This is a genomic window from Flavobacteriales bacterium (genome assembly GCA_016716605.1).
GTDB lineage: Bacteria > Bacteroidota > Bacteroidia > Flavobacteriales_F > PHOS-HE28 > PHOS-HE28.
The window spans coordinates 1-461,373 of the sequence record JADJWA010000001.1 but is presented as its reverse complement, the minus strand read 5'-3'; the positions used below and the strand labels follow the sequence as shown (position 1 = coordinate 461,373).

Here is a 461,373-nt window from a genome sequence, read left to right as displayed (position 1 = left end):
TACCTTCGCACACTTGTGAAAAAGGGTGCTTCCATCGGGGCCAATGCCACCATTATCTGTGGGCATGACATTGGCCGGTTTGCCTTCATCGGCGCAGGTGCGGTCGTGACGAAGGAAGTACCCGACTATGCACTGGTGATAGGCAATCCCGCGAAGCAGACCGGCTGGATGAGCGAGTTCGGACACAAGCTGAAGTTCAACGATGCAGGTGAGGCAGAATGCCTAGAGAGTGGTCAGCGCTACGAACTGAAGAACGGGCGCGTGACACGCATTGCTTGAGCCATGCCCACGCCCTTGGAACAGAAGATCAAGTTCGCCGTAGTGGGCTGCGGCCACATCGGTAAACGGCACGCGGAGATGATCCAGCGGCACCCGGAGTGCGAACTGGTGGCCTTGTGCGACACCAGGCCCAAGGGTGAGCTTGGCATCGAGGTGCTTGATGCCCCTTTCTTCACCGACATGGACGCCATGCTTGCAGCTGTTCCGGGCATCGAGGTGGTGAACATCTGCACGCCTAATGGATTGCACGCCGAGCAGAGCATCAAGGCCCTCGAGGCGCGCAAGCACGTGGTCTGCGAGAAGCCCATGGCCCTCACCAGGGCCAGCGGCGAAGCGGTGATCCACACCGCGCTGCGCATGCACCGCACCGTGTTCGGCGTGATGCAGAACCGGTACTCGCCGCCGAGCCAATGGATCAAGGGCGTGGTGGACCAAGGCCTGCTGGGCGATATCCACCTGGTGCAGGTGAACTGCTACTGGAACCGGGACGCCCGCTATTACAAGGCCGGCACCTGGAAAGGCAGTTCCGATCTCGATGGCGGAACGCTCTTCACGCAATTCAGCCACTTCATCGACATCCTGTATTGGCTCTTCGGCGACATTTCGGAGATCGAGGGCCGCTTCGCCGATTTCGCGCACCAGGACCTCACCGCATTCGAGGACACCGGCATCGTGAGCTTCCGCCTGCGCAACGGCGGCATGGGCTGCATCAACTACAGCACGGCCGTGTGGGACAAGAACCTGGAGAGCAGCATGACCATCATCGGCTCCAAAGGCAGCGTGAAGATCGGCGGGCAGTACATGGACCAGGTGGAGCATTGCCACATCGCCGGCTACTCCATGCCCGAGCTGGCGCCCACCAATCCGGCCAACGACTACGGCGCCTACAAGGGCAGCGCCAACAACCACGGCTTCATCATCGAGAACGTTGTGGACACGCTGAAAGGAAGGACAACGCTCACCACCAACGCCCTCGAGGGCCTCAAGGTGGTGGAGATCATCGAACGCATCTACGAGAAAAGGGATGAACAACCTGTATGACCGACTGCTGAAGAAGGAAGCCAAGCTCGCTGTGATCGGCCTGGGCTACGTAGGGCTCCCGATCGCCTTGGCCTTCGCGCGCCGCATCAAGGTGGTTGGCTTCGACATCAACCAGAAGCGCGTGGACATGATGCGCCGTGGCGAGGATCCGAGCAATGAATTGCCGCCGGAGGACTTCGAGGGCTGCGACATCCACTTCTCCGCCGACATCAAGGACCTGAAGGACGTGGAGTTCTTCATCGTGGCCGTGCCCACGCCGATCGATCAGCAGAACATCCCCGACCTGGGTCCGCTGCTGGGCGCCACGCGCACCGTGGGCCAGGTGCTGAAGAAGGGCGACTATGTGGTGTACGAGAGCACCGTTTACCCCGGCTGCACCGAAGAGGATTGCGTGCCTTTGCTTGAGCGCTTGAGCAACCTGAAGTTCGTGGACGATTTCAAGGTGGGCTACTCGCCAGAGCGCATCAACCCCGGCGACAAGGAGCATACGCTCGAGACCATCGTGAAGGTGAGCAGCGGCTGCGACCCGGAGAGCGCGGAGATCATCGCCCAGGTGTATGAGCTGGTGGTGAAGGCCGGCGTGCACCGCGCCAGCAGCATCAAGGTGGCCGAAGCGAGCAAGATCATCGAGAACACGCAGCGCGACGTGAACATCGCCCTCACCAACGAGCTCTCGATCATCTTCAACCGCATGGGGATCAACACCTACGATGTGCTCGAAGCGGCCGGGACCAAGTGGAATTTCCTGCGCTTCCAGCCGGGCCTCGTGGGCGGCCATTGCATCGGCGTGGATCCCTACTACCTCGTGTACAAGGCCAAGGAGCTCGGCTACCACGCGCAGATCATCGACAGTGGGCGCTTCGTGAACGATAGCATGGGCGGCTACGTGGCCAAGCAGACCGTGAAGAAGGTGATCGCCAGCGGCACCAATCCCACCGATGCGCGCATCCTGGTGATGGGCGCCACCTTCAAGGAGAACGTCACCGACATCCGCAACAGCAAGGTCGCCGATGTGGTGAACGAGCTCAAGAGCTTCAGCTGTGCGGTGGATGTGACCGACCCGCACGCCGATGCCGCCGAGGTGAAGCATGAGTACGGCTACGAACTGGCGCCTGAGATGAAAGGCCCGTACGATGCCATCATCGTGGCCGTGAACCATAGTGAATACGCCGGCAAGGACGAAGCCTGGTTCAAGGGCATGCTGAAGCCGAAAGGCGTGCTGGTGGACCTGAAGGGCGTGTTCCGGAAGAAGATCAAGGACCTGAACTACTGGAGCCTGTGAGCATCACGCGCAACATCCTCATCACCGGCGGCGCCGGCTTCATCGGCAGCCACGTCGTGCGCCGCTTCGTGAACCGGTACCAGCATTACCGCATCATCAACCTCGATGCACTCACCTATGCGGGCAATCTGGAGAACCTTCGCGACATCGAGCCTGCGCCGAACTACACCTTCGTGAAGGCTGACATCTGCGATGCGGATGCGGTGGCCAGGGTGATCAAGGAGCACAGGATCGATGGCATCATCCACCTCGCCGCCGAGAGCCATGTGGACCGCAGCATCACCGATCCGCTCGCTTTCGTGCGCACCAACGTGTTCGGCACGGTGACCCTGCTCAATGCGGCGAAGGAGGCGTGGAAGGGCGCCATGGGGGGCAAGCGCTTCTACCATGTGAGCACCGATGAGGTCTATGGCTCACTGCACGACGACAGCCTCTTCCTGGAGACCACGCCCTACGACCCGCAGAGCCCCTATAGCGCGAGCAAGGCCGCCAGCGACCATTTCGTGCGCGCATACGGCAATACCTACAAGCTCCCTTTCGTGGTTAGCAACTGCAGCAACAATTACGGCAGCCACCACTTCCCGGAGAAGCTGATCCCGCTCATGATCAACAACCTCCGCAACAACAAGCCGCTGCCCGTGTATGGCAAGGGCGAGAACGTGCGCGATTGGCTCTGGGTGGAGGACCACGCCTCGGCCATCGACACCATCTTCCACACCGGCAAGAACGGCGAGACCTACAACATCGGCGGGCACAACGAGTGGAAGAACATCGACCTGGTGCACCTGCTCTGCTCGATCATGGACAAGAAGCTCGGCCGCGCGGCAGGGGAGAGCGCCAAGCTCATCACCTACGTCACCGACCGCGCCGGGCACGACCTGCGCTACGCGATCGATGCTGGCAAGATCGAGCGCGAACTTGGTTGGAAGCCGAGCATCACCTTCGAAGCGGGCCTGGAGCGCACCGTGGATTGGTACCTGGCCAATACGGAGTGGCTCGATCATGTCACCAGCGGCGCTTACCAGCAGTATTACGCGGAGCACTACGCGCAGCACTGATGGGGCTATTCAGCGGTTTGTTCGGCAAGAAGGAGCCCGCGCTCGGCCCAGCGGACCTCTCCGTGCTCCGCTGCGATGTGCATTCGCACTTCATCCCCGGCATCGACGACGGCGCCCAGGACCTCGAGCAGAGCATGGAGCTGCTTCATGCCATGCACGGGCTCGGTTACCGCAAGGTGATCACCACGCCGCACAGCATGGCCGATGGGTACAAGAACTCACCGGAGATCATTCACGGCGGACTGGAGAAGCTGCGCGCCGAGGTGGAGCGGCAGGGATTGGAGATCGAGGTGGATGCCGCTGCGGAGTACTACCTCGACCACGACCTGGAGCGCAAGGTGATGGAGGGCGAGGTGCTCACCTTCGGCGAAAAGCTCCTGCTCTTCGAGCTGCCCTTCATCAGTGAGCCGCAGATGCTGTTGTCGCTCATCTTCCAGATGCAGACGCAGGGCTATCAACCGGTGCTCGCGCACCCGGAGCGCTACGCCTATTGGCACAACGACTTCCCCAAGTATGAGAAGCTGAAGGACCGCGGCGTGCTCTTCCAGTTGAACCTCGTGGCGCTCTCCGGCGCTTATGGCCGTCCAGCGAAAGAGATCGCAGAGCGCCTGATCGATGCGGGCGCTTATGAATTGCTCGGCAGCGATTGCCACAACATGAACCACGTGGAGGCCATCCGCAATACGCTGGAGCGGCCAGCCCTGCACAAGCTCATTAGCGGCGGCAGATTGCTGAACGCCACCCTTTGATCAAGGTGTGAAAACACGTTGCGCCGGCGGCAGCACTCCTTGAGGTCGTGCCCACGAGGGTAGCTTCGCCGCATGATTAGCGCGGCCCGCATCGCTCAGCTCTGCTTGGTCGCAGCGCCTCTGGCCCTCTGCGCTCAGCCACAGGTGCCGATGCCCGCATCGATGGCCGATTCAATCGTCGCCATTGGCCACAGCTACGTGGGCAAGCCATACCGTTACAAAGCCAAAGGCGCGGGAACGTTCGATTGCAGCGGCTTCGTTTGTCACATCTATGGCCAGCAAGGCATGGCGCTGCCGCATTCCTCGGCAGCCATGGCGGCCACGGTGCCCACCATCGACCGCGCGGAAGTCGCCCCCGGCGACCTGCTCTTCTTTAAGGGCCGCGATGCGCGCAAGGACCAAGTGGGCCACGTGGCCATGGTGGCCAGCGTGACCGAGAAGGGCGACATCTGCATGCTGCACAGCTGCCATCGCGGCATCCGCTACGACACGCTCGCAGCCGTTGAGTATTACACCAAGCGCTTCGTGAAGGCCGGGCGCATCGCAAGGCCAGCCGAACCGATGGAGCCGCCTGATGAGGCGGCGCCGCTCACGGCGGAAACGGCCACCGTGCTTGCGCATGACAGCCTACCGAGCGATTCTGCGCGCATTGACACGATCGTGATCATCGGAGTGGGCGACATCATGCTCGGCACCAACTATCCGGATGCCGGTTACCTGCCGCCCAACGACGGCCGGGACCTCCTCGCTCCGGTGGATTCGATCCTGCGCGAAGCGCACCTCACGTTCGGGAACCTCGAAGGCGTGCTCCTCGATGGGCCCGGCCATCCGAAGCAGTGCAAGGATCCGGCAAGCTGTTATGTGTTCCGGTCGCCGGAGCATTATGCCGCTCACTTGAGGGATGCAGGCTTTGATGTACTCAGCGTGGCCAACAACCATGTGGGGGATTTCGGCGAACCGGGCCGGATGGCCACACGGCGCGTGCTCGATTCATTGGGACTCTACAACGCTGGCCTGCTCTCACGCCCAAGCGCCGTATTCACGCTCGACAGCGTGCGTTACGGATTCTGCGCCTTCGCGCCCAACACCGGCACGGTTGACTTCCGCGACCTCGAAGGCGCCAAATCCATTGTGGCCGGGCTCGACAGCGTGAGCGACATCGTGATCGTCTCTTTCCATGGCGGTGCCGAGGGCAAGGGCCATCGGCACATCAAGAAGATGAACGAGGAGTTCCTCGGCGAGAACCGTGGCAGCCCTCATGCCTTCGCACGCGCCGTGATCGATGCTGGCGCGGACATCGTCTTCGGCCATGGTCCGCACATCACGCGCGCCATCGACCTGTACAAGGACCGCTTCATCGCATACAGCCTCGGCAACTTCGCCACCTACGCGCGCTTCAACCTCAGCGGCCACAATGGCGTGGCCCCCATCGCGCGCATCCGCGTTGACCGCACGGGCCGCTTCATCGATGGCCGGCTGATCGCCATCAAGCAGGAAGGGGAGGGCGGACCGGTGCCCGATGAGGAGGGACGGGCCGTGAAGGAGGTGATCGAATTGACCCGGACCGATGTGCCTGAGGCCCCGATCACCATCCACGAGGATGGCCGGATCCTTCGGAACGACTGAGAACTCCTGCCGATTGGCAGGAACGCGTTCGTCGCAGGCTTCTACATTCGCCGCGCGAACGCTTCCACCCCGTTCGTTGTTGCTAGAGCATCATGGCACGATCAGCGATCCTCGGTTCCTCACTCGCGAAGAAGTACTGGATGGCCCTCACGGGCCTTTTCCTTTCCGTGTTCCTGATCGCCCACCTCGCGGGCAACCTCCAGTTGCTCGACATGAGCCCGGAGGGCCAGCTGAAGTTCAACGCCTACGCCAAGTTCATGACCACCTTCCCGGTGGTGAAGGCCGTGAGCTACCTGCTCTACTTCAGCATCCTTTTCCATGCGTTCGATGGCATCCTGCTCGCGTTCCAGAACCGAAAGGCGCGGCCGGTGCGTTACGCGAAGGAGAACGCCGGTGCCAACCGCAGCTGGGCCAGCGGCAACATGGCCCTGCTGGGCACGCTGATCCTGGTCTTCCTGGTCATCCACATGAAGCGCTTCTGGTACGAGATGCATTGGGGCGGCCTTGGTCTCGATGCCGATGGCAACAAGGATCTCTACGCTGTTGTTGCGGCAGCCTTCTCCGAGCTGTGGTACGTCGCGCTCTACGTGGCGTCCATGGCGGTGCTCGCCTTCCACTTGCTGCATGGCTTCCAGAGCAGCTTCCAGAGCCTTGGCCTCAATCACCCGCGCTATACGCCCATCATCAAGAGCGTCGGTGCCTTCTTCGGCGTGGTGCTCCCGATCCTCTTCGCACTGATACCGGTTTGGATGTTCGTTAACCGCTAGCGCGCCGCTCGCACATGGCACTCGTTGGTTGCAGGTTGAACGTTGATGAAGTTGGGGGTTGGCCCCGACCCTCAACCATTGCCAACCCGCAACCCCCAACCCACCGCTGAACATGGCATTAGACAGCAAGATCCCTCCCGGCCCCATCGACAAGAAGTGGACGTACCACAAAGGCCACATGCGCATCGTGGCGCCGGCCAACAAGCGCCGCATCGACGTGATCGTGGTGGGCACAGGCCTCGCCGGTGGCGCTGCCGCCGCATCGTTGGCCGAGATGGGTTACAACGTGAAGGCCTTCTGCTTCCAGGACAGCGCCCGTCGCGCGCACAGCATCGCCGCTCAGGGTGGTATCAACGCCGCCAAGAACTACCAGAACGACGGCGACAGCACCTACCGCTTGTTCTATGACACTGTGAAGGGCGGCGACTATCGTGCTCGCGAAGCCAACGTGTACCGTCTTGCGGAAGTGAGCGCGAACATCATCGACCAGTGCGTGGCGCAAGGCGTGCCCTTCGCCCGCGACTACGGAGGACTGCTCGATAACCGAAGCTTCGGTGGCGTGCAGGTGAGCCGCACATTCTATGCGCGCGGGCAGACTGGCCAGCAACTGCTGCTGGGCGCTTACAGCGCGTTGATGCGTCAGGTGGGCAAAGGCGCTGTGCAGATGTTCGATCGCCACGAGATGCTCGATGTCGTCATCGTTGATGGCAAGGCGCGCGGCATCATCGCCCGCAACTTGATCACCGGAGAGATCGAGCGACATGGCGCGCACGCCGTGCTGCTGTGCACGGGCGGCTACGGCAATGTGTTCTTCCTGAGCACGAACGCCATGGGCAGCAATGTCACCGCCGCATGGAAGGCGCACAAGCGCGGAGCCTACTTCGGCAACCCGTGCTACACGCAGATCCACCCGACCTGCATCCCGGTGAGCGGCACGCACCAGAGCAAGCTCACGCTGATGAGCGAATCACTGCGGAACGATGGCCGCATCTGGGTGCCGAAGAACCTTGAGGATGCGAAAGCCATACGCGATGGCAGGAAGAAAGGCAGCGACATCCCGGAAGCCGATCGCGATTACTACCTGGAGCGCCGCTACCCGGCCTTCGGAAACTTGGTTCCGCGCGACGTTGCGAGTCGCGCTGCCAAAGAGCGCTGCGATGCAGGTTATGGCGTGAACAAGACCGGGGAGGCCGTGTACCTGGATTTCAGTGCGGCGATCGAACGCTACGGCAAGCAGCAGGCGAACATCTTGAAGATCGAGAATGCGAGCAAGGAGAAGATCACCGAGCTCGGCCGTGCCGTGGTGAGCGAGAAGTACGGGAACCTCTTCGACATGTATGAGAACATCGTCGGCGAGAATCCCTACGACCACGCGATGAAGATCTACCCTGCGGTTCACTACACCATGGGCGGCCTCTGGGTCGATTACAACCTGCAGACCACCGTGCCCGGCCTGTTCGCGCTCGGCGAAGCGAACTTCAGCGATCATGGCGCGAATCGGTTGGGTGCATCAGCGTTGATGCAAGGTCTGGCCGATGGCTACTTCGTGGTTCCTTACACCGTAGGCGACTATTTGGCCGACGACATCCGCACGGGACCCATCGACACCAAGCGTCCCGAGTTCGAGGCCGCGGAGAAAGAAGTGAAGGAACGCATCAACCACTTCCTGAACAACAAGGGCACCAAGCCGGTTGATGAGTTCCACCGACGTATGGGCAAAGTGATGTGGGACAAGTGCGGCATGGCGCGCAACGAGCAAGGACTGAAGGAGGCGATTGCTGAGATCCGCCAGATCCGTGAGGAGTTCTACCGCGATGTACGCGTGCCCGGGAAAGCGAACGAGTTCAACCAGGAATTGGAGAAGGCAGGTCGCGTGGCCGATTTCCTGGAGTTGGGCGAGTTGATGTGCCTTGATGCGCTCGACCGCAACGAGAGCTGCGGCGGCCACTTCCGCGAGGAGTATTCCGAGACCGAAGGCCCGCAGCAGGGCGAAGCCAAACGTGACGACGCCAACTACGCCTACGTTGCCGCGTGGGAGTGGACCGGCGATGCCGGCAAGGCGAACCTGCACAAGGAGCAGCTGGAATTCAACGAAGTGAAACTGACGCAACGCAGCTACAAGTGATGGGTAACATGAAGCTGACACTCAAGATCTGGCGCCAATCCGGCCCCAACGACAAAGGCAGGATCGTCGATTACCCGGTGAACGGTGTGTCCGAAGACATGTCCTTCCTGGAGATGCTCGACGTGCTCAACGACGACCTCGTGCGAAAGGGTGAGGACCCGATCGCCTTCGACCACGATTGTCGCGAAGGCATCTGCGGGATGTGCAGCCTCTTCATCAATGGCGAGGCGCACGGTCCGGGCCGCGGCATCACCACCTGCCAGCTGCACATGCGCAAGTTCAAGGATGGCGACACCATCTACGTTGAGCCATGGCGCAGTGCGGCCTTCCCTGTGATCAAGGACTTGGCGACCAACCGCAGCGCCTTCGATCGTATCCAAGCAGCCGGCGGCTTCGTGAGCGTGAACACCAGCGGCAACCTCGTCGATGGCAATGCGGTGCCAATCCCGAAGGACGATGCCGACAAGGCCTTCGATGCCGCCACCTGCATCGGCTGCGGTGCGTGCGTGGCCACTTGCCCGAACGGCTCAGCCATGCTCTTCACAGCGGCGAAAGTCTCGCAACTCGCCTTATTGCCGCAGGGCCGGCCCGAGGCGAAGCGCCGCGCACTTGCCATGGTGGAGCAAATGGACAAGGAGGGCTTCGGCAATTGCAGCAACACCGGCGCCTGCGAGGTGGAATGCCCGAAGGGGATCAGCTTGGAGCACATCGCAAGGTTGAACCGGGAGTACTTGGCGGCGAGCGTGACGAATGAGTGATTGGAGGATGAAATGCCCGAGGTGCAAACTCCCCCACCTCGGCCCACCATCTTCACGGTGATGCTCCGGCCATCTGACGGATGGCATCTCAAGCATTCCTCCTGAAGCACGAACTTGGCCTCCATGAGCACTGAGCTGGCCATCAAGCACATTTTCCACCCCACGGATCTTTCGGAAGCCAGTAAGACCGCCTTTCTGCATGCGCTCCGTATCGCGCTGGCCTCCCGTGCCTCACTCACGATCCTTCATGTAGGCGGTGATCGGGAGGATTGGGATCAAATGCCTCAAGTGCGCCGTACGCTGAAGCGATGGGGGCTCTTGAAGGACGAAATGGACAGCGATGAGTTCCTGTCCTTGGGGCTCGGCGTGAAGAAGTTGCTGGCCCATGGAAGCGATCCTCTCCAGACTTGCATTGAATTCCTGGACGAGCACACCACCGATCTCGTTGTGTTGGCTACGAACCAGGAAGCCGGGAACACCGGCTGGATGAAGCCGAAGGTGGCGGAACCCTTGTCGCGGGCGAGCGGCGCGACCACGCTCTTCGTTCCGCATCATCGCTCAGGTTTCGTGGATCCCGCTTCCGGATCGGTGAGCCTGAAGCGCGTGCTGTTGCCAATCGTTCCGGATCCCGATCCGCGGCAGGCCATCCGCGCAGCAACGCTGCTGGCCGACCGTCTGGCACTGGAGAACCCGGAGTTCACACTTCTGCACGTCGGGCCCGAAGCGGATATGCCGTCGCCACCCTTGCCCGAGCGCAAGGGCTGGACTTGGAAGAGGAGCAGTCGCGAAGGTGACATCGTGGAAACAATCCTTGCGTTTGAAAAGGAGATCAAGGCCGACTTGATCGTCATGGCCACGAAAGGGCACGATGGCTTCTTGGACGCATTGCGCGGAAGCACGACAGAGCGAGTTCTGCGTGGGGCCTCCTGCCCGATGTTGACGGGTTTGGCATAGCGATCCTCTTGGGAGAAGCTCGCTAGCCGCGACTCACTTGATCTGTATTAAGCCCATTTGCCATAGCACCTCGCCCCCCCAGCAAGGCACATGCATCTTCTTGACGATGCAAGCAATCAAGCACCCGCGCCTCCCGATTCAGCTGCCTCGAATCAGTCGCCTTCTGTTCTCGGTGATTTTCTTCTTCGGCTGTTCAACCTCCGCAACAATGGACCAATCGAGCTTGACCAACCCGGCGGTGCGCGACCGCGCGCTTTTAGCCGACATGTACGCTGACGATTACTACCCAACGCACCTCGTCGATGCATGCAGGATGATCCTGGTTGACATGTGCCATCGCATTGAGGCTGGGCAGCCCAAGGACCTTGAGGGCTTGTTTGCCATAACGCATCAGGCCACCATGCAGCTGAATGAGCTCCAGGCAGAATTCGAGGCCAACGGAAGTGAGATGGAAACCGGCGCGCGTGAGACGCTTGGTGCAGAGTTCGACGCCATCGCCAAGGCCTACGGCTTCGATGGGGACGCGGAAGAGTTGATCGCACCTAGGGAATGGTGAAGGCCCCCGGCGGGCCGCCAGCTACTTTCGCCGCATGTCCATCGCGGTGCGCAATCTGTTCAAGCGCTACGGCAAGCAGGAAGCGCTTGCCGGCGTGAGCTTCACCATCGGCAAGGGCGAGGTGGTGGGTTTCCTCGGGCCGAACGGCGCTGGGAAGAGCACCATGATGAAGATCCTGACCTGCTTCATCCCGCCCTCGGATGGCGAGGCCGAGGTCTGCGGCTTCGACACGCGCACCAAGAGCATGGAGGTGCGTCGCCGCGTGGGCTATCTGCCCGAGCACAATCCGCTCTACCTCGACCTGTATGTGCGCGAGCACCTCGACTTCGTGGCCGGCGTGCACGGGTTGAAGCACCGTGCATCATTGGTGACCGACTTGATCGACCGCGTAGGCCTCGGCCCCGAGCAGCACAAGCGCGTGGGGCAGTTGAGCAAAGGCTACCGCCAGCGCGTGGGGCTTGCGCAAGCGCTGATTCATGATCCGGAGGTGCTCATCCTCGACGAGCCCACCAGCGGTCTCGATCCCAATCAGCTCGTGGACATCCGCGCGCTGATCAAAGACCTCGGCCGCGAGAAGACGGTGATGCTCAGCACGCACATCATGCAGGAGGTCGAGGCCATCTGCGACCGCGTGATCATCATCGACAAGGGCCGGATCGTCGCAGATGATACGGCCAGCAGCTTGCGCTCGCGCCAGCATGAGCAAGAGGTGATCGAAGTGGAGTTCGACCGATCACCCGCCGCCAACGAGCTTCTTAACCTCACCGGCGTGCGCCATGCCAAGCGCAAGGATGGCCATACCTGGCTCATCGCGCACGATGCCGGTACCGATGTGCGGCCGGCTGTCTTCGAGTTCGCCGTGAAGCATGGGCTGAAAGTGCTGGGCTTGCAGAAGAGCGAGCGCGGGCTGGAAGAAGTGTTCAAGGAGCTCACGGGCAAATGACCTGTTGATCGGTTGCGCGGCAAACGTTTCCTTTGCGGCCCGCAAAACAGCGCCCGCCCCGATGCCATACCTCTTCACTTCCGAGTCCGTCAGCGAAGGCCACCCCGATAAGGTGGCCGATCAGATCAGCGATGCCCTCATCGACCACTTCCTCGCCTTCGATCCACAGAGCAAGGTGGCGTGCGAGACCTTGGTGACCACCGGACAGGTGGTGCTCGCCGGCGAGGTGAAGAGCAAGGCCTACCTCGATGTGCAGCAGATCGCCCGCGATGTGATCGAACGCATCGGCTACACCAAGAGCGAGTACATGTTCGAGGCACACAGCTGCGGCGTGCTCAGCGCCATCCATGAGCAGAGCCCCGACATCAACATGGGCGTGGAGCGCAAGAAGCCCGAGGAGCAGGGCGCCGGTGACCAGGGGATGATGTTCGGCTACGCCTGCCGCGATACCGACAACTACATGCCTCTGCCGCTCGAGATCAGCCACATGCTCTTGCGGGAGCTCGCCGTGATCCGTCGCGAGAAGAACAGCAAGATGCCCTACCTGCGCCCCGATGCGAAGAGCCAGGTGACCATCGAGTATGCCGACGACGGCAAGCCGCTGCGCATCGACGCCATAGTGGTGAGCACCCAGCACGACGACTTCGACAAGGACGCCAAGATGCTCGCGAAGATCAAGGATGACATGGTCAACATCCTGGTGCCGCGCGTGGTGAAGCAGTTGCCCAAGCGCGTGCAGGCCCTCTTCGGCAAGGACATCAAGTACCACATCAACCCCACGGGCAAGTTCGTGATCGGCGGTCCGCACGGCGATACCGGACTCACCGGCCGCAAGATCATCGTGGACACTTACGGCGGCAAAGGCGCGCACGGCGGCGGTGCCTTCAGCGGCAAGGACCCCAGCAAGGTGGATCGCAGCGCGGCCTATGCTGCGCGCCACGTGGCCAAGCACTTGGTGGCGGCGGGCGTATGCGACGAGGTGCTCGTGCAGGTGGCCTATGCGATCGGTGTTGCCGAACCCGTGGGCTTCTATGTGAACACCTACGGCACGAGCCAGGTGAAGTTGAACGATGGGGCCATCGCCGATGTGGTGAAGCGCATGCCCGAGTTCGACATGCGCCCCTACTTCATCGAGAAGCGCTTCAAGCTCCGCACCCCGATCTACAGTGAGACCGCGGCATACGGCCACATGGGCCGCAAGAGCGAAGTGGTCACCAAGCAATTCGACAACGCCGGCCGGCAGAAGACCGTGAAGGTGAAGCTCTTCCCGTGGGAGGAACTGAATGCCTTTGGTGCGGTCAAGAAGGCCTTCAAGCTGTAGGTGCTGCCGGTTGGTGGGGTGAACGGCGCTCGCCCCAAGGACATTTGAGGGTGGCTGGTTGCCGGTTGGCTCCTCAATCGGGAGGCCTCTGAATCTCCTAATGCAGATCGATTCAGCTCGCAAGCCCGCTCAATGGAATCGCACTCAGCGCGGCATCTCGATTTCGTCGGGCACGATGTAGCTGCCGGGGTAGATTGGCCGCAAGTCGCGCAGTAAGCGCTCCGCTTCCAAACGGGTGCGGCAATCACCCACGCGGAGGCGCCAATTGGGAGGCAACCAGCTCAGATAGGCCATTGACTCCGGGTTCTTCTGGAGATAGCCGCGCTTGATCTCCTCCGCCACCTTGCGGTCGCTGCCCAAGTGGATCTGTACCCGGAAGCCGGGCTGCGGGTGTTTCACGGCGACGAAGCGCTCCATCAGGCGCTCCACCTTGGCGTCCGCGGCCACGTGCACATGGCCGGGCGCCATGCCAGAGGTAGTTGGCGTGTCGCTTGGTGTTTGGTACGGCTCGAAGAACCGGGGCGTTGCCGGGTCCTGTGCCAAGGATGCCAAAGGCATCAAGGCAAGCAAAGGCAGGAATCGCATTCTGATCACCGCAGACAACGCGGCCAAAAGTATGCCTGCCCATGGCGTGATCACGGCTGTTGGCAAGGCTTCCCGAACAATCCACTTGTTTAGAACAACTCTAAATAGTGACGCTAACATGGCATCGTTGATCCTGCTCCATCCGCCGTATTGGTCCCCGGTTATTTTTGCCGCCGTCTTCACGGAACCCTCCTCTTCTAACCTGTTCGGAATGCCGCTTCCCGCTTGTCTTTCACGACGTTCCAAAGGGTCCATCCGCTCCGCGCTCGCGTTCTTTCTCGCCTTCAGTTTCACCGCCGCCAACGCGCAGCCGGCCGACGCCGCGCAATACGCAGCAGGCGAGAAGCTCTTCAAGGGCAATTGCGCCAGCTGCCACAAGGTGGACACCAAGATGACCGGCCCTGCGCTGAAAGGCGCAAAGGCCAAATGGGAGGGTAAGGGCGACCTGTATGCCTGGGTGAAGAACAGCCAGGCATACCTGAAGACCGGCAACGAGATGGCCGTGGCCATCTGGGAGGAATACAAGCCTGTGGTCATGACTCCGGTGTCCCTCACGAATGAGGAGATCGATGCCGTTTTCTATTACGTGGAGAACTACGCTCCACCGAAGAAAGATGTAGTTATCGCCACGGATGCGGCGGCCACGGACCAGGGCTCCAACAACTGGCTCTGGCTCTTGGTGGTGGCTCTGCTCTTCGCGGTGATCGTGCTCTCGTTGAGCGGTGTGAAGCGCAGCTTGCAGAGCGCCGTGAACGAAGCTGAGGGCAATGGCCCGCTGGCCGATGCCACTGGCTGGCAGCGCTTCAAGGCCTGGGCATGGGAGCACAAGGTCTTCATGAGCATCGTGGGCCTATTCGCAACGGTTTGGCTCGTGCTCGTGCTCTGGGATGCCGCTTGGGTGGTTGGCGTATATGGCGGCGATGAGGTGCCGCACTACAAGCCGGAGCAGCCCATCCTCTTCAATCATACGCTGCACGCCGGCAAGGCTGATAAGGGCAACCTGGCGATCAACTGTCAATACTGCCACAGCAGCGCGGAGAAGAGCAAGCACGCTGGCATCCCCAGCCTGAACGTGTGCATGAATTGCCACAAAGCGGTGAATGCCGGTCGGACCGAAGCGGGCACCAAGGAGATCCAGAAGATCTACAAGCATGCAGGCTGGGACCCCGAGAAGGGCGCCTACACCGGCAAGGAAGAGCCGGTGCGCTGGGTGAAGGTGCATAACCTGCCCGACCACGCCTACTTCAATCACGCCCAGCACGTGGCCGTAGGCAAGATCGAATGCCAGACCTGCCATGGCCCGATCGATGAGCAGATGGACGTAGCTGAGCAGTGGAGCCCGCTCACCATGGGCTGGTGCATCGACTGCCACAACAAGACCGAGGTGAAGATGGCCGGCAACGGCTACTACGACGAAGTGATGGCGCGCTTGAACAACGACGCCAAGCTGGGCCACGAGGAGTTGAAGAAGTACCTGGAGGACGGCAAGATCACCGTGAAGGAGCTTGGCGGCTGGGAATGCGCCAAGTGCCACTACTAAGAACCGCGCGCACGATGTCGAGCACGAAGCAGTACTGGATGGACGCGGCCGACCTGCGTCAGGACCCTGAGGCGATCAAGGCCCGCGAGGGCGAATTCGCACAGCCATTGGCCATTGACCAAGTGCTGGGCGACAGGAATCTCAGCGGGGCCAACACCAACCGCCGCGACTTCCTCAAGTTCCTGGGGTTCTCTGTGGGCGCCGCCACGCTGGCCGCTTGCGAGACCCCGGTGGTGAAGAGCATCCCCTACGTGAGCAAGCCCGAGGAGATCACCCCCGGCGTTGCGAACTGGTACGCGAGCACCTTCTACGATGGTCAGGATTTCGCCAGCATTCTGGTAAAGACCCGCGAAGGGCGCCCGATCCACATCAAGGGCAATCCGCGCTTCGGCATCAACCGCAACCCTGCGCTCGATAAGGGCGTGGTGAATGCGCGCATCAACAGTTCCGTGCTCTCGCTCTATGATGGCGAGCGGCTCAGAGGCCCACGCAAGCGGAACGAAGGCAAGCACGTAGGAGTGAAGTGGGCCGAAGCTGATGGCGCCATCAGCAAGGGCCTGGCCGATGCCTCGGCCGCTGGCAAGCGCATCGTGGTGCTAACGCCCACCATCATCAGCCCCAGCACCCGCGCGGCCGTTGCCGGCTTGCAAGCCATGCACGCCACGGTGGAGCATGTGCAGCATGATACCATCAGCTACAGCGGCCTTACCAACGCTAACCTGAAGAGCTTCGATAAGCGCGTGTTCCCAGGCTACGATTTCACCAAGGCCGATGTGTTGGTGAGCGTGGGCGCTGACTTCCTCAGCTGCTGGGGCAGCACCACCGAGTACGCCTGGCAATACGCCACCCGCCGCAATCCGGATGGCGCGATGAACAAGCATTGGCAGGTAGAGTCCCGCATGAGCATCAGCGGGGCCAATGCCGATGCCCGTGTAGCCTTGAAGCCGAGTGAGCTCCCGCTGGCGGTGATCGCCCTGCACGATGCCATTGCCCGCAAGAGCGGCGGCGCCACGGTGGGCGGCGGCTTGGACAACGCTGAATTGAACCATGCAGCCGATGCGCTCTGGAACGCACGCGGCAAGGGGCTCGTGGTCTGCGGTAGCAACGATGAAGGCACGCAGGTGCTGGTGAACAGCATCAACATCATGCTCGGCAACTACGGCAGCACCATCGACCTGGACAACCACACCTGGTTCTTCCAAGGCGACGATGCCGCAGTGGCACAGCTGGTGAAGGACATGAACGCGGGCAGCATCGGTGCGCTGATCATGGCCGGCGTGAATCCAGCCTACAGCCTGCCCAACGCTGCGGAGTTCAAGAGCGGATTGGAGAAGGTGGGCCTCACCGTGAGCTGCGCGCGCTATGCTGATGAGACCGCGAGCCTCTGCCATTGGATTTGCCCCGACAATCACTTCCTAGAGAGCTGGGGCGACCACATGCCCAAGACCGGCCAATACGCCTTGCAACAGCCGGTCATCAGCCGCCTGTTCGACACGCGCGCCTGGCAGGGCAGTTTGCTCAAGTGGAGCGGAAGCGATGCCAAATGGCTCGACTTCATTAAGCAGACCTGGGAGCAGAACCTCGCGGCCCATGGTGGCGGCGATTTCATGACCGTCTGGAACCAGAGCCTGCACGACGGTGTGCTCACTTCGCAACCGATGCCCGCCTCCGGCGTGGCTTTCGCGGGCGATGTGGCCGCCGCAGGCGCGGCCGCCAAGCAAGCCGCCAAGGGCGCTGGTGAGTGGGAATTGAGCATGTACACCACCGAAGCCATCGGCGATGGCCAGCACGCCAGCAACCCTTGGCTGCAGGAGATGCCCGATCCGCTCACCAAGATCACGTGGGACAACTACGTGTGCATGAGCTTCGCCGATGCACGCAAGCTCGGCCTGCCCGACTACCTGGGTGAGCAAAGCCCGGCCGGCGTAGTGAGCGTGAAGGTGGGCGAAGTGGAATTGAAGCTGCCCGTGGTGCCAAGCCCCGGCCAGCGCGAAGGCACCATCGCGATCGCCCTCGGCTATGGCCGTGGCGCCAATGGCGAGAAAGTGGGCAAGGCCGCCGTGGTCACCGACCACAACGGCGAGCGCAGGCCTGTGGGCCAGAATGCCTATCCCTTCACCAGCCTGAGGAATGGCGCGGTGAGCTACGATGCCATGAATGTGAGCGTGAGCGCCACGGGCGAGACCTACCCGATGGCCATCACGCAGACGCACCTTACGCACATGGACCGGCACAGCATCGTGAAGGAGACCTCCTTCTCGGTGTACAAGGCGGGCGACAGGAACGCCTATAACAAGCCGCACACCCTGCCTGTGCATGATGATGCGAATGAGGATGGCGTCATCGACGCCCGCGACCGCAAGCCGGTGGCCAAGTTCGACCTGTGGGCCGAGCATCCGGTGGAGGGCGTGGGCCACCGCTGGGGCTTGAGCATCGACCTGAACACCTGCATCGGCTGCGGCGCTTGTGTCACGGCGTGCAACAGCGAGAACAACATCCCGGTGGTGGGCAAGGACGAGGTGCGCCGCAGCCGCGAAATGCACTGGCTGCGCATCGACCGCTACTACAGCAGCGACACCAAGTGGGCCGAAGGACGCGCTGCCGGCGAAGGCAAGATCGGCTTGTACACCAAGATGGAAGAGCCTTCGGCCAGCCCGTCGGTGTTCTTCATGCCGGTGATGTGCCAGCACTGCAACCACGCTCCGTGCGAGACCGTGTGCCCGGTGGCCGCCACCACGCACAGCAACGAGGGCCTTAACCAGATGGCCTACAACCGCTGCATCGGCACACGCTATTGCGCCAACAACTGCCCCTACAAGGTGCGGCGATTCAACTGGTTCAATTACGTCACCGACAAGTTCGCCGAGACCAACCCGGCTTGGGACGACCTCGGCCGTATGGTACTGAACCCCGATGTGACCGTGCGCGCGCGCGGCGTGATCGAGAAGTGCAGCCTATGCGTGCAAAGCATCCAGGCCGGCAAGCTCAAGGCGAAGAAGGAAGGCCGTCCGGTGAAGGATGGTGACATCGAGACCGCCTGCAGCGCGGCTTGCGGCACCGGCGCCATCGTTTTCGGCGACCTGAATGATAAAGGCAGCAAGGCGCGCAAGCTGGCCGAAATGGACCGCACCTACCATGCACTGGAGGAGATCGGCGTGAAACCCAATGTGAGTTACATGGTGAAGGTGCGCAACACCGACGAAGCCAGCCACGCCTAAGGAAAAGACCCGGAACCATGCACGCAGAAGCAGCGATCAGAGAACCGCTCATCCTGGGTCACAAGACCTACCACGATATCACCGAGGATATCGTGCGGCCGATCGAGAACAAGGCCCCCCGCGGCTGGTACATCCTCATGACCATCGCCAGCCTGATCGCCGCCTACGGCACTGGTTGCATCCTCTACCTCATCAGCAAGGGCATCGGCACATGGGGCCTGAACAAGACCGTCGATTGGGCTTGGGACATCACCAACTTCGTGTGGTGGGTGGGCATCGGCCATGCCGGCACGCTCATCAGCGCGGTGCTGCTCCTTTTCCGCCAGAAGTGGCGCATGGCGATCAACCGCAGCGCTGAGGCCATGACCATCTTCGCCGTGATCATGGCGGCCACCTTCCCCGGTATCCACATGGGCCGGATCTGGATGGCCTATTGGGTGTTCCCGCTGCCCAACCAGTTCGGCAGCCTCTGGGTGAACTTCAACAGCCCGCTGCTCTGGGACGTGTTCGCGATCAGCACCTACTTCAGCGTTTCGCTCGTGTTCTGGTACATCGGCCTCATCCCCGACTTCGCCACCATCCGCGACAAGGTGACCAAGCCGATGATGAATAAGGTCTATGGCATCCTCAGCTTCGGCTGGACGGGCAACGCCAAGGCCTGGACCCGCTTCGAGGAGGTGAGCCTGGTGCTCGCCGGCATCGCCACCCCACTGGTGTTCTCGGTGCACAGCGTGGTGAGCTTCGACTTCGCCACCTCGATCGTGCCCGGCTGGCACACCACCATTTTCCCGCCCTATTTCGTGAGCGGTGCCGTATTCAGCGGTTTCGCCATGGTACAGACGCTGCTGCTCGTGATGCGCAAGGTGATGCATCTGGAGGCATACATCACGAGAAAGCACATCGAGTACATGAACATCGTGATCATCGTCACCGGCTCCATCGTGGGCGTTGCGTACATCACCGAGCTCTTCATCAGCTGGTACAGCGGCGTGGAGTACGAGGCGTATGCCTTCATCAACCGCGCCACGGGCCCTTACCTCTGGGCGTATTGGGCCATGATGACCTGCAACGTGATCAGCCCGCAGCTCTTCTGGTTCAAGAAGCTGCGCACGCACCTGGGCTTCACCTTCTTCATGAGCATCATCGTGAACATCGGCATGTGGTTCGAGCGCTTCGTGATCATCGTCACCAGCTTGCACCGCGACTACCTGCCCAGCGCCTGGACCATGTTCCATCCCACTTGGGTGGATGTGGGCGTGTTCCTGGGAACCATCGGCATCTTCTTCACGCTCTACCTGCTCTTCGCCCGCTACTTCCCTGTGGTGGCGCTGAACGAGCTGAAGTCCATTCTGAAAGTGAGCGGCGAGAGCTACAAGCAAGAGGCCGCTAAACACCACCACCATTGAGTGCCATGGCGAACAAGGTCATCTACGCCGTTTACGACGATCCCGAGCAGCTCAAGGACGGCGCGCGCAAGCTCGTGTCCGCTGGCGTGAAGGTGAAGGACGTCTTCTCGCCCTTCCCGATCCACGGCATTGACCCGATCATCGGCGTCACGCGCACGCGCCTGGGCATCGTGAGTTTCATGTTCGGCATCGCCGGCACCGCGCTGGCCGTGCTGGGCATCTGGTACTTCAACATCTTCGACTGGCCGATGAACATCGGCGGCAAGCCCAGCTTCCACTACTACCAGAACGTGCCGGCCTTCATCCCGGTCACCTTCGAGTTCACGGTGCTCTGCGCCGCGCATGGCATGGCCATCACCTACCTGATCCGGAACAAGACCCTGCCGGGCATGCCTGCGCGCAACCCCGACCCGCGCAGCACCGATGATAAATTCATCATCGAAGTGCGCACCGCCGACAACCACGGCCATAATTCCGAAGCCATCGCCGAGCTGCTGCGCCAGAGCCCGGTGACCGAGATCAACGAGCGCCAATGCTGAGCACCATGCGCACCGCCAAGACCCTCGCCGCGCTTTCCGCCATCGTCCTGATGGCGGCGTGCGGCAAGAGCGACCCCAACAGCCCCGGCGTGGAGTACATGCCCGATATGTACCGCAGCCCGGCCGTTGAGGCCTACGTGGACTATGGTCAGGATCCCTACTACCACACCGAGGAGAAGGCCCGTACCCAGCGCGATCGCGTGACCGCGCGCAAGCCTGTCCCCGGCACCATCGCCTTCCATGAGGATACCGACAAGGCCGCACTGAACGCCCCTTACCCCTTCCCGAACACACCTGATGGCTACGAGGCGGCCGGCGCGCAGTTGAGGAGCCCGATCACGATGACGCAAGCCACCGTGGATAACGGTAAGGCGATCTATGAGAAGTTCTGCATGCATTGCCACGGCACCACCGGCCAGGGCGATGGCCCCGTGGTGAACAATGGAAAGTACCCGCCGCCGGGCGACTACAGCGGCCCTCTGAAGGATCTGCCCGAGGGCAAGATCTTCCACAGCCTGCATTGGGGCAAGAACGTGGCCATGGGCTCGCACGCCTCGCAGCTCACCAAGGAGGAGCGCTGGCACGTGACGCACTACGTGCAGTATCTCCAGAACGGCGGCAATATGACCCGTGAGCCGGAAGCCCCGGCCGCGATGTGAACCAGCAGAACGGAAACGCGATGAACTTCACCATCAGCAAACGGGCGAGCACGCTGAGCATGGCGTTGATCGGCCTGGGCGCGATCGCCACCATCGCAGGCGTGATCGGCGACCATAGCGATCACCACCAGCGCACCTGGAGCGCCCTGCTCGTCAACGGCTTCTTCTTCCTGGGCATCGGCTTGGGCGCCCTGTTCTTCTATGCGCTCCAGAACGCCACCGAGACCGCGTGGAGCGTGCTGGTGAAGCGCGTGTACGAGGCCATCATGGGCTGGATTCCCGTGGGCGCGGCCGTGATGGTCATCGTGCTGCTCGCCGGCACCTTCGGTCTGCACCACATCTACCACTGGATGGATGACAGCCTTTACGTGAAGGGCGGCCCCAACTACGATGCGATCATGGATGGCAAGAGCGCCTTCCTGAGCAAGCCCTTCTTCTGGGTGCGATCGCTGGTCTACCTGGCCACCTTCATCATCGCGGCGCGCTGGTTCCGCAAGAAAAGCCTTGAGATGGATGGGCTCACCGGCGAGAGCCTCGTGCGCACGCACCTGCTCACCTACCGCCGCGGCGCGCTCTTCCTGGTGTTCTTCGCCGTGTTCAGCAGCACCCTAGCATGGGACTGGCTCATGAGCATCGATGCGCACTGGTTCAGCACGCTCTACGGCTGGTACGTGTTCAGCGGCATGTGGGTGAGCGCCATGATCACCGGCGTGATCATGGTGCTGTACCTGAAGCGCAAGGGCTACCTCCCACAGGTGAACAACAGCCACATCCACGACATGGGCAAGTGGGTGTTCGCGATCAGCTTCCTCTGGACATACCTCTATTTCTCCCAGTTCATGCTGATCTGGTACGCCAACATCCCGGAGGAAGTGACCTATTTCCAGGACCGCATCGACCATCATCCCGGGCTGCTCTGGACCATCTTCTTCATCAACTTCGCCGTGCCTATGGTGATGCTCATGAGCCGCGATGCCAAGCGTAACCCGCGATTCCTCATCGGCGTGGGCACCGTGATCTTCATCGGCCACTGGATGGATGTGAACCTGATGGTGATGCCCGGCGCCAACGGCCATCACTTCCACGGCCTCGGGCTGCTCGATGCCGGCTTATTCGTGCTCTTCCTCGGGGCCTTCATCCGGGTGGTGCTCGGCACCTTGGCCAAGGCGCCGCTCACACCGGTGAACCATCCTTACCTGGAAGAGAGCGTGCACCACAGCATCTGATCCCTCGTGAACACAACGCCTGCCTGCCGGGTTGAAGCATAGCGGACAATGACCAAGCTCCTGATCCTGATCGTCGTGGTCCTGGGCATCCTCGCGGTGGCCCAGCTGGCTCGCGTGTATGAGCTCACCTCCAAGCTGCGCGGCAAGCGCGAGGAGGATATCTCTGAGGCCGACAACCGCATGAACGCCACCCTGCTGTGGCTCTTCCCGATCGCCTACTTCGGTTTCTTCATCTGGCTGGTGGCCGCTTACGGGGACAAGATGCTGCCCGTGGCTGCCAGCACCCAGGGCGTGGATACGGATACGTTGCTCGATTTCAATTGGTGGATCCTGATCCCGGTCTTCTTCCTCACCAACATCCTGCTCTTCTACTTCGCCGGGAAGTACACCTACAGCAAGGACCGCCGCGCTTTCTGGCAGCCGCACAACAACAAGCTGGAGCTCCTCTGGACGGTGGTGCCCGCGCTGGTGCTCTTCGTGATCATCATCTACGGTCTCACCACCTGGCAGCAGATCACCTCGCCCGCATCTCCCGACGCCGTGCAGGTGGAGCTCTACGCCAAACAGTTCGACTGGACGGCCCGTTACCCCGGCAACGACGGCATGCTCGGCGCCACGGATTACCGTGTGATCAATGGCGATAACCCCTTGGGCATCGTCACGGAGAACACGGTGGAGAAGCGCCTCGCGGAGATCGCCCAGGAGAAGGCCGAGACACAGGCCGCGCTCGAGGCGATCCTTCCGGATGAGAAAGCGGCCGAACTCGAGCATCACCTCCAGTACCTCGACCGCATGGCCGCGCGCATCGTGAACCTGCGCATGGTGATGCAACAGGACATCAAGGCCAATGGCGCTGCCAGCCCTTACTTGCACGGCGCCGACGATGTGGTGACCAAGGATTTCTACCTGCCTGTGCGCAAGGAGGCCCAGATCCTCATCCGCAGCCGAGACATCATACACAGCGCCTACATCCCGCACCTGCGGATCCAGATGAATGCCGTGCCCGGCATGACCACCAGCATGAAAGTGGTGCCCACCATCACCACCGACAGCATGCGCACCGTGCCTGAAGTGATGAAGCAGGTGGCCGAGATCAACGGGCTCCGCCAGGCGCAGGGCAAGGAGGAATATAACTTCAACTTCGTGCTCCTGTGCAACAAGATCTGCGGAGCCAGCCACTACAACATGCAGATGCCGCTGATCGTCACCTCGGCTGAGGAGTTCGATGCGTGGGTGGCCGAAGCGAACAAGAAGCCCTTCGAAGCCGCTGCGGCGCCTGCTGAACAGGCCCCAGCTGATACAACCACGACCGCCGGGTCGGACAGCATGGCCGTGGCCGAGCTGCCCGCCGGACAATGAACCCGTAAGCACAAACGACCATGGGCGCAACCGCGCATGCCGCACACGCCGGGCACGATGCCGGCCACGCGCATCATCACCACGAGGAGAGCTTCATCTCCAAGTGGGTTTTCTCGCAGGATCACAAGATGATCGGGAAGCAGTTCCTGGTCACCGCCATCTTCATGGCCTGGGTGGCCGTGATCATGAGCCTGATCTTCCGCCTGCAGCTGGCATGGCCCGAAGAGGGCTTCGCCTTCACCAACTTCTTCCTGGGCGATAAGTGGGCGCCCGGTGGTGTGCTCGACAGCAACATGTACCTGGCGCTGGTCACGATCCACGGCACCATCATGGTGTTCTTCGTGCTCACCGGTGGCTTGAGCGGCACGTTCGCCAACCTGCTCATCCCCCTGCAAGTGGGCGCGCGCGACATGGCGAGCGGCTTCATCAACATGCTCAGCTATTGGTTCTTCCTCCTTAGCAGCGTGGTGATGCTCGCTTCGCTCTTCGTGGAGGGCGGCCCGGCCAGCGCCGGCTGGACGATCTACCCGCCGTTGAGCGCCCTGCCCAAGGCCATTCCGGGTTCCGGAACCGGCATGACGCTCTGGCTGGTGAGCATGACCCTCTTCATCGCCAGTTCACTGATGGGCGGCCTCAATTATGTGGTCACCATCCTGAACCTGCGCACCAAGGGCATGAAGATGACCCGCCTGCCGCTCACCATCTGGGCCATCTTCCTCACAGCTGTGCTGGGCATCCTCAGCTTCCCTGTCCTGCTCAGCGCCGCGCTGCTGCTCCTGCTCGATCGCAGCCTGGGAACCAGCTTCTACCTCAGTGACATCCACTTGGCCGGCGAAGCGCTGGAGCAGACCGGCGGAAGCCCGATCCTCTTCCAGCATCTGTTCTGGTTCCTTGGCCATCCGGAGGTGTACATCGTGCTGCTGCCCGCGCTGGGCATCACCTCGGAGATCATCAGCACGAATGCGCGCAAGCCCATCTTCGGCTACCGCGCCATGATCGGCTCCATCCTCGCGATCGGCTTCCTGAGCTTCATCGTATGGGGCCACCACATGTTCATCACCGGCATGAACCCCTTCCTCGGAAGCGTGTTCGTGGCCACCACCCTGCTGATCGCCATCCCCAGTGCGGTGAAGGTGTTCAACTACATCACCACGCTCTGGAAAGGGAATCTGGTGCTCACGCCGGCCATGCTCTTCAGCATCGGATTGGTAGCCACCTTCATCGCGGGCGGACTAACGGGCATCATCCTCGCCGATAGCGCCTTGGACATCGCCGTGCACGATACCTATTTCGTGGTAGCGCACTTCCACATCGTTATGGGCATGAGCGCCATCTTCGGCATGTTCGCCGGCATCTACCATTGGTTCCCGAAGATGTACGGCAGGATGATGAACACGAAGCTGGGCTACGCCCACTTCTGGATCACCTTCATCTGCGCCTTCGGCGTGTTCTTCCCCATGCACTTCATCGGCTTGGCCGGTGCGCCGCGCCGATACTACAGTTACACCGAGTTCCCCATGTTCGACAACGTGGTGGATCTGAACGTGCTTGTGACCGTGTTCGCCATCATCGGCGCCATGGCCCAGGTGCTCTTCACCTACAACTTCTTCAACAGCGCGTTCCGTGGGCCGAAAGCGGTTCAGAACCCATGGAAGAGCAATACACTGGAATGGACCACACCCGTGGAGCACATCCACGGCAACTGGCCAGGACCGATCCCAACGGTTCATCGCTGGCCCTATGATTACAGCAAGCCCGGCAAGGCGGAGGACTGGGTGAGCCAGATCACGCCGCTCGACCACGACGAAGAGGAGCATTGAGCTCCAGGTTCAGTATTCATGAGCCCCGGCTTTTGTCGGGGCTCATTTTTTCCGGACTCCTGGCCGCCGGAGCGCTTTAGTTTCGCCGCGTCTTGCAACGGGGTGCTCCGCCGCAGGTGGAAGCTGAGATCAGACCCGTCGAACCTGGGCAGGTAATGCTGCCAAGGGATTCGGCCCAACTCGTGGGCGCTTCCGTGCAAGCCCGCAACACGGAAGCGCATGAAACAGTTCCTTTCGATCGCCGCATCAGCGCTCATGGCGCATGCAGCAATGCCGCAAGCGCGCCTTCAAGGAATCGTCACGGATGATGGCGGAAGCCCATTGGATGGCGTGAGCGTCCTGGTGGGCGCCGATGGGCGCTTAGGTACGGCCACCGACCGGACCGGGCGCTTCGAGCTCAAGGGGGTCGGAGAAGGCGAGGTGCGCTTGCGTGCGCAGCATCTAGGTTATGTCCCGATCGACACGTTGCTCCTTGCACGCGCCGAGGCCGTGACCCTGCGGATGACTCGGGCGGCGGTGTTCCTGGGGGCTGCTGAGGTCACTGCCCTGCGTGCCGGCGATCGGGCCCCCTTCGCCAAGAGCGTGATGTCGCGCGAGCAGATCGATCGCATCAACACCGGGGTCGATCTTCCTTTCCTGCTGGAGCAGCAACCGGGCGTGGTGGCCACCAGCGATGGCGGCACCGGCATCGGCTACACCTACATGCGCATCCGCGGCACCGATGGAACCCGCACCAACATCACCCTTAATGGGGTGCCATTCAACGATGCCGAGAGCCAAGGCGCCTTCCTGGTGAACCTGCCGGACCTCGCGAGCAGCTTGGAGGACATCGAGGTGCAACGCGGCGTGGGGAGCAGCACCAATGGCCCTGCCGCATTCGGCGCCAGCGTCAGCATGCGCACCACGGCGGTGAAGCGTGAACCGTGGGCGCTGCTGGGCGCGAGCGGCGGCTCTTTCAGCGCGCAACGCTACAGCGTGAGCGCCGGGACCGGATTGATCGATGGGCGATTCAGCCTCGATGCACGGCTGTCCTCCATCAGCACCGAGGGTTATGTGGACCGCGCCAGCGCCGATCTCAAGAGCTACTTCGTGCAGGGCGCATGGGTGGGGGCGAAGCGCTCCCTGCGGTTCATCGCCTTCCAGGGGAAGGAGATCACCTATCAGGCTTGGGCCGGCGTGCCGCGGGAGGTGGTCGACACGAATCGCACCTTCAATCCATACACCTACGAGAACGAGGTGGACAACTACGAACAGGCGCATTACCAGCTGCTCCTCGACCATCGGCTCTCACCGAGCGTCACGCTGAATGCCACGCTCTTCCGCGTGGACGGGGCGGGTTATTTCGAGCAGTTCCGGGAAGGCGATGAGCTAGCCGCTTACGGCATAGCGCCCGCCGTGATCAATGGCGACTCCACGGCCACCAGCGACCTCATCCGCCGCCGCTGGCTCGAAAACACCCTGCTGGGCGCGAATGCGAATGCGGACATCGGCCTAGGCAAGCACCGGCTCGTGCTCGGAGCCAGCTACAGCCATTATTCGGGCCAGCATTTCGGGGAGTTGATCTGGGCGCGGTACGCCGGGAGTGCGGATATCGGTGATCGCTATTACGACAACGACGCGCGCAAGACGGATCTGAGCGCCTTCGTGAAGCTGACTTATGGGTTGCGGCACAACATCGACGCGTATGGCGATCTTCAGTTCAGGAGCGTTTCACACTGGTTGGAGATGCTGAATGCAGAGCTCGTTCCTGAGCAGCAACCCATCGCCTTCAGCTTCTTCAACCCCAAAGCCGGCGTTACCTGGAGCTTGAGCAGCGGCGATCGGGTGTACGCTTCCATCGCCGTGGCCAACCGTGAACCCAATCGGGAGGATCTGCAGGAGACCGCGCCAAGCAGCCGTCCGCGCAGTGAGCGCTTGGTGGACTATGAGCTGGGCTACGAGCGGCGTACCGGGCACCTGAGCGCAGGGGTCAATTGCTACCTCATGGATTATGCGGATCAGCTAGTGCTCACAGGTGAATTGAATGATGTGGGCGCCGCCTTGCGCACAAACTTGGCCAGGAGCTACCGGGCAGGCGTCGAATTGATGGGTGCATTGCGGGTCAGCAAGCGCCTCACCTGGCGTGCGAATGCCGCGTTCAGCCGGAATCGCGTGCGCGCTTTCACCGAGTTCGTTGATGATTGGGACAATGGCGGTCAGGTCGGGTACACCTATGCGGAAAGCGAGCTCCCGCTCTCACCCGGCGTCGTGGCTGGCAGCGAGCTGACCTATCGCGCATTGGAGGGCAAGCGCGCAACCGCGGACCTCACCTTGGTGACCAAATACGTCGGTCGCCAATTCCTCGACCTCAGCGCCAGCGTGGATCGCATGCTCGACCCCTTCCTGGTGAGCGACCTGCGATTGAATGCGACCTGGTTGGCCAAAGGCACCAAGGGCATCGAATTCAACCTGACGCTGCGCAATCTGTTCAGCGAGCTCTATGAAAGCAACGGCTGGGTGTATAGCTACGTAAGCGATGGGCGAAGGCAGGAGTTCGTTGGCTTGTATCCGCAGGCACCGCTGAATCTGCTGGGCGGGGTGAGCGTGCGTCTCTGACGGGGCCCCTAACGAAAGTTCTATTGCAGTTGCGGTGATCGGCAAGTAGCTATGTGGGGTTAAACCCTGATTCCATGCTCCGACCATTGTTCCCCCTGTTCGCCGGCTTCGCAGCGTTCGCTTGCGCTGGGCAAACCACCTACGATGCCAAGATCCTGGAGTACACCGGCCTGCGGTACGCCTGCGAAGGCAGCGGCACGCCGGTGCTGAAGATCCAGAATGCCGGATCGGCCGCCATGGGAACCTGCGTGGTGGAGACCTGGAAGAACGGCTTGATGGTGAACAGCTTCAACTGGATCCTGCCCGTTCCGGCGCTGCAGGGCGAGGTGCGCCAGCCTGCATTGCCTGCTGTGCCCGTTGACCCCGGCGACCAGTTGGAGTTCCACATCATCAGCGTGAACGATGAGCCCGATGAGGATGCGGCGGGCAACATCCTTGGGGTTGACCTGAGCGATACGCCAGCGCTATCCAATGGCGGCGAGATGGAAGTGCTCATTGAGCTCGGCGATGACCCCGGCGCCATCGTGTGGAGCGTAACGAATCACCTGAACCAAGTGGTGGCGTCGGGCGGGCCGTACGAGGAGGGCAATACGGTGGTGACGGACGAGATCGACCTGCCACCCGGTTGCTACACCTTCAAGGCCGAGGATCAGACCCGGAGCCTTGCACCCGATGCCGTGGTACGGGTGAAGCGAGGCGGCAATACGCTACTCGTGGCCGCAGACCTCGAAGAATCCTATTCCAAGGGCCTTCGCGCCGGTGCGCTCGAAGCATGCCCGTATCCGGTGGAACTGGAGCTGCGCACCGATGCGGCGGCCAACGAGACCTCGTATGAGATCCGATCCGCTGACGGCAACATCATCCATTGCACGGGAGGCGGTATTTCAGGCGGAGCGCAAACCTTGATCGACGGATGCTGCCTGCCCGAGGGCTGCTATCAGCTGAGGGTGATGGATGCAGGCGGCGATGGCATCGTAGGGGGCGGTTACATCCTGCGCGAGGGCAATGGCTCGATGCGGCGCATGATCGATAACAGGGACGGTTTCGGTGATGGCGGGATGAGCGCGATCGCCGGCGGCGAAGGCTTCTGCCTGCCGCTCGGGGACGACCGCCCCACCTTCACCGGTTGCGATAAGCTCGATTGGCGCACGGCCCCATGCGGCGCTGAGTACGTGGTGCTCAACGCCAATTCCGGCGTGACCGCGCAGTACGGCATCGACAACACTGGCAGTGGCTACCAGATCTGGTTCTTCGACCCCAACGGAGGATACAGCTTCAAGCGCTTCCAGAGCCACGCCACCAGCAACGGCATGCCTGGTAGCGCCACGCGCGCCTGCCATTTCCTGATCAATGGCTGGAGCGGCAGCCAGCTGCAGGAAGGCGTGCTCTACAATGTGAAGGCACGCGCGAGGATCGGCGGGGCTTACCAGGCTTGGGGGGCGGCCTGCCGGTTCCGCATCGACAATGCCGCTGCGCAATGCCCAGCCACACGATTGCTCGACCTGCCCGGCAGTCAGTACCTGAGCTGCGGGCAGGGCCGCTCAATCGGGAGCAATGTGCTGGTGCATGCCCGCCCCGTGAGGCGCCGGAACGCGAACTGCAATTGGGTGAATGCCAATCGATACCAGTTCCGGTTCCGGGTTGCAGGTGAATCAGGCGAGGTCGTGAAGACCAGCGCCTCGGGCAAGTATTGGGTGAATACCCTCGGCCTCGAATGCGGCGTGACCTATCAAGTGGATGTCCGGGCGAGCTTCGACAACGGGGCGTCATGGTGCCGCGATGGTGAGGCCTGGGGCGATGCCTGCCAACTCACCATCGATCCATGCACCGGTGCTGAACTGGTCCCTGCCGCTTCGGCGCTCACGGAATCGCGATTGATGCTCTACCCGAATCCGAATGATGGCGGCACCGTGCGCATCATGCTTTCGGCTGCTCACGGACATTCGCCCCACATTGATGTCGAGGTGTTGGACCTCGTCGGCCGGAGCGTGATCAATCGTCGATTCGGTCGCGGGGAAGGGATGACGCTGGATGCGATACTTGAACTGCCGACTGGCATGGCCTCGGGCATCTACCTCGTTACAGCAAGCATGGGCGACCAGGTCCTCAGCGAACGATTGGTCGTTCGCGACTGATCTTCACGCCCACGAATGTTCAGGACAGAACCAGCAATCTGCACGGGAATGAAGCCGCTCCTCTTCCTCATGGCTTGCGCCTTCGGAGCCAATTGCACCGCCCAATCCACCTACGATGCAAGGATCCTGGAGTACACCGGCCTGCGCTACGCCTGCGAAGGCAGCGGCACGCCGGTACTGAAGATCCAGAATGCCGGATCGGCCGCCATGGGAACCTGCGTGGTGGAGACCTGGAAGAACGGCCTGATGGTGAACAGCTTCAACTGGATCCTGGCCGTTCCGGCGCTGCAAGGCGAGGTGCGCCAGCCCGCATTGCCTGCTGTGCCCGTTGACCCCGGCGACCAGCTGGAGTTCCACATCATCAGCGTGAACGAGGAACCCGATGAGGATCCTGATGGCAATGTGCTCCTGGCCTCGATGGACATCGTGCCCGGAGCGGCGAGCACCTACCTCGTGAACGTGGTGGTGAACATGGGCACCCCGCCGGATTCGCTTTTCTGGTCCATCACAGATGCCAACGCGCAAGTGGTGGCGCAGGGCGGACCCTTTATCACGGATGGGGTCGAAGAGCTATGGGTGGAGCTGCAGCCGGATGCGTGCTACATGGTAGGCGTGTCCGAAGCGGGCGACACGCCTTCCGGCGATGGTCAGCTCGTGCTCTTCTCCGACGGGGACGTCGTCGCCGACCTTATCGGGGGCACCACTGCATCCCCGTCGCATGGCGGGCTGACCACGGGCCTATCGCTCGGAACCCCGGAGACCGGGATCGAGCAATTGATCGCATGGCCCAATCCAGCTGAAGGCTTCTTTCGCATCGCGGGGCCTGAAGGCTTGTTTCGGGTGATCATGCGCGATGCCGAGGGCCGCATCGTGAAAGAGATGACTGCGGCATCGGGCATCGCCATCGATGCAACTGACCTGTCGCCCGGCCTGTATGGGATCGAGGCGCACGACCGTTATGGAGCCGTGCTCCATTCAAGACTGATCGTGGCGCGGTGAGCGTATGCGCGGATTCAGCTTCGTGCCGGCTCCGCGAAGTACATCTCCATCTCCCCTTTGCCCTTGGCCTTCACTTTCCCGCGTGGGGTGAATACGAATGAAGGTGAGTGGGGAATGGGAGTTGGTGAATGGGAGGATCTCCCATCCGCTGCTGACAGTTCGCCATCCACCATCATCACATCCTTCACCAAGGCATAGGTCGCTTCGCTGATGTTCACCTTGCCCACTTCTCCGCTGCTCTCCATGCGTGAAGCGGTGTTCACGGTATCGCCCCAGATGTCGTAGGCGAATTTCTTCTCGCCCACCACGCCGGCCACAACGGGTCCGCTGTGGATCCCGATGCGGATCTCGAAGTACGGAAGGCCGGCTTCGATCTTCCGCTGCTTGCCCACGGCGATGAAATCGCGCATCTCCAGGGCGGCCCGTATCGCATCCATGGCATGAGTCGCGTTCGGCGTCGGCAGGCCGCCAGCCGCCATGTATGCATCGCCGATGGTCTTGATCTTCTCGATGCCGTGCCTGGCGCAAATGCGGTCGAAGGCGCTGAAGCACTCATGCAGGTCCTTCACGAGCTGCTTAGGCGTGACCTTCTCACTGAGCGCGGTGAAGCCCTTGAAATCTGTGAAGAGCACGGTGACCTGATCGAAGAGCCTTGCTTCCGCCTCGCCCTTGTCCTTCAATTCCTCCGCGACGGCAGCGGGCAGGATGTTGAGCAGCAGGTTCTCGCTGCGCTCCTTCTCGAACTGGATGGCCGCTCGCGAGCGACGTGTGTAGCGAAGTCGGTTCCACAGTCCAGCGGATAGGGCGAGCACGCCCAAGCCGGCGTAGAGGAAGAAGTTGCGGCGCTCCTTCTCGCTCGCGATCCGATCTTGCGCATGCAGCTCCTGCTCATGCAGCCTTCGCACATTGTCCAGGCTGTCGGCGAGCATGCGCTCCTGAAAGGCCCGCGTGACCTCGAGCCGCGTGACCTCCTTGCTGTTATTGAGCCGCAGCAAGGAATCATTCACGCTCATGTACGCGGATTGCGCGGCGTATGCATTCCGGAAGTCACCGGCCAGTTCAAGCGCTCTGTGCAGGCATTGCAGGCATTCCACGCGTTGCTGCAGCAGGTTGGCGGACACGGCGATGCCCTCTCCAGCGCGGCAGGCGGCGATGGCCTCGCGCGCCCGCTTCAGGTCGATGAGCAGGTTGCCGCGGTTCACATGGGTGCGCACCAGCTGGCGCGCACTGCCCAGCGAGGTGAGTATCCGCTCAGCGGAATCGAGGCTCGCGAACGCCTCGGCGCCGCGACCCAGCTGCCCATAGGCACGCCCCAGGTTGTTGAAGGCCATGCCCTGCTCGAGCCTGCGCCCGATCCTTCGGTACAGCTCCAGCCCGCGCTCGAAGAGCAGCGCTGCCGTATCGGGCCTGCCCAGGTTCAGGTAGGCGCTTCCCAGGTTCAAGGCGGCTTGGGCACGGCCGCGATCGCTATCGAGCTCCTCCGCCAGCGCAGCGCTTCCCTCGTAATGGCCGAGGGCTTCGCGGTGGTTGTTCAACTCGGTCTGGATGGTGCCCATGTTGTTGTAGGTGCCGGCCAAACCATCCTTGTTCTGGAGTTCCGTGTCGATGCGCAGGCTCTTCTGCAGCTGGGTGAGCGCCATGGGCAGGTCGCCGAGGCTGCGGTACACATTGCTCAGGTTGCTGTAGGTGTTGGCTTCGCGCTTGGGGTCCTTCATCGCCTTCGATAAGGCGAGGCAAGCATGCAGGTGGTTGAGCGCTGACTCGTAATCGCTCTTCATGCTGCTGCCCACGGCGAGGGTGGTGCTGGCTTCGAATTGCGCGGACTGCGATTCAACCCGGCGCGCGAAATCGAGCTGCTTTCGCGCCAGGGCCATGCCGCTGTCGGGCTGCTCGAACACCGCTCTCCAGGCGAGGATCTGCACGGCCTTCAACCGTGCTGAATCGGGCTGGGCGTCATCATTCCATACGCGCAGCAACGAATCCGTTTGGCCGTGCGCAGCGATGGCGACCAGCCAAAGGAGGACGAGCGCGACGCTCCGCATGCCGGTGAATGTAGCGGCTCACCCGTGCACGGCCTCGCTCAGCGCGAAGACGATATCCGGATCCTGTTCGATGGCGGTGCCCACCACGAGCACGTCGGCGCCCGCTTCGCACAAGGCGCGCGCTTGTCCCGCTTCGCGGATGCCGCCGCCCACGATGATGGGCGAATCGACCGCCGCGCGCACGGAAGCGATCATGGCCGGCGAAACGCTCTTCGGCGCACCGCTGCCGGTATCGAGGTAGATGGCGCGCAATCCGAGCAGTTCACCGGCCAGCGCGGTGGCTGCAGCGATGCCCGGCTTGTCGTGCGGGATGGGGGAGGACTGGCTCACGTAATGCGCCGTGGTGGTGCGGCCGCCATCCACGAGCAGATAGCCCGTGGGGATCGCCTCGATGCCGAGCGCCTTCACCGTGGGCGCAGCGGTGATGTGATGCCCGATGAGCAATTCCGGGTTGCGTCCGCTGATCAACGAGAGGAAGAGCACCGCATCCGCGTGCGCGCTCAGTTGCGCAGGGCTGCCGGGGAAGAGCACCACGGGCTTCGTGCTCCAGCGCCTCACCAGTTCCACGCAGCGGTCGAATGAGGCGGTTGTGAGCAGGCTCCCGCCCACGAAGAGCAGGTCGGCCTTGGCCATGCATGCGTTCTGGACCATCCGCTCCAGCGCGGCTTCATCCGTGCCGAAATCGGGGTCGATGAGCACGGCCAGGAGCTTCTGCCCCGCGCGCCTGGCCTGTTCGATCCGGTTCAGGACCTTGCTCATCGTTGCGAACATACCGCTTCAGCCGCTGTTACTCGGTAAGAGGCTACTTTCGCGGGCCGCTAGCGTCATAGCGGCACACACCCATCAACGGAACAATGAGCACCAAGACCATCGAGCAAGTGAAGTACAAAGTGAAGGACATGAGCCTCGCCGACTGGGGCCGCAAGGAGATCGAACTGGCTGAGGCCGAGATGCCCGGCCTCATGGCCCTCCGTGACAAATACGGCAAGGACAAGCCGCTGAAGGGCGCCCGCATCGCCGGTTGCCTGCACATGACCATCCAGACGGCGGTGCTCATCGAGACCTTGAAGGAGCTCGGCGCCGAGGTGAGCTGGAGCAGCTGCAACATCTTCAGCACGCAGGACCATGCCGCTGCGGCCATCGCCAAGGCGGGCATCCCCGTGTACGCGTGGAAGGGCATGAACAACGAAGAGTTCGATTGGTGCATCGAGCAGACGCTGTTCGCCTTCGAGGGAGGCCAGCCCTTGAACATGATCCTCGACGACGGCGGCGACCTCACCAACATGGTCTTCGACAAGTACCCTGAGCTGGTGAACGGCATCCGGGGGTTGAGCGAGGAGACCACCACCGGCGTGCTGCGCCTGAAGGATCGCGAGAAGAACGGCACCCTCGTGATGCCGGCCATCAACGTGAACGATAGCGTCACCAAGAGCAAGTTCGATAACAAGTATGGTTGCAAGGAGAGCGCAGTGGATGCCATCCGCCGCGCCACCGATATCATGATGGCCGGCAAGGTGGCCATCGTGTGCGGCTACGGCGATGTGGGCAAGGGCACGGCGGCATCGCTCCGCGGCGCTGGCGCACGCGTCATCGTCACCGAGATCGATCCGATCTGCGCGCTGCAAGCGGCCATGGATGGTTTCGAGGTGAAGAAGCTTGTGCCCAACGTGCATCGGGCGGACATCATCATCACCACTACGGGCAACTTCAACATCGTCACCGAGGCCGCCTTCCGGAAAATGAAGGACAAGGCGATCGTGTGCAACATCGGCCACTTCGACAACGAGATCGACATGGCCTGGCTGAACAAGGCCTATGGCAGCACCAAGGTGGAGATCAAGCCGCAGGTGGACAAGTACACCATCGACGGCAAGGATGTGATCATCCTGGCCGAAGGCCGCCTGGTGAACCTGGGCTGCGCCACAGGCCACCCCAGCTTCGTGATGAGCAACAGCTTCACCAACCAGACGCTGGCGCAGATCGAGCTGTGGAAGAATCACGACAAGTACGAGAACAAGGTGTACGTGCTGCCCAAGCACCTCGATGAGATGGTGGCCAGCCTGCACCTTGCCAAGATCGGCGTGGAGCTGGAAGAGCTCACCGACGAGCAGGCCAAGTACATCGGCGTGCCCAAGAACGGTCCGTTCAAGAGCGACGCCTACCGGTACTAGTTGCCGGTTGAGGGTTGAAGGTTTAGCAGGGGTTGAGGGTTGAATGACCTTCAGCCCCTCGCTCTGTTCGGGCGTCTCGCGGATGCATATGGGGGGGTGGGCTGCATTTAGAGGCGACGAGAATGATGAGGCGGCGCATTCAACCTGCAACCCTCAACCTTAACCAACCTTCAACCTGCGCACCTACATTTACACCCCGTGATCGCGGTCCGCCCAAGGGCCCTTTCCATCGGCGATGACGGGCTCCACCAAATACATCTTCGTTACCGGAGGGGTCACCTCCAGCCTCGGCAAAGGCATCATCTCGGCCTCCTTGGCCAAATTGCTGCAGGCGCGCGGCTTCACGGTCACCATCCAGAAGCTCGACCCCTACATCAATGTGGATCCGGGCACGCTCAATCCGTACGAGCACGGCGAGTGCTTCGTGACCGAGGATGGCGCTGAGACCGACCTCGATCTGGGCCATTATGAGCGCTTCCTCGATGTCCCCACCAGCCAGGCGAACAACGTCACCACCGGCCGCATCTACCAGAACGTCATCAGCAAGGAACGGCGCGGCGAATACCTCGGAAAGACCGTGCAGGTGATCCCGCACATCACCGACGAGATCAAGGCGCACATACAGGCCTTAGGCCGCAAAGGCATCTACGACTTCGTGATCACCGAGGTGGGCGGCACCGTGGGCGACATCGAGAGCCTGCCGTACATCGAATCTATACGCCAGCTCAAATGGGCCAAGGGCAAGGACTGCCTCACCATTCACCTGACCCTCTTGCCGTTCTTGGGCACCACCGGCGAACTGAAGACCAAGCCCACGCAGCACAGCGTGAAGGAGCTGCTCAGCCTAGGCGTGCAGCCCGACGTCCTCGTGTGCCGCACGGAGCATCCTATGCAGAAGGGCATGAAGGAGAAGATCGCCCTCTTCTGCAACGTGGACGCTGAGGCAGTGATCGAGAGCCGAGATGCCGAGACGATCTACGACGTGCCGCTGATGATGCAGCAGGAGCGGCTCGATGAAGTGGTGCTGAGGAAACTCGGCGTGACCACCTTTCCGGATGCCGACCTGGAGGCCTGGAAGGACTTCCTGCGCCGCTACAAGGAGCCAAAGGGCGAAGTGCATATCGGCCTCGTGGGCAAGTACGTGGAGCTGAAGGATGCCTATAAGAGCATCAAGGAAGCCTTGGAGCACGCTGGTGCGGCCAATGAGCTCAAGGTCCATATCAAGTGGGTGCACAGCGAGAAGCTCACCCCGAAGAACGTCGCCAAGCACCTCGGCGGGTTGGCCGGGGTACTCGTGGCGCCGGGCTTCGGGCATCGTGGCATCGAGGGGAAGATCGAGGCGATCAAATACGCACGGGAGAACAAGGTGCCCTTCCTCGGCATCTGCTTGGGCATGCAGTGCGCGGTGATCGAGTTCGGCCGAAACGTGCTCGGCTACACCGATGCCAACAGCACGGAGATGAACGCCGACACCACGCATCCGGTGATCGCGATGATGGAGGAGCAGAAGCAGATAGCGGACAAGGGCGGCACCATGCGTCTGGGCGCCTACCCGTGCAAACTGGAGGATGATAGCCTGGCGAAGCAGGTCTACCGAAAGCGCGACATCAGCGAACGGCATCGCCACCGCTACGAATTCAACAATGCTTACCTGAAGGCCTACGAGAAAGCCGGCATGGCGGCATCAGGCATCAACCCGCAGGGCAAGCTCGTGGAGATCGTGGAGATCAAGGGCCACCCCTGGTTCATCGGCGTGCAGTTCCATCCGGAGTACCGCAGCACCGTGGCCAAGCCGCACCCTTTGTTCATCGCCTTCGTGAAGGCGGCGATGGGCATGGGCGTGAAGGAAGTGGCAAAGGCAGAGGCGTAGGCGGGTGCGCTAAAGCACGGCCCGCGAGGATCGCATCATGCGGGTATCCGCCGTAGGCGGCTTCGCTCAGCCCTTGCCTCCGCTGCCGAGCACCAGCCCAGCCACGGCGGCGGTGAGCGCAGCGAGCACTCCGCCTGCCAACGCATCGACCACAATGTACATGCGCTCGTAGAAGAGGTTGCTCATGGCGTGCATCATCAGGTCGAAGTTGGCTGTGAGCAGGAAGCCGATGATGAAGCCCGGCAGCAACGCGGCTTTCGCAGAGCCTACGCCCATGCGCCAAATGACGAAAGCGATCATGCAGCCATAGGCCACATTGGCCGCGATGAGCGAGAGCCAGCTCCAGTTCTCCTGAGCCTTCATGAAGCCCTCGAACTTGTTCATGGCAGCCTCCGAATAGCTGCTCAGGGCAACGCCATAGATGCCCCATCCGAGCAGGAAAGCGGCCGCCGATGCGGCCAGCGCGGCGAGTACGACTTTCGTGTTCATGGTGGTTGGTTTGGTGAATCGAAGCTAAGCGGATGCCTTGAGCGGGCTCGCTGCGCCTGGATGGGTTTTCCACCGCCTATTGTTCCGGGAGGTGCTTTTCTCAAAGTCAGCCCGAGCGCAGCATGCGCTCGCGGCGGAACACATGGGCCCTGTCAAGGGGCCGTGCTGTGCGTGAGCGATATGCGGTCGTCGATCCACAAGGCCAGCCCGGAACCAAGGAGGTACATCAACAGGTCGGCCCACTGGAAGGTGTCGCCCATCAAGAGCCTCGCCCAAGTGGCATCGGAGAGGCCGAGGAGATGAATGAGGCTGGCTGCTTGGGTGCCTTCGATCGCAAAGGCGAACAGCAGCACGCTGAGAGCCGCAAGCTTCGCCGGCCAATCGAATAGCGCGCGCAAGGTGAAGTGCATCAGCATCACCACGAGCAAGTCGCCGAGGTGGAAGCGGATGAAGGGCTGTTCAACCTGGAAGGCGATCATGAGCTCGACCGCCAACAGGGCCGCAGCGATGGCCGCATGCCGGTTGCTGAAACGGAGAGCCGGACTCACGCGAAGTAGCCGTCGAGCTCCGCGCGGAAGTACTGCAGCGCGTTCTTCACACCCAGCGGCAGACCTCCGCCCAGCGCGCACAGGGAGCCGATCTCCATGGTCTCCACCAGGTCGTTGAAGAGCGCGCGGTCGATCTTTCGGCCCGCCTTCGCGCCTGCGAGCAGCTCCTTGCCGCGCGTGCTGCCGATGCGGCACGGGAAGCATTTGCCGCAACTCTCCAGCGCGGTGAACTCGAAGAGGTGCTCCAGGTAGTCCACCATCGGATAATCCTGCGGGATGCTCAGGATGCTGGCATGGCCCAAGAGGAAACCCTCTTTCTGGAAGCTCTCGAAGTCGATGCCGAGCGCGTTGATCTTCTGCAGCGGCACGATGCCGCCGAGCGGGCCGCCGATGTGCAGGGCCTTCGTGGGCCGCGCGAAGCCGCCACCGAGCTCGTCGATCACCTTCGCAAGAGGGGTTCCGCATTCCACCTCGTAGATGCCAGGGCGCTTGAAGCCGCTGTCGAGGCAAACCAGCTTGCTGCCGTTGCTCTTCTCGCTGCCCAGCTTGGCGAAGGCTGCGCCGCCATTCGCGATCACCCAGGGAACACAGGCCAGGGTCTCCACATTGTTCACCACGGTGGGACGGTTGAAGAGCCCTTGCTGCGCTGGATACGGTGGACGCGTGCGCACCTCACCGCGCTTGCCCTCAATGCTGTTGAGCAGCGCCGTCTCTTCGCCGCACACGTAGGCGCCTGCGGCCTTGATCACCTTGAAGCGCCAGTTGAAGCCGCTGCCCTTGATGTCATTGCCGATCCAGCCGTTCGCCTCCAGGTCGCGCACGGCCTGCTTCACGATCTCCACCGCTTCGGGGTACTCGGCGCGGATGTAGAGCACGCCCGTGTCGGCGCCCACGCAATAGCCGGCGATCATCATGCCCAGCAGCACGCGGTGCGGGCGCTGCTCGAGCAGATAACGATCACTGTACGCGGCGGGATCGCCCTCGTCGGCGTTGCACACGATGTACTTGCGCGGCGTGCCGTTGCCGGTTAGGTCCTGCGCGTTGCGGCAGGCCTCCAATTTGAAGCCCATGGGGAAGCCGGCCCCGCCGCGCCCGCGGATCGTGGCCGTCTTGATCTCGTTCAATACATCTACCGAGTCGCTCTTCAGCACGTGTTCCCACACAGCGTAGAACTCAGGCAGCGGTGGCATCGGCGCCGTGAGGATCGGCGCGGCCATGCTTGTGCCCACGTGGTAGTCGTCCATGTTGGGAAAGGAGGATGCGCCGCCAACCTTCAACCTCTCAATCCCCAACCCAGCATCAACCACTTCCGCCAGCCGATCGATCGCATCCCCGCTGTAATTGAGCCCACCCACATTGAACGCGCTGTTCTCATGGCAGCGTCCCAGGCAGCACATGTGGCCGATCTCTTCCGGCTTGAAGCGCTTCGCCAACTCATCGTGCACCTTCCCCTGCGTGCCCGCCACCAAGCAGGCGCTGCCGTTGCACACGTAGGCCTTCTTGCCCTGGTTCTCCTTCTTCAGGAAATCGTAGAACGAGCTGGTGCCATAGGTGATGGCCTCGCCGATGAGGAAGTCGTCGGCGATCTGCGTAAGGGCGCGGTCCTCGGGCGTGCCGGTATTGGAAGCCGCTTGCTGAAGGCGCTCCCAGAGGGGATCCTCGAGCTCCTTGCCATCACGGCCGGAGAGTGACGAGATGTTCTTCGACATGCGGTGCTCGCCGAAGCCAAGTGCGGAGGCGATGCGCCGAAGGTAGGCGGCGGCTTCAACCCTGTTGCCGACCTTCGCCCTTCGATCAGACCAACAGCATGAAACGCATCGCCCTCATCGCACTGGCCGTGGCACCCATTGTTGCCCTTGCCCAGCAGGCCTTCACCTACAATGATCTCCTGATGATCGACCGCCTCAGCGGCCTCGCTGTAGATCCCGCAGGCACCAAGGCCCTCTTCAATGTGCGCGCTACGGACATGGAGAAGAACAAAGGCGTGAGCACGCTATGGATGAAGGACCTCGTTGATCCCGCTAAGCCCGAAGTGAAATTGCCCGTGAGTGAGGGCGGCGCCCATGGCGTGCAGTGGCTCGCCGATGGCTCTGGCTTCTTCTTCCTCAGCGCGCGCAGCGGCAGCAATCAGGTCTGGCGGGCCGATGCCACTGGCACCCATGCCGTGCAAGTGACCACGCTCCCGCTTGACGTGGAGGACTATCGCGTTTCGCCCACGGGCAAGGACGTGGTCGTGGCCTTGGCGGTTTTCCCGGAATGCAAGGGATTCGAGATCACCTGCTCACAGAAGATCCGGGAGACGCGTGAAGCAGCGAAAGCCAGCGGCATGGTGCATGACAAGCTCTTCCTGCGGCATTGGGACACGTGGAAGGATGGCACGCGCAACCACCTCTTCTATGTCGACCTGAACAAGCCGGAATCGGTGCCGGTCGCCCTCACCGATGGCCTCGACGGCGATGTGCCCTCCAAGCCCTTCGGCGGAAACGAGGATTTCTGCTTCAGCGCCGATGGCCGCACGGTCTACTTCAGCATGCGCATCGCAGGCAAGCGTGAGCCGTGGAGCACCAACTTCGACATCTTCAGTGTGCCTGTGACCGGTGGTGAGGCGCGCTGCATCACCACGGAGAATCCGGCTTGGGATGCGGCACCGGTGGCCTCACCCGATGGGAAGACCCTTGCCTACAAGGCCATGAAGCGCCCCGGCTACGAGGCCGACCGCTTCGAGATCCGCCTGCAGGATATCAATACGGGCAAGATCAGGACACTTGCCCCCGATTGGGACCGCAGCGTGGCCGATATGAAGTGGAGCCGCGATGGCGGCAGCCTGCTCGTGACCGCCGATGACCTGGGCAAGCACCGCCTCTTCCGCATCGACATCAAGAGCGGCCAGGTGCTGCCCTTGAGCCGCGATGGCCACCTCGATGCCTTCGCTGAAACGCCCAAGGGCATCGTCTTCCTCAAGAGCGGCCTCAGTGGTCCAGCGCAGCTCTACGCCGCCAAGCCCAAGACGCCCTACATCGATGCCGATGCCATGCCGCTCACCAGCTTCAACGCGGGCCTGAAGGAGAAATCCTTCGGCGCTTACGAGCAATTCAGCTTCGCTGGATGGAACAATGAGACGGTGCACGGGTATGTTCTGAAGCCGGCCAACTACGAGGAAGGCCGGAAATACCCGGTGGCCTTCCTGGTCCACGGCGGGCCGCAGGGCAGCTTCGGCGACGCCTGGAGCTACCGCTGGAACCCGCAGACCTACGCCGGCGCCGGCTACGCGGTGGTGATGATCGATTTCCACGGCAGCACCGGCTATGGCCAGGCCTTCACCGATGCGATCAATCAGCATTGGGGCGATCGTGCCTTGGAGGACCTGCAGAAAGGCTGGGCCTTCGCGCTTAGCAAGTACGCCTTCCTCGACGGCGCGCGCGCAGCGGCCTTGGGCGCATCGTATGGCGGCTTCATGATGAATTGGATCGCCGGGAATTGGCCCGATGCATTCAAGTGCCTGGTCTCGCATTGCGGCATCTTCGACACGCGTTCCATGGGCTACAGCACCGAGGAGCTCTGGTTCACCGATTGGGAGAATGGAGGCAGCGTGTTCTCGAAGCCGGAGAACTACGAGTCCTTCAACCCCATGCTGCACGTGGCGCAATGGCGCGCGCCCATGCTGGTGATCCACGGCGATAAGGACTTCCGCGTGCCGCTCACCCAGGGCATCGGCACCTTCACTGCGTGCCAGAGCAAGGGCATCGAGTCGAAGTACCTGCGCTTCCCGGATGAGAACCATTGGGTGCTCAAGCCGCAGAACTCCAAGCAGTGGCATGAGACCGTTTTCGGGTGGCTGGGGCAGCACGTCGGGCCGGGGCAATGAGTCGGTTCCTTCGCTGAACCTGCCTCTACATTCGCCCGGTCGGCATGCGCAACATTCTCCTCTCGCTTTTTCTCCTGCCTGGGCTCATCCGTGCGCAGACCACCGCGCCGCCTTCCCATGTGCGCGATTCCGCGCCCAAGGCCTACGCCTTCACCAACGCCGTGCTGCACACCGATGCCCGCACGCTGGTCGCCAAGGCCACGTTGCTGATCCGAAATGGCGAGGTGATCGCAGCCGGAACCGGTGTGAGCATCCCTGCGGATGCGGTGGTGCGCGACCTCAACGGCCTGCACATCTGGCCTGCGCTGATCGAGCCATACAGTGATCTGGGCGTCGCGGCCAGCACCAGCGAGGAGCGCAAGGCCGAGAATAAAGGCGCGCGACACTGGAATGGCGCTCTTCGTGCTGACGCCCGTGCGCACGAACTGTTCAAGGCCGATCCGGAGAAGGCGGCCAAGCTGCGCGAACAAGGCTACGGGCTGGTCATCGCGCACCGCATGGACGGCATCGCACGGGGCACATCGGCAGCCATCGCGTTGAATGACGAAGCTCCGGTGAAGAGCGTCGTGCAGCCCGATGCCGCTGCGCACCTCAGCTTCCGCAAGGGCAGCTCGCCGGACAATTACCCCAGCTCGCTCATGGGCAGCATCGCCCTGCTGCGCCAGGCCTTGCTCGACGCGCGCTGGCATGAACAGGCGGCCTCGAAGGAGGCTGATCCCGTGCTCGAAGCGCTTGCCGCGCAGCTCAAGGGCCGCATCGTCACGGAGGCGAACGACCGTAACGATGTGCTGCGCTGGAGCCGATTGCTCGGTGAGTTCCAGCTCAAGGCCATCGTGAAGGGCGCCGGCGATGAGTACGCGCGGCTCCCAGAGATCAAAGCAGCAGGCCTGCCGCTCATCATCCCTTTCGCCCAGCCCGAAGCCTACGACGTGGAGGATCCCTACGATGCGCTGGAAGTGAGCTACGCGCGCCTGAAGCATTGGGAGCTGGCCATGCGCAACGCCTTCTTACTCGATAGCGCGGGCGTGTCCTACTCGCTGACCACGCATGGGCGCAAGGAACTAAAGGACATCTGGAAGGACCTGCGCAAGCTGGTGGCCAGCGGGCTCGACAGCGCCAAGGCCATTGAGAAGTTGACCACGGAACCGGCGCGGCTATTCGGATTGGATCAGCGTTACGGCGGACTGAAGCCCGGCATGCGCGCGAGCTTCCTGATCACTTCACAGCACCTGCTGCACGAGAAGAACACGATCCATGAAACCTGGGTGGAGGGCAGGCGCTTCGTGATCGACGACGCGGACAGACCGAATCTGTTAGGCAGCTACGACCTCAATCTGGCGGATGCGATCCTTCACTTGGAGGTGACCGGCGAGCCTGGCAAGCACGAGGCGCACGTGCGCAAGCCCGACGAACCCGACACCCTGAAGGTGAAGGCGCGTCTCGAAGTGAATGGCCATGTGGTCAGCCTGAGCTGGTCGCCGAAGGGCAAGCCCGAGGAGATCACGCGGCTCAATGGCAGCGTGCATGGCGGCGGCGGCGTTTGGGATGGACAAGGCCAGCGCCCGGGCGGCGCATGGTTCGCTTGGAGCGCAGTGCGGAAGGCGGATTCCGGGAAAGGGAGCAAAGCGGCTAGCGGCGAGTCCGCAGGTGGCAAGCGGTCCCTGAAGGACAGCCTTGAAGTGAAAAGCACGAAGTCCATCGGTGCGATCACTTATCCCTTGGTGGGCTTTGGATGGAAGGAAGCGCCAAAGCAAGAGACCTTCATTCTCCGCAATGCTACGGTGTGGACGAACACATCGAAGGGCATCCTGCGCAACACCGACGTGCTGATCCATGGAGGCAAGGTGGTCGCGGTGGGGGAGAAGCTCGATCCAATCGCGCTCTTCACCGGCAAGACCAAGCCATCCGTGCAGGAGGTGGATGGCACGGGCAAGCACCTCACCTGCGGCATCGTCGATGAGCACTCGCACATCGCGATCTCGCGCGGCGTGAACGAGGGCTCGCACCACATCACCAGCGAGGTGCGCATCGGCGATGTGGTGAATCCCGATGACGTGAACATCTACCGGAACCTCGCGGGGGGCGTCACCACCATCCAGCAGCTCCACGGCAGCGCCAACGTCATCGGCGGACAGAGCGCGGTGATCAAGTTGCGCTGGGGCCACAGCGCCGATAGCCTCATGCTGGAGGGAGCGCGGCCGCGCATCAAGTTCGCGCTGGGCGAGAATGTGAAGCAGAGCAATTGGGGGCCGAGCTCGCGCTTCCCGCAAACGCGCATGGGGGTTGAGCAAGCGTTCTATGATGCCTTCCATCACGCGCGCGCGTACCAAGCGGAGCACGATCGGTGGAATGCAACGAAGCCGAAGGACCGCGCTGGCATGTCCGCGCCGCGCCGCGACCTGCGCCTGGAGGCCTTGGCCGAGATCCTGCGCGGCGAGCGTGACATCAGCTGCCACAGCTACGTGCAAAGCGAGATCGCCATGTTGATGCATGTTGCGGACAGCATGCGCTTCACCGTGAACACCTTCACCCACATCCTCGAAGGTTACAAGGTGGCGCCGGCGATGAAGGCGCACGGAGCGAGCGCGAGCACATTCAGCGATTGGTGGGCCTACAAGCAGGAAGTGAACGAGGCCATCCCGTACAATGCCGCGCTGCTTCACCGCAATGGCGTGAACACCGGCATCAACAGCGACGATGCCGAGATGAGCCGCCGTCTCAATCAGGAAGCCGCCAAGGCCGTGAAATACGGCGGTGTGAGCGCTGAGGAGGCGTGGAAGATGGTGACGCTGAACCCGGCGCGCATGCTGGGCATCGACCACCGCATCGGTTCCGTGGAGCCCGGCAAGGACGCCGACCTCGTGCTCTGGAGCGCAGACCCGCTGAGCATCGATGCCCGGGCTCTGTCCACCTGGGTGGATGGCATCCGCTATTACGATGAAGCGAGGGACCGTGAGCTGCGCGCATGGATCGCCGCCGAGCGTGATCGTCTGGTGCGCGCCATGATGCAGGCCAAAGCCGATGGCGCGCCCACGCGCAAGGCGGGCCGTGAAAGACCGCGCCTGTGGTGCTGCGAGGATCTGGGCGAGGAAGAATTCATAATAGATGAGCATGATGGGCATTGATCGCGCCTTCTTCATTGGAGCTCTGCTGCTCTGCGACTTCTCTCTGAATGCCCAGATTCCCATGCCCGCGCCGCCGCAATCCATATCGATCCTCATTACCGGCGGCACCGTTCATGTGGGTGATGGCAAGGTGATCGATGAGGGTGCCGTTGGTTTCCGAGGCGGCCGCATCGACTATGTGGGATTCGACTATGGCGTGAAGGCCCAGTACGACACCGTGATCCATGCGAAGGGCCAGCATGTCTATCCGGGCTTCATCCTTCCCGATTCCCCCTTGGGCCTTGTTGAAGTGGAGCAGACGCGCGCCACGGTGGACAAGCAGGACGTGGGCCGCTACGAGCCCGAGCTGCGTGCCATTTCTGCCTACAAGAGCGACTCGCGCGTAACACCCACCATTCGATCCAATGGCGTGCTGCTGGCGCAAGTGGCTCCGCGCGGGCTCACCATCGCGGGCACCAGCATCGTGGTGCAGCTCGATGCCTGGGACAACGACGGTGCAATCGTGAAGGCGGACGATGGTGTGTTCATGTCATGGCCTTCCGCCTATCAGCGCCAAGGCTGGTGGGCCGAGCCGGGCGAGACCGACAGCGAGAAGAAGGACGAACGCGCCAAGAAACTTGATGAGCTTCGGCAGTTCTTCCGCAATGCGAGGGCTTACTCGGCTACGAAGTCACCCGCGATTGTCGACGTGCGCTTGGAAGCGATGCGCGGCCTCTTTGATGGCGGCAAGGCGCTCTTCGTTCGCGCCGATGCCGCGCGCGAGATCACTGAGGCCGTGCAATTCACGAAAGCCGAGGGCGTGAAGCGCACCGTGATCGTGGGCGGCTACGATGCCTGGCGCGTGGCGGACCTGTTGCGCGACAACAAGGTGGATGTAGTCCTGCGCCGTACGCACAGCCTGCCCATGCGGCCCGAGGACGACATCGACCTGCCGTACAGACTCCCCGCATTGCTGAAGGAGCGCGGCATCCTCTTCTGCCTCAGCTACACCGGCGACCACGAGCATGCCGGCGCGCGCAACCTGCCCTTCACTGCGGGAACGGCGCGTACGTACGGACTCTCATCCGAAGACGCCCTTCGCGCCATCACCCTCGACGCCGCCGCCATCCTCGGCATCGATCAGCGCTGCGGCAGCCTCACCGTGGGCAAGGACGCCACGCTCATCGTCTCGCAGGGCGATGCCCTCGACATGCGCGGCAACGATGTGCGCTGGGCCTTCATCCAAGGCCGTCGCATCGTGCTCGATGATCACCAGAAGCAGCTGTACCGGCAGTATCAAGGAAGGCTGGAGAAGGGTCAGTAACCCAACTTCTCCCGCACCCTCTTCAGCACTCCGCTCGCCACGTTGCGCGCCTTGTCCGCGCCTTCCTTCAGCCGCGCATCCAGCTCGGCCTTATCGTTCATGAGGCGAGCGTAAGTGTCGCGCTCGGTGCGGTAGCCATCGAGCAGCGCGGCGAGCAGTTCCTTCTTCGCGTGGCCGTAGCCGTAGCCGCCCGCCCGGAATTTCTCCGCCATGGCATGCACGGCATCGGCGGGTGCCACGAGCTTGAAGAGCTTGAAGACATTATTCGTTTCGGGATCCTTCGGCGCTTCGAGCGGCGCACTGTCGGTGACGATGCCCATCACATCCTGCTTCAGCTCCTTCTCCGGCGCGAAGAGGCGGATGAGGTTGTTGCGGCTCTTGCTCATCTTCTCGCCATCGGTACCCGGCACCAGCATCACCTGCTCATCGATGCGCGCTTCGGGCAGCACCAGCGTCTCGCCCATCTGGTGGTTGAATCGCTCGGCCACGTCGCGCGTGAATTCGAGGTGCTGCTTCTGGTCCTTGCCCACGGGAACCACTTCCGCGTCGTAGAGCAGGATATCGGCGGCCATGAGCATGGGGTAGGTGAAGAGCCCGCCGTTCACGTCTTCCAACCGGTCGGCCTTGTCCTTGAAGCTGTGCGCGAGCGCGAGCCGCGAATAGGGGAAGAAGCAGCTGAGGTACCAGGTGAGCTCGGTGACCTCGGGCACGTCGCTCTGGCGGTAGAACACGGTCCGCTGGGTGTCCAATCCGGCGGCGAGCCAGGCGGCCGCCACGCTGTGGGTGTTGCCGCGGAGCAGGGCGGCATCCTTGATCTGCGTGAGGGCGTGCAGGTCGGCGATGAAGAGGAAGCTGTCGTTGCTGGGCTTGCGGCTCTCGGCGATGGCGGGGGCGATGGCGCCGAGCACGTTGCCGAGGTGCGGCGTGCCGGTGCTCTGGATGCCGGTGAGGATGCGGGGCATGGCCGGCGAAAGTACCGGTGAGCGCGGCAGATACCTTCGCGGCCCTTCAGCGCCAACGCTGCGGCGTGTCGAGCATGAACGAGGCCATACAAGCGGAGCGCCCCAAGGTGCGTGATAGCGAGAGCCGGCGCAGCCCATCTGGCCAAGTGGCTCTTCCTTCCCTTGCGCGTGGCCTACAAGTGCTGGTTCGTCTTCGTGTTCTTCAGCTCGCTGGTGCTGCTCTATGTCCCTTTCCGCATCCTGCTGTATACCCCGCAGCGTTACTACAAGGCCTTCCGCCTGAAGCGCGTTTGGGCCAGCTACCTGGCCTACGCCAGCGGTGTTCCGCCGCGCATCGTGAGCAAAGCGCCCCTGCCCGAGCCACCGTACGTGATCTGCTGCAATCACAGCAGCTACATCGACATCATCCAGATGTACAATGTGATCCCACGCTACTTCCTCTTCATCGGGAAATACGAGCTGCTGAAGTGGCCCCTGTTCAACATGTTCTTCAAGGGCATGAACATCGCGGTGAACCGCAGTGATCGCGGCGGGGCCGCCAAGGCCTTCCGCAAAGCGGCCCAGGCCATCGATCGCGGCACCAGCATCGCCATCTTCCCCGAAGGCACCATACCGGCTTACGCGCCCCGCATGAAGCCCTTCAAGGATGGCGCCTTCAAGCTGGCCATCGAGAAGCAGGTCCCCATCGTGCCGGTGACCTTCGTGGACCACTGGCGGCTGTTCGGTGAGCCGCTGGAGCTGTTTGCGCGAGCCAGGCCAGGCATCGCGCGCGTGGTGATCCATGACTCCTTGCCAACGGCTGGGCTGGGCGAAGCCGACCAAGCCGGCCTGCGGAAGCGCGTGTACGAGGTGATCGAGGGGCCGCTCTTGCATGACGATGCCCGGCAAGCACGAACTTCGCGGCCATGAAGATCGACGAGGCCACCCTGGACCGCATTGCCGAACTGGCTCGCTTGGATTACAGCGACCCGGCCGCGCGCAAAGCCATTCTCGCCGACATGGAGAAGGTGCTCACCTTCGTGGAGAAGCTCAACGAGGTGGATACCACCGGCGTGGAGCCACTGATCTTCATGACCGATGAGGCCGATGTGCTCCGCGAGGATCTGGCCGAGACGACGATCACGAAGAAGGAAGCCCTGATGAATGCACCGGTGAAGGACAGCGATTACTTCAAGGTGCCGAGGGTGGTGGATAAGGGCTGACGCGGGCTGGCAGCTTGCGCGAACCGGCCGCTCGAGCATCATCATGGAACAGGAGCTCCATATCGCAGGCATGACCTGCGAAGGCTGCGCGGCGAAGGTCGCCCATCTGTTGCGGCAGCTTCCGGGTGCGGAAGAGGTGCGCGTGGATCATGCGCAGGGGCTGGCCGTGATCAGGTCGAGCCGCGCTGTTTCCGCTTCAGATGCTTCGGCCGCATTGCAGGGAACGAAGTACCAAGTGGTCGCCGCAGCTGCAGTGGAGGTGGACAATCGCACGGAGCCTTTCGCCCTGCGCACCTACTACCCGCTCGCCTTGGTGATCGGCTTCATCACGCTTGTTTCGTCAATCACCTCGTGGAGCCACGGAACCATCGACCCCATGCGCTTCATGGCGCACTTCATGGCGGGCTTCTTCATCGCCTTCTCGTTCTTCAAGCTGCTCGATGTCCGTGGCTTCGCCGATAGTTATGCGGGCTACGACCTGCTGGCGATGAAATGGAAAGGCTATGGCTTCGTGTACCCCTTCGTCGAATTGGCACTGGGCGCGGGGTATCTGCTCGTGGCTCATGCGTGGTGGCTGAACGTGGCTACCATCGCGGTCATGGGCTTCAGCCTGCTGGGCGTGCTGCGCGCGGTGCTCAACAAGCAGCGCATCCGGTGCGCCTGTCTGGGCACGGTGTTCAACCTGCCCATGAGCACAGTGACCATCGCCGAGGATGCCTTGATGATCGCGATGGCGGCGCTGATGCTCCTGCCCGGCTCCTGACTTACGCTCAGGCTTCGGCTGCGACCTGCTCCGTGTGCGTGGGCGAGCGCGCCGGGCTGCTCTTCGCGGGCATGCCATCGCTCCAGCGCGCGCGCGGCTTGGTGCCCAGATCGCGCCACCCGAAGACGAGCACGAGCGTGACTGCATTGATGAAATTCACCACGACAAAGCCCGTGACGAACGTCGGGTCGCCCGCATGCCAGTCGGGCAGCACCGGTATGAGGAAGAAGGCGCAGTTGCTCACGATCTGCATGATCAGCAGCACAGTGCCGCTGTGCGTCATGTTGTAGGTCCAGCCGAGCAGGATCGCAAGGGCGGACATGCTCAGCAGGAAGACCGGCCAGGGGTAGCCATCGGGCACGCCTTCGCCCACCAATAGCATGGGCAGGTACCAAAGCCCCCAGCTGATGCCCACAAGCAAGCACGAACTGAACGCGCTGAACCGCTCCTGCATGCGTGTCACGCAATACTTCATCCAAGCGGTTTCCTCTACGAATGCGATGCCCACGATGAAAGGCATGTTGCGGGCCAGGTTACCCAGGCTGTGGACCAGGCCATCGGGACCGTCGCCGGCCGCCCAGCCGGGCCAGCCTTTGATGCCCAGCAGCCAGATGGCACCGATGCCGAGGTAGGTGAAGAGGAATTTCCAGCCGAAGGCCAGGGCGTACCACTGCGCACCAACGCGCCACCTGAAGAAAGAGCCGAAGAGATTGCGCAACCCCGCTCGGCCCTCGAACCAGGCGGTGAGCGCCACGGCGAACAGCAGCGGGCCGAACACGCGCAGGCGGAAGATCATGTGCGCCTGCGCATCGTCGTGGATGCGGGCGCCATCGGGAAGGCGCCAACCCACGAAGCCCACCACGGCGAACTGGAAGCCCAGGGTGAGCAACACGAAGGTGAGCACGGGATAGCGGCGGAGGAGCTCTTTCATGCGTTGCGGCGAAACTAGAAGGCTCAAATAGCCTCTGCCGTTAAGGCTGTGCTGCTAAACTCACATGTTCCTGTGAACTGCGTGAGCTTGCGTGCCTTTATTGAATAGGCGCAGATTCTATTTGGAAACGTGAAGGCTGGTGCGTCACTTCGTCGCCTCAATCCCAAACCAGCATGATGAATCTTTCACCCCTTCGAGCACTCGGATTCGGCTTGGCCGCGGCTGGTGCTCTCGGCCTTGCGGCACAATCGCGCGTGGAAACGCGCTCCAATGCGGGTCGGTCCAGCGTCGCCGGTGCCAACCTGCGCCGCGCCCCGCAAGCGCATCTGAAGCACAACAACAGCAATGGCCTCGTTTTGCGTGGCGGCGGCTATTGTGCGGCGAGCGCCTCAGGCTCGATTGATTTCGATCTCGATGAGCGCATCGTCAACGTCGCCTTCTCGAACATCAACAATGCCTCTGCCAACGCGGCACCCATCGCGCCGGCCTACACCTTGTACCCCACGCCTGCTGGCAATGTGACGGCCGGCATGAGCTACACCTTGAGCGTGAACGTGAACACCACCACGCTCACCACCGGTTTCTCGGAGAGCCAGGTGCTGGCCTGGATCGATTACAACCAGGACTTCGATTTCGACGATGCAGGCGAACAAGTGCTGATCTCGGCCATCGATGCGCTGGATATCTACTCCGGTGACGTGACCATCCCACTGAGCGCAACCGTTGGCACCACGCGCATGCGCATCCGCCTGCACGACACGCACGACGGCACAGACTACATCAACGTATTCAACGACACCCCGTGCGGCGATGCCAGCTACGGCGAGATCGAGGACTACGTGCTGAACATCACTTCGGGCGGCGGCGGCAACGCCCCGGTCAACGACCTCTGCGCGAATGCGACGCTGATCGGCGTGAACGCCACCTGCGTGGCCAGTGCCGGCACCACGGAGAATGCCACGCAATCCGTGGCTCCGGCCGCATGCAGCGGATTCACGGCTACTTCGGCCAATGATGTGTGGTACACCTTCACGGCAACGGCTGCGAGCACCACGATTGAAGTGACCGGATCGGGTGATGCCACCACCGGCATGGATCCCGTGCTTGAGGCCTTCAGCGGCTCGTGCGTTGCGCTCACCTCGTTGGGGTGCGTGGATGCCACGCTGCGCGGTGCGACCGAATCGCTCACGATCGCCACTACCCCGGGCACCACCTACCTGTACCGCGTGTACCACTGGCCATACATTCCGCAGACCGTTTTCGGCTTCACCACCTGCGTGATTGCGGGAGGCGGTGGAGGTACTCCGCCGAATGATGATTGTACCGGTGCTGTCGCGGTGAACATGGCTGTACCTGGCTCCAATACCCTTCAGCGGAGACAACACTGGAGCCACGGAGGACGGAGCTACGGGGTTCGTGATCGTATGGGAGGCATTCACCATCGCTGCATGCGCCAATGTGGACATCAACTATTGCGTGCCCGGATCCGAGTTCGACAACTTCCTCGTCAATCTGTCTGTTGGTTGCCCTGACTTCCTTACTGGAATTCTCACAGGAACCGTTTCAGTGGACAACTGCACCTTGAGCTTCGCGGAACTCGCCGCAGGCACCTATTACATCCCAGTGCTGGTGGATCCAGCGGATACGCCAGTGGGCGCGTACAGCATCGAAGTGATCACAACGGCCTGCGGCGGCGGTGGCACGCCTCCCAATGACCTCTGCACAGGCGGTGGCCCCGTGGGCCTCGGTGTGCCGGGCAGCGTGGATTTGAGCGGTGATAACACCGGGGCCACCGATACCCCAAGGGCTTCGGCCGTGGGGCGACGCCTTCACGACCACGGAATGCGCCAATATCACGTTGTCATACTGCGCTACCGCGCCAGCCTTCGAGAACTCGTTCCTCAACCTCTTCATCGGCTGCCCATTCACGGATTTCGTAGGGGCCGCCTCATTTGAGACGACGAGCTGCGGCAACGATAACGTGACCATCCAATACACGAATGTGCCGGCCGGAACCTATTACTACGCTGTACTTACCGATGTCGGTTCCGTAGGACCGTACACCATCAATGTGGCAGCAGCACCTTGCGCACCGCCGAGCGATTACTGCGAGGCAAGCGCTAACTCGCTGCAATTCGAGAAGATCAGCAACGTGACCTTCGCTGGCATCAACAACAACAGCGTGAGCAATGCGGGCTATGAGGATTTCACGCTGGGCACAGCCGCTACCGTGGTGGCCGGCCAATCCTACCCGTTGAGCATCACGATTGCTGGCGGCTTCGCCACCGACCAGGTGCTGGCTTGGGTGGATTGGGACCATAACTCCGTGTTCGATGCCGGTGAGATCATCTTCAGTTCGGCGCCGGGCGTTGGCCCCTTCAATGGGAATGTGACCGTCCCGCTCACCGCGACCGCTGGCCAGACCCGCATGCGCGTGCGCCTGCACGACACATACGTAGGGGCCAATTACCCCAACACCCCGAACACCACGCCCTGCGACACCAGCACCTACGGCCAGGTGGAGGACTACACCGTTGACATGATCGGGATCATCACCGGAGCTGGTGCCCTGAGCGAGGCCGCCTTCGGCGTGTACCCGAACCCCACGGATGGCAACCTGATCGTGCGCACCGGCAGCATGGGCGGCATGGTGCAGCTGGAAGTGATCGACGCGCTGGGGCGCACGGCGTACAGCGAGCAACGCTCGGTGGCCAAGGCCTCGAGCATGCAGCTGGCACTGGCCGGTCGCCTTGCTCCGGGCACTTACCTTCTACGCCTCACCAGCGGCAATGCCCGCGAGGAGCAACGCATCGTGGTGCGCTGATCCTGCCCTTGATCATGAACTGCGGGGCGGCCATTGGCCGCCCCGCTGGTTTCCGGCAATGCCGAGTGCTGTTGTGGATAATTAGGGCCCGGCGGTGGACGGACTGCGCAATGGGCAACGGAATCTTTGCCCCTCAGCGCACGAGGCCACTGCGCAACCGGAGCACAGGCAAATCGGCTTGCCTCCATGTGCAGGCCACGTAAACCACTCAAGCAGCATCTGGATACTGGCGCCCGGCGCCCCAAAGCACTCAACACTCAAGCAAAACCCCATGATACAACGTTTCCTCTTCGTCCTCTTGATGGCTTTCGGGCTAGCCCCATTGGCCATGCAGGCCCAACCGGTCAACGACGAATGCGCCGGTGCCATTGAGCTCACCCCCGGCGCCGCATGCACTCCAGTGGCAGGCGATGTGGATGGTTCCACGCAGAGCATCCCTGGCCCCGCATTCTGCGATGGCTTCAATGCCACGCCCGATGACGACGTGTGGTACCGCTTCACCGCTACGGCAACGGATCACTTGATCCTGGTGCAGGGCAGCTCCAGTTTCGATGCGGTGATCCAGTTGCGCGGCGGCGCCTGCAATGGCGCGCCCATCGATTGCCAGGACGTGGTGGGCGCCGGCGGGCTCGAAGTGCTGGAGGCCACCGGCCTCACGGTGGGCACCGAATACCTGGTGCGCGTGTTCAGCTATGGGGCCACCCTGCCAGCCACCACCACCTTCACCATCTGCATCACCACCGGCACCGTGCCGCCCAACGATAACTGCGCGGGGGCCATTGCGCTCACGCCTTCGGAGACGTGCAATCCGGTGGCCGGCACCACAGAGAACGCCACGGCCAGCATTGCGGGCCTCGTGACCTGCTCGGGCAATCTGGCCAACCCGAATGACGATGTCTGGTACAGCTTCGTGGCCACCAGCATCGACCACACGGTGATCGTGGCGCCGAGCGCTTCATTCGATGCGGTGATCCAGCTGCGCGATGGGAGCGGCGGCTGCAATGGCGCGCCGCTCAACTGCCAGAATGCAGGAGGCGCAGGCGTCACCGAGGCCATGAGCCTCGCCGGACTCACCATAGGCGAAACCTATTACCTGCGCGTCTTCCATTTTGAGGCGATCGCGCCCGCCACGCACACCTTCACCATTTGCGTGACCACGGGCCTGGCGCTGCCCAATGATGCATGCACCGATGCCATCGTGCTTACGCCAGGGGCTGTATGCGATCCCGTTACGGGCACCACGCAGAACGCTACGGAGAGCATCGCGGGATTGGTTGATTGCTCCGGCAACCTGGCTAATGCGAACGACGATGTGTGGTACGCCTTCGTGGCCACCGCCACGGAGCACACGGTGACCGTGGTGCCGAGCGCTTCTTTCAACGCGGCGGTGCAACTGCGCGATGGCAGCGGTGGCTGCAACGGATCGCCGATCACCTGCCAGGATGCGGCTGGCACAGGGCAGACCGAAGTGATGAACCTCACGGGCCTCACGATCGGCGGCACCTATTTCCTCCGCGTGTTCCATTATGAGGCCATTGCCCCGGCCACGCACACCTTCACCATCTGCATCACCAATGGCCTGGTGCCGGCCAACGACGAATGCGCCAACGCCATCGAGCTCATCCCGGATCCGATCTGCAACCCGGTGGCGGGAACCACGGAGAATGCCACGGCGAGCATCGCTGGATTGGTAAGTTGCTCCGGTTTCCTGGGAAACCCGAACGATGATGTCTGGTACAGGTTCGTGGCCACCGCCACCGAGCATGTGGTGAACGTGGGTGTGAGCGCTGGATTCGACCCGGTGGTGCAACTGCGCGATGGCGCGACGGGCTGCAATGGAACGCCGATCGTGTGCTATGCGGATGGAGCCACCGGCGTGGGCGTGAGCCTGAACTTCACCGGACTCACCATCGGCAACACCTACTACTTGCGCGTATTCCACTATGCGGCTGCCGCGCCCACCACGCACACCTTCACCATCTGCGTCCTCGGTCCCGCGCCCGCTACCTGCGATGCCGATGCCAGCACCCTCTCGCCCAACCGCCCCGAGGTCTGCTTCGAGGACGGCCCGACGCTCATAGACGCCGCTTTCAATGACCTGCCCACCGTCCCGGTCGGTTATGAGGTGCTCCATATCCTGACCTCAGGCCCGGACCTCATCATTCAACAGACCAGCGCCGACCCAGCCTTCTTCGTTGACGCTTTAGGCGATTACATCATCCATTCGCTCGTTTACGACCCGAACACGCTCGATTTGAGCGGTGTGGTCCCCGGGGTCACGCAAGCATCGGAGATCCTGGCCCAACTCATCCAGGGCGGCGGAACCATCTGCGGAAGCCTCGACGTGGCCGGCGCACCCGTATCGGTGATTGAATGCCTAGAATGCGAAGCGAATGCTGGCACCATCACGGCAGACAATGATATCGTGTGCCTGGATGGAGGTGCAGCTGACCTTGCCGCCACGCCCGACGGCAATGCGGTCGTACCGGATGGATACACCGTCCTGTACGTGCTCACCACAGGCGTTGATCTGGTGATCCTGGATGCCAATGCCGACCCTTCCTTCACCGTGATCGCTGCAGGTGAGTACACGATCCATACGCTGGTGTACCATCCCGATTCGCTCGACCTGCAGATCATCGTGCCGGGGGTGACCACCGGTGGCGATGTGCTGCAGTACATCAATGACAACCAGCTCTGCGCCTCATTGGATGTGATCGGCGCCAGCATCCAGGTGATCGACTGCTCTGGGCCGTGCGACGCAGAGGCCGGTACTGTTACCGCGACTGCGGATACGGTGTGCTTCGACCTCGATCAGAATCTGGCCGTGATCAGCGCATCCCCGAACGGCGATGCGGTGGTGCCGCCGGGTTACGAGCTCGTGTACGCCCTCACCCAGGGTCCTGACCTGGTGATCGTGGACGGAGAGAGCAACCCGGAGTTCACCGTTTTCGCTCCTGGCACCTATACCATCCATGCGTTCGTGTTCACGTCGGCCACGCTTGATCTGGGCATCGTTGAGTTCGGTGTCACTACGGCGGCGGACCTGCTCCAGTACATCGCCGATGAGGGCATCTGCGCCAGCCTCGATGCGGTGGGCGCACCCATCGTGGTGGAGTATTGCATTGAATGCGATGCCGACGCCGGCACATTGACCATCGACGAGAGCCCGGTATGCCTGATGATGGGCGAGGCACAGGTCGGTGCCACGCACGGGATCCTGCCCAGCGTGCCAAGCGGCTACGAGACGGCCTATGTGCTCACCGAGGGCGCGGGTCTTACGATCGTGGCGCTCTCCGGCGGGCCGGTCTTCACGGTGAGCGCACCAGGCAGCTACACGATCCACACCATCGTGTACGATCCGAGCACCATTGACCCGGGCCTGATCGAGTTGGGCGTCACCACGGGCTTCGACATCAACGCGCTGCTGGTGCAGGGCGGCGGCATCATCTGCGGCGCGCTCGATGTGGCAGGCGCACCGGTCACGGTGAACGATTGCAGCCCGGCCAACGATGATTGCATCAGCGCCGCACCGCTGGGGATCAATCTGGTTGACGATTGCCCGGCCAATGCCGTGAGCGGCGACAACACGTACGCCGATATGGATGGAAGCGTGCCGAGCTGCGACGACGAAGGCAGCTATCTCTTCGATGTTTGGTACACCTTCAATGCCGGTGAGAATGAAGAGGTCACCCTCAACTTCGACCCCGGCACCATGGAGGATTGGGCCATTGCGATCTTCGATGCCTGTGGCGGCAATGAGCTTGGCTGCTACCTCATGCCCACCGACCCGATCGTGGTCGCCACGTCGGCTTTCACGGATTATGTGGTGCAGGTTTACAGCAACTTCACCTTCGGCAACGGCGGCGCATTCAGCATCTGCCTAACCGGCGAAACGCCCACGGTGGTTTGTGACGGCGGCCTGGTGCAGACCAGCGGTGGCCAGTTCAGCGTGGATGTCTGCCAGGACACCGAGGCCGATGTGATCGACTTCATCACCAGCAGCACCAGCGGTGAGCAGTACAGCTTCTTGCTCACCGACGACAACGACGCGATCATCACGGTGCTCGTAGGCGGTTCGCTCGATTTCAACAGCGCCCCCATGGGCCTGTACCGCGTGTGGGGCGTGAGCCACAATGGTGATCTGGTAGGCGCCGAGCCCGGGCTCTCCGCGATTGACATCACCTCCACCGGAACCTGCGTGTCGCTGAGCTCGAATTACGTGCTGGTCAACGTGGACATCTGCGATGGCCTGAATGGCCCGAGCAACACGCCTTGGAGCCTCTTCCCGAATCCGAGCAACGGCGACTTCAGCCTCGTGGGCCCGGTGAACGGCGCCGTGGAGGTAACGGTGATCGATCTGCGCGGCCGCACGGTGCATCAGGAACGTGCGCTGGTGGCCAGGGGCCAGGTGCATGGCCTGAACCTGAGCGACCGCCTCGCACCCGGCACCTATGCGGTGCGCGTGCTGGGCGAGGGCGAAGCGACCACCCTGCGCTGGGTGGTGCGCTGATACTGAACGGGTTCAACGAAGGGGCGGGCCTAGGGGCCTGCCCCTTCGCATTTGGGCGTAACCCCCGAGAGGTGGGCCCGGTACAAGGCCGCCATGAACCGCCTGATTTTCCTGTTCGCTGCACTGGCCTGTTACAGCGCCTCGGCCCAGCAGACCGATAGCCGCATCCTGGAGGTCACCGGCCGCATCACCGACGGCGATAAGAAACTGCCCGGCTGCGAAGTGCTGGTGTATGACGGGAATGAGGTGGTCGGAACGCAGGTGACCGACAAGAACGGCCGCTTCGGACTGGGCCTTGGCTTGCAGAAGGAGTTCGCCATCGTGTTCCAGAAGGAGGGCTTCCTGCCCAAGCGCATGCTCGTTGACACGCGCGGCAAGGTGCCCGCCGAACTCGAGAACCTCGTGCCCATCGACATGGAGATGAGCATGCTGCCTGCGGAGAAGTATGAGGGCGCCGATACCGATGTGCTCGATTTCCCCTTCGCCATGGTGAAGTGGAACCGCCAATTGCTCGCCTTCGTGCAGGATCAGCAGTACACCGCCGACATGATGCGGGCGAATGGCGCAGCGCTCCTGCAGGCCGGCCGTTCCGTGAAGCGTTGACGGGCGCTCTTGTCGGCGCTGGATCCATCCAAGAGCGGGTCCCGACTACCTTTCGCGGCAATCGAGCACGCCATGCCCATCCGCCGCCCATTCAATCTTCAGCAATGGATCGCCGACAACCGCGACCTGCTGAAACCGCCAGTCGGCAACAAGAACCTCTACGCCGATGCCGGTGATTACATCGTCATGATCGTCGGGGGCCCCAATGCCCGCAAGGATTACCACTTCAACGAGACCGAGGAGCTCTTCTACCAGCTCGAAGGCGATATCGAAGTGGGCATCCAAGAGGACGGCAAGGCGGTGACCGTCCCGATCAAGCAAGGCGAGATGTTCCTTCTGCCTGCCAATGTCCCGCACCAGCCGCGTCGCGGGCCGAACACTGTGGGCCTGGTGATCGAGGTGAAGCGTGACGACCGCGAGATGCTCGACGGCCTGCAGTGGTACTGCGAGCAGTGCAACAACCGCTTGCATGAGTACCGCTTCGTGCTGCACGACATCGAGAAGGACTTCCTGCCACGATTCCGGGAATTCTACGCGAGCACGGACCTGCGCACCTGCAAGAAATGCGGCTACGTGATGGAGGCCGACCCACGCTTCGTGTAGGTCCGCGCGCATGGCCGAACTGTTCTCCATCGACATCCACACGCACATCCTGCCGGAGGACATCCCGGATTTCGGTGCGCGCTACGGCTATCGGGGCTTCATCCACCTCGATCACCACAAGCCGGGCTGCGCGCGCATGATGATGGACGACAAGTTCTTCCGCGAGGTGCATGCCAATTGCTGGGACCCGCGCGTGCGGATCGAGGAGTGCGACGCGCACCACGTGCAGGTGCAGGTGCTGAGCACCGTTCCGGTGATGTTCAGCTACTGGGCCAAGCCGCACGATACGCTCGACCTCTCGATGTTCCTGAATGACCACATCGCGGGTATCGTCCGTCGTTGGCCAGCCCGGTTCGTCGGGCTCGGAACCGTTCCCATGCAGGAGCCGGATCTCGCGATCAAGGAACTGGAGCGCTGCAGGGCAATCGGACTCGCGGGCATCCAGATCGGCACCCACATCAACGGCATGAACCTCGGTGAGCCGCGCCTGCGGCAGGTGTTCCAAGCCTGCGAGGAACTTGGCATGGCGGTGTTCGTGCATCCATGGGACATGATGGGTGCCGACCGCATGGATAAGTACTGGATGCCCTGGCTCGTGGGCATGCCCGTGGAGACCACCACCGCCATCGTGAGCATGATCTTCAGCGGGCTCTTCGAGAAACTGCCGAAGCTGCGCGTGGCCTTCGCGCACGGTGGCGGATCCTTCCCCGCCACGCTAGGCCGCATCGAGCACGGCTTCCTCATGCGTCCGGATCTCTGCGCTGTGGACAACAACGTGAACCCGCGCGCTTACCTCGGCCGCTTCTGGATCGACGCGCTGGTGCATGACCCCGCCGTGCTGAAGCATGTGGTCGATCTCTTCGGGGCGAACCGGGTGGCCATGGGCACAGATTATCCGTTCCCCTTGGGCGAGCTCGTTCCCGGCGAGCTCATCAAGGGCATGCCCTACGATGCGGCCATGAAGGAGATTCTGCTCAGCGGTGCCGCGCTCGAATGGCTCGCCATGGATCGCTCGGCATTCGTGCGTTGATCAGCGCAACAGGTTCACGTGGCCGACCGTATCGTACTTGCGGCCGCTGAGCTCCTTAGCCTTCACCTTCCAGACATAGGTGTCGATGGGCGATGGCGTGCCCTGATAGGTGCCGTCCCAACGGCCGCCGAGCTTGTCGGTGCTCCATATCAGCAGGCCCCAGCGATCGAAGACCATCAATTCGATCTCTGCCAGGTCCTTGCCGCGTGCGAAGAAGAAATCGTTGATGTCGTCGCCATCCGGGGTGAATGTGTTCGGGATGTACAGGCTGCCAGTGACGATGATGGTGAGTTGATCGGTCTTGGTGCATCCCGTGCTATCCGTGAGCGTCACGGTGTATGTGATGCTCTCTTCGGGACGCACGGATGGCGATGGGCTGCTCGGGTCGCTCAGACCCGTGGCGGGCGTCCACACCCATTCGCCATTGCCTGATGCGGTGAGCTGCACCACTGTGCCGTAGTCGATCACCATATCAGGCCCTGCCTGCACTTCGGGCCATGGACGAAGCTCCACGAAGGCGAAGGCCGTATCGCTGCAGCCCACGGCATCGAAGGCCACCACTTGGTAGAGCGTGCTCGCGTCCGGCGTGGCGATCGGATCGGCGATGCTCGCGCTGCTAAGGCCGGCCGCAGGGCTCCACGCGTAATCGATGCCACCGCTTGCGCCCAAGGGCACCGGGTAGCCGGGGCATACCAGGGTATCGGGCCATGCATCGGCGGTGACATAGATGATGTCCACGAAGGCGCTATCCGTGAGCGATCCGCAGGAGTTCATCAAGTGAACGATGTAGAGCGTGGGAATCGTGGGTGAGACGATCGGCGATTGCACGTTGAGGGCGCTGATTCCGTTGGCGGGCTCCCAGGTGTAACTGTCGGCGGGTGTGGCGTTCAGCTGCGCGCTGGTGCCGAAGCAGATCGTGGTGTCCTGCAGCTGCGGTTGCGGCGGAGCGAAATACACGCCCACGGTCACTGAATCCGAAACGATGCAGCCATCCGGCGTGGTAATGGTCACGTGGAAAGTGGTTACGGTATCGGGCGAGGCCGTTGGGTTCGCTATGCCGGGGTCGCTCAATACCGGATTCGGCTCCCATGCATAGCTGCCGCCGCCCGTTGCCTGCAGCACGATGCTCGCGCCAAGGCAGATGTTCGTGTCGGGCGTGAGCGTGTAGGCCGGCACGATCACGGTTACCGTCACTTGTGCATCATCATCGCCGCAAGCATTGCTCACCGTAACCGTGTAGCTGGTGGTGGCGCCAGGGCTTGCCACGGGATCCGCGATTGCCGTGCTGCTGAGCCCTGTTGGCGGCGACCAGCTGTATGCATCGCCGCCGCTGGCATTGAGCTGAGCGTCGCCTCCCGGGCAGATCGGTGCAACCGGTTCGGCCACCGCCACCGGCAAGGGGAGGATGGTGATGGTCAGCGTGGCCGTGTCGCCGGGCGCGCAGCCGCTGTTGTCGCTGAGAACCATGGTCACGGTGTAGTCACCGGCAATGCTGTAGGTGTGCGATGGCGCCTGTGCGGTGCTGGTGGGGCTGCCATCGCCGAAGTCCCAGAGGAAGTCGGTTCCGCCGATGCTGTTGTTGGTGAACTGCGCGCTGGTTCCGGCGCAGATGCTGCTGGGCCCGTCGATGCCGATGATCGCCTGTGCCGGGCTGAGGTCGAATTTGAAGACGCCCAGGTTGCAATTCGAACTGCCATTCACCTGGCTCCATGCCCCAGCCGTGGTGGGGAAGTCATCTTGTGAGCCGCAGCCCGCGCACACCGCCTGGTACACGGTGCCGTTCTTATCGAATCGGCTGGTGCCGCCATCGACGTGCTCCGCGCTGCCGCCTCCGAAGAATGTAGCGTAGGCGAGGGCCGTGGCTTCGGGCTGGAGCACCATCAGGTACACATCGCTTCCGGTGGTGGTGCCCTGGAAAGCATCGGCCGTGACCGCCGATCCCGTGGTGGTGCTGCCGCTGTTGCCGGCGTTGCCATTGGTGCTGCCCGCCCAGCCGCTGAGGTAGATCTGGCCGCAATCGCTGACCAGGAAGGCAGTCGGGCTGAGGTCCTGCGTGAGCGTGCCATTTCCGACGCGCGTGCTCCACAGCGAGGCGCTCAGGTCGTTGTTGAGCTTATGGATGAATTGCGAGCTTCCCGTGTTGGCGTACTTGCCTGGCGTTACCGGATAGGCCCCGTGCGTTTGGCCCACCACGTACACTTCGTCGGCGATGTTCAGTTGCACGAAGTAGCATTGGTCGTATGCCGAGGTGCCGAGGTAGGTGGTGCTGAGGAGCGCTCCGCCGGGAGCATAGCGGGCCACGTATCCATCGGCGCCCCCGTTGGGCGTGCTGTCGAAGGGCGTGCCGGCCACGGGCACGTTGTCGCTGGTGGTGCCACCGGTCAAGAAGATGCGCCCCGTACTGTCGAATTGCACGCCCAGTCCGTTCTCATCGCCCGCGCCGCCGAAGTAGGTGCCCAGCATCAGAGTGGTGAGCGAAGGGTTGAATCGGGCGAGGTAGGCATCCTGCCCGCCCCCGTTGCTGCCCTGCGGGGCGCCAGGGCTGGTGGGCATGTCTGTGCTGCGTGTGCTGGTGGCCACCACGGGGTTGCCGGCCGCATCGAGCGCGATCTCGCCCCGGAAGTTGTCGCCGTAGTTGTGGGTGAGCGCCGTGGAGTTGTTGATCCCATCGTGCCCGCTGCCGCCGAGGTAGGTGCTGCCGATCAGCATGGTGGCCGCCGCGTTGAGGTGCGCCACGTACACATCGACACCGGAAGGGAGCGTGAAGCCGTAACCGCCAAGGATGTTGGTCCAGGTGACTGTGCCGCCGCCAGCGTTGAAGCTCGCATCGAATGCCCCCGCGGTGGTGGGGAAGTCGCTCGATCCAGTTCCGCCCATCACGTACAATTCGTCCAGATCGTTCACGACAAGGCTGTGCGGGCTCTCGCTGCCGTTGCCGCCCAGGTATGTGCTCCAGACCAATGTGCTCCCGTCGGGGCTCCATTTGCTGATGCCCACATCGATGTTGCCACCCGCGAAGAAGCCCTGCAGCACGCCGAGCGTGAGCGGGTAGCCCGTGTTGAACACGATGCCCGCTCCATACAGGTGGCCGTCGTGGTCGTAGGTGGCGGTGAAGCCGAAGTTGTCTGCCGTGCTGCCGCTATAGCTGCCGAAGGTGAGCAGTGGGTCGATCGTAAGGCGCGCGCCTTTGGGTTGCTCCACCTCGAAGGTGAGCAGGTCCCCTTCCAAGCGATACAAGCAGGGGTGCGCTTCACGCGCACCGTAGGTCAGATTCAAATTACCTGAGTCCCCGGCAGCGCTGGTCAGTTGCTCTTTCCATGTCTCGGGCACGCCTTCGGCCACCGTGCCCGTTGATAGCTTCACGAGCACTTGGCCATGCTCTAGGCGGAGCTCATCGTGTCCTTCGTAGCGCAGCTTGATCGCGCTGGGATCAACTCCCGGTGCCACGATGAAGTCGTACTTGATCCCATCCTTCCCGCTGATGCGCAGATCGATGCCGGACCAAACATCATTCAGGTGAATTTCTTCGAATACCGAGCAGCCCGTGCCCCAAGCGCGCTCATCGGCGCCAACGAAGAAATTCTCGTACTGCGGCTGCGCGCCGGAGCTATAGTGCATTCGCGCCGCCCCTCCCTCGAAATGCACCCGGTACGCATGCGCCTTGCCCTCATCGCTGTGGTCGTGACCGTCGTGCGCGTGCCCGTGATGCCGCAGCGGGCTGTCGCTGTAGAGCACGTAGGTGAAGGCTGAGCGCTCCACGAACATGGCCCCTCCGGGGATCAGCGCGCGGTAAAGCACTTGTTCCGGCCATTGGCCCTTGTTCTCCGTGAAGGTGGCTTTGGGGAATGCGCCCAGCACGGTGCCCGAAAGGGCCAGCAGCCATATGATGAGGGGAATGCGCAAGGTCCTGAACGCTAAGCGCCAAAGTACGGGAGGAAGACAGCCCTTGCCCCGCTGAAGTTGCTTGGCCGGGAAGCTGCGCTGATGAGCCGGGCCAGGTGGCGGTTGGGTACCTTTGGCCGCCCCGCTGCGGGCCACCCATGAGTGAAGCCATCAAGCACGAGTGCGGCATCGCGCTCATCCGCCTCCGCAAGCCCCTCAGCTTCTACCAGGATAAGTACGGTTCGGCGCTTTATGGGTTGAAGCGGCTCTATCTCCTCATGGAGAAGCAGCACAACCGCGGGCAGGATGGCGCCGGCATCGCTAGCATCAAGATCGACCCCGCGCCCGGCCTCAACTACATTGACCGTGAGCGCAGTACTGACAAACAGGCCATCCAACGGCTCTTCGCCAAGGTGGACAAGGGCTATGCAGATGCCCTTGCCGAAGACCCCTCCGCCGCAGTCGATGCCGGGCGCCTGAAGCAAACCATGCCCTTCGCCGGTGAGGTGCTGCTCGGGCACTTGCGCTATGCCACCTTCGGGAACCAGGGCCTGGAGAATTGCCACCCGCGCCGTCGCCTGAACAACTGGATGACGCGAAACCTGGTCGTGGCCGGCAACTTCAACATGACCAATGTCGATGAGCTCTTCGACCTGCTCGTCTCCATAGGACAGCACCCCAAGGAGCGCTCCGATACCATGACGGTGCTGGAGAAGATCGGTCACTACCTCGACGTGGAGAACGAGCGCATCGCGGCCATCCACAGGCAGCTCGGCTACTCCGAGAAACAGATCACGCACGTGATCGCCGAGAAGCTCGATGTGCGGCAGATCCTGGTGAACAGCGCCATTGACTTCGACGGCGGCTATGCGCTGGCCGGCATGATGGGCCATGGCGATGCCTTCGTGCTGCGCGATCCCTCGGGCATCCGCCCGGCCTTCTGGTACGCCGATGATGAAGTGGTGGTGGTGGCGAGCGAGCGGCCCGCCATCCAAACCGCCTTCAACGTGCGCACCGAAGAGGTCCAGGAGCTCACGCCCGGCCACGCCCTCATCATCAAGAAGGATGGCAGCTATGCCGAGCAATTGGTGCGCGAGCCGATGGAGAAGCGCGCGTGCAGCTTCGAGCGCATCTACTTCAGTCGGGGCAGCGATCGCGATGTGTATCAGGAGCGCATCGCCCTAGGCCGCAGCGTTTGCCCGGCCATCCTCGAATCCGTTGACCACGACCTGGAGAACACGGTGTTCAGCTTCATCCCCAACACCGCCGAAGTGGCCTGCTACGGCATGCTAAAGGAGATGGAGGACCGCTTGAATGCGCTGAAGGAGCGCCGCATCCTGGAACTGGGCCCGCAACCAGATGCCAATGCGCTGCACGCGATTCTCGCTTTGCGCCCGCGGCTGGAGAAGGTGGCGATCAAGGATGCCAAGCTCCGCACCTTCATCACCAACGACAACGACCGCGACGACCTGGTGGCCCATGTGTACGACATCACTTACGGCACCGTGCGCCCGGGCATCGACAGCCTCGTGGTGATCGACGACAGCATCGTGCGCGGCACCACGCTCAAGCAGAGCATCCTCAAGATGCTCGACCGCCTCGGCCCCAAACGCATCGTGGTGGTGAGCAGCGCCCCGCAGATCCGCTACCCCGACTGCTACGGCATCGACATGGCCAAGCTCGGCGACCTCGTGGCCTTCCGCGCCGCCATCAACCTGCTGCAGGAGACCAAGCAGGAGAACATCATCGACGATGTGTACGACCGCGCGCTGGCGATGGTGGGTCGCCCGCTGGCTGAGCAGCAGAACGTGGTGCAGGACATCTACAAGCCGTTCACCGCGCAGCAGATCAGCGAGAAGATCGCTGAGCTGCTCACGCCGGAGGAGATCAACGCGGAGGTGCGTTTGGTATACCAGAGCATCGAGGGCCTGCATGCCGCCTGCCCGCAGCATACGGGCGATTGGTACTTCACCGGCGACTACCCCACGCCAGGCGGCAATCGCGTGGTGAATCGCGCATTCATCAACTACCGCGAAGGCAAGAACGTGCGGGCCTACTGATCGCGCACGGCGCGCACCGTCACGCGCAGGTCACGGATGAGTACGCGGCCATGGCCCGGCTGCCACAGGTAGAGGGCGACTTCTTCGCCGGGTTCAGCCTTCGGCATGTTGAAGGCGTAGCGCCAATGCCGCCAATGCCTATCGTCCATGCGGCGGATGTCGTTCATCGGGAAGGTCACGTGCATGCGTTGCTGTCCTTCCGTTGCATAGGTGAACACCAGCAACACGGTGTCGGAGGCCAGGTGGTCGATGGCCTTCCGGTGCAATTCGATGTTCGCGAAGAGCTCACGCCCAACAGGGAGCCGATCGCCGCTGATGCGCAGCGCCGGGGTGTAGGGCCATGCGCCGTTCAAGTGGTTGATGGAATCGCCGGATAGCGCAGCCACCGCGAGGGTATCCATGCCGTTCGGTGCGAAGAGCTCGGCCACGTTCGCATCACCGAAGCGATTGCGGGCTCCTTCATCACCACGCAGGAAGACCAGCGCGTACTTCTCCTTGTCCATGTTGAAGGGATGCAGGATGCCCGCTTCGTATTGCCACGCGTGGAAGAGCTGCAGGGCGATCAGCGGGGAGGCGAGCAGCATGATCGCGTTCCGCATTCCTGAAGCGACCGCATCCAGCCAAACGGCGATGAGCAAGCCCGCCACAGGCAGCGCATCGAGCAATGCGCGCATGCCGTAGCTGTGTCCGTAATACCAATTCCACCAAGCGCTGGTAACGAACGCGAGGGCGGTGAAGCCAAGGGCGACGGGCGCAGCGATGAGCGGTTTCCGGTACAAGGCCCACGCGAGGGCGGGAAGCATGAGCAGCAGGGCGGGCCAGTAGAAGAAGAGGCCCTTGCGAGCGCCGAAGAGCACCGGCCACAATCGCGGACTCTTCCAGTTGAAGCCTTCTCCGGCATACCCATCCACCAGCCAAGCGCCGCATTGCAGCTTCCAGAGAACCGGTTGCACGAGCAAGAGGCCGGAGCCGATCAATGCGGCCATCAACACGGACTTGAGCTTGATCATCGGCCACGCTCGTCCGCCAGAGGCCAACGCGACGACCGGCAGCATAAGCGCCACCAGGCCCAGCGTTGGCCGCACCAGCGCCACCAGCGCGAAAGCCAGACCCAAGCGCGGCCATGCCTTCGAGTCGCCGCTGAAAGCACGTTGCGCCTCGAACAGGCACCAGCACACTGCTGCGAAGCCATAGGCATGCGACAGGGCGGGCGCGATCACCGCGTAGTGGATCAGGCCGCTGCCAAGGCCCACGAGCAGCATCGTGAATGCGACGACGCGATCCGCGATGCGGGCGCGATCGAGAATCCGTGCGATCAGCCATAGGCCGATGAGCGACCAAGTGATCGCCGCGAGCACCACACCGATCTGATGCTCGATGCCAAGGCACTTGTCATCTCCGGTGCCGCGAAGGGTAGCCACGGCATGCGCAACGATGAAGAACGGCGCTTGCATCAGCGGAGCACCCGCCGTGTATTGGATCACGTGTCCATCGCCCGCCGGGGTGAGGAAGGCGGGATTGATCGGTGCCTTCGCCGGATTCGCGTGTTGAACGAGGCCGACGAGGTAGCCGTGGTAACCATGCCCATCGCCGTTGATCGCATTGTGCCAGGCCTGTCCATCGGTGCCGATGATCCTGTAACGAAAGGCCGCGAACGTGAACACTGCTGCGACCAGGAGCAGCGCGCCACGCGACCACGGGCCAGGTTTCATGGCATGTGATGCACTCGGCCTGTGCGATCGAGCTTGCGCAGCTGCTTGCGCGTGCCGCGCACCTGTGCATCGCCGTGCAGCACGATCCGCGAATCGGAATCAAGCTTGATCCGCGCCCTCCTGTGCAGATCAATCGAGCTGCCCGCGAGCACGTGAAGCACACTGCCGTTCTCGAGGGAGAGCGTGGAACGCTCATCGAGCCGCATGCGCGCGCCATCGATCAGCGTGAAGCGCGTGGCATGGCTCCACCAGCGCTTGCCGCCTGTGCGTTCCGGCTTGTCGGCGCGCGTGGGGGCGGTGCTCCTGTCGATGCGGATAGTGGCGCCGCGCTCAGCATGCAGGGCGGGCAGCTCCCGGTCCTGGGGCCGATGCAGCACGATGCTGTCGGCGCAGAAGCGTGCTTCGCTGATGATACGCACGCGATTGCGCGCCACGCGCACGGCAATGCCGCCATCGCTGCGCTGCTCCAACAGGTCGATCGCGATGTCGGTGAGGTGGACGGTGCGATTGTCGGGTCCTGCGCTCTTGTGCAAGGGTCTTCCCTGCGTGTTGGTCCACGTGAGCATGTTGGCCAAGGGCGGGTTGGTCCCAAGGCCAAGGCCCGGATGGATGCCCGGCACGAAGGCCTGCCGCGCGTTGCCGAAGAAGAAGGAGGCATCCTGGAACGCGCCATTGTCAACGATGATGCGCGGCGGGATCCCCTTGAGTTCGTCCTGGCCGGTGTCGAAGAGCACGATCTCCAGTTCGCTGCCGCCGGTGAGCGCGTTGCTGTGCGACTTGCGTTGCACGAGCGGTGCCGTTGGTCCGGGCCACAGGCATTCGTAGCGGATGGTGTCACCGCGCAGCTGGTAGTCGTGGAATCCGCTGGCCGGCACCGCGCGGAAGTAGTCCGATTGCCCGCCGAAGATGTCGGTGCCGCTCATCTTCTCGCGATCCACCTGCACGAAGGCGTAGATTCCTGGAACGGCGCCCTTCACGCATGGATCGACGTGCTCGTAATGGAAGGCATCGCTCAGCTTCCCGTTGCGCCTCGAGGTCTGGTGGTTCTCCAGCCAGAGGAATTGCGGGTATTCCGTGCTGCTGAGGTGCGGCAGCTTCACGCGCAGGGCATCGCCGGTGCTCATGAAATCTCGGAGGACGAATACGCCGGTGTCGCCCATGAGCGGATCAAGGTCGGCGTTCACGATTTGGCCCTGCGCATCGCGTGCGGCGATGGGGTAGGGGCTATCGGGCGCGGTCCAGCCCAGGCGCCGCCTGTCCCACGCGTTGCCGGTGAGCAGTGCGCTGTTCGATCCGCCCATCATGCTCCAGCCGCCCTGCATGCACAGGAAATAGCGGGTGAAGATGTTCGCGTTGCCGCCGCCGCTGTGGAAGTTGTTGCCGCCGAAGAGCATGTGGTTGTACTCGTGCTGCAGGATCTCGAAGGGCATGCCGTACATGCCGCCGAAGCGGCTCTGCGAATCGCTCTCGAAGCCGAAGAGCTTGCCGGGGCTGCCCGGATCCACGCTGCCCTGGTTGTGCGTGAGTCCGCTGTTGCGCGTGATCACCATCACATGATCATAGCTGTGCGGACCGTCAGGGCCTTCGCGCTTCGGCTTGCCGGGCTGGCCGCCGCGCTTCCAGCGGTCGAAGTCGGCGATGCCCAAGCCATGCTTCGTGCGCAGCGCGACCATCTTGTTGGCCTCCTTCACTGCGAGCGAGCCGATGCTGTGCACGTTGCCCAACGTGGGGTGCTCGCTCTCGCGGATGGTGAACACCGTGTCGATGTAGTCGCCGAGCATGGTGTAGCGGCCCAGGCTCATGTCGTGGTAGTAGCGCGTGATGCGGCCGAGGTAGGCTGGGGCCGGATGCGGATCGAAGAGCTCATCGGCCCAGAGCGGCAATTTGCCCTTGGGCCAGTGATCAGCGCCGTTGGGCTGCGGGTCGCGCGATGGGGTCTTGTCGTAGTCGAGCTCGCAGAAGATCACGAGCACGCGGATGGTGCCGTGCGCGGTGAGGTACCAGCCGTTGGTGCTGTGCGGCACGTTCACGGTGTCGGGCTGCGCCGAAGCAATCCCCCTGTCCAGGATCAATAAGAAAGGAAGAAGCCAGCGCATCTGTTGCATCCCGCTGTGGGAGCGCCGAAAGTACGTTCAGCCCTTCGGCGCCTTGAACAACGGCACCGTGCTGCACGGCTCGCCGAACATCAGGCTCTTCACCATCGGCAGCAGCTTCGCGCTCAGCTCCACGTAGGCGTTGAGCGGCACGGGTAGTTTGCTGCAGCCTTTCACCACCACGCGGGCGCCGCGGTAGGGCTCCACATCCAACAGCTGCACGAAGCGGGTGAACACGGTGCGCTCCAGCTGATCGATATCGCCTTGCGTAACGAACGCTGCGAACGGCTGCAGGTGCGTGGCCACCAGCATGAAGGCCCAGGTCGGCACGATGGCATCCGCCGAGCAATGCACGGAGACGAACCTGCCTTGGTACTGCGACCAGTCGTGTTCTTTGCAGAAGGCGCGCAGGTCATCCTCCTTCAAGGCGATCTCCTGCCACAGCAATGGCTTCAGGTCGAAGACGATGCGTTCACCTTGCGGATACAACTCCTCCAGGTCGAGGGTGATGATCCCGCTGGAGGCGACTTTGTTAATGATGGGGCTCTCGTCGCTCATCACATGAAACCAAGTTCCAGTTGCGCCGCTTCGCTCATCACATGAAACCAAGTTCCAGTTGCGCCGCTTCGCTCATCATCGTGCGGTCCCATGGCGGTTCGAAGGTGATCTCCACCTTGGCACCCGTAACGCCCTGCGCCCCGGCGACCTTTTGCTCCACCTCGCCGGGCAGGGTGCCCGCCACCGGACAGGCCGGACTGGTCAAGGTCATCTTGATATCCACGTGTCCAGCGTCACTGATCAGCACGTCGTAGATCAGCCCCAGTTCATAAATATCCACAGGGATCTCCGGGTCATAGATCGACTTCAGCGTGAGGATCACGCGCTCTTCCAGTTGCTTTTTCTCCTCTGGGGTCATGGTGCAGGGGGGAGAGGGCGTGCGTAGTTGAGAAGCATGCATTGTCCTATGTATGATGTCTTATGCCTGGCGGTGTTGCACAAGGCATCGTATATAGGACAATATCCAACCCTGATCGGAGTACCACGCTCACGGCTCATGACCGGCTCGTGTTAGCTGAAAACGCCAATGCATATCGCTTCATCTGGTCCATCATCGCGCTGAGGCCGTTGCTGCGGTTCGGGCTCAGGTGTTCACGTAGGCCGATGGCATCGATGAAGGTGAGCGGTGTGTCCAGGATCTCCTGCGGGGTGCGGTCGTTCAGCACGCGCACGAGCAAGGCGATAAGGCCCTTCGTGATCATGGCATCGCTGTCGGCGGTGAAATGCACGAGGCCATTCTTCTGTTCGGCGTTGAGCCACACACGCGATTGACAACCGCGGACAATGTTCTCCTCGGTCTTCTTCTCCGGTGCGATCAACGGCAGCTCCTTACCCAGTTCGATCAGGTGCTCGTAGCGGTCCTGCCAGTCCGTGAACATGGCGAACTCGTCGATGAGCTCTTGTTGGGTTTGGGCGGGGGGTACCATTCTACATCAATCCAGTGTGTCCAACCTCGTTAAGGTCCCGTCCTCACTATAGTGTTTCCAAACGCCTAGTTGCCGCCCATTGATCCACTTACCTTCTTCGCTCTTCTGGCCGTTGGAATGATAGTAGATTGCATCACCAGTTGTCGTGCTATCGAAGTTGGTCAGACCCATTGGCCTTCCATTCGGATAATACTCCACCGCGTGCTTTTGCTGGGACCCCGTCCTCACCATAATAAATCCGACATGCCCGGTGCTATCTATGAATTGGGTGGTGACGGTCTGCGCCGAATCGGTGTCAAGGAACACCGCAGACTTGAGTTTTCCACTAGGATAATACTCCAAATTAATGGTCTTCTCTGGGTCGTTCGTAGGGACAACGCTTATGGCGTTCGTGGGTCCAGATTGCTCAAGGGTATCCGAGCAAGCTGAAACCAACACACAAAGAATTGGAAGTAGGTGAGCGGGTTTTGTCATTACTGAGCTCATCGAAGCATTCTGATCGCATTCCTTATCGCCACCATCATCACCTCCACCTCCGCGATCGTATTGAAGCACGCGAAGCTCGCCCTCGTCGTTCCGCTCACGCCGAAGCGGTCCATCAGCGGCTGTGTGCAGTGGTGGCCCGTGCGCACGGCGATGCCTTGCTGGTCGAGCAGGGTGCCGAGGTCGTAGTGGTGTACGCCGTCGATCACGAAGCTGATGACACCCACCTTTTCCATCGCGGTGCCGATGATGCGCAGTCCGTCGATGGTGAGCAGTTCCTTGGTGGCGTGCTCCAGCAGCAGGTGCTCGTACGCGGCCATGGCCTGTTTATCGTAATCCTCCATCCAGCGGATGGCCTCGCCCAGGCCGATGATGCCAGCGATGTGCGGCGTGCCCGCCTCGAACTTGAAGGGCAGCTTCGCGTAGGTGGTCTTCTCGAAGGTGACCACATCGATCATCTCGCCGCCGCCCTGCCAGGGGGGCATGCGCTCCAGCAGCTCCTCGCGGCCGTAGAGCACGCCCGTGCCCGTAGGACCATAGGCCTTGTGCCCGCTGAACGCATAGAGGTCGCAGCCGAGGTCCTGCACGTCCACGTTCAGATGCGCGATCGCCTGCGCACCATCCACCACGGTGACGATGCCGCGCTTCTTCGCCTCGGCGATCAGCTCCTTGATCGGGTTGATCGTGCCCAGCGTGTTGCTCACATGCGAAACAGCCAGAACGCGCGTCTTGTCCGAGAACGGCACGTGTGTCAGGTCCCACTCACCACTATCCGTGATCGGGATCACCTTCAGCACCGCGCCATGCCGCTCGCAGGCCAGTTGCCAGGGAACGATGTTCGCGTGGTGCTCCATGCCGGAGATGAGCACCTCATCGCCCTTTTTCAGCAGCAATTGCCCAAGGCTGAACGCCGCCAGGTTCATGCTCGCCGTGGTGCCACTGGTGAAGATCACCTCGTGGGCATGCCTGGCGTTGATGTGCTTGCGGATCGTTTCGCGTGCGGCCTCCTGGGCCTCGGTGGCCTTCGTGCTCAATGTGTGCACACCGCGGTGCACGTTGGCGTTGATCGTGGCGTAGTAGGCGCTCTCGGCTTTGATCACACGGCGCGGCTTCTGGCTGGTCGCGGCATTGTCGAAGTACACCAGCGGCTTGCCGTGCACCAGCTCCTTCAGGATCGGGAACTGTGCGCGGAGCTCCTCCACGTTGAACGTGCTGGAGACCGGTGCCGCTTTGCTGCTCACAGCTGTGCGAGTTTGTTATCGATAAGTTCAGTCAAGACCGCCTTCCAATCCTCGTTCTGCACACGCTCCAACACCTCGGTGACGAAGGCGTGCGCCATCAGCTTGCGCGCCTCGGCCTCGCTCACCCCGCGGCTGCGCAGGTAGAACAGGCCCTTCTCGTCCAGGCGGCCGATGGTGCACCCGTGGCTGCACTTCACGTCGTCGGCGTAGATCTCCAGATCGGGCTTGGTGTACACTTTGGCGTCGTCGCCCAGCAGGATGTTGGCGTTGCTCTGGTAAGCCCGCGTGCGCTGCGCGTCCTGCTTCACGTACACCTTGCCGTTGAACACGCTTGTGCCCTTGCCCGCCACAATGCCCTTGTAGAGTTCGTCGCTGGTGCAGTCCGGCACATCGTGACCGATGTAGGTGTGGTTGTCGCAGTGCGTGGTACCGTTCAGCAGGTACACGCCGTTCAGTTCGGCATGCGCCTCGGGACCGGCCAGTGACACCTTCACCTCGTTGCGGATCAGTGCGCCATCCAGTGTCGTGGTGCTGATGCTGAAGTGGCCTTTGGATGCCACGCGCACACCCTCGAAGCTGATGTTCGCCGGTCCATTGGACTCGTGCTGCAGCTTGTGGACCGTGAGGCGTGCGCCCTCGCCCACCAGGAACTCGCGCACGCTGTTGACGAAGGCCTCGGGCGTATCCATCGCGATGTGCTCGATGATCACTTCGGCCTCGGCGCCCTCTTGCAGCATGAAGAGGTCACGCGGTTGCACCAATTGGCGCTCCCACGTGGTGACATGAAGCACGTGGATCGGCCGCTCCACCTTCACACCCTTGGTCACCAGCAGGATCAGGCCGTCGGTTGGCGCAGCGGTGTTCATGGCGGTGAAGAGGCGCTCGCTGGTGGGTGCCAGCGTGCCGTAGTGCTCCTTCACCGGGCCGTGGGAGAGGTGGTGCTTCAGGCTATCGATCACCAGTCCCTTTTGACCTTTCAGATCATCGCTCAGGTCCGCGCGGAAGTTCCCGTTCGCGAAGACCACGCGCGTGGCCTCGAAGGGAAGGCGTGCGGGCAGCGCCACATTCGCATCGCCCTTCGGCGCGGCGCACGGCAGGTTGAACAGCTTGCCCACGCGGGTGTACTTCCACGCCTCGGTCTTGCTGGTGGGAACGGGCAGCGTGTGTACCTGGGCCAGTGCTTCGGCGGCGCCGGGCCAGGTGCTTCCCTCGAGCAGCGCAAGAACGTTGGCCTTGGGGTCGGTGGCGGTCGTTGTTGTCATTTCGTTGGGGCTGGCAATTTCCCGCCCTTACAGATCTATCCCTTCACCCAATCGTAGCCCTTCGCCTCCAGTTCCAGCGCCAGTTCCTTCGGTCCGCTTTTGATGATGCGGCCATCGGCCATCACGTGTACCACGTCGGGCACGATGTAGTCCAGCAGGCGCTGGTAGTGCGTCACCACGATGATGGCGTTGTCGGTGCTCCGCAGCTTGTTCACGCCGCCGGCCACGATGCGCAGCGCGTCGATGTCCAGGCCGCTGTCGGTCTCGTCGAGGATGCCGAGCTTGGGTTGCAGCATCGCCATCTGGAAGATCTCGTTGCGCTTCTTCTCGCCGCCGCTGAAGCCTACATTGAGGTTGCGGTTCATCAGGTCGGCGTCCATCTCCACCAGCTTGGCGCGTTCGCGGACGAGCGTGAGGAAGTCCTTGCCACCGAGTTCCGCCAGGCCGTTCGCTTTGCGCGTCTCGTTCATCGCCGTGCGCAGGAAGTTCATGTTGCTCACGCCGGGGATCTCCACCGGATATTGGAAGGCGAGGAAGATGCCCTTCCACGCGCGCTCCTCTGGGGCCAGTTCCAGCAAGTCTTCGCCGAGGTAGGTCACGGAGCCCTCCGTCACTTCATACTCTTCGCGGCCCGCTAACACATTGGCCAAGGTGCTCTTACCGGAGCCATTCGGACCCATGATGGCATGGACCTCGCCTGCTCTCACATTCAGGTTTAAGCCCTTGAGGATGTCCTTGCCCTCGATGCGGGCGTGGAGCTGTTCGATTTTCAGCATTTGATTGGCGCCGGACACGGCTATTTAGAACACTTCTAAAGTCCGGCGGTTCGCAAATGTAGTCGGAAGGGGTTGCCTGATCCGACCTCATTAAGGTGCTCAAGCATGCCATGTTGAGGGGCAGGGTCATCACCGGATCGCAGAACCGGAGTAATCGAAGGCCCAAGGAGTCAATAGCTCCCACCACCTCCCTGCCCCCTTTCAATCGGGTGCCAGGTGGTCTTCACCTCCTGCGTGTCGAGGATGGCGTAAGGCGCATGTCCCGCATCATCAACCTTCGGGTACACGACGCGCTTCAAGTTGCACGTGGCTTCTGTCTCGAGCATCACGCGTTCTTCCTCCGAAGCTCCAGCAACCACCACCGCGTTCACATCCATGTGCGCAACAAGCGGCTTCAACAGTTCGCTGCGGAAGCCCGTCATCAGGTTCACCACGCCGCCGGGCAGGTCGCAGGTGGCGAGCACTTCGCTGAAAGTCACGGCCGGTAGTGGAAGCTTTTCGCTGGCCACCACCACGCAGGTGTTGCCGCCGGTGATCACCGGGGCGAGGAGGCTCACCAATTCCAGCAGGCCATTGCCGCCACCCGCCATGATGCCTACCACGCCGGTGGGTTCTTGCACGCTGAAGTTGAAGTGGCTGCTGTTGGTGGGGTTAACGCTGCTGAAGACCGCCTGGTATTTGTCGCACCAACCGGCGTAGTGGATCCAGAGATCGATAGCGGCCACCACCTCGGCTTCGGCTTGTATCTGCGTGGCGCCGTGCAACATCAACTCGTGAATGAATTGCACGCTGCGACCCTCCAGCATTTCGCCGATGCGATACAGGATCTGACCGCGATTGAAGGCGCTCCGTCCGGACCAGCCACCGAAGGCACTGCGTGCGGCCGCCACCGCATCACGCACATCCTTCCGGCTACTGCGGCAGATGTTCGCGAGCGGCTTGCCGTCCGTGCCCTTTGGTTGATAATAGCGCCCGCTCTCGGTGCGCGGGAACTTGCCTCCGATGAAGATCTTGTACGTCTTCATCACCGGGAGGCGTTCCGGCTTTGCGCCGATGGCCTCAGTGGATGCGGCGGTCTTCATCGAAGCGCCGTTTCCCGCGTGGCCGTTCTGATCGGCTTTCGCTGCGGGCCTGCTGACGATCTTGCTCATGTTCTGGTTCGCCGTAGCCGGGCGAAGGCGAGGTCTGGCGAAGCCAAAGCTAAGGGACGAAGCGCGCGGCGGTCGCCTGTCCTTTGCGAGACAGGCATGAGTTGGCTCAGCGGGCCAGAACGGCCAACGACGAGAAGCAACCGGTACGAGGGGTGGCGTGGGTCAGCACAACTCGAAGATCACCTCCGCTTCGGCGGGCAAGGTGGTGTTTGATACGCAGGCATGGATAGCTTCGCCTTGGTCGTCCTTCTCCAACACGGTACCGGCGATGGTGAGCGCCCGGTAGGTAGGGATGATCGGTGTGGAGCTGGTCAAGCGACGCGGCGGAGTTGGAAGGGTTGCACGGTTGAAGCCTCACCGTCGAGCACCATCAGGTAATAGTCCTCGCCATCGAGGTCGGTGATGCGAACGCGCGTCATCGGGCCGTGGACGTCGCCGGACTTCACGATGGAACCATTCGCATCGAGGATGTCGAACAGCGCACCTTCCGTGCCCGGCTCGTAATCGAACATGAGCAGTCGCTCAATCTGGTCGATGCGGAGGTGCAGCTCGTATCGCGGGGTTGTCATGGTCTCACGGGAAAGCAACCCTGTAACGGGAAGTGCATGCACTGGGTTCCTCTAAAGCTGAAGGCCCGATCAGCTCTCGCCGACCGGGCCTTCCACCACCAAACCAAACCCTATCCCATGGGCAGGCTAGCTGCCCTGATCGTTGAAGATCCAGAGTGAATTGCTGTCGGTACGCATGGCAACGAGGGGTTCATTTCGTCCGCGCCACTAAGCTAACGGCATGGCGAGCCGTTGAACATGGGATGAACGAGGACCGGCCTTTCTTGCAAAGCGACCGGGTCATTGGGCTGGGTCATTGATCGGAACGTAGCGGAACTTCTCCTTGAGGTGTGGTTTCAACAGTGCCGCTCTCGAAAGCCGTTTCCTGTTCAGCCGGCACCGCTCGCCGTCGTTGGAGCCGCATCTGCCGCCTTCACGCTACCTTTTCGCCAAACCAGAACACCATGTCACTGCGCGCGTTGATCGTTGATGATGAGGCCGATGCCCGGGAGAACCTTCGCATGATGCTCGAGGAGCATTGCCCTGAGGTGCAGGTCGTGGGGCAGGCCGGGAGTGCGGCAGAGGCCCGGCAGAGAATCAACGAACTTCAGCCCAATGCGCTCTTCCTCGACATCAAGATGCCAGGCGAGGACGGTTTCCAGCTGCTGGCCTCCATCGCCGAGCTCGACCTTCCGGTGGTGTTCACCACGGCCTATGATGAATTCGCCCTAAAGGCCTTCAAGGAGAATGCGCTCGATTACCTCGAGAAGCCCATCGACCATGAAGAGCTGCAGCGCGCCGTGAAGAAGCTGGCCAAAGCCACGGGCGAGATCAACGGCAGCCAGCCCTCGGCCATTGCTGCGCTCTTGAAGGATCCCGCATCGCCGCTGAGCACGCGCGTAGCCATACCAGGGCGCGATGGGCTGGTGCTGTTGAAGCAGGACGACATCATGTACCTGGAGGCAAGCGATAGCTACACCACGGTGCACCTGAAGGATGGCAAGCGCAGCGTGAGCAGCAAGCACATCCGTGTGTTCGAGGACAATCTCGACCCCAAGACCTTCTTCCGCGTGCATAAGAGCTACATCATCAACCTGGCGCACCTCAAGGGCTTCAGCCGCACCGAGGGCAACATGGCGCTGCTCGACAATGGGACCATGATCCCCGTATCGCGCAGGCGGCTCCCCGATTTCCTCGGATTGATCAATACATTCTGAGCTTTGCCGGCGATGCGTGCCTGTGCCGCCTTCGCCGGTATCGTTATGTCATGCGCCGCCCCGGCGCAGCAGCATGCCTTCCGGCAGGTGGCCACGCGCGACGGCCTTGCCCAGAGCCAGGTAAGGGCGATGGCCCACGATGCCGATGGCTTCCTGTGGTTCGGCACCTTGGGCGGGGCGAGCCGGTTCGATGGCCAGGACTTCCAGAACCTGTCCGTGCAGGATGGATTGCCCGACCCGTTGGTGAGCGCCATCGCGTTGGACTCCGATGGCCGGCTCTGGCTCGGTTCGGGCCATTCGATCGTGCAGGTTCGCGGCCGCAGGCTGATTGCAGAGGACCTGCCTGGAGCCGAGCGCAGCGCGCGTGTGCTGAGTTTGGTGCCGTCGGCAGGGGCGGTGCTGCTGATCGGCACAGATGGAAGCGGTGTTCATGAGCGCGACTCCACCGGCATCCACCCCCTGGCGGGATACCCGAAGCATGCGCTGAACGTGCGCACCATGTTGCTTCTCCGGGACGGGTCCCTGCTCGTGGGCCACCGCAATGGATTGGTCCGCTGCGCCGATGGCCGCTGCGTGGATGTCGCCATAGGCGATGAGGAGCCCAAGCTGGTGGAGGCCCTGGCCGAGGATAGCGACGGGTCGTGGTGGGTGGGCACGCTGGGCAATGGCCTGTACCGCCTCTCACCGGAGGGCATCGTGCTCGAGGAACATGATGAGGAGAGCGGCCTTTTGCAGAACAACGTGAGATGCCTGCTGAAGGACAGGCGCGGTAGGCTTTGGATCGGTTCCAAGTTGGGCCTGAACATGATCGATGACGGTCGGATGCGCACGTACACGGTGCATCAGGGCCTGCCCAACGACAACATCCAATTCGCGTTCGAGGACCGCGAGGGGAATCTCTGGCTGGGCACCGATGGCGCTGGTGCCCTGCGATACCTCGGCGATGCGCTCGTGACCTTCACTGTGAAGGATGGCATCTGCAGCGACCAAGTGATGAGCATGACGGCCGATGCCCAAGGTGACCTTTGGCTCGGCACTTATGACAATGGGATCTGCCGGATGGACGGCATGGCCATGATCACCACCGTCGATGGCCTGCCCAACAATACGGTCTGGTGCGGGCTGCTCGACCGGGACAGCTCGCTCTGGTTCGGCACGAGCGAAGGAGTGGCGCACATCGTCGATGGCCTGGTGCAGCGCCCGCGCGGTGAGCCGCTGCTGCTGGGTACGCGCGTTTTCGCCATGCACCAGGATGCCGATGGCCGGATCTGGTGCGGCACGCGCGAGGGCTTGTTCTCATTCGCGCCGGGTGAATCGATCGCGCGCAAGGAAATGGGCCCGGGTGGCCCGTCCCGGTCCGTGCGTGCGATCATGGCCACTCCCGATGGAGGGCTCGAACTGGCGGGCGATGAGGGTTTCTTCACCTTCCGCGATGGCCGGTTCACCAACATCGGGGCGAAGGCTGGCCTGAGCGACCAGACCGCTCTTTGCCTGGCACGCGATGCTCAAGGACGTAGTTGGGTGGGCACTGCCAACGGCCTCACCTGCATGCTCAGCACCGGCCCGCGCGCCATTCGCTTCGGAGATGATTTCGGATCCAACTACATCAACTTCCTGACCACTGACACGGCTGGATGGATCTGGGCGGGCACTAACAACGGTCTCTTCCATTTCGATCCGCAGCGGATCATGGACGATCCTTCGGCTCAGCACCACCTGACCATGAGCGATGGCCTGCGCGGAATGGAGTTCAACCTGAATTCCGCCCTAGCATTGACCCGGGGTCGCATGCTTTTCGGCAGTGCAACCGGAATGGTCCTCTATCAGAGGCCCACCGCGCGCCAAGAGCCAAGCGCCGAAGGAATCCCGCCTGGCCTGCGGATACTGGGAGTTCGCTCATTCCTTCAAGCAAGCGATTGGAAGGAACAATGCGACAGCCTCGACATGGACGGATTGCCCGCTGGACTGCACGTTGGGCACCGGCGCCACTACATCACCTTCGATTACGCTGCGACGGCCTTCAGCAGGCCTGAAGACGTCCGCTACCGTTACCGCCTGGTCGGCATCGATACGGAGTGGCTGCCACCCACCGATGCACGCTTCGCCTCGTACAGCAACCTGCCACATGGGGAGTACATCTTCGAAGTGGCAGCTGCGGTAGGCTCCGGACCTTGGAGCGCGCCTGTCGCTTTCGCCTTCCGGATCGATCCGCCTTACTGGGCGCGATGGTGGTTCTTCGCGCTGTGCGCCGTGCTCGCCGCGTCGTCGGGGTACGGCATACATCGGATCCGCGCTTCGCGCAGATCGCGACGCGAGAAGACCCGCCAGCTGGTGCTGCGCTCGCGCATGCTGCAGCTGGAGCAGCAGGCCCTCAACGCCAACATGAACCGCCACTTCGTGTTCAATGCGCTCAACAGCATACAGTTCCACATCAACCGGCAGGATCGCGCCACGGCGAGCCGTTACCTCACCAGTTTTGCGAAGCTGATCAGGAAGAACCTTGATGCCAGCCAGACCGATACCACATCCCTAGCGGAGGAACTGGAACGGCTTGAGCTCTACCTGAAGCTGGAGCACATGCGCTTCAAGGATAAGTTCCGCTACACCATTGCGGTTGACCCCGCTGTGGATGCCGCGCAGGTGCGCTTGCCGGCCATGATGTTGCAGCCCTACGTGGAGAACAGCATCTGGCATGGCATACTTCCCATGGAGGGCCAGGGCCATGTGGCCATCACTGCGGAACCATCAGCGCAGCGCGGCCGCGTGGTGGTGCGAATCGAGGATGACGGCATAGGAGTGGAGCGGAGCCAGCTAGCCAAGGCGGGCACGGAGAATGATCATATCTCCAGGGGAATTGAGATCACAAAGGGCAGGGCCGATGTGCTGCGCCGGCTCGAATTGACCGATATCCGGATTGACGGGCCTAGGGAAAGGTCGGGCTCGCCCAGCGAACGGCAGCAGGGCACCGTGGTGATCATTGAACTGCCTGTGCAACAGCCGGAAACAAAACGCGTTACAGGCTTGGAAACCGCCGCTGACGACTATACATTTGGTGCGCCATGAAAGTCCTCGCCTCTCAGCCGAAGCTCTCCCTTGCAATGGCCATCTTGGTGGTGATGGCGTTGACCGGTTGCGCGAAGGAGGATGGATTCGCGCCCTGCCAGCACGATCAAGAACAAGATGGAGGCGCGAAGAACGGCGGCGGGGCCGACCTCGAATTCAATGAGGTGGGCGGCAAGCCAGGCCATTTGCGTGGCACCGGATCCGGCAGTTCCATCAGCGACGATGGCGACGATGTGGGCGATGGCGAACGCAACAAGAAGAAGAAGCCGAACAGCTGACCCCCTCAGCTGACGGTTCATTCGATGAGCGCCCGGGACACCGGGCGTTTTCATTTCAGCCCTTCGCTGTCCTGCGCCGTCCGTTCCCCGTGACAGGCGCATCGGCCCGGAGGCCGCCCAGTAGCTTCACTCACCGAGCATACAGGGCATGCCCGCAAAGAGCCAGGACCATGTGCATCGGCTGATCCAGTCGATGAGCCCTGCTGAGAAGCGGTGGTTCAAGCGGCACTTGGCCCGCAACAATCACGAGGCCGGATGCATTCCTGAACAGCTCTTCGATGCCATTTCCACCATGGAGGCTTACGACGAGAAGGCCCTGCTGCAGCGCTTCGCATCCGAGCGTTTCACGCATCACTTCGCCATCACCAAACGGAGGCTCTACGAATCGATCCTGGCTTCGCTCGTGACCTTCCATGCCGAAGGCTCCACCTCCGCACGCATCCACAGCCTGCTTCACCAAGTGGAGGTCCTGCACCACCGCGCGCTGTATGCCGATGCTGGGAAGGTGCTGCGCAGTGCGCGCAAGCTGGCCGCCGAAGGCCATCGGCTGCCGGACCTGCTTGCCGTGCGCGAATGGGAGCGCAGGCTGATCGAGTGCAGGAATTACGAGGACAAGGACGACGGGCACGTCATGCGCATGGAGGGGGAGGACGAAGCGCTGCGCCAAGGCATCGCGGAGACCGATGCGCTGTGGGCGATCAAGAGCAGGCTATTCATCCTGTTGTATCGGATGGGCGCTGCCCGCGAGCCTGCGGTGCATGGTGCGGTAGCAGAAATGCTCCATCATCCGTTGCTCGACCCCTCGGCCGCGCTGCAAGCCCCGAAGGCGCGTTACTTCCACCATCACATCCGCAGCGCTGCCGCATTCGCCATGGGAAGCGCAGCGGAATGCCGCGTCCAGCTCGAACGTTGCCTTGCCGTGCTGGAGGCGGACCGAGCCGCGTTCCGTGATGAGCCCAGCTTGGTGCTCGGCGTGGTGAGCAACCTGGCATACGTATGCATGCAATGCGGCGACCATGACCGCGCCTTCAGCCTGCTGAAGCTGTTCCGCGAGCTCCCTGGGCAATGGGGCATGCCGGAGACCGAGGACCTCGACTTGAAGCTGTTCGCCACGACCGTGTCGCTGGAGCTGAGCATGCACTTGCGTTCAGGCGATGCGGAGAAGGCAATGGATTTGATCCCTGTCTTGGAACGGGGCCTAGCGGCGCACGTCCATCGCCTGGGTCCCGTGCGCCGTGAGGCCTTGCGCTTCCTGGCGGCATACGCGCACTTCGTGCATGGCAGCTTCGACAAGGCCCTGGGCTGGTGCAATGACCTGCTCAATGGGCTTCGCCACGACGATGTGAGCGATGCTGCGCGTTACGGGCGCGTGCTGCATCTGATGATCCTCGTAGAGCTGGGCAAGAAAGACCTCCTGCCCTATGGCGTGCGCAACGCCGAGCGCTTCCTGAAGCAGCATGGACTCGCGCGCAGCTTTGAGTCGCGGCTGCTGCAGCTCATGCGTGAACTGGCGCGAGCCAAGCACGCCGCGGAGCGCATGGCGGCCTTCGCCTCCTTCCGCGATGAAGCCGAACATATCCTCGATGACCCCGCAGAGCGGAATGTGCTCGAGCACCTTGACCCTGTGGCGTGGGCTGAGGGCAAGTTGAACGGTTCCGCGATGGCTGAGTGCATCCGGCAGCGGGTGGGAAGGATGAGGAACGCAGCGGCTTAGCTCCGCCGCAGGAACGCATCCCACCCCTGCGCGCGCAATTCGTGCTCACCGCCTTGCTTATCCACCAGCCTGTATCCGCTGGCTTCATCGGTCATGTGGCCCACCACGGTAAGGCTCGGGTTCCCCTTGATCCGCTCGTAATCGCTCTGCGCGATGGTGAAGAGCAGCTCGTAATCCTCGCCGCCGTTGAGGGCGCAGGTGCTGGGGTCGAGATTGAAATCGCGCGCGGACTTGTAGGTTGCGGGGTCAATCGGGATCTTCTCGTCATAGATGCGGACGCCGAGCCTTGAGTTGCGGGCCAGATGCAGCGCTTCGCTCGCCAACCCATCGCTGATATCGATCATGGCCGTGGGCTTCACTTCCAGTTTGCGCAGAAGTTCGATGATGTCCTTGCGGGCCTCGGGCTTCAGTTGCCGTTCGAGGATGTAGTCGTGACCGGTGAGGTCGGGCTGCGCGCCAGTGTCCTTGAACACCGCTTTCTCCCGCTCCAGGATCTGGAGGCCCATGTATGCGCCACCGAGATCGCCGCTCACCACGAGCAGGTCATTGCCACGTGCTCCACTCCGGTACACGATGCCCTCCTTTTTCGCCTCGCCGATGGCGGCGACGCTGATGACCAGTCCGCTGGGACTGCTGCACGTATCTCCGCCCACGAGGTCCACCCCGTAGTTCCTGCAGGCGAGCAGGATGCCATCGTACAGCTCGTCGATCGCCTCCACGGGGAATCGATTGCTGAGCGCCAGCGAAACCGTGACCTGTCGTGGCACGGCGTTCATGGCGTAAACATCGCTGACGTTCACCACCACGGCCTTGTAGCCGAGGTGCTTCAGCGGCACATAGCCCAGGTCGAAGTGGATGCCCTCCACGAGCATATCGGTGGTGACCACTTGATGAAGCCCTTGCGGATCGATCACGGCGGCATCATCGCCAATGCCCCTTACCGAAGAAGCGTGCTGGAGGGCAACGCGCGCGGCGATGCGCTCGATGAGGCCGAACTCGCCAAGGGCGGATAGCTCGGTGCGGGAAGGGGTGTCTGACATTGGGCGCGAAGTTCCGCTTTCGTCGGGTGCAAGCGCGCCATATCTTCTAGCGCCAGCGATTGACGGGGAAAGCGTCGATCGCAACGCACACCGGATGTTCCTCAACTGCCACAGCTGGTTCAGCTTCAAGCACGGCGTGATGAAGCCCGAGGCGCTGCTTGAGGAAGCGGCGAAGACCGGGGTGCGCTCCTTCGCGCTCACCGACATCCACTGCTCGGCGGGAATCCCAGACTTCGTGCGCGGTGCTTCGCGCTTCGATGTGCGGCCGGTGGCAGGGATCGAGTTCCGGCAGGGCGGGCGGCTGCTGTACATCGGCATCGCGAAGAGCAACTACGGCTTCCAGCAACTGAACGGATTGCTGAGCCCGCAATTGCTGGACGATGCGCCCATCCCCGAGCGTGCACCGGAACTCGACGAGGCGTTCTTCGTTTATCCCCTCGCCCGCGCACCGCAGCAGCTTGCGCCCAACGAGCGCGTGGGCATCAAGCCGGGCGATCTCACGCGCCTGCCCTTCAGCCCGTGGGCGCGCCGGATGAAGGACCTCGTGGCGCTCATGCCGGTGACCTTCAGTGCGAAGAGCGACTTCAACACGCACCGCCTGCTGCGCACCGTGGCGAAGAACACCGTGGTGAGCATGCTGCCGAAGGATGAACTGGCTGATCCCGATGAGTCTTTCCGGAGCGAGGAGGAGGCGCGCCGCATCTACCGCGAATGGCCGCGACTGCTGGCAAACGCGGAGCGCCTGCTTGAGCAGTGCAGCATCGCCTTCGATGGCAGCGACAAGACGCGCGCGGCCTTCACCAACGATATGCGCGCCGACCGCGAGAAGCTGCACCGCGATGCGCGCGCGGGCCTGCGCTACCGCTACCCGGAGGTGACGCCGAAGGTGCTGGCGCGCATGCATCACGAGCTGGACGTGATCGAGCGCATGGGCTTCATCAGCTACTTCCTCATCAACCAGGACATCGTGGACCATGCGCGCAGCCGAGGCTTCTTCCACGTGGGGCGGGGCAGCGGCGCCAACAGCCTGGTGGCCTATTGCCTGCGCATCACCGATGTGGACCCCATGGAGCTCGACCTCTACTTCGAGCGCTTCATCAACCCCGCGCGCAAGAAACCCCCCGATTTCGACATCGACTTCAGCTGGAAGGACCGCGACGAGGTGTACCGCTACGTGTTCAACAAGTACAACACAGCCGATGGCAATACGGGCGGGATCCACGCGGCGCAGATCGCCACCTACACCACCTTCCAATGGCGCGGCGCGATCCGTGAGCTGGGCAAGGCGGTGGGGCTTCCGCCGGCGGAGATCGATGCGCTGAGCGAGGGCAACCACGGCTACTACGCGCGCGGGCGGCCGAGCAGCTACGCCAAGAGCAGCGAGCTGGACAAAGTGGCGAAGGCCGTGATCAACTACAGCAAGCGACTCATCGGCATGCCTCACCATCTGGGCATCCATGCGGGCGGAATCGTGATCACGGAGAAGCCAGTCACGCATTTCACGGCGCTGTTCCGTCCGCCGAAGGGATTCCCGGTGACGCAGATCAGCATGCTGGAATGCGAGGACATGGGCCTGCACAAATTCGACCTGCTGAGCCAGAGAGGACTGGGGCATATTCGGGATGCGGTGGAGCTGGTCAATCAAGCTTCATGTCACAAGCCTCAAGTCTCAAGCTTCAATGGCGGAGCGCATTCGGTTGAAGCTTGTGACTTGAAGCTTGAGCATTGTGACTTCCGCGCAGCGGTGGACATCCACGACATCCCGCGCTTCAAGCAGGATCCCGCGATCAAGGAACTGCTGCGCAGCGGCAACACCATCGGCTGCTTCTATGTGGAGAGCCCCGCCATGCGCATGCTGTTGAAGAAGCTCGCGGTGGACGATTACCTGGGACTCGTCGCGGCGAGCAGCATCATCCGCCCCGGCGTTGCGGAGAGCGGCATGATGCGCGAGTACCTGCTGCGCCACAACGATCCCGAGCGGCGCAAGCTGGCGCCGAAGCGCCTTTTGGAGATCATGCCCGAGACCTATGGCGTGATGGTGTACCAGGAGGATGTGATCCGGGTGGTGCATCTCTATGGCGGGCTGGACCTGGAGGAATCGGACACCGTGCGGCGCGGCATGAACATCCGCTACCGCGACCGGCCGGAGTTCAAGGTGGTGGAGCAGAAGTTCTTCGCCAACTGCAAGGCCTTCGGCTATCCGCCCGGCGAGGCCGAAGAGGTGTGGCGCCAGATCCAGAGCTTCGCCAGCTTCAGCTTCGCGAAGGGCCACAGCGCCAGCTATGCGGTGGAGAGCTACCAGAGCCTCTACCTGAAGGCGCACCATCCGCTGGAGTTCCTCGTGGGCGTGGCCAACAACTTCGGCGGCTTCTACCGGACGGAGTTCTACCTGCATGAAGCGAAACGAGCGGGAGCGGTGATTGAGGCGCCGTGCATCAATACCAGTGAAGAATTGTGCTCCTTGGTGAATGGTGAGCGCCGCCATTCGCCATTCACCAACTCCCATTCACCTGTGAAGCCCCGCATCTTCCTCGGCCTCGGCAACATCAAGAGCCTCAAGGGCGACACCGTGCAGCTGATCCTGAGCGAGCGCAGCCGACATGGCCACTTCGCCGATCTGCAGGACCTCTTGAAGCGCGTGCCGCTGGGCATCGAGCAAGCGCGCATCCTCATTCGCGTGGGCGCCTTGCGCTTCACCGGCAAGAGCAAGCCGCGGTTGCTGTGGGACCTCACGCTGCTGCACCGCCCCGCCGCGGTCTCAAGCGATGGCGACCTCTTCATCACCCGCGTGGAGGAGCCCAAGCTTCCCGACCTGCAGTTCTATCCGCTCGCCGATGCCTACGATGAGCTGGAGCTGCTCGGCTTCCCGCTGTGCGATCCGTTCTCGTTGGTGGAGTGCGGTGAATGGTCATTGGTGAATGGCGAATGGAAGGACCGCTCGCTGCCAGCCCTATTCACCAACTCCCATTCACCAGTCGCCTCTTCCCCTCCCTTCATCCTCAAGCGCGACATGGAGAAGCACATCGGCCAGCGCGTGACGATGCTCGGCTACATGATCCACGTGAAGACCACCACCACGCAATCGGGGAGCTACATGAGCTTCGGTTCATTCATCGATACGGCAGGCGACTTCTGGGACAGCACGCAGTTCCCCAGCGTGGCGGAGCGCTACCCCTTCTGCGGCCGTGGCGTCTATCGGCTCATTGGCGTGGTGGAGGAGGAATTCGGGCATTGCGCGCTGCGCACCAACAGCATGGAGAAGCTGCCGTGGACGGCGGATCCGAGGTATGGGGAGAAGTGAGCTGCAAGCAACCGATTGCCCCGCCAACCTGTCTCACCCGCACACATTCCCAACATGCGCTGCATCCTTAACTCCATCGGGCTCATCATCTCGCTTCACGCCACCGCCCAGCAGGTCGATTGGCTCATCAGCGATCCCGTTGCCTACAGCTCGAATCCAGCGATGCCCTCGGAACGTATCGCCACGGCGCCCGGCCGCCTGGTGCACATGCGCGCGTTGAATGGCGTTTACACCTACGGACAGCATGTCTATGGCGCTGCCGCATTCACATCGCTCGATCCCGCCACTGGCGCGCCGCTGTGGTCATGCGTGGTCGCGGATTCGGTGAGCATCAACGATTGCGCGGTGGCGGCCGATGGTAAGGCCTACTTCGCCGGCAGCTTCATGGGAGCCTTGCAGTTGTGCGATGGCTCTGTGATCGGCGGGGTGCTCCCTGCCGTGCCGCTCCAGGAGAACCTCTTCATTGTGGCTGTGGACCTCGGCTCCGGGGCCATCTTATGGGCGCGCAACCTCTCCTGGACGCATGCGCTTGCCAATGAGGTCGCGTCGCTGGCAATCGATCCTCAAGGCAACCTCTGGTACGCAGTGAGTGAATGGGGCGTTGGCAAGGTGGTTCGCGTGAATGCCCAAGGCAACGATGCGGAGACCCGCATCATCGACGGCGTGCGTCTTTTCGGCACCATCAGTTTCGATCCTTGGGGCGGGCTGTACGTGGCCGGATCGGTGGACAACAACGGATTCGCTTTCGGTGGATTGGCTTATCAGAACTACGGGAACACGGGCTACAGCATGTTCGTGCTCCGATACAAGCCCGATGGCACCGGGGGCTTCGCGCGGTTCGCGGATGACATCACCTTCCAGGATCCTACGGTGGCCGCCACGAGCGATGGACACGCTTACCTAGCGGGGCAACTGCTCGGTGCCACCGTCTGGGACGGCATCGCCTTCAATGGCCCGCTCTGGGTGCACGACGTATTCGTTGCACGGTTGGACAGCACCGGCGATTTCCTATGGGGAATCGAGAGCGCCCCGCCGCCTGGAGGCTTGATCACCGGTGATTTCCGACGGGCGAAGGGACCTTCGATCTGCGTGGACGACCAGGATCACCCGCGCCTGCTCGGCACCTTGCGTGGCTCGGTCGATTGGGGCAATGGCGTGATCAGCGATGGCATCACCTTGGGCGCATCGAGCATCGGGATTGTCGCCTTCGATCCCGACGGCACCGCGCAATGGGAGGCCACGAGCATGCCCACGGGCTTCTCTGAATCACAGAATATCTCGGCGCTTTCGAATGCGGGCGTGATCCACTTCGCAGGACACCTTGCCGCGCCGCTCACATTCAACCCGCATAGCACCAACGCTGGGGGGCTTCAAGCCGCAATGGTGGGGCGCCTTGACGACCTGAGCACGGGCATTGGCGAGAGGAGCTCCGAGGCTCAGCTGAGCGCATGGCCGAATCCAGTGCGCGGGACACTCTCGATCCAAACCGCGACACCACAAGCAGGAAACGTGATCAATGCCGCAGGCCAACAGGTGCGTTCGCTGAAGCTCCTCGCGGGCATGAATGCAATGGATGTGAACGGGTTCGCCCCGGGCCTGTACCTGCTCCGCGGAAGCGAAGGCGCACTGTTGAGGTTCACGGTGGAATAAGCGAGGACACGCTGCCGCTGGTCCACCTTTGCCGCATGCGAAGTATCCTGATTCCATTCCTCCTCTTGCACTTGCCATTGTTCGCACAGCAATGGAACTGGGCCGCCGATGCCGGCGGTGGCGGCAACACCGACTTCTGCTATGGCATCGCCACGGACAGCCAGGGCAACGCGTACTGGGTGGGAAGCGCGAGCGGCACAGCGGATTTCGGCTGCGGCACGCTCACACCGGGCAACACCATAGCAGGCGTAATCGCCAAGTATGATGCGAACGGCGTTTGCCAATGGGTGCGCGGCATCACCACCAGCTTCTACGATGCATGGGTCTATGGCATCGCCATCGATGCAGAGGACCGCATCTACATCACCGGCAGTTGCCAGGGCACCACCAACTTCGGCAATGGCATCAGTCTGAGCGGCTCTGGCAGTTCAGATGACTGGTTCACCGCGCGTTACGATGCGGATGGCAATTGTGTCTGGGCGAAGCGCATCACCAACAGCACGACCTCATCAGAGGGCCGCAGCATCGCCTTGGATCATGATGGCAATCTCTACGTCACTGGCTTTGCAGGCGGCACCAGCTTCACCTTCGAACCCATAGCGGTGAGCACCGGCAGTTTCCAGCGCCAGGCCGTGATCGTGAAGTACGACAGCACCGGCACCGCGCTCTGGGCAAAGAGCACCACGGGCACCGGCGTTCCGAAGAGCGCGCGCGGCATTACCGTGGCCGGGGACCGGCTCTTCATCACCGGGCAGATCGGCTACGCGCCTGCGTTCTATGACAACATCCAGATCACACCCACCAACTCGCTCAACCTGTACGTGCTCGCCTGCGACCTTGGTGGCAACGGCCTTTGGGCGCGCAGCTATGGCAACGGCGATCATGAAGGCTTCAGCATCGCGGCCGATACGCTCGGCAATGTCTTCGTGGTGGGCCGCTTGTGGGGCGACCTCTTCCTGCCGGATGACACGCTCAGTTCTGCGAGCAGCAACGACGACATGCTGATCATGGGCCTCAGCCAGGACGGTGATTACCGCTGGGCGCAGCGCGCAGGCTCCACCCAACGCGACATCGGTTGGGACGTTATCGCCGATGGCCTCGGCAATGCCTACGTGGCCACTCACTTCCAGCAGAGCATTACCTTCTTCGGACAGTCTTTCAGCGCACTCGGCAGTGAGGATGCGCTCATCGCCAAGATCGAAGCGGATGGCGATCTGGTTTGGGCGCAACGACCTAGCGGCTTCCTGCGCGACATCCCGCTCTGCATCCACAGGCAGGAAGAGGCGCCGCACGAGCTCTACTTCGGCGGTTACTACTTCGGGCCGATCACCTACGGCGGCACCACGCTCACGGATATGGGCAATGGCGATGCGATGATCGTCTCCGGCATCGACACCACATTCGATGTGAGCGCGTGGGCGAGCACCGTATGCCCCGGCGCATGCAATGGTGAAGCGGTCGCTTTCTGCAATGGGGAAGCCCCCTTCACCTTCCTCTGGAACACGGGGGCGACCACACAGGACATCGAGGCCCTCTGTCCGGGTGAGTACATCGTGGAAGTGACCGATGCCATTGGGGAAGTACGTGTCGATACCGTGTACGTCAACGAAGTGGCGGATCCCGGCTTCACTGTGCAGGCGAACGGGAGCACGCTTTCAATCATCGGTGGCGTCGCGTACGAATGGTACTTCAACGACGAGGTGATCCTGGATTCCGACACCTCCAGCATCGAGGCCGACGCGAATGGCGACTATCACGCAATGGTCACCACCCTTGAGGGTTGCGTCTTCAGCAGCGACACGCTCGCATACATCGGCATGGGGCTTCGCGACGCATCGGCTACCGAAGCAATGAGCCTGTATCCTTCACCCGCCTCCGATCAGATCAGCATTCGCACCGCGAGACCGGTTACACGGCTGTGGATCGTGACTGCGCTCGGCGAGATCGTGCCAATGCAATACGACGGAACGAGCAAGATCGATGTAAGCACGCTTGCTCCAGGCCTTTTCTTCCTGCGGGCGGAATTGAATGATGGGAGAGTGGCTGGCGGGACGTTCGTGAAGGACTAGCTCCTCCTGTTCGCCAACAGCACCGGCGCCTGCCCATCGAAGGGGCGTTATCACGGCCGCAATGCCGTGCAATAGTTTCGGTTCCCTATTTTTGCCATACGAACCAGTGCGGAGGTGCTGTGGCATTAGCCGGGAGCGCATGGCAGGATTCAGAGCGGTTCGAGAAGCTCTTCGTCATGAAAGCCCTTTGCACCCTTTTGGCGACCTCGGTGATCCTGAGCACGGATCTCGTGGCACAGACGTTCTCGAACACCACAGCAGCTGCCTGCAACACGTGGGATTCGGGGAATGCCTACACGGGTTTTCAACGGACCATCGCAGTGGCCGCCCTGCCTACGCCGTTGGGCGCTTCAGGAACGGTCTTGCGCCAAGTGAACCTGCAACTGGGCACTGCGGCGTGCAAAGGCAACCTGTCCACCTACTACGCCCGCATCGTATCACCTGCGGGTACTGTCATCCAGTTGTTCGGACCGTTCACCACGACGAGCACGAGCCAATGGATGAACATCAAGTTCCGCGATGATATCGCCTTGGAACGTGTCCGCGACTACAGCACGACCACGCAACAGGGCTACCACCCGTGGAACGTAGGCTACTACCGCACCGATGCGGTCAATGCGTTCACCACGGTGAACGGGGAAGACCCGAACGGCAACTGGACCTTCCAATTGGCTGAGAACACGACATCCGAGGTCTCGTTCGAACGTGTTGAACTCGTCTTCGGGCCACCCATCGTCGTGACCGATGTGACCGGTGCCTCGGGAAACGATTTCTGCAGCGGCGCCACCTGTATCGATGGATTGTCCGTGATCCGCGGAACGAACCTCGCTTATCCGCCACTGGATCCCTTTTACCCGGGCGATGTGGTAGGTGGCTGTGGTTGGAACGGTGCGAACAACAATAGCGGATGGTACCGCTTCGTCGCATCCGGAACCACAGCGAACATCACTGTGAGCGGCATGGTGAACACCACCGGTACAGGCACGGCGGACATGCAACTGGTCGTGGTCCAGCAGACCAACCCCATCTGCTCCGGTCCTCCGACCCTAGTGCCGACGGGAGGCTGTCCGGACCCCCCCGGTGTGAACAATACATCCTATGCCGCGCCGAACGGTGGTGTTGGTACAATGGCCAATGTTTACTTGAACGGGATCACTGCGAATTGCGAGTTCAACCTCTCGGGGCTTACGGCCGGGAACAGCTATTACCTGATTATCGATGGGAACGGTGGTTTGTCATCCACCTTCTACATCGAGATGCCGAGTGGCGGGATCGACTGCAACATCCTGCTTCCGGTCACGTGGACGGCATTCAACGTGGAATGCGAGATGGGCAACCGGCGGATCTCCTGGACCGTGGCCACCCAGCAGGACAATGACCATTTCGAAGTGGAGCGCAGTCTGGACGGCTCCTCTTGGAATGTGTTCGCTACTGTTCCCGGGGAAGGGAACACGCAAACGGCCATGTCCTATGAAGTGCTGGACGACAACAGCGACATCCTATTCGAACAGCCGCTGATCTATTACCGGGTGAAACAAGTGGACGTGAACGGGAACTTCAGCTTCACACCGGTCGAGGCGAGCAGTTGTTCCGTGTTGGTGTACCCCAATCCGGCGAGCGATCACATCATTGTGGCGGTTCCCTTCGCCGGTGCGGATGTGCAGCTGGTGGACGCCATCGGCCGGGTGGTGGAAGTGCGCAAGGCGCAAGGCACCACCATCCGGATGGACATCGGTGATCTGGCCTCCGGTTATTATGCTGTGCAACTGCTCTCATCCGGTGAGATGCTGGGCTCGGCCGTGGTGGTCAAGTTCTGAACGGTCAGGCTACGTCCTCCTATTCGCCAGCAGCACCGGCGCCTGCCCATCGAAAGGGTCATCCATCCTTCCGATGCTCTTGGCGCCCATGCCTGCGGCGCGCATCACGGTTCGATCGCCGAAGCGCTTGCGCACCTTGTCCATGGCCTGGTAAAGGTTCATGGCCTCCTCGGTGTCCGTGAAGGCATTCATCTGGTGGCCGCCGCCCACGAGGTGGCTGAAGCGCACGCCGATGAGGCGGATGCGTTGCCGCCGATCGTACAGCGTGCGGAACAGATCGTGGATGATCGGCAGGATGATGTGGTCGCATGCCGTGTAGCCGATGCGCTGCTGCTTCAGGTGCGTGTTGAAATCGGCATAGCGGATCTTCACCGCCACGCAACTGGTGAGCTTCTGCCCTTTGCGCAGTTGGAAGGCGAGGCTCTCGGCCATGGCGGTGAGCATGCCCTTCAGCTTCACCACATCGATGGTGTCGCGCTCGAAGGTGCGCTCCGTGCTGATGCTCTTGCGCTCGTGCCACGCGATCACCGGACTGTCATCGATCCCGTTGGCCTTGCGCCAGAGCACGGGGCCATGCTCGCCCAGCAGGCGTTGCATCAGATCGATCGGCAGCTCCTGCATGGTGTGGATCTTCGCCACGCCCATGCTGCGGAGCAGGTGCGCTGTCTTCTCGCCCACGCCGGGGATGCGCTCGATCGGCATCGGCGCCAGGAAGGGCTTCTCCGTGCCGCGCTCCACGTACCATTCGCCCGCGCCGTTCTTCGCCTCGCCGGTGGCCACCTTGCTTACCGTTTTGTTGATGCTCATGCCGAAGCTGTTCGGCAGGCCGCTCTCTTTGATGATGCGTTGCCGCAGCTCCGCCGCCAGCTTGCGGCTGCCGTGGAACTTGTCGGTGCCGCTCAGGTCCGCATAGAACTCGTCCACGCTGCTCTTCTCGAATAGCGGAACATGCGCGCGGATGATCTCGGTGACCTCGTCGCTCTTCTTCAGGTACGCGCCGCTGTCGCCCCGCAGGATGATCGCCTCCGGGCACAACTGCTTGGCCATCCTCATCGGCATCGCGCTGCGCACGCCATAAGCCCGTGCCTCGTAGCTGCAACTGGCCACCACGCCGCGGTCGCTGTCGGCGCCGATCAGCACGGGCTTGCCGTTCAGCTTCGGCTCGCGCAGGCGTTCCACCGAAACGAAGAAGGTATTCAGGTCGAGGTGCAGGATGGTTCGTTCGCTGTTCTTCATTTCTTCATTTTGCATTCTTCATTTTGCATTCTTCATTCTCCGATCGGCGCCGGGTCATGTCGGCCCTCCCGGCTCAGGGCCGGGATGACGGGGTCGACTCTACAGGTGCTTCGATCAATGTGTGTGTTCTGGCCGCCTGCGGGCTGTCCGCTTCAGCTGCCTCGGCTCAGCGGGTGCGGTTGCCATTCCGGGCGCTTCCTCCGGTCGCGTCCTCATTCGGCATCGCACCTGCGCTTCGCCTTCGGCAGGCTATCGCTCCCATCCCTGGCGGGCTGACGCATATCCCGTCGATCCCGTGGCCAATAATGTAGCGCGTCCAACCCTGCGCTCCGTCACCCGAACCTCTTGCCCGCCTCGCTGTTCACCCTCGGCATCGCAAGCCCAGCGCCTACATTTGCCTCAGAACACTGTTTAGACCGTTTCTAAACAATCGGCACCCATGATCAAAGTCTCCGAGCCCGCTAAGGCGGAAGTCATCAAACTCCTTGGGCAAGAGGGCCGTGGCCCCGACCACTTTGTGCGCGTAGGTGTGAAGGGCGGCGGCTGCTCCGGCCTGATGTACGACCTGGACTTCGACAACGAGATGAAGGACGGCGATAAGGTCTTCGAGGACAATGGCGTCAAGGTGGTGGTTGACAAGAAGAGCCTGCTCTACCTGCTCGGCACCACCCTCGACTTCAGCGGTGGCCTCAACGGCAAGGGCTTCCAATTCGTGAACCCCAACGCCAACCGGACCTGCGGGTGCGGGGAGAGCTTCAGCATCTGAGGAAGCAGCCGCAGAGAGAACCAAGATGAAATCTGACCGCAGCCACAGAAAGCAACCTCCGCGCCTCTGCGCCTCTGCGGCCAGCATTTGAGCCATGGCCCAAGACACCGACGATATCCTCCGCGAGGTCACCGAGAAGGAGTACGCTTACGGCTTCATCACCAACATCGAGAGTGATAAGGCCGCTAAGGGCCTGAACGAGGACATCGTGCGCTTCATCAGCGCCAAGAAGAACGAGCCCGAGTGGATGCTCGAATGGCGCCTGGAGGCCTTCCGCCTCTGGCAGAAGATGGAGGAGCCCGAGTGGGCGCACATCCGCTATCCCAAGATCGACTACCAGAACGCCTACTACTACAGCGCGCCGAAGAAGAAGCCCACGCTCAACAGCCTGGATGAAGCAGACCCCGAGCTGGTGAAGACCTTCGAGAAGCTGGGCATCAGCCTGGAAGAGCAGAAGCGCCTCGTGGGCGTAGCCGTGGATGTGGTGTTCGACAGCGTGAGCGTGAAGACCACCTTCCGCGAGACGTTAAAGGAGAAAGGCATCATCTTCTGCTCGTTCAGCGATGCCGTGCAGGAGCACCCTGATCTGGTGAGGAAGTACCTCGGCAGCGTGGTGCCGCGCACGGACAACTACTTCGCAGCGCTCAACAGCGCCGTGTTCAGCGATGGCAGCTTCTGCTACATCCCGCCGGGCGTGCGCTGCCCCATGGAGCTCAGCACCTACTTCCGCATCAACGAGGCCATGACCGGCCAGTTCGAGCGCACGCTGCTGATCGCTGATGAAGGTGCGTACGTGAGCTACCTCGAAGGCTGCACCGCCCCCATCCGCGACGAGCACCAGCTGCATGCCGCCGTGGTGGAACTGGTGGCACTCAAGGATGCGGAGATCAAGTACAGCACCGTCCAGAATTGGTACCCCGGCGATAAGGAGGGCAAGGGCGGCATCTACAACTTCGTCACCAAGCGTGGCCTCTGCCTGGGCGAGAACAGCAAGATCAGCTGGACGCAGGTGGAGACCGGCAGCGCCATCACCTGGAAGTATCCCAGCTGCGTGCTCAAGGGCGATAACAGTATCGGCGAGTTCTACAGCGTGGCCGTGACGAACAACCGCCAGCAGGCCGACACCGGCACCAAGATGGTCCACATCGGCAAGGGCACCAAGAGCACCATCGTGAGCAAGGGCATCAGCGCGGGCCTCAGCAACAACAGTTACCGCGGCTTGGTGAAGATCGGACGCGGCGCGAAGGGCGCACGCAACTTCAGCCAGTGCGATTCACTGCTGCTCGGCGACCGCTGCGGCGCGCACACCTTCCCCTACATCGAGAGCGAGAACCCCAGCGCGATGGTGGAACACGAGGCCACCACGAGCAAGATCGGCGAGGATCAGATCTTCTATCTCAACCAGCGTGGCATCGAAACGGAGAAGGCCGTGAGCCTGATCGTGAACGGCTACTGCAAGGAAGTGCTTAATCAGTTGCCGATGGAGTTCGCAGTGGAGGCGCAGAAGCTCCTTGCTGTGTCGTTGGAAGGCAGCGTGGGATGATTCCTTGTTGCTGATTCGCCGGCTTACCTATTCAGGCTAGCCTTCAGGTAGGACTCTCGGCTGGGAATCACCAGTCAGCGCTCCATCACGGTTTTCACCACGCCCAAAGCCGTCTTCACCCGTGCATTCCGACTGCCGCTGATGATCGTGTAGGGCTTCTCCAGCCAGTCGAGCAGGGCCTTGTATTTCTCGAACAACCGGTCGCGGTCGTACGGGTTCTCGCGCTGTGGATCCGGCTCCCAAGGGATATCAGGTTTGCATAGCAGCCAGTGGTCGTACTGGCGCTTCTCGCTCTGCTCCAGGATCCAGGGGTGGCAGCGGCCGAACTTCTCTTCGCTCCAGATGCGGATGGTGATCAGGTCCGTGTCGCATACCATGAGCCCCTTGAATTCGGTGCTGACCATCTCTTCGTTGCTGGCCTGTGCGCGGGCGATCTCCAACAGGTCAGCCTCCTCGTACGGCCTGTCCAGTCCATCGATGTACTCCCTGGCTGATTCGCTCACGTACCAGGCACGCGCGCGCAGCATCAGCTCTTGGGCGAGCGTGCTCTTGCCGCTGCTCTCGGGTCCTACGATGGCGATCTTGGTCATGGCGTTTGGTCACGCGAAGTAACTTTCCATCACCCCTCGGGCAGCGCCCGTGCTGCGGCGGCTGTCAATGGGGTCAACGAAAGCCAGTCACATGAAGAACGCCTTTACCCTGTTTCTCGGATTCGCGCTGTGCCAGGCCGCCAGCGCCGCGCTGCCGCCCTTTGCCTCGGCACCATTGAATGAGCACCTCCGCGAGGTGAATGCGCAGTGGGTAAAGCAGGACCCCGCTCCAGATGGAGGATTTACAACCGCGGCCTTCGCGCATGAATCGGAGCGTATCCAGCGGCACCTCGTGATGGTTCGCGAGCGATTGCTGTTGCGGAGCACGATTAGCCTAACGGATGGTCAACGGGCCAATCGCGCGCATTTGCTCAATCGCTTAGGGGCTTATGCCGAAGGCCGTCGCTTCCCGCAGAATCTGGTGATGGCGAAGCGCAATCCGGTCTTCATCGATCCTTTCGGCACTGCATGCGCCGTCGGCTGGCTCATGATCGAGAGCGGCCACAGCGACCTGGCAAAGGCCATCAGCACCGGCTTCAATCTGGGCTATGTGCACGAGATCATCACGGATCCGCGATTCGCGACGCCTGTTGCCGAATGGGCCAGCGTGCACGGCTTCACGGCCGACGAGCTCGCGTGGATACAACCGGGTTATCCGCCGTCATTGCCATGGCAGCCCTTTGGCGGCGGGGCGAATGGCGACGTCACAGTGCTGGAGAACCTGGCGAATGGCCACTTGCTGGTTGCAGGCGCGTTCACCGATGCCGGCGGAACCGCTGCGAACCACGTTGCGGTATGGAATGGGACCACCTTCGTTGCACTAGGCAGTGGCCTTCAGGGCACCGTGAATTGCGCAGTGGAGTTCGAGGGCGACCTCTATATCGGTGGAGCCATGCTGAATGGGCCCAACGATCTGGCGCGTTGGGATGGCGCGAACTGGACCTTCCAGACGGTATTCGATGGCAAGTATCCGGTGGTGACCGCTCTGCACGTGCATAGCGGCGAGTTGCACGCAGCAGGCACCATTTCCGGATTCGCCGGGAGCACGGACCATGTGGCGCGATTGGAAAGCGGGCTATGGCAGCCGGTAGGCAGCGCGTTGAATGGCACCGTGCACGCGCTCGATACGCACGCCGGCCGCTTGGTGGCAGCCGGCGCATTCACGGGATTCGCCTATGACCCGCTACCGGCCTTATCGCATGTGGCGGAGCTTGAGGGCAATGAATGGAGCCAGCTCGCCGACGGACTGAACGCTACCGTGCGCGACCTGCTCAGCGTGGATGGCGTGCTGCATGCCGCAGGCGACCTGTTCGTGAACATAGCGCCTGTATTCGGGATGGCGCGTATGGCTGCCGGGGCCCCTTCGTGGGAACAGATGATGCCGGGCCTTGCGAACTACATGTTCCCGACCTTGGGTGTCCCGCGCATCGAGCGCATTGTGCATCACGAGGGCGGCATCTACTTCGTGGGCGAGTTCGGGATCTCGAGCAGCATGATGCTGTTTGGGTACAACGTGGGCCGGTGGAATGGGATTGATGCGGTGGCTGAGCTCGCCGCGCCTGAGGCCGCCGTGCACGCTGCGGTCGTGCATGATGATGAACTCGTGATCGGCGGCGCCTTCACCAATTGGCTTCCTCATTTGGCTGTGCTTGGTCTGAGCACCGGCATTTCTTCATCCGTGGCGGGACAAGCGATCCTCGTATCGCCGAACCCCGCGCGGGAGCAAGTGCGGATCAGCGGATTGCAGGGCGTCGGCAAAGCACCTGTTAGCATCATCGATGCGGCAGGCCGTGAGCATCCCGTTGAGGCCACGCTTCTGGATGACACGGTCATGCTGAATACCGCGGCGCTCGCTTCTGGCGCGTACACTGTCCGGATCATGACCGCCCAAGGACCTGTGACCGCACGGTTCGTGAAGCAGTGAACGCATGCATGCCAGAGTGCGGAGGCGGCGCCATGCGCCGCCTCCGCACTTTTCCGGCCGCAGCGTGTTGCTTTGCGGCCAATGGAACGCTATTACTACCTCGCCTTGGATCTCTTCAGCATCGCGTTCCCGTTGGCCGCGAGCTTCGAGCCACGCATCGCCTATTGGCGCAAGTGGCGCGGCCTGTTCACCGGCATCGGGGTGATGATGGTCGTTTTCGTGGCATGGGATGCGGCCTTCACCGCGCAAGGCGTTTGGGGCTTCAGCGACCGGTACACGATCGGCGTGCGTTTCCTCGGCTTGCCGATCGAGGAGTGGCTCTTCTTCGTGTGCGTACCCTATGCCTGCGTGTACCTGTATGAGGTCATGCGTTATGCCTTGCGCAAGGATGTTCTCGGCCGCATCGCCGGCCCGCTGGCCATGGTGATGGCCATCGCGCTATTGATCATCGGCCTGATGAACCTAGACCGGCTCTACACGGCCATCACCTTCATCAGCGCTTCTGCCATGCTCGCGCTCCATGCGCTGGTGCTGCGCAGCGCCTACCTGGGCCGCTTCTTCGTCGGTTATGCGTTGAGCCTTGTCCCGTTCTTCCTGGTGAATGGAGTCTTACCGGGTGGCTGTTGCCGGAGCCCATCGTCTGGTACAACGATGCGGAGAACCTTGGCATCCGCCTGGGCACCATTCCTTTGGAAGACAGCATCTACCTGCTCTTCTTCCTGCTGCTCACCATCACGTTCCACGAACGCGCGCTCAACCGCGCGCATGGCGATCGTGCGTGATCGTCAATTGAGCACATAGCGGGGCTCCTGCTCGGCATGCCGCTCCCGGAACCAGCAACTGATGCCGATGCGGAAGGCGTGCTGCCATTCAGGCGAACCGGCCTCGGTCATGCGTGACCTGGATATCCAGCTGGCCTCGAGGCGCGTTGCGCTGACGGGGTCGATCAGCCAGCCCGCACGCATTTCGCCATGGAAGAGCGTGTATTCAATGGCTTCGCCTATGCGGTAATTGTAGTTGCGGTAGCCGAAGTTGGGCAGGTTCTGCCGGTCGCTCTCCGGCCGGAAGATGTTGCTGCCCCAGCTATCGGTGGTGTCGCTTCCGAGCCAGGCCATGCTGCCGCGAAGGGCATAGAGCATGCGGCCGCGCGACCATTCGATGTGCCCTAACGCTTCCTGGAAGTTCGAGCCGTAAGGATGGGCCAACGGCTGCCCGGCGTGCGCATAGTTCTGGCGGGTGTCGCTGTGCGTGTACATGAAGGGCCGAACGAAGTTCCATTCGCCGCGCAGGGTCAGGCCGCTCACCTTGAATGCGTCGCGCGCCACCGCGCCGGCCTGCAGCGCCTGCTTGTTCGCGTACCAGCCGTCGCCCGCACGCACTTCGCGCAACAGGAACTCATCGAGCATCACTTGGGCGTAGAACAGGGTGTGGCGGCCGGCCTTCACGCTTGCCGCGAAGCCCAGCAGCGCATTGTCCGGTGAACCCTGCGCGAATTCCACCGGGCGGTAGAAGATCACCGGGTTCAGGTAGCTCATTTCGAAGCCGCGCGGGTACAGGCTGTCGCCCTGGCTCCAGACGATGGCCTCGAAGAGCGCGAGGTTGATGCGGCGGCTGGCATTCACGCTGAGGTAGTGCATGCTCGCGTACTTCCGTTGGAAGCGAGACGGATCGCCCTGCGCGCCGCGGATGTCGTTCATCATGGTGAACAGGTTCACGTACTTGGCGCGCCAGACCGAGGTGGTGATGCGCAGGTACGGATAGGCGCTGGCCTCATCGCTGAGGAAGAGCGAACGATGCCCTTCGCCGATGAAGTTCTTGCCGCGCCCCAGGGTGAAGTTGAAGTGCTTGCCCGGGTCCCAGCTCGCGTACGCGTTCCAATCGCCATGCATGAACGCATTGCCCTCCGGATGCGCGTAGCCTTCGCCCGCGCTCATCTGCGTGGCGCGTGCGAGGCTGTCGAGGTAGACGGGGAAGCGCTCGCTCCAGAGCTGTCCGCTCACATGCAGCGTGAAGCGCTCACCGATGTCGCTCTCGAGCCAAGCGCCGCCACCCAGCCGATGGGTGCTCCTCATCGCAGTGTCCAAGCCTGCACCGCCTTGCAGATCGAGCAGCGGCCCCCAACGGAAATGCCTGCCGTTGCGGGCACCGGCCCATCGGTCGAGCATGGGCAATGCGGCGCTCGGGCGCAACGTATCGTGCGGGTCAACGAGGCGGATATCACGCACCCGGTATGGCCTGATGGCCGTATGCGCATCGGTTTTCCAACGGGCCAGCGCAGTGGCATAGGGCCGCTCCGCTTCGCGGCTCACGGGCAGCCAGCCCGCCTGGGCCATGCAAGCGCACGTAAGCAACATGGCCTGCACGGCTGCGATCCACCTCATGCCTTGTTCGGCTTGGGCCAGGCGAATGGCAGCAGTGCCAGCGCAAGGGCTGTTACGCCCAGCACCATGAGGCCGATGTTCGGGTGCCATTTGCGCGTGACCAGGCTGAGGGCGAGGATCGCCAGTGCATACAGGTAGATGGCGAGCGTGGTGCCGCGATGGCCCAGGCCCAGGGCGAGCAGGCGGTGGTGGATATGGTTTCGGTCGGCGGCGAACGGAGAATTGCCGCGGGCCATGCGCACCACGAATACGCGCAAGGTGTCCACCAATGGATAGGCGAGGACGCTCATGGCGAAGATCGGGGTGGGCAATTGCTGCAGCTTCAGCGGAAGCTTGGCCGTGTCGTGGTCAACCACCTTCATGGCCAGTACGGCCAGGATGGCGCCGATGATCAGCGATCCGCTGTCTCCCATGAACACGCGCGCAGGGTGCAGGTTGAAGACGAGGAAGGCGGCCAGCGCACCGGCGAGCACGAAGGCCAGGAGCGCCAAGGCTACATCACCGGCGAGGTAGAGCCACGTTCCATAGGCCAACGCTGCGATCAGACCCACGCCGCCGGCTAATCCGTCAACGCCGTCGATCAGGTTCATGGCGTTCACGACCACCACGTACACGAAGAAGGAGAAGGCGATGCTCACCGAGGCGGGAAGCTCATAGAAGCCGAGAACGCCGTGCATGTCCGTGATCCGGATGCCGGCCATGACCACCAGGATGTAGCCAACGATCATGTGGCCTAACAGCTTCTTCACAGGGGAGAAGCCGATGATGTCATCCTTCACCCCGATGAAGAAGAGCAGCACCATGGCCGCGATCACATGCTTGAAGTCGCTGTACGCGGCGACCATCAGATCATAGAGCACCCGGTACCCCGCATCGTTGAGCCCCAGCACCTCTCCGCGCGGGAACCAGAGCGCGTAGCTGAAGATGATGGCGGCGAAGATGATGATGCCCCCGATGGTGGGCACGCTGCGTTGATGAAGCTTGCGGTTCTCGCCAGGCTCGTCCACCAGGTGCTTCATGCGCGCCACCTTGATCAGCGAGGGCATGGTGAGCAGCACCACCGTGAAAGCGGTGAGCGCGCTGAAGACCAGGATCTGCTGATGGGGGTTCACGCGGTCGTCAAAGGTCGTAATACCGGTTGAAGAGGAAGGTGCGGAACCCGATGTACCAGTAGCTGCTCTGTATGATGTCGGCCCCACCCGGCAGGTCGCGGCGCATGATGCCGCCCACCAGCCGCGCATTGGTGTTGGGATTCACGAGCCATTGCAGGCTGGCATCGATGAAGGTGAGGCTGAAGGAGCGCGCTTCACCTTCATCGGGGCTGCCGATGTCGGGTTTGTCCAGGTCGGTGCCGAGGTTCAAGGAATCGGAGGGGTCCCGTTGCCATTGGCTCATGTTCACCTGGCCACGCAGCATCCAGCGCTTGTAGTTCATTTCAACGATGCCCACCGCTTCGCCGTATGCGGTGCCCAACGGATTGGCCAAGGGCTGACCGGCATGCATGTACGCCTCCCGGCGTCGCTGGCCCATATACATGAAGGGCGAGGCGGTATTGTACTCGGCTTGCAAATGGAGCCCGCGAAGGCCCACATCAAAGGCGCGCGCACCAGCCTGCCACGCTAGGCGGCCCGGGCCATCGGTGGCGAATTGGCCGTAAGCATATGCGCGGTCGGTGATCTTCAGGCGCAGGTCGGTGCCCACGAGGCAATTGGCGGCGCCATCGAATCCTTTCGCGGCCGTGTTCACGCCGATGACCGGATTGAGCGCGAGAGGGTCAAGGGGCTCCACGCGATCGGTGATGCTGCGGAAGAGCGTGGCCTCGAAGAAGCCGAGCTGCACGCGTCCCAGGTCAACGGAGAGGTGATGGAATGCGCCGCGCATCCAATGGAAGAGGTTCTCGCTGCTGGCGCCGCCGGCCAGACGGTCATCCTGGGTGACGCCGTGCATGAGCTTGGTGTACCACCAGGTGTACTGCCAGCGCTTGTTCGGGCTGAGCAGGCTGAATTTCAGGAAAGGCGAGCTGATCGCGTTATCGCTGAGCAGCACGCTGCGGTAACCGTGCCCAACGAAGTGCTTGCCTTGGCCAGCCTGCACATTCAGCCACGCGCTGGGGCTGTAGCTGAGCACGCCCTGGCTCCATCCATAATCGAAGCGGTTGCCATCCACCAGCTTCACGCGGCCCTGGCCTGGCAGAACGCCGGTCTCAAGCGCGCGGCGATAGAGGTATTGCGGCACGCGCCCCAGGTTCTCATGGAACATGGTATAGAATGAGACCTTCGGCCCGATATCTCCGCGCACCAGGAAACCCCGCGTGTTGAAGTAGTAACGATTGGTATCGGCGTAAGCCGAAGCATCGCCTTTGTCCGCGCCGAACTCATACGATAGGATCGGGTCCGCGCTCAAGAGCGCATCGTCCTCACGCACGCTGAGCAGCCGGTCGCGGAAGAGCTTGGTGGTGAGCACGTAGTAATAGCGCGTGCTGTCCTTCCGGAAGCCCTGCACATTGGTGAGGTCGGCCCTGCTCTCGATCACAGGCTTCAGCCCGCTGTGGATCCTCGCCTCGCGCCTGGCTGCATTGCGCTCCAGGTCAATGGAGAAGTCGCGCTGCAAGGGCACGTCGTTCTGCTGTGCGCAGAGCAGGGTGCTGTGCAGCAAGGGGAATAACGCAAACCGGCAGCGCATCTAGTGCCCTCGCAATGGCGGGCCGCCGAAAATAGGGAAGGGGTGAGATGGGCTTGGATGTTCAGGAAATGCTAGCCATATTTGATTCTCAATCCACCGCGAACATGTATCTGCTGCCCCCCCCCCCCCCGCCATGCACGACTACTCGTGATCCTTACACTCGCTGGGCAAGTCCCGCTTCATGGGCAGGCCATGGATCCCACGAGACTTGCATGGTGAATCACCATCTTCAGCTTGGCATTACTTGCCTCAGAACGGACAAGTCTATGATGTCGATGGCAACTACCGCCAAGATGTTTACTTCCACTCCGTAGGCACATACCCGACAATCTATGGCATGGACAAGGGCCGAATCGCCATCTGCGTCCCAAAGCCAGACCTGCCCACCCATCAGGAAGACAGTTTGTTCCGGATTGATTTTCAATTTGCTGGTCCTGCAGTGAACGACCCGGTACCGGTCTTCGTTGAGCCCACCGCGCGGCGATACAATTTCTACGAAGAGTACACACCAGCCGGGGTCACTGGCGTGACTGGCGCGAAGCGTGTGGTGTACGAGAACATGTACAACAACATCGACGTGCATTTCTACAGCAACAAGTGGGGGCCGAAGATGTATGTCGTGATCCGCCCGGGCGGGGATCCGAACAACATCCGGTTGAATTGGTTCGGGCACGACAGCTTGCGGCTCGATCTGAATGGCTACTTGGACGTTTGGTTCAAGCAGCAGTTCATCAAGCTGACACAAGGACTGGCCTATCAGCAACAGGGCAACGATGTGATCGAGATCCCTTGGCTGGCCAACTACATCATCGACAACGGACAATTGCAGACCGGGTTCGAGTTCGGCGCTTATGACCCCACCTTGCCGCTCATCCTCATCGTGCGGCCCTTCAACCCGGACCCCGGCATGCTGGGCGGCGGCGGGCCGCAAGTGCCCGAGTGGTGTACGTTCGTTGCCGGTGCGCACCACGATCAGATGCTCGACATCACCCACGACCCCGAGGGCAATATTTATGTGACCGGCGCTTCGAGGAGCGCGAGTGGATTGCCGATTACGCCAGGCGATTTTCAGTTCATGAACCAAGGCGCCAGTGACGTAGTCGTTGGCAAGTTCAACGAGTTCTATGAGATTGAGGATGGTGCCGGTTGGATGACCTACATCGGCGGGGTGACAGAGGACCGAGGCGTGGCCTTGGCTTATGATGAGGTGAACGCGCGTGTGGCGGTAACGGGTTCCACCCTATCGGGCACCTCACCACCGAACCTTGCTTTAGCGAGCAATCCGAATTCATACGCATCCATGGGTTCACCGCCATCGGCCCAGTTCATTGCGTGGTTACAAGAATCCGATGGGTTCTTGACCTACTTCACAAGAACCCAAGGAAGCATTACGTCGGATTACGAAGGCGACATCGCCGTGGATGATGTAGGCAATACTTACATGGTCGGTCACGGTGACTTCATCGACCCGCTTTCCGAGGGTGCAGCGAATCCGCCAGGCGCTTATGTGCAATGGAACAATCCGGGCACTCCATTCCCCGGACAGCTATGGCCCAAACAAGGCTTTGCCATGCGGCTCGATCCACAGGCCAACCTCACCTGGTACACGGGTTTGGGCGGGCCGCGCAACGAGTTCGTGAACGGCTGTGCGGTGGATCTGACGAATGGGCTCCTGTACGTTGTGGGGAGCACGGCCACGCCGAACGATCCCAATCAGAGTTTCAATTGCTCGCCGCTGGCCAGCCAGTACGAGTTTCCCTTGTGCGAGTACCCCGATGGCTATTTCCAGAACAAGCTGAATGGAACGGCGGTCGTGTCCGATCCGCCGCAAACCCCAGAGGACGGTTTCATCATGCGTTTCAAGCTGGGGGACATGGGCCTTGATTGGTGCAGCTATGTTGGCGGGGCATTTCAAGACGGGATCTGGGATGTTGCCGTTGACTCCGATGGACAGGCCTATGTGGCCGGTTGGAGCGATACCCCTCAGTATGCTACGAATACGTGCTCAGAACCCTTGGATGACGGTTTCCCGAAATGCGATGCCAGTGGGTTCTTTGAGCAAGTTGCGAACGATAGGCGCCGCTTCATCGCCCGCTTCGATGAGGACGCCAGGCTGACGTGGAGCACCAAGATCGGCGACAACACGAACTTCAATAACGGTGGCTTCGAGCCGATCTCCTTGGCCATCGACCGGGAGGACAATGTGTACTTCCACCACACGAGCTACCGCATCGCGCCAACCTATACGGCACCGGTGCCCATGCTTGCTGCCGGCGGCTTTTACATCAACTACGCGCACAACGATGCGATGACGACCGGAAGGAGCGATACCTACGTGGTCAAGTTCAATTCGGGCACGGTGCATCTCTATTCCACCTACTTCGGCGGCATCGGCAGCGATTTCGCACGGGGCATCACCGCACCGGACGATCGGGTCTATGTGTGCGGCTACACCTACTCGATCCTGAACTTCCCCACGAATGCGCCGGTGATCCCCGATTACCAGCCCTACCTGAATGAGACCCCGCAGGCCATTGTCGCTCAGAACCGCGCCGATGGCTACATCGCCCAACTGCGGTACGATTTGACTATTGGGGTCGAGGAAGCCGCAGCTTCAGCGCGGAGCAACGGGCTCACGGTCTATCCCAATCCCGCATCCGATGCGGTGACCGTGCTTCTGCCGGCCGGTTTCACCGGTTCGGGCGAGCTGCGCTTAGTGGATGAATTGGGGCGAATTGTTGAGCAGACCACCTTACGCCAAGGGAACAGCGTTTCCATCCCCACGGATAGGCTGGCCACCGGCCTCTACTCGGCTGTGTTAATCCAGGGCAGCCAGACTTGGCACACCCGCATGGCCATCATGCGCTAAGCATCAGGTCATGTGCAGCAGGTTCAGGAGGGAGTTGCTGGGCTTGGCGCTGTGCGCCAACGCCTGCATGGCGCTGGCTCAATGGCAATCGTTGAATGGCGGGGTGAGCTGGGAGGTGCGCGCGTTCGCGTTCAACGCTGACAGCTCGCGCCTTCTGGTCGGTGGCGGTTTTACCTGGGTGCATCAGGACAGCCTGCGCGCGAATCAGCTGGCCTGGTGGGACGGTGAGTCTTGGAGCATCGAAGGCTTAGCCAATGGAAGTGGCGATACGGTGACCACCGGGTCGAATTGGCTGCCGGTGGTGTCGCTCGCGCTCAGAGAGGACACCTTGTTCGCCAGTTATTTGGCGAACATCTGGCAATATGATTTCGACCTGCGGGTCGCCTCGATGCTGGTGAACGGCACCTGGGAGCCCTGCGGCAGTCCGGAGAGCACCTTGTTCTTCATGGAGGCGAACGGCCGGCTCTTCAACGGCGGCTTGGCGGATACGCTGTATGGGCAGCACCAGCCCATGGTGAATGAGTGGATCAATGGTGCTTGGCAGCCGCTACCAGGTTATTCGTTCAGCAACTCAGCGGGCGTTTACGATGTGGGGTACTGGCAGGGGAGCTACTACTTCGCCGGTACTTTCAATGCGTTCGGCTCGCGCAAGATCGTGGCCTTCGATGGCGTGGATCAATGGACTCCCTTGGGCGGCGGCGTGGGGGGCAACTTCATCGGTACCCTTTGCGGCTATGGCGATTCGCTTTACGTGGGCGGTTACTTCCTGCCCGGCGGGAGCGTGCAGTCGAAGCATGCGCAGATCTGGGACGGCCAATCCTGGCGGCCCTTTTTCCCGCAGGTGGAGTTCGTGGGTGTGGTGCGCGACATGCAGGTGTATGACGGCGCATTGTACATCAGCGGCATCCACACCTGGGTGGGCGATACCACATGGTACGGCCTGCTGCGCTACGATGGGCGCGAGCTCTGCAGCATCGGTGGGCCGATGCCCTCGGGTGATAACAGCATGATGGCATTCTTCCAGAACAACCTGTACCTGGGCATCAGCCCTCAGTTCGTGCAGCTGCCGGGGGAGTACATCGCATACTTGCCGCTGGAGGGGCTGGTCTCGGATCGTTGCGCAGAGATCATCGCATCGGTGCCGGAGCAGCATGCGGCGGGGCGCTTAATGCTTCAGCCCAACCCGGCCAGCGATGCGGTCACGGTCCTCATCCCCGAGCACTTCCGTGGCGCGTGCACGTTGCAATTGCTGGATGAACTTGGGCGTTTGGTGCTCACGGTCACTGCATATAGCCAGAATTCCTTTCTGGTTCCGCTGAACGCAGTTGCTGCTGGGCACTACACATTGGTTCTACGCGCCGGAGGCGAAGAGCTCCGGGAGCGTTTGGTAGTAGCGCGCTGATGGCGCGATGATCAGGCCTTCGCCAACTCGCTCTTCGCGAACTCCGCGTACACCGCCGTGATGCCTTCGCGCAGCCCGATGCGGTGCTTCCAGCCCAGGTTGTGCAGGCGGGATACGTCCATGAGCTTACGCGGCGTGCCGTCGGGTTTCTCGGTGTTCCATTTCAGTTCGCCGGTGTAGCCCACGATGTCCTTGATCATTTCCGCGAGTTCCTTGATCGTAAGGTCGACACCGGTGCCGATGTTCACGAACATCTCCTCGTCGTAGCTCTGCAAGAGGAAGAAGCAGGCATCGGCGAGGTCGTCCACGTGAAGGAATTCACGCATGGGCGATCCGGTGCCCCAGACCTCAACGCTGGGCGCGCCGCTCACCTTGGCCGTGTGGAACTTGCGGATGAGTGCGGGCAGCACATGGCTGTTGTTGAGGTCGTAGTTGTCGTTGGGCCCATAGAGGTTGGTGGGCATGGCGCTGATGAAGTTGCAGCCGTACTGGCGGCGGTAGCTCTCGGCCAGCTTGATGCCCGCGATCTTGGCGATGGCGTAGGGCTCGTTGGTCTGCTCGAGCAGGCCGGTGAGCAGGCTCTCCTCCTTCAGCGGCTGTGGCGCCAGCTTCGGGTAGATGCACGAGGAGCCCAGGAAGAGCAGCTTCTTCACGCCGTTCTCGTAGGCTGAATGGATGATGTTGCTCTCGATCATCAGGTTCTCGTACAGGAACTGCGCGCGATAGACGTTGTTGGCATGGATGCCGCCCACTTTGGCCGCAGCGAGCACGACGAGGTCGGGCTTCTCCTGAGCGAAGAAGTCGCGCACGGCTTGCTGCTCCTTCAGATCGAGCTCCTTGCTGGTGCGCGTGACGATGTTGGTGAAGCCATCCTTCTGCAAACGGCGCACGATGGCGGAGCCCACCATGCCGCGGTGGCCTGCGATGTAGATCTTGTCGGTCTGGTTCATTGTTGTGGTCGTTGGGGCGCGTCATGACGCGCCCGTACAGCAGGAACGATCGTACAGGCAAAGGCGATCATTCCTGCTCGTGCAGGATCTTGTGTCCGCCCTTCTTCAAGTACACGTCGCGCTTGAAGAGGGCCAGGTCGCTGGCCATCATCTCCTTCACCAGGGCCTTCAGGTCGTACTTGTGCTTCCAGCCTAGTTCGCGCATGGCCTTGCGGGGATCGCCTTCCAAGTGGTCCACCTCGGCGGGACGGTAATAGCGCTTGTCGATGGCCACGAGCACCTTGCCCGACTTCCTGTCGTAGCCTTTCTCCTTCTCGCCCTTGCCTTTCCACTCGAGTTTGATGCCCACTTCGCCGAAGGCCAAGTCCACGAAGTGACGCACGGTGTAGGTCTTACCAGTGGCCAGCACATAGTCATCGGGCTTCTTGGCTTGCAGCATCAGCCACATGCCTTCCACATAGTCCTTGGCGTGGCCCCAATCGCGCTTGGCGTCGAGGTTGCCCAGGTAGAGGGTGTCCTGCAGGCCTAGCTTGATCTTGGCCGCAGCGCGCGTGATCTTGCGCGTCACGAAGGTCTCACCGCGCAAGGGGCTCTCATGGTTGAAGAGGATGCCGTTGCAGGCGAAGATGCCATAGCTCTCGCGGTAGTTCTTGGTGATCCAGAAGCCGTAGAGCTTGGCCACGCCGTACGGGCTGCGCGGGTGGAAAGGCGTCTCCTCGCTCTGCGCGTGCGGCCGGACACCGCCGTAGAGCTCCGAGGTGGAGGCCTGGTAGAACTTGGTCTTCTTCTCCAAGCCGAGGATGCGGATGGCCTCCAGGAAGCGCAGCGTGCCGATGCCGTCGGCGTTGGCGGTGTATTCGGGCATCTCGAAGCTCACGTGCACGTGGCTCATCGCGGCGAGGTTGTAGATCTCATCGGGCTGGATCTGCTGCACCAGGCGCAGGCAGTTCACGCTGTCGGTGAGGTCGCCGTAATGCAGGTGGAAGGGACGGCCCTTCTCGTGCATGTCGTGGTACAGGTGATCGATGCGGTCCGTGTTGAAGAGCGAGCTGCGGCGCTTCACGCCATGCACCTCATAGCCCTTGTTCAACAGGAGCTCGCTCAGGTAGGCGCCGTCCTGGCCAGTCACGCCGGTGATCAGCGCCACTTTGCGCTTGCCGTTCTTCTTCGATGATCCGTTCTTCTTGGACATGTTGCGCGCGCCGCTGCCCGCAGCGCTGTTTAGGTTTCAGTTGACGATGAACCAGTTGTTCACCAGCGAGGCTTTATTGTAGCGCATGGGCGCGCCGGTGGTGATGTCGATGAGTTGCTTGCCCGCTTCGTTCACGATGGCATGGCCTGCGGCGGTATCCCATTCCATGGTGGGGGCGTAGCGCGGGTAGGCATCGGCGGCGCCCTCGGCCACCAGGCAGATCTTCAGGGCGCTGCCCATGCTCGTGAGGGCCACTGATCCATGTTCTTGCTCCATGCGCGCGATATAGGCCTCGGTTTCCGGGCTCGGATGCGATCGGCTGGCCACAATGGTGAATGCGCTGCGGTCGTGCTGCACGGGGAGGCGTTCGGCGGACAAGGCGCGTTCATACGCCCCACCGTGCGCGTGGGTTGCCGCCGACTGGCGATACGCCCCGCCGCCCTGCCAAGCGAAATACAGGATGTCTTTCACGGGGACGAGGAGCACCCCGGCGATGGGCCTTGCTGATCCGAGCGCCCCAGCGGGAAGGCCATCTCGTTGCATCAACGCGATGTTCACGGTGAACTCGCCGTTGCGCTTGATGAACTCCTTGGTGCCATCGAGCGGATCGACCAGCCAATAGCGCTCCCACGCTTGCCGCTCCGCCAGGGCCGATTCCTTCCCTTCTTCGCTGAGCACCGGAATTCCGGTCACGGATAGAGCGGAAACGATGGCACCATGAGCGCGCTTGTCCGCCTCGGTCAGCGGGCTCTTGTCTGCTTTCTGCTCGGTGGAGAATGCGGTGCCGTAAACATCCAGGATCTCCCGCCCTGCGGTGAAGGCTGCTTTGATCGCGGCATCCACCAACGGGAACAACTCATGCTGCATGCCGGCAAAGGTATCCGCCCGCATTCCGCGCCGCGTGACGGTGCGCGCCCGTCAGAGCACGGGATAGAGCTCGAGCGCTCCTTATTTCCCCATGATCTTGAACATGCCCGTACCGCAAGTAGGGCAAACGCCTTTCATGGCTTTGCGGCCGTTGGCCATGGTCACTTCCTTCGCGTCCTTGATTTCACGCTTGTCCTTGCACTTCACGCAATAACCTTGTACAGCTGGCATGTCTTCCGGTTTTTGGGGTTAACGTGTGGGCAAGGTACCCGGCACCGCGCGGCGAAGCGGCTTTGAGCCGAGCAGGTTATCAACAGGCCATCAACGATACGTTCAGCACAGTCGGCTTCCGTTGGGCACGGTGCCCTGTGGCGCTGCCAGCACAATGGCACCCTCAGCATCGGCGAAACCGGTCACCAGGCACTCGCTCATTATGCTGCCGATCTGCTTCGGCTGGAAATTTATCACCGCAATCACCTGCCTCCCGATCAGGTCCTCTTTAGCGTGGCGTTCCGTGATGCGGGCGCTGCTGCGTTTGATGCCGTGGGGGCCGAAGTCGATGGTGAGCACATAGGCAGGCACACGAGCTTCGGGCAAATCCTCCGCAGAGAGCACGGTGCCAGCGCAGAGCGAGACCTGCTCGAATTCGTTCCAAGTGATGGTGTTCATGGCGCCCGAAGATGGCTTCGGCGATCGGAAATCCGTGAACGGTTGCGGCCGTTACATTTACCGGCCCATGCGTCAGGCCCTCCTTGTATTGCTGGTTGTTGCTGCGGTCGTATTCCCGTCGGGGGATCTGTTCGCACAAGGTTGCGCCATGTGCAAGGCAGTGGCCCAAGGCGGCAATGGCGTCTTCGGTGGTGAACAAGCCATTGGCAAGGGGCTCAATCGCGGCATCCTGTACTTGATGGCGATGCCCTACCTGCTATTGCTCGTCTTCTTCCGTAAGAAGATCGTGGGCTTCATCAAGGAATTTGCCTCGGCGCAAGGCTGAGTCCCAGCCCTCCTGGAATCTTCGACCTGGACCTCGGGCAGAATGGTGCCTGCCCTCAGGCTTTCGCGTTCATCGTGGCGTAGTTCGCAAAGAACCTCGGGATGGTGCGAATTCCTTGGAAGTAGTTGAACACGCCATACTTCTCGTTCGGGCTGTGGATGTTGTCGCTATCCAATCCGAATCCGAATAGCACGGTCTTCAAGCCCAGTTCCAGCTCGAAGAGCGCCACGATGGGTATGCTGCCGCCGCCGCGCGTGGGGATGGGCTTCTTGCCGAAGGTCTCCTCCATGGCCTTGCTCGCTGCGAGGTAGGCCGGGCTGTCGATAGGCGTCACCGCAGCTTCGCCACCGTGGTGCGGGCGCACCTGCACCTTCACGCTGGGGGGGGCGATCCTCTCGAAATGACCCTGGAAGAGCTTGGTGATGGCTTCGCTCTTCTGGTTGGGCACCAGTCGCATGCTCAGTTTGGCGAAGGCCTTCGAGGGGAGGACTGTCTTGGCGCCCTCGCCGATGTAACCGCCCCAGATACCGTTCACATCGAGGGTGGGGCGGATGCTGCTGCGCTCCTCGCTGGTGTAGCCCTTCTCACCGCGCACGGCATCGATGCCGAGGTCCCTTTTGTAATCCTCCTCATCGAAAGGTGCTTCGGCCAAGGCCTGGCGCTCGGCGGGGCTCAGTTCCACCACCGCATCATAGAAGCCAGGGATCGTCACGCGCCGGTCCGCATCGTGCAGGCTGGCGATCATCTCGCACAGGGCGTTGATGGGGTTGGCCACCGCGCCACCGTACACGCCGCTATGCAGGTCGCGGTTCGGTCCAGTGACCTCCACTTCCACGTAGCTCAGTCCGCGCAGCCCGGTGTTGATGCTGGGGCAGTCGTTGGCGATCATCGCCGTATCGCTGATCAGCACGACGTCGGCTTTGAGCCGCTCCTTGTTCTGCGAAACGAAGATGCCCAGGTTGTCGCTGCCCACTTCCTCCTCGCCCTCGATCATCACCTTCACGTTGCAAGGCAGGCCCCCAGTCTTCATCATGGCCTCGATGGCCTTCACGTGCATGTAGAATTGGCCCTTGTCGTCGGCGCTGCCCCGCGCGTAGATCATTTCGTCCTTGATTACCGGGTCGAATGGGCCGCTGTGCCAGAGGTCTAGGGGGTCAGGCGGCTGCACGTCGTAGTGCCCATAGACCAGCACGGTGGGCTTGGCGGGGTCCACGATCTTCTCGCCGTAAACGATGGGGTGGCCTTTCGTAGGGCAGACCTCCACCTTCTCCAGGCCGGCTTCCTGCATGCGCTGCCTCACCGCTTCGGCGCAACGGGCCACATCGGCCTTGTACTTGGGGTCAGCGCTCACGCTAGGGATGCGCAGCAGGTCGAGCAACTCGCTGAGGAAGCGGTCCTTATGGCTCTCAAGGTAGGCGTCGATCGGATGCACAGGCGATGGGTTTGTTGGTGGCCGAATATAGGTGCGGTTGGTTGGGCAACCTTCCGGATTGCTCCTCTGTCATGGAATGGTCCGGAACGACTACTTTTCCAACGCCTCGGCAACCCTACCTATGAAGGCACCACTACTTACCATCGCAGCGCTTGCGCTCGGCCTTGCTGGCCATGCTCAATTGGTGATCAACAATACCCAGACCCCGGCCCAGCTCGTGAATGATGTGCTCTTGGGCAATGGCGTGCAGGCCTTCAATATCCGGTACAACGGGGTTCTGAACCCGGCCGCGAACGTGATTGGCAGCGGGTCCTTCACGGCGACCAATAGCAACCTTGGCTTGGCGGCTGGCCTTATTCTCTCGAGCGGTCAAGCCAACGCGGTTGCTGGCGCTCAAACGAGTTTCAGCGGCAATGCGAATGGTACTGGAAGCGACCCTGACCTCGTGAGCGTTTCAGGGGGGAACATCAATGACCGGGCGATGCTTGAGTTCGATTTCATCCCCACGGGCGACACGCTGAAATTCCGGTTCGTGTTCGCATCGGAGGAATATCCTGAGTACGTCTGCTCCTTCAACGATGCATTCGGCTTCTTCCTGAGCGGTCCGGGCATCGCAGGTCCGTACAGCGGCGCATCGGAGAACATAGCCCTCATTCCCGGCACCACGGTGCCTGTGACGATCAACAACGTGAACAACGGGTTGAACAACAACCCGACGAACGCAACCTGCCCGGCGCAGAACCCGGGATTCTATGTGGACAACACCGGCGGGACCACCGTGGTATTCGACGGCATGACCGTGGTGATGCAGGCGACGTATGTGGTGCAGTGCGGCCTCACCTACCACATCAAGCTGGGTGTTGGCGACGCGCTGGACAGCACCTTCGATAGCGCGGTGTTCCTTGAAGCGGGCAGCTTTGTGAGCACCGGTCAGGTGATTCCCACGCTGGCGCAATCAACCGGGGTGGTTGGCAACACGATGCTTGAGGGTTGCAACCCGGTCTCGCTCACTTTCACGCGCTTGGGCGACACGAGCACGGTGGATACCGTGGACATCTTCATTGGCGGCACCGCCACCCCGGGGGTTGACTACACCTACATCTTCCCGCCGCAGCTGATCTTCCCGGAGAATGTGGAGTCGGTCACGATCACGTTCGATGTGCCCATCGACCCGGACGGGCCAGAGACGATGATCATCACCATCGAGCAATTGGTGGCCTGTGCCGGCTTGGTGCTGCAGACCAACTTCACCTTCAATATAGATAGTCCGCCGCCGCTCGTGGTGACAGGGGACACCATACCCAGTATATGCGGGCAGAACAATCTCCTGATACCATCGGTGTCAGGGGGCATGGGCCAATACACCTACGATTGGAGCACTGGGGCCACCACGGCCACGATCAATGCTGCGCCGGCAGTGACCACCACGTACTCGGTAACAGTCACGGACATCTGCAACATCCCGCCGCAGACCGTCGATTTCGTGGTGGTGCTGCCGATCTACCCGCCGCTGGAGCTGGTGATGTGGCCGGATACCTTGATTGACTGCCTCGGCAATGGGGATATCTCCGTGCTGAGCGTCACCGGAGGCGATGGTGTCTTCAGCTACCAATGGAGCCTCGGTGGCGTGCCCTTGGGCAACGGACCGTTGCTGAACGTGCCGTCGTCAACCCCGCCGGTGTATTACACCATGACCGTGAGCGAAGGCTGCGGCACCAGCATCAGCGATAGCGTACAGGTGGGCACCGTTCCATTGCCGGACATCGAGATTGAAACGGCTGGTGACCAAGCGGTGATCTGCGCCGGTGACAGTACCACCCTCACTATCACCGGAATCACCGGCGGCAATGGCGTTTACGATTGGACCTGGACCGACCCCAACGGCGGAGTCATTGGCACCGGTTGGACCATCACGGTCCCGGTCTTCACCACCACGCCGTACATCATTACGGCCAACGATCAATGCGGCTACACCGGCGTGGCTTCCGTGAACGGTGTGATGCCGATCTACGACCCATTCGTGCTCACGATGGTGCCCGATCATGTCCTCTGCGCTGGAGACAGCACCATGGTCCATGCGCTGGTCAACGGCGGAAGCGGTTACTACCACATCCTTTGGGCGGGGGCCGATAGCCTCACCGACCCGCTCTATTGGGTGAGCCCGGTTGAGGACACTGAGTACCGCGTGATGGTGCGCGACCAATGCGGCGAGGTGCGCTTCGGCGAGACGGAGATCGAAGTGGAGCATGTTTCCGTTGATATTGTTGAAGTGAACGAGGGTCAGGACGATTGGTACCTGTTGGCCGCCACTCAGCCGTATGCCCGCACTTGGATTTGGGACATGGGCGATGGCACCCGCTACCGGAACGACGAGGTACGGCATAGTTACCTTGACCTTGAGGAGCATTGGGTCACGTTGAATATCGTCACCCCGAATGGCTGCTACGGGAATGACTCCCTGCTCCTGCGCCCGCCAGCGCACATCTACTTCCCGAATGCCTTCAGCCCCGATGGCGACGGCTGGAATGAGGTGTTCGGTCCCGATGGCCACTACATCACCCATTTTGAGATGCAGATCTTCAATCGCTGGGGCGAGCTCGTTTACTCCACGAACGATATCCTTGCACCTTGGGATGGCACCTACGGCGGCTCACCGGCTCCAACTGGCGTGTACGTGTACAAATACCGCGCGGAGGGGCATTACTTCCCGCCAGTGGACGGCATGGGCCATTTGACCTTGTTGCGTGGAAGCCAGAATTGAACAACAACCGAACGCGATGAAGCGATTTCTTTCGATTGGCCTCGTGCTGCTGGGCAGCGGTGCCGGGCAGGCCCAGATCACCGTTGACAATACCCTCACTCCTCAGCAGCTCGTGCAGGACGTGCTCCTGGGAACGGGCGTTGTGGTGAGCAACATCTCCTTCAACGGTGTATTGAATCCGGTGGGGGTGCAACCCGGAAGCGCCAGCTTCGTGGAGACAGGGCCCACCAACCTCGGGCTCCCAGCAGGGGTGCTGCTCACCAGCGGCGTAACCACCGGCGTTGCTGGACCAGCCAGCTTTTTCGCCAGCGGCACGAACACTTCTGGCAGTGACCCGGACCTGGTCACTTTGGCCAATCAGAACATCAACGACCGCGCGGTGCTCGAGTTCGACTTCGTACCAGAAGGTGACACGGTGAAATTCCGCTATGTGTTCGGCTCTGAGGAGTACCCCGAATACGTTTGCACCAACTTCAACGACGCCTTCGGTTTCTTCCTCAGCGGTCCGGGCATCGCAGGGCCATTCCAGAACGGGGCCATCAACATCGCACGTGTTCCAGGCTCCGACATCCCCATCGCTATCAATACCGTGAATCCGGGCGTGCCCGGCACTTCGGGCGGTAATGCCGCAACCTGCGCTGCCGCTGACCCGAACTGGACGGGCAATACGGTGTACTACGTGAACAATGGCGCTGGCACCACCATCTGCTACGATGGCTTCACTGTGGTGCTCACAGCGGTGCAGCCTGTGCAGTGCGGGCAGACCTACCATATCAAGATGGCAATCGGCGATGGTTCCGACAGCGCCTTCGACTCAGGCGTGTTCCTGGAGGCTGGCAGCTTCACAAGCGTTCCCTTCATACCGACGCTCTCTCCCGGTCCCGGCATCATCGGCACCAACACCATCATGGAGAGCTGCTACCCGGTCACCATCAACTTTGCGCAGCAGGGCGCGGGCGGCGATACGAGCGTGGTGTACATCGTCACCGGCGGCACGGCTACTGCAGGCGTGGATTATGTTCCCGCCTTCCCGGATTCGCTCATCTTCTACCCTGGCGACAGCCTTCAGACCTTCACTTTCAACTGCCCTGTTGATGTCGATGGGGATGAAACCATCATTCTCACGCTGATCAGCCCAAGCCCTTGTGCCGGGATCACGGTCACGAATGAGTTCATCTTCACCATCATCCAGCCTCCGCAACTGGTGATCGTGGGCGGATACGATGAAATACCCTGCGGGGGCTCAGCGACACTGACACCCACCTTCTCCGGAGGGTATCCGCCCTATTCGATCTCCTGGTCGAATGGCCAGACCGGGAACAGCATCACGGTGACACCGAACGATAACACCGCATACACCGCCACCGTCACCGATGATTGCGGCACCACGGCCATCGCGCAGTTCTTCGTGGAGCTGGAGCCGCTGCCGCCGTTGAACATGGCCATCGTGGGTCCCAGTACGGTGATGGAATCATGCGACAACACAGGCGTGAACTTCATCCGCCCGCAAGGGGTGCCCGGTGATGTGCCCATCACCATCACCTTCAGCGGGTCGGCGGACAACGGGAGCGATTTCGTATGGAACAGCTCCTTGGTGATCCCTGACGGCGTGCTCAATACGATCGTGCCCTTTGATCCGCTTGAGGATAACATGCCTGATGACGGAGAGACCGTCACCATCACCGGAACTTACACCGATAGCTGCGGGCGCACCACCTCGGCGAGCGTCACCATCACCATAATCGATGCGCCGCTGATCTTCATCACGACGGAGGACTTCACCGTGGAGTGCCGGCCGGACAGCATGTTGATCAGCGCGCTGGCCACCGGCGGCGTAGGCTCGCTCTCCTATTCGTGGTCGAATGGTGACCTTGGCCCCGACACCTACGTGAGCATGAATGAATTCGCCAACTACACCGTGACCGTCACCGATGCATGCGGGCGCTCCGCGCAGGACGTGGTCACGATCTCGTTGATCTGCGATGTGGTGGTTCCGAACGTATTCTCACCGAACGGCGATGGGTACAACGATCGCTTCGTGATCGATGGCATCACCTATACGAGCAATACGGTGCGCATCTTCAATCGCTGGGGCCAGCTGGTGTACGAGGCGAGCAATTACCAGAACCAGTGGGACGGTGACGAGCTTCCTGATGGCACGTACTTCTACGAGGTGATCCTCTCAAATAAGAAGGATGAGCCCTACACGGGGCACCTCACGATCCTGCGCAACGGCTGGCGTTGATCCGTCAACGGACAATCAGGGAGGAGCCCGTCATCTCGACGGGCTTTTCCATGCCCATCAAGTCCAGCAGGGTAGGGGCCACGTCCGCCAGGATGCCATCACGCAACCGGATGGGTGCCTCCGTGACGGTGATTACAGGCACTGGGTTGGTGGTGTGCGCCGTGTTGGGCGAGCCGTCGGTGTTCATCGCCTTGTCCGCATTGCCGTGATCGGCGATGATGAGCACCTGATAGCCTGCCTTGCGAGCCGCCTCGACCACCTGCCTCGCGCAGGCATCCGTGGTCTCCACCGCCTCGATGATGGCATCGAACACGCCGGTATGCCCCACCATGTCGGGATTGGCGAAGTTGAGCACCACCAGATCTGGCGCGCCGGCGAGCAATTCAGGCACGATGGCATCGGCGATGGCCTGGGCGCTCATGGCAGGCTGCAGGTCGTAGGTGGCCACCTTGGGAGAGGGTAATAGCAATCGCCGCTCGCCGGGGAAGGGTTCTTCCCGGCCGCCGCTGAAGAAGAACGTGACGTGCGGGTACTTCTCCGTCTCTGCGATGCGGATCTGCTGCAGGCCAGCCAGGCTCACGGCCTCGCCCAAAGTCATGCGAAGGTCGTCCTTGCGGAAGATCGGGGACACACCGCTGTAGGTTGCGTCGTATTCGGTCATCGTGGCCATGTGCAGCTTGAGCGGCATCATGCCATACTCGGGGAAGGCTCGTTGCGTAAGCGCCTGCGTGATCTCGCGGCAGCGGTCGGTCCTGAAGTTGAAGCAGATCACGGCGTCGCCGTCCGCTAAGGTGTCCGGACGAATGTCGTCCGCACGGATGATCGCATGCGGCTTCATGAATTCATCGGTGACGCCTTGCGCATAGCTCCGGTCGAAGGCGAGCAGGGGGTCGGTCACGCGCTCACCTGCGCCATGCACCAGCAGGTCGTAGGCCACCTTCACGCGCTCCCAACGCTTGTCACGGTCCATGGCATAGTAACGGCCAATGATGCTCGCCAATCGCGCGCCGGTGCCGGCCACGGATTGCAGGAAGCGCTCCATGTATCCTTGGCCGCTGCGCGGGTCGGTATCGCGCCCGTCGGTGAACGCATGCACCAGGGTCTCCTTGATCCCTTCAGCGTGCGCCAGCTTGCACAGGGCTTCGGCATGGGTGCGCATGCTGTGCACCCCGCCATCGGAGAGCAGGCCCAAGAGGTGCAGCCGACCGCCGTGCGACCTTGCATGCGCAAAGGCCGCTTTCAGGGCGGGGTTCGTGCGCAGGCTGCCATCCGCGATTGCCCGGTCTATCCGGACCAGGTCCTGATGCACCACGCGCCCGGCGCCGATGTTGAGGTGGCCCACCTCGCTGTTGCCCATTTGGCCTTCCGGCAGGCCCACATGCGAACCATCGGTGCGCAGGCTTGCATGAGGCGCTGAGGCCAGGAGCGAATCGATGAACGGAGTACGGGCTTGCGCGATCGCATCATCCTTCCCGCCGGAGCCGATGCCCCAGCCATCGAGGATGATGAGCACAGCTTTCTTCGCCATCAGTTCTTCTTCGGGAACGTGGCCGCGAAAGTAGCCCCATGTGGCAACGTATCACTCAGCTCAATCCTCCCGCCGTGCCGTTGCACCAAGCGCTTGACCACGAACAAGCCCAGGCCCGTGCCCGGTGCGCTGCGAGTGGCTTCATCCCCGACGCGATAGAAACGCTCGAAGACCCGGCTGCGCTCCTTTTCCGGAATGCCGGGGCCATGATCGGTCACCACCAATCGCCAGGAGCTCCCGAGGTCCAGAAGCTCTACGCCGATCTCCGAGCCTGCCGGCGCGTACTTCACCGCGTTCTCTACGAGGTTCTCGACGATGCTCCGAAGGGCTTGCGGGTCGGCATTCACATGGCACTCTGGGAGCAACCGCAAATTCCAATCATGCCCAGAGCTGTCACGCAACCTGGCACGATTCACTGCGCCGCGCACGATATCCGTTGCATTGACCGGCTCAGGGCGGAGCGGAATCTGTTCTTCCCCGTCGGCGGTTGCTGCAAGCACTTTATCCGTGAGCGCGGCCAGGCGATCTGCCTCTTCGATAGCCGCCAAGCGGAGGGATTGCGCATCGGCCTCCCCGAGCCCCGGCCGTGACAAGGTCTGCAGCTGCAGCTTCATGGAGGCGACGGGCGTGCGGAGCTCGTGCGTGATGGCCAGCAGGAAGTTGCGCTGGAGGGCGGCCAATCGCAGGTCTCGGCGGATGGCCAGGAAGGCCAGCATCAGCACCGTTCCCAACAGGATCATGAATACGCCAGCTTCACCAAGGACCATCCAGGTGCGCGGGGTTCCTGCAGCCTCATCCAGTCGGCCCAGACTTCCCTTCAACTGGGCGATCTCGGTTTCTCGGCGCAGGAGCAGAACGGTCCACCAAATGAACTGGGCGAGGATGTACACGATAGCGGAACCCAGGAGCCAAAGTGACCGGTGGGACTGCCGCGCCATGCGGGCGAATGTACCCGGCTGCTGGGCCGATACCGCCCGCATCGATTACAGGCCTTACCCACTTGTGGGCAATATGCAGGGCAGGACCATGTGATTCGGGGCTCCATTCGGCCTCATTTCTATCTTGCCGGCTCATCCCATGGACTCGAGCGGCGCAAGGGCCTTCATCCTGGAACAGCTTCGAACCAGGCTACCGGCTTCGCGCACCTATCACTGCTTGGAGCATACCCTAGATGTGTATGCCAGCGCCATCAGCATAGCCGAACAGGAGGAGGTCACCGGTGAAGGGTTGGTCCTTCTGAAGATCGCCGCGCTCTACCATGACGCGGGCTTCATTACCCAGGATACCGACCATGAAGAAGCCGGCTGCCGCTTGGTGCGCGAAGTGCTGCCGGATTTCGGCTTCAACGAGCGGCAGATCGAGCTGATCTGTGATATGATCATGGCTACGCGCATCCCGCAGAGCCCGCGCAACAAGCTGGCTCGGATCCTCTGCGATGCCGACCTCGATTACTTGGGCCGGGCCGATTTCCAGCGGATCGGCGCAACGCTGTTCGAGGAGATGCGCACCTATGGCGTGCTGAGCACAGTGCGGGAATGGAACAAGCTGCAGGAGCGCTTCATCGAACGGCACTCGTACTTCACGCAGACCAACAAGCAGCTGCGCGAGCCTACGAAGCAGAAGCACTTGGCCGAAGTGCGCGCGTGGCTGGAGCGCAACCCCTAGGGCCTTGAACGAAGAGACCCCGGCGTGGCCAGGGTCTCCGGTGGTGCCTCCCAGAATCGAACTGGGGACACATGGATTTTCAATCCATTGCTCTACCAGCTGAGCTAAGGCACCGTTTCCTTTGCGCGGCTCAGCGCTTGCGCGGAAGGCGGGCAAAGATAAACAAGCACTTCAACCGAAATACGTGTGACGGAGCTCATCCTCGACATCGGCAACACACGCATCAAAGCCGCGCTCTTCAGGAACGGACGATTGCTGCGGCTTACGGCCTTCGGTTCCGGCCCAGGTCCAGCGTTGCGCCGGTTCATCGAAGGCTTCCAGATTGACCGCGTCGGCATCGGAAGCGTGGCTGGTGACGCCGATGGGCTATTGAGCGGCCTTCCGGACGGAAGCGCAACCATCCATCTGATATCAACAAACGATCGGTCACCCATCAGATCGGCCTATAGCAGCCCCGCAACACTTGGGATTGATCGTTGGGCGAATGCGGCGGCGGCAGCGGCCCTATTCCCCCAGCGCGCAGCCTTGGCCATCGACCTAGGCACATGCATCACCTACGACCTGGTGGATTCCACGGGAACCTATCTCGGTGGCGCCATCAGCCCAGGAACGCGCATGCGCGCCAAGGCCATGCAGGCTTACAGCGCTCGCCTACCGCTGGTTGAAACCGATCAGGATGCGCCGCCCTTCGGACAATCGACGGTGGCTAGCCTTCAAGCGGGTATACGACATGGCGTGATCGGTGAGTTGGAGCACTTCATTGCCGCTGCTCAACAAGCGCATCACGGTGTTGGCGTGGTGCTCACCGGAGGTGATGCCCTGTTGCACGCACGGGCCTTGAAAAGCGGCATCTTTGCCCACCCTTTCCTGACCCTTGACGGCCTACGCATCATCCTTCACCACAGCCTTGGCGCTGGCACCGCTTCTGGTACTGGCTCAGGGTCAGCAGGGTAGCGGCTCACCTTACTCGGCCCACGCCCTCGGCGACCTCACGGGTCCGGGGCAAGTGACCTTGTCGGGCATGGGCGGCTTAGCCGTAGCCGTGGCCGATCCGTTCAGCGTTGCTCGTGCCAATCCGGCCACATACTGCCTGCTTCACCATGCCACGTATGAGATGGGCGCAACCGTCCGTTGGACGCGCATGACCATTGGAGACGAAAGCGCGAGCGGACGCAACACCCGGCTGCTTGGATTCTCGCTTGGCGTGCCATTCGCGCGTGGCCGCTGGGGCATGGCGCTGGGCATACAGCCCTTCAGCACGGTGGCGTACAAGTTCGAGGATAAGCAAGAGGTGGAAGGCGGCACCTTGCGCAACGAATACACGGGATCGGGTGGTGTGAACCGCGCCTATCTCGGTTTCGGGCGAAGCCTGTGGCAGCGGCGCGATTCCACAGGTCTCCGATCCAAATTGAGCGCGGGCGCCAACTTCGAGTTCCTCTTCGGCACGGTGGAAGCCACCCGCAAGGCCTTCTATCCGCTGGGCTCGGGATACTACCACAGCAGCGTGGCCTCATCGCTCGTGCTTCGCGCGCCAACCGGAACGTTGGGTCTCATGCAAAGCGGGCAACTGGTGACCATGGAGGGCGCCAAGGAGCGCCATCAACAGCGGGTCATCCGCGCCGAGGCCCGGAGCAAACGGGACGAGATGGAATGGCTCAATGCCGGCCGGGAGCCATCGAAGTGGGTGCCAAGACCATTGCCCAAGCTGCGGCGCGAAGCGTTGCGCTGGCGGGCAGGCATCGGGCTGGACCTGCCCGCATCATTCACGGCGCAGCACAGCAACCTGGCAACAACCTTCCGCTTGGCCGGAACCGTGGAAACCACCATTGACACGGCACAGCGCATCGATGGCGCCTACGGCACGGTGAACCTGCCCGTAGGCTTCTCCGGCGGGTTCGGCATCGAGAACAGCCGATGGACGCTTGCTGCGGAACTGCAGCACCGCGATTGGTCCGCGCTGCGCAGCACCGTGGAGGGATACGCGCTGCGCACCGATCTGCGCGCCGCCACCACCTATGCGCTCGGAGCATCATTCAGGCCGGCCGGACAGCAAGGAGGCAGCTTCCTGAAGCGCACCATTTACCGGGCGGGCATCCGCTACACGGAGGACCCCATCGCGTTGCGAGACCAGGGCATCGATCAGTTCGGCATGTCATTTGGCTGCTCGCTGCCCATTGCAGGAGCAAGCACGCGAAGCCGCATCAACCTGGCTGTGGAGCACGGGCAGCGCGGAACCACCGAAGCAGGCTTGCTGAGCGAACGATACACCAACCTCCACATCGGAATCACCATCACCCCAGACCTCCGGGAACAATGGTTCAAGAAACGACGAATCGAATGATGAAGCACCTGACGAGAATCCTCCTGGTCAGCGCAATGGCCGCCGCGAGCAATGGCCTGTTCGCCCAAGGGAAGTACGGCGCCACGCCAGCCGACAGCGCGGAATGCGTGAAGAACATCTCGCTCTTCCAGGAATCCATGAAGCAAGGCCGCTTCGGCGATGCCTATGGCCCTTATCGCATGCTTCTCCAAGTATGCCCGGCCTATAGCAAGAGCCTCTACCAGAACGGCGGCAAGATGCTCGGCGACTTCATCGCCAAGGAGAAGGAGGCCTCGCGCAAGGAGCGCTTGATCGACTCGCTGCTGCTGAACTATGACATGCGCATCACGCACTTCGGCGAGAGGGCTTTCGTGATGGGGCGCAAAGGAGTTGACCTTCAATTCTATCGCCCGAAGGAATGCATAGCGGCCCGCGACATCATGAAGGAGGCAATCGAATTAGGTGGCGTGCGCTCCGAACCCGCCACCATCAGCGCCTATTACTCCGCACTCAACTGCCTCTATGGCGAGGGTGCCGCGACCAAGGAGCAGATGCTCTCGGAGTATGTGCGTCTTTCTGGATTGATTGAGCAGAACCTGGCGGACCCCAACCTGAAAGAAGCCGACCGCGAGCTCTGGATCAAGTCGCGCGACAACGTGAATGGCAATTTCTTCCGCATTGCCGAATGCAAGGATATCGGCAGCATCGCGGAGAAGCTGGTGCAGGAGAATCCTGATGATCTAGAGCTGAAGACACGCTTGCTGCGCGTGCTCAACGCGAAGGATTGCACCGAAGAGAGTATCTACCTGAGGCTCGCCGAGGAGGTTCACAAGGCCGCCCCGACCAGTGAGAGCGCTTACAGCCTAGGCCAGTACCTGGTCAAGAAGGGTGATTTGAGCGGCGCGATCAAGTACATGGCGGAGGCCGCTGAGCTCTGCACGGGCTGCAGCGACCGGGTGAAGTACCTGTTGAAGGCCGGCCAGGTGGCCAGTGCAATGGGTAATCATAGCAAAGCAAGGAGCTACGCCAACCAAGTACTGCAGATCGAGTCGAAGAACGGTGAGGCACTGATCCTGATCGGCAATGCCATCGCTGCGCAAGCAGGCAGCTGCGAAGTGCCCGATAGCTGGGGCGCTTATTGGCTTGCCTATGATTACTACCAGCGTGCGCGCAGCCTCGATCCCAGCGTATCGGACAAGGCCAGTGAGCGCATGGGCAGCTGCAACGCCCGATTCCCCACCAAGGAAGAGCTCTTCTTCCGCAACATGAAGGAGGGCGACAGCTTCCAGATGGGCTGCGGCGGCCTCAACGAGAGCACTACGGTGCGCGTCAAGAAGTAGCGTGGGACTCGCCCGTCGAGCACGGAACATCGGCATGCCTGCCCTGCTCGGGGCGGGCATGCTGCTTTCATGCAAGAATGACCTCGATCAAGTAGCCGCGATCGAGCTGCCCGCCGCCGTGCCCGATCGGGTGACCGAGCAAGCTGAATACCTCTACACAGACTCCGGCGTGGTGCGCAATCGGCTGCGTGCTGGCCGCATCAGCGAATGGGGCGAGCCGGATAAGCGAACCGAGATCGACGATGGGCTTGAACTCGTCTTCTTCGATCCGCTCGGTGAGCAAGTGAGCGTGCTCACGGCGCGCCGAGGGCTGATCGAGCCCGGTCTGCAGCGCATGCAGGTCTTCGATGAGGTGGTGTTCGTGAATGCAAAGGGCGAGCGCTTGGAGACCGAGCAGCTCACCTGGCGGCAGGACAGCGCCCGCGTGCGCACCGACAAGGCCGTGCGCATCCAGCGCGGCCAGGACGTGATCCATGGCCAGGGCCTCGATGCCGCTGAGGATTTCAGCTCCTACATCATCCGGCGCGTCACAGGCGTGCTGCAGCTAGGCGATACCTTGCCCTCCCAGCCCTGAGCATGGCCGCCATCAACCGCATCACGCGCTTCATGGAGCACTTCTGGCTGGCGGTGGCCATCGGCACCTTCCTCGCAGCCGTCTGGGTAATGATCGCCGAAGGCGGTGAGCAGGGCCGTCAATGGCTTATCTATCCGGTGATCGCGTTGGCCATGTTCTTCTTTCGGCGCTTCACGCGAAAGCGGTTGGAGGCGATTGAACGGCACGAGGATGAACGCAAGGGCTGAAGCGCCCGTGCCGCCCCATCTATCTTCGCCTGCCCGCCTTGAGCCCCTTCGACCTCTTCCTGATCATCGCATCCGTGGCGCTCTCAGCACTGTGCTCGGGGCTGGAGATCGCCTTCGTCTCCAGCAACAAGCTCTACCTCGAGCTGGAGCGCAAGCGTGGCGCATGGTGGGCACGGCTCATCGGTTTCTTGCAGCGCCGTCCTGCACGGGTGATCGGCGCCCTGCTGGTGGGCAACAATATCGCGCTGGTGGTCTATGGTGTGCTGGTGGCCGAGGCGCTCGAGCCATGGCTCGCCACGCTGGGCCTGAGCCCGTGGCTGGTGCTTGCGGTGCAAACCACCTTGGCCACCTTGCTCATCCTGGTGGTGGCCGAGTTCATGCCCAAGGCCCTCTTCGGCCTTGATCCCAATCGGGCGCTGGCCCTCTTCGCCTTGCCGCTGGCGCTGCTCTATGTGGTGCTCTGGCTGCCCATGATGCTCTTCACGGGCTTGAGCGAGTTGCTGCTCCGTCTTTTCCGCGTGCGCACCCGACCCGGCCAGATCGCCTTCGGCCGGATCGACCTTGACGATTTCCTGCGCGAGATGTCCGGCGGGCCGGCCCGCGCGCAGCAGCTCGATGCCGAAGTGGAGTATTTGCGCAACACCCTTGAGCTCAGCAGCATCAAAGCGCGTGAGATCATGGTGCCGCGCGCGCGGATCGAGGCCATCGATGCCGAGGAGGGCCCTGAGCAGCTGCACCGCCGCTTCGTGGAGACCGGACTGAGCAAACTGCTGGTTTACAAGGACCGCATCGACAACGTGATCGGCTACGTGCATGGCTACGAGCTCTTCCGCCACCCGCGCAGCATCCGCGCCGTGATGCGACCGGTGAACTTCATCCCCGGCACCATGCCCGCCGACGAGGTGCTGCAGCTCTTCATCAAGCAGCGCAGCCATGTGGCCGTGGTGGTCGATGAATACGGCGGCACGGCCGGCATGCTCACCATGGAGGATGTGGTGGAGACGATCGTGGGGGATATCGAGGATGAGCATGATGCGCCCGAGGATGTGGAGGAGCGGCTCGCCGACGGCGCATACTTGCTCAGCGGCCGGCTCGACGTGGAGCGCATCCGCGAGCGCTTCGGCCTGGATCTGCCGCTGAGCGAGGAATACGGCACCCTCGCCGGATTCATCCTCCACCACACCGGCGACCTGCCAGAGCAAGGACAGGTCATCGAGATCGCGCCCTTCCGATTCACCATCGCGCAAGTGGCGCATGGGCGCATCGATCTGGTGCGGTTGGAGCCGGGACCGGCCTGATCGGCTGCCCGCCCGGAAGTGCCGGTCTATCTTGCCGCGCCTATTCCAGCGACTCGCGGCGTCATGTCATTCGATGTAACCAAGCCATTGCTCGACCGAATCCGCGAAGGGCTTGAGCATGGCCGTGCGCAAGCCGTGCTGGATGATCTCAAGGAGCTGCACCCAGCCGACATCGCCGAGGTGCTCGACCGGCTTCGGGTCGAAGAGGCCACCACGCTCTACGATGCGCTCGATGAGGAGCTCGCCGCCGAGGTGCTGCTCGAATTGCCCGATGATAAGCGCGAGGCCATCCTGGAGACCTTCACCGGGAAGGAGATCGCCGAGGAGGTGATCGACCAGCTCGATAGCGATGATGCCGCCGACGTGATCGCCGACCTGCCCGAGGACGTGCAGGAAGAGGTGATGGCGAACATCGAGGACGCTGAGCAGCGAGAGGAGATCGCCGAATTGCTCACCTACGACGAGTACAGCGCTGGCGGCCTCATGGCCAAGGAGCTCGTCAAGGTGAGCGTGGACGGCAGCATGCGTGATTGCGTGAAGGAGCTCCGCGCCCATGCCGACGAGATCGACCATGTGTACGTGATCTATGTGGTGGACCAGCACGACCGCCTCATGGGCACCATCCCGCTCAAGCGGCTGCTCACCACCTCGCTCTTCCAGCCGGTGAAGGATGTCTATGAGCCGGACTTCATCAGCGTGAAGGCCGATGAGGAAGGCGAAGTGGCCGCCAGGCTGATGGAGAAGTACGACCTGGTGGTGCTGCCCGTGGTCGATGGCCGCGGGCGCCTGCTGGGCCGCATCACCATCGACGATGTGGTGGATGTGATACGCGAGGAGGAGACCGAGGACGTGCAGCGGATGGCGGGCATGGAGGCGCTGGAGGAATCGTACATGAATAGCAGCTGGTGGGAGATCGTGAAGAAGCGCGTGGGCTGGCTCATCATCCTCTTCATCGGGGAGAGCTTCACGGCCACCGCCATGAGCTTCTTCGAGGACCAGATCGCCAAGGCCGTGGTGCTCGCGCTCTTCGTTCCATTGATCATCTCATCCGGAGGCAACACCGGCTCGCAGGCCAGCACGCTCATCATACGCGCGCTCGCCCTCGGCGATGTCACCATCCGCGAATGGTGGAGCGTGTTCAAGCGCGAGGCCACCGTGGGCCTAACGCTTGGGACCGTGCTCGGCGTGATCGGCTTCCTTCGCGTGGCGGTGTGGAGCCAATTCGTGGATGTCTATGGCGAGCATTGGTTCGAGATCGGCCTCGCGGTCGGGTTCTCCTTGCTCGGCGTGGTGCTTTGGGGCAACCTCATCGGTTCTCTGTTCCCGCTCATCCTCAAGCGCCTCGGCCGCGACCCGGCGGTCTCCTCAGCGCCCTTCGTGGCCACCGTAGTGGATGTCACCGGGCTGCTCATCTACTTCGGCATCGCCACGCTGATGCTGGCGGGCATCATGATCTGATCCATGCGCATCGCACTCATCGATACCGTTCACCCGCGATTGAGCGAATTGCTCACGCGCGCCGGGCACGAACTGGTGATGCTGCATCACCTGGATGACGCCGCGCTCACTGATGCGCTCACCGGGGCGCAGGGCATCGTGGTGCGGAGCCGCGCGCTGATGGCGGAAGTGCTGGAGCGGACCGGAGGCTTGCGCTTCATCGGTCGTGTTGGGAGCGGCACGGAGAACATCGATACGGCGTGGTGCCGCGCGCATGGCGTGAGGGTGCTGAACAGCCCCGAAGGCAATCGCGACGGCGTGGGCGAGGCCTGCGTGATGATGCTGCTCGCCCTGATGAAGGCCCTGGTGCGCGCCAACGGCCAGGTGCATCACGGCCTATGGCTGCGTGAAGAGAACCGGGGCACTGACCTGCGCGGCAGGACCGTGGGCATCATCGGCTACGGCAACATGGGCAGTTCCTTCGCCGACAAGCTGCGCGGCTTCGGGGTGAAGGTGCTCGCGCACGATAAGTACCGCAGCGGCTTCGGGCGGGCGGGAGTCACAGAGTCCTCACTCGAGCGCGTGCTGCGCGAGAGCGATGCGATCAGCCTGCACCTGCCTCTAACCGAGGAGACGCGCCATTTCGCTGACCGTGATTTCTTCCTCCGCCTGGGCCGGCCCGTTTGGTTCCTCAACACCTCTCGCGGTGCCGTGGTGCACACCGAAGCGCTGCTCGATGCCATCGACCAGGGCCGTGTGATCGCTGCCGGCCTCGACGTACTGGAGTTCGAGCGGCCCGACCTCAGCGGCCTTGACCCCGCGATCGAGCCTGCTGCGCAGCGCCGCCTTTTCGGGCACGAGCGCGTGCTGCTCACGCCGCACATCGCGGGGGTCACCCACGAAGGCAAGCTCAAGATGGCGGAGGTGCTCGCCGATAAGATCATCCACGCTTTCCCCAATGGCCAAGGCTGAACACCTGATCGGGGCGCTTTTGCCGCTCGCCCTCTCCGCCTGCATGAACAGCACCTCACGCCACGAAGCACCCGAAGTGCATGGCCATCGTGGCTGCAGGGGCCTGCTACCGGAGAACACGGTGCCCGGCTTCCTGCGCGCCGCAGAGCTTGGCGTGGACTGGCTTGAGCTCGATGTGGTGATCAGCGCCGACGGCCAGGTGATCGTCTCCCACGAGCCTTGGATGAGCCATGTGATCTGCACCGATGCAAGCGGGGATCATATACCGCCGGAAGGCGAACGCTCCTTCAACCTGTATGGGATGACGGCTGCCGAGATCCGTGCCTTCGATTGCGGCGGGCTCGAGCATCCGCGGTTCCCGGAACAGGAGCAGCGCCGCGCGCACAAGCCCACCCTGCGCGAAGTGGTGGAGGCCATCGAAGAGACCGCGATCATGGGAGGAGGCCAGCCAGGCTTCAACATCGAGATCAAGAGCGACCACGCGCTGTACGGGACCTTCCAGCCCAGGCCGGATGATTTCGCGCGCATCGTGCTGAAGGAGATCGATGAGCTGGGCATCACCGATCGGTGCATCATCCAATCCTTCGACCCCGCTGCACTCATGGCCGCGCATGCGGAGCAGCCCGATCTCGCCTATGCCCTGCTGGTTGAGAACGACGAGGGTCCGGAAGTGAACCTTTCGCGGCTGATGTTCACCCCGGCGATCTACAGCCCGCACTTCAGCTTGGCCGATGAGGCCCTGCGCACGAAGCTGCAAGAGCAGGGGATCGAGCTCGTGGTATGGACGGTGAACGAGCGCGCGGACATCCTGCGGATGATTGCCCTTGGGGTGGATGGCATCATCAGCGATTACCCCGACCGGGTGATCGGGCTGATTGATGCGGCCGGCCGCTGAACAATCACGCTCGGCATGGGGCCTTGGGGTGGGAGCTCGGGTCCAGGATATGATAGTAAAACTATCAAATCAAACATTTTAACGCTCATGTCTGTTATGGCGACTATCGGAGCCTGCAACTTCGCAGCCACGATCAGCATATGGACCGTTTGCTCAACATGGACGTGCAGGTGCGCGAGCGCGTCTTCACCAAGGATCCCAGCGGCACCGAGCTGGGCCACCGCATCCTCAGCACCAGCATCGAGCTTATCGATGCGCTGGGCTTCGAGGCCTTCACCATGGCGAAGCTGGCCAAGGCGCTGGGCACGGCTGAGGCGAGCGTCTATCGCTACTTCGCCAACAAGCACCGGCTGCTTGTCTATCTGGTCGATTGGTACTGGGCCTGGCGCGAGATCAAGCTGGCATTCGACACGGCCAACATCGCCGATAAGCGTGAGCGGCTGGAGCGCGGCGTCCGCAGCGTGAGCAGCCCCATCACCGAGCGCGGGCGGCATGAGTACGTGGATCTCCAGGCGCTCTACCGCATCGCGGTGAATGAGAGCGCGAAGGCCTGGTTCACCAAGGAGGTGGCCGCCGGCGACAGCGATGGGCATTTCGGCAGCTTCGTTCGCCTGAGCCATCGCTTGCGTGACCTGATCCTCGACGCCAAGCCGGGTCATCCGCATGCGCATGACCTAGCGGCGCTCGTGCTCGAGGGCAACGGAAGCCTGCGCTTCTTCCACGAGAACCTTCCCGCGCTCTTCGGCAAAGCCGCTAGGGGGAAGGATGCCGTCACCGACCTGCTCGTGCATCTCGTGCTCACTTCCATTGACGCCAAGCGCAAATGAACCCCATCACGCCCTGGCAGCGCCTCGTGCGCCTCTTGCGCCTCGATAAGCGCGAGATCGGGCACATCTACCTGTATGCCTTCGTGGGCGGTGCCATCGGCCTGAGCCTGCCCTTGGGCATCCAGGCCATCATCAACCTGATCAGTGGCGGGCAGGTGGCCACCAGCTGGGGCGTGCTCATCGCCTTTGTCACCATCGGCGTGGGCTTCACCGGCGTGCTGCAGATCATGCAGATGGCTTTGGCGGAGAACATCCAGCAGCGCCTTTTCGCGCGCAGCGCCTTGGAGTTCGCATACCGGTTGCCGCGTATCCGGTACGATGCCGCGCAAGGGCGCTATCTGCCCGAACTGGTGAACCGCTTCTTCGATACCATGACCGTGCAGAAGAGCATGGCGAAGCTCCTGCTCGACATCCCGCTGGCCATCCTGCAAATCGTCCTTTCGCTCATCCTGCTCGCGCTCTACCATCCTTTCTTCATCATCTTCGGGCTGCTGCTCCTGCTGCTGCTCATCCTCATCTTCCGATTCACCGGCCAGCGCGGCCTTGCCACCAGCTTGGAGGAGAGCACCTACAAGTACAAGACCGCCTATTGGCTCGAAGAGCTTGGCCGAAGCCAAGACACCTTCAAGATGGTGGGGCGCACACGGCTTCCGATCGATCGCGCCGACGAGCTTGTGGGCAGCTACGTGCGCGCGCGGAAAGCGCATTTCCAAGTGCTGGTCGGCCAGTACTCGGCGCTGGTCGCCTTCAAGGTCATCATCACGCTGGCGCTGCTCGCCCTGGGTGGGCTCCTGGTCATGAACGAGCAAATGAACCTGGGCCAGTTCGTGGCAGCCGAGATCGTGATCCTGGTGCTGCTCAACGCGGTGGAGAAGATCATCCTCAGCCTTGATCGCGTGTACGACCTGGTGACCGCGCTGGAGAAGATCGGGGCCGTCACCGACATCGCGTTGGAACGCACGGGCGGCCTCACCGTGGTTGGTGGTGATTCCGCGAAAGGCCTTGCCGTGGATGTGCGGTCGCTCACCTTCCGAAGCGGCTGGGGCGGGCGGAACGTGCTCGATGCGATCGACCTGAGGCTGGCTCCTGGCGAGAAGGTGTGCCTGAGCGGCCCCAATGGCTCGGGCAAGACCACCTTGCTGCGCATCCTCGGTGGAGGCATGCCCCCAACATCGGGGAGCGTGATGATCGATGGGCAGCCCATCTCCAGCCTCGAACTGGAGCATGTGCGATCGCTCATCGGGGACTGCCTGAGCGACGACGATGTGTTCACCGGCACCGTGATGGAGAACATCACCGTGGGCCGTGAATGGATCACCGAGCCGGATGTGGTGGAGGCCTGCCGCGTCACCGGCCTCATGGAGCAGCTCGCCCTGCTTCCCAATGGCCTGCTCACGCAGCTCGACCCGGAAGGCGCCCGGCTCCCGCGCAGCCTGGTGAAGCGAATCGTGCAGGCGCGCGCCATCGTGGGCAAGCCCCGCATGATCCTGCTCGAGGACAGCCTGCAGGACTGGGAGCCGAAGGAGCGCGAGCAGCTCCTGGGCTGGATCAGCGCGCCCGAGCGACCGTGGACCCTGCTTGCCGTGAGCAACGACCCCTGGTTGCAGCAGCGCTGCCTGCGCTTGCTGCACCTGCGCGATGGACGAATCATCGAGAACGCCTGACGCCATGCTCGACCTCAGCCCGCACAACGCCGTGCCCATGCTCGACCGCAGCACCTTCGGCTGCTTCCGCGTCATCGGCATCGCCAGCGCCAACCGCCTCTTCGCGCGCTGGCTCATCGCTGCTTGCGCCGTGGTGCTCATCGGCCTCTTCCTTCCGTGGACGCAGAACATCCGTGCCCGCGGCACCGTCACCAGCCTCAGCCCCGATCAGCGCCCGCAGACGATCCATGCCATCATTCCAGGACGCATCGAACAGTGGTTCGTCCAGGAAGGGCAGCTCGTTGAGAAGGGCGACACCATCCTCCGGCTCAGTGAGGTGAAGCCGGAGTACTTCGACCCGATGCTGCTTGACCGAACCCAGGAGCAGATCACCGCCAAGGAGCTCACCGCGCGCAGCTACGACGAGAAGGTGCGCGCGCTCGATGCGCAGATCGATGCGCTCAGCGGCGGCATGCGCATCAAGCTCGAGCAGGCGCAGAACAAGATCCAGCAGGCTCGCCTGAAGCTGCAGAGCGACAGCATCCGCGTGCAGGCTGCCAAGACCGAGATGCGCGTGGCCGAGGAGCAGCTCACCCGCGGCGATCAGCAATTCAAAGAGGGCCTTTTGAGCAAGGTGGAACTGGAGCGGCGGCAGGTGCAACAGCAGCGCGCCACCGCCACGCTCATCGATGCGCAGAACAAGCTGCTCGACGCGCGCAATGAGCTGCTCAACGCGAAACTGGAGGTGAACGGGATCCGCAACGATTACCGCGACAAGCTCAGCAAGGCCGAGAGCGAGAAGTTCGCCAGCATGAGCCAGATGTACACCACCGAGGCCGAAGTGAGCAAGATGCAGGTGGACCTCGCCAATTACACCGTGCGAGCCGGCAACTACTATGTCACCGCGCCGCAGCGCGGCTACATCACGCGGGCGGTCGTCACGGGCTTGGGCGAGACCGTGAAAGAGGGCGATCCGCTGGTGAGCGTGATGCCCGCAACGTTCGACCTGGCCGTGGAGCTCTATGTGCGCCCCATGGACATGCCGCTGATCACCAAAGGCCAGAAGGTGCGCTTCATGTTCGACGGCTGGCCCAGCATCGTATTCAGCGGGTGGCCCAATTCCAGTTACGGCACCTTTGGCGGGCGCGTGGCGGCCATCGACAACTTCATCAGCCCCAACGGTAATTACCGCATCCTGGTGGCAGCTGATCCGGAGGATGATCCCTGGCCGAACGCGCTGCGCGTCGGGGGTGGTGCCGTGGGCTTCGCGCTGATGAAGAATGTGCCCATCTGGTATGAGCTGTGGCGCCAGGTCAACGGATTCCCGCCAGACCTGTATGACGCCGCGCAGGTGATGAACGGCATGCGCGCGGAAGAGGAAGCAGGAAAGAAATGATGCGATCGACCACAGGCGAAGGCATGGCCATTGGACGGGCGCTGCAAACGGCGGCCGCGATGCTCGTTTGCGCGCTCTCTGCGGCGCAGGTGCCTGCCACCCTCACGCGCGAGGCCTTCTTGCGCTTGGTGCTCGAGCATCATCCGATGGCGCGCCAAGCCGCGTTGCGCAACGAGATGGGCGATGCCGCGGTGCGGAGCGCGCGCGGCGGATTCGATCCGGTGGCCTCGGCTTCCTACGACGCCAAGGACTTCGATGAGAAGAACTATTACAGCCTGGTGCAGGCCGGGCTGAAGCTGCCCACCTGGTACGGCATCGACCTGCTCGCGGGCATTGAGCAGGGCGATGGCGAATTCCTGAATCCACAGCTCACCACACCGAATGATGGGCTGCTGAAGGCGGGGGTGAGGGCATCACTCGGACAAGGGCTCTTCATCGACGAGCGCCGCGCCGCCCTGCGGAAAGCGCAGGCGTATCAGCGCGCCACGGAAGGCGAGCGCCGTATGCTGCTGAACTCGCTGCTGCTGCAAGCCTTGAGCGACCACACCGATTGGGTGGCGGCGCACGCCGCGTTGCGCGTGAGCGATGATGCCGTGGTGCTCGCGCAGATCCGCCTCGATGCTGTGCGCGGAAGCTGGCGCGGCGGGGACCGGCCGGCCATCGACACGCTCGAGGCATTCCTGCAATTCCAGGACAGGCTGATGCGCCAGCAGCAGGCCCAATTGAACGTGCGCAATGCCGCATTGAGGCTGAGCAATCACCTGTGGGATCCGTCCCAGCGCCCACTGGAGCTGCAAGAGGCCGTTCAGCCGGACGCGCGCGACCTCATCTCGCCCGCCTCATTCCTGCTGCCCGATACGCTTCTCACCACTGCGGTCGATGGGCATCCTTTGCTGGTGCAATCGCTCGCCAGGATCGATCAATTGGAAGTGGACCGCCGCCTGCGCAGCGAGTACCTGAAGCCCGACCTCGATGTGGAATATCAATGGCTCGGCGCCGCCAGCGCCATTGGCGCAAGTGAAGGTTCCCGGCTCCTGGGCGACGGCCAGATGGTAGGCGTGGGCTTCAGCATGCCGCTGCTGCTGCGCAAGGAACGTGGAGAGCTGGCCTTGGCGAGGCTCAGGCTGTCCGATGCAGGCCTCGCCGTGGACCGCGACCGGCAGATGATCCGCAACCGGATCCGTGAGCGCGCCAATGACATCGCGGTGCTGCGCCAGCAGACGGACCTTGGCGCCAGCATGGTGCAGAACAATGAGCGCCTGCTCAATGGGGAGAACCAGCGCTTCGCGGCTGGGGAGAGCTCGCTCTTCCTGGTGAATGCCCGTGAAGTTCCGCTCATTGATGCGCGCATCCGCCAAGTGGAGCTCGATGCGCGTTTGCGGAAAGCCTTCTTCGCGCTCGATCACGAGGCGGGCACGCTCTGGAATTCCTGGACGCGCTAGAACCATCGCCATGATCCACCTCACCATCCAGACCCGCACCGTTGAATCCGCCGAACGGCTTGCCCGGCACCTGATCGAGCGGCAGCTGATCCAGTTCGCGACGCTCGATACTGACCACGAGGAGCTCCTGCTGGTCAACGGCGAATTGCGGCGCGACAAGCAGCTGCTGCTGCAGGGCATGACCAAGGCGCTGCTCTACCGCGAGGTGGAGGCAACCTCCTATGAATTGCTCGGCGGCGACATCGTGCGGATCCACGCCACGCCCATCACCCACATGGATCCTGTGGCGCAGCGCAGCTTATTGGAGCAGGTGGCCAAAGCATGAAGCCATGAACAGCCGGTCGATTCTCCTCTTTCTCTCGGTCGCGATGCCTCTCGCGGGCGGGGCGCAATTCAACAATCGGCTCGATGCCGTGCAGTGGGTACAGCAGGGAGACATGCAGCTGCGCCTCGGCAACAGCGAGCAGGCGTTGCGGCTCTACACCACGGCTGTTGAGACCGACCGCGGCTTCGCGGATGCCTATATGAAGCGCGCAGCGCTGTACGAGCGCCTGGGCCAGCCGCAGATGGCCATGGCCGATATCAACCGCGCCCTCGAGCTGAATCCATACAGCGAGTACATCTTCGACCGCCGAGCCAAGGTGAAGCTGCTGATGAACGACGTGAAGGGCGCGGAGCAGGATTGGAGCGCGGCCATTCGATTGCATCCTTACGACAACCTTTTACGCGAGAGCCGAATCGATGCGTGGCTTGCGGCCGGCGAAGTGGAGCGCGCCATCGAGCAGCTCGACTCGCTGCTCATGGACAAGCCCAAGGACGTGCTGCTCTTGCTGAAGCGCGGTTCGGCCAGCTTGCAGAAGGATGACCCAATGGAGGCGTTGTCCAGCTTCGATGCGGCCAAGCGCCAATCGCCGCGCCTCGCCATCGCGCACGACCTGCGCGGGGTGGCCCTCATGCGCCTCAGGCTCTGGAAGGACGCGCTCACGGCACTCGATGGCGCCGTGCTCTTGGATCCCTATTTCGACCTCGCGCATTTCAACCGGGGACTTGTGCAGCGGCAATTCGGCAACGAGCAGCAAGCCCGCGCCGACATGGACAAAGCGCTCGAGTTGGCCTCGGACCGTCCGCACATCTTCTTCCAACGGGCGCTGTTGCGAAAGCAGGATGGCGACCTCGCGGGCGCCCGTGAGGATTATGATCGGGCGTTGGAGCTCGATCCGGGCTACCTCGAGGCGCAGTACAACCGGGCCTTCGTGCGCAAGCAGCTCGGTGATCACTCCGGGGCCTTCGCCGATGCCGAGGAAGCGCTGCAACGTTCGCCCAACGACCCGGATGCCTGGAACATGAAAGGCAGCATCCACTTGCTCTACGGTGAATACGCCCGCGCCATCGAGTGCTTCGACCGGGCGATCCAGCTCGACGACAGGCACTCCAAGGCCTACTTCAACCGCGCCATGGCAGAGCACATGACCTATAGGCCTGATCGAGGATGTGATGACCTGCGGCGCAGCGCGCAATTGGGCAACGAGAAGGCGCTCGACGCCTTGGGCTACTTCTGCGCGAATTGAGGGCTCAGCGATGCGCCATCATGGCGTGCATGCCGGCGATCAGCCGATTGAGGCCAGCATCCCGGTCAGCATCGGAAGGCTGCATGGCGCGCAATCGCGCGCATGAAGCACCCAGCCCGTCCGGATCCAGCGCATCGAGCTGCGGGCGAAGTGAATGCAGCACGCGCAGCACCTTATCATGGTCATTCGCCTCGCGGGCTGCCTCTAATGCCGCGATGCGCTCCGGTGCTTGCCGCTTGAAGATCGCGAGCACCATCGGGTCAGGTGAAAGAGCTCCTTTCCCTGCTTCAGGTGCTGGAGCCTCAGATGACGGCGTCGCTGGTGGCGCTGCGCGCTGCGCATCATATTGCCTCACAAGCTCCTTCATCTCCCCAGCCATTTCGGCTATTCGGGCTTGGAAGGCGCCGAGCTCCGTGCGGAGCTGCTCCATGACACGGCGGTGGCTGCGGCGCAGGACGAGAATGGCGGTCAGCAGGAGTATGATGCCGATGGCGCCAACAGCGATGATGATCAGCTCACGCTGCGCGATGGTCTTCTGGGCTTGGCCGATGGCCGTGCGCGCTGCGCTGGACTCGTATTCGAGCAAAGCGATGAGGCTGTCTCGCTCCTGGTGATAAGCCCTGATCATTTCATCGGCTTCCTGTGCTTCCCGCTCACTCTCTTTGGCGCATACGATGCGCCCTAGGTCGATGATGCGCAATGCCTCTGCTAGAGCGCGCTTGTGATCGCCGTTGGCCCGGTAGAGCGCCATCAGCTTGTTGCGCGCTTCCATGCCAAGCCGAGTATCATCAGCTGAATCTGCTCGTGCAGCGGCGTCCTGGAGGAGGATTAGCGCATCCTTGGTTTTGAGCAGCTCTGCGATCCGCATACGGGCATCGATTGACTGTGCGGCGTCTCCAGCTGAATCGATGCGGGCGAGTTCAGCGGCAACAGCTGCTTTGGTCGGGCGTGGCGGATCGTTCCGCGCTGATCGCGATTGAGCGGTCGTTTCCGCAACAATGGCGAGGACAAGGGCGAAGAGCGCAATGCGAAGCATGTGCGAAGCTAGGCCTGCGCCTTCAGCACGAAGCGCGCGGTGGTGCGGCTGCGCTGTTCCAGAAGGTTCTCCCGTCCTCCCGTCAGTCGGGCCAGCGTGGGTTCATCGTAGTGCCGAACCGTGAGCAGCTCGCAGCCCTCGTTGTAGCGCACCCAGTAATCGCCTCTCAGCTCCTCGATGAGCTGGCGGCTGCGCGGTGAATCGTCCACCACCACGCTGAAGGCCAATGCGCTGTTCTGCATCAGGTCGATGCGCACGTTGCGTTTCGCGAAGCGCGCGAAGATCCCACTGAGGTTCTCCTCCACGATGAAGCTGAGGTCCCGCGGCGTGATGCTGATGAGCAATTGCATCGGCTTCACGATGAAGGAGGGGATCAGCGAGTCATTCTCGCTCCGGACATCGATGGTGGTGCCGGGAGCGCCCAAGTCATCGAAGGAGCGCACGTAGAGCGGTATGCCCTTCTTCTGCAGGGGCTGCAAGGTGCGCGGATGGATCACGCTGGCGCCGAAGTAGCTGAGCTCGATGGCCTCGCTGTAGCTGATGTGCGAGAGAAGCTTGGTGTCGGGAAAGCGATTGGGGTCGGCGTTGAACATGCCGGGCACGTCCTTCCAGATGGTCACGCTCTCGGCATTGAGCAGGTAGGCGAAGATGGCGGCGGAGAAGTCAGAGCCTTCGCGACCGAGCGTGGTGAAGAAGCCGTTGGGCGCCGTGCCGATGAAGCCCTGGGTGACCAATCGGATGGGTGGTCGTGCGAGCAGGGGCTGCAGTTGCATCATGGCCATGGCTTCGCTGGCGGGCCAGTCCACGTTCGCCGAGCGGTGGCGGTCATCGGTACGGATCGCCAGTCGCGCGTCGAACCAATCGCTGATGATCCCCGCCACCCGGAGATGGGCGTTCACGATGATCGTGCTAAACACTTCGCCGAGGGAGACGATCTGGTCGTAGTCGCGGTCCACGTCGCCGCTGGGCATGCCTCGAAGGATGGCTTCAAGCCTGTCGAACTGGTCGCTCAGCTGCCCGGCCGCAATCTGGTCGTCCGGGGCCACCTCGTGCAGCACGCGCAAGTGCTCCTCGCGCAATGCAACCGCCTCGGCACCCGTATCCCTTCCATCCGCGAAATCCCAAGTAATGCGTTCCAGCGCGTTGGTGGTCTTTCCCATCGCGCTCACCACGATCACCAGATCGTCCAACGCGTAGTGCTTCACCACCGTCGCCACGTTGCGCACGCCCGCCGCGTCCTTCACGCTGGCCCCGCCGAACTTGAAGACCTTCATCCGGCGGCGATGGTCTTGAGTTGCTCCTTGCTCACGGAGCCGTTCCACCATTCCTTCGAGAAGGAGGCGCCCAGCCGCTCATAGAAACGGACGGCGCCGTGGTTCCAATCAAGCACTTGCCAGGTCATGCCATCGTGTTCCTTGCTCAGAGCGTATGCCGCGCAGGCCCGGAAAAGACCTTCGCCAAGGCCTTTACCCCTCGCGGCCTCCGTCACGACGATGTCCTCCAGGTACAGGCGGCGTCCCTTCCAAGTCGAATAGCGCTCATAGCACACCGCCATGCCTTGTATAATGCCATCGATCTCGGCTACCCAACCAACCCAGATCGGGTTCGGCCCGAATCCGGCATCGCGCATGTGGTCCAGCGTCACGGTCACCTCATCCGGTGCGCGCTCAAAGACGGCAAGCTCACGCACAAGTTCGAGCATGCGCGGCACGTCTCCTTCCTTGGCGCTGCGAATATTCATTTCCATGCGGTGCAAAGAAACGCCCGACCGATCTTCGCCTCGGAATCGCATCGCTCTCCCAAGCGCTTTCGTCCACTCTACACGGATCACATGGCCCACGTAAAGACCCTCGCCGAATTCATCACCGAGCGGCAGCACGAATTCACCTATGCCACGGGCGAACTGAGCCAGTTGCTCACCAGCTTCCGCTTGGCGGGCAAAATGGTGAACCGTGAGGTGAACAAGGCGGGTCTGGCCGAGGATATCCTGGGCGCGCAAGGCAGCGAGAACATCCAAGGAGAGCAGCAGCAGAAGCTCGATGTGTACGCCAACGATCTCTTCATCCGATTGCTGCGCAGCCAGGGCATGGTGTGCGCCGTGGCCAGCGAGGAGAACGACGACATCGTCCACTTCGACAACGGCGGCAAATACGTGGTGACCATGGATCCGCTCGATGGCAGCAGCAACATCGACGTGAACGTGAGCATCGGCACCATCTTCAGCATCTACCGCCGCGTGAGCACGGGTGATAAGGCCGTGATGGAGGATTTCATGCAGGCGGGCACCGCTCAAGTGGCTGCGGGCTACATCATCTATGGCAGCAGCACCATGCTGGTGTACACCACGGGCCACGGCGTCAATGGCTTCACGCTGGATCCAAGCATCGGCACCTTCTGCCTCAGCCATCCCGATATGAAGACGCCTACGGACGGGAGGACCTACTCCGTGAATGAGGGCAATCTCCACGACTTCGAACCTGCCGTTCAGCGCTACATCGACTCGTGCAAGAAGCAGCGGATGAGCGCGCGCTACATCGGCAGCCTTGTGGCCGATTTCCACCGGAACCTGATGAAGGGCGGCATCTACCTGTACCCCTCGACCGCCAAATCGCCGAAGGGCAAGCTGAGGCTGCTCTATGAAGCGAACCCCTTGGCCATGATCGTGGAGCAGGCCGGTGGCGTGGCCACCGATGGATCACGGCGCATCCTTGACATCAAGCCTGCTGAACTGCATCAGCGCTGCCCCCTATACATCGGGAGCAGGAACATGGTAGAGGCGGCGATGAAGGCCTAGGCGGCAATGGCCCTGGCCTGAAGCGAACAGAGGCACCGGGCAAGGCGTACTTTTGAGAACAATGGACCCGAAAGGCTTTGAGCCGCTCTCTATTTCAGCTTGGGGCTTAGGCTTGAAGCGCCCGCTGGTAATCGCCGGCCCATGCAGTGCGGAGAGCCCAGCACAGGTGCTGGATGCGGCGCGGGCCCTGAAGGCAGATGGCCGCGCCCAGGTGCTGCGCTCCGGTGTTTGGAAGCCGAGAACTAGGCCGGGCAGCTTCGAGGGCGCCGGTGATGCGGCGCTGGGCTGGCTGCAGGACGCCAAGCACGAGACCGGATTGCTGCTGGCTACTGAGGTGGCCACACCGGCACATGTGGAGGCTGCGCTGAAGGCGGGCATCGACATCCTTTGGATCGGCGCGCGCACCACGCCCAACCCCTTCAGCGTGCAAGCCATCGCCGATGCGCTGCAAGGGGTTGATGTCCCGGTGATGGTGAAGAATCCCATCAACCCCGATCTGCACCTGTGGGTAGGCGCCTTGGAGCGATTGAGCCGTGCGGGACTGCGGCGGTTGGCAGCGGTTCACCGGGGATTCAGTTGGTTCGAGCGCACGCCGTACCGCAACAGCCCCATGTGGGAGTTCCCGATCCGGCTGAAGGCGGCGCATCCAGGGCTTGAGGTCTTGTGTGACCCAAGTCACATAGCCGGCAGCACGGATAGGATCGGGTTGGTGGCCCAACAGGCCCTCGACCTGGGTTTCTCCGGCCTGATGATCGAGGTGCATCCCGATCCCGCTATCGCCCGCAGCGATGCCGATCAACAGCTCACGCCGGCCGCCTTCGGCCTCACGCTCGATGCCCTGATCTACCGGCAAGCGGTGCCCACGGATGCCATGCGCGATGGCCTCGAGGAGCTTCGAGACCTGATCGACCAATTGGACGAGGAGATCGCCCAGAAGCTCGGGACGCGCATGGATATCGCCGAGCGCATCGGTGACCATAAGCGGCTGCACCACGTTGCGATCCTGCAGCCCGAGCGCTGGGAGCGGATCATGAAACGGCAGCTCCGCATGGCTCGGCACCTGGGGCTGAGCGAGGCCTTTGTGCGCGAGTTCATGGATGCCATCCACCGCGAGAGCATCCGCCGCCAGACCTTTGAGGGTGCCGAAGGGCTATCCGTAGGATATAAAGAGAGCCAGTCGAAGGGCGCCTGATCCGGATCGGGCCTTCTCCTACATTCGGCGCGCCTGCAAGCAAACCCATTTTCCGGAACCGAAACCAATCAAACCAAATGAACGGACGAAAACTACTCTTGGCCGCGGTCGTCGCTGCTCTGCCCGGCCTGGTGCAAGCCCAGCTCGCCTTCACCAACAGCACCCCGTTGATGAGCGCCAGCCTCAGCGGCGGCTGCATGGGCGTGACGGACATGAACGGCGACGGGCTCGACGACATCGTGAAGCTGCACAACAGCCGCACGCTGTGGGTCGATTACCAGAATGCCAATGGCACCTTCACAACGGTGGACTACGGCAACATGAGCGGCAGCGGCCAATGGGGCTTCGCGGCGGCTGACGTTGACAATGACGGTCATAAGGACGTGGTGAGCGGTGGCAGCTACGATGGCACGCACTACCGGCGGATCACCGGCATCGGCCAGAGCACGATCAGCGACCTTAACAATGGCAGCCTCTTCACGCAATGCGTGAACATCGCCGACATCAACAACGATGGTCACAACGACTATTGGGCCTGTCACGACGATGGCGCGCCCAAGCAATGGCTCAACAACGGCAGCGGCACCCTCAGCTACGCTGATATCATCGACTACACCACCACCCCGGCCAGCGATATGAGCGGGAACTACGGCAGCGTGTGGACCGACTTCGACAACGACGGCGACCTCGACCTCTACATCGCGCACTGCCGCCAGGGCGTGAACAACCCGGATGATCCCCGCCGTTGGAACCGCCTCTTCGTGAACGACGGCAATAACAACTACACGGATCAGGCGGAGGACTACGGCGTTCAGGTCCGCTTCCAGAGCTGGACGGCCGACTTCGGCGACATCGATAACGATGGCGACTTCGATATGGTGCTCACCAACCACGACAACGATATCCAGCTCTTCGAGAACGATGGCAGCGGCCATTTCACCGAAATCACGGCCGGTAGCGGCCTGGAGTACGGCGGTTTCATGCTGCAGAGCAAGTTCGCCGATTTCGACAATGATGGCTTCGTTGACCTGCTCATCGCGGGGGGCGTGGAGTACTATTTCAAGAACGACGGCGATGGCACCTTCACCCGGATCACCGGATTGTTCCCCAGTGGCAAGGCCATGCACAGCTTCGCCACGGGCGATCTGAACAACGATGGCTTCGTGGACGTGTTCGCCAACTATGGCAGCAGCTACATCGGCACGGACAGCAACAACCCCGACCGCCTCTGGCTGAACAATGGCAACGACAACCATTGGTTCGGCGTGCGCTTGCAAGGCACCGTGAGCAACCGCGATGCCGTGGGCGCCCGGATCACCATCACCGGCCCATGGGGAACACAGATCCGCGAGGTGCGCTCCGGTGAGAGCTATGGCATGGTCACCACCTTCGCTGGCATGTTCGGCCTGGGTTCGCATACGGTGATCCCCACCCTTACCGTGCGCTGGCCCGCTGGCGGCACCGAGACCTTCAACGACATTGCCGCCGACCAGTACATCACGATCATTGAGAACACCTGCATCAGCCCGGTTGCGACGATCACGCCCATCGGCAATCCTGTCCTTTGCGGAAATGGTGATAGCGTGGTGCTGGAGGCGAATGCGGGCTTCGAGTACACCTGGAGCACCGGCGCCAGCACCCAGTCCATCAACGTGGCCACGCCGGGGAACTACTCGGTGGTGATCGACGATGGCAGCGGCTGCACCGGAACAACGAGCTTCTTCGTGCAGCAGAGCCCCGATGAGACGCCCTCTGTGACGGCCGATGGACCGACCACGATCTGCGAAGGCGGCTCGGTGGAGCTCAGCAGCTCGGTGGCCAACGGCTACGCCTGGAGCAATGGCGCAACCACCCAGCAGACCAGCATCTCGCAATCGGGAACCTATACGGTGACCATCACCGGCACGTGCGGCGAATTCACCAGTGCGCCCATCGACGTGGAAGTGCTCGCTGCGCCCATGCCGGTGGCCGATGACGTGATCCTTTCCGGTCCTGGCTCAGCCACGCTGGAGGCGGTCGGTGAGAATATCCAATGGTTCGCGGAGAATTCCGGTGGCCCGGCGATCGCTAGCGGCAGCACCTTCATCACCCCCTTCCTGAATTCCACCACCACGTTCTACGCCAGCGCAACCACGATCCATGGCGGCGGCGATTGGTTCGGAGGGCCGGCGGACAGGCTCACCACGGCTGCGCCCGGAGCCTATCATACCAATAGCGACAACTACCCGGTGTTCACCGCCTCCGAGGCCTTCACCATCGTGAGCGTGAAGGTGTATGCCAACGGTGCTGGCAACCGCACCGTGGCGCTCATCGATCGTGCCGATGGCAGCACCATTGCCAGCCAGGTGATCAACATCCCCGATGGCGAGAGCCGCATCGACCTGAACTACGCCGTGCCCGGCCCTGGCGAATATGGCCTGCGCTGCGTGGGCGGCAACCCGCAGCTCTGGCGAGATGGCAACGGCAGCAATCCCGCGTATCCGTATGCCCTCGGCACGGTCGGCGCCATTACCACCAGCAGTGTCACCGGGGCCAACGCGCTCAACTTCTACTACTTCTTCTACGATTGGGAAGTGGAGGCCGCAGGCGTGTCTTGCGAGAGCTTGCGCGATCCCGCCACGGTTGAGATCAGCGTAGGCATCGCTGAGAACGGCGAGGCCCCGATCGGTGTGTTCCCCAATCCGGCGCATGAGTCGATCACGGTTGTGGCGAATGGCGTGGCGGGCCTCACCGGCATCGAACTGCTGGATGTGACCGGTCGTGTTGCGCTGAGCCTGGGTGCCAGCAGCACTGGCATCAGCACCATCGGAGTGCAGGGCATTGCTCCGGGCGAGTACATCGTTCGGGTCCGTCATGCGTTGGGCACGAGCCACCAGCGAGTGGTTGTGCAGTAGGCCGGTGGCAATCGCTTGACAGAGCGCCCCGCGATCCCGGATCGCGGGGCGCTTCGCTTTGCTTGCGCGCCTTGGAGGGAAAGAGCTCGATCGGCGGTTACGGCCATGGTTGCCTCGTTCACCGAGCGCAGCGCCAAGGGGGCCGGGACTACCTTCGGCCACGTGAACAGCAAGCCGCACGATCGCATCGCCCTGGTTGGCGCCGGGTCCTTGGGCTGCGCCCTGATCGCGCGTTTGCTGCGCATGCCGATCCAGGGGATCTCGATCATCGATGGCGACCTCGTAGAGTCGGACAACCTCGAGCGGCAACCTTTGTATTCAGCTGGCGACATCGGTTCCGCCAAGTCGGCCGCTGCGCGTTCCCGGGTGCACGCGGGCGCACCGGGGATCGCAATTGCTGCCGTGGATCGATTCCTGGATGCGGGCAATGCGGATGAGTTGCTGATCGGTCATGGCATCGTTGCCGATTGCACGGACGACCTGCACGCCAAGGCATTGATCGATCGCACGTGCGCGAGGCTCGGAACCGTATTGGTGAGCGGCGCCCTGCATCGCGATCAAGGCCAGGTCCTGGTGCTGCATGCACCCGGTGATCGCGAAGGATTGTCGCGTGCCGATCTGTTCACTGGAAGGGTAGGGGCCGGGCAGGATGGCTGTGACATGCGTTTGGTCCATCAGGAGGCCATCGAAGCCGTGGCCGCACGTATGGCTGTGCATATCCGATCCTTGCTGGCCGGTGAGCCGGTGGCATGCGGCCGGCTCGAGATTTTTGAAACGCTGCCGCGACAATGGACGAGCTACCAGGCATCCGTGAACTGATCACCGTCGAGGAGGCGCGCCGCATCATCATGCAGCACGCGCCTTCCACGCCCGCAGAGTTCCGCGCGCTGGAGCACGCCGTGGGCGGCTTCGCTGCAGCCGATGCCTTCGCTGCCGATGATTACCCGCGATTCGATACGAGCGCTGTGGATGGTTTCGCGGTGGGCGAGGGGCACGGCCCATGGAAGCTCGTAGGGCGGATCATGGCAGGGGAATCCCTGCGGATCGAGCTGAGGCCTGATGAATGCGTCCGCATCTTCACGGGGGCTGCGGTGCCAGCAGGTGCGGCAGCCGTAGCCATGCAGGAGCATATCCGCACGGATGACGGCACTGTTTCGATGATGACGGGCGAGCTGAGGCCCGGTGCGAACATCCGCCGGCGCGGAGAATCTTTCATCGCCGGCGAACTGCTCCTGGCCAAAGGCGAGCGTATCGGCTCGGCGCAGATCGGCGTGCTCGCCTCGGGCGGCGTGCAGGAAGTGATGGTGGCCGCGGAGCCTCAAGTGGGCATCTTGCGCACGGGCGATGAGTTCATCGAGGGCGCGCAGCGCGATGAAGGGCGGATGCACAGCAGCAACGACCGCATGCTCATCGCTGCGGTCCGTGAGGCATGGCTTCCCACGGACGACGTGGCTTACTCTGCCGCCGATGACCGCGAAGCGCTGAATGATGCGCTCAAGCAGGCGGCAGCTGAGAACGACCTGGTGATCGCCACCGGCGGTGTCTCCGTCGGTGATCACGACCTCATGCGGCCCGTGCTCGAGGAGCTCGGTGCCACCATCCATTTCCACGGGGTGTTGCAGAAGCCCGGCAAACCCATGCTCTTCGCCTCACTCGGCCGCAAACAAGTATTCGGCTTGCCCGGCAACCCGCGTGCGGTGCTGGTCTGCTGGCACGCCTACGTGCTGCCCTTCATCCGGGCCATGCAGGGCGCGCGGGAACCTTGGCCGCGCTCGGAGCGGCTACCGTTGGCCGGCACCGTGAAACTCAAGGGCGGTCGTGCCGGGTTCCTCGCTGCGCAAGTGCGCGGCGGCATGGTGCATCTGCTGCCCGACGAAGGTTCGCACATGCTCACCACCATGGCCATGGCGGACGCGATCGCGTATTTCCCGGCAGACGGGCAGGCCGGCTCTTCGAAGGATGTTGAAGTCCTCTACCTGCCGCGCCCATGAAGCAGGGCTGGACCGGCGTGGTGCTCGCGGGCGGAAAGAGCTCCCGCATGGGCCGCGACAAAGCGCTCATCGAGGTCGATGGGCGAAAGCTCCTTGATCTCGCGCTGGACAAGCTCGAACCGCATTGCGCCGAGCTGCTCGTGATCGGCGCGCCGGAGAAGCATGGTGCCGTCGGTCCGTTCGTGATCGCGGATGAATGGCCCGGCAAAGGACCGCTCGGCGGAATAGCCACGGCCATGCGCTACGCATGCAACGATAGGCTCCTGGTGATCGCTTGCGATATGCCTGCGCTCAACGACCGCCTTTTCGATCTGCTGAAGGCGCAGGCAGGCCATGCCACGGATGCCGTGGTGCCCAGGCATGACGGATGGATCGAGCCGCTTGCCGCAGCTTACCACCGCAGCGCGCAGCCCGTCTTCCGCCGCTGCGTGGAGCTGGACGTGCTGAAGATGAGCGATGCCTTGAGTCAAGTGCGCACCAGCCATATTGAAGTGAGGCCAGGCCATGACGGCTGGCCATCGGATCTGTTCCGGAACATCAACGCGCCGAACGACCTTTGAGGCATGGTGGTGCTGCTCTTCGGAATGATCGCCGAGAAGGCGGGCGAGGGAAGGCTCGAACTGGAGGCTTCCACTTTGAGCGAGCTGCGCGCCCGCTTGGCGGAACGCATCCCTGAGCTCACGGCGCTCAGCCATGCCATCGCCGTGGATCGCGTGATCGTGAAGGAGGACCGGAGCCTGACCGGCAACGAGGAGATCGCCGTGCTACCCCCATTCGCAGGAGGATGAGCGAAGCGGGAGCGCATAAGGTGAGGGACATCTTCGTGGAGGGGCCGATAGGCCCAGCCTTCATTGCCACAAGCATCGCCAAGCACGCCACGCGGATGGACATCGGTGCGCACGAGATCTTCCTGGGGCAGGTGCGCGCGGATACGATTGATGGACGTACGACGATGGCGATCGAATACACCGCCTACCGCGAGATGGCGTTGGAGCGAATGACCTTGATTCGCGAAGAGGCCTTTGTCCGTTGGCCGACGATGACCTGCTTGCATGTGCATCACAGCCTTGGCGCCATCGGCGCTGGTGAGCTTTGCTTCATGGTCTTCGCCAGTGCACCGCATCGTCTGCAAGCACGGGAAGCGGTAGCATGGGTGGTTGAGCGCGTCAAGAGCGAACTACCGATCTTCGGGAAGGAAATCATGTCCGACAGCGGTCATCTCTGGAAGAGCAATTCGTAAGGGCGGGATATGTCCAGCCCCGACCATCCCATGATCGACATCACCCACAAGCCCACCACGCTCCGTGAAGCAACCGCTACGGCATTGGTCACTGTTAGTGATCCTGCCACCATCGCCGCCGTGAAAGAGAAGCGCGTGCCCAAGGGCGATGTGCTGGAGAGTGCGCGTGTAGCAGCGCTGTTCGGCGTGAAGAAGACCCACGAGTTGATCCCCGATTGCCATCCGCTCCCGATCGAGCATGCGGAGTGCACTTTCGCGATGGGGGTAACGGAGGTCATCGTCACCATGCGCGTGCGCACCATCTACCGCACGGGGGTGGAAGTTGAAGCCATGCACGGAGCCAGCGTGGCGGCCCTCACCATCTACGACATGCTAAAGCCCATCGACAAAGGCGTGGTTATCGCCGGCATCAAACTGCTGGAGAAGAAAGGCGGCAAGAGCGATTGGAAGGACCGTTTCGATGCGCCGGTGAAAGCGGCCGTGCTGGTGATCAGTGATAGCGTTGCGAGCGGCAAGAAGGTGGACAAAGGCGGGGTTGAAGTGCTGGAGCGGCTGAAGAGGCTGGGGGTAGAATGCAGCGACACCACCGTGGTCCCCGATGAGCCCGAGACGATCGTTGCACAGGTGAGAGCCTGGGCGAACGAAGGCATTGACCTCATCCTCACCACTGGCGGCACGGGCCTCTCACCTCGCGACCGCACCCCGGAGGCCATCGCACCCATCCTGGATCGCGAGGTGCCCGGCATCATGGAGGCCGCGCGCACCTACGGCCAGGAGCGCATGCCCTGGGCCATGATGAGCCGTGGCGTCGCCGGCATGATCGGCCGCACACTGGTGATCACTTTGCCGGGCTCAACCCGCGGCGCACAGGAAACGATGGATGCGCTGTTCCCCTTCGTGCTGCATGTGGTGAAGGTGCAGGAGCACACGTTCCGTCATGGGTTGTGATTGAATTCCAATAAACGGGGCGGTATGCACAGGCTCTTCACGGCCATCTGCTTTATCGCAATCACTGGGCTCCGCGCGCAACTCGTGGCCCCTGAGCTGCGCACCATCACCGTTCGTGATGGGCTTTCGAGCGATCACATCCAGTGCATGTCCGCAGACCGGCGCGGCTACCTGTGGATCGGCACGAGCAACGGCTTGAATCGCTTCGATGGCAAGCGTGTGAAGGTCTACCGCACTGGGGGCATGCGGGCCATTCCGAGCGATATGATCATCGCCATGGCGGCGGGGAATGATGGCCTGCTATACATCGGAACGAGCGCGCCATACCTCACCATGCTCGATCCGTTGGCGGATACGCTCACGAATATCCCGATCCCGATACCGGCGTTCTCCGCGCATGGCGAACAGCGGGTGAATCGCATCCACATCGATCGGAAGGGGCGCATCTGGGTGGCGCATGGAGCGCGATGCCTCAGCCTGTTCGATCCTTCATCGCGAGCATTCGCCACCACGGAGATCCCACCGCCTTTGCCATCGCCGCGATCCCGCGAAGCGGTCATCGGGATCAACGAGGATGCTGCCGGCGTCCTGTGGATATCAGCGTTCAAAGGGCTGGTCCGATTCGATCCGGAAACCAGGACCGCATCACCGGTCCATCTGCATCCGGCGGCCGATTCACCCGGTGCGGGCTATGCCTTCCAGGTCCGGGGCGTGGCGGATGATGACAGCTGCCTGATCATCGGCACCTGGAGCGAGGGCATCTTCCGCATGCGCAAGCGCGATGGCGAAGTACGTCTGCTATGGCCCGAACCGGACCATGAACCGACGTTCGTGGACCACATGGTGCAGGACATGCTGCGTGGGCCGGGAAGCATGGTGCACGTGGCCACGATCGACCAAGGCCTGCTTCAGCTCGATCTCGGCACCGGCATGGTGCAGCGCTACGATCGCTCACTCGCCGAAGAGCGCTGCCGAAGCAGCAACCCCTTATGCCCTGGCGCTGCACGCTTGATGCGGATGGATGATGCGCTGTGCATCGGCACCTACACGAATGGGCTGTACATCTGGTCCGCGCGCGCGAACCTGGTGCGATCAAGCCAACTGCCCCCGCATGATCCGGAAGAGGAGACCGATGAGGTGTTCGCCGTGCACCGCGATGCGCGCACCGGGAACCTGCTCGTGCAGTCTCATCACCGCGGGTTGTTCGTATACGACAGCGCCGGCAGTGCTTTGATGCACCGGTTCCATCGGCCTGGTACCGACCGGCGCTACTACCAGCATTCATGGCTGGATGCCAATAGGCTGCTCATGTGCAGCAAGCCTCACGCCTTGGCAGCCAATTTGAGGACAGGGACGGTGGAGCGTCCGCGCTACTTGCTCGAGGGCACGCCGTGCGGCGGCATGCTCTGGTGGGCGCGAGGCGATGGAGGTCATGGCCTTTGGTGCCTGACAGGGTCCATGGGGCTGCACCACGTGGACACCATCACCGGGCGTTGCGTGGCCATCTCCGACTCGTTACCTGAGCTTGCGCGAAGGCTTGGAACGTGGCCATGGGACGTCTTCAGGGATCGCGCTGGACGCCAATGGTTCCTCAGTGCCACTTCACCGCCAGTGGTGCTGCACCCGGACGGTTAAATCGAAGCAGTGAGCGGACCGGCATCACTCGCGCCCTTCGAGGTGAGCGACATGGCCGAGACACCGGACGCACGATTATGGTTCGCCGTGAAGCACACGGGGCTGGCCATGCTGCAACCCGATGCAACGAGAACCTCAGAAGTGAAGGATATGAGCGCTTCGCTCAGCTCGCGCAACATCACCGAGATGGCGGCCATGCAGGACGGCGGCTTGTGGATGACGTTGCCCAACTCATTGCAGCACTTCGACCCTGCAACGAACCGATCCACGATGATCACCGTGGTGGATGGCCTGCCGTCGGGTCCGCTCAACCTGAGCCCCATGCATGAGCCGCTCGAAGGGCCGCTGATCGTGGGCACCTGGGAGGGCTTCTTCACGGTTCGAAGGGAAGGGCTGGTGAACGTTGCGCCCCCATCGGTGCAGATTCCGCGCGTGCTCGCGCTCGATAGCCTGATCGCAACGGACGTGGACCTCAACAACGGCGGAGGCATAGAACTCGCGCATGACCTCGACCGCCTCACCTTTCTGCTCCGAAGCGCCAACCTCATCGATCGCGAACGTGATGAGTTCGCGTTCCGATTGATCGGATCGGACAGCGCATGGACCTTGGTGGGTGATGAGGACCGGGTCACGTTCAATTTCCTGCCACCTGGTGAGTATCGCTTCGAAGTGAAGGCGCGCACAGCCAAAGGCCACTGGGGACCGGCCTCGGTGGCGGAATTCAGGATACTTCCGCCTTTCTGGGCAACGTGGTGGTTCCGGAGCTTGATGATCCTTGGGATCGCCGCGTGCAGCTGGCTGGTTTTCCGTGCCGTGCTTCGCGCCCGATTACGCAAGCACCGAGAGCAGCTGGACCGGGAGCGTGCGCTCCTCGAAGAGCGCGTCCGCATCGCGCATGATCTGCATGATGATCTGGGGAGCAGCCTGGCGCTGATCGCCATGGAGGGAGAGCTCGCAAGCATGGATGGGGGGCTCCACGATCCCCGCGAGGCGTTGAGGCGCGTGAGCGAGGGGGCGCGCGAGGTCACTGACAATATGCGCCGCATCGTTTGGGCACTCGGATCGGGGCAGGATACCTTGGGCGACCTGGTGGCTTACATACGATCCTCAGCGGCTGAGTTGCTTGATCGCGCTGAGATCGAGCTTGAATCGCATGCAGAGGTCGCCACGCCGATGACCAGGCTTTCAGCTGATCAACGAAGGCATCTCCTGCTCATCGCCAAGGAGCTGCTCCTCAATGTGGTGAAGCATTCCCACGCGCGCCATGCCATGCTGCGGATGGTGCAGCGCCATGACAACCTGATCATGACCGTTGCCGACGATGGGCGCGGATTCGACGTTGACATCCGGCTTGGTTCTGGTACCGGCACAGTAAGCGTGGCCGAGCGCGTGAAGGCGCTCAGTGGCACCTTCGGGATCGAAAGCACCTTGGGCGCTGGCACAACCGCGCGCATCGAGGTGCCGTTGGCCGCGGTCTAGTACACCGCCAGCGAGGCCCGGGGCCCGCTACATTTCGAGGGTGGACCAGCCGATCCGTCTTGCCATCGTGGAGGACCTCCCTCAGATGCGGCAGTTCCTGCGCACCGTGATCTCGCGCGCTCAGGACATGGACCTGCTCGCCGAGTACAAGAGCGCCGAGGAGGCCTTCCCGTCCATCACGGAGTTGAAGGCGGATGTGGTCATCAGCGATATCGGCCTGCCTGGAGCCAGCGGCATCGAGCTGCTGCGCAAGCTCAGGCCTTTCCTGCCCCGTGCGCAGTTCATGGTCTTCACGGTGCATGACGATGACATGCGCGTTTTTGAAGCGCTCAAGGCCGGCGCCAATGGTTACATGCTCAAGAGCAGCACGCCCATCGCCATGCTGGAAGCCGTGCGCGAGCTTGCCCGGGGCGGTGCGCCCATGAGTGCGAGCGTAGCGCGTCGGCTGGTGGATCATCTTCGGCCTTCGGCCTCCGCCGCTTCGAATGAGCACGAGGCGCTCACGCCGCGGGAGCAGAAGGTGCTGGACATGCTCGCGCAAGGGCTGCTCTACAAGGAGATCGCTCAGCAGGAGGGCCTATCGATCAGCACGGTGAAGGCGCACATCCACAGCGTCTACAAGAAGCTGCATGTTGGCAGCCGCGAAGAGGCCGTGGAGAGATACAAGTCGCGGTGATGCATGCCGCGCTGTCGCAGGCCATCCTGCCCAACAGCAAGCCGGATCGCTCACATCCTCACCCTCGCCTTCGGTGAATAGTCGCTGTCGCGGCCGCGGGTGGTGACCACCTGGATGAAGTAGCCGAGCTCATCGCCCGGCTTGACCAGCCGGTCCTTGTGGGCGCGCGCGGTTCCTGGAAGCAACTCGAACTGCTGCCATTTACCGCCGTTGATGCTCTTGTAAAGGATGAACTTCACCCCGTCGCGTGGCGCGTACTCCCAGCTGAGCTGCACGTACTTCTTGTCCGGGAAGGCTTCCGCCTCGAGCATCTCCACCTTCGGCAGCTTGTCTCGGCTGTTCATTCGGAGCTTCGGTTTCTGGTGGCTGAACGTGGCCCAACCGGCATCGTCAATGGCGACCACGGCGTACTCGTAATAAGCCGGCTTGCCGCTGTCCTGATCAATGAACCCGAAGCGCTCCTCCTCGGAAGGCACCCTCGCGATGGTGTCCCACTTCGTCTCCCCGACCGCACGGCGCAGCAGGCAGTGCCGCACCACATCATCGCTGCTGCTGGGCGCCCAGCGCAGCCAGATGCCATCGTCGCTCACACGGTAATCCTTGAACACCGGCGCGGTGGGTGGTCTCCGATCGGGCCGCTGCAGCTCGATCAGTTCGCTGTGCGCACTGCCGTTCCGGTTCAGGTCCACGGCCATCACCTTGTAGAGCACTTTCTCGGTGAGCGTGCGCATGCTGATGGTATCGGTGTAGACGGTATCGCGCACCGCTGTCCCGGTGAGCCGGCTCTCCACGTGGTCGCGTTGGTTCTGCCAGAACACATGATAGCCGTACAGATCGGCTTCCTTGCCGAGGCGCCATTTCAGCGTGACTACGCCGTTGGTGTCCACCTTGCCCTCGAGGCCGATGGGCCGCCCGGGCGGTATGCTGTCCACCACGCTGCCCATGGCGCTCATGCTCAGGCCTGGATTGTTCGCTGTGTCCACGGCGATCACCAGATAGTAGTTGTGCTTCAAGGTCTCCGGCGACTTGTCCACGAAGCTGCGCGCAGTGGGCGGAAGCGGCGCGCTATTCAGTGCCCGCTCATCGCTGGCCACGCTGGTGCCGCGAGTCACATGGAAGCCCTTGAGGTCCTTCACGCCGGCCGGATAGTCCCAAGTGATCTCGATGGTGCCCTCCTTCTCCGTAGCGCGAACGTTCGTGGGCGAAGGCGGCGGGGTCCGGTCACGCCAGGTGGCCTGCACCGGTTTGCTCGGCGCGCTGCGTGTACCGAAGGCAGTTAGGCCGATGATGCGATAGCTGTACGCGCGCTTCGTGGCATCCACGGTATCGGTGTACACGATGACATCCTTGGTACCGGGCAGATCGGGGTTGGTGAAACTGACGAAGGGCTGCGGGTTGATCTTCTTCCATGAGCCGCCACCATCTGCGCTGCGCTCCACATCGTACGCGGTGAAGTGCGCTTCGTGGGCTGCACGCGGCCAGTTGATCATCATCAGGCTGTCCTGTTCGTTCACGCGGGTGATGATCGGCAGCTTGATGACATCGGCCTTCTCCGTGTTCACGGCCACTGCACCATCGCCGATCGGGTAGCTGGCGTTCTCCGTGGCCACCTTCACGCGGTAGAGATATTGATGACCGGGCACCACGTTCTCGTCTGTGTAGGCTAGGCCACTGGCTTGTGCTGCTGGCCACGACAAGTCAGCGGCCAGCAATGCGAATCCGAACCGTTCCTTCAGCCTGTCGCTGGCTTCTTTGATGTTCTTGTCGAAGCCCATGTTCGCAGGAAGCAGCGCTGTGTGGATCATCTCCCCGGCCACCATCACGTAGAGGTCGTCGGGTAGGCGCGCATGCAGGTCCTTCCAGCCTTGCTGCCCGAGCGGGGCGAGCTTCGTTGGCGTCAGGTTCACGAATGCGTTTGCCTCGCGCGCACTGGTGTCCGAAACGCTGCCGAGATCCGCACGCTCCACTAGGTAGCCGAGCTGGTTGGCATTCAGCCAGCCGCCCGGCGCATCCGGCGCCCAGCGCAGGCGCACCACCCTGCCGTCGTAGTGGGCTTTAACCACGATGTGCGCATAGAGCTTGCCGCGCTCAGCACGATAGATCGAATCCTCACGCAGCAGCGCAAGCGAATCGGCGCGCGAGATGGGCGACTGTGCCAGCAGGCTAGTACAGCACAGTGCCGTCGTTGTAAGCAGGAGGCTCCTCATAGCGCAGGGTGAAGGGTTTTATGGACGAGGTGTTCCGCGAGGCGGGTATCGGCGAGCGGAAATGCATCTTGATGTGGTAGGTGGCATTGTAGTACACGGGGAACTCCTGTGTCGGCGCAGGAAGATTGCCCGAGTGCAGCAGGTGCATGGCGGTGTACGATTGCATGGCGTTGAGGCGCATGTTGATACGGTTGAGCTGAGGGCCATGGAGCAGCAGGAGATTGCTGAGGTTATCACCGTTGCTGCCCGGGGCGTTCAGCGCGTTCAGCGCCGCCACTCGGATGGTGCCCTGATCCTCCGAGGCAAGCTTGCCCGCGCGGTAGAGGAAGCCGAAGCTGTACCAAGGGCTCATCTGTGCCACGGAGCCGGATCCGACACCGGCGAACATGCCGCTCAATCCTCCGGGCGCGCCGCCGCCCGGCAGCGTCCCGACGGAGGCGATCCCCCAACTGCCTGCTGGCACGTTGAGCAGGGGCGTGGGCGATGCAGCGATCTCGCTCTCGTTATCGCTGATCGGCGAGTCGATCACACCGTTGTAGCTCACCACAGCCTCCGGCCTGCTGCTCCATAGCAGCCAATGCGCCATGGGGAAGGGCGGCAGCGTGACGCTGTTGCCCGGGAAGCTGTAGCTGCGGCGGGTGCGGTACTGTTGGAGCGCATTGTACATGCGGTCCTCCGTGTAGCGGAAGTAGCTGTCATTCCAGTCGGGCGCGAAACGGACCAATGCGGCAAGCTTCTGCAGTCCGTTCTTCCACACGCCGTGGATATCGGCCTCATCGAAGAGCTCCTCGGCCTGGCCTCGCGCATCGGCATTGCGCCAATCGTCGTAGCGCGCCGGAGTGCGGCCATCGAGGGTCAGCGCGGCGAACTTCTCCGCGAGCGTGTTGAACTTGCTCGAGCGGAAGCGGAAGGCGTAGAGCAGATGGTCGTTCGCTGCAAGCGAGGTGGCGCGCTGCACATTCCCTCCGGTGAGGTTCATCCGCGTCACATCGCCGTTGGCGGCGATGAAGGTCTGCGTGAGCGGGGCGCCGATCTGCGCGGCGTAGGCTGCCGCCGGAGCAGCCGTCGCGCCGATCCCGGCTGCCCCTGGTGCTCCTCCGATCATGGGCAAGCCGCTCGCGGTGGCGGTCTGCCTGCGGAGCAACTGCACGATGTAGATGCGCTGCGGATCAAGCGTGGGAACGGTGAGCGGGATGTCGATGCCGCCGCTGTACACGATGGGCGTCTCCTGCGATGCGCCGCCACCGAGCGGGATGAACTTGGCGACGTAGGTGTAGCTGCGACCTTCCACCGTGGCCGCGAACAGGTAGGGCATGCCGAGGGTGAGGCGCACGCGGCCCTTGTTGTTCGATTCCTGCTGCAGGAAGTAGCGCTGGCGGTTCACCGGGTAGGTGTAGTCCACGTTGCTCTCCGGGATCATGACCGGCGCCGCGCCCGTGCGGAAGTTCTGGCTCCGCTCTTCGCGCCATGCACTCGATGATCCGTTGGGGATGAAATCGCGCAATTGGTAAGGCGCGTATTCCTCTCGCACCTTCACTTCAACCCGCGTGCGGTAGTCGGTGCGCGCCTTCAGCACATCGGTGCGGCTCAGGTAGCTGATCGTTCCCCGGTCGTCCTGGAAGCGGTTGCTGCCAGGCACGTTCACGTTGCCGCTCACCTCATGCAGCGTGAAACTGCTCACGTAAGGGTGGAAGCGGTAGAGCTCGACGCTGCCATCCGGGCGGATCAGCTTGGGGACCTCCAGTACTTCGAGCACCGGCAGATTGTAGCTGGCCGTGGGCATATCGAAGATGCTCACGTCATTGCCCTTCGGCCCCAGGTCCTTGATGAATGTGAAGTCGGCCAACGGATCGCCTGCCGGCATGAGGGTGCACTGCTGCCCCTCCTCCACATGGAAGCTCGCGTCGCCGGTGATCGCGCCGTTGAGCACGCTGAAGTGCACCGCAGCATCGCCACGGAAGCCGCTTGGGTTGGGAAAGTTGCCTCTCAGCAGCATGGCTGCGCTCATGCTCAGGATCGGCGCACGGAAGCGCATGAAGAGAAGGTCGAGCTGCACGCCCAGTTCGCCCCACATGCCCGCATAGAACTGGCCTTGCGCGTACCAGCCATTATCCCCGGGCCGACGGCCTGTCTCCGCGCACACCATGCTCTCCGGGATCTCGCTCAGGAGCAGGTCGAAGCCGATGCACATGCCGAAGGTGGCGTAGAGCACGGCGAGGTTGATGTCCATATCAAGTGAGAACCCTGCGCCGAACGCGAAGCCCGCACCGTTCTCGAGCGGTCCCATGTCTCGCGTGCCGCCAATGGCTGCAGCCGTCTCCGCTTCGGTACCAAGTCCGCGCGAGGGGTCGTTCAGGCCGAGGATCTCCATGATGCGCGCAGGCGGGTCGGGCAGCTCGAAGGGGATGCTGTCGTTGCCCGTCATGATGTAATTCGTGATGCTAAGGATGGGCGAACCACCGGGCGGGCCGACAACGATGCCGCCGGGATTATCCGGCGTGCCCATGATGAAGTACCACTTGCCGCTCTGGCTCTCGGTGTGGAAGTTGGCATCGACGAGCTTGTTGCCAGTGCCTGCCCCGCGCGCCACTTCGAAGTCGAGCATCACAGCCAGGTTGGCGTGTATCACTTCATTGCCTTCGCGGTTGGCGTAGCTGAAAAGGATGGTGCCCGTGATGCGCGCCTCATCGCGCTCGGGTATGTCCACCAATCCGTAGATGTCGCCGCGGACCATGAGTGCGCTGAGACCGCCTGCCTGCGTGAATTCCGCACGCAGGGTGAGGTCCATGTTGCAGCCTTTGGGATTCGGGTAGGTGCCGAAGACCAGGCCCAGCCGGATGCCGAGGAAGGTGTTGAAGTCCTCTTCATAGCGCCCTCCGCTCGGCGCAGGTCCACTGCCCACGGCACTGGCATCGGCGGTGAGCCCACTGGTGAAGTCGTCGGGCGGGTCATCGCCAGCATTGGTGTCTGCGGGTGGGATCTCGTCTGGCGGCGTTTGCGGCGCCATGCTCGCCATGCGCTCGTTGGTGGGGAGCGACCCATCGATGAAGCGCATGTGGTGATATGCTCCGCCGCCGAAGCCATAGATGCCCACGCCGGTCATGATCATCAGGCCGGGGTTGAAGTAGAGCATGCCATCCACCATCCAGTAGCTGTAGTGCTGGGCGCTGGTGTTGATGGGGGCCGCCGGATTCGTCTTGATCGTACCGAAGATGGCCTGCAGGTCCCCGCGGATACCCATGGGGAAGCCTACGGTGAGCGCGCCCTTCACCTCCTCCTTCAGGGCCGTTTTCGTGATGCGCAGGTCGCCGACGAGGCGCATGGCGCTTACATCCACATCGAGGTGCATGCCGGTGAAGAGCACATCGCGGAAGTCGAAGCGTTCCACGCCATTCGCTCCCAGTTGCAATTCGGTCACGAACTTGAGCGCAACGCTCGCAGCGAAGCTTCCCTCGCCCTCACCGCCGCTCAAGCTCACCATCGGCTCCACCACCAGCGCGGGGTGCGCGGGATCATCGAATTCCAGCGCGAGGTTGCGGATGCTGAGCGGGAAGCCGCCCACTTCTTTCTGCGGACTTGCATAGGCGAACGCGCAGTTCCCGCAGCTGATGCCATCCTCGCTGTCGAGCACCAGGTCCTCGAAGTTCATGCCCGGCATGTTGATGCTCGGGATGCTGCCGAGGTCGATGCCCAGCTCGCTGCTGAGCGCTGTGCTGATGCTGATGCTGCCGTTCAATTCCGCGCGCACCTTGCTGTCGTCGCTGAGTGTGGCGCGCACATAGCTGTTGGGTTCCAGTTCCATCTCCGCGATCCAGAGCGGGGCGGTGAGCGTGTCCTCCAGCTGGGCCTCCAGGGTGAAGGCGAATTCGCTGCTGTCGGCATCGAAACCGAGGATGGCCACGTACTTCACGAAGTCGTGCTCGCCATTGATCGGCAGCCCGATCCTGCCCTTCAGCCCGGCACGTTGGAAGTTGTTCTGAAGCATGTCCATGTACACGCTGTCCACGCTGAAGGCCCAACTGTCGATGCGGCCCTGGTTCACGGCCACCAGGTTCATCAGGGTGAAGTTGAAAGACAGCTCGGACTGGTCATCGATCATGAAGTTGTTCAGCGAAGCCCCCACCGGTGCGCCGGTGCCGTCGCCCCAGGTCTCCGGGGTGCGCATGGCCAGCCGCTTCATGTAGAAGCCCTTCCACAGCTCGTGCGTGGCACCTTCGAGTATGGCGGGATGGTCGTAGCCCTCTGGGAAGTCGATTCCCTCCGGGTTGGCAATCGTGCTCCAATCGAGCCATGCTTCCTCCACCGTGAAGACCCAATCCTCGGCGCCGGGCACCTCGAAAGGGTCCATGGTGAAGGCGGCCATCACGTTCCATTCCGTCACGGCGCCATCGTGGACCGCCTCGCGGCATACCTGGAACTTGAAGCGTGCCTCCACCTTTTCGGTGCTGGCTTCATCGTGGTCGCCCTCGGGAACGATGGTGCCGCGATCGAACTTCACGGCGCACGCCACTTGCATGCAGCGGAACCCGTAGCAGTCCCAATCCACGTAAGTGAGATCGCTCACATCGGTGCTGGCGCCGCCACGGAAACGGAACTCGGTGCCCAGATCGCCGGTCACCAGCACATCGTTGGGCAGGTAGGCGCGGCCTTCATCGCCGAGGCCGTCTGGCGTGAAGCACATATCACCGATGCCGAAGGAGAGCATGGTGCGGATCTCCATCACATCGATGCCGGCCACCATGTCAAGGCAGGCGCGCAGCGAGTCGAAGCGCATGTTGATGATCCCGAGCGTGACCTGCCGGTCGCCGACCTCGCGATCGATCCCGATGGGCATGCCGATCTCACGGCCGCTATCGAACATGCTCGCGAGCCGTAAGCCATCCTGGATGAGCCCGTTCATCGTTTCCACATCGTCCTCGCTCATGTTCGGGATCCGCGTGATGCCGCTGGTGATGGTGTTGAGTGAGGGAGGGTTCCAGTCATGGCGAGCCTCCACGCGGCCTTTGAGCATGCGGCCATCGCTGTTCCATCGCAGCTCGCTGAACTCAACCATGATGTTCACATCGTTGAGGAAGCGCACGGGGATCTTCCCGGTCCCGCTGTAGGTGGTGCTGCCATTCACGGTGAGCACCGTCATGTTGAATTTGCCCACGCGCACGATATCGCCCGCATCGAGTCCGCCAACGGCGGTGAGGTTCGTGATTGGATCGGCAAGGCACACGCTCACGCAGGTGCCCGCAGGCTCCTCGGCCGGGGTCTCCGACGAAGGCTCGTCATCGCAATGGCCCACGCAGAAGCGCGAAACCGGGCTGGTGTTGTAGTTGGCGCTTGTGATGTCGTCTGGGTCCGTCTTCCAATGCAGCCGCCAGTAGTAGGTGCCTTCCTCGGTGAGGTTGGCTGTCGCGTTGAGCTCCTTGTACAGGTCGTTGACGAATGCTTCCTCCGCAGCCAGCGCGCTGGTGATGGACCAGTTCTGGCCGGTGAGCGAGCCGTGCGTGGTGTAGGCGATGGTGCTGAAATCGGAGCGCCGGCTCACCTCGATCTGCCAATGCTCGGCATGCCACCCATCGATGAAGGTGGTGCCTCCGGCCATGGTGGCCTGCACCACCGCGAAGGGCGGCAGCGGTTCGGAGGGCGGCAGCGCGGTGAGCCAGCGCAATTCCACATTGCCTGCGGGAACGATCGCGCCATCGGCAGGCGATTGCTGTTGCGAGGGTCCCATGCCGATGCCGAACGGCTCTTCGCCGCTATCGCCATGCACCGTGGTGCCACCCAGGGTGAAATCGCCATTGGTGCGCCACTGGTAGCGCCGGCCCCGCTGGAAGCTGTTGTCCGGGATGGCGCCGTTCGGATGGAAAACCGATAGGAACTGCGACTCGTAGGCGGTGATGTCTCCGAAGGAGACGTAGCCCTGCGAACCCGGCGGGCCGTCGGGCCAGTTGAGCGTGCGCGAATAGTCTGGCAGTGCCGAGCCGCCGATCTCGCGCAGGGTGGTGCTGTACGTGAATCGCGTGTAGTCGCGATATGGCTCGAAGCGGGTGACGATGTTCACGAAGTCGAAGGGCACCCAATCGTTGCCCTGCGGCCACACCGCGCGCAGCACGCCGTTGCCGCTCACGCCTTCGGGGGCGTACAGGAAAGAGCACACCTCGCTGCGCACCAGCGCGCTTTCATCGGCCATGCCGCCGTTGAGCACCGCGCTCACGCGCACCGCATAGTAGTACCCCGCATCAAGCATCAGCTGGTCGGGGATCTCGATGTTCATCACGAGATCCTCGGAGACCGCGGTGAAGAGCTCTGGTTCCGTTGCGCTGAGCATGGCATCATTGGCATCGCCAACGCGATCGCCGGGCGGATCGATGCGCACGATATCGAGCCTGTACATGATCCGATCGGCCAGTGCCGGCGGCGGACTGAAGGTCCACGCGATGTTCAGCAGGCCGTCTGGCAGGGTGAAGGTGGTGCCGCAGATGTTGGTGAACACCGGCGGTGGCGGGTGCACCACCAGCCAACCGGAGCAACCGGCAGGAATCGGCGCGCTCACGGCTTCGCCATCGGGGCAGGCGAGCAGCTGCACGCAGATCTCCCAATAGCCTTCAGGCAGCAGTTGCTCATCGCGGATCTGCGCATAAGTGATCCCTGTGAACTCGAAGTCGCCCTCGCCGATGCCGGCCCCGGCGAATCGCTCGGCGAGCTCGTCCACGTTCAGCACGGTGGTCCCGGGATCGATGTCAGTGCATTGGCTGGGCACGAATTCCGGCCGGGAGCGGATCAGGATGCCCCGCTCCACGCAGCGCAGGACCAGGAGGGCGGTCACGGATCGGGAGCCGGAGGCCGTCGAATTGATGGTCACGGTGGCCTCGGCTGCCTGATCTTGGAGCTCGGCCCAAGTGAGCGGCGGCGGCAGCGGCGCGGTGGTGGTCACCGTCATCGGGTACGATTGGCCTGATGCCCGTGCTGCGATGCACAGGATGACCAGGAGCAAAGTGCCGCGCAGGGTGGGCCAAGGTTTCCGGGTGTTCATGGCTTGTTCGGTTTTCGGTCGCGCTTGCGGAACTCCACGGAGTAGGTGAGCTGCACGCGCATCTGGTACTGGCTGTCCTCGAATCGCTCGTTGGTACTTCGGCCGTTATAGTTCACGCCCAGGCCAAAGCGGTGGCCCTGCCCCACCTTCTGGTCAACGCCGGCATTGGCGATCAATGAAGTGCTGCCGCCATACTGCTCGCCCCGGTTCAGGTAGAAGGCCGCGCGCGCATTCAGGCCTGTTCGGTCCTTGTTGAATCCCTTGCGCGCGTTGAGGGATGCGCCGTACTTGATCCGGCCGAAGCCTGCGCTCTCGAACAGGCTGGTGGTCATTCGAACGCCCCAGCCGAAGGCACGCGGTTTCACCTGCGAGCGGTAGCCCGCGCTGGCAGTATAGGTCACGGTGGTCATGGCGGGCTGCGATGGGTAGCCTTCGTTCACGAAACCCTGGTAGCCCAGCGCGATGTCCATGCTTCGCGCAGTGCCAGTGGCCGTATTGCGGAATCGCAGATTGGTGTTCAGCATGAGGTTTTCGGACACCTGCCGAAGCGTGAGCGTATCGGTGCCGGCGGCTTCGTACGCGCTGCGCACGTTTGCCTCGAAGTTGCTCCAGCTGAGCGTTGCGGAGAAGACCTTGCCGCTGTTGTAGCTCAGGCTGGCGCTACCGATGGTGCGCTGCGTGCGCGTGGCGAGGGAACGCTTGATGTTGTTCGTCTGCAGGCCCAGCGATCCGCTCACGCGCAGCTTCTGCTTGAAGAGCCCGGTGGCGACCGCCCCCCGGTAGTTCTCCAGGTCGCGGAGGAAGAAGTAGTTGCCCAGCGTCATGAAGAGCGGGTCGATGCGGTCGTAATTCACGGAGAAGGTGGTTCCGCGCACATTGTAGCTCAGGCCGGACTTCACGGCCACGCCCCTGCGTGAGCGCGCATCCATGTTGAAAAGCGGCGAGTCGTAATCATTGGCCACCGTGCTCAGGTCTCCGGTGCGCTCCTCGGGCACAGCGCCCACGTTGTGCAGGCTGCCTGCGGCATCGAGCTGCCATTGAAGGCTCTTGGCCAGTTGCACGGCTGCGCCGATCCCGAGCACGAGGTTCTCCTCGGGCAATGCGCTCCCGTACCGGCCATTGCGAAGCGCGATCTCGTCGTACTCGTCCTTGGCGCGGAAAAGCACCAGGTCCACATGGCTGGCCTGCGTGCCGCCGCCCACCTTCACAGCCATCCCGTTGCGCAGGAATGCCGGCTCTTCGATCGCCTCGGTGGTGGTGTCCGCGAAGATTTCCTTCCGCAGGCGACCGTACATGGCAGCGAAGCGGAATCTGCCCGGGGTGAGCTCCAGGCCGCCGCCGAAGAAACGTTGGCCTGTCATGGTGAGCTCGCTGAAGTGCATGCCTCGGTGCCCGATGTGCGCGGTGGCCCATTTGTACCTCGGGCTCAGTCCGTACTGGTTGAATGGCTGTCGGAACTCGCGCTCCTTCTCGCTGAACACGAAGCTGAAGGGGATCTGCAGGTCGTAGATGGCGAGGTTGAGCCGTGCATTGATGCCCCAGGTGCAGGGCGCCATGCGCGGATCATCGAGGTCGCTGGTGTAGGCGGCCCCGAACGCGCTCAGCCCGCCGGTGAGGTTCACACCGCCCTTGCGCCCCAGTTGCTGCAAGTCCTGTGCGTGCATGGGATCGCCGGTAAGCAGCAAGAGCCCTGCAATGAGGATCGCAACTGGATGCTTCAATGGCATGATCGCCACGAAAGAGCGACGGCTTGGCCTTCTGGCAGCCGTGTACTAGAACTAGCCCGGGGTACTAGTACACGCGTCAGCAACCTTCGGCTACAGCCTAATTCGCAGCCAATCCGACGCAACCATGAGAAGCCCCGCCATACTCGCGATCGCCTTGTTCGCGCTCGCAACATCGTGCAAGAAGGATGAGGACAGCCCTTCACCCTCCGGCAGCGGAAGCAGCACCGCCGCAGAGGGCCCCAAGGTCATGTTCACGATCGATGGAGACAGTTACTCAAATCAGACCATCACGATCAACCCTGGAAGCGGATCGGGCAATGCGGCCTTTTCCGTTTCAGATGCAGAGACCAGTGGAGCCGTGATGACCGACGCGAACAACAGCTTCGTGCTGCTCTTCGACGGGAGCACGACGGCCACGCTCACCTGCACCGGCGGCGTGGGCCCGGTGAGCTTCTCGCTGCGCACCAGCGGGCATCTGTACATCAGCCAGACCAACACCGTAGTGGTCACCGCCTATGGCGAGGTGGGCGGCTTCATCACGGGCAGCTTCACCGGCACGGTCCTGCGCAGCAACGGCGCATCTGCCGGCATGCAGGCCAACATCAGCAGCGGCACCTTCAGGTTCCGTCGCACCTCCGACGTTTAGCGCCCGAACCGCGCGGCCCGGCGCGAGCTATGCGCATCTCCTTGAGGCAGGAGCCCATGGCATGGAGCCCCCTGCACACGAAAGTCTTATAGCCTCAACCTGCCATGACGGGTTGGTTCGTCGCATCGTGCGGCTTCGCAGCTCGCGCATGCGAGAACAGCAATCGAGTGCAGCATGAAAAGCACTCTCCGCATTCACCTCAACGCCGCAGCGCTGCTGCATTCATCCATCGCCAGCGCCTGCCCGGCACCGGAATGGCATAATAGGACGTGTTGACCTGTGGCCGAGAGACGTTGGCGGGCCTTGGGCTCGGTGCCACGGATTCACCAACGGCATCAAACCCCTACATTCGCCCCCGTTAAGGCGGAAGAGGAAGAGGGGACCGCCCCTCTTTTTTGTTGAAGCCCATTGAGCATCAGGCGGATATGATCACGGAAGCGCACGTGAAGCAATTGGTCGAACAGCATCTGGAAGGCACCACGCACTTTCTGGTGGCGGTGGAGTTGCGCCCTGGCAACAAGCTGGTGGTGGAGGTGGACGACGACCGCGCCATCACCCTGAACGAGCTGGCCGCGCTGAACAAGGCCGTGCGCGACGACCTGGGCACGGTGGCTGATAACTACGAATTGCAGTTCAGCAGCCCTGGCATGGGCCGTCCCTTCAAGGTGATGCGCCAGTACCAGAAGCACGTGGGCCGCATCGTCGATATCACGCTGCATGATGGCCGCGCGCTCCATGGGCAACTGGCCGAACTGAACGGTAGCACCCTTGGCCTTCGCATCCAGCACCCCAGCAAGGTGAAAGGCCGTCCGCCGAAACTCGACGATGAGCTCACCACTGTGCCCCTCGCCGACATCAAGAGCACTCAATCAACCATCACGTTCAACTGATCCCTGGCCATGGCCACCGTCAACCTCATCGAGTCCTTCGGAGAGTTCAAGGACATCAAGAACATCGATCGCGTCACCATGATGGGCATCCTCGAGGATGTCTTCAAGGGCGTGGTGCTGCGCCGCTTCGGAGAAGAGGCCAAGGTGGATATCATCATCAACCCGGATAAGGGCGACCTGGAGGTCTGGCTCAACCGCGTGATCGTGGAGGACGGCTTCAGCGAGGACGACAACCTGGATATCGAGCTGAGCGAGGCGCGCAAGATCGACCCCGACTTCGAGGTGGGCGAAGAGGTGAGCCAGGAAGTGAAGATCGAGGACTTCGGGCGGCGCAACATCCTCGCGCTGAAGCAGAACCTGCAGGCGCGCATCACCGAGCTCGAGAAGGACCACCTGTACAACAAGTACAAGGAACGCGTGGGGGAGATCATCACCGGCGAGGTCTACCAGGTGTGGAAGCGCGAGACCTTGATCATCGATGACGAGGGCAACGAGCTGATCATGCCCAAGGACCAGCACATCAAGACCGACTTCTTCAAGAAGGGCGACACCGTGCGCGCCGTGGTGTGGAAGGTGGAGATGATCAATAACAGCCCCAAGGTGATCCTGAGCCGCACCGCGCCGGAGTTCCTGGCGAAGCTGTTCGAGCAGGAGGTGCCCGAGGTGGCTGACGGCCTGATCACCATCAAGCGCATCGTGCGCGAACCCGGGGAGCGCGCCAAGGTGGCCGTGGAGAGCTACGATGACCGCATCGATCCGGTTGGCGCCTGCGTGGGCATGAAGGGATCGCGCATCCATGGCATCGTGCGCGAGCTGCGCAACGAGAACATCGACGTGATCAACTACACGGCCAACGAGCAGCTGCTGATCCAGCGCGCGCTCAGCCCCGCCAAGATCGGCGACATCAAGCTGAACGCCGAGACCAAGCGCGCCGAGGTTTACATGAAGCCCGACCAGGTGGCGCTCGCCATCGGCAAGGGCGGCCATAACATCAAGCTCGCTGGTCGTCTCACCGGATACGACATCGACGTGTACCGCGATACCGATGAGGTCACCGACGACGTGGCGCTGGACGATTTCGCCGATGAGATCGACGAGTGGATCATCAACGAGCTGAAGAACATCGGTTGCGATACCGCACGCAGCGTGCTGGACATCCCTGCGGAGGAACTCGTGAAGCGCACCGACCTGGAGGAAGAGACCATCGCCGAAGTGCTCCGCATCCTGAAAGCCGAATTGGAAGCGTAAGCGGAGCCGATGATCAGCCGCCAACGACGGGCGGCCACGAAAGCAACCAAGAAAGCCGAACCAACCACCGCATGAGCGAAGCGACGGAGAAGGGCATACGATTGAGCAAGGTGACGCGCGAGTTCAACCTCGGGCTGCACACGGTGGTGGAGTTCCTGGCCACGAAGGGCCATGCGGTGGAGAGCAACCCCAACGGGAAGATCACCACGGCCCAGTACGACCTGCTGGAAGCAGAATTCGGGAAGGACAAGGAGATCAAGGCCCAAGCGCAGCAGACCGTTCAGCAGCGGCAGGAGCGCGAGACCATCGTGCTGGGCACCGCCGCGAAAGCCGAGCCCAAGCCGAAAGCGAAGGAAGAGCCGGCAGCGGCCGCACCGGAAGCGCCGCCAGCTGCCGAACCTGCGAAGGCGGTTGCGCCGGCTGAGGCTCCGGCTCCCGAGCCAGAGGTCATCAAAGCGAAAGCGCAGAAGGCGGCCGGCCCGAAGGCGGTTGGCAAGATCGATCTCACTGCGCCCAAGAAGTCCACGAAGAAGAAGCCTGAACCGGCAGCTGAGGCCCCGGCCGAAGCTCCGGCCTCTGCACCTCCGGCTGCTGCTCCCGCGCCTGAACCGCCAGCCGAGCCCGAGACCATCCGCGTGAATGTGCAGAAGCTCGCTGGCGTGAAGCAAATGGGCAAGATCGAGCTGCCCGTGGAGAAGGAGCGGAAGCCAGCGGAGAAGCCTGATCATGAACGGGGCAAGCGCAAACGCCTGGTGAAGCCCGGCCCGGTGAATGTCGATCGCGCCGTGCAGGCCGAGCAGCGCACCGCTCCGCGCCCCGGCGAGTTGGATGAGAACGCCGTGAAGAAGAAGGTGAGCGAGACCCTCGCGCGCCTCACCGGCGGAAAGAGCCGGGGCGCCAAGATGCGCCGGGAGAAGCGCGATGCACGCTACCAGCGATTCGAGGAGGAGCAGGCCGCACGAGAACTCGCCGGCCAAACGCTGAAAGTGACCGAATTCGTGACCGCCAGCGAGTTGGCCAGCATGATGAACGTGCCGGTCACCGACATCATCAAGGCCTGCTTCGCGTTGGGCATGATGGTGAGCATCAACCAGCGGCTCGATGCCGAGACCCTCGCCGTGATCGCCGAGGAATACGGTTTCAAGGTTGAATTCGTGGGTGCCGATGTGCAGCAGGACGTGCAGGCGGAAGAGGATGATCCCGCGCGCGTGATTACCCGTGCGCCGATCGTCACCGTGATGGGCCACGTGGATCACGGAAAGACCTCCCTGCTCGACTACGTCCGCAAAGCCAACGTCATCGCCGGTGAGGCAGGAGGCATCACGCAGCACATCGGCGCGTACAGCGTGGAGCTGGACAACGGCAAGCGCATCGCCTTCCTCGATACGCCCGGCCACGAGGCCTTCACCGCCATGCGCGCGCGCGGTGCCCAGGTCACCGACATCGCCATCATCGTGATCGCGGCAGACGACAGCGTGATGCCCCAGACCCGGGAAGCCATCAACCACGCGCAAGCCGCAGGCGTGCCCATGATCTTCGCCTTCAATAAGATGGACAAGCCCGGCGCCAACGCGGACAAGATCCGTGAGGAGCTTTCGCAGATGAACATCCTCGTGGAGGAGTGGGGCGGCAAGTTCCAGACCCAGGAGATCAGCGCGAAGAAGGGCACCGGCGTGGACCAATTGCTGGAGAAAGTGCTGCTCGAGGCCGAGCTGCTGGACCTGAAGGCCGATCCCGGCAAGCGCGCCCACGGCGTGGTGATCGAGAGCACGCTGGAGCAGGGTCGCGGCTATGTGACCACCCTGCTCGTCGATGCCGGAACGCTGCGCAAGGGCGATGTGATCCTGGCCGGTCAGTTCAGCGGCCGCGTGCGCAACATGTTCAACGAGCGCGGCCAGCAGGTGCAGGAGGCCCCGCCATCAACGCCCGTCTCGATCCTCGGCCTCGATGGCGCGCCCAACGCCGGCGACGCCTTCCAGGTGTTCGAGGATGAGCGCGACGCGCGCGCCATCGCCACGCGCCGCCAGCAGCTGCAGCGCGAGCAGGGCATCCGCACGCACAAGCACATCACCCTTGATGAGATCGGCCGGCGCCTCGCCATCGGCGATTTCAAGGAGCTCAACCTCATCGTCAAAGGCGATGTGGACGGTTCGGTTGAAGCGCTCACCGATTCGCTGCTCAAGCTCAGCACCGAGCAGATCAAGGTGAACGTGATCCACAAGGCCGTGGGCCCCATCGCCGAAAGCGATGTGCTGCTCGCCACGGCCTCCAACGCCATCATCGTGGGCTTCCAGGTGCGCCCCACGCCCGGTGCGCGCAAGCTGGCCGAGACCGAGGAGATCGACATCCGCCTCTACTCCATCATCTACAACGCCATCGAGGAGATCAAGCAGGCCATGGAAGGCATGCTCGCACCCAAGGAGGTGGAGAAGATCACCGGTACCGCCGAAGTGCGCGAGACCTTCAAGATCAGCAAGGTGGGCACCGTGGCCGGCTGCTATGTGCTCGATGGCAAGATCGAGCGCAAGAACAAGGTGCGCCTCATCCGCGATGGAATCGTGGTCTATACCGGCGACCTCAACGAGCTCAAGCGCTTCAAGGACGACGTGAAGGAGGTGGGCCACGGCTACGAGTGCGGCCTCTCCATCAAGAACTTCAACGACATCAAGGTCGGCGACCACGTCGAGGCCTTCGTGATCGAAGAAGTGAAGCGGACGCTGGGGGAGTAGGGCGGTTTCGGGAACAGGTGTGCACGTGTCCCGGCATCGTTTAGTGGCCCTATGCCCCGGTCCTCTGTCCTGAACATCCGGTGCGATCATGCGCGCCCACCGGTGGGCGGTCTCTTCATGGGCTGCTCGGACTTCTGTGAATTCGACATGTTCCTTGGCGCCGTTGTGCTCGATGAGGCGCATGCCGATGACCTGTGCGGGTCAACGCGCAAGCTGATGCGATGCCATCACCGTTGGGCCTTGGTGCTTTCTGGCACGCCTCGAATGACGGGCGCATTGAAGGCCATCCTGGGATCTACCTTGGGCTGCGTCTTGGCTATTGCCGGGCGAGTGTTGTCGCTCTAACCGTGCAAGCTGCCAGGCAATGCGCGGGTTTCGCGCCTGGGCTGTGCGGACAATCCCTCTGGATAGCTATCACGAACTGGTTCGAGGCGTCTCCACGTTCCGGATTGCGGCGCAGGCACTCGGCTCGCATGGAGGGGCGCCCCCGACTAACATTGCTGCATGTCAACGCACCGCGAGTGGCACCTGCTCCTGGGCATCGCCGCAATAGCCGCAACAAGCGGCGTGCTCGATGTAATGGAGGTGGATGCCGCGCAATACGCGATCATGGCCCGCGACATGCTCGCGAGCGACGACTGGACGAAGCTCCATTACCACGGCAAGGATTACCTCGATAAGCCGCCTTTGCATTTCTGGCTCGCCGCACTCTCGTTCAAGCTCTTCGGCGTGCACAACTGGAGCTACAAGCTGCCCAGCATCGCCTTTGCCTTCCTCGCAATCCTCAGCACCTATCGCTTCACGCTGCTCCACCACGGGCGTGAGTCGGCCTGGCGCGCGGCCTTGATGCTCGGCACGAGCGCAGCTTTCCTGGTCATGACCAACGATGTGCGCTGCGATACGATCCTCACCGGATCTGTGATCACCGCCATCTGGCTCGGCTCGGCATGGATGCGGCAGCGGCGGACCTCGCAGCTGGTCGGTGCTTCCGTAGCCGTGGCGGCTGGCATGCTCGCCAAAGGCCCCATCGGCCTGATGGCCCCAGCGCTTGCACTGGGTGCGGATCTCATCATTCGCCGCGACTGGTCCATCCTGCGCCGGCCAATGCTGCTCGTGGCGCCATTGATTGTTGGCGCGCTGCTCACGCCCATGTGCCTGGGCCTGTACGAGCAGCATGGCCTGCGCGGGCTGCACTTCTACTTCTGGGAACAGAGTTTCGGTCGCATCACGGGCGAGAACCGCTGGAAGGACGATAGCACCGCGCTCTTCTTCACGCATGAGGTGCTCTGGCAGCTGCTGCCCTGGACGTTAATCGTGCTGCTTGGCCTGTGGCACTCGCTGCGGTCCGTGATCCGCCGTGCGCCACGGCCCGAGTACGCAAGCATCGGTGGAGCCACGCTGGTCTTCATCGCACTTTCGATGTCACGCTTCAAGCTTCCGCATTACCTCTATGTCATCGCTCCACTTTTCGCGGTGATCGGAGCGCAAGCATGGTCCGCCCAGGTGCTTCCGCGTTGGTTGCGCTGGTCACAATCGACCCTGCTCACCATGCTCGCCGCCGCGGCCGTGCTGCTCTGTGCTTGGTGTTTCCGGCACCCAGCATGGCCGGTGCCCCTGCTTGCATTCGTGTTGATCGCATGGCGCATGCGCGCGCTGGGCAGGCGCGAGCCGGATCAAGCGCTGTTCATTGGCTCGATGCATGTTTGGATCGTGGCCGGCCTGACCTTGAATGTGTTGGTGTACCCAGCCGTGCTGCGGTATCAGGTGAATGCCACGGCCGGCCGATGGGCGGCCGAGCGGCGTCTGGAACAAGGAGCCTTCCATGGCTTGCAAGCCCACGGTCCTGCGCTCGACCTGTACGCCGGCTACCCGGTGCCTTGGCTCAGCGATGCGGGCGAAGCGCGAGATGCGATACGCGAGGGGGGTGTCATTTATACGGATGCGGAGCACTACCGTGAGCTGCTCGACTCAGGGCTGGTACCTCGGGCGGTGGATTCGATCCCCAGCTACAGCGTGCAGATGCTCAGCTTGGATTTCGTGCTTCCCGATAGCCGCGCGGCGGTGGTGGAGCACCGCTATCTGCTACAATACTGAAGCGCGAGCTGGACCTATTGCAGTTCCATGACCGGCGCCATGCTTCATGACATTCGCGCGACAAAGCGTTGGATCCTCGGAACTTGCTTCGCGGCCGGAAATCCAACCCGCATATGCGCAACGCTACCCTTCTCGCCGCTGCTATCTCGAGCTCGGCGATCCTCGCCCAAACAACCGTCACCACTGCTCCGCAGAACGCGCAGCAGGTCTATTACAGCCTCAGCGACGGCGTGGTCGCCAGCACGGCCCTCGCCGATTGGGACCTCGCCTTCGAGCTCACCGGCATCACCGGCAGCATCCTGCTGAACACCGCCAAGGGGCACAAGCTGTACAAGGCGCCCTACACGCTGGCGCAATGGGGCAGCATCGACACCACCGGCCTCAATGCTTCTTGGCCTCAGCAGCACAACAGCGAGTCCGATTGGAGCAGCGGCGCGTTCAATCAGGGCCTCACCACGAATCCCTTCGACCTCGGTTGGGGCATCTACAACTTCGTCACGCACAACATCACGGGCGATAGCTGCTTCGTGCTGAAGCTGAGCAACGGCGAGTGGAAGAAGCTGCGCATCGACGGCTTCACGGCCGCCACCAACAGCTTCACCTTCACCTGGGCCGACCTCGATGGCGCGGACGAGCAGAGCGGCAGCCTTGTGCGCTCTGCCTATCCCGGCAAGAACTTCGGCTACTACAATCTCGCCACCAACACCGCGCTCGACCTCGAGCCCCTCGCCGCCGATTGGGACCTGCTCTTCACCAAGTACATGGCCTTCGTCACGCAGCCATTCCCCGCCCATTACCCGGTGGCGGGCGTGCTGCAGAACAGATTGGTCGAGGCGATCCAGATCGATGGCGTGCCCACGGCCGATGCGACCTACTGGGGCGAGACTTTCAATGCCGACATGGACGTGCTCGGCTACGATTGGAAGAACTTCAACCAAGCCACCTTCCAATGGGAGTACGCCCAGGACCGCACCTACTTCGTGAAGGATCGCACTGGCGACATCTGGAAGATCGTGTTCGTGAGCTACGGCGGAAGCGCCAATGGCAATTTCACCTTCAATCAAGAGCTCGTCGGACAGGCCTCGATTGATGAAACAGGTCGCAGCACCGCGCTGGCCATCGCGCCGAACCCAGCGGTGAGCACGACAAACTTGATCATCGCATCGGAAGCGCGTTCTGCGCAGCTCAGCATCATCGACATGAATGGTCGCGTGGTCGGCCAAGAGTCACTTTCCGGGTTGAGCGGCCTTGTTCAACGGCCCATCGATGTGAGCGCTTTGCCGGCTGGCCTTTACCTCGTTCGCGTGCAGGGCGATGGCATCGATGCCACCGTGCGCTTGGTGAAGGAGTGATTCACTTAATGGGCTGGGCCGGACGCACGGTCCATCGCTCACCAGTTGAGGCTTGAGGTTGATGGATCCTTCATTCGTCGACCTGCCTTAATACCACGATTGCGGTATTGCCGGTTCGTGCGTGGTGGGACTGCTTTGCGGCCATGATCACCGAAACGACCACCGACCTGAAACAGCGTTGGGATGCGCTGCTGGCCAACGACCCCAAGCTCCGGATCCGCAATGCGGCCGCGGAGCTGGGCGTGAGCGAGGGGGAATTGCTCGCCACGCGCATCGACGATGGCGTCACGCGGCTGAAGCCAGAGTTCAAGGCGATCATGGCCGCTGTGCCTGCGCTGGGACGTGTGATGGCCCTCACGCGCAACAACGATGTGGTGCATGAGCGCAAGGGCGTTTACCTGAATCCGTCGCTGGAGCACGGGCCCGTGGGGCTCTTCGTCGGCGCCGACATCGACTTGCGCATCTTCTGGCACGCATGGGCGCACGCATTCGCCGTGGTCGAAAGCGGTCGCGATGGCGCGCGCCACAGCCTTCAGTTCTTCAGCGCGGCCGGTGACGCCGTGCACAAGATCTACCTGGTTCCTGAGAGTGATGCCGGTGAATACCATGATCTGGTGTCGCGCTTCCGAGCCGAGGACCAAACGCCCTCCATGATGGTGCGACCCGCTGGGCCTGCGCGCTCGGAGCGCCCAGACGCTGAGATTGCAGCGGCCGGATTGCGTGAAGGATGGCTCAACCTGAAGGACACGCACGATTTCCATCTGCTGTTGCGGCAGCACGGGGTCTCGCGCACCCAGGCACTTCGCTTGGCACCCGAGGGTGATTTCGCCGTCCCGGTGCAGCCCGGTGCATTCCGCGCCGTGATGACTGCGGCTTCAGCGGAGCAATGCCCCATCATGGTCTTCGTTGGCAATCCGGGCATGCTGCAGATCCACACAGGCACGGTGAGCAAGCTGTTGGACATCCCTGGGTGGTTCAATGTGGTGGATCCCGATTTCAACCTGCATGTGCGCGAAGCGGCCATTACACAAGCCTGGGTGGTGCGCAAGCCCAGCACCGACGGCATGATCACGGCCCTGGAGTGCTACGATGCGGAGGGCGAACAGCTCGTGCAGCTCTTTGGCAAGCGCAAGCCGGGCATACCGGAGCTGGAGCACTGGCGCGCGATCATTGGCAAGGCCGAGGCTGAACTGCGCCTGGCCTGACGCTGGCGTGACAGGTGCGATCGTGCTCGCCGGGATCTTCGCGCAGCGAATGAACCCGGTCCTGCGGCCCTTGATCCTGATGGTTTGCTCTGCTTGGAGCACGATCACCAGCGCCCAGCTCGAGGTGCGTGTGGTGGAGGCCGATGGCAGCGCCCCGGTACCCTACGCGCACATCCAGTACCGCCCACTGAAGGAGTCCATGACCAAACTCGTGGTGAGCGGCGCCGATGGCCGTTGCTCCATTCCCGTGAGCACTGAGCAGATCAGCGGCGGCGTGGCCATGTCGGTGTCCTTCGTCGGCTATGCCACCTTGCACGATACGCTACGGTCGTCAGCGCCTATCGTATTCACCCTGAGGCGTGATGCAGCGGCGCTTCGCGAATTCGTGGTTACAGGACAGTATGCGCCAGGCACCGTGGATGGAGCGGTCCAGAAGCTGCGTGTGATTGATGGCCAGCGGATCCAGCGCATGGCCGCGCAGAACCTCGGTGACGCACTGAGAGATCAATTGAACTTGCGGCTGGCCCAGGACAATGTGCTCGGCTCGTCGGTGAGCATGCAGGGCCTGGGCGGCGAGAACGTTAAGGTGCTGGTCGACGGCGTGCCCGTTACCGGAAGGCAGAACGGCAACGTGGACCTTTCGCAGATCGACCTCACGGGCATCGACCGCATCGAGCTGGTCGAAGGCCCGCTCAGCGTGAATTACGGCACCAACGCGCTCGCGGGCACGATCAACCTGATCACGAAGAAGAGCGGGCAGGCGCCAGCAACCGTGCGTGCTTCGGCCTATGCCGAGCATATCGGAAGACTGAACACCACGCTTGGTGTCACGCGGCGATGGGGCCGGAGCGAGGCCGTGATCACCGGTGGGCGCACCCTCTTCCTCGGCTGGGATCCGCGGCAGAGTGGATTGCCCGCGATGCGTGCGCAAGTGGCCGACACCAATCGGTTCCAGCAATGGAAGCCGCGCGAGCAGTTCTTCGCCCGCGCCAATTACCGATGGACAAGCGACCGCTGGAGCTTCGGCTGGAAAGGCGAGGCACTGCGCGACCGCATCATCGATCGAGGCCGTCCGCGCGCGCCGTACAATGAAAGCGCCTTCGATGCCGAGTACCTCACCGCCCGCCTGGACAATGCCCTCTTCGCCGAAGGCCGGTTCACGAAGGGACGCAGGCTGAATGCCCTCGCTGCCTACAACCGCTATGCACGCACGCGCAACACCTGGCTGCGCGACCTCACCACGCTCGGCGAGGAATTGAGCCAGGCCGATGGCGCGCAGGACACCACGCGCTTCACCCTCACCAACGTGCGCGCCTCCTTCAGCTCGGCCCCGGACAGCGTACGGTTGCATTATGAGCTCGGCATTGACCTCAACCACGAGACCGGCTCCGGCGACCGCATCAACGGCGAGCGCACCATCGGCGACTACGCTGGATTCGCCAGTGCGGAATGGCGCCCGACCGATGCGATCACATTGCGTCCGGGCGTTCGCTACGCGCACAACACGCTGTACTCCGCTCCGCTGATACCCTCCCTGAATGCGCGTTGGCGCCTTGGGGAGCGGTTCAACCTGCGCGCTTCCTACGCCGAAGGGTTCCGGGCACCGTCGCTCAAGGAACTGCACCTCTACTTCGTGGATGTGAACCACGACATCACCGGCAATCCGGAGCTGAAAGCGGAGCGCTCGCGCAGCGCTTCCGCAGGTTTGAGCTATCGCCACACGAAGGACCGCATGGTGTACACGAGCGAGCTCAATGGCTTCTGCAATTCCGTGCGCGACCTGATCACGATCGCGCAGCGGGATGGCTCCAGCTTCACGTACGCCAACATCGGTCGTTTGCGCACGGCTGGCGGAAGCATGGGCGCAGGCTGGGACAACGGACATTGGATGGTTAGTGTCGGAGCAGCCATCACCTTGCGCGCCGATGATCTGGAAGGCGGTGGCCTCGGTGAATGGAAGAGCACGCCGGAATTGCGCGGATCCATCACGAGGCAGTGGATGCGGCATGGCTGGAGCGCTTCGCTGTTCTGGAAGCACCAGGGCCAGCAGCCGGGCTACAGCGTTGGCCTCGATGGCAGCGTGCAGCGCGGCAGCATCGAAGCCTTCCAATTGGCCGATGCCACCATCACCAAGCAGCTCTGGGCAAAGCGCCTCGCGCTCTCGGCGGGCTGCAAGGACCTCTTTGATGTGCGCAACCTTAACGCCACGCTCAGCAACGGAGTGCATGATGCCGGTACAGGCAACGTGCCGATGACCACTGGCCGGACCTTCTTCTTGCGCTTCGAACTTGAACTGAAACGCAAAGAGGCATGAGACCCATCGGCTTCCTGCTAGCAGTTGCGCTCCTGAGCTCGTGCCTGAAGGAAGAGCTGCCGGCTCCGCGTACGCCTCGCGGCGATGCGCGCAGCACGCAACTCTGCATGGGCGCTGGTTATGCCAACCAGCTCTGGTTCGACTTGGGCAGCGGCACTGTGGTGAGCGAGAACCCGCGCAGCGATTGGGACCTCGCTTTCGAGAGCGCTCCCGAGGGCTGGCGCGTGCTGCTCAATGGCGCGCGCTTGATGACCGTTTGGCCGCTCGGCCCGGTTGACATCACGGCACCGCACGATACAACTGGCCTGAGCGCCATCCGCCGCGTCGATGCGGCGAGCCTGCAACCCGATAGCCTGGCCTTCGGCGATTGGCGCGGCACCAATGGCGTGTTCATCGTGGACATGGGCGTGAGCGCGGATGGGGAGTTCCTGGGCTTGCGCAAGCTGAAGCTCTTGGGCGTTGGAGTGGACGCATTCCAATTGGAATGGGCGAACCTCGACGGAAGCGGGCTCACCGGCGCTACGGTACCGAAGGACCCGCAGCGCGCGTTCACGTCCTGGAGCTTCACCACGGGCGTGCAGCCCATCGAGCCGCTCATCGGGACATGGGACCTCTGCTTCACGCAGTACACGCATCGCTTCGAGACGTACAGCCTCGACTACCTGGTGAACGGGGTGCTTTCCGCTACCACTACGCGCATCGCCCGTGTCACAGGGCGCGACTTCGCATCCATAACCGTGGCCGATACGCTCACCTTCCCGCTTCGTGCGGAGCGCAATGCCATCGGCTACGATTGGAAGGTGTATTCCTTCGAGACCAGTTCCTACAGCATCGTGCCGGACCTCGCCTTCATCGTGAAGGATGCGGAAGGCTACTTGTACAAGCTGCGTTTCATCGAGTTCTACGGGCCGCAGGGACAGACCGGCTGCCCGCTCTTCGAGACGGTGCTGTTGTGACCGGCTCAGGCGATCAGCCTGAACGCATCACCATCGAAGAGCCCCTTATCGCTGAGCTTGAGGTGCGGGATCACCAGCAGCGCCATGAAGGAGAGCGTCATGTATGGCGCGGCCAGCGTTGAGCCGAGGGCTTTGGCCTCGCGGTCCATGGCGGAGTAGGCATCAGCCACGGTCCAGGCATCGGCATCGCTCATGATGCCAGCCACTGGCAAGGGCAGCACGCGATGGTGACCTCCATCGGCGAGGCTGATGCCGCCCTTGTGCTCGATCACGAGGTTGATGGCGTCGCAAAGGTCCTTATCGTTCGCGCCGATGGCCACGATGTTGTGGCTGTCGTGCGCCACGCTGCCGGCAATGGCGCCGCGCTGCAATCCGGTGCCCGTGATCCATGCCACGGCGGGTGGGGCGTCTGTGTAGCGATTCACCACGGCGATCTTCAGGAGGTCCTTCGCGGGGTCTGGCACGCAATCGCCGCCGCGAACAGTGGGTGGCATCCACCTCTTCCGCGTGATCAATTGTCCGTCGAGGGCTTCGATGCATAAGAGGTCTTCGCCTTGTGCGGCTACGGCGAATTCGGCAATGCGCTTCGGTCCGCAGTTGAAGTTGTTCAGCGCATCAACTGGTACGCGGTCGATGAAGCTTCGTCCTTCCTCAGCGACGAGTTGGCCCCGGATGAAGGTCTTCCTCACCCGGAACTCCTTCAGGTCATCCACCACGATGAAGTCCGCCGGATCGCCCACGCGCAATCGACCTACTGGCAAGGCGTAGTGCCCAATGGGATTGATGCACGCCGCGCGCAGGACTTTGAATACGTCTATCCCACGCGCTACTGCTCGCGCGCAAAGCCCGTTGATGTGGCCTTCCACGAGGCCATCGGGGTGCTTGTCGTCGCTGCACAGCATCATGCAGTGGCTCCAATCGTGCAGCAGGTCGATGAGGGCCTCGAAGTTCTTGGCAGCGCTGCCTTCGCGCACCTGCACGATCATGCCCTGCTCCAATTTGAATCGTGCCTCCTCGGTGGTGAAGCATTCGTGGTCGGTGCTGATGCCGGCCGCGATGTAGCGCGTGGCCATGTCGCCATGCAAGCCGGGCGCGTGCCCATCGATGGGCTTGCCGAGGCGCTTGGCGTGATCAAGCTTCCGCATCATCTCTGCTTCGCCGTTGAGCACGCTGGGGAAGTCCATCACCTCGCTGAGGTAGCGCACTTCCGGGCGGGCGAGCAACCGCCCCACGCCATCGGCATCGATGCGGGCGCCTGCCGTCTCGAAGACGGTTGCCGGCACGCAGCTGGGTGCGCCGAAGAAGAAGTGGAAGGGCACGCGCTGACCGTTGGAGATCATGAATTCCACGCCTTGTTCGCCGAGGATGTTGGCGATCTCATGCGGGTCGCTGATGGTGGCCACGGTGCCATGCAGCACGCCAAGGCGGGCGAATTCGCTGGGCACGAGCATCGAGCTCTCCACGTGCACATGCGCATCGATGAAGCCGGGCATGATGAATCCTTCACCGGGGCCTTCCGCTTGTGCGATTCCCGAGATGCGGCCTTCACTGACCGTTATGCGCGCCTTGGCGATGCGCCCCTCCTCAATACGGACGAGTTGGCCGGTGATGCTGAAATCCGCCATCGGCTTCAGCGCTTGCGCCCGAAGAAGTACCAGAGCGCGATGATCAGGAGCAGCATTCCGACGAAGCCGCCGGCTGCGATGAGCACGAGCTTCATCAGCTTGCCTTTCACCTCCTGCTCCTTGCCATCGATCAGGCCCGCGAGCCCCTTGGACGATTCGCCATCGATGTCCGGGTCGTAGTCAGCGTGGCGGTACCCCTCGTTGAAGGCGGCCATGTCGAGCACGGCGGGCAGCTCATCCTGCACTTCATCAAGGTGGTCCATGGTGCTGATGGCGTTGATCACCAGCACGCCGTAGCGCCCGAGAATGCGGATGTTGTAGTTGAGCACGTTGCGCTCGCTGTCGTCGCTCACCATCTCCTTGGCCCAGTGCAGGGCCATGCGCTCGCGGTCGTAGTAGGGCGGCGAGGCCCAGCCGATGAGCTGCAGCCCGCTGTAGCCTGCCGCACGGCGCTGCACATTGGACAGGCTGTCCTCGTGGATCATGTCGCGGAGCTTGGCGTCGTAGTCGATGCGACCGGCATCGCGGTCATGCACGTATCCGTTCTCCTCGTAGTACACCACGTAGGCGGGGAGGTCATCGTAAACACCGGCCTCAGCTTGAAGCACTATGCCGAGCAAGTCATCGGCTATGGCCGGCGGGTTCTGCCAGACATCCACGAGCAGGTGATAGGACTGGTCAGCTGCGAGGAATTTATGCGTGGGCGGCACATCGATGGTGGCTGCGCCATACGCGAGTTCAATCGTGCCTCCTTGCCAGTTGAAGGCAGCGATGAGGGAATCAATGTCGAGCGGGGCTCGATCATCGAGTGACGCGATGCTATCGGCCTGGGCGAATGAGCACGCAGAGGCGAAGATCACAAAGGCCAGGAACGATGTGCGCATGCGGCGAAGCTAGCCGCCCCGCTCAGTGCCCGAACATCTCCTTCACGCGCTCGAAGAAGCCCTTGTCGCTGGCTGTGGGCTTGGGTTGGAAGCCTGGGCTGCTGCGCAGCTTCTCGAGCGTTGCTTTCTCTTCTTTGCTCAGGTTCGTCGGTGTCCATACGGCCACATGCACGAAGAGATCGCCGTGGCCATGGTGCTGCACGCTAGGCAGGCCCTTGCCCTTGAGGCGCAGGATGTGGTTCGACTGCGTGCCGGGCTCGATCTTGAGTTTGGCCTTTCCGGCGACGATCGGCACTTCGATGCTCGCGCCGAGCGCCGCATCGACCATGCTGATGAAGACCTCATGGTGCAGGTGCATGCCATCGCGGCGCAGTTCGGGGTGCTGCTCCTCTTCGATCACGACGAGCAGGTCGCCGGGCACGCCGCCAGCAGGTGCTTCATTGCCCATGCCGCTGATGTTGAGCTGCATGCCCTCCTCCACGCCAGCTGGGATCTTGATCGGCACCACCACCTCTTCGCGCACGAGGCCGTGCTCGTCGCTGCCGGGCGCGCGCTTGCTCACTGTTTGGCCGATACCGCCACAGGCCGGACAGGTGCTTACGGTCTGCATCTGGCCAATGAAAGTGCTCTGCACGCGACGCACTTGCCCGGAGCCGCCGCAGGTGTGGCAATTCCCGTATTCGCTGCCCTTGCCGCGCACGAGCTTCACCACCTTGATCTTCTTATCCGCGCCGTGAGCGATCTCCTCGAGCGTGAGCTTGATGCGCACGCGCAAGTTGCTGCCCTTGATGGTGCGGCCGCCGCGCTGCTGCCCGAACCCACCGCCGAACCCACCTCCGAAGTGCCCGCCGAAGATGTCGCCGAACTGGGAGAAGATGTCCTCCATGTTCATGCCGCCGCCCTGGAATCCGCCGCCGCCCATCTGCGGACCGGCATGACCGAAGCGGTCGTACTTCGCCTTCTTCTCGGGATCGCTCAGGATCTCATATGCTGAGGCCGCTTCCTTGAAACGCTCTTCCGCAGCCTTGTCACCGGGATTCTTGTCTGGATGGTACTTGATGGCCAGCTTGCGGTAGGCCTTCTTGATTTCATCCGCGCTGGTGTTGCGGTCAACACCGAGCACTTCGTAGGGGTCGCGCTTGCTCATGTTCTCAATCCATGCGGTTCGTTTGGCGAATCACGATTCGCCGCTACTCACCTACGACCACCTTGGCGTACCGGATCACTTTTTCGTGCAGGGTGTAGCCGTTCTCCACCACGTCGATCACTTTGCCCTTCAGTTCTGGGCTAGGGGCCGGGGCCTTGGTGATGGCCTCGTGCTTATCGGTGTCGAAGGCTTGTCCTTTCACATCGGACATCGGCTTCACGCCCTGACTGCCCAGGATGTGCAGCAATTTGCTCTGGATCAGATGGAAGCCCTCGCGGACCACAGCGAGGTCCTCGGTCTTCGCGTTGTTGGCGATCGCGCGTTCCATGTCGTCGAGCACTGGCAGCATGTTCTTCAGCGTGTTCTCGCCCGCGAATTGGATCAGCTCCAAGCGCTCCTTCGCGGTGCGCTTCCGGAAGTTGTCGAATTCGGCGTTCAGGCGCAGCCATTTATCCTTCAGGTCGGCGGCTTCCGCTTTCGCTGCGGCCAGTTGCGCGCTCAACTCACTGATGTCCTCGCGTCCATCGGCTTCGGCATCGTGCATCACGTGCTCAGCGGCTGCTTCGCTTGCTATGGTCAAGGGGTCCTTGGCTTGTTCGTCCTGGGCATCCATCGGCAGGGCCTGTTCGGCAGCCTTGTCAGCAGCCGCCTCGGCCGGGCTGACATCGGGTCGCTCGGTCATGGTCTTTCGTCTCTTTTTGAAGATCATCGCGTGCAGGTCAAGCGCGGTGCCATGAGGCATTTCGCTGACGGGGCGCGAAGGTCGGGGACTTTTTGGCAGGGACACTGGTGCAGCAGGGAGGCGAAAAGGGAAGGCCCCGGTTACCCGAGGCCTTCCGATAGGGGACGTTCAGACTCAGAGGCTCTTCACGTGCTTGTCCAATTCCTGGTGCAGCGCCATGCCGCGCAGGTTCTTGGCGATGATGATGCCGTTGGGGTCAACCAGGAAGCTCATGGGAATGGAACTCACTCCGTAAAGCTGGGAGCCCTGTGATTGCCAGAACTTCAGATCGCTCACGTGATACTTCCAGATGAGGTTGTCTTGGGCAATCGCTTGCTTCCATTGCTCGCGGCTGCGGTCCAGGCTCACGCTGTACACTTCGAAGCCCTTGGCGTTGGTGAACTTGGCTTTGCTGTATTTCTGGTAGGCTGAAACCACGTTCGGGTTCTCCATGCGGCATGGACGGCACCAGCTGGCCCAGAAATCGATGAGCACGAATTTCCCTTTCAGCTCGGAGAGTTTCAGGATCTTGGTGCTGTCGGGATTGAAGAAGGCCAGTTCAGGGGCCTTGTCGCCGATGGCGGTGCCTACTTTGGCTTTGCCTTGCTGTTCATCAGCAGAGGAGCTGCGCGAGGTGAAACCGTAAACGGCCAGCAGGACCACGGCGGAGATGGAGAGGATCTGCGTCTTTGACATGAGGGAGCGGAGATTCATGCGGCGAAAGTAGGTGGGTTGCAGGCGCCGCGCCCAGCCAAGATCGTGCCGGGAGGGGAAGGCAGAGGGCCGGACGGGTCACGAAGCGGCAACAGGCAGTCGGCGAGAGGCTCCATGGCGAAGGAGCCTGCAAACGGCAAACCGCCATCTGCCCGTTGCCTTCTTGGGCTCACGCCACTTCGATCTTGGCCCCGATGGCATTCAGCCTTCCTTCGATGTCCTGGTAGCCGCGGCGGATCTGCTCAATGTGATCGATGGTGCTCACCCCCTCGGCGCTGAGGGCGGCGATGAGCAGCGAGACGCCCGCGCGGATGTCGGGGCTTGTCATGCGGATGGCGCGCAGGGGCCGCTCGAAGTCCTTGCCGATGACCAATGCGCGGTGGGGGTCGCAGAGCGTGATCTGGGCGCCCATCTCGATGAGCTTGTCCGTGAAGAACAGGCGGCTCTCGAACATCTTCTGGTGGATGAGCACATGCCCGCTGGCCTGCGTGGCGGTTACCAGCACGATGCTGAGCAGGTCGGGTGTGAAGCCGGGCCAAGGGTGGTCGCTGATCACACGGTTGCTGCCATCGAGGAAGGGCTCGATCTCGTAGTGCTCCTGGGCAGGCACAAGGATGTCGTCGCCTTGGCGGATCACGGCGATGCCCAGCTTGCGGAACACATCGGGAATGATGCCCAAGTGATCGTAGCCGGTGTCCTTGATGGTGATGGTGCTGCGCGTTAGGGCAGCCAAGCCGATGAAGGAGCCGATCTCGATCATGTCGGGCAGCATGCGGTGCTCGGTTCCGCCCAGCGCTTTCACGCCATCGATGTGCAGCAGGTTGCTGCCGATCCCGTGGATCCGGGCACCCATGCGCACCAGCATGTGGCAGAGCTGCTGGATGTACGGTTCGCAGGCGGCGTTGAAGATGGTGGTGCGCCCCTCGGCGAGCGTGGCGGCCATGACGATGTTCGCCGTGCCGGTCACGCTGGCCTCATCGAGCAGCATGTAGCAGCCCTTCAGCTTCTTGGCCTCGGCGTGGAAGAAGCCTTCCTTCTCATCGTACCGGATGGCGGCGCCGAGGCGCTCGAAGCCGATGAAGTGCGTGTCCATCCGACGCCGGCCGATGCGGTCACCTCCGGGCGAAGGGATGTAGCCGCGACCAAAGCGCGCCAGCGCAGGACCTGCCACCATCACGCTGCCGCGCAAGCTGCCGCCCATGCGCTTGTACTCCGGGTCAAGGAAGAATTCGAGGTTCACATCCTTCGCTTGGAAGCGGTAGCTCCCCGCACCGAGTTTTTCCACCGCTACGCCCATCGCTTTCAACAGGTCGATGAGCTTGTTCACATCCACGATGTCCGGGATGTTGTGGATGGTCATCGGCTCGGCGGTGAGCAGCACGGCGCAGAGGATCTGCAAGGCCTCGTTCTTCGCTCCTTGAGGTACGAGTTCGCCTTTCAGCCGTCGTCCGCCTTCGATCCGGAAACTGTTCATGGTGTTCGCGTTGCCGCGAAGCAAGAACGCGGGTGGCGCCGTTGTCCGTGCGTGGGCGACGGGGTACTAACAGACCGTTGTGTTTCGCTACGGTAGAGTTGAACGTAGGGGCCAACACACAGGGCCGCGCTAACAGGTTGAAGGTTGCAGGTTGAGGCCAACGCACAGGGCCACGCCAACAGCTTGAGGGTTGTTGCTTGTCGCTCCGCTCGCACTGTCCGGTTGAGGGTTGAAGGCCGGGATCAACGTAACGGGCCATGCCCACCAGTTGCAAGTTGATGGTTACGAAACCCCCAACCTCGAATCAACCCCAACCCTCAACCCCGAATCAACATCCAACCTGCAACCCTTAATATCTGTTCTTCCTCTTCTTCCGGTGCCGTTTCTTACCGCCGCCGCCACCTTCCTGGTTGGCGTAGCGGGCCTTGCGCGGGTCCACCTCGCTGCGCGGACCGTTGCGCTGGGTGCTCAGCAACGAATCCGTGCTGGCCAATTGGGTGTCGGGTGCAAGACGGATCTTCCCGCCGCTCATGTCGGCGAGGTCCTTCAGGATCAGGCCGTCTGGCACGGTATCGCGGTTCCAAGCGAGGAACTGCCGCTTCATCAGGTTGGCGATGAGCTTGGCGTAGGCCTCGCGCTTCTCGCCGGCTTCCATCGCCGCGCATTGCGCGATCATGCGCTCCACCAATTTGCCATAGTGGCCGTTCTTGATGTCGCCTTGCGGATAGGCCACGCGAGCGGGCTTGCTCTCCAGCTCTTCCGGCGCGGGCATGGGATAGGGGGCATCCACATCGAGCTTGAAATCGCTCATGATCCAGAGGTGGTCCCAGAGCATGCGCTCAAAGTTGTCGCTGTTGCGCAGTTGCGGATTCAAGCGCGCGATCACCTGGATGATGGCCTTGGCCGAGCGCGTGCGGCGCTCACGGTCCTCCATCTCCATGCACATCTCCACCATGCGCTGCACATTGCGGCCGTACTCGGGGATGATCAGGCGCGGGCGCTGGGTATTGTAGTCGAAGGTCACGGCATTCATGCGGGATCGGGTCGGGGACGCCTCAGCATCTTGGAGGCGGCGGCGCTGCGGCGGCAGCGCGCGGACGAAAGTAGGGAAGGCACGGCACTAGCCGCCGTCGCGATAGAGCCTTACCCACGCGGGGTCCTGCATGTCGCGGAGCAGGCGCAGCGCGTCCTTGCCGAAGTAAGGCCCCTGCCAGTGCGGATGCATTGGTTCGCGGTATGCCTGCAGCATGATCTGCTGTCGGGGAGATGGCGCCGACTCCTCGGCGCTCCAACCCAGGCCCTGGCCAGCAACTGGCGCGTCTCGGAAACGGAGCTTCCAGAGGTTCCGGATCGGAAGGCATTCCAATCCGCTCCGGACCGTGCCGTGCTCCAGCCGCGGGCCGCAATTCTGAATGCCGTACTCCTCGAATAGGTCGATGCCCTCAATGTTCGCTGGGCTCTCTTCGAGGCCGGCCATTTGCAGGATGAAGGCCTCGGTCCGGATAGGGCGGCTTTCCACCACCGCTCCGTTGAGCACCGAATAGATGAAGAGCGTGTAAAATTGACCCTGAGCATTCGGGTTCAGGGTGAAGCCGAATTCGCGGTTCGCATATGGCCGATCTGGCTGAGCGCATAAGGAGCTCAGCAGCAAGGAAAGCAATGCAAGTAGAAACCGATTGGTTGGCACGTGATAAAGTTGATCGGGCTTGCAAGCCGATCGGTTGAACGGAACATCGTGCCAGGGAGTTGGCGCTCAGCGCAAGCTCATCACCTCGTTGAGCAGCCTGGGAAGCGATCCCTCCGGCGCCTCATCATCGAAGTGGCTCAGCACACAATGCACATGCCGTCCGCGCACCTCGGCCGTTAGGTAATAGGCAATGATCGTGCGCCCGGTCTGTCCAACGGCACGGACGATGCCCGGCACCTTGTATGCGATCCGGACCGCGCCGGCTTCAACGCCCTCGAAGGTCACCGGGACCGTATCCCGCGAAACGACCTCGCGTTCGATGATGGTGGCGTTCAGTTGAGCATCAAGCCTTGCCCTTGCGCGATCATGATCGGTGGTCACCCCCCAATTCACCTGGCCCAACCCGGAGCATTGGCAATTGTGGGGCGCCATCCAGTGGCAGGCTGTTCCAAGCTTGATGACCCTGCCGCAGAAAGCGATCTCATTGGCGGGCTGGACCACGGTTGGAACGAAGGATATACCCATTGCGAGCAGACGCTCAACCACGGCATGCTCGAAAACGGGATCTCCGGCAATGGGAGCAGCGAAGCCGATTACCCAGTACTTCGATGGGCCATTGGGGAGGAAGTAGAAGCGCTGATGCAGCCCGCTCACAGTATCGCTGGTAGCATAAGTAGTGTTCGGCAGCGCCCATCGGGCATCATCCTTTGAGGCGACCACCGCCTTTGGCAATAGGCGCTTCAAGGTTTTCTCATAGGCCTTGTGGCCCGGCGGCCAATCATGGCTCTTGATCGCCATGGAGTACCCGTTGCCTTCGATGTGCAGGCGCTGTTCCTGGTCCATCATGCCGACCATTTCGGCGAACACATGTTGATAGGGATCCGCTATTGCCTGATTGCCATCGGCAACGAGGGTTTGGCACCATGCGATGCATGGAAGCAAACAGGCAGCTATCAAGGGAATCGTTGAGTGGCGCATTTTCAACTCCTACAACATCACTCCTCCAACACCGTCAGCTTCGCGAACCGTAGCAGCAATTGCTTCTGCCCTGCACTAGGGAAGAAGACCGTCGCTTTCAGTTCCGGTGCATTGCCTTCCACCTTCAGCACCTTGCCCTTGCCGAAGCGCTCGTGCTCCACGGTCTGGCCTTCCTGCAGGTCAGGGACAAGCCCACCCAAGGTGCGCGTGGCTTGCAAGGGAGTCCCACTTGCGCTGATGCGCTTAAGGTTCTTGCGCTCCGGCTCGGTGGACGCGGGTGTGCGTGTTGCCGGTGCCGGCTTGGAGTAGGGTGCTGCCTTCGCGATCCCGGGTGCGCTGCGCTCGCGTCCATAGATGGGTCGTGATGCTTGCTCGTCACTGCCTCGGTCGCTTGATGCCGTCTTCCGCGCCCAAGGCGGCGTGCCTTTATCGAAGCCGGGGAAGAGTGATGGACGTTCCGCCTGCCTCGGCATCTCCAGGTACTTCGGGTCGATCTCGTCGATGAAGCGGCTGGGCTCGCTGGCCGTGAGATTGCCCCACTTGTACCGGCTCATCGCGTAGCTGAGCGTGCAGCGCTTCTCGGCGCGCGTGATGGCCACATAAAAGAGGCGGCGCTCCTCCTCGAGGTCGGCGCGGCTTTGCATCGAAAGGGTGTTGGGGAAGAGGTCCTCTTCAAGCCCCACCACATGCACGTACGGGAACTCAAGTCCCTTCGCGCTGTGGATGGTCATCAGGCTCACGCGGTCGTTGTCGTTGGGGTCGTCCTTGTCGGCATCGGTGAGCAGGGCCACATCGATCAGGAAGTCGCTGAGCGTGCGCGGTACATCGGTGCCTTCGGCCTGCGCATCGCTGAACTCCTTCATGCCCGCGATCAGCTCCATGATGTTCTCGTAGCGGCTCACGCCCTCGGGCGTCTTGTCCGCGAAGAGGTCCTTCAGGATGCCGGTCCGTCGTGCGATTTCCTCACCCAGCACGGCCGCGCTGTGCGTGGGCAGCTGCGCTTGAAAAGCTTGGATCATGAGCACGAAATCAGCGATGGCCTTGCGCGTGCCACCGTGCACATCGAGTTCTTGCAGATGCTGCAGGATCAAATCCCAGATGGGCATCTGCTTCGCGGTAGCGGCCACCACGAGCTTGTCGATCGTGGTCTGCCCAATGCCGCGCGTGGGATAGTTGATCACGCGTTTCAGGGCCTCTTCATCGCGTGGATTGCATACGAGGCGGAAGTAGCTGATGAGGTCCTTGATCTCCTTGCGCTGGTAGAAGCTGAGGCCGCCGTAGATGCGGTAGGGGAGGTTGAGCTTGCGCAGCGCCTCTTCCATGCTGCGGCTCTGCGCGTTGGTGCGGTACAGGATCGCGAAGCCCTTGTTCGGCACCTGGTTCTGCATCTTGGTCTCGAAGATGCTGTGGGCCACGAAGGCGCCTTCCTCGTTGTCGCTCAGCGAGCGATGCACCTTGATCTTGTCGCCCTCGCCGTTGTCGGTCCAGATGGTCTTGTGGATCTGGTCCTTGTTCTTCTCGATGAGCGAATTCGCCGCTCCCACGATGGTCTTGGTGCTGCGGTAGTTCTGCTCGAGCTTGAAGAGCTTGTGGTCGGCGTAGTCGCTGCGGAAGTTGAGGATGTTCTGGATGTTCGCTCCGCGGAAGGCGTAGATGCTCTGGCTGTCGTCGCCCACGACGGTGATGTTCTCATGGCGCGCAGCCAGCGTCTTCACGATGCTGTACTGCACCGCGTTCGTATCCTGGTACTCGTCCACGAGCAAGTATTGGAAGCGGCTCTGGTACTTCACCATGGCATCCGGGTGGTCGCGGAAGAGCAGGGCCGTGTTGTAGAGCAGGTCGTCGAAGTCCATGGCGCCGGAGCGGAAGCATTTCTCCGCATAGGCCTTGTAGATCTCGCCCAGCTTCTCGCGGCCAACAGCTGCATCACCGGCCATCAGCTCGCCGTTCGCGAGGTACTCGAGGGGGCCGATGAGGTTGTTCTTCGCGATGCTGATGCGCGCGTGCACCTGGTTCGGCTTGTACAGCTTGTCGTCGAGCTGCCACTCCTTGAGGATGGCCTTGATGACGCTGCGGCTGTCGTCGGTATCGTAGATCGTGAAGTCCTTCGGGTAGCCGAGCTTGTCGGCCTCGATGCGCAGGATGCGCGCGAACACGCTGTGGAAGGTGCCCATCCACAGGTTTCGCGCCTCGCCGCTCTGTGGCCCGAGGATCTTGGCGATCCGCTCCTTCATCTCCCGCGCGGCCTTGTTGGTGAAGGTGAGCGCGAGGATGCGGAAGGGGTCCACGCCCTTGGCGGCCATCAGGTGGGCGATGCGCACGGTGAGCACGCGCGTCTTGCCGCTGCCCGCGCCGGCGATCACCATCATGGGTCCGTCCGTGGCCTCCACGGCGGCGCGCTGCGCGGGGTTCAAGCCGTCGAGATAATTCATGAGGCGCCGAAGGTAGACCGATGCCGACCGGAGCTCAGCGCTTGTCGAAGGCCGGCTTGGTACCCAGGCGATAGCAAGCCGCATTGCCTCGACCCGTGATGATCAGGTTGCCGTCGATGGTCGCTTCCTTCAGGTCCCTTGTCGCCGTGGCAGTGCTCAGCCAGGGGTGGAAGGCCATGTAGTCTCTGCGGCGGAAGGGCTGGTCCTTGTTGCTGCCGCGTTGACGGTGGAGGAGGAAGGAAGCGATGCGGTCGTTGCTGGTGCTCACTGGGTCGCGTGCGGCGAGCAGTTCCGCCAGGGCTTCCTCAATGCGCTCGAGCAGATAAACGATGAAGCCTCCGCAGTCACCGCGGCGATCAGCATATTCGAGGGCCGCGTGATAGGCCGGTTCGCGCCTGTGGATGAAGGCCTCGATGGGCAGGTAGGCGAACACGGGCCAATGGCGCATGAGCAAGGCCCGCTGCCAAAGACGGGCGAGCCTTCCGTTGCCGGCGCTGAAGGGCCGCAGGTAGATCAAGCCGAAGTGCAGCACGCAACCAGTGATCAGCGCAGGGAAATCATCTTCCTCCGCATAGCGCAGCAATTCCTGCACAGCCACGGGCAGGCCTTTGGCCGAAGCCGTTCGCAACGGCTGGGGGTCGCCATAGAAGACCTCCATGCTGCCGCTGCGGTAATGGCCGGCATCAACGGCCAAGCCGTGCATGAGCACTCCGTGGGCATGGCGCAGGTCATGATCAGCGAAGGGGTCGAGTGAGGCAAGCAGGTCATGGGTCCGGTGGGTGTTCAAGGCTTCCAACGCGGCAGGTCCTTGGGTGCTGGCCGTATGGTCATCCGCGAGGGCAGCAACGGGAAGGGTGGCGAGTTGCCCGCCTTCGATGGCCAGTGTAGCGTGAACGATGCTGGCGCGGTATGCCTTGCCCAAGTTGGACGGAGGGAGTTCCATGTGCCGTGCTTCCACCTGTCCGAGCTGCTCATGGATCCGTCCCAATAAGCCCAAGATGCGCGGACTGATGGAATAGTAGGTGATGCTGGCTACGTCCATTCAAATCAAATGATGCGAACAAAGGTAGAAGTGGATAACCAGAAACGTGCTTTCGCGCTCGCGTCTTTTACCCTGTCCATAGGCAGTCCAACATCAGGCTGAAAGGGTGGACTCAAATTACAGACAATCAATATGTTATACTGATATTGTGGAGGGTTATTTCCAATCGGATCCAAACAGGAATTTGCCTGCCGCATAGAAAATTCATTCAACACCAACTCGTGGGAAAGTGATTTCGGATACTTTCGCAGCCCGTTTTCCGCCAGAAAAACCCGGAAACGCCTGAAAGTCAAGCCGAAAGCCCTCATGCCAACCATTCAGCAGCTCATCCGCAAAGGCCGCGAGAACCCGGTTTACAAGAGCAAGTCCATTGCTCTGAAGTCGTGCCCGCAGCGCCGTGGCGTGTGCACCAAGGTGTACACCACCACCCCGAAGAAGCCGAACTCGGCCCTCCGCAAGGTGGCCAAGGTTCGCTTGGTGAACGGGTATGAGGTGATTGCCTACATCGGCGGCGAGGGCCACAACCTGCAAGAGCACAGCATCGTGCTGGTGCGCGGCGGCAGGGTGAAGGACCTGCCCGGCGTGAAGTACCACATCGTGCGTGGCGTGCTCGACACCAGCGGTGTTGAGGGACGCAACCAGCGCCGCAGCAAGTACGGAACCAAGAAGCCCAAGGCCGGTGCCGCTCCCGCCAAGAAGAAGTAAGCGCTAACGGAAAAGGAACAGGAACATGCGCAAGAAAGCAGTCAAGCACACCACGCTCCCCGACCCCAAGTTCGGCGATGAGCAGGTGACCAAGTTCGTGAACAACCTGATGTACGACGGCAAGAAGAGCAAGTCGTTCGACATCTTCTATGGCGCGATCGACATCGTTGCCGAGAAGAGCGGTGAGGACGGCCTCGAGGTGTTCCGCAAGGCGCTCACCAACGTGACGCCGCAAGTGGAGGTTCGAACCCGTCGCGTGGGCGGTGCCAACTTCCAGATCCCGCAGCAGGTTCGCGAGGAGCGCAAGAAGAGCCTGGCCATGAAATGGCTGATCGGTTACGCGCGCAGCCGCAACGAGCGCAGCATGGCCCAGAAGCTGGCCAATGAGATCCTCGCAGCCAGCAAGGAGGAAGGCGCAGCCTACAAGAAGAAGGAGGAAGTCCACAAGATGGCCGAGGCCAACAAGGCCTTCAGCCATTTCCGGTTCTGATAACGCAGGTAGAGCAAGCGAGCAATGGCCAAACGGGACCTGACATACACGCGGAACATCGGCATCATGGCCCACATCGATGCGGGCAAGACGACGACGTCCGAGCGCATCCTGTACTACACCGGCTTGGTGCACAAGATCGGCGAGGTGCACGATGGAGCGGCCACCATGGATTGGATGGAGCAAGAGCAGGAGCGGGGGATCACCATCACCAGCGCTGCCACCACCACCAGCTGGAACTACCGCGACAACAAGTACAAGATCAACCTGATCGACACCCCGGGACACGTGGATTTCACGGTCGAGGTGGAGCGCAGCCTGCGCGTGCTCGATGGTGCCGTCGCCTTGTTCTGTGCCGTGGGCGGCGTTGAGCCCCAGAGTGAGACCGTATGGCGTCAGGCCAACAAGTACAAGGTGCCGCGCATCGGATTCGTGAACAAGATGGACCGCAGCGGGGCCGACTTCTTCAACGTAGTGTCGCAGATCCGTGAGCGCTTGGGCGCCAACCCGGTTCCGTTGCAGGTGCCGATCGGGGCAGAAGCCGATTTCAAGGGCGTGGTTGACCTGATCAACAACCGCGCGATGGTTTGGAACGAGGCGGACCAGGGCATGACCTGGAACGAGATCCCCATTCCCGCGGATCTCACCGAAACGGTGAAGGAGTGGCGCGACAAGCTCATTGAGGCCGTTGCCGAGAGCGACGACTCTTTGATGGAGAAGTACTTCAGCGATCCCGACTCGCTCACCGAAGCGGAGATCATGAACGCCATCCGCAAGAGCACGATCAGCATGAGCATCACGCCGATCCTTTGCGGCAGCGCCTTCAAGAACAAGGGGGTGCAGACCATGCTCGATGCGGTGATGGCCTACCTGCCCAGCCCGGTTGACATCGACGCGGTGACCGGAATCAACCCCGACACGGATCAGGAAGTGATCCGCAAGCCGGACCCCGATGAGCCCTTCGCCGGTCTGGCCTTCAAGATCGCCACGGACCCCTTCGTGGGCCGCCTGGCCTTCTTCCGGGCGTACAGCGGCGTGCTCGAGGCAGGCAGCTATGTGCAGAACACCCGGAGCGGCAAGAAGGAGCGCATCAGCCGCATCTTCCAGATGCACTCCAACAAGCAGAACCCGGTAGAGCGCATCGAAGCCGGCGATATCGGCGCTGCAGTGGGCTTCAAGGACATCCGCACGGGCGATACGCTTTGTGACGAGAACAACCCGATCATCCTCGAGAGCATGAGCTTCCCCGAGCCCGTGATCGGTATCGCGGTGGAGCCCAAGACCCAAGCCGACCTGGACAAGATGGGCGCGGCTTTGGCCAAGCTGGCCGAGGAGGACCCCACCTTCAAGGTGCACACCGACGAAGAGACCGGCCAGACCGTGATCAGCGGCATGGGCGAACTGCACCTGGAGATCCTGGTGGACCGCATGAAGCGCGAGTTCAAAGTGGAATGCAACCAGGGCGCGCCTCAGGTGAAGTACAAGGAGGCCATCACCGGATCGGTGGAGCACCGCGAGCTTTACAAGAAGCAGACAGGCGGCCGGGGCAAATTCGCCGACATCCATGTGCGCATCGAGCCGCAGACCGATCCAGCCAAGCTGGGCCTCGAGTTCATCGATGAGATCAAGGGCGGTGCGATTCCCAAGGAATTCATCGGACCCGTATCCAAGGGTTTCGAGGCTTCCTTGAAGAACGGCGTGCTCGCGGGCTTCCCGATGGAGAGCCTGAAGGTGACGCTCTATGACGGCTCCTTCCACAACGTGGACTCCGATGCCCTCAGCTTCGAGATCTGCGCGAAGGCCGCATTCCGCACCGCCGTGCCCAAGTGCAAGCCGGTGCTCATGGAGCCGATCATGAAGATCGAAGTGATCACGCCGGAAGAGAACATGGGCGATATCGTCGGTGACCTGAACCGTCGCCGCGGCACCATCATGGGCATGGAAGACCGCTCGGGGGCCAAGGCCATCAAGGGCACCGTGCCGCTGAGCGAGATGTTCGGCTATGTGACCTCGCTGCGCACGCTCTCGAGCGGCCGCGCCAGCAGCACCATGGAATTCAGCCACTACGTGCCCGCCCCCAACAACATCACCGAGGCCGTGCTGGCCAAGGTGCGTGGAAAAGTGTCAGCCTAACACGGCAAGCCAGATGACCCAGAAGATCCGGATCAAGCTCAAATCCTACGACCACAACCTGGTCGATAAGAGCGCGGAGAAGATCGTGAAGACGGTGAAGACCACCGGCGCCGTGGTGAGCGGCCCCATTCCCCTGCCCACCCACAAGCGCTCCTTCACCGTGCTGCGCAGCCCGCACGTGAACAAGAAGGCCCGTGAGCAATTCCAACTGTGCAGCTATAAGCGCATGATGGACATCTACAGCTCGTCGAGCAAGACCATTGATGCCCTGATGAAGCTGGAGCTCCCCAGCGGCGTGGAGGTGGAGATCAAAGTCTGACCGGGAACCATAGCCAATAGCAGTTCTCGACTCAACAACAGCAGCCATGAGCGGATTGATCGGAAAGAAAATCGGGATGACAAGCCTGTTCGATACGGACGGCAGCCTTGTGGCTTGCACCGTGATCGAGGCTGCGCCCAACGTGGTCAGCCACGTGAAGACCCAAGAGAAGGACGGCTACCAGGCCGTGCAACTGGCCTACGGCGAGCGTCGCGCCAAGAGCTCGAACGCTGCGGAAATGGGCCACTACAAGAAGGCCAACACCACCCCCAAGGTGAAGGCGCACGAGTTCAAGGAGTTCGAGACCGAGCTGAAGCTGGGCGATACCGTGGGCGTTGACCTCTTCGAGGAAGGCAGCTTCGTGACCGTTACCGGCAACAGCAAGGGCAAGGGCTTCCAAGGCGTGGTGAAGCGCCACGGATTCAGCGGCGTGGGTGAGGCCACCCACGGCCAGCACGACCGCAGCCGCGCACCGGGATCGCTCGGCGGGAGCTCGTACCCCAGCCGCGTGTTCAAGGGCATGCGCATGGCCGGCCGCACCGGCGGCAACAAGATCACCACCGAGAACCTCAAGGTGGTGAAGGTGGACGCGACCAAGAACCTGTTGCTGCTCAAGGGCACCGTTCCCGGTGCCAAGGGCAGTTACGTGATCATCTGGAAGTAAGATGGAAATCGAGATCTACAGCAAGGACGGAAAGTCCACCGGCAAAAGGGCCAAGCTGAACGATGCGGTGTTCGCCATCGAGCAGCCCAACGACCACGCCATCTGGCTGGACGTGAAGCAGCACCTGGCCAACAAGCGCCAAGGCACCGCCAAGACGCTCGAGAAGAGCGAGGTGAGCGGCAGCAGCAAGAAGCTGCATCGGCAGAAGGGCACCGGCGGCAGCCGCAAAGGCTCCATCAAGAGCCCGCTCTTCCCAGGTGGCGCCCGTGTTTTCGGCCCAAAGCCGCGCGATTACCACTTCAAGCTGAACAAGAAGGTGAAGGACCTGGCCCGTCGCAGCGCCCTCACCTACAAGGCCAAGGACGGCGCCATCAAAGTGCTTGACAGTGCCGCGATGAGCGCCCCTAAAACCAGTGAATTCGCAGCCCTTCTCAAGGCCTTTGAACTCGGCGCGCGCAAAGCCGTGCTGGTGGTGCCCTCCAAGGACGAGAACCTGCTCCTCAGCAGCCGCAACCTGCAGCGCGCACGTGTGGTGGTGGCCAGCGAGCTCAGCACCTACGATATCATGAACGCCAACGGACTGATCATCGCCAAGGACGCGATCGCCCCGTTGGAGGCAATCCTTACCAAGTAAGCCATGAGCCAGATCATCATCCGACCGATCGTCACGGAAAAGCTCACGGCCCAGGGCGAGAAGGAGAACCGCTATGGCTTCGTGGTTGACCGCACCAGCAACAAGGTGCAGATCAAGCAGGCCGTGGAGAAGGAGTACAACGTCACCGTGACCGGCGTGCGCACCATGATCAGCCACGGCAAGCGCCGCACGCGCTACACCAAGAGCCTGATCCTGCGCGGCCGCACTCCCGCCGTGAAGAAGGCCATCGTCACCGTGAAAGCCGGTGAGACCATCGACCTCTACAGCAGCATCTAAGCCATGGGTATCCGCAAGCTCAACCCCGTTACCGCCGGCACGCGCCACCGCGTGATCACCGACTTCGAGGGCGTGACCACCAACGTGCCCGAGAAGTCCCTGACCAGCGGCGCCAATAAGTCCGGTGGCCGCAACAATCAGGGCAAGATGACCATGCGCTACATCGGCGGCGGCCACAAGCAGCGCTACCGCATCGTGGATGTGAAGCGCGACAAGCATGGCATCCCGGCCACGGTGAAGACCATCGAATACGACCCGAACCGCAGCGCGCGCATCGCCCTGCTCAACTACGCCGATGGCGAGAAGCGCTACATCCTGGCGCCCACCGGCCTGCAGGTCGGGCAGGTGCTCCTGAGCGGCCGCAGCGGTGTAGCGCCCGAAGTGGGCAACGCACTCCCGCTGAGTGAGATTCCTTTGGGCACCGTGGTGCACAACGTGGAACTGCAGCCCGGCAAGGGCGGGTCCATCGCACGCAGCGCGGGGACCTTCGCGCAGCTCAGCGCACGTGAGGGCCGCTATGCCACGCTGAAGATGCCGAGCGGCGAGTTGCGCATGGTGCTCGTATCGTGCCTGGCCACCGTGGGCACCGTGGGCAACGGCGAGCACATGCTGCAGAAGAGCGGCAAGGCCGGCCGCAGCCGCTGGCAGGGCCGGCGCCCGCGCACGCGCGCCGTGGCAATGAATCCGGTTGATCACCCGATGGGTGGCGGCGAGGGTCGTGCCTCCGGCGGTCATCCGCGCAGCCGGAAAGGCCTGTTGGCCAAGGGTAAGAAGACCCGCGCGCCGAAGAACCGCAGCAACCGTTTCATCCTCGAACGCATCAACGCCAAGAAGGGCGCCTAGTTCCAAGCATAGATCATGAGCCGTTCACTCAAGAAACCGCCGTTCATCCACTACAAGCTCTCCAAGCGGGTAGGCGAGGCGCAGGCCTCGGGCAAGAAGAACGTGATCAAGACCTGGTCGCGCGCCAGCACGATCAGCCCCGAATTCGTGGGCCTCACCATCGCCGTGCACAATGGCAACAAGTTCATTCCGGTCTATGTGACCGAGAACATGGTGGGCCACAAGCTGGGCGAATTCGCCCCCACGCGAACCTTCCGTGGACACAGCGGCAATAAGAGCAACTAAGCCATGGGACAGCGTAAGCACCTCGCCGCCAAGGCCCGCAAGGAGGCCATGAAGACCGTGGCCATCGCGCACCTGCGCAATGTGCCCACCAGCACCCGCCGCATGCGGCAGGTGGCCGACCTGATCCGCGGTGAGAACGTGGACAAGGCACTGGGCATCCTGCGCTTCAGCACCCGCCACAGCAGCCGGGACCTGGAGAAGCTCCTGATGAGCGCCATCGCAAACTGGGAGGCCAAGAACGAAGGCCGTAAGGCCGATGAAGCCGCGCTGAAAGTGACCAGCGTCCAAGTGAACGAGGCCCGCGGGCTCAAGCGCATGCTGCCCGCGCCGCAAGGCCGCGCTTACCGCATGAAGAAGCGCAGCAACCACGTGAGCCTCATCGTCGATAGCACCGAAGCCTAAGCCGAGAACAAGAACCTATGGGACAGAAAGCACATCCGATCGGGCAGCGCCTCGGCTTCATCAAGGGCTGGGACAGCAATTGGTACGGCGGCAACGACTACACCGAGAAATTGGTGGAGGACGAGAAGATCCGCACCTACCTGATGGCCCGTCTGAAGAAGGCCAGCGTGAGCAAGATCGTCATCGAGCGCACCTTGAAGCTGGTCACCGTCACCATCAACACCGCGCGCCCCGGCGTGATCATCGGCAAGGGCGGCGCTGAGGTGGACAAGCTCCGCGAGGAGATGAAGAAGCTCACCGGCAAGGACGTGCAGCTCAACATCTTCGAGATCAAGCGCCCGGAACTCGATGCCCGCTTGGTGGCTGACAGCATCGCTCGCCAGCTCGAAGGCCGCATCAGCTTCCGCCGCGCCATGAAGATGGCCGTGGCCAGCACGATGCGCATGGGAGCTGAAGGCATCAAGTTGCAGGTGAGCGGCCGCCTCAACGGCGCCGAGATCGCCCGCACCGAGAAATACCGCGACGGCCGCGTGCCACTGCATACCCTGCGCGCTGACATCGACTTCGCCATCACCGAGGCGCACACCAAAATGGGCCGCATCGGGGTGAAGTGCTGGATCTGCCGCGGAGAAGTATATGGCAAGCGCGACCTGAGCCCCAATGTGGGACAACCCAGGGGCGGAGGGGCTGCCGGTCCTCGCATGGGCGGCGATCGCCCGGAGCGCCGTGGCGGAGACCGCCGCGGCCCGGGCGGAGACCGTCGCTTCGGCGGTGGAGGTGGTGATCGCCGCGGCCCTGGCGGCGCGGGTCGTGGAGCAAATAACCGTAACAACTAAGAGCCATGTTGCAACCCAAGCGCAGCAAGCGTCGCAATATGCACAAGGGCCGCATGAAAGGGCAGGCCCAGCGCGGTCACCGTGTGAGCCTCGGCTCCTTCGGCCTGAAGGCTATGGAGAGCGTTTGGCTCACCAGCCGCCAGATCGAGGCTGCCCGTGTGGCCCTTACGCGCTACATGAAGCGTGAAGGACAGGTGTGGATCAAGGTGTTCCCGGACAAGCCCGTCACCAGCAAACCTGCGGAGGTGCGCATGGGTAAGGGCAAGGGCTCCCTGGACCATTGGGTGGCCGTGTGCCATGCCGGCCGGATCATCTTCGAGGTGGATGGCGTGCCCAAGGCCACTGCGGCCGAAGCCCTGCGCCTGGCGGCCCAGAAGCTCCCGATCCCCACCAAGTTCGTGATGCGCGAGGATTACGACGGCCAATAAGCGAGCGCCATGAAGAAGAAAGGACTAGAACTCAACGACCTCACCGTGCAGGAGCTGCAGGACAAGCTGCAGGAGGAGCGCAATGGCCTCACCAAGCTGCGCTTCAGCCACACCGTGAGCCCCATCGAGAATCCGATGCAGCTGCGCCACAAGCGCAAGGAAGTAGCGCGCATCCTCACTGAGCTCCGCAAGCGCGAGCTCGCCAACACAGCCGGCAAATGAGCACCGAGACCAACGCAGCCGCCACCGACCGCAACCTCCGCAAGGAGCGCATCGGCGTGGTCACCAGCGATAAGATGAGCAAGAGCATCACCGTCACCGTGGAGCGGCGCGTGATGCACCCCAAGTACGGCAAGTTCGTGAAGCTCTCCAGCAAGTTCATGGCGCATGATGAGAAGGGCGATGCCCACATCGGTGACACCGTGCGCATCATGGAGACCCGCCCGGTCAGCAAGCTCAAGCGCTGGCGCCTGGTGGAGGTGATCGAGCGCGCCAAGTAATCCCAGACCGCCATGATCCAACAGGAATCCCGACTCAACGTGGCCGATAACAGCGGCGCCAAGGAAGTGCTCTGCATCCGCGTGCTCGGCGGCACCGCCCGCCGCTATGCGCGCATCGGAGACACCATCGTGGTCACCGTGAAGCATGCCATGCCCAACGGACAGGCCAAGAAGGGCACCGTGCACAAGGCCGTTGTGGTGCGCACGAGCAAAGAGACCCGCCGCAAGGACGGCTCCTATATCCGCTTCGACGACAACGCCGTGGTGATCCTCGACGCCGCAGGCGAGATGAAGGGCACGCGCATCTTCGGCCCTGTGGCCAAGGAACTGCGCGAGAAGAAATTCATGAAGATCATCTCCCTGGCCCCCGAAGTACTCTAAGCCATGCAGAAGAAGACGCACATCAAGAAAGGCGACATGGTGGTGGTGCTCGCCGGCGAGGACCGCACCAAGCAGGGCCGCGTGCTCGAGGTGAATCGCGAGCGCATGACCGCCATCGTCGAGGGCCGCAACATCCAGAAGAAGCACAGCAAGCCCAGCACGGCCAGCCCGCAAGGCGGCATCGTCGACAAAGAGGGCCCGATCCACATCAGCAATCTCATGCTGATCGACGCTAAGACCGGCGAACCCGGCCGAGTGGGCCGTCGCCTGGATAAGGATGGCAAGCTGGAGCGTTACGTGAAGACCAAGAAAAACAAGGCCTAAGCCATGAGCTACGTTCCCCGGCTACGCGCCAAATACACCGCAGAGGTGGCCCCCGCGCTCCAGAAGGAGTACGGCTACAGCAGCCCCATGCAGGTTCCCCGCATCGTGAAGATCTCCCTCAACCAGGGCCTGGGCAGCGCCGTGGGTGATAAGAAGGTCGTGGAGAACGCCGTGGCCGAGATGACCAGCATCGCCGGTCAGAAGGCCGTGGCCACCGTATCACGCAAGGACATCAGCAACTTCAAGCTGCGGAAAGGAATGCCCATCGGCGCGCGCGTGACCTTGCGCGGCGACAGGATGTATGAGTTCCTCGACCGCCTGATCGCGGTGAGCCTTCCCCGTACCCGCGACTTCCGCGGCGTGAAGGCTTCCGGCTTCGACGGCCGCGGCAACTTCACGTTCGGCGTGAAGGAGCAGATCATCTTCCCGGAGATCGACATCGACAAGGTGACGCGCATGCAAGGCATGGACATCACCGTGGTGACCACTGCCGATACCGATGAGGAGGCCAAGAGCCTGCTCACCGCTTTCGGATTCCCGTTCTCGGACAAGGACAAGAAATAGAAACAGCACGGGCCGGGTAATCCCGGTCCCAACAAAAGAGACCATGGCCAAGGAAAGCATGAAAGCCCGCGAGCGCAAGCGCGCACGCATGGTGGAGAAATATGCCGCCAAGCGCGCTGCCCTGAAGAAGGCTGGCGAGTGGGAGAAGCTCCAGCAGCTCCCCGTGAATGGCAGCAAGGTGCGCATGCACAACCGCTGCCAGATCACTGGACGCCCGCGCGGCTACATCCGGCTCTTCGGCATTTCACGCAACCTGTTCCGGAACATGGCCCTGGAGGGCAAGATCCCCGGCGTGACCAAGACGAGCTGGTAAGGGAGAGGCTTTCCTCAACCAGTTGATAGACCGCAAAAGACAAGACCATGACCACCGATCCCATCGCCGATTACCTCACCCGCCTGCGCAACGCCATCATGGCGCGCAAGAAGGTCGTGGTGGTGCCCGCGAGCAACCTCAAGAAGGATATCACGCGCATCCTCTACGACAAGGGCTACATCCTTTCCTGGAAGGCTGAGGACGACGGAAAGCAGGGCCTGATCAAGATCGCCCTGAAGTACGATCAGCAGACCCGCCAGAGCGCCATCCGCGAGCTCAGCCGCGTGAGCACGCCCGGCCTGCGCAAGTACGCCCATGTGGAGCAGCTGCCCCGCGTGCTCAACGGCCTCGGCGTGGCCATCATCTCAACCAGCAAGGGCGTGGTCACCGACAAGGAGGCGCGCGCGCTGAACGTGGGCGGCGAAGTGCTCTGCTACGTGAGCTAAGAACACACTACCATGAGCCGAATTGGAAAAGCGCCGATCGAACTGCCCAAAGGGGTGGAGGTCAGCATCAGCGATAAGAACCTGATCACTGTGAAGGGTCCCAAGGGCACCTTGGAGCAGGCCGTTGACCCGGCGATCACCGTGAAGAAGGAAGGCACGGTGGTGAACCTCGTGCGCCCCACCGATGCCAAGCCGCACCGTGCCAAGCATGGCTTGTACCGCGCGCTTATCGCCAACATGGTGAAGGGCGTGAGCGAGGGCTATGTGATCGAGCAGGAATTGGTGGGCGTGGGCTATCGCGCCGCCGCCAAAGGCCAGCAGTTGCAGTTGTCCCTGGGCTACTCGCACGGCATCACCTTGGTGCTGCCCCCGCAGATCAAGGTGGCCGCTGGACAGGAGAAAGGAAAGAACCCCATCATCCGCCTCGAGAGCGCGGACAAGCAACTCATCGGCCAGGTGGCCGCCAAACTGCGCTCGCTGCGCAAGCCGGAGCCTTACAAGGGCAAGGGCGTGCGCTTCGTCGGCGAAGTGGTGCGTCGCAAGGCTGGAAAAGCGGCAGGCAAATAACCATTGAGCCATGGCATTCAGCAGGGAAGCACGCAGACAGAAGATCCAGCAACGGGTGCGCAAGACGGTGCAAGGCACCAATGAGCGCCCGCGCCTGTCGATCTACCGGAGCAACACGGGCATGTACGCCCAGATCATCGACGATGTCGCCGGCCGCACCTTGGCGAGCGCATCATCGCTCAAGGACAAGAAGGCCAACGGCATCCCGAAGATCGAGCAGGCCAAGGTCGTGGGCCAGGCCATCGCTGAGAAAGCGAAGGCCGCTGGCATCGACAAGGTGGTGTTCGACCGCAATGGCTACCTGTACCATGGCCGCGTGAAAGCGCTGGCCGAAGCCGCCCGCGAAGCAGGCCTCAACTTCTGATCAACACCGCACATGTCCGATACGAACCTCAAGAAAGTAAAGAGCAGCGAGCTCGAGCTGAAGGATAAGCTCGTCGCCCTGAACCGTGTCACCAAGGTGACCAAGGGCGGCCGCACCTTCACCTTCGCCGCCATCGTGGTGGTGGGCAACGAGAACGGCGTGGTGGGCCACGGCCTCGGCAAAGCCAAGGAGGTGCAGGAGGCCATCGCCAAGGGCATCGACGACGCGAAGAAGAACCTGGTGAAGGTGCCGGTGCTCAAGGGCACGATCCCGCACTCGCAAGAGGGCAAGTTCGCTGGGGCGCAGGTGTTCCTGAAGCCTGCCGCGCACGGTACGGGCGTGATCGCGGGCGGTGCCATGCGCGCCGTGCTCGAGAGCGTGGGCGTCACAGACGTGCTGGCCAAGAGCAAGGGCAGCAGCAATCCGCACAACGTGGTGAAGGCCACCATCGAGGCCCTCACCAGCATGCGCGATGCGATCCAGGTTTCGCGCCAGCGCGGAGTGAAGATGGAACGCGTATTCAACGGATAACGACAGCATACCGAGACAATCGGCAATAGGCCATGAGCAAGATCACCATCACCCAGACCCGCAGCCAGATCAAATGCCCAGAGCGGCAGAAGGCCACTTTGAAGGCCCTCGGCCTGGGCCGCATCGGCAAGAGCATCACCCACGAAGGCACCAAGCAGGTGCTGGGCATGGTAAGCAAGGTGCAGCACCTGGTGAACGTGAAGGCCGCTTGAGAGCAGACCGGGCGGCGGACACGCAGCCCCAACAACGATAACGAATCATGGACCTGAGCAGACTACAGCCCGCAGAGGGAAGCACCAAGAGGAACAAGCGCCTGGGCCGCGGCCAAGGCAGCGGACGCGGCGGCACTTCCGGCAAGGGCCACAAGGGCCAGAAGGCCATCAGCGGCTACAACCGCAAGCGCGGCTTCGAAGGCGGCCAGATGCCTTTGGCGCGGCGACTTCCGAAGTTCGGCTTCACCAACCCCACCCGCGTGGAGTACAAGGGCATCAACCTCGATGCCCTGCAGGCGCTGGCCACGGATAAGAACCTCACCGTCCTCGACCCCGCCGTGCTGCGCGCCAACGGGTTGATCGCCAAGAACGATTTGCTGAAAGTGCTCGGCCGCGGCGAAGTAACGGGAGCGCTCAATATCACCGCCCACGCCTTCAGCGCTTCCGCCAAAGCGGCCATCGAGGCCAAAGGCGGCAAGGCCGAAGTGATCGTCACCATCGCCCCCAAGACTGAGGCATGAAGAACCTGATCGACACGATCAAGAATATCGCCCGCATCGAGGAGCTGCGCACGCGCATCCTCATCACCCTGGGCCTGCTGCTGGTGTATCGCATCGGCAGCTTCATCATCCTGCCCGGCGTTGATAGCGCGGCCATGGCCAACAGCAGCGCTGGCGGCGGTGGCATCGCGGAGATCCTCGCCATCTTCACCGGCGGGGCCTTCACCCGCGCCAGCATCTTCGCGCTGGGCATCATGCCCTACATCAGCGCGAGCATCATCATGCAGCTCGCGGGCATCGCCATCCCGGCAGTGCAGAAGAAGCAGAAGGAGGAGAGCGGTCGCCGGCAGCTGAACCAGTGGACGCGCTACCTCACCATCGCCATCTGCATGGCGCAGGCGCCCGGCTACCTCTACACCAGCATCGAGCAAGGAGCCGCTCCGCTCGATAACCTGGGCTGGGTGTGGGGCAGCGTGGTGATCCTCACGGCCAGCACGCTCTTCGTGATGTGGCTCGGCGAGCGCATCACGGAGCGCGGCCTCGGCAACGGGATCTCCTTGATCATCATGATCGGCATCCTCGCGCAATTGCCGCAGAGCTTCGCGCAGGAGGTGGTGGGCCGCATGGGCCCCGGCGGAGGCGGCCTGGTGCTGCTGCTCGTCGAAGTGGTGCTCTGGGTGCTCATCATCGCCGGCTGCATCCTGTTGGTGCAGGGCACGCGCCGGATCCCGGTGCAGTTCGCCAAGCGCGTGGTGGGCAACAAGCAGTATGGCGGCGTGCGCAACTACATCCCCTTGAAGGTGAATGCCGCTGGTGTGATGCCGATCATCTTCGCCCAGGCCATCGTGCTGATTCCCATGTACATCGCGCAGGCGCCTTTCCTGAGCGAGAGCGTGCGCGCTTGGATGCAGACCGCCACCAACAGCCAGAGCTGGGGCTATAACATCGCCCTCTTCCTCATGGTGGTCGCCTTCACCTACTTCTACACCGCCATCACGGTGAACCCGAACCAGATGGCCGACGACATGAAGCGCAACGGCGGCTTCATCCCTGGCGTGAAGCCCGGCAAGGCCACGGCCTCGCACATCGATGAACTGCTTAGCCGCATCACCTTGCCCGGGGCCGTGTTCCTCGGCTTGGTGGCCATCCTCCCGGCCTTCGCGGGCATGATGGGCATCAAACAGGGATTCGCGCAGTTCTTCGGCGGAACCTCATTGCTGATCATGGTGGGCGTGCTCTTGGACACGCTGCAGCAGATCGAAAGTCATCTCTTGATGCGCCATTACGACGGATTGATGAAGAGCGGGCGGATCAAGGGCAGGAATCAAGGAGCGGCCTATGGCATGGCTGGGTGAACCATGGGGAGCAAGCCCCAGGTTGACCTGAGCGATGACGAGATCGCAGTGCTGAAGGAGAGTTCTTTGCTTGTTGGCAGGACCTTGGCGGAAGTGGCCAGGCGCATCGGCCCCGGTGTCACCACCGGCGAGCTCGATCGCATGGCCGAGGAATTCATCCGTGATAATGGCGCGGTGCCAGGATTCAAGGGCCTCTATGGTTGCCCGAGCACATTGCTGATCAGCGTGAACGAGCAAGTGGTGCATGGGCTGCCCGGAGACCGGGTGCTGAAGGAGGGCGATGTGGCCAGCGTTGATTGCGGCGTGCTCATGAACGGCCTGTACGGAGACAGCGCCTACACCTTCATGGTTGGCGAGGTGGCCGAGCCGGTGAAGCGCCTGCTGCGCGTGACGAAGGAGTGCCTGACGAAGGGCATCGAGGCGGCATTCGAGGGCAACCGCACCGGCGACATCGGCTTCGCGATCCAGAGCCACGCGGAGAGCCACGGCTATAGCGTGGTGCGCGAATTGGTGGGGCACGGCTTGGGCCGCAAGCTCCACGAGGCGCCCGAAGTGCCCAACTACGGTCGGCGCGGGCATGGCGTGAAGCTCAAGCACGGAATGGTGCTGGCAATCGAACCCATGATCAACATGGGCGTGAAGGAGGTGCGCCAGCTCACCGACGGATGGACCGTGGTGAGCAAGGATGGGAAGCCCAGCGCGCACTACGAGCACAATGTGGCCGTGCGGGCCGGGAGTGCAGAGGTCTTGTCAACGTTCAGCTACATCGAAGATGTGCTGAAGATGAAAGGTGAATTGATCACCGCGTAGGGGCGAATCAGGATTCGCTCGGAGCGGTGAGCGCAACGGATAGTGAAAGAAGAACGAAAGGAAGGAAATGAGCAAGACGGGGACCATCGAGCAGGACGGCGTCATCAAAGAGGCGCTGAGCAATGCCATGTTCCGCGTTGAACTGGAGAACGGTCACGTGATCATCGCCCACATCAGCGGCAAGATGCGGATGCACTACATCCGGATCCTGCCCGGTGACAAGGTGAAGGTGGAGATGAGCCCGTACGACCTGAGCAAAGGGCGCATCACTTTCCGATACAAGAGCTAAAGAAAAGACAACCATGAAGGTAAGGGCATCCCTCAAGAAGCGCTCCGCGGACTGCAAGATCGTCCGCCGGAAAGGCCGCCTCTACATCATCAACAAGAAGAACCCCAAGTTCAAGCAGCGTCAGGGCTGAGAACACAACCGAACGAGCATGGCACGTATCGCAGGCATCGACCTACCCAAGACCAAGCGCGGGGCCATCGGCCTCACCTACATCTACGGCATCGGCCGCAGCAAGGCGCTGGACATCCTCCAAGCCGCAGGCGTGGACCCCGACACCAAGGTGGACGACTGGACCGATGATGAGCAGGCGCGCATCCGCCAGCACATCAATGAGCAGGTGAAGGTGGAGGGCGCCCTGCGCAGCGAGGTGCAGCTGAGCATCAAGCGCCTGGTTGACATCGGGAGCTGGCGCGGCCAGCGCCACCGGAGCGGCCTGCCCGTTCGTGGCCAGCGCACGCGCACCAACAGCCGCACCCGCAAGGGCAAGCGCAAGACCGTGGCCAACAAGAAGAAAGCGACCAAGTAGGGGCGCATCATGATGGGCCCTCTCTTGGGCGCGCGTGAACCAACCCCGACCAATCGAAACGACAATGGCAAAGCAGCAAGAAGGAAAAGGCGGCGCGGCCGCTGGCAAGAAGAAGAAGAAGAAGGTGGTCGTCGAGGCCTTCGGACAGGCCCACATCCAGGCCACCTTCAACAACCTGATCATCAGCCTCACCAACAACAAGGGCGAGGTGATCAGCTGGTCCTCTTCCGGCAAGCAGGGCTTCCGCGGCAGCAAGAAGAACACCCCCTACGCGGGCCAAGTGAGCGCCGAGGAAGCCGCACGCGAAGCCTTCGAGCTCGGCCTGCGCAAGGTGAAGGTGTTCGTGAAAGGACCAGGCGGTGGCCGCGAAAGCGCCATCCGCGCCTTGCACAACAATGGCGTTGAGGTCACCGAGATCATCGATATCACCCCCATGCCCCATAACGGCTGCCGTCCGCCCAAGAAGCGCCGCGTCTAACACCAATCAACCTGTAGGAGCGCGAAAGGACGCGCGCTCCGTTGTCGGTGCGGGAAACCAAGGCCGCATCCAAATCGAACCCCAATGGCACGATACACCGGACCCAAGACACGGATCGCCCGCAAATTCGGCGAAGCGATCCTCGGCCCCACCAAGTGGATGGAGCGCAAGCCCCATGCACCGGGCCAGCATGGCCTCACCAAGCGCCGCGGCAAGCAGAGCGAATACGCCACGCAGCTGAAGGAGAAGCAGAAGGCCAAGTACACCTATGGCATCCTCGAGCGCCAATTCGAGAAGATGTTCCACACGGCCGCAAGCAAGAAAGGCATCACCGGCGAGGTGCTGCTGCAGCTGTGCGAAGCCCGCTTGGACAACACGGTTTATCGCCTGGGCATCGCGCCCACGCGCCGCGGTGCGCGCCAGCTCGTGAGCCATGGCCACATCATCGTCGATGGCGGCGTGGTCACCGTGCCGAGCTACACCCTGCGCCCGGGCCAAAGCGTAGCCGTGCGTGAGAAGAGCCGCGCACTGGAGACGATCACCAACAGCGTCTCGGTGAACAGCAAGCGGTTCGACTGGCTTGAGTGGAACCCCGCGAATCTGAGCGGCAAGGTGATCACCTTGCCTGAGCGCGCGCAGATCCCGGAGAACATCCGCGAGCAGCTCATCGTGGAATTGTACTCGAAGTAGGAAGCAGCCGTTGCCGGCTGCCCATGCCAGGCAGCCATCAGCGATCGGACAAGGACTGGCAACATAGATCGGACAACAGACAACGAACAACCCGCAACACACCATGCCCATCCTCGAATTCCAGCGCCCTGACAAGGTCACCATGATCGAATCCGACGAGAAGCGCGGCATCTTCGAGTTCCGCCCCCTCGAGCCCGGATACGGCATCACCATCGGGAACTCCCTGCGCCGCATCCTGCTCTCCAGCCTCGAAGGCTACGCCATCACCAGCGTGCGCGTCGAAGGCGTCGACCACGAATTCAGCACCATCAAGGGCGTGATCGAGGACATGACCGAGATCGTGCTCAATCTCAAGCAGGTGCGCTTCCGCCGCCAGCTCGAGGACAGCAGCAGCGAGCGCGTGAGCATCAACATCAGCGGGAAGGACAGCTTCACCGCCGGCGACATCGGTCGTAGCACCACCGGATTCCAGGTACTCAACCCGGACCTGGTGATCTGCCACATGGAAACAAGCGTGAAGCTGCGCATCGACCTGGTGATCGGCAAGGGACGCGGTTACGTGCCCGCCGATGAGAACAAGGTGAACGCGCCCATGGGCACCATCTTCATCGACTCGATCTTCACGCCCATCAAGAATGTGAAGTACACCGTGGAGAACACCCGCGTGGAAGAGAAGACCGACTACGAGAAGCTCAACATCGAGGTGGTCACCGATGGCAGCATCAGCCCGAAGAACGCCCTGCAGGAAGCCGCCAAGATCCTCATCCACCACTTCATGCTCTTCAGCGACGAGCGCATCAGCCTCGATATGGAGGAGCGCGTTCAGGAGGAGAACTTCGACGAGGACAGCCTGCACATGCGCCAGCTGCTCAAGACCAAGCTGGTCGATATGGATCTCAGCGTGCGCGCCCTCAACTGCCTCAAGGCAGCCGACATCGAGACCCTCGGCGACCTCGTGAGCTACAACAAGAACGATCTCTTGAAGTTCCGCAACTTCGGCAAGAAGAGCCTCACCGAGCTCGAGGACCTGGTGGAGAATAAAGGCCTGAGCTTCGGGATGAACCTGGGCAAATACAAGCTGGACAAGGAATAACGTGTACGGGCGCGTCATGACACGCCTCAACGACAACTGAAATGAGACACGGAAACAAGAACAACGCGCTCGGCCGCAAGAAGGCCCACCGCGACGCGCTGCTGAGCAACATGGCGATCTCGCTCATCGAGCACAAGCGCATCGAGACCACTTTGGCCAAGGCCAAGGCCCTCCGCCGCTTCGTAGAGCCCATCATCACCCGCAGCAAGGACGATAGCACCAACAGCCGCCGCATGGTCTTCGCTGACCTGCAGAACAAATCGGCAACGGCCATCCTCTTCCGCGACGTAGCTCCCAAAGTGGCGCAGCGCCCCGGTGGTTACACACGGATCATCAAGCTGGGCAACCGCTTGGGCGATGCTGCCGAAATGGCCATGATCGAGCTGGTGGACTTCAATACGATCTACACCAAGGAGAAGGGCGCCGGCGCAGAGGCGAAGAAGACGCGCCGCAGCCGCCGCAGCCCCGCTGCTAAAAAGGCCGAAGGCACCTCTGACGCGAAGCCTGAAGCTGGAGCTGAGGAAGCCAAAGGCGAGTAATCGCCGACATTAACCCTATGAAGAGGCGCTCGCGAGGGCGCCTCTTCGCGTTTCAGTCGCTACGGCGCTAGGGATTTTCGGTATGCGCTTCCTCGTGATGCTCGCGCTATTGCTTCAGGCGACGGTTAGCGCGCAGGTGGAGAAGCATCACCTGCACTTCATCCAAGGCCAGGTCACCGGCGGCTTTACCGGCGAGCCGATTCCATTCATGAGAATCAGTGTCGCAGGCAGCGAAGTCGGGCCGGGCATGACCGATTTCGATGGGTTCTACTTGCTGCGGCCGAATGTGCCGCCGGGGAGATATGAGGTGCGCTTCTGTGCCGGAGGCTACGTGCCGCGCACGGGCACCATAGAGGTCCTGAGTGACCGTGCTGCGTTCCACGAGGTGAAGCTGCCGACCTATCCGCGCGGAGCTTTTCAACACCTGTGGACGATCACAGCATCCGCTGATGGCAGGTCCGGGTATCTTCGCCGCCGCTCGCAACCATGCTCATCAGCCAACGCCCCGAAGCCCTCCTGCTCCTTGCGGACGGAACGCTTTTCCGGGGACGCGCGATTGGGGCGCCCGGCATCACGGTAGGGGAGATTTGCTTCAATACCGGCATGACCGGCTACCAGGAGATCTTCTCGGACCCGAGCTACACCGGCCAGATCATGACCATGGCCTCGCCGCACATCGGCAACTACGGCGTGAAGGTGGGCGAAGAGGAGAGCGGCGCGCCAACCATAGCTGGCCTGGCGGTGAAGAAGTACAGCGAGGTATGGAGCCGTCCCGGTGGAACCGGTTCTTTGGACGATCACCTGAAAGCCCATGGAATCGTGGGCATCAGCGATATCGACACGCGCAAGCTTGTTCGGCACATCCGCGACCATGGTGCTCAGAATGCGTTGATCAGCAGCATCGAGATGGATGTAGCGCTATTGCGCCAACGGTTGGCTTCAGCCCCTAGCATGGAAGGCTTGGAGCTCAGCAGCACGGTGAGCATCCAGAAGGCCTACGACTTGGGTGCGGCAGATTCAGCCTTCCGGGTGGCCCTCTTGGACTTCGGGGTGAAGCGCAATATTGAGCGTTGCCTTACAGAGCGCGGTTGCCTGGTGCGCGTGTACCCCATGGCCACGCCGGTGGAGGAGGTGCTCTCTTGGAAACCGGATGGCATCATGCTCAGCAACGGCCCCGGCGATCCCGCAGCCATGCCTTCGAGCGTGGAGTCGGTGAAGGCGATAGTGGCCAGTGGCATGCCCGTATTCGGCATCTGCCTGGGTCATCAGCTGTTGGCGGAGAGCATGGGCATGCGCACGGAGAAGATGCACCACGGGCATCGAGGCATCAATCACCCGATCAAGGACCTCACCACCGGCCGCGACGAGATCACCTCGCAGAACCACGGCTTCGTGGTGAACCGCACCGATGCAGAGGCGAACGCTTCGATTGAGATCACGCACGTGCACCTCAACGATGGAAGCGTCGCTGGCTTCCGCCTGAAGGGCCGGCCGGTGTTCAGTGTGCAATACCACCCTGAAGCAGGACCGGGACCGCTCGACAGCCGGTACCTGTTCGACCGCTTCGTTGAACTGATGAAAGCCCAGTTGCGCACGAGCCGCTCCGTGCCGCAAAGCGCATAGGCAGGTCAACCTCCAACCGCTCAACCTTCAACCCTGATTCACCTGATGGGCCTGATTGCCAAGATCCACGCACGCGAGATCCTCGATTCACGAGGCAATCCCACCATCGAAGTCGATGTCTGGGCCGACAGCGGCCACATGGGCCGTGCGGCCGTGCCCAGCGGCGCCAGCACCGGTGCGCACGAGGCCATGGAACTCCGTGATGGCGACAAGAAGCGCTACCTCGGTAAAGGCGTGCGTAAGGCCGTGGAGCATGTGAACGCTACGCTCAATAACGAGCTGCACGGTGCGCTCATCACCGATCAAGCCATGATCGACAGGGCCCTCATCGGCCTCGATGGCACGCCGAACAAGGCCAACCTCGGCGCCAACGCCATCCTCGGCGTAAGCCTTGCCGTGGCCAAAGCGGCTGCAGCCGAATTGAACCTGCCGCTCTTCCGGTACGTGGGCGGCGTGAATGCCTGTACCCTGCCGGTGCCGCTGATGAACATCCTCAATGGCGGCGCGCATGCCGATAACAAGGTCGATGTTCAGGAGTTCATGATCATGCCCGTGGGTGCAAAGCGCTTCAGCGATGGACTGCGCATGGGCGCTGAGGTCTTCCACTCGCTGAAGGCGGTCCTGAAGAAGAAGGGCCTCAGCACCAACGTGGGCGACGAAGGCGGTTTCGCTCCCGACTTGCCCAGCAACGAGGACGCCCTGAAGCTGGTGATGCAGGCCATCGAAGCGGCAGGCTACACGCCTGGCGACGACATCGTGCTCGCGCTCGATTGCGCCAGCACCGAGTTCTACGATGCGAAGAAGAAGCGCTACACCCTGGAGAGCACCGGTGATGCGCTCACCAGCGATGAGATGGTGGCGATGTGGGCGGATTGGGCGAAGCGTTATCCCATCGTGAGCGTCGAGGATGGTATGGCCGAGGACGATTGGGCCGGCTGGAAGAAGATGACCGAAGTACTCGGGAGCAAGGTGCAGCTCGTTGGCGACGACCTCTTCGTGACCAACACGGCGCGATTAGGCGAAGGCATCGAGAAAGGCATCGCGAACAGCATCCTCGTGAAGGTGAACCAGATCGGCACGCTCACCGAGACCATCCAGGCCGTGGAGATGGCGCATCGCGCGAAGTACACCAGCGTGATGAGCCACCGCAGCGGTGAGACCGAGGACAGCACCATCGCCGATCTGGCCGTCGCCCTCAACTGCGGCATGATCAAGACCGGCAGCGCAAGCCGCAGCGACAGGATCGCTAAGTACAACCAACTGCTGCGCATTGAGGAGCAGCTAGGCCCTGCGGGGATCTATCCCGGCAAGAGCCTGCGGTACGTTAGCTGAAGCCTGATCCATGTGGGGGGCATCTTCGTGACGCACGAAGCTGGTGCCCCTTCGCGTTGCATGAGCAAACCCATTCGCCATGCTACGCACCGTCCACTTGCTCTGCGCTGCTGCAACACTGCCTGCGTCCTCGTGGTCCGTTGATCTGGGCCCGGCCCTGCACGCCGGTGAAGCGCGCATCACCACCACAGCGCTTGGCGGCCATAGCGGACATTGCCTCCGGGTGGAAGCCGAGAACCTCACCGCGCGACCGGTTACGCTTCACATCCCCAGCGGCTGGCGCTTCGGTAGCCGTGACAGCACCCAGCAGGATCTATTGGTGGTGGGCGATCAAGTGCTGGCCTTGGCACCGCATGGTCGCGCAGCCGTTGCCTGCCGCGCATTCTGCTGCGAAGCGGGCGATGCGAGCCCCGCTTTCGCCAATGCCTTCGATGAAGGCCGCTTGGCTGATGAGCGCCTCGTGAAGCTCGCGCAGCACCTCGCTGCATCCAGCTATACGGAGAACGCCATGCAGCAGGCCGTGTGGACCGTGAGCGACGACAATCCGATCAGCGCGGTCGATGCGGACGACGATGACGCTACGTTGGAGCTGCGACAATTCCTCTCCGCGCTCACCGGGAGGCCCGTGCCGTGGTACACCACAGCATTCGTTGCACCGGGCCAAGGACGTGCCTTCGACCCAACGCCCACGCGCATCACCGGTCGTGTCGATTTCCAGCAGCGGCATGCCGGCGTGCTCAGCATCGTGGTGAAGGATGCCGATGGCCGCACCCTGCGCGTGATCGACGAGGGCCGCGATCTGCGTCAAGGGCGCTACAGCATCGATGTGGAGGTCGCCGTGCGCGGTTGGCCGCCCGGCCGCTACGCCATATGCTTTGCCGCCGATGGCGTGTTGTTGAAGAGGGAGGAATTCGAGTTGTAGGCTATTCAATGATCAGTTTCCCTGCCTTCTCGCCGGAATCATGCGTCGAAACGAAGCGAACGTGATACGCCCCTTGCTTCACGCCCTGCACTTCTATCCGCGCCTGCTCACCGTTGATCGGCTCCCAGCGCACGAGGCGTCCGCGTGAATCGAGCAACTCGATCACTCCTTGCACGGGCTGGTCAGCGCGCGCGATGACGAAATCTTCTGCCGGGTTCGGCATCAAGGTCCATGCAATCGATTCAGCGCTGATCTCGCCGACGCCCACCGCGCTCTTACGCCAGGCGAAGCAGTATTCGCCTGGGCGCAGGTCGTTGATGTCGATGCGGCCTTGACGGTCGGTGACGCTGCCCAATGTGGTGAGCGCTTGGTTCGGATGAAGGACCCACGGCCAATCAGGCCCTTCGCGATAGAGCATCACCAAGCTATCCTCGCGGAACGGCAAGCCGCCGAAATCCTGCATCAAACCGCTGTCGAAGGCGATGGCCGGCGCGGGCCTTCCATCGTAGTTGAAGCGGCCGCTGAGGCTGGCATCGGAGGGCAGGTTCGCGGCGGTGATGCGCCAATAGCGGTCGGGCGATACCACATACGCGAAGGCCTCATCCACCTGCTCGTCAGCGGCCACCCAATATTCCTCGATCTGGATGGTGAAGGGCGCGGGCGTGCTGTTCACCGTGAGCCGCATATCGCTATTGGTGTATTGCCGCGTGGCCGGACCGCTGAAGGCCTCCATGTCGAAGGTGACGGCCTGGCTGATGCGCTCATCGGCATTCAGGAACACACCGTGCGGAATGAAAGGCACGGTGGCAGAGAAGGTGGTGAGCCCACCGCCGAGCAGAAGGGGCTCCGGCAGCGTCCATAGTTCACCATCCGGCTGAACGAAGGAAATGCTCATGGGCACGTTGTGGTAGTGGCCTGCTGGGCCGCGATGCTTCTGTTGGACAGAGACACTGACCGTGCTCGTGCCATCCCCCTGATCAGTCCAATCGAATGCCTCCACCTCGAATGCGGCCCATCCTGGCTGCTGGATCCAATCGGCGAAATAGTCGGTGAGGTCGAGCCCGGTGACTTGATTCAAGTGGTCGCGCAGCATCACCGTGTTCACATGCTCGAAGGCGAAGGCGTCAAGGAAGCTCGTGAGTCCCACGCGGAAGAGGCTGTCGCCCATGTACGAGCGCAGGGTGTGCAGCACGTCCGCGCCCTTATTGTAGCTGTGCTCACCGTAGGTCCATTCCTGGGGCACCTCGCTCAGGGCCCACCAGCCACCATCGTCGAGGTGCGCGCGCTGCAGCATGCGCCGATGGTTCAGGCGAACCGTGTTCATGTAAGCGGACGCGCCGTTCACCTCTTCGATGAATAGGTAGGCGAGGTACTCCGCGAATCCCTCGTTGAGGTACATCTCCTCCGCGCGTTCGCAGGTCACCAGGTTGCCGAACCAGTGGTGCGCGAGCTCATGCGCCATCACGTCCTGGTAGGAGAGCGAACCATTCGCGATGGATTGAGGGTAGTGGATGCTGGTGGCGTGCTCCATGGCACCTTGCGGTGTGAGCACATAGCCGACACGATTCCAACGGTAGGGCCCGAACCATTGCTCGAAACGATCGAAGGCACCCTGCAGGTTGATGAAGGAATTCTTCATCGCGGTGGTGTCGGGCGCGCGCGCCACGAGGGTCACTGGGATCCCTTCGGAAGTGATGCTCGTGAGCGTATCGCGCACCACGGCATAGTTGGCAGCTGAAACCGAGGCGAGGTAGCTGGGAATCGATTCATCAAGCCGCCAATGCCGCGTGATGGTGGTGGGCGTGGGCTGCGTTTCGCTGAGGAGCCCGCCATTGCACCAAGCGGCGTAGGGCGCGGTGGTGGATACGATGAATTCGTAGCTGCTGCGCTCGGTGAAATTGTCCGCGCATGGGAACCAGGCACGGCCGTAGGAGTGCGGTACGCTCGTGAAGGCCACGCCCAGGTTGTACAGGTAGGTGCCCGTGGTGTAGAAGCCGCCGAATCCGCTGGGATCCAGCGCAGGATCGCCGTTGTAATGGACGGTGAATGCGATGGTGTCATCCGTGGTGAAGGCCTGGGGCAATTGCGCGATCAGATCGATGCCGCTGTGGGTGAATGGGAGGAGGGCGTTGTCCATCACCACCGAATCGACCGTGAGCGCGAGCAATTGCAGGGGCACGGTTGAAAGACCGTTCTCCCTCGGGACCGCGCTGATCGCGCATGCCCCGCTGATCACGTTGCCTTGGGTGAGGTCGAGCGTGATGCGCTGATGCAGGATGTCCCAAGGCCAGAGCGCGAGGCCCCCGCCTTTGGCGAATCCGCGAGCATGATGCAGGCCGTGCTTCGCGCTCTGGCAATCGTACTGCGCGGATGCCCTAGGATGGGAAGCAATGGCCAGCAGCACGAGTGCGCACCGAACCATCCCGCTTCGTGGGCTGTTGGGAAGTAAAGGCATGGCTCAAATGTACCCGCGTCAGGCAAGGAATGCATTCGGCGGCACCCGTTTTGGGATTCCTACATTTGAACGGCCGTTAGGAATCATCAGCGCATGAAGCCGAGCACCGAACTGCACGACCTGATCAAGTCGCTGACCAAGTCTGAGAAGCGCTTCTTCAAGCTGCACAGCGCGCTGCAATCGGGCCCGAAGAACTACCTGCGGCTCTTTGAATCCATCGACAAGCAGCCGGTGTACGACGAGGAGGCCCTGAAGAAGCTCTTCGCCAAGGAGACCTTCATCAAGCACCTGCCCTCGGAGAAGAACCACCTGTACAAGCTGATACTGAAGGCGCTGCGCGCATTCCATGCGGAAGGGTCGGTGAGCGGGATCCTGAAGCAGGAGATCAAGAACATCGAGATCCTCTATCAGAAGGCGCTCTACACCGAATGCAACAAGCTCCTGCACCGGGCCAAGCGCATCGCCAAGGAGAACGAGCGCTTCTATTATCTATTCGAGCTGCTGAACTGGGAGAAGATGCTCCTCGAGGAGGCCTACGAGAGCGGCGAGTTCACCAAGGATCTGGACGCGTTGATCGAAGAGGAGCGTGAGGTGATCGAGAAGCTGCGGAACCTTGCGGCCTACCACATCCTCTACAGCAAGATCAACTATGTGTTCCGGAGCGGTGGGTACGTGCGCACTGAGGAGGAGCACGCCATGGTTGAGGAGATCAGCGAGCACCAGCTCATCAAGGGGAAGAATACCGCGCTATCTCGCCGCGCCGCCACCATCTGCTTCTATACCCAGGGATTCTGCCACTGGGCCAAACGGGATTGGAGCACCAGCTTGGAGAAGTTCCTTCGCGTGAAGCAGATCCTCGATGAGAACCCGCTGATCAAGGCCGACCTGCCCAAGCGCTACGTGCGCACGCTGCATTACATCATCAACGGCCAGATCGAGCTGCTCGACCTCGATGGCGCGCGGGCCAACATCGCCTTGATGCGCGCATTGCCGGAGGAGCCGGGATTCAGCGGCATCAGCATCGCCACGCAGGTGTTCGTGGCCGGCACCATCTGCGAGCTGCGCCTGCTCGATCGCGGCGGCGAGCACGCGCGGGCGGTGGAGATGGCGCCGGATTTCATCGCGGGCATGGAGGCCTTGGGCGACAGGCTGCACAAGGAGTACGCCCTGGAGTTCCAATGGTGCATGGCCTGCGCCTACTTCGGGGCCGGCCAGGTGAACAAGGCCTTGGCCTGGCTCAACAAGGTGCTCAACGACAATGAGACCACCTTGCGGCAGGACATCTTCACCTATGCGCGGCTGTTCAACCTGGTGGTGCACTATGAATTGGGCAACTACGACCTCCTCTCGTACATCGTGCGCAGCACCCAGCGCTTCCTCGACAAGCGCCAGCGGGCCAATGACGTGGAAGTGGTGCTCATCGATGGCATCAGGACCTTGGCCCGCGCCTCGGAGGTTACCCAGAAGCGCGATCTGTTCAAGGCCTTGCACGGCCAGCTCGCCGAGCTCCTGAACGACCCGAATGAGCGACTTGTGCTCAAGTACTTCGATGTGCTCGCCTGGGCCGAGGCCAAGTCAACCGGCGAGTCCTTCAGCGATGTGGTGCGTCGGCATGCGCTGGAGGCGCCCTGAGCGAGGCTTCAGCGGCGCTCGCTCACCATCGGCATCACCTTCACCACCTTGAACTCCGTGCGCCGGTTGGCCTGGTGCTCTTCCTCCGGGCATTCCACGCCGTCCGTGCAGCGGTTCACCAGCTTGCGCTCGCCATAGCCGCGGGCGCTGATGCGGTCTGAGGGCACCCCTTTGCGGATCAGGTAATCCACCGCGCTGTGCGCCCGCGCATCACTCAGCACCAGGTTGTACATATCGCTTGCGCGGCTGTCGGTGTGCGAGCCCAGCTCGAAGCTCAAGGCCGGATTGTCGATGAAGAGCTGTGCCACCTTATCGAGCTCGATGGCCGCATCGGGCCGGATATCCCACTTGTCATAATCGTAATAGATGTTCTCGATCACGATCGGCTTGTCCACCACCACGCGCTGCATGCTGAATTCTTCGCTGAAATCGCGGCTGATGCGCTGATTCATCGTGCTCACCTGCCGGCGCTCGGTGAATACGCCGTCCTTGCTCGCGAGCACCTCGTAGAGCTTGTCAACGCTGAGCGGGAATCGGACCTCGCCATCATTGTCGGTATAAAGTGTCAATCCTTCGGTGCGCATGTGCTCGAGGAGCCGCACCTCGGCGCCAGCCATGGGCGAACCATCCTCCTGGTCGAATACCGAGATGTTCAGCACCAGCGTGGGGTCGTTCTCCTGGAAGCGGTAGATGCCATCACGGCCTGCTCGATTGCTGCTCAGGTATCCTTTGCGTCCATCAAGCATCACCAGAGCGAAGTCATCGAACCGCGTATTGATGGGGTAGTTGAGGTTCTCCGGCGCCGACCATTCGCCATCGCGCAGCACGGAGCGGAAGATGTCGAGCCCGCCCAAGGAGCGGTGGCCATTGCTGGCGAAGCAGAGAGTGTCGCCGTGCAGGGTGGGGAACATCTCGTTGCCGGCCGTGTTTACGGTGGGCCCGAGGTTGCGCGGATAGCCCCATCCGTCCTCGGTTCGGTCGCAGGCGTAGAGGTCGGTGCCGCCATAACCGCCTGGCATGTCGCTGATGTAATAGAGCACGGAGCCGTCGGCATTGAGGGCGGCGTGGCCCGCGCTGAAGTCCTCTCCGTTGTACGCGAATGAGCTTACCTGGCCCCAACGGCCATCGGCCTGCAGCTCGGCGCGGAAGAGCATCAGGTGGCTGGTTCCCTGCTCGTCCTTGTTCAGACGGAAGCGGAAGTAGTCGCTGCGGGTGAAGTACATGGTGCGGCCATCGGCGCTCAGCACGGCCGGTCCGTCATGGAAACGGCCGTTCACATCTCCGGCCAATGGTTGAGCGGCGCCTGCCATGATGCCTTCGCGCGCCTCTATGGTGAAGAGGTCCAGGAAGGCTTCGCCGTTCCATGGGTTGGCCTTGCCCCCGTCCCGTTCGCGCTCGGCGGCGATCAGCAGCTTGCTGCCCATGGGCACGGCACTGAATGCGCTGGTGAGGCCATCAATGTGGACAGGAGCGATCGTGAACAGCGTGGTGTCCGCGAAGAAGGCTTCGCGATCGGCGATGGCCATGCCGAGCTCGCGCACGAGGGGGTCCTCGGGCCGTTCGATTAGGGCGCGCTCGAACTGATGCGCGGCTTCTCCCGTCCGGCCCAAGGCGGTCAACACGCGGCCATGGGCGATGGCGTCGTCGCCCTGGAGCGGTTGGATGCGATCGGCGGCGGCGAACCAGGCTGCGGCCTTCGCGGGTTGGTTCAGCCTGCAATAGGCATCGGCCGCGCGCAGCATGGCGCTGCGATCGCTGATGGAGGCCAGCGCGCGTTCATAGCGCGGCGCAGCTTCTGCGTAGGCCATCCGGTCGATGGCCTTGTCGGCTTGCGCGAGCTGGTGCTGGGCGCAACCGGTGACCAGCGCTGAGGTGAGCAGGATGAAGGGCTTCGTCGTTCGCATGTCCATCAGAAGTATCGCGGTGTCTTGATGCGCACCAGGTCCCTCCCGAAGTCGAGTCCGAGCATGATCTCGTGGCTCCCGCTGGTGTAGTTGCGCAGCCTCGAGGTGGTCATGTCATACGCATATCCGATGCGCAGCTGCGGGCTGATCTGGTACTCCGCCATGGCTACCAGGGCATCGCCGGTGCGGTAGCCGAGGCCAAGCCACACCCGCTCGCGGTAGAGCACATTGCAGTTGATGTCGACCTCCACCGGCGCGTTGGGTGTGAACTTCACCAAGGTGCTTGGCTTGATGTCGAGGCTCTCGCCGAGTGGGAGGACCTTGCCGGCGTGCAGGTAGTAGTGCTGCGTGAAGTAGTGATCGAAGGCGCCCGGCGCATCAAGCGTGATGCGGCCATCGGCTGCGTAGATCGTGGGCACGCTCAGCCCCACGTAACTGGTGCGGTCGTACCAGTACAGTCCGAATCCGAACTTCCCTAGCGGTGCGTTCACGATGTCCTGCTGATAGAGCGGGTCGGCAGAATCCCAATGGCGCAGCTCGCTCACGCGGGCGCTGTAGATCGAGAGGCCGGCGCGCAAGCCGAGCGCCAGTTTGCTGCGCTTGCCCACGCGCAGGTGGTAGGCATAGTGCCCGCTCAGGTCCAGGTCTCGGCTCACGCCGATCTGGTCGTGCACCAGAGAGAATCCGAGGCCCATCTTATTGTTCATCAGCGGGCCATCGATGGCGAGCATGCTGGTGCGCGGGGCGCCATCAACCTGCATCCATTGGCTGCGGTGGAGCAAGCTGCTGCTGGCATAACCGTGGCTTCCGGCATACGCGGGGTTCAAGAAGAGCCCGTTGAACATGTACTGGCTCACCATCACCTCCTGCTGCGCGCTGGCGGCAATGGCTGCAGCAAGCGCTGCGAGGACCAGGTAGAGTCGTGCGTGCTTCATATGCTTCGGCGTTAGCGGCGCAGGTCAACGTAGCCCTGCAGATTGCGCTGCCCGCTGTTGATGCTGAGGATGGCGAAGTAGGTGCCGTTGGGCAGCGGCTCTCCTTTGGCATTGTCACCGGCCCAGTCGTTCTTGTAGTTGAGCTGCTCCAGCACCACGTTGCCCCATCGGTTGAGCACGGTGAGCAGATTGCCCGGAAAGGCATCGAGGCCCTGCACCACGAAGAGGTCATTGTGCCCATCGCCATTCGGCGTGAAGCCCGTGGGCATCACTAGGTCGTTGGGCTCTTCGAGGGTGATGGTGCGCGTGGCGGTGCAACCGTTGGCATCGGTGATGGTCACGGTGTAGGTGCCTGCGGGAAGGCCGCTCTGGTAGCTGGCGGTGCTTCCATTCGACCACCAGTAGCTGTAGGGATCTGTGCCACCGGACACCGATAGGATCACGCTGCCATCGGTCCCGCCGAAGGCGCTCACTTCGTAGCCTCCGGTGTAGCTGCTCAGGCTCGCTTCGATTGCGATGGCTTCGCTCTCAGCGATCGTCCATTGGCCGTTCCACGTGCAGCCGTTCGCATCGGTCACCACCAAGGCGTAGCTGCCCCCGATGGCGCCTGCAAGGTCCTCGTTCAGGCTTCCATCGCTCCATGCGTAGCTGTACGGCGCGCTGCCGCTGATCACATCCACTGCGATGCCGCCGGTGGCCGCACCATTGCAGAGCACATCGCTCACTTGCGCCTGAGCCTCAACGGCAGGCGTGTTCGTGATCGCTGCGCTGGTCTGGACGGTGCATCCGTTGGCATCGGTGACGAGCACATCGTAGTCGCCACTGTTCAAGACGATGAGGTTCTGCGCGCTGCTGCCATTGCTCCAGGCGAAGCTGTACGGTTCAGTCCCTCCCGATGCGTTCAACAGGATCGAGCCGTTACTGTTTCCGCAAGAGGCCATGTTGGCCTGCACCATGGCTAGGAGCGGCATTGGTTCATCGAGGGCGATGCACGATTGCGCCGTGCACCCGTTCGCATCGGTGATGGCCAGGCAATAGGTGCCGGCCACCAGCCCGTTGATCTGCGCGTCGCTGCTGCTGAAGCTGCCCGGCCCGCTCCATGACAAAGCGTAAGGCCCGGTACCGCCTGTGATGGCGGCGCTGATGCCACCGTCATTCGCACCGGCGCAGCTGACTCCGTTCCCGTTGAAGTCCGAGGGCGATAGAGTGGTCGCGATGATAGGAGGCGCATCGAGGGTATAGGCTTGCACGAGCTCGCAGCCGTTCAAGTCGGTGATGGTCACGGTGTAGGTGCCATTGGTGAGGCCGCTGAGGTCTTCGTCGTTGGAGGTGAAGCCGTTCGGTCCGGCCCAGCTCACCGAGTAACCGCCGTTGCCGCCGCCATAGCTCAGGTCGATCGCGCCGTCGCTGCTGCCTTCGCAGCTCACGCCGAAGCCGTTGTATGCACTGATCGCGGCATTGGCTTGCATCGCGCTATCAGGCTGCGTCAGGGTAACCGTGGTGCTGAAGGCGCATTGGTTCGCGTCGGTAACTACCAGTTCGTAGGCATAGGTGCCCGCCGGCAGGTTGAAGATGTCCTCGCTGCTGAAGGCAAGGCTGTCCGGCCCGCGCCAATCGAAGGTGTAGGGGCCGCTGCCGCCGGTGATGGTGGCGTCGATCCAGCCGTCGCTCGCGCCGTAGCAGCTCACATTGGTACCGCTGGGGTAAACGCTCACGCTGAGCTGCGCGTCCACCTGCGTGCCCGGCTCCGTGAGGGTCACCAGCGTATCCATCGCGCAGCCGTTGGCATCGGTGATGGTGATCAAGTATTCACCCGCTACGAGTGAACCATTGGTAAGCGCGGTGGATTGGAAGCCGCCCGGACCGCTGATCGCTACGCTGAAGGGCGTGGTGCCACCGACCGGGGTCAGGTCGAGTACGCCGCTGCTGTCGCCCATGCACTGCAGGTTGTACAGGCCATAGAAGGAGACATAAGTGCCGCTGTTGATCGGCGCTGGGCCGATGAGTTCCGCGCTGAATGATCCGCTGCAGCCGAGGGCATCCGTAACCATGAGGCTGTATGTGCCGGAACTCAGGCCGCTCAGGTCCTCATCCGTGCTGGTGAACCCGTTCGGGCCGCTCCAGGTGTATGCGTATGAGCCCGCACCGCCGGTGATCGCGCCATCGATGCTGCCATTCGCCTCATCCGGGCAGTTATTGGCGGAGATTGCGAAGGTGGCTTCCACCGGCATGGGCGCCGTGAGCGTGATGGTCTCGCTGAGCGTGCAGCCATTCGCGTCGGTGACGGTGAGCTGATAATCGCCGGAAGCGAGCCCGGAGACCGAGGCCAGCGTGCTGCTGAATCCATCGGGCCCGGTCCACACGGTCGCGTAGGGGGCCGTGCCGCCATTGAGCACCGCTTCGGCGCTGCCATCATTGCCGTTGCAGCTTACGTGAAAGCCGCCCAGGTCGGTGATGCTGATCGTGGCATCGAGCACTTGAGGTTCAAGAAGGTCAGCACTGGCCGATCCGGTGCAGCCGTTGGCATCGGTGACGATCACCGTGTAACTGCCTGCCGGGAGGCCGCTGATCGAAGCATTGGGGCTGCTGAACCCGCCGGGTCCGCTCCAGACGAAGCTGTAGCTGCCTGTTCCGCCGTTGGCGCTGGCCTCAGCGCTGCCACTGGTCTGGCCGGCGCAGGCTATGGCGAAGCCGTTGTGCAGGGTGGCGCTGATTGAAGCGATGACCGGAAGCGGCTCCATCAAGGTCAGTTCTGCTGCCGCGGAGCAGCCCTGCCCGTCGGTGACGATCAGGCTGTACAGGCCGGCGCCAAGCCCGGAGGGCGAAGCGTCGGAATGGGTGAATCCGTTTGGTCCGCTCCAGGCGTAGCTCAGGGGCGATTCGCCTCCAGTGACGGTGCTGGTGATGGTACCGTCCGATGAGCCATGGCAGCTCACGTGGGCGCCGCCCGGAGCAGTGACTGCAAGGAGATCGACGCTGATGGGTGATGGCTCATCCAGCGTGATTGAAACGCTCGACGCGCATCCGTGCGCATCGGTGACGGTCAACGTGTACGCGCCCGCACCGATACCAATGAGGTCTTCCGTGGTTTCGCCGTTGCTCCAAGCGAAGGTGTACGGCGCCGATCCGCCGATAACCGTCGCATCGACCGATCCGTCCATTGCACCATAGCAGCTCACGTTGCTGTTGTTGATCAGAGCGGCTTGCGCTGTGAGCAGGATCGGGTCGGGCGCGGTGATCAAAGCGAAGGCATTCGTGATGCAGCCATTGGCGTCCGTGATCAAGGCCTGATAACCACCGGCGGAAAGGCTATCAAGGTCTTCCGTGGTGGCGGTGTAGCCGAGGCCATCGGTCCAATTGATGCCATACGGAGCGATGCCCCCGGCAATGCCCAGATCGATGGATCCATCGGTCGCTCCGGCGCAGGAGATGTTGCTTCCGCTGGGCCAGGCGAAGGCTTGTGCGGTTGCGCTGAGCAACGGGGGCTCCGTGAGCATTGCGATAGCCGAAGCGGAGCAGCCATTGGCATCAGTGATGGCTGCTTGGTATTCTCCGGCTGCCAGTGCGGCGATCGAGGTATTGCTCGAGCTGTAGCCGTTCGGTCCGGTCCATATCACAGTGAAGGGCGCTGCGCCTCCGCTGAGCGCGAGATTGATCGCTCCATCGGTTCCGCCGTGGCAGCTCACGCTGTAGCCGTTGAACAGAGCACTGACGGCATCGGCCACCAACGGTGAAGGAGCCGTGATGGAATCCTGCGCGGCGATGATGCAGCCATTGCTGTCAATCACCTGCGCGGTGTAGGTCCCGGGCTCCAGGCCACTGATGTCCTCGGCGCTGCTGGAGAAGCCATTCGGTCCGGACCAGATGATATCGTATGGGGCAATACCGCCCTGCACGGTCAGGTCAATCGCGCCATCATTCACGCCGGAGCAGCTGGTACCGTAGCCATTCTGGTCAATAACGCTCAGATTGGCCTGCAAGCCGCCGGGCTGCGATACGTTGTAGCCGTTCACGTACTGGCAGCCATTCGCATCGATCACGATCGCGATGTAGCTGCCGGCTCCGATGCCATTGATGTCCTCGGTGCTGGCGCTGAAGCCGCTGGCCGAGCTCCAGATGTATGCGTAGGGCGCAGTGCCGCCGCTTACGCTCAGGTCAATCGCCCCTGTAAGGGTGCTTGCGCAGGCAGCCGGTGTGATCTGCGCGGTGGCGCTGATCGGTGCAGGCGCCGTGATGGTGAAGCTCGTGTCGATGGTGCATCCGCCGGCGTCGCTCACTTGCAGGTGATAGACTCCGGGGTCGAGGCCGCTGAGGTCCTCAACGCCGGTGCTGCCGCCGAAGTCATCGGACCATGTATGCGAGTACGGCGACAGTCCTCCGCTGATCGTCAGGTCCAATGAGCCATTGTCGACGCCCGCGCAGGTGATATCGGCTTGCGCCACCTCCAGTTCAAGCGGAGCAGCAGGCCCGAGGATCTCCACAGGCACCCACTTCTCGTGGTCGCAACCGTTGTTGTCGATCACCAGGGCCCAGTACATGCCGGGTCCTAGGCCCGTAGCCGTGAGGCCCGATTGTGGTGGTGTGGTGTTCCACGTGATGGTGTAGGATCCGCTGCCGCCGCTCACGTCGAGCGTGGCTGAGCCATCGCTGAGGCCGAAGCAGCTCACAGGCGCCACGCTTTCCGCAAAGGCCCACACCTCGAACTGCGGCCCACCGATGCTGGCTACGGCTTGGGCAGTGCATCCCTGAGCATCGGTCACGGTCACGGTGTAGCTGCCCTGAGGGAGGCCAATGGCATTGGCATCGAATTGCGGCGGCATGCTGTTCCACGAATAGAAGTACGGCGCGGTGCCACCGCCGGCTTGGGCTTGCGCCGTGCCTTGCAGGCCATCGTGGCAGAGCACATCGGTAGTGCCGGTGATCCCCACTGTGAGGACCGTGGCCGGTTCGGTGATCGCCACAGCGGCTTGTGCCGTGCAGCCGTAACCATCGGTAATGGTCACGGAGTAGTTGCCCGCAGGGAGGCCGGTGGCGGTTGCTCCGGTCTGCGCTGGCGCGCTGTTCCAGCTGAAGGCGTATGGGGGCATGCCGCCGCTCGCGGTCACCGTGGCTTGGCCGTTGCTTCCGCCGTTGCAGCTGACGTGCTGAACGCCGCTGATCGCTCCGCTCAGGGCGGGTGATTGGCTCATCGTGTAACTGCCTGCGGCCGTGCAGCCGTTGGCATCGGTCACGGTCACTTGGTAATCGCCGGCCGCGATCCCTGTCAGGTTCTGTTGGTTGGAGCTGAAGCCGTTGGGGCCCGTCCATAGCACGGCATGCGGTGCGGATCCACCGGTGATCGTAAGGCTCAGCGTGCCGGTGCCGGCGCCATGGCAGGCGATGTTCTGCCCGAATACCAGGATGCTCGGGACGAGCGATATCGCCAGCGGTTGCGGTGAGCCGAGGTCGTAGCTCTGAACGTTGCTGCAACCGAATGCATCATTGACCGCAAGGGTGTACGCGCCGGCAGCGATGTTCACGAGGTCTTCGCTGGCGGAAGTGAAGCCGTTGGGGCCGGTCCAGTTGAAGGAGTAGGGCGCAATGCCGTCGCTCACGGTGATGTTGATGGCACCGTTGGTGCTGCCATCGCATAGCGGCTGGGTTGATGTGCTGGCGATCGCAGGATTGCTCACGCGCACCAGGCGGCTCACCGTGCGCACGCAAGTGCCTTCGTTTATCACCACGGAGTAATTGGTGTTCGCCGACGGTGACGCAACGGGGTTCGGGCAATCGGAGCAATTCAGGCCGGTCGCCGGGCTCCAGGCGTACACCAAACCGCCCTGCACATCGAACTGGACGCTTCCGCCGCTACAGATGGTCTGCATGCCAAAGGGCTCAACGGTGGCGATCAGCGTATCGGTGAGGTCGAAGTCGATCGAATCGATGGCGAGGCCCGGGCAATTCGGATTGCCCAGGATGATGCGCAGGACCTCCGTCGGCTCATTCACCGCATCGGCCAAGGGATTCACGGGCTGCTCCACGTAAGCCTCTCCGGCCGGGATGATGATCGTCTTCGGAGCGCTCGGGCTCACATCGCCGATGGCGGAATAATCCGACCCGTTGATCGCGGTGCCCTGCAGGTAATAGGTTAGCGTGAGCGGGTCCTGCTCCACGGGGTCCCTTGAGAAGCGGATCCAGCCGGGGTTGCAGCCTTCGACCATGTTGGCCGTGCCGTTTACCGTTCGCGTGCTCAGCGAGACGCTCGGGCTGGAGATGCGCTCGATGAATACCCAACTGTCGAACTTGCGGTCACTGGCATCGGCCACTACGAGCTTCAGGTGGTAGGTCTGGCAGGGCTGCACCGTGCTGCGCGCCACAAGGCCGGTGGTGAATCCATCCATCTGGAGCTGCTGGCCACCAGCGTTGTACTGGTAGTACGTGCTGTTCTGGCCGGCATTCACGTTGTTGATCGCCACCGGGTCGCTGGTGCCCGGCACCAAGGCGATGTTGCGGTCGGCCCCGATGCCTGGGTCCCCGATGATGCCCGGGCCGCTGATGAAGAAGCCGAAGACATCATTGTATTGGGAGCCAACCCATTCATTGTACTCCTCGCTGCCGAAGACGAAATCGAAGCGGAGGCTATCTCCGCTGGGGATGATGTCGAACTCGAACTGGCACGCGTCACGCGTGCTGCGGCCGGTCACCGTGTTGAGCAAGCTGCTGCCGGAGGTGCCTTGCTGGAAGGTCTTGTTCTCGGCATCGTTGGGCCCGATGGCTTCCGTGATGCGGCCGCTGGACAGGATTGCGCCGCTCTCCAGGCCCCAAAGGCTCCCGGCGTAGCTGAACTCCCCGTAGCCTTCAGCGTGGCAGGTGATGGATGGATTGCTGATCAGCACGCCAGGTCCGCTGATGGCCTCGGCTAATTGCTGCAGGTCGGCCTGGGGGGCAACGGTGAGCTGGGCCTGCAAAGGCGCCGATGCCAGAAAACCGGCGTAAAGGCCGGCGAAGGAGAATGGCTGAAGTACGCGGGACAGGCTCCTCATCGGTTCCGGGTTTGGGCGCATGCGGCCTCGGCACCGGCCAAGCCTTCGGGCAGCTCGGTGATGCTCGTTGCTTCCGTCCTTGAGCGCACGAGTGCATTTGCGCGGAGCTTGCGCGTTTCCGGCGTGGTTCCGGGACCGCTTTCGAAGACCAGCACGCCAGCCGGCACACAGGCATAGATCAGTTGCAGGTCACTCTGGTTCTTCAATTGGAGTCTTAGTGCATCGCGGTCCTCGCTTGTAAGGCCTTCGACGCGAACTGCGTAGGCTGTGGCAGGTGCATGCCCTTGTGCCGCGCCGCTGGTGCTGGTGAGCAGGAACGTGGCGATCGCCACCACGTAACCGAAGCCTGTGATCTGCTTCATGGTCCTGTTGTTCAGGGCCGTCCGGATGAGTGGTCCGCAGCGGCCGGTCGTTTTCCGGACGCCTTATACCGGTTCGGGCGCTGGAATGTTCCGGGCGCGGACCGTTGGATGCCCTCTCAGGGCAGGCCGGCCAAGCGCATGCACCCGATGGATTCTACCCGGCCATCCGGGCGTGGAGCACGGCGTGCAAGGCAATGCCGCCGGCTACGCTCACATTGAGCGAACCGATGCTGCCGGCCATGGGAATGCTCGCCAAGGCATCGGCCATGCGCAGCACAGGGTCCGAAATCCCTTCCCCTTCGTCACCGAGCACCACCACAAGCGGGCCGCTGAGGTCGGTGCCGTGCAGGGTAGTGCTGGCTTTCTCGGTGAGGGCAACGATGCGCAGCCCATGCGCGCGAGCGCGATTCAATCCTTCGGTCAAGCGCGATACCCGGCAAACCGGTTTGCGCATCAAGGCGCCGGCGCTGCTTTTCACGGCATCGCTGCCTAAGCGCGCTGTTCCTTGCTTGGGCACCAGCAGGGCATGCGCCCCGAAGCACTCGGCGCTGCGGGCGATCGCGCCGAGGTTGCGCACGTCCGTGACGCCATCAAGTGCAATGATCAATGGCGCTTCACCCCGCTCGTAGGCTTGCGCGATGACCTCGTCGAGGTCCTGCTCATCAACCGGGCTCAACAGCGCGATCACACCTTGATGCTCGGTGCGCGTGAGCCGGTCGAGCTTCTCCACGGGCACGGGTTGCCACGGTATGCCGCGCTCCAAGGCCAGCGCTCGGATCTCCCGGATGCCTTCTCCGCCAGCCTCACGGCGCAGCAACAGCTTCTCTACATTCTTGCCTGCGCGGATCGCCTCGATCACCGCGTGTGCTCCGCAAATCAGCTCCTTGTCGCGCATGCTCCTTGTTCGTCTTGCGTTCAACCTTCAGCCTGGCGAGTCAACCCGGTGTCCCAGCCATCTGGCGGGAGACGCTACAGTTCCGAAACCATGATCCTTCAGCCTCAATTCTGATATACCCTTCCATTCCTCCAGCTCTCCACGTTGCGGTACCAGGCGCCCTTCAAGGTGGCATCACGCTCGAGCCAGAGATCGTTGTCCGTCAATGCGCTTTTGCGCCGCACGAAATTGAAGGAGAGGCTCATGATGTTGTTCTCTTCGCCGTAGGTCCAGGTCTCGCCGCGATCGCTCCGGTAGATGGTGGTGGGGGTGCCGAAGATGATGTGAACCAGTCCTCGATCGGTGCGCCAGCCTTCGGTGAGCGCGCTGAAGTGGCGGTTGGCGTTCTCCGCCCGGCCATAATAGATCCGTAGCGCCTCGCGTGCGCGCTCGCGATCGCCTGACGCATCGATCCAGAAGCGCTCGACCGCCTTGCGCGTATCGGCCTCCTTGCTGATACGCTCGAATTCCTGGAGGCTGGTGATGTAGCGCAAGGGCTTCAGCAGGTCCTCGGCATGGTCCACCCACGGGAAGGCCTTTTCAAGCAGCACCAGCGTATAGCCGGGGCTCAGGCCCGCAGCAAGCGAATCCTTGGCGAAGTGATAGATGCCGGGGCCCAGCGGAGGCAGGTCGCACCGGCCCGTGGAATCCATGACCACCGTGAAGGAGCTGTCCGCCTGCGGATCGCTGCGGTCGCGCGCATCGGTGCTGAATACCGGTGAGGGCATGTGCTGGGGCATGGTGTGGCGGGTGATGCGCAGGGTGGCGCCTGGGAGGGCCTCGTTGCGCACGGCGATGGCACGATATGCTGGTTGATGATCGCTGAAGAGGGGCAGGCCGTTGTTCGGGTCGATCGGGAGGAAGTGCTGCTGGGCCATCTCATCGGCTCCTTCCACACGCAGCATCACGGCGCTCTCGTTGTCACGGTGCAGGTCGCGGGCCACCACCTTCAGGACGAAGTTCCGGCCCGAATTCCGACTAAGGGCGATGCTGCCGATCAGCTCGCGTTCTTCGTTTGCGGCGGTGCTCACATCGGTCACCATGGTGCTGGCGCTATCGAGCAGCTGCCGCGATTCCCAATTCGGGAAACTGCCGTACGTGATGCGTGCGCGAGCCTTGAAGGAACCGCTGATGCCATCGCCCTTATAGAGCAGGTCTGCCGTGTTCAGCTTGAAGTAGATCACGGAACGTTCCCCGTCGATGTGATGCACGCGCGCGTCGAGGCGGATGCTCGCCGGCCCTTTGCCGTAAACGTGCACGAGGTTGTCGCGCTGCATGATGGGCGCCGAGCCGCGGCAGGCAGTGATGGCCAGGGCCACAAGGACGGTCAATCGGCTGATCCCGCTCATGGCTCCTCTCCAATTGATCGCGCGAGCAGCTTCTCGTTCAGGCTCTTGCTCGTCTTCGCGCCGAGCCTCTTCATCAATTCCACTTGCCGCACCAGGTTTCCGCTTCCGGTGCCCAGCTTCTTCATGGCGGATTCGTATGAGTCCTTCGCGCGATTCATCTCGGTGCCCACCTTCAGCAGGTCGTCGGTGAAGCCAACGAATTTCTCGTATAGGGCGCCGGCCCGTTCCGCGATCTCCTGGTGGTGCTGCGCGATGCGCTCGTTCTTCCAGATGCCGTGTACGGTGCGCAGGGTGGCCATCAGGGTGGTGTGCGTCACCATCACCACCTGCCGGTCATAGGCCTCTTGGAACACCTCTGGCCGTTCGCGCAGCGCGAGCAGGAAGGCCGGTTCAATGGGCACGAACATCAGCACAAAGTCAACGCTCTGCACGCCGTATAGCTTGGTGTAGTCCTTCTCGCCCAGGCCTTTCGCATGCGCGCGCAGGCTCTCCACGAAGAGCTTCATCATGCGCTCGCGCTCCGCATCATCGGTAGCTGACGCGAAGCGCTCGTAGTGCAGCAGGCTCACCTTGCTGTCGATGATGATGTGCTTGCCTTCAGGCAGCATCACCACGGCATCGGGCCGCAGGCGCGAGCCATCGGCCAGCGTGGTGCTCTCCTGCATCGAATACTCCTGGCCTTTCACCAGGCCCGATGATTCGAGCAGCTTCTCCAGGAGCATCTCGCCCCAGGCCCCTTGCGCCTGTGAGTCGCCTTTCAAGGCACGGGTGAGGTCGTTGGCATCCTGGCTAAGCCTCTGGTTCTGCTCAACCAGCCGGGCCACCTCGCCCTTCAAGGCAAAGCGCTGCCGCCCTTCCTCGTCGTAGGCCTTCTGCACCTTGTCCTCAAAGTCCTTGATGCGCTCCTGCAGGGGCTTGAGGATCCCGGTGAGGCGCTCCTGCTGCTGCTCATTCAGCTCCTTGCCGCGCTGGGCCAGCAGACGGTTGGCGATGTTCTCGAATTCGGTGGTCATCCGCTGCTGCATTTGCTCGATCTCGGCTTTCTGGTCATCGAGGCGCTGCAGTGCGTGCTTCAGCTTCTCTTTCTCAGCAGCCAACTCGTTCGCGACGCGCCCGGCTTCGGCGGTCCGCTCTTCTGTCCGGCGCACCTGCTCGTTGAGCTGCGTACGAAGGCCATCGACCTCATCGCGATGCGCGGTCCGGAGCTGATCCATCACTTCCAAGCCCGCCTTTCCTGTGCGCCAGGCGTGAAAGGCGTAACCCACGATGAAGCCGAGCAGCAGTCCGATGGCAAGTCCAGGGAGCACGGCCCCGAAGGTAGGTGCGGCCCGTGCCTCAGTTGTCGAGGATCACGACCAGTGCGCCCACCGGGACTTGATCGAACACGGCGATCACGTCGGCATTCCGCATGCGCACGCATCCGCGTGAGCTGGGCGTGCCGACGCTGCGCTCATTGGCCGTGCCGTGTATGTATATGTACCGCGCATAGCTATCGATGCCTTCGCCCATATTGATGCCGGGCTCCATGCCTTCGAGCCATAGGATCCGTGAGGTGATCCAGTCCTTGTCCACGCCGCTGAAGTCGGGGTCGGCGAGTTGGCCGGTGAATTCCCGGTCTTTCAGGATCCCGAGCGGCGGGACATGCGCTCCGTGCTTCTCTGCCACGCGGTGCAGGCCGGTGGGCGTGCGGAAGCTGTCCTGCGCGCCACCAAGGCCATTGCTGCTGGTCGCAACCGGGAAATCCGCGAGCAGTTGGCTGCCACGCACATGGAAGAGCCGTTGCCGCCGCGCGGAGATGTAGAGCAGGTCGCCGGCAAGGTTCGCATCGGGATAGCGCAATGCCATGTACTCCACGAGCATGTCCGCGATGCCTTGCTTGGGGTGCGCCATCGGCACGGACGATTGGGCCGGCAGTGAAGGTGACAGCAGGAGCAAGGCGGACAGGAGCAGTGCGCGCACGGTGCGAAGTTCAGTCCGTGACGGAGACGATTCACCGTTCCTCCTCTTCGCGCATCAGCTTCTCGATGTCAGCGAGGAGCCGATCGGTCTCGGCGGTGCTGGTGCCGTCATAGAATCCGCGCAAGCGCCACTGCGGGTCCACGAGCACCAGGTTCTCGGTATGCACGAAATCCTGCAGGCCGCCATCTCCCTCGTCGAGGCACGCGAAGTAGCTACGGCGCGCGAGTCGGTAGATCTGCGCCCGGTCTCCGGTGAGGAATCGCCATTGGGCATGGTCGGCGCCATGGAGCGCGGCGTAGGCTGCTAGCACGGGCACGCTGTCCGCCTCGGGCGTCACCGAGTGGGAGAGGATCATGAGCCGCGCATCGCCAGGATAGGCTTGCTGCACGCGCGCGAGGTTCGTGGTCATCTTCGGGCAGATGGTCGGGCAGGTGGTGAAGAAGAAGTCCGCGATGATGATGCGCCCTTCCGCAGTGGCGAGGGTGACCGTGTCTCCGCGTTGATCGATCAGCATGAAGTCGCTGATGCGGTGCTCGCCCTCGGCTTGGCGCACATCGGCATCTACCAGCCGTGGGTTGATCTGCTTCGGGTGGAGGACCGGGAGACGGTCGGAAGGCCGGACGATGAAGTAGCCCGTGATGATGAGCCCTGCGGCGATGGCCGAGAAGGCTGCGATGCGGAGCAGCAGCGGGTTCACGCGCTCAAAGGTCGCGCAGGTTCACCGTATAAGTGAAGGAGCCGATCCATCGGTGGGTTGGCCAAGCCCTGTCGCGTTCGCGGTCATGCACCAGCGCAGCGCTGATCGCATGGCCTTTGGCCAGCTTGTATTCCGTGCTGAATTGCCATCGGGTACCGAAGTACGACCAGCCTCTGTAACCGGCCCAGGTGAAGAGCTCGACGCTCAGCTCCGGATCGAACTTCCACTTCGGGATGTTGTAGCCGAGCTGGAAGCGGTTGCGGAACACTTCACGCTGGCCGCCCCACTCGATGAAGCTGTGCTGGTAAACGAAGCGGTACTCGGCTGTTGCCCGGCCCATCTCCTTCTGCATCTCGGCCTGCACGATGCTGCGGTTGCGCAAGCCGGTCGTTCCGGTGCGCCCGGCGAAACGGTGCTCCACGGCCAGTGCCAGCCACTTCTTCGGCTTGAAGCGCAGGTTCACATCGAGGTAGATCTGCCGGCCCGCGAAGAACACATCGGCGCTGCGGTAGCCGAGCTCACCGCGCACGCGGAATCGATCATAGCGCCTGCCCAATAGGCCATGCAGCGATTCCGGCAAGCGCGAGGTCGCGGCTGCGGATACCCAGAGCTCCTGGCGCTGCGCTGGGCGCAAGGGATCCTGGGCCTCTGCTGCGAATGCGAGCAGGAGCGCCGCTGCGAGCACGACCGGGCGTGCGCGGTGCCGCCTCATCCTTTGATCAGTAGTTGCGGATGGTGATGGTGCCCACGTTCACCACCTGCTTGCGCCCGTTGATGCTCACATCGAGGTACACGCCCTCCTCACCGCTTGGGCAGCTCTGGCACTCGCTGATCGCATACAACCGGTAATCACCCTTGCGCAGCCAGGCGAAGCGGAACTCACCGTTTGGCCCCGTCCGCGTATCATCATCGGCGTACTCGCCATCGCCATAGATGATGGCGACACGCGCATCGGCAACCGGATAGGGCTGCCCTTGCGGAGAGGAGCCATTGTAGCGCTGCTCGTACAGAAGGCCCCGTATCTCAGCCCGGCCGCCTTCGCCCGGATCCTTGCTGCAGGCGCTAAGGACTGCCAGGCCCGCGAGCAGTGCAGGCCAATTGAACTTGTTCATCAACTGCGGTTTAAGGAGCGGTAAATGTAGAAGTGGAGCCTGCACGGCAGACATGGGAAGTGCAGGAGCAGCGCCCAGCCATGGGGCCGCCGATTGGTGAAGCTGCAACGCCCTCCGCAGCAGGATATGATGATGGTCATGACTGTGCGCCCGGATCGTGGAAAACAAATCCCACTGGTTTGTTCCATCACGCCGCAGTCAGATACTTTGCCCCGCGAACGTGAGAGAAGACACGCATTGAAATGACCTTCACCGCACAGATTGACGATATCGCCACTGCGCTTCGGAGCACACGCTCGCGCCTGCTGGCACCGGTTGACCGTTCCCAGAACCAACTCCCACGCGACCCTGAGATCTTCGTCGAGGACACGCTCTATTACGTGATGGACCAATGGGGCGAGGACCTCAGGACCAAGGGTCATGTGCTCGAGGAGGACACGCAATGGGTTGATGCGCACAGCCATTACCCGCGCTATGTGCTCCGCATGGCCGGTGGTTACGCGGTGCAGCTGCACTTCACCGGTGAATACCCGCGCTCGCTGTTCCTGAACATCAGCAAGGGCTTCCGCAACGGACAGCAGTTCAGCGATGCCCGTCATGTGCAGATCGAGCTCCCGATCACCACCGATCCGAATGCCCTGTTGGCCAGCCTGCTCGAAGGCCTGAAAGACGTGAACGTGTGATCCCTTTCCGGAATCAGTCGTCCCACACCTTGATGCCGCCGTTTTTCTCGGCATTCGCTTTCGCACTGTGCAGCAAAGCGCCCAGCCCGCGGCTGGGCGGAGGGGCCGGCGATCGCGCAAGCACGCGATCATTGAGCAGGTAGAACGCAGGCAGGCTCACGATCCGCCATTCGTCGCGGAACTCCTGTTCAGCCTCGGCGTGGAGCCAAACGAACCGAGAGCCCTGCCGCTGATCCGCATAGCGCCGCGCTTCCCCGGGTTCGCGATCAACCAGGATCACGATCGCCCGAACGGCATCCCCATACTCTTGATGCAATTGCTCCAGCGCCTGCAGCTCCTGGTCGCAGTAGGTGCACCATGAGGCCGTGACCATCACGCAAACGGGTCCCTTCAACAAGCTGTCCAGCGCCACGGCTTGGCCGCGCAAATCATTGAGACGAGCTGCCGGGAGCGCCTCGCCCGTGCGCATGGCCGTCAGGTCCCAGTAGGCATTCGCGGCGATCACGCGGTGCTCCGGATAGCGCGATGCGGCTGCCAGCCGGTGGAGGATCGCCAACGCCGACGCCTTCTCCACCGCAGCGGAGTTGAACTGCTGGTGCAACAGGTCGATCATCACCAGTTCGCACAACCGGTCATCCTGAAGGAATTCATTCTTCGCGAGCACCGCCTTCAAGCTATCAGGTTCGGCGAGTGCGTACGCGCGCATGAGGGCCGGGCCGTGCAGGCGATGCGCCTGCGCGAGGTGCTCGCTGAAGAAGCTGCGGATGAAGCGGGCTTGCTCGGGGTCATCGTAATGCACCGGCTTGCCCTGCAGGTGCGACTTGAAGAGCTCTGATTCATTCACCCGCGGCCCGTGCCGGAGTCCTGCGAAGCTGTAGGTGAGGTAATGGTTGAACCAGTCATCGGGCACCTCCCGGTAGAAATGCCGGACACGCATCTCGAAACTGTCTATCCGGGCCTTGCTGAAGGTGGGCATCACGAACAGGGTGGGGGGGCGCCGCGAGGAATCCGGCGCGCTGCCATCCACCTTGACCACGGGAAGCGCCTGCATGCCTGCGGCTTCATCGGTGGCCAGGTCCTCGGCGATGAATCCGTCGATGCGTGCATTCAGATCGCTCGTGAGCGCATTCACATCAAGCGGGTCGAGGTCATGAAAGGTGAGTTCCGTACGCGTGGTGCCGCTGATGGTACGCGCCGCTCGGGTGTCCGGCTGGTGGAAGGTGAGCGAATAGCGAGCACCGGGCCGGGCATAGAGGTCGCCATGCGCATCACCGATCCGGATGCGCAGCCGTTGCGTGCCGATAACCGAAGCGGCCAGTTCGGCCCGTCCTTCATCGTTCACGAGCGCGGCACCGATCCGGACCGTGCGCATGGTGAACAGGTCATCGTATCGGTACAGCTGCGCCACTTCTCCGGCATGGCCGGGAGCGTGAACGCTCAAGGTGAGGTCCTGAGCGCTGATTCGAACGGCACAGAGGGCGAGGCACAGGACAGCGATCCGGCTCATGGCAGTTTCGGCATGATGCCCGAAGGAACAAACGCGGAAACATCGGCCCTATTGGCCAGCAATTCGCGCACGATGGTGCTGCTGATGTGCGCGTGTTCCGGTGCTGCAGGCAGGAACAGGGTCTCCACGCCGGCGAGCTGCCGATTCACCAAGGCGATGCTGCGCTCGTAGCCGTGATCGGTGCTGTTGCGCAGGCCGCGCACGATGAAGGCCGCGCCCACACGCTGGCAGAGATCGACCGTAAGTCCGCTGAAGGAAACCACTTCCACCAGCGCCTCCCCAGCGAAGGCTTGTCGCACCCACGCCAGCCGCTGCTTCTCGCTGAAGAGCGTCTGCTTCGAGGCGTTCACGCCGACTCCAACCACGACCTTGCTGAACAAGGGCAGCGCGCGCCGCACGATGCTCACGTGCCCGATGGTGATCGGGTCGAAGGTGCCGGGGAAGACAGCGATGGGGGCGGTCATGCGGAAGCTGGTTGTGCCGATTGATGGTTCCTGAAGAAGCTGAACTGCACCAGTCCGTAGCTGCGCTGCGATCGGAAGCCCGGCACATGCGCCAGGCTCACGCGCTCAGAATGCTCCACGATCAGCAGCCCATCGGGCCCGAGCAGGCCATGCTCGAGCACCAAGGTAGGCAGCCGTTCGATGCCTTCCAGTGCGAAAGGCGGATCAGCGAACACGATGTCGAAGGGACCGGATGCGGACCGCAGGTACGTGAACACATCGGCGCGCACCCGATGCCAGCGCGATTCGCCGAGCTCAGCGGCCAAGCGCCCCATGAAATCGTGCAACCGGCGATCGCTCTCCACGCTCACCAGATCATCGGCGCCTTGCGACAGGAACTCAAGCGACATATTGCCGGTGCCGGCGAAGAGGTCGAGCACGCGGATACCCGCCAGCGGAACCTGGTTGCGCAGCACATTGAAGAGGCCTTCCTTGGCGAAGTCCGTGGTGGGCCGTGCCTCGATGCCGGCAGGTGGGTGGATCCGGCGGTTTCGGTATTTGCCGCCTATGACGCGCATGCGAATTGCTCCAGCAGCGCGAACCATCGTTGCGGCATGCGGCCCGGTTCGTCCGCGTGCCCGTTCCAAGCACGCAGCGAAGCACCCGATTGGGGGAAGTAGCGCTGCAGCAGGTCAATCTCATGCGGCGTGAGGTGCGTGCCACCGAAAAGGAGCCGCAGCTCGCCAGGTCGAAGGGACGCGCCATCGGCTGACAGCAGCGCATAGTAAAGGGCATCCTGCGAGCTGCGGGCGGGGTAAGTGTTCGAGAGCAGCAGTCGGCCATGGTCGGCAATGGCGCAATCGAGCCTGTCCTGCCCCCGATGGACCAATAGCACCGGGCCATCGGCTGAGCGCGACATGGCGCCGCGCGCCAGGAGCGATTGCATGGGCAGGGGCCGCGCATTCGGAAAGCGGTCAAGGACCTTGCGCTCCAATTCATCGTCATGCAGGTACACGCATACCGCGCCAAGGGTATCCACGGTTTCCGTGCGCATGGCCCCGGTGGGCAGCCCGCCATGCACCAACCGCAGGTGCTGGGCCTCTGCACCCGGGGCCAGTGCCGCTTCGGGCACCATGGCGCTCCATTCGGGCAGCGTCACGAAAGTGGCCGAGGCCGGTTGTGCGGGCAGCGCATCGCTATCGAGCGCATCGTGCCCTTCGGACCAGTGCAGCGCCATCGGCTCTCCGGAGGCAATGTCATGCGCGCACCACGCGCATTGCGTTTCGTTGATCAGCGTGCTCAGATGCCACGCCCGTTCTTGGGCGGGCTCATAGCGCGGCGCGCTCCAGCCACCGCTCTTCATGGCCTCACTCGCGCCAGTTGCCGTTGTCGGTGGGCTTTTCCATGCTGCCGAACTGAAGCGTGTCGCCAGCGACCAAGGGGCTGGGGTCCTTGCACAGGACCACCGGGGCATTGCGGCCGCTCACGGCGAGCATTCCGGCCTTGAGGATGAACGGCTTCCGCGAGGTCGGCGAGTAGATGAAGCTGTCCGGGTTGAAGGGATGCACCCGGCCTTCCAAGGCCTTGGCGGTCCGGAACGTGCTGTCCAGCACGCTCACCTGGATCGTGTCGCGCACGATCAGCTTCAGTTCCAATGCCTTCAGTTCGGTGAGGGAATCAGGCACCTGACCGATGGCCTTGATCACCGGGAACGTACCGTTCTTCACGAAATCGCGCAGCACCTCCAGATTGCCGGTATAAGCACCGTTCGCGAGCTTGTACTTGCGCTGGGCCTCACGGATATCGCTGAGCGCTTGGATGATCTTGCTGTCATAGGCGCGCTTCGCCTCGCGAGCCTCGATCTCGCCCGCCACTGAGCGATAGTTGCGGAACGCGAGGAAGAGCGCAGCGGCGGCACAAACCAGCCCGACCGCCATGCCGGCCTTCCGGGAAAGTATGCCCAATTGCAGCAACAGCGCCATTGCCCCAGTGAGCAAGGCGAGGAAGGCGCCGAGCTTCACCCACACGTTCTGCTCATCCATCACAGCCAGCACGAACACGATGCCGCCAAGGATGATCAAAAGGGCCGGGAACACGTATCCGCCAATGCTCTTCATGGTTGTATGGGGTCTGCGAGGCGGCCAAAAGTAGGATAATTTCACCCCGTGCTCCGGCGCGTTGCTTGGCCGTGCAGCGCCGTTTCCCGTGAGCCCGTTCCATGCTAATTCCGAAGAGGCGTGACCCTCGCCGATCGCATGAGGCATGCCTTGGTGCATGCGCCCACGGCTGGTCAGGAGCGAGCGATTGAAGCGCTATCCAGGCTCGATGCTACTGGACGGCAACGCGTTGCGCTGATCCTGAAAGGGTATGCGGGCACCGGCAAGACCACCCTGCTCGGGGCCTTGGTCGAGGCCATGCGCCAGGAAGGAAGGCCAGTGGTGCTCCTCGCGCCGACAGGCCGCGCCGCAAAGGTGCTCGCAGCGCATGCGCGGCAAGAGGCGAGCACCATTCATCGGAGGATATACCGCGTGGGCGGCGATGATGAGGGTTACACCCTGGGCTTGGCGCCGAACAAGGATGGCGGCGCGCTCTTCATCGTGGACGAAGCGAGCATGATCGGCGGATCATCGGCGGAAGAGGGCTTCGGCGCGCGCGACTTGCTGGGAGATCTGCTCGAGCACGTGTACATGGCGCCTGGCTGCAAGCTGGTGCTGGTGGGCGATCCGGCCCAATTGCCACCGGTGGGCAGCGCTCTGAGCCCGGCGTTGAGCGCGAAGGAGCTGAGGTCGTACGGCTTGTTGGCAGGCTCGGTTGAGCTCACCGAAGTGGTGCGTCAAGCCAAGGCGTCGGGCATCCTCAGCAACGCCACCGCCCTGCGTTCGCTGCTCGCCGCTGCATCGCCGCCAACGGAACAGGCTGGCGCTCGGCCAATGGCACCGCTGCCGCGCTTCGTTCCGCAGAGCGATGTGATCCGGACCGATGGGCACGACCTCCAGGAAGCACTGGAGGATGCGTATGCCCGCGATGGCGACGATGAAGTGTGCGTGGTTTGCCGCAGCAACAAGCGCGCGTACCTGTACAACCAGCAAGTCCGTTTGCGGATCCATGGCTACGAAGAGGAGCTGAGCCCCGGCGATCGGCTCATGGTGGTGAAGAACAACTACCTCTGGGCCGGGCTGAATGGCAAACCGGAGCTCATCGCCAACGGGGAGCCGGTCACCTTGAAGCGAATGCACCGCAGTGAGGAGCGCTATGGATTGCGCTTCGCCGACCTCACGGTTTCCTGGTGGAGCGGCAACGAAGAGCGCGAGCTCGAGGTGAAGGTGTTCCTCGATACCCTGGCGGCTGAGACGCCGGCCCTTCCTCCGGCGCGGATGAAGCAGCTGGGCCAGTCCATCAGGGACGGGTTGGAGGGCATGCCCAGGCGCGAGTTGGTGAAACGGCTGCGCGAGGACCCCTTCCTGAATGCGCTGCAGGTGAAGTATGCCTATGCGGTCACCTGCCACAAGGCGCAGGGCGGTCAATGGCGAACGGTGTTCGTGGATCAAGGCTACCTGACCGAGGATATGGTGGATCAGGAGTACCTGCGCTGGCTCTACACTGCCGTTACGCGCGCCACGCGCAAGCTTCACCTGCTCAATTTCCATCCCCGCTTTTGGGGCGATCAGGACTGACCGGCGCGGTACCCGGCCAGCTTCACCGTGAAGGGTGATGATGCAGCCACACTCACCAGATGGGTATCGCCGATCATGAACGTCTTCACGTAGTAAGCGTTCGCGGAAAGGCTGGAGAACGCCGGATGCGTGATGCGCATGGGATTGGCGCCATCGAGCACGCGCATCTCCTTCAGGTCGTCCATGATGCCCACGCCGCTGGCCTTCAGCACCGCTTCTTTGCGTGTCCACAATTCAAGGAAGCGCCGCTTGCGTGCCTCGCCGGGAATGCCATTGAGCTCATCGACCTCCGCAGGGGTGAAATGATGGCCGGCTACCGCCTTATGATCCACGCGGCGGTGAAGGGTCTCCAGGTCGACGCCGATCTCCAGGCCCTGGGCGGTGCCCACGAGCACGGCATCCTTGGTATCGCTGAAGTTGAAGTGCATCGGCGCGCCTTCGATGTAGGGTTTCCCATGCGGGCCCCTGACGAAACGGATGCTTGCGGGGTCAGCGGGCAGTGCCCCGGCAAGCACATCGCGCAGCAAGCCATGGCCGAGCACGAATCGCTCGCGGTCCTCAGCGAATCGGAATCGTGCGGCGCGCGCACGCTCATCTTCATCGAGCACGCTCAGCAAGCGGGCGCCTTCGCCTTTGCACGCAGTCAAGGTGGCGAACAGGAGTTGCACTTCACCGCCGGCATCCAGCCGGGGCAAGTCGCCTGCCAGCGCCGTACGCTCTGTCGGTGAGCAATGCAGCTCAATCTCACGCGAGAACATGCCGCGAAGGAACGGCTTGCGTCAACAGCCCGCCTCGGCGATCGCTGCGTTGATGGCTGTAGCGAGCGCGTTGATGCCAGCAGGCCTCACCATGGTGAAATGGTCGCCCTCGACCATCCGAGCACTGAACGGACCGGCTGCGTGCGCTTGCCAGCCCATATCAGGCGGCCCCCAGCCGTCGGCTGCGTGGAGAACGGTCATGCGGCCGTTGTATGCGACCGGCTGATAGGCCAAAGTGGCCTTGTCATAGGTGTCGATGATGTGGTAGTGGTTGAATGCGCCTTGCAGAGGCAGGCCCCTCCTCAATCGGCGTTCCACCACGGGGGCGATGAGCGAGTGCTTGATCGCGCTGAAGACGCTTCGCCCTTGGCGCATGGCCTCTGCATGCAGGGATGGCGCATAAGAATCGACCAGGATCAGTAGCGGCGGCTGCATGCCGGCCTGGTCCAGCCGGATGGCCATCTCATACGCCAGCACGCCCCCGAAGGAGTAGCCGCAGAGGATCACCGGACCTCCGGGAACAGCCGCCCGCAGTTCGTGCAGGTACCGCTCGGCGATGGCCTCAACCGTTGTGAGCTGGATCCGTAGGCCATTGTCGCCCTGATGCTTCAGCGCAAGCACCGCGCGATCCGGCTCTACATGCTTGGGCATCTCGCGGCCTGCGAGGTCGCAAAGCACGCACACCAATGGGGTGAGGCGCCCCTCGCTGCGGAGCTTGATCAGGAATCGCTCAGGCATGGGTGAAGTGTCCTTGCGGGGTGGGTGAGCCAGGGTATGCCGAGGTGCTTGATCCGGTTGAGTGAAGTGCGATGATCGGCGACCAAGCGATCAATGGTGATGCTTCAAAGCACCGAGGCGCGTTGCGTGTTGGCCATGGTGCGCGCCAAGTCCTCCAAGGCGAGCGCGAGCGCCCTCACATTCGGCTCTTTGATGATGTTGTAGTGGCCTCCGAGCAGCACTTTGACCTCTAGGCCGCCTTGTGCCAGGGTCTCCCATCCCATCTCCTTCGGCCCCCACGAGTCCTGAGCCTTCAGCACTGTGAGTGCGCCTTTCCAGGGCTTCGGATCGTACGCAAGCACCGCGCTGTCGTAGGTGTCGATGATGTGGAAGTTCCGGAAGCGCGTGGGCACGGCGGCTCCATTGCGCAACGCACGACGAACGATCCAGCGGTAGATCGCATTCTTCAGCGGCGTGTAGAAGCGCTTGTCGGTGGCAATCGCTTCAGCGTGCAAGGCAGGGGAGTAGGTGTCGATCAAGGCGAGCATGGGCACCTCTTCGCCGGCTGCGGCGAGCTGCTGCGCCATCTCGTAGGCCACGATGCCCCCGAAGGAGAAACCTGTGAGCAGGTATGGCCCTTTTGGCTTCGCCTGCTTCATCTCGCGGATGAAGTGTGAAGCGATCGTCTCAACGGTGGTGTATTCGATGCGCTTGCCATCCTCGCCTTGGTGGAAGAAGGCGTAAAAGGGCCTCGTGTTGCCGATATGCTTGGGTATGAAGTGGCTCGCTTCGTCGCCATGCACGCAGAAGAGCGGAAGGCCTTCGCCGTCGGGCTGTATGAGCGAGAGGTTCTTCCACTCGTGCGCGTCGCCTTCACCCTTCAGCAGCTCTGCGAATTGCGCGATGGTCGGTGCTTCGAAGAGCGACTTCAACGGCAGCGTTTTGCTGAACTGCTGCTCCACTTGTCCGAGCAGCTGGATGCCGATGAGCGAGTGCCCGCCGAGGTCGAAGAAGTCATCATGGATGCCGATGTCCGATGCATTGAGGACCCTGCCCCAGAGGGCGGCGAGCGCGCGCTCGATGGTGTTGCGCGGTGCCACATGCTCGGCCTTCAGCGCGCTGGTTTGCGCGGAAGGCGCGGGGAGAGCGCGCCGGTCGATCTTGCCGTTCGCGGTGAGCGGCAGTTCATTCAGCACCATGAAGCCCGTGGGCACCATGTAGCTGGGCAGCTTCGCACGCAAGTGCTCGCGCACGATGTTGAGCAGATCGTCCTGATTGCCGTGGTGTGCTTCTGATGGGATCACGTAGCAGGCGAGCTGCTTCTCCCCAGGCCCAACCTGACGTGCGACGACCACCTTGTCCTTCACGCCGGGCAGGTCGTTCAGCGCGTTCTCGATCTCGCCCAGCTCGATGCGGAAGCCTCGGATCTTCACCTGCCCATCGGCACGGCCGATGAAGGCGATGCTGCCATCGGCCTGCCACTTCACGATGTCTCCTGTGCGGTAGAGCTTGGCGCCGCTCTTCCCGCTGAAGGGGTCGTCGATGAACTTCTCGGCTGTGAGGTCGTCGCGCTTCCAATAACCCAAGGCCACGCCGTCGCCGCCGGTGTAGAGCTCGCCTTTGCGGCCCACGGGTACCGGGTTGCGCTGTTCATCGAGCACATGGACGGTTGTGTTGTTGAGAGGGAAGCCGATGGGGACGCTGTCAGTGATGCTCGCTTTGCTGTTGATGGGGAAGCAGCAGGTGAACGTGGTGTTCTCCGTGGGACCGTAGCCGTTGATGAGCACATTGGGGCCGAGGGCCAGAAATGCCTTCTTCACGTGCGGCGCGCTCAGCACATCGCCGCCGGTGAGGATGTGCTTCAGGCCTCGCAGGCGGTCGAGTTGCTCATCCACCAGCATGTTGAAGAGGCCAACGGTGAACCATACGCTGGTGACCTTGTGCTTCTGGATGGTGTCGCAGACCTCCGGCAGCGTGGGCTTCTGCTGCGCCTGCAGCACGAGCCTGCCGCCATTCAGCAGGGCGCCCCAGATCTCCAGGGTGCTCGCATCGAAGCTGATGTTCGAGAGCTGCAGCCAGCAGAGGTCCGGTCCGAAGGCCACGAAGTTCTGTTCGCGAACGAGACGCACGATAGCGCGATGCGGCACCACCACGCCCTTCGGCATTCCCGTGCTGCCGCTGGTGTACATGATGTACGCGGGCGCATCGGGCGAGACCTTCGGAACCGTTGCGTCGCCGCCGGCATTCACCTCATCGAGGAGAATGTTCTTAGCGCCATGCTTCGGCAAGGCGTTGGCCAGATGGCGTTGCGTCAGCATCACCTTCACATCGGTGTCGCTGAACATCAAGGCGAGGCGATCGGCTGGGTAAGCGGGGTCGAATGGCACGAAGCAGCCGCCGGTGCGGAGCGTGGCGAGCATGGCCACCACCATGTCGAAGCTGCGGTCCATGCACAGGCCGACGGGCTCGCCGGTCTTCACGCCCATGCCGATGAGCGCGGCGCTCACTGCATGCACGCGCTGCTGCAGCTCGCGGTAGCTCATCTTTTGGTCGAGCAATTCCACTGCGGTGCGGTCCGCGTGCTTCGCGGCCACCTCATCGAAGAGGCTGCCGATATCCACCTTCGGGTAAGAGGTGGCGCGGCCGTGCCACTCGGGCTTCGGCGACTGCTGCTCACCAGCAAGGGCCGCATCACTGACCAGGTCGGCGATGGTGGCATTGGGTGAATCGCTTACGCGTTTGATCAATGCGATGAGCTGGTCCATCCACCCGCGCACCGTGGCCTCATCGAAGAGGTCGGTGTTATAGCTCCACTCGAGCGTGAGGTGCCTCTCGTTGCCGGTGGCATTGAGGAAGAGCTCGAAGTTCTCGAAGGCGCGCGGGTTGCTGATGAAGCGGTGCTGAAGCCCATCGAAGCCAACGCCATCGTCCATGTTCATGTCGATGTTGAACACGACCGGACAGAGCGGGATGCGGCCGGGTTCGCGCGGTACGTTCAGCTTGCGCAGCAATGTGCCGAAGGTGTACTTCTGATTGTCGAATGCGTCGAGCACACCGGTGCGACGGGCCTTCAGGTGCTCGATGAAGGGCTGCTCCTCGTCGATACGGCTGCGCAGCGCGAGCAGGTTCACGCAATGGCCCACCAGGTGCTTCATGCCCAGGTCGCTCTGGCCAGCGGCTGGCAAGCCCACCACGATGTCGCTGTCGCCGGTGAGCTTGTGCAGCAGCACCTCGAAGGTGGTCAACAGCGTGGTGACGAAGCTGGCGCCGCTGCGCGTGGCCACTTCTTTATGGCCGCGCACCAGGTCCTGCGGGAGCAGGAGGTCGAGGCGATTGCCCTTGTAGGTCTTCTGCTTCGGGCGCGGACGGTCGGTGGGAAGGTCGAGGCGCGGGATGGGCCCTTTGTAGAGATCGAGCCAATAGCGCTCCACGGCAGCGTGCTCGGGACTCTTCGCGAAGTCGATGGTGGCGATACTATACTCACTGAAGGGGTTCGCCTCAGGGAGTTTTGGTGCGCTGCCATTCTTCGCGGCATTGTACAACGCGCTGATCTCGGCCATCATGATGCCGAGGCTCCATCCGTCGCACACCACGTGGTGGCCGCACAGCCGAAGAAGATGCGCGTCGCTCGCGACCTTGATTAACTGCGCGCGGAAGAGCGGGCCGTTGCGCAGGTCGAAGGGCGTGGTCATTTCCTTCTGCGCGATGGCATCAAGCTGCTTGCCGCGCTCTCTTTCGTTCTGCGATGTCAGGTCCGTGAATGGCAGCTCGAACCGCACTTCATCGGTCACGAGCATGCGTGTGCCGCTGGCATTGAGCGTTGCGCGCAGTGATTCGTGGCGCTTCACCAATTCGTGCATCGCGCGCTCCAGGGCGGGTCGGTCGAGCGTTCCCTTCAGTTCCAGCGTGACGCTCTCATTGTAGGCACAGCTGGCGTCCACGCCCATCTCGGAGGCGGTGAGCACTTCGCGCTGCGCCTCGGTGGTGGGGATGGTGCGTTCGATCGCCGGCCCAGTGAAGGGGTCGAAATCAATAGCGACGAATCGGGGTTCTTGGATGAACTTCTCCATAATGCTCGCTCAGTTCTCTTCCGTTTCCACCATCAAGTACTTCCCTTGCCGCTTCGGATCCGGAAGGAACCACGCCGGCTCGCCCTTCGGCGTACGGCCCAGGCGTGCGCCTGCCACAGGTGGTTCCATCGCGCTGATCACGCGCTCACTCAAGTGGCGCACATGCCCGCCCAGCACGCTATTCACCGTGGGGATGGGATACGTGCGCTCCGGCATGAAGCCGCTTTCGAGCAGCTCCCTGCAGGTCTTCTCCACCGCGTTGATGATGAACTCGATGTCGGCCGCGGTGTGCGCCGTGGTGATGAAGTGCGGGAAATCCAGCACGTGCACCCCATGGTAGCGCATCAGCATGAAGAAGAGCTCGGTGTAGTTGACGCTCTCGTCGTACTTGGTCTTGAAGGCGCTGCCGAAATTCACCCAGCGGTAGGGGAGCTGGTACTGATCGAACAGGCCGTTCACACGCGCCACCATGTCCTCGGTCATGGTGTTCAGACGCTCCTGTAACGCGGGCCCTTCATTCTTCATGTACAACAGCGAGGCCTTCATCGCGGCCATGGTCAGCGGATGGCGAACGAAGGTGCCAGCGAAGTAGGTCACGCCTGCGGGAGGCACGCTATCATCGCCGTACTGCCAATGGCCGCCGTCGAGGGCGTCCATCCATTCGCTCTTGCCGATCATGGCGCCCACGGGCATGCCACCGCCGATCACTTTGCCGTAAGTGCCGATGTCGGCCTGGATGCCGAACAGCCCTTGCGTTCCGTTCTGGTGCGTGCGGAAACCGGTGATCACCTCGTCGAAGATCAGCGCGGTGCCGTTCTCCTGCGTGATGCGGCGCACCTCGCGGAGGAAGTCCACCGGACGGAATTCCATGCGGCGGCTCTGCACCGGTTCCACGAGCACGGCCGCTGCTTCGTGGCAACGCTGCTTGATGATCTCCAGGCTCTCGGGCGTGCCGTAGTCGAGCACGAGCATATTCTCGACGGCTTGCGGCATGATGCCAGGCGCGCCAGGGTAGCTCTTCTTGCTCTTGCTGCCGCGGATGATGACCTCGTCGTTGATGCCGTGGTAGCTGCCGCTGAAGGAGATGATCAGGCTGCGGCCTGTCACCGTGCGGGCCATGCGCATGGCGCCGAGCACCGCTTCGGAGCCGGTGTTGCATACCGCCGCGCGATCGGCACCGGTCAGTTCGCACAAGAGCTTTGATACTTCCGCCGCGAGCGGATGCATGGGGCCGATCTCGATGCCCTGCTCCAGCTGCTCGTGGCAGGCCTTCTTGATGAAGTCGGGCATGTAGCCGAACATCGATGAACCGAACCCGCTGAGGATGTCCACGTACTCGTTGCCGTCGATGTCCCAGAGGTGGCAACCGCTGCTCTTGTCCACCACCACCTGGTAGATGAGCTCCTTGGTCTGCGGCTTGAAACCGGTGACTACGCGCGGGTCGGCCATCGGCCTGCGGTTCTCTTGGGTGAAGGCCTTGCTCTTCGAGGTCTTCGCCACGTAGCGCTTCACGAAGGCATCGAACCACGCGCGTTGCTGTGGCGTCATGTCGTCCACCTTCTCCTTGATGATGCGCGCTTGTGCACCGAAGACCTTTTTCAGCTCTGGCGCATCTTCCAAGGCATTCACAGCAGGAGCGGCCGACGAGGCTGTGGCGTTGCTTGTTGCTCCTGCACCTGCTCCAGCATTCGACCAATGCGGCAGGATATGGTCCGCCAGCTTGTCCAGGTTCGGGACTTCCTCGTTCAATTGACGGAACGAGATCTTCACGCCGAACTTCTTGCTCAACGATGTCGCCACCTGCGTCAGGAAGAGCGAATCGAGGCCCATTTCCAGGAAGGTCTCCTCATTGCTGGCCTCCGTCAGTTCCAGGCCGGAGCTCTCTTCCAGCAAGTGCTTGATCTGTGCGATCAGCGATTCCTTGGGGGAAAGGTTCGCGTCGCCACTGTTCGGAACAGGAGCCTCGATCGTTGTGCTGGCAATGGTACGGCCACCATCGGCCACCATGGCCACGGGATCCACCCAGTGACGGATGCGCTCGAAGGCGTAGGTCGGCATCGAGATGCGGCACCGGTCCTCGCGCTCGTAGAACTTGCTCCAGTCGATGAGCACGCCGCTCTGCCAGAGGCCACCCACGGCCTTCAGCAGTTGCGTGAGTTCGTTGCCGTTGCCGGCGGAATCGCCCAGGGAGGGTACGGCTGCTTGCTTCTTATTGTCGGTGCTCTGCTGGCGCGCAAGCGTGGTGGCCGTCGTGCGCGGGCCGACCTCGAGCATCACACGGTCCGCATCACTCCACGCGAACTTCACGGCCTGTGCGAAACGCACCGTGGCACGCAGGTGACCGCTCCAATACTTCGATGAAGTGGCCTCGTCGTCCTTCAGCCATTCGGCGGTGACGGTGCTGACGATCGGGATGCGCGGCGCGCTCAGCTTCACGCTTTCCACCACCTTCTTGTAAGGCTCCATGATGGCATCCATCATGGGGCTGTGGAAGGCGTGGCTGGTCACGAGCAGTTTGCAGGTGATGCCATCATGTTCCAGTTCGGCCTGCAGTTTCGTGATCGCTTCACGCGGACCGCTGGCCACGCACAATTGCGGACCGTTGTTCGCGGCGATGCTGCATCCTTCCGGTAGGCGCTTCACCACATCCTCTTCCGCCGTGCGGATGCTGAGCATGCTGCCACCAGGCAGTTCCTGCATCATGCGGCCGCGGTTGGCCACCAGCTTCACGGCATCCTCCAGCGAGAACACGCCGGCCAGGCAGGCCGCTGCGAACTCACCGATGCTGTGGCCCATCATCGCATCCGGCGTGATGCCCCAGTGCATCCACAGCTTCGCGAGGCTGTAGTGCATGGTGAAGAGCGAGGCCTGTGTGTAGATGGTCTGCTTCAGTTGTTCGGCAGCCTTCTCCTCTTCACCGGCCTTCGGGAAGATGATGGCCTTGAGGCCTGCCCCGGGCTCCGACCCGGGGTCCGTGCCGAACTCCTTCGTGAAGAGATCGCAGCACTGGTCGAAGTGCTGCTTGAAGACGGGCTCGCTCTCGCAGAGGTCGCGGCCCATGTTCACGTACTGCGAACCCTGGCCGGGGAACATGAACACCACGCCGGGCGCGGCCTCGTGCAGCTCGCGCGTACCGATCAGGTTGGTGTCCTTGTTGGCGATGGCATGGATCACTTCTCCATGGCTGCCACCGACAACGAGGCGACGGTGCTTGAAATGTCGGCGGCCCACTTGGAGCGTGTAAGCTGCGTCAGCCAGAAAAGCTTTGGGATGCGTTTCTAGCCATGTTCGGAGGTTGTCCGTCATGGCATCCAGACTGGTCTTGCTCTTCGCGCTGAGCAGGAACAGCTGCCTGCTGCGCGAAGCGCTGGAGGCCACGGCCACCGGCGGCTCAGCGAGGATCACATGCGCGTTGGTTCCGCCCACGCCGAAGCTGCTGACGCCAGCGATGCGCGGCTTGCCCGGCACGCGCGGCCATGCTTCACTTTCCGTCAATACCCTGAACGGTGAATTCTTGAAATCGATCGCGGGGTTCGGTGTCTCGAAGCCCACGTTCGCCGGGATCACCTCCTGCTGAAGGGCGAGCGCGGTCTTGATCACACCGGCAGCACCGGCGGCCGGTGTCAGGTGACCGATGTTGCTCTTGATCGAACCGATCACGCAGTGGTGACCGTTGGTCTTGCCACCGAACGCGAGCGTCAACGCCTCGACCTCGATCGGATCACCGAGCGGGGTGGCCGTGCCATGCGTTTCCACGTAGGTGATCTCGCCGGGTGTCACACCGGCATCGGCCTGCGCCATCGCGATCACTTCGGCCTGTCCGCGCACACTGGGTGCGGTGAAGCTGGCCTTGTCGCTGCCGTCGTTGTTCAATGCAGCGCCCTTGATCACCGCATAGATGTGGTCCTTGTCGCGCACCGCGTCATCGAGGCGTTTCAGCACGATGATGCCGCAACCGTCGCTGAACGAGGTGCCCTTGCCGTTCGCATCGAAGGTACGCGTACTGCCGTCCGGGCTGTACATGCCGCCCTCGTTGTACACGATGCCGCTGTTGATCGGTGCGGTTATGGCGATGCCACCGGCCAGCGCCATGTCGCACTCGCCATCGCGCAGCGCCTTGAAGGCCTGGGCGATCGCGACGAGCGAGGTGCTGCACGCGGTGTGGATGCTGAGCGCCGGACCGCGCAGGTCGAACTCGAACGCGAGGCGCGTGGCGATGTAGTCCTTCTCGTTGGCCGTCATTACCGCGAAGTCGCCGACCTGCTCGATGAGCTCGGGGTGGCCGATGACGTTGCGGGTGAAGTAGGTGTTGTTGCCCATGCCGGCGTACACGCCGATGAGCCCCGCGAACTGCGCGGGATCGTAGGCGGCATCCTCCAGCGCGGCCCAGGCGGTCTCCAGGAACACGCGTTGCTGCGGGTCCATCAGCGCGGCCACCTTCGGGTTCACACCGAAGAAAGCGTGGTCGAACTTGTCGGCATCGGCGATTACGCCGCGCGCCTTCACATAGTCCGGGTCGTTGCGCAGCTCGGCGGGGATGCTCGGGTCGAGCTCGTCCACCGTCCAGGTGCTGATGCTGTTCTTCTTCGCGAGCAGATTTGCCCACAATTCCTCTACGTTGGCTGCGCCAGGGAATTTGCCGGACATGCCGATAATGGCCACGTCCCGCTTTTCGGGCGAGACATGTCTCGCCCCTACGCGGGCTTTGGCCATCTCGGCGGGTGAAGCAGCGCTTGCATCACCCTCAAGGAAGGCAGCACATGCGCGGACCGTCGGGTGCTGGTAGAGCTTCACGATCGGCAGTTTCAGGCCGTGGCCTTCGAGCTGCGCCACACATTGGATGCTCAGCAGCGAGTTGCCGCCGAGGTCGAAGAAGTTGTCGTCGATGCCCACGCGGTCGATGCCGAGCAGGTCGGCCCATACGTTCGCCAGCGTCTTCTGCACAGCGCTCGTCGGGGCGGCGAAGGCCACGTCGAGGTCGGGGCGCTTCACATCCGGTGCGGGCAGCGCCTTGCGGTCGATCTTGCCGCTGGGGGTGCGGGGCAGTTCCTTCACGGCCACGAAGGCGGAAGGCTGCATGTAGTCGGGCAGGAGGGAGGCGAGGTGCTTGCGCAGCTCGTTCGTGCTCAGTTCGCTCTTCGCGACATAGTAGCCGATCAGGCGCTTGAGCCCCGGACGGTCCTCGCGGACGGTGGCCACGGCCTGTTCCACGGCGGCGTGCTTCTCCATGGCCAATTCCACTTCGCCGAGCTCGATCCGGTAGCCGCGGACCTTCACCTGGCCGTCGATGCGGCCCTTGTAGTCGATCTCGCCGTTGGGCAGTTCCGCAGCGCGGTCGCCGGTTTTGTAGAGGCGGCCACCAGGATTGAACGGATCCGCTAGGAACCGCTCGGCCGTGAGGTCATCGCGACCGATGTAGCCCTTGGCCACACACGCGCCGCCGAGATAGAGTTCACCTTCTTCGCCCTTCTTCACCGGCTTCATCTGCTCATCGAGCACGTACAGCTTCACGTGGTCGATGGCCTTTCCGATGTTGGGCAGTACGGGCCAGGTGGAAGGATCGCCTTTCAATTCCAGCTCGCTCACCACGTGGCCTTCGGTTGGGCCATACTGGTTGCAGAAGCGGCAGCTGGGCAGCTGCTTGAACAGGCTGGCGATGGCCGGGGTGATCTTCAGTTGCTCCCCGCTGGTGAAGACCTCCTTCAGCGAGGAAGGCACTTCGCCAGTGCGCTCTACGGCCTCGGCCAGGTACTGCAGTGCTACGAAGGGCACGATGATGCGGTTGATCTTCTGCGCGATGACCTTGCGCAGGAGCTGGGTGCTGTTCAGGCGGTCCTCGTCGGTGATCAACACCAAGGTGCCGCCTTGTGCGAACGTGGTGAAGATCTCCTGGAAGCTCACATCGAAGCTGATGGGCGCGAATTGCAACGTGCGATCACCTTCTTTGCAAACGCTGGCGCGCAGTTGCCATTGGATCAGGTTGGTGAGCGGTGCATGGTGCATGGCCACGCCCTTGGGCCGGCCGGTGCTTCCGCTGGTGAAGAGCACGTAGAGCAGGTCCTCGGGCTTGGCCGGGCAGGGGCCCCCGAGCACAGGACCATTCTCCAGGTCGATGTCCTCGATCAAGAGCAACTTGGTACTCGTGCCTTTGAAGAGATGCTGGTGCACTTTGCTGGTGATCACCACCGGCGGCTTGGCGTCCTCCAGCATGCCCGCGATGCGCTCAGCAGGGTAAGTAGGGTCGATGGGCACGTAGGCGGCGCCGGCCTGCACAATGCCAAGGACGGAGACGATGAGCTCGGGGGAGCGGTCGAGGCAGAGGCCGATGGTGCTGTGTGTGCCTCCACCGGCAGCGACCATTGCCGCTATCCGGCTGCTGCTCGACATCAGCCTTGCGTAGGTGATCCGCTGATCTCCGTGCTCCAGGGCGATGGCCTCGTCGCGATCGAGATCAAAGAGGCTGAAGAGATTGTGATGTTGGCTGGCCATTAGCAGTGTTGCTGGGAATGCGTCGGCGCGCCTGCTTCCGGTTCACGGAGGAGCCTGCGCGCCGCTTCTGAGTCTTCATGTGGGCAAGGGCCTTGGAACGCAATGCTCCGCAGGGGGGTTGCCTTGGGTCCAAGGTGCTGGCGAAGGTACCCGCCGATCGAGGGCGGCTGGATAGCGCGCCGCATGCCATTCCTCAACCGCAAAGCGTTCATCGATCGGATGCGCAAGTGACCGTTCTTCAATCAGTGCGCATCGAATTGGGTGGCCATACAGTTGCCCAGGGGTCTATTTTGCGGCCCTTTTTCGCGGGATGCGCCGAATCCTCCTGATCACGACCCTCATGCTGCTCTCTTGGAGCGGCCTCGCGCAGACCGTGAGCCACGACCGGTCGGTGCGTGCTTGGGCCACGGTACAGGCTTCGCCGGCGCGGATCACGCTCGATTGGCTGGGACATTCCAATGTCACGGGATACACGGTTTTTCGCAAGCTGAAGGGCGGCACCAGCTGGGGTTCGGCCATTGCAACGCTTGGCGGCTCGGCCTTGCAGTACATCGACAACAACGTGGCGGTGAACACCAGCTACGAGTACAAGATCACGCGCACCACGGCGAATCTCGGCAACGGCTACGGTTACGTGAACGCAGGCATCGAGTTGGCCATGGTGGAGGCGCGGGGCAGGCTGGTGCTGCTGGTTGACAACACCTTCACCACTTCATTGGCGGCACCGATTGCGCAGTTGGTCCTGGATCTTGAGGGCGATGGCTGGACCGTGATCCGCCACGATGTAAGCCGGACCGCACCGGTGACCTCGATCAAGGCGTTGGTCACGACGGCTTACAATTCCGATCCCGCCAACACGAAAGCGGTTTTCTGCCTCGGACATGTTCCCATTCCCATGAGCGGCAATCTCGCGCCCGATGGCCATGGAGAGCATTACGGGGCCTGGGTGGCCGATGTGTATTACGGCGAGATGAACGGAAGCTGGACGGACAACACGGTGAACAGCACCACAGCCGGATGGCCGCGAAACCACAATGTCCCCGGTGACGGGAAGTTCGACCAGAGCATCATTCCAACTGCGGTGGAGCTCGCTGTGGGCCGCGTCGATTTCTACGACCTGCCGGCCTTCGCCCAGAACGAGACCCAGCTCACGGCCAACTACCTGAACAAGCTTCATCAGTGGAAAGTGAAGCAGATCACTGCGCTGGAGCGCGCCGTGGTCGATGATCACTTCACGGGCTATGGAGATGCCTTCGCGCAAAATGGCTGGCGCGGCTTCGCCCCGCTCGTTCACCCGAACAATGTGACCGCCGGCGACTACATCCCTGCGCTTACAGGTGGCAGCTACCTCTGGAGCTACGGCTGCGGGCCGGGATGGTGGACGCACAGCACCGGCGTGGGCACAACGGCGCAGTTCGCCAGCTCCAGCGCGCAGGGCGTCTTCAGCATCCTCTTCGGGAGCTACTTCGGCGATTGGGACTACACCAATGACTTCATGCGCGCATCGCTCGGCTCGGGCACGATCCTGACGAGCTTCTGGGCCGGTTATCCCAACTGGTACTTCCACCACATGGGCATGGGCGAGACCATCGGCTACGCCGCAGTGACCACGCAGAACAACGGCAACGGGCATTACGAGCCAGGCAATCCGCAAGCTGGCCGCGTGCATATCTCCTTGCTCGGTGACCCAAGCCTGCGCATGCACGTTGTGGCTCCCCCGGGCAACGTGACGGCCAGTTCCTCGAATGGCACCAGTACCACGGTCTCCTGGACGGCATCGCCCGAGAGCGGGCTCGCTGGCTACCATCTGTACCGCTTCAACAACGGTGCCCAGCAATGGGAGCGGCGCACGTCATCGGCTGTGGCTGGCACCAGTTTCGTTGATAACACCGCAGGCCTGGGCGGCACCGTGCGCTACATGGTGCGAGCGCTCAAGCTGCAGGTATCGCCCAGCGGCAGCTATTGGAACCTCAGCCTTGGCGCCTTCGGGCAGGTTCAACTTGATCAGCAGGTGACCGATTGCAATGGTGTGCTGGGCGGAAGCGCGCTCCCGGGAACCCAGTGCAACGACAACAACCCTTGTACGCTCAACGACACATGGAGCGCAAGCTGCCTGTGCGCGGGTGTTCCGAGCGGCGATTCCGATGGCGATGGAACTTGCAACGCGCTCGATGGATGTCCGAACGATCCGGGCAAGACCGCGCCAGGGCAATGCGGCTGCGGGAATCCGGAACCCGGCACGGCTTGCAACGACAATGACCCTTCGACGATCGGTGATGTGATCGGCTCCAATTGCCAATGCGCGGGCCAGTTGGTCGATTGCCTGGGCGTTCTTGGTGGCAGCTCATTGCCCGGCACGCCTTGCAACGACTCGAACCCCGCTACGGGAGATGATGCGTGGGACCTACAATGCCAGTGCATTGGACTCTTGATCGATTGCCAGGGCATGCCCGGAGGAAGCGCGTTGCCCGGCTCTCCGTGCGATGATGGTGATCCGCAAACCGTGGGCGATTCCTGGAGCGGTTCATGCCAGTGCATTGGAACATCGGTCGATTGCCTGGGGGTGCCCAATGGATCCGCCCTGCCCGGAACGCCTTGTGATGACAGCGATCCGTCCACAGGCAACGACCAATGGAGCGCGAGTTGCGCATGCGCAGGCTTGCCGATCGATTGCAACGGCGTGCCCGGTGGCGGCGCGGTGCTCGACCTGTGCGGCGTGTGCGGAGGCAATGATGATTGCATCGATGTTACCGCTTGCTTCAGCCTCATGGGGTCGCCGAACCCCGATGGCGAAGAGGCCGGTAACGGGAACATCTACTCCAACACCGGCGCGCTCGACCTGGTGTTCGACAGCGAGGCGAATCCTTGGCGAGGCAATCAGTTCATCGCGATCCGCTGGCGCGATGTCGCCATCCCGGCAGGAAGCACCATCGTCGATGCGCGGATCCAATTCACGGCTCGGGGCACCACCCAAGTGAACCCTTGCTCGCTGGAGGTCTCGCTGCAAGAGAGCCCGGATGCCGAAGCCCTTGGCTTCGTGCCGTTCAGCTATTCCGCGCGCCCTCGCACCGGTGCCATTCCTTGGATCCCGGCGCCGTGGCCAACGGCCAATGCGAGCGGCGCCGCACAGCGCACGTCGAACCTGGCCGCGCAGCTCCAGCAGGTGATCGACCTCCCCGGTTGGCAATCGGGCAACGCGGTGGCGGCCTTCGTGCAAGGCATGGGCCGGCGGACCGCGTGGAGCTTCGATCAGGATCCGGCGCGTTCGGCGCGCCTCTGCGTTTCTTACGCGTTACCGTCAGCCGATTGCGAAGGCGTGGAAGGTGGACTTGCCCTGCCCGGCACCCCCTGCGACGACAACAACAGCAGCACTGGCGCTGACACATGGCAAGCGGACTGCACCTGCGCGGGCCTTCCGATCGATTGCGCTGGCGTGGCTGGTGGCAACGCCGTGGTCGGTTCGCCCTGTGATGATGGCGATGACGGTACGGGCAACGATAGCTGGCAATCGGATTGCACTTGCGTGGGCCTGCCCATCGATTGCAATGGCGTGCCCGGTGGCGGCGCTGTGATCGGAACGCCCTGCGACGATGCCATCGCATCAACCGTGAACGATGCGTGGAGCCCTGATTGCTCATGCATAGGCATCCTCGTCGATTGCATGGGTGTCATCGGCGGATCCGCGCTTCCCGGCACACTGTGCGACGACGGCAATAGCGGCACCGGAGATGATACCTGGCAAGCGGACTGCACCTGCGCTGGTCTTCCGATTGATTGCGCAGGCGTGCCCGGAGGCGGCGCTGTGATCGGTTCGCTTTGCGATGATGGCAATGCCGATACAGGCGACGATAGCTGGCAATCGGATTGCACCTGCGCGGGCTTGCCCATCGATTGCGAAGGCATGCCCGGTGGCGGTGCCGTGATCGGATCGCCCTGCGACGATGGCCTCGCGCTAACGATCAACGATGCGTATGGGCCAGACTGCCTCTGCGCCGGAGAGCCAGTGGGGATTGATTGTGAAGGGACCATTGACGGCAGCGCCCTGCCCGGGACGCCATGCAACGACGGAGATACAGCAACGGGCAACGACACCTGGACCGCGCAATGCCAATGCTTGGGCGCACTGATTGATTGCACAGGTGCGCCGGGCGGCATCGCCCTGCCTGGCACGCCCTGCGACGATGGGGATCCGGACACGGGGAACGATGCTTGGGACGCGGTTTGCCAATGCATGGGCGCGCCGCTCGATTGCCTCGGCGATCCCGGCGGAGTTGCGCTGCCCGGTTCGCCGTGCGACGATGGTGATGCCAGCACCGGCAATGATGCATGGCAGGCGGACTGCAGCTGCGAAGGTGAACTCATCGACTGCACCGGGGAGGCAGGTGGCCCGGCGCTGCCTGGATCTCCCTGCGACGATGGTGATCCGCAGACAGGCAACGATACGTGGGGCGCGGATTGCCAGTGCATGGGCGCGACGTTCGATTGCTTGGGCGCCCCCGGGGGAAGCGCGGTTCCTGGATCGCCATGTGATGACGGTGATCCGGACACCGGCAACGATGCGTGGCAGACGGACTGCATGTGCGCGGGCCAAGCCTTGGATTGCCTCGGTGTGCCCGGCGGGAGCGCCATCCCTGAAACGCCCTGCGACGATGGTGATCCGCTCACGGGCAACGACCTCTGGCTCTTCGACTGCACCTGTGAAGGCCAGCTGATTGATTGCGAGGGCTTCGCAGGCGGCCCTGCGCTGCCCGGAACCCCTTGCAACGATGGTGATGCGGGCACCGTCAATGATGCCTGGCAGCCGGACTGCACATGCGCAGGTGTGGCAATCGATTGTGAAGGCGTTATCGGTGGAGCCGCTTTGCCTGGCACACCCTGCAACGATGGTAACATATTCACTGGCAATGATGCGTGGCAGTCAGATTGCACCTGCGCCGGACTCTACTATGATTGCGAGCAAGTGCCCGGCGGCCCAGCACTGCCCGGTACGCCTTGCGATGATGGCGACCCCGTTTCCGTGCAGGACACCTGGAGCAATGGCTGCGACTGCGTGGGGCTCTATCCTGATTGCCTCGGGATCATCGCAGGCCCTAACCTGCCCGGTTCGCCCTGCGATGATGGAAATACCGCCACGGCCAATGATGCATTCACGGCCGATTGCGAATGCGTAGGAATGCTGGTCGATTGCGCAGGGGTGCCCGGCGGAGATGCCTTGCCCGGAGCGCCGTGCGACGACAATAATCCTGCTACCGGAAACGATGCCTACACCAGTACCTGCCTTTGCGTGGGCGAGGCCTACGATTGCGAGGGCATCGCAGGAGGCCTGGCCCTCCCCGGGACCCCGTGCGACGATGGTGATCCATTGACGGTGAGCGACGCCTGGACCTTGACATGCGCGTGCATCGGCTTGCAGGTCGATTGCGCCGGCGTGATCAACGGCACCGCGTTCATCGACCTATGCGGCGTGTGCGCGGGCGGCACCACCGGGATTGAACCGAATCCCGATGACGACAGCGACGGCGCGCCTGATTGCCTCGACAATTGTCCAGGGCTCGCCAATCCCATTCAGGAGGATTTCGATGGGGATGCCGTGGGCGATGCCTGTGACAATTGCCCTTGGGTGCCGAACCCGGATCAGCAGGATTCGAATGCGAACGGCCTCGGCGATGCGTGCGACGACATCGGCATCAATGAGACGATCGCTGCGCCCTGGCTGGCTGTGCATCCCAATCCGAGCCGCGGCCTGATCCGGATCGCGCCGGTCATCGGAGCGACGCGCTTGATGACGATCGATGCGATCGGGGCCACCGTGATGCAGCTGCCGTTCGCGACCTTGGTCGATCTGGCGCCGCTCGCGCAAGGCACCTACATGCTCCTCGTGCTCGATTCGGACGGTGCGGTGATCGGGCGCGCGCGGATCATCCGCCATTGATCCAGCGGCTGGATCCCGTCCTCATTCTGATCAAGCCTCTTCGCACGGCTTCGCCCGGTTGTCGCTTCCGGGATCTCCTGCCTGTAACCGCACGTCATCCGATCCTGTAAAAGGCCGCGGTTCGTCTCATGCCCCCGGATCCCTTGCGCTGCCTCGCTTGTGATCCAGCTCAGTCAAGGGAGCGTGATGCGGCCCACCCAACATCAGCGTGCCATGATCCGTGCATCATTCTCAATCATCCTTGTCGTGGTCGCCGGCTCCATGCTGGCGCAAACCAGCTCGCAGCGGGCCGCCGTGCAAGTGAGCGCAACGGTGCAATCGGCACCACCGCGCATCACGTTATCGTGGCCAACGATCCCGAGCACCGCGAGCATCACCATTTACCGTAAGCTGAAGTCCGCGACGAATTGGGGCAGCGCCATCGCCACGCCTGCGGCATCGGACCTGAGCTGGCAGGATAACTCCGTTGCACTGGGCACGGCCTACGAGTACCGGATCGTGCGCGTGAACAATGGCGTGACCGGGAATGGGTACATCTGCGCCGGCATCGAGGTGCCGCCGGTGCACCATCGCGGCAAGGTGGTGCTCCTCGTCGATAACACGATCGCCTCTGCCCTGAGCACGGAACTGGGCCAGCTGGAACAGGACCTGCGGGCCGATGGCTGGGGCGTGCTGCGCAATGATGTGTCGCCTACGGCAACGGTGAGCAGCGTGCGCAGCATCGTGGCCGGCCATTACAACGCAGATCCCTCGAATGTGAAGGCCGTGTACATCGTGGGCCATGTGCCCGTGCCCTACTCAGGCAACCAGGCTCCCGATGGCCACAACGAGCACAGTGGCGCATGGCCATGCGATGGCTTTTACGCTGAGGTGAACGGCACGTGGACGGACAACAGCGTGAACAACAACGGGGCGCAGCGGCCCGCCAATCGCAACATCCCCGGCGACGGGAAATTCGATCAGAACAATTTCCCCAATGAGGTGGAGCTGCAAGTGGGACGCGTGGACCTCTTTGACCTGCCCGCGTTCAGCCAATCCTACGTTGAGCTGATGCGCAACTACCTGAACAAGGCGCACGGATTCAAGGTGAAGGCCTGGTCCCCGCAAGCGCGTGGAATCATGTTCGATAACATCCAATGGGTGAGCAATCCGCTGGCCGCATCAGGCTGGCGCGCCATGGGACCGCTGGTCGGCGCATCGAACGTCACCACGGCCAACCAATCGGGCACGCCCTTTTACATGCTCGTGAACAACAACAGCTACCTCTGGACCTATGCCAGTGGCGGCGGCGGCCAGGAGACCTACGACGGCGTGCTCACCTACCATGGAGCGGGCAACGTGGGCACCGTGCATGATTACGCAGCCACCAGCATGAGCGGTGCCTTCAATATGTCCTTCGGCAGCTACTTCGGCGATTGGGACAACAAGAACAACTTCCTGCGCGCTGCGCTCGGCAGCGGACAGGCGCTCACCAATGTGTGGTCGGCCATTCCGGGCTGGTACTTCCATCACATGGGCCTGGGCGAGAACATCGGCTACAGCGCATGGGCCACCATGAACAACACGGGCCTCTATGCCCCGATCCACGATGGGTGGCAGGGGTCCATCGGCAAGGTGCACCTGGGCCTCATGGGCGATCCCACCCTGCGCATGAAGATGGTGGCCCCGCCGCAGGACCTCACCATCAGCAACTATGCTGGCGCGGCAGCCTTCGCATGGGTGCCGAGCACGGAGCCCGGGATCGCGGGCTACCATGTGTATGAGTTCAATTCCGATGGCAGCGTCACGCCCCTGACCATGAGCCCGGTCGCTGGGAGCAGCTATTCGAACCCCGCGATCCCTTTCGTTGCCGGGCGCGATTACATGGTGCGCGCGGTGAAGCTCGAATCGGGCGCCAGCGGCAGCTACTACAACCTCTCGCTCGGCGCGATCGGAACAGCGGCAGGCGCGCCCGCTCCTGATTGCCTCGGCAATCCTGGTGGCTCAGCGCTCCCCGGCACGCCCTGCAATGACAACGACCCTTGCACCATCAACGATGCGTGGAGCGCTGGTTGCCAGTGTACGGGTGTAGCGACTGCGGCGCCCGCCATTGCGAGCCTGACCAGCAACGGCCCGGTTTGCGAGGGATCCACGCTCACGCTCTCGCTTTCAGCGAGCGGCTCCGGCACGCTGAGCTATGACTGGACCGGCCCCAACAACTTCAGCGCGAGCGCGCAGAACCCGGCGATCACTACGGTTTCGACCGCAGCCGCAGGAACCTACACGGTGACCGTGAGCAATGGATGCGCCAGCACGCAAGAGAGCATTCCGGTGGTTGTGAATGCAGCGCCGAGCGCAACCATCACGTATGGCGCAGTACCGATCTGCACCGCGGAGGGCAGCATCAGCGTCATACGAACGGGCACAAGCGGCGGCAGCTACTCGGCCGCTCCAGCGGGCCTCAGCATCAATAGCGGCACAGGCGCCATCGCGGCAGGCAGCAGCTCGGGCGGCACATACACGGTCACCTACACCGTTGCGGCCAGCGGAGGCTGCGCGGCGTTCAGCACCACGGCAGGCATCACCATCACGGCAGCCGCCATGTGGTACGCCGACGCCGATGGCGATGGCGCAGGCGATCCCGCCACCTCGCAGCAAGCCTGCTCGCAGCCCAATGGATTCGTCCCCAGCAGTGGCGATGCCTGTCCGAATGACCCCATGAAGGTCGCGCCTGGGAATTGCGGCTGCGGGAATCCGGAGCCCGGCGCAGCGTGCGACGATGGCGATGCGAACACGATCAACGATGCGATCGGCGGCAATTGCCAATGTGCGGGTATGCCCGTGAACGTTGACTGCCTGGGTGCCCCCAATGGGACAGCATTGCCCGGAACACCCTGTAACGACAACGATGCCGCAACGGGCAACGACCTATGGAATGCCGACTGCGAGTGCATCGGGCAACTGATCGATTGCCTGGGAACCCCCGGCGGCAGCGCCTTGCCCGGCACGCCCTGCAACGATGCGAACCCGCTCACCGTGAACGATGCCTGGAGCGCGCAGTGCTTCTGCATCGGAGAGCAGGTGGTGATCGATTGCGCGGGCACACCGAACGGATCGGCCTTCATCGATGCCTGCGGCCAATGCGCAGGAGGTGCCACCGGAATGGTTCCGAATCCCGATGCCGACGCTGATGGAGTGCTCGATTGCGACGACAATTGCCCGGCGGCCTTCAATCCGGATCAATCCGACCTGGATGGAGACGGCGTCGGCGACCTCTGCGACAACTGCGTGATGTCCTTCAACCCCGATCAGGCCGACGCTGATGGAAATGGAACGGGCGATGCCTGCGACTTCAGCACGGGATTCAGCGACAGCAATACCGCCCATGGCCTACAGGTCATCCCGAACCCGGCGCGCGGCGGTGCCATCCGCTTGAGTTGCAGCACGGCCGGGGTGCGCGCGCTGAGCGTGCGAAGCGCGACCGGCGCGCTCGTGATCGAGAGCTCCTGGCTGGAATCCCTCTTGATCGATGCGCTCGCCCCGGGAATCTACACGATCGTTGCGCACGATGCGGAAGGCAGACCGCTTGCGCACGCCAGGTTCGTCAGGCACTGATGAACCGATGTTGGAAGGAAGGGCCTCGGTGAATGCCGGGGCTTTTCCGTTTCAGCGCACCAAGGTCACGGTGCCGATCAGATCGGCCTTCTCGGGCGTGAATTGATCCTTGGCCTTCAGCACCCAGACATACACGTCCTGCGGCAGCTTCTCGCCCGCATTGTGCAGGGTGCCATCCCAGCCGGTCGCCGGGTCATCGGTGCTGAAAACCTCGAGCCCCCAGCGATCGAAGACCCTTAACTCGTACCAACCTTCTTCCACGCCCAGCACCGACGGCCGCCAAACCTCGTTCTTATCGTCGTCGTTCGGCGTGAAGGCATTGGGCACCCAGATCGTCAGGTCATCGTCGATCAATACGCGAAGGCAATTCGCATTCGAGCAGCCCAGGGTGTCCGTCGCGATCAGGCAGATCTCGCGTTGGCCCACTTCGGGCGGGTTGAATGTCCAGCGGAAATCTCCGATGGTGTCGAGTTCGGTGCCATCGATTGTCCAGTGATAGCTCGCGCCGGGCTCCGGCGATTGGAAGATCGTGGTGCTCGGGTCGTTCACGCTCACGCGCATCGGTTGCGCATAGAAGGAGGCCGATGGTCCGTTGGAGACGAGCACGGCATTGTCAATGGTGATGCTGGCTGTGCAGCCGTTCACATCAGTCACCGTGAGCGTCACATCGCGCTGTCCGGCACCAATGTACTGGTGCCAGGCGCTCATCACCGTGCTCGCCACGCCACCATCGCCAAAGATCCAACCGGCGCTGATCAGCGGTTCGGGCGTGGTGTTGGTGAAGTTCACCTCCAGCGGAACGCATCCGCGCGAAACATCAACGGTGAACGAAGGCTGCGGCAGTGGGTTCACCGTGACCGAAACGGTGCCTTGGTCGATCTCATTCGCGCAAGCGCCTGATCCGCTCACCGTATAGGTGTAGGCGCCGGGCGCGGCCTGTCCTGGCGTGAACGTACCGGCGAATGCCCCGCCGGGTCCCATCCAGCTTCCACCGCCTTGCGCGCCTCCCAGCAAGGGCAACAGGTTCGTGGCTGGGCCATTGATGCAGATGTTGAGGATCCCATCGGTGCCGGCATCCGGGAGCTGATCGACCGTGAGCTGAATGATGGCCTGGGCATTCGGGCAAGGCGGCGTTCCGTTCACCGTGTAGGTATAGGTGCCGCTCACCGCCGTGGTTGGATCGACCTGATTGATGGCCCCACCGCCGGGTGCGGTCCATGAGCCTCCAGCATCGGGGTTGCCACCGAGCCAGGCCGAAGGGTCAGCGATCGCATCGCTCGCGCAGATCGATAAGGTGACGCCGGTTCCTGCATTGGGTGCTTGCACCACGCTCATGGTCACGGTGCTCGATGCCGATGGGCATGGAGCCGAACCAGTCACGGTGTAGGTGTAAACGCCAGGGGCGTCGGATGCGGTGCTGAACGTTGTCCCGTGCGCTGCGCCGCTCGGATCGGTCCAGCTGCCGCCGGCAGCCGGCGCGCCGCCAAGCGCGTTGATCAGGTTGAAAGGCGCCGCGGTGCTGCAGAGCGATTGGCTGCCGCTCGTTCCTGCGCTCGCCGCTGGTGATATGGAGACTGAAACTGTTGCTGAAGCTGCCGGGCATGGACCGTTCGCGGGGAGCGAGTACGTGTAGTTGCCGGCTGCTGCGGTCGATGGATTCAAGGTGCCGTTCATGGCGCCGCCGCCGGGCGCGGTCCAGGATCCGCCTGCCGAAGGAATGCCGCCGAGGGCGCTGAACAAGGCTGAAGGCGCATCGGAAGAGCAGACCGTGAGCGATCCGTCCGCGCCTGGATTCGCCGCAGGCACGGTGGTCACCGTAACGGTTGCCATGGCATCCGGGCATGGCGGTGTGCCGGTGATGGTGTAGGTATAGATGCCATCGGCCGAAGTGCCCGGTGTGAAGCTGCCTGCGGTTATCGCTCCTGAAGGATCCGTCCAAGTGCCACCCGGTTGGGCGGTGGGGCCCAAGGATGGTAGCAAAGCAGTGGGTCCTCCGCTGCTGCACACGTCCAGCGGCGCGCTCACGCCGGCCGAAGGTTGCGCGCTCACGTTCACCGTAACCGTGGCCGAGGCATTCACGCACGGTGGGGCTGCCATGATGGAATAGGTGTAAGCGCCAGGTGCGCTCACCCCCGGGGTGAAGGTGGTGTTGCCCAAAGGCCCACTCGGTCCGCTCCAGCTTCCGCCGGCGTCCGGCGCTCCGCCAAGCGATGCGAAAAGGTCGATCGGCGCCGATGCCGTGCAGAGATTCACGGTGCTATTCGTGCCCGCATCAGGCTGTGCATTGATGGTGATCGTCAGTGTTGAGGCTGCGTTCGGGCAAGGTGCGATTCCGGCAACCGTGTAGGTGTACGCGCCGCTGGCCGCGGTGGAGGGGTCGATGCTGCCGCCTATGGCCGCTCCGCCAGGATCGCTCCAGGCGCCGCCGGAATCGGGAGCCCCAGCCAATAGGCCGATCAGATTGGTGATCGCAGCGGTTGCGCAGAGCGTCGCGCTTGCATCGCTGCCTGCATCCGGGAGCGGATTCTCCGTAACCGCAACAATAGCCGTGCTGTTGGGGCAAGGCGCCAGTCCCGCGACGGCGTAGGTGAAGTTGCCCGGCGCATCAACGGCGGGATCGTAGGTGCCGCTCACGGCGATGCCGCTGGCGTTGGTCCATGTGCCCCCTGGGTCAGCGCCGATCAAGGCTGTGGACAGCGAAACCGGCGGGCTGTTGGAGCAGAGCAGCAAAGGCCCGCCGACGCCAGCGGTCGGGGAGGGGTTCACATTCACCGTTACTGATGCACTCGCATCCAAGCACGGCGGAGTGCCAATTACCGTATAGGTGTAGATGCCAGCCGCATCCACAGCAGGGTTGAAGATGCCTGTCGCGGCACCCGCAGGGCCGCTCCAGCTTCCGCCTGCCGTTGGCGCCCCGCCCAGCAAGTTGAAGAGGTTGAAAGCCGGGTCGCTCGCGCACACGGTAGTGGTAGCGTCGATGCCCACGCTAGGTTCCTGGTTCACCGTTACGGCTACCGTGGCCGATTGCGAGCACGGCGGCGCATTCGAGCTCACTGTGTAGGTGTAATTGCCCGAAAGGCCTGTGGCGGGATCCAGGATCCCGACGAACGGGGCGCCGCTCGGATCGGTCCAAGTGCCGCCTGCTTGAGGGGTTCCACCTAGCGCACTGAACAGGTCACTAGGCATTGAGCTTGTGCAAACCGTGAGCGTGCCATCGGTGCCCGGATCCACGGCGCAGGCTTGGATCACTGCAGGAAGCGTGGGTACGGGATCGAGGCCGCAGGCCGCACTGCCCCACGACCCGGTCTCGCTATCGGATAGGGTGTTGAAGCCGGCATTGAGGCTCATTCCGCTCACGCATGCAGGCGGGCTGAGCACACTGATCGTCCAGCAGAACTGCCAGTTCACCGCGCCCACGCAGAAGTCGCCGAAGTTGTTGCCGGGGTTGCCGTCGGCAGGTGTGTTGTAGTTGTAGAAGAAGCCGGGGCCTTGCGGTCCGATGTTCGTTCCGGCGGTGCCGGTGACGCTCGGGTACCACGCCCAGTAGCCATTGCCTGAGCACGAAGGGGGCGGTGGGCCTGGCGTGAGCGTGCTCATGTCCCAGCCCGGACCGAAGGAGGCGGTGATGCCGTGGAACCAGTTGGCATTGGTCGAGTTCCAGAAGGTGACCGTGAAGCAGAAGGTCACTGTCTCGCCGCAGGCGTATGTGCCGTTGTCCGGCAAGGGCGATTGGGTGAGGGTGTAACCGACCAGGCAAGGCTGCGCTGAGCAATAGGCCGCTGCAGCGAAAGCGAAGGAGAGGAGCAGTGCGCGCATGCCGGTTGCTGGGAGAGACCAAGTTTAACGACCTGAACAATACGGAACAGGTTGCCTCGCCTCAGCTCGCCAACACGGGCAGCAGGGCCAGCAGATCGGCCGGCAGCTCCTTCCGCCTGCCAATGGCTTCGGCGAAGGGGGTGAGCACCACTTGCCCGCATACTTCGCCCAGCATGGCATCGTGCGCTCCTTGGATCAAGCGCTCCACGGCCGCAGCGCCCAAGCGGCTGGCCAGCACGCGGTCGAGAACGGTCGGCGAACCGCCTCGCTGCAGATGGCCCAGCACCGTCACGCGCATGTCGTAGTGGGGCAATTGCTCCTTCACCTTGCGCGCAATGGTGATGGCCCCGCCTTCCTCATCGCCCTCCGCCACCACAACGATGCTGCTGCTCTTGCTCTGTTTGGCCTGCGCCAACGCGGCCACCAGTTCTTCAATCCGCTGGCGGACCTCAGGCAGCATCACGTACTCGGCTCCGGCCGCAATGGCGCAATCCAGAGCGATGAAACCCGCATCGCGCCCCATCACTTCCACGAAGAACAGCCTGTCGTGCGAGGCTGCCGTGTCGCGCAGCTTGTCGATCGCTTCCACCGCCGTGTTCACGGCGGTGTCGAATCCGATGGTGCGGTCGGTGCCGGACAGGTCGTTATCGATGGTGCCCGGCAGCCCGATGATGCGCGTGCCATGCTCTTGGAAGAGCAGGCGCGCGCCGGTGAAGGTGCCGTCGCCGCCGATGGCCACCAGTGCATCGATCCCGTGCTCGCGCAGCTGCATGGCCGCCTTCGCACGGCCTTCGGGAGAGCGGAATTCCTCGCTCCGTGCCGATCGGAGCATGGTGCCGCCGCGCTGGATGATGTTGCTCACGGCGCGCGGCCCGAGCTCCATGAAGCGACCATTGATCAGGCCATCGTAGCCGCTCAGGATCCCGGTGCAACGGATGCTATGATTCGCTGCAGCGCGGGCAACCGCGCGCACGGCAGCGTTCATGCCAGGGCTATCGCCTCCGGAGGTGAAGACGCCGATGTGCCCGATAGCCGGGCCCGGACTCATTCCGCAACCAGCTTGCCGAGCGGACGGAGTTCACCGGTGACGCGGTCAGCGAGTGCGGCATGATAGGTCCCCGCACGCAGGTCGCCCCGTTCGATCCATTGGATCCCAGTTGCGATCAGTTGATGGCGCAGCGCCTCACGGCCGGTGGCATCGAAAAGCACCAGCGCGCTTCCAGCATGCTCAGCACCGAGGTTGATGGAGAAGCCATCCATGAACAGCGACGGGTAGGGAATGGGCAATGGGTCGGCTTCAGCGTTGTCAAGGCCAAGCGTGGTACCGGCATGGCTGTATAGGTTGCTGAAGCAGCCCAGGTACAGGTTGTTGCCGCTCGCGTGGAAGGTGTTCTGCGAGATCACATCCGCATTCTGCAGCCCGCTCTCATACACGCTGTAGCTCGCACCGTTGTCCGTGGAGCGCAGCACGTCCATGGGGCTCGCGGTGTTGATCGCCCAGTACTTCCCGTCGTAAAGGATCAACTCCCCGCCCATGGGAGCGCCCGGGGTGCCGGCGGCGTTGGTCCAGCTGCCGCCTCCATTGGTGCTGTACCGGTAACCGAGCGCGCTGATCACCACCAGGCGCGTAGCTGTGCCCTGCACGCCGTAGCACGCGAAGTTGGCCGTGGCGATCTGGTTCCAGGTGACGGCGAGGTTGTTCGAGCTGGCCAGCCCCGCTGTAGTGGCCGTGTACAGTAGGCTGCCAGCCTGGGCGGCTTGGTGCACCACCATGTTCGCGGCAAGCCCATTGTTGCCACTGAACCATTGCACCCCGCCATCGGTGCTGCGGTAGATGCCGCCTCCGTTGCCGATGGTCGCGCTGTAGATGGCGAGCGTCGTGGTGCCGAACTGGAAGAACTTCTTGGCGTAGTTGTTCGTGCTGGCACTCGGCAGCCCGGCGTTGGCCAGGACCCAGCTGGTGCCGCCATTGGTGCTGCGATAGACGCCGCTCTCGGTGCCGCATAGCAGGGCCCCATTCACGAAATGCACCGAATGCACGGCGGTGCCTGCGGGAAGGCCGGAGTTCACCGGGTTCCATACACTGCCGCCATCAGTGCTCTTCACCACACCGCTCGGGTAGGCCACCATATAAAGCGCGCCGCCACCGCTGGTCACGCTCTTCACGGCCTGGTAACCGGGGTGGATGATGATGTTCCATTGAGCAAGGCCAGGGAGGGCCAGCAATTGGGTGGAAAGCAGCGCGGCGGTGAGGATGCGGTTCATGGGCAGGCGGTTTTCTGGAGGCCCCGGTGAGGCGGGCGCGAAAATAGTCGGCAGCCCCGGCTCCTCGCAGGCCTACATTCGCGCCATGCGCGCCGCATGGCAGAGGACCTCATTGGCCATTCTACTGGCTGTGGCTGCTGTGCCTTACTTCCTGGGGCGCACGCTCCCGCACGATTGCCATGTTGAGCGGGGCGCGCACCATGAACACCAGGACAGCGCAGCTGTCGATGCCGTTTGCGCGATCTGCGATTTGGCGCTTCCTATCGCGGATCCATGCGTAGGCCCCATGCTCCTTTTGGAGCCGCTTTGCTGGTCGGAGCGGTGGAGCGCATCCGTGCGCGAGCCGCTGCTTCTACCAATCGGTACCGAGGCCGCGCGAGGACCGCCGCAAGGGTGATGCTGCATCAATCGGTCGCGCTCATGCGCGACTGATGGCGTTGCGCCCTGCCGCATGCCGCTTCCCATCCGTCACCATTCCGCGTGTCCGTGTACCTGAAGAACCATCCTTCTTTCCTGCTCCTTTTCCTGCTGCCTGCGCTGGCCGTGGCTCAACCGGAGTCCTGTGCGCTGAGCTTGAGCGGCCGCGTGGTCGATGAGCACGATGGTGAAGCGCTTTCCCGTGCCGAGGTCTTCATCCCGGCCTTGGGCAAAGGCGCCGTCGCCGACGATCTGGGCCATTTCAGGATCGAAGGGATCTGCGCCGGGACCTATACCGTGAGCGTGCATCACGTTGGCTGTGAAACAGTCACGCGCGTCCTGCGGATCAGCAAGGCCATGACGATCCAATTCAAGCTGGAGCACCATGCTGAGGAGTTGAAGGAATTGGAGGTGATCCAGGAACGGCCTGATGAGAACGTGGGCCATGCCAAGGAGCGGATCGTGCGCGATGCGATGATCAGTGCAGGTGGACAGGACCTCGCGCAGATGCTGGCCGTGCTGCCAGGAGTGACGCTACTCTCTACAGGCCCATCCATCGCGAAGCCGGTGATCCATGGCCTCAGCGGCAATCGTGTTCTTACGCTTAATCAGGGCGTTCGGCAGGAGGACCAGCAGTGGGGCTCGGATCACGCACCCAGCATCGACCCGCTCAGCAGCGATCGGCTATCGGTGGTGAAGGGCGCAGCCGCCGTGCAGTACGGGAGCGATGCCATCGGCGGGGTGGTGATCGCCGAACCGGTGGAGCTTCCGCGCGCTGGTGGGATCGATGGCGAGCTGCGCGTTCTTGGTGCATGGAACGGGCGAGGAGGCGGAGCCAGCGGCATGCTCCAAGGCGGGGCGCCGGGCATCACAGGATTGGGCTGGCGCGTGCAGGGCAGCGGCCGTTCGGTCGGCGACAGCGAGGCGCCGCGGTACAACCTGAGCAACACCGGCTTGCGCGAATGGGCGGGCTCCGCCTCCATAGGCTACCGGGACCATCGGCGACATGGATCGGTGTACTACAGCCGCTTCCAGCGCGAGCTGGGCATCCTGCGCGCGGCGCACATCGGCAGCACCACGGACCTTCAGCGCGCCATCGACAGCGGAGAGCCATGGTACGTGGCCGACTTCACGCGTGAGATCGATGCGCCACGCCAGGCAGTCACGCATCATCTGTTGAAAGCGCAGGCAGGCATCGCGATCACGGACCTTAATCGCCTGGAGGCCACATACGGCTACCAGGGCAACAGCCGCCAGGAATACGACCGCAGGCGCGGGGGCCGAAGCGCACGCCCCTCGCTGGATCTCTTCCTCGCCACGCACACCGGAGAATTGGTGCTGAAGCATTGGCTCGGGCCGAAGGTGCATGGCAAGGCCGGCCTCACGGGCTTGCTCCAACGGAACAGCAACATCCCCGGCACGGGCGTCACGCCCTTCCTGCCCGACTTTGCGCGCCGCTCAGCAGGGGCATTCGTGATCGAGCATCTCCCGGTGAATGAGGAATTGGAACTCGAGGCTGGAGCCCGCTTGGAAGCCACGCGCCTCGATGTGTCCGATCAGGATGGGTTGGGCGGCATGGGACGGCATGCATTCGTGAATCACGCGCTCAGCGCTGGCGCGCATTGGCAGGCACGTGACAGCGTGCAGCTGCGCTTCAACATCAGCTCCGCCTTCCGCCCGCCGCACGTGAGCGAGCTTTATGCGCAGGGCCTGCATCACGGCACGGCCTCCATCGAAGAGGGCGACCCTGCCCTGACCAACGAGCGCGCGCTGAAAGCCGTCCTCGAAGGCCGGATCGCCTCGCGCAAGCACCGCCTTCGATTCGATGCCACGCTGCACGCCGCGACGATCAACGACTTCATTTACCTGCGGCCCGATGGCACGCGCCTCACCATCCGCGGCGCGTTCCCCGTGTTCCGATATGTGGCCACGGATGCCTTCATCACTGGCGCCGACCTCGCGGTGCAGATCGGCTTGTCCAAAGGGTTGATCACGGTGGCGCAGGCCAGCACCGTGCAGGGCCGCGACCTCACCGAAGGCGGATGGCTCTTCCTCATGCCCAGCGACCGCATCGGGGTGGCGCTGCGCAAGCAAGTGCGGAAAGCAGGGGCCTGGCGCGCGATCGAAGCAGAGGTCGGTTCCGCAGTGGTGTTCCGGCAACGACGCGTGGAACAGGAACTCGACTTCGCCGATGCACCGGGCACCTATCATTTGCTGAGCGCATCGATCTCGGCCAGGCACCCGGTGGGCAGGAACGAATTGCGCATCGGCCTGCGCGGCACCAACCTGCTCAACGCCGCCTATCGCGACTACCTCGACCGCCTCCGCTACTACGCCGATGCGCGCGGCATCGACATCCAGCTCTGGCTGGCCCTCGCCTTCTGACCAATTCGAACGAATGCCTGAACAAGGCTTCCTGATCAACCAGCCACTACCCAAACACCCGACACATGAAAGCAGAATGCAGAACAGCAACCGCCAGCCTTAACCGGATGGCCAAGGGAGCACTGATCCTGTTCACCGTCTCCGCACTGGCTTCGGCTTGCAAGCCCGATAAGGAAGAGGACCCCTATAACCACGACGACCACGATCACAACGAGGAGGAGCTGATCACCACCGTTCGGGCGAGTTTCGCCCAGGTGGGCGGTGGCCATTCGGCGGAGTTCAGTTGGGTTGACATCGATGGCGATGGCGGCAACGCCCCCGTGATCCTTGGCGATACGCTCCTCGCGGGCACCAGCTACAACGTGAGCCTGCTGGTGCTGAATGAGAGCGAGTCGCCCGCCGACACGGTGAGCAACGAAGTGGCGGATGAAGCCGCCGAGCACCAGTTCTTCTTCAGCACCACAGGCGGTTCGCTCACTTGGGCCTCCTATGGCGACACCGACCCGAATGGGCTGCCGGTTGGGCTGCTGAGCACCTGGGTTTCCATGGGTGCGGGCAGCGGCCAGCTCCGGATCATCCTGCGGCACGAGCCCAACAAGGGCGCAGCGGGCGTGAGCGGCGGCGACATCGCCAATGCCGGCGGGTCCACTGATATCGATGTGGAGATCCCATACTTGGTTCAATAGGCGTTACGTGCGGAGCGAAGGCGCATTGCGTGGTGCATGAACCGCACGATGCATTGCGCCTTCCTGCTTCTCGTCCCGGTGCTCGTGGCTTGCCAGGGGCATTCGCAGCATTCCCTGGTGTATGCGACCGAGCCACTTGCCACGGTAACGGCCCCGGAACGGGCGCTCGCCTTCCTGATCGATTCACTCGCGCTGGATGCGCGCTCTATCCGTTTCCAGGTGAACAAGGGCGAACGGCGCTTCCGCGTGTACGCGCAGGATCGCTTGCTTAAGACCTATCCCTGCGTGCTCGGGGAGATGCCCGAGGGGGATAAATTCCACCAAGGCGACCGGAAGACGCCCGAAGGCACCTTCGGCTTCCGTAGCAAGCGCGTGCATGCGCAATGGCACAAGTTCATCTGGGTCGATTACCCGAATGCCGAGAGCTGGCGGCGCTACAGGGAGCGGAAGGCGCAGGGCCTGATCCCGGGCGGGAGAGAAATAGGCGGGGAGATCGGGATCCACGGTGTGCCCGATGGCATGGATCACTGGATCGATGCGGGCGAGGATTGGACCTGGGGCTGCATCGCGCTGCGGAACCGTGATGTTGACGAAATCTATCCCTATATCGTCGTTGGCAAGACCATGATGGAAGTGGTGCCGTAACCGCTATTACTTGTCGAAGCTATTCGGGAATTGCTGCTTCAGCGCGGCGATGCCATCGCGCACCTTGTCCTCCTGCTCACCCTTGAATGCTTCGAGCTTGGCGGCCAGCTTCCCATCGTGGATCGCGAGGATCTGCACGGCGAGAAGCCCGGCGTTGCGCGCGCCGTTCACCGCCACGGTGGCCACGGGCACTCCGGCAGGCATCTGCACGATGCTCAGCAGCGAGTCCCAACCATCGATGCTGTTGCGGCTCTTGATGGGAACACCGATCACCGGAATCGTGGTGAGCGAGGCCACCATGCCGGGCAGGTGCGCTGCGCCGCCAGCACCGGCGATGATCACCTTCACGCCGCGCGCTGCCGCACCCTTGGCATACGCGAACATCCGATCCGGCGTGCGGTGCGCGCTCACCACGGTGAGCTCGTGCTCCACGCCGAATTCCTTCATCGTATCCGATGCCTCGCGCATGATCTCCAGATCGCTGCGGCTTCCCATGATGATGCCAACCATGTTCATTGCTATTATGGTTTGTTCAACGGAAGGATAGCAGAGAGCAGAATGCTGGAATCTGAAACGAAAGGCGCGTCATCGGCTTTCTGGTCTCCTGTTCCTGCTTTCATCATTCCTCCTTAAGCTTTTCCCTGGGCTTCACGCTGCAATGCACCTTGGTCACGGCGATGGCTTGGTCCAATTCGGCATGGCTCGCTGCGATCGCCGTGATGTGCCCCATCTTCCTTCCGGTGCGCGTCTCCTGCTTGCCGTACAGGTGAATGAAGGTGCCAGGCACATGCAGCACATCGCTGAGCCCGTTCACCACCGGTGCGCCGTCTCCCCCTTCGCCCACGAGGTTGATCATGCCGGCATGCCCCCGCAGGCTGCCATCGCCCAGCGGCCAACCCATGTACAGCCGGAGCAACTGGTCGAACTGGCTGCTCGCGCACGCTTCGATGGTGTGGTGCCCGCTGTTGTGCGCGCGGGGAGCGGTCTCGTTCACCAAGAGCTCATTGTCCGTGGTCAGGAACATCTCCACAGCGTATAGGCCAGGCTGCGCGAAGGCTTCGGCCACACGGTTGGCGAGCCGCTGCGCTGCGTCGTGCACCGCTTGCGGAATGCGCGCAGGCGCGCGCAGGTGATCCACGAGGTTGAAGCGCGGATCGAAGACCATCTCAACCGGATCGTACGTCACCAGGGTTCCGTTGGCTGCGCGCGCCACGATCACGGCCAGCTCCATGGCGATATCAGCACGCTCCTCCAGCACGCACGGTGCATCGAAGGCCCTGGGCGCATCTGTGGCTGAATCGATGGCCATCACTCCTTTGCCGTCGTATCCGCCAGTGCGGGTCTTCAGGAAGGCAGGCAGCAGGTGCGTGTGATCAGCTAGGCCACGTCCGCTCTCGAGCAGCGCGAAGTCAGCGGATGGTATGCCGTGATCAGCGTAGAATTGTTTCTGCAAGCCCTTGTCCTGTATGATGCGCAGCACCGATGGGTCAGGGATCACGTGCTTGCCCAGGCGTTTAAGGTCTTCCAAGGCCTCCACGTTGACCTGCTCGATCTCGATGCCCACCGCATCGGCATCAGCAGCGAATCGCAGCACGGTTTCCCTATCGCGGAAATCACCGGTGGTGAATCGGGTGGCGACGGACGCGCAAGGAGCCGCCGGGTCCGGATCCAGGACATGCACATTGGCGTTGTAGCGCAACGCGTTCTCGATGAACATGCGGCCCAGTTGGCCTCCGCCCAGCAGGGCAATCACAGGCCTTCTGGATTCAAGGATCTTGCGCATGCGGCGCGAAGATACCCGGCGTGCATCGCGCGCGGTTAGCGGCGCTTCCGCGAGAGCTTGGGGGAGCGCAAGCGGCCCACCCGGTAGCCCACGCTGAGAGCAATGGATCGGTTGCGAGCGTAGACCAAGTGGCCATCATGCTGCATCGGGCGAAGGCCGCTGTAGAAGCGCAACCCGAGGTCGATTCCGCTCACGAAATCGGCTCCCGCGCCAAGGATCATCCCGTAATCCCATTCCTCGTGATCAGGGGTCACATTCGCAGAGCCATTCGGGCTTGTCTGTTGGGCCATGAGCAGGCGCCCCATCTGCGCACCGGCTTGCAAGTTCAGGACGTTGCCTGCGTAGAGCTTGAAGGACAAGGGCACTTGTGCATAGAGGGTCCGCACAGAGCTGCGCCCGCCATCGGGCAGGGTGTAGGCGGCGCCCAATGCGGAGACCAGCAACTCTGGCTGGATCTCCATGCGCGGACCTGCGCGAAGTGCGAAATAGCAGCCGATGCTGCCGCCGGGGAGCAAGTTCGTACGGGTCGCGCCCGACCGTGCATCGCTTGCCAGCGGACCGCCCTTGATCCCGATGCCCGAATGCTGGGCGGGGAGCGCCAGATGCGTGAGTAAGAGAACAAGGAGGGTGACAGGGCGCATAAGCGGATTCGTGCGGTGCGCTCGAAACGAAGGGGTGCCACGATCAGGTTGCGGAATGGCGTCCGTATTCGCCCCAACAGCGCGCAAAGCCGCTCAACCCACGGTTCTGATCGATGTGACGGATCAGGCCCGGACCAAGCGCGCAATCGCGTCCAACGGATCGGCGGCGCCGAATACCGAATTGCCGGCGACCAGCGCATCGGCCCCGGCACGAATCAGGCGTGCAGCATTCTCGAGGCCCACGCCGCCATCGATCTCGATCAGCGCCTGCGAGCCCGTCCGTTTCCGGAGGTCTATCAAGTCCTCCACCTTGGCGTAGGTCCGCTCGATGAAGCGCTGCCCGCCGAAGCCGGGGTTCACGCTCATCATGCACACCAGGTCGAGGTCGGCCATCACCTCCTCAAGCGCATCGCACCGTGTATGCGGGTTGATGGCCGCTCCGGCCTTCATGCCTGCCGCCTTGATGGCTTGGATGCTGCGGTGGAGGTGCGGGCAGGCTTCGAGGTGAACGGTGAGGTGATCAGCGCCCGCATCGCGGAAGGCCGTGATGTACTTATCAGGCTCCACGATCATCAGGTGCACATCGAAGGGCTTCTTCGCCCGCTTGCGGATGCTCTTGATCACCGGCAGCCCGAAGCTGATGTTCGGCACGAAGACGCCGTCCATCACATCCAGATGGTGCCAGGCCGCGTCGCTCTGTTCAATCAGTTCAATCGCCTTGCCGAGTTCAGCGAAATCGGCGGAGAGAAGGGAAGGAGCGATCAGGTGGGGCATGCGATCAAGTAGGAGGGCGAAGATGCGGGAAGTCAGCGGCCCGAGGGCGCCTGGTTCCGGTCATGCGGCGTGGACGGCATTCACCGCCTCGATGAATTCCAGCAATTCGTCCCGTCCTTGGCGGTTCTCGGAAGAAGTGGTGTGCATGGGTGGCAGTTCCTCCCACGATTTGCGCAGGCTGCGCTTCAGCGCTGCGATGTTTGCCTGCACCTTGGGCGGCGACAGCTTGTCGGCTTTGGTGAACACGATGCGGAAGGGAATTCCGTTCTCGCCGAGCCATTGGATCATGTCGAGATCGTTGCGCTGCGGCTCCAAACGGGAATCAACCAGCAGGAAGACGCATTGGAGGTTCTCTCGCTTCAGCAGGTAAGCGCGGATCATCTGCTCCCACACCGCGCGATCGGCCTTGCTTGCCTTCGCGAAGCCGTAACCGGGAAGGTCCGCGAGCATCCACGGCCGATTGCTGGTTAGCGTGCCTTCCACACGGAAGTGCTCCACATTGCGCGTGCGCCCCGGCGTATTGCTCACGCGGGCCAGCTTCTTGACCTGGCAGAGCATGTTGATCAATGAGCTCTTGCCCACGTTGCTCCTTCCGATGAAGGCGTACTCCGGCAGCGTGGGCTTCGCCCAGTGCGCGGCTTCGCGTCCGCTGGTGAGGTGCTCGGCGCGCAATGATTTCATGGGCTGATCAGTGGTGAGGGCGCGCAAGCGGCGGGTATGCGAGATGCAAGCGAATGACTGGAGGGTGAGGTGGGCTGATGAGATGGGCTTCAGCGAATAACGAGTTCGCAAGTAACATTGAATGCCCCGAAACGGTTGGGTTGAAGAGACGCGCGGGTGGCGTGCGTGCAGCGATTGAAAGCTCAGCGCACGACGGTCGCACCAGCTGTCCGCTTGCCACTGGCCCACTCGCCACTAGGGCATTCTCGCTAGCCACGCACCCAGGATCCGGTTGAACTCCTCCGGGTGCTCCATCATGGGCGCATGCCCGCAGCCGTCGATCCAATGCAGTTCACTGTTCGGGAAGAGGCTGTGGAATTCCTCGGCTACTTCCGGCGGCGTGATGGTGTCCTGCCTGCCCCAGATCAGCAGAACGGGCATGGCCATGCGAGGGATGTCCTTGGCCATGTTATGGCGGATGGCGCTCTTGGCCAGAGCGAGTATGCGGATAAGCTTGCCCTTATCGTTCACCGTCTCGTAGCATTCCTCCACCAGCGCGTCGGTCACATGCTTGGGGTCGTGGAAGGTGAGGGCGATCTTCTTGCGCAGGTACTCCTTGTCCTCGCGGCGCGGGAAGCTTCCGCCGAAGGCATTCTCATAGAGCCCGCTGCTTCCGGTGAGCGTGAGGGTGCGCACGCGCGCAGCATGTTTGGTGCAGTAGATCAGCGCCACATGCCCGCCGAGTGAGTTGCCCAGCAGGTTGAAGCGCTCCAGGCCGAGGTGCCTTACGAATCGGTCGAGGAAATCAGCCAGCGCCGGCACGTTGGTGCCGAGCATGGGCATGCTGTAGAGCGGCAGCATGGGCACCAGCACCCTATAGCGTGATGAGAAATGATCGAAAAGCGGTTGGAAGTTGCTCAGTGCGCCGAAAAGGCCATGCAGCAGCACGAGCGCCTGGCCATCGCCGGAGTCGAGATAGTGGAATTCGCCTTCTTGCTTGAGCGTGTGCGCCATCGGGTCCGGCCAAATGTAGGCGGGCTGTCCAAGCGCATCGGATCGCTTGCCTCTGATCGTAGAGGCTGATGCCGCATGGCCATCTGTTCATGGCGCTGCGTATGGTGGAGCGCGCTTGAGCGTGATTGAGGGAAGAGCCTGAGGGATGAGGTCTGCGCCCGTTGCCGGCAAGTCGATTGTGGGAAACTCCGGCACTTTTCGGCCCATATGATTTTCTCTGTGTTAGCGGGCATCTTGGTCTCGAATGCATCCAATCGATTACGTTTGTCGTATCAAGTTTTCCACAATTGTGCCTGAAAAGGCCTGAAAGTGCCGGAGCTCCGATACTTTCGCCGCCGTCACGCACGCTGATGGTCACGCATGCTCAACCTGATCGGGGAATTCGATTGCAGGCTGGACGCCAAGGGGAGGCTGGTGCTCCCCGCTGTGCTGCGCAAGCAGCTAGGCAAGGAGGCGGACGCCGGCTTCGTGATGAACCGGGATGTGCATGCCCCCTGCCTGGTGCTCTACCCCAACACCGTTTGGGAGAAGACCAGCCAGAAGCTGCGCCGCTTGAACCGATTCGTGAAGGCGAATGCGGAATTCGTGCGGCGCTTCAACGCAGGGGCCACTCCAGTGGCGCCCGACCCCACCGGTCGCATGCTGCTGCCGTACGCCTTGGTGAAGAGCGCTCAGCTGGGCGCCGACATCAAGCTGCTCGGCTCAGACGACCGGATCGAGGTCTGGGACGCCACGCGGTACGACCAATGGCGCGGCGAGACCGTGGACATGAGCTCGCTCTCCGACCAGGTAATGGGCGCATTGGGGAATGAGGACGGGCAGTGATTACCACGACCCCGTTCTTTCACAAGCCTGCATCGATGGGTTGAACATCCGCCCCGGCGGCGTCTATGTCGATGCCACCTTCGGGGGCGGAGGGCATAGCCGCGCGATCCTCAAGGAGCTCGGTCCGAACGGAAGGCTGATTGCCTTCGATCGTGATAAGGATGCCTGGGCCAATGCGCCGCACGACCCGCGCTTCACCTTGGTGAAGAGCGATTTCCGCTGGATCCGCAACCACCTGCGCTTCCTTGAAGCCATCCCGATCGATGGCCTGCTCGCCGACCTCGGCGTGAGCAGCCATCAGTTCGATCGCGGCGATCGCGGCTTCAGCATCCGCTTCGACGGCCCGCTGGATATGCGCATGGACCGCCGCGCGAAGATCACCGCCGCCGAGATCGTGAATGGGTGGGATGAGCTGCGGATCACCGGCCTCCTGCGCAGCTACGGCGAGGTTCAAGGAGCGCACCGCGTGGCAAAGGCAATCGTGAGCGCGCGCTCCTCCAAGCGCATCGGCACCACGCGTCAGTTGATCGAAGCCATTGCGCCCGTGACGCCGCGCAAGGACGAGAGCGGTTTCCGCGCTCAGGTCTTCCAGGCGCTGCGCATCGCGGTGAACGATGAGCTCGGATCGCTCGAAGCGCTGCTGAAGGAGAGCGCCGGCTTGATCTCCACCGGCGGAAGGCTCGTGGTGATCAGCTACCACAGCCTCGAGGACCGCTTGGTGAAGAACTGGATGCGGGCCGGTGACCTCGGCGGAGAAGAGCAGAAGGACCTCTACGGCAACCGGCTCAGGGCATTCAATCCATCGGGCAAGGCGATCAAGCCGAGCGAAGAAGAGATCAACAGGAACCCGCGGGCACGCAGCGCCCGCCTACGCATAGCAGAGAGAGCATGAACCGGATGCGCGAGAATGCCGAAAGGAAGCCGAAGGCCGGCAAGGCCTCCAAGCCGATGCGCCTGCCGCGCGCCTTCATCAGCCTGCTCAACGGCTCCTTCCTCACCAAGGATAATGTGCTGCTGAACATGCCCTTCATCCTCTTCCTCGCGGGGGCGGGCCTGCTGAGCATCGCTTATGGCTACCACGCCGAGCGCGTGGTGCGCAACATCGAGGACCACGGTGCCGCGCTCAAGGAGCAGCGGGCCGAGTACATCAGCGTGCGCGCTGAGCTCGAGAAGCAGGAGCAGCAGAGCCAGGTGGCTGGCCGCATCGGCGCGCTGGGGCTGAAGGAGAGCCGGGTGCCCCCGGTGAAGCTGGCGGTTGATGAGGACCAACTCGAGGACACGCGCACCCGATGAGCACCAACAAGCCGATGGCCTTGCGCGCGAGCGTCGTTTACATCGGCGTGGTGCTGTTCGCATGCGCGGTTGCCGTGCAGCTCTTCCGCGTGCAGCTCCTTGAAGGCGAGCAATGGCGCGCCAAGGCCATGCACGTGAGCACGGCATGGCGCACCGTGCAGCCCGAGCGCGGCCACATCTACAGCGCCGATGGCCGATTGCTGGCCACCAGCGTGCCGGAGTACGATGTGCGCATGGACATGGTCGCCGACGCCCTCACGCCTGAGCGCTTCGATGCCAGCATCGATTCCCTCGCGTGGCACCTGGCCCGGCTCTTCCAGGACCGTACCCAGGCCGAGTACAAGCGCGACCTGCTCGATGCCCGTTCGCGCAAGGAGCGATACTACCTGGTGAAGCGACGCGCCAGCCATGCCCAGGTGCAGGAGCTCCGCCGATTCCCGCTCTACCGCGATGGCCGCTACAAGAGCGGGCTGGTCACCGAGAAGCGGCTCGTGCGCGCAAGGCCCTTCGGCCGGCTCGCGGCGCGCACCGTGGGCTACGTGCTGCGCGACAGCACCACCATCGGACTCGAGGGCGGATATGATACGTACCTGAAAGGGCGCACCGGCCATCGGCTTGAGCGCAGGCTCGCGGGCGGCACCTGGATGCCGATCGACGACGGCAACGGCACCGATCCCGAGCCGGGCACCGACATCCACACCACCATCGACATCAACCTGCAGGACGTGGCCGATGCCGCGCTCGAGAAGCAGCTGCGCAAGCATGGCGCGCAATACGGCAGCGTGGTGGTGATGGAGGTGGCCACGGGCCGGATCAAGGCCATCAGCAACCTCACGCGCACCGCCGACAGCACCTATGCCGAAGCCATGAACTGGGCCGTGGGTGAGGCGGCGGAGCCCGGTTCGACCTTCAAGCTGCCCGCGCTCATGGTGGCCCTCGAAGAAGGGCTGATCGGTCCGGATGATACCGTGGACACCAAGTGGGGCTCCATCACCTACTGCGGCAAGGAGAAGATGGTGGATTCGCATCCCTATAAGGATCGCAAGGTCACCGTGCGCCGCGCCTTCGAGGCCTCGCTCAACACCGGCTGCAGCCAGGCAGTGATGAAGGCGTTCCAGAAGGACCCCAAGCGCTTCGTTGATGGCCTCAAGCGCATGCGGCTGCACGAGATCACCGGTGTCAGGATCCCCGGTGAAGCGGTGCCCACGCTGCGCGCACCGGGCGAGAAGTTCTGGAGCTGCACCAGCCTGCCGTGGATGAGCATCGGCTACGAGGTGGCCGTGACGCCGCTCCAGATGCTCACCTTCTACAATGCCGTGGCCAACAATGGCCGCATGATGCAGCCGCAGCTCGTCACGCAGGTCTCGCGCGATGGGCGCGTGAAGGAGGAGTTCGCGCCGAAGGTGCTCAACGAGAGGATCTGCTCCGAACGCACCCTGGCCACCGTGCGCGAGCTGCTGCAAGGCGTGGTGGACAGCGGCACCGCGCGCAACCTGCACGATGCCGAGTTGCGGATCGCGGGCAAGACCGGTACCGCGCAGATCCTGCGCAATGGCAGCTACCAGCAGCACGGCAAGAGCTATCAGGCCTCCTTCGCCGGGTACTTCCCCGCAGACAAGCCCTTGTACAGCTGCATCGTGGTGGTGAACGGGCCTACGATGAGCGGCTACTACGCCAACGTGGTGGCCGGCCCGATCTTCCGGGAGATCGCCGATAAGGTCTACAGCAACCGGCTGGAGCTGCAGGCCGAGCGCGTGCTGGCCGATGCAATGGGGCCACGCGCGCCGGTGAGCATGAGCGGCCGCGCAACCGACCTGCGCGCGGCGATGGCCGGCCTCGGTGTGCCCTTCATCCAGGATGGTGAGGGCGAATGGCTCACTACCGAGAGCGGGGACAGCGCGGTGACAGCGCGCCCGCGCACCGTGACCACCGATGCCAGCGGACTGGTGCCCAATGTGCTGGGCATGGGCCTGCGCGATGCGCTCTATCTCCTCGAGAACCGCGGTTACCGCGTGCGCGTGCAGGGCGCCGGCATGGTGAAGCGGCAATCAATCGCACCCGGCACGCGTGCCCTGCGCGGTGCTTCCATCCTCATTGAGCTGGCATGAAGCTGCTTAAGGACCTGTTGTACGGCGTGCCCATCGAGCAGGTGGAAGGAAGCACCAACTGCGCGATCGAGCATGTGGTGTTCGATAGCCGCGCCGTGCAGGCCATGAGCCTTTTCGTGGCCGTGCGCGGCACTCGCACCGATGGTCATGCCTTCATCGCGAAGGCGGTGGCCGATGGAGCCGGCGCGATCGTATGCGAGCGGATGCCGGAGCGTTTCGCCGAGGGCGTCACCTACGTGCGCGTGCGCGATGCCGCAGAATCGCTCGCGCTGCTCGCCTCCAATTTCTTCGATCAGCCGAGCAGGCAGCTGAAGCTCGTGGGCATCACGGGCACCAACGGCAAGACCAGCGTGGCCACGCTGCTTTATCGCTTGTTCCGTGCGCTGGGCCACAAGAGCGCGCTGATCAGCACCGTGGAGACCCGCATCGGGCAGAAGACGATCCCGAGCACGCACACCACCCCCGATGCCGTGCAGCTCAATGCGCTGCTGGCCGAGATGGTGGAGGCCGGCGTCACCCACTGCTTCATGGAGGTGAGCAGCCATAGCGTGGTGCAGCAGCGCATCGCCGGCCTGCGCTTCGCCGGGGGCGTGTTCACCAACATCACGCACGACCATCTCGATTACCACGGCACGTTCGCGGAGTACATCAAGGCCAAGAAGCGCTTCTTCGATGGGCTCCCCGCGGAGGCCTTCGCGCTGGTGAACGCCGATGATGCCAACAGCGCGGTGATGGTGCAGAACACGCGCGCGATGAAGCGCTCGTTCGCGGTGCGGAGCCTCGCCGACCACCACGCCCGCATCATCGAGAACCAGCTCAGCGGGCTGCACCTGAGCATCGATGGCCACGACCTCTATGCACGGCTGGTGGGCGAGTTCAATGCGAGCAACCTCCTGGCCGTGTACAGCGTGGCGCTGCTTCTGGGCAAGGCGCCGCTCGACATCCTCACGGCGCTGAGCGACCTGGCGCCGCCGCGCGGCCGCTTCCAGTTGGTGCGGGGCGCTAGCGGCGTTCTGGGCATCGTGGATTACGCGCATACGCCCGATGCGCTCAAGAACGTGCTCGCCACGATCAACGATGTCATCGGCGCCGATGAGCGCGTGATCACCGTGATCGGCTGCGGCGGCGAACGTGACCGCACCAAGCGCCCGGACATGGCGCGCATCGCCACGGCGCTCAGCGCGCTGGTGGTCCTCACCAGTGATAATCCGCGCAGTGAGGAGCCCATGGCCATCATCGAGGAGATGCGTTCGGGCATCGCTTCCGCCGATCGGGGCCGCGCTTTCGTGAACGCCGATCGCCGCGAGGCCATCCGCCAGGCCGTGGGCATGGCCAAACCCGGTGATGTGGTGCTCCTGGCAGGCAAGGGCCATGAGGCCTATCAAGAGATCAACGGCGTGAAGCACCCCTTCGACGACGCCGCGGTGCTGCAGGAAACGCTCGAACTCCTCCACAAATAGATGCTCTACCACCTCTTCGACAGCATCGGCTACAGCCTGCCCGGATCGGGGGTGTTCAGCTACATCTCCTTCCGCGCGGCCTTGGCGGTGTTCGGCTCGCTGCTCATCAGCCTCTGGTTCGGCGGAAGCATCATCCGCCTGCTGCGCCGCTTGCAGGTGGGCGAGACCGTGCGCGACCTCGGCCTCGAGGGCCAGATCCAGAAGCAAGGCACGCCCACCATGGGCGGCCTCATCATCCTGGGCGCCACCATCATCCCTACGCTGCTGTTCGCACGCCTCGATAACATCTACATCCTGCTGCTGCTGGTAAGCACCGCGTGGATGGGCGGGATCGGCTTCCTCGACGATTACATCAAGGTCTTCAAGAAGGATAAGCGCGGGCTCGCGGGGCGGTTCAAGATCGTCGGGCAGGTGGGCCTCGGCGTGATCGTAGGCGCCACCGTGTACTTCCATCCGGAGATCCGCACACGCGTGGAGATCTCCGAATCGCTCGCCGAGCAGATGGATCCCGCCATGGTGCACACCATCACGGAGGAGGACGGCACGGTCCACCACATGCTCAACCGCAAGTCGCCCAACACCACCATCCCATTCGTGAAGGACAATGAGTTCAACTACTCATCGGTGCTGGGCAAGCTCTTCGGAAACGAGGCTAGGCGCCATACCTGGGTTATCTACATCCTGGTGGTGATCTTCATCATCACCGCCGTGAGCAACGGCGCCAACATCACCGACGGCGTCGATGGGCTGGCCACCGGAACCAGCGCGATCATGGTGCTCGCCCTCGGGATCCTGGCCTACGTGAGCGGCAACATCATCTTCTCGCAGTACCTCGACATCATGTACATCCCCGGCTCGGGCGAGCTGGCGGTGTTCATCGGCGCGCTGCTCGGCGCCTGCATCGGCTTCCTGTGGTACAACGCCTACCCGGCGCAGGTCTTCATGGGCGATACCGGGTCGCTCGCGCTCGGCGGCATCATCGCCACGCTGGCCATCCTGGTGCGCAAGGAGCTGCTGATCCCGATCCTCTGCGGGGTCTTCCTGGTGGAGAACCTCAGCGTGGTGCTCCAGGTCTCGTACTTCAAGTGGACCAAGCGCAAGTACGGTGAGGGGCGGAGGATCTTCCTGATGTCGCCCCTGCACCACCACTACCAGAAGAAAGGAATCCACGAGAGCAAGATCGTCGCGCGCTTCTGGATCGTGGGCATCATGCTCGCGGTGCTGTCCATCGTAACCCTCAAGCTGCGCTAGCGATGGTGATCCTGGGCGCGCAAGAGAGCGGGGTGGGTGCGGCGAAGCTGGCCAAGCGGCGCGGCCTCGACGTGTTCGTGAGCGACGCGGGCCTGATCAGGCCCGAGTACCGCGCCGTGCTCGAGCAGGAGGGCATCGCTTACGAGCAGGGCGGGCACACCGCGGCGCGCGTGCTCGAGGCCGACGAGATCGTGAAGAGCCCGGGCATCCCCGATACCGCAGCGCTGGTGCGGGCTGCCATGGAGAAAGGCATCGCCGTGATCAGCGAGATCGAGTTCGCCTATCGCTACTGCCAGGGCTCCATCGTGGGCATCACCGGCAGCAATGGCAAGACCACGACCACGCTGCTCACGCACCACATCCTCTCGCGTGCGGGGCTCGACGTGGCGGTGGGAGGCAATGTGGGCAACTCGTTCGCCGGGCTGATCGCGGAAGGCGACCATGCCTGGTACGTCCTCGAGCTGAGCAGCTTCCAACTCGATGGCATCCGTGCCTTCCGGCCGCAAGTGGCCATGCTCCTCAACATCACGCCGGATCACCTCGAGCGCTATGGCCACAGCATGGAGCGCTACACCGCCAGCAAGTTCCGCATCGCCATGAACCAGGGCGAAGGCGACCATTTCATCCACAGCGCGGACGATGCCGTGATCGCCGCGTGGATCGACGGGCACGCCATCACCCCGCGCCGCTGGCCCTTCAGCATCGAGCGCCATGTGCCTGAAGGCGCATGCCTCGCCGACAACGAAACGCTTCAGATCACCACCAACCAAACCACTTTCCGCATGAGCATCGCAGAACTCGCACTCCAAGGCCGCCACAACCTGTACAACAGCATGGCAGCGGGCATCGCTGCGCGCGTGCTCGACCTCCGCAACGAATCGGTGCGCGAGAGCCTGGGCGATTTCCAGAACGTGGAGCACCGCCTCGAGCGCGTGGCCAGCGTGCATGGCGTGGAGTTCATCAACGACAGCAAGGCCACCAACGTGAACAGCGCGTGGTATGCCCTGGAGAGCATGCGCCGGCCGGTGATCTGGATCGCCGGGGGCGAGGAGCACGGCAACGATTACGAGCAATTGGTGCCGCTCGTGAAGGAGAAGGTGAAAGCCATCGTTTGCCTCGGAAAGGACAACAGCCGCCTGAAGGAGGCCTTCGGCGCCCTGGTGAAGGACTTCGTGGAGACCAACAGCGCCCAGCAGGCCGTGCAAGCTGCCTACGCGCTCTCTGAAGAAGGCGATGCCGTGCTGCTGAGCCCCGCCTGCAAGAGCTTCGACCTGTTCGCCAACTATGAGGAGCGCGGCCGGGCCTTCAAGGCCGCCGTCCGCGCGCTTTGATCATCCCGACAGCGCCGCATCATGGAACCGAAGCGTCGATCCGAAATCCAGTTGCGCATCGCGGGCGGCCAGCTGCTCGATGCGCGCCGCTCCGCCCTCAGCGCCTGGGGGCCGCACCGCCTGGAAGCCGTGGCCAGCGTTGATGATGTGCTCTACGTGAACGATAGCCGATCCACATTCCTCGACGCCAGCCTCGAAGCGCTGAGCTCGATCGACAGGCCGTTGGTGTGGATCGTGGGCGCCTGGAGCAGCGAGATGGGAGCGGTGGCCGTGCGCGGGCTCCTCGTCGAGCGCGTGCGGACGGTGGTGCTCTATGGCCCGATCGAGGAAGGCAGTGAAGAGAGCCTGCCCGGGCACATCTACCGCACCGAGGACCTGCGCACTGCCGTGTTCACTGCGCGCGAGCTGGCGCAGCACGGTGATGCGGTGCTCTTCAGCCCGGCCTGCCCGAGCGGGAACGGCTTCGCCAACTATGAAGAGCGCGGCGCGGAATTCAAACGTGCCGTGAAGGACCTCTGAGCGATGCGACCGCATGACCCTTGATCGATCACCTGCATGACCGCGCTCCTGAAGAAGCTCCCCGGCGACCGGACCATCTGGATGGCGTCGCTCTTCCTCGCGCTCATCAGCCTGCTGGCCGTGTACGGATCGATCAGCTCGCTGGCCGTTAAGCGCGATGGCGGCACGCTGCATTTCCTCCTGAAGCATGCGCTCATGCTCGGCTCCGGCGGCCTCATCATGTACTACGCGAGCCAGCTCCGCTTTGGGATCTATTCGCGCCTGGCGCAGCTGAGCATCTGGCTCGTCGCGGGCCTGCTGCTGCTAACGCTGGTGCTCGGGTCGAACATCAACGACGCGAGCCGCTGGCTCACCATTCCCATCATCAACCAGAGCTTCCAGACCAGCGATCTGGCCAAGGTGGTGCTCATCGCCTACCTGGCCCGCGTGCTCTCCAAGCACCACACAGGTGAATGGACCCTGCGCGAGGTGGCGCTGAAGCTCATGCTGCCCGTGGGCGTGGTCTGCGGCCTCATCCTGCCCGCGAACTTCAGCACGGCGGCGCTGCTCTTCGCGATCTGCGTGCTGCTCATGTTCATCGCGCAAGTGCCCATCAAGCATCTCGCGGTGCTCATCGGCGCGGCAGTGGCGGTCTTCGCGTTGCTGCTTCTCATCGCTGATTTCTTCCCCGACCTGCTGCCGCGCGCAGCGACCTGGGCCGCGCGCCTCAAGGCTTTCGGCAGCGAGGCCGGCAACGACGCCAACTACCAGGTGGAGCATGCCAAGATCGCCATTGCAAGCGGCGGGCTGCTTCCGAGCATGCCGGGCACGGCCGCTTCGCGCAATTGGCTGCCGCATCCGTACAGCGATATGATATATGCCTTCATCGTGGAGGAGTACGGCAGCATCCTAGGCGGTTTGGGCCTCCTGCTGCTGTATCTGATTCTGCTGCACCGCGCCGTGGTGATCGCCAAGCGCTGCGAGAAGCCTTTCGGATCGCTGATCGCCGTGGGCCTGGGGCTCATGCTCGTGGTGCAGGCCATGGTGAACATGGCCGTGGCCGTGAACCTGGTGCCCGTGACCGGCCAGCCGCTGCCTTTGGTGAGCATGGGCGGCACCAGTGCGTGGTTCACCTGCCTGGCCATCGGGATCATCCTCAGTGTGAGCCGCAGCCTGGAGCAGCCCCAAGAAGCACCTAAGCATGCCAAGCCAAGGACCGCGGTCTCCTGATGCTGCCAGGGCGGCGCTGCGCGTGATGATCGCCGGCGGCGGCACGGGCGGGCACATCTTCCCGGCCATCGCCATTGCGCAGGCCATGCGCGAATCCCGGCCCGATGCGCGTTTCCTTTTCGTGGGCGCTGAAGGCAAGATGGAGATGGAGAAGGTACCGGCCGCAGGCTTCGAGATCGTGTCGCTGCCGATCCGCGGCTTCCAGCGCGGCTCGTTGATCAAGAACATCGGCCTGCCGTGGCGCTTGTTGCGCAGCTGGCTGAAGGCCCGCGCCTTGGTGAAGTCGTTCAGGCCTCAGGTGGCCGTGGGCGTGGGCGGCTACGCCAGCGGCCCCTTGCTGAAAGCCGCGCAGGGCATGGGCGTGCCCACCCTGATCCAGGAGCAGAACAGCCTGCCTGGCAAGACCAATGTCCATCTGGCGAAACGCGCAGCGCGGATCTGCGTGGCGTACGAGGGCATGGAGAAGTACTTCCCAAAGGACCGCATCCTGCTCACAGGCAATCCGGTGCGCTCCGATACCGTGAGGCTCACCGGCAAGAAGCCGCGAGGCCTCGAGCAATTCGGCCTTCGTGAGGATGCACCCATCATCTTCATCACCGGTGGAAGCCTGGGCGCACGGGGCGTGAACCGGGGCGTAGAAGCCGCGCTTCCGCTGTGGAAGAGGGAGGGCGTGCAAGTGATCTGGCAAACGGGCACCCCTTTCCTCAAGCAGGCGCAGGATGCCGTGGCGCGCATCGGCTATGGGGAATGCAAGGTGCACGAGTTCGTGGATCGCATGGACCTGGCCTACGCCGTTGCCGATCTGGTGGTGGCGCGTGCCGGCGCCATCAGCGTGAGCGAGTTGTGCATCGTGGCAAAGCCGGCGATCCTGGTGCCCTTGCCCACCGCCGCCGAGGACCACCAGACCCATAATGCGCGCGCGCTCACCGATCGCGGGGCGGCCGTTCTGCTGCGCGATGCCGATGCGGTGGAGCGGCTAGGCGCAAAGGCCATGGAGCTCATCCGCGATCCGCAGGCCATGGATCGCCTGCGACTGGCCATCGCGGGGCTCGCCCGGCACGATGCAGCGCAGGCCATCGCTGCGGAAGTGATCCGCATCGCCCGAGCATGAAGCAGCCACCGATCCTTCCACAGATGCCGCCGATGGATGCATCCGCGCATGCACGATGTGGGCGTTGCCTCTGCATTCCTCCGTTCCATCCCTGGACAACGCATCCTGAACTTCCATGAGCACGCTCGCCGGCAATCGGTTCTTCTTCATCGGCATCGGCGGCATCGGCATGAGCGGCCTTGCGCGCTATTTCCGCCGCCGGGGCGCACAGGTGGCGGGCTACGACCGAACGCCGAGCGAGCTCACCAACCAATTGCAGAGCGAAGGGATCGAGGTGCAATTCGAGGAGCGCGCAGAGCTGATCCCCGAAGCCTATCGCAATGCGCCAGCGGGCCAAGTCAGCGTGGTGCGCACGCCTGCCGTGCCGGTGAGCAGTCCGTTGCTGAAGTATTGGGAAGGGAAGGGCGCGAGCATCCTCAAGCGCGCCGAAGTGCTCGGCATGGTCACGCGAGACAAGCCCACCATAGCCGTGGCCGGCACGCATGGCAAGACCACCGTGAGCACCATGCTCGCGCACCTGCTCACGGCAGGGAAGGTGCCATGCAATGCTTTCCTCGGCGGCATCAGCGCCAATTACGGCACCAATGTCCTTCTGAACGACGATGCGCGGGTCAATGTGGTGGAGGCCGATGAGTACGACCGCAGCTTCCTGCAGTTGTGCCCGGCCCAGAGCATCATCACAGCCATGGATCCCGATCACCTCGACATCTATGGCACGGCTGAGGCCATGTTCGAGGCCTATACCGCGTTCGCCGTTCAGTGCGATGGCCCGCTGCTGGTGCATGAGCGCATCGCCAGGCACTTTGAGGAGCGCACGCAGCTGGGCACCTATTCGCTGGATAGCCGCCATGAGCCCCGCGCCGAGAACATCACCGTTGCGAGCGGACGCTATCACTTCGATCTCATCGCCGAGGGCCAGGAGCTGCGCGGCCTCACCTTGGGAATGCCCGGGAGGCATAACGTCGAGAATGCCGTCGCTGCGAGCACCGTGGCCTTGCGAATGGGCGTAAGCCCCGAGCTGCTGCGCCAGGGCCTGGCCTCCTTCCGGGGCGTGTCACGCCGGTTCGAGACCCGTATCAGCCTGCCGCATGTGGCCCTGATCGACGATTACGCGCACCACCCGAAGGAGCTCGATGCCTGTATCGCCAGCGTGCGTGAGCTCTATCCAGGACGAAGGATCACGGGCATCTTCCAGCCGCACCTCTTCACCCGCACGCGCGACCTCGCCGCCGATTTCGCTATAAGCCTCGCCGCGCTCGACGAGCTCATCCTGCTGCCCATCTACCCAGCGCGCGAGGAGCCGATCCCGGGGATCACCTCCGAGTGGCTCCTCGAACAGGTGCCTATGGATAAGAAGTCGTGCACGGACAAAACCGCGCTTGTGGAAGCGGTTGCTTCGCAAGCGGTCGATGTCGTGGTCACCATGGGGGCCGGGGACATCGACCGTTTGGTGCCTCCGATCGAACGCCTGCTGAACCAACGCCAATCGCCATGAGCCGCCTGCGCCGCTTCCTGCGCCCATTGGGCTTCGCGCTAGGCACCGTTGGCGCGCTGATCATCCTGGGCTTCGTTGACCGCAGCACCGCCCTTACGCCGATCGCCGAATTGACGGTGGCGGTGCAGGGCGGCGAGGGCCTGCATTTCATCGATGAGGAATCCGTGCGGCGCACGTTAGCCGACCAGGGCGGCGTGATCGGCGCGGCCGCTGGCCAGGTTGACCTCGCCGGACTGGAGCGCCGCCTTCGCGCGATCCCGTGCGTGGCCGATGCCGAGGCCTATCACGACCTGCATGGCGTGCTGCATGTCACCGTGCGCCAGCGCGAGCCTGTGATCCGCGTGATCAACGCCGATGGCAGCAGCTTCTACATCGATGCCGATGGCTTCACCATGCCCGTGCAAGAGCGCTACACGGCCCGGGTGCCCGTGGCCATGGGTTGGCTGTACGAGCCGGGCACCGCGCACGGCGTGATCAACGTGCATGCGCACGACACGCTCACCGGCCGCTGCCGCTCCGACGAGCTGCACCGCCTGGCCATGTTCCTGCGGCAGGATGATCTATGGAGCGCCTTGATCGACCAGGTGGTGGTGGCGGCCGATGGCCAGATGGAACTGGTGCCAACCGTAGGTCGCCAGCGCATCCTCATCGGCGATGGAAGCAGCCTCGAGCAGCGCTTCGCGAAGCTCCGGCTCTTCTACAAGCACGGCATCCCCAAGGCCGATTGGCGGCGCTACAGCCGGATCGACCTGCGCTTCAGCGAACAGATCGTGTGCACCAAACGAACCAATCCCAACGAACCGTGAGCAGCCCCTCTGATAACCACCTGGACATCGTCGCCGGCCTCGATATCGGCACCACCAAGATCGCCTGCATCGTGGGGCGCCGCAACGCCCAAGGCAAGATCGAGGTGCTCGGCATGGGCAAAGCGCGCAGCGAAGGAGTCACCCGCGGCGTGGTGGCCAACATCCCCCGCACCGTCGACAGCATCAAGGCCGCCATGAACGATGCAGCGGACATGGCCGGCGTGATCATCGAGACCGTGCACGTGGGCATCGCGGGCCAGCACATCCGCAGCATGCAGCACCGCGGCATGAAGATGCGGCAGAGCATCGAGGAGGAGATCTCGCAGAAGGACATCGATCAGCTCATTGAGGAGAGCCACCGCCTGGTGATGCCTCCCGGCGAGGAGATCATCCATGTGATCCCGCAGGAGTTCATCGTGGACAATGAGCAGGGCATCCCAGACCCCATCGGCATGAGCGGGATCCGGCTGGAGGCGAACTTCCACATCATCAGCGGGCAGGTGACCGCAGCGCGCAACATCAACAAGTGCGTGCACCGCGCCGGGCTGAACGTCACCGGCCTCGTCCTGGAGCCGCTGGCCAGCGCAGAGGCCGTGCTGAGCCAGCAGGAGAAGGAAGCCGGCGTTGTGCTGGTGGACATCGGCGGGGGCACCACGGACATCGCCATCTTCCTCGACAACATCATCCGCCACACCGCGGTGATCCCATTCGGCGGCAACGTGGTCACCGAGGATATCCGCCAGGGCTGCGGCATCATGCGCGACCAGGCCGAATTGCTCAAGACCAAGTTCGGCAGCGCGCTGGCCGCGGAGAACAAGGAGAATGAAGTGGTGTGCATACCCGGCCTGCGCGGCCGCGAGCCCAAGGAGATCAGCCTGCGCATGCTCGCCGAAGTGATCCAGGCGCGCATGGAGGAGATCATCGAGCACATCCATTTCGAGATCCGCAACAGCGGCCTGGAGAAGCAGCTCATCGCGGGCATCGTGCTCACCGGCGGCGGCGCCCAGCTCAAGCACCTCAAGCACCTGGTGGAGCTGCTCACCGGCATGGACGCGCGCATCGGCTACCCGAATGAGCACCTGGGCCAGAGCAAGATCGAGGCGGTCACCAGCCCGCTATTCGCCACGGGCGTGGGCCTGGTGATGAAGGGCTTCGAGCACCTCGATCAGGTGCGCGCACGCATCCCGGCCGAAGCTGCACCACGGAAGAGCAAGGTGAACACCGGCTCCGGCATCGGGAGCATCTTCGACAAGTTCATCGCCAAGACCTCGGACCTGCTCAGCACCGACGACGACATCTGAACCTGAACGAACATCAAGCGCCGCCCCCGGCCTCAACCACCCTCAAGACCAACGCCATGAAATTCGACCTTCCCAAGGAGCTCAGCTCGATCATCAAGGTGATCGGCGTGGGCGGCGGCGGCAGCAACGCCGTGAACCACATGTTCACCCAAGGAATCCGCGGCGTGGACTTCATCGTGTGCAACACGGATCGCCAGGCGCTCGACCTGAGCCCCGTGCCAGTGAAGATCCAGCTCGGACCAAGCCTCACCGAAGGCCTTGGCGCCGGCAGCCTCCCCGAGAAGGGAAAGGACGCCGCTCAGGAGAACCTCGACGAGATCCGCTCGGTGCTCACCACGCGGACCAAGATGCTCTTCATCACCGCGGGCATGGGCGGCGGCACCGGCACCGGCGCAGGGCCGGTGGTGGCCAACATCGCCCGCGAATTGGGCATCCTTACCGTTGGTATCGTCACCATGCCCTTCCAGTGGGAAGGCCCCAAGCGAAAGAAACAGGCGCTCGCCGGCATGGAGGAGCTGCGCAACGTGGTGGATACGCTGCTGGTGATCAACAACGACCGCTTGCGCGAGCAGTATGGCAACCTCAGCCTCGACAATGCCTTCGCGCACGCCGACGACGTGCTCGCCACCGCAGCGCGCGGCATCGTTGACATCATCACCAAGACCGGCAAGGTGAACGTTGATTTCGAGGACGTGAAGACCGTGATGACCCGCAGCGGCGTGGCTATCATGGGCATGGCCGAGGTGGAAGGCGAGGACCGCGCATTGCGTGCGGCGCAAGAGGCGCTCGATTCGCCGCTGCTGAATGACAATGATATCCGCGGGGCCAAGTTCGTCCTGTTCAATGCGGAGCATGGCTCCAACGCGATCAGCCTCGATGAGATCGAGGAGATCACGCGGCACATCCAGGCCGCAGCGGGCGAGGATGCCGATGTGATCTTCGGCTACGGCCTCGACGAATCGCTCGGTGCCAAACTGCGCCTCACGGTGATCGCCACCGGATTCCAGTCCAAGCCCGATACCGGCGAAGGCCGCAGCACGCTCACCCAGCGCACGGTGATCCCCCTCGATGCCGATGTGCCCACGATGATCACGGAGCCCATCGCCAATCCGGTGACCGGGGCCGCAGCTCCCGCCGCGCCCGCACCGCCGCCTGCTGCAGACGAGCCCTACATCGTGGTGAAGCAAGAACCTGCGATGGCCGCAGAACCGAAGCCCGAGCCCATCACGCAGCGCACGATCGAGTTCGAGGTGGAGCCTTTGGCCCCGCGCGTGGTCACACCGCAGCCGCCCGCTCCACCAGATGAGAAACTGGTGCATGGGCTCTACGATGAATCGGAGGATGGCGCGCCCGCGCTGCCTCCGGCCATTCCGCAGGCTGCCCTGCCGCAGCGCAGCACCCAGCCGGCTCAAGGGGCCGATGTGCGCGAGGCACGGCCTGCGGCTGCCGATCAAGCCGTCCGTTCCGAGGAGCGCTTGAACCAGATGCGCGAGGTTCACTTGCGCATGCGTTCGCCCAATGGCGTGGCGGACATGGAGCGTGAACCGGCATACATCCGTCGGCGCACGCAATTGCATGAAGGCCCCAAGAGCACGGACAGCAGCATCAGCCGCTTCTCGCTCAACGAGACCATCGACGAAGGCGGAGAGCGCCGGATCACCCTGAGCAAGAACAACCCGCACCTGCACGATAGGGTCGATTGATCCTTGGTGACCGCATTGAAGCGCCCGGCGGACCACTTCGCCGGGCGCGCTGCTTTCCGCCATCTTAGCGGCATGAATCTGCAAGAACGGATCGATGCGGACATCAAGGCCGCCATGCTGGCCCGAGAGAAGGACAAGCTCAATGCCCTGAGGGCCATCAAGAGCGCAATCCTGCTGGAGCTGACCAAGGAGGGCAGCGGCGGCCTGGATGAATCGGCCGGCCTGAAGATCCTGGGAAGGCTGCTGAAGCAGCGCATGGAGGCTGCCGCCATCTATCACGCCCAGCAGCGCACGGACCTGGCCCAGGAAGAAGAGAACCAGGCCATGGTGATCGAGGCCTACCTGCCGCAGCGCATGAGCGAGGCGGAGGTGGAGGCCGCCGTTCGCGCCATCATCGCATCAACAGGCGCAGCTGGCATGAAGGATATGGGCCGCGTGATGGGCGAGGCCAATAAGCAGCTGGCCGGCAAGGCCGATGGCAGCGCTGTGGCTGCGATGGTGAAGCGCGCGTTGGCAGGATAGGGCTCTACGACCGGGTCGCGTTCCGCCCCGAACGAAGAGGCCCGCTGCATGCGCAGCGGGCCTCTTCGTCCATTGTGTGGATGGGCTATCGCTCGCTCACCCGCAGCGCGGCGCCTTTGGTGGGCGCGCGATCCAGGAAGAGAGGCGCGGTCGCGAAAGGAGCATCGGCGCCGTAGCCTTTCGCGGTCAGCCGCTCGAGCGCGATGCCCCGGTCATTCAGGGAATTCACGATCGCCTCTGCGCGGGTGCGTGCGCTCTTCTCGATCGTAGCGGGCTCGGCATCCACGAAATCGGTTGCCGTGGCGCCGATCTCGAGCTTCAGCGTGGGATAGGCGCGCATGATCTCGGCCAGGTTATCAAGCTGCACAGCGCTTTCTTCCACGTTCACGCCGCCCTGATCGTAATAGGCTACCTCGTTCAGGCCGATCCAGGTGCGCTTGTCCGCCGGGATGGCGCGCATGATGAAGGTCATCAGGTCGTTCTCCATGCCGGCTGAAGCTCCCGAGATCTGCTTGCCGGTGACCAGCGTATGGGTGAATTCGGTGCTCCGCGTTACCATGGTCGCAGCGGTATTCACGCGAGCCGCGTCTTCGGCGCTGAGGTCGTTCTTGGGGGTTCCTTGCGCGCCGGGGGCAACGGCTTCCTGTGCCGCCGCGTGCTGGGCATGATTGCTTGCGGCGTGCCCGTTCTTATTGATGTGCGGTGCGATGATGAGCGCCACGATGCTCGTGAGCTTGATCAGGATGTTCATCGAGGGGCCCGAGGTGTCCTTGAAGGGGTCGCCCACGGTATCACCGGTCACAGCGGCTTGGTGCGGCGGCGAAGGCTTGTCGGCCTTGTGCTTGTAGTACATGGTGCCGTCGATGTCCACGCCCTTCTCAAAGCTCTTCTTGGCATTGTCCCACGCGCCACCGGCATTGTTCTGGAACATGCCCATGAGCACGCCGCTCACTGTGATGCCCGCGAGCAGGCCGCCCAGCGCTTCAGGCCCGGCAAGGAAACCGACGAGGATCGGTGAGATCAGCGCGAGTGCGCCGGGTGCGATCATCTCGCGGATGCTGGCTTTGGTGCTGATGGCCACGCACTTCTCGTACTCCGGCTTGCCCTTGCCCTCCATGATCCCGGGGATCTCGCGGAATTGGCGGCGCACCTCCTTCACCATGTCCATGGCGGCTTTGCCCACGGCACTGATGGCGAGGCTGCTGAAGAAGAAGGGGATCATGCCGCCCACGAAGAGCATGGCCAGCACATCAGCCTTGTAGATATCGATGCCGCTGATGCCCGACATGCCCACGTACGCGGCGAAGAGCGCCAGGGCGGTGAGCGCGGCGGATGCGATCGCGAAGCCCTTGCCGGTTGCGGCGGTGGTGTTGCCCACGGCGTCCAGATTGTCCGTGCGCTCGCGCACCTCCTTTGGCAGGCCGCTCATCTCCGCGATCCCGCCCGCATTATCAGCGATGGGGCCGAAGGCGTCGATCGCGAGCTGCATGGCCGTGGTGGCCATCATGCCTGCTGCGGCGATCGCCACGCCGTACATGCCTGCCAGCGCGAACGAGCCCCAGATGCCTGCGGCGAGAAGGAGGATGGGGAGCACCGTGCTCTCCATGCCCATGGCGAGGCCGCCGATCACGTTGGTGCCATGGCCGGTGCCGCTCTTGCGCACGATGCTCAGCACCGGGCGACGGCCCATGCTGGTGTAGTATTCGGTGACCATGCTCATGAGCGTGCCCACCACGAGGCCGAGCATGATGGCCCAGAACACGTTCATGCTGGTGATCTCCGTGGAAACCCCGCCCCGCACGAACTGCATGGTGGGAGGAAGCATCCATTGCACGAGCGGGTAGCTCGCGATGGCAACCAGGATCATGGCGCCCCAGTTGCCTTTGTTCAGGGCAGCCATCACGCTGTCGCTGTCCTTGTTGATGCGGACGAAGAGCGTGCCGATGATGCTGAAGATCACGCCCAAGCCGGCGATCACCATGGGCAGGAGGATCGGAGAGAGCCCGTTGAACGCATCGCCGGTGGCCACGACCTCACGGCCGAGCACCATGGTGGCGAGCATGGTGGCCACATAGCTGCCGAAGAGGTCGGCGCCCATGCCGGCCACGTCGCCCACGTTGTCGCCCACGTTGTCGGCGATGGTGGCGGGGTTCCGGGCGTCATCCTCCGGGATGCCGGCTTCGACCTTGCCCACGAGGTCGGCGCCTACATCGGCGGCTTTGGTGTAGATGCCGCCGCCCACGCGAGCGAAGAGCGCAATGCTCTCCGCACCGAGCGAGAAGCCTGCGAGCACTTCCAGGCATTGCATCATGGCATCGTTCCATTCCGGCGTGCCGGCGGCGATGTCGCCTACGTACATCCGCAGGAACACGATGAAGAGGGAGCCCAGGCCCACCACGGCAAGGCCCGCGACACCCAGGCCCATCACGGTGCCGCCATTGAAGCTCACCTTGAGGCCCTGCGCCAGGCTGGTGCGCGCAGCCTGCGTGGTGCGCACGTTGGCCATGGTGGCGATGCTCATGCCGATCCATCCGGCGAACGCGCTGAAGAACGCCCCGATGAGGAATGCGATGGCGATGACCCAATCGGTATGCTTGGCCACGGCCTCGAGTTCAGCGCTCCAAGCCAGCAGCGCAGCGGCGATCGCGGCGAATACGCCCAGTACTTTCCATTCCGCCTTGAGGAAGGCGCTCGCGCCACGAGCTATGTAGCCCGCGAGTTCCTGCATGTTGGCATCGCCGGCGTCCTGCTTGCGCACCCACATGGCCTTGGCGATCATCACCACCAGGCCCAGTGCGCCCATCACCGGCACATAGTACATCAGTTCACTTCCCATGGTCTCTACGGTTGTCGTTATGTCGTTGTCGTTCAAGGCCTTTGGGCCGTTCCCGGAAAAGGCGGGCGCGAATGTAGAAAACCCGTGGTTTCGGCTTGCGCTCAAAGCCCGTTGAATGGAAGGCCGATCAGCCATGCGTCGCACAAGGGCAGGGCTACGGGCCTCACAAGGCCCCATCCTCCGACCACCGGGCAACGGAGGAGGCGGCCAACCGATCAACCTCAGTCCGCTTCCATCATCGCCGGGCGCTGCGTGAGCTCATGGTAGCAGAGCACATCCTCCGCGAAGCAGTGGATCACCATGCTCTTGCGGCTCGCATCGGGCTTGCTCATCTTCTTTCCGCCGTGGAGCAGGTTGGCGTGCCAGAGCAGCACGTCGCCTGGCCGCGCATGGAACTCCTGTGCGGGGAAGCCGCCCTTCCGGATCTCCGCGTCGATGGCTTCCTCATAGCGCGCATAGGCATCATCGCCGATCACGAAGCGATTGCCACCATGATCGTAGCTGTCGTTGAGCAGATAGGGAAGGCGATGGCTTCCGGGGTGATAGATGAGGCAGCCGTTGTCGGCCGTGATGGGCTCGAGCGCGATCCATGCGGCGATCATGTAGCCGAGCGGATAGGTGGTCATGTGGATGCTGTCGCTATGGGCATGCTGCTCACTGCCGGTGAGGAAGTTGATGCTCTGGAAGACACGCACCCTGCGGCCGAGCAGGAAGTCCATCGCGTCGAGGATGCGGCGGTCATGCGTGCATCGGCGCAGCAGCTCACTGTGCCTGTACGCGAACATGATCTTCCTTCCGGTGAAGTTGAAGTCAACCACCTTGTCGCGGATAAGTCGGTCCACTTCGTTGTTCATGGCGGTCACTTCCTCCTGCGAGAAAAGGCCGCGAAGCACGATATAGCCGTCAGTGGGCCAGCGGAGCATCGCCTCGCGGGTGGCTGCATCGAAGCGCTGCAAGCCCGCTGATGCCTTCAGCTTCTCAAGCGCATCGGGTTCATCAAGCCACGGCGTTTCGATCGCGCCTTTGGGCAGATGGCTGCTGTTGATCGGCAGCAGCACATTGCGCTTCACGCCGTACTTGCGGTACATGCGCTGCGCATGCTTCAGCTTGCTCAGGTTGAAGAGGTTCAGCACCACATAGCTCGCCTTCAGCTTGCGGAAGAACCCATAATAGCGGTCCAGCACTTTGCGCACGGCGGGCAAGTTAGCCGCGCGATCCGAGGCCATGGGCCTGGGTGCTCACTCCAGCACCACCGGCATGTCCTTCGGGTGCTTCACCTCATAGCTGAAGCCGAGCTTCTTCGTAGCCTTGGGTTCGATGCGCTGGTTCCAGGTGAGCAGGCCCTTCTGCTCATCGGCAGCTGCGCCGCCCTTATCGATCAGCTTCACCTCGATCTCGCTCTGCGGGCTCAGCGGGTACTGGTCGCGCACTTCCAGATCCACCGCCGTGCCCTTGGTGTTGCGCACGGTGAGGTCCCAGCCGATGGTCACCGTGCGCTTGCCGCCCACGATGGCTTTCTCATTGGTGGTCTTGCGCTTCACGCGCTCCACCACGACCCCTTTATCGCGCCCCAGGCTGATGTCGAGCGTGTCCTTGGGCTGATCCAGTTGCAGGTAGCTCTGTCCCACGAAGGTGCCCTCGAAGAACACGTTGGCTTCCCCTGGCAGCAGGTTCAGGTCTTCCCATCCCGCGGTGCGCGCATAGAGGAAGGCATCCTTCTCGAGCTTGGGCGTTGCGTAGTGCTTATAGCTGGCGGGTATGCTGTGGCTCTTCACGCCCACGGTGTGCGCCTTGCCATCGGCAGGGATGGTGAAGGGCGTTTCGATCACGAATTCGACGGTGGTGGTGCGGAAGGCCACGGTGTTGGAAACGATGCCCGAGGCAACCTCTTCCTGCTTCATCCGCAGCAGGCCATCATCCATTGCGCTTGGAGCAGCCATGGGCGCATCGCCTCTCACGCGCTGTTCCCGACTGCTGATGGTCACGCTCTCAAGCCTGCGCGGCTGGTAGGTGTAGAGTACCCAAGGGCTCAGCGATGGCATCACGCCGCCCAAGATGGGATTGCCGCTGCTCAGGCTCAGGTCCACTTTGCTCCAATCCTCGCCTGTGTTGTTGGTCACTTGGGCCTTCATCAGCAGCTCGATCGGCTGGCCCACGCCCTTGGCGCGCAGGTCATAGGCGGGCAGCCAGCCGGCATTGCCCACGAAGTAGGTGATGGTGAAGGTGGCGCTCACCTCAATAGTGCTGCTGATCTCCACCACCACTTCGCTGGTGGGCCGCGGCGCCTGCGATTGGTACTGCTGCATCTGCTGCTGCAGTTTCTGCTTCTCTTCCTGCAGGGCCTGTTTCTTCTCCTCCTGCGCGAGCCAACCTGCCTTCATCGCCTTCATGCGTTCCCGAACGTAGTCGTTCACAGCCTGGAGCTGCGCGGCGGTGAGCCCGTTCTGCTGGCCGCCAACGGCATTGTTCTTCAGCAGGAGCTGCTCTTCGTTCACCCACACCTGCTGCAATCCATGCTCGATGTTCCAATCGTGCTCGATCCGCTTGATGCGCGCCTGGAGCTCCTCGATCTCCTTCTTCTTCGGGCTTTCGGTGAGGTAGTTGATCCGGTGATTCACGCTCAGGATCTGGTAGCCGCCCTTGCCGGTTACCTGGATGCTCTGAGGGTCCATGCCCTCGGCGAGGCCCGTGAAGACCAGAAGGCTGGTGCCCGCTGCGATGGTGGCGCTGGCCGCTCGTGATACCTGCGCGCCGCTCAGGAAGACCTTCACCTCGTTCACCTTGCTGGTGATGGGTTTCTCGCCTTCGGCTGCGGAGGTCGCACAGGGCAGGAATGCGGTGGCGAAGAGGAAGGAAGCGAGGCGCATGGGCGGGCGTTTGTGCGGACGAAGGTATCCGGGCCTTGGAACATTGACCGGTACACGCGTTCAGGCTCGCGGTTCAGCCAGTGCGAAACAGAAGGGGCCGCCTCTTCCGAGACGGCCCCCTCCTTTCAGTTTCGTTCAACCTAGCGCTGGATCACCAGTCGCTCGTTGTGCAAGGCCGTTCCGGCGGTGATGCTCACCATGTACATGCCATTGGCCAATTCGCCGTTGAGGTCGAGCACGGTGTTGATGAAGCCATCCTGCACCGCGATGGTGCGGGCGGTCACGCGCTTGCCGTAGGCATCGAAGATGTCCACGGTGACGGTGCTGACGCCCTCCTCCACATGCGGCATGCTCAGCGTCAGCTGGCTGCCGTCGTTCGGGTTGGGGAAGAGCTTCACGCTGCTGCTGCTCTCTGAGCCGCCGGGCTGCTGCGCCATGCCGAAGGCGCAGTTGGTGAACACGGTGCATACATCGCCCCACGGAGTGAGGTTGGTGTACATGTCCGTGTTGGTCCCCACGCACCAGGTGGCGCCGCCATCGAAGCTCAAGCGGGCTTCCACCTCATAGAGCTTGCAGGCCTGGAGCACCGTGGTTGCGTTGGGCAGCGGAGAAGCCACGATACCGGTGTTGTTCAGATAGGTCCATGGGTTGCTGCTCACGCCGTTCTTCACGATCACCACGCCCTCGGACGGGATGCGGAAGCGGAACTGGTACTTATTGGCCTGCTGGTTCGCGCAGGACGGGGTCTTGCGCGAGCGCGGCTTGGCGTACACCAGGTTCGCAGCGCCGCTGCCCATGGACTTCGAGACGTTGCACGAGAGCTGCGCTCCGGCCTCATCTTGCAGTTCGGTCATGGGGCACTGGCCCAAGGTGTTGTTGATCATGATGCGGCAGGCAGGGCCCCACTCGCGCCATACGCCGGGGCTGATCCGGGTGCGCACGCGCACATTGTAGAGCTTGTTCTCCACCAAGGAGGGCAGGCTGAACATGTTCACCTGGTTCCCGCCAGCGGTCGAGGCTGTTGGCCAGATCAGGCTCAGCGTTCCATTCGGGTCATAGAACCAGAACTGGTAGTTCAGGCCGCTGGTGCCGTTCGGGGTGTTGTCTGCGGTGAGCACGTCGGAGCAGGTGCCCGATACGCCGCGGCGCAGGTCGAGGCGGTCGCAGCTCGCCGAGATCAGGCGGTCGTTGCCCAGCGGGATGCCGAAGCCCTGACCATTTGCGATCTGGCTGGTGCAGCCGCTGGTGAAGTTGTTGCGGTTGTCGATTACGCGGGTTCCGCCCACGCGCACGATGTAGCCGCCGTTCACGATGCCGTTGCAGGCGTCATCCTCCACCACCACGTAGTACTGGCCGTTGGGCAGGCAGGTGGTGTAGGTGTAGTTGCTGCTGGGCGGCGGGAAGTCGTAGGCGGGGTAACCGGGCGAGCTCTGCACCAGGATGTTGGTGACCTGCTGGCGGAGCGCCCAGCGGATGCCGCTGGAGCCATCGGCCTGGAAGGTCAAGGTCACCGTTTGCGTGCACGGGGTGCCTGCGCAGCCGCAAGTGGGGCTGGCACCGAGCACATCGAGCACCGTCAACGGGTTGCCGTCATCGCAGGCCTGTCCGGGCGTGCCGTTGTTCACCGTGGGGCATACATCGCAGAAGTCGGGCACGGCGTCGCCGTCACCATCCGCGAAGTCGTTGCCGCCGGGGCAGATGTCGCAGGCGTCGCCGTTGGTGTCGCCATCGCTGTCGGTCTGGCTCGCATTCGAGATGGCAGGGCAGTTGTCGCAGGCATCGCCCACGCCGTCAGTGTCGCCATCCGCCTGGCTCGGGTTGGAGGTGCTCACGCAGTTGTCGCACGCATCGCCCACGCCATCGTTGTCACCATCAACCGCGGTTACGGTCAGCACGTTGTTGCCTGTAGTGCCACCACTCCAGTAGCTGCCCACCGAGATGTAGTAGGTGGTGCCTTGGGTGGCTGCCCAGGTTACCCAGCTCTGTAGCGTGGATGGGCAGGGGCCATTCGCCCCGGCATCATCGTTACAGGTGATCGGGGTCAGCCCGGCGCAGGTGCCTGCGTAAACGGCGATCTCCGTGTCATAGCTCGATCCGCAGGTGTAGGCGATCATGGGTCCGCAAACACCGCTCACGGTCCACCAGATGTTATTGTACGGGCCGTCGCAGGTGGTCACGGGACCATCCGTTGTCGCCGCTGAGTTGGAGATGCCGGGGCTCGTGTAAGGCACGTTCGGGATGCTGATCGCCGCTGCGCAGGCATCGTTGGCCGGCGGTGGGCAGTTGATGCGCCAGGTCTGGCTTCCGCTTCCTACGTTGTATTCGGCATCAAGCAGGATGTACACTGGTACGCCAGCCGTCCAAGCCATGCTGCCGAAGGTCGCTGGCGCACTCACGTCCAGGATGCAGTTCCAACCGGTGGCGCTGCAACCGGCCGAGACCGGCTTCCAGAAGTAATCGACATAACCGCCCGTAGCAGCCGTAACCGTGATGGAGTAGTTGCCGGTAACTGGGGGCGTGTAAGTGTAGAGGCGCTCCGCTCCTGGTGTGCCGAAGCCGCAGCTGCCTGGGCTCCAACCGAAGCCGCCGCCGCTGAAACCTGGGGACTGCGTAGTGCCGCAAGCAGCAGCAGCAACTGGTACGGTGCAGGGGTCAACTACAGGGGCGGTGCACTGCACGCGTCGCTGACGGCATGAACCTAATGCGCCGCATGCAGAACTCGTATGGGTCCAGAAACGGTACGTGGTCGTGGTGGTAGGTGTGTAGTTCACCGGTCCAAGGCCCCATGCGAGACCAACGGTACCAGCGCCATTGCTGATCGTGATCCAGTCCGTTGCAACGCTGCTGGTGAAGGTGTAAGTAGTGCCAGCCGTAAGGTTCAGCGTGGTGTACTCGCCATTATAACCGCAACCCAGCGCAACATCGTTCGCTAGGCCATTGCAGGTCGGTGTCACAGCACCCGTGGGGTACTCCCCGTAGGTGCTTGTAAGGCATGGGCCGACTGGCGGGGGCGGTCCGCAGCTCACGCAGCGCCAGCGCACGGTGTGGCTGGCGGAAACGGTAGCGCACGGGTAACCATAAATCAACACCTGCACTTGCCCGGTGAACGTAGCTGTCCAAAGGATTTTCGGATCAGCACCGCACACATCATCCGCATAGCAGATGTGGGCGTTGGCGGTGGTCTTCAGACTCATGGTCATGTCGGCGGTGGGATTGACCGCACCATCCACTGCGTCGCACAAGGACCATTCGTATTGCTGCCCGCTGGTCACGTTGTACGTGTTGTACTCACCACCGTAGGTTCCTGCAACAGAGTTCACGAAGGTGCTGGAAGTAGTGCTTTGGGCTACTCCCCAAGACGTTCCGGGCCCGGCGCAGGATCCAGGAAAGCAGACGCCGGCTTGGCCGAAGCTTGCCGAGGAGATCAGCAGCGCACCGGCAAGGGCCGCCGCGGTTTGCCACCAACGCGTGCGCCGTGGCGAGTTCGAGTTTCTACAATTCATGGTCTTGGGTTTTGGTTTAGGAAAGGGGAGATTGGCGGCGGCCTCCGTGGCGCCAAGACGTTGGTAAGGCGGTTGCCTGGATGCAAGTCCCGTAGCGCGAAGCGCATATCGGGAGCGATAGGGGAATGGGGGTCAGGGGGCTTGTGGGTTGGGTCAGGTTCCCAAGTCCTTTCTCTGAGTTCAGGCGGTTCCTCAATCGGCTGGCCTTGCAAACCGGGCCGATCGTCTTCGGGATCCTTGCAGGAAATCCCTTAGAAGGAGCCAAGCTAACCGGGAGATTTTACATTGTCAAGCGTTGCTTTTCGATAAGCTGGAATATTCCGATCGCGGATCCGGTTCGGTCCCGGTTGAATGGCTCCTTTGATCGGAGTGCAAAAGCTCACCCGGTCCATGGAGCGCAAGAAGCCCCCGCTTGCTAAGAGCAAACGGGGGCTATGCATTCAGGGTCGAGTGATAGGGCTGCTCGCAGTCCTTACTTCTGGATCACCAAGCGCTCGGTGTAAATGGCACTTCCAGCAGTGATGCTCACCATGTACATGCCGTTGGCCAGTTCGCTGTTCAGGGCGATCGAGGTGTTCACATAGCCGTCCTGCACGCCGATCGTGCGCTGGGCCACTCGCTTTCCGAAGGCATCGTAGATGTCAACCGAGACCGTGTTCACGCCCTCCTCCACATGCGGCATGCTCAGCGTCAGCTGGCTGCCGTCGTTCGGGTTGGGGTACAGTCCCACGCTCCGCTCGGACTGACCAGCTTCGCTTGAAGAGCTCTCTTCAGCCATGCCGAAGGCGCAGGTGGTGAACACGGTGCATACATCGCCCCACGGGGTGAGGTTGGTGTACATGTCCGCATTCGTGCCTACGCACCAGGTGGCGCCGCCATCGAAGCTGGCACGCGCTTCCACTTCATACTGCGCACAGGGCTGCAGCACGGTGCCGTTTGGCAGGGGCGTGCCTGCTACGTTGGTCATGTTCAAGTAGGTCCACGGGTTGCTGCTCACGCCATTCTTCACGATCACCACGCCTTCGCTCGGGATGCGGAAGCGGAACTGGTACTTGTTCGCTTGCTGGTTCGCGCAGCTACCGGTCTTGCGGGTGCGCGGCTTGGCGTACACCAGGTTGGGTGTGCCGTTGCCGAGTGGCTTGGTCACGCCGCAGGAGAAATGCGCGCCGGCTTCATCCTGTAGCTCCGTCATCGGGCATTGGCCCAAGCCGTTGTTGATCATGATGCGGCAGGCCGGCCCCCACGCGCGCCAGTTACCCGGGCTGATCCGGGTGCGCACGCGCACGTTGTACAGTTTGTTCTCGACGAGCGAGCCCAGGCTGTACATGTTCACCTGGTTCAAGCCAGCCGAATTGGCCGGCCAACGGAAGCTCAGCCCACCATTGGGGTCGTAGAACCAGAACTGGAACACGTTGTTCGGTGCGCTGTTCGGCGTGAGGTCGGCGGTGAGCACATCCGAGCATGCGCCGTTGATGCCTCGGCGCAGGTCGAGGCGGTCGCAGCTTGCACTGATCAGTCGGTCATTGCCCATGGGGAGGCAGAAGCCTTCCGCGCTGGTGCTCTCATCGCCACTGCTGAAGTTGCCACCGTTGTCGATGATCCGCTGGCCACCGGGTGCGCGAAGGACATATCCACCGCCCGCGATGCCGTCGCTGCCATCGTCGAACACGTGCAAGGTGTAGCAGCCGTCCGGCAGGCAGCAATCCGCCGTGATCGTGGCATTGTCAGGGTACGAGGAGCCGTTGCATACCACGGCACCCGATCCTTCGGCGCGGATCTCCCAATTCGTCTCATCGCCATTGCCATCCGTGTCGATCTCAAGGGTCGATTCCGCAACGGGGTCGTGCTGGCATTCGCCCAGCGCATCGCAGTAGTCGAAGGTGCATGGGTCGCCATCACTGCAGCTCTGGAGCAGGTTGAGGCAGGTGCCATTGAAGCAGAGATCGATCGTACAAGGGTCGCCATCGTCGCAGTTCATTGGCGTGTACACGCAAACGCCGGTGGCTGGATCGCAAGTATCGATCGTGCAGGGGTCGCCATCATCGCAGGATAGCGGGTTGTAGAAGAATTGAATGGCGTAGTCGTAGCACGTGACGAAGTCCTGAACGAGGGTCTGCCCGGAGATGATGAACTCCCCGTTGAACGGTGGCTCATAATCCACGGGAAGGGTGGAGAGCGCCGTGCTGAACACGCTATTCTCGGCTACGTGCCGCCCTACGTAGGTATAGCAAGGGAAGGGAGGCGGATCCAGGAACCCTGCCGGCGGTGCGTATGGCGTGTGCGTGCATATCCCGAGGTTGCATTCATCGAGGGTGCAAGGATCGCCATCATCGCAATCGGTGGGCTCGAAGTAGAACGTGATCACATAGTCGTAGCACACCGTGCCTTCCACGACCAGCGTTGACGAGGTGACAAAGACCTGCGCATCGGTTGACGGAACGTAGTCCAAGGGGACATCCGTGTGTTCAAGGGCGATCTCGCTGTTCAGCAGGACCTCGCGACCGATGTAGGTGTAGCATGGCCCGGGAGCCGCCGGGGGCACCAGCGCTTCAGGTGGGATCGGAAGGGGTGCGTACAGGAACGTCACCACGTAGGCATAGCAAGGGTCGCTGTTGAAGCTGACCGTACCGGTGCTCTCCTGTGTAGTACCACCCGTCGGGGTCGTCGTGCCTTCGGGGAGGTCTGACAGATTGTAATCGTATAGGCCGTTCCTGTGAACCGATCGGCCAAGCAGGATGTAGCACGGTGAAGGATCCGGTGCTATGAGCGCGGATGCAGGAATGGGCAGCGGCTCGTAGTAGTGGGTGATGATATGATCGTAGCAAAGGATCGGCGGGTTCACCAGGGTCAACGAAACCATGATCGAATCGCCCCATGGGCTCGGAACCGTATCGAAGGGAAGCGTGGAGCGCTCCTCGTCATAGGTGAAGTCCGTGTAGACCACGCGGCCCATGTACACCAGGCAGGGATCCGTCGCGGGTGGAGGTTCGAACTCCGCGGGATCAGCGGCAACGGGCTCGTAGTAATGCGTGACGATGTAGTCAAGGCAGGTCACGAAGTCCTCGACGATGGTCTCGGTGAACAACACCACTGAATGATCCGGGGAGGGGACGTAGTCAGTGTCGATGGTGACGAGCTCTACGGCGATGCTGCCGTTGAGGAACACATCACGGCCCATGTATGCCAGGCATGGTGCAGGCGTGGCAGGCTGGGCCAGTTCGCTCTCAGGTATGGCATACGGCTCGAAATGGTGCGCCACCTCGTAGGTGAAGCAAGCGACGAAGTCCACCACGATGCTCCCGGCGAAAAGCACCACAGCGCCTTCGGCCGTGGGAACGAAATCGTCCTCAACGGTCGTCAGCGCATCGTCCTGCGCGCCGTTCACGATCACGATGACGCCCTTGTATTGCATGCAATTCGGGCCTTCGGGCTCCACCAGTTGTTCGGCGGGCACCGTGGCAGGCTCGAAGTAGTGGGTAACCACATAGTCGAAGCAGAGGTCTGTACCCGAGAGCACGCTGCCAGCGAACACGGCCACTACCGCGCTATCGCTGGGGGTGTAATCGGGTGCAGTGGTACTCTGCGCTTCATCAATGCTCAAGTTGATGAGCACGTCTCGGCCCATGTACACCAGGCAGCCTGGTGGCGTGGCGGGTTGGGCCAACGCCGTTGGTGGAACAGGGAGCGGCCCATGCGCACAGGCATTGTCAACGCACATGTCGAAGGTGCATGGGTCACCGTCATCGCAATCGAAAGGGCACCCATCGCAGGCGTCTCCGATGCCATCGCCGTCGATATCCGACTGGTCGTTGGGCACAAAGGGGCAGTTGTCGCACGCGTCGCCGAATCCGTCCATATCCATGTTCACTTGGAATGGATTCGGCAGCATGCCGCAGTTGTCGCAAGCATCGCCCACGCCATCGCTATCGCTATCCAGCTGGCCCGGATTGGGCGTCGTCGGGCAATTGTCGATTTGGTCCGGCGCACCATCGCCATCGCTGTCCTGCGCGGAGAGCGGGGTTGCGAAGTGCAGCAGGGTGATGATGGCCGTCCAGCGCAGGAGGGTGTTCAGGTGCTTCATGGTCGTGGGAGGCGTTGTTGCGCTTATGCGCGGATCTGCCTCTTGGTCCCTGACCCCAGGTGGATCGTAACCGGCCAGGGGAAAATTCTTCGGGTGGTTACGGCGAGCCCCCGCTTGGGGACCAATGCACGATCGACCTCACAAACGATCAGCCACCGCATACCTTCCCATTAGCTTCGTCGCAGGAGAAGCATGGGCCCGGCACACGCCAGCGACGCGGAGCTGATCGCGCACCTGAGGAAGGGCACGATCGAAGAGGACATGGCCTTGAAGCAGATCTATCGGGAGCATTTCCACGCGGTGAGCGGGTACGTGCAACGCAACAGCGGCGATGCCGATGCTGCGCGCGATGTGTTCCAGGACGGTGTTCTGGTCCTCTACCGGAACATCAAGGAGGACCGCTTCAATGGTGAGAGCGCGATCGGCACCTACCTGTACAGCATCTGCCGCTACCTCTGGTTGAAGTCGCTTCGGAAGCGCGGACGCATTTCGGATGATGCGGAAGCGGACCTGGTGAGTTACGGAACGCCTTTGATCGAGCTGATCGATGCCGAACGTCGTTCGATGGTGCTGGCGCTCTTCGATCAGTTGGGCGAGGCGTGCAAGCGGATCCTGTTGCTGAGCTTCTATGAGGATCTTGATATGCGCGAGATCGCGGCACACACAGGGTTGAAGGACGAGCAGAACGCGCGCAACAAGAAGTACAAGTGCCTGAAGGGCTTGAAGGAGAAGATGGATGAGCACGGTGGCCTAGCGCATTGGTTGAACGAATTGCAGGACCAACGCTCATGAACACGCACGAAGAACTGTTCGAGTCCTACTTGAAGGGTCGATCGACCACGGCCGAACGGGCGGACTTCGAGGCGCGCATGCGCGCGGATCCTTCATTCGCGGAGCAGTTCCGGCAGTTCCGCGCTGCGGCGGCGGTCGTTCGGATCGCCGGTGACCAACGGCTCAAGCAGCGGCTGGCAGCGATCCATGCCGAGGTATTCCCGGAACGCCGCGGGCGCCTGATCCCCATCACGAGGCGCGGTTGGCTCGCCATTGCCGCATCGGTGTTGGTCCTTATCGGAGTCAGCTACTTCTTCGCATCGCGCCAGGCGAGCACCTCGGACCTGTACGCCGAGCACATGGTAGCCTATCCCGGTCCGGATCGGGAACGCAGCGATGATGGAGCGAATGATCCGGCATGGACGCACTTCGCAGATGCGTACTCGGAGGAGCGTTACGATGACGCGATCACCGGGCTCGACACGATGACGAGCGATGCGGCGCCTGCCTATATGGTCGCATTCTATCGCGGGCAGTGCCTGCTCTTGAAGACCAACCCGGATCCACAAGCAGCGATGCGTGCCTTCCAAGAGGTGCTCGCCACGGACAATGATCTTCTTGCTTCTGCGCGCTGGTACCTTGGCTTGGCGGCCATGAACCACGGGGACCATGCACTGGCCCGCGTGCAATTCACCGCGCTTCGCGATGCCGGTGCATACAAGCACACCGAAGCGGCAAGGCTATTGGAAGCGCTTCCTGACGAGCAGTAGTACCAGGATCCCGCCGAGCACGATCCAGATCCAGTTTCGCTTGTACCACGGCTTGCTGAGTCCCATCACACGCTCATCGCCCATGAGCACCATGGTGGACCAGTAGTACGGATGCGCCTTCTGTGGATCGCTCTGTTCCAGGTAGTCGAGCTTCGCGCTTTGCAAGGCCTGGTCGAGGGCCATCCCTTGGGCGGCGTGCCCGAAGAAGGATGCGATGATCGAACGTGCGGCTTCGTCCTCGCAATTCCACAAGCTCATCACCATGGACGGGCAACCCGCGTGTGCGAATGCACGGGCCGCGCTCATCACGCCTTCCCCGTTCACGGCGCGGCCGTCCCCAGTACGACAGGCGCTGAGCACGGCCAAGCGCACATGCAGGTCCAGGTTGAAGATCTCGTGGAGATGCAGCCTTCCATCCTCAAGGCTGTCAACGCGTGCGAAGGCGAACACCGAATTCATCGGGTCGATATCATCCATGGCGGTGTGCATCGCCAGGTGGAGGATCGAGGCTTCTGCTGCCATCCGCTTGAACGCCGATTCCGTCGCCGCATCGCCGATCAGCAACTCACCGCCGAGCAGCTCGCGCACAGCCTCCACCTCATCCGCATTGGAGCGCAGTTCCACCAAGCCCGTGGATGCTGGATAGCTCGCCGCCACGCCGAGGTACTCGCCAGTGCTGGTCGAAGGAGATGCGCTGCGCATCCAGTTCCGGATCGAGGCCACGTAACTGATCGCATGCGATCGAAGCAGGTAGGGTAAGGCGCTGTAGTCGCGCGTGGCCGATCGCGGCGCGTCGGTCAGCAGCACTTCCCACGGCAGCTGGTGGAACGGTCCATCGGGAACGATCACGAGCGCCGTACGAGGGGGGACGGTGATTCCTCCGAACAGGAGTTGGTGCAACGTTCGCGCATGTTCGGTGAAGACGGCATAGGCCCCTTGCGGATCAGTGAGCGAACGCGCGCGATCAGCAAGCAGGTCCCGCAAGCCCTTGGCTGCTTGCTGCATGCCCAGGACATCATCGTTCCTCACGAATTGCGCGCCTGATGCATCGAGCAGGATGAGGTATGCATGCTTCGATCCGAGGAACATGCACAGCAACGAACGATCCGAGCCAAGCCTTGCTTGCAAGGCCTTCCGCTCGAACGTCGAGGGTGCATATTTCAGCTCGTGGTAGGCAGGGTGTTCCACGGCCATCCGCTGGATCAAGCCATCGAGCTCGGCCTGGCCCGCGGCAGCGGCATTGCGCCATAAGCCCACCTTGTCCACATCCATGCGGTCGCATTTCTTCTCTTCCAGCAGGATGTAGCGCCGCATCTCCGCGATCCGCGCCTTGAGCGTTCGTTCCTCATCGATGAGTTCGCGCGGAAGGCCGGCGTCCGACAGCGCTTCCAGTGCGCGCATCGCCTCGGCGAGCAGGGCGTTCCGGCTGAGTTCCATGAGCGTTATCGCACGCTCGATGGAGGCTTCATCACCATCCCGCGTGAAGCGTGTACGGCAATGCTCCAGCGCTTCTTCGATGAAGTCCCGCACCTGGGTGGTCCAGAACAACTTGGACCCCTCGGCGAGCGCACCGGTACGGAGATGCTCGATGCATTGCACGGACAAGTCGATGCATTCATCCGCGGCGCGCGAGGCTCGCGCGTCGACCGGTCGAGCGCGCAGCAAGCGGTACTTCACCACGAGCGCATCGAGCAAGTGTCGGTGGTTCGTCGCGGCCTTCACGTCGCTTGGGTTGCTCAAGTCATCCGCCGGTATGAAGCCGGGGACCAATCGTGAGATCGCTTCCTGCGCACGCCCCATGGCTTCCTCTGGGCGGTCCATGGTCGCCAGCATGCGCGCCAGCTCGCTGCTCATGCACGCCGTGCTCGGATGATCGGGTCCCAGCGTGCGCTCCCTGAACTCCAAGGCCTGCTGGTACAAACGCAATGCTTCGTCAGGGTGCCCGCCGGTCGCGGCCACAGCGGCGCTGTCGGCCATGGTATCCGCTGCGTCCGTTGCTGGAGCGTCCTTCAATTGGCGCGCTGCGGCCAGGTTGAAGTGCTCGAGCGCCCCACGCTGATCACCGGCTTCCCACGCATGGGTACCCAGGACCTCGTGGACATAGGCCACCATGGGTGGCCCGCCGCCTTCCACCGATCTCCATATGCGGAGGGCTTCATTGTAATGGATAGAGCAACTATCGCGTTGATCCAGACCCCAAAAGCAGTTGCCCACGTTGTAGTGGGCGCCTGCCACGTTGCCGGCCTTGTCGGGTTCTTCCCGGAGGTGGATGGCGAGATTCTCGCGGTAGTACACCAACCCGCGGTGATAGTCGCCCTTCTCATAGGCGCAATAACCCAGCACGCGGAGGATCTTGTTGCCGAGCTTCCACGGCGAACCAGCTTCCAGATAATTGGAATAGGCCTTCAGCATCAGGGTCTCAGCCTGCTCCAGGTCGCGGTTCGCGTGTGCGTACTGGCCCTTCAGCGCCCAGAACTCGGCCCGTTCTGCCGCAGAGGCGGAAGGCCCGGTGCACCATCGCTCATGTCGTTCGATGCACGCTGCGATCTGCTTCATGTCGCCGCCGGCGAATAGTTTCCAGCACGGCTTCATATCCACTGGAACCTGCGCCCCGACCGTGTTGGTGAAAACCAGCGTGGCCATCACGCAAGCCCGTGCGCTGATCGGTGGTACCGGCTGCCAGGCCGTGCGACCAACTATACCGCGGACCCAACCCATCGCTCAAAGTTCGGGATCCGATCGGTTGAAATGCGAAGAGCGCCCATATGGACGCCCTTCGCTTGTCGATTGCTTCCGATCCTATGGCTCGATCACCAGTCGTACCGTGGATATGGCATCCCCTGCAGTGATGTTCACCAAGTACAGGCCTGCGGCCAGCTTGCCATTCAGGTCGAGCACGATGTTGATGAACCCGTCGCTGACAGCAAGCGTGCGCTGGGCCACGCGCTTGCCGAAGGCGTCGTAGATGTCCACGTTGATGCTCTCCACGCCCTCCTCCACGCTGCTCATGCTCACAAAGAGCTGGTCGCCGCGGTTCGGGTTCGGGTACATCGCCACGCGGGCCTCGCTCGCCGTGGTGCTGCCGCCCTCTTCAGCCATGCCGAAGGCGCAGTTGGTGGTGAGCATGCAGATGTCGCCGTAGGGGTCGCTGGCATGGCACCAGGTACTGCCGTTGTCGAAGCTGGCGCGCACATCCACCTCGTAGGTCTTGTTGCACTGCAGGCCTGCGGTGTTCACCCAGTACTGCCCGACCGGGCTGGTCTTCACAATGGTGACGAACTCAGCCGGGATGCGGAAGCGGAACTGGTAGCGGTTCGCGTTCTGCCAGTTGCAGTTGGCGTTCATGCGGCGCACGGGGCGGGCATGCACGCGCTCGTTCACGCCCACATTGCGCATCTGTCCGCAGCTCAGGAATTGGCTTCCTGGCAGGTCCATGAGCTTGGTGCGTGGGCACTGGGCTTCCGTGCTGTTCACCACCAGGCGGCAGGCGGGGCCCCAGTTGTTGTAGTTGCCATTGATGCGGCCGCGCACCTTCACGTTGTAGAAGCCGCCTTCAACCAGTTGGTTGCCAGCCCAGCCGTTGAGCAGGAAGTGGGCCGCGCGGGTAGCACTGGCCGGTAGGCCATTGGTGGTGTTGTGGCTCTGGAATCGCTTGAAGCTATAGCCGCCATTGGGCGCGTACCACCACATCTGGTAGCCGCTGTTCGCGTTGTTCACCCCGTACTCATCGCTCACGTCCTGATTCCCATTGGCCACTACGTATTCACCGCCGCAGGGGCTGATCTTCCAATCGCGCTTGTCGCAGCTGGTGTAGATCAGGCGGTCGGTGCCCACGGGCAGGCAGAAGCCTTCGTTGGCAGCGATCTGGCTGGTGCTTCCGCTGGTGAATCCGCCTTCGCCGAAGGTTCCGTTGAGGTTATCGATCAGGCGCACGCTGCTGTTGATCTTCAGCAGGTAACCGCCGCCCACGATGCCGTCGCCGCCGCCGTCGGTGACCACCAGGTAGAAGCAGCCGTCGGGCAGGCAGGTGGCCTCGGAGCCGTTGCCGATGATCGGCCCACCGCCGCTTTGCACGAGGATGTTCGTGCCTTGCTCGTACAGGGCGAAGGTGAGCGCATCAATGCCATCGGCCTGGTACACGAAGTCAAGGTCGGTGGTGCAGGGCACGCCGGTACAGCCGCACGCAGGGCCAGCACCGATCACATCGAGGACGGTTTGGGGGTTGCCGTCATCGCAAGCATCGCCCGGGTTGCCATTGGCCAAGGTGGGACAAGTGTCGCAGGCATCGCCTACGCTGTCGCCATCGCCATCGGCCTGACCTGCGTTAGGGGTGCTCACGCAGTTGTCGATCAGGTCGCATACGCCATCACCATCGCTATCGGACAAGGGGGTGCCCACGCAGCTGCAGCTCGCGTTCCACGTATCGCCTGTTGTGCAAGGGTTGCCATCATTGCAGCCGGTGCCGGGCATGGCAGGGCCGTTGAGCGCGCCAAGGCAATCGATGGGTAGGAAGTTCAAGCGGATATGCCTCAGCGCACCGATATCGATGCCTGCATTATCGCAGACCTTGAAGATCCAGTTGCCGTTCGGATCGTCGGTGTTGAAGCCCGTGAGCGACACTTCAGGTGAGTAGTTGCCCGTGACGTTGGCGGTGGTGCCAGGAATGGTTGTTAGCGCGGCGCCGCCGGTTATGAGCCGGAAAACCGCGGTAGGGCAGTTGCTGTTATTCCCGAAATTGTCTCCGCTTCCTCCGCGCTGGTTCACCAGGAGAAGCTCTTGGCCGGCGGGGCTGATCAGGCGCATCTGCAGGTCGGACCTGTAGGTGTGGGTAAGGATGATCTCTACGCTGCTCAGACCCACGTTGGTGCCTAGCGCATTGGGCTGCCCGCTGATCGCAATGGAGGCGAGCATGTTGTTGTTGGTAGCGCAGCCATTGTCAGCGATGGCCACATTGTTTCCGCAGCTGCCGTTCACCACGTTGGTGGGTGCATTGGTAGTGGTGAACAGGATAGCGGAGCTGTTGGGGCTGTAGGTGCCGCCGCAATCCTGCCGCACGAAATAGCGGTATTGCGTGTTCGCGCTCAGGCCTGTGATGAGCGTGGGCGAAGCGCTGGTGAGTACGATGTTGCCATTGGGCCCGGCGATGAGGCCGTTGCCCGGCGTGGTGAAGGTGGCCGCAGGGCCCCACTCCACGATGTAGTTGCCGGCAGGTGCTGAGAAGTTCGCGAAGGCCTGGGTGTTGATGACACCGGTAGCCGCGAGTGCTGTGGGTATCGGGCAAGTGAGCAGCTGCCATTCGAGGGTGAAGGTGCCCACACCGGTGCCGAATCCATCCTGGATCCACCATGCGCGTTGCGTGCTGCCGGTGGTGTTGATCCATTCCACCCAGCCCACCTCGCCGGCATCGTCGTTGACGCAGGCGATCACTGTGGAGCCGGGGCAAGCGCCTCCGTAACGCACATAGTGCTGTGAGTTATAGTTGTTCACTTGCTGGCGGATGCGCAGCTGCTGGCCATTCGGGACATCGATGAAGTAAAAGGCATCGGCAGCGGTGTTGGCGGATGCCGTGCCACAGGCCGCGCTGAAGTCATTCACGCGGCCCACCGTGGTGCCGGGCAAAGGGCTGATCTGCGTACCCAGGTTCAAGGCGTTCACGCAGTTCTCTGCGTTGGGGCAGGTGCCGCTGTCCGTGAAGTTTCCGAAGTTCCGATCGCAGGCTCCATCGGTCTCGTGGAGCAGCCGGACATTCACGGCATCGCCGATGGCGAAGGGCCCGATGGTCTCCACATCGGTCTCCACCAAGCCCGGCACGTCGGTGGGGGCGCCGCCATTCACGCTGTATCGCAGAGTGGTGGTCGCAGCACTGCCGGCATAGAGCACCTCCACATCAATGGTGAAGTCGTAGGCCGCGCAGTTCGTGTTCACCGTGATGCCCGCATCCGGATCAACGCAGCCGGCCGTGCATTCCGCCTCGAACAGCCAGCTGCTCTGCTCTCCGGTGGCGCAGCTATTGCTGCCGTCACTGTCGATCTCCAGGAAGAGCTCATCTCCAGCTGACGAGCCGGTGACCTGCGGTGATCCGAGGTTCGCGAAGCTGCCGGTGAGGCCGGTGATCGAAAGGCCGGAATTATCACTGCCGCTGTAGCCCCGGATCACGTCGTTCGCGTCCATTGTGCCGCTCACGAAGCTCAGGGTGACGGTCTCCCAGGGATTGCTGGCGATGAAGTGGAAGGTGCGCGGATCGTTGTTCCGATAGCAGTGCGAGAGAGTGATCGTGTTGCCGCAGGTGATGGTGATCGGGCAGTTCGAGTACAGCGTGGCCTCCGCGCTGCCGCAGTTGCTGATGTTGTGCGTGAGGGTGCAGCTCACCTCAGCGGTGCTCGGGAAGGGCCCGATGGTGGTGATGCCCAATGGCAGGTTGCTCAGGTTGAAAGGCGATCCGTCCACCGAATAGTTGAGATTGGCCGTGGAGCCGCCACCGTAGCTGGTCACGTCCACCTGGACGCTGAACTGGTTCGCGCCGCAGTTGTCAACCGGGGTGAAGGAGGCTGCGGGTGGCGTGCAGAGGTTCACGCGAGCGAAGCGCACGGCCCCAACATCGGCGCCCACGGCATCGCAGGCCCGAAGCGTCCATCCGCCATTCGGGTCGCTGCCATTGTGGAATAGGTTGAGCGATTGATCAGGCTGCCAGGTGCCCACATTGGTGCTGGCGCCCGCAACGCCGCTGAGCGCTGCTCCTCCTTGCTGGAAGGTGAAGAGGCCGCCAGGACAAGCCGCTGCGTTGCCGAATTGTGTCCCATTGCCGCCGTATCCGGCGGTCACCAGACCCACTTCGGTATTGTCCGGAGCCCTCAGGTAGAAGCGAAGGTCGCTGCCCCAGGTGTGGCTGGCGATGAGATCCACGCTTTGCACGAATACATCCGAGCCCAGCGAGGTGCCGGTGCTGCTCACGCACAGTGGCACGTTGGTGTAGTTGTTCGCACCGCAGCCATTGTCAGCGATCGGGAACACGGCAGCGCCGTGGCACACGCCAGCGGCGTTGGTGTAGTTGAAGCTGCCCAGGCTCAGGTTGCACAGGGTGTTTCCGTTATGCACCACCGTGACCGTGCGTGCGGTGCCGAAGGCAATCGGCCCAATGGAATAGGTGCCTGCGCCGACGTTGGAGTGGACGTTGGTACCCGTGGGCGACTGGATTGTGATGCTGGGGGCGTCGCCCACGCCGGAGACAATGACCTGGATGGTGTAGGTGTTGGAGGCGCAATCGGCCACCACGCTTGCCGTGGCGCTCGGTTGATTGCAGGTGATCGGCGACCAGGTATAGGTCAGCCCGCTCGTCCACGATTTCGCCGGGCTGCCGCTGGTGAATCGTAACGTATTGTTGTTCGCAGTGCCCGACAGGCTCGTGCCCCAATTCTCTGAACCGGTGCCGACCCGACGGTTGTTCACATTCGTGGCGAAGGTGTTGCTCGGACCGCGCAACCCGACCTGTGGCTGCTGCGCCGTGCTGTTCGCGGGGCCGCTCGCGAAAGGCCCATAGACATTCCGTATGACCCCGGAAACGGTATTCAATCGGATCTGGAACGAGAAAGACTCGCCCAAGCCGAAAAAAGAGTAGCGCCGTAATCCCCGCCATTGCACAACCACCTCGTCACCCACCACCTGCCAGCGAACATCGCGCGTGCCGCCCGAAGCGTTCACCAAATCGGCGCCAAAGGCCGAAACGCAGCGTTGATAGGTCGCGGCGTTGCTGATCGGGGTGTAGTTGGTGGTCGCTGGCGCAGACCCGAACGTGATGTAGCCATTGCTGGAAACATACATCTGGGTATAGGTCGTGCCGTTGAACGTGAAGGCCGGGATCGTCTGCGCTCCGGAGACCACATCATCGAACGTGGTGGTCCACAGGGCGGTGCCGCCGGAGATGGCCGTCCAACTGCCTCCCGCTTGGCTGAAGGTGTACATGGTGGCTACCTGGGCTTGTGCGCTTTGGGTGCTCGCGAGCCAGGCCAAAGCCATCACCGCGGAGCGCCATGTAGCGAACGGCAGTGAAGCGAAACGAAGGGAGTTGAAGTACGCCATGGGAATAGGGCTTGAGTATGGTCCAAGTCCGTATTCCGGTCAGGCTGGTGCCAATGGAGCTTGCAGTCTCGCTTGGCGATGATTCACGCCCGTTCAACGGGCGCGGATTGGTTCAGAGCGAAGCGAAACTAGGTGAGGTCGAATAGCCGTGTCAAGCGTTTTCATCGATGAATTATCAATAACCAACTCCGAACCCCCGAATAGTTCCAATGAAGGAAGTGTTGAGAGCTGTTCTTGTGGGCAGCGAGCACTCTACTGTTCATGAACCCGCTATTAGCGAACAGAGCGTCGAATCACGTACGCCTGGCCCCGCTGCCTGATATGTGTGATTGGTGCTTAATGCAAGGACCCGCTGCGATGAGCGGGTCCTTTGGGGAACGAATGAACACGTAGTACTAGGCCTCCACCTCATCGAACTTCACGCCCACGCGCAGCTCGTTGCGCACCACCAAGCGGCCGTTCTGCGGGCGCAGGAAGTAGAGGGCATCCACCTCGCTCACGGGCTCGGGTGCGGCGGTAATGGCCATGAAGCCGAGGTCGCGCGCCATGGTGAGCACGGCCTTGCGGTTCACGGCATCGAGTGAGTGCACCTCATCGAGGAAGAAGGGCACGCGGCTCAGGGGCTGGAGGGTGATGGCATCCTCCTTCAGCATGCTGCGCAGCACGAGCAGGTTGAAAAGGACCTTGATGGTGATCGCGGTGCCGTGCGATTCCACCTGCAGGTTGTCGTAGTGGTGCACACGGCCGCCCTTGATGGCCACGCCGAAGCGCAGGGTGAAGAGGTCGCCGTAATGCAGGGTGATGCGCTCGCTGAGGCGGTTGCGGAAGCTGGCGTAGGCGGCATCGAGCTTCTTGCTGTCATCGAAGAGGCCGGTATGGTCGGTCTCGGCCAGTTCGCGCAGCGGGTTCACCAGGTCGCTCTGCTCGATCACCTCCATGCGCAGGCTCTCGAGGTTCGATACGCTCACGGTGCTGAAGCGGCGGTTGAGCTGCTCGGCAGCCTGCTTGATGTCGTGCAGCCCATTGAGCACATTGGCGAAGCTGGCGCGCAGCAAATGCAGGTAGTTGTCCCAATCCTTGCGCAGCGCTTCCTCGAAAGCGGGAAGACCATCGAGCTGCTCGCGCATCAGGCGCACGGTGTCGGACTCGGTGGCGCCGATGATGTCGCCGCGGAAAACGTTCTCGATCTTGGCGCGAAGGCCATCCATCTCACGGCTCAGGTCCTTGTGCTCGCCGGTGAGCTTTATGTAGAGCGCGATGGCGTCCTCGGCATCGTTGGGCACGCTGATAGGCGCGGTGGGTTTGGCCTCAGCATCTGGTGGCGGCGCGCATTGCTCCAGCAGGCGGAGCAGGCGATTGAAGCGCTCGTCCTCTTTGTTCAGGGCGTTGCGTTGCTCATAGAGCTTCACGCTCAGCTCATCGAGCTTTTGGCGGGCTTCCACGCGCTGCGATTCCTGCGCGACCTTCTCCTTGTTGAGCTCGGACAGGCGCTTCTTCAGCTTCGGTTCGTCCTTCCGTTCTTCCAGCAAGCGCTCCCAGCGGCCCAGGCCATCGGCGATCCGGTCAACGTCCTTCTGCGCAGCATCGCGTTCAGCCACCAGCTTGTCGCGGTTCTCGATGGCGGCCATCAATTGCGATAAGCGCTCGAGCTCGTGCTTCTGGTCTGTGAGCGATTTCTTAAGCGCCTTCACATCCACGAGGTCCTTCCATGCGTGGCTGTTGTCGGGCAGCGGCAGGCTCATCACCTCGTCGCTGTACTTCCCATCGGTGATGTTGGCAGCGAGCGCTTTCAGCATCGCCTCCAGTTGCTTCTTCTTCTTCACCTCCACGCCGCCCTTTTCCACCGGGAGCCTTAGCAGTTCGATGTTGAAGAGGCGCGAGGCATCGTGCAGGCTCTGCTCATCGATGCTCGCCCGCAGGGTGGTGATCAGCGCGCGATCGAATCCGGCGATGGCCTTCTCGGTGCTGGCCACGCGCGATTTCGCTTCGTGGAGCGCGCGCTCGGTGCGGGCACGGTCGGCGCTCTGGGCATTGCCCAAGCTGCGGTCCAGTGAGGCGAGCCGCTCTTTCGCGTTGGCGAGGGCCTCGCGCTCGAGCGGTTCGCTGAAATCATCGAGCCCTTTGCCCAAATGCGTCAACCGCGCGAGATCGCCATCCACACGGCCCTTCATGCCGGCGAGCTCCGCGATCCGGTCGTCGAGGTTCTGCAGGCCGGCAGCCATGCCTTCCTTCTCGCGCTCGAGCAATTCGGTCTTGGCCACGATGGCCTCCTTCACGTGCTTGTTGTGGTCGTGCGCCTTGCGACGCTTCTCCATCAGGTCGGCGTGCACCACGGCCAGGCGGCCTTCGAGGTCGGCACGCACCTCGCTGCGCTGGATGTAGGTGCGCAGCTTCTCCTGCTCGGCTTTCAGCGTGTTCAGCTTCAAGCGGCGGTCGCGGATGCGCTCGAATTCCTCGGTCATCAGCTTGTTGGCTTCCAGCGCGGGCTTGCTGGGCGGCAGGCTGGCGAGCATCAACAGGCTGCGCTTCATCTCGTGCTGGTCGATGCTGCGCAGGCTGAGCAGGTTCTTGAGCACTTCCTTGAAGTGGGCGTAGCGCTCCACCTCGGTGAGCTGCACGATGCCCAGGCCATTGCTCTCGCCCTTGGTGGCCACGAGGAGGGCTTCACGGTGAAGCTGCGGCTCTTTGAGTTCGCGGTACTGCTTGCCGGCAAGGCGGCTGAGCACATGCTTCGGCTCGGCCACGCGGCCATCCTCGGTGAGGTAGTCAGCGACGTCGTAGCCGCCGTCGTATGTGAAGCGAACGGGGTCGCCGCTGCTGGCCTTGCTTGCACCGCGCCATCCCAGCATGTAGGTGCCACGCGGACCGTTGCACTCGAACAGCAGGTAGCTGTAGTGGTCAGGGAAATAGTACTCGCGCGTGGCCTCCACGTCGTGATCTCCGAAGACCATCTGGTTCCGGTTGTCGAGATAGAGGAATTGCAGGGTGTTGATCAACGTGGTCTTGCCCGCGTTGTTGGGGCCGACCAATTGGAGCGAGGTGCCCAACTCGATCTCAGCATAATCGTAGCTGCCCGAGCGGATGGCGATGAGTTTCGAGGGTCCTAGTTGCATGGTCTCTGGGTTGGCCGAAGGGGCGCGCAGGCGCCGAGCGATCGGATGCGGCTTGGGTTCAATTCGGTTTGGCTGGTCGATGTGGTTCCGGACGGCCTGGTTTCGCGGACTTCTCTGCGTCACCGTATCAAAGCGGCCGGCACTAATTCATCTCGGGGTTGATGTCCTCATTGTCCTTCAGCGCGCTGCGATGCTCCTGTTCGGCCACCTGGCTGATCTCCTGGCATTTGTCGAACACGCGGTGGAAGGGGCGGAGGAAGCGGAAGGTGTCGTCAGGGTAGTATTCGGCCCAGCCCATTCGCACCATGCTCTTGATCAGCTTGCGCATGCTGGCCTCGTCATCGATTCCCACGGCTTTCATGTGCGACTTGAAGCGGTCGCTGGTGAGGTGCGGCAGGCCAGCCACGCTGAAGCGCTCGGAGAGCAGGTATTCTTCCACGGGCCTGCCTTCGTTCGCAGTGGCCTCGATCAGGATGAAGCAGAACACGGCGATGGGCGGGAGGCTTTGCGGCGGAGGCGTGGCTTCGGCGGTCTCGGTGCGGAAGTAGAAGAAGTCGCGCGCATGGCGGACCAGATCGAGCCCCAGCGGCCTGAAGTACTCGGCGTAGGCCTCGTAGCGCTCGGTGAGGGGAGCGTGCAGGTTGCCCTGTTCGTGGGTGATGTACGCGCCCTGGCGCAGCTTGTCGAAGATGTCCTTGACGAAGGGAAGCTCGTTCATGGCTTGCTGATGCTGAAGGTGGTGGCCTCGATCACGCCATCGCGCGTCCGGTAGGCCTTGGTCTTTCCGTGCTTGTAGCTCACGGTGAGCTCGGGATCGAACAGGATCCTGCTGAGTCCGAGCAGCGCGTCGCCCGTTCCTTTCTCTGGATAGGTCTTCACAATCCAATCGGTCAGGTCCTTGACGGGCAATTCGGCGGCAAGGGCATCGGGCAGGGCCCTGAGCCAGAGCAGGCGGATATAATCAGGCGGCGTCTCGCTGCTCTCGTTCATGCGCAAACTGGGCGGCGGCTGCGGCGGGTGAGCGGCCACGTGGTGGATGGTGCGCTTGAGCACGGTGTCGGTGGGCGGGCATTCCACCGGCGCGCGGCCGGATTGCGGCACGTAGTGGGCTACCCAGTCATCGAGCTTCATGTGGCGCAAGCGGCCCAGGGCCAGGGTGGCGCCGTGCGCGATGGCGCTGCTCCGGCGCAGCACTTCGTAGAGCGGTTGCAATTCCTTGCGGCTCTCATTCAGCGTGTGGATGGCGCGGCGGCGCAGCGCGCGGATCTGCCGTTCGTTGCGCAGCAGCGGCGAGAGCTCTGCGAAGACGCCGGCTTCGCGCGCGGCGCTGAGCGCGTTGTCGAGCTCATTGAGCGTTTCCACCAATTGGCCATCCACGCGGACGATCTCCACCAGCGGCTGCACATACTGATCCATGAGGCGCACGATGCGCAGGTAGCGCTCGCGTACGCTCACGCTGCTGCGGTCGGCCTTGTGCCGCGCCACTTCGGCCATCACGGCGCGGTGCGTGGCGTCGAGGTCCTCCTGCATCCGGCGCAGCGTGTGGTCCACCTCCGTTGCGGCAAGGCCCACACTGAGCCCATCGAAGGCCTGTGTGCCGCTGGCGATCCGCTTCCGCGCGCTCTCAAGGGCCGCGGTATAGCCTTGGATGATCTCCGGGCTGGTGGGCAGCGCGTCGTCGTGCAGGTAATTCATCAGCTGCAGCAGGGGCTGCGCCAGCACGTAGTGGCTGCTGCCCTCTTCCAGCGGCACCAGGATCTGCAGTTCCAGCAGGCGCTCCCAAGTGGTCTCGGGCTGCTCGGTGGCGGTGTCGCTGTGGGTGCGGATGAGCTGCCTGACCTGCGCTTCACTCACATCGCCGGGCCGCGTGGCGATCGCGCTGAGCAATGGCACATGGTTGGCGCAGAAGTCGAAGAAGCGTTTCGGCTGTATCGGCATCGATGCTTGCGAAAAGGTCCGTCCTGAATTGGAACGGACCTCTTTCTAGCGCGTGAAAGTAGCCGGGCCTTCCGTGCGGGAGTCCTCGAGTTTTCGACAGGTGTTGGTAACGGCGGGCCTTCCTATGACGCAACGGGCCCCGGCGAAAGCCGGGGCCCGTGCATTGAAGAGATGCGCTGGACAGGACTTACATCATGTCCATGCCGCCACCCATTCCACCATGACTGTGTGCCGGTGCCTTCTCTTCCTTCTCCTCGCTGATCACGCACTCGGTGGTGAGCAGCATCGCCGCGATGCTGGCTGCGTTCTCCAGGGCCACGCGGGTCACCTTGGTGGGGTCGATCACGCCAGTGGCGAAGAGGTTCTCGTACTCCTCGGTGCGGGCGTTGAAGCCGTAGTCGGCCTTTCCGTCGCGCACTTTCTGAACGATGATGCTGCCTTCCAAGCCTGCATTCGCCACGATCTGGCGCAGCGGCTCTTCGATCGCACGGCGCACGATGGCCACGCCCGTGGTCTCATCGGCATTGCTGCCCTCGAGCTTCTCCAGCGCCTTCTGCGCGCGGATGTAGGCTACGCCACCGCCGGGCACGATGCCTTCCTCCACCGCAGCGCGGGTGGCGTGCAGAGCGTCGTCCACGCGGTCCTTCTTCTCTTTCATCTCCACCTCGGTGGCGGCACCGATGTAGAGCACGGCAACACCGCCGGCGAGTTTCGCCAAGCGCTCCTGCAGCTTCTCCTTGTCGTAGTCGCTCGTGGTGGTCTCGATCTGCGCCTTGATCTGGTTCACACGGCCGGTGATGTCGGCCTTCTTGCCGGCACCGTTCACGATGGTCGTGTTGTCCTTGTCGATGCTGATCTTCTCGGCCTTGCCAAGCATGCTGAGGTCGGCGTTCTCCAGCTTGAAGCCGCGCTCCTCGCTGATCACGGTGCCACCGGTGAGGATGGCGATGTCCTCGAGCATGGCCTTGCGGCGATCGCCGAAGCCCGGGGCTTTCACAGCGGCCACTTTCAGTGCGCCGCGGATCTTGTTCACCACCAAGGTGGCGAGTGCCTCGCCGTCCACGTCCTCGCTGATGATCAGCAGGGGTTTGCCGGTCTGCGCGCTCTTCTCCAGGATGGGCAGCAGCTCTTTCATGCTGCTGATCTTCTTATCGTAGATCAGGATGTAGGCGTTCTCCAGGTCCACCTCCATCTTCTCCGCGTTGGTCACGAAGTAGGGGCTGAGGTAGCCGCGATCGAACTGCATGCCTTCCACCACCTCCACGGTGGTGTCGGTGCCTTTGGCTTCTTCCACGGTGATCACGCCCTCCTTCTTCACCTTGGCCATGGCCTCGGCAATCAGGCTGCCGATGGTCTCATCACTATTGGCGCTGATGGTGGCCACCTGCTTGATCTTGTCGTTGTCGTCGCCCACGGTCTTGCTCATCTTCTTGAGCTCGCTGACCACGGCGATCACGGCCTTGTCGATGCCGCGCTTAAGGTCCATCGGGTTGGCACCGGCGGCCACGTTCTTCAGGCCTGCGGTAACGATGGCCTGGGCTAGCACGGTGGCAGTGGTGGTGCCATCGCCAGCTTGATCGGCTGTCTTGCTGGCCACTTCCTTCAGCATCTGGGCGCCCATATTCTCCACGGCGTCCTTCAGCTCGATCTCCTTGGCCACGGTAACGCCGTCCTTGGTCACTTGGGGCGCACCGAATTTCTTGTCGATGATCACGTTGCGGCCTTTGGGGCCGAGGGTCACCTTCACGGCATTCGCGAGGTGGTCAACGCCCCGCTTCAAGCGGTCGCGGGCGTCGATTTCGAATTGGATGTTCTTGGCTGCCATTTTCTGTGGGGGATTTCGTTGGGGCCGGGAATTCCCGGCCCGTACACGGATTTTCTTAGTTGAGGATGGCGTAGATGTCGCTTTCGCGCATGATCAGGTAGTCCTTGCCTTCGAGACTGAGCTCGGTGCCGCTGTATTTGCCGTACAGGATCTCGTCGCCGGCCTTCACGCTCAGGGGAGTCACCTTGCCGTCGTCGGCGATGCGGCCAGCACCAACGGCGATGATCTTGCCGCGCTGTGGCTTTTCCTTGGCCGTGTCGGGGATGATGATGCCACCCTTGGTGGTCTCTTCAGCGGGAGCGGCTTCGACGAGCACGCGGTCCGCCAACGGTTTCACTTTCGACATGTGTGTTGGGTTGATTGGGTTTAGGGGGTCTTTTCAAGACCGCGCCCCGCCGGACAACAGGTGTGCCGGGCGGGGCGTCGGGTGGTGCTTCTGCCAAGATTTCGGAAAGCAGGTGACAGGCCTTCGGGCTTGCTGCCAGCCTGTCAAGCAAGCTACGGGTTAGGGTCGGCCTCCGCGTCAGGATCACCTGCCTCTGTACCTGGATCAGCGGCATCCGCTCCAGGATCGACTGAATCGCCGTCGGTCTGCTCAATGGTGTCGTTCAGCATATTGCTGCCCTTGCCGCTGGTTTGGATGCCCGCCGAGATGAGGCAGAGCACCATGAGGGCCCCGCTCAAGGTCCAAGTCGATTTCTCCAGGAAATCCGCGGTGCGCTGCACGCCGCCGATCTGCTGGGCCCCGGTGAAGCCGGCTGCCAAACCGCCACCTTTGGGATTCTGGGCCAGGACCACCAATGCTAGTAGCCCGCAGATGATGAGGATGAGGACGGTAACGAGGGTGTACATGGCTCAGGGGGTCTGTTTGGCCTCTGCGGCTTTTGAAAGGGCCGCGAAGTAAGCGCTTTTCTCAGGGTACTTCAACGCGAGCCTGCGGTACGCCTCCATGGCCTTGCTGATATTGCCCTGCTGCTCGTAGATGCGGGCCAAGGTCTCGGTAACCAGCCCTGCACTGTCCTCAAGACTCTTCTTTCCCGCTTGTTGCGGGGTGAAGAACGCAGGTTTTGCAGGAATCTCTGGCGGTTGCTGGCGGATGAAGCGGTCGATCAGGGCCTTGGGATCGAGCGATTCGCCGGTGTGTGAGGCCTGGGCCGCTCCATCTGCGGTTGGCGTTGAAGTAGGGGGCACGGATAGGGGAACCGCCGCCGAGGGGCCAGCGTCAGTTCGAGCAGCTGTCGCGTCGGAGGCTTCGAGCCAATCGGAGAAGCGGAGGCGAGAATCGGTCGTTAAGCTCACCGTCTCAGGCGCGGGCCCGTTCACAGGCTTCGTGGCGGCATCTTGGGTCTCCGGCACTTGTTCCTGCCAAGTCAGGTCGTAGGCCCTGGCGAGCGCGACCTGAACATATTCTGCTTCGAGCTCGGGTGATGCGGCCGAAGGCAAAACAGTCACAGGCGCAACGGGTTCCGGGTGAACTGGCAATGCGATTGCGATCACCAGCTCTTGGCCGGATCCCGGATCGTCCGCCAATTCAGTCGAGCTGACTGGGGCCTCCTTCAGGTCTGCGGTTTCCGGATGCACTGCCGATTCCGGCTCCACAGGCGAGATTGCTTCCGGCAGCAATGGCTGAGCAGGCTCTGCCAAAGGTTCGGGCTGTGGGTGGTACAAGCTGGTCTCTGGCTCGTTCCGCACCACGCGCATGGGCGCCGGGGCTGAAGGATGCACCAGGTCGAATAGCGCCGCGCGGGAAGGCAAGTGCGCCGCTGCGGTGCGCAGGTTATCGTCCGCGAGCACCTGGCCTTGATTGCGCTCGCTGGCAGCGCGCAGGAGCTGCGCGCCGCTGAACCACGGGTAGCGCTCGACCATGGCGGCGAGCTCAGCCGCATCTTCAGCCGTGGTGCGGCCGGGCTCGTTCAGCAGTCGGGTGAGGCGCTCTCGTTCCATTACCAGTTGCCCAAGGTGCGATCGAAGATATCCTGCGCCAGCTGCTTGCCGATCTCATCCACGAGTTGCGTTTCCACTGCGGTGAGGTCCTGGCTGCTGTTGTAATCGGCGAAGCGGCTCACGGTGAATTCGGAGTTCTTCTTCGGGTCCAGGGTGTTCACAAAGGTGATGCTCGCGGCGATCGTGAGCCGGTTGAGCGCCGCGGTCTCGCTGGCCTGGATGTTCACCGGCTGCACATCGTAGCCCGTGATGGTGCCGCTGTACTGCACATCGCCCTCGCGCTGCGCGAGCCGCAAGCGCGTCTGGGCGAGCATCAGGTCACGGACCGTCTCTGTGAGGCCCTGCGCCGCAGAAGGCGTGGCCAGCGGTGCCCGGGTCTCGAAAAGTTCCACGCTCACGGTGCGTGCATCGCCAGTGTCCCCGCCGGAAAAGGAGTAGTTCACGCTGCATGCGGGCAGGTGCAAGAGGGCCAGTAGGCCGCAGGCAGCAGACAATCGGCGCACGACCATGCCAGCCAACCGCCGGTTGCCAACCGCGAACTGCCTAGTGCCTGATTCGCCCTTCATAGCCCGTACTCCTTGATCTTCCGGTACAAGGTGCGTTCACTGATGCCGAGCTCATTCGCTGCGGCTTTGCGCCGGTCCCGGTGCTTGGCCAGCGCCTTCACGATGAGCTCCTTCTCTTTCTCCGTGAGGCTGAGCGTCTCTTCCACTTCGGTGTGGGCGATGTCCTCGTTCACCGCTTGCCCTTTCGGGACGATGCTAACCGTTCCGTAGGCTGGCGGGGCATGGGGCAGCAGGATCTCGTCCTGCGGCATCCCGTGCACCATTGTCGGCAAGTGCTGCCCGCCGGTGATGGCCTTCACCTGCTCCTTCAGCGCGTTCAGGTCGCTCTTCATGTCGAAGAGGAACTTGAAGATGAGCTCGCGCTCGCTCACGCTGTCCATGCTGCCGCCATTGGCTGCGGCTCCAGCGGGCACCAGCGCCGTGCTCTCGGCAGGGAGGTAGTTGCGCAGGGTGGCTGCGCTGATCTCGCGGTCGCGCTCGATCACGCTCAGCTGATCCACGATATTGCGCAATTGGCGAACGTTGCCAGGCCAACGATAGCCCGTGAGCAGCTGCACTGCATCGTCCTTCAGGGTGATGGTGGGCGCCTTGTAACGAGTGGCGGCCTGCTGCGCGAACCAGCGGAACAGCAGGTGGATGTCCTCCTTGCGCTCGCGCAGCGCGGGCAGGTGGATGGGCACCGTGTTGAGGCGGTAGTACAGGTCCTCGCGGAAGGTGCCGCGCGCCACCGCCTGCAGCATGTTCACGTTGGTGGCGGCCACCACGCGCACGTTGGTCTTCTGGCACTTGCTGCTGCCCACGCGGATGAACTCACCGGTCTCCAGCACGCGCAGCAAGCGCACCTGGGTGTTCAACGGCAACTCGCCGACTTCATCCAGGAAGAGCGTGCCGCCATTGGCAGTCTCGAAGTAGCCCTTGCGCGCTTCGTGCGCTCCGGTGAAGCTGCCTTTCTCGTGGCCGAAGAGCTCGCTGTCGATGGTGCCCTCGGGGATGGCCCCGCAGTTCACCGCGTGGTAGGGGCCGTGCTTCCGTGCGCTGTTGGCGTGTATGATCTTGCTCATCACTTCCTTACCGCTGCCGCTCTCACCCTGCACCAGCACGGTGAGGTCGGTGGGCGCCACCTGCACGGCTATCTCGATGGCGCGGTCCAGCAACGGTGATGCCCCGATGATCTCGAACCGCTGTTTGATCGGTTGCACGTTCATGCCAGTGCGGGTTGTTGATTCAACACTTCAAGCACCTCGCCTTGCAAGCTGCCTGCTGTGGAACTGGTGATGCGGGTTTTCACGAGGTCGCCCGGCTTCAATTCATATTCATTGAAGAGCCGTTGGACGATGACGATGCTGTTCTGCGTATTGCGACCGAATAGGTGCTCAGCGCTCCGCTTGCTCACGCCTTCAAGGAGCACCTCATGCGTTTCGCCAACGTAGCCGCGCAGGCGTTCTGCACTCTTCTCCTTCTGCAGGTCGATGATCTCCTGGAGCCTTCGTCCTTTCTCGTCATCGGGCACATCATCGGGGTACTTGCGCGCAGCCAACGTCTTGGGCCGCTCGCTGTACTTGAACATGAAGGCCATATCGAAGCCCACCTCGTTGATCAGCGATAGGGTTTGCTGATGGTCCTCATCGGTCTCGCCGCAATAGCCGGCGATGATGTCGGTGCTCAGCGCGCAATCGGGCATGTGCTTGCGGATACTCGCGATGCGTTCCAGGTACCAGGCGCGGTCGTACCCGCGGTTCATGCGCTTCAGCACATCGCCGCTGCCGCTCTGCACGGGCAAGTGGATGTACTTGCAGATGTTCGGATAGCGCGCCATCACCAAGAGCACCTTGTCGGTCATATCCTTCGGGTGGCTGGTGCTATACCGGATACGCAAGTCGGGGCAGGCGAGGGCCACCATTTCCAGCAGGTCGGCGAAATCAGTAGACGGCTTCTGCATCATGCCTGCTGCGCCTGCCTCCTGTGCGTTCGCCTCGCGCGGGGTCCACTTGTACGAATCCACATTTTGCCCCAGCAGCGTCACCTCCTTGTATCCATCGCGAACCAGTTGCTCGCATTCGCGCACGATGGTCTGCGGGTCGCGGCTCCGCTCCCGGCCCCGTGTGAAAGGCACCACGCAGAAGGCGCACATGTTATCGCAGCCCCGCATGATGGTCACGAAGGCCGTTACGCCGTTGGTATCCAGCCGCACCGGCTCAATCTCCGCGTAGGTCTCCTCGCGGCTCAGCAGCACGTTCACGGCTTTCTGGCCCGTGCCCACCTTCTCCAGAAGCTCGGGCAGAGTGCGATAAGCATCGGGGCCTACTACCAGGTCCACCACTTTCTTCTTCTCCAGCAGGTCCTCGCGCATGCGCTCGGCCATGCAGCCCAGCACGCCTACCTTCAGGCCCTTGTTGCGGGCCTTCAGGTTATTCATCTCGTTGATGCGCTGCAGAACGGTGTACTCGGCCTTCTCGCGGATGCTGCACGTGTTCAGCAGCACCAGGTCGGCATCTTCGGCGCTCTTCACCGGGGTGTAGCCGTCCTTGGCCAAGATGCTCGCCACGACCTCACTGTCGCTCACGTTCATCTGGCAGCCGTAGCTCTCGATATAGACCCGCTTGCTCACGCCGTCCGGAAAGGGCGCCAAAGGTAGCGGGGCTAAGGGTTGGCTGACAGGGTGGCAGTGCGCCTAGCTGCCCTTCGGATCCTTCACCTTCCTCGCCTTCACCTCCTCCTTCAGCAACTTCCCATCCGGCAAGTAGGAGAGCTCGGCCTTCTCCTTCTCCGATTCCACTTTCAGTTTGAAGAGGCTTGCGTGCTCTGGTGTAGCGTGCTCTTCGACGTCTTCAATTTTCCACGCCCCGAATTTGCTTGCCTTAAGTGCACGAGCGATGGTGCCGGGCAATTCGTCCTTCTTGATGTCGTGCTCGGTGCGCACCCAGGCGCCTTCGGTGGTGTACACGGCCGTGTGCTTCTCGCCCTTCAGCGTGAATTCCGCGCGGAAGAGCTTGGTGCCTTGTTTCCATTCCTTCACGGTGGCTTTGGGGTAGGTCTTCGCGAGATGTGTTTTCGCGTTGGCGGGCGGAACAGCGGGTTGCGGTTCCTGGGCAAGAAGTTGCGCGCAGATGAGGAGGGCTGTGGATAGGATTATGCTGCGCATGGTGGGTGTGAAGCTAGGTTGCTTGCGATCCATCCCTATGGTATTGATCGGCACCATGGCATAGACCACGAGGCGTGGGAGCAACTCCACGCGCCAGCTTGGTTTCGCTACTTCTTCCCGATGAACTCCAAGCTCACGCTGTTGATGCAATACCGTCGGCCCGTAGGCTTCGGACCATCATCGAACACGTGGCCGAGGTGAGCGCCGCAGCGCCCGCATGTGGTCTCCGTGCGCACCATGCCGAAGGTGCGGTCCTCGTGGTAGAGGATGGCATCCTTGCGCGTGGCTTGGAAGAAGCTGGGCCAACCGCAGCTGCTCGCGAATTTGCTGTCGGCCTGGAAGAGCACGTTGCCGCATACCGCGCAGGCGTAGGTGCCGATGCCCTCGAAGTCCCAGTACTTGCCGGTGAAGGCGCGCTCAGTGCCCTTCTCGAAGGCGATGTAGTAGAGGTCGGCGGGCAGTAGTTCCTTCCATTCGCTCAGCGCCACGTTCAGCTTGTTGGTGTCGGTGTGCGAGTAGTAAGGATTCGAGCTGTGGTCGTACTGAGACATGTCGTTGGTGCTCATGGCAGGTGCTTTCGGTGCTTGTCCGTTACTGCTTCCGCAGGCGATGAGCAGCAGCGAAGAGAGGAGGGTGGGGACGATGTTGCGGGATCTCATGCCCGATGGTCGTGTGTGCGGCGCGCGCATGACAGAGGTTGTTGCAAGAACCCGTGAGGCACGCGTTCGGTTCGGATGCGCCAGGTGTTGAAATTTCCCTTCCCCTAAAGGGGAAGCGCCCGCGGTAGGCGAATCGTCGTCAGGAATCGCGGGCGGCGCCCTTTTATTTGCCGCCCTGAAAAATCTTCGGGGAAGCATGGCCAAGAAGAACGCGAGCGGTGATCTGGTGATCGTGGAGTCGCCAGCCAAGGCGAAGACCATTGAGAAATATCTCGGCGAGGGATACACCGTGCTAAGCAGCTATGGCCATGTCCGTGATCTTCCAGAGCGTGACCTGAGCGTGGATGTGGAGAACGGCTTCGAGCCCACCTATATCATCCCTGATGACAAGAAAGGGCGGTTGGCCGAACTGAAGAAGGCCAGCGACAAAGCAGCCATGGTGTGGCTCGCGACCGACGAAGACCGCGAAGGGGAGGCCATCAGCTGGCACCTGAAGGAAGCCTTGCAGCTCAGCGATGAAAAGGTGAAGCGCATCACATTCAATGAGATCACCAAGCAGGCCGTGACCAAGGCCATGGAGAGCCCGCGCACGATTGATATCCACTTGGTTGATGCGCAACAGGCCCGTCGCGTGCTGGATCGACTGGTGGGCTATGAGCTCAGCCCCGTGCTCTGGCGCAAAGTGAAGCCCAGCCTCAGCGCGGGCCGCGTGCAAAGCGTTGCCGTTCGCTTGATCGTGGAGCGTGAGCGCGAGATCCTCGGCTTCGACAGCAAGAGCGCATTCAAGGTCACTGCGGTGCTCATCACGGAGAAAGGCGCCACGGTAAAGGCTGAGCTGCCCGCACGCTTCGCCACCGAGGCGGAGGCCATGGCCTTCCTGCAAGGATGCATCGGCGCAGTGTACACGGTGGGCGCCGTGGAGAAGAAGCCCGGCAAGCGCACGCCAGCCGCGCCCTTCACCACGAGCACCTTGCAGCAGGAGGCCAGCCGCAAGCTCGGCTACGGCGTGGACCGCACAATGCGCATTGCCCAAGGGCTCTACGAGCAAGGGCATATCACCTACATGCGTACCGATTCGGTGAACCTGAGCGAGCAGGCCATCGCCGCAGCGGCGGGGCAGATCAGCACGCAGTACGGTGAGCGCTACAGCAAGAGCCGCCGTTTCACCAGCAAGAGCAAAGGCGCGCAAGAGGCGCACGAGGCCATCCGCCCAACCGACATGGCCGTGCGCAATGCCGGCAGCGACACCGATGCCGAGCGCCTGTACGACCTGATCTGGAAGCGCACGCTGGCCAGCCAGATGGCCGACGCCGAACTGGAGAAGACCGTGGTGGACATCAACATCAGCACGCGCCCCAACGAACAATTGCGCGCGCAGGGCGAAGTGATCCTCTTCGACGGTTTCCTCAAGGTGTACATGGAGGGCCGCGACGATGAGGGCGACGAGGAACAGGAAGGCCTGCTACCCGAGATGCGCCAAGGCGAAGCGTTGCAACTCCGCGAGATGACCGCCACGCAGCGCTACGAGCGCCCCGCGCCGCGCTACACCGAAGCGAGCCTGGTGAAGAAACTCGAAGAACTCGGCATCGGCCGACCGAGCACCTACGCGCCCACCATCAGCACCGTGCAGAAGCGCGGTTACGTGGTGAAGGAGAGCCGCGATGGAACGCCGCGCGCCTACCGCATCCTCACCTTGGCCGAGGGTGAGATCGCTGAGAAGACCGCCAGTGAGAACGCTGGCGCCGAGAAGCAGAAGCTTTTCCCATCAGACATCGGCATGGTAGTGAACGACTTCCTCGTGGAGCACTTCCCCGTGATCGTGGACCTGAACTTCACGGCGAAAGTGGAGGAGGAGTTCGACGTGATTGCCGAGGGCAAGGAGAACTGGCGCGAGATGATCGCCCGCTTCTACAAGCCCTTCCACGCCACACTGGGCACCGTGAAGGACACCGCGGAACGCGCTACTGGTGCCCGTATCCTGGGCAAGGACCCCGTGAGCGGCAAGGACGTCGTGGCCCGCATCGGCCGCTTCGGTCCCATGATCCAGATCGGCAGCGCCGAGGACGAGGAGAAGCCCCGCTTTGCCAGCCTGCGTAAAGACCAGAGCATCGCATCGGTCACCTTCGAGGAGGCCATGAATCTCTTCAAATTGCCACGCACCCTGGGAGAGCGCGATGGCGAAGTGTGCTCGGTAGGCATTGGCCGCTTCGGTCCATATGTGCGGTTGGGCAGCACTTACGCCAGCCTCACGCCCGATGATGACCCGCTCGAGATTTCGCTGGCACGAGCTGTGGAGCTCATCGACCTGAAGAAGGCGGCCAGTGCCACGCGCGACCTCGGCGAGTACAAGGGCGAGATGCTCGTGGTGGGCCGTGGCCGCTTCGGACCTTTCGTGAAATACCAGAAGACCTACGCCAACATTCCGAAAGGCGAGGAGCCTCCGACAGTGACGCTGGAACGCGGCATCGAGCTGATCGAGGCCAAGCTGGCAGGCGTTCGGCAGAACATCCTGAAGGAATTCGAGGGTTCAGGCATCCAGGTGCTTGCGGGCCGATATGGGCCGTACATCACGGATGGCAGCAAGAACGCCAACGTGCCCAAGGAGCAGAAGCCGGAAGAGCTCACGTTGGAAGCGGCTACGGCGCTGTTAGCCGCTGCACCAGAGAAGAAGGGCGGGAAGAAAGGTGGACGCGTGGCATCGAAGACCGCCGGCAGGAGCGCGGCCAAGGCGCCAGCGAAGAAGGCACGCAAGCCGGCCACGAAGAAGAAGCCTTAGAGCTGCTCACATCGCCTTGTGCGAAGTTGAGTCGGGTGCCTCCATGCGCGGAGCCTATACCCGGTTCATTTTCGCAGGCGCTCGCCGGCCTGCTCCGGATACCTGCCGATGGACATCAGCATCTATTTCCAGCCCTCTGAGCGATTCGGGCGCAATCGTCCGGAATGGGCCGGTCAAACCTTGGGTGATGGAACCGCCTTCTTCAGCCATGGCCGCGACTTCCCATCGCTCGAAGGCAAGCAAGTGGCCCTCTTCGGCGTGCTCGATGATCCCGGCCACGCCAAACCGCGCGCTTGCGTGAATGCCCCGGATGCCATCCGCGCAGAGCTCTATCGGCTTTATCAGCCCGCGTCGTCCGTTCCGCTGATCGACCTGGGGGACATACATTCCGGGGCCACCGCAGCCGATACACAGCATGCTGTGGCCGAGACACTCGCCGAATTGATGCGCTTGAACATCGTGCCGGTGCTCCTAGGCGGTGGCCAAGGCCACACGTTCAGTCAATACCTGGCCTATGAGAAACTCGAGCGCACCGCGAATCTGGTTTGCATCGACAGTCGATTCGATCTGGGTGAGCCGGGGCAGAACCTGGCCGATACCAGCTATCTGAGCCACATTGTGCTCCGCCAGCCCAATTACCTGTTCAACTACAGCAACCTGGGTTATCAGACTTACTTCGTTGACCAGCCCGGTATTGAATTGATGGAACGGCTGCTCTTCGATACCCACCGCCTTGGGGAGCTGCGCCAGAATATCGCCGATGCCGAACCAGTGCTGCGCAATGCCGATACATTGAGCGTGGACATGAGCGCAATCCGGCGCGCCGATGCCCCCGGAACCACTTGGCCAAGCCCGAACGGACTGGCCGGCGACGAGGCCTGCCAGCTCATGCGGTATGCGGGAGTTAGCGAGAAGGTCAGCTCGCTGGGAATCTACGAGCTCGATCCGGGTCGCGACGAGGAAGGCGTAAGCGCCCAATTGGCCGCCCAAATGGTTTGGTGCTTCCTCGATGGCTTTCGCAGCCGTACCAACGACCTGCCCTGGCTCGACCGCAAGCGCTTCACCCGATTCCGCATCCCGATACGTGGCCACGAGCAGGAACTGGTCTTCTATAAGAGCTCGGTGAGCGACCGCTGGTGGATGGACGTGCCCTACAAGGCCGAGCAGGAGGCCCGCTTCGAGAGGCATCATCTCGTGCCATGCTCCTATTCGGATTACCAAGCAGCCTGTCGGGAAGAAGTGCCTGATCGCTGGTGGCGGACCTTCCAGAAACTAGCTTGAGCGGACCTCTTCTGTCGTGTTGGCCCAACGCTTAATCCCGCGCCGGGCTTAACAGGAATTTGCAGGAAAGGGGAATTGCTATATTGGCGCCGGTTCTGGGGCAGGCTTTTGCCTGTCCCAGCGTGTGTAAGGCTCCAAACCGAACGGAAAACCAGCATGAGGGGGATAGCTACTGCAATCTGCTGCGCGGCAATCGCGGGCGCGTCGTTCGCCCAGCAAGACCCGAAGTTCACGCAGTACATGTTCGATCGCCTGTCCATCAATCCCGGTGTGGCCGGCACGTCCGGGGAGCTCTGTGGCACCTTGATGCTGCGCCAGCAATGGACGGGCTTCGATGGCGCGCCGAAGACCGCGCTGCTCAACGCCCAAGGCAAGATCGCCAGAATCAGCTCCGGAGTTGGCCTCTCTGTGTTCATGGATGAGTTGGGTCAGCAGAAGAGCACCTATGCTCGATTGAGCTACTCCTTCCATCGTCGATTGGGTCCAGGGACTTTTGGAATCGGCCTTGCCGCTGGCATGATGAGCCACACCTTGGGCAACAAATGGGTTGCCACCGATGGGGTTCCTGGTGATAATGCCATCCCGGCGAATGGAAATTCTGACATGGGTTGGGATCTTGCAGCTGGCATCTACTACACGAGCAAGACGCTCTGGGCCGGTATCAGCAGCACGCACCTTACGGAGGTTGAACTGCGCAACGTGAGCATCCAGCAGCGCCGGCATTATTTCGTACAGGCGGGTTACAACTGGGCGCTTCAAGGGAATCAGAAGTACATCCTCCAGCCGAGCGCGCTGATCAAGATGGATGGGACCTCGACCCAGTTCGACCTCACAGCCAACTTCCTCTATAATAACATGGTCTGGCTGGGCGTTTCCTACAGCACCAGTGACTTCATCGCCCCGCTCATCGGCTACCAGTTCAAGCCCACCACCAAGTCGATGATGCGCATCGGATACAGCTACGACGTAACCACTTCGAAACTCCGGAATTACAGCAGCGGAAGCCACGAGATCATGGTGAATTTCTGCACCTTGCTGGTGAAACCGCCCAACGTGCAGCGCCATAGTCACCCGCGTTTCCTTTGATCAACGTCCGAAACCACTGAACCTCAACTGCCGTAAAGTGCTTGGCTCAAGGTGTTCGCTTACCCGAATCGCCTGAAGGTCAAGGGTCCCTGCAAGGAAGAACCGATCGGCAAAACAGGAAGAACATGCAACGTCCCATCTTGTATCTCGGTGCCATCGGCTTGCTGGCGAGCTGTGGCGGAGGCGGTCAGGGGCAACTGACTGGCGCGCTGGGCAGGCCCGGCTGGTTTCAGATTGATCCGTATGGGATGAATTACATCCCCATGGGCAGTTACGTCATGGGTCCTAGCGACCAGGACGTGCCATACGCGATCAACAACAAGAGCAAGACCGTCTCGGTGCAGGCCTTCTACATCGATCAAACGGAGATCACCAACAACGAATACCGCCAGTTCGTGGAGTACGTCCGCGACTCCATCGCGAAGCGGATCCTCGGTGATGAGGATATCGGTGAGCACGTTACAACAGAGGATGAATTCGGAGAGGAGTTGGATCCGCCGGTTCTGAATTGGAGGACCAAGATCAATTGGTGGGGCGATGAAGAGCGCGAGGCATTGGCCGATATGTTCCTCAGCGAAAGCGAGCGCTTCTACCGTCGCAAAGAGTTCGACACGCGCAAGCTCATGTTCGAGTACTACTGGATTGACCTCAAGGAAGCCGCGCGCAAGGGCACGCCGAGCAATTGGGCTCGCGACCTGGATCTTAGCTACACCAACACCAAGGGTCAGAACAATGCGATTCGCGGACATAGTGACCGCAGCAAATTCATCATCAAGGAAGTGATCAACGTGTATCCCGACACGCTGGTTTGGGTGCATGATTTCACCTACTCGTTCAATGAGCCGATGACCGAGAATTATTTCTGGCATCCAGCCTATGACGATTATCCGGTGGTGGGCATCACTTGGGTGCAGGCCAATGCCTTCAACGTGTGGCGCACGCAACTCATGAACAGCTGGCTGGAGCACAATGGAGAGGCCTTCGTGAACCGCTTTCGACTGCCAACCGAGGCCGAGTGGGAGTACGCCTCTCGCGGCGGCTTGGACTTGGCGCCCTACCCTTGGGGCGGCCCCTATGTGCGCAACCGCCAAGGCTGCTTCCTCGGCAACTTCAAGCCCCTGCATGGCAATTACGTGGACGATGGAGGTTTCCACACCGTGCCGGTGGACAGCTACACCCCGAACGACTACGGCCTTTACCAGATGGCCGGCAACGTGAGTGAATGGACGAGCACTGCCTACGATGAAAGCGTGTACGATTTCGCCCATGACCTGAACCCTGAGTACGCCTACGATGCGCTCGCTACCGATGCCCCGTCACTTAAGCGCAAAGTGATTCGTGGCGGCTCGTGGAAGGACATCGGGTACTACATGCAGACCGGTACGCGCAGCTACGAGTACCAGGACACCACCAAGGCCTATATCGGATTCCGGTCAGTGATGACCTACCTGGGCCGCGGCAAGGCCGTGAACGCCGAAGACCTTTAGATCCTACTGTGAACCGCGGCCGTTACTGAACCAGCGCTGCCGCATTCAACAGCCATTCCCAACACTCCAGACGAACCTCAAACGCAAGGAAGAACAATGAAACCAGGCAGCAAGAAGTGGAAGAACTTCATGGCCAAGCTGTACGGACTCGGTGCAGCGGTCGTGATCGTGGGTGCGCTCTTCAAGATCCAGCACTGGCCTTTGGCCGACTTTTTCCTGATCCTTGGTCTGAGCACCGAGGCCATCATCTTCTTCTTCTCGGCTTTCGAGCCGCCGCATGAGGATCCCGATTGGAGCTTGGTGTACCCGGAGTTGGCCACTGGCGAGAAGGCAGAGGGCGATGACTTCAAGAAAGAGGACCAGCGATCGATCACCGAGCAGCTGGACGATATGCTCGAGAGCGCCAAGATCGAACCCGAGCTCATCGCTAGCCTTGGTGATGGCATGCGCAGCCTGAGCGACAATGCCAAGAGCATGGGCCAGATCACCAGCGCAGCCTCGGCCACAAACGATTACACCACTAGCCTGAAGGATGCCGCGAGCAAGGTGAGCAACCTGGGCGAGACCTACATGAAGGCCAGCGAGAGCCTCACGGGGCTCACACAGAACGTGGAGGCCGGTCGTCATGCCGGTGAGGGCCTGCGCCAGATGAGCCAGAACCTGACCGCGCTCAACGAGATGTATGAGTTGCAGTTGAAGACCAGCCGCGAGAAGCTCGAGGCCGCGAACCAGATGTTCGAGGGTATGGGCGAGATGATGACCAACCTGCGCAACTCGGTGGACGACACCAAGCGCTACAAGGAGAACATCGCCGCGCTGAGCGACAATCTGCAGAAGCTCAACACCGTCTATGGCAACATGCTCAGCGCCATGCGCGTGAACTGATCGACCTCGAGCCTGAACCGAAACTCCAAACGACCTGAACCATGGCCGGTGGAAATCTGTCCCCGAGACAGAAGATGATCAACATGATGTACTTGGTGCTTACGGCGCTCTTGGCGCTGAACGTATCCAAGGAGATCCTGGACAGCTTCGTGACGGTGAACAATGGCTTGGAGACCACCAAGCTGTCGCTCAACGAGAAGATGGCCGTGCAATACAAGACCTTCGAGGACTACGCGAAGGAGAATCCAACCAAGTACGAAGCAGCCTGGAAGGAAGCGCAGGTGGTTAAGAAGATGGGCACGGACCTGATCGCGTACATCGATACGCTCAAGGTGCGCGTGATCACAGAAGCGGAAAAGCTCCCGCGTGACAGCGTTCAGCTCGCAGACGGCCGGATCATGAGCCTGGAGAAGGTGAACAAGAAGGACGACAACAACGTGATCACCAACCTTATGATCGGCAGCGAGCCGGCGAAGCCCAAGGATGAGCCTTTCACAGCGGTGGACCTTCGCCGCAAGATGGAGGAGTTCCGCGACAAGGTGAAGGGCCTGCGCCCGGAGGATGCGGACTTGGCCGCTGCCATGGATCGTCTATTCGACTTCAGTAACCGTAAGGACGCTGGCGGAACGGATAACACCTGGGAGAGCATCAATTTCTACCACGTGCCCCTCGCTGCAGGAATCACCATCATGAGCAAGATGCAGGCGGATGTGCGCAACGCCGAAGGCGAAGTGGTGAAGCGCATGCTCGACGCGGTGGAAGGCAAGAGCTTCAAGTTCAATAAGCTCACGGCCATCGTTAAGCCGCAGAGCAGCTATGTGACCGTAGGGTCGAAGTACATGGCCGAGATCTTCCTTGGTGCCTATGATGACCAGAATGCGCCAGAGGTTTGGATCTGTAAGCCCGGCGCGAAAGTGGATACGACCTCCACGCCGCCGAAGATCATCGGTGAGAGCGAGAAGCTGCCCATGAATGGTGCTAAGGCGATACTGGAGCGCCAGGCCGGCAGCGCTGGTTTGAACCAGGTAAGCGGTATCATCAAGTACAAGCCCGTCGGCGGCGAGGAGCAGATCGAAGCGTTCTACACGGAGTACGAAGTGGCAGCTCCCACGCTGGTGGTGAGCCCGACCAAGATGAACGTGTTCTATCGCGGGGTGGATAACCCGGTGAGCATCAGCGTGTCCGGGTACAGCGATAAGCTGGTTCAGCCTTCAATGACCAACGGTTCGTTGACCAGGTCCGGTGAAGGTTGGATCGTGAAGCCTGGTAAGGATAGCGAAGCAAATGTGAGCGCTACCGTTACCAATCCGGATGGGTCAAAGAAGACCATGCCGCCGATGAAGTTCCGCGTGAAGAACGTGCCCAACCCGCAACCCTATTTCGCGGGAAAAAGCGTGAACGATGAGAACATCAAGAAGGCAGAGCTCACTGCTGCGGCTGGCGTGATCGCGAAGATGGTGGACTTTGATTTCGACCTGAAGTTCGAGGTGGTGGAGTTCAAGGTGACCATGATCGTGGGCGGCACCCCGCTTGAGCAGATGACGAAGGGCCCTGCTGTGAGCAGCCAGATGAAGGAGATGTTCAAGAAGGCCAAGCCCGGCCAGAAGGTGTACATCGAGGGCATCAAGGCCAGGGGACCGGACGGCACCGTGCGGAACCTGGGCTCGCTCTCGTTCAAGGTGGTGTAACGTACGCTAGAACCAAATCACAGCGGCGATGAGGAAGCTGATGAACCTGATGATGGCGCTGGCCCTTCTGGCTGGTGCCTTGGCCACGCCCGGCGCGATGGCCCAGACAGTGCTCGATGGCGCCTACATCAAGGAGCACACGAAGACCAAGCGCGTTGTGCCTTACACGCACATCCGTGAGGCCGACGTGATGTGGCACCGTCGCGTCTGGCGCACGCTTGACCTGCGTGAGAAGATCAACCACCCGCTGTATTACCCCACCAGTCCGCTCAATGACCGCCGCAGCCTATTCGATGTGATTCGTCAGGGCCTTATGGTCGATGGCTCGATCACCGCCTACGACCCCGGCGCGCTAGCCGATGATGACGAGTTCAAGAAGGCCTTCCTGCCCACCGAGCTGAAGGACCTCTTCAGCCGACTCGATACTCAGTACACTGAGAGCCTTGTGACCGGCGACATGGAGATGGTGGTGCAGACCATCGACCTCGAGAGCCGCGACATCAAGATGTACAAGCTCAAGGAGGATTGGATCTTCGACAAGCAGCGCAGCACCCTCGACATCCGCATCATCGGCCTGGCGCCGATGAAAGAGGTGCGCGGCGAGGATGGCGAGGTGCGCGGCTACCGTCCGCTCTTCTGGCTCTACTACCCCGAGTGCCGTTACGTGTTCGCGAACTGGGATGCCTTCAACCGTGAGAATGATGCAGAACGCCGCAGCTTCGAGGACATCTTCTGGAAGCGGCAGTTCAGCAGCTACATCACCAAGTGGAGCAATGTGTACGACCGCCAGATCAGTGATTACAAGACAGGCCTCGATGCTTTGCTCGAGGGCGAGGAGATCAAGCAAGCGCTCTTCGAGCTCGAGCACGATCTCTGGAATTTCTGATCCGATCCGCATTTATTGCGAAGCCCCGGCGACCCCGGGGCTTCGTCGTTCAAGTACGCTCATGACGGTTCCGGACGTTGTCCGATCATGCCCCTCCGGAGCGGATTACTCTTCATTGCCCTTTGCGCATGCGGACCGGCCGTGGCGCAGGGCACGCTGGATCCAGATGATCCCTGCCGTGGCGATGGCATCGTAAGGCCGTACGCCCCGCTGCGCGAAGCCGACGTGATGTGGCATCGGCGCGTTTGGCGCGTGATCGACCTATCCGAACCGACGAACCAATTGCTCGCAAGACCTGCTGTTGGCGCCACGCGCTGTCGCAGCCTGATTGAGGTGATCCGTCACGGTGTGCGAGATGAAGGAGGCATCAGGGCCTTCCTTGCGGGCGGGGATGGATTGGATGATGGATTCCGCACCGTCCTCGGGAGAACTCCGCTCATGCACGATCTAGCGGCTTTGGACACCCTGCCTGGAATCGCCGTCAGCCGCTACATGATCAAGGAGGATTGGATATTCGACAAAGCGCGTTCGGTGATGGAAGTGCGCATCATCGGACTGGCGCCCATGAAAGAGGTTCGTGGCGAACTGGGCGAATTACGCGGCTATCGCCCTATGTTCTGGCTCTATTACCCGGAATGCCGACAGCTGTTCGCGTGGTGGGTGGCCGGAAAAGGCCCCGAAGGATCGCCGGTGACCTTCGAGACAGTCTTAAACCGACGCCTCTTCCGTGGAACCATCACCAAGGTGAGCAACATGCAGGATCGCGCGATCAACGGCACCAGCATGAGCCTCGATGCACTGCTGGAGAGCGATGCAGTTCGCCGGCAGCTCGAGGCCATTGGATTCGACCTCTGGCATTATTGAGGGTCCCCTTTCGAGCGCGCATGCATTAACGGGATACCACCCCCATGCGCACGTGGATCCTCACCTTCATCCTTGGCTCGATCGGCCATGCTGCATTCACCCAGCACCTGCTCGACGGCGCGTACATCCGTGAGCACGCTCCCACGCGACGCCCCGTTCCCCTTGCACTCCTTCGGGAAGCCGATGTGCTCTTCTGCAAGTGCGTAAGGCGCGTGCTCGATGTGCGGGAGAAGATCACCCCCCGTTCATCTTCCCGTTGGAACCGGCCCAAGGCCATCGCAGCCTCTTCGATGTGATCCGCCCAGCCCTGTTGAAGGACGTTACGCTCACAGTGCATGCGCCTGGCGTGCTGGCCAACGACGACTCCTTGAACCACCCGATGCTCCGTGGTGAAGTCGACTCGGTGCTGAACCCCATGGTGAATGTGTGGACACCGAGCCTCGACGACCCGGAAATGCCCTTCCCCGTGGCGCAGCCCGATCCCATCACCGCAGTGCAGGTCACGCGCGATCAGATCAAGGAGGATTGGGTCTTCGAAAAGCAGCGCGGCGTGATGGACGAGCGCATCATCGGCATCGCCCCGATGAAAGAAGTGCGCGGTGAGGACGGCGAACTGCGCGGCCACGCACCGCTTTTCCGGCTCTACGACCCGGAGCTTCGGCATGTGCTGGCCAATGCCGAGGAATTCAATCCTCGGAATGATGGTGGCCGGACCACCGTCGATCAATGGCTTGAGTCGAGGCGCTTCAGCAGCTTCTTGGTAAAGGAGAGCAACGCTCGCGACCGGCGCATCAGGGAGCATGCCCAAGGATTGGACGGACTGCTCGAAGGCGAAGCGATTAAAGAGCGCCGCTTCCCATTCGAGCACGACCTCTGGATTTGCTGATGAAGCTCCGCCCGGGGCCAATCGGCTACTTTCGCGGCCCTTTCACAGGCTATGATCACCGTACAGGGCCTTACCCTCCACTTCGGCCAGCGGCCTATGTTCGATGCCGTCTCCTTCTTCATCGGGAGCGACGACCGCATCGGCCTTGTTGGCCGCAATGGTGCCGGCAAGAGCACCTTGCTGAAGATCATGGCCGGTCAGCAGCCTTTTGACGGCGGCACCATCGGCAAGCCCAATGAGCTCACCTTGGGCTATCTCCCACAGGAGATGGCCCACAACCTTGAGCTCACGCCCTGGCAGGTCGCGGAGAAAGCCTTCGAAGAGGCCATCGCCCTGAACGCTTCGCTGGAGCGGATCGAGATGGCGCTTGAGAAGGCCACCACTGACGAGGAGGCGATAGAGCTCGCCACGATGCTGGCGCATGCGCATGAGCGATTGAACACGATCGGCGCCGCGGACCACGACATGCAGATCGAGCGCATGCTCAAGGGCATCGGTTTCGTGGAGAAGGACATGCACCGGCTGATGAGCGAGATGAGCGGCGGCTGGCGCATGCGCGCGGAGCTCGCGCGGCTGCTGCTGATCCAGCCGGACCTGCTGCTGCTCGATGAGCCCACCAACCATTTGGATCTCCCCGCGATCCAATGGCTCGAGGATCTCCTGCGCACCTATCCGGCGGCCCTGGTGCTCATCAGCCACGACAAGACCTTCCTGGACCGGCTCACCAAGCGCACGCTGGAGGTCGTGGGCGGCAAGCTCATCGACCGCAAGGTGCCCTGGAGCCAGTATGTGGAGCTGCGCAAGGTGGAGCGCGAGCAGCAGGCCGCGCAAGCCAAGGACCAGCAGCGCTACATCAAGGAGACCACCGATCTGATCAACAAGTTCAGGGCGAAGGCCAGCAAGGCCGCGTTCGCGCAGAGCCTGATCACCAAGCTCGACAAGCTCGAGCGCATTGAAGTGGAAGACGAGGACCTGCGGAAGATGCTGGTGAAGTTCCCGCCTGCACCGCAGAGCGGCAAGATCGTGTGCGAGGTGAAGGGCGTGAGCAAGTCCTATCCTGATCGGAAGCATCCGGAGCAGACCAAGGAGATCTTCCGCAAAGCTGAGCTCACCATCGCCAAGGGCGAGCACCTCGCACTGGTGGGCGCCAACGGCACGGGCAAGTCAACCCTGGTGCGCATGATCATGGGCGAGGAGCCCTACGATGGCGAGATCAAGCTCGGGCACAACGTGATCGTGGGCTACTACGCGCAGGACATGCCGGAACGAATGAATCCGGCGGGCACGGTGATGGAGACCGCTGAGTATGCCGCCAGCGAAGAGAACCGCGTACGCGTTCGCGCCATGCTCGGCGCATTCATGTTCAGCGGCGATGATGTGGACAAGAAGGTGAAGGTGCTCAGCGGTGGCGAACGCGCCCGGTTGGCGCTCTGCTGCATGCTGCTGAAGCCCCTCAACTTCCTCATCCTTGATGAGCCCACCCACCACCTCGACATCCAGAGCAAGGATGTGCTGAAGAACGCGCTGAAGAACTACGAGGGCACCTTCCTGCTCGTGAGCCACGACCGCGACTTCCTCACCGGCCTCACCAATCGCTTGCTCGAGCTCGACGATCACCGCATCCGCGACCAGCACATGGACATCCTCGAGCTGATCGAGAAGCGCAAGGCCCTGCAGGGCGCCGACATCGGCAAGAGCAGCGCGGCGCAGCCGAAGACCAAGGCCGAGAGAACCGACAAGAGCGAGCATGCCGATCGCCGCGAGCGCGACAAGGAGCGCAAGCGTATGCAGTCGCAGGTGGCGCGCCTGGAGAAGCAGCTCGCTGAATTGGAAGCGGAAGAGAAGAGCTTGCAGGCCGAAGTGATGCGCAGCGGCATGCCCGCAGCCGAAGTGGAGAAGGGCTATGCGCGCATGGGCGAAGTGGCGGAGCGCATCGCTGCGACGATGAAGGAGTGGGAAGAGGCTTCGCTGCGGATGGAGGAGCTGGGGGAGGAGAATCCGGCCTGAGCGTTACCAGCGCTCATTGATGGCATTGGTTGATCGATGGTGCATGCCGCACCCTCATCAACCCGCAGCGCCATGGCCTCCGCGAAGCTCCCGCCCCGCCAGAAGATGATCAACATGATGTACCTCGTGCTCACCGCGATCCTCGCGCTGAACGTGAGCAAGGAGGTGCTCGACGCCTTTGCCATCATGGATGCCGAGCTCGTGCGGAGCGAACGCGCCCATGAGCAACGCTCGCAAGTGGAGTACGCCGTGTTCGCCGATATGGCTACGCGATTCCCCGACAAATTCGCGGCGAAGCACCAAGAAGCGTTGCGCGTGAAGGCCATGGCCGATTCGATCGTGCGGCATCTCGAGGGCATCAAGACCGCCACCATCGCCAAGGCCGATGGCCTGGCGCCCAGGCTCCTGCGTGGCACCGATGCCAATGGCCGCGACACGCTGCGTGCGCTGCTCATGCTGGAGAAGAAGGACGACCGCGATGTGCTCACGCATGCGCTCGTGGGCAGCGAGCCCGGATCGCCGCGCACCGGCGATGGCACCGCGCACGGCATCCGCATGCGCATCACGGCGTTCCGAGACAGCCTGAAGGGATTGGCGGGTGAGAAGGGCCAGCCACTATCAGCTTCGCTCGATGCCCTCTTCGACTTCAGCGACCGGCGTGATGCCAGCGGCACGCTCAACAACTGGGAGAGCATCAACTTCTATGATGTGCCCTTGGCGGCGGGCATCGCAACGCTCAGCAAGCTCCAAGCGGATGTGCGCGCTGCGGAGAACGATATGGTGAAGTGGCTCTATCGCGGCGCCGAGCTCGAGGATTACCGCTTCAGCACGCTCACCACCGCCGTGGTGCCGCAGAGCAGCCTGATCATGCTCGGCGATTCCTTCCGTGCCGATGTCTTCCTGGCCGCTTATGATCCGCGCAATCCGGCGCAAGTCAGGTTGAAGGACGGGCAAGAGTTGCCCACTGGCGCCGATGGCAAAGCCAAGCTCTGCGTGCGCGGCGACGCCATCGGTGAGCAGCGCGTGGAGGGCTCGATCCGGTTCGATGGCCCCAAGGGCATCGAGGAGATCCCTTACGCGGCTTCATACCAGGTGATGGCGCCGCTGTTAGTGGCCAGCCCCACCAAGATGAATGTGCTCTATCGCGGGGTCGAGAACCCCATCGAGCTATCGGTGCCTGGTGTTCCGGCCGAACGGATCCAAGCCGGCATCAGCACGGGCCGGATCACGCGCAGCGGCAATGGCTGGGTGGCCACGGGCATGACCGACTCCAAGGCCGAGGTTTTCGCCACCGCCACCTTGCCCGATGGCAGCACGCGCAGGATCGGGCCGGTTGTATTCAGGGTGAAGAACCTCCCTCCGCCCTCAGCATACGTGAGGGACAAGGGCTCTGCCGACACCTGGATCGCGCTCAATGACTTGAAGAACGCCCCGGGAGTGGCGGTGAAGACGAACACCGAGTTCGGGGATGTGTGGACGGCGAAGAGCTACACGTTCAGCTTTCAGCGCGGCAGCAGCAATCCGATCGATCATGTGTGCCAAGGGGCGGCGTTCAGCTCGGATATCAAGCAGGTGCTCGCCAAGGTGAGGCCGGGGGATAAGATCGTGATCGAGAACATCACGGCTCAGTTGAGCAACGGCCAAGGACCCGTGGTGAAACTCGGGGCCATTGCGCTTAAAGTCCGGTAGGAAGTTGGCCCAGTCGGGTGTCCGGCTATATTTGCGCCCCATTGCGGGGTGGAGCAGATGGTAGCTCGTCGGGCTCATAACCCGAAGGCCGTAGGTTCGAGTCCTACCCCCGCTACGAAGAAGGCCCGGTGAATGCCGGGCCTTCTCTTTTTGCCGCCGCCCAAGCCATCGTCAAGGCGGCGATATTCGCGCAGCCATGCCGCACAAGGCCGGATACGTCAACATCATCGGCGAGCCCAACGTGGGGAAGAGCACCTTGCTCAATGCCCTGTTGGGTGAGCAGCTGGTGATCGCCAACCCCAAGGCGCAGACCACGCGCCACCGCATCCTGGGCATCCTCAACGGCGACGACCACCAGATGGTGCTCAGCGATACACCCGGCATCCTCGATCCGCAATACAAGATGCACGAGCGCATGATGAGCGCCGTGGACGAGGCCATCATCGACGCCGATATCCTCCTCGTGCTGGTGGAGATCGGGCAGAAGCCCGAGAAGGCCGAGAACGTGCTCAAGCGCGCGCGCCGCTTCAAAGGCCGCAAGGTGCTGCTGGTGAATAAAGTGGACGCGGCTCAAGAAGCGGCGATCCTCCCCGCGCTGGAGGCCTGGCAAAGCGCGCTGCCCGAGGCCAAGGTGGTGCCCATGAGCGCCCTGCATGGACTGAATGTGCAGGAGCTGAAGGCCTACCTGATCGAGCACCTGCCTGAGCATCCGCCGTACTTCCCCAAGGATGAGCTGAGCGACCGCAACATGCGCTTCTTCATCAGCGAGCTGATCCGTGAGAAGGTGCTGGCCAACTACAAGCAGGAGATCCCTTACAGCACACAGGTGGTGGTGAATAGCTACGAGGAGGCCCCGGGGATCGTGCGCATCCAGGCCGATGTGATCGTGATGCGCGAGAGCCAGAAGGGCATCGTGATCGGCGAGGGTGGTCACGCGCTGCGCAGGCTCGGGACCCAGGCGCGCATCGCCATCTCCAAGTTCATCGATCAGAAGGTCTTCCTGGACCTGAAGGTGAAGGTGGATCCCGATTGGCGCGAGGATGAAACGAAACTGAAGCGATACGGATATTGAAATGCTGGGCGATTGGTCAATGGCGGTTGGCGAATGGGGGCTCCGGCTCAAGGACTGCTCGTGCCCGTTCTCCAATGACCATTCGACATTCACCCTGAGCTGAAACATGGGAAACATCGTCGCCATCGTAGGCCGCCCCAACGTGGGCAAGAGCACCCTCTTCAACCGCTTGATCGAGCGGCGCGAGGCCATCACCGACCCTACCGCCGGCACCACGCGCGACCGCCACTACGGCAAGAGCGAATGGAACGGCATCCTCTACAGCGTGATCGACACCGGTGGCTACATCCGCGGCACCGACGATGTGTTCGAGGCCGAGATCCGCAAGCAGGTGATGCTCGCCATCGATGAGGCCGATACCATCCTCTTCATGGTGGATGTGAACGGCGGCGTGACCAGCGCCGATGAGACCATTGCGGAGCTGCTGCGCAGGAGCAAGAAGCCCGTGCTCCTCGCCGCGAACAAAGTCGATACGCACGAGCGCCAATACCTCACCGCCGATTTCTACTCACTCGGCCTTGGCGAGGTGCATGCCATCGCAGCGGCCAGCGGCGCGGGCACCGGCGACCTGCTCGATGAGTTGATCAAGACCTTCCGCAAGCCCACCGAGGATCCCGAGCCGGACATCCCCAAGATCGCCATCGTGGGCCGGCCCAACGTGGGCAAGAGCTCCTTGGTGAACGCCATGCTGGGCCGCGAGCAGAGCATCGTGACCCCGGTGGCGGGCACCACGCGCGATACCGCCAACACGCGCTGGAGCGTCTTCGGCCACGACCTCATCCTGCTCGATACCGCGGGCATCCGCAAGAAGGCCAAGGTCGATGAGGACATCGAGTTCTATAGCGTGATGCGCTCCATCCGCGCCATCGAGGACAGCGACATCTGCATCTTGATGCTCGACGCGCGCGAGGCCATGCAGCAGCAGGACCTGCACATCCTCTCCATCATCCAGAAGAACGGCAAGGGCCTGGTGGTGGTGGTGAACAAGTGGGACCTGATCGAGAAGGAGACCAACACCATGAAGGCCTTCGAGGCCGAAGTGAAGCGCCGCATGGAGCCCTTCACCGATGTGCCCGTGGTCTTCACCAGCGTGGTGGAGAAGCAGCGCCTGCTCAAGGTGATGGAGATGGTGATGCAGGTCCATGAGGACCGCAGGCGCCGGATCCCCACGCGCAAGCTCAATGATGTGCTGCTGCCCGAGATCGAGCGGCAGCCGCCGCCCATGTACAAGAGCAAGCAGGTCACCATCAAGTTCATCCAGCAGCTGCCCTTGCACGTGCCCAGCTTCGTCTTCCACTGCAACCTGCCGCAGTACATCAAGCCCAGCTACGAGCGATTCATCGAAAACCGCCTTCGCGAGCACTGGCGCTTCACCGGGGTGCCGATCCGGTTGTACTTCCGGAAGAAGTAGCCTCCGATCATTTAGCTTCGATGGGCCAACACCCATCGCCATGCGCCCCCGTACCGCTCTCTTGCTCGCGGCGCTAGCTGGTTCCGCAGCACTGATTGCGCAAACGGCTTCATTCGATTGGAGCGATGCGCCGGCGTGGGATCCTTCCTGGGAAGAAGGCCGAACCATCGACTCGGAGATCCTCGCTGATGAGCTCTCGCTGCGCATCCGCAACGTGAAGCCCGAGTACATCTCCTTCTTCTTCGAGCGGCGCAGGGTGGTGCGCTTCACGGAGCGTGAGGACATCAAGCGCTACGGCGCTGTTGTGATGCCCGAGAGCCTCGACCCGCCTTACGACGAACTCGGCAAACCCTACGCGCGGCTTGATACCCGGCCCTACCCACTGCTCTTCAACCTGCGCGTTGATCATTTCGCCGCGCGTGTGATCAGGCCCGATGGCAGCTGGACCGAGTTGCCCGTGACCATGCGAAGCGCTCGCGGCTATTCGGGCCATCCGGTGAGCTTCCAGGCGACGATGGCGGAGACGCACTATCCGCAAGGCATCATGCCGGGCGATGTGGTGGAGTACCGGTGGAAGTACATGCTGCCCTGGGACACGAACGCACCGCACACCCTCGGCTGGCGCGGCAGCATCTGGATGGACAACTGGGCGCGGCTCACCAATTGGCGCATCTTCTTCCACCACGGCCTGCCCATCCGCGAGCAGCGCATCGAATTGCTTTACCACGCGAAGCACGGGCTGGAGATGGCCGGAGCGGTGCCCGTGCATCGGGAACACGATGGGAACGTTCGTCGTGCCGTGTGGGAGCATCGCGATTTGCCCGGTGTGATGGATGAGGCAGGTGCGCGTCCGGCCGAGGAGCTGCCGTGCATCATCGTCGCCTTCGCGCCCGATGACCTACGCAACCTGCGGCGCGAGCGATTGAGCAATCTGCCGATCACGCAGCAGCCCTGGCTGCAGGCCATCCGCCAGCGAGAGGCGAAGGCCATGTGGTGGCGTCGCGTGGCGCAGACAAAGCTGCCCGACCGTCAGAATCGGCAGATCAAAGGCTTCATCCGCGAGACTTGTGCTGGGATCCCGGATACGCTGAAGGCACGCCGCATGGAGGCCCTGCACAAGCGCATCGCCCGCGACTTCACCTACGATGCCGATCGCGATTGGTACTTCGACCTGGATCGAAGCCTCGCGCGCATGGGCGATCAAGTGCGCGATGAGCGCTTGCGCGACATCAGCCGCTACGACCTCTACAGCAAGCTCCTCAACGCCGAGGGCAACGATCATGTCACTGCTTACTTGCTCGACAAGCGCAGCGGCCGGCTCGATGATCGCTTCACCACGCCCATGCGCGACAACGAATGGCTCTTCGGCATCGGTGATGGCACGGGCATGCTCTGGATGCACCCCAAGCGCCAGCGCCACGGCTGGTTCGCCAACGAGCTGCCTTTCTACTGGGAAGGCTCCAACGCGCTGCTGATCGACCTCCAGCGCCTCATCGCCGATGACCCGAGCCCGCCGCTCTTCGTGGAACTGCCCACTGGCGATCCTGCTGCGAATGTGCGGGCCATGGAGCATCGCCTGCGCATCGACCTGGACAAAGCTGACGCTGCCGGTGATGCACGCATCCTGCTGAGCGGCCAGTTCAGCACCTTGGGAAGAGCGGCTTTCCTCGGCGATCGCATCGACAGCACGGTGCATCCGAGCTATGGCCATTCCCCGGCGCACTTGCCCCAGGCGGCGTTGATCGGCTCCAGCGATCGAGGGCTGCAATCCGATCCTCCCTTCCGCTTCCGCGAGCGGCAAGAGTTAGCCATCGCCCAGTGGGTGACGCCCGAAGCCGACGGCCTCTTTGCCATGGAGCTGCGCCCCTTCTTCGCCCATGCGGTGGCGGAGGGCTTCCGTGCTGAGAGCCGCGACCTCCCCTTCCACTGGGACTTCCGGCAGAGCGATCGCTTCATCATCGACCTCGAGTTCACCCAGCCGGTGGAGGTAATGGACCTCACGGCATTGCAGGGCGAATGGAATTGCCCGAGCGCGCGCTACACCTTGCGCGCCACGCGCATCGATGCCAGGCACGTGCGTATCGAGAGCCTCTTGCAAGTGTCCGATGAAACGGAGCACCCCGAGGACGCCTTGGCTTTGGAGACGCTGCTCCGCGAAGTGCTCGCACCGTCGCGTGTGCTGCGCGTGCGAGTGAACATGGAGCCGGAGCCGTAAGGTGCCGGATGTTGCGGCTGCGCGGGCTCCGCTACTTTGCGCGCCATGTCCTTCTGTGGAGCCGCGAACCAATTGCTTCGGTTGAGCAGCTTGGCGGCTTCCCTCGCAACATTCATGGTTCCGTTGAATACCTTGAGTCAGCAGGTCATGGTGGTCGATGCCACCACGCTGGCCCCGCTCGAAGCGGCGACCCTGCATCATGCCAGCACGGGCGCATCGGCCATCACGGATGCACGCGGTCGCGCCGATATCAGCGCTTTCACTGGCGCTGATTCCATCCGGTTCCGCATGATCGGATATGAGTCACGTGTGCTCAGCTACCAGCATGTGCTCGCCATGGGCAATCGGGTCGGCATGTCAGCGCTGCCCATCAGGCTCGATGCCTTCGTGGTGAGCGCCAACCGCTGGGAACAGGAGCGCGCGCGCGTGCCCGACCAGATCACGGTGATCACCTCGCGGGAAGTCGCCAATAACAATCCCGGAACGGCAGCCGATCTGTTGCAGCAGAGCGGCGAGGTCTTCGTGCAGAAGAGCCAGCTGGGCGGCGGCAGTCCCATGCTGCGTGGCTTCGGAGCCAACCGCGTGCTCATCGTGGTTGACGGCGTGCGCATGAACAACGCCATCTATCGCGCAGGCAACTTGCAGAACGTGATCAGCGTGGATGCCAATGCGATCGACCGTGCGGAGGTGATCCACGGGCCCGGCGCCGTGACCTATGGAAGCGATGCCATCGGCGGGGTGCTGGACTTCCACCTGCTTCGTCCGCGATTCAGCCCGGATAGCAGCTTGCTCTTGCGTGGCGGCGCCATGGCCCGCTATGGCTCGTCGGCCAATGAGATGGGCGGGAATATTCACTTCGGCCTTGGGAGTCGCAAGCTGGCATTCGTCGGCAGCGTGTCCTTCACGCGCTTCGGCGACCTGCGCATGGGCAGCAACGGCCCCGAGGATTATCAGCGGCCGTGGTATGTGGCACGCATCAATGATGTGGATTCCATGGTGGTGAATGACGACCCGGACCTGCAAGTGGGCAGCGGCTACGACAACATCAGCCTCTTTGGCAAGCTGGCCCTCAAGCCTGTGGAATCCTTGGAATTGGGAGCGTACGTGTATCACAGCACCACGAGCGATGTGCCGCGTTACGATCGATTGATCGAGCTGGAGCAGAATGGGCTTCCACGCAGTGCGGAGTGGTATTACGGCCCGCAGGAATGGACGATGGGCAGCTTCACCGCGAAGCACGCGGCGAAACGCGGACCCTGGAGCACCGCGCGGCTCTCCATCGCCTACCAGGACTACACGGAGAGCCGCAACGACCGCAGCTTCCGCAACGCGAACAAGCGAACACAGACCGAAAGCGTGAGCGGCATCTACATGAATCTGGATCTGGAGAAGGACCTGAGCGCGCGTACGCAGGTGCTTTACGGTGCGGAGCACGTCACGAATGCTATCGGGTCGAAGGGTATCCGCGTGAACCGGACCAGCGGCGCGGAGACGACCATCAGTTCACGCTATCCGGATGGTTCCAAGTGGAACGCGGGATCGGCCTACCTCGGAGCCATGCACGATGCCAACGACCGCTTGACGCTCTCCGCTGGTGCGCGATACAACTGGTCGGCGCTGCAATGCACCTTCGACACCTCGCTCTTCGCGTACCCGGCCACAAGCGCGAGCTTGAGCAACTGCGCGGTCACGGGCAATCTGGGCGCGTCCTACCGCCCGGGCAAGGACTGGAAGTTTTCTATCGATTTGAGCTCAGGCTTCCGCGCACCGAACATCGACGACATCGGCAAGGTGTTCGACAGCGAGCCTGGCGCGGTGATCGTGCCCAATCCCGACCTGGAAGCCGAGTACGCCTATTCGGCCGACATCGGCATCGAGAAGTCCTTCGGCGAAAAGGTGCGCTTACAGAGCCATGCTTATCAGGTGCTGCTCGACAACGCGATGGTGCGAAGGCCGTTCACGCTGAATGGCTCAGATAGCATCGCGTACGAAGGTGAGCCCAGTCGGGTGGACGCGATCCAGAACGCGGCTCAGGCCCGTGTGATCGGAATCTCGCTCGGGATTGATGCCCGCATCGCGAAGAACCTGACGCTCGATGCGCGTTACAATTGGCAGGATGGCGTAGAGCAGGACGATGCGAGCACGACCGATGTGCCCCTGCGTCATGCACCGCCACCGTTCGGGCAAGCGGGCATCACTTGGGAGCGAAAGAAAGTGCGCGCGCAGGTATTCGTGCAGTTCAGCAGCGGCTTCACCTTCGATGAGCTTCCGCCGAGCGAGCAGGCCAAGCTGCCGATCTACGCGCTTGATGCGCAAGGACGTCCGCATTCGCCGTCTTGGCACACGCTGAATGTGCGCGCATCGTATCATGTGAGCAAGGTGGTGCAGGCATCCGGAAGCGTGGAGAACATCACGGACCAGCGCTATAGGCCCTATTCATCGGGCATCTCGGCGCCGGGAAGGAACTTCATGATCGCGCTGCGAGCAAGGTTCTGAGTGAAGGACCGCGATGAAGCGGGGCTTCACATGCGCGCGAGACCTTGCTCGAGATCGGTGATGAGCGATTGCGGATCTTCCAAGCCAATGTACAAGCGCACCAAATTGAAGGGCAGATCACTGCAGTAGCCGCTCGGCCCTTGCAACGCACACACCGGCCACTGCAGCATCTCATAGCCGATCTGGATCAATACGGTCCATATTGGCCAGCGGATCCCGATCGCTCGATCCGAAGGCGTTGATGCTCGATCGGGGCGAAAGAATGGGCCGCATGCTCGAACTTCGATGCGGTGCGTTATTCCCGATCCATAGTGGTGCGAACACATAGCCGGGTGTGGTCGATCGTATCGGCAGCGCTTTTCGGGATCGGGATACGTGCTCAACCGTTCCCGGAAGGTGAAGCGTTCCGCTATGTCACGACGCTTCCGGAATTGCAGGATCGGCGCATCGGCATGATGGTCGAGGACGGCCTTGGTCGGGTCTGGATCGGGAGTTTGGAAGGCTTGTTCGTGACCAATGGTACCACGGTCGAACGGTTCTGGTCTGACCCGGATGATAGCTTGACGATAAGCGGACGAAGTGTGAATTGGATGGCGCTGCAAGGCGATAGCCTGCTCTGGTTGGCCACAGAGAACGGACCGTGTGCATGGAATATGGCCATGCGCCGTGCCTGGCGGCCTGATCATGCGCACATGCCTGCGGTGCTGAACACGAACCATGTGGAACTCATAGGTGATGCGGTCTGGTGCAGCATGGGTCGGGAGATGGTCAGGATCCGGACGACCGACCGAACGATCACGCGCTTTGAACTGCCACGGTCCCTTTTCGATGATGCGACGGTGACGTCCATTTCGGCCTACCCTGGCCGAACGGACCGGGTGATCGTCACCACATCCGTGAATGTGGCGGAGTTCCTCATCACTGATGGTCGATACGTGGTCTATGCCGATCCGGAGGGAGCCACGCGCTATGGAACCGTACCTGCGTTCGTCTGGAACGAATGGATCTGGCTGGGGTCCTGGGGACAGGGTTTGCGGCGTTTCAAGGTCGACCATGGTCCGGCTGAGCATTTCCGCATCATGCAGATGAACGGGATCATGGGCGGATATACCACCAGCGTCTGGCCAAAGGACGACAGCACGTTGTGGGTGCCATCCGAGTACGGCATCTTGGAGGTGAGCGCCCGAACCGGACACATCCGCTCCAGGCATGCCATGCTGCATCCTTTTGAGGAGATCCATGACAACGCGATCAACGCACTGCTGCGGTTGCGCGACGGAACATCCTTGGCCGCCACGGACAACGGCCTTGCCCGCATGTCCGCAAGTCCATACGCCTATTCACTGATCGGATTCCCGGACGACGGTGTTCTCGGGCTCACGCCGCTGTGGGTCATGGCCATGACCCATGCGCCAGGAAGCGATGACCTGCTCATCGGCACCTACGATGGGCACGGTGTGATGCGCCAACGCGATGGTGCATGGGAGGTGATCAAGGCCCCACGCAGTTCAGAGGATGACCGCGCCGTTCGTGTGAATGGTCTGCTGATCGCAAGTGACGGCACGGTGTGGATGACCACACGCGATGGCCCGATGATGATGGGGCGGGAGGGAAGCGAGTTCCGGCCATTGTTCCCCGACCAACGGTTCTGGACCGCTGGATTGTACGAGGATGCGAAAGGGCGGATCTGGATCGGCACAGGCAACTCCGGGGTGCTCATTCGGGACCCGCGCACGAAGCAGGATCGCTGGTTGAAGCACGACCCCGACGACCCCAATTCGCTGATCAGCAACAGCACCATCCGCGCGTTCGGAGAGGATGAACTGGGACGGATGTGGATCGGAACGCGACACGGCTTGAGCGTGTACGACGAGGCCGCCGAGCGCTTCCTGAACTTCGGCGCGGACGCGTCGGAGAAGCAGGGATTCCGGACACCGTTCGTGTACAGCATCGCACGCGATAGCAGGAAGCGAATGTGGTTGAGTCTGGCCAGTGGCGGACTGTGTCAGGTGGAGGTGGATCGCTCGGGTCGAATGACCATGGAGGTCCATGATCAGCGCAGGGGGATCGATCCCGACCGCACCCTGTTCATGCAGATCGATGATCAGGACCGCATCTGGGCCGTGGACAAGGGTGTGCTGATGCTGGATACACGGACCGGGGCCTACAAGCATTTTGGAAGAGCGGATGGTCTCTTGGATCCGCCGGACGGGGATTCGCCATTGATGGTGACGAGCGATGGACGATTGGTGATCGGGATCAGTGATCAGGCGGAACTCCAGGTCTTTGGTATCGACGATCTGTTGCGGAGTCCACGACCCGCGCCCATTGAATTCCTGGGGATCGGCACGCGCAACGGCGATCTCCTGCCAGGTCGGAATGCACGTTCCGATGCCCGCTTCATGGTGGCCTATGCTGACCTGCCGTTGTACATCGAGTTCTCGGCCATCGATCTGACCCGCGCACATGCGCATCGCTATGAATACCGGATGGATGGGTTGGATGAGGGTTGGCGGAACATTGGTGTGGACCGCAGCCTTCGGTTCGCCTCCTTGGAGCCGGGCGACTATGTGCTGCACGTTCGTTCCGCGATCGGAGGTAGTGCGCTGGACAACGAACGGACCATCCGCTTCACGATCGTGCCACCGTGGTATAGGACCGCGTGGGCGCGGATCGCCATGGTCCTGATCGTGGCGACCGGCATCTTGGTCCTGTTCAGAATGAAGTTGCATGCGGTACGAATGGAAGAACAACGCAAGTCCGATTTCCAGAAGAAGTTGGCCGAAGTGGAAATGCACGCACTGCGCGCGCAGATGAATCCCCACTTCCTCTTCAACAGCCTCAACAGCATCAAGTACTACGCGATGACGAAGAGCCCGCGGGAGACCGCGGATTACCTGGGGAAATTCGCCATGCTCATCCGTCGCATTCTACAGAACTCACGAGAGGACCTGGTGCCGCTGAAGGACGAGTTGGAAGCACTTCGCCTGTATGTGGAGATCGAATCGATGCGATTGGAGGACAAATTCGACCATGTGATACGCGTGGCCGAGAGCATCGACACGGAGACGGTATTGGTGCCGCCCATGTTGATGCAGCCATACGTGGAGAATGCCATCTGGCATGGGCTCATGAATCGCGAGGACCGCGGGGCGTTGAGCGTGGACATCACGGAGGTCGATGATGAACTCCATGTGGTGATCGAGGACAATGGTGTGGGCCGGAAGAAGGCGGAAGAACTGAAGAACGCCCAAGGCCAACGTGAACGGTCCTTCGGAATGCGGATCACGGCCGAACGGATGGAGTTGAGCGCGAAGACGCTGGGCCTTGGCCTACGCTCCCGGGTGGATGACCTCGTCGATGCTTCGGGTGCTGCCGTCGGGACCCGGGTAATATTGAACATTCCCATCGTACACGAGACCTTTGCTTGAGCCTATCGATCATGCCCTACACAGCGATCATATCGGACGATGAGAAGCACAGCCGGGAAACGTTGCGGCTCGAACTGGAACATCATTGCCCGGAGGTGAGCGTGCTCGCCCTGTGCAGCAGTGGACCCGAAGCGATAGCCGCGGTGAAGGAACACGCACCGGACCTGATCTTCCTCGACGTGCAGATGCCGCGTATGGACGGATTCCAAGTACTGGAGAAACTCGGCGACATCGCAGGCCAAGTGATCTTCGTCACGGCCTTCGACCAGTATGCGATCCGGGCATTCCGTTTCAGCGCCGTGGATTATCTATTGAAACCGGTACAGCCCGAGGAGCTGAAGGAAGCGGTAGGGCGGGCGGTTTCGCGGCTGGCTTCCGCCGAAGGGGGACGGAACATGCGGGTGCTGATGCATAACCTCGGTCCGGAGGGGGTGCAGCATCCGCGGATCGCGTTGCCCACCGGTGATGGCGTGGAGTTCTTCGGTGTGGATCGCATCGTGCGCTGTGAGGCCGATAGCAATTACACGCATGTGCACCTTCAGGACAAGCGTCGTTTGCTCTTGTCGCGCACGCTCAAGGACGTGGACGAAATGCTCGCTCCACACGGTTTCTTCCGCTGCCACCAGAGCCACCTGATCAACCCCTTGCACTTGAGCAAATACGTGCGGAGCGAGGGCGGCTATCTGGTGATGGACGATGGGACATCGGTCCCGCTGGCGAAAAGCCGGCGTGATGCCTTCCACGAGACGTTCCAAGTATAGCGGGCCGTAGGTCGCCATGAGCCGAACATGTCCGGATACTCGATCGGAAGGCACGCCTGCTTGATCGCGCTCACGGTGCCGGGAGCGCACCGGTAGTTTCACTTTGTGCATGCTCCATCAATCCATCGTCCTGCTTGGGGTCTGATCGCTTCGCTCATCACCGCGACGGTGGTGGCCCAGGATCTCGGCCAGGTCGGGCAGCAAAGTCCGGTGCAGTTCAACGCGGGGCTTCAAGCGCAGGTCGGCTTCTACCACATCGAGGGGATCGACCCGCGACGCACACCGTTCTTCTGGGCCATCAGCGGTACACCCACGGCAACGATCCAGGGTCTAAGTCTGCCGTTCTCCGTTCTCATCAGCGATCAGGACCGTCAGTTCCAACAACCGTTCAACCAGTTCGGCATCAGTCCCTATTACAAGTGGGTCAAGCTGCATCTCGGGTACCGGGATGTCTCTTTCTCGAAGTTCACCCTTGCGGGGCACCGCGCGCTGATGGCCGGGGTGGAGCTCAATCCTCGGAAATTCCGCTTTGGCTTCGTCTATGGCCGTACGCGCAAAGCGGTGGAGGAGGACACACTGGCGATGTACGACCCCAGCCAGTACATCAGCGATGTGCCGGTCCCGGCTTTCAAGCGGACCTTCTATGCCGTGAAGTTGGGCGTGGGAACGGCCGAGGAGTTCGTGGACGTGGTGCTCTTGCGCGGAAGCGATGACGAGGGATCCATCCGGCAACCTGTGCGAACAGCACTCACTCCCCAGGAGAACATGGTGCTGGGCTTGGTAGGCAGGGTGAAGCTGAGCAAGGTCTTGCGTTGGGACTTCGATCTAGCGGGAAGCGCCTTTACACGTGACGAGCGCGATGATGAGTTGCTGGAGAGCGGATCCACGATCACCGACGCGGTGAACAGGGTGTTCATTCCGCGAACCAGTACGCAAGGACTTACCGCATTGGAGACCGGTCTCGAATGGAAGCGCAAACGCGCACGGTACAAATTGGTCTATCGTCGCGTGGATCCGGACTTCAAGACCATGGGCGCCTATTTCTTCCAGACCGATGTGGAGCAGATCACCGGCACGGTGGCCAGCACCTTCTTCAAGAACAAGCTTAGCGCCAACCTTACGCTGGGCTGGCAGCATAACAACTTGAAGAAGCTGCGCACCGCCACCGCTCGTCGCATCATCGGGAACCTGGGCTTGAACTACACCAGCGGCAAGGCCTTCGGCTGCTTGATGAACTACAGCAACTTCGGGATCACCCAGCAGCCGGTCCGTCCCAACCTGGTGGACACGGCGCTCTTACGGCAGGTCAGCCAGAATCTTCTGTTACAACCGCGGTTGCAATACATCCGCACGAACGGAACGCATCTGATCAGCCACACCTTCAACTATTTCGCATTGAGCGATCGCCAGGAGAACACCTTCAACAATGCCCAGCTCGTGGGTATGCACAATGATCTGGCGTACACGCGCAGTTGGAAGCATCGGCGCGCACAACTCGGTGGTGGACTGATCCACCGAAGTACCAAGAGCGCGGTCGGACGAACGGACAGCCGAGGGCTCCACATGGAAGCTGGACGCTCGTGGATGAAGGACAATAAGCTGAACACCCAACTACGCGGCAATTACCTGCTGAATGATCTGCCCGGTGGCGGGACAGGCAGCACCTGGCAATTGAACCTGGACCTGAGCATGCAGGTGAGCAAGCGATTCGGTTTCAACCTACAAGCGAGCCATCAGGTGAACAAGAGCGACGATCCTTTCATCCCGGCATTCACGGAGGATATGGCCGTCCTCGGCTTCTCCATACACTTCTGAGCCATGAGCTACACACGCATCATCCCCATCCTTCCACTGGTCCTTACCACGGCGCTGTTCGCGCAGAACGATGTATCCGTGACACCGGTGATCACTCCGCCGTACAGCATCTATCTGAGCGACTACCAGAACAACCTGGTGGTGAACCTCGTGAACCAGACCAATGCGACCAAACAGGTCAAGTTGATCGGGCGGATACAAGGGGATAATGGGTATAGTGCGTACACGAAGCCATCCTATCAACCTCCGCAACCCATCGTTTTGGCACCGCTTGAAATGCGTGTGCTCTATGCGAATTCGCCATCCATGGACTTTGTCGATCAAGGCAACTTCCAAGTGAACGTGCCGCAGGAAGTGCAGAACGCCATTCAGCAAACGGGCATCCTGCCCGAGGGGAATTACGAGCTATGCATCCAGGCCTTGGACCACATCACCAATGCACCGCTCTCACCGGAGGCACCGGTCGGATGCATCTTCTTCACCATCAGCTACGCGCAGCCACCGATGCTCACCTTCCCATGGTGCGGGGAAACCATTACGGAGCAATGGCCGGTGTTCACTTGGAGCCCGCCCATCGGCAACTTCAACGTGGCCAACATTCGTTACGACCTCTATGTACTGGAACTCTTCCCGGGCCAGAATCCCACGGATGCGGTCTGGCTCGCCATGGACGGCATCACGGGAAATCCGATCACCCGCAAGGACTTGATGATCCCGGCCTATTCATGGCAACCATTCGACCCGTCGCTCAAATTGAACACCACCTACGCGGTCGGTGTGGTGGCGCGCGATATCTCCGGTTCGATGATCATTGAGAACAAAGGCAGGAGCGAGGTGTGTACGTTCGTGATCGAAGGCGGCCAGACAACAACGACCATACCTGTCAGCGGCTACACCGTTGGTACCGTCCTGCCGATCGGTCCCATCGCCAATACGCGCATCAAGGGACGGTTGGTCCATATCTTCAAGAACAGCGGTCGTGTGGGTTGCACGGATGCCATAGGCCCGGTCACGATGGCTCCGCTGGACGGGGCGGTCGTGGTCGCCAACGTACCGCTGGTGTCCGCAGCGGGATCGGGAACCACCGGTAGTGGAAGCGCCTCGGCCCAACCCATGGCCGGGAACTTGGTGATGGGTGCTTTCAACTACTTCGGTGGCACCGGGAGCGCCAGCCAAATGGACCTGGGCAGTAGTACACTGGCGGGTGCCTTGGAGTTCGCGAACCCCTTCCCCACCGAGAAATGGATCGACCGCTTCCCGGTTAGCGCCGTAGGCGGAAAGCCGATGAAGAACATCCCCATCAAACTGGTGGAACGGGTGGTATTGGAGGGCGTGGTGTCGCGTGACGGCAATGGGATCGTGACGGGCGAAACCGATCGACTGGTGCTTGGCGTGGACCCCGTTCCAGGAGGCGGTTTCGGTGGCCTCGGACAGGGCAACAATTGGCATCAAGGCCAATTGGTCGCCACGGGCACCACCGATAGCAACGGCGAGTTCGACTTGTACTACCACCAACCTTCCTGCACCGGCCTGCCCGTGCCGGGCAGTATCGACTACTTCATTCCCTTCGACAAATACGGCCAGCCTGCGCACCAATGGAACGGCAGCACCACCGCATCAAGGGCCTACAAGGTCCTGATGATCGAGGTGGTCTCGCCCTATTACTGCAGCCCTGATATCGAATTGTATCCGCAGCCCGGCGATAATTTGGAACTGCCCGATCAGGCCTGCTACGTGCGCAGCTACGACCTGAAGGTGAATGTGACGCAAGGCGCATGCGATCAACAAATGGGCGGTGTCGGCGCGCCGATGGGCAACGTGCGGGTGCAAGTGCTACGGCCCACGGACCATACGACAGAGGGCCTGCCGGAGAACGAAGGCCAGGACCTGGAGGAGACGGTGAACATATCCGGGATGGGCACCGTTCCGCTGGTCTCCACCTGTGCATCGAAAGGCAGTGACGGCACGGCGCTCTTCCGCAATTTGGTGGTACACTCCCAGCAGCTTCCGGACGATTATCTGGTACGGTGCAGCACGAACAATGATCGTGGCCTGTACACTTACTACACTTGGCAGAAGCCATATCCCGATCAGGAGGCCTATGGTCCGATCGTGACACAATGGGACCATGCCGGTCCCGGTGAGTCCATGTACTTACGCAACAGCGCGTTCGACGTGCAGTTGTGGGAACTGCCGGTGTCGCTGGTGCCGCGGTCACCGCGAGTGATCGGCCGCGTGATGGTGAGCGTGACGCAGCCCTTGCAGGATGCCACCGTGAAATTGCGCCTCTACTACGACAAGTCTCCCGGCAGTGTACCACCGGTAGTGGTGGGTTGTGACCAAAGCACGCAGAGCTACGATTTCCTGTACATGGAGTTCACGCGGAAGACCGATGCGAACGGCTTCTTCGACTTCTCCAATATCCTGGTGAAGGGTTCACAGGATGGCATGTTCTTCCTCGGTCCGCACGCCAGCATCGTGGTGAGCAAACCGGGGTACATGAGCACCTCGCGACCATTGGCCTCCGGGAACGAGCCGGGAACCTTGCCCGGTCCGTTGAACAATAGCGACCCGCAGAACCCGAAGGTGGACCTGAAGATGGGCCTGCAGTGGGACATGACCAGTGGCCTGCTGCTCCAGCCCTTTGGCCTCGCCAGCGGCAATGTGGTGAACGAGAGCGGCACACCCGTGCGTTGCGATGCGCAGGTGGGTGATGGTCCCTGGGGTCGGACCGAGACCGTGCTCCTTGCGACCGGCAGCGGCGGAGGAGGACCCAGCGGTTGGAGCGAGGTGCTATTCACCGCACAGGAGCGCTTCAAGGTGCCGGGGCCTCCGGGCATGCAGCCGATCACGTTGATCCCGCTCAGCGACCAGTACTTCACGCTTACCGAGCAGCGCAACGTACCCTTCAACGTGAGCGGAACGCCCAGCGACCTGGGCACCTTCGTGGTGAAGGAGAAGCGCCATCGCCTAAAAGTGAAATTGACCTCGTTCGATGGACCGGTGGCGGGAGCGATCGTGAAAGTGGATGACCTGCAACGCACCTCCGATCAGGCGGGCATCGCCTTCTTCGAATTCCTTTCCCCCGAGACCGAGTTCCGCTTGAAGGTGGATCCGCCGGGCGACATGATGCCCGTGGACCGGATCATCGTGAACCAGGTATCGCCGGAGCCGGTAGTGCTGGAGCAGATGATCGAGTCGGGTACCAAGCTCACCGGGCGTGTGCGCGCCATGCCGGGCGATGTTCCGGTGGCCAACGCCCGCGTTTGGATGCAGATCGGAACGGACCAGTACGGCCCGCAGCTCAACCAGGTCCTCAGCGACGAGAACGGCGAGTTCATTCTTCCCGGTGTGCCGATGGGTCCCTTCACGGTGTTCGCGGCCAAGGCCGATCCACAGACCACTTACATCGGCACCTCGCAGGCGATCACGTACGGCATGGTGCCGGGGCCGCCGCCGTCGTTCAAGATGATCCCCTCCCTGCCTTACGCCGTTCTCACGCTGCAACGCGTGGATGACATGGACATCACCCACCTGCTCGGCTTCCCGGTGGAAGTGACCACACTGGTGAAGAACAACGATGGCAGTTCCACCATCGGCGGCGCTTTCGTGCAACTGCCGGGCAACGCCAACTTCCGGCTGGAGGATCCTGCGCAGCGCGTACCCTTCGCCAATGTGAAGGTGACACCCGGCACGCCCAATGAACAAGGCAAGCCCATCGCCGTTCCCGCCAACGACCAGGTGATCACCGACATGACGCATGTGTCCCTGAAGCTGTACACCGACCTGGACGTGACCCTGCGCGGCATGCCCGGCCTGCTCTTACCGGGGCGTGTGAAAATGCAGGGCACTCCACAGGGCGGCGAAGTGCGCGGCACGGTGAGCACGGAGCTTTCCTCGTTCAACTTCTCCTACGATTTCAGCGGGCGCTTCTACCTCGGTGCCAGTGCGGACCAACCGCTGTTCGATGTGTTCCGGAGCACTGCGCCCTATCCGCAGCGCACCTTCAACCTGATGACCCTCCGGCCCGTAGCCAACCAGTGGTTGCCCGCCGACGCACGCTTCTCGCTCCGTGGATTTCCTGCGCATAGTGACCGCAGCCGCTCGGTAGTGGAACCCGACGTGTTCCGCATCGCCACGGTGGTGGAGGTGAAGGACATCCCGGACATCACGCCGAACGTGCTGGAGCTTAATGTGGGCGATATCCGCGTGACCGCCACTTCCATCGAAGGCATACAGGGCGGTGGCACCGAGCTCAGCTTCAAGCTGAACAACTGGACCTTCAAGTCCACCGCACCGTGGGTGTTCGATAACAACCTGGCCGCGATCGTGATACCGAAAGGGATCCTCGACATGCAGTTGGTGAAGGCGGACATGACGCAGATCCTGATCCGCCCGAACGGGCTCGACATGAAGGCGCAGAACTTGGGCGAAGTGCGCCTGGGCGGCGTTGCCCCGTTGGTCCCGGAAGCCAACGCGGAATGGACCTTCGGCTACGATCCGGGCTATGTGCTCGATGGCAAGACAGGCGTATGGCGCTATGGCACGCTCACCGGTGGGAACGGGACAGTGGCCACGGTGCAGGGCCCCGCCGAACTGGTTCCTAGCAAGTTGCAGTTCTCCAGCTTCTCCTTGGTGAGCCGTGGTGCGCCGCTTGCGGAAGTGCGCGCGATCAAGCACCGCTACTACGACATCATGGATGTAACGCCCGTGGGAAGCATGCAGTTCACACCCGATGCCGTGGACCTGCTGGTGAATTGTTCCATGCAGATCAAGGGGCTACCGACCACCACGGGCTTCTTCTCCTTCTTCAAGGAGGGCGGTAAGACGGTGAGCCGCTTGAAGCCCTTGGGAGCCACGGTGACCACAGGGCGTGGCAACGTGTACTTCAAACTGGGCGATCACGTGGGGGACCAGGAGATCAAACCCGGCCAGTTCACCTGCTACGGGAGATTCCGTATCGATCCGGAGGATGGTGCCGCGGGTGATCCGGTGTACGCCTACGGTTACCTCGATCACAAGTTGAACAACACCTACATGGATGTGATCCGCGTGGATGCCCAGAACCACAAGGGCAACACCCGACAGGAGATCCGCTTCGGTGCTTCGCTGGACAAGAAGATGCTGCTGAACAGCGGTCGGCAGACCATGGCCAGCACCCAATGGAACGAACTCGCCTTCAAAGGGAACCTGCTCAACATGGGCGGGATCGATGATGCGCCGGAGAACGAGCTCTCCTTCGTGGTGAAGGGCGCGGTGGCCCTGAGCGACGGCAAGATCTCCATGTCGCAGTTGAACACACCGTTCGGGAACATGAGCATGTCCTATGATTTCGAACATGCGCGCCTCGTCGGCGGCACGTCGATCAGCAATGTCACCTTTGGCGCGGTGAACATCCTGCAGGCCACCGTGGGCATGCTGGTGGACAAGGACGGCTTCCTCGTGTCCGTCCCGAAATCGCACGTCCTGGTGCCTGCCGCGCCGTGGCCCTTGCAGGACCACCATCCCGCGTTCCTGCTCGGTGCGCACAACGCGATCCCCGACACGCTGCTTACCAACATGATGAAGGACTTCCGCCTGAAGACGCTGCCCGCGCACATGGCCGGCAAGAAGATCTCCGGGATCTACCTGCAGAACCGGCTCGACCTGCTCGATTTCTCGGTTCCGAGCATCAACCTGTTGGTGCTCGGCGTGGAAGGCCACGCCAGCTGCAAGGTGGAAGGCCGTACCTGGGTGGACCTGAGCGGCAGCCTCGGGATGGGCGGCATGGCCTATGCTGATCTCGGCATGGAGTTCTGGTTGCTCAGCCCCATACCGAACTGCTCCTCGGCCAACGTTTCCGCCGGTGTCGAAATGCTGTTCGAGGCAGCTTACCAGAACAGCCAGCTCACCATGACCGCCTGTGGCTCGGCCTCCGCCAGCGCATCGATCTGCGGGGTCGGGGACAGCGTGGACCTCACCGTGAAGGGCAGCGTGAACTCCGGTGGCAAGATCACCTTGGCACGGATCAGTGGATCATGCGGACAATGAAAAAGCGAATGACCATGAAAACCTTGAGCCTCCTTCTGGCGATCCTCGCGATCCCCTGCCTCGCTCAACAACCCGCGACAAGCACTTCGACCGGTGGAACAAAAACCCCTTCGGTCCAGGCCTGCAAACTGACCCCGTTATCCGCTGCCACGGAAGGTGAACGCATACGCATCGGCTGGTGGTCACCGGCCTGCACGGTGGCCAAGGTGCGCGTGTACCGCCGCCGCCAGCACATCGGCGAGGAGGCGGAGATCCATCCGCTGGTCGTTTCGGGCACGCGCAACGACTCGACCATCGTGTTGTGCTGGGACAGCGCGTTCACCGAACTGGGCATCTATGAGTACCGCATCGTGCCGGTGGACAGCCTCGGCGCGGAAGGTGCTTCATCGGCATGGATCGCGGCGCACAACCTGAACAGCGAAGCACAGCCCTGGATGCATTCCATCCACGCGCAAGACCTGCCCGGCGAACGCGCGATCAAGATCACCTGGCATCTGGAGAACGCAGTGCGCGCACGCGGGATCACGGTGCATCGCGCCGACCGCTACGACGGCCCGTACGAACGCCTGGCCGATGTGCCCGCTTCCGACAGCAGCTACACCGATCGCGTGCAGCGTGTGAAGGAGACCTACTTCTATCGCATCGAGGTCATCGATGTCGTGGGTCTTTCCACCGTGAGCATGCCGGTGCAGGGCCTGAGCGATGCGGAACCCGCAGCCGCCGCACCGACCGCACTGATGATCCGTGCCGAAGGAAATGGGGTGCATTTGAACTGGCTTCACATCGGGCCGGATGCCGCGTACTACCAGGTGGAACGCGGGCTTCCGGGATCCGATGCGTTCGTGCTGGTGGGCGATGGCCTTCGGGCGGATAGCAGCGGGGTCATTCACTGGAACGATAGCACGACGGCCAGCAATACGGTGATGAGCTACCGGGTGCGAACGGTGAGCATCGGAGGCACCATCAGCGAACCCTCGGAACGTGCCGAGGTGCAGACCTTCGACCGGCGCATCCCCACGTCACCAACGGAGCTTGCTGTTCGGCGTATAGGAGCGCAGGGCGTGGTCATCTCCTGGCGCGATCCGTGGGCCGGTGAGCCGGGTGCCTTCCATGCCGTGGTGGAACGCGCCGATGAAGGAAGCGATGCGTTCTCCGCGCTGAACAAAACATCTTTGGATCCCGGAGTGATGGTGTTCACGGACTCCACCGCAGCACCGGAGCGCGCCTACCGCTACCGCATTGTGGGGGTGACGCTTGATGGCACGCGCGGAGTACCCTCGGTCGAGGCCGCGCTCACCGCTGACGCATCCATGCAACGCGCACCGCGCATGCTCATGGCCCGCAGCACACCAAAGGGTATCCAGTTGGAATGGGCCGCAGCCGCGCGCCAGGGAAAGAGCCTGAAGGTCTATCGTGCGGTGGACGAAAGCGAGCTTGTCCTGTTGGGCACCGTGAAAGTCGACTCGGACGGACACTTGGATCCCTCGCCACGCACTGGAGCATTGAACACCTACGTTGTCCGCCTGGTACTGAGCGACGGCAGCGAGAGCGAACCCAGTGAGCCGGTGAGCGTGCGGTGGTAGCGCTCTGCGGCCCACGCTGGACGGCGAATGGATTGAAAGCATGTCGGATCGCGGCCGGACTTCAGATCCGCCCAAGTCCTTGTTCCAGATCAGCGATGAGGACAGCGGGGTCCTCTAGGCCGACATACAAGCGCACCATGTTGAAGGGCAGATCACTATAGTAACCGCTCGGCCCTTGCAACGCGCACACCGGCCACTGTAGGCTTTCGTAACCACCCCAACTCACTGCGATCAGGAAGCTCTTCAGGTTGTCACAGAAGCGTTCGACCGCTGCGACGTCCGGTGCGTTGAGTTCGATCGTCATTGCACCGGCGACGCGTTTCATCTGGCGCTTCGCGAGTTCATGCTGTGGATGGCTCGGCAGTCCGGGCCAATGCAAGCGCGTGATCTTCGGATGGGCGTTCAGGAAGGTGGCGACCTTCTCCGCGTTGTCCGCGCTGCGCTCCATGCGTAACGGTAATGTGCGCAGGCCGCGCATCAAGAGCCACGCATCGTGCGGTGAAGGTGCTGCGCCGAGCGTCATGAATTCCTTCGCCATCACCTGAAGTATGTGCGCATGTGTGCCGGCGAGAACGCCCGCCACCACATCGCTGTGTCCGTTCAGGTACTTCGTCGCGCTGTGCGCCACTAGGTCGATGCCGAGATCGATAGGGTTCTGGAAGAGCGGACTGTTGAAGCTGTTGTCGCAGAGCGTGAGGATGCCGTGCTCCTTCGCGATGACGCACACGGCGGCGATGTCCTGCAACTCGAAGGTGAGCGAATTGGGGCTCTCCAGGATGAAGAAGGCCGTGTTCGGCCTTATCGCGCGGCGGTAGTTCTCCGCGTCAGTGCCATCGACGAAAGTGTGCTCCACGCCGAAGCGCAGGAGCAGTTCGGCCAGCAGCTTCTTGGTCCAGCTGTAGGGCTTCTGCACGCACACGATGTGGTCGCCCGCCTTGGTGAAGGCGATCACCGCCGCCGCGATGGCCGCGCTGCCGCTGCTGAAGACCAACGCATCCTCGGCATGCTCCAGCGCCGCGATCTTCTTCCGCAGCATGGCCACCGTTGGATTGTAGCCGCGCGTGTACAGCGGCCGGTCGAACTCCTGTTGCACAACCGCGCGCATGGCGGCCACGGTGGGGTAAGTGAAGTTGCCGCTCTGCACAATGGGCGGCACCACGGCATCGTAGCCGCGCTCGCGGTCTTCGCCGAGGTGGGTGAGGATCTCGCTCAGGTCCATGGGGCGAATGTGGGGAAAGAAGAAGGGCGCCACGTGGGCGCCCTTCGGAATTGAGCGGATGGATCAGTGCTGGATCGCGAAGCGGGCCCAAGCCTCAGCACCGCTGTTGAGCCGCGCCACATAGCTGCCAGCAGGCAGAAAGCCGAGGTCGATGCTGCGTGCATTGCTGCCGCTGGCGATGCTCATCGTGAACACCACGCGGCCCAAGGCATCATGCACGTTCAGCTGCGCATTGCCCGCATGCACATCGCTCCAGTGCATGTTCACCATGCCTGTGCTGGGCGAGGGTGCGATGAGCAGGCCACTGCCCATGCCGCTGTCCGCCATGCCCGTGCTCAGTTCCACCGTGGTCACCGTGGTGTTGGTGAGGACAGGCGCATTGTAGTCGAAGTAGATATCGGCGCGGTTGGTGAGCTGGTCGCCCAGCACGAGGCTGTTCTTCGGTGCCATGCGGTAGTGGATGCTGCCGTGGCTGTTGGGCTCGTCGGTGGTGCTGTCCGGCAGCATGATCTCGGCGAAGGTCCAGATGGCGACTTCCTCGGTAATGGTGAGCGTGAAGGGGTGCGTAGCGCCGATCATCTCGAAGGTGCTCAGGTCCCAGTCGGCATCGAGGCTGTCCTTGATCACGATGTTCACCGCAGGTGCGGTTCCCGTGTTCTGGAAGTTGATGGTGTACTCCAAGAGCTTCTGGTCGGCCACGTCATCAGGCGTGATGGAGGTCGCGCTCACATGCTTGTCGTTGGGGTCGATCGCGGTAACGGCGGTCGCATGCTGGTCGTCCAGGTTGTTCGTTATGTCGATGTCGACCTCGGTGGTGGTGAGCACCACATAGTTGAGCACCGGGGCCTGCGGCGCGGTGGTGATGGACGTGAAGACCGTGACATCGATGATGCCTTCGCTGAAGGGGGGCAGCGTGGGCAATGCCCAAGTAATGGTCTGACCACTCACGCTCGTCGGCGCTACGCTCGCTGAAACGAAGCTCAGCGCCAGATCGAGCGTCAGCGTGATGGCGGCGTTGACCGGCTCGCTGCCGAGGTTCTCGTAGCCCACGTAGAGATGCGTGTTGTTGCCGATCCACGCGTTCTGGCCCCAGAGGTTCACCGCGGCGTCATAGATGCCCGGAACAGGTTGGAAGCCGAAGTCCATGCCCACCACTTGCGTGCCTTGAACAGGAACGGAATAGCTCTGTGATGCCGGTGTCACCGTATGGTACTGCGGCGGAGCGGCCGTGATGGTGTAGTCGCCCAAAGCGCTGCAGAATGAGTAAGGGTCTGCACCGGAATAGGAGTTCATGCCTCCGGGGTTGATGGTGAGCATGGCGTTCACCTGCAGCTCACCGATGTCCCTGGCGCCGTTCGCGTTGAGGTCGCGATACGTAACCCCGGTCACGGTGCCTGCGCATTCGCTCAATTCCCAGAAGAAGGGACCACTATCGAAAGCATCTACCCACACGATGTAGTAATTGGTGCCTGCGGTGACATTGAGCATCATGTAGGAAGCGAAGCTGTTCGCGCTGCATTGCTGGCCCGCCATGACATAATCGTCGTTGAAGCCCAGGCAGGTCAGGCTCGAGCAGTCGCCCGAGAACACCTTCACGTAGGTGTCATGTTCGAACATGTTGCTCAGCGGGTGACAGCTACTCACGACAACGGTCCCGGTAAAGTTGGGCGTGTACAGATACCAGTCCCCGTTCTGGCCGGTTCCGCATCCTGGGCCGGCGTAGCCTGTGCTGGGACCGTTGGCGAGGTGTATGCCGCTCACCACTTGCAGCGCAGTGGTGCACGTGTCGCCTTGCGCTAGGCCGCGGAACGGGATCGCGCCGATGATCAGGAACGAGACGAGCTTCAGGGTGTAACGAAGGCTCATGTGACGGGTGGTTTGGTGAGCCAAGGTATGCGGTGCACCATCGTTGCTACGGCCTTCGCTCGAAGAAGACGAACCCGTTCCTGCGGGACACCTCGCGGAAGGTGCCGAGCGCCGTCACTTCCTCCTCATGGGTCACCTTGCACGCCAGATACACCGGCCGGTCAATAGGTCCGCGCCAGAGCGTGGCCTCATCGGGCTGTGCCTCCTTCACCCTTCCATAGAATTCCGGCACATAGCTCTTGTAGCCCTTGGTGAGCAGCCAGCACCGCTCATCGGACTTGCTCTTGAAGAACTCAACGGCTGCTCGCTGCGAGTATCCCTCGATGTTCTTGATGAAGAAGAACAAGGTGGTCGTCACGAAGAGTGCTCCTCCTGCGAAGACGCTGAGCACCGCCGCGCGAATCCGCTTGCGGGCGTGCAGCACATGGCCGGCGATCAATCCGCCGAGCAGGACAACTCCGGCAAGAGCCTCCAGGCCTGTCCAATTCACTTCGGCATCGAGGTTGGCCAGCGCGAAGGGGTCCTGCGCGAAGAGCGGTTTGATCAACTCGATGTTCATTCCCGCGAAGGGCGCCACGATCACGATCACCGCGATGGACGCGCCTAATGCGCCTAGGGCGAAACGGCTCCATCCGAAGCCTTCATTCTTTTTCCAGATGCGCTCGAGTTGCAGCGCGGCGAGGTAGGTGAGCGGGAAGTAGCAGAGGCTGCTGTAGTGCACGATCTTGGTCTTCACGATGCTGAAGAGGATGAGCACCACCCAGAAGAGGATCACCATCCACCGGCGGTGGTCATTCTCATGCGCATCGGTGGTGCGCGTAGGCTTCAGCAGTTCCTGCAATGCGAACAGCGATGCCGGGAAGCAGCCGATGAGCAGCACAGCGAAGTGGTAGCCGAAGAAGCCGCCGTGGCCGGCATCCTCCGTGGTGAGCATGGCCACTTGCCGCCAGAAGAAGGCGATCATGAAATCCGGTCCGTTGCGCACCAGGTCGATCAGCGCCCAAGCAGATACCGTGAGCAAGGCGGCGAGCGCGATGAGGCTGATCCTGCGAAGGCTCAGCACGAAGCGGAAGCGCCTCCAGGCCCAGAAAACGAGCACCGCGAGCCCGGGCACCAGCACGCCCACTGGACCTTTGGTCAGCACCGCAAGGCCGAGAAATAGGCCAGCGACCCAGGCGTAACGGTCATTGCGCGCATTGATGGCGCGCGGGTCACGCTTGGGGTCCTGCGCCGCCAACGTGATGATGGCGTGCAGCCCGAGGAAGATGAAGAGGTTGAACCACGGATCGATGATGCCGCTGCGGAAGTAGAGGTGCGGCAGGATGGAGCCGATGTACGCCATTGCCCACCACATGCCGAAGACCCGGCCACGCAGTTGCTCGCCGATGCGATAGAGCAGCCAGAGCGTGACGATGCCGCAGATGGCGTTGGGGAAGCGTGCGGCGAACTCGCCCACGCCGAAGGCCTTCATGCTGAGCACCTGCATCCAGATGAAGAGGGGCGGCTTCTCGTGGAAGGCCTCGAAGTGCATCTGCGGGCGCAGCCAATCGCCGCTCACCACCATCTCGCGCGCGAGCTCCGCGAAGTTGATCTCGTCCCAATCGAAGAGATGAACCGCGCCCAGACCTGGGATGAAGAGCAGCGCGGCGATCGTGATGATCAGCAGCTGCAAGCGGCCATGTGAAGGCATGGCGCCGAAGGTAGGATCGTGGAGATCAGGCGGCCTTGCGCTCTCCCAGGAGCTTCCAGCCCATGATGCCGGTGCGCGCCAGGAAATAGCGCCAGCTCACGTTCAGCACGCCGAAGCCGTAGGTCATGCTGCGGCTGAAGTTGATCGAGCTGGCCTCGTCGAAGTACTTGGTGGGGCAGGTGATCTCAGCCACGTCGAAGCCGTGCCAGAAGATCTGGCCGATCATCTGGTTGTCGAACACGAAGTCGTCTGAGCAGAGGTGATAAGGACAGGCATCGAGCACCTTCCGGTGGAAGGCGCGGTAGCCGGTGTGGTACTCGCTGAGCTTCTGCCCGCAGAGCATGTTCTGCGTGAAGGTGAGCCAGCGGTTGGCGATGTACTTGTACATGGGCATGCCGCCCTTGAGAGCGCCCTTGCCCAGGATCCGGGATCCGAAGACCACCGGGTACACATCGTTGCCGATGAGCGCGATCATGCTCGTGAGCAGCTTGGGCGTGTACTGGTAGTCGGGGTGCAGCATCACCACGATGTCGGCGCCCAGCTTCTTAGCGGTGTCGTAGCAGGTCTTCTGGTTGCCGCCGTAGCCCTTGTTCTGCTCGTGCACCACCACGTGCTTGATGCCGAGCGCCTTGGCCACCTCAACCGTGTTGTCCGGGCTCTTGTCATCCACCAGTACCACTTCGTCCACGATGTCGAAGGGGATCTCGCGGTAGGTCTGCTCCAGGGTTTGCGCTGCGCGATAAGCAGGCAGCACGATCACGACTTTCTGTCCGAGGTACATGCGGGCGAAGTTGAGGCGGCTCATACGCCATAGGGAGCGGCTTCGTTGCGCGCCGTCCATGCCGGCAGGTTGATAACGGCTACCGATTGCGGTCGGCCGAGGTCACGAGCCATACGCCGGCCAGCACCAGCGCGATCATGCCCAATTGCGCGAGGCTCAAGGCCTCGCCATCGAGCAGGCCCCAAGCCATGGCCACCACCGGCATCAGGTAAGTGACCATGCTGGCGCGGATGGCCGTTGTGCGCTGCAAGAGCATGTTCCACAGCACCAGCGCGAAGGCCGAGCTCATCACCGCCAGCACCGCCACATGGCCGAGCGCGTTCCAAGCGTTCGGGTCGCTGCGGAGCTTCTCGGGCAGTCCGCTGGTGAGCGCCAGGATAATCGCCAATGGTCCCATCCACGTGAGCGCGAGCGCAGCCGTGGCCATCGGCGGCACGGCATGCAGGTGGCGCTTCACGATGTTGCCGCTGAAGCCGTAGCCCAGGGTGCCAAGCACAGGCAGGAGCGCGTACCACGACCAGCCGCCGAGCCCATCGGCCTGTCCGAAGGCCACCAGGCCCATCGCCCCAAGCAGGCCGATGCCGATTCCCAGCACATGCACCCCGCGCATGGGCGTGGCGAACAGGAGCGCACCCGTGAGCATGGTCATCAGCGGGGTGAGGCTGTTGAGCATGCCGCTGAGCGCGCTTGGGATTCGGGTCTGGGCGGTGGCAAAGAGCAGGGCCGGGATGCCATTGCCCAGCAGGCCGGTGCCGAGCAGGGGTTTCCAATGGCGCGGGAAGAGGGCTGCATACCGCAACAGCAGGGGCGAAAGCGCCAACCAGGCAATGGCCAATCGCGCCGTAGCCATCTGCCAGGGGGTGAGCACCGGCAACTCCTCGTGGTACAGGCCGCGCTTCATCAGGATGAAGCTGCTGCCCCAGATCAGCGCCAGCAAAGCCAGCAGGATCCAGGTGCCTCCGGCCCGTTCAGATTTCATAACAGGGCGCGAATGTATCCGAGGGTGTTGCGGGTACATTTGTAACCGTTTCAGGGGGCAAGCCGTCCCATGAACGCTGAACCACCAGAGCCATGCGCACCGATCGCCTCCTCGCCGGTCTCCTGATCACCGCCCTCATCGCCGCTTGCAGCGGCAATGCCCCTGTTGAACAGGCCGTGGGTTCAGTGGCGCGCACGGTCAATGAAGTGGCCATCACCAGCGGCGAGCCGGTCACCGTCGCCGATCTGAGCATCGAGGGCATGAGCTGCGAGCAGATGTGCGGCGGCGCGATCAAGAAGGCGCTGGCCAACTTGGGGGTGCAGGGCACGGAGATCCGCATGAGCGAGGACGACGGCCCGAACCATGCGATCGTGACCTACGATGGGGGCACCCTTTCCGATGCGCAGATCATCGAGGCCATCCAGGCCTTGCACGACGGACAGTACAAGGTGCTGGCCATCGACATCACCAAGCAGGTGAAAGGCGGAACCGGCCATGGCGAGAGCGCCAAGGCGAAGGTGGAGGACGACGCGCGCAACGTGGTGGCCCCGAAGGACGTGGTGCTGCCCAGCATCGTAGCGCTGATCGGACGCCTGTTGCGGATCTGAGATTCACACCGAAGCAAGTGAAGGAAGGGGGCTGAGGCCCCTTTCTGCACGCGCAGTTCATTGCTTAACGACGCGGGCTTGCGCAACCGGCACACCGGTAGCATCGAGCGCGAGAACGTGATAAAGCCCCGGTGTGAGATGGGCGACGCCAATGGTAATGGGCACTGCGGGCTGGGCCAGGACAAGGCGACCTAGCGCATCGCGCATTTCAACACGAAGAGCGCTCGGCGGAATGTGATGCAACGTGAGTTCATTCGATGCCGGGTTGGGCGCTACGCTGAAGCGATTCGCTGGAGCCCTATCATGCATGCCCACCGGCGCGCTGCAGTCGGTTACCGCGTCGCCACCAATCCATTGGGCAATCTGTCGGATTGGTTGCCCTTCAAGTCCGGTACCGAAGGCGCCCTCGATGTACAGGCTATCGCGCCATACGGCCATTGATTCAACGCGCCTTACGCCGGTCGTCATCGACTCCGCATCGAATCCTGGCAAGGAGCACCACCGCCGCCGGTTCCACTTGGCGAAACCGTTGGCTTGTATTCCGCTTGCGGAGTTGAACTGGCCACCCACGTATAGTTCGTCGTCAAACCAGCGCAGGGAAAGGGCCGAAGTGTATTGAGGAGCCCAATCCAAGGACACGCCGTCTCCGAGCCGAAACCACTGCTCTCCATCGAAGGCGGAGATGCCATTGCCTGGCCCGCCGCTCGATTCCTGCAGCACCCCCACGACGTACAGCGTGTCCCTGTAAATAGTAAAATCCTTAACGATGCCGTTTCCCCAGCCAGGCACCTCCTCCCAAGAAGTGCCATTGTGCCGCATGAAGTACCGATAACCGGACCCGATTGGATTGCCGAATTCGCCGCACATGTATGTCTTCCCGTTATAATCGAAAACGTAGGTGACCAGATTCCCTTGCGCCGAGGGTATCTGGTTCCATGGTCCCCAGACTTGGAACCCACTGCCCGTGTAACGGTACACACATGCGGCTAAATAACCGCATAGGGACCACGAAAGCCCTGTGGCATACAGGTACGGCTGGCCAACGGTTTCCTTTGGCATCAGGTGCAGAAGACCTCCATAGTACGGTTGGGCGCATTCAAGGTCTTCCCATTCGAGTGTGATTTCATTGAGCCGTGCGAAGGCGCCACTGGCAATGCCAGTGTCGTTCGATAGGGTGAATCCTCCACTCACATACAACCTTTCGTTGAATCGCGTGAGCCAATAGAATGGGCCAGCGGAGAGAGACTCCCCTTGGTAGATTCTATGTGCGAGTGAGTCCCAGCGCTCACCTTGCCACTGAGCTATGCCACTGCAGTGGACTGTGTCAGTCTCATTCATGTAATAGTTGAACTCGCCGCAGATGAGCAAGCGGTCTTCGATCGTGTCAGCCATGATCTGATTCACCGCCGTGGAGCCCACAGTGCCGCGACCTAGTCGCTTCCAATGCTGAGCGGTACCTGTTCCCGCAATCAGCAGGAACACTATCAAGAGTAGGAATCTCATGGCCTTACGAGCTTTGAACCGATCTGAATCCCGACTGTAGTGGCTTGTAGCATGTACATTCCTTGGCCAAGGTCTGCCATGCCGATTATAAAGGTTCGACCAGTTACAGTGGCGCGTCTTATCAAGCGCCCGCTGGCGTCATAGAGGTTTATCTGCCATGTATCCTCAGATGGGAATTTCAAGTAGTACCCGCTTTGGTCGGCTAGGGGCAAGGCTTCTATCGATGCAGTTAGATGCGTGCCTGCAAGGTCCGAGATTGCCACATCCTCATTCAAGTTGAACGAGGCGATGAAGCCATCGTGGAAGCTGTTCAAGCCTTCGATGAATGCATCAATTCCAAACTCGTCGTAGTCCTGGGCTTGGTAGAACGTTACCCAAGGGATGAGTTCCGCGGCGAGCCCGCTTGGCGAACTATCCCAATACCAATCCAACGACGAGTTCGGGTCGTTGGGGTCCGTGTTCCATTCCAAGAGGGGGAAGTCATCAAAATAACCGCTTCCCGTGGTTCCGCACAGGTACACTTCATCGGGACTAGCAGCGATGCCCCAACCTCGATCGCTATTGGTACCACCGAAGGCGGAATTCCAGAACAGAGCAGGATACTCCAAGTCACGGATTCCAGTGATGAACGCATCGCGCTTGTTCACGGCCGTCAGTGGCCATTGCAGGTAGAGGTCGCCAGGGGTGTTAAAGGAGAGGCCGCCGCTGCTCCTGCTCTCACCCGTGAAGAAGACGTTGCCAGAACCGTCACCGGTGACGTCGAGAATAATATCATCCCGGTCCCCGCCATACAAAGAGCCGTAATCGAGTTGGTAGCCAGACAGGTTCTTGAAGCGCAGGATGAAGCCATCGGATGTTTGATTGGAGTTAGTGGTCTGATTCGTATGTGAATTGAGCACCAGGGTCCCGGTAGGCGGCGGTGGGCACTCAGCGGTGGTAAGATCGAACGCTTGCGTGAAGCCCGCCACGTAAGTGTAGTCCGCCGTCTCGTGGACCGCAAGCGCCGATGAGCCAGCTCCTGTGCCTGGGCTGCCCCATCGAGTGCAGTAGGCGATTTGATGGTTGTTCAGGTCGACTTGCAAGATGACAGCACTGAGTGACCCCGCCACATCCTGGAAATAGCCGCCACTGGGCGGTGGCATCAGTTCGAGCGGCTCGCTGGTTCCTTGTATGCTCGCACCCACGAGCCACAAGCCGCGATGATCGCCATCCGTGGTGGTGGTGCGCATATCGTTGATGCGGCCATAACGGGCATCGGCTGAGTATTCGAGCAAGGTCGTACTCCATTCAATCGTGAAGTCTGGCGCGAAGACCACTAGGAAACCATCGCCCAAGGCCCGGCTGAATGCACCCGCTGGTGTCACCAAGGGAAATTGCGGCACATCGGTATTGAAGCCTTTAGCGATCATGCCCCCTACCGCCAACCGGCCGTTACGATCAATGGTCACCGCAAGCCCATGCGTGTTCCATGTGCGGTCCGGGGCAGGTTGGCCGTGGGTGGTGGCCCAATCTCGTACCCCACTTCCCATTCGTAAGGCGGCTAGCCACATTCGACAATCTCCACCAATATGGTCTTCTGTGAAGGCCCCTGAATACGCAGTATTGACTCGTGCAGCCGAAATGAAGTCGTCGCTATTCGTGCTTCCAGTGACGAAGACATGCTTAAGGGCTGGGTCTACCCCTAGATAAAGCGCAAGTTTGTGAGCTCTCGTTTCTCCAGATTCCACGCCTCCGATGTATGTACCCCATCGTATTTGCTTTGTGTCCTTGAGAAACTTGATCACCATGCCGCACCGCGACTCAGCCAGCAAGGGTTCATTGATAGTGGATGTCGTTGTGCCAAGCTGTAGTGGGACATAATAATAGCTGAAGTATCCGCAGGAGTAAGGGTCGCCATCGGCGTCCACCTCGACGCTGGTTAGTTCATTCCCGAATGCTGATGGCATGTGGGTGGACCAGCCAAGATTTCCTGTGGTGCCGGGGCCTTGCGGCGGTGGCATCGCAGGATATCCAGCCAGGAAAACCAACGGCCATGCAGGGTTGTAGTTCTCGTACTCGAATCCTACGGTCACGTTCCCTACTTCATGCACGTACTGCGGCAGCCAGTTCACAGGTGTCACGGTACCATTTCCATCCACTTGATAGGCGATAGCTTGCTCCAGCTTCACATACCTATCGGCCAGGTAGACGCGCAACGCGCCCTGCCAATCGATGTGAATGCTATCCTGCCCTGCAAAGGAGAGCTTCACCTCGCTCGGGTCAGCGCCGGGTCGCATGACAATGGCCATGCGCGGTCCGGAGGGACCGTAGTAGAAGTGGACATCGGTGCTGTCATAGACCGCTGGGTAGATGATCCGTTCGTGAGCCTTTACTCCCTCTGCCGCAATCGGGCCGAAGTAGTAGTTCGAGAGCCCACCGACTTCAGCACCGGTGTGGAATGGATCCTTGTCCTGATTGCTCAACCTCATCTCGATGAGGTAACTCGTATCTGGTGTGAGACTGTCGTGGTGAATAGCTGCCATCAGGAAATCGACGCGGCTCTTAGTCAGGAATAGAACGTTCGCCGGGACATTCTCATAATAGAATTTGCAGTCCGTCAGGCTCGTTCCGTCCGTTCGGATGATTTGCCCGTGCCCCTCGCGCAGGTGATTGATTCCCCTGCCAGGATCGCCCATGGGGTCCGGCGGAATGAACTGCGAGAAGCTACACGCCACAACCGAGAACCATGACAATAGGATTAAGGTGCAGCGCTTATGAAGCAATCTAGTATTTGGCCACGCACCTGAGTAATTGAGTGTCTGAGTATCTGTGTGTCTGAGTGTCTGAGTGTCTGCATAGCTGATGGTTTTGGCAGGGTGAATTTAACCGATCGGGAGTTTAGTGCATATCCAAGTTATCCACCACTCTTCAACCGTTCGTTCATCTGGCCATTTCTAGTTTCGCCGCCTGATGCTCGATTCCAAGCGACTGAGGTCCGTGGTGATCTGGCTGCTCACCGGCTGCGCCATGATCGCGCTCATGGTGGTGATTGGCGGGATCACGCGGCTCACGGGAAGCGGCCTCAGCATCACGGAATGGGATCCCATCATGGGCGCATTGCCGCCAATGGATGATGCGGCCTGGCAGGCGGCCTTCGACAATTACAAGCTGATCCCCGAATACCAATTGGTGAACAGCCACATGCAGTTGGCCGATTTCAAGGAAATCTTCTTCTGGGAATGGGCCCACCGCAATTGGGGGCGCTTGATGGGCATCGTGTTCATCGTGCCTTTCCTGTTCTTCTGGCGCAAGGGCTTGTTGAAGGGCTGGTTGATGAAGCGCACGCTGTGGATCATGGTCGGCGGAGGCGTGGTGGCGAGCCTCGGCTGGTTCATGGTGCTGAGCGGACTGGTGGACCAGCGCGATGCCAATGGCCAGTTGCTCGTGAGCGTGAGCCATTACCGGTTGGCCATCCACCTATGCGCGGCATTCACGGTGTTCTGCATGGTGCTGTGGACGGTCTTCGACATCCGCAGCGGCAGGCGCGGTATTCAGTCGGACGGCTCAATGGCGGGCTTGTGGTCTCGCGCACTGCTGGTGCTGCTTGCGGTGCAGATCATCTGGGGCGCCTTCACCGCCGGCCTCGAAGCGGGCCACGGCTACGACACCTGGCCGCTGATGGATGGCACCTTCCTGCCGGAGAATGCCACGGCGCTCGATTCGCACTGGCTGAATTTCACCGCCCGCAAGGATGGCGTGCAGTTCATCCACCGCAACCTGGCTTGGCTGGTGGCTGCAGGCTTCGTCGTATTTGCATGGCGGTTCCGAGCGGTGAAGCACTTGCCATGGAGGCTGCTGATTTCTGCGGTCGTCATCCAGTTCGCGCTGGGAGTGATCACGATTCTGACCCAAGTGCATATCACCATGGCCGTCCTGCATCAGTTGGGCGCGCTGCTCCTGCTGACGGCGCTGATGAAGGCCATTCACGTTACCGGGCGCCCCACTCCAGGGTAGCGGCCATGTGCCGGATATCGGCGCGCAGGCGTGCCGTCACCGGCGCCAGCGAATCGGCATTCGGCAGGGCATCGAAGTAGAGCGCGCCGTAAAGGAAATGGCGGGCGCTGTCGGTGAGGTAGAAGACGCAAGGGCTGGCCACATCGCCTTCCACATCGAAGAGGGTTCCGAAGACACGCGCGCTATCGCGCAGCGTGCGCTCACTCCGGATGCGTGCCGCCTTGGCCTCGTGCTTCCGCTTGAATTCATGCGCGTCCTCGATCAGGTTGGGCAGATTTCCCTGCACCGCGCTATAGGTGAGATGCACCGTGGCGCGCTGCCCAGAGAAGCGCAGGTCGTACCAGCGCGCATCGCCTTCTGCTTGGCGCTCAGCGAGCACGGCATAGGCCGGTATTTCCGCAGAGAAGGGCGCTCCTTCGCTGCTCCAGGCGATGGGTGCCGCTGCGGGCAGGTCGAGCCTGGGCCAGCCTTTCGGGCGCGGCACGGCATCGTCGATGCAACCGGTCTGCAGCGCGGCGATGAGCAGCAATCCTTCAGCTCTTCGCTTCATCGTGCATGGTGAGCTTCACGCGCCGGATGCGCTTGTTGTCCGAGGCCTCCACTACGAAGGTGAAGTTGCGCAGCGCCACCTGCTCGCCCTTCTTCGGGATGCGGCCGGTGAGTTCGAGCACGAAGCCGCCCAAGGTGCCGCTCTCGCCTTTGTGCTCTTCGAAGACCTGCCCATCGATGCCGAGCACGCGGTACACATCGGGCAGCGGCGCGCGGCCCTCGAAGACCCAGGTGCGGTCGTCGAGCTTGCTGTAGATCAGGTCCTCCTCGTCGAACTCGTCGGTGATGTCGCCCACGATCTCCTCGATCACATCCTCCAGGGTGATGATGCCGCTGGTGCCGCCGTGCTCGTCCACCACCACCGCCACGTGCACCTTCTCCTGCTGGAATTCCTGGAGCAGGTCATCGAGCTTCTTGTTCTCCGGCACGAAGTATGGCTCGCGCAGCAAGGAGTGCCAATCGAAGTCGCCCTGGTGGATGTGCGGCAGCACGTCCTTGATGTAGAGCAGGCCCACCACGCGATCCATCGTGTCCTGATACACGGGCACGCGCGAGAATCCGCTATCGACTATAGCCAGGAGCAGTTCCTTGAAGCTGAGCTCGCGGTCGAAGGCCACCACCTCTGTGCGCGGGCGCATCACCTGCTTCACCTCGATGTTGCCGAATTTGACGATCCCGCGCAGGATCCGCTGCTCCTCGGCGGTGGTGCTGGCATCCTTGGTGAGCTCCAGCGCGTGGCCGAGCGCATCCATGCTGATCGGTTGCGCCGCGCGTTTCTGGTAGCGCTTCTCGAACCATGTGGCGCTGCGCACCAGCGCCTCGCTCACCGGGCGGAACACGAGGCGCAGCGCGAGCAGCGGGCCGGCCATGAGCTGGGCCACGCGCATGTTGTTGGCCGTGGCGTACACCTTGGGCAGCACTTCGCCCAGCAGCAGCAGCACCGCGGTGACGGCCAGCACCTGTATGATGAAGACCAGGTAGGTGGGCATGCGCGCCACATCGAGCAGCGAGGACACCGCCACGGTGCTGAGGATCACGATGCCCACGTTCACGAAGTTGTTCGCGATGAGGATGGTGGCCAGCAGCCGGCGCGGCTTGCTCAGCAGGTCGAGCACGCGCTTGCCCCAGCTGCCGCCGCGTTCCTTGAGGTCGCGCAGCTGGGTGGGCGTGAGTGAGAAGAGCGCCACCTCGCTCGCGCTGAAGGCCGCGCTGCACACCAGCAGGAGCGCGATCACCACCAAGATGCCCGCCGTGGCCGCATCGAGCGGGCGCCAGTACAGGGCTATGAGCGGAAGGAAGGAGGGAGACTCCAAGCGGAAGGTTTCAGGTTCAACCGTGCGGACGGCCTAGAAGGGCAGGTCGTCCACCTCGTCGGCGAAGTTCCCGGCTGGCGCGGTGGCCTGCGTGAAGGCGGAAGGCTGTTGCTGCCCCTGTGGAGCCGCACCGCCGGCATTCGCGCGGTCGAGCATGTTCATTTCATCCGCGTGGATCTCGGTGGTGTAGCGCGTGTTGCCGTCTTTGTCCTGCCATTGGCGGGTGCGGAGCTTGCCTTCCACGTACACCTTGCTGCCCTTGCGCAGGTACTTCTCCACGATCTCGGCCAGGCCGCGCCACGCCACGATGCTGTGCCACTCGGTCTGCTCGCGCTTCTCGCCGGTGGTCTTGTCCTTATAGGTCTCGCTGGTGGCGATGCGGAAATTGGCCACAGCGGCGCCGTTCTGCAGGTGCCGCACTTCGGGATCGGCGCCGAGGTTGCCGATCAGGATCACTTTGTTCACGCCGGACATGATGGTATGGGGAATAGGGGAGACGAAGGTAGCGGTTCACTTCACCGCCTTCCGCTCGGATAGGTAGCGCTCGATCAGCCGGGGCTTCGCGTATCGGTCCACCTGCCTCTCATTCATCAACACCCAGCTTCCTGGCTCAGTGAATCGTGCCGGAACGCGAACTTCCCAGAAGACCGCACGGATCGCTTGATGGCTGAGCACATGCTTCACCGGACCCTCAATCCGCTTCACGCTGGTATAAGGGCCTTGCTTTTTCAGCACTGAAGCCGTCGCTGGTTTTTCGGTCTCGATCATCGGCAGCTCCCAGAGCCCCTGCCAGATGTCCTTGCCGATGCGCTTTTGCAGGTAGATGCGGCTCTCCGCCTCGATGAGCAGGTAGTTGAAGTGCCGCGTGCGGGTCTTCGCCTTGACGCTCTTCACGGGTAGTTCGTCGATGCGCCCTTCGGCCTTGGCAATGCACTTGCGTGCCAACGGGCATTCTTCGCAGTGCGGATTCTTCGGCGTGCAAAGCAGGGCGCCCAGTTCCATCACCGCTTGATTGTGGTCACCGGGGTGCTCGCGCGAGATCAGTTCAGCTGCGAGAGCCCGGAACTCCTTCTTTCCAGCGGTGCAGTCAATTGGGGTGGCTATGCCGAAGACCCGGCTGAGCACCCGGTAAACGTTGCCATCAACCACCGGCTCCGGAATGCCGAAGCAGATGCTGGCGATGGCCGAGGCAGTATAGTCGCCTACGCCCTTGAGCTTCAGCAGGGCCGAGTGGTCGGCAGGGAATTTTCCGCCGTGCTCCTGCACCACCTGTTGGGCAGCCGTGCGCAGGTTGCGGGCCCGGCTGTAATAGCCCAGCCCTTGCCAGAGGCGAAGCACCTGGTCCTCAGAGGCCTTGGCCAATTGAGACACGGTGGGGTAGCGCTCCACGAGGCGGTGCCAGTAGGCTGTGCCTTGGTCCACCCGGGTCTGCTGCAGTATTACCTCGCTCAGCCAGATGCGGTAAGCATCGGGACTGGTGCGCCATGGAAGCGGGCGCTGGTTCTCGCGGTACCACGGGAGCAAGGCGCGGCTGAACCATGAACGGCTTGACATACAGGCACAAAGATGGGTTGCGCGTCCGGGATGCCCGTCTATATTTGCGCCCCCAAATCAATCGGGCTATGACGAAGGCGGAACTTGTGGGCATCATCTCGAAGAAGACGGGCATCGAGCGGATGATCGTGCTGGCCACGGTTGAGGCGTTCATGGACGAGGTGAAGAACCAGTTGGCTGCTGGTGAGCCGGTTCACCTGCGCGGCTTCGGCAGCTTCATCGTGAAGCATCGCGCCCAGAAGACCGGCCGCCTGCTCGCTCAGAACACGACCATCATCATCCCCGCGCATGACATCCCGGCCTTCAAGCCCGCCGATGTGTTCGTGGATCAGGTGAAGAACCGGTCGGCGAAGCCTGAGGGTCAATGATGGGATTGGGGAAGCCGCAGTTGCTGGCCTTAGCCGGCGCGGCGGCGGTAGTAGTTCTTTTGATGATGGTGCCCCGGACACCTTCGGGGAAGCAAGCAGAGGAAGCTGCTACGGTAACACCGGCGCAGGCTCGGCTGATGGAAGCCGTGGCCTTGGTGAATGGCTCTGAGCCCATGCGAGGCATCCAAATGCTGCGGCAGATCGTGGAGGAGGAGCCGACCAATGCCGAGGCGCATTGGCACTTGGGCCTCTTCTCGGTTCAGAGCGGTCAGATGGACAAGGCTCTTGACCGCTTCAAGAAGGTGCGCGACCTGGACGCCGAGGGATTCCCTGACGTCTGGTTCTACTTGGGGCGCACCTATGCCACCATGGACAGCATCGATCAAGCGATCAGCTCCCTTCGTCGGTACAGGGATCTGGTAGTCGAAGACACGGCCATCACCCGTCAGGTGGATGGCTTCTTGGAGGAATTGGAAGGACACGAACACGAACACTGAAGAGCACATGCCCTGCGGAAAAAAGCGGAAGCGCCACAAGATGGCCACCCACAAGCGCAAGAAGCGCCTGCGGAAGAACCGCCACAAGAAGAAGATCCGGTAGGATCTTGTAGCAACGGGGCAGGCTGAAGGCGCATCGCCTTAACCTGCTGCTGTTCGGCGCGCGGCTGCGTGCCTGATTCCATGCACACCAACTGCATCATCGCGTGAGCGTCGATCTGGTCATCCGGTCAGCCGGTGGAGAGGTCTCCATTGCCTTGTTGAAGGACAAGGTGCTGAGCGAGCTGCACCGTGAGAGGACCGAGCGCGGCTTCGCCGTGGGCGATGTTTACCTGGCCAAGGTTCGCAAGGTGGCGCCCGGCCTCAACGCCGCCTTCGTGGACGTCGGGCATGAGAAGGACGCCTTCCTGCATTACTTCGACCTGGGGCCGCAGTTCAAGAACAGCTACAAGTTCACCAAGGGCGCGGTGAGCGGAGCCGTCACCAGCAGCTTGCTCGCCGATTGGAAACTCGATGCCGATATCCCCAAAGAGGGCAAGCTCGGTGATGTGGTGAGCGCCAGCCAGAGCATCCTGGTGCAGATCGCCAAGGAGCCCATCAGCACCAAGGGTCCGCGCCTCACCGCCGAAGTGACCCTCGCCGGGCGCTACATGGTGCTGGTGCCCTTCATCAACAAGATCAGCATCAGCAGCCGCCTCACCGACGAGGTGGAGCGCAAACGCTTGAAGGAGCTGATGATGGCCATCAAGCCGAAGGGCTTCGGCGTGATCATCCGCACCAACGCCGCCGACAAGGCCAGCGCTGACCTCGAAGCCGACCTCAAGAGCCTGCTGGAGCGGTGGGACACCATGTTCCGCAACCTGCGCAACGCCATCCCGCCCAAGAAGGTGCTGGGCGAGGTGGACCGCACCAATGCCGTGCTGCGCGATGTGCTCAACAAGACCTTCACCGGCATCCATGTGGACGATGAGCTCCTTGCCGATGACATCCGCACCACATTGGAGAGCATCGCTCCGGAGAAGGCCGGCATCGTCAAGCACTACAAGGGCAAGATCGACATCTTCGACAACTTCGGGATCAACAAGCAGATCAAGCAGGCCTTCGGCAAGCAAGTGATGCTGAGCAGCGGCGCTTACCTGATCATCGAGAAGACCGAAGCCATGCACGTCATCGACGTGAACAGCGGCAGCCGCAAGGGCGGCAATCAGGCCCAGGAGAAGAACGCACTCGACATCAACATCGAGGCGGCCCAAGAGATCGCCCGCCTGCTCCGTCTCCGCGACATGGGCGGCATCATCTGCGTCGATTTCATCGATCTCTACGAAGCGGAGAACCGCCGCCTCCTCCACAAGGCGCTCAAGGATGCCATGGAGGACGACAAGGCCAAGCACAATGTGCTGCCGCCTTCACGCTTCGGCGTCATCGAGATGACACGCCAGCGCGTCCGCCCCGAGACCGAGATCGACACCAGCGAGAATTGCCCCACCTGCAATGGGACGGGAGAGGTCGGCGCACCGGTGCTCATCATCGACGAGATCGAGAACACGCTCAACTACCTGCTCACCGAGAAGGACATGAGCGGACTTACGCTTTGCGTGCATCCCTTCATCCACGCCTACCTCACGAAGGGACTCTGGAGCATCCAGCGCAAGTGGTACTGGCGCTGGAAGAAGTGGGTGAAGGTGAAGCCCGAGGGCGCGCTGCAATACCTCGCGTACAGCTTCCAGGACGGAGCAGGGAACGAGGTGCCGGTGTAGGGGGATTTGGAATTCTCCATTTTTTTTTCCGTTTGGGGGCAAAGACCAAACCCCATGAAACCCCTGACCTTCGGAATTCTAGTGAGTGCTCTTCTGCTATCTTCTTGCGCCAAGGATGGCGAAGACGGCGCGCAGGGTCCTCCCGGCAATGCGAATGTGACGTCGACAACCTTCAGCGTAAGCCCTGGCGATTGGGGCCCGTTCGGAACATCCGGACAAGTCGGTTACGGCTTCGGCGTGAACTACACGGTTCCGATTGTGACCAGTTCCATCGCTTCATCAGGTGCGGTACTGGTGTACGTCAGGGACGGTTCGGATCATTGGGCACCGTTGCCAGTGACTATTCCTGAAGGTTCAACCTGGAATAAGACTTGGCTCTACACGTACGGCCCAAGCTCTGTCCAGATTGAAGTGTATGATGATGACCAGCTAACCGTTGCTCCGAACCAGGTGCATGTTTTCAAGGTGGTGGCCATTGCTAACTCCGGAATGATGCTCGAGGACGGAGTGAACCCAAACTCTTACGAGGAGGTGAGTCGCTATTTCGGCTTGGAGAACTAGCCATGTCCGACTCGAGAGCGCCGACGCGCACTTTGCGTCGGTGCTCTTATTTGGGCCTGCGCAGGGTGGTCCTCTTGCGATGCTTCCGCAGTGGTCTGTCCGCGCTCGCGAGGCTTTGCGAAGCGATGCGCGGACGACCCTGCGGTTTCAAGGCCGTGATTGATCCGTGGTCACTTCGGTAGCCCAGCGAGCAACGCCTCGATCTGTGGTTTCAGCGCCGGGATATGCACCCGCACCACCTCCGCCACAATCGACGTGTCGATGCGGAAGTAGTCATGCACCAAGCGGTTCCGCATGCCAATGACCAGCCGCCAAGGGACCTCGGGGTGCGCTTGCCGTAATTCCCTGGTGAGCATGTTGGCCGCTTCGCCGATCACTTCGATGAGCTTCACTGTTGCGTAGCGCACATCGCATTCTGGTCCAGTTGTTCCTCTGTGACTTCAGGAACACTGGTCTCTAATTGCTCAATGGCTTCGAGGATGTGGATCAGCCGAATGCGATCGGCTTCAGGCGCGCGCATAGATCAACTTCTTATCGCGATCAACGAAGGGCTTCACATGCGGGCTCAATCCTTTCGTGGTGACAAGGTCCACATGGCGGCCCAACAGCGCTTCCAGATCAAGGCTCATCTGCACGAACCCCAAGCCGATGGGCTTCGAGTGGTCCAGTTCCACCAGGATGTCCACATCGCTGCTTTCGTCGGCCACCCCACGAGCGAAGGAGCCGAAGAGGTATGCATGCTTCACCGGCTGTTCAGCGAAGTAAGCCCGGAGGCTTTCCATGAGTTGCTCGTTCGCAAGCATGTTCCAAAGGTAGGAGGCATCCATCGGCGGTATTACGTTCGGCGCTGTCCTCATGCCCAGGAAACCATCTACTTCCGAAGCGATTGCCAAAGCCCGCGCCTATTGCGCCCGTCAGGAGCGCTGCCAGCAGGAAGTGCGGGACAAGCTCTATGGCTGGGGAGAGCACAAGACGCAAGTGGAAGCCATCATCGCCCAACTCATCAGCGAGGGCTTCCTCAACGAGGCGCGTTTCGCGGAGCACTTCGCGGTGAGCAAATTGCGGCAGAAGGGCTGGGGCCTGCGCAAGATCGAATCGGCATTGAAGCAGAAGCGCGTGAGCGAGCCGTGCATCCGCGCGGCGTTGGGGGGCATTGATCATGCAGAGCGCATGGAGAAGCTGGGCGGGCTGCTGGTCAAACGATGGGCGAACGAGAAGGAAGCTGATCCGTTCCGCCGCCGGCAGAAGGTGATAGCCTATGGCTTGAGGCGCGGATTTGCCATGGAGGAGATAGAGCGCTGTCTCGTCGACCTCCCATAGTGCCTTGATCCACCTAACGGATGGAGCATCGACGCTGATGCGATATCGGCTTTGAGCGTGGATCGGATGTGCGATGGCGCGACCCGATCGCCGAAGGGCCATGAAGGAGAGATCGAATTGTCCTTGGAGGAATCGAGGCATCGGGGTGATGCGCGGCGCTTGCGGTCCTGGACTTGATCGCGGTTTGATCCGCCTCGGTTCTCACGGCCCATGACGTTGCTCCCTGTTTGTCGCTTCTGCGAGCGCATGAAGATCATGAGGAACAGCCGCGGATAAAGGGCATCTCACCAGGTGAACGCATGTGGCGCCCCCCCCCTCACGAACGTATGCGACCGGGTCGGCAACTTCTCGCCCTCTACATGCACCAAATTCTGCTGCTCGGCGAAGACCTCCTGTAAGAGCGTGTTGGAGACCATCAATCCGTTCGGTGAGGCGATGCCCTCCACCTGCAGGTAGCAATACAGCGTCTCGCCATCGAGCTCCTTGCCGATCCAAGCCCACGCGAGCTGCTTCTCCTGGAAGAGCACCAAATGCCTCATGAAGTATGCTTGGAGGAGGCTATCGGATTTGGGATGCTCGTTGTCCGATCCAAGCTTCAACGGGGCCACGTTCTCCAGCGCATGCTCGATGTCGTGCGCGGTGATGCGCCAGGTGAGGTCGAGGGTCTGCGTCTTCGGCGTGTGGCGGATGGTGAGGATTGAGACGAAGAAGTCGTGGGGCGCGAGGGCGCTGCAGAGGAGGAGTGCGAGGAGGAGGGCGTTCATTCCAGTCCAAAGTTGGTCAAGAGTAGCGAGTAATAAGCGGCGAGTGGTTGGATGCGTGAGCACTCGCCCACTCGCCACTGCCCACTACTTTCGCGGACATGCCATCGAAGCTCTTCCTCGCCCTTAGCACAGCGGCTATTGCCTGCACCGCCCTCGCCCAGGACTCCCCCCGATACGGTCGCGATAAGTTCCGCCAGCTCGACCAGGAACTGCCCACGCCCAACGAGCAGCGCACGGCCAGCGGAGCCCCCGGCCATGCCTATTGGCAGATGAAGGCCGACTACGACATCCATGTGGAGATCACCGAGCCCAAGGCCGGCGAGGGCGTGCTGCCGAAGCTTACTGGCCGCGAGACCATCACCTACCACAACCAATCCCCGGACAAGCTCGAGTACCTCTGGCTGCAGCTCGATCAGAACATATTTGAGCCAGGCAGCGATGCCAACCTCATCCGCACCGGAACCCTTGGCGATAGCGTGAGCCTCTCGCAAGTGGACAAGTGGGTGAATCCCTTCGAGGGCGGCTACAAGATCACCAGCGTAACCGATGCCAGCGGCGGCAAGCTGAAGTACACCATCAACAAGACCATGATGCGGGTGGACCTGCCGAAGCCGCTCGCGCCCGGCGCCACCTTCAGCTTCAAGGTGCAGTGGTGGAACTGGATCAATGACCGCATGAAGTGGGGCGGGCGCGCCGGCTACGAGTATTTCCCCGACGAGGACAACTACCTATTCACCATCGCGCACTTCTATCCGCGCATGGCCGCCTACATGGATTACAGCGGCTGGATGCACAAGCAGTTCCTTGGCCAGGGCGAGTTCACGCTCGACTTCGGCGACTACACCCTCAGCATCACCGCACCCAGCGACCACATCGTGGCGGGCACCGGTGATTGGGCCAATGCATCCAGCGTGCTCACGCCCACGCAGCAGAAGCGTCTCGCCCAGGCCCGCACCAGCGACAAGCCCGTCATGATCGTCACCCCGCAGGAAGCGCTGGACAACGAGAAGGAGCGAAGCAGCGGCACCAAGACCTGGGTGTTCATGAGCAAGAACGTGCGTGACGTGGCCTTCGCCAGCAGCCGCAAGTTCATCTGGGACGCGATGAACCAGCCGGTGAAGACCAACAACGTGCTCTGCATGAGCTACTACCCCAAGGAGGGCAATCCGCTCTGGGAGCAGTATAGCACCAAGGTCGTCGCGCACACGATCAAGACCTACAGCAAGTTCACGGCGGACTACATCTACCCGGTGGCCATCAGCGTGCACACCGACCGCATCGGCATGGAGTACCCGATGATCTGCTTCAACGGCGGGCGCCCCGAGAAGGACGGCACCTACAGCGAGCGCACCAAGTATGGCATGATCGGCGTGATCACGCATGAGGTGGGGCACAACTTCTTCCCCATGATCATCAACTCCGATGAGCGGCAGTGGACCTGGATGGATGAGGGCCTCAACACCTTCGTGCAATACCTCACCGAGCAGGAGTGGGACAAGGATTACCCCAGTTGGCGCGGCAAGCCCCGCAACATCGTCGATTACATGAAGGGCGATCCGAACGCCGCGCCCGACAAGGTGAAGGCGCGCATCGAGCCCATCATGACCAACAGTGAGAGCATCACGCAGTTCGGCAACAACGCCTACGGCAAGCCTTGCACGGCGCTCAACATCCTGCGCGAGACCATCATGGGCCGCGAGCTCTTCGATCACGCCTTCAAGACCTATTGCGACCGGTGGAAATTCAAGCACCCCACGCCCGCCGATTTCTTCCGCACCATGGAGGATGCCAGCGGCGTGGATCTCGACTGGTTCTGGCGCGGCTGGTTCTATACCACCGACCATGTGGACATCGAGCTCGCGAACCTCCGCTATAAGCGCTTATCGCCGCGAGACCCTCTACTGGCCGAGAAAGCGAAGCGGGAGGAGAAGGCGCGCGAGATTCCCGACCTCAGCCGCCAGCGCAACATCGACGCGAAGCTCGATTTCGTGGTTGACCGGGACCCCGCCACGCGCGACTTCTACAACAGCTTCGATCCACTCACAGCTACCGAGCGCGAATTCGCCGCCTATGAGAAGTGGAAGAAGACTTTGAAGCCCGAAGAACTCGCGCTCTTGAACGAGGACCTGCACCTCTACGAGCTATCGTTCAAGAACATCGGCGGCCTGGTGATGCCCGTGATCCTGGAATGGGAGTACGCTGACGGGACCAAGGAGATCGAGCGCATCCCGGCCGAGATCTGGAAGACCAGCGACGAGATGAGCAAGGTCTTCGTGAAGCGCAAGGAGGTGAAGAGCGTTGTGCTCGATCCCTTGCTCGAAACCGCCGATTGCGACCTCAACAACAACAGCTGGCCGCCGCGCATGGTGCCCACGCGCTTCGATGTGTTCAAGGAGCAGCAATGGCGCAGACCGAACCCGATGCAGGAGGAACGGAACAGGCAGACGGGAGGGGAGATGAAAGGGCAGTAATGGTCAACCGTGCTTCTCCGCCCAGGCCTTGAAACGCTCCTGGATCTTCCTGCTCTCTTTCTTGAACGCGCCGGGCATCAGGAGGGCCATCAGCTTCATGAAGCCCCGCATGCGGAACTCGTTGTCCGAATGCCAGATGGTCCGGGTGGCACCAGCCTCCTCGAAGGTGTTGCGCACCTCGTTCCACACGCCCTTCGCTTCGTAGGTTCCGCTGAACTCGCGTGGCGGGTCGCGCTTGGTGATGGTCTCGACCATCTCGATCTCGCGGCCGCCCATCTTGTACTTCAATCGGCTCTACGCGCCGACTTGTCCCGGTGTGCCGCTAATGGGCTCGAAGCTGATGAGCGTGGGCTGCCACTCCTTCATGGTCGCCGGGTTGTCGAAGAGTTGGATCATGCGCTCGCGGGGCAGATCGACGGTGATGGTAGTGCGGAACTTCATGAGCGCCAATCTATGTGCGCGCGTCGATCGGTGCGTGCCCAATGGGGCCAGCCGTGCCTCACCGCAATGAGTCCAGTGGCGCCTGCCGGATCTTGCAGCACACTATGGGTGAACTTGATCGCTTCGCCATCCGGGATTCGCGGTCCTATTTTCCAGGGTTGTGGTTTTCGCAGCGTCCCTGCGTACGGACCATGTGCCCCTGCCTGCTTGGGTCGAGGGGTAGGGTGAGCTCATTCATCAGCGAATGAGTGGATGGGTTCGGCACCCCCGGCAATCCAGTCGGTCGAGCCTGCGATCGGGCCATGTCATTGCATGGTTCGGTGAGTCTGCGTTTCTTCGTTCCACCAGTCCACATAGGCCATGAAGCATTTCCTCCTCGCATGTTCAGCCGTGCTGCCCAGCACGGGCTTGTAAGTCCAAACCTTCCTCGCCCGGGCCCGGCCTGCCGGCAGCGATTTCTGGGGTTACGTGGACAACTCGGATAATATGGTCATCCCACCCAAATTCAAGCATTGCTTCCCGTTTCGGCGAGAACGGCTATGCAGCTGCCAAGCGGGGCTACAGTTGGGGATGCATCGATACCGCTGGGAAGTGGGTCGTGGAATCCAAGTTCGAGGCGTTGAAGGTCATCGAGCGGCCATCGAAGCAGCCACGAAGGAGGGGAAACGGTTAAGGGACCGCTCGCGCGATCCCTTTGGAGCCTCCTGTCAGATTTGAACTGACGACCTGCTCATTACGAATGAGCTGCTCTACCGCTGAGCTAAGGAGGCTGATGCGGGCGGCAAATGTAGATGCCCGATCCGATCAGCGCTTGGTGAAGCGCGAGGCGCTCGAACCTTCCGCCTGAACGGTGTACAAGCCAGGCGCGATCCCGTCCACCATCAACCGGTGCTGCACGCCGGGAATCATCACTTCGCGCCGTACCAGGCGGCCTGCGGCATCGCGCACTTCAACCCAAGCGGCCGCGCGGGGTGCTTGAACGAAGAGCTCGTGATCCGCTGGATTCGGGAATACGGTGATGGACGCCGCATCGCGCTCAGGCACACCGGTGCTCAAGCGGATATCCAGTGCCAGATTCCCGCTGGAAACGGCAGCGGGCACAGTAGCCGTCACCTGCCCATCGAGGCCGAGCACATGGAAATCGCCGGCGCTGAAGAAATCGGTGGTGGTGGCGTAGAGCACGCCGTTGATCGGATCCTCGATGATGCCGTAGATGGCCGGGCTGCCGCTCAGGGTATCGCTCACCGCGCCGGTGGCCAGGTCGAATCGCGCCAATTCATTCTGCGCGTACTCGAGGAAGTACACCTTGTCCTCGGCCTCCACGAGCGCCGATGCAGCGCAGCCGGAATTCTCCGCTACCACCGTGGTGTACTGCAGCACGGGGGTCCCATCAACGCTTACGCGGCTGATGCTGCTGCTCGTGAAATCGTTGTTGCAGAAGGCGAGCACGTCGCCGTCCTTCACGAAGAGCTTCTCAGGGTTCAGCCCGTTCAGCCCCAGGTCGATCTCGGTGCCATAGCTCTGCGCTACAAGGTCCACCACACCCACTTTTCCCGCAAGGTTGCTCCAGTCGAAGGCGTTGTTCACAGCCAGATATGCCTTGTCGCCAACCACGATCACATCCTCGGCACTCATGGTCAGTCCATCGGTGGGGTCGATTGTCCAGAGCAGATCAAGCGTGCTCTTGTCGCGGGCCTCGAAGTAGTGGGGGAGGCCGCCCAGCTCGCCGCGGGTGATCAGCAGCGCATCGCCCCAGATGGCCAGCTTGCGCACACCAGCCACCAGGGCTTCGCCGAGCGGTTGATAGGTATCCGCATCGAAGCGCAGCACGCGATCGTCGGTCGCTACGAACACGATGCCTTCATCAACGAGCACATCGCTGCCGAAGCGCGGCCCGTTGATGGTCGCGACGGTTGCATAGGTTCCTGCAGCCGGGTCGTAGCTGCCCAAGGTCACCGGCACCAGCTGTCCGCCGCCGCCGAAGTAGTCGTAGTAGCCTTCGCTGAGCACGAGGACCTGATGAACCATGGGGCCTTGGGCCTGGCACCAGAAGCTTGCTGCGAGCGCAGCTGTTGAGAGTAAAGAGCGGTACATGGGAATTGGGATTTGGCTGCCGCGTTCACCGCGCGGCGTTCGTGATGGTGAAACCCCAGGAACGGAAGGATGGCCACCGCCAGCCAACCCGCCCTTGCCCGGGGCCATTGTCTTGGGCAGTGCGGCAGGTCTTCTGGCTCATCGCCCTCATCCATCGCGCCTTCCCCGTTGCCGAGTGGCATTCGCGCTGGACCTCAGCGATTCACAGCTGCGGGAACAGCTCCCGGTTCGCACGGGATTCCCTTTTCATCCGCCGTAGGGCGGAACCGCAATGCGGGGCCGAAAGTAGGCGCGGCTCAATTCCCTCCGAAACGCACGCACAGGGAAAGCTGCAGGAGCACGCCGCCGGTGGTCAGCTTCGCTTCGAAATTGTCAAGGTCGATGCTGCTGCCGTTCTCCTCAATGGCCCGCAGCGGCATGCTGGTGCTCACATAGCGCAGCATGAAGCGCATCCCGAAATGGTCGCCGAAGCCCACCGCCATGCCAGTGCCCAATCCCCACTGGAAGCCCATGTATCGCGCATCACTGGTGTAGCCCGGCTCGGTGCGCACGATGTTCAGTCCGGCAACGCCCAGTTGGAGCGAGGCGAGCAATGCGAAGCGATCCTTGTTCAGCAGGTAGAAGCGCGGCTGGATGCCTGCCATCATGAGGCGGTTGCTCTCCGTTGCACTGGAATCGACATAAGAACCGGGCTCCAGGTAGAGACCGAGGCTCATGAACTTGGCGACGCCGAAGTCGAGCTCGATGGGCAAGGTGAATGTCGCGGCTCCGTCAGTGGAGGTGGTGTCCACGTTGACCGGCGTCCCGAAGAAGTTGAAGGTGAACTTCTGATAGTACCTCGTGGCGTGAAAGCCAACGGCACCGCCAATAGAGGCGTGGAAGCGGCCCGCTTCGTTGAATTGAGCGTAGGAGCCAAGGGAGCAGGACAGCAAGGAAAGGATCAGGAGCTTGCGCATGATGGGTGCGGGAGTTGGTGCGGTAAAGATGGGCCCACGCCCGATGTCGGGATTCCCATGATGGGCTTATCCGTGAACAGTGGTTGTTTACACGCGGAGGCCATCGCCATACATTCGCCCCGCTCCGCTGAACAAGTCCGCTCCCGGCGTGTTCCCCTGAGCTAAAAGGAAGGAACCCGTGATGCAGAACGCGAGCGAAGCCCAGCCGAATGGCGAGGGCACCCCGGCAGAGCACCAGAAGCCCGCTGAACCAAGCGGTTACCAGCAGAGCGCGGATTTGGCCTTCTGTCCGCAGAAGGAATTGAACCTGCCCGCCAACTACGATGAGGTGGTTGAGCGGTTCAAGCGCCTGCAGGCCGGGCGGGCCATGGAATCACTGAACTGACCGGCATAACCGATCATTCGGAAGGCTCGCTTCGGCGGGCCTTCGCGCTTCGGGGCTGAGGAATGCCTTGGAAATGTCCGTGCGCTTCGGCTAATTTCAGCCCAAGCCTCGCGCGTCGCTGAAGAGTGCCCTCCGCTCCTGCTGGAGATGGGATCAGTTGGCGACCTCCACGAATGGCGGAAGAAACCCAATCACCCCAAACCCCTTCCATGCCATGAAAACCTTCGATGCGAAGCATATCAAGAACATCGTCCTGCTGGGATCCCACGGATGCGGCAAGACCACGCTGGCCGAAACCATGCTCTTCGAGGCGGGTCTGATCCAACGCCGCGGCCGGGTCGAGGACAAGAACACCGTGAGCGACTACCACGAGCTCGAGCACGAGCGCGGAAGCAGCGTTTACAGCACCGTGCTGCATACCGAGTGGCAGGGCTACAAGATCAACATCGTCGATACGCCCGGCCTTGATGATCTCGTGGGCGAGACCATTCCGGCCTTGCGGGTGGCCGATACCTGCGTGCTGCTGCTCAACGCGCACCACGGCGTGGAGGTGGGCACCGACCTGGTGTGGGACCACATCGCGCATTACGACCGCCCGGTGATCATCGGCGTGAACCAGCTCGATCACCCCAACGCCGATTTCGAGGCCACGGTCGCGCAGGCGAACGAGCACTTCGGCAGCGCAGTGACGGTGATGCAATATCCCGTGGAGCAGGGCGATGGCTTCCACCGCATCATCGACCTGCTGAAGATGACCATGTACGTCTTCAAGGATGCCGGGGGAAGGCCCGAGAAGCAGGCCATTCCAGCCGATGAGCTCGAGAAGGCCAATGCCCTTCACAAGGAGCTTGTTGAGCGGGCGGCTGAGAACGATGAGGCCCTGATGGAGCATTACTTCGAGAAGGGCGAGCTCGACGAGGACGAGATGCGCATCGGATTGAAGCAGGGCATGATGAAGCGCACCTGCTTCCCGGTCTTTTGCCTGAGCGCCCTGCGCAACATGGGCAGCGGCCGTCTGATGGGCTACATCGACAACGTGGCCCCTGCCGCGCTGGAGATGCCCGCTGAAGAGCTCGTTGGAGGCGGAAGGCTGGAATGCGTTGCCGACGGGCCTGCCGTGCTCTTCACCTTCAAGACCGTGATCGAGCCGAAGGCAGGGCACATCACGCTCTTCAAGGTCATGAGCGGTGAAGTGAAGGAGGGCACGGAGCTGGTGAACGACAACACCGGGAGCGCCGAGCGCATCAACCAGCTCTTCATCGTTGACGGCAAGGACCGCAAGCCGGTGGAGAAGCTGGTGGCCGGTGACATCGGTGGGACGATGAAGCTGAAGGACACCGCCACCGCGCATACGCTGCACGCCCCGGGCAAGAGCATCAAACTGCAGCCTATCGCCTTCCCCGAACCGCGCTTGCGCCAGGTGATCAGAGCCACCGATCAGAAGCTCGAGGAGAAGCTGCACGCCGCGCTGGTGGAGATCCAGAAGGAGGATCCCACCATCGTGCTCACGTACAGCCGCGAGACCGCGCAGCAGCTCGTGGGAGCGCAGGGCGAATTGCACTTGAACATGCTCAAGTGGAAGCTGAACCACCACTACAAGGTCGATTGCGCCTTCAGCAGCCCGCGCATCCCGTACCGCGAGACCATCCGCAAGAGCGCGGCCGCCAGCTACCGCCACAAGAAGCAGACGGGCGGCAGTGGCCAATTCGGCGAAGTGCATCTGAAGATCGAGCCCTGGTACGAAGGCATGCCCGAGCCCACCGGTCATAGCGTGCGCAGCAAGGAGGAACATGAACTGCCCACCGGCGGGAAGCTGGTTTTCTACAACTGCATCGTGGGCGGTGTGATCGACAACAAGTTCATGCCGAGCATCCTCAAAGGCGTGATGGAGAAGATGGACCGCGGCCCGCTCACCGGATCACCCGCGCGCGACATCCGCGTGATCGTGCACGACGGAAAGATGCACCCGGTGGACAGCAACGACATCAGCTTCAAGATCGCGGGCTTGCAGGCTTTCCGCGAAGCCTTCACCAACGCCGACCCGCAGCTGATGGAGCCCATCCAGGAACTGGAGGTGCGCGTGCCCGCCGACCTCATGGGCGATGTGATGACCGACCTGCAAGGGCGCCGCAGCATCGTGATGGGCGTTGACAGCAGCGGCCGCTACCAGATCATCAGAGCGCTCACGCCGCTGGCTGAACTCGATCGCTACAGCACCACGCTCCGCAGCCTTACGCAAGGACGCGGCACTTACAGCGAGCGCTTCCACGCTTACCAGCCCGTGCCGAATGAGCTTCAGCATAAACTGGTGAGCAGCCATAAGGAGGAAGAAGTGGCGGCGTAGTTCTCAGTGCAGTCCGACCGAGCGCCCTGCGGGAAACCGTGGGGCGCGTTCGTTCGAAACGGTCCATCCCGCTTCGGATGGTTCACGAGGACTGACCTGTTCAACCCGTGGCCCCGACCTTCGTGCCTCGATGCGCCTGTCTGCCCTCATCGCTCTTCTCGTTTCTTCAGCAGGTTTCACGCAGGACACCACCCTGGTCTGCAAGAATCTCACGGCCGCTCGGGCCATGGAGCGCATCGTGGTGGATGGCGTGCTCGATGAGCCCTCGTGGGCCACGGCGGCCATCGGCACCGAATTCGTGCAGAACGAGCCGCGGCCCAACGAGCCCAGCAACTACCGGAGCGAGGTGCGCGTGCTGTACAGTGACAACGCCATCCTTATTAGTGCAGTTCTCTACGATGACCCCGATAGTGTGATGATGCGCCTCAGCGGTCGCGACCAGATCGGCATCACCGACTGGTTCGGAATCACCTTGGATCCCTATGAGAGCGGCCGCAACGGCTTCGAGTTCATTGTCACAGCGGCGGGTGTTCAGTTCGATGCCATCGTGGCCAACGAGGAAGAGGACGAGAACTGGCATGCCGTCTGGCACAGCGCGGCGCGCATCACGGAGCAAGGCTGGGTGGCGGAGATGAGCATCCCGTACTCGGCCTTCCGCTTTCCCAAGGCCAAGGAGCACGTGTGGAGCGTTCAATTCATGCGTCTCGTAGGACGGACGCGCGAGAAGAGCTTCTGGAACCCGATCGACCCCTTGAAGGAAGGCTGGCTGCGGCAATGCGGGGTGCTCACGGGCATCAGCGGGATCGAACCGCCGCTGCGCCTGATGCTGCTTCCGTACGCTTCAGCCTATGCGCAGCACTTCCCGCAAGATGACCCGAACGAGAGCGATTGGACGACCACCTTCAACGGCGGCATGGATGTGAAGCTCGGTTTGACGGATGCCTACACGCTGGACATGACCTTGATCCCCGACTTCGGCCAGGTGGTGAGCGATAACGTGGTGCTCAACCTCTCGCCCTTCGAGGTGCAGTTCAACGAGAACCGGCAGTTCTTCACCGAGGGCACCGAGCTCTTCCAGCGGGGCGATGTCTTCTACAGCCGCAGGATCGGTGGGGTGCCGCTGTTGCGCGGCAACCTCTACGCATCGCTGCGAGAAGGCGAGACCGTCACCGACGACCCCGGCGTGAGCAAGCTCATCAACGCCACCAAGATCAGCGGTCGTGGCCCGAAAGGGCTGGGCATCGGCTTGCTGAACACAGTGACGCGTGCCACCTACGGCACCATCACTGACAGCTTGGGCAACACCCGCGAAGTGCTCACGGATCCCTTGTCGAACTACAATGTCATCGTCCTCGATCAGCAATTGCCCAACAACGGTTACGCGAGCCTTATCAACACCAACGTGCTCCGCGATGGTGATACCTACGATGCCAATACCACGGCCTTCGACCTGCTGGTGAACAACAAGGCGCGCACGCTGCAAGGCGGTGCGGTGGGCCGCATCACGCAGCAGTTCGCAACGGGGCTTGACCGTGACCTCGGCTACTCCTACGAACTCGGCATCGGCAAGACCGGAGGCGCGCTCACTTACGGCACCTCGTACGAGGAGTTCTCGCCGGAGTACGACCCGAACGACCTCGGATTCTGGCCGTGGGTGAACTACCGCAGCGTGGAGCCTGAGTTGAATTTCGTGAAGTACAAGCCGAAGGCACCTTGGCAGCGCTGGGGCATCGGATTCAATGGAGAATACTCACGCGTGATCGTCCCGGATCACTTCTTCAACCTCGCCATGGAGGTGAACACCTTCCGCGTGCTGCGCGGCTTCAATGCCTTCGGAGGCAGCATACGCGCGGAACCCGTGCTCACCTACGACCCCTTCGAGGCGCGCATGCCGGGCAGGCTCTATGAGTTCCCCACCAACGTGCGCTACGAAGCGTGGATCAGCACCAATTATAACCTGCCTTATGCGGTTGACCTGCGCGGAGGCTATCGCCGCTTCTATGAGCGGGACCGAAAGAACATGTGGGTCGTGCTGGAGAATCGGGTACGCCCCAACGACAAGCTCTTCTTCATCCTTGGCGGCTACCACGAGTTCAAGGATGAGGACGTGGGATGGGTGGCCTTCTCGGACGATGACATCATCCTGGGCCGCCGCGACCAGTGGACCACGGAGCTCAGCTTGGAAGGCAGCTACACCTTCACCAACACCCTTTCGCTCAACGCTGATGTGCGACACTATTGGAGCCGCGCGCAATACGTGGAATACCACGAGCTGCTGCTCGATGGCAAGCTGGCCGCCACGGGGTACAACGGCCGCTACGAGGATGGCACGTCAAAGCACGATGTGGATTTCGACGCGTTCACCGTGGATGTATGGCTGCGCTGGAACTTCGCGCCCGGCAGCGAGATCACCCTGGCTGGAAAGACAACATCTTCGTCCGCGAAGGCATCGTGCGCCAGGACTACTTCGAGAACCTCGACAACACATGGCGATCTCCCGGCATCAACAGTTTCTCGCTCAAGGCGATCTGGTTCCTGGATGCGGGGAGCGTATTGAGCAAGCGGAGGGCACGCAGGTGAGGATGCAGCGTGCAGTGAACTTGATCTTCCTTCTCCTCTTAGTCATTGGGCTCTCCTCCTGCAACCTCGCTCGTATGCATGGCCGCTCCTGCGATAAGCGATTGGAGCGCAATGACTACGAGGCTCGGACCCTTGCTACGCCTGAGGGGCCGCGTTTCGCGTGGCACCGCGACACCGGAAAGCCCAAGCTCCTGCTGCTTCACGGGTACACAGGAACCGGCGCTCTTCAATGGAGCAAGACGGCCAAGCTGCTTCGCAAGGACTACGACTGCATCCTGCCGGATCTGCTCAGCCATGGCCTGAGCACGAAGTGGGATACCGCCCATGGGGGACGCAGCATCGATGACCAAGTGGCGCATGTGATCCTCCTGCTCGACAGCCTCGGCGTGAAAGACCCAATCCCAGTGGTCGGCAACAGCTACGGCGGCGGGGTCGCGGCGCGCTTGGCCGAATTGCACCCAGAACGCATCAAGCATTTGGTTATTTACGATGGCCTTGTGAGCGATTACAGCGCCGCCCTCGCGGATAGCATCGCGCGGGCGCACGGCGCGCCGAGCATGCTGGCGGTGATGCGCACCCCCACTGCCAAGGATTTACGCTTCGGGATCCGGCTCTCGCTCTACCGTGACCCGCCCATGCCGGGATTCATACTGAACCAGATCTATCGCGAATTCGCCGAGCCTTACCGTGCGGCGCAGATCACCCTCTTGAAGGACCTGCTCGCGCATGAGGACCTCTTGATGCGCAAGCGTTACGGTTGGAAGATGCCTGTGCACCTGATCTGGGGCGAGCGCGATGAGCTGATCCCGAATGCCGTTGGACGGGCGGTGCTTGCGCGCAATGGGTTGGCGGAGGATCGCTGGATCGTGATCCCGCGCACGGGCCACGTTCCGAACATCGAACGGCCGCGGGAATTCGTTCGTGTGCTGAAAAGGCTGCTCGCCGCGGAATGAGCGGGAGCGGCCCTGCGATTTCAGTGTTGGGCCAGCAAACGCTCAATCTGCGTGAAGTGCCTCTTCTGATGAGCGATCGGGAAGCGGAAGGCATCGCCGGCGCGGAGCTGCACCAAAGGCCCCAGCGTGCTCACGATGCGCATGCGGTTGAGGTCGGTGGCCGGTGCACGGTTCAGCAGGCGGATGAGGCCCTCGCACATCGCGACGAACCGGAGGATGCTCCCCGAATCTGAGCCCGTGTTCCGCGCGGGATCGAAGCGGCGGATGGTGGGCATGCGCAAGGGCAGGCGCCCATCGGCCTTGGGCAGCATGGCGCGCGTGAAATAGTCGCCGAGCAGTCCCGGAGTGAAGGTTAGTGATGCGGGCAGGTCGGCCGCGCGTGTTGCGAAGACGTGCTCCAAGCCTTGCAGGTAAACACCGCTGCTGAGCACCAAATGCTCGAAGACGTCGAGCACGTTCCATTTGGCTGGTTCCGGGCGATGCAGTAGCCGTTCGGCAGGCAGTTGCGCGATGGCGCGTGCGCGGGCGATCTGCGTCTCGAGGTCAGCGATCAGCCCTTCGCAAAGGGATTGAGCATCCATGGGCTTCCGGTTCATGCCGCGAAGCAATGAACGCGCGCGGGCATGCCCCGTTGATCTGCATCAAGAAGTGCTCCGTCGCAAGCGGCTCAGCGTCTCCGGGGTCATCCGCAGGTAGCTGGCGATGTCCTTCTGCGGAACGAGCTGCAGCAGTTGCGGGCTGCGCTTCACCAGGCGTTCGTAGCGCTCTCCTGCGCTCAGGCTCATCTGTTCGATCTCACGGGCGGCGCGGCCTAGCAGCGCTTCCTCGGCGATCAATCGGCCCCAGCGCTCCAGCACGGGCAGTTCGGCATACAACCGCTGCAAGTCGCCGTGCGTGATGCCCAGCAGGATGCTGTCCGTGACGGCCACCACGTCGAACCGGGCTGGCTGCCGCGTGATGAAGGATCCGTATTCGCCGCTCCAGCTCCCGCCGTACGCGAAGCCTACGCAGATGTCAGCGCCATCGTGCGGGAACGAGAGCTTCTGAACGCCTTGGGCTACGATGTAGAAGCGGTCCTCGACCTTGCCGACACGGCTGATGAAAGCGCCGCGGCTGAATGCATATTCCTTCCAGCACGGAGCAATCACCGCCCAATCGCGATCAGAGAGCTCAACATAGCGCGCGATGGTGCGGCGAACGAGGTCCATGCCGCAAAGGTGGCGGCATCCGGTGCAAGTACATTCGCGCCCCGCAATGAACGCCCTTACGCGCTATAAGCTCCGCAAGATCGCCAAGTACGGTTTGGTGGCGGCTATGGTGGCCTGGGTGCTCACGCTCTTCGCCGGCGATGACATCAGCCTGCCCGTATTGGGAGCGTGGCTGCTGCTCGGCCTCTGGACAGGCGTCCTGGAAGAGTACCTCTTCGGAAGGCGTTTCCGTGCATTGGCGGTCCCCTTGCAATTCATCGGGAAGGCGCTCCTAGTGAACCTGTTCACCGTGCTGCTCATCGGCGTGGCTTGGCTCTGGGGCAGCGATCGCTTCACGATGCTCGCCAGCGATGCGCCCTACCGCATGCATGAGATCTTCGGCATGGCGCAATTCTACCGGCTCGTGCTTCGCGCGGTGGTGGTCAGCTCCATCGCCATCCTGGTGGTGCAGGTGGAGGAATGGATGGGCCGCCGCACCTTCATGGGATTCCTCCTCGGCCGGTATGAGCGCCCCAAGCGCGAGGAGCGCGTGGTGCTCACGCTCGATCTGGTGAGCAGCACCGAGATCGCGGAGCGCCTTGGCGATCTGCGCTACTACCGTTTCCTCAACCATGTGTACTCGCTCATGACCGATGCCGTGCTCCGCAACGAGGCCGACATCCACAAGTATGTGGGCGATGAGGTGATCTTCACCTGGCCCATGCGCATCGGAACACGGCACCTCAACTGCCTCGACCTTTTCTTCGACATCGAGGCACGGATCGCGCAGCATGAGGAGGAGTTCAAGCGCGAGTATGGGCTGGTGCCGCAGTTCCGCGCAGGCCTGCACGGTGGGCGCGTGATCTCGGCGCAGGTGGGGCACATCAAACGCACCGTGGATCTCAGCGGTGATGTGATGAACAGCGTAAGCCGCATGCTCGGCTTGGCCAAGGCGATGAAGACGCGGATCCTGGTGAGCGCCGAGATGCTCGCGCGCATGCTGGATGCCGCGGATAGATTCGACATCGGACCGGAGCACTTGGTGCCAGTGAAGGGCAAGCGGCGTGAGGTGCGCGTGCATGAGGTTTCACGCCTGAGGGTCGCTCAATGATGCGGAACCGGTCCCTGGCCTTCGCTCTCGTTCTGCTCTCCGGACCCGTTGGTGCGCAGGCACCGGTGCCTTTCGTCTCCGGGGAGGAGCGCTTCATCATCCTGGCTGATGGGCGCTTCGAGAAGCTCGAGCCGCGACCGCCCGGATGGGTGCATTCCATGAATGGCCAAGTGGCGTACCGCGACCATGATGGCCGGTTGAAGCTGTTCATCGAAGAAGGTCGGCGGTTGCACCTGCTCGATCGCAGGGCCGGAATGCCGAAGGGCACACGGCACCGCCTCGCCTGGCTCAGCGCGGATACGCTCAAGACCATCCGCGAAGGCCGTGCTCATGCCATCGCGACCCATGTGGCGGACTTCGATGTGAGCGATAGCCTGATCGCGTTGCACGATACGCTCCACGATGAGCTGCGCGTGATCTGGCGCGGCCTGCACCATCCGGTTGCCAGCATCGAACGTGGCAGCGAACGGCCGCAATGGCTCCTGGGGTCCAACCTGCTCGTGCTCTTCAACAAGGAAGCGCGAAGGCTCTCGTTATTCCAGGGCGGCAAGCTTCGGGTGCTGAACGACAGCACCGATGTAGGCATTGCGGTGGCCGGAGGCGGCGTGGTTGGCTGGTGGGACGGACAGGCGCGCGTGTTCAAGGCGCTCTTCAACGGAACGGAGCATGAATTGAGCGAACTGCGGCCCGCGTCGGCGAAGGCGGGTGATGGCCTCGTCGCCTTCATCGATGGCAACGGAAGGCTGAAGTGCTTCGATCGCGGCGCGCTGCATCGCGTCACGGACGACCCGCCGACGGAATACTGGGTGCGCGACAGCCTCCTCCTCTACCTCGATGATGGGCGGCTCATGCTCTTCCGCGATGGTGCATCGGTTGCGGTGGAGGGCTACGTTCCCGAGCAATGGGAAGTGGAGGGCGCGCTGCTGGCTTACCTCGACCTGAACCGTGAGCTGCATGGCATCCTGAACGGTGCGCGCTTCCGCTTCGGCAGCGAGGCGGCGATCAGGCGATTCGAGCTCTTCGGGGACCGCGTGGTTTACCGCAGCCCCTTGGGCATGACCGTGGTGGCTTCGCGACGGAGGTCGTGGACCTATTGAGCTGGCTTCGCCGGCTTGGCCGGCTCTTCGATGGTCCATAGGCTGATGGCCGATCGCTTCCCCTTCAACGCGATGCTGCCGATCTCCCGCACCGGAAGCGCGCCCTTCGGGAGCAGGAGGTCCAGCAGCTCCTTGCTGATCAGGTTGTCCACGCCATGTGCATTGCACGTGTTCTGGATGCGCGCGGCGGTGTTCACGGCATCGCCGCTGAAGATGCGCTCCTTCTTCACCAGGCCCACCTCGCCGGTGGTCACTTCGCCGTAGTGGAAGCCGGCCTTGAAAGTGGGCGTGATGCCGTAGCGCGCCTGATAATGGGAGGCGCGGCTCTTCAGCTTCGCGCGGATGTCCAGGAAGCAGCGGATGCAGCGCTGCTTGTTCACGCCACGGCGCAAGGGCCAGCTCACGCTGATCTCATCGCCCACGTACTGGTAGATCTCGCCGCGCGAGTAAACGATCGGGTCGGTGATCTCCTGGAACAGCTCATTGATCAGCTGGAAGTAGCGCACGTGGCCGAGGTCCTCCGCGATGCTGGTGCTCGAGCGCATGTCGAGGAACATGAAGATGCGCAGCTCCTGGCGAGGATGGCTGTAGCGGCCCGCGAGGTAGGAAAGGCCGCTGGACCCGAACTGGTCGCTGAGTCGCACCGTGAGCATGGTGGCGCCCATCAGGGCGGTCCATTGAAGGTATTGGCCGAGCCAGGCCACGCTGAAGAGGCGATCGCCGAAGTCGCCGCCGAAGGGGTCGTCCTGAGCGGGCAGCCAAGCGCCCAGCGCCGCGAGCACCAATGCGATCAGCGCGGCCATGATGCCCAGCGCCGGCAGATAGGCCAGGTGCCGGAGCCGGTCGCGCAGCACGAAGATGTACGCACCGCCACCCACGATGCCGATCGCGAACACCAGCGCTGATCGCTCCATCAATCCGGCTCCAAGGTCGCTCTGAACGCCCTGCTCGGCGAGCGCGATGTGCTCGAACAAGGCGCTCAAGGCACCCATGGCCGCCCACGCCGCCGCGATGCGGAGCGTGCGGTTGGAGCGGAGCCTCAGGCGCGCGAGCGGATCCATGTGAAGAGGTTCGTTTTTGCGGGCCGGCGAAAGTAGAAGGCGGCTGATCGCTGCATGTTAAGCCGGTCCCGCCGTGGAACCGCCCCTGCCTTGCTTGGGCAGCATGATCAGGTAGTACCACGCCACGATGAGCAACCCGGCTGCGAAGAAGGGCACCGCCCAATGGCGTTTGGTATCCTCGAACCAGAACTCACCGATCATCCAGATGCCGTTGGCCGTGATCCAGCACACCACCGCGATGCAATGGAGCAGCTCCCCCCGATCGCCGCGCATCCGCCAGGCGATATGGACCGCCATGAGCAGGGTGGGGATGAACATGGCGAGCCCGAGGGCCTTCAATCCCATCACCCAGCACAGGTCCTTGACCAGCCAGAGCACGATGTGGAAGTTCTCCGAGGCGCGCAGGTCGCGGAACATGGGAATCGGTTTGCCGCGAAGATGCGTCCGTCGAAGAAACCGCACCTTTGCCGCCGTACCCGGTAATTTGGGAGCAATGGCGAAGAAGCGGAGGTGGGCGACCGGGTCGCGCGGGCTGATGGCCCTGGCGCTGGTGCTCATGGCATCCTCCGCCAGCGCGTTCTACATCCGCATGCACGGCCTGGTGAGCGAGTACTTCACCGGCGATGGCCTCAAGCAGGTGCAGGTGCGCCTTGTGAAGGACAGCATTGAGCGCGAGACCGTGTTCACGGATTGGAAGGGGAACTACGAGATCTACCTCGAGCGCGGCTACGATTACCAGGTGTGGTTCTACCGCAAGGACATGGTGCCTAAGTATGTGCGGATCGATGCGCGCGAGATCCCGCTCTTCCCTGATGTCCCCTTCTACGACATGGATGTGCAGATCACGCTGTTCGCCTTCATCGAGCGCTTCGATTTCGAGCTCTTCGACATGCCGGTGGGCATGGCCAGCTACAAGCACAGTGTGCGCAACCTGAGCTGGGACATCGAATACACCGAGCGCATGCGTTCGGAGACCGAGCGCGTGATGGTGCACTACGAACGGGCGATCGGTGCGCTGGAGAAGGAGAAGATGGCCCAGCGCGCGGCCAGCCGGCGAAAGAAGCGGAAGCGGGCCTACTTCTGATCGCGCAGGGCAGCAACGAGCCTCACGCACTGCATGGCCTCCTTCACGTCGTGCACGCGAAGGATCGACGCCCCCTTCAGCAGGGCGATGGTGTTCAGCGCGGTGGTGCCGTTGAGCGCTTCATCAGGCGCGGTGCCCAGCACCTCGTTGATCATTCGCTTGCGCGAAAGCCCCACAAGGACCGGGGCTCCCAGGGCCACGATGCTTCCGAGCCGTGCGAGCAGCGCGTAGTTGTGCGTGATGGCCTTCCCGAATCCGAATCCTGGATCGAGGACCGCATCCGCGATGCCCGCCTGGCGCGCGGCACTGAGCCTTCGGCTGAGGAAGAGCGTCACTTCAGCCACCGCATCGGTGTAGCGCGGATCGGCCTGCATGGTGCGGGGATTCCCTTGCATGTGCATGGCGATGTACGGAACGTGAAGCCGAGCCACTGTCTCCAGCATCCTGTCATCGAGCAGGCCAGCGCCGATGTCGTTGACGAGGCTAGCGCCGGCCATCACGGCATCGTGCGCCACGCGCGAGCGATACGTGTCGATGCTCAGCAGTGCCTCCGGGAATCGCAGGTGAAGGGCCTCCACCATAGGAATCGCGCGTCTGAGCTCCTCGGATTCCGGCACCTCCTCGGATCCCGGTCGTGTGCTCATGCCGCCGATATCAAGTATCGACGCGCCCTCCAGGAGCATCCGCTCCCCGAGCCGCAGCGCATCACTGGTGCCCGCCCGGCTGGCCGCAAGGAACGAATCAGGCGTAGCATTGATGATCCCCATGACCATGGGGAAGCGGGCTTCGTGGAGCCGGTCCTTCAGTCGCCAAGTGGCCATTCCGTGCATTGCTTCCGCGCCGAAGGTCGCATTCAGCTATGTTTGAGCAACGCGGCTCGACCCCGATCGTGGATCACGGGCCGTTTCGCAACCAAGCCCCCATCCCATGCAACGGCGCCTCATTCCTTTCATAGCCCTGCTTCTTTGTGCGACCTTGGCTGGAGCGCAGCACCATGACGGCGCGATCCGCGCGTACCTGCTTGAGCATGCCGATAAGCTGGGCCTCACCGGGACCGACGCGCAGCATTGGCGGATCACCGACCAGCCCTCTTCCAAAGCGCCGGGTGTATCCATCGTGCATGTGAACCAGATGGTGAATGGCCTCGACGTGCACAACGCGATCATCACCTGCGCGCTGCGCGAAGGCCGAGTGGTGCACATCGCGGGCCGATTCGTGCGCGATGCCGCCGCCTTGGCGGGCCCTTCGGAACCAGCGCTGAGCGCTCCGTTGGCGCTTCGTGCTGCCGCCGACGCGATGGATCTTGACCTCGATCGGGAGCCGGTCGTGCTTCACGCGCTGCCAGGCGGGATCCTGGAGCTCTCGCCCTCCGGCATCGCGCATGAACCCATCCGCGCAAGGTTGATCTATCAGCCTGTTGACGATGGAAGGCTGCGGCTGGCCTGGGAGCTCACCATCCGTTCACGGAAGAGCGCGAGCTGGTGGAACCTTGCGTTGGATGCAAGCACGGGCGGCTTGTTGCGCGTGACCGATTACACGGTGCAATGCCAGTTCCCGGAAACGGAGCATCGGCACCATGAGCGTGCCGGGGAGGCCTGCGATGCAGCGGCGCCTCGATCATTGCCCGGAACATCGGGTTACCGCGTATTCGATTCGCCCGTGGAGAGCCCGAACCACGGCCTTCGCACGCTGGTGATCGACCCTGCGGATCCCATCGCATCGCCCTATGGCTGGCACGATGTGAATGGCGTTGCAGGTGCGGAATTCACCACCACCCGCGGCAACAACGTGCGCGCGTACGAGGATGCCGACGACGATGACCAGCCCGGATACAGCCCCGAGGGCGGCGCCACCCTCACCTTCGATTTCCCGCTGAACCTGGGCTTGGCGCCCGCGGGGAACCAGGATGCGGCGATCACCAACCTGTTCTACTGGAACAACCTGATGCACGATGTGTGGCAGCGTTACGGCTTCGATGAGCAGAGCGGCAACTTCCAGCAGACCAATTACAGCGGTGCGGGTTCTGGCGGCGACCACGTGCTGGCTGAGGCGCAGGACGGCGGTGGGACCAACAACGCCAACTTCTCGTCACCGCCTGAGGGAAGCAACGGCCGCATGCAGATGTACAACTGGACGGCGGGATCCCCCGACCGCGATGGCTCCTTCGACAACGGCGTGGTGGCGCATGAATACGGGCACGGCATCTCGATCCGGCTCACCGGCGGGGGCAGCAACTCCAGCTGCCTCAGCAACGATGAGCAGATGGGTGAGGGCTGGAGCGATTGGTTCGGCCTGATGCTCACCATGGAGCCGGGCGATCAGGCCGCCGACGGCCGCGGCATGGCCACCTACGCCTCCGGCGAGGCCATCACCGGCGTAGGCATCCGCCCGGCACGCTACTCCACCTCCTTCGCCGTGAACAACTACACTTACGGCGCCACCAATAACTCCTCGCTCTCTGAGCCGCATGGCGTGGGCTTCGTGTGGGCCACCATGCTCTGGGACCTCACATGGGCACTGGTCGATGCGTACGGTTTCGACCCGGACCTGTACACGGGCAGTGGCGGCAACAACATCGCGATGCAGCTGGTGATCGAGGCCCTGAAGCTGCAGCCATGCAGCCCCGGCTTCGTCGATGGGCGCGATGCGATCCTCGCGGCCGATGAGCTCCTGTACGCCGGCGCGAACCGCTGCCTCATCTGGCAGGCCTTCGCCACGCGCGGCCTGGGCTTCAGTGCGGATCAGGGCAGCAGCACCTCGCGCTTCGACCAAACGGAGGCCTTCGATCTGCCGAACAGCTGCTTGATCGCCACCGAGCCGCCATCCGCAGCGTTCTCGTTCACGATACTCTCCGCGTGCAACGGCACGGTCTCCTTCACCGATGCCTCAACGGATATCCCGCAAGGGTGGGCATGGGATTTCGGCGATGGCGGCACATCCACGGAGGAGGACCCGAGCCATACTTACGCGACCAGTGGCACCTATACCGTAACGCTCACGGTCACCAACAACATCGGGTCAGACACCCAGTCGATGCTGGTCACCGTCGACCTGCCCGAGCCGCCCATCGCTGATGACATCACCGTGTGCTATGGCACCCCAGGAACGCTTACGGCCAGCGCCGATGACGAAGCGGTCTGGTATGATGCGCAGGACGAGCCGATCGGCAGCGGCGACCCCTTTGTCACGGCGCCGTTGAACAGCACGAGCACCTTCTTCGTGCGCAACGAGATCGCTTCCGCGCCGGTCAACGTTGGGCCCTTGAACAACGCGATCGGCACCGGCGGGCAGCATGGCAACGCCTTCATCGGCACGGTGAACTTCACCGCTTTCCAGCCCTTGACTTTGGTTTCCGCTTGGGTCGAAGCCGCCACGGCGGGCGTACGGACGATCAGCCTTTGGTACGGCGTGAATGGCACCAGTGGCGCGCCGATCCAGACCATCCAGGTGAACGTTCCTGTTGGCCAGGGCCGCATCGATCTGGGCTTCCATGTGCCAGCTCCGGGCGTGTACAGCGTGGGGGGCAGCAACATGAACCTCTACCGTAACAACGCGGGCGCGGTGTATCCATACATCCAGCCCGGCCTCATTTCGCTCACCGGTTCCTCTTCAACCACCGGAAACGGATTCTACTACTACCTCTATGACCTGGAAGTGGTGGCCGATCCCTGCCGCAGTTCACCGGTTGAGGTGACCGCGTTCGTGGTTCCCGGCGCCAACTTCACATATGCGGCCAACGGCAGCACCCTCAGCTTCAGCGAAGCCTCCGGGGGCGCCAGCAGCTGGCTCTGGGATTTCGGTGATGGCACCACCTCAACAGAACAGAACCCGGTGCATACGTTCGCTGGCGCAGGGCCTTACACCATCACGCTCACGGTTGATGGCGGTGCCTGCAGCTCCACGCAGGTCTGGGAGCTGGGCGTTGGGGTCGAAGAGGCTGGATCGGGATCCGCCTTCGGGATAGTGCCCAATCCGACGGCAGACGTGCTGAGCCTCACCTTCGGGGAAGGTTCCCTGGGCGCGGCAACCGTTGATCTGTTCGATGCGGCTGGCCGGTGCGTGCTCACCAGGGCGCTGAGCCGTGGTGCGCCACGCGTGCAGCTCGATGTATCCGCGCTGGCCCCCGGCACCTATCAGGTGCTACTGCGCACGGAACAGCTCGCCACACGACGCTCGGTGGTGGTGGCGCGCTGAGTTGGGCATGGAGCGCACGCGTGGCTGAGGAATGACGGCGGAAGCGGGGACCTACCTTCGGCCGCCGATGGAACGCACGCTGGAGCAATACGACGCCATCATTCATGAATGCCTCGACCTCTTTGCGAAGAAGGCGAAGGACTACGGCACGGCCTGGCGCATCCTGCGGGTGCCCTCACTCACGGACCAGATCCTGATCAAGGCCCAGCGCATCCGCACCCTGCAGCAGGTGGGGGAGAGCAAGGTGGGCGAAGGGATAAGGCCGGAACTCGTGGGCATCATCAACTACGCGGCCATGGCCCTGGTGCAATTGGAGCTTGGCGTGGTGGAGGCACCGGACCTCGATGCCAAGGCCGCTGCTGATCAAGTGCTCCGGCAGCAACAGCATGCGCGCGACCTGATGACCCGCAAGAACCACGATTACGGTGAGGCCTGGCGGAGCATGCGCGTGAGCTCACTCGTGGACCTCATCCTGATGAAGCTCCTACGGATCAAGAGCATCGAGGACAATCAAGGGGCGACCTTGGTGAGTGAGGGAATCGACGCCAACTTCCTCGACATCATCAACTACGCGGTATTCGCCATGATCCAATTGGACGAGGCGCAGGGCTGAGGCCTCGCATTTCGCCTACTTTCGCACCACACAAACAGACACCATGCGCATCCTCCTCAGCATCCTTGCCCTGGCCTTCATCACGGCCACGGCCACAGCTCAAGACGCCAGCACCAAGAAAGAACGCAAGGCCAAGAAGACCGAGGCCGTTGCAGTAACACCCGACGGGGCCGCCCCGAAAGCCGCCTGTTGCGCGGGCAAAGCCAGCGCGAATAAGGCGGGCTGCCACGACAAGGGCGAAGCGAAGACGGCTGAGGCAATCGCACCCGAAACCGTAGGCGCTGCATCGCTCGAAGCTGCCCCTGCGGCCGAGACCGTTGCCCCCGAGGGCCATGCGAAAGGCGCCGCCTGCTGCGCTGGCAAGGCAAAAGGCGACAAAGCGGCTTGCTCCGGCAAGGCCGAAGCGCATACCCACGATGTGAAGGTCGAGGAAGCCCCGGCAGCGGCACCTAACCAGTAGTGGATCCCTTGCTTGAAGGCCCGGCCCGGATCGTCCCGGAGCCGGGCCTTCGCTTTACTGGCCGGTGATGCAAGTCACATAGGGCGTCTGTCGCTGATGATCGTCAGCGAAGCGGGTCCACGGCTAGGGGAGTTTTGCGTTCCAGCAGGATTGGGCCAATGCGACCCTCAGCGTTCCATCAACCCTCAACCCCCACCCAACGACCATGAAGCTCCAGCAAATCTACACCGGCTGCATCGCGCATGCGGCGTATTACCTTGAGAGCAATGGCGAAGCGGCCATCTTCGACCCGCTGCGCGAAGTGCAACCCTACATCGATCGCGCAAAGGCCGATGGCGCTGCGGTCAAGTATGTGTTCGAAACGCACTTCCATGCCGACTTCGTGAGCGGCCACCTCGACCTGGCGAAGAAGACCGGGGCCACCATCGTTTACGGCCCAACGGCGAAGCCCGGCTTCCCGGCGCATGTGGCCGCCGATGGTGAGATGTTCATCGTGGGCAAGGCGAAGGTGAAGGCCATCCATACCCCAGGGCACACCATGGAGAGCACCACCTACCTGGTGATTGATGAAGAAGGCAAGGAGCACGGCATCATCACCGGCGACACGCTCTTCATCGGCGATGTTGGCCGCCCTGATCTGGCGCAGCACGTGATCGCCGACCTCACCGAGGAGAAGCTGGCGGGACATCTCTTCGATTCGCTCCGGAACAAGATCATGCCCTTGAGCGACGACCTGATCGTGTACCCTAATCATGGCGCCGGCAGCGCGTGCGGGAAGATGATGAGCAAGGAGACCACCGATACGCTTGGCAATCAGAAGCGCACCAACTATGCGCTCGATCCGGATCTCACGAAAGAGGAATTCATCAAGCAGCTGCTCACGGGCCTCACCGCGCCTCCGGGCTATTTCCCGAAGAACGTGCTCATGAACATCCAGGGTTACGAGAGCCTCGATACCATCATGGAGCGTGGGAAGAAGGCCTACGCGTCCGATGAGTTCGAGGTAGTGGCAAACGAGGAGCGTCCCTTGGTGCTCGATACCCGCCCGGCCGGGGAGTTCGCCAAGGGGTTCATCCCCAACAGCATCAACATCGGGCTCGACAGCAACTTCGCCATGTGGGTGGGCGAGATGATCACGGACATCAAGCAAGCGATCCTGCTGGTGACCGAACCGGGAAGGGAGGAAGAGAGCATCATCCGCCTGAGCCGCGTGGGTTACGACAACGCCATCGGCTACCTGAAGGGCGGGTTCGAGGCATGGCGATCGGCGGGCAAGGAGGTGGACAGGGTGGATCGCATTGATGCGAAGGAGTTCGCGAAGCGCAATGCGGGTAAGCCGATAGTCATCGATGTGCGCAAGAAGAGCGAGTTCGATAGCGAACATGTGCTCGACGCCATCAATGTGCCGCTGAACCAGATCAATCAGCACCTGGCGCAATTCCCGAAGGACAAGCCCTTCATCCTGCACTGCGCGGGCGGCTACCGCAGCATGATCGCAGCGAGCATCCTCAAGGCGCGGGGCTGGGACAACTTCGTTGATGTGGAAGGCGGATTCAACGCCATCAAGGAGACCGATGTGAAGCGCACCGAGTACGTGTGCCCGACGACGATGCTGTGATTCGGAACCAGGAGCCATTGGGGGCGCCCTTCCGGAAGGAGGAGCGTTCTCGATTCCTGGTTCGTCACGCCGGGCCGGCCCGGCATCGCAGCCGGAAGTCAGGGGACCAATGCCGGCAGGACGTTTCGAAGTCAAGGCGTCGATGCCTTCGAGTTGCGCAGGTCGAGGTTGCACACGAGCGCGATGTGCACGGTGCTGTTGAGCTCGATGAGGTCCACCCCGCTCGCAGCGCCGGGCCGCTGGATGCTCTGGTACAGGTAGCCGGCCAGGATGCTCACGGGCTTGTTCATCTGATAGCCCAGCAGCGCCGATATCCGGTTCTGCTGGATGAAATCGAGTCGTTGGCTATCACCGAAATTCAGGAAGACCTCATCGTAGAACTGCGCACTGAACACGCCGGGTTCCACCTTGTCGTGGCCAAGCGGCACAGTGAGCCAAGCACGATAGCGGAAGCGGCTCTGGTAGGTGTAGCTGTCGAATTCCCCAACGGAGGCATCGTCATCGGCGGGCTTCAGCTTCGCGATGAATCGCTCTTCCATGCGGAACCGATGCTGCAGCCGTGCACGGCCGATGGCATGCCCGCTGAGCTGCACTTGCTGGTATAGATGATGCTCCCAGTTCTGGTACTTGATCGGGTGCGCGCCGTACGCGTAGTTGAAGTAGTAGCTGTAGCCCTGCGTGAGCAGCACCTGGTCGTTCAGATGGAAGTTGATGGCGGGGCGCAGGAGCAGCTGCTGCCGATCCTGGCCCAGCTTGGCACGCCGCCAATGCCCTTCGGTGTGGAAGCCCCAGCGCTCGCTGATGCGATGATCGCCCCAGTGCGAGGCCCAGAGGTGCGCTTGGGCCGAGGTCACTCGCTGGGTGAAAGCGGTGCAGCCGGTGAGCATGGCAATGACGCAGATGACCGAACGCATGCTCTGCGAAGAAACAACCACAAGACGCCAGTGCCGATCTTCGCCGCCCATGAGCCTCACCCGCAACGTCCGCGTCACCAAGCGCTTCGCCTTCGAGATGGCCCATGCCCTGCGCTGTCACGATGGCCAGTGCGCCAACATCCACGGCCACAGCTACGTGCTGGACATCACCATCGAAGGCACGCCGGCCAACGCGCCCGGGCATCCCAAGGACGGCATGGTCATCGACTTCGCCGACCTGAAGCGGATGGTGAAGCCCATCGTGGACCGCTATGACCATGCCCTATTCCTGCACGATCGGGAGAAGGGATCGGTGGACCTGTCGAATGCACTCTTCGGACGGGTGATCTTCACCTCATTTCAACCCACTTGCGAGAACATCCTGCTCGCGATCGTGGAGGACTTAGCACCGAAGATGCCCGTTGAGGTGAGGCTGTGCGCTGCACGACTGCAGGAGACGGCCACGAGCTGGGCGGAGTGGGAAGGATGAGAGAGCAGGATTCCGAATGCAGAACCGAAGAAGCAGAATGGCATGAGTCCGATGTGACCGTAGGTCCGTCATTGAACTTTTGGCATTCTACCTATTGCATTCTACATTCTCCGGATGGATCCCCACTTCCTTGCCCTGGTGCTCTTCTTCGGCATCGCTGTCCTGTACAGCAGTGTAGGCCACGCCGGAGCAAGCGGTTATCTGGCGGTGATGGCGCTGCTCTCCTTCGCGCCGGAAACGATCAAGCCCACCTCGCTGGTGCTGAACATCGCCGTGGCGAGCATCGCGAGTTGGCGCTACTTGCGTGCCGGCCGATTTGATGCGGAGGTGTTCCTGCCCTTGATCATTGTTGCCATGCCCATGGCCTATTTCGGCGGGGCCTTGCAATTGCCCGCGCTCTGGTTCGCGCGTGGTGCGGGTGTGTTCCTCGTGCTCTCCGCATTCCTCATGGCGTGGCGCGCTTGTCAATTCGGCGAAGGCAAGGAGCCTCGTGCGTTGCCCCCCTGGCTCGGCACCGTGATCGGTGCGCCCGTCGGTTTCCTCTCAGGCATCATCGGCGTGGGTGGCGGCATCTTCCTCTCACCGATCCTGATCGCAGGCCGTTGGGCGGCCGTGCGGCAGGTCAGCGGCATTGCCGCGCTCTTCATCCTGATCAACTCCATCGCTGGCCTCTTCGGATCGCGCATGGCAGGGGCCGTCTTCGACCCTTTCCTCTTGTATTGGTTGTTGGCCGTGATCACCGGTGGCGCGCTGGGATCAGCGCTCGGCTCATCGCGCTTCGGTACGCGAGCCATTCTTGTGGTGCTCGTGGCCGTGTTGCTGATGGCAGGGGTGAAGATGCTATTGGCGGTGTAGGTTCGTCGGCGCTGGAGTGGCCGTGCCTGGCATGTGCAGGCAATAAGCAGCGTGACGCTAGCTGCTCGCACACCTTCGGTTGCACTTCAATAACTCCCTGGCACTGCCGCATCCACGCATAGAATGACATCGGCCTTGCCGAGGTGCTCCGCATCGAGCGTCTTCAATTGCCCTTGGGTCACGGTAGCGATGGTGAACTGCCGCAAATCGGATCGTGCGCGGCGCAAGTACCATCCGATGCCCTCGTGGTAATCGCTGTGGTACGAGCCATTGAAATGCAGGAAGCGCGCGCCGGCCTTCGCATGCTGCGCGATGAAGTGCGCCATGGTGGCATCCTTCAGCGCTTGGGCCATCACCATTTGGGCCGTGCCATGTCCTTCCATCATCTCCAGCATGGCCACATAACGCGGTAGCGTAGGGTCGAAGGCGATGGGCAACGGGGCCATGAATACGCGTTCCGCTGCGGCCATCGTATCGAGCGCTGCGAAGCCGCCCTTGTTCACCGCGCGTGCGTAGCGCCGGGGCACGTTGCACGCGATGAAGGGCAGGCCCCTCTCCTTCGCGAAGTCCACCAGCGGAGCGTAATCGGTACGATGGTTCTTCCACAGCCGCGCGAGCGTGTCGAGGCCCGCCTGATCGACCTCGCCGTGCAGGTAACGGTCCAGCGCCGATTGGTCGTCGGCCTCGATCATCTCAGCGCCCATCACCAGTGGTCCGCGCGCTGCGAGGTCGCGCGCCATCACCAGCTGCAGCCAGTGCGCGATGGAGTTGTTGTGGAGCTCGCCGAAGAGGACCACATCGGCGGCGGCCGCTTTCGCGAGCATGCGCTTGTGCGAGAGCGGCTTGCCTTTCGCATCGAAGAGCGCGTAGGCCGGCAGCACCTGCGCGTGCGCCGTGTGCAGGAAAATGAGAAGCAGGATCGTGACCAGTTGGCGCATGTGGTGAAGGAACGGATTGTCGTGCTTCTTTGGGTGGCGGCGAGGATTCCTCAGTTCGTCCACACCGCGTAACCCTTGCTGCGAAGCTCTTGCGCAAGGCCTTTTTCCACTTCCAGCGCCTCTGCCCGGCTCAGGGGGCCGATATCCCGGTAAAGACTCGGTCGCAGATAGCGCCCGTACTTCTGCACGATGCTGCTGCTGAGCTTGTGCCCTTTCTTGCTCAGCGCGCCGGTCTTGTGCTGTGCGAGGCGCTCCTGCGGCGTCTTGCTCGTCATGCCCACATACACGCATTCCAGCACGCCGTTGTATTGCGGATTGGCTTCGCGGAACCTGCGGTCCTCGGTGAAGACCTTGCGGGCAAGCTCGATGACGTAGACGGTGTAGGCGGTGGGCATGGGCGAGCCGGTGACGAAACACAGGCTGGGGTTGTAAAGGTCGTGCTTGGCCCGGCAGTGGCCGTTGGTCACGCTGATGCATCCTCACTGCATCAACCAGCACTCATGGGCCAGTTGATCAACCTGCACATGCGCAGGAGAATAGTGCTTCGTCGGTAGAGATCCGACCGCTACTTCCCGATGCGGGGGTGAAGTAGCGGTTTCCTCATGGCCTTCCTTGAGTTCGCCACGATGACCAGGCAATTGAACCAGGTCCTGAATCTCAGCGACGGGATGATTGACCGGGAACCCATCAAGGAAGCCCGTTGACGCACCGGATACAGGGCGTTTCAAATAGTGCCCGAAGCCAGTAGCCCCGCGATCGCGAGGATCAACACCCCCACGGTGAGCTGCACGCCATGGAAGGTCACCTTGGGAATCAGCTTGCGGCCCCACCACGCGCCGATGAAGGCCGCAATCGTCGCCGCGAGCAGCAAAGGCCATTGTTCACGCGCCATGGAGAGCGTGTCGCCGCGCGCATAGGTGGGCAGCCGGGTGAAATCCACGAGGCAGGCGATGGCTACGCCCGTTGCGATGAACGCTTCCTTGGCTAAGCCGCTGCGCAAGAGGAAGAGGCTGCGCAACGCTCCTTGATGACCACTGAGCCCGCCGAAGAATCCGCTGACCACTCCGCCGGGCACCATCCAGGTCGATGGCAGCGAGAGCTTGTTCAAGCGCTTGGATATTTCAAGGAGCCCGAAGATGAGCATGAGCGCGGCGATGACGAGGTCGAGCGGATCAACCGGATGCAGCACGCCATGATAGAGCGGCTCGCGCGTGCCGAGCAGGACCATGAACCGTGCACCGAGGTAGGCTCCAACGATGCCCGGCACGCCGAAGCGCAGTACCGTGGTCCAGTGGATGTCCTTCCACAGCAGCCCCAGCTTGAAGAGGTTATTGAGCAAGTGCACCACGGCCGTGAGCCCGATGGCCACTTCCAGCGGAAAGAAGAACGCGAAGACCGGCAGCAGCAAGGTGCCCAGACCGAAGCCGCTGATGAGCGTGATCAGCGAGGCGACGATCGCTACGGCGGGGATGAGCAGAAAGGAGGCGTCCATTCTCGGAGCCCAATACTAACCCGTCCCGTATTTCATCGCTATCCCGATCTGCCCTGCGTGGTAGGCCGTGTGCGTCACGATCCTGCCCAGCGCCTCGGCCTTGGTCTTCCGACCGAACTCCTTTGTCTCGATCACCTTATCCCAGCCGGCATCGGGCGTGGCCTCGATGGCGCGACGTAGCGTGTCGGAGCTCTCCTGCACGTAAGCTTTCAACGCAGCGAGGTCTGTCCACTCGCCGGTGTCGTGCCCCGTGGCCACGGTGCTGGCACGCGCGTGCACCCCTTCCAGCCCGAACACATTCTTGGCGAAGAGCAGCTCCACCTCGACGATGTGCCGCACGAGGAAGCCGAACCCGCGTTCATCAATGCGGGTTCGCAGGCCCCAGCAGCAGCACGCGCTCTTTCTTCACCGGCGGTGACCAGGTGAGGCCGAAACGCTCAACGTATCTCTCCAGCGGTTCAAGTCCCGCGGCGGCGCGGCGTTCGTTCACGTGCTCCTCATCCGCGATGGGTTTCACGAAGCCCTTGCCGTCCTTCCAGCCGATTTGCGATCCGTAGATCTGGGGACGGCCATGGTTCACGGCTACGCGGTCCTCGAGCATGGCCAGCTGGTCGGGCTTCGCATCGCCACGTTCCACGGCTTCGCGCATCACCTCGAGGTACCTGGCCTGCAGGTCCGGACGAGCATCCGCGTGCTGGATCACCAGGAAGAGCGCGGAGTTGGCCTTGTGGCCGATGGCATCCTCACCCAACCAGCCCGCGCTATCAATGATGGCCTTCACGCGAATGAGGTTCAGGCTATCCTGCATCACCATGTGCGCGATCACGCTGTCCTTTTCCGCGCCCGGGATGTAGTGGTGCACGTTGTTCCGGTCGCGCTGATCGAGGTCGTGGATGCGTTCCAGTTCCGAGCGGAGTGCGATCGTCGAACGTGAATGCAATCCGGCGTCCTGACCGAAAGAACAAAGGGCGCTAGCCAAGTGGATGGAGGCTAAAAGCATTCGCATCGGAGCAGGTATGCTGGTATATGCGAAAGTAGCACGGCAGGTCCGCTGAATTCCGGGAGATGGGGTGCGCACAAGTCACTTGACGGAGGTGCCTTGGTGCCTTTGCCGTAGCACGAAAACATCGAGTTACGCTGAATCAACTGTGCATCACGGGGGATTGAAGCAACGGCGCGGTGCCGTCACTGGATCTGACAGTGTGATCCTGGTTGTCGTAAGGGGCGCTGCAATGAGCCGTTCCCTGCGCAGCAAGCACCGGATTCCGAGCGGTGAACCGACCGTCACTCATGAGAGCAACGGCGATTCCGGCGATCAGGTCAATCGAAGCAAACCTGATCATCTGCCATGAGAACATTGCTACTCTTTTCCGCGCTTTCCGTAAGCGGTTGCGCGGTCGATGCCCAATGGTGCATGCCCACCACGGCCATCCCTTACGGGCCCAACATGCCCGGCATCACCCAGTTCAGCTGCAATTCGATCTCGCGAGTGAGCGCGGACATCGAGAACTACCCTTCGAACAGTTACGTGAATACCGGCCTGACGACAACGCTCGTCCGGGGGATGAGCTACCCGATCACCATGGGCTTCACGATTGATGCGCTGATCAGCCCTCACATGAATCTCCGCATCTGGATTGATTTCAATCACGATGGACAGTTGGACGATGCAGGCGAGACGCTCTTGAGCGTCGATCATGTGGCTGGACCGACGCATGCGGGGCAGATCACTATTCCAGCGAATGCAATGACCGGCCCAACGCGGATGCGGGTCACGGCCAAGATGTGCAGTCATGGTGGCCACACCGTGCCCACGCCGTGCGACTACCCGGTTGATCCGCTGGGCTACCATGGGGAAATCGAGGACTATACGGTGAATATCGCGGATGCCGTCGGGATCGAGGAGCAGGCACTGCTATCACGATTGGCGCTGGTGCCTGAGGCGGATGAGGTGAGCTTCTTGTTCACCCTGCTCGTACCGGGTGAGGTGCGGTTGGAACTCCTGGATGCCGCCGGCCGGGTGCTCCATGCAGGCAGCACCGTATCCATGCATCAAGGCGATCACCGTGCGCGCCTTCCTTTCAAAGCGGCACAGGGGGCATACTTCGGGCGGATCTGGCTCAATGGCGAGCCGTACACGATTCGCATGGCGCGCTGAGGTCTTTTTTCAGGTCGGTCCGGGGGTAGTGCTCTTAGCTTCTCGATGACCGCGGCCCGCATTTCCGACTTCACAGGTTCGCGAATGCCGTAGCGGTCAACGTTGGGCACTTTGGTTCATGGACCAGCTTGAAGGTGCATTCCCTCACTGCCATTCCAGCGTGCCCCCGCACAACCACCACGTTCTCCTGAAACCCAGGTCACGCAGTACTTGTGCGGCCTGCGCAGAACGCCCGCCTCCATTCGCGCACACGGTGACGTTCCGCTCTTTCGATGGGCGCATCCAACTGGTGCTTGAGTACCTCGATCTGTCGCAAGGATGCCCGAAGGCACCTGCTCGTTCGGCTCAGGACCGATGTGAAGGTCGCACGCCCATGGCCACGCTCGAGGCCACGTTCGGGCTGTCCGGGTTCACATCGATGGTGCGGGTCTTGGGGATCACCACCAGGTCCATGTCCTCCATGGGAATGGCACTCATCAACACCTGATCACCGAGGATCAAGGCGCCCGCGAAGCCGGTCCTGTTCTTGAACCGGATCTCGATGGGACCCACATACGGCACCAGCTTCCGGCTGCCATCCGCCAAGGTCACTTCCTTCTGGTCGATGGCTTCCAGCTTCAGATGTATCTGAACATGCTCGGGGATGCAGAGGTGTACGGCCCCGGTATCCACCAAGGCGTGCACGGGAACAGGCTCCAGCTCCGGCAATCGCGGGTTCTTCAGGAAGAGTTGGCCGTTCACGAGTCCCATGCCACTGAGCTACGGCGTTGGGATAGTATGACCATCGGGGCGCATGATCCAACAGCCTCTGGTGATGCGGACAGCGTTGATGTGATGCGTGGTTCGTTTCTCGAGTTCACCGCCAACCCACCGCCCCACCGCAAAGCCACCACGTCTTTCCATAACCCATGTCGCGCAACACCTGCGCCCCTTGGGGGACCAATGACTCAGTCACAGTTGTCCATCTCCAGGATGAAGTAGCCTTGGCTTTGGATCTCGGCCTCCCACTGGGGCAGTAGGGCGCGCACGTGACAGAAGCGGCACTCCCTCGCGGTGAGCGGCTGTCCGCCTTCACCCTTCCTGTCCAGGTAGGCTCGGCCATAGCCATGGATAATAGTCGTGTCGCGCTGGCCGCTCGGTGCGATGATGTCGAAGTGCATCACCCGGCCATCCTTGCGGGTGACATAGGTGTCCCATACGGCCACTTCGGCCGCTTTCGTCTGTTCGTTCATGGTGTTGCGTTGTTGGGCCTGCATGGTGATCGCGATCAGGAGTGCTTGCAGGAAGGTGAAGAGGTGTTTCATGGCTTCAAGGGAGCGGTCGCGACAAAAGTAAGGAAACCTAACTATATTTGCGACCGAAGGATCGCGATCCCTTCAGTCCGTCACTCCTGAACAATCGACCCCAATGAAAAGAGCAACCATCATCATCACCTTGGGCCTGACCACGATCCCCGTGCTCGCCCAGCGACCGAAGACCACTTCACCGGAACAAACCAAACCCTCAACGACCATGGAAACACCCAATGGATACGCGTATGGAAAGGTGGGCGCATCGCCGTTCACCATGCAGGACCTTGACGCCTTGAAGGCCACCGTGCTTTTCGGGCCCGAGGATGAGAAGTACCTGCACATGGCAGGCGAAGTGCTTAAGGACCAGACCGATGCCGTGCTCGACCTGTGGTATGGCTATGTGGGAAGCCATCCGCACCTGGTACACTACTTCTCGCACAAGGGCCAGCCGGACATGGAGTACCTGACCGCTGTGCGTGCCCGCTTCGGTCAGTGGATCATGGACATCTGCAACCGGCCCTACGATCAGGACTGGCTCAACTACCAGTACGAGATCGCCTTGCGACACCATAGCACCAAGAAGAACGCGACCGATGGTGTGCAGGCGGAGCCCATCATCCACATGCGCTACCTGGTGGGCTTCATCTTTCCGATCACCGCTACCATGAAGGACTTCCTGGCAAAGAAGGGACACAGCACGGAGGATGTGGAGAAGATGCACGCCGCCTGGTTCAAGGCAGTGACCATGACCGCCACGCTCTGGTGCCAACCATACGTGAACGAGGGCGAGTTCTGATCGCGCAGAAGAGGCGAAGGGACCCGGCCGTATGAGCCGGGTCCTTTTTCGCGCAATACCTTTCGGACATGGCCCGCGAAGACAAGAGCGACGATACATTGAATGCGCAACTTGCCCGCCTGTTGGAGCGCATCGGTGAGATCTCACGTGCGCTTCGTTGGCAACAAGCCACCGGTGCGGGGTTGAGCCCACTGCAGATCCGGATCCTTGGATTCATCGTCGAGCATCCAGGAGAATCCATCGGTGTGGCCCGATTGGCAGAGGAACTGCAAGTGACACGACCTACGATCAGTGACAGTGTGGGACTGCTTGTGGAGCGCGGCCTCCTCCTGCGGAAGCCGGATCCACACGATGGACGCAGCCATGCGCTCCGCGTATCAGCGGCCGGTAGGAGATGGATGCCTGATGGTGGTCCCTTCACGGAGGCCCTTGCAACCTTGCCTCTCCGTGAACGTGAGGTCTTGCTGCTGGCCTTGATGCGCCTGCTCGAGTCCTTGCTAAGCAGTGGGGAGGTGCAGGTCCAACGGATGTGTTGGTCGTGTGCGCATTACCGTGGAGACCGCAAAGGCAAGCATCATTGTGCACTACTGGAAAAGGACTTGTCGGTAGCTGAGCTTCGCACGGATTGCCCGGAACATCAAGCAGCCTGACCTGGTCGATGGCATACCTGGTCCCTGATGGCCGAGCATTTTCAGGAGCCTTCGTGGAGGCGGGTGTCTGAGCCCTTGGTGTCGTTCTCGCTGCCTCACCGCCAACCCAACGTCCCCCCGCACAACCACCACGTCCGCCCGAAGCCCCTATCGCGCAACACCTGCGCAGCCTGAGCGCTTCTTCCGCCGCCTTTCGCGCACACGGTGATGATCCGCTCCTTCGGCGACCAGCTGCGCGCGCGCTCCAGCAACTCGGCGTGGGGGATGTTGATGGCCTGCGGCAGATGGCCAGTCGCGAATTCCTCCGCGCTGCGCACATCCACCACGCGCACGTTGGGCTTGCCGAGCAGCGGTTTCAGATCTTCCGGCTCCAGGCATTTGCGCTCGCTGGGCATGCGAAGCCACACCACCACGCCGCTGAGCACCGTGACCGCTCCAATGGCGAGAATCGAAGCCGTGATGCCGAAGCGATCGGCGATGAGGCCGGTGAGCAATGCGCCGATGGCATAGCCCAGGTCGCGCCACAGGCGGAACACGCCAACAGCCTCGCTGCGTTGCTGCGGATGCGTGTGCGCGGCGATCACGGCGAGGAAAGTCGGGTATACCAGCGCGGTGCCCAGTCCGAGCGCGGCGCTCAATGCGATGTACGTGCCCTGTGCATGCACATAGGGAAGCAGCAGGATCGCGAGCCCTTGCAGCACCATGCCGATGATGAGCAACGTGCGCCGGTTCACATGGTCGGCGAGCTTGCCGGTGAAGAGCTGTCCGAGTCCCCACACGGCGGGGTACACCGCAGCGATGGCACCGATCTGCCCCTGTCCGAAGCCTTCGCTCAATAGCAATACCGGCAGTAGTCCCCACAGCATGCCGTCGTTCAGATTGTTCACCAGGCCGGCCTGCGTCACGCTGCCCAATGTCCGGTGCGTAAGGCTGGTCTCCGAGAACACGCGCTTCAATCTGGGCACGATGGAATGCGCGCTCTCCGCTGCGACATGATGCACGGTGTCCTTCACCCACAGCAGCGTCATCAACAAGCCAATGACGGCGATCGAGATGCCGACTTGGAAAGGCACAGGACGCGGGCCATACTGCGCCGCGAGGTGGCCGGTGAGGAAGGCCATCGCACCGACCGCCAGGTAGCCGGCGAACTCGTTGAGGCCCATCGCCAGGCCGCGGTCCTTTTCGCCCACCAGGTCCATCTTCATCACGATGGTGCTGCTCCACGCGAAGCCTTGGTGGATGCCCAGCAGGATGTTCGCCGCCACGATCCAGGCCCACGCATCAGCATGGATCAGCATGAAGGGCACGGGTAAGGCAAGCAGCCAGCCGGTCACAAGCAAGGCCTTCCGCCCGTAACGTCCGGCAAGCCTTCCGGTGAAGTAATTCGCCAGTGCCTTGCTGATGCCGAAGGCCATGATGAAGCTCAACGCCGCAGCGTGCGAGGCGATGCCGAACTCCAATTCCGCCAGCACGGGCAGCACCGTTCGTTCGATGCCTACCATGCCGCCCACGAAAGCATTGACGATCACGAGCAGGGTGAACTGTTTCCAGTTGGCGCGGAGGCCGAGAGTGGCAATAGAGCTCATTCGTGTTGGGAACTGAAGAGGCGCAAACGAAGTTCACATTCCTTGAACAGAGAGGGCGCGAGGGTTCGTTTTCTTTGAGCCTCAAGAACCACCCCGTCCAGATGAAAGGATCGAACACGTTCGCCCTGCTTTGCGCAGGATCGTTCAACCTGTTGGGTGCTGCTGAAGCCAACGCGCAAGTGCTGGAATGGGCCGGTCGCGTGGGCGGCACGGGAGTGGACCAAGGCTTGGCCATGGCCGTGGATCCCCTGGACAGGCTCGTCAGCACCGGCTCGTTCCAGAACACGGTGGACTTCAACCCCGATGTCAACTTCACCGACCCGCTCACGGCCAACGGCTCCTTCGACCTGTTCGTGACGTGGACCAACACCGATGGAAGTCATGTACGTGCACTGAGCATGGGCGGCACCGGCGAGGTATGGCCTGCTGCGGTGGCCACCGATGCGCAGGGCAATTGTTTCCTCACCGGCTACTTCATCGGCAGTTTCGATGCCGACCCCGGGCCCGGCGTGGCCAATGTGGTGGCCAACGGCAGCGGTCAGGACATCTTCGTGGTGGCCTTGGATAGCACGGGGGCCTACCTCTGGTCCGCCAGCCTCGGCAGCACGCTCAATGACCGCGGGACTGCAGTGGCGGTGGATGATGCGGGCGGAGTGCTCGTGGGCGGCTGGTTCAACAATACGGTGGACTTCGATCCCGGTTCGGGCACGGCCTCCCTCTCCTCGGCCGGCGGTGCAGACGCCTTCGTGCTGAAGCTGAGCGGCACGGGCGCCTACCAATGGGCGCATCGGTTCGGCAGCACCTCGGGCGATGAGGTTCATGCGTTGGATGCGGGCCCGGATGGAGAGGTGTATGTGGTGGGGTCCTACCGCGGCACGGTGGACTTCGATCCCGGCGCCGGTACGGACGTGATCGCGGCGGTGGGCAACGAGGACGCCTTCATGCTGAAGCTCGATGAAACCGGCCAGTTCCGCTGGGCGGGCAGCGTAGGCGGCACCAATGTGGACCGCGCCCGGTCGGTTGCCGTGCATGCCAATGACGCGGTGTACGTGGCGGGCACCTTCAGCGGCGCCTCGGCCGACCTCGATCCCGGACCGGGCACGCAGAGCTTTTCGCCGGTGAGCACGCCCGATGCCTTCCTCCTGCGCCTGGATACCGCCGGTGTGCTCGATTGGGCGGCGCAGATCGGTGGTCCGGCAGACGAGGATGTGCGCACCTGCCGCGTGAACGCCTCCGGGCTGCCGGTGCTGTGCGGCACGTTCACGGTGGGCGTGGACCTCGATCCCGGCCCAGGAACGTTCAATCTGACATCCGCTGGGAGCACGGACATCTTCCTGGCCCAGTACACCGACGCCGGGCAGCTCGCTTGGGGCCTGCAGCAGGGCGGTACCAACTTCGAGCTCTGTGCCGCGGACCTTGATGCTGCTGGCAACGTGTACACCGCGGGCATGTTCGTCGGTTCCATGGACCTGGACCCCGGACCAACGGACCTCACCGTGTCCGCCTTCGGGGCCAACGATGTGTTCATTCAGAAGTTCGGCGACATCACCACCGGCCTGCAGGCCGCAGGGCCCGGAATGCCCCTCCAGCTCTTCCCCCATCCTGCTTCGGACCAGATGACGGTGAGCTCGCCATGGCTGGAACCGGGTGCGGAGCTGGTGGTTCATTCAGCGCTGGGGGCGGTGGTCCATCGGCAACCGGTGTTGTCATCAGGCATGCAGGTGATCTCTTTGTCGGCGCTGCAGGATGGTGCGTACATCGTGTGCATCATCGGGCCCAAGGGAAGTGCGACAGCAAGGGTGTTGAAGTTCCGGTGACCGTCGTCGGCCTCAGGGCCGCGCGAGCCGGCTCACCCAGGTGACCTGCGGATTGTACTGGTGCAACCATCCGTATGGCATCCTCCAGTCGATGTACAGCAACCCGGCCTCGATGCCATGTTCGCCGTTCCTTATAGCATCGATGAGATCGATGTTGTAGCTCCAGCGTTCGGACAGGTCGCCAGTCACGTCGATCGTGAGGCACAGTCCGGAGATTGCGCGTCCTGTGCGATGGCGACGAGCCGTAGAAGAAGGAACGCAGTGAGCGTTCGGATGCGCATGGTCATCATGTCGGTCAGGCATTGCTCGATCGCAGCAGTCCCCAGGTACCGACCGCCGCCAGCGCCCCCAACAGGGGAGCGACGATATAGATCCATAGGGAGCTCAATTCACCGCTGATCAGCGCCGGCGCGATGCTCCGCGCCGGGTTCATGCTCGCGCCGCAGATCGGTCCGGCGAACATGGCCTCCAGACCGACGACGGCGCCGATCGCGATGCCTGCCATGAGGCCCACCTCCTTGGAGCCGTGCGCCACCTGAAGGATCACCAACATGAGGAAGTAGGTGAGCAACAGCTCCAGCACGAAGGACTGTGTTGCGCTGCCGCTTGGTAGCGTCGCACCAAGGCTGGCGTCGTTCGGGAACAGCGACCGCAAGGTGATCGAGGCCAGCAGCGCTCCGCACAGTTGCGCGGCGATGTAGGGCGGGGCCTTCGCCGGTGGAAAGCGCTTCGCCACCACGAATCCGATCGTCACCGCCGGATTGAGGTGCGCGCCGGAGACATCGCCGAAGGCGTAGATCATGGCCAGCACGATGAGGCCGAAGGTGGCCGCCACGCCGAAATGCCCCAGCGCACCGGTCTGCTCGTTCACGATAATGGCGCCCGTGCCGGCGAACACCAGCGCGTAGGTGCCCAGCAGTTCGGCCAGAAGCGGGCGCGTGTGGGACGCCATGGAGCGGTTATCGCGCGGCCAGTTGCATCACGTACCACAGCTCTGCAGCGATCTGCAGGCAGCGCTCATCGTAACGAGTGGTTTCCTCGGGCGTGCCGTCGGCCTCCTTCGGGTCGTTGTAGGGCAGGCTGATGCGGTCCAAGGCGCCGAAGACGATGGGGCAGTTCTTGTCGGCCTCAGAGCAGGTCATCACGGCGCAGAAATCCTTCTGGGGGTTGGCGGCATCGTCGTACTTCTTGCTCCAGCAGCGTTCGACGGCATGGTCCTTCGCGAACGACACTTCGTACACCGGGTTCTTCCCTTCGGGCTTCACCACGTGGAACCCCGCGCGTTCCACGGCAGCAACAGCACGCGGGTTGAAGGCCGTGGCCTCGGTGCCTCCGCTGTAGGTGCGCACATGGTCTTGACTGAAGCTCCAAGCTGCGGTGGCCGCCCACAGCTGGCTCAGGTGGCTGCGCCGGCTGTTGTGCGTGCAGATGAAGGTGAGGTCGGCGGTGGCACCGGCGGCCTTGCGCTCCTTCACGAAGGCGACGATGAGGTCCAGGCTTTCCTTGCGTTCCGTGGGGATGGCGGCCATAGCAGGGATCACGCGCTCATTCACGTAGCGCTGCAGTTCGGGATGAAGGGTGCGGTCCATGTCGGATGCGGGTTGTGCCGTGATGGCCAGCAAGAAGGCAGGAATGAGGGCGAGCATGGCGATGGCTCAGCAGCAGTTGCTTCCGCTTCCGCAGCAGGCGGCTTTCAGTTCTTCTTTGTTGTCCTTGGCTTGACCCGGAGTCGCACCGATGGCACCGGGCTTCGTCGCGGACACCGTGATGCTGAAGATGCCTGTTCCGCTTGCCTTGAATGCCGAGAGCTCTTCAGCGCTGAGGTAGTTCGCAAGGATGTCGTCCGGCACGATGATCTGTTTGCGCTTCTGCCCCGTCACCTGCTCGAAGCCGAGCCCGTGGATGATGCCGAGGTAGTCGCTTTCCTGCAGGGCCCCGCTCACGCATCCCGCATACATCTCGGCGGCTTTGGCCAAGTTGCCTGGCAACTCGCCCTTCAGCACCACATCGCTGATGCTGAAGTGGCCGCCGGGTTTGAGCACGCGCAGCACCTCGCTGAAGGCCTTCTTCTTATCGGGCACCAGGTTGAGCACGCAATTGCTCACTACCACGTCCACGATGTTGCTCGTGAGCGGCAGCGCTTCGATATCGCCTTGGCGGAACTCCACGTTCTGGTAGCCCAGCTTGGCTGCGTTGGCCTTCGCCTTGGCGATCATCTCGGGTGTGAAATCCACGCCGATCACGCGGCCATCCTCGCCGGTCTCGTGGCGCGCCACGAAGCAGTCGTTGCCAGCGCCGCTGCCCAGGTCGAGCACGGTGTCGCCTTTCTTGATCCCTGCGGATTCGGTGGGCAGGCCGCAGCCCAGGGAGAGGTCGGCGTCGGCGTTGTAGCCGGGCAGATGTGAGTAATCGTCAGAGAAAATGGCGTTGGGGCCGGACATGTCCGGCCCGTACCATGTGCTGCACCCCCCGGCGCCGCAGCAGCTGCTGGCGTTGGTGTCCTTGTCCTGGTTGGCGATCTCCGCGTACTTGGCGCGGACGAGGTCCTTGATCTCGTTGGGGCCGGAAATTCCCGGCCCATGCGTTGTGTTGTTCATCTTGGTTGGGTTTAGTTGAGTTGAGGGCGGGATATATCCTGCCCGTACTAGCAGCAGTTGTCGCTCACGCTCGTGAGCAGTTTGTTCAATCCCTTCTTCAGCGTATTCCAGCCTTTCGGGTCGATGCAGTAGCTCACGCTCGTGCCTTCGATGGTGCCTTGGATGAGCCCGGCGTTCTTCAGCTCCCACAGGTGCTGGCTGATGGTGGCCTGCGCCAGGCCCAGCTCCTCCACGAGCGATCCGTTCACGCAGCTGCCCCGTTTCACGAGGTATTGCAGGATGGCGATGCGCGCTGGATGCCCGAGCACCTTGGCCAGGGCGGCCAAGCGGTTCTGCTCGTCGGTGAAGAGGTCGGCCTTGATGAGTCCCATGGTTCGTAATGAGATCGCAATATTACGATGATTGGATATCATCGCAATATGCCGATGGAAAGGATGTGATGGGCCGTTGGCCTACTTCGGGGCCGTGCGGTAGATCCAGACCCCGATCAGCGCGTAGCCCAGGTTCGGCAGCCACACGGCCAGGAAGGGGTCCATGCCGGCGTTGGTGGCAGCCACGGTGGTGAACTGCACCACGAAGAAGTAAACGAGCACGAGCATCACGCCTAACGCGAGGTGCAGGCCGGTGCCGCCGCGCACCTTGCGGCTGGCGATGCCCACGCCGATGAGGGTGAAGATGTAGGTGGCCAGGGGGTAGGCGGTGCGCTGGTGCTTTTCGATCAGGTAAGGGCCCACGCGGCCATCGCCCTGGCGGAGCCGGTCGGTGATGTAGGTGTTGAGCGCGCCGGTGGGCATGGCCATGGCCGTCTCCACGCGCTGGCCGAGGTCGGCGGGGCGCAAGGGCAGCACGGTGTCGAGCTCGAATCCGCGCGTGAGGGCATCGCCCTGTGCGCCCATCACGCGGCGCGTGTAGTTGATCGCGCGCCAATGGCCGCTCAGGCTGTCGTACACGGCGCGCTCCGCGTCGAGCTTGCTGTGCAGGGCGCCATTCTCCCAGCGCTCCAGCCCGAAGTGGTGCATGGTATGCTCCTCGATGGAGAAGCGCTCGCCATAGACGATGAGGCCGGGCGCGATCTCGCGGTGCAGGTGCCGGTCCTTCACCATGAAGGCCACCACGCGCACGTAGTCCTCTTCGAAGGCCAGGCGCTTCTCATTGGCCTTGGGGAGCAGTTCGTGGTTCACGTAGAGGCTGATCGCCGCGATGAGCGTGGCGCCGATGGCGTACGGGCGCATCAGCCGCGGGAAGCTCACGCCGCTGCTGAGCATGGCGATGATCTCGCTGCGATGCGCGAGCCGGCTGGTGAAGAGCAGCACGGCGAGGAAGGTGAAGAGGCCGCTGAAGCGGTTGGCATAGAACACCACGAAGTTCACGTAGTAGTCGAAGGCGATGGCGCGGGCGCTGGGCTTGGTGCGCGCGAAATCCTCCGTCTTCTCGCTCAGGTCGAAGACGATGGCCACCAGCATGATGAGCACCAGCATGAAGAAGAAGGTGCCCAGGAACTTGCGGAGTATGTAGCGATCGAGGATGCGCACGAGGCGGTGAGGGAGTGGACGGTGGGCAGTTGACGGTGGCAGCGGTGCGCTTGGTCAGCGCGATTCAGTTCCGGGTCTTCAAGCGGGGCAGGAGCTCATTCTTCCACGCGGTGAAGCTACCGTCGATGATACGCTCGCGGGCTTCGCGCATCAGGCTGATGTAGAAGCCCAGATTGTGCAGGCTGGCGATCTGCTGGCCCAGCATCTCGCCGCTCTGGAACAGGTGGCGCACGAAGGCGCGCGAGTAAGCGGTGTCAACCCAGCAGGTGCCGTCAGGGTCCAGCGGCCTATGGTCATCGGCCCATTGCTTGTTCTTGATGTTCACGATGCCCTCGCGGGTGAAGAGCATGCCGTTGCGGCCGTTGCGCGTGGGCATCACGCAGTCGAATAGATCAATGCCGCGCGCCATGTTCTCAAGCAGGTTCCACGGCGTGCCCACGCCCATGAGGTAGCGCGGCTTGTCGGCAGGCAGAATGGAGCAGCAGAGCTCGGCCATGGCGTACATCTCTTCTTCCGGCTCCCCAACGCTGAGGCCGCCGATGGCATTGCCCGCGGCATCCTTGCTGGCTATGTATTCGCTGCTCTGCCTGCGCAGTTCGGCGATGGTGCTGCCTTGCACGATGGGGAAGAGGGCCTGCTCGTGGCCGTATTTCGGGTCGGTCTCCTTCAATCGCGCCATGCAGCGATCGAGCCAGCGATGCGTCATGTGCATGCTCTTCTCGGCGTATGCGGGCTCACAGGGCCAGGGCGTGCATTCATCGAAGGCCATGACGATGTCGGCCCCGATGCTGCGCTGGATATCCATCACCTTTTCCGGCGTGAACAGGTGCGTGCTGCCATCTATGTGGCTCTGGAACTTCACGCCTTCCTCGGTAATCTTGCGGATGTCGCTGAGGCTATGCACCTGGAAGCCGCCGCTATCGGTGAGGATGGGGCGGTCCCAGCCATTGAATTGGTGCAGGCCTCCCGCATGCTCCAGCACCTCGGTACCCGGCCTCAGATAGAGGTGGTAGGTGTTGCTGAGCATGATGGGCGCATCGAGGTCGTTCTTCAACTCGCGCGGATGCACGGCCTTCACCGCGCCCAGTGTCCCCACAGGCATGAAGACCGGCGTGGGGATGGGGCCGTGGGGAGTATGAAGCACGCCGGCCCGAGCCGAGGAATGCGGGTCGTTGTTGAGTAGGTCGAACTGGAAGGGCATCCGAGGAATCAGGGACACATCACTTGGCTCCACGGTTCGGCCGCTTCTTGGATGCGCGCTTCGCGGTCGATTTGCGCAAGACATCCGACTTGGGCCCTGATACGCCCTTATTCGGCACGTTCTCGTCCAGCAATTCGATCCGCTTCACGAAGCGCAGGCTTCGCAAAAGCTCGAGCATGAACGCGGCTTTCTCGTCAGGTACGGTCACCAGGGTGAACATGGCTGCGAAAGTAGGCCTCGCGTCATGGTCGATCGGAGAATTCACGGGCCTTACATGCTCTCCTCTTCTAATAGGCTGTATAGGTCAGCAGGGGAAGAACAGGCTCGCATTACAAAGCGCGCCCGTGATGCCTTTGGACCTGTTGGCTCAATAGCCCTTGCCCGGCACATGGTGTTCATAAATGGTCGATTCGTGCGGCACCCCGCCGCCCCCTGCCGGTAGTTTCGCCAGCGCTCGTGCCGCCTTGGTGCGGCTTCGCGATTGCATGTGGCCCATCGATTTCCAAGTGATGCTCGGCGCATTGGCCGTGCTGCTGGCCTTCCACGCCGTGATGTTCGCCCGGCTGGCCTTCGGCAAGCGCACGGCGCAGCCCGACCGTGACCTGCCCATCAGCGTGGTGATCTGCGCCCGCAACGAGGCGCGCACGCTCGAGGAGCTGATCCCCCTGCTCATGCAGCAGGACCACCGCGCCTTCGAGGTGGTGGTGGTGAACGACCGCAGCGATGATGATACCTGGGAGATCCTGCAATGGATGAAGCCCCGGTACCCGCTCTTGAAGCCCGTGAACATCCAGGCCGATGAGCGCTTCAACTACGGGAAGAAGATCGCGCTCGGGGTCGGTGTCCGTTCCGCATCGCACCCGCACGTGCTGCTCACCGACGCCGATTGCATTCCCGCGAGCACCGATTGGATCGCGCTGATGGCCTCCGGCTTCCGCGATGGCAGGAAGATCGTGATCGGCCACAGCCCGTACGCGAAGTCGCCCGGCTTGGGCAGTGTGCTGGAGCGTTACGATGGCGCCATCAAGGCCATGCAATTCCTCGGCTTCGCCCAGGCCGGCATCCCGTACATGGGCGTTGGCCGCAACCTGGGCTACGCCAGCGATGTCTTCTTCGGCTCCAGCGGCCCGCAGAAGCACAACCACCTGATGAGCGGCGACGATGACCTACTCATCAACGCTACGGCGCGCAAAGGGAACACCGCCGTGGTGGCCGATCCGCACAGCTTCATGACCACGCGCCCCACGCCCGATCTGCCCACCTGGATCCGGCGCAAGCGCCGCCACTACACCACGGCAGTGCATTACCGCTTCGGCCATCAGGTGCTGCTGATGCTGCTGCCCTTGGCGCGGCTGGTATTCTGGAGCGCGCTGATCATGCTGCTCCTGCGCCAGCGTTGGGTCGAATCGGCCATCGGCCTCGGCACTCAGCTCCTGCTGCTGCAGCCCGTGGCCATTGCCGCGCTGCGCCGCTTGCAGGCCGGTGCCATCGCCTGGCTCGCCCTGCCTTTGGAATGGCTGTTCCTACTTTTGGATCCGCTGCTTTATGCCAGCACGATCCTCGTAAAGCCCAAACGATGGAAGTGAACGAGAACCTCAGTGAGAAGGCCCGGTACGATTACATCCTCGTGCGCAAGGCCGTGGACAAGGGCGACCAGAAGGCCTATGCCGAGCTGATGAGCCGCTACCGCGACAGCATCTACTTCATGCTGTTGAAGATGATCAACAACAAGGACGATGCGGAGGATCTCACCATCGAGGCCTTCGGCAAGGCCTTCAACCGACTGAAGCAGTACACGCCCAATTACGCCTTCAGCACCTGGCTCTTCAAGATCGCGTCGAACAACTGCATCGACTGGATCCGGAAACAGAAGAAGAAGACCTTCTCCATCGATGCGCCCATCGGCACCGACGACGGCGACGAGATGACCATCGAGCTCAAGGGCCACGGCCCCGATCCCGCCGATGTGGCCATCCGCAACCAGAAGAATGAAGTGATGCGCGAGGTGGTGGACAAGCTGAAGCCGCGCTACAAGCAGCTGGTGGAGCTGCGCTACTACCAGGAGTACAGCTACGAGGAGATCGCCCAGGAGCTCGACCTGCCGCTCGGCACCGTGAAGGCCCAGCTCTTCCGCGCCCGCGAGTTCCTCGAAGGGCTCCTCAACGCGCGCAAGGACACGATCTGATCCGGGCCGCCGACTCATGGATGGTGCCGAGTTGATCGCGAGGTATTTCCCCGAACTCACCGCGCACCAGCGGGAGCAGTTCGCTCGTCTGGGCCCGCTCTATGCTGAGTGGAACGCCCGCGTCAACCTGATCTCACGCAAGGACTTCGAGCACCTCTACGAGCGGCACATCCTGCATTCACTCGGCATCGCCAAGGTGGTGCAGTTCAAGAAGGGCATGCGCATCGTTGACGTGGGCACGGGCGGCGGCTTCCCCTTGGTCCCGCTGGCCATCTTGTTCCCCCATTGCACCTTCCACGGCATCGATGGCATCGGCAAGAAGATCATGGCCGTGAAGGGTGTGATCGAAGGCCTCGGCCTCACCAACTGCACCGCCGAGCAGGTGCGCAGCGAGGACCACAAGAAGACCTACGATGTGATCGTGAGCCGCGCCGTCACCACCCTGCCCGAATTCCTGCGCATGACGCGGCACCTGGTCCCGAAAGGGGAGGGGAAGCTTTTCTACCTCAAAGGCGGCGAGCTGGCCGATGAGCTCCTTCCGATCAAGCAGCGCTACCGCGTGCACGACCTCTCCGAGCACTTCGAGGAGGAGTTCTTCGCCACCAAGAAGGTGGTGGAGGTGGAATTGTAGCTCCGGTCAATCTTTGACAAAGCGCGTCGCGCGCTTCAGCCCGTATTGCTCCTCAATTTCCTGTAGGAACAAGCCGGGCTCGAGGTCCGTGACGTCAATCTCAAGCTGATCCTCGATCACCCGTAGGGATGCATCTCGGACAAGGCGACCGACTCCATCCCAGATTCGAGCTCGCACGCTGCCCCTGACTGGCGTGGCGCAACGAAGCAAGGAACCGGCTGGATTCGGCCAGATTACCAAAGGAAGTGAGGTGAAGCCCGCATCGCCTACTCCCGCCCATAGCCCGCAGTTGTCCTCGTATTCGGGCGCCACGAACTTGGCCACGTAGTCCATGTCCTGCCCATCGATGGGCCCTGGACTGTTGATGTAGAGCGTGTCCTGGAAGAAGCCGAAGCAAAAGACGGTACTACTTGGCTCGCCACCCACCGAGCACCACTGGCTGCCGTCCCAGCGCACTACCCCGCGCGCGTACACGCCACTAGCGTAACGGAAGCCGCCGCTCACCCAAAGCTCGCCATGATGCACCATCATGTCCTCTACGCCACCGGTTTGCCCGAAGCTGCCGAGTTGGGTCTGCAGCCCGGTACCCAACGGATGCCATTGCTGCCCATCCCAGCGCATGATGTTCTGCCCCGCATCGCCCTGTGACATGAAGATGCCGCCGGCCACGTAAAGGTCGCCCTGGTACACGGCCAACCGCTTGCCGTAACTGTTCCAGCCCACCAGCCCCCCGCCAAGCGGAACCCAGTCATCACCCTGTAGCACGAACACATCATCACCAACTTCCGTGTTGATGTTGCCAGTGATAACCAGTTGGCCGTTGTACTCAATGATGTCGAAGATCCAATTTCCCCCGCCAGGCACGTCCGGTGGCGGTAGATTACCAAGTGGCACCCATTGGCCGCCCATTCGCTTCGAGATCCCCGTGGCTGGCAAGCCATGCAATGTGGGGCCGCTGCCCAGGCGGTACAGCTCGTCGTTGATCCTTTTGAGTTTCGTCGCACCAGCATTCTCCGGTTCACCTAACGAGAGCCAAGCACCTTCCACGCGGCCGAGTATTCTTCCAAGGGCCAGACTGTCGATTCCTGTGAAGCCGCCGCACACAAATAGCGTGTCGGCCCATTGGACAGCGGAGCTTACGTCACCGTTGAAAATCCCCAGCGTATCCCACAGTTCGTTGACGTTGCACACAAGGCCATTTCGCCATGGACTCGGCGCGTTCTCGGGGACCTTCGTTCGGCCGCACACACAGAAAATCCCTTCCGTTTCGTCCGAGTAGAACTGCCAGAGCTGCCCATCCACCACTAGCGGCAGGTTCGCTGGTGCCCAGTATTGGGCGAGCGAAGCAAAATGGAGGCACGGCACGAGTGCCATGCACGCAAGTCGTGCGCGTGACATGGGCGGCGTTATCGCGTGATGTGCAACCTGGCTGCAAGGCCCAACTGCACAGCGGTGACGAAGTAGACGCCTTCACTGACTACTGGCCGCTGGAAATACGCCTTGGTTCCATCGCTGGTTGTGCGCGCACGGTGCACAAAGCGACCTGTAGCGTCATGCATGCTCACTTCGTGCGTACCAATCGGCAGGCCCTCAATCACTATGGCTCCAGCATCCTGCCAGGCACGGATCGCATCAGTCTCAGCGGTGTGCTCCTCCACCCCTGTCCACAAGCCGCAGTTGTCCTCGTATTCAGGTGCTACGAACCTGGCGATATGTCCCATGGTCTGGCTGTTGACCAGCAGGGTGTCCTGGAAGAAACCCATGCAGAAGATATAGTCGCCCGTATCGCCGCCAACAGAGCACCACTGGCTTCCGTTCCAGCGGGCAACGCACTTGGCGGGGATGCCTCCAGCGTAGCGGAAACCACCGCATACGAATAGCTCATCGTTATGCACGACCATGTCCTCCGCTGTTCCATACGCACCGAAGTTGTTCAGTTGGGTTTGCAGGCCACTGCCCACTGGGTGCCACTGCGTCCCATCCCAACGAACAATGTTCTGTCCCACGTCGCCTCCGGCCATGGACATGCCGCCGCCCACATACAATTCGCCTTGATACACGGCCATGCGTTTACCGAAGCTGTTCCAGCCCACCAGTCCACCACCGAGAGGTACCCAATCATCGCCATCGAGAACAAGAACATCATCGCCAAGCACCGTGTTGATGTTGCCCGTGATCACGAGCTCGCCATTGAACTCGATGATGTCGAAGATCTGCGGGCCGCTGCTTGTACTGCTCAGCGCAGGCAAGTTGCCCACGGGCACCCATCGGCCACCTTGGCGTATGCCAACGCCGGTGTGATCCACTCCTGGAGACTCCTCGAATTTGCCCAGAATGAAGACCGCTACTCCCGTCTTCCTGATGATGCCCGCATGCGACGGCAGATTAAACTGAGGGTCGGGATGCCATTGACCATCATACCAAATGGCCGCACGACCCGGTAGTGGATTCCAATCTACTCCTGTAAAGCCGCCTGAAACGAACAATGTATCTGCCCATTTCGCCACAGGACCGATCGTGTTATTGAAAATTCCGAGTGTGTCCCACTGATTGCCAAGATTGCAAACCAGCCCAACCCGCCAAGGGCTTGGTGCGTTTTCGGGGACTCGGGTTAAGCCACAGACACAGAACGCGTTTTCAGCTTCATCACTGTATAATTGAGTAAGTTGCCCATCCACTACCACCGGCAGGTTCGCTGGTGCCCAATATTGAGCCGGCGACAAAAATTGGAAGCACGGCACGCATGCCATGAACACAAGTAGTGCGCGTACCATGGGCCGCGGTTAGCGCGTGATGTGCAGCTTGGCCGCAAGGCCCAACTGCATCACAGTGACGAAATAGACGCCTTCACTCACAACAGGGCAAGGGAACAGCGCCTTGCTTCCGTCGCTGACAACCCGTGCGCGTTGCACCACCCGCCCCGAGGCATCGTGTATGGCAACCTCGTGCGGCCCAAGGGGCAGGCCTGCGAGCGCGATGCGTCCGCCTTCAAGTCTGGCGAGCAGTCCGGCGGAGAAGGACGTTGGACGCTCGCCCGTGCTCGTGAGCGCCGAAGCGCAGACACGTGTGATAAAGGCATCGGAAGTGCCATTGCCCTCGAAGTTGGGCACGTCGCCATAGGTGTCCGTGAAATGCACACCGGGCACCTGTGTATCGTGCAGCGGGAAGAAGCTGGTGAAGTTGAATCCATCGAAATGCACGGTGTGCTTGCTGGTGAAGCCGGCCACGTAGAGGTCGCTATTGCGGCGGAGCAAGGTGTGCGGTAGTTCGTGCAAGGTGCCGGCCTGCCCGCCGATGTAGCTGCACCAGGCCAGCCAATGGTCGGGCGTGAACGACATCACGAACATGTCCGAGGCTTCCACGATGGCCGTCGGCGGCGGTCCAGGGTCCACAGCGACGACATCCGCTTGGATGAGGTTAGTATAGTACAGATCTTCCAGCGGAGTCAAGGGCAGTGAGAGATCGCGCGTGCGTCCGGCCACATACAGGTTGCCGATACCGTCGAAATACAAGGTGCGCACCTCGTTCATGAAGGCCGCATTGCTTCCTGCGAGGTAAGTGCTCCAGGTCAGGGAGCGGTCGGTGCCGGAGAAGCGGGCAAGGAAGCTGTTCTGGACGCCAGGCAATGCGGTGTTGTCGTACCAACCTGGCCCCTCCACGATGAGCAATCCTTGTGAGAACAAGCTGCCACCGATGATGATGTCCTGTGTGACCGGATCGATGGCCAGGCCTTTACCGAACATGTCCATGATCGTGGGGCTTCCATCCTGGTCCGCTGCGAGGCAAGTGCCCCATTGCTGGTGGCCGCTCAAGTCGAATTCGGCCACGAAGCACTCGCGGATCTCCCCGGCGAATTCCCTGTCCCACGCATTGCTCCCGCCATCCACAGTGATAATATCAGCGCTTTCTGTATCCCCAGCGATCACCATTTTCCCATCGCCCACCACTACTTCTTTGGCCTTGTCATCGCCGCTGCCACCGTAAGGCGTAACCCAAAGGGTGCGATCATCTTCGTTCAACAGAATGATGAAGGCATCGAGGCCATCAACGTAAGGGTAATGCTCACTCCCGCTCGGCGCTGTCTCTTGCTCTGGCGGCAGGGAGCCCAAGGTCTGTCCTGTGAGGAAGAGCCGTTCGCTGGCATCCTTGGCCATGCCGTGTATCTGCACATCGGAGTCACCGATGTAAGTTGTCCACAATCTGAGGCTGGTTGGCAGCACATCTGAATTATCGAAAGAAGCGATGAAACCCTTGAAGGTCGTGTTCGTGCTGCTCCCATTGAAGTACGCCGAACCATTGGCCCACGTGCTCAGTGTATTCGAGTTCGTGCTTCCCGCGATGTACACCATGGGTGTGCTGGTGTTGTCCTTGGCCACCACCGCATTTGCGATTGTGATGTCTCCGCCTTCGCCGCCAAGAAAGGCGCGCCACATCATGCGGTCCTGGTCATCCATCTTCACCAGGAAAGCCAGGTTGCCTCCGGTGTTCGGGTAGGCGAAGGTTCCGGGGGCCGCAGGGAATTCCAACTCCCCGCTGCCCGTTCTCCCCGCCACGAAGTAGTTGCTTTGAGCATCCTGGGTGCTGCTGGTGATCACATCGCTCTGGTCACCGCCGAAGTAGGTGCTCCAGCACAGGCCAGGTGTTTCAATTGGGCCGCCACCGCCACCAGGCGGAGGTCCGATCTGCAGCACCAAGGGCAAATCGGGGTCGAACGTGTCGAAGGTGAAGTTCGAGATGGACAGCAAGCTGTCCAATCCGTAGCTGGCTGTCCAGCCGAGTTGAGAGACATTATTTCCCGCGTCGTACTGATATGCGATGGCCTCATTGAACCTGATCCAATGACCATTGAAGAGCAGCCTAAGCGCTCCATCCCAATCAATGGCGATACCGTCGTGTCCGGCGAACTGAAGCTTGATGTTGTCGGGGCTGCTACCGGGATGGCAAACGAAGGCCATCTTCTGGCCATACGGTCCGGTGTAGAAGTGCAGGTCGATTCCCGGATAGATGTCCTCGTACACCAAGCGGCTATAACCGTTCACGTTCTCCACGCCATCTCCCGTCCATGAGGTGTAGAAGCTCTGGGTGTAGGGCTTCACGATGTAGGCGGTAGGCGCCACATCCTGCACGTTCGGCCCCACGCATTTCATATCAAGCCGGTACAGCGTGTCCGGTACAGCAATGCTGGTGTCGCGTTTCGCGAGCACGTACGAGACCAGGCCCTTCCGCTGGAAGTAGGCGCGCGGCTTCGCCCCTTGGGTGTAGTAGAGCACGTCGGGCACCAGCACCTCGTTCGTGTTCTTCACCTGGCCCCGGTTCTCGATGTAGCCAATCGCGTCTTTCAAGGCTTCACCGAAATAGTCGGGATGGAAATCGGGCTGCGCCTTCGTTGCAATAGCAACGATGAATAGAACCAGAATCAGGCTCTGGCGTTTGGCGTTTGGCGTCATGGTGAAAAGAATTGGGAGGTTGAAGTTAATCGCCCGATACCGGAATGCAAGTCCGAGCACGGACTAATTACGCCTCGTTCGTCTGCAACCGACTCAAGCTGTGATAGAGCCCCTCGCTATCCGCGATCAGCTCCTCGTGCGTGCCGCTCTCGGCCACCACGCCCTTGTCCAGCACCAGGATGCGATCCGCATCGCGGATGGTGCTGAGCCGGTGCGCGATCACGATGCTCGTGCGGCCCTTCATCAATTGCTCCAGCGCTTCCTGCACCAGGCGTTCGCTCTCGCTGTCCAATGCGCTGGTGGCCTCGTCGAGGATGAGGATGGCCGGGTCCTTCAGCACCGCGCGGGCAATGGCGATGCGCTGCCGCTGACCGCCGCTGAGCTGGATGCCGCGCTCGCCCACGATGGTCTTGTAGCCCTCGGGGAACGATGCGATGAAGTCGTGCGCGTTCGCTTTTCGCGCCGCCGCCTCGATCTCGGCATCGCTGGCACCGGGCCTTCCGTAGGCGATGTTCTCGCGGATGCTGCCACCGAAGAGCAGCACTTCTTGCGGCACGATGGCCATGCGGTCGCGCAGCGCCGATAGGTCGTAGTCGCGCGCATCCTGGCCATCGATCAGCACGCGGCCGCTCACCGGATCATAGAAGCGCAGCACCAGCGAGGCCACCGTGCTCTTGCCTGCGCCGCTGGGGCCAACCAGCGCGATGCGCTCTCCGGGCTTGGCCGAGAAGCTCACCTCGCGCAGCACGGGCATGTCGGCGCGACTGGCGTAGTGGAAGGCCACTTGCTCGAAGGCGATGGCGCCTTGGAGCTGAAGCTGCTCCTTGCGCTCTTCCAAGGTGATGGGCTCCGCGACTTCCTCTTGCAGGTCCATCAAGCGCTCGCTGGCACCGATGGCTTTCAGCATGCGGTTCACCAGCTCCGGCAGTCCGCCGATGCTGGCGCCGATGAACATGCTGTAGAGGATGAAGGTGAAGAGCTCGCCCATGCTGATCTCGCCTGCGGGCAGCATGCGCACCCCGCGCCAGATCACCAGCACGATGGCGCCGAACATGCACAGGATGATGAAGCTCACGAAGGCGCCCTGCCAGCGCGCGCCCTTCAGCGCCAGTCCGCGCGCCTCCAGCACCGCCGTGCCGTAGCGCAGCGCTTCCCAGCGCTCGTTGGCGAAGGCTTTCACGTTCTGGATGCCCTGCAGCGTCTCGTCCACGATCACGCCGGTATCCGCGATGCGGTCCTGCACCTGCTTGCTCAATTTGGTCACGAACCTTCCGAAGAAGACCGCGACCAGCGCCACCACCGGGATGATGGCGAGCATGGTGAGCGTGAGGTCGATGCTGACCTGCGTGAGCAGCACGATGCCCGCCACCACCACGAGGACCTGGCGGATGAGCTCGGCGAGGTTGGTGGTGAGCGCATCCTGCAGCATGGCGATGTCGGCGCTGATGCGGCTGTTGAGCTCGCCCACGCGGCGCTGCGCGAAGAAGGTCATGGGCAGGCGCAGCAGGTGCTCGTAGGTGTCGCGCCGCATGCGCGCCAGCATGTTCTCCGTGATCCACGAGAAGAGGAAGATGCGGAAGAAGCCGAAGAAAGCCTGTGCCGCGAAGACCGCCAGCAGCGTGAGCGCAACCTCGTCGATGCGCTTCAGCAGCGCCTCCTGCGCACCGGCATCGCCGCGCGCGGCATCCACCAATTGCCCGAGCAGCAGCGGGAAGAGCAGCGAAAGCCCCGTGGTGACGAAGAGCAGCAGCAGCCCGCCGATGAACGGCCAGCGGTAGGGCCGCAGGTAGCGGAACACGCGCGTGGCCTTGCGCAAGGTGGCGCGGGTGAGCGTGGGGCGCGGGGCGTCAGCGAAGGCTTGTGCGGATCGACGGGAGGCCATGGGGGGCGAAGCTAGAGGGAAGGGGAAGGGTGATAACGGTGAATGCGGTCAGGGTATCAACTGCTGTAACCGAAGCGATCGGTACCGGGCGGAAGCCGAAAAGCCCGAATCAGATGAGTAGGCGCAATACAACGGAAAATGAAAACTGGACTTCTTCCGATCCTCGCTGTCGCACTCGTCACGCTGTCCTCCTGCGAGAAGGATGATGCGGTGAGTCCGAACAGCAGCCCGAGCTGCACCACGGGCACGCTGCGCTGCACCAATTCATCCACCAACACGGTCCAGCGGATCATGATCAGCGGCACGAACTACGGCTCGCTCGACCCCGGCGAGACCCGGAGCATCGAACTGGCCCCTGGCAGCTGGTCCTTGCAGTTCGTTGGCATCAGCGGCGGGTCGGGATGCAGCGCGAGTTCCTTCAACATCGCCGCGTGCCAGACGGTGAATCGTGGCTGCAGCCATTGACGGACCCAACCGCAGGACCACCAAATCAACGACCAGCCATGCCCACCTTCCGTCCCATCAGCTCACGCGCCGACCGGCAGACCTACCACCGCTTCCGCTATGACATCTACGCCGACAGCGTACAAAGCAGATTCCTGAACGACCGCTCCGGCACGGATATCGACGAGTTCGATGGCAGTGCCCTGCATCTGGGTTGGTACGAGGGCGATGATCTGGTGGGATGCGTGCGGCTGTTGGAGCCCATCCTCGGCCGCCACCCGCTGCACCTGTTCAAGTTCGGCATCAACGAAGAGACGGCCAACAGGCTGCGCACCAAGCTCGATGAGGCCACGCGCAATGGACGTCCCTTTCGCGAGGTGAGCCGCCTTTGCCTGGCGCCCCACTTGCGCGGACTGGCCACCACCCGGCAATTCGTGCTCGGCATCATCGCCGCTGCCCACCGCTACGGCATCGACCACTGCCTGTTCACCTGCGACCAGCCGCACGCCCCCTTCTGGAAGCGCATGGGCTTCCGCATCGCCGATGGACTTGAGCGCTACGAGCGGGGTGAGGCCATGCGTCCTGGCTGTCTGCTGGAAGGCCACTACAGCGAACTGCTCAGGGCCAACCGGGTGGAGCTGCAAGAAGTCGGGCTGGAGGCGGTGGTGGCATTGAAGGCGGCATGATAACGCTACCGGAATACTGTCCATGCTCTTGAACCTACCAACACCAAACGACATTGGAACCCCGCTTCCCACTGATCCTGAAGAGCGCCTACGGGCCGGTCTTCATTGAACTGGACAGCATCCTGCGTATCGATGCTGAGGATAAGTACAGCCGACTGCATTACACCAACGGCAGCAATGCCGTGCTCATGCACAGCCTTAGCGATCTGGAAGTTCGACTGGCGTGCGGTCAGCGAATTGCTGACCGGGTCTTCATGCGTACGCACCGGAGTTGCATTGTTGCGCTGCACCATGCCAAGGGTTTGAAGGGGCGAGACCGTGTTCTCCTGAACGGACAGGCGGCACCAGTCAGCCGAAGCGCATGGGCATCACTGATCGGCGTGTTGGGCTCCGTTGGCACCACGAAATAGACGATTCGCTCCGAGTGATCGCCGGTGGTCAGACAACACACTGGGCTAACGATGCACCGGATAGTTTCATCGCACCGATAACCATTCAGGTAATTCGGCATCAACGTCAGCATTGCTTGTTGAATGTGGACCCTAACGCGCATGATAACGCTCGTGCAATCCGAGGAATGAAGCTTGGACCCAACCAACAACCACTGACATGAAACGCTACCTGACTAAAGCCATTCTTTCAGCCACTACCATCGGCACCTCGATGGCCATGGAAATGCACATGGACCTGCACGGGCTGGTCTCTAATGCACACGTGATCGTCACCGCCACCTGCACGGATGTCCGCGCGCAGGCCGACCCCGCTCGCCCTGGTATCGTGGGGACGGTGGCTTGGTTCGATGCCGTGGAGACCATCCGCGAGAATGTGCCCGGCACCGCTCCACGGAACGGGCAATTGGAGCTGCACTATCTCGGTGGTTCCGCCGACGGCATCAACCTGCATTTCTGCGGCATGCCCACGTTCACTGCGGGCGAGCGCTACCTGCTCTTCCTGCTCAACGATGGCACCCGCTACATGACGCCCATCGTGGGAGCCAGCCAGGGACAGTTCATCATCAGGACCACCCCCGATGGAGGTACGACCTATGCGGTCAACACCGGTGGTCATGCCGTGCTCGGCATCGACGGGAACACCCTGATCATGTCCCGCTGCCTGATAGACCCCGGCACACATGAACACGGTACATGCAGCCATGGCGAGGACGATGGCCTCGACAGCGACCTAAGCGACGACATGCACCTGTACGAAGGCGAATTCATGCCGCTCGGCGAGTTGACCCGGACTATCCAGGAGCATCACTTCGACCGGCCTTCATTGCTCGACTGGACAAACAACACAGAGCCCATGCCCGCCTTGACTTTTGAAAGATCTGGGGACCATCAGGAGGGCAAGGAGGCAGCCGGTGACCCCAAAGCCTTGGGGGCTTGCAAGTACCAGGACGTGTACATCTCGATAAAGAAGAACGATGATGTCCCTGGCTTTGCGAACTGGGCCGTCCTTGATCTTTATGCCCGGGACATCTACGATAAGCACATCAACATCTTCACAAACACGCCGGGGTCGTCCAACGGCACATGGGGGGCGAACAATGGCAAGAACGAGATCCTGGGTTGGCAAAGCAGCAGTACCCTCGATCAAGCCTACGGATATACTTGGGGGGCATCCGCCCTTGGCGTTTGCATCACCTATTCAGTGAACGGAACGGCGTGCAGCCGGATCAAAGAGGCCGATATTGCCTTCAATCCTGCCTATTCCTGGACCACTGATTGGAATACCGCAGCTCAGTCCAACATCGTCGATTATCGCAGCATCATCATGCACGAGACCGGGCATGCATGGGGCTATCAGGTCGGGGCCAACTATCCGGAGTCGTACGACTACGGACAGCCTTCTGTGATGCACGGATACTACGGTGGAGCGGTATGGGAGAATGCCCGCGAACTCCACGCCAAGGATGCCCAAGTGATCAGGAACAAGTATGCGGATCAGGCCACGGTGAATGTGGTTACGGACCTTGGTGCGGAAACCTATCGAGCACTGAGCGGATCCGGGCTGCAGAACAGCTATGCCAGCCCCACCATGGTTTCTTCCGGTGGTCAGATCACGATTCATCGAATCACTGCCGAGAACAATTCCACCACACAGCAGAACAACGTGCGCTTGCGGTTCTACCTATCCACAGACCGCAGTCTCGGTTCAAGCGACCACCTTGTGGCCATGCACAGCCTGGGCAACATGGCCGCGATATCGCGCTCCGTGAACAGCTACACGCTCAATACGGTCGGCGTGCCACCAGGCAGCTACTACATCGGGGTGAAGATCTCGCGGAATGGCTCCAGCTACAGCACCGACGACCGTTCCGCCAACGACGTATCCTGGACCACCTTCAAAGTGAACGTGACGACGAACGTGGGGATCGAGGAGGAACATACCGCTGACCCACTTCGGGTATTCCCGAACCCCACCACCGGAAACGTTCTCCTTCAGCTTCCCCCTGACATCCGCCCCAAACAACTCCTGCTCATGGACATGACCGGAAGACTGATCGAGGAGCACCGCTTGACCGGAGGTGGGAACGAGGCACCGATCGAGTTCATGATCGACCACCCCAAAGGCATCTACCTGCTCCAGATGATCGATGCCGAAGGAAGGCGCTTCACCAGCCGGGTAGTGAAGGAGTGATCAATGGTGACCAAACCGTCCGCGTTTGAAGCAGACAATTTCGGCGTGGAGGCCCCTGTTCCATGGATTCTCCACTTCGGCAATAGACCAGTTCACGTTCCGATGTGCCACTTCCATCTAGGAGCGCAGATGCCCATCACACTGCGCCGGAGCACCCATAGCTTCGAACACCTTCGATAAGCCCAGACGCCCCTGCACCTCAGGTTCACCGCTTCGAACATGTTCTCAATCGAGTCGGACACCCGATCGCCCCTCGCAGAAATGGCCTACATTCAATCTTCCCCAACTCCCTTGGAACCATGCGCAACCTCCTCCTAACCTCAACCTTGGCTTTCACCGCCAGCATAGGCTTGCAAGCATATTCCGGCCAGCCCACTAACTTCTCCAAGTCCCAAGGCATCACACTGGAGGAGAACCGTGGCCAGGTGCGCGACCAGCACAACTACCCCAGACCCGATGTCCTCTTCACCAGCACCGCAAAGGGTAAGGTGATGCACCTACGCGAGGACGGCATCAGCTACCAGTTCTTCGAGAAGACTGGCAGCCGTGTGCTCTTCGAAGGCCACGGACCGGACCCCAATGAGGACCTGGTGGTGAACGATCACCTGATCACCCGCATCGATGTGGACTGGCTGGATGCCAGTATGCCCGCACGCATCACAACCGCGAGTACCGCTTCGGACCGCAACAACTATTACAACATTAAGACCGGAGGCAGTCCTGCATTGGACGTGCCGCGCCATGGTGCGGTGACGCTGCACGAGCTCTGGCCCGATGTGGATCTTCTTGTACATGGCAGCGAGGGCGCCATGGAGATTGACTGGCACCTATTGCGAGCCTCGTCAGTCGGCAACATCCGCTTTCGTGTGCGCGGGGCGACGGTGGATAGCGATGGCCGATACCTGCACTTGCGCAGCCCGGCGGGCACCATCACTGAAGGTCCACTGCAAGTGCTCCAGCATGGCAGGCCTGTTGAAGCCAGTTGGCTCATTGAGGACGATGTGGTGAGCATTTCCGTGCAGGGCGCCGACCCCGCCGCACCCTTGCTCATCGACCCGCCGGTGCTGGATTGGGCGACGTATTTCGGTGGGGCCGGCAATGTGCAAGCTCGGAACGTACTCACCGATGCCCAGGGTAATATCTATCAGAACGGTTGGATGGAGGACATCGCCAACATCGCCACCACCGGTGTCCACCAGGAACTCTTCGGTGGTGGGGACACGGATACCTTCCTGGTGAAATTCGATGCCGAAGGGAACCGTCTTTGGGCAACCTTCTTCGGCGGAATCGGGATGGAGGAGGCTTGGTATGGTGCCATGGATGCCTCTGGTGCGATCTATTTCGCAGGCCAGACCAATTCCCCGAATAACATCGCCACACCCGGAACGCATCAAACAGTATTGGGTGGGCAAGACGATGTGCTCATCGCCAAGTTCGATCAGAACGGAGCGCTGCTCTGGGCCACTTACCTCGGCGGATCTGCGGATGACAGCGGCTTCAACTGCGAGACCGACCCGGATGGAAATGTGTACGTGAGTGGCTACACACGCTCCGATTCCGCAATGGCAACCGTTGGTGCACACCAGACAACACTGAACAGTGTGCAGGATGCTTTCCTTGCCAAGTTCACTCCGTTAGGACAACTCATTTGGTGTACATACTATGGAGGTGACGAAACAGACCACATGCATGGTGTATCATACCATCCTTCCGGTCATGTCTTCGTTTCCGGTTGGACTGGTTCCTCCGATAGCATTGCCACGCCAGGCTCCCATCAGCCTTCATTCGGAGGCGGCATCAACGATGGCTTCCTTGCCAAATTCGACCTTGATGGCAACCGGCTATGGGGCACCTACTATGGGGGATCGGCGCATGACATCGGCAGGCCGTGTATTGTGAGCCAAGATGGATCGATCTACATGCAGGGCTACACGGAATCGGACAACAACATTTCCACACCCGGTTCATACCAAAGTTCGCGTGGCGGAGGAAATGACCTATTCCTGGCGCGCTTCGATACGGATGGAAACCGGCTCTGGGGAACTTACTACGGAGGACCAGCTGACGATCTAGCGCGGGTAATCACACTGGACAATTTCCATCGCCCAATGCTGTGCGGATCGTCCATGTCCACCACAAGCATCGCAACACTCGGAGCGGTACAATCCAACAATGCGGGTGGCGACGATATGGTGGTTGCGCGGTTCACGCCAGCTGGTCAATTGGATTGGGGCACGTACTACGGTGGCAGCGGCGATGACCGTGGACTAGGGATCGCTGTGGACGTATTCGGGAACCTCCTGATCTCCGGAACGACTACCTCCACAGGCATCGCCACGCCAGGCAGCTTTCAAGAAGTCCATGGGGATGGTGGGCTCACGGATGACGGCCTCCTTGTCAAGCTGGCCTGTCCCGCTCCCACATTGAATTTGACCTCGGACCAGAACGCCGTTTGCCTCGGGGACACAGTCAACTTGTCCGCGACCCCCACACCGCCCGGTGGCGATCTTCTCTGGAACCCTGGCGGCGCGAGCGGCAGCACACAGAGCTATGCACCCGACGTGGACCTTGACGTAATCGTTACCTACACCGACTTGGAGGGATGTGTGGTCAGTGCCAGTGAGAGCATCACGGTACTTCCGCTGCCCCCAACGCCGAGCATCACTCAGAACGGCACCACACTCACGTGCGATCCGCCCGGCTCGGAACATGTATGGACGCTAAACGGCACGGTGCTCCCCGGTGAGGACGGAGCCGCGCTGGAGATCACGACCGGCGGTAGCTACCAAGTAGTGGTGACGGATGCCAATGGTTGCTCCGCCATCTCCGAGCCCTTCCAAGCCATCATCACCAGTATAGAAGAAGATGCGGACCATCGCGGCTTTACCATCTTCCCCAACCCCGGTGATGGCCACTTCAACGTGCTGATATCCGGGCCTGGCGACCGCTTCCAAACCTTGCGTGTACTCGACATGATGGGTCGCACGGTACATGTGCAACGTCTTCCCGTTACACCGTCAGGAGAGCCCTTCGTGCTGGATCTCGCGCAAGCAGCTTTGAGCACGTACCTCTTAGTGCTGGAGGGCGATGGGAAGCGGATTCAACAGCGCATCGTGGTGCAGTGAGCCGCAATAACTGATAACGGTTAGCAAAGCGCGGGAATCAACCACTAAACCACCGCCATGCGCAAGCTCCCTTCCATCCTGCTCCTCTTGTCCCTGCTCTACTTGGTGCCCCTACTGGGAGCGCCTACGCTGCTACTGAGTTGGCCTGTACTCTTCGCCGCCACATTGTGTACGCTGCTCCTAGCCACCCAACCAGTGATCGATGCCAAGGAGACCCAGGAACATCGCAACACCGATTGCAATACGCTGTGGCTGATCCTCGGCGTGAGCGCCTTGGGCCAGGTGGCCTGCCTGTTGGAGTGGGCCTACGTTCGCGAAGCGTCACAAACATTCACCCCGCTGGCCATCGGCGGAAGCGCTGTCATGCTCACTGGGATGATCCTGCGTTACTGGAGCATCCGTACGCTGGACCGTGCCTTCAGCGCCACAGTGCGCATCAAGGAAGGACAACAGCTGATCACCAGCGGCCCGTACCGACTGTTGCGCCACCCAAGCTATACCGGAGCCTGGCTGGTGTTCGTGGGCGTGGCCCTGCTCTTCCACAGCTGGGCCGGTCTGCTGATCATGGGGCCTGGCATGTTCTGGGTGTACACGCGCCGCATCGCTACCGAGGAGCGCACCCTGGAGGCGGCCTTCGGCGAGGCGTACCGGGAGATGAAGAACAGGACGTGGCGGATGGTGCCGGGGTGGTGAGGGGGAGGCGACTTGCTCAATGCCCGGGAAGCACGGCACTCCATCCGTACCACATCAAGTGTACCATGGTCGATCGATTGATAGTCATGTTACTTAGCTTGCACGATCGGGTTGTATGGCAAGTCCATCTCGACATGCAGCAGGTCGTTCAACCTTTACCACACTTGCCAAGACATGGACCATCCCACATTCTTGAGGAGGATCACGTGGCACTCGATCTTCGGTATTTTGTTTTCGGCTTGTGCAAGCATTGACCGACCAGATGTAGCTACGGACACGCAGGCGGATGAGGAGCGATCCGCTTACAGTATTCAAGAGATTGCCTCCTCAGTGCAGCAGGATACCGCTGGGCTGGGTAGGATAAAGGCGATGCATGTAAAGGCGGTAGCCCTCTTGAACGCGGACAGCATCGAAGCAGGTGCCCAGTTGGCCTGGCAGGTGGTGGATTCAGCGTTGAAGCTGCCCTTGCCCGATACAGCTACGGCGCTACTTTCCCTGGTAACCTTGGCTGATGAGTTGCGCGAAGCAAGGGACATTGATGGTGCCCTCGTTGCCCACCAAAGCGTAAATGCACTCCTTGATAGCTGGAGACCCAGTGAAGCGGCATCGATCCATGTTGCGATATGGTCCCTCGCGGCAACAAACCATAGGAATCTGTATCAACTCGACCAAGCACTCAAAGCCGCCGGTCGGGCCGCTAGGATCGCAGAAGTATTGGCCGAACCCATCGGTCTAATTCAGTCCTTGGATGCGCTGCTGGACATTGAATTCTCATCAGGCCAATATGATCGCGCGATCCGGACTGGAACTCGGGCACTAGACCTACTGAAGATGGCTGAGATCGAGGAACAAGAAAGGTACTACTGGCAATATCGCATCTGCATGAGCTTGGCCCAGGTAAGCAATGCACAGGAAGATTTCGATGTTGCCAGCAAGTATTTCAACTTGGGGATCCTTGCCGCAGGGAATCGCTTCGGCATTCCGAGCTTCAACTATGCAACAGCCATCCTGAACAAGGGTATCAGCTTCCTGCGTGATCCAGTACAAGTGGATTCGGTATTGCACTATCTGCGCCTTGGTGAAACTCTACTACCGGAAGAACATCCGGCTCAAGCCATGATCAAGCGCTACAACATTGACCCCATGATCGGCTGGACTCTGGCACATGCTGGCAGACTGGATGAACTGCATGGGTATGACCGATTGGATACATCTTCCATCGCCATTGATTGGCAGCAACAGGGAGACCCAATGACCATGCTCGGTCTGTATGGCTATGAAGCGGGTATCCATCAGGAGATCTTCAAGCATACGGGGGATCCTGGAGCCGCAAGGATGGCGTTGCGCTTCTTTGAAGAGGTGGACAGAGGTGCCCACGCGATCTACCGGAATATGGATCTGGACGGAATGCCTCGCCTGACATCCCAAGTAAGTGAGCATAAGAAACAATATCTGTACCTGCTGGCATTGTTGAGTGAGCAGGGCATCATGCCCATTGACATCCCGTTCGCGACCGAGTTGATGGATCAGGCGAAGTCACTTCAGTTGCGCAAGTTCATGCAGGATGCAGCCGTTGCAGAAACCAATGGTGGTTCCAACTACCATAGGCTCCAACGCCTGATAAGAGCCCGAAATGCAGGTCTATCCATCGATTCGCTTTCGCCGGGTGCTTTGGAGGCCAGAATAGATTCCATGCAAGAGGCATTCTTCGGCGGTCGTCTTCCGTCGCTGGAGCGTACGTCGGGAACTGCTTTCGAGAAGTTGCGGGCAGTGGCAGAGAATGGAACAAGTGTGATCTCATTCTCCATGGTCGATTCTGTCCTTTTCCAACTCGCCGTATTTCCGGACACCACCATATTGGCATGGCAGCATCTCGATGAGATGCAGCGTGAGCTGATCAGCTCATTCCAAGCTGGCTTGTCAAACCCCGCATCAAGTGTGGACAAAGCACTTCGCCTCGGCGCTTTGATCTTCAGCAAGATCCCCGTACCCCGCACATCAAGCACGCTGATCATCCCGGATGGCACCCTGTGCCACATACCCTTTGAAGCGATCGAGGTGCCACATCACAATGAAGCGACCGCTCTCCTCGGCGATCTCACCACCATCCGATACGAATACTCCATCGATCTCATAGACCGCAAGCACAAGAGCGCCGTACCCGGCACCCTTTTCGCCCTGGCCCCGGAGTTCGCTCCCCCACCACTTGCTACGGATACGGATCTTATCGCCCTCAACGACTTGCTTGCCTCTCGGCCCAACCTCCGCGCCAACTTGGGCCCATTGGTCCACAACCGCGAAGAAGTGGATGCTTTGGCCACGCGCTTCAAGGGAAGCACGATCACCGGCACGCACTTGGCCAAGGAGCAGGTACTGGAGGGCATGCGCAACGCCGCCGTGCTGCACTTCGCCACCCATGCCTTCGCCGACCAGGACGACCCCGAGCGCTCGGCCATCGTGATCAGCGGCGATGCCGCGCAACGCAACAACGAGGCAGCAAGCAGCGACCGCAGTTGGAGCAGCCGCCCCAACGATGCCCTGCTCCACGCTTGGGAGATCCAGACCATGCCGCTCAATGCCCAACTGGCTGTGCTCAGCGCCTGCGAGACCGCCGTGGGCCGCGAACAGGCCGGCGAAGGGGTGATGTCATTGGCCCGCGCCTTCCGCTATGCCGGGGTGGACAACATCGTAAGCAGCCTGTGGAAGGTGGACGATGCCGCCACCAAGGAGATCATGCTTTCCTTTTACGACAACCTTGCGGAGGGCATGGGCAAGGCCGAAGCTCTGGCCGAGGCTAAGCGGTTGTACCGCACGACCTATCCCAATGAGCCCCCGAGCAAGTGGGCAGCCTTTGTTCTGATTGGCGATAATGAGCCAGTGCTTTTGAAGCAGCGGGCATCGATGCAGCCGTGGATGTGGGTGGCCGCAGGGGCAGCCCTCCTTGCGGGTGCTGGCCTGTGGGCAAGGCGGCGCAGTAAGGCCCGATTGGCGGCTTGATCGCAACTCCGCTTTCAGCGCTGTGCACAGGACCGATGCGGCGGGCGTTGGTTGCCTCTTTCCGGATTGGGTTGGCAGAACAGTCATGGATCTGCAGCACAAGGGGAAGCGCGCACCAGTGCGCCGCGGTTCTCCTTGCATTTAGTTCCTTCGTGAAGCTGCAAGCAAAGCAGTGGCAAGCCCATGGGAAGTTCATCAAGGAGTGAAGCCGGCTTTTCCGGGCACAGCGTCGTCGTACTTGCGGCCCTTGTGGCTTGCGCGTCGTGTTCGCAATCTGGGCAGGAAGAGGGTCCGGCTGCGGATCAGGCAGGAGCACCGGCCAATGACCAGGTCAGTTCGGAATTGAATCCGGCAGCGCCTTATGCAGCCTGGCAGACGTATCCGGACACCTTCACGATCGCGCTCGACTCGATGTTCGCGTTGGCAACGACCCTGTTCGAGGAGGACGAGGATACAGCTGCGGTGCGGTTGGGTTCGATGTGCGCGTGGAAGTGCATGACGCTTCCTCAGGCGGATACGGCGCGTGCGCTGGGCATGATGAATCGAACTGCATTGCGCTATCAGAACATGGGCATGTACGACCATGCCCTCGCCCGATTGCGCGAGATGGAAGGGATATGCGATCTGATCCCTTGGTGGAGGCGGAAGGGGAATCGACCTGCGCTCATGAGCTTAGGTCAGATCTACGGAAGCGTCGGCGACCTCGACAAGAGCCTCTATGCATCGCGAATGGGATATGAAGTAGCTCAGGACGGCGATGACCCAGTGCTTAAGCGGAAGTCGGCTATGACGCTATGCATGTCATACGTGATGGCACGTTCATTCGAGGAAGCGATGCCCATCTGCAAGGAATGCTGGCAGCGGTCGCTCGAGGAGCACAAGAGCCTACCTCATGGCGATCCAGCTTTGCTGCACGAATCCGCGAACCTGCTCGGACAAGTGTATATGGCGTTCGGGGATTTCGATTCGGCCATGGTCTGGATGGATATCAGCATCCTCAACGCTCGGCTCGGATACGGTGCGAAGAGCTATGATCACAGCTCGGCCTTGTTGAACAAAGCGAGGATGATGGTGCGTGAACCGCTTGATGCGGACTCGGTGATCCGTTGCTGTCGGTTCGCGATTGAGGCAATGCCGGTCAACCATCCGGCATACGGAGTGATTCATGATGTGTATATCGCACCCACGATCGCATACGCTGCCGCGGCCAGTTGTGATGAGCGCACCGCCTTGGCCTGGCTGACTTTGGATACAGTGCAATTTCCGCTCGACCATACGGGAGGCGGGGATCCGACCGGCCTTCTCGCCCGCCTCGCATACGAAGCATCGGCTGTTCAGGAATTGCATCGATGCACAGGCAAAATCGTGTACGGCACGTACGCGGCTAAGCTGCACGAGGAGAATCGACGTGTGGCCATGCTCAATCTCGATGAATTGGATGCGGCGGGGGTGGCGAGCGCCTTGGGCCAGAACCTGGTCCAGAACAGCCAGTACCTCGATCTGCTCAGTTCCCTGCACCGTGCAGGATTGACCTCGTTCGAGCATTTGGCCGAGGTGATGGACGAGCGGCGGTCATTGGATCTTCGTCGTTTCCAGCAGTTCTGCGCGGCATCCGATCCGCGCGCTGTTGCTGCAGCGCGGGAACTGCAGGAGCGCAGAGCGGAGCGCATCAGCCGCCAGAGCGGCCCCGGTCTCGATGCGAATGAACGCGACCGCCTGAATTCGGTCATCGATTCCCTTCAAGAGCTTCTCAAGAGAACGCAACCCTCTTTTACCGCTCCGGTCTCCGTGGGTGCGCTGGCTCGTGCTCGTGAGCTCGCCGGGAGGAGCACCGGCGTTCTCACATACGCGCTCGGAGACACATCCCTGCATGTACTGGCGGTGTTCCCGGATACCAGCTTGTTCCTCTCCAAGACGTTGAGGGCAACAGACAAGACGATGCTGGCTGCGTTGAGTGACAGCCTCCGGTCTGGGCGCTCCGGCAGCTGGCAGCAGGAATCGCTTCAACGCGCTGGAGACCTGCTCCTGGGTTCGTTGCCCGTGCAGGGCGCGAGAGAATTACTGGTCATTCCGGAGGCGCAACTCGCGCAGCTGCCGTTCGAGGTACTGCCCGTGACCGCTGCGGATGGCAACCAAACCTTGCTCGGGGACCTGGCCACTGTGCACTATGAGTATGCGCTGGTCAGTTCACCTGATCCATCGCGTTCGGAGCCGGTGGGTGAGTTGCTTGCCATCGCGCCGGAATTCGAACCGATCGACACGCGCGGCGTTGATCCTTCCGATGTTCAAAGCAGCTTGCGCAGCGCATTCCGCGACGCCATTGTCCCGCTTGCCCACAACACAGCCGAGGTTGAAGGCTTGCTCAGGATCTTCTCAGGCCGCAGCATCACGGGCGGTGGGATCCGCAGCGATGAGGTCGCCATGGGCGCGGCTCAGCCCGGCGATGTGCTCCATTTCGCCACGCATGCCTTCTGCGATCCTGTCTATCCGGAGCGATCAGCCATCGTTCTCTCCAGTGCGACCGTGGAACCCAGCGCTGAGCGCGGAACGACCAACGCTGGAGCACTGATCCACGAGTATGAGATCCAGAGCCTCCCCATCCGGGCGGATATGGTGGTGCTGAGCGCATGTGAGACGGGGATAGGCAAGGAGCTGGCTGGCGAGGGCACGCTCTCCCTGGCCCGCGCGTTCCGCGTCGCCGGCGTACCCAACATCGTCTCCTCCCTCTGGAAGGTGGACGACCTGGCCACCAAGGAGATCATGGTGAAATTCTACGAGCACCTGGCCGAGGGCATGGGCAAGGCCGATGCATTGGCCGAGGCGAAGCGGTGGTACCGGAAGGAGTACCCGAGCGAGCCGCCGAGCAAATGGGCGGCCTTCATCCTGATCGGCGACAACGAGCCGGTGCGGTTGAAGAAGCGGAGGCCCGTGCAGCCTTGGTTGATCGGAGGCGGATTGGCCGCGGTGATAGCGGCCCTCGCGGCCCGGCGGCGGCGCATGCGTCGCGCGGCCTGAGCGCCTGTCACAATTCCTCCAAGAGCTCATTCGCGGGCGCGCTCTCGCTGCACCCGCTTGAGGTCACAGGCAAGAGCAGTTGGCGGGCGGTGGCCTCGTCGTCTTGCATGAGGTTCGCCAACGCGAGCACGAACCCGCGGCGGGCCTCGGTGCATGTGGTCGTGAATGGAACTGTGCCAAGCACCGACTTCGCGCGTTCCACCTCCTTTTGTTGCAACAGGGCCAGTGCGCTATCGAGCAGCGCCTCTTCGCCGATGACGCCTGCTGGCACTTGACCGCGCACACCGCCCCGCGCCCGATCCACGTAGTTCATGGCGAGTTCAGCATGATCCGTGGGCAGCAGGTAGTTGCCGATGCCAATGGCAACGAGCACCAGCACGCTTGCTGCCGCTGCCATCCAGGCCCAATTCGGCTTGCGCCCTATCGGGATCACTGGGGCCGCCGTGCCGCTCCCGCTCGCCTGCTCCTGTTCCGCTGATACCCGCGTGACCAATTCGCGGAAACGCAGTTCCGGTTCGTTGCGCAACGCCACTGTCACGGCTTGCGCAGCCTCCACCTCGGCCCGGAGACCCGGGTCCGTGGCCATCTCATGCTCGAATGCGGTGCGCTCCACCGGACTCATGGCCCCCTGCACATAGGCGATGATCCGCTCGCTGCGTTTGATCTCCTGCTCTTCGTTCATGGTCGCGCAGGTTGATGGTATGCACCCATGGAATTCCTTTCCGCTTCGTGGAACTGGTTGAACGCCTTACGGCAGCGGAAACGCTTCAGGCGCACGTAGTCCTGGTCCTTCCAGCCCATGGCCAGCATGATCTCTTCGGGCTTCTTCTTATCGGCGTCCATCCGGAACAGTTGCTGGCAGTCGGCGCCAAGCCGGTCGAAGGCGCGCAGAGCATTCTGCTGCCGGGCGGTTTCCTGAGGGTCCACTTCCGATTCCATGAGTTCAGCTTCCGGTGTGTGTGTTTCCACCGGTTCATTCCCTGTACCCAGCCCACCGTTATCAAATCGCCGGCGGCGTCGCAACTCCTTCAGCCACAGGTTGCGCGCGGTGCCGAAGCACCAAGAGGTCATCTGTGCGTTCGACTGCACCGTGTACTTGCCCGCCGCTGCGGCTTTCCAAAGCTCGACGACTGTATCCGTGGCGATGGCCAGTCCATCCTCCCGGCTCCCGCTGTTCGCCCGCACATGATCGACGATGACGGGCTTGATCTTGGCGAGCACCTGGTCCACGGCTCTTGACTGGCTGGCCTGATCGGCGCTCAGGAGCCCGTTCACCAGATCAGCATCGGATCGGACCAGTTGCATGGCCCCGAATGTAGCCGGGCGGCTTGATAACGCTTTCGGCTAGCCTGGTATGAACCCTTGAACCGTGGATGGTCCCGGTTCGGGCGGATGCCGAAAAGCCCCAAGCGAGTAGGCGAGGAATTCCACAAGCACCATGAGGCACATCCTTTCCTCCATTCTGTTGGCCATGTACTGGGAATTGGAAGAACTGACCGAGGAATGAACCCGATAACACCTGGCCATGAAACCAAGAACAAAGCTCAAACCCGTCATTCTCAGCTTTCCCATGGGCATGCTCCTACTCATATGGAGTGGCTCCACGGTAGCGAACGCACAGGCGCATGAGTTTCCGCAGTTACGCCTCTTGCTCGCGGCCGATGCCAACGGTATCGGGAACGATCAGACGGGCGGCGCAGCAGGCGGCCTCCGCGTGGGGAGGCTGGCCATCACGGTTGCGGGGCATTATGCCTTCAATACAGGGGCCACCGGTCTCTACGCGGTGGAGCGGGAACTCAAGGGCGTGGTTTATTCGGCGGGGCTCTATCAGCCATTGCTCGGTGCGCGGCCACGGAAACGGAGGCCCGGCGCCATTGCTTGTCCGGCGTGGGGGAACGGGCGCGCTTCAGTAGAGCGCTTGCGGAGTGAGCGCAGGATCCGGGTGGAGGGCGTTGCCCGCATCGGCTACCAACGAGAGGTGTGGGATTACCGCTTGAGTCCTCGCTCGGCGGAAGGCATACCTCCGTCACGGACATACCGGGTCCGGAACAATGGAGCACAGGCCGCAGCCGGTTTCTCCATCCGCTACGCGAGCCTATGCGCGGAGATCGTTCTCGCCGTGGTGGGAACAGTGCCAACCGTGGAAGGGGATCATAACCCCTTCGGGGAAGGATTGCACACCCATCAACGCCCCTTCGCCTTCCGATTGACCACGCAACCGCTGGCCCGCATCGGGTTCAGCATTCCACTCACAAGAACCAACACACGTTAACCATGAAACACGCTTTCCAGAAATCAGTAACGCTCCTGCTCACCGTTGCCGCCGCAACAGCGTGCAAGAAGGAACCGAACGGCGGGCCAGATTGGCCGATGCCCGATGATGAGGTCATCATCCAGTATGTCGACGACTCCTTGCGCGAAGCCTTCAATTCGGCGATCGCCGGTCAAACGAACTGCTTGCAATTCCCCGCACCTGTGGATCCACCGATGCCAACAGGTGGTGCATCAGAAGAGGATGAGCAGGAGAACCAACAGACCTGGACATGCCAGGTGCAGCCCATGCGCTTCGGCCCGCAGTTCAACGAGGCCTCCATCTTCGGTCCTAGCGATGTGGCGTATGTAGGTTCCATCCTGCGCGGCGGATCGATCTCCAGCGGCGAATGGACGCCCATGAACTACCAAGGGCGCGCGCCGCTCACGGTGACGAGCTCCTTGAACACGGGCTCGGCCTCCGCATCGGTGGTGATGGCGAATCCGGGGCTCTCTGCATACGCCGATGCGCACAACAGCCTCATCAGCAATGCCATTGTCGGTGGAACGCCCAGCACTGTAATGCTGCATACGCATGAGGTGAAGGCGCGCGAAGAGGCGCAGCGGCAGCTTGGTTTCGGAGTGGGCGCCAATTTCGGGCTTTGGGGCGGCAGCATTGCCGGTCAATTCTCCTGGAATAGTGTTCAGCAGCGGTCGAGATTCCTGTTGAAATTGGTTCAAGCCTACTACACAATGAACCTGAACGTGCCAGCAGAACCCGATGATTGGTTCGGGCAGGGACACCTGCCCAGCCATGAACAAATGATCGATCAGAACCACTGCCCCGTCTACATCTCCTCCATCACATACGGGCGGATCGCTTACGTCACCATCGAATCCTCCTCAAGTTCCCAAGAGGTGAGGCAGGCCATCCAAGCTTCATGGAACGCCTACACCGCCAGTGGCACGTTCGACTTCAACAACGCACAGATGAATGCGCTGGAGGACCGGCAGATCAGCGTGTTCATGATCGGAGGCAATACCAGCGGGCTTCAGGACATCGCTGCGGGCGACATCGGCGGCATGATCGGCAGTGGGGCGCAATTCAATCCCAACTCATCGCCTGGTGCGCCCATCGCGATGGCAGTGCGCAGACTCAGTGACAATGCCATCGTCAACTTCGTGACCGTTAGCGATTACAACGTGCGTCAATGCGAATTGACTGGCACCTTGGTGACCACGCAGATCGAGGGCGGCCAATGGCGTGAGTACTGCCCGGTGCTCGAGCCCGGCTGCGACAGCGATTTCGGTGGGAATGGTCCCTATGTGTCTGGTCCGATCACCATTGCACCATCGACGGACGGGAAGCGCGTTGAAGCCTCGGTGAACGTACTATTCAACGAGACGCGGCCCGATACCGACCCCGATGACACCAGGGCAAGGGTGCTGGTGACCAGCGTGCTTTACACAGCGCCGCCCGGGAAAGTGGTTTCGACGATTTCGGCCAACACCACTTACCATGTGCAGTACATGGAAGGGCCGGACCCCTCTCACGGATCCGAGACCATCGCTGTTACTTCAGGCTTCATTGAGCAGATGATCGTGAATGGCGATACCGGCGGCAACGACCTGCCTTGCGAGAACAACGAGGAAAGCGCGTACTTCAAAGTCAAGTACAAACCGTTCCAAGTCACGTTGGTAGATGAGTGATTTCGGACAAACGCCATTGGAAGGGCCGCCTCGGAATGGGGCGGTCCTTCTCGTTGGTGCATATTGCCACCTCGCCGTCCACGTACCCCCCAAACGACACCGCCCCAACGCTTGCGCGCCGGGGCGGATGTCCTTCGGAGAGTATGTCCAGTATTGCGCGGCAGGCAGGTCGCGCGGGCAGTGGCGCCTTACGCGGCCATGGCGCGGCAGGGCTCGCTCTTGCTGCTCTCGCCAGCGGTGCCCAGGGCGCTCACGGCGAAGAAGTAGAAGGTGCCCGGCTCCAGGCTGTCCGCATTGAAGCGGCTCTTGCTGGTGGCGCCGATGAGCTGCCAGTTGAAGGGCTCGGCCGTGGTGCTCATGAACACATGGTGCATGTCGGCACCGTCCTCGCGCTTCCACTGCAGGGCTACGCGGCCGCTGCGGTTGGTAACGAAGGCACCCAGGTTCTTCGGCGGGTTCAGCTAGCCGATGAGGCTGCCGCGCTTCACCACCTCGAAGCGGCTCAGCAGGATCTTGTCCGCATCATCTCCCTCTCCCTCCTGACATTCGTCAGTCGCGCGGTGCGGCGCCCTGCCGAAGTTCACACCAGCAAACAGCAGCCATGAAAGAGCGGATACAGCAGCAAGGGCCTAGTGGCGCGGTGTACGGCTTGGGCTTCGTTGGTGCGGCCATCTATTACATCGCGCACGCCACGGGTTTCTGGATGGGGGCCTTGGGCTTGCTCAAAGCCGTGGTGTGGCCAGCATTCCTGGTGTACGAGGCACTTCGTGCATTGGGCGCGTGAGCCGGGGTGATACCTCGATGCGCTCCCTCTACCTACCCATGCACCTCCTTCATCCTCTCCACGATGTGATCGAAGAGGTTGCCGAGCGGCTTCTCCACCATCATCTTGATGAAGGGATTGAGGTCCGCGTTGAAGACCTGGTGGAGCGTGGTGGTGCCGTTGGCTTCGTTCAGGTGCACGTCGAGCGTGAAGGGGAAGGGGCTGCGCTCGGTGGCCTTCATCTTCACCAGTGAGGGGGCTTCGCCGCCGTCGAGCGCGAGGCCGATGGTGGCGGCGCCCTGCACCTTGAAGGAGCAGCTCTTGCCATCGCTTTGCCAATCGCTGATGCGGCTGGTGGGCAGCAGCTGCTGGAAGTTGTTCATGTCCTGCAGGAAGGCGTGCAGCTCGGCTGCCGGTTTCGCGATGGTGACTTTCTTGCTTTCGATAGTTGTCATTGGAGTCTTGTGTTGAAACCGGTCACCGCGAGCTAGCCCGACGAAGGAGGGCTAGCGAAGCGGTCCCATTACCTGCATGGAGCTATCTCACGCCTTCACCACGCCCCACCCCGCCGGATCCTTCCTCCACTCATTCAACGGCAGCAGGTCCTTCTCGGTGATGTACTCGTCTTGCAGGGCTTGGTCAACCAGCACGCTGTAGTTGGTGAGCGAGTGCAAGGGCACCTTGGCCTTCGCGAAGGCCTTCGTGGCCTCATCGAAGCCGTAGGTGAAGATGCTCACCATGCCCTTCACTTCGCAGCCGGCCTCGCGCAGGGCGTCCACCGCGTTGAGGCTGCTCTTGCCGGTGCTCACCAGGTCTTCCACCACCACCACGCTGCGGCCCACGGTCAGGTCGCCTTCCACCTGATTCTTCATGCCGTGGTCCTTGGCGCCGCTGCGCACGTAGATGAAGGGCAGGCCGAGGTCATGCGCCACCAATGCGCCGTGCGCGATGCCGCCGGTGGCCACGCCCGCGATCATGTCGGGCCGGCCGAACTCGCTGTTGATCACATGCACGAATTGCTGGCGGATGTAGGTGCGCACCGCCGGGTAGGAGAGGATCTTGCGGTTGTCGCAGTAGATCGGGCTCTTCCAGCCGCTGGCCCAGGTGAAGGGCTTCTTGGGGCTAAGTTTGACGGCCTTGATCTGGAGAAGGAATTGTGCCACCTTCAGCGACGGATCCAACGGTGATGCCATGCGGCGAAAGTATGCGGTGTGGGTAGGAGGGAAGCCGGTGGAGATATCCACAGCGGCGCCTGACGAGGCCGTGCGCGAGCATTGGCTGCTGGTGAATGCCGGCCGCGATGCCGAGGTGGAGCGCGCGGTCGGCGCCTTGGGCCATGCCGAAGTGAAGGGACTGCTGCTCTTCAGCGCCAGCGGCTTCGATGCGTGGCGCTCGTTCAGCAGCATGCATGCGCCGGTGGTGGCGGCCGGCGGTGCGGTGCAGGATGAAAGCGGCCGCTTGCTCGTGATCCATCGGCGCGGGCACTGGGACCTTCCCAAAGGCAAGCTCGACAAAGGCGAGAGCAGCGAAGAAGCCGCCGTGCGCGAAGTGCAGGAGGAGTGCGGGCTGAAGCAGCTGCGCATCCTATCGCCCTTGCCCAGCACCTGGCACACCTACACCGAGAAGGGCCGCCCCTGGCTGAAGCGCACGGATTGGTTCCGCATGCAGGGCTCCTCGCTCGAGCCGCTCATCGCGCAGCACGAAGAGGACATCGACCAGGCGCGCTGGGCCACGCGCCAAGAGCTGCCGGCGATCATCGCAGGCAGCTACGCCTCTTTGCGCGTGGTCTTCGATGCGTGGCTGACCGCCAGCCGGAGTGCTTCATGATACGGTTGGTTTCATCTGGCTGCTCTCTGGCTGAATGAGTCATTGCGAGCATGATCGCCAACGGCGATCTTGCGAAGCAATCTCGTTACCCTTGACCCGCTTCTGACCACAAGCCCCCATGCGCACCCTCTACCTCTGCCGCCACGCCAAGAGCTCATGGGCCGATCCGGGCCAGAGCGATCATGAGCGTCCGTTGAACGAACGTGGCCTGCGCGATGCGCCGGCAATGGCGCGTTTCTTCAAGCAGCGCAACGAGCCGGTGCAGTTGATCGTGAGCAGCGATGCCAATCGTGCGCAGACCACCGCGCGCTTCTTCGCGAAGGAACTCGGACTAAGCGGTGATCAATTCCGGCTCGATCCGAACTTGTATCACGCCAGCGATCGCAGCATTGCGGGTGTAGTGGCCAACTTGCCCGACGATGCCGATCGCGTCATGCTCTTCGGGCACAACCCCGGCTTCACGGAAGTGGTGGAATACTTCGCGAGCGAAGGACCGGCCAACATGCCCACCTGTGGTTTGGTGCGCATCGA

Annotated in this window: 364 protein-coding genes, 3 tRNA genes, 2 pseudogenes and 2 riboswitches (1 of these 371 only partly in view); of the genes and pseudogenes, 218 read left to right on the top strand and 151 right to left on the bottom strand. The window is 62.2% G+C overall.

All coding sequences use genetic code 11. The features are described 5' to 3' along the window. From IPM12_01845 to IPM12_01785, 13 genes are all read left to right on the top strand, one after another. Positions 1–279, top strand: partial view of an N-acetyltransferase gene (locus IPM12_01845; GenBank protein MBK9146543.1) — the final stretch only. It extends 294 nt beyond the left edge of the window; 279 of the gene's 573 nt are visible here — the last part of the coding sequence; its start codon lies off the left edge, out of view; its stop codon occupies positions 277–279. A 15-nt stretch (positions 280–294) separates the two neighbouring features. Continuing rightward, entirely contained in the window at positions 295–1,320 is a 1,026-nt protein-coding gene (locus IPM12_01840) for a Gfo/Idh/MocA family oxidoreductase (GenBank protein MBK9146542.1), read from the top strand. Then, positions 1,304–2,602 carry a nucleotide sugar dehydrogenase gene (locus tag IPM12_01835; protein ID MBK9146541.1) on the top strand — a complete coding sequence of 433 codons (1,299 nt, stop codon included), beginning with the start codon at positions 1,304–1,306 and terminating at the stop codon, positions 2,600–2,602. Before IPM12_01840 ends, IPM12_01835 begins: the two co-directional genes overlap by 17 nt. A 2-nt stretch (positions 2,603–2,604) precedes the next feature. Continuing rightward, positions 2,605–3,660 (top strand): dTDP-glucose 4,6-dehydratase, encoded by a 1,056-nt coding sequence (gene rfbB / locus IPM12_01830; protein MBK9146540.1) that lies wholly within the window; start codon positions 2,605–2,607, stop codon positions 3,658–3,660. Next, positions 3,660–4,409: a capsular biosynthesis protein gene (locus IPM12_01825; GenBank protein MBK9146539.1), complete on the top strand. Its 750-nt coding sequence runs from the start codon at positions 3,660–3,662 to the stop codon at positions 4,407–4,409. Before rfbB ends, IPM12_01825 begins: the two co-directional genes overlap by 1 nt. 72 nt (positions 4,410–4,481) lie before the next feature. Beyond that, entirely contained in the window at positions 4,482–6,035 is a 1,554-nt protein-coding gene (locus IPM12_01820) for a CapA family protein (GenBank protein MBK9146538.1), read from the top strand. A gap of 92 nt (positions 6,036–6,127) precedes the next feature. Then, entirely contained in the window at positions 6,128–6,802 is a 675-nt protein-coding gene (locus tag IPM12_01815) for a succinate dehydrogenase cytochrome b subunit (protein MBK9146537.1), read from the top strand. 112 nt (positions 6,803–6,914) lie between these two features. Beyond that, positions 6,915–8,927: a fumarate reductase/succinate dehydrogenase flavoprotein subunit gene (locus IPM12_01810; GenBank protein MBK9146536.1), complete on the top strand. Its 2,013-nt coding sequence runs from the start codon at positions 6,915–6,917 to the stop codon at positions 8,925–8,927. Positions 8,928–8,935: 8 nt separating this feature from the next. Next, complete coding sequence (locus IPM12_01805; GenBank protein ID MBK9146535.1) at positions 8,936–9,685, top strand: succinate dehydrogenase/fumarate reductase iron-sulfur subunit; 750 nt, start codon at positions 8,936–8,938, stop codon at positions 9,683–9,685. Positions 9,686–9,808: 123 nt separating this feature from the next. After that, a complete protein-coding gene (locus tag IPM12_01800) occupies positions 9,809–10,639 on the top strand; it encodes a universal stress protein (protein ID MBK9146534.1) in 831 nt (276 codons plus the stop codon). Positions 10,640–10,847: 208 nt separating this feature from the next. Next, positions 10,848–11,195 (top strand): hypothetical protein, encoded by a 348-nt coding sequence (locus IPM12_01795; GenBank protein ID MBK9146533.1) that lies wholly within the window; start codon positions 10,848–10,850, stop codon positions 11,193–11,195. Positions 11,196–11,229: 34 nt separating this feature from the next. Further along, positions 11,230–12,138, top strand: a complete 909-nt coding sequence (gldA, locus tag IPM12_01790) for a gliding motility-associated ABC transporter ATP-binding subunit GldA (GenBank protein MBK9146532.1) — start codon at positions 11,230–11,232, stop codon at positions 12,136–12,138. 61 nt (positions 12,139–12,199) lie between these two features. Continuing rightward, entirely contained in the window at positions 12,200–13,459 is a 1,260-nt protein-coding gene (locus IPM12_01785) for a methionine adenosyltransferase (GenBank protein MBK9146531.1), read from the top strand. A 144-nt stretch (positions 13,460–13,603) separates the two neighbouring features. On the opposite strand, the gene IPM12_01780 is transcribed toward IPM12_01785, so the two are convergent. After that, entirely contained in the window at positions 13,604–14,017 is a 414-nt protein-coding gene (locus IPM12_01780; protein ID MBK9146530.1) for an SPOR domain-containing protein, read from the bottom strand. Between the two features lie 238 nt (positions 14,018–14,255). Here IPM12_01780 and IPM12_01775 point away from each other — a divergent pair, with 238 nt between their 5' ends. The 11 genes from IPM12_01775 to IPM12_01725 all read left to right on the top strand — a co-directional run bounded on the left by IPM12_01775 (position 14,256) and on the right by IPM12_01725 (position 31,540). Further along, positions 14,256–15,584 carry a c-type cytochrome gene (locus IPM12_01775; protein ID MBK9146529.1) on the top strand — a complete coding sequence of 443 codons (1,329 nt, stop codon included), beginning with the start codon at positions 14,256–14,258 and terminating at the stop codon, positions 15,582–15,584. 14 nt (positions 15,585–15,598) lie between these two features. Then, complete coding sequence (locus IPM12_01770; GenBank protein ID MBK9146528.1) at positions 15,599–18,802, top strand: TAT-variant-translocated molybdopterin oxidoreductase; 3,204 nt, start codon at positions 15,599–15,601, stop codon at positions 18,800–18,802. A 17-nt stretch (positions 18,803–18,819) separates the two neighbouring features. Next, positions 18,820–20,208, top strand: coding sequence for a polysulfide reductase NrfD (nrfD, locus tag IPM12_01765; protein MBK9146527.1), 1,389 nt, complete (start codon positions 18,820–18,822; stop codon positions 20,206–20,208). Positions 20,209–20,213: 5 nt separating this feature from the next. Beyond that, positions 20,214–20,747, top strand: a complete 534-nt coding sequence (locus IPM12_01760; GenBank protein ID MBK9146526.1) for a DUF3341 domain-containing protein — start codon at positions 20,214–20,216, stop codon at positions 20,745–20,747. Between the two features lie 5 nt (positions 20,748–20,752). Continuing rightward, entirely contained in the window at positions 20,753–21,406 is a 654-nt protein-coding gene (locus tag IPM12_01755) for a cytochrome c (protein MBK9146525.1), read from the top strand. Between the two features lie 68 nt (positions 21,407–21,474). Then, positions 21,475–22,632 (top strand): quinol:cytochrome C oxidoreductase, encoded by a 1,158-nt coding sequence (locus IPM12_01750; protein ID MBK9146524.1) that lies wholly within the window; start codon positions 21,475–21,477, stop codon positions 22,630–22,632. 48 nt (positions 22,633–22,680) lie between these two features. Beyond that, complete coding sequence (locus tag IPM12_01745; GenBank protein MBK9146523.1) at positions 22,681–23,991, top strand: cytochrome c oxidase subunit II; 1,311 nt, start codon at positions 22,681–22,683, stop codon at positions 23,989–23,991. 20 nt (positions 23,992–24,011) lie between these two features. Next, the gene (locus IPM12_01740; protein MBK9146522.1) at positions 24,012–25,811 is read left to right on the top strand and encodes a cbb3-type cytochrome c oxidase subunit I; all 1,800 of its coding nucleotides are present in this window, start codon (positions 24,012–24,014) and stop codon (positions 25,809–25,811) included. Positions 25,812–25,899: 88 nt separating this feature from the next. Then, positions 25,900–25,997, top strand: a riboswitch (TPP riboswitch). Positions 25,998–26,030: 33 nt separating this feature from the next. After that, positions 26,031–28,406 (top strand): TonB-dependent receptor, encoded by a 2,376-nt coding sequence (locus IPM12_01735; GenBank protein MBK9146521.1) that lies wholly within the window; start codon positions 26,031–26,033, stop codon positions 28,404–28,406. Between the two features lie 74 nt (positions 28,407–28,480). Further along, positions 28,481–30,541 (top strand): T9SS type A sorting domain-containing protein, encoded by a 2,061-nt coding sequence (locus tag IPM12_01730; GenBank protein MBK9146520.1) that lies wholly within the window; start codon positions 28,481–28,483, stop codon positions 30,539–30,541. A gap of 48 nt (positions 30,542–30,589) precedes the next feature. Next, positions 30,590–31,540 carry a T9SS type A sorting domain-containing protein gene (locus IPM12_01725; protein ID MBK9146519.1) on the top strand — a complete coding sequence of 317 codons (951 nt, stop codon included), beginning with the start codon at positions 30,590–30,592 and terminating at the stop codon, positions 31,538–31,540. Between the two features lie 14 nt (positions 31,541–31,554). Here IPM12_01725 and IPM12_01720 read toward each other — a convergent pair whose 3' ends face one another. Further along, positions 31,555–33,582 carry a tetratricopeptide repeat protein gene (locus IPM12_01720; GenBank protein ID MBK9146518.1) on the bottom strand — a complete coding sequence of 676 codons (2,028 nt, stop codon included), beginning with the start codon at positions 33,580–33,582 and terminating at the stop codon, positions 31,555–31,557. 18 nt (positions 33,583–33,600) lie between these two features. Then, positions 33,601–34,341 (bottom strand): geranylgeranylglyceryl/heptaprenylglyceryl phosphate synthase, encoded by a 741-nt coding sequence (locus IPM12_01715; protein MBK9146517.1) that lies wholly within the window; start codon positions 34,339–34,341, stop codon positions 33,601–33,603. Between the two features lie 95 nt (positions 34,342–34,436). Between IPM12_01715 and IPM12_01710 the strand changes: the two genes are divergently transcribed. Together IPM12_01710 and IPM12_01705 are read left to right on the top strand one after the other, a co-directional pair. Then, the gene (locus tag IPM12_01710; protein ID MBK9146516.1) at positions 34,437–35,753 is read left to right on the top strand and encodes an adenosylhomocysteinase; all 1,317 of its coding nucleotides are present in this window, start codon (positions 34,437–34,439) and stop codon (positions 35,751–35,753) included. 235 nt (positions 35,754–35,988) lie between these two features. Beyond that, positions 35,989–37,623: a CTP synthase gene (locus IPM12_01705; protein ID MBK9146515.1), complete on the top strand. Its 1,635-nt coding sequence runs from the start codon at positions 35,989–35,991 to the stop codon at positions 37,621–37,623. A gap of 66 nt (positions 37,624–37,689) precedes the next feature. On the opposite strand, the gene IPM12_01700 is transcribed toward IPM12_01705, so the two are convergent. From IPM12_01700 to IPM12_01690, 3 genes are all read right to left on the bottom strand, one after another. Next, positions 37,690–38,112, bottom strand: coding sequence for a hypothetical protein (locus IPM12_01700; protein ID MBK9146514.1), 423 nt, complete (start codon positions 38,110–38,112; stop codon positions 37,690–37,692). 152 nt (positions 38,113–38,264) lie between these two features. After that, positions 38,265–38,660 (bottom strand): DUF2809 domain-containing protein, encoded by a 396-nt coding sequence (locus IPM12_01695; GenBank protein MBK9146513.1) that lies wholly within the window; start codon positions 38,658–38,660, stop codon positions 38,265–38,267. After that, positions 38,657–40,369 (bottom strand): formate dehydrogenase, encoded by a 1,713-nt coding sequence (locus IPM12_01690; GenBank protein ID MBK9146512.1) that lies wholly within the window; start codon positions 40,367–40,369, stop codon positions 38,657–38,659. Before IPM12_01690 ends, IPM12_01695 begins: the two co-directional genes overlap by 4 nt. Before the next feature lie 98 nt (positions 40,370–40,467). Here IPM12_01690 and IPM12_01685 point away from each other — a divergent pair, with 98 nt between their 5' ends. The 3 genes from IPM12_01685 to IPM12_01675 are packed head-to-tail and all read left to right on the top strand — an operon-like array spanning position 40,468 to position 46,953. Beyond that, the gene (locus IPM12_01685; GenBank protein ID MBK9146511.1) at positions 40,468–42,525 is read left to right on the top strand and encodes a S9 family peptidase; all 2,058 of its coding nucleotides are present in this window, start codon (positions 40,468–40,470) and stop codon (positions 42,523–42,525) included. Positions 42,526–42,569: 44 nt separating this feature from the next. Then, entirely contained in the window at positions 42,570–45,650 is a 3,081-nt protein-coding gene (locus IPM12_01680) for an amidohydrolase family protein (protein MBK9146510.1), read from the top strand. After that, the gene (locus IPM12_01675; GenBank protein MBK9146509.1) at positions 45,631–46,953 is read left to right on the top strand and encodes an amidohydrolase family protein; all 1,323 of its coding nucleotides are present in this window, start codon (positions 45,631–45,633) and stop codon (positions 46,951–46,953) included. The genes IPM12_01680 and IPM12_01675 overlap by 20 nt, the downstream gene beginning before the upstream one ends. Here IPM12_01675 and trpS read toward each other — a convergent pair. After that, a complete protein-coding gene (trpS, locus tag IPM12_01670; protein MBK9146508.1) occupies positions 46,947–47,915 on the bottom strand; it encodes a tryptophan--tRNA ligase in 969 nt (322 codons plus the stop codon). The two genes, IPM12_01675 and trpS, sit on opposite strands and share 7 nt — an antisense overlap. A gap of 111 nt (positions 47,916–48,026) precedes the next feature. Between trpS and IPM12_01665 the strand changes: the two genes are divergently transcribed. The 3 genes from IPM12_01665 to IPM12_01655 are packed head-to-tail and all read left to right on the top strand — an operon-like array spanning position 48,027 to position 49,880. Next, positions 48,027–48,824: a 1-acyl-sn-glycerol-3-phosphate acyltransferase gene (locus IPM12_01665; protein ID MBK9146507.1), complete on the top strand. Its 798-nt coding sequence runs from the start codon at positions 48,027–48,029 to the stop codon at positions 48,822–48,824. Next, positions 48,821–49,117: an Asp-tRNA(Asn)/Glu-tRNA(Gln) amidotransferase subunit GatC gene (gene gatC, locus IPM12_01660; protein MBK9146506.1), complete on the top strand. Its 297-nt coding sequence runs from the start codon at positions 48,821–48,823 to the stop codon at positions 49,115–49,117. The genes IPM12_01665 and gatC overlap by 4 nt, the downstream gene beginning before the upstream one ends. Positions 49,118–49,160: 43 nt before the next feature. Further along, on the top strand, positions 49,161–49,880 hold the full coding sequence (locus IPM12_01655) for a cation transporter (protein MBK9146505.1): 720 nt from the start codon (positions 49,161–49,163) through the stop codon (positions 49,878–49,880). Positions 49,881–49,887: 7 nt separating this feature from the next. Here IPM12_01655 and IPM12_01650 read toward each other — a convergent pair whose 3' ends face one another. Next, positions 49,888–50,811: a hypothetical protein gene (locus tag IPM12_01650; GenBank protein ID MBK9146504.1), complete on the bottom strand. Its 924-nt coding sequence runs from the start codon at positions 50,809–50,811 to the stop codon at positions 49,888–49,890. A gap of 254 nt (positions 50,812–51,065) precedes the next feature. Here IPM12_01650 and IPM12_01645 point away from each other — a divergent pair, with 254 nt between their 5' ends. From IPM12_01645 to IPM12_01620, 6 genes are all read left to right on the top strand, one after another. Next, on the top strand, positions 51,066–52,343 hold the full coding sequence (locus tag IPM12_01645) for a hypothetical protein (GenBank protein MBK9146503.1): 1,278 nt from the start codon (positions 51,066–51,068) through the stop codon (positions 52,341–52,343). A 326-nt stretch (positions 52,344–52,669) separates the two neighbouring features. Then, positions 52,670–53,635, top strand: coding sequence for a T9SS type A sorting domain-containing protein (locus IPM12_01640; GenBank protein MBK9146502.1), 966 nt, complete (start codon positions 52,670–52,672; stop codon positions 53,633–53,635). 271 nt (positions 53,636–53,906) lie between these two features. Then, the gene (locus tag IPM12_01635) at positions 53,907–58,148 is read left to right on the top strand and encodes a T9SS type A sorting domain-containing protein (protein MBK9146501.1); all 4,242 of its coding nucleotides are present in this window, start codon (positions 53,907–53,909) and stop codon (positions 58,146–58,148) included. Positions 58,149–58,241: 93 nt separating this feature from the next. Next, positions 58,242–58,751 carry a hypothetical protein gene (locus tag IPM12_01630; GenBank protein MBK9146500.1) on the top strand — a complete coding sequence of 170 codons (510 nt, stop codon included), beginning with the start codon at positions 58,242–58,244 and terminating at the stop codon, positions 58,749–58,751. Positions 58,752–58,823: 72 nt separating this feature from the next. After that, a complete protein-coding gene (locus tag IPM12_01625; protein ID MBK9146499.1) occupies positions 58,824–59,354 on the top strand; it encodes a 3-hydroxyanthranilate 3,4-dioxygenase in 531 nt (176 codons plus the stop codon). Between the two features lie 10 nt (positions 59,355–59,364). Next, entirely contained in the window at positions 59,365–60,384 is a 1,020-nt protein-coding gene (locus IPM12_01620) for an amidohydrolase (GenBank protein MBK9146498.1), read from the top strand. Here the strand turns inward: IPM12_01620 and IPM12_01615 are convergent, their stop codons facing one another. After that, positions 60,385–64,287, bottom strand: a complete 3,903-nt coding sequence (locus IPM12_01615; GenBank protein MBK9146497.1) for a gliding motility-associated C-terminal domain-containing protein — start codon at positions 64,285–64,287, stop codon at positions 60,385–60,387. 137 nt (positions 64,288–64,424) lie between these two features. Between IPM12_01615 and IPM12_01610 the strand changes: the two genes are divergently transcribed. Next, on the top strand, positions 64,425–66,326 hold the full coding sequence (locus IPM12_01610) for a class II glutamine amidotransferase (protein ID MBK9146496.1): 1,902 nt from the start codon (positions 64,425–64,427) through the stop codon (positions 66,324–66,326). On the opposite strand, the gene IPM12_01605 is transcribed toward IPM12_01610, so the two are convergent. The 11 genes from IPM12_01605 to IPM12_01555 all read right to left on the bottom strand — a co-directional run bounded on the left by IPM12_01605 (position 66,320) and on the right by IPM12_01555 (position 77,097). Continuing rightward, a complete protein-coding gene (locus tag IPM12_01605; protein ID MBK9146495.1) occupies positions 66,320–68,038 on the bottom strand; it encodes a hypothetical protein in 1,719 nt (572 codons plus the stop codon). The two genes, IPM12_01610 and IPM12_01605, sit on opposite strands and share 7 nt — an antisense overlap. Next, the gene (locus tag IPM12_01600; GenBank protein ID MBK9146494.1) at positions 68,035–70,110 is read right to left on the bottom strand and encodes a hypothetical protein; all 2,076 of its coding nucleotides are present in this window, start codon (positions 70,108–70,110) and stop codon (positions 68,035–68,037) included. The genes IPM12_01605 and IPM12_01600 overlap by 4 nt, the downstream gene beginning before the upstream one ends. A 60-nt stretch (positions 70,111–70,170) precedes the next feature. Beyond that, positions 70,171–70,689 carry a DUF2480 family protein gene (locus IPM12_01595; protein ID MBK9146493.1) on the bottom strand — a complete coding sequence of 173 codons (519 nt, stop codon included), beginning with the start codon at positions 70,687–70,689 and terminating at the stop codon, positions 70,171–70,173. Between the two features lie 37 nt (positions 70,690–70,726). Further along, the gene (locus IPM12_01590) at positions 70,727–71,047 is read right to left on the bottom strand and encodes an SUF system Fe-S cluster assembly protein (GenBank protein ID MBK9146492.1); all 321 of its coding nucleotides are present in this window, start codon (positions 71,045–71,047) and stop codon (positions 70,727–70,729) included. 136 nt (positions 71,048–71,183) lie between these two features. Then, positions 71,184–71,615, bottom strand: a complete 432-nt coding sequence (locus tag IPM12_01585) for a SufE family protein (GenBank protein MBK9146491.1) — start codon at positions 71,613–71,615, stop codon at positions 71,184–71,186. A 482-nt stretch (positions 71,616–72,097) separates the two neighbouring features. Continuing rightward, positions 72,098–73,339 carry a cysteine desulfurase gene (locus IPM12_01580; GenBank protein ID MBK9146490.1) on the bottom strand — a complete coding sequence of 414 codons (1,242 nt, stop codon included), beginning with the start codon at positions 73,337–73,339 and terminating at the stop codon, positions 72,098–72,100. Next, positions 73,336–74,601 (bottom strand): Fe-S cluster assembly protein SufD, encoded by a 1,266-nt coding sequence (sufD, locus tag IPM12_01575; GenBank protein ID MBK9146489.1) that lies wholly within the window; start codon positions 74,599–74,601, stop codon positions 73,336–73,338. The genes IPM12_01580 and sufD overlap by 4 nt, the downstream gene beginning before the upstream one ends. Before the next feature lie 35 nt (positions 74,602–74,636). Beyond that, positions 74,637–75,377 (bottom strand): Fe-S cluster assembly ATPase SufC, encoded by a 741-nt coding sequence (gene sufC / locus IPM12_01570; protein MBK9146488.1) that lies wholly within the window; start codon positions 75,375–75,377, stop codon positions 74,637–74,639. Positions 75,378–75,547: 170 nt separating this feature from the next. Then, positions 75,548–76,459, bottom strand: a complete 912-nt coding sequence (locus tag IPM12_01565) for an aldehyde dehydrogenase family protein (GenBank protein ID MBK9146487.1) — start codon at positions 76,457–76,459, stop codon at positions 75,548–75,550. Positions 76,460–76,690: 231 nt separating this feature from the next. Next, entirely contained in the window at positions 76,691–76,843 is a 153-nt protein-coding gene (locus tag IPM12_01560; GenBank protein MBK9146486.1) for a hypothetical protein, read from the bottom strand. Further along, complete coding sequence (locus tag IPM12_01555; protein ID MBK9146485.1) at positions 76,840–77,097, bottom strand: hypothetical protein; 258 nt, start codon at positions 77,095–77,097, stop codon at positions 76,840–76,842. The genes IPM12_01560 and IPM12_01555 overlap by 4 nt, the downstream gene beginning before the upstream one ends. A 443-nt stretch (positions 77,098–77,540) precedes the next feature. On the opposite strand from IPM12_01555, the gene IPM12_01550 reads away from it, so the two are divergent. The 4 genes from IPM12_01550 to IPM12_01535 all read left to right on the top strand — a co-directional run bounded on the left by IPM12_01550 (position 77,541) and on the right by IPM12_01535 (position 83,348). Then, positions 77,541–78,293, top strand: coding sequence for a response regulator transcription factor (locus IPM12_01550; protein ID MBK9146484.1), 753 nt, complete (start codon positions 77,541–77,543; stop codon positions 78,291–78,293). 45 nt (positions 78,294–78,338) lie between these two features. Then, a complete protein-coding gene (locus IPM12_01545) occupies positions 78,339–81,356 on the top strand; it encodes a histidine kinase (protein MBK9146483.1) in 3,018 nt (1,005 codons plus the stop codon). Continuing rightward, positions 81,353–81,634, top strand: a complete 282-nt coding sequence (locus IPM12_01540; GenBank protein ID MBK9146482.1) for a hypothetical protein — start codon at positions 81,353–81,355, stop codon at positions 81,632–81,634. Before IPM12_01545 ends, IPM12_01540 begins: the two co-directional genes overlap by 4 nt. A 148-nt stretch (positions 81,635–81,782) precedes the next feature. After that, positions 81,783–83,348: a hypothetical protein gene (locus IPM12_01535; GenBank protein ID MBK9146481.1), complete on the top strand. Its 1,566-nt coding sequence runs from the start codon at positions 81,783–81,785 to the stop codon at positions 83,346–83,348. Here IPM12_01535 and thiL read toward each other — a convergent pair. Next, a complete protein-coding gene (gene thiL / locus IPM12_01530) occupies positions 83,345–84,388 on the bottom strand; it encodes a thiamine-phosphate kinase (protein ID MBK9146480.1) in 1,044 nt (347 codons plus the stop codon). The genes IPM12_01535 and thiL overlap by 4 nt on opposite strands. 94 nt (positions 84,389–84,482) lie before the next feature. Here thiL and IPM12_01525 point away from each other — a divergent pair, with 94 nt between their 5' ends. From IPM12_01525 to IPM12_01510, 4 genes are all read left to right on the top strand, one after another. Then, entirely contained in the window at positions 84,483–87,689 is a 3,207-nt protein-coding gene (locus IPM12_01525; GenBank protein MBK9146479.1) for a DNA polymerase III subunit alpha, read from the top strand. Between the two features lie 54 nt (positions 87,690–87,743). Then, positions 87,744–89,339, top strand: coding sequence for a hypothetical protein (locus IPM12_01520; protein ID MBK9146478.1), 1,596 nt, complete (start codon positions 87,744–87,746; stop codon positions 89,337–89,339). 35 nt (positions 89,340–89,374) lie between these two features. Continuing rightward, positions 89,375–91,408 (top strand): SBBP repeat-containing protein, encoded by a 2,034-nt coding sequence (locus IPM12_01515; protein MBK9146477.1) that lies wholly within the window; start codon positions 89,375–89,377, stop codon positions 91,406–91,408. Between the two features lie 176 nt (positions 91,409–91,584). Beyond that, positions 91,585–93,225, top strand: a complete 1,641-nt coding sequence (locus IPM12_01510) for a T9SS type A sorting domain-containing protein (protein MBK9146476.1) — start codon at positions 91,585–91,587, stop codon at positions 93,223–93,225. 9 nt (positions 93,226–93,234) lie between these two features. Here IPM12_01510 and dinB read toward each other — a convergent pair whose 3' ends face one another. Beyond that, the gene (gene dinB, locus IPM12_01505) at positions 93,235–94,461 is read right to left on the bottom strand and encodes a DNA polymerase IV (protein ID MBK9146475.1); all 1,227 of its coding nucleotides are present in this window, start codon (positions 94,459–94,461) and stop codon (positions 93,235–93,237) included. A 439-nt stretch (positions 94,462–94,900) separates the two neighbouring features. Between dinB and IPM12_01500 the strand changes: the two genes are divergently transcribed. Continuing rightward, a complete protein-coding gene (locus IPM12_01500; protein MBK9146474.1) occupies positions 94,901–95,227 on the top strand; it encodes an iron-sulfur cluster assembly accessory protein in 327 nt (108 codons plus the stop codon). A 94-nt stretch (positions 95,228–95,321) separates the two neighbouring features. Then, a complete protein-coding gene (gene sufB, locus IPM12_01495; GenBank protein MBK9146473.1) occupies positions 95,322–96,770 on the top strand; it encodes a Fe-S cluster assembly protein SufB in 1,449 nt (482 codons plus the stop codon). A gap of 74 nt (positions 96,771–96,844) precedes the next feature. Here the strand turns inward: sufB and IPM12_01490 are convergent, their stop codons facing one another. Then, positions 96,845–97,360 (bottom strand): ATP-binding protein, encoded by a 516-nt coding sequence (locus IPM12_01490; protein MBK9146472.1) that lies wholly within the window; start codon positions 97,358–97,360, stop codon positions 96,845–96,847. Between the two features lie 91 nt (positions 97,361–97,451). On the opposite strand from IPM12_01490, the gene IPM12_01485 reads away from it, so the two are divergent. After that, entirely contained in the window at positions 97,452–99,284 is a 1,833-nt protein-coding gene (locus IPM12_01485; protein MBK9146471.1) for a T9SS type A sorting domain-containing protein, read from the top strand. 81 nt (positions 99,285–99,365) lie between these two features. After that, positions 99,366–100,066 (top strand): annotated as a pseudogene (locus IPM12_01480) (lycopene cyclase domain-containing protein). A 3-nt stretch (positions 100,067–100,069) separates the two neighbouring features. Here the strand turns inward: IPM12_01480 and IPM12_01475 are convergent. From IPM12_01475 to IPM12_01465, 3 genes are read right to left on the bottom strand one after another with little or no spacing between them, the layout of a single operon-like run. Then, positions 100,070–101,665, bottom strand: a complete 1,596-nt coding sequence (locus IPM12_01475) for a hypothetical protein (protein MBK9146470.1) — start codon at positions 101,663–101,665, stop codon at positions 100,070–100,072. Further along, on the bottom strand, positions 101,662–102,777 hold the full coding sequence (locus tag IPM12_01470; protein MBK9146469.1) for an undecaprenyl/decaprenyl-phosphate alpha-N-acetylglucosaminyl 1-phosphate transferase: 1,116 nt from the start codon (positions 102,775–102,777) through the stop codon (positions 101,662–101,664). Before IPM12_01470 ends, IPM12_01475 begins: the two co-directional genes overlap by 4 nt. Before the next feature lie 7 nt (positions 102,778–102,784). Continuing rightward, complete coding sequence (locus IPM12_01465) at positions 102,785–104,320, bottom strand: hypothetical protein (GenBank protein ID MBK9146468.1); 1,536 nt, start codon at positions 104,318–104,320, stop codon at positions 102,785–102,787. Positions 104,321–104,591: 271 nt separating this feature from the next. Here IPM12_01465 and IPM12_01460 point away from each other — a divergent pair, with 271 nt between their 5' ends. Both IPM12_01460 and IPM12_01455 read left to right on the top strand, forming a co-directional pair. Beyond that, a complete protein-coding gene (locus tag IPM12_01460) occupies positions 104,592–107,216 on the top strand; it encodes a T9SS type A sorting domain-containing protein (GenBank protein ID MBK9146467.1) in 2,625 nt (874 codons plus the stop codon). A 10-nt stretch (positions 107,217–107,226) separates the two neighbouring features. Continuing rightward, the gene (locus IPM12_01455; protein ID MBK9146466.1) at positions 107,227–108,618 is read left to right on the top strand and encodes a T9SS type A sorting domain-containing protein; all 1,392 of its coding nucleotides are present in this window, start codon (positions 107,227–107,229) and stop codon (positions 108,616–108,618) included. Between the two features lie 11 nt (positions 108,619–108,629). On the opposite strand, the gene IPM12_01450 is transcribed toward IPM12_01455, so the two are convergent. The 5 genes from IPM12_01450 to IPM12_01430 all read right to left on the bottom strand — a co-directional run bounded on the left by IPM12_01450 (position 108,630) and on the right by IPM12_01430 (position 112,296). Continuing rightward, positions 108,630–109,568 (bottom strand): GDP-L-fucose synthase, encoded by a 939-nt coding sequence (locus IPM12_01450; protein MBK9146465.1) that lies wholly within the window; start codon positions 109,566–109,568, stop codon positions 108,630–108,632. Positions 109,569–109,635: 67 nt separating this feature from the next. Further along, positions 109,636–110,760 (bottom strand): GDP-mannose 4,6-dehydratase, encoded by a 1,125-nt coding sequence (gmd, locus tag IPM12_01445; protein MBK9146464.1) that lies wholly within the window; start codon positions 110,758–110,760, stop codon positions 109,636–109,638. A gap of 36 nt (positions 110,761–110,796) precedes the next feature. Next, the gene (gene cysQ, locus IPM12_01440) at positions 110,797–111,627 is read right to left on the bottom strand and encodes a 3'(2'),5'-bisphosphate nucleotidase CysQ (GenBank protein ID MBK9146463.1); all 831 of its coding nucleotides are present in this window, start codon (positions 111,625–111,627) and stop codon (positions 110,797–110,799) included. An 81-nt stretch (positions 111,628–111,708) separates the two neighbouring features. After that, entirely contained in the window at positions 111,709–111,858 is a 150-nt protein-coding gene (locus tag IPM12_01435; protein ID MBK9146462.1) for a hypothetical protein, read from the bottom strand. Positions 111,859–111,960: 102 nt separating this feature from the next. After that, positions 111,961–112,296 (bottom strand): tRNA-binding protein, encoded by a 336-nt coding sequence (locus IPM12_01430; GenBank protein MBK9146461.1) that lies wholly within the window; start codon positions 112,294–112,296, stop codon positions 111,961–111,963. A 67-nt stretch (positions 112,297–112,363) separates the two neighbouring features. Between IPM12_01430 and IPM12_01425 the strand changes: the two genes are divergently transcribed. Then, positions 112,364–112,621, top strand: coding sequence for a hypothetical protein (locus IPM12_01425; GenBank protein ID MBK9146460.1), 258 nt, complete (start codon positions 112,364–112,366; stop codon positions 112,619–112,621). A gap of 55 nt (positions 112,622–112,676) precedes the next feature. Here the strand turns inward: IPM12_01425 and IPM12_01420 are convergent, their stop codons facing one another. After that, positions 112,677–114,044 carry a dipeptidase gene (locus IPM12_01420; GenBank protein MBK9146459.1) on the bottom strand — a complete coding sequence of 456 codons (1,368 nt, stop codon included), beginning with the start codon at positions 114,042–114,044 and terminating at the stop codon, positions 112,677–112,679. Between the two features lie 130 nt (positions 114,045–114,174). On the opposite strand from IPM12_01420, the gene IPM12_01415 reads away from it, so the two are divergent. Both IPM12_01415 and IPM12_01410 read left to right on the top strand, forming a co-directional pair. Beyond that, positions 114,175–116,814, top strand: coding sequence for a choice-of-anchor L domain-containing protein (locus IPM12_01415; protein MBK9146458.1), 2,640 nt, complete (start codon positions 114,175–114,177; stop codon positions 116,812–116,814). Positions 116,815–116,830: 16 nt separating this feature from the next. Beyond that, positions 116,831–119,059, top strand: coding sequence for a choice-of-anchor L domain-containing protein (locus IPM12_01410; GenBank protein MBK9146457.1), 2,229 nt, complete (start codon positions 116,831–116,833; stop codon positions 119,057–119,059). Positions 119,060–119,063: 4 nt separating this feature from the next. Here the strand turns inward: IPM12_01410 and IPM12_01405 are convergent, their stop codons facing one another. Together IPM12_01405 and IPM12_01400 are read right to left on the bottom strand one after the other, a co-directional pair. Further along, the gene (locus IPM12_01405; protein MBK9146456.1) at positions 119,064–120,587 is read right to left on the bottom strand and encodes a 2,3-bisphosphoglycerate-independent phosphoglycerate mutase; all 1,524 of its coding nucleotides are present in this window, start codon (positions 120,585–120,587) and stop codon (positions 119,064–119,066) included. Next, the gene (locus IPM12_01400) at positions 120,587–121,525 is read right to left on the bottom strand and encodes a HAMP domain-containing histidine kinase (protein ID MBK9146455.1); all 939 of its coding nucleotides are present in this window, start codon (positions 121,523–121,525) and stop codon (positions 120,587–120,589) included. The genes IPM12_01405 and IPM12_01400 overlap by 1 nt, the downstream gene beginning before the upstream one ends. 139 nt (positions 121,526–121,664) lie before the next feature. Between IPM12_01400 and IPM12_01395 the strand changes: the two genes are divergently transcribed. Further along, positions 121,665–122,252, top strand: coding sequence for an HD domain-containing protein (locus tag IPM12_01395; protein ID MBK9146454.1), 588 nt, complete (start codon positions 121,665–121,667; stop codon positions 122,250–122,252). Between the two features lie 41 nt (positions 122,253–122,293). Here the strand turns inward: IPM12_01395 and IPM12_01390 are convergent. Beyond that, positions 122,294–122,366: transfer RNA gene (locus IPM12_01390), tRNA-Phe, on the bottom strand. A 72-nt stretch (positions 122,367–122,438) separates the two neighbouring features. Here IPM12_01390 and IPM12_01385 point away from each other — a divergent pair. The 15 genes from IPM12_01385 to IPM12_01315 all read left to right on the top strand — a co-directional run bounded on the left by IPM12_01385 (position 122,439) and on the right by IPM12_01315 (position 138,191). After that, entirely contained in the window at positions 122,439–123,206 is a 768-nt protein-coding gene (locus tag IPM12_01385) for a type III pantothenate kinase (protein ID MBK9146453.1), read from the top strand. A 67-nt stretch (positions 123,207–123,273) separates the two neighbouring features. Then, a complete protein-coding gene (locus IPM12_01380; protein ID MBK9146452.1) occupies positions 123,274–124,593 on the top strand; it encodes a hypothetical protein in 1,320 nt (439 codons plus the stop codon). Beyond that, positions 124,590–125,912: a hypothetical protein gene (locus tag IPM12_01375; GenBank protein ID MBK9146451.1), complete on the top strand. Its 1,323-nt coding sequence runs from the start codon at positions 124,590–124,592 to the stop codon at positions 125,910–125,912. Before IPM12_01380 ends, IPM12_01375 begins: the two co-directional genes overlap by 4 nt. Before the next feature lie 34 nt (positions 125,913–125,946). After that, the gene (gene lptC / locus IPM12_01370) at positions 125,947–126,486 is read left to right on the top strand and encodes an LPS export ABC transporter periplasmic protein LptC (protein MBK9146450.1); all 540 of its coding nucleotides are present in this window, start codon (positions 125,947–125,949) and stop codon (positions 126,484–126,486) included. A gap of 2 nt (positions 126,487–126,488) precedes the next feature. Then, complete coding sequence (locus IPM12_01365) at positions 126,489–126,713, top strand: hypothetical protein (protein MBK9146449.1); 225 nt, start codon at positions 126,489–126,491, stop codon at positions 126,711–126,713. 38 nt (positions 126,714–126,751) lie between these two features. Then, positions 126,752–128,011: an HlyC/CorC family transporter gene (locus IPM12_01360; GenBank protein MBK9146448.1), complete on the top strand. Its 1,260-nt coding sequence runs from the start codon at positions 126,752–126,754 to the stop codon at positions 128,009–128,011. A gap of 63 nt (positions 128,012–128,074) precedes the next feature. Continuing rightward, on the top strand, positions 128,075–129,469 hold the full coding sequence (mgtE, locus tag IPM12_01355) for a magnesium transporter (GenBank protein ID MBK9146447.1): 1,395 nt from the start codon (positions 128,075–128,077) through the stop codon (positions 129,467–129,469). 3 nt (positions 129,470–129,472) lie between these two features. Continuing rightward, positions 129,473–130,420 carry a phosphoglycerate dehydrogenase gene (locus tag IPM12_01350; protein ID MBK9146446.1) on the top strand — a complete coding sequence of 316 codons (948 nt, stop codon included), beginning with the start codon at positions 129,473–129,475 and terminating at the stop codon, positions 130,418–130,420. Then, positions 130,407–131,315 (top strand): glycerophosphodiester phosphodiesterase, encoded by a 909-nt coding sequence (locus IPM12_01345; protein ID MBK9146445.1) that lies wholly within the window; start codon positions 130,407–130,409, stop codon positions 131,313–131,315. The genes IPM12_01350 and IPM12_01345 overlap by 14 nt, the downstream gene beginning before the upstream one ends. A 140-nt stretch (positions 131,316–131,455) precedes the next feature. Next, complete coding sequence (locus IPM12_01340; protein MBK9146444.1) at positions 131,456–132,142, top strand: TetR/AcrR family transcriptional regulator; 687 nt, start codon at positions 131,456–131,458, stop codon at positions 132,140–132,142. Next, complete coding sequence (locus IPM12_01335) at positions 132,139–133,806, top strand: ATP-binding cassette domain-containing protein (protein ID MBK9146443.1); 1,668 nt, start codon at positions 132,139–132,141, stop codon at positions 133,804–133,806. The genes IPM12_01340 and IPM12_01335 overlap by 4 nt, the downstream gene beginning before the upstream one ends. A 4-nt stretch (positions 133,807–133,810) precedes the next feature. Continuing rightward, positions 133,811–135,181 carry an HlyD family efflux transporter periplasmic adaptor subunit gene (locus tag IPM12_01330; GenBank protein MBK9146442.1) on the top strand — a complete coding sequence of 457 codons (1,371 nt, stop codon included), beginning with the start codon at positions 133,811–133,813 and terminating at the stop codon, positions 135,179–135,181. Beyond that, positions 135,178–136,623, top strand: a complete 1,446-nt coding sequence (locus tag IPM12_01325; protein ID MBK9146441.1) for a TolC family protein — start codon at positions 135,178–135,180, stop codon at positions 136,621–136,623. The genes IPM12_01330 and IPM12_01325 overlap by 4 nt, the downstream gene beginning before the upstream one ends. 10 nt (positions 136,624–136,633) lie before the next feature. After that, entirely contained in the window at positions 136,634–136,948 is a 315-nt protein-coding gene (locus tag IPM12_01320; protein MBK9146440.1) for a hypothetical protein, read from the top strand. A gap of 4 nt (positions 136,949–136,952) precedes the next feature. After that, the gene (locus IPM12_01315) at positions 136,953–138,191 is read left to right on the top strand and encodes a tetratricopeptide repeat protein (GenBank protein ID MBK9146439.1); all 1,239 of its coding nucleotides are present in this window, start codon (positions 136,953–136,955) and stop codon (positions 138,189–138,191) included. Positions 138,192–138,195: 4 nt separating this feature from the next. Here IPM12_01315 and IPM12_01310 read toward each other — a convergent pair whose 3' ends face one another. From IPM12_01310 to IPM12_01300, 3 genes are all read right to left on the bottom strand, one after another. Next, positions 138,196–138,963: an Hpt domain-containing protein gene (locus IPM12_01310; GenBank protein MBK9146438.1), complete on the bottom strand. Its 768-nt coding sequence runs from the start codon at positions 138,961–138,963 to the stop codon at positions 138,196–138,198. A 272-nt stretch (positions 138,964–139,235) separates the two neighbouring features. Further along, positions 139,236–140,501 carry an aspartate kinase gene (locus IPM12_01305; GenBank protein ID MBK9146437.1) on the bottom strand — a complete coding sequence of 422 codons (1,266 nt, stop codon included), beginning with the start codon at positions 140,499–140,501 and terminating at the stop codon, positions 139,236–139,238. Continuing rightward, positions 140,498–140,974, bottom strand: a complete 477-nt coding sequence (locus IPM12_01300; GenBank protein ID MBK9146436.1) for a GNAT family N-acetyltransferase — start codon at positions 140,972–140,974, stop codon at positions 140,498–140,500. The genes IPM12_01305 and IPM12_01300 overlap by 4 nt, the downstream gene beginning before the upstream one ends. Positions 140,975–141,058: 84 nt before the next feature. On the opposite strand from IPM12_01300, the gene fbp reads away from it, so the two are divergent. From fbp to IPM12_01240, 12 genes are all read left to right on the top strand, one after another. After that, on the top strand, positions 141,059–142,021 hold the full coding sequence (gene fbp / locus IPM12_01295) for a class 1 fructose-bisphosphatase (GenBank protein ID MBK9146435.1): 963 nt from the start codon (positions 141,059–141,061) through the stop codon (positions 142,019–142,021). A gap of 61 nt (positions 142,022–142,082) precedes the next feature. Continuing rightward, the gene (locus tag IPM12_01290; protein ID MBK9146434.1) at positions 142,083–143,213 is read left to right on the top strand and encodes a bifunctional 3-deoxy-7-phosphoheptulonate synthase/chorismate mutase type II; all 1,131 of its coding nucleotides are present in this window, start codon (positions 142,083–142,085) and stop codon (positions 143,211–143,213) included. A gap of 77 nt (positions 143,214–143,290) precedes the next feature. Further along, on the top strand, positions 143,291–146,107 hold the full coding sequence (locus IPM12_01285; GenBank protein MBK9146433.1) for a VCBS repeat-containing protein: 2,817 nt from the start codon (positions 143,291–143,293) through the stop codon (positions 146,105–146,107). Between the two features lie 162 nt (positions 146,108–146,269). Beyond that, a complete protein-coding gene (locus IPM12_01280; protein ID MBK9146432.1) occupies positions 146,270–146,926 on the top strand; it encodes a ThiF family adenylyltransferase in 657 nt (218 codons plus the stop codon). Further along, on the top strand, positions 146,896–148,098 hold the full coding sequence (locus IPM12_01275; protein MBK9146431.1) for a molybdopterin molybdotransferase MoeA: 1,203 nt from the start codon (positions 146,896–146,898) through the stop codon (positions 148,096–148,098). The genes IPM12_01280 and IPM12_01275 overlap by 31 nt, the downstream gene beginning before the upstream one ends. Next, positions 148,095–148,658 (top strand): molybdenum cofactor guanylyltransferase, encoded by a 564-nt coding sequence (locus IPM12_01270; GenBank protein ID MBK9146430.1) that lies wholly within the window; start codon positions 148,095–148,097, stop codon positions 148,656–148,658. The genes IPM12_01275 and IPM12_01270 overlap by 4 nt, the downstream gene beginning before the upstream one ends. A 3-nt stretch (positions 148,659–148,661) precedes the next feature. Continuing rightward, positions 148,662–148,886: a MoaD/ThiS family protein gene (locus IPM12_01265; GenBank protein MBK9146429.1), complete on the top strand. Its 225-nt coding sequence runs from the start codon at positions 148,662–148,664 to the stop codon at positions 148,884–148,886. Next, positions 148,883–149,338, top strand: coding sequence for a molybdenum cofactor biosynthesis protein MoaE (locus IPM12_01260; protein ID MBK9146428.1), 456 nt, complete (start codon positions 148,883–148,885; stop codon positions 149,336–149,338). The genes IPM12_01265 and IPM12_01260 overlap by 4 nt, the downstream gene beginning before the upstream one ends. Before the next feature lie 30 nt (positions 149,339–149,368). Continuing rightward, positions 149,369–150,286, top strand: a complete 918-nt coding sequence (locus IPM12_01255) for a bifunctional molybdenum cofactor biosynthesis protein MoaC/MoaB (protein ID MBK9146427.1) — start codon at positions 149,369–149,371, stop codon at positions 150,284–150,286. A 24-nt stretch (positions 150,287–150,310) separates the two neighbouring features. Further along, positions 150,311–151,921 carry a hypothetical protein gene (locus IPM12_01250; protein MBK9146426.1) on the top strand — a complete coding sequence of 537 codons (1,611 nt, stop codon included), beginning with the start codon at positions 150,311–150,313 and terminating at the stop codon, positions 151,919–151,921. A gap of 9 nt (positions 151,922–151,930) precedes the next feature. Next, the gene (locus IPM12_01245; GenBank protein MBK9146425.1) at positions 151,931–153,400 is read left to right on the top strand and encodes a hypothetical protein; all 1,470 of its coding nucleotides are present in this window, start codon (positions 151,931–151,933) and stop codon (positions 153,398–153,400) included. A gap of 40 nt (positions 153,401–153,440) precedes the next feature. Continuing rightward, complete coding sequence (locus IPM12_01240; GenBank protein ID MBK9146424.1) at positions 153,441–154,076, top strand: response regulator transcription factor; 636 nt, start codon at positions 153,441–153,443, stop codon at positions 154,074–154,076. Between the two features lie 50 nt (positions 154,077–154,126). On the opposite strand, the gene IPM12_01235 is transcribed toward IPM12_01240, so the two are convergent. From IPM12_01235 to IPM12_01225, 3 genes are read right to left on the bottom strand one after another with little or no spacing between them, the layout of a single operon-like run. Continuing rightward, a complete protein-coding gene (locus tag IPM12_01235) occupies positions 154,127–156,283 on the bottom strand; it encodes a hypothetical protein (GenBank protein ID MBK9146423.1) in 2,157 nt (718 codons plus the stop codon). After that, positions 156,240–163,307: a hypothetical protein gene (locus IPM12_01230; protein ID MBK9146422.1), complete on the bottom strand. Its 7,068-nt coding sequence runs from the start codon at positions 163,305–163,307 to the stop codon at positions 156,240–156,242. The genes IPM12_01235 and IPM12_01230 overlap by 44 nt, the downstream gene beginning before the upstream one ends. Continuing rightward, positions 163,304–165,034, bottom strand: a complete 1,731-nt coding sequence (locus tag IPM12_01225; protein MBK9146421.1) for a hypothetical protein — start codon at positions 165,032–165,034, stop codon at positions 163,304–163,306. The genes IPM12_01230 and IPM12_01225 overlap by 4 nt, the downstream gene beginning before the upstream one ends. Before the next feature lie 124 nt (positions 165,035–165,158). Here IPM12_01225 and IPM12_01220 point away from each other — a divergent pair, with 124 nt between their 5' ends. The 9 genes from IPM12_01220 (at position 165,159) to IPM12_01180 (ending at position 178,468) form a co-directional block, all read left to right on the top strand. After that, complete coding sequence (locus tag IPM12_01220) at positions 165,159–165,680, top strand: hypothetical protein (protein ID MBK9146420.1); 522 nt, start codon at positions 165,159–165,161, stop codon at positions 165,678–165,680. Positions 165,681–166,105: 425 nt separating this feature from the next. Further along, a complete protein-coding gene (locus IPM12_01215) occupies positions 166,106–166,570 on the top strand; it encodes a hypothetical protein (protein ID MBK9146419.1) in 465 nt (154 codons plus the stop codon). Between the two features lie 9 nt (positions 166,571–166,579). Further along, entirely contained in the window at positions 166,580–167,818 is a 1,239-nt protein-coding gene (gene nusA / locus IPM12_01210; GenBank protein MBK9146418.1) for a transcription termination/antitermination protein NusA, read from the top strand. A gap of 71 nt (positions 167,819–167,889) precedes the next feature. After that, complete coding sequence (gene infB / locus IPM12_01205) at positions 167,890–170,547, top strand: translation initiation factor IF-2 (protein MBK9146417.1); 2,658 nt, start codon at positions 167,890–167,892, stop codon at positions 170,545–170,547. Between the two features lie 504 nt (positions 170,548–171,051). Beyond that, positions 171,052–172,641 (top strand): glycosyltransferase family 39 protein, encoded by a 1,590-nt coding sequence (locus IPM12_01200; protein MBK9146416.1) that lies wholly within the window; start codon positions 171,052–171,054, stop codon positions 172,639–172,641. 113 nt (positions 172,642–172,754) lie between these two features. Continuing rightward, a complete protein-coding gene (locus IPM12_01195) occupies positions 172,755–173,993 on the top strand; it encodes a T9SS type A sorting domain-containing protein (GenBank protein ID MBK9146415.1) in 1,239 nt (412 codons plus the stop codon). Positions 173,994–174,136: 143 nt separating this feature from the next. Next, positions 174,137–175,198, top strand: coding sequence for a hemin-degrading factor (locus IPM12_01190; protein MBK9146414.1), 1,062 nt, complete (start codon positions 174,137–174,139; stop codon positions 175,196–175,198). Positions 175,199–175,247: 49 nt separating this feature from the next. Further along, positions 175,248–177,512, top strand: a complete 2,265-nt coding sequence (locus IPM12_01185; protein MBK9146413.1) for a TonB-dependent receptor — start codon at positions 175,248–175,250, stop codon at positions 177,510–177,512. Then, positions 177,509–178,468 (top strand): HmuY family protein, encoded by a 960-nt coding sequence (locus IPM12_01180; GenBank protein ID MBK9146412.1) that lies wholly within the window; start codon positions 177,509–177,511, stop codon positions 178,466–178,468. The genes IPM12_01185 and IPM12_01180 overlap by 4 nt, the downstream gene beginning before the upstream one ends. A gap of 5 nt (positions 178,469–178,473) precedes the next feature. Here IPM12_01180 and ade read toward each other — a convergent pair whose 3' ends face one another. From ade to IPM12_01125, 11 genes are all read right to left on the bottom strand, one after another. Further along, positions 178,474–180,093: an adenine deaminase gene (ade, locus tag IPM12_01175; protein ID MBK9146411.1), complete on the bottom strand. Its 1,620-nt coding sequence runs from the start codon at positions 180,091–180,093 to the stop codon at positions 178,474–178,476. Between the two features lie 5 nt (positions 180,094–180,098). Beyond that, a complete protein-coding gene (locus tag IPM12_01170; GenBank protein MBK9146410.1) occupies positions 180,099–180,977 on the bottom strand; it encodes a DUF2167 domain-containing protein in 879 nt (292 codons plus the stop codon). A gap of 22 nt (positions 180,978–180,999) precedes the next feature. Then, on the bottom strand, positions 181,000–182,124 hold the full coding sequence (gene dnaJ / locus IPM12_01165) for a molecular chaperone DnaJ (GenBank protein MBK9146409.1): 1,125 nt from the start codon (positions 182,122–182,124) through the stop codon (positions 181,000–181,002). A 43-nt stretch (positions 182,125–182,167) separates the two neighbouring features. Next, positions 182,168–182,668, bottom strand: coding sequence for a nucleotide exchange factor GrpE (locus IPM12_01160; GenBank protein ID MBK9146408.1), 501 nt, complete (start codon positions 182,666–182,668; stop codon positions 182,168–182,170). A gap of 312 nt (positions 182,669–182,980) precedes the next feature. Then, positions 182,981–183,541, bottom strand: coding sequence for a TlpA family protein disulfide reductase (locus tag IPM12_01155; protein MBK9146407.1), 561 nt, complete (start codon positions 183,539–183,541; stop codon positions 182,981–182,983). A gap of 187 nt (positions 183,542–183,728) precedes the next feature. Beyond that, a complete protein-coding gene (gene murA, locus IPM12_01150) occupies positions 183,729–185,033 on the bottom strand; it encodes a UDP-N-acetylglucosamine 1-carboxyvinyltransferase (protein ID MBK9146406.1) in 1,305 nt (434 codons plus the stop codon). A 349-nt stretch (positions 185,034–185,382) separates the two neighbouring features. Then, positions 185,383–186,066, bottom strand: a complete 684-nt coding sequence (locus tag IPM12_01145) for a DUF4290 domain-containing protein (protein ID MBK9146405.1) — start codon at positions 186,064–186,066, stop codon at positions 185,383–185,385. An 87-nt stretch (positions 186,067–186,153) separates the two neighbouring features. After that, the gene (locus IPM12_01140) at positions 186,154–186,684 is read right to left on the bottom strand and encodes a hypothetical protein (protein ID MBK9146404.1); all 531 of its coding nucleotides are present in this window, start codon (positions 186,682–186,684) and stop codon (positions 186,154–186,156) included. Positions 186,685–186,786: 102 nt separating this feature from the next. After that, positions 186,787–187,566, bottom strand: a complete 780-nt coding sequence (locus IPM12_01135; protein ID MBK9146403.1) for a hypothetical protein — start codon at positions 187,564–187,566, stop codon at positions 186,787–186,789. A gap of 149 nt (positions 187,567–187,715) precedes the next feature. Beyond that, positions 187,716–190,130 carry a UvrD-helicase domain-containing protein gene (locus tag IPM12_01130; protein ID MBK9146402.1) on the bottom strand — a complete coding sequence of 805 codons (2,415 nt, stop codon included), beginning with the start codon at positions 190,128–190,130 and terminating at the stop codon, positions 187,716–187,718. A 34-nt stretch (positions 190,131–190,164) separates the two neighbouring features. Next, positions 190,165–191,172 carry a Fic family protein gene (locus tag IPM12_01125; GenBank protein MBK9146401.1) on the bottom strand — a complete coding sequence of 336 codons (1,008 nt, stop codon included), beginning with the start codon at positions 191,170–191,172 and terminating at the stop codon, positions 190,165–190,167. A 306-nt stretch (positions 191,173–191,478) separates the two neighbouring features. Here IPM12_01125 and IPM12_01120 point away from each other — a divergent pair, with 306 nt between their 5' ends. The 37 genes from IPM12_01120 to IPM12_00940 all read left to right on the top strand — a co-directional run bounded on the left by IPM12_01120 (position 191,479) and on the right by IPM12_00940 (position 213,567). Further along, positions 191,479–191,877 (top strand): 30S ribosomal protein S12, encoded by a 399-nt coding sequence (locus IPM12_01120; GenBank protein MBK9146400.1) that lies wholly within the window; start codon positions 191,479–191,481, stop codon positions 191,875–191,877. A 25-nt stretch (positions 191,878–191,902) separates the two neighbouring features. Then, positions 191,903–192,367: a 30S ribosomal protein S7 gene (rpsG, locus tag IPM12_01115; protein MBK9146399.1), complete on the top strand. Its 465-nt coding sequence runs from the start codon at positions 191,903–191,905 to the stop codon at positions 192,365–192,367. A 24-nt stretch (positions 192,368–192,391) separates the two neighbouring features. Beyond that, on the top strand, positions 192,392–194,500 hold the full coding sequence (gene fusA / locus IPM12_01110) for an elongation factor G (GenBank protein MBK9146398.1): 2,109 nt from the start codon (positions 192,392–192,394) through the stop codon (positions 194,498–194,500). Between the two features lie 13 nt (positions 194,501–194,513). Continuing rightward, positions 194,514–194,819 (top strand): 30S ribosomal protein S10, encoded by a 306-nt coding sequence (gene rpsJ, locus IPM12_01105; GenBank protein ID MBK9146397.1) that lies wholly within the window; start codon positions 194,514–194,516, stop codon positions 194,817–194,819. Positions 194,820–194,865: 46 nt separating this feature from the next. Then, entirely contained in the window at positions 194,866–195,483 is a 618-nt protein-coding gene (rplC, locus tag IPM12_01100) for a 50S ribosomal protein L3 (GenBank protein MBK9146396.1), read from the top strand. 1 nt (position 195,484) lies between these two features. Further along, positions 195,485–196,117, top strand: a complete 633-nt coding sequence (gene rplD, locus IPM12_01095) for a 50S ribosomal protein L4 (protein MBK9146395.1) — start codon at positions 195,485–195,487, stop codon at positions 196,115–196,117. Positions 196,118–196,120: 3 nt separating this feature from the next. After that, on the top strand, positions 196,121–196,414 hold the full coding sequence (gene rplW / locus IPM12_01090; GenBank protein ID MBK9146394.1) for a 50S ribosomal protein L23: 294 nt from the start codon (positions 196,121–196,123) through the stop codon (positions 196,412–196,414). A 3-nt stretch (positions 196,415–196,417) separates the two neighbouring features. Then, positions 196,418–197,257: a 50S ribosomal protein L2 gene (gene rplB, locus IPM12_01085; GenBank protein MBK9146393.1), complete on the top strand. Its 840-nt coding sequence runs from the start codon at positions 196,418–196,420 to the stop codon at positions 197,255–197,257. A gap of 15 nt (positions 197,258–197,272) precedes the next feature. Continuing rightward, positions 197,273–197,542, top strand: coding sequence for a 30S ribosomal protein S19 (gene rpsS / locus IPM12_01080; protein MBK9146392.1), 270 nt, complete (start codon positions 197,273–197,275; stop codon positions 197,540–197,542). A gap of 3 nt (positions 197,543–197,545) precedes the next feature. After that, on the top strand, positions 197,546–197,944 hold the full coding sequence (gene rplV, locus IPM12_01075; GenBank protein MBK9146391.1) for a 50S ribosomal protein L22: 399 nt from the start codon (positions 197,546–197,548) through the stop codon (positions 197,942–197,944). A 17-nt stretch (positions 197,945–197,961) separates the two neighbouring features. Next, positions 197,962–198,780: a 30S ribosomal protein S3 gene (gene rpsC, locus IPM12_01070; GenBank protein MBK9146390.1), complete on the top strand. Its 819-nt coding sequence runs from the start codon at positions 197,962–197,964 to the stop codon at positions 198,778–198,780. A 5-nt stretch (positions 198,781–198,785) separates the two neighbouring features. After that, positions 198,786–199,208 (top strand): 50S ribosomal protein L16, encoded by a 423-nt coding sequence (gene rplP, locus IPM12_01065; protein MBK9146389.1) that lies wholly within the window; start codon positions 198,786–198,788, stop codon positions 199,206–199,208. Positions 199,209–199,217: 9 nt separating this feature from the next. Continuing rightward, positions 199,218–199,430, top strand: coding sequence for a 50S ribosomal protein L29 (rpmC, locus tag IPM12_01060; GenBank protein ID MBK9146388.1), 213 nt, complete (start codon positions 199,218–199,220; stop codon positions 199,428–199,430). Then, a complete protein-coding gene (rpsQ, locus tag IPM12_01055; GenBank protein MBK9146387.1) occupies positions 199,427–199,708 on the top strand; it encodes a 30S ribosomal protein S17 in 282 nt (93 codons plus the stop codon). The genes rpmC and rpsQ overlap by 4 nt, the downstream gene beginning before the upstream one ends. 12 nt (positions 199,709–199,720) lie before the next feature. Then, positions 199,721–200,089 (top strand): 50S ribosomal protein L14, encoded by a 369-nt coding sequence (gene rplN / locus IPM12_01050; GenBank protein ID MBK9146386.1) that lies wholly within the window; start codon positions 199,721–199,723, stop codon positions 200,087–200,089. Between the two features lie 3 nt (positions 200,090–200,092). After that, on the top strand, positions 200,093–200,413 hold the full coding sequence (gene rplX / locus IPM12_01045; protein MBK9146385.1) for a 50S ribosomal protein L24: 321 nt from the start codon (positions 200,093–200,095) through the stop codon (positions 200,411–200,413). Positions 200,414–200,416: 3 nt separating this feature from the next. Beyond that, positions 200,417–200,977, top strand: a complete 561-nt coding sequence (rplE, locus tag IPM12_01040; GenBank protein ID MBK9146384.1) for a 50S ribosomal protein L5 — start codon at positions 200,417–200,419, stop codon at positions 200,975–200,977. 43 nt (positions 200,978–201,020) lie between these two features. After that, positions 201,021–201,290, top strand: a complete 270-nt coding sequence (rpsN, locus tag IPM12_01035) for a 30S ribosomal protein S14 (protein MBK9146383.1) — start codon at positions 201,021–201,023, stop codon at positions 201,288–201,290. A gap of 47 nt (positions 201,291–201,337) precedes the next feature. Continuing rightward, the gene (gene rpsH, locus IPM12_01030) at positions 201,338–201,736 is read left to right on the top strand and encodes a 30S ribosomal protein S8 (protein ID MBK9146382.1); all 399 of its coding nucleotides are present in this window, start codon (positions 201,338–201,340) and stop codon (positions 201,734–201,736) included. A gap of 12 nt (positions 201,737–201,748) precedes the next feature. Continuing rightward, a complete protein-coding gene (gene rplF / locus IPM12_01025; protein ID MBK9146381.1) occupies positions 201,749–202,303 on the top strand; it encodes a 50S ribosomal protein L6 in 555 nt (184 codons plus the stop codon). A gap of 10 nt (positions 202,304–202,313) precedes the next feature. Continuing rightward, complete coding sequence (locus IPM12_01020) at positions 202,314–202,667, top strand: 50S ribosomal protein L18 (protein MBK9146380.1); 354 nt, start codon at positions 202,314–202,316, stop codon at positions 202,665–202,667. A 12-nt stretch (positions 202,668–202,679) separates the two neighbouring features. Continuing rightward, positions 202,680–203,198: a 30S ribosomal protein S5 gene (rpsE, locus tag IPM12_01015; protein MBK9146379.1), complete on the top strand. Its 519-nt coding sequence runs from the start codon at positions 202,680–202,682 to the stop codon at positions 203,196–203,198. 32 nt (positions 203,199–203,230) lie between these two features. Further along, the gene (gene rpmD / locus IPM12_01010; GenBank protein MBK9146378.1) at positions 203,231–203,410 is read left to right on the top strand and encodes a 50S ribosomal protein L30; all 180 of its coding nucleotides are present in this window, start codon (positions 203,231–203,233) and stop codon (positions 203,408–203,410) included. Between the two features lie 47 nt (positions 203,411–203,457). Next, positions 203,458–203,931, top strand: a complete 474-nt coding sequence (gene rplO, locus IPM12_01005) for a 50S ribosomal protein L15 (protein MBK9146377.1) — start codon at positions 203,458–203,460, stop codon at positions 203,929–203,931. Beyond that, positions 203,928–205,265 carry a preprotein translocase subunit SecY gene (secY, locus tag IPM12_01000; GenBank protein MBK9146376.1) on the top strand — a complete coding sequence of 446 codons (1,338 nt, stop codon included), beginning with the start codon at positions 203,928–203,930 and terminating at the stop codon, positions 205,263–205,265. The genes rplO and secY overlap by 4 nt, the downstream gene beginning before the upstream one ends. Before the next feature lie 3 nt (positions 205,266–205,268). Then, the gene (gene map, locus IPM12_00995) at positions 205,269–206,075 is read left to right on the top strand and encodes a type I methionyl aminopeptidase (protein ID MBK9146375.1); all 807 of its coding nucleotides are present in this window, start codon (positions 205,269–205,271) and stop codon (positions 206,073–206,075) included. Between the two features lie 67 nt (positions 206,076–206,142). Then, on the top strand, positions 206,143–206,364 hold the full coding sequence (infA, locus tag IPM12_00990) for a translation initiation factor IF-1 (protein ID MBK9146374.1): 222 nt from the start codon (positions 206,143–206,145) through the stop codon (positions 206,362–206,364). 13 nt (positions 206,365–206,377) lie between these two features. Further along, positions 206,378–206,494: a 50S ribosomal protein L36 gene (rpmJ, locus tag IPM12_00985; protein ID MBK9146373.1), complete on the top strand. Its 117-nt coding sequence runs from the start codon at positions 206,378–206,380 to the stop codon at positions 206,492–206,494. 18 nt (positions 206,495–206,512) lie between these two features. Then, the gene (gene rpsM / locus IPM12_00980) at positions 206,513–206,890 is read left to right on the top strand and encodes a 30S ribosomal protein S13 (GenBank protein MBK9146372.1); all 378 of its coding nucleotides are present in this window, start codon (positions 206,513–206,515) and stop codon (positions 206,888–206,890) included. 64 nt (positions 206,891–206,954) lie between these two features. Beyond that, on the top strand, positions 206,955–207,368 hold the full coding sequence (rpsK, locus tag IPM12_00975) for a 30S ribosomal protein S11 (protein MBK9146371.1): 414 nt from the start codon (positions 206,955–206,957) through the stop codon (positions 207,366–207,368). Positions 207,369–207,452: 84 nt separating this feature from the next. After that, a complete protein-coding gene (rpsD, locus tag IPM12_00970; GenBank protein ID MBK9146370.1) occupies positions 207,453–208,058 on the top strand; it encodes a 30S ribosomal protein S4 in 606 nt (201 codons plus the stop codon). Between the two features lie 103 nt (positions 208,059–208,161). Next, entirely contained in the window at positions 208,162–209,151 is a 990-nt protein-coding gene (locus IPM12_00965) for a DNA-directed RNA polymerase subunit alpha (protein MBK9146369.1), read from the top strand. A gap of 41 nt (positions 209,152–209,192) precedes the next feature. Continuing rightward, on the top strand, positions 209,193–209,690 hold the full coding sequence (rplQ, locus tag IPM12_00960) for a 50S ribosomal protein L17 (GenBank protein ID MBK9146368.1): 498 nt from the start codon (positions 209,193–209,195) through the stop codon (positions 209,688–209,690). An 82-nt stretch (positions 209,691–209,772) separates the two neighbouring features. Beyond that, on the top strand, positions 209,773–210,270 hold the full coding sequence (locus tag IPM12_00955; GenBank protein MBK9146367.1) for a carboxypeptidase regulatory-like domain-containing protein: 498 nt from the start codon (positions 209,773–209,775) through the stop codon (positions 210,268–210,270). Next, positions 210,177–211,313 (top strand): glutamine-hydrolyzing carbamoyl-phosphate synthase small subunit, encoded by a 1,137-nt coding sequence (carA, locus tag IPM12_00950; GenBank protein ID MBK9146366.1) that lies wholly within the window; start codon positions 210,177–210,179, stop codon positions 211,311–211,313. Before IPM12_00955 ends, carA begins: the two co-directional genes overlap by 94 nt. Positions 211,314–211,358: 45 nt before the next feature. Next, entirely contained in the window at positions 211,359–212,645 is a 1,287-nt protein-coding gene (gene eno, locus IPM12_00945; GenBank protein ID MBK9146365.1) for a phosphopyruvate hydratase, read from the top strand. A gap of 79 nt (positions 212,646–212,724) precedes the next feature. Further along, positions 212,725–213,567, top strand: a complete 843-nt coding sequence (locus IPM12_00940) for a hypothetical protein (protein MBK9146364.1) — start codon at positions 212,725–212,727, stop codon at positions 213,565–213,567. A 1-nt stretch (position 213,568) separates the two neighbouring features. On the opposite strand, the gene IPM12_00935 is transcribed toward IPM12_00940, so the two are convergent. Next, positions 213,569–216,022: a hypothetical protein gene (locus IPM12_00935; GenBank protein MBK9146363.1), complete on the bottom strand. Its 2,454-nt coding sequence runs from the start codon at positions 216,020–216,022 to the stop codon at positions 213,569–213,571. Positions 216,023–216,115: 93 nt separating this feature from the next. Here IPM12_00935 and IPM12_00930 point away from each other — a divergent pair, with 93 nt between their 5' ends. Then, entirely contained in the window at positions 216,116–217,654 is a 1,539-nt protein-coding gene (locus IPM12_00930; protein MBK9146362.1) for a hypothetical protein, read from the top strand. An 8-nt stretch (positions 217,655–217,662) separates the two neighbouring features. Here IPM12_00930 and IPM12_00925 read toward each other — a convergent pair whose 3' ends face one another. From IPM12_00925 to IPM12_00875, 11 genes are all read right to left on the bottom strand, one after another. Further along, complete coding sequence (locus tag IPM12_00925; protein ID MBK9146361.1) at positions 217,663–219,558, bottom strand: OmpA family protein; 1,896 nt, start codon at positions 219,556–219,558, stop codon at positions 217,663–217,665. 5 nt (positions 219,559–219,563) lie between these two features. Then, positions 219,564–220,493: a type IX secretion system membrane protein PorP/SprF gene (locus tag IPM12_00920; GenBank protein ID MBK9146360.1), complete on the bottom strand. Its 930-nt coding sequence runs from the start codon at positions 220,491–220,493 to the stop codon at positions 219,564–219,566. An 11-nt stretch (positions 220,494–220,504) separates the two neighbouring features. Further along, the gene (locus tag IPM12_00915) at positions 220,505–227,515 is read right to left on the bottom strand and encodes a choice-of-anchor L domain-containing protein (GenBank protein ID MBK9146359.1); all 7,011 of its coding nucleotides are present in this window, start codon (positions 227,513–227,515) and stop codon (positions 220,505–220,507) included. Then, positions 227,512–227,877 carry a hypothetical protein gene (locus IPM12_00910; GenBank protein ID MBK9146358.1) on the bottom strand — a complete coding sequence of 122 codons (366 nt, stop codon included), beginning with the start codon at positions 227,875–227,877 and terminating at the stop codon, positions 227,512–227,514. The genes IPM12_00915 and IPM12_00910 overlap by 4 nt, the downstream gene beginning before the upstream one ends. A 154-nt stretch (positions 227,878–228,031) precedes the next feature. Next, a complete protein-coding gene (rlmB, locus tag IPM12_00905; GenBank protein MBK9146357.1) occupies positions 228,032–228,772 on the bottom strand; it encodes a 23S rRNA (guanosine(2251)-2'-O)-methyltransferase RlmB in 741 nt (246 codons plus the stop codon). A gap of 104 nt (positions 228,773–228,876) precedes the next feature. Beyond that, positions 228,877–230,160, bottom strand: a complete 1,284-nt coding sequence (locus IPM12_00900; protein ID MBK9146356.1) for a GWxTD domain-containing protein — start codon at positions 230,158–230,160, stop codon at positions 228,877–228,879. Then, a complete protein-coding gene (rmuC, locus tag IPM12_00895; protein MBK9146355.1) occupies positions 230,157–231,467 on the bottom strand; it encodes a DNA recombination protein RmuC in 1,311 nt (436 codons plus the stop codon). The genes IPM12_00900 and rmuC overlap by 4 nt, the downstream gene beginning before the upstream one ends. Before the next feature lie 28 nt (positions 231,468–231,495). Next, a complete protein-coding gene (locus tag IPM12_00890) occupies positions 231,496–232,119 on the bottom strand; it encodes a L,D-transpeptidase (GenBank protein ID MBK9146354.1) in 624 nt (207 codons plus the stop codon). 31 nt (positions 232,120–232,150) lie between these two features. Further along, entirely contained in the window at positions 232,151–232,816 is a 666-nt protein-coding gene (locus IPM12_00885) for an SCO family protein (protein ID MBK9146353.1), read from the bottom strand. Between the two features lie 4 nt (positions 232,817–232,820). Next, positions 232,821–233,528 (bottom strand): DUF2490 domain-containing protein, encoded by a 708-nt coding sequence (locus IPM12_00880; GenBank protein MBK9146352.1) that lies wholly within the window; start codon positions 233,526–233,528, stop codon positions 232,821–232,823. 7 nt (positions 233,529–233,535) lie between these two features. Next, a complete protein-coding gene (locus IPM12_00875) occupies positions 233,536–233,928 on the bottom strand; it encodes a hypothetical protein (GenBank protein MBK9146351.1) in 393 nt (130 codons plus the stop codon). Positions 233,929–234,170: 242 nt separating this feature from the next. Between IPM12_00875 and IPM12_00870 the strand changes: the two genes are divergently transcribed. Then, on the top strand, positions 234,171–234,611 hold the full coding sequence (locus tag IPM12_00870) for a hypothetical protein (protein MBK9146350.1): 441 nt from the start codon (positions 234,171–234,173) through the stop codon (positions 234,609–234,611). A gap of 13 nt (positions 234,612–234,624) precedes the next feature. Here the strand turns inward: IPM12_00870 and IPM12_00865 are convergent, their stop codons facing one another. Genes IPM12_00865 through IPM12_00845 form a run of 5 tightly spaced genes read right to left on the bottom strand, consistent with a single transcriptional unit; the run spans position 234,625 to position 238,678 of the window. Further along, positions 234,625–236,118 carry a TlpA family protein disulfide reductase gene (locus IPM12_00865; GenBank protein MBK9146349.1) on the bottom strand — a complete coding sequence of 498 codons (1,494 nt, stop codon included), beginning with the start codon at positions 236,116–236,118 and terminating at the stop codon, positions 234,625–234,627. Then, entirely contained in the window at positions 236,115–236,582 is a 468-nt protein-coding gene (gene coaD / locus IPM12_00860; protein ID MBK9146348.1) for a pantetheine-phosphate adenylyltransferase, read from the bottom strand. The genes IPM12_00865 and coaD overlap by 4 nt, the downstream gene beginning before the upstream one ends. Next, positions 236,579–237,139 carry an RsmD family RNA methyltransferase gene (locus IPM12_00855; protein MBK9146347.1) on the bottom strand — a complete coding sequence of 187 codons (561 nt, stop codon included), beginning with the start codon at positions 237,137–237,139 and terminating at the stop codon, positions 236,579–236,581. Before IPM12_00855 ends, coaD begins: the two co-directional genes overlap by 4 nt. Beyond that, entirely contained in the window at positions 237,127–237,924 is a 798-nt protein-coding gene (locus IPM12_00850) for a DUF3822 family protein (GenBank protein MBK9146346.1), read from the bottom strand. The genes IPM12_00855 and IPM12_00850 overlap by 13 nt, the downstream gene beginning before the upstream one ends. Positions 237,925–237,928: 4 nt before the next feature. After that, positions 237,929–238,678 carry a hypothetical protein gene (locus IPM12_00845; protein ID MBK9146345.1) on the bottom strand — a complete coding sequence of 250 codons (750 nt, stop codon included), beginning with the start codon at positions 238,676–238,678 and terminating at the stop codon, positions 237,929–237,931. Positions 238,679–238,816: 138 nt separating this feature from the next. Between IPM12_00845 and IPM12_00840 the strand changes: the two genes are divergently transcribed. Continuing rightward, on the top strand, positions 238,817–240,235 hold the full coding sequence (locus IPM12_00840) for an AAA family ATPase (protein ID MBK9146344.1): 1,419 nt from the start codon (positions 238,817–238,819) through the stop codon (positions 240,233–240,235). On the opposite strand, the gene IPM12_00835 is transcribed toward IPM12_00840, so the two are convergent. From IPM12_00835 to IPM12_00820, 4 genes are all read right to left on the bottom strand, one after another. After that, positions 240,226–240,993, bottom strand: coding sequence for a 4'-phosphopantetheinyl transferase superfamily protein (locus IPM12_00835; protein ID MBK9146343.1), 768 nt, complete (start codon positions 240,991–240,993; stop codon positions 240,226–240,228). The genes IPM12_00840 and IPM12_00835 overlap by 10 nt on opposite strands. Before the next feature lie 21 nt (positions 240,994–241,014). Next, on the bottom strand, positions 241,015–241,731 hold the full coding sequence (locus tag IPM12_00830; protein MBK9146342.1) for an alpha/beta fold hydrolase: 717 nt from the start codon (positions 241,729–241,731) through the stop codon (positions 241,015–241,017). Between the two features lie 104 nt (positions 241,732–241,835). Then, positions 241,836–245,780 (bottom strand): amino acid adenylation domain-containing protein, encoded by a 3,945-nt coding sequence (locus IPM12_00825; protein MBK9146341.1) that lies wholly within the window; start codon positions 245,778–245,780, stop codon positions 241,836–241,838. A gap of 9 nt (positions 245,781–245,789) precedes the next feature. Beyond that, positions 245,790–252,269 carry an amino acid adenylation domain-containing protein gene (locus IPM12_00820; GenBank protein ID MBK9146340.1) on the bottom strand — a complete coding sequence of 2,160 codons (6,480 nt, stop codon included), beginning with the start codon at positions 252,267–252,269 and terminating at the stop codon, positions 245,790–245,792. 2,446 nt (positions 252,270–254,715) lie between these two features. Here IPM12_00820 and IPM12_00815 point away from each other — a divergent pair. Both IPM12_00815 and IPM12_00810 read left to right on the top strand, forming a co-directional pair. Next, positions 254,716–258,201 carry a thrombospondin type 3 repeat-containing protein gene (locus tag IPM12_00815; protein ID MBK9146339.1) on the top strand — a complete coding sequence of 1,162 codons (3,486 nt, stop codon included), beginning with the start codon at positions 254,716–254,718 and terminating at the stop codon, positions 258,199–258,201. Positions 258,202–258,414: 213 nt separating this feature from the next. Next, a complete protein-coding gene (locus IPM12_00810) occupies positions 258,415–261,795 on the top strand; it encodes a hypothetical protein (protein ID MBK9146338.1) in 3,381 nt (1,126 codons plus the stop codon). A gap of 51 nt (positions 261,796–261,846) precedes the next feature. Here IPM12_00810 and IPM12_00805 read toward each other — a convergent pair whose 3' ends face one another. The 3 genes from IPM12_00805 to IPM12_00795 form a co-directional block, all read right to left on the bottom strand. Further along, the gene (locus IPM12_00805; protein ID MBK9146337.1) at positions 261,847–265,611 is read right to left on the bottom strand and encodes a gliding motility-associated C-terminal domain-containing protein; all 3,765 of its coding nucleotides are present in this window, start codon (positions 265,609–265,611) and stop codon (positions 261,847–261,849) included. Between the two features lie 61 nt (positions 265,612–265,672). Then, complete coding sequence (gene pfkA, locus IPM12_00800) at positions 265,673–266,641, bottom strand: 6-phosphofructokinase (protein MBK9146336.1); 969 nt, start codon at positions 266,639–266,641, stop codon at positions 265,673–265,675. 14 nt (positions 266,642–266,655) lie between these two features. Then, positions 266,656–267,876: a hypothetical protein gene (locus IPM12_00795; GenBank protein MBK9146335.1), complete on the bottom strand. Its 1,221-nt coding sequence runs from the start codon at positions 267,874–267,876 to the stop codon at positions 266,656–266,658. 486 nt (positions 267,877–268,362) lie between these two features. Between IPM12_00795 and IPM12_00790 the strand changes: the two genes are divergently transcribed. From IPM12_00790 to IPM12_00780, 3 genes are all read left to right on the top strand, one after another. Continuing rightward, the gene (locus IPM12_00790; GenBank protein MBK9146334.1) at positions 268,363–270,678 is read left to right on the top strand and encodes a TonB-dependent receptor; all 2,316 of its coding nucleotides are present in this window, start codon (positions 268,363–268,365) and stop codon (positions 270,676–270,678) included. A gap of 107 nt (positions 270,679–270,785) precedes the next feature. Then, on the top strand, positions 270,786–271,364 hold the full coding sequence (locus IPM12_00785) for a type 1 periplasmic binding fold superfamily protein (protein MBK9146333.1): 579 nt from the start codon (positions 270,786–270,788) through the stop codon (positions 271,362–271,364). 48 nt (positions 271,365–271,412) lie between these two features. Continuing rightward, positions 271,413–272,009, top strand: a complete 597-nt coding sequence (locus IPM12_00780; GenBank protein MBK9146332.1) for a L,D-transpeptidase family protein — start codon at positions 271,413–271,415, stop codon at positions 272,007–272,009. 6 nt (positions 272,010–272,015) lie between these two features. Here IPM12_00780 and purE read toward each other — a convergent pair whose 3' ends face one another. The 6 genes from purE to IPM12_00750 form a co-directional block, all read right to left on the bottom strand. After that, a complete protein-coding gene (purE, locus tag IPM12_00775) occupies positions 272,016–272,519 on the bottom strand; it encodes a 5-(carboxyamino)imidazole ribonucleotide mutase (protein ID MBK9146331.1) in 504 nt (167 codons plus the stop codon). Positions 272,520–272,628: 109 nt separating this feature from the next. Further along, on the bottom strand, positions 272,629–273,792 hold the full coding sequence (locus tag IPM12_00770; GenBank protein ID MBK9146330.1) for a 5-(carboxyamino)imidazole ribonucleotide synthase: 1,164 nt from the start codon (positions 273,790–273,792) through the stop codon (positions 272,629–272,631). A 35-nt stretch (positions 273,793–273,827) separates the two neighbouring features. Then, positions 273,828–274,433 carry a PorT family protein gene (locus IPM12_00765; GenBank protein MBK9146329.1) on the bottom strand — a complete coding sequence of 202 codons (606 nt, stop codon included), beginning with the start codon at positions 274,431–274,433 and terminating at the stop codon, positions 273,828–273,830. A 123-nt stretch (positions 274,434–274,556) separates the two neighbouring features. Then, positions 274,557–275,207, bottom strand: coding sequence for a ribulose-phosphate 3-epimerase (locus IPM12_00760; protein MBK9146328.1), 651 nt, complete (start codon positions 275,205–275,207; stop codon positions 274,557–274,559). 60 nt (positions 275,208–275,267) lie between these two features. After that, complete coding sequence (locus IPM12_00755; GenBank protein MBK9146327.1) at positions 275,268–275,888, bottom strand: YihA family ribosome biogenesis GTP-binding protein; 621 nt, start codon at positions 275,886–275,888, stop codon at positions 275,268–275,270. A 234-nt stretch (positions 275,889–276,122) separates the two neighbouring features. After that, on the bottom strand, positions 276,123–276,881 hold the full coding sequence (locus IPM12_00750; GenBank protein MBK9146326.1) for an alpha/beta fold hydrolase: 759 nt from the start codon (positions 276,879–276,881) through the stop codon (positions 276,123–276,125). Positions 276,882–277,241: 360 nt separating this feature from the next. On the opposite strand from IPM12_00750, the gene IPM12_00745 reads away from it, so the two are divergent. The 14 genes from IPM12_00745 to IPM12_00680 all read left to right on the top strand — a co-directional run bounded on the left by IPM12_00745 (position 277,242) and on the right by IPM12_00680 (position 293,815). Next, positions 277,242–277,706 carry a division/cell wall cluster transcriptional repressor MraZ gene (locus tag IPM12_00745; GenBank protein ID MBK9146325.1) on the top strand — a complete coding sequence of 155 codons (465 nt, stop codon included), beginning with the start codon at positions 277,242–277,244 and terminating at the stop codon, positions 277,704–277,706. Next, complete coding sequence (gene rsmH, locus IPM12_00740) at positions 277,690–278,598, top strand: 16S rRNA (cytosine(1402)-N(4))-methyltransferase RsmH (GenBank protein ID MBK9146324.1); 909 nt, start codon at positions 277,690–277,692, stop codon at positions 278,596–278,598. Before IPM12_00745 ends, rsmH begins: the two co-directional genes overlap by 17 nt. Then, positions 278,595–278,999 carry a hypothetical protein gene (locus IPM12_00735; protein MBK9146323.1) on the top strand — a complete coding sequence of 135 codons (405 nt, stop codon included), beginning with the start codon at positions 278,595–278,597 and terminating at the stop codon, positions 278,997–278,999. Before rsmH ends, IPM12_00735 begins: the two co-directional genes overlap by 4 nt. Beyond that, entirely contained in the window at positions 278,996–281,107 is a 2,112-nt protein-coding gene (locus IPM12_00730; protein MBK9146322.1) for a transpeptidase family protein, read from the top strand. The genes IPM12_00735 and IPM12_00730 overlap by 4 nt, the downstream gene beginning before the upstream one ends. Further along, complete coding sequence (locus IPM12_00725; protein MBK9146321.1) at positions 281,104–282,567, top strand: UDP-N-acetylmuramoyl-L-alanyl-D-glutamate--2,6-diaminopimelate ligase; 1,464 nt, start codon at positions 281,104–281,106, stop codon at positions 282,565–282,567. Before IPM12_00730 ends, IPM12_00725 begins: the two co-directional genes overlap by 4 nt. After that, entirely contained in the window at positions 282,568–283,818 is a 1,251-nt protein-coding gene (locus tag IPM12_00720) for a phospho-N-acetylmuramoyl-pentapeptide-transferase (GenBank protein MBK9146320.1), read from the top strand. A gap of 2 nt (positions 283,819–283,820) precedes the next feature. Further along, positions 283,821–285,149 (top strand): UDP-N-acetylmuramoyl-L-alanine--D-glutamate ligase, encoded by a 1,329-nt coding sequence (gene murD, locus IPM12_00715; GenBank protein MBK9146319.1) that lies wholly within the window; start codon positions 283,821–283,823, stop codon positions 285,147–285,149. 21 nt (positions 285,150–285,170) lie between these two features. Next, the gene (locus IPM12_00710; GenBank protein MBK9146318.1) at positions 285,171–285,668 is read left to right on the top strand and encodes a hypothetical protein; all 498 of its coding nucleotides are present in this window, start codon (positions 285,171–285,173) and stop codon (positions 285,666–285,668) included. Between the two features lie 36 nt (positions 285,669–285,704). Further along, positions 285,705–286,877: an FtsW/RodA/SpoVE family cell cycle protein gene (locus tag IPM12_00705; GenBank protein ID MBK9146317.1), complete on the top strand. Its 1,173-nt coding sequence runs from the start codon at positions 285,705–285,707 to the stop codon at positions 286,875–286,877. Between the two features lie 25 nt (positions 286,878–286,902). Continuing rightward, positions 286,903–287,988 carry an undecaprenyldiphospho-muramoylpentapeptide beta-N-acetylglucosaminyltransferase gene (murG, locus tag IPM12_00700; protein MBK9146316.1) on the top strand — a complete coding sequence of 362 codons (1,086 nt, stop codon included), beginning with the start codon at positions 286,903–286,905 and terminating at the stop codon, positions 287,986–287,988. Positions 287,989–288,103: 115 nt separating this feature from the next. After that, positions 288,104–289,483, top strand: coding sequence for a UDP-N-acetylmuramate--L-alanine ligase (locus IPM12_00695; GenBank protein MBK9146315.1), 1,380 nt, complete (start codon positions 288,104–288,106; stop codon positions 289,481–289,483). 562 nt (positions 289,484–290,045) lie between these two features. Then, the gene (gene ftsA, locus IPM12_00690; GenBank protein MBK9146314.1) at positions 290,046–291,590 is read left to right on the top strand and encodes a cell division protein FtsA; all 1,545 of its coding nucleotides are present in this window, start codon (positions 290,046–290,048) and stop codon (positions 291,588–291,590) included. Between the two features lie 56 nt (positions 291,591–291,646). Beyond that, complete coding sequence (gene ftsZ / locus IPM12_00685; GenBank protein MBK9146313.1) at positions 291,647–293,293, top strand: cell division protein FtsZ; 1,647 nt, start codon at positions 291,647–291,649, stop codon at positions 293,291–293,293. Between the two features lie 72 nt (positions 293,294–293,365). After that, on the top strand, positions 293,366–293,815 hold the full coding sequence (locus IPM12_00680) for a GatB/YqeY domain-containing protein (protein ID MBK9146312.1): 450 nt from the start codon (positions 293,366–293,368) through the stop codon (positions 293,813–293,815). An 85-nt stretch (positions 293,816–293,900) separates the two neighbouring features. On the opposite strand, the gene IPM12_00675 is transcribed toward IPM12_00680, so the two are convergent. From IPM12_00675 to IPM12_00655, 5 genes are all read right to left on the bottom strand, one after another. After that, a complete protein-coding gene (locus IPM12_00675; protein MBK9146311.1) occupies positions 293,901–296,651 on the bottom strand; it encodes a sodium-translocating pyrophosphatase in 2,751 nt (916 codons plus the stop codon). Between the two features lie 221 nt (positions 296,652–296,872). Continuing rightward, positions 296,873–297,844, bottom strand: a complete 972-nt coding sequence (locus IPM12_00670) for a phytanoyl-CoA dioxygenase family protein (protein MBK9146310.1) — start codon at positions 297,842–297,844, stop codon at positions 296,873–296,875. Between the two features lie 45 nt (positions 297,845–297,889). Continuing rightward, entirely contained in the window at positions 297,890–299,518 is a 1,629-nt protein-coding gene (locus IPM12_00665) for a DUF4139 domain-containing protein (GenBank protein MBK9146309.1), read from the bottom strand. A 140-nt stretch (positions 299,519–299,658) separates the two neighbouring features. After that, positions 299,659–302,838 carry a thrombospondin type 3 repeat-containing protein gene (locus IPM12_00660; GenBank protein ID MBK9146308.1) on the bottom strand — a complete coding sequence of 1,060 codons (3,180 nt, stop codon included), beginning with the start codon at positions 302,836–302,838 and terminating at the stop codon, positions 299,659–299,661. Between the two features lie 655 nt (positions 302,839–303,493). Continuing rightward, positions 303,494–307,102, bottom strand: coding sequence for a T9SS type A sorting domain-containing protein (locus IPM12_00655; protein MBK9146307.1), 3,609 nt, complete (start codon positions 307,100–307,102; stop codon positions 303,494–303,496). Between the two features lie 192 nt (positions 307,103–307,294). Between IPM12_00655 and IPM12_00650 the strand changes: the two genes are divergently transcribed. Together IPM12_00650 and IPM12_00645 are read left to right on the top strand one after the other, a co-directional pair. After that, positions 307,295–307,894 (top strand): sigma-70 family RNA polymerase sigma factor, encoded by a 600-nt coding sequence (locus tag IPM12_00650; protein MBK9146306.1) that lies wholly within the window; start codon positions 307,295–307,297, stop codon positions 307,892–307,894. Further along, entirely contained in the window at positions 307,891–308,643 is a 753-nt protein-coding gene (locus IPM12_00645) for a hypothetical protein (GenBank protein ID MBK9146305.1), read from the top strand. Before IPM12_00650 ends, IPM12_00645 begins: the two co-directional genes overlap by 4 nt. Here IPM12_00645 and IPM12_00640 read toward each other — a convergent pair. The 14 genes from IPM12_00640 to msrB form a co-directional block, all read right to left on the bottom strand. Next, the gene (locus IPM12_00640; GenBank protein MBK9146304.1) at positions 308,614–311,199 is read right to left on the bottom strand and encodes a CHAT domain-containing protein; all 2,586 of its coding nucleotides are present in this window, start codon (positions 311,197–311,199) and stop codon (positions 308,614–308,616) included. The two genes, IPM12_00645 and IPM12_00640, sit on opposite strands and share 30 nt — an antisense overlap. A gap of 243 nt (positions 311,200–311,442) precedes the next feature. Beyond that, positions 311,443–316,719: a proprotein convertase P-domain-containing protein gene (locus IPM12_00635; GenBank protein MBK9146303.1), complete on the bottom strand. Its 5,277-nt coding sequence runs from the start codon at positions 316,717–316,719 to the stop codon at positions 311,443–311,445. A gap of 395 nt (positions 316,720–317,114) precedes the next feature. After that, positions 317,115–319,832 (bottom strand): hypothetical protein, encoded by a 2,718-nt coding sequence (locus IPM12_00630; protein MBK9146302.1) that lies wholly within the window; start codon positions 319,830–319,832, stop codon positions 317,115–317,117. A gap of 142 nt (positions 319,833–319,974) precedes the next feature. After that, positions 319,975–320,550, bottom strand: coding sequence for a hypothetical protein (locus tag IPM12_00625; GenBank protein MBK9146301.1), 576 nt, complete (start codon positions 320,548–320,550; stop codon positions 319,975–319,977). After that, the gene (locus tag IPM12_00620) at positions 320,547–321,770 is read right to left on the bottom strand and encodes a hypothetical protein (GenBank protein MBK9146300.1); all 1,224 of its coding nucleotides are present in this window, start codon (positions 321,768–321,770) and stop codon (positions 320,547–320,549) included. Before IPM12_00620 ends, IPM12_00625 begins: the two co-directional genes overlap by 4 nt. A gap of 187 nt (positions 321,771–321,957) precedes the next feature. Continuing rightward, the gene (gene groL, locus IPM12_00615) at positions 321,958–323,595 is read right to left on the bottom strand and encodes a chaperonin GroEL (GenBank protein MBK9146299.1); all 1,638 of its coding nucleotides are present in this window, start codon (positions 323,593–323,595) and stop codon (positions 321,958–321,960) included. A 55-nt stretch (positions 323,596–323,650) separates the two neighbouring features. Then, positions 323,651–323,941 carry a co-chaperone GroES gene (groES, locus tag IPM12_00610; GenBank protein ID MBK9146298.1) on the bottom strand — a complete coding sequence of 97 codons (291 nt, stop codon included), beginning with the start codon at positions 323,939–323,941 and terminating at the stop codon, positions 323,651–323,653. A 152-nt stretch (positions 323,942–324,093) separates the two neighbouring features. Next, positions 324,094–324,447 carry a preprotein translocase subunit SecG gene (secG, locus tag IPM12_00605; protein MBK9146297.1) on the bottom strand — a complete coding sequence of 118 codons (354 nt, stop codon included), beginning with the start codon at positions 324,445–324,447 and terminating at the stop codon, positions 324,094–324,096. 3 nt (positions 324,448–324,450) lie between these two features. Further along, on the bottom strand, positions 324,451–325,539 hold the full coding sequence (locus IPM12_00600) for a hypothetical protein (GenBank protein ID MBK9146296.1): 1,089 nt from the start codon (positions 325,537–325,539) through the stop codon (positions 324,451–324,453). Next, on the bottom strand, positions 325,539–326,048 hold the full coding sequence (locus tag IPM12_00595; GenBank protein MBK9146295.1) for an LptE family protein: 510 nt from the start codon (positions 326,046–326,048) through the stop codon (positions 325,539–325,541). The genes IPM12_00600 and IPM12_00595 overlap by 1 nt, the downstream gene beginning before the upstream one ends. Before the next feature lie 53 nt (positions 326,049–326,101). Beyond that, entirely contained in the window at positions 326,102–327,310 is a 1,209-nt protein-coding gene (locus tag IPM12_00590; GenBank protein ID MBK9146294.1) for a sigma-54-dependent Fis family transcriptional regulator, read from the bottom strand. Then, positions 327,307–328,674 (bottom strand): tRNA (N6-isopentenyl adenosine(37)-C2)-methylthiotransferase MiaB, encoded by a 1,368-nt coding sequence (miaB, locus tag IPM12_00585; protein MBK9146293.1) that lies wholly within the window; start codon positions 328,672–328,674, stop codon positions 327,307–327,309. The genes IPM12_00590 and miaB overlap by 4 nt, the downstream gene beginning before the upstream one ends. 102 nt (positions 328,675–328,776) lie before the next feature. Continuing rightward, complete coding sequence (locus tag IPM12_00580; protein MBK9146292.1) at positions 328,777–329,247, bottom strand: PepSY-like domain-containing protein; 471 nt, start codon at positions 329,245–329,247, stop codon at positions 328,777–328,779. 107 nt (positions 329,248–329,354) lie between these two features. Next, positions 329,355–329,906, bottom strand: coding sequence for a peptide-methionine (R)-S-oxide reductase MsrB (msrB, locus tag IPM12_00575; GenBank protein MBK9146291.1), 552 nt, complete (start codon positions 329,904–329,906; stop codon positions 329,355–329,357). 196 nt (positions 329,907–330,102) lie between these two features. Between msrB and topA the strand changes: the two genes are divergently transcribed. The 17 genes from topA (at position 330,103) to IPM12_00490 (ending at position 352,635) form a co-directional block, all read left to right on the top strand. Further along, the gene (gene topA / locus IPM12_00570) at positions 330,103–332,682 is read left to right on the top strand and encodes a type I DNA topoisomerase (protein ID MBK9146290.1); all 2,580 of its coding nucleotides are present in this window, start codon (positions 330,103–330,105) and stop codon (positions 332,680–332,682) included. A 108-nt stretch (positions 332,683–332,790) separates the two neighbouring features. After that, a complete protein-coding gene (locus tag IPM12_00565) occupies positions 332,791–333,963 on the top strand; it encodes a formimidoylglutamase (GenBank protein ID MBK9146289.1) in 1,173 nt (390 codons plus the stop codon). Positions 333,964–334,119: 156 nt separating this feature from the next. Then, positions 334,120–335,049 carry a type IX secretion system membrane protein PorP/SprF gene (locus tag IPM12_00560; protein MBK9146288.1) on the top strand — a complete coding sequence of 310 codons (930 nt, stop codon included), beginning with the start codon at positions 334,120–334,122 and terminating at the stop codon, positions 335,047–335,049. 125 nt (positions 335,050–335,174) lie between these two features. Further along, on the top strand, positions 335,175–336,536 hold the full coding sequence (locus IPM12_00555; protein MBK9146287.1) for an SUMF1/EgtB/PvdO family nonheme iron enzyme: 1,362 nt from the start codon (positions 335,175–335,177) through the stop codon (positions 336,534–336,536). Positions 336,537–336,632: 96 nt separating this feature from the next. After that, positions 336,633–337,421 (top strand): gliding motility protein GldL, encoded by a 789-nt coding sequence (gene gldL / locus IPM12_00550; protein MBK9146286.1) that lies wholly within the window; start codon positions 336,633–336,635, stop codon positions 337,419–337,421. A 41-nt stretch (positions 337,422–337,462) separates the two neighbouring features. Beyond that, a complete protein-coding gene (gene gldM / locus IPM12_00545; GenBank protein MBK9146285.1) occupies positions 337,463–339,109 on the top strand; it encodes a gliding motility protein GldM in 1,647 nt (548 codons plus the stop codon). Between the two features lie 28 nt (positions 339,110–339,137). Further along, a complete protein-coding gene (gene gldN, locus IPM12_00540; protein MBK9146284.1) occupies positions 339,138–339,995 on the top strand; it encodes a gliding motility protein GldN in 858 nt (285 codons plus the stop codon). An 87-nt stretch (positions 339,996–340,082) separates the two neighbouring features. After that, complete coding sequence (gene gldN, locus IPM12_00535; GenBank protein ID MBK9146283.1) at positions 340,083–340,859, top strand: gliding motility protein GldN; 777 nt, start codon at positions 340,083–340,085, stop codon at positions 340,857–340,859. A gap of 44 nt (positions 340,860–340,903) precedes the next feature. Then, positions 340,904–341,155: a hypothetical protein gene (locus IPM12_00530; GenBank protein ID MBK9146282.1), complete on the top strand. Its 252-nt coding sequence runs from the start codon at positions 340,904–340,906 to the stop codon at positions 341,153–341,155. Then, positions 341,116–341,745 (top strand): gliding motility protein GldN, encoded by a 630-nt coding sequence (gene gldN / locus IPM12_00525; protein ID MBK9146281.1) that lies wholly within the window; start codon positions 341,116–341,118, stop codon positions 341,743–341,745. Before IPM12_00530 ends, gldN (IPM12_00525) begins: the two co-directional genes overlap by 40 nt. A 51-nt stretch (positions 341,746–341,796) precedes the next feature. Beyond that, complete coding sequence (locus IPM12_00520) at positions 341,797–343,752, top strand: ATP-binding cassette domain-containing protein (protein ID MBK9146280.1); 1,956 nt, start codon at positions 341,797–341,799, stop codon at positions 343,750–343,752. A gap of 72 nt (positions 343,753–343,824) precedes the next feature. Continuing rightward, entirely contained in the window at positions 343,825–345,441 is a 1,617-nt protein-coding gene (gene gldM / locus IPM12_00515; protein MBK9146279.1) for a gliding motility protein GldM, read from the top strand. Between the two features lie 42 nt (positions 345,442–345,483). Further along, positions 345,484–345,556 (top strand) — tRNA-Met (locus tag IPM12_00510). 81 nt (positions 345,557–345,637) lie between these two features. Beyond that, positions 345,638–346,513 carry a GTPase Era gene (gene era, locus IPM12_00505; GenBank protein MBK9146278.1) on the top strand — a complete coding sequence of 292 codons (876 nt, stop codon included), beginning with the start codon at positions 345,638–345,640 and terminating at the stop codon, positions 346,511–346,513. A gap of 106 nt (positions 346,514–346,619) precedes the next feature. Next, on the top strand, positions 346,620–347,924 hold the full coding sequence (gene der / locus IPM12_00500; GenBank protein ID MBK9146277.1) for a ribosome biogenesis GTPase Der: 1,305 nt from the start codon (positions 346,620–346,622) through the stop codon (positions 347,922–347,924). A 40-nt stretch (positions 347,925–347,964) separates the two neighbouring features. Next, the gene (locus tag IPM12_00495) at positions 347,965–350,139 is read left to right on the top strand and encodes a hypothetical protein (protein ID MBK9146276.1); all 2,175 of its coding nucleotides are present in this window, start codon (positions 347,965–347,967) and stop codon (positions 350,137–350,139) included. A gap of 114 nt (positions 350,140–350,253) precedes the next feature. Next, a complete protein-coding gene (locus IPM12_00490; protein MBK9146275.1) occupies positions 350,254–352,635 on the top strand; it encodes a TonB-dependent receptor in 2,382 nt (793 codons plus the stop codon). Between the two features lie 26 nt (positions 352,636–352,661). On the opposite strand, the gene IPM12_00485 is transcribed toward IPM12_00490, so the two are convergent. Beyond that, a complete protein-coding gene (locus IPM12_00485) occupies positions 352,662–353,237 on the bottom strand; it encodes a hypothetical protein (protein ID MBK9146274.1) in 576 nt (191 codons plus the stop codon). Between the two features lie 90 nt (positions 353,238–353,327). Here IPM12_00485 and IPM12_00480 point away from each other — a divergent pair, with 90 nt between their 5' ends. The 5 genes from IPM12_00480 (at position 353,328) to IPM12_00460 (ending at position 366,255) form a co-directional block, all read left to right on the top strand. Beyond that, entirely contained in the window at positions 353,328–356,066 is a 2,739-nt protein-coding gene (locus IPM12_00480) for a histidine kinase (protein ID MBK9146273.1), read from the top strand. 11 nt (positions 356,067–356,077) lie between these two features. Then, complete coding sequence (locus tag IPM12_00475; GenBank protein ID MBK9146272.1) at positions 356,078–356,827, top strand: response regulator transcription factor; 750 nt, start codon at positions 356,078–356,080, stop codon at positions 356,825–356,827. 105 nt (positions 356,828–356,932) lie between these two features. Next, positions 356,933–358,642: a hypothetical protein gene (locus IPM12_00470; protein ID MBK9146271.1), complete on the top strand. Its 1,710-nt coding sequence runs from the start codon at positions 356,933–356,935 to the stop codon at positions 358,640–358,642. Between the two features lie 3 nt (positions 358,643–358,645). Beyond that, positions 358,646–364,672: a carboxypeptidase regulatory-like domain-containing protein gene (locus tag IPM12_00465; protein ID MBK9146270.1), complete on the top strand. Its 6,027-nt coding sequence runs from the start codon at positions 358,646–358,648 to the stop codon at positions 364,670–364,672. A gap of 23 nt (positions 364,673–364,695) precedes the next feature. Further along, positions 364,696–366,255 carry a hypothetical protein gene (locus IPM12_00460; protein MBK9146269.1) on the top strand — a complete coding sequence of 520 codons (1,560 nt, stop codon included), beginning with the start codon at positions 364,696–364,698 and terminating at the stop codon, positions 366,253–366,255. A gap of 61 nt (positions 366,256–366,316) precedes the next feature. On the opposite strand, the gene IPM12_00455 is transcribed toward IPM12_00460, so the two are convergent. The 5 genes from IPM12_00455 to IPM12_00435 form a co-directional block, all read right to left on the bottom strand. Then, complete coding sequence (locus tag IPM12_00455) at positions 366,317–367,474, bottom strand: aminotransferase class I/II-fold pyridoxal phosphate-dependent enzyme (protein MBK9146268.1); 1,158 nt, start codon at positions 367,472–367,474, stop codon at positions 366,317–366,319. Positions 367,475–367,537: 63 nt separating this feature from the next. Beyond that, positions 367,538–369,340: a T9SS type A sorting domain-containing protein gene (locus tag IPM12_00450; protein ID MBK9146267.1), complete on the bottom strand. Its 1,803-nt coding sequence runs from the start codon at positions 369,338–369,340 to the stop codon at positions 367,538–367,540. A 46-nt stretch (positions 369,341–369,386) separates the two neighbouring features. Beyond that, complete coding sequence (locus IPM12_00445) at positions 369,387–371,030, bottom strand: glycosyltransferase family 39 protein (protein MBK9146266.1); 1,644 nt, start codon at positions 371,028–371,030, stop codon at positions 369,387–369,389. A 25-nt stretch (positions 371,031–371,055) separates the two neighbouring features. After that, on the bottom strand, positions 371,056–371,811 hold the full coding sequence (locus tag IPM12_00440; GenBank protein MBK9146265.1) for a glycosyltransferase family 2 protein: 756 nt from the start codon (positions 371,809–371,811) through the stop codon (positions 371,056–371,058). 79 nt (positions 371,812–371,890) lie between these two features. Further along, on the bottom strand, positions 371,891–372,790 hold the full coding sequence (locus IPM12_00435; protein ID MBK9146264.1) for a DMT family transporter: 900 nt from the start codon (positions 372,788–372,790) through the stop codon (positions 371,891–371,893). Between the two features lie 92 nt (positions 372,791–372,882). On the opposite strand from IPM12_00435, the gene IPM12_00430 reads away from it, so the two are divergent. Next, positions 372,883–373,398: a hypothetical protein gene (locus tag IPM12_00430; GenBank protein ID MBK9146263.1), complete on the top strand. Its 516-nt coding sequence runs from the start codon at positions 372,883–372,885 to the stop codon at positions 373,396–373,398. A gap of 57 nt (positions 373,399–373,455) precedes the next feature. Here the strand turns inward: IPM12_00430 and IPM12_00425 are convergent, their stop codons facing one another. Both IPM12_00425 and IPM12_00420 read right to left on the bottom strand, forming a co-directional pair. Continuing rightward, entirely contained in the window at positions 373,456–374,901 is a 1,446-nt protein-coding gene (locus IPM12_00425) for a T9SS type A sorting domain-containing protein (protein ID MBK9146262.1), read from the bottom strand. Next, on the bottom strand, positions 374,898–377,576 hold the full coding sequence (locus tag IPM12_00420) for a T9SS type A sorting domain-containing protein (GenBank protein MBK9146261.1): 2,679 nt from the start codon (positions 377,574–377,576) through the stop codon (positions 374,898–374,900). The genes IPM12_00425 and IPM12_00420 overlap by 4 nt, the downstream gene beginning before the upstream one ends. Before the next feature lie 274 nt (positions 377,577–377,850). Here IPM12_00420 and IPM12_00415 point away from each other — a divergent pair, with 274 nt between their 5' ends. Beyond that, a complete protein-coding gene (locus IPM12_00415; GenBank protein MBK9146260.1) occupies positions 377,851–378,894 on the top strand; it encodes a COX15/CtaA family protein in 1,044 nt (347 codons plus the stop codon). Here the strand turns inward: IPM12_00415 and IPM12_00410 are convergent. From IPM12_00410 to mutY, 4 genes are all read right to left on the bottom strand, one after another. Next, positions 378,869–379,444, bottom strand: a complete 576-nt coding sequence (locus tag IPM12_00410; GenBank protein MBK9146259.1) for a hypothetical protein — start codon at positions 379,442–379,444, stop codon at positions 378,869–378,871. The genes IPM12_00415 and IPM12_00410 overlap by 26 nt on opposite strands. Further along, entirely contained in the window at positions 379,428–380,723 is a 1,296-nt protein-coding gene (gldE, locus tag IPM12_00405) for a gliding motility-associated protein GldE (protein MBK9146258.1), read from the bottom strand. Before gldE ends, IPM12_00410 begins: the two co-directional genes overlap by 17 nt. A 66-nt stretch (positions 380,724–380,789) precedes the next feature. Beyond that, a complete protein-coding gene (gene ssb / locus IPM12_00400) occupies positions 380,790–381,230 on the bottom strand; it encodes a single-stranded DNA-binding protein (protein ID MBK9146257.1) in 441 nt (146 codons plus the stop codon). 36 nt (positions 381,231–381,266) lie between these two features. Next, positions 381,267–382,310 (bottom strand): A/G-specific adenine glycosylase, encoded by a 1,044-nt coding sequence (mutY, locus tag IPM12_00395; GenBank protein MBK9146256.1) that lies wholly within the window; start codon positions 382,308–382,310, stop codon positions 381,267–381,269. On the opposite strand from mutY, the gene IPM12_00390 reads away from it, so the two are divergent. From IPM12_00390 to IPM12_00375, 4 genes are all read left to right on the top strand, one after another. After that, positions 382,295–382,678, top strand: coding sequence for an HU family DNA-binding protein (locus IPM12_00390; GenBank protein MBK9146255.1), 384 nt, complete (start codon positions 382,295–382,297; stop codon positions 382,676–382,678). The genes mutY and IPM12_00390 overlap by 16 nt on opposite strands. Before the next feature lie 137 nt (positions 382,679–382,815). Beyond that, the gene (locus IPM12_00385) at positions 382,816–383,175 is read left to right on the top strand and encodes a hypothetical protein (protein ID MBK9146254.1); all 360 of its coding nucleotides are present in this window, start codon (positions 382,816–382,818) and stop codon (positions 383,173–383,175) included. A 206-nt stretch (positions 383,176–383,381) separates the two neighbouring features. Further along, complete coding sequence (locus IPM12_00380) at positions 383,382–384,932, top strand: Rne/Rng family ribonuclease (GenBank protein ID MBK9146253.1); 1,551 nt, start codon at positions 383,382–383,384, stop codon at positions 384,930–384,932. A gap of 54 nt (positions 384,933–384,986) precedes the next feature. After that, positions 384,987–385,493, top strand: coding sequence for a hypothetical protein (locus tag IPM12_00375; protein ID MBK9146252.1), 507 nt, complete (start codon positions 384,987–384,989; stop codon positions 385,491–385,493). Between the two features lie 170 nt (positions 385,494–385,663). Here the strand turns inward: IPM12_00375 and IPM12_00370 are convergent, their stop codons facing one another. Continuing rightward, the gene (locus IPM12_00370) at positions 385,664–385,900 is read right to left on the bottom strand and encodes a DUF86 domain-containing protein (GenBank protein MBK9146251.1); all 237 of its coding nucleotides are present in this window, start codon (positions 385,898–385,900) and stop codon (positions 385,664–385,666) included. A gap of 99 nt (positions 385,901–385,999) precedes the next feature. Continuing rightward, the gene (locus IPM12_00365) at positions 386,000–386,296 is read right to left on the bottom strand and encodes a nucleotidyltransferase domain-containing protein (protein ID MBK9146250.1); all 297 of its coding nucleotides are present in this window, start codon (positions 386,294–386,296) and stop codon (positions 386,000–386,002) included. Between the two features lie 52 nt (positions 386,297–386,348). Here IPM12_00365 and IPM12_00360 point away from each other — a divergent pair, with 52 nt between their 5' ends. Continuing rightward, positions 386,349–386,813 (top strand): RecX family transcriptional regulator, encoded by a 465-nt coding sequence (locus tag IPM12_00360; GenBank protein ID MBK9146249.1) that lies wholly within the window; start codon positions 386,349–386,351, stop codon positions 386,811–386,813. 284 nt (positions 386,814–387,097) lie between these two features. On the opposite strand, the gene IPM12_00355 is transcribed toward IPM12_00360, so the two are convergent. Beyond that, a complete protein-coding gene (locus tag IPM12_00355; protein ID MBK9146248.1) occupies positions 387,098–387,577 on the bottom strand; it encodes a hypothetical protein in 480 nt (159 codons plus the stop codon). A gap of 98 nt (positions 387,578–387,675) precedes the next feature. On the opposite strand from IPM12_00355, the gene IPM12_00350 reads away from it, so the two are divergent. Next, entirely contained in the window at positions 387,676–390,048 is a 2,373-nt protein-coding gene (locus tag IPM12_00350; GenBank protein MBK9146247.1) for a M1 family metallopeptidase, read from the top strand. Positions 390,049–390,051: 3 nt separating this feature from the next. On the opposite strand, the pseudogene IPM12_00345 reads toward IPM12_00350, so the two are convergent. The 4 genes and pseudogenes from IPM12_00345 to IPM12_00330 all read right to left on the bottom strand — a co-directional run bounded on the left by IPM12_00345 (position 390,052) and on the right by IPM12_00330 (position 393,539). After that, a pseudogene (locus IPM12_00345) lies at positions 390,052–390,489 on the bottom strand (SRPBCC family protein). A 695-nt stretch (positions 390,490–391,184) separates the two neighbouring features. Further along, a tRNA-Thr gene (locus IPM12_00340) sits at positions 391,185–391,259 on the bottom strand. 34 nt (positions 391,260–391,293) lie between these two features. Continuing rightward, a complete protein-coding gene (locus tag IPM12_00335; protein ID MBK9146246.1) occupies positions 391,294–392,583 on the bottom strand; it encodes a T9SS type A sorting domain-containing protein in 1,290 nt (429 codons plus the stop codon). 105 nt (positions 392,584–392,688) lie between these two features. Continuing rightward, positions 392,689–392,869, bottom strand: a riboswitch (cobalamin riboswitch). Between the two features lie 10 nt (positions 392,870–392,879). Beyond that, a complete protein-coding gene (locus IPM12_00330; protein MBK9146245.1) occupies positions 392,880–393,539 on the bottom strand; it encodes a hypothetical protein in 660 nt (219 codons plus the stop codon). Between the two features lie 181 nt (positions 393,540–393,720). Between IPM12_00330 and IPM12_00325 the strand changes: the two genes are divergently transcribed. The 4 genes from IPM12_00325 to IPM12_00310 all read left to right on the top strand — a co-directional run bounded on the left by IPM12_00325 (position 393,721) and on the right by IPM12_00310 (position 399,801). Continuing rightward, positions 393,721–393,924: a hypothetical protein gene (locus tag IPM12_00325; protein ID MBK9146244.1), complete on the top strand. Its 204-nt coding sequence runs from the start codon at positions 393,721–393,723 to the stop codon at positions 393,922–393,924. A gap of 214 nt (positions 393,925–394,138) precedes the next feature. Next, positions 394,139–396,268, top strand: a complete 2,130-nt coding sequence (locus IPM12_00320; protein ID MBK9146243.1) for an elongation factor G — start codon at positions 394,139–394,141, stop codon at positions 396,266–396,268. Between the two features lie 130 nt (positions 396,269–396,398). Beyond that, positions 396,399–398,825 carry a carbohydrate binding family 9 domain-containing protein gene (locus tag IPM12_00315; protein MBK9146242.1) on the top strand — a complete coding sequence of 809 codons (2,427 nt, stop codon included), beginning with the start codon at positions 396,399–396,401 and terminating at the stop codon, positions 398,823–398,825. 97 nt (positions 398,826–398,922) lie between these two features. After that, positions 398,923–399,801 (top strand): alpha/beta hydrolase, encoded by an 879-nt coding sequence (locus tag IPM12_00310; GenBank protein MBK9146241.1) that lies wholly within the window; start codon positions 398,923–398,925, stop codon positions 399,799–399,801. A gap of 20 nt (positions 399,802–399,821) precedes the next feature. On the opposite strand, the gene IPM12_00305 is transcribed toward IPM12_00310, so the two are convergent. Together IPM12_00305 and IPM12_00300 are read right to left on the bottom strand one after the other, a co-directional pair. Beyond that, positions 399,822–400,397 (bottom strand): DinB family protein, encoded by a 576-nt coding sequence (locus IPM12_00305; protein ID MBK9146240.1) that lies wholly within the window; start codon positions 400,395–400,397, stop codon positions 399,822–399,824. Between the two features lie 45 nt (positions 400,398–400,442). After that, positions 400,443–401,009, bottom strand: coding sequence for a Crp/Fnr family transcriptional regulator (locus IPM12_00300; GenBank protein MBK9146239.1), 567 nt, complete (start codon positions 401,007–401,009; stop codon positions 400,443–400,445). Positions 401,010–401,055: 46 nt separating this feature from the next. On the opposite strand from IPM12_00300, the gene IPM12_00295 reads away from it, so the two are divergent. Both IPM12_00295 and IPM12_00290 read left to right on the top strand, forming a co-directional pair. Beyond that, positions 401,056–402,099, top strand: coding sequence for an adenylate/guanylate cyclase domain-containing protein (locus tag IPM12_00295; protein ID MBK9146238.1), 1,044 nt, complete (start codon positions 401,056–401,058; stop codon positions 402,097–402,099). Then, positions 402,099–403,196, top strand: coding sequence for a hypothetical protein (locus IPM12_00290; protein MBK9146237.1), 1,098 nt, complete (start codon positions 402,099–402,101; stop codon positions 403,194–403,196). Before IPM12_00295 ends, IPM12_00290 begins: the two co-directional genes overlap by 1 nt. Here the strand turns inward: IPM12_00290 and IPM12_00285 are convergent. Together IPM12_00285 and IPM12_00280 are read right to left on the bottom strand one after the other, a co-directional pair. Then, complete coding sequence (locus tag IPM12_00285; GenBank protein MBK9146236.1) at positions 403,190–404,257, bottom strand: adenylate/guanylate cyclase domain-containing protein; 1,068 nt, start codon at positions 404,255–404,257, stop codon at positions 403,190–403,192. The genes IPM12_00290 and IPM12_00285 overlap by 7 nt on opposite strands. 57 nt (positions 404,258–404,314) lie before the next feature. Next, positions 404,315–404,674 (bottom strand): hypothetical protein, encoded by a 360-nt coding sequence (locus tag IPM12_00280; GenBank protein ID MBK9146235.1) that lies wholly within the window; start codon positions 404,672–404,674, stop codon positions 404,315–404,317. Positions 404,675–404,750: 76 nt separating this feature from the next. Here IPM12_00280 and IPM12_00275 point away from each other — a divergent pair, with 76 nt between their 5' ends. After that, complete coding sequence (locus IPM12_00275; protein ID MBK9146234.1) at positions 404,751–405,341, top strand: hypothetical protein; 591 nt, start codon at positions 404,751–404,753, stop codon at positions 405,339–405,341. Here IPM12_00275 and folP read toward each other — a convergent pair. Next, positions 405,332–406,162, bottom strand: coding sequence for a dihydropteroate synthase (folP, locus tag IPM12_00270; protein MBK9146233.1), 831 nt, complete (start codon positions 406,160–406,162; stop codon positions 405,332–405,334). The genes IPM12_00275 and folP overlap by 10 nt on opposite strands. A 106-nt stretch (positions 406,163–406,268) precedes the next feature. Here folP and IPM12_00265 point away from each other — a divergent pair, with 106 nt between their 5' ends. From IPM12_00265 to IPM12_00250, 4 genes are all read left to right on the top strand, one after another. Beyond that, the gene (locus IPM12_00265) at positions 406,269–409,535 is read left to right on the top strand and encodes a M36 family metallopeptidase (protein MBK9146232.1); all 3,267 of its coding nucleotides are present in this window, start codon (positions 406,269–406,271) and stop codon (positions 409,533–409,535) included. A 67-nt stretch (positions 409,536–409,602) separates the two neighbouring features. Continuing rightward, entirely contained in the window at positions 409,603–410,148 is a 546-nt protein-coding gene (locus tag IPM12_00260) for a DUF1599 domain-containing protein (GenBank protein MBK9146231.1), read from the top strand. A 43-nt stretch (positions 410,149–410,191) separates the two neighbouring features. Then, positions 410,192–410,608 carry a hypothetical protein gene (locus tag IPM12_00255; GenBank protein ID MBK9146230.1) on the top strand — a complete coding sequence of 139 codons (417 nt, stop codon included), beginning with the start codon at positions 410,192–410,194 and terminating at the stop codon, positions 410,606–410,608. 205 nt (positions 410,609–410,813) lie between these two features. Further along, a complete protein-coding gene (locus tag IPM12_00250; GenBank protein ID MBK9146229.1) occupies positions 410,814–412,226 on the top strand; it encodes an MBL fold metallo-hydrolase in 1,413 nt (470 codons plus the stop codon). A 131-nt stretch (positions 412,227–412,357) separates the two neighbouring features. On the opposite strand, the gene IPM12_00245 is transcribed toward IPM12_00250, so the two are convergent. Beyond that, positions 412,358–413,140 (bottom strand): DUF2490 domain-containing protein, encoded by a 783-nt coding sequence (locus IPM12_00245; protein ID MBK9146228.1) that lies wholly within the window; start codon positions 413,138–413,140, stop codon positions 412,358–412,360. Between the two features lie 49 nt (positions 413,141–413,189). On the opposite strand from IPM12_00245, the gene IPM12_00240 reads away from it, so the two are divergent. Beyond that, complete coding sequence (locus IPM12_00240) at positions 413,190–413,630, top strand: 6-carboxytetrahydropterin synthase (protein MBK9146227.1); 441 nt, start codon at positions 413,190–413,192, stop codon at positions 413,628–413,630. A gap of 114 nt (positions 413,631–413,744) precedes the next feature. After that, positions 413,745–414,485: a sulfite exporter TauE/SafE family protein gene (locus IPM12_00235; GenBank protein MBK9146226.1), complete on the top strand. Its 741-nt coding sequence runs from the start codon at positions 413,745–413,747 to the stop codon at positions 414,483–414,485. Positions 414,486–414,571: 86 nt separating this feature from the next. On the opposite strand, the gene IPM12_00230 is transcribed toward IPM12_00235, so the two are convergent. The 5 genes from IPM12_00230 to IPM12_00210 form a co-directional block, all read right to left on the bottom strand. Further along, positions 414,572–415,423, bottom strand: coding sequence for a ChaN family lipoprotein (locus tag IPM12_00230; protein ID MBK9146225.1), 852 nt, complete (start codon positions 415,421–415,423; stop codon positions 414,572–414,574). Between the two features lie 50 nt (positions 415,424–415,473). Further along, positions 415,474–415,818 (bottom strand): ribose-5-phosphate isomerase, encoded by a 345-nt coding sequence (locus tag IPM12_00225; protein ID MBK9146224.1) that lies wholly within the window; start codon positions 415,816–415,818, stop codon positions 415,474–415,476. 329 nt (positions 415,819–416,147) lie between these two features. Further along, the gene (locus tag IPM12_00220; protein MBK9146223.1) at positions 416,148–416,915 is read right to left on the bottom strand and encodes a sulfite exporter TauE/SafE family protein; all 768 of its coding nucleotides are present in this window, start codon (positions 416,913–416,915) and stop codon (positions 416,148–416,150) included. A 15-nt stretch (positions 416,916–416,930) separates the two neighbouring features. Beyond that, positions 416,931–417,293 (bottom strand): DinB family protein, encoded by a 363-nt coding sequence (locus IPM12_00215; GenBank protein ID MBK9146222.1) that lies wholly within the window; start codon positions 417,291–417,293, stop codon positions 416,931–416,933. Beyond that, positions 417,277–417,855: a hypothetical protein gene (locus tag IPM12_00210; protein ID MBK9146221.1), complete on the bottom strand. Its 579-nt coding sequence runs from the start codon at positions 417,853–417,855 to the stop codon at positions 417,277–417,279. Before IPM12_00210 ends, IPM12_00215 begins: the two co-directional genes overlap by 17 nt. A 408-nt stretch (positions 417,856–418,263) precedes the next feature. On the opposite strand from IPM12_00210, the gene IPM12_00205 reads away from it, so the two are divergent. Next, positions 418,264–419,073: a hypothetical protein gene (locus IPM12_00205; protein ID MBK9146220.1), complete on the top strand. Its 810-nt coding sequence runs from the start codon at positions 418,264–418,266 to the stop codon at positions 419,071–419,073. A gap of 345 nt (positions 419,074–419,418) precedes the next feature. Here IPM12_00205 and IPM12_00200 read toward each other — a convergent pair whose 3' ends face one another. Together IPM12_00200 and IPM12_00195 are read right to left on the bottom strand one after the other, a co-directional pair. After that, a complete protein-coding gene (locus IPM12_00200) occupies positions 419,419–419,823 on the bottom strand; it encodes a clan AA aspartic protease (GenBank protein MBK9146219.1) in 405 nt (134 codons plus the stop codon). Between the two features lie 197 nt (positions 419,824–420,020). Further along, positions 420,021–420,305 (bottom strand): DUF2024 family protein, encoded by a 285-nt coding sequence (locus IPM12_00195; GenBank protein MBK9146218.1) that lies wholly within the window; start codon positions 420,303–420,305, stop codon positions 420,021–420,023. Positions 420,306–420,585: 280 nt separating this feature from the next. Between IPM12_00195 and IPM12_00190 the strand changes: the two genes are divergently transcribed. Beyond that, the gene (locus IPM12_00190; GenBank protein MBK9146217.1) at positions 420,586–421,161 is read left to right on the top strand and encodes a protogloblin ApPgb; all 576 of its coding nucleotides are present in this window, start codon (positions 420,586–420,588) and stop codon (positions 421,159–421,161) included. Between the two features lie 68 nt (positions 421,162–421,229). Further along, positions 421,230–421,811: a MarR family transcriptional regulator gene (locus tag IPM12_00185; GenBank protein ID MBK9146216.1), complete on the top strand. Its 582-nt coding sequence runs from the start codon at positions 421,230–421,232 to the stop codon at positions 421,809–421,811. 95 nt (positions 421,812–421,906) lie between these two features. Here IPM12_00185 and IPM12_00180 read toward each other — a convergent pair whose 3' ends face one another. After that, complete coding sequence (locus IPM12_00180) at positions 421,907–423,397, bottom strand: MFS transporter (protein MBK9146215.1); 1,491 nt, start codon at positions 423,395–423,397, stop codon at positions 421,907–421,909. A gap of 101 nt (positions 423,398–423,498) precedes the next feature. Here IPM12_00180 and IPM12_00175 point away from each other — a divergent pair, with 101 nt between their 5' ends. Continuing rightward, entirely contained in the window at positions 423,499–425,214 is a 1,716-nt protein-coding gene (locus tag IPM12_00175) for a T9SS type A sorting domain-containing protein (protein ID MBK9146214.1), read from the top strand. A 12-nt stretch (positions 425,215–425,226) separates the two neighbouring features. On the opposite strand, the gene IPM12_00170 is transcribed toward IPM12_00175, so the two are convergent. The 8 genes from IPM12_00170 to IPM12_00135 all read right to left on the bottom strand — a co-directional run bounded on the left by IPM12_00170 (position 425,227) and on the right by IPM12_00135 (position 430,764). Continuing rightward, a complete protein-coding gene (locus tag IPM12_00170; GenBank protein ID MBK9146213.1) occupies positions 425,227–425,403 on the bottom strand; it encodes a hypothetical protein in 177 nt (58 codons plus the stop codon). A 106-nt stretch (positions 425,404–425,509) separates the two neighbouring features. Beyond that, positions 425,510–426,166, bottom strand: a complete 657-nt coding sequence (locus IPM12_00165) for an aquaporin (protein ID MBK9146212.1) — start codon at positions 426,164–426,166, stop codon at positions 425,510–425,512. A 7-nt stretch (positions 426,167–426,173) separates the two neighbouring features. Further along, on the bottom strand, positions 426,174–426,743 hold the full coding sequence (locus tag IPM12_00160) for a protein-tyrosine-phosphatase (GenBank protein MBK9146211.1): 570 nt from the start codon (positions 426,741–426,743) through the stop codon (positions 426,174–426,176). Between the two features lie 126 nt (positions 426,744–426,869). Then, positions 426,870–427,784 carry an arsenite methyltransferase gene (locus IPM12_00155; protein ID MBK9146210.1) on the bottom strand — a complete coding sequence of 305 codons (915 nt, stop codon included), beginning with the start codon at positions 427,782–427,784 and terminating at the stop codon, positions 426,870–426,872. A 74-nt stretch (positions 427,785–427,858) separates the two neighbouring features. Then, complete coding sequence (locus tag IPM12_00150) at positions 427,859–428,182, bottom strand: winged helix-turn-helix transcriptional regulator (GenBank protein ID MBK9146209.1); 324 nt, start codon at positions 428,180–428,182, stop codon at positions 427,859–427,861. Positions 428,183–428,263: 81 nt separating this feature from the next. After that, a complete protein-coding gene (locus IPM12_00145; protein MBK9146208.1) occupies positions 428,264–429,343 on the bottom strand; it encodes an LptF/LptG family permease in 1,080 nt (359 codons plus the stop codon). A gap of 64 nt (positions 429,344–429,407) precedes the next feature. Then, on the bottom strand, positions 429,408–430,544 hold the full coding sequence (gene tgt, locus IPM12_00140; protein MBK9146207.1) for a tRNA guanosine(34) transglycosylase Tgt: 1,137 nt from the start codon (positions 430,542–430,544) through the stop codon (positions 429,408–429,410). Positions 430,545–430,563: 19 nt separating this feature from the next. Beyond that, positions 430,564–430,764, bottom strand: coding sequence for a hypothetical protein (locus IPM12_00135; GenBank protein MBK9146206.1), 201 nt, complete (start codon positions 430,762–430,764; stop codon positions 430,564–430,566). Between the two features lie 265 nt (positions 430,765–431,029). Here IPM12_00135 and IPM12_00130 point away from each other — a divergent pair, with 265 nt between their 5' ends. Genes IPM12_00130 through rsmG form a run of 3 tightly spaced genes read left to right on the top strand, consistent with a single transcriptional unit; the run spans position 431,030 to position 433,360 of the window. Beyond that, positions 431,030–432,130, top strand: a complete 1,101-nt coding sequence (locus IPM12_00130; protein MBK9146205.1) for a glycosyltransferase — start codon at positions 431,030–431,032, stop codon at positions 432,128–432,130. Next, positions 432,121–432,729 (top strand): sigma-70 family RNA polymerase sigma factor, encoded by a 609-nt coding sequence (locus tag IPM12_00125; protein ID MBK9146204.1) that lies wholly within the window; start codon positions 432,121–432,123, stop codon positions 432,727–432,729. The genes IPM12_00130 and IPM12_00125 overlap by 10 nt, the downstream gene beginning before the upstream one ends. 16 nt (positions 432,730–432,745) lie before the next feature. Then, entirely contained in the window at positions 432,746–433,360 is a 615-nt protein-coding gene (gene rsmG, locus IPM12_00120) for a 16S rRNA (guanine(527)-N(7))-methyltransferase RsmG (protein MBK9146203.1), read from the top strand. 6 nt (positions 433,361–433,366) lie between these two features. On the opposite strand, the gene IPM12_00115 is transcribed toward rsmG, so the two are convergent. From IPM12_00115 to IPM12_00100, 4 genes are all read right to left on the bottom strand, one after another. After that, positions 433,367–434,734: a hypothetical protein gene (locus IPM12_00115; GenBank protein MBK9146202.1), complete on the bottom strand. Its 1,368-nt coding sequence runs from the start codon at positions 434,732–434,734 to the stop codon at positions 433,367–433,369. A gap of 32 nt (positions 434,735–434,766) precedes the next feature. Then, a complete protein-coding gene (locus IPM12_00110; GenBank protein ID MBK9146201.1) occupies positions 434,767–436,134 on the bottom strand; it encodes a hypothetical protein in 1,368 nt (455 codons plus the stop codon). 9 nt (positions 436,135–436,143) lie between these two features. Further along, entirely contained in the window at positions 436,144–438,807 is a 2,664-nt protein-coding gene (locus IPM12_00105) for a hypothetical protein (GenBank protein ID MBK9146200.1), read from the bottom strand. Between the two features lie 67 nt (positions 438,808–438,874). Further along, the gene (locus tag IPM12_00100) at positions 438,875–440,689 is read right to left on the bottom strand and encodes an ATP-binding cassette domain-containing protein (GenBank protein ID MBK9146199.1); all 1,815 of its coding nucleotides are present in this window, start codon (positions 440,687–440,689) and stop codon (positions 438,875–438,877) included. 138 nt (positions 440,690–440,827) lie between these two features. Here IPM12_00100 and IPM12_00095 point away from each other — a divergent pair, with 138 nt between their 5' ends. The 8 genes from IPM12_00095 (at position 440,828) to IPM12_00060 (ending at position 454,292) form a co-directional block, all read left to right on the top strand. Beyond that, positions 440,828–441,154 (top strand): hypothetical protein, encoded by a 327-nt coding sequence (locus IPM12_00095; GenBank protein MBK9146198.1) that lies wholly within the window; start codon positions 440,828–440,830, stop codon positions 441,152–441,154. A gap of 38 nt (positions 441,155–441,192) precedes the next feature. Then, positions 441,193–441,819, top strand: coding sequence for a GNAT family N-acetyltransferase (locus IPM12_00090; GenBank protein MBK9146197.1), 627 nt, complete (start codon positions 441,193–441,195; stop codon positions 441,817–441,819). A gap of 53 nt (positions 441,820–441,872) precedes the next feature. Beyond that, entirely contained in the window at positions 441,873–442,229 is a 357-nt protein-coding gene (locus IPM12_00085) for a LytTR family transcriptional regulator (GenBank protein ID MBK9146196.1), read from the top strand. Positions 442,230–442,428: 199 nt separating this feature from the next. Further along, complete coding sequence (locus IPM12_00080) at positions 442,429–444,462, top strand: T9SS type A sorting domain-containing protein (GenBank protein ID MBK9146195.1); 2,034 nt, start codon at positions 442,429–442,431, stop codon at positions 444,460–444,462. 299 nt (positions 444,463–444,761) lie between these two features. Continuing rightward, positions 444,762–447,587, top strand: a complete 2,826-nt coding sequence (locus tag IPM12_00075; protein MBK9146194.1) for a hypothetical protein — start codon at positions 444,762–444,764, stop codon at positions 447,585–447,587. Between the two features lie 57 nt (positions 447,588–447,644). Continuing rightward, positions 447,645–448,280: an isoprenylcysteine carboxylmethyltransferase family protein gene (locus IPM12_00070; protein ID MBK9146193.1), complete on the top strand. Its 636-nt coding sequence runs from the start codon at positions 447,645–447,647 to the stop codon at positions 448,278–448,280. A gap of 174 nt (positions 448,281–448,454) precedes the next feature. Further along, positions 448,455–451,277 carry a CHAT domain-containing protein gene (locus IPM12_00065; protein ID MBK9146192.1) on the top strand — a complete coding sequence of 941 codons (2,823 nt, stop codon included), beginning with the start codon at positions 448,455–448,457 and terminating at the stop codon, positions 451,275–451,277. Between the two features lie 342 nt (positions 451,278–451,619). After that, entirely contained in the window at positions 451,620–454,292 is a 2,673-nt protein-coding gene (locus IPM12_00060) for a CHAT domain-containing protein (protein ID MBK9146191.1), read from the top strand. A gap of 7 nt (positions 454,293–454,299) precedes the next feature. Here IPM12_00060 and IPM12_00055 read toward each other — a convergent pair whose 3' ends face one another. Together IPM12_00055 and IPM12_00050 are read right to left on the bottom strand one after the other, a co-directional pair. Beyond that, the gene (locus IPM12_00055) at positions 454,300–454,974 is read right to left on the bottom strand and encodes a hypothetical protein (GenBank protein MBK9146190.1); all 675 of its coding nucleotides are present in this window, start codon (positions 454,972–454,974) and stop codon (positions 454,300–454,302) included. Further along, positions 454,971–455,522 carry a sigma-70 family RNA polymerase sigma factor gene (locus IPM12_00050; GenBank protein ID MBK9146189.1) on the bottom strand — a complete coding sequence of 184 codons (552 nt, stop codon included), beginning with the start codon at positions 455,520–455,522 and terminating at the stop codon, positions 454,971–454,973. Before IPM12_00050 ends, IPM12_00055 begins: the two co-directional genes overlap by 4 nt. Before the next feature lie 346 nt (positions 455,523–455,868). Here IPM12_00050 and IPM12_00045 point away from each other — a divergent pair, with 346 nt between their 5' ends. Both IPM12_00045 and IPM12_00040 read left to right on the top strand, forming a co-directional pair. Then, positions 455,869–456,564, top strand: a complete 696-nt coding sequence (locus IPM12_00045) for a hypothetical protein (protein MBK9146188.1) — start codon at positions 455,869–455,871, stop codon at positions 456,562–456,564. Between the two features lie 2 nt (positions 456,565–456,566). Further along, entirely contained in the window at positions 456,567–458,252 is a 1,686-nt protein-coding gene (locus IPM12_00040; protein ID MBK9146187.1) for a thiol-activated cytolysin family protein, read from the top strand. A gap of 188 nt (positions 458,253–458,440) precedes the next feature. On the opposite strand, the gene IPM12_00035 is transcribed toward IPM12_00040, so the two are convergent. Beyond that, positions 458,441–458,611 carry a fibronectin type III domain-containing protein gene (locus IPM12_00035; GenBank protein ID MBK9146186.1) on the bottom strand — a complete coding sequence of 57 codons (171 nt, stop codon included), beginning with the start codon at positions 458,609–458,611 and terminating at the stop codon, positions 458,441–458,443. A 6-nt stretch (positions 458,612–458,617) separates the two neighbouring features. Here IPM12_00035 and IPM12_00030 point away from each other — a divergent pair, with 6 nt between their 5' ends. Further along, a complete protein-coding gene (locus tag IPM12_00030; protein MBK9146185.1) occupies positions 458,618–458,857 on the top strand; it encodes a hypothetical protein in 240 nt (79 codons plus the stop codon). Then, positions 458,854–459,036, top strand: a complete 183-nt coding sequence (locus IPM12_00025; GenBank protein ID MBK9146184.1) for a hypothetical protein — start codon at positions 458,854–458,856, stop codon at positions 459,034–459,036. The genes IPM12_00030 and IPM12_00025 overlap by 4 nt, the downstream gene beginning before the upstream one ends. A 32-nt stretch (positions 459,037–459,068) precedes the next feature. Here IPM12_00025 and IPM12_00020 read toward each other — a convergent pair whose 3' ends face one another. Together IPM12_00020 and IPM12_00015 are read right to left on the bottom strand one after the other, a co-directional pair. Beyond that, entirely contained in the window at positions 459,069–459,470 is a 402-nt protein-coding gene (locus IPM12_00020; protein ID MBK9146183.1) for an SRPBCC family protein, read from the bottom strand. 87 nt (positions 459,471–459,557) lie between these two features. Then, positions 459,558–460,208, bottom strand: coding sequence for an orotate phosphoribosyltransferase (locus tag IPM12_00015; protein MBK9146182.1), 651 nt, complete (start codon positions 460,206–460,208; stop codon positions 459,558–459,560). On the opposite strand from IPM12_00015, the gene IPM12_00010 reads away from it, so the two are divergent. Beyond that, on the top strand, positions 460,207–460,842 hold the full coding sequence (locus tag IPM12_00010) for an NUDIX domain-containing protein (GenBank protein ID MBK9146181.1): 636 nt from the start codon (positions 460,207–460,209) through the stop codon (positions 460,840–460,842). The genes IPM12_00015 and IPM12_00010 overlap by 2 nt on opposite strands. A gap of 118 nt (positions 460,843–460,960) precedes the next feature. Then, positions 460,961–461,373, top strand: a 413-nt coding sequence (locus IPM12_00005) for a histidine phosphatase family protein (GenBank protein ID MBK9146180.1), incomplete at its 3' end; no start/stop codon positions are given.

Coding starts and splice junctions, on each gene's coding strand:
- IPM12_01300 (MBK9146436.1), bottom strand. CDS start 140,974: ATGGAAATGAATATTCGCAGCGCCAAGGAAGGAGACGTGCCGCGCATG.
- IPM12_00835 (MBK9146343.1), bottom strand. CDS start 240,993: ATGTTCTCGCGTGAGATTGAGCTGCATTGCTCACCGACAGAGCGTACG.
- IPM12_00220 (MBK9146223.1), bottom strand. CDS start 416,915: ATGGACGCCTCCTTTCTGCTCATCCCCGCCGTAGCGATCGTCGCCTCG.
- gldN (MBK9146283.1), top strand. CDS start 340,083: ATGCCCCTCCGGAGCGGATTACTCTTCATTGCCCTTTGCGCATGCGGA.
- IPM12_01155 (MBK9146407.1), bottom strand. CDS start 183,541: ATGTCAAAGACGCAGATCCTCTCCATCTCCGCCGTGGTCCTGCTGGCC.
- IPM12_01325 (MBK9146441.1), top strand. CDS start 135,178: ATGATGCGATCGACCACAGGCGAAGGCATGGCCATTGGACGGGCGCTG.
- gldM (MBK9146279.1), top strand. CDS start 343,825: ATGGCCTCCGCGAAGCTCCCGCCCCGCCAGAAGATGATCAACATGATG.
- IPM12_00440 (MBK9146265.1), bottom strand. CDS start 371,811: ATGTACCTCGGACAGAAAGTCGTGATCGTGCTGCCTGCTTATCGCGCA.
- IPM12_00295 (MBK9146238.1), top strand. CDS start 401,056: ATGAACGCCCTTACGCGCTATAAGCTCCGCAAGATCGCCAAGTACGGT.
- rlmB (MBK9146357.1), bottom strand. CDS start 228,772: ATGCGCGACAAGGAGCTGATTTGCGGAGCACACGCGGTGATCGAGGCG.
- IPM12_01125 (MBK9146401.1), bottom strand. CDS start 191,172: ATGGACGTAGCCAGCATCACCTACTATTCCATCAGTCCGCGCATCTTG.
- IPM12_00680 (MBK9146312.1), top strand. CDS start 293,366: ATGAATCTGCAAGAACGGATCGATGCGGACATCAAGGCCGCCATGCTG.
- IPM12_00915 (MBK9146359.1), bottom strand. CDS start 227,515: ATGAGGAGCCTGTCCCGCGTACTTCAGCCATTCTCCTTCGCCGGCCTT.
- IPM12_01725 (MBK9146519.1), top strand. CDS start 30,590: ATGAAGCCGCTCCTCTTCCTCATGGCTTGCGCCTTCGGAGCCAATTGC.
- IPM12_00135 (MBK9146206.1), bottom strand. CDS start 430,764: ATGTTCACCCTGGTGACCGTACCTGACGAGAAAGCCGCGTTCATGCTC.
- IPM12_01340 (MBK9146444.1), top strand. CDS start 131,456: ATGGACCGTTTGCTCAACATGGACGTGCAGGTGCGCGAGCGCGTCTTC.
- IPM12_00620 (MBK9146300.1), bottom strand. CDS start 321,770: ATGCCGATACAGCCGAAACGCTTCTTCGACTTCTGCGCCAACCATGTG.
- IPM12_01605 (MBK9146495.1), bottom strand. CDS start 68,038: ATGAAACCTGGCCCGTGGTCGCGTGGCGCGCTGCTCCTGGTCGCAGCA.
- IPM12_00010 (MBK9146181.1), top strand. CDS start 460,207: ATGCGGCGAAAGTATGCGGTGTGGGTAGGAGGGAAGCCGGTGGAGATA.
- IPM12_01485 (MBK9146471.1), top strand. CDS start 97,452: ATGAAGAACGCCTTTACCCTGTTTCTCGGATTCGCGCTGTGCCAGGCC.
- IPM12_00745 (MBK9146325.1), top strand. CDS start 277,242: ATGCTCAACCTGATCGGGGAATTCGATTGCAGGCTGGACGCCAAGGGG.
- IPM12_01625 (MBK9146499.1), top strand. CDS start 58,824: ATGCCCATCCGCCGCCCATTCAATCTTCAGCAATGGATCGCCGACAAC.
- IPM12_01290 (MBK9146434.1), top strand. CDS start 142,083: ATGGACCCGAAAGGCTTTGAGCCGCTCTCTATTTCAGCTTGGGGCTTA.
- IPM12_01620 (MBK9146498.1), top strand. CDS start 59,365: ATGGCCGAACTGTTCTCCATCGACATCCACACGCACATCCTGCCGGAG.
- IPM12_01395 (MBK9146454.1), top strand. CDS start 121,665: ATGGACTCGAGCGGCGCAAGGGCCTTCATCCTGGAACAGCTTCGAACC.
- IPM12_01720 (MBK9146518.1), bottom strand. CDS start 33,582: ATGCGGAGCGTCGCGCTCGTCCTCCTTTGGCTGGTCGCCATCGCTGCG.
- IPM12_01755 (MBK9146525.1), top strand. CDS start 20,753: ATGCGCACCGCCAAGACCCTCGCCGCGCTTTCCGCCATCGTCCTGATG.
- IPM12_00770 (MBK9146330.1), bottom strand. CDS start 273,792: ATGCGCAAGATCCTTGAATCCAGAAGGCCTGTGATTGCCCTGCTGGGC.
- IPM12_00820 (MBK9146340.1), bottom strand. CDS start 252,269: ATGGCCAGCCAACATCACAATCTCTTCAGCCTCTTTGATCTCGATCGC.
- rplE (MBK9146384.1), top strand. CDS start 200,417: ATGAGCTACGTTCCCCGGCTACGCGCCAAATACACCGCAGAGGTGGCC.
- IPM12_00880 (MBK9146352.1), bottom strand. CDS start 233,528: ATGAGGCGGCACCGCGCACGCCCGGTCGTGCTCGCAGCGGCGCTCCTG.
- IPM12_00565 (MBK9146289.1), top strand. CDS start 332,791: ATGGACATCAGCATCTATTTCCAGCCCTCTGAGCGATTCGGGCGCAAT.
- IPM12_00095 (MBK9146198.1), top strand. CDS start 440,828: ATGAAAACTGGACTTCTTCCGATCCTCGCTGTCGCACTCGTCACGCTG.
- IPM12_00840 (MBK9146344.1), top strand. CDS start 238,817: ATGAGGCATGCCTTGGTGCATGCGCCCACGGCTGGTCAGGAGCGAGCG.
- IPM12_00735 (MBK9146323.1), top strand. CDS start 278,595: ATGAACCGGATGCGCGAGAATGCCGAAAGGAAGCCGAAGGCCGGCAAG.
- thiL (MBK9146480.1), bottom strand. CDS start 84,388: ATGTCAGACACCCCTTCCCGCACCGAGCTATCCGCCCTTGGCGAGTTC.
- IPM12_00520 (MBK9146280.1), top strand. CDS start 341,797: ATGATCACCGTACAGGGCCTTACCCTCCACTTCGGCCAGCGGCCTATG.
- IPM12_01120 (MBK9146400.1), top strand. CDS start 191,479: ATGCCAACCATTCAGCAGCTCATCCGCAAAGGCCGCGAGAACCCGGTT.
- IPM12_01220 (MBK9146420.1), top strand. CDS start 165,159: ATGAGAAGCCCCGCCATACTCGCGATCGCCTTGTTCGCGCTCGCAACA.
- nusA (MBK9146418.1), top strand. CDS start 166,580: ATGGCCACCGTCAACCTCATCGAGTCCTTCGGAGAGTTCAAGGACATC.
- IPM12_00240 (MBK9146227.1), top strand. CDS start 413,190: ATGAGCCTCACCCGCAACGTCCGCGTCACCAAGCGCTTCGCCTTCGAG.
- IPM12_00940 (MBK9146364.1), top strand. CDS start 212,725: ATGCTACGCACCGTCCACTTGCTCTGCGCTGCTGCAACACTGCCTGCG.
- rpsM (MBK9146372.1), top strand. CDS start 206,513: ATGGCACGTATCGCAGGCATCGACCTACCCAAGACCAAGCGCGGGGCC.
- IPM12_01365 (MBK9146449.1), top strand. CDS start 126,489: ATGGCCGCCATCAACCGCATCACGCGCTTCATGGAGCACTTCTGGCTG.
- IPM12_01255 (MBK9146427.1), top strand. CDS start 149,369: ATGATCGACATCACCCACAAGCCCACCACGCTCCGTGAAGCAACCGCT.
- sufB (MBK9146473.1), top strand. CDS start 95,322: ATGGCCCAAGACACCGACGATATCCTCCGCGAGGTCACCGAGAAGGAG.
- dnaJ (MBK9146409.1), bottom strand. CDS start 182,124: ATGAGCAAGCGCGACCCCTACGAAGTGCTCGGTGTTGACCGCAACACC.
- infA (MBK9146374.1), top strand. CDS start 206,143: ATGAGCAAGACGGGGACCATCGAGCAGGACGGCGTCATCAAAGAGGCG.
- IPM12_01595 (MBK9146493.1), bottom strand. CDS start 70,689: ATGAGCGACGAGAGCCCCATCATTAACAAAGTCGCCTCCAGCGGGATC.
- IPM12_00410 (MBK9146259.1), bottom strand. CDS start 379,444: ATGAAGCGAAGAGCTGAAGGATTGCTGCTCATCGCCGCGCTGCAGACC.
- lptC (MBK9146450.1), top strand. CDS start 125,947: ATGCCTGCCCTGCTCGGGGCGGGCATGCTGCTTTCATGCAAGAATGAC.
- IPM12_00355 (MBK9146248.1), bottom strand. CDS start 387,577: ATGAACGCCCTCCTCCTCGCACTCCTCCTCTGCAGCGCCCTCGCGCCC.
- cysQ (MBK9146463.1), bottom strand. CDS start 111,627: ATGCAGCATGAGTTGTTCCCGTTGGTGGATGCCGCGATCAAAGCAGCC.
- rpmC (MBK9146388.1), top strand. CDS start 199,218: ATGAAGAAGAAAGGACTAGAACTCAACGACCTCACCGTGCAGGAGCTG.
- IPM12_01770 (MBK9146528.1), top strand. CDS start 15,599: ATGTCGAGCACGAAGCAGTACTGGATGGACGCGGCCGACCTGCGTCAG.
- IPM12_00415 (MBK9146260.1), top strand. CDS start 377,851: ATGCTCGATTCCAAGCGACTGAGGTCCGTGGTGATCTGGCTGCTCACC.
- IPM12_01260 (MBK9146428.1), top strand. CDS start 148,883: ATGAGCGAAGCGGGAGCGCATAAGGTGAGGGACATCTTCGTGGAGGGG.
- IPM12_01760 (MBK9146526.1), top strand. CDS start 20,214: ATGGCGAACAAGGTCATCTACGCCGTTTACGACGATCCCGAGCAGCTC.
- IPM12_01585 (MBK9146491.1), bottom strand. CDS start 71,615: ATGGTACCCCCCGCCCAAACCCAACAAGAGCTCATCGACGAGTTCGCC.
- IPM12_00055 (MBK9146190.1), bottom strand. CDS start 454,974: ATGAACGAAGAGCAGGAGATCAAACGCAGCGAGCGGATCATCGCCTAT.
- IPM12_00390 (MBK9146255.1), top strand. CDS start 382,295: ATGAACGGCTTGACATACAGGCACAAAGATGGGTTGCGCGTCCGGGAT.
- IPM12_01430 (MBK9146461.1), bottom strand. CDS start 112,296: ATGAACACCATCACTTGGAACGAATTCGAGCAGGTCTCGCTCTGCGCT.
- IPM12_00365 (MBK9146250.1), bottom strand. CDS start 386,296: ATGCTTGCGAACGAGCAACTCATGGAAAGCCTCCGGGCTTACTTCGCT.
- IPM12_01810 (MBK9146536.1), top strand. CDS start 6,915: ATGGCATTAGACAGCAAGATCCCTCCCGGCCCCATCGACAAGAAGTGG.
- rplW (MBK9146394.1), top strand. CDS start 196,121: ATGAGCCAGATCATCATCCGACCGATCGTCACGGAAAAGCTCACGGCC.
- IPM12_00425 (MBK9146262.1), bottom strand. CDS start 374,901: ATGAGATTCCTACTCTTGATAGTGTTCCTGCTGATTGCGGGAACAGGT.
- rpsS (MBK9146392.1), top strand. CDS start 197,273: ATGAGCCGTTCACTCAAGAAACCGCCGTTCATCCACTACAAGCTCTCC.
- IPM12_00465 (MBK9146270.1), top strand. CDS start 358,646: ATGAGCTACACACGCATCATCCCCATCCTTCCACTGGTCCTTACCACG.
- murD (MBK9146319.1), top strand. CDS start 283,821: ATGGTGATCCTGGGCGCGCAAGAGAGCGGGGTGGGTGCGGCGAAGCTG.
- IPM12_00705 (MBK9146317.1), top strand. CDS start 285,705: ATGACCGCGCTCCTGAAGAAGCTCCCCGGCGACCGGACCATCTGGATG.
- fusA (MBK9146398.1), top strand. CDS start 192,392: ATGGCCAAACGGGACCTGACATACACGCGGAACATCGGCATCATGGCC.
- IPM12_01130 (MBK9146402.1), bottom strand. CDS start 190,130: ATGAATTATCTCGACGGCTTGAACCCCGCGCAGCGCGCCGCCGTGGAG.
- IPM12_01195 (MBK9146415.1), top strand. CDS start 172,755: ATGCGCAACGCTACCCTTCTCGCCGCTGCTATCTCGAGCTCGGCGATC.
- IPM12_01450 (MBK9146465.1), bottom strand. CDS start 109,568: ATGAACCAGACCGACAAGATCTACATCGCAGGCCACCGCGGCATGGTG.
- IPM12_01265 (MBK9146429.1), top strand. CDS start 148,662: ATGGTGGTGCTGCTCTTCGGAATGATCGCCGAGAAGGCGGGCGAGGGA.
- sufD (MBK9146489.1), bottom strand. CDS start 74,601: ATGACAACAACGACCGCCACCGACCCCAAGGCCAACGTTCTTGCGCTG.
- groES (MBK9146298.1), bottom strand. CDS start 323,941: ATGTCGAAAGTGAAACCGTTGGCGGACCGCGTGCTCGTCGAAGCCGCT.
- tgt (MBK9146207.1), bottom strand. CDS start 430,544: ATGCCCTTCCAGTTCGACCTACTCAACAACGACCCGCATTCCTCGGCT.
- IPM12_01225 (MBK9146421.1), bottom strand. CDS start 165,034: ATGCCATTGAAGCATCCAGTTGCGATCCTCATTGCAGGGCTCTTGCTG.
- IPM12_00360 (MBK9146249.1), top strand. CDS start 386,349: ATGCCCAGGAAACCATCTACTTCCGAAGCGATTGCCAAAGCCCGCGCC.
- rplV (MBK9146391.1), top strand. CDS start 197,546: ATGGGACAGCGTAAGCACCTCGCCGCCAAGGCCCGCAAGGAGGCCATG.
- rsmH (MBK9146324.1), top strand. CDS start 277,690: ATGAGGACGGGCAGTGATTACCACGACCCCGTTCTTTCACAAGCCTGC.
- IPM12_00625 (MBK9146301.1), bottom strand. CDS start 320,550: ATGAACGAGCTTCCCTTCGTCAAGGACATCTTCGACAAGCTGCGCCAG.
- IPM12_01275 (MBK9146431.1), top strand. CDS start 146,896: ATGGACGAGCTACCAGGCATCCGTGAACTGATCACCGTCGAGGAGGCG.
- IPM12_00455 (MBK9146268.1), bottom strand. CDS start 367,474: ATGGACCTGAGCGAGATCCTCACCCACCTCGGCGAAGACCGCGAGCGC.
- IPM12_01250 (MBK9146426.1), top strand. CDS start 150,311: ATGCACAGGCTCTTCACGGCCATCTGCTTTATCGCAATCACTGGGCTC.
- IPM12_00160 (MBK9146211.1), bottom strand. CDS start 426,743: ATGGCCGCCATCCCCACGGAACGCAAGGAAAGCCTGGACCTCATCGTC.
- IPM12_01800 (MBK9146534.1), top strand. CDS start 9,809: ATGAGCACTGAGCTGGCCATCAAGCACATTTTCCACCCCACGGATCTT.
- IPM12_00305 (MBK9146240.1), bottom strand. CDS start 400,397: ATGAACCGGAAGCCCATGGATGCTCAATCCCTTTGCGAAGGGCTGATC.
- IPM12_01285 (MBK9146433.1), top strand. CDS start 143,291: ATGAACGGACGAAAACTACTCTTGGCCGCGGTCGTCGCTGCTCTGCCC.
- IPM12_00420 (MBK9146261.1), bottom strand. CDS start 377,576: ATGGGCGATCCTGGCAGGGGAATCAATCACCTGCGCGAGGGGCACGGG.
- IPM12_00725 (MBK9146321.1), top strand. CDS start 281,104: ATGAAGCTGCTTAAGGACCTGTTGTACGGCGTGCCCATCGAGCAGGTG.
- IPM12_01400 (MBK9146455.1), bottom strand. CDS start 121,525: ATGGCGCGGCAGTCCCACCGGTCACTTTGGCTCCTGGGTTCCGCTATC.
- IPM12_00105 (MBK9146200.1), bottom strand. CDS start 438,807: ATGACGCCAAACGCCAAACGCCAGAGCCTGATTCTGGTTCTATTCATC.
- IPM12_00035 (MBK9146186.1), bottom strand. CDS start 458,611: ATGAGCACCACGGCCGAGCCCTTCAACTGGCAGCTCATCGGCGCCACC.
- IPM12_01675 (MBK9146509.1), top strand. CDS start 45,631: ATGAGCATGATGGGCATTGATCGCGCCTTCTTCATTGGAGCTCTGCTG.
- IPM12_00560 (MBK9146288.1), top strand. CDS start 334,120: ATGAGGGGGATAGCTACTGCAATCTGCTGCGCGGCAATCGCGGGCGCG.
- IPM12_01685 (MBK9146511.1), top strand. CDS start 40,468: ATGAAACGCATCGCCCTCATCGCACTGGCCGTGGCACCCATTGTTGCC.
- IPM12_00335 (MBK9146246.1), bottom strand. CDS start 392,583: ATGTACCGCTCTTTACTCTCAACAGCTGCGCTCGCAGCAAGCTTCTGG.
- IPM12_01415 (MBK9146458.1), top strand. CDS start 114,175: ATGAAGGCACCACTACTTACCATCGCAGCGCTTGCGCTCGGCCTTGCT.
- IPM12_00250 (MBK9146229.1), top strand. CDS start 410,814: ATGAAGCTCCAGCAAATCTACACCGGCTGCATCGCGCATGCGGCGTAT.
- IPM12_01610 (MBK9146496.1), top strand. CDS start 64,425: ATGAGTGAAGCCATCAAGCACGAGTGCGGCATCGCGCTCATCCGCCTC.
- IPM12_00265 (MBK9146232.1), top strand. CDS start 406,269: ATGCAACGGCGCCTCATTCCTTTCATAGCCCTGCTTCTTTGTGCGACC.
- IPM12_00285 (MBK9146236.1), bottom strand. CDS start 404,257: ATGGATCCGCTCGCGCGCCTGAGGCTCCGCTCCAACCGCACGCTCCGC.
- rplF (MBK9146381.1), top strand. CDS start 201,749: ATGAGCCGAATTGGAAAAGCGCCGATCGAACTGCCCAAAGGGGTGGAG.
- IPM12_00875 (MBK9146351.1), bottom strand. CDS start 233,928: ATGAACAAGTTCAATTGGCCTGCACTGCTCGCGGGCCTGGCAGTCCTT.
- IPM12_00825 (MBK9146341.1), bottom strand. CDS start 245,780: ATGGAGAAGTTCATCCAAGAACCCCGATTCGTCGCTATTGATTTCGAC.
- IPM12_01190 (MBK9146414.1), top strand. CDS start 174,137: ATGATCACCGAAACGACCACCGACCTGAAACAGCGTTGGGATGCGCTG.
- IPM12_01185 (MBK9146413.1), top strand. CDS start 175,248: ATGAACCCGGTCCTGCGGCCCTTGATCCTGATGGTTTGCTCTGCTTGG.
- IPM12_00280 (MBK9146235.1), bottom strand. CDS start 404,674: ATGTTCCGCGACCTGCGCGCCTCGGAGAACTTCCACATCGTGCTCTGG.
- IPM12_00130 (MBK9146205.1), top strand. CDS start 431,030: ATGTGGCCCATCGATTTCCAAGTGATGCTCGGCGCATTGGCCGTGCTG.
- IPM12_01230 (MBK9146422.1), bottom strand. CDS start 163,307: ATGAACACCCGGAAACCTTGGCCCACCCTGCGCGGCACTTTGCTCCTG.
- IPM12_00475 (MBK9146272.1), top strand. CDS start 356,078: ATGCCCTACACAGCGATCATATCGGACGATGAGAAGCACAGCCGGGAA.
- rplX (MBK9146385.1), top strand. CDS start 200,093: ATGCAGAAGAAGACGCACATCAAGAAAGGCGACATGGTGGTGGTGCTC.
- IPM12_00230 (MBK9146225.1), bottom strand. CDS start 415,423: ATGCGCCAACTGGTCACGATCCTGCTTCTCATTTTCCTGCACACGGCG.
- IPM12_00870 (MBK9146350.1), top strand. CDS start 234,171: ATGACCTTCACCGCACAGATTGACGATATCGCCACTGCGCTTCGGAGC.
- IPM12_00300 (MBK9146239.1), bottom strand. CDS start 401,009: ATGGACCTCGTTCGCCGCACCATCGCGCGCTATGTTGAGCTCTCTGAT.
- IPM12_01805 (MBK9146535.1), top strand. CDS start 8,936: ATGAAGCTGACACTCAAGATCTGGCGCCAATCCGGCCCCAACGACAAA.
- IPM12_00115 (MBK9146202.1), bottom strand. CDS start 434,734: ATGGCACTCGTGCCGTGCCTCCATTTTGCTTCGCTCGCCCAATACTGG.
- rpsJ (MBK9146397.1), top strand. CDS start 194,514: ATGACCCAGAAGATCCGGATCAAGCTCAAATCCTACGACCACAACCTG.
- rpsG (MBK9146399.1), top strand. CDS start 191,903: ATGCGCAAGAAAGCAGTCAAGCACACCACGCTCCCCGACCCCAAGTTC.
- era (MBK9146278.1), top strand. CDS start 345,638: ATGCCGCACAAGGCCGGATACGTCAACATCATCGGCGAGCCCAACGTG.
- coaD (MBK9146348.1), bottom strand. CDS start 236,582: ATGACCGCCCCCATCGCTGTCTTCCCCGGCACCTTCGACCCGATCACC.
- IPM12_01515 (MBK9146477.1), top strand. CDS start 89,375: ATGCGAAGTATCCTGATTCCATTCCTCCTCTTGCACTTGCCATTGTTC.
- IPM12_00710 (MBK9146318.1), top strand. CDS start 285,171: ATGGAACCGAAGCGTCGATCCGAAATCCAGTTGCGCATCGCGGGCGGC.
- IPM12_00850 (MBK9146346.1), bottom strand. CDS start 237,924: ATGAAGAGCGGTGGCTGGAGCGCGCCGCGCTATGAGCCCGCCCAAGAA.
- gatC (MBK9146506.1), top strand. CDS start 48,821: ATGAAGATCGACGAGGCCACCCTGGACCGCATTGCCGAACTGGCTCGC.
- IPM12_00385 (MBK9146254.1), top strand. CDS start 382,816: ATGGAAGCCGTGGCCTTGGTGAATGGCTCTGAGCCCATGCGAGGCATC.
- IPM12_00165 (MBK9146212.1), bottom strand. CDS start 426,166: ATGGCGTCCCACACGCGCCCGCTTCTGGCCGAACTGCTGGGCACCTAC.
- IPM12_00480 (MBK9146273.1), top strand. CDS start 353,328: ATGCCTGCGGTGCTGAACACGAACCATGTGGAACTCATAGGTGATGCG.
- IPM12_00795 (MBK9146335.1), bottom strand. CDS start 267,876: ATGAACCGCATCCTCACCGCCGCGCTGCTTTCCACCCAATTGCTGGCC.
- dinB (MBK9146475.1), bottom strand. CDS start 94,461: ATGAAGAACAGCGAACGAACCATCCTGCACCTCGACCTGAATACCTTC.
- ftsZ (MBK9146313.1), top strand. CDS start 291,647: ATGAAATTCGACCTTCCCAAGGAGCTCAGCTCGATCATCAAGGTGATC.
- rplC (MBK9146396.1), top strand. CDS start 194,866: ATGAGCGGATTGATCGGAAAGAAAATCGGGATGACAAGCCTGTTCGAT.
- IPM12_00375 (MBK9146252.1), top strand. CDS start 384,987: ATGAAACCCCTGACCTTCGGAATTCTAGTGAGTGCTCTTCTGCTATCT.
- IPM12_00765 (MBK9146329.1), bottom strand. CDS start 274,433: ATGCGCCCTGTCACCCTCCTTGTTCTCTTACTCACGCATCTGGCGCTC.
- IPM12_01635 (MBK9146501.1), top strand. CDS start 53,907: ATGATACAACGTTTCCTCTTCGTCCTCTTGATGGCTTTCGGGCTAGCC.
- IPM12_01775 (MBK9146529.1), top strand. CDS start 14,256: ATGCCGCTTCCCGCTTGTCTTTCACGACGTTCCAAAGGGTCCATCCGC.
- secY (MBK9146376.1), top strand. CDS start 203,928: ATGAAGAACCTGATCGACACGATCAAGAATATCGCCCGCATCGAGGAG.
- IPM12_00665 (MBK9146309.1), bottom strand. CDS start 299,518: ATGCGCCTCGCTTCCTTCCTCTTCGCCACCGCATTCCTGCCCTGTGCG.
- IPM12_01815 (MBK9146537.1), top strand. CDS start 6,128: ATGGCACGATCAGCGATCCTCGGTTCCTCACTCGCGAAGAAGTACTGG.
- secG (MBK9146297.1), bottom strand. CDS start 324,447: ATGTACACCCTCGTTACCGTCCTCATCCTCATCATCTGCGGGCTACTA.
- IPM12_00830 (MBK9146342.1), bottom strand. CDS start 241,731: ATGCCTGAGCGATTCCTGATCAAGCTCCGCAGCGAGGGGCGCCTCACC.
- IPM12_00030 (MBK9146185.1), top strand. CDS start 458,618: ATGGTGCATGTCGGCACCGTCCTCGCGCTTCCACTGCAGGGCTACGCG.
- IPM12_01540 (MBK9146482.1), top strand. CDS start 81,353: ATGAAAGTCCTCGCCTCTCAGCCGAAGCTCTCCCTTGCAATGGCCATC.
- IPM12_00920 (MBK9146360.1), bottom strand. CDS start 220,493: ATGAAGCACGCACGACTCTACCTGGTCCTCGCAGCGCTTGCTGCAGCC.
- IPM12_01715 (MBK9146517.1), bottom strand. CDS start 34,341: ATGAGCAAGGTCCTGAACCGGATCGAACAGGCCAGGCGCGCGGGGCAG.
- IPM12_01535 (MBK9146481.1), top strand. CDS start 81,783: ATGCCCGCAAAGAGCCAGGACCATGTGCATCGGCTGATCCAGTCGATG.
- rpsH (MBK9146382.1), top strand. CDS start 201,338: ATGACCACCGATCCCATCGCCGATTACCTCACCCGCCTGCGCAACGCC.
- rplB (MBK9146393.1), top strand. CDS start 196,418: ATGGGTATCCGCAAGCTCAACCCCGTTACCGCCGGCACGCGCCACCGC.
- ssb (MBK9146257.1), bottom strand. CDS start 381,230: ATGTCCGGCGTGAACAAAGTGATCCTGATCGGCAACCTCGGCGCCGAT.
- murG (MBK9146316.1), top strand. CDS start 286,903: ATGATCGCCGGCGGCGGCACGGGCGGGCACATCTTCCCGGCCATCGCC.
- IPM12_00600 (MBK9146296.1), bottom strand. CDS start 325,539: ATGGAACGAGAGCGCCTCACCCGACTGCTGAACGAGCCCGGCCGCACC.
- IPM12_00730 (MBK9146322.1), top strand. CDS start 278,996: ATGAGCACCAACAAGCCGATGGCCTTGCGCGCGAGCGTCGTTTACATC.
- IPM12_00200 (MBK9146219.1), bottom strand. CDS start 419,823: ATGGGACTCGTGAACGGCCAACTCTTCCTGAAGAACCCGCGATTGCCG.
- IPM12_00185 (MBK9146216.1), top strand. CDS start 421,230: ATGGCCCGCGAAGACAAGAGCGACGATACATTGAATGCGCAACTTGCC.
- IPM12_00720 (MBK9146320.1), top strand. CDS start 282,568: ATGCTCTACCACCTCTTCGACAGCATCGGCTACAGCCTGCCCGGATCG.
- rplQ (MBK9146368.1), top strand. CDS start 209,193: ATGAGACACGGAAACAAGAACAACGCGCTCGGCCGCAAGAAGGCCCAC.
- IPM12_00750 (MBK9146326.1), bottom strand. CDS start 276,881: ATGGCGCACACGCTCAAGCAAGAAGGCGAATTCCACTATCTCGACTCC.
- IPM12_01180 (MBK9146412.1), top strand. CDS start 177,509: ATGAGACCCATCGGCTTCCTGCTAGCAGTTGCGCTCCTGAGCTCGTGC.
- IPM12_01655 (MBK9146505.1), top strand. CDS start 49,161: ATGGAACAGGAGCTCCATATCGCAGGCATGACCTGCGAAGGCTGCGCG.
- IPM12_01455 (MBK9146466.1), top strand. CDS start 107,227: ATGTGCAGCAGGTTCAGGAGGGAGTTGCTGGGCTTGGCGCTGTGCGCC.
- IPM12_01345 (MBK9146445.1), top strand. CDS start 130,407: ATGGCCAAGGCTGAACACCTGATCGGGGCGCTTTTGCCGCTCGCCCTC.
- IPM12_01020 (MBK9146380.1), top strand. CDS start 202,314: ATGGCATTCAGCAGGGAAGCACGCAGACAGAAGATCCAGCAACGGGTG.
- IPM12_01710 (MBK9146516.1), top strand. CDS start 34,437: ATGAGCACCAAGACCATCGAGCAAGTGAAGTACAAAGTGAAGGACATG.
- IPM12_00325 (MBK9146244.1), top strand. CDS start 393,721: ATGCAGAACGCGAGCGAAGCCCAGCCGAATGGCGAGGGCACCCCGGCA.
- IPM12_01740 (MBK9146522.1), top strand. CDS start 24,012: ATGGGCGCAACCGCGCATGCCGCACACGCCGGGCACGATGCCGGCCAC.
- IPM12_00490 (MBK9146275.1), top strand. CDS start 350,254: ATGGTTCCGTTGAATACCTTGAGTCAGCAGGTCATGGTGGTCGATGCC.
- IPM12_00645 (MBK9146305.1), top strand. CDS start 307,891: ATGAACACGCACGAAGAACTGTTCGAGTCCTACTTGAAGGGTCGATCG.
- ade (MBK9146411.1), bottom strand. CDS start 180,093: ATGGCGGATTTCAGCATCACCGGCCAACTCGTCCGTATTGAGGAGGGG.
- IPM12_00015 (MBK9146182.1), bottom strand. CDS start 460,208: ATGGCATCACCGTTGGATCCGTCGCTGAAGGTGGCACAATTCCTTCTC.
- IPM12_01135 (MBK9146403.1), bottom strand. CDS start 187,566: ATGATGGACCAGGAACAGCGCCTGCACATCGAAGGCAACGGGTACTCC.
- IPM12_00965 (MBK9146369.1), top strand. CDS start 208,162: ATGCCCATCCTCGAATTCCAGCGCCCTGACAAGGTCACCATGATCGAA.
- IPM12_00150 (MBK9146209.1), bottom strand. CDS start 428,182: ATGGGACTCATCAAGGCCGACCTCTTCACCGACGAGCAGAACCGCTTG.
- IPM12_00580 (MBK9146292.1), bottom strand. CDS start 329,247: ATGCGCAGCATAATCCTATCCACAGCCCTCCTCATCTGCGCGCAACTT.
- IPM12_01520 (MBK9146478.1), top strand. CDS start 87,744: ATGCGCTGCATCCTTAACTCCATCGGGCTCATCATCTCGCTTCACGCC.
- trpS (MBK9146508.1), bottom strand. CDS start 47,915: ATGCCCCGCATCCTCACCGGCATCCAGAGCACCGGCACGCCGCACCTC.
- nrfD (MBK9146527.1), top strand. CDS start 18,820: ATGCACGCAGAAGCAGCGATCAGAGAACCGCTCATCCTGGGTCACAAG.
- IPM12_00930 (MBK9146362.1), top strand. CDS start 216,116: ATGAAGCCGAGCACCGAACTGCACGACCTGATCAAGTCGCTGACCAAG.
- IPM12_00225 (MBK9146224.1), bottom strand. CDS start 415,818: ATGCCCACCGCCTACACCGTCTACGTCATCGAGCTTGCCCGCAAGGTC.
- IPM12_00810 (MBK9146338.1), top strand. CDS start 258,415: ATGATCCGTGCATCATTCTCAATCATCCTTGTCGTGGTCGCCGGCTCC.
- mutY (MBK9146256.1), bottom strand. CDS start 382,310: ATGTCAAGCCGTTCATGGTTCAGCCGCGCCTTGCTCCCGTGGTACCGC.
- IPM12_01690 (MBK9146512.1), bottom strand. CDS start 40,369: ATGTCGAAGAACATCTCGTCACTCTCCGGCCGTGATGGCAAGGAGCTC.
- IPM12_00350 (MBK9146247.1), top strand. CDS start 387,676: ATGCCATCGAAGCTCTTCCTCGCCCTTAGCACAGCGGCTATTGCCTGC.
- IPM12_00260 (MBK9146231.1), top strand. CDS start 409,603: ATGGAACGCACGCTGGAGCAATACGACGCCATCATTCATGAATGCCTC.
- rpsC (MBK9146390.1), top strand. CDS start 197,962: ATGGGACAGAAAGCACATCCGATCGGGCAGCGCCTCGGCTTCATCAAG.
- gmd (MBK9146464.1), bottom strand. CDS start 110,760: ATGTCCAAGAAGAACGGATCATCGAAGAAGAACGGCAAGCGCAAAGTG.
- IPM12_01630 (MBK9146500.1), top strand. CDS start 58,242: ATGAACCGCCTGATTTTCCTGTTCGCTGCACTGGCCTGTTACAGCGCC.
- IPM12_01380 (MBK9146452.1), top strand. CDS start 123,274: ATGGGCGGCTTAGCCGTAGCCGTGGCCGATCCGTTCAGCGTTGCTCGT.
- IPM12_00310 (MBK9146241.1), top strand. CDS start 398,923: ATGCATGGCCGCTCCTGCGATAAGCGATTGGAGCGCAATGACTACGAG.
- IPM12_00275 (MBK9146234.1), top strand. CDS start 404,751: ATGGCGAAGAAGCGGAGGTGGGCGACCGGGTCGCGCGGGCTGATGGCC.
- IPM12_01170 (MBK9146410.1), bottom strand. CDS start 180,977: ATGCGCACATCGTTCCTGGCCTTTGTGATCTTCGCCTCTGCGTGCTCA.
- IPM12_00755 (MBK9146327.1), bottom strand. CDS start 275,888: ATGAAATCATTGCGCGCCGAGCACCTCACCAGCGGACGCGAAGCCGCG.
- IPM12_00075 (MBK9146194.1), top strand. CDS start 444,762: ATGCGCAACCTCCTCCTAACCTCAACCTTGGCTTTCACCGCCAGCATA.
- IPM12_01510 (MBK9146476.1), top strand. CDS start 91,585: ATGAAAGCCCTTTGCACCCTTTTGGCGACCTCGGTGATCCTGAGCACG.
- IPM12_00555 (MBK9146287.1), top strand. CDS start 335,175: ATGCAACGTCCCATCTTGTATCTCGGTGCCATCGGCTTGCTGGCGAGC.
- mgtE (MBK9146447.1), top strand. CDS start 128,075: ATGTCATTCGATGTAACCAAGCCATTGCTCGACCGAATCCGCGAAGGG.
- IPM12_01270 (MBK9146430.1), top strand. CDS start 148,095: ATGAAGCAGGGCTGGACCGGCGTGGTGCTCGCGGGCGGAAAGAGCTCC.
- IPM12_00630 (MBK9146302.1), bottom strand. CDS start 319,832: ATGCAACTAGGACCCTCGAAACTCATCGCCATCCGCTCGGGCAGCTAC.
- IPM12_00045 (MBK9146188.1), top strand. CDS start 455,869: ATGCTCCTACTCATATGGAGTGGCTCCACGGTAGCGAACGCACAGGCG.
- IPM12_01305 (MBK9146437.1), bottom strand. CDS start 140,501: ATGAAGGTCTTCAAGTTCGGCGGGGCCAGCGTGAAGGACGCGGCGGGC.
- map (MBK9146375.1), top strand. CDS start 205,269: ATGGGGAGCAAGCCCCAGGTTGACCTGAGCGATGACGAGATCGCAGTG.
- gldN (MBK9146284.1), top strand. CDS start 339,138: ATGAGGAAGCTGATGAACCTGATGATGGCGCTGGCCCTTCTGGCTGGT.
- IPM12_01475 (MBK9146470.1), bottom strand. CDS start 101,665: ATGAGGTGGATCGCAGCCGTGCAGGCCATGTTGCTTACGTGCGCTTGC.
- IPM12_00780 (MBK9146332.1), top strand. CDS start 271,413: ATGCATTGCGCCTTCCTGCTTCTCGTCCCGGTGCTCGTGGCTTGCCAG.
- IPM12_01335 (MBK9146443.1), top strand. CDS start 132,139: ATGAACCCCATCACGCCCTGGCAGCGCCTCGTGCGCCTCTTGCGCCTC.
- IPM12_01145 (MBK9146405.1), bottom strand. CDS start 186,066: ATGAATGCCGTGACCTTCGACTACAATACCCAGCGCCCGCGCCTGATC.
- rplD (MBK9146395.1), top strand. CDS start 195,485: ATGGAAATCGAGATCTACAGCAAGGACGGAAAGTCCACCGGCAAAAGG.
- IPM12_00495 (MBK9146276.1), top strand. CDS start 347,965: ATGCGCCCCCGTACCGCTCTCTTGCTCGCGGCGCTAGCTGGTTCCGCA.
- IPM12_01490 (MBK9146472.1), bottom strand. CDS start 97,360: ATGACCAAGATCGCCATCGTAGGACCCGAGAGCAGCGGCAAGAGCACG.
- IPM12_01405 (MBK9146456.1), bottom strand. CDS start 120,587: ATGGCGAAGAAAGCTGTGCTCATCATCCTCGATGGCTGGGGCATCGGC.
- IPM12_00320 (MBK9146243.1), top strand. CDS start 394,139: ATGAAAACCTTCGATGCGAAGCATATCAAGAACATCGTCCTGCTGGGA.
- IPM12_01795 (MBK9146533.1), top strand. CDS start 10,848: ATGGACCAATCGAGCTTGACCAACCCGGCGGTGCGCGACCGCGCGCTT.
- IPM12_00785 (MBK9146333.1), top strand. CDS start 270,786: ATGGCCAAGGGAGCACTGATCCTGTTCACCGTCTCCGCACTGGCTTCG.
- IPM12_00855 (MBK9146347.1), bottom strand. CDS start 237,139: ATGCGCGTCATAGGCGGCAAATACCGAAACCGCCGGATCCACCCACCT.
- sufC (MBK9146488.1), bottom strand. CDS start 75,377: ATGCTGAAAATCGAACAGCTCCACGCCCGCATCGAGGGCAAGGACATC.
- rpsE (MBK9146379.1), top strand. CDS start 202,680: ATGTCCGATACGAACCTCAAGAAAGTAAAGAGCAGCGAGCTCGAGCTG.
- IPM12_01825 (MBK9146539.1), top strand. CDS start 3,660: ATGGGGCTATTCAGCGGTTTGTTCGGCAAGAAGGAGCCCGCGCTCGGC.
- IPM12_00110 (MBK9146201.1), bottom strand. CDS start 436,134: ATGGTACGCGCACTACTTGTGTTCATGGCATGCGTGCCGTGCTTCCAA.
- eno (MBK9146365.1), top strand. CDS start 211,359: ATGGGCCTGATTGCCAAGATCCACGCACGCGAGATCCTCGATTCACGA.
- IPM12_01545 (MBK9146483.1), top strand. CDS start 78,339: ATGTCATGCGCCGCCCCGGCGCAGCAGCATGCCTTCCGGCAGGTGGCC.
- IPM12_01745 (MBK9146523.1), top strand. CDS start 22,681: ATGACCAAGCTCCTGATCCTGATCGTCGTGGTCCTGGGCATCCTCGCG.
- IPM12_00695 (MBK9146315.1), top strand. CDS start 288,104: ATGAGCACGCTCGCCGGCAATCGGTTCTTCTTCATCGGCATCGGCGGC.
- IPM12_00935 (MBK9146363.1), bottom strand. CDS start 216,022: ATGCCTTTACTTCCCAACAGCCCACGAAGCGGGATGGTTCGGTGCGCA.
- murA (MBK9146406.1), bottom strand. CDS start 185,033: ATGAACAGTTTCCGGATCGAAGGCGGACGACGGCTGAAAGGCGAACTC.
- IPM12_01410 (MBK9146457.1), top strand. CDS start 116,831: ATGAAGCGATTTCTTTCGATTGGCCTCGTGCTGCTGGGCAGCGGTGCC.
- fbp (MBK9146435.1), top strand. CDS start 141,059: ATGGCCCACGTAAAGACCCTCGCCGAATTCATCACCGAGCGGCAGCAC.
- purE (MBK9146331.1), bottom strand. CDS start 272,519: ATGGTTGGCATCATCATGGGAAGCCGCAGCGATCTGGAGATCATGCGC.
- IPM12_00815 (MBK9146339.1), top strand. CDS start 254,716: ATGCCCGGAGGAAGCGCGTTGCCCGGCTCTCCGTGCGATGATGGTGAT.
- IPM12_00255 (MBK9146230.1), top strand. CDS start 410,192: ATGCGCATCCTCCTCAGCATCCTTGCCCTGGCCTTCATCACGGCCACG.
- IPM12_00635 (MBK9146303.1), bottom strand. CDS start 316,719: ATGGCGTACTTCAACTCCCTTCGTTTCGCTTCACTGCCGTTCGCTACA.
- IPM12_01785 (MBK9146531.1), top strand. CDS start 12,200: ATGCCATACCTCTTCACTTCCGAGTCCGTCAGCGAAGGCCACCCCGAT.
- IPM12_01705 (MBK9146515.1), top strand. CDS start 35,989: ATGACGGGCTCCACCAAATACATCTTCGTTACCGGAGGGGTCACCTCC.
- IPM12_00175 (MBK9146214.1), top strand. CDS start 423,499: ATGAAAGGATCGAACACGTTCGCCCTGCTTTGCGCAGGATCGTTCAAC.
- IPM12_01820 (MBK9146538.1), top strand. CDS start 4,482: ATGATTAGCGCGGCCCGCATCGCTCAGCTCTGCTTGGTCGCAGCGCCT.
- IPM12_01235 (MBK9146423.1), bottom strand. CDS start 156,283: ATGAGGAGCCTCCTGCTTACAACGACGGCACTGTGCTGTACTAGCCTG.
- gldL (MBK9146286.1), top strand. CDS start 336,633: ATGAAACCAGGCAGCAAGAAGTGGAAGAACTTCATGGCCAAGCTGTAC.
- folP (MBK9146233.1), bottom strand. CDS start 406,162: ATGGCCACTTGGCGACTGAAGGACCGGCTCCACGAAGCCCGCTTCCCC.
- gldM (MBK9146285.1), top strand. CDS start 337,463: ATGGCCGGTGGAAATCTGTCCCCGAGACAGAAGATGATCAACATGATG.
- IPM12_00650 (MBK9146306.1), top strand. CDS start 307,295: ATGGGCCCGGCACACGCCAGCGACGCGGAGCTGATCGCGCACCTGAGG.
- IPM12_00845 (MBK9146345.1), bottom strand. CDS start 238,678: ATGAAGAGCATTGGCGGATACGTGTTCCCGGCCCTTTTGATCATCCTT.
- IPM12_00245 (MBK9146228.1), bottom strand. CDS start 413,140: ATGCGTTCGGTCATCTGCGTCATTGCCATGCTCACCGGCTGCACCGCT.
- IPM12_01780 (MBK9146530.1), bottom strand. CDS start 14,017: ATGCCTTTGGCATCCTTGGCACAGGACCCGGCAACGCCCCGGTTCTTC.
- IPM12_01425 (MBK9146460.1), top strand. CDS start 112,364: ATGCGTCAGGCCCTCCTTGTATTGCTGGTTGTTGCTGCGGTCGTATTC.
- ftsA (MBK9146314.1), top strand. CDS start 290,046: ATGGAGCGCCTTGATCGACCAGGTGGTGGTGGCGGCCGATGGCCAGAT.
- IPM12_00530 (MBK9146282.1), top strand. CDS start 340,904: ATGCGCACGTGGATCCTCACCTTCATCCTTGGCTCGATCGGCCATGCT.
- topA (MBK9146290.1), top strand. CDS start 330,103: ATGGCCAAGAAGAACGCGAGCGGTGATCTGGTGATCGTGGAGTCGCCA.
- IPM12_01700 (MBK9146514.1), bottom strand. CDS start 38,112: ATGAACACGAAAGTCGTACTCGCCGCGCTGGCCGCATCGGCGGCCGCT.
- rplO (MBK9146377.1), top strand. CDS start 203,458: ATGGACCTGAGCAGACTACAGCCCGCAGAGGGAAGCACCAAGAGGAAC.
- IPM12_00025 (MBK9146184.1), top strand. CDS start 458,854: ATGAAAGAGCGGATACAGCAGCAAGGGCCTAGTGGCGCGGTGTACGGC.
- carA (MBK9146366.1), top strand. CDS start 210,177: ATGCTCATCAGCCAACGCCCCGAAGCCCTCCTGCTCCTTGCGGACGGA.
- msrB (MBK9146291.1), bottom strand. CDS start 329,906: ATGAGATCCCGCAACATCGTCCCCACCCTCCTCTCTTCGCTGCTGCTC.
- IPM12_00235 (MBK9146226.1), top strand. CDS start 413,745: ATGGATCCCCACTTCCTTGCCCTGGTGCTCTTCTTCGGCATCGCTGTC.
- IPM12_00070 (MBK9146193.1), top strand. CDS start 447,645: ATGCGCAAGCTCCCTTCCATCCTGCTCCTCTTGTCCCTGCTCTACTTG.
- rpsD (MBK9146370.1), top strand. CDS start 207,453: ATGGCACGATACACCGGACCCAAGACACGGATCGCCCGCAAATTCGGC.
- IPM12_01500 (MBK9146474.1), top strand. CDS start 94,901: ATGATCAAAGTCTCCGAGCCCGCTAAGGCGGAAGTCATCAAACTCCTT.
- IPM12_01320 (MBK9146440.1), top strand. CDS start 136,634: ATGATCCACCTCACCATCCAGACCCGCACCGTTGAATCCGCCGAACGG.
- IPM12_01550 (MBK9146484.1), top strand. CDS start 77,541: ATGTCACTGCGCGCGTTGATCGTTGATGATGAGGCCGATGCCCGGGAG.
- rpmD (MBK9146378.1), top strand. CDS start 203,231: ATGAGCAAGATCACCATCACCCAGACCCGCAGCCAGATCAAATGCCCA.
- IPM12_00315 (MBK9146242.1), top strand. CDS start 396,399: ATGCGCCTGTCTGCCCTCATCGCTCTTCTCGTTTCTTCAGCAGGTTTC.
- IPM12_01435 (MBK9146462.1), bottom strand. CDS start 111,858: ATGCCAGCTGTACAAGGTTATTGCGTGAAGTGCAAGGACAAGCGTGAA.
- IPM12_00065 (MBK9146192.1), top strand. CDS start 448,455: ATGGACCATCCCACATTCTTGAGGAGGATCACGTGGCACTCGATCTTC.
- infB (MBK9146417.1), top strand. CDS start 167,890: ATGAGCGAAGCGACGGAGAAGGGCATACGATTGAGCAAGGTGACGCGC.
- IPM12_00125 (MBK9146204.1), top strand. CDS start 432,121: ATGGAAGTGAACGAGAACCTCAGTGAGAAGGCCCGGTACGATTACATC.
- IPM12_00955 (MBK9146367.1), top strand. CDS start 209,773: ATGCGCTTCCTCGTGATGCTCGCGCTATTGCTTCAGGCGACGGTTAGC.
- IPM12_01315 (MBK9146439.1), top strand. CDS start 136,953: ATGAACAGCCGGTCGATTCTCCTCTTTCTCTCGGTCGCGATGCCTCTC.
- IPM12_00040 (MBK9146187.1), top strand. CDS start 456,567: ATGAAACACGCTTTCCAGAAATCAGTAACGCTCCTGCTCACCGTTGCC.
- IPM12_01730 (MBK9146520.1), top strand. CDS start 28,481: ATGCTCCGACCATTGTTCCCCCTGTTCGCCGGCTTCGCAGCGTTCGCT.
- IPM12_01680 (MBK9146510.1), top strand. CDS start 42,570: ATGCGCAACATTCTCCTCTCGCTTTTTCTCCTGCCTGGGCTCATCCGT.
- IPM12_00290 (MBK9146237.1), top strand. CDS start 402,099: ATGCGGAACCGGTCCCTGGCCTTCGCTCTCGTTCTGCTCTCCGGACCC.
- IPM12_00450 (MBK9146267.1), bottom strand. CDS start 369,340: ATGAGCCTTCGTTACACCCTGAAGCTCGTCTCGTTCCTGATCATCGGC.
- rsmG (MBK9146203.1), top strand. CDS start 432,746: ATGGATGGTGCCGAGTTGATCGCGAGGTATTTCCCCGAACTCACCGCG.
- IPM12_00925 (MBK9146361.1), bottom strand. CDS start 219,558: ATGCGAACGACGAAGCCCTTCATCCTGCTCACCTCAGCGCTGGTCACC.
- IPM12_01200 (MBK9146416.1), top strand. CDS start 171,052: ATGTCAACGCACCGCGAGTGGCACCTGCTCCTGGGCATCGCCGCAATA.
- IPM12_01350 (MBK9146446.1), top strand. CDS start 129,473: ATGCGCATCGCACTCATCGATACCGTTCACCCGCGATTGAGCGAATTG.
- IPM12_00910 (MBK9146358.1), bottom strand. CDS start 227,877: ATGAAGCAGATCACAGGCTTCGGTTACGTGGTGGCGATCGCCACGTTC.
- IPM12_00655 (MBK9146307.1), bottom strand. CDS start 307,102: ATGAAGCACCTGAACACCCTCCTGCGCTGGACGGCCATCATCACCCTG.
- IPM12_00445 (MBK9146266.1), bottom strand. CDS start 371,030: ATGCCTTCACATGGCCGCTTGCAGCTGCTGATCATCACGATCGCCGCG.
- IPM12_00430 (MBK9146263.1), top strand. CDS start 372,883: ATGCGCACCGATCGCCTCCTCGCCGGTCTCCTGATCACCGCCCTCATC.
- rpsN (MBK9146383.1), top strand. CDS start 201,021: ATGGCCAAGGAAAGCATGAAAGCCCGCGAGCGCAAGCGCGCACGCATG.
- IPM12_00805 (MBK9146337.1), bottom strand. CDS start 265,611: ATGCGCGCACTGCTCCTCTCCTTCGCTTTCGCTGCAGCGGCCTATTGC.
- gldA (MBK9146532.1), top strand. CDS start 11,230: ATGTCCATCGCGGTGCGCAATCTGTTCAAGCGCTACGGCAAGCAGGAA.
- rpsK (MBK9146371.1), top strand. CDS start 206,955: ATGGCAAAGCAGCAAGAAGGAAAAGGCGGCGCGGCCGCTGGCAAGAAG.
- IPM12_01835 (MBK9146541.1), top strand. CDS start 1,304: ATGAACAACCTGTATGACCGACTGCTGAAGAAGGAAGCCAAGCTCGCT.
- der (MBK9146277.1), top strand. CDS start 346,620: ATGGGAAACATCGTCGCCATCGTAGGCCGCCCCAACGTGGGCAAGAGC.
- IPM12_01565 (MBK9146487.1), bottom strand. CDS start 76,459: ATGAAGACCGCCGCATCCACTGAGGCCATCGGCGCAAAGCCGGAACGC.
- IPM12_00900 (MBK9146356.1), bottom strand. CDS start 230,160: ATGAGCGGGATCAGCCGATTGACCGTCCTTGTGGCCCTGGCCATCACT.
- IPM12_01555 (MBK9146485.1), bottom strand. CDS start 77,097: ATGACAACCCCGCGATACGAGCTGCACCTCCGCATCGACCAGATTGAG.
- rplP (MBK9146389.1), top strand. CDS start 198,786: ATGTTGCAACCCAAGCGCAGCAAGCGTCGCAATATGCACAAGGGCCGC.
- IPM12_00180 (MBK9146215.1), bottom strand. CDS start 423,397: ATGAGCTCTATTGCCACTCTCGGCCTCCGCGCCAACTGGAAACAGTTC.
- IPM12_00190 (MBK9146217.1), top strand. CDS start 420,586: ATGGAAACACCCAATGGATACGCGTATGGAAAGGTGGGCGCATCGCCG.
- IPM12_01215 (MBK9146419.1), top strand. CDS start 166,106: ATGATCACGGAAGCGCACGTGAAGCAATTGGTCGAACAGCATCTGGAA.
- IPM12_01330 (MBK9146442.1), top strand. CDS start 133,811: ATGCTCGACCTCAGCCCGCACAACGCCGTGCCCATGCTCGACCGCAGC.
- IPM12_00100 (MBK9146199.1), bottom strand. CDS start 440,689: ATGGCCTCCCGTCGATCCGCACAAGCCTTCGCTGACGCCCCGCGCCCC.
- IPM12_00595 (MBK9146295.1), bottom strand. CDS start 326,048: ATGGTCGTGCGCCGATTGTCTGCTGCCTGCGGCCTACTGGCCCTCTTG.
- IPM12_00080 (MBK9146195.1), top strand. CDS start 442,429: ATGAAACGCTACCTGACTAAAGCCATTCTTTCAGCCACTACCATCGGC.
- groL (MBK9146299.1), bottom strand. CDS start 323,595: ATGGCAGCCAAGAACATCCAATTCGAAATCGACGCCCGCGACCGCTTG.
- rpmJ (MBK9146373.1), top strand. CDS start 206,378: ATGAAGGTAAGGGCATCCCTCAAGAAGCGCTCCGCGGACTGCAAGATC.
- IPM12_01735 (MBK9146521.1), top strand. CDS start 26,031: ATGAAACAGTTCCTTTCGATCGCCGCATCAGCGCTCATGGCGCATGCA.
- IPM12_00760 (MBK9146328.1), bottom strand. CDS start 275,207: ATGCCCCACCTGATCGCTCCTTCCCTTCTCTCCGCCGATTTCGCTGAA.
- rpsQ (MBK9146387.1), top strand. CDS start 199,427: ATGAGCACCGAGACCAACGCAGCCGCCACCGACCGCAACCTCCGCAAG.
- IPM12_00205 (MBK9146220.1), top strand. CDS start 418,264: ATGAGAACATTGCTACTCTTTTCCGCGCTTTCCGTAAGCGGTTGCGCG.
- IPM12_00330 (MBK9146245.1), bottom strand. CDS start 393,539: ATGCGCAAGCTCCTGATCCTTTCCTTGCTGTCCTGCTCCCTTGGCTCC.
- IPM12_00090 (MBK9146197.1), top strand. CDS start 441,193: ATGCCCACCTTCCGTCCCATCAGCTCACGCGCCGACCGGCAGACCTAC.
- IPM12_00640 (MBK9146304.1), bottom strand. CDS start 311,199: ATGAAGCAGATCGCAGCGTGCATCGAACGACATGAGCGATGGTGCACC.
- IPM12_00590 (MBK9146294.1), bottom strand. CDS start 327,310: ATGAACGTGCAACCGATCAAACAGCGGTTCGAGATCATCGGGGCATCA.
- IPM12_00675 (MBK9146311.1), bottom strand. CDS start 296,651: ATGGGAAGTGAACTGATGTACTATGTGCCGGTGATGGGCGCACTGGGC.
- IPM12_00020 (MBK9146183.1), bottom strand. CDS start 459,470: ATGACAACTATCGAAAGCAAGAAAGTCACCATCGCGAAACCGGCAGCC.
- IPM12_01525 (MBK9146479.1), top strand. CDS start 84,483: ATGTTCCTCAACTGCCACAGCTGGTTCAGCTTCAAGCACGGCGTGATG.
- IPM12_01160 (MBK9146408.1), bottom strand. CDS start 182,668: ATGCACGATGCCGAAGCCGATGGACGCGAGGACATCAGTGAGTTGAGC.
- IPM12_00195 (MBK9146218.1), bottom strand. CDS start 420,305: ATGAACGAACAGACGAAAGCGGCCGAAGTGGCCGTATGGGACACCTAT.
- IPM12_01590 (MBK9146492.1), bottom strand. CDS start 71,047: ATGACCCCAGAGGAGAAAAAGCAACTGGAAGAGCGCGTGATCCTCACG.
- rplN (MBK9146386.1), top strand. CDS start 199,721: ATGATCCAACAGGAATCCCGACTCAACGTGGCCGATAACAGCGGCGCC.
- miaB (MBK9146293.1), bottom strand. CDS start 328,674: ATGAACGTGAGCGACAGTGAGGTCGTGGCGAGCATCTTGGCCAAGGAC.
- IPM12_00865 (MBK9146349.1), bottom strand. CDS start 236,118: ATGAGCCGGATCGCTGTCCTGTGCCTCGCCCTCTGTGCCGTTCGAATC.
- IPM12_01310 (MBK9146438.1), bottom strand. CDS start 138,963: ATGGAAGCGCGCAACAAGCTGATGGCGCTCTACCGGGCCAACGGCGAT.
- IPM12_01650 (MBK9146504.1), bottom strand. CDS start 50,811: ATGAAAGAGCTCCTCCGCCGCTATCCCGTGCTCACCTTCGTGTTGCTC.
- IPM12_01375 (MBK9146451.1), top strand. CDS start 124,590: ATGATGAAGCACCTGACGAGAATCCTCCTGGTCAGCGCAATGGCCGCC.
- IPM12_00435 (MBK9146264.1), bottom strand. CDS start 372,790: ATGAAATCTGAACGGGCCGGAGGCACCTGGATCCTGCTGGCTTTGCTG.